Annotated in this window: 434 protein-coding genes, 1 tRNA gene and 4 pseudogenes (2 of these 439 cut by a window edge); 233 read left to right on the top strand and 206 right to left on the bottom strand. The window is 72.4% G+C overall.

Features of this window, described 5'->3' with window-relative positions:
- Positions 1-906: the 5' portion of a LacI family DNA-binding transcriptional regulator gene (locus FHU36_RS24310; RefSeq protein ID WP_185086192.1), read on the bottom strand. 108 nt of this gene lie to the left of the window's left edge; only the first 906 of its 1,014 coding nucleotides appear in the window; its start codon is at positions 904-906; the stop codon falls past the left edge of the window.
- A gap of 233 nt (positions 907-1,139) precedes the next feature.
- Here FHU36_RS24310 and FHU36_RS24305 point away from each other — a divergent pair, with 233 nt between their 5' ends.
- Together FHU36_RS24305 and hisG are read left to right on the top strand one after the other, a co-directional pair.
- Complete coding sequence (locus FHU36_RS24305) at positions 1,140-1,403, top strand: phosphoribosyl-ATP diphosphatase (protein ID WP_113700568.1); 264 nt, start codon at positions 1,140-1,142, stop codon at positions 1,401-1,403.
- A gap of 62 nt (positions 1,404-1,465) precedes the next feature.
- On the top strand, positions 1,466-2,311 hold the full coding sequence (hisG, locus tag FHU36_RS24300; RefSeq protein WP_185086191.1) for an ATP phosphoribosyltransferase: 846 nt from the start codon (positions 1,466-1,468) through the stop codon (positions 2,309-2,311).
- Positions 2,312-2,431: 120 nt separating this feature from the next.
- On the opposite strand, the gene FHU36_RS24295 is transcribed toward hisG, so the two are convergent.
- Together FHU36_RS24295 and FHU36_RS24290 are read right to left on the bottom strand one after the other, a co-directional pair.
- Entirely contained in the window at positions 2,432-3,739 is a 1,308-nt protein-coding gene (locus tag FHU36_RS24295) for an aminotransferase class V-fold PLP-dependent enzyme (RefSeq protein WP_221496551.1), read from the bottom strand.
- Between the two features lie 63 nt (positions 3,740-3,802).
- The gene (locus FHU36_RS24290; RefSeq protein WP_185086190.1) at positions 3,803-4,825 is read right to left on the bottom strand and encodes an EAL domain-containing protein; all 1,023 of its coding nucleotides are present in this window, start codon (positions 4,823-4,825) and stop codon (positions 3,803-3,805) included.
- Between the two features lie 210 nt (positions 4,826-5,035).
- Between FHU36_RS24290 and FHU36_RS24285 the strand changes: the two genes are divergently transcribed.
- On the top strand, positions 5,036-5,689 hold the full coding sequence (locus FHU36_RS24285; RefSeq protein WP_185086189.1) for an acVLRF1 family peptidyl-tRNA hydrolase: 654 nt from the start codon (positions 5,036-5,038) through the stop codon (positions 5,687-5,689).
- A gap of 180 nt (positions 5,690-5,869) precedes the next feature.
- On the opposite strand, the gene FHU36_RS24280 is transcribed toward FHU36_RS24285, so the two are convergent.
- Positions 5,870-6,706 carry an NPP1 family protein gene (locus FHU36_RS24280; RefSeq protein WP_246502554.1) on the bottom strand — a complete coding sequence of 279 codons (837 nt, stop codon included), beginning with the start codon at positions 6,704-6,706 and terminating at the stop codon, positions 5,870-5,872.
- Positions 6,707-7,186: 480 nt separating this feature from the next.
- On the opposite strand from FHU36_RS24280, the gene FHU36_RS24275 reads away from it, so the two are divergent.
- The 12 genes from FHU36_RS24275 to FHU36_RS24220 all read left to right on the top strand — a co-directional run bounded on the left by FHU36_RS24275 (position 7,187) and on the right by FHU36_RS24220 (position 21,359).
- Positions 7,187-8,206: a LacI family DNA-binding transcriptional regulator gene (locus FHU36_RS24275; protein ID WP_185086187.1), complete on the top strand. Its 1,020-nt coding sequence runs from the start codon at positions 7,187-7,189 to the stop codon at positions 8,204-8,206.
- Positions 8,207-8,217: 11 nt separating this feature from the next.
- Positions 8,218-8,874, top strand: coding sequence for a DUF1961 family protein (locus FHU36_RS24270; RefSeq protein WP_221496549.1), 657 nt, complete (start codon positions 8,218-8,220; stop codon positions 8,872-8,874).
- 140 nt (positions 8,875-9,014) lie between these two features.
- The gene (locus tag FHU36_RS24265) at positions 9,015-9,629 is read left to right on the top strand and encodes a YesL family protein (protein WP_246502553.1); all 615 of its coding nucleotides are present in this window, start codon (positions 9,015-9,017) and stop codon (positions 9,627-9,629) included.
- Complete coding sequence (locus FHU36_RS24260; protein WP_185086186.1) at positions 9,626-11,179, top strand: extracellular solute-binding protein; 1,554 nt, start codon at positions 9,626-9,628, stop codon at positions 11,177-11,179. The genes FHU36_RS24265 and FHU36_RS24260 overlap by 4 nt, the downstream gene beginning before the upstream one ends.
- A gap of 59 nt (positions 11,180-11,238) precedes the next feature.
- The gene (locus FHU36_RS24255; protein ID WP_185086185.1) at positions 11,239-12,216 is read left to right on the top strand and encodes an ABC transporter permease; all 978 of its coding nucleotides are present in this window, start codon (positions 11,239-11,241) and stop codon (positions 12,214-12,216) included.
- A 13-nt stretch (positions 12,217-12,229) separates the two neighbouring features.
- Positions 12,230-13,138: a carbohydrate ABC transporter permease gene (locus FHU36_RS24250; RefSeq protein WP_185086184.1), complete on the top strand. Its 909-nt coding sequence runs from the start codon at positions 12,230-12,232 to the stop codon at positions 13,136-13,138.
- Positions 13,135-13,755 carry a rhamnogalacturonan acetylesterase gene (locus FHU36_RS24245; protein ID WP_185086183.1) on the top strand — a complete coding sequence of 207 codons (621 nt, stop codon included), beginning with the start codon at positions 13,135-13,137 and terminating at the stop codon, positions 13,753-13,755. Before FHU36_RS24250 ends, FHU36_RS24245 begins: the two co-directional genes overlap by 4 nt.
- Positions 13,752-16,367 (top strand): exo-rhamnogalacturonan lyase family protein, encoded by a 2,616-nt coding sequence (locus FHU36_RS24240; protein WP_185086182.1) that lies wholly within the window; start codon positions 13,752-13,754, stop codon positions 16,365-16,367. The genes FHU36_RS24245 and FHU36_RS24240 overlap by 4 nt, the downstream gene beginning before the upstream one ends.
- A gap of 113 nt (positions 16,368-16,480) precedes the next feature.
- On the top strand, positions 16,481-18,079 hold the full coding sequence (locus FHU36_RS24235) for an ABC-F family ATP-binding cassette domain-containing protein (RefSeq protein WP_185086181.1): 1,599 nt from the start codon (positions 16,481-16,483) through the stop codon (positions 18,077-18,079).
- A 113-nt stretch (positions 18,080-18,192) separates the two neighbouring features.
- Positions 18,193-18,408, top strand: coding sequence for a helix-turn-helix domain-containing protein (locus tag FHU36_RS24230; protein WP_020547488.1), 216 nt, complete (start codon positions 18,193-18,195; stop codon positions 18,406-18,408).
- A gap of 120 nt (positions 18,409-18,528) precedes the next feature.
- Positions 18,529-19,362, top strand: coding sequence for an enoyl-CoA hydratase/isomerase family protein (locus FHU36_RS24225; protein WP_185086180.1), 834 nt, complete (start codon positions 18,529-18,531; stop codon positions 19,360-19,362).
- Positions 19,363-19,472: 110 nt separating this feature from the next.
- Positions 19,473-21,359, top strand: a complete 1,887-nt coding sequence (locus tag FHU36_RS24220; protein ID WP_185086179.1) for an ABC transporter ATP-binding protein — start codon at positions 19,473-19,475, stop codon at positions 21,357-21,359.
- Here FHU36_RS24220 and FHU36_RS24215 read toward each other — a convergent pair.
- Positions 21,331-22,248 (bottom strand): sulfotransferase family protein, encoded by a 918-nt coding sequence (locus FHU36_RS24215; protein ID WP_185086178.1) that lies wholly within the window; start codon positions 22,246-22,248, stop codon positions 21,331-21,333. The two genes, FHU36_RS24220 and FHU36_RS24215, sit on opposite strands and share 29 nt — an antisense overlap.
- A gap of 54 nt (positions 22,249-22,302) precedes the next feature.
- On the opposite strand from FHU36_RS24215, the gene FHU36_RS24210 reads away from it, so the two are divergent.
- Complete coding sequence (locus tag FHU36_RS24210; RefSeq protein WP_185086177.1) at positions 22,303-23,199, top strand: S66 peptidase family protein; 897 nt, start codon at positions 22,303-22,305, stop codon at positions 23,197-23,199.
- 41 nt (positions 23,200-23,240) lie between these two features.
- Entirely contained in the window at positions 23,241-24,197 is a 957-nt protein-coding gene (locus tag FHU36_RS24205) for a hypothetical protein (RefSeq protein ID WP_185086176.1), read from the top strand.
- A gap of 54 nt (positions 24,198-24,251) precedes the next feature.
- Here the strand turns inward: FHU36_RS24205 and FHU36_RS24200 are convergent, their stop codons facing one another.
- Both FHU36_RS24200 and yczE read right to left on the bottom strand, forming a co-directional pair.
- Entirely contained in the window at positions 24,252-26,048 is a 1,797-nt protein-coding gene (locus FHU36_RS24200; RefSeq protein WP_185086175.1) for a glycoside hydrolase family 15 protein, read from the bottom strand.
- Positions 26,049-26,057: 9 nt separating this feature from the next.
- Positions 26,058-26,696, bottom strand: coding sequence for a membrane protein YczE (yczE, locus tag FHU36_RS24195; RefSeq protein ID WP_185086174.1), 639 nt, complete (start codon positions 26,694-26,696; stop codon positions 26,058-26,060).
- Between the two features lie 63 nt (positions 26,697-26,759).
- On the opposite strand from yczE, the gene yczR reads away from it, so the two are divergent.
- Positions 26,760-28,190 (top strand): MocR-like transcription factor YczR, encoded by a 1,431-nt coding sequence (gene yczR, locus FHU36_RS24190; protein WP_185086173.1) that lies wholly within the window; start codon positions 26,760-26,762, stop codon positions 28,188-28,190.
- A gap of 10 nt (positions 28,191-28,200) precedes the next feature.
- Here yczR and FHU36_RS24185 read toward each other — a convergent pair whose 3' ends face one another.
- Together FHU36_RS24185 and FHU36_RS24180 are read right to left on the bottom strand one after the other, a co-directional pair.
- Entirely contained in the window at positions 28,201-28,815 is a 615-nt protein-coding gene (locus tag FHU36_RS24185; RefSeq protein WP_312891782.1) for a trimeric intracellular cation channel family protein, read from the bottom strand.
- A complete protein-coding gene (locus FHU36_RS24180; RefSeq protein WP_185087769.1) occupies positions 28,808-28,984 on the bottom strand; it encodes a hypothetical protein in 177 nt (58 codons plus the stop codon). The genes FHU36_RS24185 and FHU36_RS24180 overlap by 8 nt, the downstream gene beginning before the upstream one ends.
- 147 nt (positions 28,985-29,131) lie before the next feature.
- On the opposite strand from FHU36_RS24180, the gene FHU36_RS24175 reads away from it, so the two are divergent.
- The 4 genes from FHU36_RS24175 (at position 29,132) to FHU36_RS24160 (ending at position 33,922) form a co-directional block, all read left to right on the top strand.
- A complete protein-coding gene (locus FHU36_RS24175; protein WP_185086171.1) occupies positions 29,132-30,964 on the top strand; it encodes an AMP-dependent synthetase/ligase in 1,833 nt (610 codons plus the stop codon).
- Positions 30,965-31,039: 75 nt separating this feature from the next.
- Complete coding sequence (locus FHU36_RS24170) at positions 31,040-32,413, top strand: hypothetical protein (protein WP_185086170.1); 1,374 nt, start codon at positions 31,040-31,042, stop codon at positions 32,411-32,413.
- 136 nt (positions 32,414-32,549) lie between these two features.
- Positions 32,550-33,029 (top strand): hypothetical protein, encoded by a 480-nt coding sequence (locus FHU36_RS24165; protein WP_185086169.1) that lies wholly within the window; start codon positions 32,550-32,552, stop codon positions 33,027-33,029.
- 239 nt (positions 33,030-33,268) lie between these two features.
- Positions 33,269-33,922, top strand: coding sequence for a class I SAM-dependent methyltransferase (locus tag FHU36_RS24160; protein ID WP_185086168.1), 654 nt, complete (start codon positions 33,269-33,271; stop codon positions 33,920-33,922).
- Between the two features lie 21 nt (positions 33,923-33,943).
- Here FHU36_RS24160 and FHU36_RS24155 read toward each other — a convergent pair whose 3' ends face one another.
- From FHU36_RS24155 to FHU36_RS24145, 3 genes are all read right to left on the bottom strand, one after another.
- The gene (locus tag FHU36_RS24155; protein ID WP_376774152.1) at positions 33,944-35,254 is read right to left on the bottom strand and encodes an ArsB/NhaD family transporter; all 1,311 of its coding nucleotides are present in this window, start codon (positions 35,252-35,254) and stop codon (positions 33,944-33,946) included.
- 66 nt (positions 35,255-35,320) lie between these two features.
- On the bottom strand, positions 35,321-35,857 hold the full coding sequence (locus FHU36_RS24150) for an NUDIX hydrolase family protein (RefSeq protein WP_185086167.1): 537 nt from the start codon (positions 35,855-35,857) through the stop codon (positions 35,321-35,323).
- Positions 35,858-35,951: 94 nt separating this feature from the next.
- Positions 35,952-36,560 carry an AAA family ATPase gene (locus FHU36_RS24145; protein WP_312891781.1) on the bottom strand — a complete coding sequence of 203 codons (609 nt, stop codon included), beginning with the start codon at positions 36,558-36,560 and terminating at the stop codon, positions 35,952-35,954.
- Positions 36,561-36,695: 135 nt separating this feature from the next.
- On the opposite strand from FHU36_RS24145, the gene FHU36_RS24140 reads away from it, so the two are divergent.
- Positions 36,696-37,736 (top strand): LacI family DNA-binding transcriptional regulator, encoded by a 1,041-nt coding sequence (locus FHU36_RS24140; RefSeq protein ID WP_185086165.1) that lies wholly within the window; start codon positions 36,696-36,698, stop codon positions 37,734-37,736.
- Between the two features lie 73 nt (positions 37,737-37,809).
- Here FHU36_RS24140 and FHU36_RS24135 read toward each other — a convergent pair whose 3' ends face one another.
- The 3 genes from FHU36_RS24135 to FHU36_RS24125 all read right to left on the bottom strand — a co-directional run bounded on the left by FHU36_RS24135 (position 37,810) and on the right by FHU36_RS24125 (position 40,705).
- A complete protein-coding gene (locus FHU36_RS24135; protein ID WP_312891780.1) occupies positions 37,810-38,838 on the bottom strand; it encodes a glycerophosphodiester phosphodiesterase in 1,029 nt (342 codons plus the stop codon).
- A gap of 28 nt (positions 38,839-38,866) precedes the next feature.
- Positions 38,867-39,421, bottom strand: coding sequence for a copper chaperone PCu(A)C (locus tag FHU36_RS24130; RefSeq protein ID WP_185086164.1), 555 nt, complete (start codon positions 39,419-39,421; stop codon positions 38,867-38,869).
- 69 nt (positions 39,422-39,490) lie between these two features.
- Positions 39,491-40,705 (bottom strand): RtcB family protein, encoded by a 1,215-nt coding sequence (locus tag FHU36_RS24125; protein ID WP_312891779.1) that lies wholly within the window; start codon positions 40,703-40,705, stop codon positions 39,491-39,493.
- Between the two features lie 197 nt (positions 40,706-40,902).
- Between FHU36_RS24125 and moaA the strand changes: the two genes are divergently transcribed.
- The 3 genes from moaA (at position 40,903) to FHU36_RS43700 (ending at position 42,965) form a co-directional block, all read left to right on the top strand.
- Positions 40,903-41,892 carry a GTP 3',8-cyclase MoaA gene (gene moaA, locus FHU36_RS24120; RefSeq protein ID WP_312891778.1) on the top strand — a complete coding sequence of 330 codons (990 nt, stop codon included), beginning with the start codon at positions 40,903-40,905 and terminating at the stop codon, positions 41,890-41,892.
- Positions 41,893-42,060: 168 nt separating this feature from the next.
- A complete protein-coding gene (gene mobA / locus FHU36_RS24115; RefSeq protein WP_246502552.1) occupies positions 42,061-42,711 on the top strand; it encodes a molybdenum cofactor guanylyltransferase in 651 nt (216 codons plus the stop codon).
- Positions 42,708-42,965, top strand: a complete 258-nt coding sequence (locus FHU36_RS43700; protein WP_221496548.1) for a DUF6457 domain-containing protein — start codon at positions 42,708-42,710, stop codon at positions 42,963-42,965. Before mobA ends, FHU36_RS43700 begins: the two co-directional genes overlap by 4 nt.
- Before the next feature lie 314 nt (positions 42,966-43,279).
- Here FHU36_RS43700 and FHU36_RS24110 read toward each other — a convergent pair whose 3' ends face one another.
- Positions 43,280-43,594 carry a DUF3099 domain-containing protein gene (locus FHU36_RS24110; protein WP_185086162.1) on the bottom strand — a complete coding sequence of 105 codons (315 nt, stop codon included), beginning with the start codon at positions 43,592-43,594 and terminating at the stop codon, positions 43,280-43,282.
- Positions 43,595-43,693: 99 nt separating this feature from the next.
- Here FHU36_RS24110 and FHU36_RS24105 point away from each other — a divergent pair, with 99 nt between their 5' ends.
- Entirely contained in the window at positions 43,694-43,906 is a 213-nt protein-coding gene (locus FHU36_RS24105) for a dodecin (RefSeq protein ID WP_185086161.1), read from the top strand.
- 80 nt (positions 43,907-43,986) lie between these two features.
- Complete coding sequence (locus tag FHU36_RS24100; protein WP_185086160.1) at positions 43,987-45,036, top strand: linear amide C-N hydrolase; 1,050 nt, start codon at positions 43,987-43,989, stop codon at positions 45,034-45,036.
- Here the strand turns inward: FHU36_RS24100 and FHU36_RS24095 are convergent.
- Together FHU36_RS24095 and FHU36_RS24090 are read right to left on the bottom strand one after the other, a co-directional pair.
- Positions 45,020-46,375: a metallopeptidase TldD-related protein gene (locus tag FHU36_RS24095; RefSeq protein WP_185087577.1), complete on the bottom strand. Its 1,356-nt coding sequence runs from the start codon at positions 46,373-46,375 to the stop codon at positions 45,020-45,022. The genes FHU36_RS24100 and FHU36_RS24095 overlap by 17 nt on opposite strands.
- 32 nt (positions 46,376-46,407) lie before the next feature.
- Positions 46,408-47,901 carry a TldD/PmbA family protein gene (locus FHU36_RS24090; RefSeq protein WP_185086159.1) on the bottom strand — a complete coding sequence of 498 codons (1,494 nt, stop codon included), beginning with the start codon at positions 47,899-47,901 and terminating at the stop codon, positions 46,408-46,410.
- 77 nt (positions 47,902-47,978) lie between these two features.
- On the opposite strand from FHU36_RS24090, the gene fabG reads away from it, so the two are divergent.
- Positions 47,979-48,674, top strand: a complete 696-nt coding sequence (gene fabG, locus FHU36_RS24085) for a 3-oxoacyl-ACP reductase FabG (protein ID WP_185086158.1) — start codon at positions 47,979-47,981, stop codon at positions 48,672-48,674.
- 2 nt (positions 48,675-48,676) lie between these two features.
- Positions 48,677-49,441: an enoyl-ACP reductase FabI gene (gene fabI, locus FHU36_RS24080; protein WP_185086157.1), complete on the top strand. Its 765-nt coding sequence runs from the start codon at positions 48,677-48,679 to the stop codon at positions 49,439-49,441.
- 260 nt (positions 49,442-49,701) lie between these two features.
- Here fabI and FHU36_RS24075 read toward each other — a convergent pair whose 3' ends face one another.
- The gene (locus FHU36_RS24075) at positions 49,702-50,586 is read right to left on the bottom strand and encodes a hypothetical protein (protein WP_185086156.1); all 885 of its coding nucleotides are present in this window, start codon (positions 50,584-50,586) and stop codon (positions 49,702-49,704) included.
- Between the two features lie 182 nt (positions 50,587-50,768).
- Positions 50,769-51,716 carry an aldo/keto reductase gene (locus FHU36_RS24070; RefSeq protein ID WP_185086155.1) on the bottom strand — a complete coding sequence of 316 codons (948 nt, stop codon included), beginning with the start codon at positions 51,714-51,716 and terminating at the stop codon, positions 50,769-50,771.
- A gap of 64 nt (positions 51,717-51,780) precedes the next feature.
- Between FHU36_RS24070 and FHU36_RS24065 the strand changes: the two genes are divergently transcribed.
- The 7 genes from FHU36_RS24065 (at position 51,781) to FHU36_RS24035 (ending at position 57,235) form a co-directional block, all read left to right on the top strand.
- Positions 51,781-52,467, top strand: a complete 687-nt coding sequence (locus tag FHU36_RS24065; protein ID WP_185086154.1) for an Rv2135c family putative phosphatase — start codon at positions 51,781-51,783, stop codon at positions 52,465-52,467.
- 9 nt (positions 52,468-52,476) lie between these two features.
- Positions 52,477-53,025, top strand: a complete 549-nt coding sequence (locus FHU36_RS24060) for an Rv2134c family protein (protein ID WP_185086153.1) — start codon at positions 52,477-52,479, stop codon at positions 53,023-53,025.
- A complete protein-coding gene (locus FHU36_RS24055; protein WP_185086152.1) occupies positions 53,022-53,786 on the top strand; it encodes an Rv2133c family protein in 765 nt (254 codons plus the stop codon). The genes FHU36_RS24060 and FHU36_RS24055 overlap by 4 nt, the downstream gene beginning before the upstream one ends.
- 23 nt (positions 53,787-53,809) lie before the next feature.
- A complete protein-coding gene (locus FHU36_RS24050) occupies positions 53,810-54,469 on the top strand; it encodes an NRDE family protein (RefSeq protein WP_185086151.1) in 660 nt (219 codons plus the stop codon).
- Positions 54,470-54,479: 10 nt separating this feature from the next.
- Complete coding sequence (mshC, locus tag FHU36_RS24045) at positions 54,480-55,763, top strand: cysteine--1-D-myo-inosityl 2-amino-2-deoxy-alpha-D-glucopyranoside ligase (RefSeq protein WP_185086150.1); 1,284 nt, start codon at positions 54,480-54,482, stop codon at positions 55,761-55,763.
- A gap of 452 nt (positions 55,764-56,215) precedes the next feature.
- Positions 56,216-56,809 carry a D-glycero-alpha-D-manno-heptose-1,7-bisphosphate 7-phosphatase gene (locus FHU36_RS24040; protein ID WP_312891777.1) on the top strand — a complete coding sequence of 198 codons (594 nt, stop codon included), beginning with the start codon at positions 56,216-56,218 and terminating at the stop codon, positions 56,807-56,809.
- A gap of 141 nt (positions 56,810-56,950) precedes the next feature.
- Positions 56,951-57,235 carry a WhiB family transcriptional regulator gene (locus tag FHU36_RS24035; protein ID WP_221496811.1) on the top strand — a complete coding sequence of 95 codons (285 nt, stop codon included), beginning with the start codon at positions 56,951-56,953 and terminating at the stop codon, positions 57,233-57,235.
- Here FHU36_RS24035 and FHU36_RS24030 read toward each other — a convergent pair.
- Positions 57,171-57,656: a peptide deformylase gene (locus FHU36_RS24030; RefSeq protein ID WP_185086149.1), complete on the bottom strand. Its 486-nt coding sequence runs from the start codon at positions 57,654-57,656 to the stop codon at positions 57,171-57,173. The genes FHU36_RS24035 and FHU36_RS24030 overlap by 65 nt on opposite strands.
- A 248-nt stretch (positions 57,657-57,904) precedes the next feature.
- Here FHU36_RS24030 and FHU36_RS24025 point away from each other — a divergent pair, with 248 nt between their 5' ends.
- Positions 57,905-59,074: a uroporphyrinogen-III synthase gene (locus tag FHU36_RS24025; protein WP_312891776.1), complete on the top strand. Its 1,170-nt coding sequence runs from the start codon at positions 57,905-57,907 to the stop codon at positions 59,072-59,074.
- Positions 59,071-59,766, top strand: a complete 696-nt coding sequence (locus tag FHU36_RS24020) for a sirohydrochlorin chelatase (RefSeq protein WP_312891775.1) — start codon at positions 59,071-59,073, stop codon at positions 59,764-59,766. The genes FHU36_RS24025 and FHU36_RS24020 overlap by 4 nt, the downstream gene beginning before the upstream one ends.
- A 2-nt stretch (positions 59,767-59,768) precedes the next feature.
- Here FHU36_RS24020 and FHU36_RS24015 read toward each other — a convergent pair whose 3' ends face one another.
- Positions 59,769-60,266 (bottom strand): hypothetical protein, encoded by a 498-nt coding sequence (locus FHU36_RS24015; protein WP_185086148.1) that lies wholly within the window; start codon positions 60,264-60,266, stop codon positions 59,769-59,771.
- A gap of 210 nt (positions 60,267-60,476) precedes the next feature.
- A complete protein-coding gene (locus FHU36_RS24010) occupies positions 60,477-61,331 on the bottom strand; it encodes a PAC2 family protein (RefSeq protein WP_185086147.1) in 855 nt (284 codons plus the stop codon).
- A 328-nt stretch (positions 61,332-61,659) separates the two neighbouring features.
- Between FHU36_RS24010 and metH the strand changes: the two genes are divergently transcribed.
- From metH to FHU36_RS23985, 5 genes are all read left to right on the top strand, one after another.
- On the top strand, positions 61,660-65,124 hold the full coding sequence (gene metH, locus FHU36_RS24005; RefSeq protein WP_185086146.1) for a methionine synthase: 3,465 nt from the start codon (positions 61,660-61,662) through the stop codon (positions 65,122-65,124).
- Positions 65,125-65,178: 54 nt separating this feature from the next.
- The gene (locus FHU36_RS24000; RefSeq protein ID WP_185086145.1) at positions 65,179-65,823 is read left to right on the top strand and encodes an HAD family hydrolase; all 645 of its coding nucleotides are present in this window, start codon (positions 65,179-65,181) and stop codon (positions 65,821-65,823) included.
- A gap of 177 nt (positions 65,824-66,000) precedes the next feature.
- Positions 66,001-66,507, top strand: coding sequence for a cellulose synthase (locus tag FHU36_RS23995; RefSeq protein WP_185086144.1), 507 nt, complete (start codon positions 66,001-66,003; stop codon positions 66,505-66,507).
- Between the two features lie 313 nt (positions 66,508-66,820).
- On the top strand, positions 66,821-67,819 hold the full coding sequence (locus FHU36_RS23990) for an ABC transporter permease (RefSeq protein WP_185086143.1): 999 nt from the start codon (positions 66,821-66,823) through the stop codon (positions 67,817-67,819).
- 52 nt (positions 67,820-67,871) lie between these two features.
- Positions 67,872-69,638 (top strand): ABC transporter substrate-binding protein, encoded by a 1,767-nt coding sequence (locus FHU36_RS23985; protein WP_185086142.1) that lies wholly within the window; start codon positions 67,872-67,874, stop codon positions 69,636-69,638.
- Here the strand turns inward: FHU36_RS23985 and FHU36_RS23980 are convergent.
- Complete coding sequence (locus tag FHU36_RS23980) at positions 69,614-69,796, bottom strand: hypothetical protein (RefSeq protein WP_185087768.1); 183 nt, start codon at positions 69,794-69,796, stop codon at positions 69,614-69,616. The two genes, FHU36_RS23985 and FHU36_RS23980, sit on opposite strands and share 25 nt — an antisense overlap.
- Between FHU36_RS23980 and FHU36_RS23975 the strand changes: the two genes are divergently transcribed.
- Genes FHU36_RS23975 through FHU36_RS23965 form a run of 3 tightly spaced genes read left to right on the top strand, consistent with a single transcriptional unit; the run spans position 69,753 to position 72,828 of the window.
- The gene (locus FHU36_RS23975; RefSeq protein ID WP_185086141.1) at positions 69,753-70,772 is read left to right on the top strand and encodes an ABC transporter permease; all 1,020 of its coding nucleotides are present in this window, start codon (positions 69,753-69,755) and stop codon (positions 70,770-70,772) included. The genes FHU36_RS23980 and FHU36_RS23975 overlap by 44 nt on opposite strands.
- Positions 70,769-71,803 carry an ABC transporter ATP-binding protein gene (locus tag FHU36_RS23970; protein ID WP_185086140.1) on the top strand — a complete coding sequence of 345 codons (1,035 nt, stop codon included), beginning with the start codon at positions 70,769-70,771 and terminating at the stop codon, positions 71,801-71,803. Before FHU36_RS23975 ends, FHU36_RS23970 begins: the two co-directional genes overlap by 4 nt.
- Complete coding sequence (locus FHU36_RS23965; RefSeq protein ID WP_376774151.1) at positions 71,764-72,828, top strand: ABC transporter ATP-binding protein; 1,065 nt, start codon at positions 71,764-71,766, stop codon at positions 72,826-72,828. The genes FHU36_RS23970 and FHU36_RS23965 overlap by 40 nt, the downstream gene beginning before the upstream one ends.
- Before the next feature lie 148 nt (positions 72,829-72,976).
- Here FHU36_RS23965 and FHU36_RS23960 read toward each other — a convergent pair whose 3' ends face one another.
- From FHU36_RS23960 to FHU36_RS23950, 3 genes are all read right to left on the bottom strand, one after another.
- On the bottom strand, positions 72,977-73,660 hold the full coding sequence (locus FHU36_RS23960; protein ID WP_185086138.1) for a response regulator: 684 nt from the start codon (positions 73,658-73,660) through the stop codon (positions 72,977-72,979).
- Positions 73,657-74,814 (bottom strand): sensor histidine kinase, encoded by a 1,158-nt coding sequence (locus FHU36_RS45840; RefSeq protein ID WP_185086137.1) that lies wholly within the window; start codon positions 74,812-74,814, stop codon positions 73,657-73,659. Before FHU36_RS45840 ends, FHU36_RS23960 begins: the two co-directional genes overlap by 4 nt.
- Positions 74,815-75,076: 262 nt before the next feature.
- Positions 75,077-75,937: a RecB family exonuclease gene (locus FHU36_RS23950; protein WP_185086136.1), complete on the bottom strand. Its 861-nt coding sequence runs from the start codon at positions 75,935-75,937 to the stop codon at positions 75,077-75,079.
- A gap of 157 nt (positions 75,938-76,094) precedes the next feature.
- Between FHU36_RS23950 and FHU36_RS23945 the strand changes: the two genes are divergently transcribed.
- Both FHU36_RS23945 and FHU36_RS45835 read left to right on the top strand, forming a co-directional pair.
- Positions 76,095-77,189, top strand: a complete 1,095-nt coding sequence (locus tag FHU36_RS23945; RefSeq protein ID WP_185087573.1) for a site-2 protease family protein — start codon at positions 76,095-76,097, stop codon at positions 77,187-77,189.
- A gap of 334 nt (positions 77,190-77,523) precedes the next feature.
- Positions 77,524-79,044, top strand: a complete 1,521-nt coding sequence (locus tag FHU36_RS45835; protein WP_185086135.1) for an FHA domain-containing protein — start codon at positions 77,524-77,526, stop codon at positions 79,042-79,044.
- Between the two features lie 241 nt (positions 79,045-79,285).
- Here the strand turns inward: FHU36_RS45835 and FHU36_RS23935 are convergent, their stop codons facing one another.
- Positions 79,286-79,840 carry a hypothetical protein gene (locus FHU36_RS23935; RefSeq protein WP_185086134.1) on the bottom strand — a complete coding sequence of 185 codons (555 nt, stop codon included), beginning with the start codon at positions 79,838-79,840 and terminating at the stop codon, positions 79,286-79,288.
- A gap of 157 nt (positions 79,841-79,997) precedes the next feature.
- On the bottom strand, positions 79,998-81,086 hold the full coding sequence (locus tag FHU36_RS23930; RefSeq protein ID WP_185086133.1) for a GNAT family N-acetyltransferase: 1,089 nt from the start codon (positions 81,084-81,086) through the stop codon (positions 79,998-80,000).
- Between the two features lie 55 nt (positions 81,087-81,141).
- Here FHU36_RS23930 and FHU36_RS23925 point away from each other — a divergent pair, with 55 nt between their 5' ends.
- From FHU36_RS23925 to dop, 4 genes are all read left to right on the top strand, one after another.
- Positions 81,142-82,002 carry a tRNA (adenine-N1)-methyltransferase gene (locus FHU36_RS23925; RefSeq protein ID WP_185086132.1) on the top strand — a complete coding sequence of 287 codons (861 nt, stop codon included), beginning with the start codon at positions 81,142-81,144 and terminating at the stop codon, positions 82,000-82,002.
- 204 nt (positions 82,003-82,206) lie between these two features.
- Positions 82,207-83,970 (top strand): proteasome ATPase, encoded by a 1,764-nt coding sequence (gene arc, locus FHU36_RS23920; protein WP_185086131.1) that lies wholly within the window; start codon positions 82,207-82,209, stop codon positions 83,968-83,970.
- Positions 83,971-84,140: 170 nt separating this feature from the next.
- Positions 84,141-85,271, top strand: coding sequence for an acyltransferase family protein (locus tag FHU36_RS23915; protein WP_185086130.1), 1,131 nt, complete (start codon positions 84,141-84,143; stop codon positions 85,269-85,271).
- Between the two features lie 86 nt (positions 85,272-85,357).
- Positions 85,358-86,872, top strand: coding sequence for a depupylase/deamidase Dop (dop, locus tag FHU36_RS23910; protein ID WP_221496545.1), 1,515 nt, complete (start codon positions 85,358-85,360; stop codon positions 86,870-86,872).
- A 142-nt stretch (positions 86,873-87,014) separates the two neighbouring features.
- On the opposite strand, the gene FHU36_RS23905 is transcribed toward dop, so the two are convergent.
- Positions 87,015-87,440 (bottom strand): hypothetical protein, encoded by a 426-nt coding sequence (locus tag FHU36_RS23905; protein ID WP_185086129.1) that lies wholly within the window; start codon positions 87,438-87,440, stop codon positions 87,015-87,017.
- Positions 87,441-87,587: 147 nt separating this feature from the next.
- Between FHU36_RS23905 and FHU36_RS23900 the strand changes: the two genes are divergently transcribed.
- Together FHU36_RS23900 and FHU36_RS23895 are read left to right on the top strand one after the other, a co-directional pair.
- Complete coding sequence (locus FHU36_RS23900; RefSeq protein WP_185086128.1) at positions 87,588-87,797, top strand: ubiquitin-like protein Pup; 210 nt, start codon at positions 87,588-87,590, stop codon at positions 87,795-87,797.
- Positions 87,798-87,912: 115 nt separating this feature from the next.
- Positions 87,913-88,839, top strand: coding sequence for an endonuclease VII domain-containing protein (locus FHU36_RS23895; RefSeq protein WP_185086127.1), 927 nt, complete (start codon positions 87,913-87,915; stop codon positions 88,837-88,839).
- Here the strand turns inward: FHU36_RS23895 and FHU36_RS23890 are convergent.
- Both FHU36_RS23890 and FHU36_RS23885 read right to left on the bottom strand, forming a co-directional pair.
- A complete protein-coding gene (locus tag FHU36_RS23890; RefSeq protein WP_185086126.1) occupies positions 88,815-89,900 on the bottom strand; it encodes a DNA polymerase IV in 1,086 nt (361 codons plus the stop codon). The two genes, FHU36_RS23895 and FHU36_RS23890, sit on opposite strands and share 25 nt — an antisense overlap.
- 44 nt (positions 89,901-89,944) lie before the next feature.
- Positions 89,945-91,309, bottom strand: coding sequence for an extracellular solute-binding protein (locus FHU36_RS23885; protein ID WP_185086125.1), 1,365 nt, complete (start codon positions 91,307-91,309; stop codon positions 89,945-89,947).
- A gap of 177 nt (positions 91,310-91,486) precedes the next feature.
- Here FHU36_RS23885 and prcB point away from each other — a divergent pair, with 177 nt between their 5' ends.
- The 8 genes from prcB (at position 91,487) to FHU36_RS23845 (ending at position 98,790) form a co-directional block, all read left to right on the top strand.
- Entirely contained in the window at positions 91,487-92,335 is an 849-nt protein-coding gene (prcB, locus tag FHU36_RS23880) for a proteasome subunit beta (RefSeq protein WP_185086124.1), read from the top strand.
- A 20-nt stretch (positions 92,336-92,355) separates the two neighbouring features.
- Positions 92,356-93,144, top strand: coding sequence for a proteasome subunit alpha (gene prcA, locus FHU36_RS23875; protein WP_185086123.1), 789 nt, complete (start codon positions 92,356-92,358; stop codon positions 93,142-93,144).
- A gap of 260 nt (positions 93,145-93,404) precedes the next feature.
- Positions 93,405-94,121, top strand: a complete 717-nt coding sequence (locus FHU36_RS23870; protein WP_185086122.1) for an SIMPL domain-containing protein — start codon at positions 93,405-93,407, stop codon at positions 94,119-94,121.
- A 345-nt stretch (positions 94,122-94,466) separates the two neighbouring features.
- A complete protein-coding gene (locus tag FHU36_RS23865) occupies positions 94,467-95,018 on the top strand; it encodes a hypothetical protein (protein WP_185086121.1) in 552 nt (183 codons plus the stop codon).
- 105 nt (positions 95,019-95,123) lie between these two features.
- Positions 95,124-96,482, top strand: a complete 1,359-nt coding sequence (gene pafA / locus FHU36_RS23860) for a Pup--protein ligase (RefSeq protein WP_185086120.1) — start codon at positions 95,124-95,126, stop codon at positions 96,480-96,482.
- A gap of 75 nt (positions 96,483-96,557) precedes the next feature.
- Positions 96,558-97,496 (top strand): FKBP-type peptidyl-prolyl cis-trans isomerase, encoded by a 939-nt coding sequence (locus FHU36_RS23855; RefSeq protein ID WP_185086119.1) that lies wholly within the window; start codon positions 96,558-96,560, stop codon positions 97,494-97,496.
- A gap of 133 nt (positions 97,497-97,629) precedes the next feature.
- Positions 97,630-98,277, top strand: a complete 648-nt coding sequence (locus FHU36_RS23850) for a helix-turn-helix transcriptional regulator (protein WP_185086118.1) — start codon at positions 97,630-97,632, stop codon at positions 98,275-98,277.
- A 33-nt stretch (positions 98,278-98,310) separates the two neighbouring features.
- Positions 98,311-98,790 carry a DUF3291 domain-containing protein gene (locus FHU36_RS23845; RefSeq protein ID WP_185086117.1) on the top strand — a complete coding sequence of 160 codons (480 nt, stop codon included), beginning with the start codon at positions 98,311-98,313 and terminating at the stop codon, positions 98,788-98,790.
- Here the strand turns inward: FHU36_RS23845 and FHU36_RS23840 are convergent.
- Positions 98,736-99,812: a DUF3866 family protein gene (locus FHU36_RS23840; protein WP_185086116.1), complete on the bottom strand. Its 1,077-nt coding sequence runs from the start codon at positions 99,810-99,812 to the stop codon at positions 98,736-98,738. The two genes, FHU36_RS23845 and FHU36_RS23840, sit on opposite strands and share 55 nt — an antisense overlap.
- Positions 99,813-99,850: 38 nt before the next feature.
- Between FHU36_RS23840 and FHU36_RS23835 the strand changes: the two genes are divergently transcribed.
- The 11 genes from FHU36_RS23835 (at position 99,851) to FHU36_RS23785 (ending at position 109,565) form a co-directional block, all read left to right on the top strand.
- A complete protein-coding gene (locus tag FHU36_RS23835) occupies positions 99,851-100,822 on the top strand; it encodes a helix-turn-helix transcriptional regulator (protein WP_185086115.1) in 972 nt (323 codons plus the stop codon).
- A complete protein-coding gene (locus tag FHU36_RS23830; RefSeq protein WP_185086114.1) occupies positions 100,819-101,784 on the top strand; it encodes a helix-turn-helix transcriptional regulator in 966 nt (321 codons plus the stop codon). The genes FHU36_RS23835 and FHU36_RS23830 overlap by 4 nt, the downstream gene beginning before the upstream one ends.
- Positions 101,781-101,948 (top strand): hypothetical protein, encoded by a 168-nt coding sequence (locus tag FHU36_RS23825; protein WP_185086113.1) that lies wholly within the window; start codon positions 101,781-101,783, stop codon positions 101,946-101,948. The genes FHU36_RS23830 and FHU36_RS23825 overlap by 4 nt, the downstream gene beginning before the upstream one ends.
- 62 nt (positions 101,949-102,010) lie before the next feature.
- On the top strand, positions 102,011-102,364 hold the full coding sequence (tatA, locus tag FHU36_RS23820; RefSeq protein WP_185086112.1) for a Sec-independent protein translocase subunit TatA: 354 nt from the start codon (positions 102,011-102,013) through the stop codon (positions 102,362-102,364).
- 96 nt (positions 102,365-102,460) lie between these two features.
- Positions 102,461-103,249, top strand: a complete 789-nt coding sequence (tatC, locus tag FHU36_RS23815; RefSeq protein WP_246502551.1) for a twin-arginine translocase subunit TatC — start codon at positions 102,461-102,463, stop codon at positions 103,247-103,249.
- Positions 103,250-103,265: 16 nt separating this feature from the next.
- On the top strand, positions 103,266-104,150 hold the full coding sequence (locus tag FHU36_RS23810; RefSeq protein WP_185086110.1) for a diacylglycerol/lipid kinase family protein: 885 nt from the start codon (positions 103,266-103,268) through the stop codon (positions 104,148-104,150).
- Between the two features lie 73 nt (positions 104,151-104,223).
- Positions 104,224-106,947: a DEAD/DEAH box helicase gene (locus tag FHU36_RS23805; RefSeq protein ID WP_185086109.1), complete on the top strand. Its 2,724-nt coding sequence runs from the start codon at positions 104,224-104,226 to the stop codon at positions 106,945-106,947.
- 298 nt (positions 106,948-107,245) lie between these two features.
- Entirely contained in the window at positions 107,246-107,416 is a 171-nt protein-coding gene (locus tag FHU36_RS23800; protein ID WP_185086108.1) for a hypothetical protein, read from the top strand.
- A gap of 133 nt (positions 107,417-107,549) precedes the next feature.
- Positions 107,550-107,909 carry a hypothetical protein gene (locus FHU36_RS23795; protein WP_185086107.1) on the top strand — a complete coding sequence of 120 codons (360 nt, stop codon included), beginning with the start codon at positions 107,550-107,552 and terminating at the stop codon, positions 107,907-107,909.
- Between the two features lie 19 nt (positions 107,910-107,928).
- Positions 107,929-109,260 carry a WXG100-like domain-containing protein gene (locus FHU36_RS23790; RefSeq protein WP_185086106.1) on the top strand — a complete coding sequence of 444 codons (1,332 nt, stop codon included), beginning with the start codon at positions 107,929-107,931 and terminating at the stop codon, positions 109,258-109,260.
- 113 nt (positions 109,261-109,373) lie between these two features.
- Positions 109,374-109,565, top strand: coding sequence for a hypothetical protein (locus FHU36_RS23785; RefSeq protein WP_185086105.1), 192 nt, complete (start codon positions 109,374-109,376; stop codon positions 109,563-109,565).
- A gap of 121 nt (positions 109,566-109,686) precedes the next feature.
- Here the strand turns inward: FHU36_RS23785 and FHU36_RS23780 are convergent, their stop codons facing one another.
- From FHU36_RS23780 to FHU36_RS23765, 4 genes are all read right to left on the bottom strand, one after another.
- Complete coding sequence (locus FHU36_RS23780; protein WP_185086104.1) at positions 109,687-109,896, bottom strand: hypothetical protein; 210 nt, start codon at positions 109,894-109,896, stop codon at positions 109,687-109,689.
- A 143-nt stretch (positions 109,897-110,039) separates the two neighbouring features.
- Positions 110,040-111,458 (bottom strand): RNB domain-containing ribonuclease, encoded by a 1,419-nt coding sequence (locus tag FHU36_RS23775; protein ID WP_185086103.1) that lies wholly within the window; start codon positions 111,456-111,458, stop codon positions 110,040-110,042.
- A 31-nt stretch (positions 111,459-111,489) separates the two neighbouring features.
- The gene (locus FHU36_RS23770; RefSeq protein ID WP_312891963.1) at positions 111,490-112,383 is read right to left on the bottom strand and encodes a 5'-3' exonuclease; all 894 of its coding nucleotides are present in this window, start codon (positions 112,381-112,383) and stop codon (positions 111,490-111,492) included.
- Between the two features lie 83 nt (positions 112,384-112,466).
- Positions 112,467-113,729, bottom strand: a complete 1,263-nt coding sequence (locus FHU36_RS23765; RefSeq protein WP_185086101.1) for a PP2C family protein-serine/threonine phosphatase — start codon at positions 113,727-113,729, stop codon at positions 112,467-112,469.
- Between the two features lie 152 nt (positions 113,730-113,881).
- Between FHU36_RS23765 and FHU36_RS23760 the strand changes: the two genes are divergently transcribed.
- Positions 113,882-114,994, top strand: a complete 1,113-nt coding sequence (locus tag FHU36_RS23760) for a M24 family metallopeptidase (RefSeq protein WP_312891773.1) — start codon at positions 113,882-113,884, stop codon at positions 114,992-114,994.
- Positions 114,995-115,035: 41 nt separating this feature from the next.
- Positions 115,036-116,181 carry an acyl-CoA dehydrogenase family protein gene (locus tag FHU36_RS23755; RefSeq protein ID WP_185086100.1) on the top strand — a complete coding sequence of 382 codons (1,146 nt, stop codon included), beginning with the start codon at positions 115,036-115,038 and terminating at the stop codon, positions 116,179-116,181.
- A gap of 46 nt (positions 116,182-116,227) precedes the next feature.
- On the opposite strand, the gene FHU36_RS44790 is transcribed toward FHU36_RS23755, so the two are convergent.
- Together FHU36_RS44790 and FHU36_RS44785 are read right to left on the bottom strand one after the other, a co-directional pair.
- Positions 116,228-116,656, bottom strand: coding sequence for a DUF6508 domain-containing protein (locus FHU36_RS44790; protein WP_312891962.1), 429 nt, complete (start codon positions 116,654-116,656; stop codon positions 116,228-116,230).
- 24 nt (positions 116,657-116,680) lie between these two features.
- Positions 116,681-117,184 (bottom strand): annotated as a pseudogene (locus FHU36_RS44785) (O-acetyl-ADP-ribose deacetylase); the annotation flags it as partial.
- A gap of 323 nt (positions 117,185-117,507) precedes the next feature.
- On the opposite strand from FHU36_RS44785, the gene FHU36_RS23745 reads away from it, so the two are divergent.
- The 6 genes from FHU36_RS23745 to FHU36_RS23720 all read left to right on the top strand — a co-directional run bounded on the left by FHU36_RS23745 (position 117,508) and on the right by FHU36_RS23720 (position 124,955).
- A complete protein-coding gene (locus FHU36_RS23745; protein ID WP_185086099.1) occupies positions 117,508-121,725 on the top strand; it encodes a WXG100-like domain-containing protein in 4,218 nt (1,405 codons plus the stop codon).
- Between the two features lie 42 nt (positions 121,726-121,767).
- Complete coding sequence (locus FHU36_RS23740; RefSeq protein ID WP_185086098.1) at positions 121,768-122,400, top strand: hypothetical protein; 633 nt, start codon at positions 121,768-121,770, stop codon at positions 122,398-122,400.
- Between the two features lie 33 nt (positions 122,401-122,433).
- Positions 122,434-122,694 carry a hypothetical protein gene (locus FHU36_RS23735; RefSeq protein WP_185086097.1) on the top strand — a complete coding sequence of 87 codons (261 nt, stop codon included), beginning with the start codon at positions 122,434-122,436 and terminating at the stop codon, positions 122,692-122,694.
- 118 nt (positions 122,695-122,812) lie between these two features.
- On the top strand, positions 122,813-123,664 hold the full coding sequence (locus FHU36_RS23730; protein ID WP_185086096.1) for a terpene synthase family protein: 852 nt from the start codon (positions 122,813-122,815) through the stop codon (positions 123,662-123,664).
- Between the two features lie 194 nt (positions 123,665-123,858).
- Positions 123,859-124,452, top strand: coding sequence for a GTP-binding protein (locus FHU36_RS23725; protein WP_185086095.1), 594 nt, complete (start codon positions 123,859-123,861; stop codon positions 124,450-124,452).
- A gap of 23 nt (positions 124,453-124,475) precedes the next feature.
- Positions 124,476-124,955, top strand: coding sequence for an Lrp/AsnC family transcriptional regulator (locus FHU36_RS23720; protein WP_185086094.1), 480 nt, complete (start codon positions 124,476-124,478; stop codon positions 124,953-124,955).
- Between the two features lie 89 nt (positions 124,956-125,044).
- On the opposite strand, the gene FHU36_RS23715 is transcribed toward FHU36_RS23720, so the two are convergent.
- The 7 genes from FHU36_RS23715 to FHU36_RS23685 all read right to left on the bottom strand — a co-directional run bounded on the left by FHU36_RS23715 (position 125,045) and on the right by FHU36_RS23685 (position 133,241).
- Positions 125,045-126,391 carry a serine hydrolase domain-containing protein gene (locus FHU36_RS23715; RefSeq protein WP_246502550.1) on the bottom strand — a complete coding sequence of 449 codons (1,347 nt, stop codon included), beginning with the start codon at positions 126,389-126,391 and terminating at the stop codon, positions 125,045-125,047.
- Positions 126,392-126,490: 99 nt separating this feature from the next.
- Positions 126,491-127,543, bottom strand: a complete 1,053-nt coding sequence (locus FHU36_RS23710; protein WP_185086093.1) for an N-acetylglucosamine kinase — start codon at positions 127,541-127,543, stop codon at positions 126,491-126,493.
- A 26-nt stretch (positions 127,544-127,569) separates the two neighbouring features.
- Positions 127,570-128,832, bottom strand: coding sequence for a 6-phospho-beta-glucosidase (locus FHU36_RS23705; RefSeq protein ID WP_185086092.1), 1,263 nt, complete (start codon positions 128,830-128,832; stop codon positions 127,570-127,572).
- On the bottom strand, positions 128,829-129,722 hold the full coding sequence (locus FHU36_RS23700; protein WP_185086091.1) for a carbohydrate ABC transporter permease: 894 nt from the start codon (positions 129,720-129,722) through the stop codon (positions 128,829-128,831). The genes FHU36_RS23705 and FHU36_RS23700 overlap by 4 nt, the downstream gene beginning before the upstream one ends.
- Positions 129,719-130,675 (bottom strand): carbohydrate ABC transporter permease, encoded by a 957-nt coding sequence (locus FHU36_RS23695; protein WP_185086090.1) that lies wholly within the window; start codon positions 130,673-130,675, stop codon positions 129,719-129,721. Before FHU36_RS23695 ends, FHU36_RS23700 begins: the two co-directional genes overlap by 4 nt.
- A gap of 6 nt (positions 130,676-130,681) precedes the next feature.
- Complete coding sequence (locus FHU36_RS23690) at positions 130,682-132,025, bottom strand: extracellular solute-binding protein (RefSeq protein ID WP_185086089.1); 1,344 nt, start codon at positions 132,023-132,025, stop codon at positions 130,682-130,684.
- 16 nt (positions 132,026-132,041) lie between these two features.
- A complete protein-coding gene (locus FHU36_RS23685; RefSeq protein ID WP_185086088.1) occupies positions 132,042-133,241 on the bottom strand; it encodes an ROK family transcriptional regulator in 1,200 nt (399 codons plus the stop codon).
- Between the two features lie 228 nt (positions 133,242-133,469).
- On the opposite strand from FHU36_RS23685, the gene FHU36_RS23680 reads away from it, so the two are divergent.
- From FHU36_RS23680 to FHU36_RS23650, 7 genes are all read left to right on the top strand, one after another.
- Complete coding sequence (locus FHU36_RS23680) at positions 133,470-135,791, top strand: helicase domain-containing protein (RefSeq protein ID WP_221496799.1); 2,322 nt, start codon at positions 133,470-133,472, stop codon at positions 135,789-135,791.
- Between the two features lie 671 nt (positions 135,792-136,462).
- Positions 136,463-138,523: an apolipoprotein N-acyltransferase gene (gene lnt, locus FHU36_RS23675; RefSeq protein WP_185086087.1), complete on the top strand. Its 2,061-nt coding sequence runs from the start codon at positions 136,463-136,465 to the stop codon at positions 138,521-138,523.
- A gap of 2 nt (positions 138,524-138,525) precedes the next feature.
- A complete protein-coding gene (locus tag FHU36_RS23670; protein ID WP_185086086.1) occupies positions 138,526-139,269 on the top strand; it encodes a polyprenol monophosphomannose synthase in 744 nt (247 codons plus the stop codon).
- Between the two features lie 67 nt (positions 139,270-139,336).
- On the top strand, positions 139,337-139,888 hold the full coding sequence (locus FHU36_RS23665; RefSeq protein WP_246502548.1) for an FxsA family protein: 552 nt from the start codon (positions 139,337-139,339) through the stop codon (positions 139,886-139,888).
- 233 nt (positions 139,889-140,121) lie between these two features.
- A complete protein-coding gene (locus tag FHU36_RS46505) occupies positions 140,122-141,726 on the top strand; it encodes a pectate lyase family protein (protein WP_221496541.1) in 1,605 nt (534 codons plus the stop codon).
- A 149-nt stretch (positions 141,727-141,875) separates the two neighbouring features.
- Positions 141,876-142,919 carry a pectate lyase family protein gene (locus FHU36_RS23655; RefSeq protein WP_185086085.1) on the top strand — a complete coding sequence of 348 codons (1,044 nt, stop codon included), beginning with the start codon at positions 141,876-141,878 and terminating at the stop codon, positions 142,917-142,919.
- Positions 142,920-143,086: 167 nt separating this feature from the next.
- Entirely contained in the window at positions 143,087-144,157 is a 1,071-nt protein-coding gene (locus tag FHU36_RS23650; RefSeq protein ID WP_185086084.1) for a DUF5685 family protein, read from the top strand.
- Positions 144,158-144,241: 84 nt separating this feature from the next.
- On the opposite strand, the gene FHU36_RS23645 is transcribed toward FHU36_RS23650, so the two are convergent.
- Positions 144,242-144,586, bottom strand: coding sequence for an RNA polymerase-binding protein RbpA (locus tag FHU36_RS23645; RefSeq protein WP_101786769.1), 345 nt, complete (start codon positions 144,584-144,586; stop codon positions 144,242-144,244).
- A gap of 300 nt (positions 144,587-144,886) precedes the next feature.
- On the opposite strand from FHU36_RS23645, the gene FHU36_RS45830 reads away from it, so the two are divergent.
- Complete coding sequence (locus FHU36_RS45830) at positions 144,887-145,009, top strand: hypothetical protein (RefSeq protein WP_221496540.1); 123 nt, start codon at positions 144,887-144,889, stop codon at positions 145,007-145,009.
- Positions 145,010-145,208: 199 nt separating this feature from the next.
- Here FHU36_RS45830 and FHU36_RS23635 read toward each other — a convergent pair whose 3' ends face one another.
- From FHU36_RS23635 to FHU36_RS23600, 8 genes are all read right to left on the bottom strand, one after another.
- Positions 145,209-145,403 carry a hypothetical protein gene (locus tag FHU36_RS23635; protein WP_185086083.1) on the bottom strand — a complete coding sequence of 65 codons (195 nt, stop codon included), beginning with the start codon at positions 145,401-145,403 and terminating at the stop codon, positions 145,209-145,211.
- Positions 145,404-145,463: 60 nt separating this feature from the next.
- Positions 145,464-146,906 (bottom strand): MFS transporter, encoded by a 1,443-nt coding sequence (locus tag FHU36_RS23630; RefSeq protein ID WP_185086082.1) that lies wholly within the window; start codon positions 146,904-146,906, stop codon positions 145,464-145,466.
- A 90-nt stretch (positions 146,907-146,996) separates the two neighbouring features.
- The gene (locus FHU36_RS23625) at positions 146,997-147,797 is read right to left on the bottom strand and encodes a glycerophosphodiester phosphodiesterase family protein (RefSeq protein WP_185086081.1); all 801 of its coding nucleotides are present in this window, start codon (positions 147,795-147,797) and stop codon (positions 146,997-146,999) included.
- A 58-nt stretch (positions 147,798-147,855) separates the two neighbouring features.
- Entirely contained in the window at positions 147,856-148,395 is a 540-nt protein-coding gene (locus FHU36_RS23620) for a TrmH family RNA methyltransferase (RefSeq protein WP_185086080.1), read from the bottom strand.
- On the bottom strand, positions 148,392-148,982 hold the full coding sequence (locus FHU36_RS23615; RefSeq protein ID WP_185086079.1) for a class I SAM-dependent methyltransferase: 591 nt from the start codon (positions 148,980-148,982) through the stop codon (positions 148,392-148,394). Before FHU36_RS23615 ends, FHU36_RS23620 begins: the two co-directional genes overlap by 4 nt.
- A gap of 11 nt (positions 148,983-148,993) precedes the next feature.
- Positions 148,994-149,941 carry a VWA domain-containing protein gene (locus FHU36_RS23610; protein WP_185086078.1) on the bottom strand — a complete coding sequence of 316 codons (948 nt, stop codon included), beginning with the start codon at positions 149,939-149,941 and terminating at the stop codon, positions 148,994-148,996.
- Positions 149,938-150,828 (bottom strand): DUF58 domain-containing protein, encoded by an 891-nt coding sequence (locus FHU36_RS23605; protein WP_246502809.1) that lies wholly within the window; start codon positions 150,826-150,828, stop codon positions 149,938-149,940. Before FHU36_RS23605 ends, FHU36_RS23610 begins: the two co-directional genes overlap by 4 nt.
- A 92-nt stretch (positions 150,829-150,920) precedes the next feature.
- On the bottom strand, positions 150,921-151,922 hold the full coding sequence (locus tag FHU36_RS23600) for an AAA family ATPase (RefSeq protein ID WP_185086077.1): 1,002 nt from the start codon (positions 151,920-151,922) through the stop codon (positions 150,921-150,923).
- A 56-nt stretch (positions 151,923-151,978) separates the two neighbouring features.
- Between FHU36_RS23600 and FHU36_RS23595 the strand changes: the two genes are divergently transcribed.
- Together FHU36_RS23595 and FHU36_RS23590 are read left to right on the top strand one after the other, a co-directional pair.
- Positions 151,979-152,749: a hypothetical protein gene (locus FHU36_RS23595; RefSeq protein ID WP_185086076.1), complete on the top strand. Its 771-nt coding sequence runs from the start codon at positions 151,979-151,981 to the stop codon at positions 152,747-152,749.
- Between the two features lie 48 nt (positions 152,750-152,797).
- Positions 152,798-153,658, top strand: coding sequence for a DUF2268 domain-containing putative Zn-dependent protease (locus tag FHU36_RS23590; RefSeq protein ID WP_185086075.1), 861 nt, complete (start codon positions 152,798-152,800; stop codon positions 153,656-153,658).
- Positions 153,659-153,728: 70 nt separating this feature from the next.
- On the opposite strand, the gene FHU36_RS23585 is transcribed toward FHU36_RS23590, so the two are convergent.
- Both FHU36_RS23585 and FHU36_RS23580 read right to left on the bottom strand, forming a co-directional pair.
- Positions 153,729-154,367, bottom strand: coding sequence for a response regulator transcription factor (locus tag FHU36_RS23585; RefSeq protein ID WP_185086074.1), 639 nt, complete (start codon positions 154,365-154,367; stop codon positions 153,729-153,731).
- On the bottom strand, positions 154,364-155,800 hold the full coding sequence (locus FHU36_RS23580; protein WP_312891769.1) for a sensor histidine kinase: 1,437 nt from the start codon (positions 155,798-155,800) through the stop codon (positions 154,364-154,366). The genes FHU36_RS23585 and FHU36_RS23580 overlap by 4 nt, the downstream gene beginning before the upstream one ends.
- 185 nt (positions 155,801-155,985) lie before the next feature.
- Between FHU36_RS23580 and FHU36_RS23575 the strand changes: the two genes are divergently transcribed.
- The 3 genes from FHU36_RS23575 (at position 155,986) to FHU36_RS23565 (ending at position 158,050) form a co-directional block, all read left to right on the top strand.
- Positions 155,986-156,549 (top strand): ClpP family protease, encoded by a 564-nt coding sequence (locus FHU36_RS23575; RefSeq protein WP_185086073.1) that lies wholly within the window; start codon positions 155,986-155,988, stop codon positions 156,547-156,549.
- Position 156,550: 1 nt separating this feature from the next.
- Positions 156,551-157,168, top strand: a complete 618-nt coding sequence (locus tag FHU36_RS23570; RefSeq protein ID WP_185086072.1) for an ATP-dependent Clp protease proteolytic subunit — start codon at positions 156,551-156,553, stop codon at positions 157,166-157,168.
- Between the two features lie 249 nt (positions 157,169-157,417).
- Positions 157,418-158,050 carry a YigZ family protein gene (locus tag FHU36_RS23565; protein WP_185086071.1) on the top strand — a complete coding sequence of 211 codons (633 nt, stop codon included), beginning with the start codon at positions 157,418-157,420 and terminating at the stop codon, positions 158,048-158,050.
- Positions 158,051-158,157: 107 nt separating this feature from the next.
- Here the strand turns inward: FHU36_RS23565 and FHU36_RS23560 are convergent, their stop codons facing one another.
- The gene (locus tag FHU36_RS23560) at positions 158,158-159,384 is read right to left on the bottom strand and encodes an isochorismate synthase (RefSeq protein WP_185086070.1); all 1,227 of its coding nucleotides are present in this window, start codon (positions 159,382-159,384) and stop codon (positions 158,158-158,160) included.
- 205 nt (positions 159,385-159,589) lie between these two features.
- Here FHU36_RS23560 and FHU36_RS23555 point away from each other — a divergent pair, with 205 nt between their 5' ends.
- Positions 159,590-160,426, top strand: coding sequence for an SGNH/GDSL hydrolase family protein (locus tag FHU36_RS23555; RefSeq protein ID WP_185086069.1), 837 nt, complete (start codon positions 159,590-159,592; stop codon positions 160,424-160,426).
- A gap of 28 nt (positions 160,427-160,454) precedes the next feature.
- Here FHU36_RS23555 and FHU36_RS23550 read toward each other — a convergent pair whose 3' ends face one another.
- Complete coding sequence (locus FHU36_RS23550; protein ID WP_185086068.1) at positions 160,455-161,186, bottom strand: HNH endonuclease family protein; 732 nt, start codon at positions 161,184-161,186, stop codon at positions 160,455-160,457.
- A 273-nt stretch (positions 161,187-161,459) separates the two neighbouring features.
- Here FHU36_RS23550 and FHU36_RS23545 point away from each other — a divergent pair, with 273 nt between their 5' ends.
- Entirely contained in the window at positions 161,460-164,441 is a 2,982-nt protein-coding gene (locus FHU36_RS23545; protein ID WP_312891767.1) for a DUF4082 domain-containing protein, read from the top strand.
- A gap of 43 nt (positions 164,442-164,484) precedes the next feature.
- Positions 164,485-165,387, top strand: a complete 903-nt coding sequence (locus FHU36_RS23540; RefSeq protein WP_185086066.1) for a S1C family serine protease — start codon at positions 164,485-164,487, stop codon at positions 165,385-165,387.
- Here FHU36_RS23540 and FHU36_RS23535 read toward each other — a convergent pair.
- Both FHU36_RS23535 and FHU36_RS23525 read right to left on the bottom strand, forming a co-directional pair.
- Positions 165,327-166,664 (bottom strand): glycosyltransferase family 4 protein, encoded by a 1,338-nt coding sequence (locus FHU36_RS23535; protein WP_185086065.1) that lies wholly within the window; start codon positions 166,662-166,664, stop codon positions 165,327-165,329. The two genes, FHU36_RS23540 and FHU36_RS23535, sit on opposite strands and share 61 nt — an antisense overlap.
- A 575-nt stretch (positions 166,665-167,239) precedes the next feature.
- Positions 167,240-168,286: an Rv2578c family radical SAM protein gene (locus tag FHU36_RS23525; protein WP_185086064.1), complete on the bottom strand. Its 1,047-nt coding sequence runs from the start codon at positions 168,284-168,286 to the stop codon at positions 167,240-167,242.
- 132 nt (positions 168,287-168,418) lie between these two features.
- Here FHU36_RS23525 and FHU36_RS23520 point away from each other — a divergent pair, with 132 nt between their 5' ends.
- The gene (locus FHU36_RS23520; RefSeq protein WP_185086063.1) at positions 168,419-168,697 is read left to right on the top strand and encodes a DUF3040 domain-containing protein; all 279 of its coding nucleotides are present in this window, start codon (positions 168,419-168,421) and stop codon (positions 168,695-168,697) included.
- Positions 168,698-169,088: 391 nt separating this feature from the next.
- On the opposite strand, the gene FHU36_RS23515 is transcribed toward FHU36_RS23520, so the two are convergent.
- On the bottom strand, positions 169,089-170,162 hold the full coding sequence (locus tag FHU36_RS23515; protein WP_185086062.1) for a LacI family DNA-binding transcriptional regulator: 1,074 nt from the start codon (positions 170,160-170,162) through the stop codon (positions 169,089-169,091).
- 147 nt (positions 170,163-170,309) lie between these two features.
- Between FHU36_RS23515 and FHU36_RS23510 the strand changes: the two genes are divergently transcribed.
- From FHU36_RS23510 to FHU36_RS23485, 6 genes are all read left to right on the top strand, one after another.
- The gene (locus FHU36_RS23510) at positions 170,310-171,671 is read left to right on the top strand and encodes an ABC transporter substrate-binding protein (protein WP_185086061.1); all 1,362 of its coding nucleotides are present in this window, start codon (positions 170,310-170,312) and stop codon (positions 171,669-171,671) included.
- Between the two features lie 8 nt (positions 171,672-171,679).
- Positions 171,680-172,606, top strand: a complete 927-nt coding sequence (locus FHU36_RS23505) for a carbohydrate ABC transporter permease (RefSeq protein WP_185086060.1) — start codon at positions 171,680-171,682, stop codon at positions 172,604-172,606.
- A complete protein-coding gene (locus FHU36_RS23500) occupies positions 172,603-173,427 on the top strand; it encodes a carbohydrate ABC transporter permease (RefSeq protein WP_185086059.1) in 825 nt (274 codons plus the stop codon). Before FHU36_RS23505 ends, FHU36_RS23500 begins: the two co-directional genes overlap by 4 nt.
- A 223-nt stretch (positions 173,428-173,650) precedes the next feature.
- Positions 173,651-174,814: a glycoside hydrolase family 68 protein gene (locus FHU36_RS23495; protein WP_185086058.1), complete on the top strand. Its 1,164-nt coding sequence runs from the start codon at positions 173,651-173,653 to the stop codon at positions 174,812-174,814.
- A 116-nt stretch (positions 174,815-174,930) separates the two neighbouring features.
- Positions 174,931-175,578, top strand: coding sequence for a PadR family transcriptional regulator (locus FHU36_RS23490; RefSeq protein WP_185086057.1), 648 nt, complete (start codon positions 174,931-174,933; stop codon positions 175,576-175,578).
- Positions 175,579-175,734: 156 nt separating this feature from the next.
- Positions 175,735-176,598, top strand: a complete 864-nt coding sequence (locus FHU36_RS23485) for an alpha/beta fold hydrolase (protein ID WP_185086056.1) — start codon at positions 175,735-175,737, stop codon at positions 176,596-176,598.
- 18 nt (positions 176,599-176,616) lie between these two features.
- On the opposite strand, the gene FHU36_RS23480 is transcribed toward FHU36_RS23485, so the two are convergent.
- The 5 genes from FHU36_RS23480 to FHU36_RS23460 all read right to left on the bottom strand — a co-directional run bounded on the left by FHU36_RS23480 (position 176,617) and on the right by FHU36_RS23460 (position 181,731).
- A complete protein-coding gene (locus FHU36_RS23480) occupies positions 176,617-178,197 on the bottom strand; it encodes a penicillin-binding transpeptidase domain-containing protein (protein ID WP_312891766.1) in 1,581 nt (526 codons plus the stop codon).
- A gap of 81 nt (positions 178,198-178,278) precedes the next feature.
- Positions 178,279-178,938 (bottom strand): lysophospholipid acyltransferase family protein, encoded by a 660-nt coding sequence (locus FHU36_RS23475; protein WP_246502547.1) that lies wholly within the window; start codon positions 178,936-178,938, stop codon positions 178,279-178,281.
- A gap of 252 nt (positions 178,939-179,190) precedes the next feature.
- Positions 179,191-179,787 carry an NUDIX hydrolase gene (locus FHU36_RS23470; RefSeq protein WP_312891765.1) on the bottom strand — a complete coding sequence of 199 codons (597 nt, stop codon included), beginning with the start codon at positions 179,785-179,787 and terminating at the stop codon, positions 179,191-179,193.
- Between the two features lie 91 nt (positions 179,788-179,878).
- The gene (locus FHU36_RS23465; RefSeq protein WP_312891764.1) at positions 179,879-181,081 is read right to left on the bottom strand and encodes a sensor histidine kinase; all 1,203 of its coding nucleotides are present in this window, start codon (positions 181,079-181,081) and stop codon (positions 179,879-179,881) included.
- The gene (locus tag FHU36_RS23460) at positions 181,078-181,731 is read right to left on the bottom strand and encodes a response regulator transcription factor (protein WP_185086054.1); all 654 of its coding nucleotides are present in this window, start codon (positions 181,729-181,731) and stop codon (positions 181,078-181,080) included. The genes FHU36_RS23465 and FHU36_RS23460 overlap by 4 nt, the downstream gene beginning before the upstream one ends.
- A gap of 155 nt (positions 181,732-181,886) precedes the next feature.
- Here FHU36_RS23460 and FHU36_RS23455 point away from each other — a divergent pair, with 155 nt between their 5' ends.
- On the top strand, positions 181,887-182,426 hold the full coding sequence (locus FHU36_RS23455; RefSeq protein ID WP_185086053.1) for an apurinic/apyrimidinic endonuclease family protein: 540 nt from the start codon (positions 181,887-181,889) through the stop codon (positions 182,424-182,426).
- On the top strand, positions 182,423-182,623 hold the full coding sequence (locus tag FHU36_RS23450) for a hypothetical protein (RefSeq protein WP_185086052.1): 201 nt from the start codon (positions 182,423-182,425) through the stop codon (positions 182,621-182,623). The genes FHU36_RS23455 and FHU36_RS23450 overlap by 4 nt, the downstream gene beginning before the upstream one ends.
- A gap of 40 nt (positions 182,624-182,663) precedes the next feature.
- Here FHU36_RS23450 and FHU36_RS23445 read toward each other — a convergent pair whose 3' ends face one another.
- Both FHU36_RS23445 and FHU36_RS23440 read right to left on the bottom strand, forming a co-directional pair.
- The gene (locus tag FHU36_RS23445) at positions 182,664-183,611 is read right to left on the bottom strand and encodes a pectate lyase family protein (RefSeq protein WP_185086051.1); all 948 of its coding nucleotides are present in this window, start codon (positions 183,609-183,611) and stop codon (positions 182,664-182,666) included.
- Positions 183,612-183,774: 163 nt separating this feature from the next.
- Complete coding sequence (locus FHU36_RS23440; RefSeq protein ID WP_312891763.1) at positions 183,775-185,763, bottom strand: HelD family protein; 1,989 nt, start codon at positions 185,761-185,763, stop codon at positions 183,775-183,777.
- 68 nt (positions 185,764-185,831) lie between these two features.
- Between FHU36_RS23440 and FHU36_RS23435 the strand changes: the two genes are divergently transcribed.
- Positions 185,832-186,431, top strand: a complete 600-nt coding sequence (locus tag FHU36_RS23435; RefSeq protein ID WP_185086050.1) for a TetR family transcriptional regulator — start codon at positions 185,832-185,834, stop codon at positions 186,429-186,431.
- 233 nt (positions 186,432-186,664) lie between these two features.
- Here the strand turns inward: FHU36_RS23435 and FHU36_RS45825 are convergent, their stop codons facing one another.
- Both FHU36_RS45825 and FHU36_RS23425 read right to left on the bottom strand, forming a co-directional pair.
- Positions 186,665-187,180 (bottom strand): DUF4440 domain-containing protein, encoded by a 516-nt coding sequence (locus tag FHU36_RS45825; protein ID WP_185086049.1) that lies wholly within the window; start codon positions 187,178-187,180, stop codon positions 186,665-186,667.
- Positions 187,177-188,022: an SDR family oxidoreductase gene (locus tag FHU36_RS23425; protein WP_185086048.1), complete on the bottom strand. Its 846-nt coding sequence runs from the start codon at positions 188,020-188,022 to the stop codon at positions 187,177-187,179. The genes FHU36_RS45825 and FHU36_RS23425 overlap by 4 nt, the downstream gene beginning before the upstream one ends.
- Positions 188,023-188,092: 70 nt before the next feature.
- Between FHU36_RS23425 and FHU36_RS23420 the strand changes: the two genes are divergently transcribed.
- Entirely contained in the window at positions 188,093-189,025 is a 933-nt protein-coding gene (locus FHU36_RS23420; RefSeq protein ID WP_185086047.1) for an AraC family transcriptional regulator, read from the top strand.
- Between the two features lie 5 nt (positions 189,026-189,030).
- Here the strand turns inward: FHU36_RS23420 and FHU36_RS23415 are convergent, their stop codons facing one another.
- The 3 genes from FHU36_RS23415 to FHU36_RS23405 form a co-directional block, all read right to left on the bottom strand.
- The gene (locus FHU36_RS23415) at positions 189,031-190,002 is read right to left on the bottom strand and encodes a tyrosine-type recombinase/integrase (RefSeq protein ID WP_185086046.1); all 972 of its coding nucleotides are present in this window, start codon (positions 190,000-190,002) and stop codon (positions 189,031-189,033) included.
- Positions 190,003-190,116: 114 nt separating this feature from the next.
- Positions 190,117-191,913, bottom strand: a complete 1,797-nt coding sequence (locus FHU36_RS23410) for a hydroxysqualene dehydroxylase (protein ID WP_185086045.1) — start codon at positions 191,911-191,913, stop codon at positions 190,117-190,119.
- Between the two features lie 98 nt (positions 191,914-192,011).
- Positions 192,012-192,632, bottom strand: coding sequence for a TetR/AcrR family transcriptional regulator (locus tag FHU36_RS23405; RefSeq protein ID WP_246502546.1), 621 nt, complete (start codon positions 192,630-192,632; stop codon positions 192,012-192,014).
- Between the two features lie 111 nt (positions 192,633-192,743).
- Between FHU36_RS23405 and FHU36_RS44770 the strand changes: the two genes are divergently transcribed.
- From FHU36_RS44770 to FHU36_RS23385, 5 genes are all read left to right on the top strand, one after another.
- A complete protein-coding gene (locus FHU36_RS44770) occupies positions 192,744-193,232 on the top strand; it encodes an NAD(P)/FAD-dependent oxidoreductase (protein WP_246502545.1) in 489 nt (162 codons plus the stop codon).
- A 10-nt stretch (positions 193,233-193,242) separates the two neighbouring features.
- Positions 193,243-194,115, top strand: coding sequence for an NAD(P)/FAD-dependent oxidoreductase (locus tag FHU36_RS44765; RefSeq protein ID WP_312891762.1), 873 nt, complete (start codon positions 193,243-193,245; stop codon positions 194,113-194,115).
- A 333-nt stretch (positions 194,116-194,448) separates the two neighbouring features.
- On the top strand, positions 194,449-194,976 hold the full coding sequence (locus tag FHU36_RS23395) for a P-loop nucleotide/nucleoside kinase family protein (protein ID WP_185086044.1): 528 nt from the start codon (positions 194,449-194,451) through the stop codon (positions 194,974-194,976).
- 187 nt (positions 194,977-195,163) lie between these two features.
- Positions 195,164-196,243 (top strand): protein kinase domain-containing protein, encoded by a 1,080-nt coding sequence (locus tag FHU36_RS23390; RefSeq protein ID WP_185086043.1) that lies wholly within the window; start codon positions 195,164-195,166, stop codon positions 196,241-196,243.
- A gap of 21 nt (positions 196,244-196,264) precedes the next feature.
- Complete coding sequence (locus FHU36_RS23385) at positions 196,265-196,405, top strand: hypothetical protein (RefSeq protein ID WP_185086042.1); 141 nt, start codon at positions 196,265-196,267, stop codon at positions 196,403-196,405.
- 154 nt (positions 196,406-196,559) lie between these two features.
- Here the strand turns inward: FHU36_RS23385 and FHU36_RS23380 are convergent, their stop codons facing one another.
- The 6 genes from FHU36_RS23380 to FHU36_RS23355 form a co-directional block, all read right to left on the bottom strand.
- Entirely contained in the window at positions 196,560-198,836 is a 2,277-nt protein-coding gene (locus FHU36_RS23380; protein WP_185086041.1) for a DMT family transporter, read from the bottom strand.
- 366 nt (positions 198,837-199,202) lie between these two features.
- On the bottom strand, positions 199,203-199,439 hold the full coding sequence (locus tag FHU36_RS23375; RefSeq protein ID WP_185086040.1) for a DUF6289 family protein: 237 nt from the start codon (positions 199,437-199,439) through the stop codon (positions 199,203-199,205).
- Between the two features lie 721 nt (positions 199,440-200,160).
- Complete coding sequence (locus FHU36_RS23370; RefSeq protein WP_185086039.1) at positions 200,161-202,158, bottom strand: N,N-dimethylformamidase beta subunit family domain-containing protein; 1,998 nt, start codon at positions 202,156-202,158, stop codon at positions 200,161-200,163.
- Entirely contained in the window at positions 202,155-203,660 is a 1,506-nt protein-coding gene (locus tag FHU36_RS23365) for a condensation domain-containing protein (RefSeq protein ID WP_185086038.1), read from the bottom strand. The genes FHU36_RS23370 and FHU36_RS23365 overlap by 4 nt, the downstream gene beginning before the upstream one ends.
- Positions 203,657-203,893 carry an acyl carrier protein gene (locus FHU36_RS23360; RefSeq protein ID WP_185086037.1) on the bottom strand — a complete coding sequence of 79 codons (237 nt, stop codon included), beginning with the start codon at positions 203,891-203,893 and terminating at the stop codon, positions 203,657-203,659. The genes FHU36_RS23365 and FHU36_RS23360 overlap by 4 nt, the downstream gene beginning before the upstream one ends.
- Complete coding sequence (locus tag FHU36_RS23355; RefSeq protein WP_185086036.1) at positions 203,890-210,186, bottom strand: non-ribosomal peptide synthetase; 6,297 nt, start codon at positions 210,184-210,186, stop codon at positions 203,890-203,892. The genes FHU36_RS23360 and FHU36_RS23355 overlap by 4 nt, the downstream gene beginning before the upstream one ends.
- Before the next feature lie 222 nt (positions 210,187-210,408).
- Between FHU36_RS23355 and FHU36_RS23350 the strand changes: the two genes are divergently transcribed.
- The 6 genes from FHU36_RS23350 to FHU36_RS23325 are packed head-to-tail and all read left to right on the top strand — an operon-like array spanning position 210,409 to position 221,733.
- Complete coding sequence (locus tag FHU36_RS23350; RefSeq protein WP_312891761.1) at positions 210,409-211,803, top strand: class I adenylate-forming enzyme family protein; 1,395 nt, start codon at positions 210,409-210,411, stop codon at positions 211,801-211,803.
- A complete protein-coding gene (locus FHU36_RS23345) occupies positions 211,803-213,368 on the top strand; it encodes a condensation domain-containing protein (RefSeq protein WP_185086035.1) in 1,566 nt (521 codons plus the stop codon). Before FHU36_RS23350 ends, FHU36_RS23345 begins: the two co-directional genes overlap by 1 nt.
- Positions 213,365-214,285 (top strand): thiamine pyrophosphate-dependent dehydrogenase E1 component subunit alpha, encoded by a 921-nt coding sequence (locus FHU36_RS23340; protein WP_185086034.1) that lies wholly within the window; start codon positions 213,365-213,367, stop codon positions 214,283-214,285. Before FHU36_RS23345 ends, FHU36_RS23340 begins: the two co-directional genes overlap by 4 nt.
- Positions 214,282-215,259 (top strand): alpha-ketoacid dehydrogenase subunit beta, encoded by a 978-nt coding sequence (locus tag FHU36_RS23335; protein WP_185086033.1) that lies wholly within the window; start codon positions 214,282-214,284, stop codon positions 215,257-215,259. Before FHU36_RS23340 ends, FHU36_RS23335 begins: the two co-directional genes overlap by 4 nt.
- Positions 215,252-216,409 (top strand): 2-oxo acid dehydrogenase subunit E2, encoded by a 1,158-nt coding sequence (locus FHU36_RS23330; RefSeq protein ID WP_185086032.1) that lies wholly within the window; start codon positions 215,252-215,254, stop codon positions 216,407-216,409. Before FHU36_RS23335 ends, FHU36_RS23330 begins: the two co-directional genes overlap by 8 nt.
- A complete protein-coding gene (locus tag FHU36_RS23325; RefSeq protein WP_185086031.1) occupies positions 216,409-221,733 on the top strand; it encodes a non-ribosomal peptide synthetase/MFS transporter in 5,325 nt (1,774 codons plus the stop codon). The genes FHU36_RS23330 and FHU36_RS23325 overlap by 1 nt, the downstream gene beginning before the upstream one ends.
- Before the next feature lie 13 nt (positions 221,734-221,746).
- Here FHU36_RS23325 and FHU36_RS23320 read toward each other — a convergent pair whose 3' ends face one another.
- Positions 221,747-222,214, bottom strand: coding sequence for a MarR family winged helix-turn-helix transcriptional regulator (locus tag FHU36_RS23320; protein ID WP_246502544.1), 468 nt, complete (start codon positions 222,212-222,214; stop codon positions 221,747-221,749).
- A 72-nt stretch (positions 222,215-222,286) separates the two neighbouring features.
- Here FHU36_RS23320 and FHU36_RS23315 point away from each other — a divergent pair, with 72 nt between their 5' ends.
- Positions 222,287-223,105 (top strand): SDR family oxidoreductase, encoded by an 819-nt coding sequence (locus tag FHU36_RS23315; protein WP_185086029.1) that lies wholly within the window; start codon positions 222,287-222,289, stop codon positions 223,103-223,105.
- A gap of 33 nt (positions 223,106-223,138) precedes the next feature.
- Here FHU36_RS23315 and FHU36_RS23310 read toward each other — a convergent pair whose 3' ends face one another.
- Entirely contained in the window at positions 223,139-224,329 is a 1,191-nt protein-coding gene (locus tag FHU36_RS23310; RefSeq protein ID WP_185086028.1) for a cysteine desulfurase-like protein, read from the bottom strand.
- 90 nt (positions 224,330-224,419) lie between these two features.
- Between FHU36_RS23310 and FHU36_RS23305 the strand changes: the two genes are divergently transcribed.
- Positions 224,420-225,505 carry a winged helix DNA-binding domain-containing protein gene (locus tag FHU36_RS23305; protein ID WP_185086027.1) on the top strand — a complete coding sequence of 362 codons (1,086 nt, stop codon included), beginning with the start codon at positions 224,420-224,422 and terminating at the stop codon, positions 225,503-225,505.
- 58 nt (positions 225,506-225,563) lie between these two features.
- Here FHU36_RS23305 and FHU36_RS23300 read toward each other — a convergent pair whose 3' ends face one another.
- The gene (locus FHU36_RS23300) at positions 225,564-226,190 is read right to left on the bottom strand and encodes a TetR/AcrR family transcriptional regulator (protein ID WP_185086026.1); all 627 of its coding nucleotides are present in this window, start codon (positions 226,188-226,190) and stop codon (positions 225,564-225,566) included.
- A gap of 148 nt (positions 226,191-226,338) precedes the next feature.
- Here FHU36_RS23300 and FHU36_RS23295 point away from each other — a divergent pair.
- Together FHU36_RS23295 and FHU36_RS23290 are read left to right on the top strand one after the other, a co-directional pair.
- Positions 226,339-227,274 (top strand): annotated as a pseudogene (locus FHU36_RS23295) (RNA polymerase sigma factor); the annotation flags it as partial.
- A 73-nt stretch (positions 227,275-227,347) separates the two neighbouring features.
- Positions 227,348-228,532 carry a winged helix DNA-binding domain-containing protein gene (locus FHU36_RS23290; protein WP_185086024.1) on the top strand — a complete coding sequence of 395 codons (1,185 nt, stop codon included), beginning with the start codon at positions 227,348-227,350 and terminating at the stop codon, positions 228,530-228,532.
- Between the two features lie 2 nt (positions 228,533-228,534).
- On the opposite strand, the gene FHU36_RS23285 is transcribed toward FHU36_RS23290, so the two are convergent.
- Positions 228,535-229,458 carry an AEC family transporter gene (locus FHU36_RS23285; protein ID WP_185086023.1) on the bottom strand — a complete coding sequence of 308 codons (924 nt, stop codon included), beginning with the start codon at positions 229,456-229,458 and terminating at the stop codon, positions 228,535-228,537.
- Positions 229,459-229,607: 149 nt separating this feature from the next.
- Positions 229,608-230,615 (bottom strand): adenosine deaminase, encoded by a 1,008-nt coding sequence (gene add, locus FHU36_RS23280; RefSeq protein WP_312891758.1) that lies wholly within the window; start codon positions 230,613-230,615, stop codon positions 229,608-229,610.
- A gap of 84 nt (positions 230,616-230,699) precedes the next feature.
- Between add and FHU36_RS23275 the strand changes: the two genes are divergently transcribed.
- The 3 genes from FHU36_RS23275 (at position 230,700) to FHU36_RS23265 (ending at position 232,705) form a co-directional block, all read left to right on the top strand.
- Positions 230,700-231,323, top strand: a complete 624-nt coding sequence (locus FHU36_RS23275) for an ArsR/SmtB family transcription factor (protein ID WP_185086022.1) — start codon at positions 230,700-230,702, stop codon at positions 231,321-231,323.
- A gap of 1 nt (position 231,324) precedes the next feature.
- A complete protein-coding gene (locus tag FHU36_RS23270) occupies positions 231,325-232,059 on the top strand; it encodes an SRPBCC family protein (protein ID WP_185086021.1) in 735 nt (244 codons plus the stop codon).
- A gap of 268 nt (positions 232,060-232,327) precedes the next feature.
- Positions 232,328-232,705, top strand: a complete 378-nt coding sequence (locus FHU36_RS23265) for a DUF4180 domain-containing protein (protein WP_185086020.1) — start codon at positions 232,328-232,330, stop codon at positions 232,703-232,705.
- Here the strand turns inward: FHU36_RS23265 and FHU36_RS23260 are convergent.
- The 3 genes from FHU36_RS23260 to FHU36_RS23250 form a co-directional block, all read right to left on the bottom strand.
- A complete protein-coding gene (locus FHU36_RS23260) occupies positions 232,687-233,784 on the bottom strand; it encodes a class I SAM-dependent methyltransferase (RefSeq protein ID WP_185086019.1) in 1,098 nt (365 codons plus the stop codon). The genes FHU36_RS23265 and FHU36_RS23260 overlap by 19 nt on opposite strands.
- Before the next feature lie 149 nt (positions 233,785-233,933).
- Positions 233,934-234,767, bottom strand: coding sequence for a TetR/AcrR family transcriptional regulator (locus tag FHU36_RS23255; RefSeq protein WP_221496539.1), 834 nt, complete (start codon positions 234,765-234,767; stop codon positions 233,934-233,936).
- A 44-nt stretch (positions 234,768-234,811) separates the two neighbouring features.
- A complete protein-coding gene (locus tag FHU36_RS23250; RefSeq protein WP_185086018.1) occupies positions 234,812-235,399 on the bottom strand; it encodes a TetR/AcrR family transcriptional regulator in 588 nt (195 codons plus the stop codon).
- A 115-nt stretch (positions 235,400-235,514) separates the two neighbouring features.
- Here FHU36_RS23250 and FHU36_RS23245 point away from each other — a divergent pair, with 115 nt between their 5' ends.
- On the top strand, positions 235,515-235,994 hold the full coding sequence (locus FHU36_RS23245; protein ID WP_185086017.1) for a carboxymuconolactone decarboxylase family protein: 480 nt from the start codon (positions 235,515-235,517) through the stop codon (positions 235,992-235,994).
- A 231-nt stretch (positions 235,995-236,225) separates the two neighbouring features.
- Positions 236,226-236,426, top strand: a pseudogene (locus tag FHU36_RS44760) (BRCT domain-containing protein); the annotation flags it as partial.
- A gap of 164 nt (positions 236,427-236,590) precedes the next feature.
- Here the strand turns inward: FHU36_RS44760 and FHU36_RS23240 are convergent.
- Positions 236,591-237,571, bottom strand: coding sequence for a metallophosphoesterase (locus tag FHU36_RS23240; RefSeq protein ID WP_185086016.1), 981 nt, complete (start codon positions 237,569-237,571; stop codon positions 236,591-236,593).
- A gap of 334 nt (positions 237,572-237,905) precedes the next feature.
- Here FHU36_RS23240 and FHU36_RS23235 point away from each other — a divergent pair, with 334 nt between their 5' ends.
- The 5 genes from FHU36_RS23235 (at position 237,906) to FHU36_RS23215 (ending at position 244,229) form a co-directional block, all read left to right on the top strand.
- On the top strand, positions 237,906-239,093 hold the full coding sequence (locus tag FHU36_RS23235) for an MFS transporter (protein WP_185086015.1): 1,188 nt from the start codon (positions 237,906-237,908) through the stop codon (positions 239,091-239,093).
- Positions 239,090-239,992, top strand: a complete 903-nt coding sequence (locus FHU36_RS23230) for a hypothetical protein (protein WP_185086014.1) — start codon at positions 239,090-239,092, stop codon at positions 239,990-239,992. Before FHU36_RS23235 ends, FHU36_RS23230 begins: the two co-directional genes overlap by 4 nt.
- Positions 239,993-240,004: 12 nt before the next feature.
- On the top strand, positions 240,005-241,312 hold the full coding sequence (locus FHU36_RS23225) for a discoidin domain-containing protein (protein WP_312891756.1): 1,308 nt from the start codon (positions 240,005-240,007) through the stop codon (positions 241,310-241,312).
- Between the two features lie 277 nt (positions 241,313-241,589).
- Positions 241,590-243,419 carry a glycoside hydrolase family 9 protein gene (locus FHU36_RS23220; RefSeq protein WP_246502543.1) on the top strand — a complete coding sequence of 610 codons (1,830 nt, stop codon included), beginning with the start codon at positions 241,590-241,592 and terminating at the stop codon, positions 243,417-243,419.
- Between the two features lie 12 nt (positions 243,420-243,431).
- A complete protein-coding gene (locus FHU36_RS23215) occupies positions 243,432-244,229 on the top strand; it encodes a DUF1963 domain-containing protein (protein ID WP_185086013.1) in 798 nt (265 codons plus the stop codon).
- A 123-nt stretch (positions 244,230-244,352) separates the two neighbouring features.
- On the opposite strand, the gene FHU36_RS23210 is transcribed toward FHU36_RS23215, so the two are convergent.
- Positions 244,353-245,012 carry a response regulator gene (locus FHU36_RS23210; RefSeq protein ID WP_185086012.1) on the bottom strand — a complete coding sequence of 220 codons (660 nt, stop codon included), beginning with the start codon at positions 245,010-245,012 and terminating at the stop codon, positions 244,353-244,355.
- Complete coding sequence (locus FHU36_RS46500; protein WP_312891755.1) at positions 245,009-246,556, bottom strand: sensor histidine kinase; 1,548 nt, start codon at positions 246,554-246,556, stop codon at positions 245,009-245,011. The genes FHU36_RS23210 and FHU36_RS46500 overlap by 4 nt, the downstream gene beginning before the upstream one ends.
- A 167-nt stretch (positions 246,557-246,723) precedes the next feature.
- Here FHU36_RS46500 and FHU36_RS45820 point away from each other — a divergent pair, with 167 nt between their 5' ends.
- On the top strand, positions 246,724-248,187 hold the full coding sequence (locus FHU36_RS45820) for an FAD-binding oxidoreductase (RefSeq protein WP_185086011.1): 1,464 nt from the start codon (positions 246,724-246,726) through the stop codon (positions 248,185-248,187).
- 82 nt (positions 248,188-248,269) lie between these two features.
- On the opposite strand, the gene FHU36_RS23195 is transcribed toward FHU36_RS45820, so the two are convergent.
- The 3 genes from FHU36_RS23195 to FHU36_RS23185 all read right to left on the bottom strand — a co-directional run bounded on the left by FHU36_RS23195 (position 248,270) and on the right by FHU36_RS23185 (position 252,340).
- Positions 248,270-249,373: an S-methyl thiohydantoin desulfurase family protein gene (locus FHU36_RS23195; protein WP_185086010.1), complete on the bottom strand. Its 1,104-nt coding sequence runs from the start codon at positions 249,371-249,373 to the stop codon at positions 248,270-248,272.
- The gene (locus FHU36_RS46495; protein WP_185086009.1) at positions 249,358-250,950 is read right to left on the bottom strand and encodes a hydantoinase/oxoprolinase N-terminal domain-containing protein; all 1,593 of its coding nucleotides are present in this window, start codon (positions 250,948-250,950) and stop codon (positions 249,358-249,360) included. Before FHU36_RS46495 ends, FHU36_RS23195 begins: the two co-directional genes overlap by 16 nt.
- A gap of 61 nt (positions 250,951-251,011) precedes the next feature.
- Complete coding sequence (locus FHU36_RS23185) at positions 251,012-252,340, bottom strand: purine-cytosine permease family protein (RefSeq protein ID WP_185086008.1); 1,329 nt, start codon at positions 252,338-252,340, stop codon at positions 251,012-251,014.
- Positions 252,341-252,512: 172 nt separating this feature from the next.
- Here FHU36_RS23185 and FHU36_RS23180 point away from each other — a divergent pair, with 172 nt between their 5' ends.
- The 3 genes from FHU36_RS23180 (at position 252,513) to FHU36_RS23170 (ending at position 256,168) form a co-directional block, all read left to right on the top strand.
- Entirely contained in the window at positions 252,513-253,721 is a 1,209-nt protein-coding gene (locus FHU36_RS23180) for an FAD-dependent monooxygenase (RefSeq protein ID WP_185086007.1), read from the top strand.
- A gap of 30 nt (positions 253,722-253,751) precedes the next feature.
- Positions 253,752-254,471 carry a TetR/AcrR family transcriptional regulator gene (locus FHU36_RS23175; RefSeq protein WP_185086006.1) on the top strand — a complete coding sequence of 240 codons (720 nt, stop codon included), beginning with the start codon at positions 253,752-253,754 and terminating at the stop codon, positions 254,469-254,471.
- Positions 254,472-254,944: 473 nt separating this feature from the next.
- Positions 254,945-256,168, top strand: a complete 1,224-nt coding sequence (locus tag FHU36_RS23170) for an MFS transporter (RefSeq protein ID WP_185086005.1) — start codon at positions 254,945-254,947, stop codon at positions 256,166-256,168.
- Between the two features lie 165 nt (positions 256,169-256,333).
- Here the strand turns inward: FHU36_RS23170 and FHU36_RS23165 are convergent, their stop codons facing one another.
- Positions 256,334-257,254: a helix-turn-helix transcriptional regulator gene (locus FHU36_RS23165; protein ID WP_185086004.1), complete on the bottom strand. Its 921-nt coding sequence runs from the start codon at positions 257,252-257,254 to the stop codon at positions 256,334-256,336.
- Between the two features lie 125 nt (positions 257,255-257,379).
- Here FHU36_RS23165 and FHU36_RS23160 point away from each other — a divergent pair, with 125 nt between their 5' ends.
- Positions 257,380-258,765, top strand: coding sequence for an MFS transporter (locus tag FHU36_RS23160; RefSeq protein WP_185086003.1), 1,386 nt, complete (start codon positions 257,380-257,382; stop codon positions 258,763-258,765).
- A 39-nt stretch (positions 258,766-258,804) separates the two neighbouring features.
- The gene (locus tag FHU36_RS23155) at positions 258,805-259,332 is read left to right on the top strand and encodes an SMI1/KNR4 family protein (RefSeq protein ID WP_185086002.1); all 528 of its coding nucleotides are present in this window, start codon (positions 258,805-258,807) and stop codon (positions 259,330-259,332) included.
- 76 nt (positions 259,333-259,408) lie between these two features.
- On the opposite strand, the pseudogene FHU36_RS44745 reads toward FHU36_RS23155, so the two are convergent.
- Both FHU36_RS44745 and FHU36_RS46895 read right to left on the bottom strand, forming a co-directional pair.
- Positions 259,409-260,089: pseudogene (locus FHU36_RS44745) on the bottom strand (glycoside hydrolase family 5 protein); the annotation flags it as partial.
- Between the two features lie 184 nt (positions 260,090-260,273).
- Positions 260,274-260,816, bottom strand: coding sequence for a hypothetical protein (locus FHU36_RS46895; protein WP_376774174.1), 543 nt, complete (start codon positions 260,814-260,816; stop codon positions 260,274-260,276).
- A 265-nt stretch (positions 260,817-261,081) separates the two neighbouring features.
- Here FHU36_RS46895 and FHU36_RS43685 point away from each other — a divergent pair, with 265 nt between their 5' ends.
- The gene (locus FHU36_RS43685) at positions 261,082-262,281 is read left to right on the top strand and encodes a discoidin domain-containing protein (RefSeq protein ID WP_246502542.1); all 1,200 of its coding nucleotides are present in this window, start codon (positions 261,082-261,084) and stop codon (positions 262,279-262,281) included.
- Between the two features lie 109 nt (positions 262,282-262,390).
- On the opposite strand, the gene FHU36_RS23140 is transcribed toward FHU36_RS43685, so the two are convergent.
- Both FHU36_RS23140 and FHU36_RS23135 read right to left on the bottom strand, forming a co-directional pair.
- On the bottom strand, positions 262,391-263,149 hold the full coding sequence (locus tag FHU36_RS23140) for a trypsin-like serine protease (protein ID WP_185086001.1): 759 nt from the start codon (positions 263,147-263,149) through the stop codon (positions 262,391-262,393).
- A 285-nt stretch (positions 263,150-263,434) separates the two neighbouring features.
- Entirely contained in the window at positions 263,435-263,899 is a 465-nt protein-coding gene (locus FHU36_RS23135; protein WP_185086000.1) for a hypothetical protein, read from the bottom strand.
- Positions 263,900-263,922: 23 nt separating this feature from the next.
- Here FHU36_RS23135 and FHU36_RS23130 point away from each other — a divergent pair, with 23 nt between their 5' ends.
- On the top strand, positions 263,923-264,441 hold the full coding sequence (locus FHU36_RS23130; RefSeq protein ID WP_185085999.1) for a DinB family protein: 519 nt from the start codon (positions 263,923-263,925) through the stop codon (positions 264,439-264,441).
- 78 nt (positions 264,442-264,519) lie between these two features.
- Here the strand turns inward: FHU36_RS23130 and FHU36_RS23125 are convergent, their stop codons facing one another.
- From FHU36_RS23125 to FHU36_RS23115, 3 genes are all read right to left on the bottom strand, one after another.
- Complete coding sequence (locus FHU36_RS23125; protein ID WP_185085998.1) at positions 264,520-265,365, bottom strand: haloalkane dehalogenase; 846 nt, start codon at positions 265,363-265,365, stop codon at positions 264,520-264,522.
- A gap of 14 nt (positions 265,366-265,379) precedes the next feature.
- Positions 265,380-265,751, bottom strand: a complete 372-nt coding sequence (locus FHU36_RS23120; protein ID WP_312891753.1) for a pyridoxamine 5'-phosphate oxidase family protein — start codon at positions 265,749-265,751, stop codon at positions 265,380-265,382.
- 188 nt (positions 265,752-265,939) lie between these two features.
- Positions 265,940-266,566: a TetR/AcrR family transcriptional regulator gene (locus FHU36_RS23115; RefSeq protein ID WP_185085996.1), complete on the bottom strand. Its 627-nt coding sequence runs from the start codon at positions 266,564-266,566 to the stop codon at positions 265,940-265,942.
- Between the two features lie 88 nt (positions 266,567-266,654).
- Between FHU36_RS23115 and FHU36_RS23110 the strand changes: the two genes are divergently transcribed.
- On the top strand, positions 266,655-267,353 hold the full coding sequence (locus tag FHU36_RS23110) for an NAD(P)-dependent oxidoreductase (protein ID WP_185085995.1): 699 nt from the start codon (positions 266,655-266,657) through the stop codon (positions 267,351-267,353).
- Positions 267,354-267,536: 183 nt separating this feature from the next.
- Here FHU36_RS23110 and FHU36_RS23105 read toward each other — a convergent pair whose 3' ends face one another.
- The gene (locus FHU36_RS23105; RefSeq protein ID WP_185085994.1) at positions 267,537-268,358 is read right to left on the bottom strand and encodes an SDR family NAD(P)-dependent oxidoreductase; all 822 of its coding nucleotides are present in this window, start codon (positions 268,356-268,358) and stop codon (positions 267,537-267,539) included.
- 132 nt (positions 268,359-268,490) lie between these two features.
- On the opposite strand from FHU36_RS23105, the gene FHU36_RS23100 reads away from it, so the two are divergent.
- A complete protein-coding gene (locus tag FHU36_RS23100) occupies positions 268,491-269,090 on the top strand; it encodes a TetR/AcrR family transcriptional regulator (RefSeq protein ID WP_185085993.1) in 600 nt (199 codons plus the stop codon).
- Here the strand turns inward: FHU36_RS23100 and FHU36_RS23095 are convergent.
- From FHU36_RS23095 to FHU36_RS23070, 6 genes are all read right to left on the bottom strand, one after another.
- Positions 269,071-269,541 carry a MarR family winged helix-turn-helix transcriptional regulator gene (locus tag FHU36_RS23095; protein ID WP_185085992.1) on the bottom strand — a complete coding sequence of 157 codons (471 nt, stop codon included), beginning with the start codon at positions 269,539-269,541 and terminating at the stop codon, positions 269,071-269,073. The two genes, FHU36_RS23100 and FHU36_RS23095, sit on opposite strands and share 20 nt — an antisense overlap.
- The gene (locus FHU36_RS23090) at positions 269,528-270,433 is read right to left on the bottom strand and encodes an N-acyl homoserine lactonase family protein (RefSeq protein ID WP_185085991.1); all 906 of its coding nucleotides are present in this window, start codon (positions 270,431-270,433) and stop codon (positions 269,528-269,530) included. Before FHU36_RS23090 ends, FHU36_RS23095 begins: the two co-directional genes overlap by 14 nt.
- Positions 270,434-270,519: 86 nt before the next feature.
- Positions 270,520-270,708, bottom strand: a complete 189-nt coding sequence (locus FHU36_RS23085; protein WP_185085990.1) for a DUF4236 domain-containing protein — start codon at positions 270,706-270,708, stop codon at positions 270,520-270,522.
- A gap of 64 nt (positions 270,709-270,772) precedes the next feature.
- Complete coding sequence (locus FHU36_RS23080; RefSeq protein WP_185085989.1) at positions 270,773-270,973, bottom strand: DUF4236 domain-containing protein; 201 nt, start codon at positions 270,971-270,973, stop codon at positions 270,773-270,775.
- Positions 270,974-271,159: 186 nt separating this feature from the next.
- Positions 271,160-271,909, bottom strand: coding sequence for a Clp protease N-terminal domain-containing protein (locus FHU36_RS45810; protein WP_312891752.1), 750 nt, complete (start codon positions 271,907-271,909; stop codon positions 271,160-271,162).
- A gap of 98 nt (positions 271,910-272,007) precedes the next feature.
- Positions 272,008-273,750 (bottom strand): right-handed parallel beta-helix repeat-containing protein, encoded by a 1,743-nt coding sequence (locus FHU36_RS23070; protein ID WP_185085987.1) that lies wholly within the window; start codon positions 273,748-273,750, stop codon positions 272,008-272,010.
- A 54-nt stretch (positions 273,751-273,804) separates the two neighbouring features.
- On the opposite strand from FHU36_RS23070, the gene FHU36_RS23065 reads away from it, so the two are divergent.
- Entirely contained in the window at positions 273,805-274,734 is a 930-nt protein-coding gene (locus FHU36_RS23065; RefSeq protein WP_185085986.1) for a TetR/AcrR family transcriptional regulator, read from the top strand.
- Between the two features lie 83 nt (positions 274,735-274,817).
- Here the strand turns inward: FHU36_RS23065 and FHU36_RS23060 are convergent, their stop codons facing one another.
- The 3 genes from FHU36_RS23060 to FHU36_RS23050 all read right to left on the bottom strand — a co-directional run bounded on the left by FHU36_RS23060 (position 274,818) and on the right by FHU36_RS23050 (position 278,103).
- A complete protein-coding gene (locus FHU36_RS23060; protein ID WP_185085985.1) occupies positions 274,818-275,936 on the bottom strand; it encodes a S1 family peptidase in 1,119 nt (372 codons plus the stop codon).
- 162 nt (positions 275,937-276,098) lie between these two features.
- The gene (locus tag FHU36_RS23055) at positions 276,099-276,917 is read right to left on the bottom strand and encodes a nucleotidyltransferase domain-containing protein (RefSeq protein ID WP_185085984.1); all 819 of its coding nucleotides are present in this window, start codon (positions 276,915-276,917) and stop codon (positions 276,099-276,101) included.
- 97 nt (positions 276,918-277,014) lie between these two features.
- Entirely contained in the window at positions 277,015-278,103 is a 1,089-nt protein-coding gene (locus FHU36_RS23050) for a hypothetical protein (RefSeq protein ID WP_185085983.1), read from the bottom strand.
- A gap of 199 nt (positions 278,104-278,302) precedes the next feature.
- Between FHU36_RS23050 and FHU36_RS23045 the strand changes: the two genes are divergently transcribed.
- The 3 genes from FHU36_RS23045 (at position 278,303) to FHU36_RS43680 (ending at position 281,575) form a co-directional block, all read left to right on the top strand.
- Positions 278,303-279,466 carry a DUF418 domain-containing protein gene (locus FHU36_RS23045; protein ID WP_185085982.1) on the top strand — a complete coding sequence of 388 codons (1,164 nt, stop codon included), beginning with the start codon at positions 278,303-278,305 and terminating at the stop codon, positions 279,464-279,466.
- Positions 279,467-279,549: 83 nt separating this feature from the next.
- Positions 279,550-280,761: a cytochrome P450 gene (locus FHU36_RS23040; protein WP_185085981.1), complete on the top strand. Its 1,212-nt coding sequence runs from the start codon at positions 279,550-279,552 to the stop codon at positions 280,759-280,761.
- A 52-nt stretch (positions 280,762-280,813) separates the two neighbouring features.
- Complete coding sequence (locus FHU36_RS43680) at positions 280,814-281,575, top strand: ankyrin repeat domain-containing protein (RefSeq protein WP_221496537.1); 762 nt, start codon at positions 280,814-280,816, stop codon at positions 281,573-281,575.
- An 80-nt stretch (positions 281,576-281,655) separates the two neighbouring features.
- Here FHU36_RS43680 and FHU36_RS23030 read toward each other — a convergent pair whose 3' ends face one another.
- Positions 281,656-282,018: a helix-turn-helix transcriptional regulator gene (locus FHU36_RS23030; RefSeq protein WP_185085980.1), complete on the bottom strand. Its 363-nt coding sequence runs from the start codon at positions 282,016-282,018 to the stop codon at positions 281,656-281,658.
- A gap of 236 nt (positions 282,019-282,254) precedes the next feature.
- Here FHU36_RS23030 and FHU36_RS23025 point away from each other — a divergent pair, with 236 nt between their 5' ends.
- The gene (locus FHU36_RS23025) at positions 282,255-282,623 is read left to right on the top strand and encodes an STAS domain-containing protein (RefSeq protein ID WP_185085979.1); all 369 of its coding nucleotides are present in this window, start codon (positions 282,255-282,257) and stop codon (positions 282,621-282,623) included.
- A gap of 62 nt (positions 282,624-282,685) precedes the next feature.
- Here the strand turns inward: FHU36_RS23025 and FHU36_RS23020 are convergent, their stop codons facing one another.
- Entirely contained in the window at positions 282,686-283,465 is a 780-nt protein-coding gene (locus FHU36_RS23020) for a protein phosphatase 2C domain-containing protein (RefSeq protein WP_246502541.1), read from the bottom strand.
- Between the two features lie 27 nt (positions 283,466-283,492).
- Positions 283,493-283,924 (bottom strand): amino acid-binding protein, encoded by a 432-nt coding sequence (locus tag FHU36_RS23015; protein WP_185085978.1) that lies wholly within the window; start codon positions 283,922-283,924, stop codon positions 283,493-283,495.
- Positions 283,925-284,084: 160 nt separating this feature from the next.
- Here FHU36_RS23015 and FHU36_RS23010 point away from each other — a divergent pair, with 160 nt between their 5' ends.
- Together FHU36_RS23010 and FHU36_RS23005 are read left to right on the top strand one after the other, a co-directional pair.
- Positions 284,085-284,594, top strand: a complete 510-nt coding sequence (locus FHU36_RS23010; protein ID WP_185085977.1) for a universal stress protein — start codon at positions 284,085-284,087, stop codon at positions 284,592-284,594.
- Complete coding sequence (locus tag FHU36_RS23005) at positions 284,591-286,219, top strand: serine hydrolase (RefSeq protein ID WP_312891751.1); 1,629 nt, start codon at positions 284,591-284,593, stop codon at positions 286,217-286,219. The genes FHU36_RS23010 and FHU36_RS23005 overlap by 4 nt, the downstream gene beginning before the upstream one ends.
- A gap of 1 nt (position 286,220) precedes the next feature.
- Here the strand turns inward: FHU36_RS23005 and FHU36_RS23000 are convergent, their stop codons facing one another.
- Together FHU36_RS23000 and FHU36_RS22995 are read right to left on the bottom strand one after the other, a co-directional pair.
- A complete protein-coding gene (locus FHU36_RS23000; RefSeq protein WP_185085976.1) occupies positions 286,221-286,784 on the bottom strand; it encodes a carboxylate-amine ligase in 564 nt (187 codons plus the stop codon).
- A 71-nt stretch (positions 286,785-286,855) separates the two neighbouring features.
- Positions 286,856-287,203, bottom strand: a complete 348-nt coding sequence (locus tag FHU36_RS22995; RefSeq protein WP_185085975.1) for an STAS domain-containing protein — start codon at positions 287,201-287,203, stop codon at positions 286,856-286,858.
- Positions 287,204-287,449: 246 nt separating this feature from the next.
- Between FHU36_RS22995 and FHU36_RS22990 the strand changes: the two genes are divergently transcribed.
- Complete coding sequence (locus FHU36_RS22990) at positions 287,450-287,863, top strand: DUF7144 family membrane protein (protein WP_185085974.1); 414 nt, start codon at positions 287,450-287,452, stop codon at positions 287,861-287,863.
- A 60-nt stretch (positions 287,864-287,923) separates the two neighbouring features.
- On the opposite strand, the gene FHU36_RS22985 is transcribed toward FHU36_RS22990, so the two are convergent.
- The gene (locus FHU36_RS22985) at positions 287,924-288,907 is read right to left on the bottom strand and encodes a CapA family protein (RefSeq protein WP_185085973.1); all 984 of its coding nucleotides are present in this window, start codon (positions 288,905-288,907) and stop codon (positions 287,924-287,926) included.
- Between the two features lie 276 nt (positions 288,908-289,183).
- Between FHU36_RS22985 and FHU36_RS22980 the strand changes: the two genes are divergently transcribed.
- Positions 289,184-290,194 carry a nitroreductase/quinone reductase family protein gene (locus tag FHU36_RS22980; protein ID WP_312891750.1) on the top strand — a complete coding sequence of 337 codons (1,011 nt, stop codon included), beginning with the start codon at positions 289,184-289,186 and terminating at the stop codon, positions 290,192-290,194.
- Positions 290,195-290,283: 89 nt separating this feature from the next.
- Here FHU36_RS22980 and sigJ read toward each other — a convergent pair whose 3' ends face one another.
- The 3 genes from sigJ to FHU36_RS22965 form a co-directional block, all read right to left on the bottom strand.
- A complete protein-coding gene (sigJ, locus tag FHU36_RS22975; RefSeq protein ID WP_185085972.1) occupies positions 290,284-291,171 on the bottom strand; it encodes an RNA polymerase sigma factor SigJ in 888 nt (295 codons plus the stop codon).
- Positions 291,172-291,272: 101 nt separating this feature from the next.
- A complete protein-coding gene (locus FHU36_RS22970; RefSeq protein WP_185085971.1) occupies positions 291,273-291,836 on the bottom strand; it encodes a GNAT family N-acetyltransferase in 564 nt (187 codons plus the stop codon).
- A 25-nt stretch (positions 291,837-291,861) separates the two neighbouring features.
- The gene (locus tag FHU36_RS22965) at positions 291,862-292,434 is read right to left on the bottom strand and encodes a helix-turn-helix domain-containing protein (protein ID WP_185085970.1); all 573 of its coding nucleotides are present in this window, start codon (positions 292,432-292,434) and stop codon (positions 291,862-291,864) included.
- An 81-nt stretch (positions 292,435-292,515) separates the two neighbouring features.
- Here FHU36_RS22965 and FHU36_RS22960 point away from each other — a divergent pair, with 81 nt between their 5' ends.
- Positions 292,516-293,436: a DMT family transporter gene (locus tag FHU36_RS22960; protein WP_185085969.1), complete on the top strand. Its 921-nt coding sequence runs from the start codon at positions 292,516-292,518 to the stop codon at positions 293,434-293,436.
- A 52-nt stretch (positions 293,437-293,488) separates the two neighbouring features.
- Here the strand turns inward: FHU36_RS22960 and FHU36_RS22955 are convergent, their stop codons facing one another.
- From FHU36_RS22955 to FHU36_RS22940, 4 genes are read right to left on the bottom strand one after another with little or no spacing between them, the layout of a single operon-like run.
- Entirely contained in the window at positions 293,489-294,121 is a 633-nt protein-coding gene (locus FHU36_RS22955) for a response regulator (protein WP_185085968.1), read from the bottom strand.
- Complete coding sequence (locus FHU36_RS22950) at positions 294,118-295,326, bottom strand: sensor histidine kinase (RefSeq protein WP_185085967.1); 1,209 nt, start codon at positions 295,324-295,326, stop codon at positions 294,118-294,120. The genes FHU36_RS22955 and FHU36_RS22950 overlap by 4 nt, the downstream gene beginning before the upstream one ends.
- A 36-nt stretch (positions 295,327-295,362) precedes the next feature.
- Positions 295,363-297,183: a hypothetical protein gene (locus FHU36_RS22945; RefSeq protein ID WP_185085966.1), complete on the bottom strand. Its 1,821-nt coding sequence runs from the start codon at positions 297,181-297,183 to the stop codon at positions 295,363-295,365.
- Complete coding sequence (locus FHU36_RS22940) at positions 297,168-297,935, bottom strand: ABC transporter ATP-binding protein (protein WP_185085965.1); 768 nt, start codon at positions 297,933-297,935, stop codon at positions 297,168-297,170. The genes FHU36_RS22945 and FHU36_RS22940 overlap by 16 nt, the downstream gene beginning before the upstream one ends.
- 421 nt (positions 297,936-298,356) lie before the next feature.
- Here FHU36_RS22940 and FHU36_RS22935 point away from each other — a divergent pair, with 421 nt between their 5' ends.
- Entirely contained in the window at positions 298,357-299,523 is a 1,167-nt protein-coding gene (locus tag FHU36_RS22935) for a DUF418 domain-containing protein (protein ID WP_312891749.1), read from the top strand.
- Between the two features lie 474 nt (positions 299,524-299,997).
- Here the strand turns inward: FHU36_RS22935 and FHU36_RS22930 are convergent, their stop codons facing one another.
- From FHU36_RS22930 to FHU36_RS22900, 7 genes are all read right to left on the bottom strand, one after another.
- Positions 299,998-301,623 (bottom strand): multicopper oxidase family protein, encoded by a 1,626-nt coding sequence (locus FHU36_RS22930; protein ID WP_185085964.1) that lies wholly within the window; start codon positions 301,621-301,623, stop codon positions 299,998-300,000.
- Positions 301,616-302,086, bottom strand: coding sequence for a hypothetical protein (locus FHU36_RS22925; protein ID WP_221496535.1), 471 nt, complete (start codon positions 302,084-302,086; stop codon positions 301,616-301,618). Before FHU36_RS22925 ends, FHU36_RS22930 begins: the two co-directional genes overlap by 8 nt.
- Positions 302,052-302,678: a TetR/AcrR family transcriptional regulator gene (locus FHU36_RS22920; protein ID WP_185085963.1), complete on the bottom strand. Its 627-nt coding sequence runs from the start codon at positions 302,676-302,678 to the stop codon at positions 302,052-302,054. Before FHU36_RS22920 ends, FHU36_RS22925 begins: the two co-directional genes overlap by 35 nt.
- A 168-nt stretch (positions 302,679-302,846) precedes the next feature.
- Positions 302,847-303,155 carry a hypothetical protein gene (locus FHU36_RS22915; RefSeq protein ID WP_185085962.1) on the bottom strand — a complete coding sequence of 103 codons (309 nt, stop codon included), beginning with the start codon at positions 303,153-303,155 and terminating at the stop codon, positions 302,847-302,849.
- Positions 303,156-303,358: 203 nt separating this feature from the next.
- On the bottom strand, positions 303,359-303,700 hold the full coding sequence (locus FHU36_RS22910) for a COX15/CtaA family protein (RefSeq protein WP_221496534.1): 342 nt from the start codon (positions 303,698-303,700) through the stop codon (positions 303,359-303,361).
- Positions 303,691-303,870: a hypothetical protein gene (locus tag FHU36_RS22905; RefSeq protein ID WP_185085960.1), complete on the bottom strand. Its 180-nt coding sequence runs from the start codon at positions 303,868-303,870 to the stop codon at positions 303,691-303,693. The genes FHU36_RS22910 and FHU36_RS22905 overlap by 10 nt, the downstream gene beginning before the upstream one ends.
- A complete protein-coding gene (locus tag FHU36_RS22900) occupies positions 303,855-304,019 on the bottom strand; it encodes a hypothetical protein (protein WP_185085959.1) in 165 nt (54 codons plus the stop codon). The genes FHU36_RS22905 and FHU36_RS22900 overlap by 16 nt, the downstream gene beginning before the upstream one ends.
- Before the next feature lie 217 nt (positions 304,020-304,236).
- Here FHU36_RS22900 and FHU36_RS22895 point away from each other — a divergent pair, with 217 nt between their 5' ends.
- The 3 genes from FHU36_RS22895 to FHU36_RS22885 all read left to right on the top strand — a co-directional run bounded on the left by FHU36_RS22895 (position 304,237) and on the right by FHU36_RS22885 (position 306,472).
- On the top strand, positions 304,237-305,424 hold the full coding sequence (locus FHU36_RS22895) for a cytochrome P450 (RefSeq protein ID WP_185085958.1): 1,188 nt from the start codon (positions 304,237-304,239) through the stop codon (positions 305,422-305,424).
- Positions 305,421-306,023: a TetR/AcrR family transcriptional regulator gene (locus FHU36_RS22890; protein ID WP_185085957.1), complete on the top strand. Its 603-nt coding sequence runs from the start codon at positions 305,421-305,423 to the stop codon at positions 306,021-306,023. The genes FHU36_RS22895 and FHU36_RS22890 overlap by 4 nt, the downstream gene beginning before the upstream one ends.
- Before the next feature lie 248 nt (positions 306,024-306,271).
- On the top strand, positions 306,272-306,472 hold the full coding sequence (locus tag FHU36_RS22885; RefSeq protein WP_185085956.1) for a ferredoxin: 201 nt from the start codon (positions 306,272-306,274) through the stop codon (positions 306,470-306,472).
- 167 nt (positions 306,473-306,639) lie between these two features.
- On the opposite strand, the gene FHU36_RS22880 is transcribed toward FHU36_RS22885, so the two are convergent.
- From FHU36_RS22880 to FHU36_RS22860, 5 genes are all read right to left on the bottom strand, one after another.
- Positions 306,640-307,896: an RNA polymerase sigma factor gene (locus FHU36_RS22880; protein WP_185085955.1), complete on the bottom strand. Its 1,257-nt coding sequence runs from the start codon at positions 307,894-307,896 to the stop codon at positions 306,640-306,642.
- Positions 307,893-308,258, bottom strand: a complete 366-nt coding sequence (locus tag FHU36_RS22875; RefSeq protein ID WP_185085954.1) for a YciI family protein — start codon at positions 308,256-308,258, stop codon at positions 307,893-307,895. The genes FHU36_RS22880 and FHU36_RS22875 overlap by 4 nt, the downstream gene beginning before the upstream one ends.
- Before the next feature lie 115 nt (positions 308,259-308,373).
- Entirely contained in the window at positions 308,374-309,012 is a 639-nt protein-coding gene (locus tag FHU36_RS22870) for a hypothetical protein (RefSeq protein WP_185085953.1), read from the bottom strand.
- Between the two features lie 78 nt (positions 309,013-309,090).
- On the bottom strand, positions 309,091-310,038 hold the full coding sequence (gene pip, locus FHU36_RS22865) for a prolyl aminopeptidase (RefSeq protein ID WP_312891748.1): 948 nt from the start codon (positions 310,036-310,038) through the stop codon (positions 309,091-309,093).
- 82 nt (positions 310,039-310,120) lie between these two features.
- Entirely contained in the window at positions 310,121-310,288 is a 168-nt protein-coding gene (locus tag FHU36_RS22860; protein WP_185085951.1) for a hypothetical protein, read from the bottom strand.
- Positions 310,289-310,542: 254 nt separating this feature from the next.
- Between FHU36_RS22860 and FHU36_RS22855 the strand changes: the two genes are divergently transcribed.
- The gene (locus FHU36_RS22855; protein ID WP_185085950.1) at positions 310,543-311,160 is read left to right on the top strand and encodes a class I SAM-dependent methyltransferase; all 618 of its coding nucleotides are present in this window, start codon (positions 310,543-310,545) and stop codon (positions 311,158-311,160) included.
- Positions 311,161-311,319: 159 nt separating this feature from the next.
- Positions 311,320-311,526 (top strand): cold-shock protein, encoded by a 207-nt coding sequence (locus FHU36_RS22850; RefSeq protein WP_101789680.1) that lies wholly within the window; start codon positions 311,320-311,322, stop codon positions 311,524-311,526.
- 142 nt (positions 311,527-311,668) lie between these two features.
- Here the strand turns inward: FHU36_RS22850 and FHU36_RS22845 are convergent, their stop codons facing one another.
- From FHU36_RS22845 to FHU36_RS22805, 9 genes are all read right to left on the bottom strand, one after another.
- Positions 311,669-311,992, bottom strand: coding sequence for an STAS domain-containing protein (locus tag FHU36_RS22845; RefSeq protein ID WP_185085949.1), 324 nt, complete (start codon positions 311,990-311,992; stop codon positions 311,669-311,671).
- A 38-nt stretch (positions 311,993-312,030) separates the two neighbouring features.
- Positions 312,031-312,540 (bottom strand): DUF5994 family protein, encoded by a 510-nt coding sequence (locus FHU36_RS22840; protein WP_185085948.1) that lies wholly within the window; start codon positions 312,538-312,540, stop codon positions 312,031-312,033.
- A gap of 308 nt (positions 312,541-312,848) precedes the next feature.
- Entirely contained in the window at positions 312,849-313,364 is a 516-nt protein-coding gene (locus FHU36_RS22835) for a hypothetical protein (RefSeq protein ID WP_185085947.1), read from the bottom strand.
- A gap of 30 nt (positions 313,365-313,394) precedes the next feature.
- Complete coding sequence (locus FHU36_RS22830; protein ID WP_185085946.1) at positions 313,395-313,925, bottom strand: MauE/DoxX family redox-associated membrane protein; 531 nt, start codon at positions 313,923-313,925, stop codon at positions 313,395-313,397.
- The gene (locus tag FHU36_RS22825; RefSeq protein WP_185085945.1) at positions 313,926-314,426 is read right to left on the bottom strand and encodes a hypothetical protein; all 501 of its coding nucleotides are present in this window, start codon (positions 314,424-314,426) and stop codon (positions 313,926-313,928) included.
- 54 nt (positions 314,427-314,480) lie between these two features.
- Positions 314,481-314,639, bottom strand: a complete 159-nt coding sequence (locus FHU36_RS22820) for a hypothetical protein (protein WP_185085944.1) — start codon at positions 314,637-314,639, stop codon at positions 314,481-314,483.
- Positions 314,640-314,647: 8 nt separating this feature from the next.
- Complete coding sequence (locus FHU36_RS22815; RefSeq protein ID WP_185085943.1) at positions 314,648-315,148, bottom strand: hypothetical protein; 501 nt, start codon at positions 315,146-315,148, stop codon at positions 314,648-314,650.
- Positions 315,145-315,651: a hypothetical protein gene (locus FHU36_RS22810; protein ID WP_185085942.1), complete on the bottom strand. Its 507-nt coding sequence runs from the start codon at positions 315,649-315,651 to the stop codon at positions 315,145-315,147. Before FHU36_RS22810 ends, FHU36_RS22815 begins: the two co-directional genes overlap by 4 nt.
- A 4-nt stretch (positions 315,652-315,655) precedes the next feature.
- Entirely contained in the window at positions 315,656-316,333 is a 678-nt protein-coding gene (locus FHU36_RS22805) for a hypothetical protein (protein WP_185085941.1), read from the bottom strand.
- Between the two features lie 629 nt (positions 316,334-316,962).
- Between FHU36_RS22805 and FHU36_RS22800 the strand changes: the two genes are divergently transcribed.
- The 8 genes from FHU36_RS22800 to FHU36_RS22765 are packed head-to-tail and all read left to right on the top strand — an operon-like array spanning position 316,963 to position 321,440.
- The gene (locus tag FHU36_RS22800) at positions 316,963-317,634 is read left to right on the top strand and encodes a hypothetical protein (protein WP_185085940.1); all 672 of its coding nucleotides are present in this window, start codon (positions 316,963-316,965) and stop codon (positions 317,632-317,634) included.
- 1 nt (position 317,635) lies between these two features.
- Positions 317,636-318,142 (top strand): thioredoxin domain-containing protein, encoded by a 507-nt coding sequence (locus FHU36_RS22795; protein ID WP_185085939.1) that lies wholly within the window; start codon positions 317,636-317,638, stop codon positions 318,140-318,142.
- On the top strand, positions 318,139-318,651 hold the full coding sequence (locus FHU36_RS22790) for a hypothetical protein (RefSeq protein ID WP_185085938.1): 513 nt from the start codon (positions 318,139-318,141) through the stop codon (positions 318,649-318,651). The genes FHU36_RS22795 and FHU36_RS22790 overlap by 4 nt, the downstream gene beginning before the upstream one ends.
- Positions 318,652-318,659: 8 nt before the next feature.
- Positions 318,660-318,830: a hypothetical protein gene (locus tag FHU36_RS22785; RefSeq protein ID WP_185085937.1), complete on the top strand. Its 171-nt coding sequence runs from the start codon at positions 318,660-318,662 to the stop codon at positions 318,828-318,830.
- Between the two features lie 18 nt (positions 318,831-318,848).
- On the top strand, positions 318,849-319,391 hold the full coding sequence (locus tag FHU36_RS22780) for a hypothetical protein (protein WP_185085936.1): 543 nt from the start codon (positions 318,849-318,851) through the stop codon (positions 319,389-319,391).
- Positions 319,388-319,774: a MauE/DoxX family redox-associated membrane protein gene (locus tag FHU36_RS22775; RefSeq protein WP_185085935.1), complete on the top strand. Its 387-nt coding sequence runs from the start codon at positions 319,388-319,390 to the stop codon at positions 319,772-319,774. Before FHU36_RS22780 ends, FHU36_RS22775 begins: the two co-directional genes overlap by 4 nt.
- A gap of 32 nt (positions 319,775-319,806) precedes the next feature.
- Positions 319,807-320,349 (top strand): SigE family RNA polymerase sigma factor, encoded by a 543-nt coding sequence (locus FHU36_RS22770; RefSeq protein ID WP_312891747.1) that lies wholly within the window; start codon positions 319,807-319,809, stop codon positions 320,347-320,349.
- Positions 320,346-321,440 carry a hypothetical protein gene (locus tag FHU36_RS22765; protein WP_185085933.1) on the top strand — a complete coding sequence of 365 codons (1,095 nt, stop codon included), beginning with the start codon at positions 320,346-320,348 and terminating at the stop codon, positions 321,438-321,440. The genes FHU36_RS22770 and FHU36_RS22765 overlap by 4 nt, the downstream gene beginning before the upstream one ends.
- Before the next feature lie 45 nt (positions 321,441-321,485).
- Here the strand turns inward: FHU36_RS22765 and FHU36_RS22760 are convergent.
- The 3 genes from FHU36_RS22760 to selA form a co-directional block, all read right to left on the bottom strand.
- Positions 321,486-321,578 (bottom strand) — tRNA-Sec (locus FHU36_RS22760).
- Positions 321,579-321,601: 23 nt separating this feature from the next.
- Positions 321,602-323,401, bottom strand: a complete 1,800-nt coding sequence (locus FHU36_RS22755) for a selenocysteine-specific translation elongation factor (RefSeq protein ID WP_246502538.1) — start codon at positions 323,399-323,401, stop codon at positions 321,602-321,604.
- A gap of 4 nt (positions 323,402-323,405) precedes the next feature.
- Positions 323,406-324,722, bottom strand: a complete 1,317-nt coding sequence (selA, locus tag FHU36_RS22750) for an L-seryl-tRNA(Sec) selenium transferase (protein ID WP_185085932.1) — start codon at positions 324,720-324,722, stop codon at positions 323,406-323,408.
- A gap of 273 nt (positions 324,723-324,995) precedes the next feature.
- On the opposite strand from selA, the gene FHU36_RS22745 reads away from it, so the two are divergent.
- Genes FHU36_RS22745 through selD form a run of 5 tightly spaced genes read left to right on the top strand, consistent with a single transcriptional unit; the run spans position 324,996 to position 330,237 of the window.
- Entirely contained in the window at positions 324,996-326,066 is a 1,071-nt protein-coding gene (locus tag FHU36_RS22745; RefSeq protein WP_185085931.1) for a PQQ-dependent sugar dehydrogenase, read from the top strand.
- A complete protein-coding gene (locus tag FHU36_RS22740; protein ID WP_221496531.1) occupies positions 326,063-327,181 on the top strand; it encodes an acyl-CoA dehydrogenase family protein in 1,119 nt (372 codons plus the stop codon). Before FHU36_RS22745 ends, FHU36_RS22740 begins: the two co-directional genes overlap by 4 nt.
- Positions 327,178-328,017, top strand: coding sequence for a phosphate/phosphite/phosphonate ABC transporter substrate-binding protein (locus tag FHU36_RS22735; RefSeq protein WP_221496530.1), 840 nt, complete (start codon positions 327,178-327,180; stop codon positions 328,015-328,017). The genes FHU36_RS22740 and FHU36_RS22735 overlap by 4 nt, the downstream gene beginning before the upstream one ends.
- Complete coding sequence (locus tag FHU36_RS22730) at positions 328,014-329,237, top strand: ferritin-like domain-containing protein (protein WP_185085930.1); 1,224 nt, start codon at positions 328,014-328,016, stop codon at positions 329,235-329,237. Before FHU36_RS22735 ends, FHU36_RS22730 begins: the two co-directional genes overlap by 4 nt.
- A gap of 13 nt (positions 329,238-329,250) precedes the next feature.
- Positions 329,251-330,237 (top strand): selenide, water dikinase SelD, encoded by a 987-nt coding sequence (gene selD / locus FHU36_RS22725; protein WP_185085929.1) that lies wholly within the window; start codon positions 329,251-329,253, stop codon positions 330,235-330,237.
- A gap of 42 nt (positions 330,238-330,279) precedes the next feature.
- Here the strand turns inward: selD and FHU36_RS22720 are convergent, their stop codons facing one another.
- Complete coding sequence (locus FHU36_RS22720; RefSeq protein WP_185085928.1) at positions 330,280-330,429, bottom strand: hypothetical protein; 150 nt, start codon at positions 330,427-330,429, stop codon at positions 330,280-330,282.
- Between the two features lie 155 nt (positions 330,430-330,584).
- On the opposite strand from FHU36_RS22720, the gene FHU36_RS22715 reads away from it, so the two are divergent.
- Entirely contained in the window at positions 330,585-330,986 is a 402-nt protein-coding gene (locus tag FHU36_RS22715; protein ID WP_185085927.1) for a YchJ family protein, read from the top strand.
- A gap of 60 nt (positions 330,987-331,046) precedes the next feature.
- Here the strand turns inward: FHU36_RS22715 and FHU36_RS22710 are convergent, their stop codons facing one another.
- Complete coding sequence (locus FHU36_RS22710; protein ID WP_185085926.1) at positions 331,047-332,045, bottom strand: lytic transglycosylase domain-containing protein; 999 nt, start codon at positions 332,043-332,045, stop codon at positions 331,047-331,049.
- A gap of 215 nt (positions 332,046-332,260) precedes the next feature.
- Here FHU36_RS22710 and FHU36_RS22705 point away from each other — a divergent pair, with 215 nt between their 5' ends.
- Genes FHU36_RS22705 through rbsD form a run of 6 tightly spaced genes read left to right on the top strand, consistent with a single transcriptional unit; the run spans position 332,261 to position 338,147 of the window.
- Positions 332,261-333,346: a LacI family DNA-binding transcriptional regulator gene (locus FHU36_RS22705; RefSeq protein ID WP_185085925.1), complete on the top strand. Its 1,086-nt coding sequence runs from the start codon at positions 332,261-332,263 to the stop codon at positions 333,344-333,346.
- Positions 333,343-334,851: a sugar ABC transporter ATP-binding protein gene (locus FHU36_RS22700; RefSeq protein WP_185085924.1), complete on the top strand. Its 1,509-nt coding sequence runs from the start codon at positions 333,343-333,345 to the stop codon at positions 334,849-334,851. Before FHU36_RS22705 ends, FHU36_RS22700 begins: the two co-directional genes overlap by 4 nt.
- On the top strand, positions 334,835-335,803 hold the full coding sequence (locus FHU36_RS46490) for an ABC transporter permease (protein ID WP_312891746.1): 969 nt from the start codon (positions 334,835-334,837) through the stop codon (positions 335,801-335,803). Before FHU36_RS22700 ends, FHU36_RS46490 begins: the two co-directional genes overlap by 17 nt.
- Positions 335,804-335,851: 48 nt before the next feature.
- Positions 335,852-336,805 (top strand): D-ribose ABC transporter substrate-binding protein, encoded by a 954-nt coding sequence (locus FHU36_RS46485; protein WP_312891745.1) that lies wholly within the window; start codon positions 335,852-335,854, stop codon positions 336,803-336,805.
- A 17-nt stretch (positions 336,806-336,822) separates the two neighbouring features.
- Entirely contained in the window at positions 336,823-337,761 is a 939-nt protein-coding gene (locus FHU36_RS22690; protein WP_185085923.1) for a ribokinase, read from the top strand.
- A complete protein-coding gene (gene rbsD / locus FHU36_RS22685) occupies positions 337,758-338,147 on the top strand; it encodes a D-ribose pyranase (protein ID WP_185085922.1) in 390 nt (129 codons plus the stop codon). Before FHU36_RS22690 ends, rbsD begins: the two co-directional genes overlap by 4 nt.
- Before the next feature lie 45 nt (positions 338,148-338,192).
- On the opposite strand, the gene FHU36_RS22680 is transcribed toward rbsD, so the two are convergent.
- From FHU36_RS22680 to FHU36_RS46480, 4 genes are read right to left on the bottom strand one after another with little or no spacing between them, the layout of a single operon-like run.
- The gene (locus tag FHU36_RS22680; protein ID WP_185085921.1) at positions 338,193-338,750 is read right to left on the bottom strand and encodes a dihydrofolate reductase family protein; all 558 of its coding nucleotides are present in this window, start codon (positions 338,748-338,750) and stop codon (positions 338,193-338,195) included.
- A 58-nt stretch (positions 338,751-338,808) separates the two neighbouring features.
- On the bottom strand, positions 338,809-340,104 hold the full coding sequence (locus tag FHU36_RS22675; RefSeq protein ID WP_185085920.1) for an MATE family efflux transporter: 1,296 nt from the start codon (positions 340,102-340,104) through the stop codon (positions 338,809-338,811).
- 54 nt (positions 340,105-340,158) lie between these two features.
- Positions 340,159-340,875: a response regulator gene (locus FHU36_RS22670; RefSeq protein ID WP_312891744.1), complete on the bottom strand. Its 717-nt coding sequence runs from the start codon at positions 340,873-340,875 to the stop codon at positions 340,159-340,161.
- Entirely contained in the window at positions 340,872-342,440 is a 1,569-nt protein-coding gene (locus FHU36_RS46480; RefSeq protein ID WP_221496529.1) for a sensor histidine kinase, read from the bottom strand. Before FHU36_RS46480 ends, FHU36_RS22670 begins: the two co-directional genes overlap by 4 nt.
- Positions 342,441-342,575: 135 nt before the next feature.
- Between FHU36_RS46480 and FHU36_RS22660 the strand changes: the two genes are divergently transcribed.
- Genes FHU36_RS22660 through FHU36_RS22650 form a run of 3 tightly spaced genes read left to right on the top strand, consistent with a single transcriptional unit; the run spans position 342,576 to position 345,906 of the window.
- Positions 342,576-343,532, top strand: coding sequence for an ATP-binding cassette domain-containing protein (locus tag FHU36_RS22660; RefSeq protein WP_312891743.1), 957 nt, complete (start codon positions 342,576-342,578; stop codon positions 343,530-343,532).
- Entirely contained in the window at positions 343,529-345,133 is a 1,605-nt protein-coding gene (locus FHU36_RS22655) for an ABC transporter permease subunit (protein WP_185085919.1), read from the top strand. Before FHU36_RS22660 ends, FHU36_RS22655 begins: the two co-directional genes overlap by 4 nt.
- The gene (locus FHU36_RS22650; protein ID WP_185085918.1) at positions 345,130-345,906 is read left to right on the top strand and encodes an ABC transporter permease; all 777 of its coding nucleotides are present in this window, start codon (positions 345,130-345,132) and stop codon (positions 345,904-345,906) included. The genes FHU36_RS22655 and FHU36_RS22650 overlap by 4 nt, the downstream gene beginning before the upstream one ends.
- A gap of 141 nt (positions 345,907-346,047) precedes the next feature.
- On the opposite strand, the gene FHU36_RS22645 is transcribed toward FHU36_RS22650, so the two are convergent.
- Both FHU36_RS22645 and rho read right to left on the bottom strand, forming a co-directional pair.
- On the bottom strand, positions 346,048-346,296 hold the full coding sequence (locus FHU36_RS22645; RefSeq protein ID WP_185085917.1) for a hypothetical protein: 249 nt from the start codon (positions 346,294-346,296) through the stop codon (positions 346,048-346,050).
- Positions 346,297-346,429: 133 nt separating this feature from the next.
- Positions 346,430-347,716 carry a transcription termination factor Rho gene (gene rho, locus FHU36_RS22640; RefSeq protein ID WP_312891741.1) on the bottom strand — a complete coding sequence of 429 codons (1,287 nt, stop codon included), beginning with the start codon at positions 347,714-347,716 and terminating at the stop codon, positions 346,430-346,432.
- Between the two features lie 394 nt (positions 347,717-348,110).
- Here rho and FHU36_RS22635 point away from each other — a divergent pair, with 394 nt between their 5' ends.
- The 4 genes from FHU36_RS22635 (at position 348,111) to FHU36_RS22620 (ending at position 353,403) form a co-directional block, all read left to right on the top strand.
- Positions 348,111-350,108, top strand: coding sequence for a hypothetical protein (locus FHU36_RS22635; RefSeq protein WP_185085916.1), 1,998 nt, complete (start codon positions 348,111-348,113; stop codon positions 350,106-350,108).
- 382 nt (positions 350,109-350,490) lie between these two features.
- Positions 350,491-351,969, top strand: a complete 1,479-nt coding sequence (locus FHU36_RS22630) for a glycosyltransferase family protein (protein WP_185085915.1) — start codon at positions 350,491-350,493, stop codon at positions 351,967-351,969.
- A 252-nt stretch (positions 351,970-352,221) separates the two neighbouring features.
- A complete protein-coding gene (locus FHU36_RS22625; RefSeq protein ID WP_185085914.1) occupies positions 352,222-352,803 on the top strand; it encodes a CAP family protein in 582 nt (193 codons plus the stop codon).
- Positions 352,804-352,875: 72 nt separating this feature from the next.
- The gene (locus FHU36_RS22620) at positions 352,876-353,403 is read left to right on the top strand and encodes a hypothetical protein (RefSeq protein WP_185085913.1); all 528 of its coding nucleotides are present in this window, start codon (positions 352,876-352,878) and stop codon (positions 353,401-353,403) included.
- 44 nt (positions 353,404-353,447) lie between these two features.
- On the opposite strand, the gene FHU36_RS22615 is transcribed toward FHU36_RS22620, so the two are convergent.
- The gene (locus FHU36_RS22615; RefSeq protein WP_185085912.1) at positions 353,448-353,819 is read right to left on the bottom strand and encodes a DUF488 domain-containing protein; all 372 of its coding nucleotides are present in this window, start codon (positions 353,817-353,819) and stop codon (positions 353,448-353,450) included.
- 31 nt (positions 353,820-353,850) lie between these two features.
- Positions 353,851-354,741 (bottom strand): NAD(P)-dependent oxidoreductase, encoded by an 891-nt coding sequence (locus tag FHU36_RS22610; RefSeq protein ID WP_185085911.1) that lies wholly within the window; start codon positions 354,739-354,741, stop codon positions 353,851-353,853.
- Between the two features lie 122 nt (positions 354,742-354,863).
- Here FHU36_RS22610 and FHU36_RS22605 point away from each other — a divergent pair, with 122 nt between their 5' ends.
- Entirely contained in the window at positions 354,864-355,190 is a 327-nt protein-coding gene (locus FHU36_RS22605) for a winged helix-turn-helix transcriptional regulator (RefSeq protein ID WP_185085910.1), read from the top strand.
- Between the two features lie 56 nt (positions 355,191-355,246).
- Positions 355,247-356,479, top strand: a complete 1,233-nt coding sequence (locus FHU36_RS22600) for an MFS transporter (protein ID WP_185085909.1) — start codon at positions 355,247-355,249, stop codon at positions 356,477-356,479.
- 73 nt (positions 356,480-356,552) lie between these two features.
- On the opposite strand, the gene FHU36_RS22595 is transcribed toward FHU36_RS22600, so the two are convergent.
- Positions 356,553-357,422, bottom strand: coding sequence for a LysR family transcriptional regulator (locus FHU36_RS22595; RefSeq protein WP_246502537.1), 870 nt, complete (start codon positions 357,420-357,422; stop codon positions 356,553-356,555).
- A 181-nt stretch (positions 357,423-357,603) separates the two neighbouring features.
- On the opposite strand from FHU36_RS22595, the gene FHU36_RS22590 reads away from it, so the two are divergent.
- Positions 357,604-358,284, top strand: a complete 681-nt coding sequence (locus FHU36_RS22590) for an SDR family oxidoreductase (protein ID WP_185085907.1) — start codon at positions 357,604-357,606, stop codon at positions 358,282-358,284.
- 21 nt (positions 358,285-358,305) lie between these two features.
- On the top strand, positions 358,306-359,136 hold the full coding sequence (locus FHU36_RS22585; protein ID WP_185085906.1) for an NmrA family NAD(P)-binding protein: 831 nt from the start codon (positions 358,306-358,308) through the stop codon (positions 359,134-359,136).
- Positions 359,137-359,148: 12 nt separating this feature from the next.
- Here FHU36_RS22585 and FHU36_RS22580 read toward each other — a convergent pair whose 3' ends face one another.
- From FHU36_RS22580 to FHU36_RS22570, 3 genes are all read right to left on the bottom strand, one after another.
- The gene (locus FHU36_RS22580; RefSeq protein WP_185085905.1) at positions 359,149-359,910 is read right to left on the bottom strand and encodes an SDR family oxidoreductase; all 762 of its coding nucleotides are present in this window, start codon (positions 359,908-359,910) and stop codon (positions 359,149-359,151) included.
- 86 nt (positions 359,911-359,996) lie between these two features.
- Positions 359,997-360,173, bottom strand: a complete 177-nt coding sequence (locus tag FHU36_RS22575) for a hypothetical protein (protein ID WP_185085904.1) — start codon at positions 360,171-360,173, stop codon at positions 359,997-359,999.
- Between the two features lie 32 nt (positions 360,174-360,205).
- Positions 360,206-360,832 carry an NTF2-like N-terminal transpeptidase domain-containing protein gene (locus FHU36_RS22570; RefSeq protein WP_185085903.1) on the bottom strand — a complete coding sequence of 209 codons (627 nt, stop codon included), beginning with the start codon at positions 360,830-360,832 and terminating at the stop codon, positions 360,206-360,208.
- A gap of 425 nt (positions 360,833-361,257) precedes the next feature.
- On the opposite strand from FHU36_RS22570, the gene FHU36_RS22565 reads away from it, so the two are divergent.
- Both FHU36_RS22565 and FHU36_RS22560 read left to right on the top strand, forming a co-directional pair.
- A complete protein-coding gene (locus FHU36_RS22565; RefSeq protein WP_221496528.1) occupies positions 361,258-361,767 on the top strand; it encodes a hypothetical protein in 510 nt (169 codons plus the stop codon).
- A gap of 160 nt (positions 361,768-361,927) precedes the next feature.
- Complete coding sequence (locus FHU36_RS22560) at positions 361,928-362,728, top strand: alpha/beta fold hydrolase (protein WP_185085902.1); 801 nt, start codon at positions 361,928-361,930, stop codon at positions 362,726-362,728.
- Between the two features lie 145 nt (positions 362,729-362,873).
- On the opposite strand, the gene FHU36_RS22555 is transcribed toward FHU36_RS22560, so the two are convergent.
- Positions 362,874-363,275, bottom strand: a complete 402-nt coding sequence (locus FHU36_RS22555) for a hypothetical protein (RefSeq protein ID WP_185085901.1) — start codon at positions 363,273-363,275, stop codon at positions 362,874-362,876.
- Positions 363,276-363,425: 150 nt separating this feature from the next.
- Here FHU36_RS22555 and FHU36_RS22550 point away from each other — a divergent pair, with 150 nt between their 5' ends.
- Positions 363,426-364,271 carry an MmyB family transcriptional regulator gene (locus FHU36_RS22550; protein ID WP_185085900.1) on the top strand — a complete coding sequence of 282 codons (846 nt, stop codon included), beginning with the start codon at positions 363,426-363,428 and terminating at the stop codon, positions 364,269-364,271.
- A gap of 299 nt (positions 364,272-364,570) precedes the next feature.
- On the opposite strand, the gene FHU36_RS22545 is transcribed toward FHU36_RS22550, so the two are convergent.
- On the bottom strand, positions 364,571-365,563 hold the full coding sequence (locus FHU36_RS22545) for a glycoside hydrolase family 113 protein (protein WP_185085899.1): 993 nt from the start codon (positions 365,561-365,563) through the stop codon (positions 364,571-364,573).
- Positions 365,564-365,841: 278 nt separating this feature from the next.
- Positions 365,842-366,270 carry a hypothetical protein gene (locus FHU36_RS22540; RefSeq protein ID WP_185085898.1) on the bottom strand — a complete coding sequence of 143 codons (429 nt, stop codon included), beginning with the start codon at positions 366,268-366,270 and terminating at the stop codon, positions 365,842-365,844.
- Between the two features lie 714 nt (positions 366,271-366,984).
- Between FHU36_RS22540 and FHU36_RS45805 the strand changes: the two genes are divergently transcribed.
- Positions 366,985-367,107, top strand: coding sequence for a hypothetical protein (locus FHU36_RS45805; protein ID WP_281394323.1), 123 nt, complete (start codon positions 366,985-366,987; stop codon positions 367,105-367,107).
- Between the two features lie 383 nt (positions 367,108-367,490).
- On the opposite strand, the gene fmdA is transcribed toward FHU36_RS45805, so the two are convergent.
- The 5 genes from fmdA to FHU36_RS22515 all read right to left on the bottom strand — a co-directional run bounded on the left by fmdA (position 367,491) and on the right by FHU36_RS22515 (position 371,893).
- Complete coding sequence (gene fmdA / locus FHU36_RS22535; protein ID WP_185085897.1) at positions 367,491-368,738, bottom strand: formamidase; 1,248 nt, start codon at positions 368,736-368,738, stop codon at positions 367,491-367,493.
- An 81-nt stretch (positions 368,739-368,819) separates the two neighbouring features.
- Complete coding sequence (locus tag FHU36_RS22530; protein ID WP_185085896.1) at positions 368,820-369,482, bottom strand: AmiS/UreI family transporter; 663 nt, start codon at positions 369,480-369,482, stop codon at positions 368,820-368,822.
- 175 nt (positions 369,483-369,657) lie between these two features.
- Positions 369,658-369,936: an FmdB family zinc ribbon protein gene (locus FHU36_RS46890; RefSeq protein WP_185087528.1), complete on the bottom strand. Its 279-nt coding sequence runs from the start codon at positions 369,934-369,936 to the stop codon at positions 369,658-369,660.
- A 462-nt stretch (positions 369,937-370,398) separates the two neighbouring features.
- The gene (locus tag FHU36_RS22520) at positions 370,399-371,187 is read right to left on the bottom strand and encodes an SDR family NAD(P)-dependent oxidoreductase (RefSeq protein ID WP_185085895.1); all 789 of its coding nucleotides are present in this window, start codon (positions 371,185-371,187) and stop codon (positions 370,399-370,401) included.
- A gap of 34 nt (positions 371,188-371,221) precedes the next feature.
- Positions 371,222-371,893, bottom strand: coding sequence for an FMN-dependent NADH-azoreductase (locus FHU36_RS22515; RefSeq protein ID WP_185085894.1), 672 nt, complete (start codon positions 371,891-371,893; stop codon positions 371,222-371,224).
- 95 nt (positions 371,894-371,988) lie between these two features.
- Between FHU36_RS22515 and FHU36_RS22510 the strand changes: the two genes are divergently transcribed.
- The 4 genes from FHU36_RS22510 to FHU36_RS22495 all read left to right on the top strand — a co-directional run bounded on the left by FHU36_RS22510 (position 371,989) and on the right by FHU36_RS22495 (position 374,598).
- Positions 371,989-372,510 carry a MarR family winged helix-turn-helix transcriptional regulator gene (locus FHU36_RS22510; RefSeq protein WP_185085893.1) on the top strand — a complete coding sequence of 174 codons (522 nt, stop codon included), beginning with the start codon at positions 371,989-371,991 and terminating at the stop codon, positions 372,508-372,510.
- A 100-nt stretch (positions 372,511-372,610) separates the two neighbouring features.
- Positions 372,611-373,444: an arginase family protein gene (locus tag FHU36_RS22505; RefSeq protein ID WP_185085892.1), complete on the top strand. Its 834-nt coding sequence runs from the start codon at positions 372,611-372,613 to the stop codon at positions 373,442-373,444.
- A 45-nt stretch (positions 373,445-373,489) separates the two neighbouring features.
- Entirely contained in the window at positions 373,490-374,074 is a 585-nt protein-coding gene (locus FHU36_RS46475; protein WP_185085891.1) for a CGNR zinc finger domain-containing protein, read from the top strand.
- Positions 374,071-374,598: a protein-tyrosine phosphatase family protein gene (locus FHU36_RS22495; protein ID WP_246502536.1), complete on the top strand. Its 528-nt coding sequence runs from the start codon at positions 374,071-374,073 to the stop codon at positions 374,596-374,598. The genes FHU36_RS46475 and FHU36_RS22495 overlap by 4 nt, the downstream gene beginning before the upstream one ends.
- A gap of 176 nt (positions 374,599-374,774) precedes the next feature.
- Here the strand turns inward: FHU36_RS22495 and FHU36_RS22490 are convergent, their stop codons facing one another.
- Positions 374,775-375,650 (bottom strand): alpha/beta fold hydrolase, encoded by an 876-nt coding sequence (locus FHU36_RS22490; protein WP_246502535.1) that lies wholly within the window; start codon positions 375,648-375,650, stop codon positions 374,775-374,777.
- Between the two features lie 84 nt (positions 375,651-375,734).
- Between FHU36_RS22490 and FHU36_RS22485 the strand changes: the two genes are divergently transcribed.
- Together FHU36_RS22485 and FHU36_RS22480 are read left to right on the top strand one after the other, a co-directional pair.
- Positions 375,735-376,280, top strand: a complete 546-nt coding sequence (locus FHU36_RS22485; RefSeq protein ID WP_185085889.1) for a CGNR zinc finger domain-containing protein — start codon at positions 375,735-375,737, stop codon at positions 376,278-376,280.
- Between the two features lie 104 nt (positions 376,281-376,384).
- Positions 376,385-377,725, top strand: a complete 1,341-nt coding sequence (locus tag FHU36_RS22480) for a serine hydrolase (protein WP_312891740.1) — start codon at positions 376,385-376,387, stop codon at positions 377,723-377,725.
- Between the two features lie 90 nt (positions 377,726-377,815).
- On the opposite strand, the gene FHU36_RS22475 is transcribed toward FHU36_RS22480, so the two are convergent.
- Complete coding sequence (locus tag FHU36_RS22475; protein WP_185085888.1) at positions 377,816-379,528, bottom strand: ABC-F family ATP-binding cassette domain-containing protein; 1,713 nt, start codon at positions 379,526-379,528, stop codon at positions 377,816-377,818.
- A gap of 507 nt (positions 379,529-380,035) precedes the next feature.
- A complete protein-coding gene (locus FHU36_RS22470) occupies positions 380,036-380,431 on the bottom strand; it encodes a VOC family protein (protein WP_185085887.1) in 396 nt (131 codons plus the stop codon).
- A 232-nt stretch (positions 380,432-380,663) separates the two neighbouring features.
- On the opposite strand from FHU36_RS22470, the gene FHU36_RS22465 reads away from it, so the two are divergent.
- The 5 genes from FHU36_RS22465 to FHU36_RS22445 all read left to right on the top strand — a co-directional run bounded on the left by FHU36_RS22465 (position 380,664) and on the right by FHU36_RS22445 (position 386,570).
- Complete coding sequence (locus FHU36_RS22465; protein ID WP_185085886.1) at positions 380,664-381,038, top strand: SDR family oxidoreductase; 375 nt, start codon at positions 380,664-380,666, stop codon at positions 381,036-381,038.
- Between the two features lie 106 nt (positions 381,039-381,144).
- Positions 381,145-382,284, top strand: coding sequence for an amidohydrolase family protein (locus tag FHU36_RS22460; protein WP_185085885.1), 1,140 nt, complete (start codon positions 381,145-381,147; stop codon positions 382,282-382,284).
- 274 nt (positions 382,285-382,558) lie between these two features.
- Positions 382,559-382,957, top strand: coding sequence for a MerR family transcriptional regulator (locus tag FHU36_RS22455; RefSeq protein ID WP_185085884.1), 399 nt, complete (start codon positions 382,559-382,561; stop codon positions 382,955-382,957).
- Between the two features lie 236 nt (positions 382,958-383,193).
- Complete coding sequence (locus tag FHU36_RS22450; RefSeq protein ID WP_185085883.1) at positions 383,194-384,672, top strand: SulP family inorganic anion transporter; 1,479 nt, start codon at positions 383,194-383,196, stop codon at positions 384,670-384,672.
- A gap of 308 nt (positions 384,673-384,980) precedes the next feature.
- Entirely contained in the window at positions 384,981-386,570 is a 1,590-nt protein-coding gene (locus FHU36_RS22445; RefSeq protein ID WP_185085882.1) for a peptide chain release factor 3, read from the top strand.
- Positions 386,571-386,717: 147 nt separating this feature from the next.
- On the opposite strand, the gene FHU36_RS22440 is transcribed toward FHU36_RS22445, so the two are convergent.
- Positions 386,718-387,830, bottom strand: a complete 1,113-nt coding sequence (locus FHU36_RS22440; protein ID WP_185085881.1) for a serine hydrolase domain-containing protein — start codon at positions 387,828-387,830, stop codon at positions 386,718-386,720.
- A 97-nt stretch (positions 387,831-387,927) separates the two neighbouring features.
- On the opposite strand from FHU36_RS22440, the gene FHU36_RS22435 reads away from it, so the two are divergent.
- Positions 387,928-388,557, top strand: a complete 630-nt coding sequence (locus FHU36_RS22435) for a TetR/AcrR family transcriptional regulator (protein WP_185085880.1) — start codon at positions 387,928-387,930, stop codon at positions 388,555-388,557.
- Here FHU36_RS22435 and FHU36_RS22430 read toward each other — a convergent pair.
- From FHU36_RS22430 to FHU36_RS22420, 3 genes are all read right to left on the bottom strand, one after another.
- A complete protein-coding gene (locus FHU36_RS22430; RefSeq protein WP_185085879.1) occupies positions 388,529-389,419 on the bottom strand; it encodes a hypothetical protein in 891 nt (296 codons plus the stop codon). The genes FHU36_RS22435 and FHU36_RS22430 overlap by 29 nt on opposite strands.
- Before the next feature lie 66 nt (positions 389,420-389,485).
- Entirely contained in the window at positions 389,486-391,276 is a 1,791-nt protein-coding gene (locus FHU36_RS22425; RefSeq protein ID WP_185085878.1) for a tannase/feruloyl esterase family alpha/beta hydrolase, read from the bottom strand.
- Positions 391,277-391,290: 14 nt separating this feature from the next.
- Positions 391,291-392,562 carry an MFS transporter gene (locus FHU36_RS22420; protein ID WP_185085877.1) on the bottom strand — a complete coding sequence of 424 codons (1,272 nt, stop codon included), beginning with the start codon at positions 392,560-392,562 and terminating at the stop codon, positions 391,291-391,293.
- A 104-nt stretch (positions 392,563-392,666) separates the two neighbouring features.
- On the opposite strand from FHU36_RS22420, the gene FHU36_RS22415 reads away from it, so the two are divergent.
- The 7 genes from FHU36_RS22415 to FHU36_RS22385 all read left to right on the top strand — a co-directional run bounded on the left by FHU36_RS22415 (position 392,667) and on the right by FHU36_RS22385 (position 399,752).
- Positions 392,667-394,388, top strand: a complete 1,722-nt coding sequence (locus FHU36_RS22415; protein ID WP_221496526.1) for a (2,3-dihydroxybenzoyl)adenylate synthase — start codon at positions 392,667-392,669, stop codon at positions 394,386-394,388.
- Complete coding sequence (locus FHU36_RS22410) at positions 394,385-395,923, top strand: FAD-dependent monooxygenase (RefSeq protein ID WP_185085876.1); 1,539 nt, start codon at positions 394,385-394,387, stop codon at positions 395,921-395,923. The genes FHU36_RS22415 and FHU36_RS22410 overlap by 4 nt, the downstream gene beginning before the upstream one ends.
- A gap of 44 nt (positions 395,924-395,967) precedes the next feature.
- Positions 395,968-396,660: a TetR/AcrR family transcriptional regulator gene (locus FHU36_RS22405; protein WP_185085875.1), complete on the top strand. Its 693-nt coding sequence runs from the start codon at positions 395,968-395,970 to the stop codon at positions 396,658-396,660.
- A gap of 128 nt (positions 396,661-396,788) precedes the next feature.
- Entirely contained in the window at positions 396,789-397,544 is a 756-nt protein-coding gene (locus FHU36_RS22400) for a maleate cis-trans isomerase family protein (protein ID WP_312891739.1), read from the top strand.
- A gap of 29 nt (positions 397,545-397,573) precedes the next feature.
- The gene (locus FHU36_RS22395) at positions 397,574-398,251 is read left to right on the top strand and encodes a VOC family protein (RefSeq protein WP_185085873.1); all 678 of its coding nucleotides are present in this window, start codon (positions 397,574-397,576) and stop codon (positions 398,249-398,251) included.
- A gap of 11 nt (positions 398,252-398,262) precedes the next feature.
- Positions 398,263-398,499: a hypothetical protein gene (locus tag FHU36_RS22390; protein WP_221496525.1), complete on the top strand. Its 237-nt coding sequence runs from the start codon at positions 398,263-398,265 to the stop codon at positions 398,497-398,499.
- Complete coding sequence (locus tag FHU36_RS22385; RefSeq protein WP_185085871.1) at positions 398,496-399,752, top strand: alpha/beta hydrolase; 1,257 nt, start codon at positions 398,496-398,498, stop codon at positions 399,750-399,752. The genes FHU36_RS22390 and FHU36_RS22385 overlap by 4 nt, the downstream gene beginning before the upstream one ends.
- A gap of 208 nt (positions 399,753-399,960) precedes the next feature.
- On the opposite strand, the gene FHU36_RS22380 is transcribed toward FHU36_RS22385, so the two are convergent.
- Both FHU36_RS22380 and FHU36_RS22375 read right to left on the bottom strand, forming a co-directional pair.
- Positions 399,961-401,913, bottom strand: coding sequence for a glycoside hydrolase family 71 protein (locus tag FHU36_RS22380; RefSeq protein ID WP_185085870.1), 1,953 nt, complete (start codon positions 401,911-401,913; stop codon positions 399,961-399,963).
- Between the two features lie 160 nt (positions 401,914-402,073).
- Complete coding sequence (locus tag FHU36_RS22375; RefSeq protein WP_185085869.1) at positions 402,074-402,601, bottom strand: GNAT family N-acetyltransferase; 528 nt, start codon at positions 402,599-402,601, stop codon at positions 402,074-402,076.
- Between the two features lie 83 nt (positions 402,602-402,684).
- Here FHU36_RS22375 and FHU36_RS22370 point away from each other — a divergent pair, with 83 nt between their 5' ends.
- A complete protein-coding gene (locus FHU36_RS22370) occupies positions 402,685-403,614 on the top strand; it encodes an alpha/beta hydrolase fold domain-containing protein (protein WP_185085868.1) in 930 nt (309 codons plus the stop codon).
- Positions 403,615-403,689: 75 nt separating this feature from the next.
- Here the strand turns inward: FHU36_RS22370 and FHU36_RS22365 are convergent, their stop codons facing one another.
- Positions 403,690-404,739: a LacI family DNA-binding transcriptional regulator gene (locus FHU36_RS22365; protein ID WP_185085867.1), complete on the bottom strand. Its 1,050-nt coding sequence runs from the start codon at positions 404,737-404,739 to the stop codon at positions 403,690-403,692.
- 295 nt (positions 404,740-405,034) lie between these two features.
- On the opposite strand from FHU36_RS22365, the gene FHU36_RS22360 reads away from it, so the two are divergent.
- From FHU36_RS22360 to FHU36_RS22345, 4 genes are read left to right on the top strand one after another with little or no spacing between them, the layout of a single operon-like run.
- Entirely contained in the window at positions 405,035-405,988 is a 954-nt protein-coding gene (locus tag FHU36_RS22360; RefSeq protein WP_221496524.1) for a carbohydrate ABC transporter permease, read from the top strand.
- On the top strand, positions 405,988-406,812 hold the full coding sequence (locus FHU36_RS22355) for a carbohydrate ABC transporter permease (RefSeq protein WP_185085866.1): 825 nt from the start codon (positions 405,988-405,990) through the stop codon (positions 406,810-406,812). Before FHU36_RS22360 ends, FHU36_RS22355 begins: the two co-directional genes overlap by 1 nt.
- A gap of 35 nt (positions 406,813-406,847) precedes the next feature.
- Positions 406,848-408,119: an ABC transporter substrate-binding protein gene (locus FHU36_RS22350; protein ID WP_185085865.1), complete on the top strand. Its 1,272-nt coding sequence runs from the start codon at positions 406,848-406,850 to the stop codon at positions 408,117-408,119.
- Between the two features lie 7 nt (positions 408,120-408,126).
- Entirely contained in the window at positions 408,127-409,335 is a 1,209-nt protein-coding gene (locus FHU36_RS22345; RefSeq protein WP_185085864.1) for a hypothetical protein, read from the top strand.
- A gap of 180 nt (positions 409,336-409,515) precedes the next feature.
- On the opposite strand, the gene FHU36_RS22340 is transcribed toward FHU36_RS22345, so the two are convergent.
- Complete coding sequence (locus tag FHU36_RS22340) at positions 409,516-412,809, bottom strand: galactose-binding domain-containing protein (RefSeq protein WP_221496523.1); 3,294 nt, start codon at positions 412,807-412,809, stop codon at positions 409,516-409,518.
- A gap of 239 nt (positions 412,810-413,048) precedes the next feature.
- Here FHU36_RS22340 and FHU36_RS22335 point away from each other — a divergent pair, with 239 nt between their 5' ends.
- The 5 genes from FHU36_RS22335 (at position 413,049) to FHU36_RS22315 (ending at position 418,824) form a co-directional block, all read left to right on the top strand.
- Positions 413,049-414,038, top strand: a complete 990-nt coding sequence (locus FHU36_RS22335; protein WP_185085862.1) for a LacI family DNA-binding transcriptional regulator — start codon at positions 413,049-413,051, stop codon at positions 414,036-414,038.
- A gap of 94 nt (positions 414,039-414,132) precedes the next feature.
- Entirely contained in the window at positions 414,133-415,494 is a 1,362-nt protein-coding gene (locus FHU36_RS22330; protein WP_185085861.1) for an ABC transporter substrate-binding protein, read from the top strand.
- Positions 415,495-415,499: 5 nt separating this feature from the next.
- Positions 415,500-416,369 carry a carbohydrate ABC transporter permease gene (locus tag FHU36_RS22325; RefSeq protein WP_185085860.1) on the top strand — a complete coding sequence of 290 codons (870 nt, stop codon included), beginning with the start codon at positions 415,500-415,502 and terminating at the stop codon, positions 416,367-416,369.
- Complete coding sequence (locus FHU36_RS22320) at positions 416,366-417,295, top strand: carbohydrate ABC transporter permease (RefSeq protein ID WP_185085859.1); 930 nt, start codon at positions 416,366-416,368, stop codon at positions 417,293-417,295. The genes FHU36_RS22325 and FHU36_RS22320 overlap by 4 nt, the downstream gene beginning before the upstream one ends.
- Positions 417,296-417,297: 2 nt before the next feature.
- Complete coding sequence (locus FHU36_RS22315) at positions 417,298-418,824, top strand: glycoside hydrolase family 13 protein (RefSeq protein WP_185087522.1); 1,527 nt, start codon at positions 417,298-417,300, stop codon at positions 418,822-418,824.
- 112 nt (positions 418,825-418,936) lie between these two features.
- Here the strand turns inward: FHU36_RS22315 and FHU36_RS43675 are convergent, their stop codons facing one another.
- The 4 genes from FHU36_RS43675 to FHU36_RS22300 all read right to left on the bottom strand — a co-directional run bounded on the left by FHU36_RS43675 (position 418,937) and on the right by FHU36_RS22300 (position 423,468).
- The gene (locus tag FHU36_RS43675; protein ID WP_221496521.1) at positions 418,937-419,236 is read right to left on the bottom strand and encodes a GH85 family endohexosaminidase C-terminal domain-containing protein; all 300 of its coding nucleotides are present in this window, start codon (positions 419,234-419,236) and stop codon (positions 418,937-418,939) included.
- Positions 419,206-420,999 carry an endo-beta-N-acetylglucosaminidase gene (locus FHU36_RS22310; RefSeq protein WP_221496520.1) on the bottom strand — a complete coding sequence of 598 codons (1,794 nt, stop codon included), beginning with the start codon at positions 420,997-420,999 and terminating at the stop codon, positions 419,206-419,208. Before FHU36_RS22310 ends, FHU36_RS43675 begins: the two co-directional genes overlap by 31 nt.
- A 164-nt stretch (positions 421,000-421,163) precedes the next feature.
- Positions 421,164-422,390, bottom strand: coding sequence for a glycoside hydrolase 5 family protein (locus FHU36_RS22305; RefSeq protein ID WP_185085858.1), 1,227 nt, complete (start codon positions 422,388-422,390; stop codon positions 421,164-421,166).
- 46 nt (positions 422,391-422,436) lie between these two features.
- Complete coding sequence (locus FHU36_RS22300; RefSeq protein WP_185085857.1) at positions 422,437-423,468, bottom strand: LacI family DNA-binding transcriptional regulator; 1,032 nt, start codon at positions 423,466-423,468, stop codon at positions 422,437-422,439.
- 103 nt (positions 423,469-423,571) lie between these two features.
- Here FHU36_RS22300 and FHU36_RS22295 point away from each other — a divergent pair, with 103 nt between their 5' ends.
- The 5 genes from FHU36_RS22295 (at position 423,572) to FHU36_RS22275 (ending at position 430,906) form a co-directional block, all read left to right on the top strand.
- Positions 423,572-424,849 carry an ABC transporter substrate-binding protein gene (locus FHU36_RS22295; protein WP_185085856.1) on the top strand — a complete coding sequence of 426 codons (1,278 nt, stop codon included), beginning with the start codon at positions 423,572-423,574 and terminating at the stop codon, positions 424,847-424,849.
- Position 424,850: 1 nt separating this feature from the next.
- On the top strand, positions 424,851-425,723 hold the full coding sequence (locus FHU36_RS22290) for a carbohydrate ABC transporter permease (protein WP_185085855.1): 873 nt from the start codon (positions 424,851-424,853) through the stop codon (positions 425,721-425,723).
- A gap of 1 nt (position 425,724) precedes the next feature.
- Positions 425,725-426,591 carry a carbohydrate ABC transporter permease gene (locus FHU36_RS22285; RefSeq protein ID WP_185085854.1) on the top strand — a complete coding sequence of 289 codons (867 nt, stop codon included), beginning with the start codon at positions 425,725-425,727 and terminating at the stop codon, positions 426,589-426,591.
- A 24-nt stretch (positions 426,592-426,615) separates the two neighbouring features.
- Positions 426,616-429,651, top strand: a complete 3,036-nt coding sequence (locus FHU36_RS22280) for an alpha-mannosidase (protein WP_185085853.1) — start codon at positions 426,616-426,618, stop codon at positions 429,649-429,651.
- A gap of 223 nt (positions 429,652-429,874) precedes the next feature.
- On the top strand, positions 429,875-430,906 hold the full coding sequence (locus FHU36_RS22275) for a LacI family DNA-binding transcriptional regulator (RefSeq protein ID WP_185085852.1): 1,032 nt from the start codon (positions 429,875-429,877) through the stop codon (positions 430,904-430,906).
- 55 nt (positions 430,907-430,961) lie between these two features.
- Here FHU36_RS22275 and FHU36_RS22270 read toward each other — a convergent pair whose 3' ends face one another.
- The 6 genes from FHU36_RS22270 to FHU36_RS22245 form a co-directional block, all read right to left on the bottom strand.
- Positions 430,962-432,023 carry a LacI family DNA-binding transcriptional regulator gene (locus FHU36_RS22270; RefSeq protein ID WP_185085851.1) on the bottom strand — a complete coding sequence of 354 codons (1,062 nt, stop codon included), beginning with the start codon at positions 432,021-432,023 and terminating at the stop codon, positions 430,962-430,964.
- A gap of 103 nt (positions 432,024-432,126) precedes the next feature.
- Positions 432,127-432,846 carry a cupin domain-containing protein gene (locus tag FHU36_RS22265; protein ID WP_185085850.1) on the bottom strand — a complete coding sequence of 240 codons (720 nt, stop codon included), beginning with the start codon at positions 432,844-432,846 and terminating at the stop codon, positions 432,127-432,129.
- The gene (locus tag FHU36_RS22260) at positions 432,843-433,763 is read right to left on the bottom strand and encodes a DUF6807 domain-containing protein (RefSeq protein ID WP_312891738.1); all 921 of its coding nucleotides are present in this window, start codon (positions 433,761-433,763) and stop codon (positions 432,843-432,845) included. The genes FHU36_RS22265 and FHU36_RS22260 overlap by 4 nt, the downstream gene beginning before the upstream one ends.
- Positions 433,760-434,854, bottom strand: a complete 1,095-nt coding sequence (locus FHU36_RS22255) for a Gfo/Idh/MocA family protein (protein ID WP_185085848.1) — start codon at positions 434,852-434,854, stop codon at positions 433,760-433,762. Before FHU36_RS22255 ends, FHU36_RS22260 begins: the two co-directional genes overlap by 4 nt.
- A 395-nt stretch (positions 434,855-435,249) precedes the next feature.
- On the bottom strand, positions 435,250-436,278 hold the full coding sequence (locus FHU36_RS22250; protein WP_185085847.1) for a LacI family DNA-binding transcriptional regulator: 1,029 nt from the start codon (positions 436,276-436,278) through the stop codon (positions 435,250-435,252).
- 207 nt (positions 436,279-436,485) lie between these two features.
- The gene (locus tag FHU36_RS22245; protein WP_312891737.1) at positions 436,486-436,986 is read right to left on the bottom strand and encodes a MarR family winged helix-turn-helix transcriptional regulator; all 501 of its coding nucleotides are present in this window, start codon (positions 436,984-436,986) and stop codon (positions 436,486-436,488) included.
- Positions 436,987-437,052: 66 nt separating this feature from the next.
- Here FHU36_RS22245 and FHU36_RS22240 point away from each other — a divergent pair, with 66 nt between their 5' ends.
- Positions 437,053-437,475 (top strand): MarR family winged helix-turn-helix transcriptional regulator, encoded by a 423-nt coding sequence (locus FHU36_RS22240; RefSeq protein ID WP_185085846.1) that lies wholly within the window; start codon positions 437,053-437,055, stop codon positions 437,473-437,475.
- A 261-nt stretch (positions 437,476-437,736) separates the two neighbouring features.
- Complete coding sequence (locus FHU36_RS22235) at positions 437,737-439,317, top strand: endonuclease/exonuclease/phosphatase family protein (RefSeq protein WP_185085845.1); 1,581 nt, start codon at positions 437,737-437,739, stop codon at positions 439,315-439,317.
- 338 nt (positions 439,318-439,655) lie between these two features.
- Here the strand turns inward: FHU36_RS22235 and FHU36_RS22230 are convergent, their stop codons facing one another.
- On the bottom strand, positions 439,656-439,883 hold the full coding sequence (locus FHU36_RS22230) for a hypothetical protein (RefSeq protein ID WP_185085844.1): 228 nt from the start codon (positions 439,881-439,883) through the stop codon (positions 439,656-439,658).
- Positions 439,884-440,055: 172 nt separating this feature from the next.
- Positions 440,056-441,087, bottom strand: a complete 1,032-nt coding sequence (locus tag FHU36_RS22225; RefSeq protein ID WP_185085843.1) for a hypothetical protein — start codon at positions 441,085-441,087, stop codon at positions 440,056-440,058.
- Between the two features lie 123 nt (positions 441,088-441,210).
- Here FHU36_RS22225 and FHU36_RS22220 point away from each other — a divergent pair, with 123 nt between their 5' ends.
- On the top strand, positions 441,211-441,990 hold the full coding sequence (locus FHU36_RS22220; RefSeq protein WP_185085842.1) for a helix-turn-helix transcriptional regulator: 780 nt from the start codon (positions 441,211-441,213) through the stop codon (positions 441,988-441,990).
- Positions 441,991-442,221: 231 nt separating this feature from the next.
- Here the strand turns inward: FHU36_RS22220 and FHU36_RS22215 are convergent, their stop codons facing one another.
- From FHU36_RS22215 to FHU36_RS22180, 8 genes are all read right to left on the bottom strand, one after another.
- Positions 442,222-442,797: a dihydrofolate reductase family protein gene (locus FHU36_RS22215; protein ID WP_185085841.1), complete on the bottom strand. Its 576-nt coding sequence runs from the start codon at positions 442,795-442,797 to the stop codon at positions 442,222-442,224.
- 123 nt (positions 442,798-442,920) lie between these two features.
- Positions 442,921-444,198 (bottom strand): RNA polymerase sigma factor, encoded by a 1,278-nt coding sequence (locus FHU36_RS22210; RefSeq protein ID WP_185085840.1) that lies wholly within the window; start codon positions 444,196-444,198, stop codon positions 442,921-442,923.
- A 10-nt stretch (positions 444,199-444,208) separates the two neighbouring features.
- A complete protein-coding gene (locus FHU36_RS22205; RefSeq protein WP_221496753.1) occupies positions 444,209-444,541 on the bottom strand; it encodes a YciI family protein in 333 nt (110 codons plus the stop codon).
- A gap of 196 nt (positions 444,542-444,737) precedes the next feature.
- Entirely contained in the window at positions 444,738-445,409 is a 672-nt protein-coding gene (locus tag FHU36_RS22200) for an HAD family hydrolase (RefSeq protein WP_312891736.1), read from the bottom strand.
- Positions 445,399-446,478, bottom strand: a complete 1,080-nt coding sequence (locus tag FHU36_RS22195; protein ID WP_185085838.1) for an ABC transporter ATP-binding protein — start codon at positions 446,476-446,478, stop codon at positions 445,399-445,401. Before FHU36_RS22195 ends, FHU36_RS22200 begins: the two co-directional genes overlap by 11 nt.
- Positions 446,475-447,335 carry an ABC transporter permease gene (locus FHU36_RS22190; RefSeq protein WP_185085837.1) on the bottom strand — a complete coding sequence of 287 codons (861 nt, stop codon included), beginning with the start codon at positions 447,333-447,335 and terminating at the stop codon, positions 446,475-446,477. Before FHU36_RS22190 ends, FHU36_RS22195 begins: the two co-directional genes overlap by 4 nt.
- A gap of 10 nt (positions 447,336-447,345) precedes the next feature.
- Entirely contained in the window at positions 447,346-448,158 is an 813-nt protein-coding gene (locus FHU36_RS22185; protein ID WP_185085836.1) for an ABC transporter permease, read from the bottom strand.
- Entirely contained in the window at positions 448,158-449,276 is a 1,119-nt protein-coding gene (locus tag FHU36_RS22180; protein ID WP_221496519.1) for an ABC transporter substrate-binding protein, read from the bottom strand. Before FHU36_RS22180 ends, FHU36_RS22185 begins: the two co-directional genes overlap by 1 nt.
- Before the next feature lie 135 nt (positions 449,277-449,411).
- Here FHU36_RS22180 and FHU36_RS22175 point away from each other — a divergent pair, with 135 nt between their 5' ends.
- On the top strand, positions 449,412-450,143 hold the full coding sequence (locus FHU36_RS22175) for a GntR family transcriptional regulator (protein ID WP_185085834.1): 732 nt from the start codon (positions 449,412-449,414) through the stop codon (positions 450,141-450,143).
- 292 nt (positions 450,144-450,435) lie between these two features.
- Here FHU36_RS22175 and FHU36_RS22170 read toward each other — a convergent pair whose 3' ends face one another.
- The 4 genes from FHU36_RS22170 to FHU36_RS46465 form a co-directional block, all read right to left on the bottom strand.
- A complete protein-coding gene (locus FHU36_RS22170) occupies positions 450,436-451,272 on the bottom strand; it encodes a GntR family transcriptional regulator (RefSeq protein WP_185085833.1) in 837 nt (278 codons plus the stop codon).
- Between the two features lie 129 nt (positions 451,273-451,401).
- Positions 451,402-452,760 carry an aminopeptidase P family protein gene (locus FHU36_RS22165; protein WP_221496518.1) on the bottom strand — a complete coding sequence of 453 codons (1,359 nt, stop codon included), beginning with the start codon at positions 452,758-452,760 and terminating at the stop codon, positions 451,402-451,404.
- Positions 452,753-453,601, bottom strand: coding sequence for an ATP-binding cassette domain-containing protein (locus FHU36_RS46470; RefSeq protein ID WP_185085832.1), 849 nt, complete (start codon positions 453,599-453,601; stop codon positions 452,753-452,755). Before FHU36_RS46470 ends, FHU36_RS22165 begins: the two co-directional genes overlap by 8 nt.
- A protein-coding gene (locus FHU36_RS46465; protein WP_185085831.1) for an ABC transporter ATP-binding protein crosses the window boundary here: on the bottom strand, positions 453,598-454,202 show its 3' portion. Its footprint extends 211 nt past the window's final position; the window shows 605 of its 816 coding nt (coding positions 212-816); its start codon lies beyond the right edge, outside the window; the stop codon is at positions 453,598-453,600. The genes FHU36_RS46470 and FHU36_RS46465 overlap by 4 nt, the downstream gene beginning before the upstream one ends.

The following is a 454,202-nucleotide window of genomic DNA, read 5'->3' as shown; positions in this document are numbered from 1 at the left end:
CGCGCCGCAGGCGGGGGTGTCGCGGGTCAGCGCCGTCAGCGGCGGGCGCACCACCCGGCACAGCGGCGAGTCGTCCCAGGCCACGATGGACAGCCCGGCCGGCACGTCCAGGCGCATCTCCTGGGCCACCGACAGGCCCGCCAGCGCCATGATGTCGTTGTCGTAGACGATCGCGGTGGGCCTCGCCCGCGAGCTGAGCAGCCTCCGGGTCGCCCGCGCACCCTCCTCGCCGGTGTAGTCGGTGTGGGCCACGGGGCTGCCGTCGAGCTCCAGAGCCGCGCACGCCTCGGCGAACGCCCGATCCCTGATCGCGGTGTGCAGCAGCCCGGGCAGCCCGGCCACCCGGGCGACGCGCCGGTGGCCGAGGGCCGCGAGATACTCGATCACCTCGCGCATCACGGCGGCGTCGTCCGACCACACCGCCGGAAGGGAGCCCGCGCCGGACGGGTGCCCGACCACGACCGCCGGCATGCCGAGCCGCTCGACCACCGGCACCCGCGGGTCGGCCACGTGCAGGTCCACCAGGATCACGCCGTCCACCCGGCCCTCGCCCCACCAGCGCCGGTAGACCGCGATCTCCGCCTCGTGGTCGGCCACCACCTGCAGCATCAGCGCGCGCGACCCGGCGGCCAGCTCGCTCTCGATGCCGCTGATCAGCTCCATGAAGAACGGCTCCACGCCCAGGAAGCGCGCCGGTCGGCACACCACGAGGCCCACCGCGTCGGCCCGGGCCCCGCTGAGCGACCGCGCCGCCAGGTTGGGGCGCCAGCCGATCTCGTCGGCGATCGCCAGGACCCGCGCCCGGGTGGCCGCGGAGACGCCGGGCCGGCCGTTCAGCGCGTAGGAGACGGCCCCCTTGGAAACGCCGGCCCGCTGGGCGATATCGGCGATCGTCGGCCTTCTCACCCGCCCACCCCCCTCGACCGGCGCACGTTGCACTGAACCGTATCAGTGCTGCTGGCGGACGCGGAGCCGCCATCTTCGCCCCAAAGGCCGGTAATCGATGGATCATGGAGAAACCGGGAGTGACGGTCAAGATCGCTCAATGCGCGCCGTCTCGCGTGGCGGACTCCAGGGCGTACGACCCCCCCGCGCAGACTAGGCTTGTCATGCACGTCTGCCGACCCACGAGAGAGACCATGAAGACCTTCGAAGAGCTGTTCGCCGAGCTGTCCGAGAAGGCGCGCACCCGGCCCGCGGGCTCGGGCACCGTGGCCGCGCTCGACGCCGGTGTCCATGCCATCGGCAAGAAGGTCGTCGAGGAGGCCGCCGAGAGCTGGATGGCCGCCGAGCACGAGTCCACTGACCGGGCGGCCGAGGAGATCTCGCAGCTCCTCTACCACGTGCAGGTGCTCATGCTCGCCAAGGGCATCGGGCTGGACCAGGTCTACAAGCATCTCTAGGGCGTTCGCGCCCCGACCTGGCCCGTCCGTACGACCTTCGCGAGACCAAGGATGACGACCACATGATCCGACTAGCCGTACCCAACAAGGGCGTGCTGAGCGAGGCCGCCCAGGCCATCCTCAAGGAGGCCGGCTACCGGCCGCGCCGCGACAGCAAGGAGCTCGTCGTCCTCGACGAGGACAACGGCTGCGAGCTGTTCTTCCTGCGCCCCCGCGACATCGCCGTCTACGTCGGCGAAGGCACCCTCGACGCCGGCATCACCGGCCGCGACATGCTGGTCGACTCCGGCGCGCCCGTCGAGGAGATCATGCAGCTCGGGTTCGGCGGCTCCACGTTCCGCCTGGCTGCCAGGGCCGGCGCGATGACGTCGGTCAAGGACCTCGACGGCATGCGCATCGCCACCTCCTACGCCGGCCTGCTCGGCAAATACCTGTCCGACGCGGGCGTCGACGCACGCGTGATCAAGCTCGACGGCGCGGTGGAGACGGCGATCCGGCTCGGCGTGGCCGACGCCATCGCCGACGTCGTCGAGACCGGCACCACGCTGCGCAACGTCGGCCTCGAGGTGTTCGGCGACCCGATCATGCGCTCCGAGGCCGTGCTGATCAAGCGGCAGAGCGCCCCCGAGACCCCCGGCGTGGGCCAGCTCGTGCGCCGCTTCCAGGGCGTCGTGCACGCCCGCGACTTCGTGATGATGGACTACGACATCCGCGCCGAGCGCATCGAGGAGGCCATCGCGCTCACCCCCGGCATGGAGGGGCCGACGGTCTCGCCGCTGCACCGCGAGGGCTGGGTCGCCGTGCGCGCCATGGTCCGCCGCAAGGGCCACCAGCAGGTGATGGACCAGCTCTGGGACATCGGCGCCCGCGCCATCCTCGTCACCGACATCTACGCCTGCCGCCTCTGACCACCGTCACCGACCGGCCACCCGGTGCCGGCCGGGCACGGTCGGTGACGTGAGGCGCGGTCCGGGGGTGGCCTGGTCTGACCGGGTCACCGCCGGTCCGCCCGGCCGGGGCGGTGGCGGTCAGCGCAGCTCGGCCACCGCCTTGACCGCCCGGTCCACCTCCTCGGGCGTCGTGACGATGCTCGTGCCGAAGCGCAGCAGCGGCGGCACGTACGGCGTGGTGCTCGTGACCACCTTGCGCTCGCGCAGCTTCGTCACCGCCGTCTCCGGATGCATGCCCGCGACGGCGCAGCACACCAGCCCGGCCGAGAGCTCGGCCGAGACCGGCGTCACCAGCGTCACGTGCGGGATCGCCCGCAGCCCCTCCTTGAGCCGGGTGGCCAGCTCCTGGGTGCGCCGCTGGACGCGGTCCTTGCCGATCGCCTCCTGGAACCCGAACGCCTGCGTCATCGCCCACCGGTGCTCGAACGCCTTGTAGCCGCCCGGCGTGACCAGCTCGGCCGTCGTCGGCCCCGGCGCCCTGCCGGTCTGCCACGCCACGAACGACGGCCGTTCGAAGCCCGGGATGAGCGGTGACAGCGCGTCCCAGGCCCGGCCCCACAGGATCCCGGTGCCGCGCGGGCCGAACAGCCACTTGTGGGTGCCGCTGGACAGGAAGTCGCAGCCCAGCTCGGCCACGCCGTCGGCCATCGCGCCGAACCCGTGCACCCCGTCCACGCACAGCAACGCCCGGTCCCGCTCGTCGCGGCCCTTGTTGACCTCGGCGAGCATGTCGGCGATGGCCCGGACCGGCAGCCGCACGCCGGTGCTGGAATGCACCCACGTCACGGCCACCACCCGGGTGCGCGGCCCCAGCCCCTCCTTGATCGCGCTGACGATCCGGTCGGCCGAGGCCGCCGCCGGGTCCTCGTACAGCTTCACCCTGCGCACCCGCGCCCCGGTGCGCTCGGCCAGCAGGCGCACCCCCTCGTGGGTGGCCAGGAAGTCGTGCTCGGTGGTGAGCACGTCCTGGCCCGGCAGCAGCCGCAACCCGGAGTAGAGCAGGCCGAGGCCCATCGTGGTGCTGTCGGTGAGCGCGATCTCGCCCGCCTGGGCGCCCAGGTATCGTGCTGCCGTCCTGCGGATGGTCTGGTCCGGCGCCGAGTCGCCGGGCGGCAGGTAGTGCGGGTCGGCGTCCAGTCCCGCGCGGTGCCTGTCGATCGTCTCGCGCACCAGCGCGGGCGCCGGCGCCAGCACGAATGCCGCGAAGTGGGCGAGCGCCGGGTCGAGCGCGAACTGCGCGCGCACGTTCGCCCAGTCCTTCGGGTCGAACGGCGGCGCCTGGGAGGTCGTGGGAGGGGTGGCGGGCGTGGGCGTCGCGGTGCAGGCCGACACCCCCGCCAGCATGCCCGCGCCGAGCAGGGCCCGTCTGTTCAGCTGCCGCGTCACACCTCCTTCCTATCCCGGGCCGGGGTGCGCTGCACAGTACGCCACCCGAGTCGTTACGGATCTTCAGCCGTTGGCCGCGGTCACCTGGCGGATCAGGTCGGAGACGCGGACGATGCCCATGCAGCGGTTCAGCTCGTCGGTGACCACCAGGTCGTCGTAGACGCGGGCCGAGTCCTGGCCGGCCGCCCGCATGGCCGCCACCGCGGGCGTGCTCTTCGGCACCGTGCGCGGCGGGTCGGCCAGCCGCCGGGCCGGCTTGGTGGCGTGCAGCGCGTGGCCGTACCGGGCGGCGATCGACAGCAGGAACCTGCCGCGGTCCAGGCTGCCCTGGGGCCGCTGGTACTCGTCCACCAGGATCACACTCGTGATCGACGGCTCGTCGCCGAACGCCGCCACCACCTCCTCCGCCTTGGCCTCGGCCGGCAGCGTCACCGCGGGCATCACCAGCTCCTGCACGCGCGGGCCCAGCTGCGCCCCCATGCCCGCCGCCTCCGCCGGAGCCGGGAGCGGCACCCGTACCCGTCCGTCACGGCCAGGAGCGAGCAGCGGCCCGTGCGCGAGCCGCACTCCCCAGCCGCGCACCGCCGCGAGCTGCGCCTGCTCCGCGATCCCCGGCGCGAGCACGTGCGCGCCGATGCCGCGCGCCAGCTCCACCACCGCCCGCGCCACCGCGACCGCCCGGTGGTCGCGCGGCACCCGCGCCACCACCTCGGGGGACAGGGCCAGCAGGTACGGCGAGACCTCCGCGACCATGTCGAGCGGCACGCTCTCCAGCCCGGCTCCGCCGAACCCGAGCAGGTAGCCGAGGTTGTCCAGCCCGTCGAGCGTGACCTGGAGCACCGGCCGCTCGGCGGCCCCGCACGGGCCGCTGAGCAGCAGCATCGTGTCCCGGGGATGCCGGCCCGATCTCCGCAGCGCCTCGTGCAGCGGCACCAGCGCGCCCGCGCCGCGCGCCACGACGGTGAACGGCAGCTCCAGCACCAGCGGCAGCGGGCCGCCGGGCAGGAAACCGGCGGCGTCCACGGCCGCCGGGCGGGCGATGGCGGTACCCGTGTCGAGGTCCACGATGGGGCCGGGAGAGGTCACGAGGGGATGATGCGGCCCAGGTCGCCGGCGCAAAAGCCCCCTGCGGCGAAGTTCACCGACATTTCCCCTCCGGTTCCCGCCCCAACCAGCGCATCCGGCCCCCCGATCGCCCGCGCACCCGTAACCCCGCGCCTCAGGGGCTTTGCGTCGGGAGGAGGGCCATGCCCGTGGTGACCTGGGAGGGGCAGCCGGTGGGCTAGCCTTCGGGGCATGAGCGCGCGACCGGCGAAGGGCGGCGGCCGGTGGGTGTCGGTGCCGCCCGAGCGCGTGCACCCGTGGATCGACGGCTTCGCCGACCGGCACGGGCCGTTCGAGGCGTCCGGCGACGAACGGGTGGTGCGCCTGGCGGCGGCCGACGGCGCCCTCGCCGAGCTGCACGCCCCCTTTCCGCCCATGCCGGCCGGTCCGCCGTACGTGTCCCGGCTCGTCGCGCACGCGCGGGCCGAACGCCGCGTCGGCGTGATCCTCGTCCGGCTGGGCGGCTACGCGGCCGGGGTGTTCCACGGCGGCGTCCTGGTGGCCTCCAAGGTCGGGTCCCGCCTGGTCCAGGGCCGCACCGCCGCCGGAGGGTGGTCGCAGCAGCGCTTCGCCAGGAGACGCCGAAACCAGGCGGACCAGGCCCTCGACACGGCGGCCGAGACGGCGCTGCGCGTCCTGACGCCGCATCTCGCCGAGCTGGACGCGGTCGTCCTCGGCGGCGACCGCCGCGCCGCCGGCGCCCTGCGCGCCGACCGACGCCTCGCACCGCTGCTGGCCCTGGAGACGGAGCCGTTCCTGACGGTCCCCGACCCCAAGCTGGCGGTGCTGCGCGACACCCCGGAGCTGTTCCGCGCGGTCAGGGTCCGCGTGGTGGACCCGTCCTGAAGGATCCGCGCGTGGCCCGGGTGCGCCGTCGCCCGTTCGGCCGTGAGATCGGGGCGTGTCCGCGGGCGAGGTGCCGGGCGCACTCCGGCCGTTGCGCCCGCGCGGGGCGCCCGGGACGGCCGGGGGAGAGGCCGTCCCGGGCGCGGTGAGGTGTGGCCGGGTCAGTAGGGGCTGTGGGCGTCAGGCGTCGGGGTCGAAGGGGATGCCGGACGGCATGGCCTTGCGGAGGTGGCCGCTGAACGAGCCGTCCTTGAGGCCGAAGTGGGCACTGCCGAAGTCGGCCTGGGTCAGCCGGTCGCGGATGCCGGGCGGGTAGCCGTTCCAGCCGACCAGCCGCGGGTACTGCCAGGTGCCGTGGTGGTTCTCCGGCGGGTCGTCGTTGGTGTTGGCGGCGCGGAAGGCGTGGGTGCCGAGCCCGTCCTTGTGGTAAACGATCTTGGGGTGGGTTCCGTCCCAGCGGATGGCGTCGCGGCGATGGATCTTGAAGTTGCCGTGTTCGGAGGTCGCGACGTACTCGGCGCGGTTGTCCTTGACCCACACCACGACGTGCTCCCAGTCGTGGCGGTGTCCCCCGAGGCCGCTGCCGATGACGGCCTGGTCCTTCTCGAAGTACAGGCCGTAGATGATGGCGCACCAGCCGTTGTTGCACGTGTAGCGCGCGTAGCCGTTGGTGTTGTCGAGGTCCCAGGAGTCGCGGCACCGGCCGTTGAGCGCGCCGCCCGGCTTCAGGCCCGGGGCGACGGTCCCGTCGGGGCCGATGGCGGGGGTCGGGTAGCAGCCGTCCTTGTCGTAGTCGTAGGCGGGCTGGAACGTCTGCTCCAGACCGTCGGCGTTGGCGGGCAGGGCCCCGGGAGGGTCCGCGAAGGCCGCGGCCGGGAAGGCGACGCCGATGGCGAGGGCCCCGCCGAGGGCGAGCGCGAGAGTGCGCAGGCGCCGTGGCCCGCCCCTCTCGGCCTCGGGGACGGCGTCAGAACTGTGCGGGTGGGCGGAGGACTTCGATAACAGCCGGTCGTCCAATGCGTTCTCCTCGTGAACGTGGTTCAGGCCGATCGATCCGGGGGGGGGGCATGCCGCTTTCCACGCCCTGGCTTCGCCGAGAACGTAACTCGTCATGTGGCGCTTCGTCAGAGGAACGCGTAAGAGGGCCGGACCGCGTTCACCGATGCGGGGTGCCGTGCCACGGTTTCGGGCACGACGAGCCGTGGACGTGTGCGCCGTGCCCGTGGTCGGCCAGGCTGTCCGAGGTTCGGGCCGGGCCCCGCCAGACGTCGGCCCGGCTGTCCGCGGCTTGTGCCGGGTCCCGCAGGCGTCGCCACGGCTGTCCGCGGCTTGTGCCGGTTCTGCGGAGCCCGCATCCCGTTGTGGGCCGGGGTTTTGGCGGGCTCGTTCAAATGGGAGACCGAGTCGTTGTGAGATCGGGGGTTTGAGTCGATTCAAAACGGGCGTTCCTGCCGCTATGATGGCCGGGTTCCCGGCAGCACGGCCTCGTGAGGTTCGATGGCGACCAGCAGCATCAAGGAGGTCGCGCAGCTGGCGCGAGTCTCTGTGGGCACCGTGAGCAACGTCCTCAACAGGCCCGAGATCGTCTCCCCGGCCACGCGCGAGCGTGTGTTCAAGGCGATCCGTGAGCTGGGGTTCGTCCGCAACGAGGTGGCCCGCCACCTGCGGGTGGGCCGCAGCCGCACGGTGGGCCTGGTCGTGCTCGACGTGGCCAACCCGTTCTTCACCGACGTCGCCCAGGGCGCGGAGGCGCTGGCCGACGAGCACGACACGATGGTGGTGCTGTGCAACAGCGCCGCCGACCCGCGTCGTGAGCGCCGCCACCTCGACCAGCTCGAACAGCAGCGCGTCATGGGCATACTGATCACCCCGGTCGACGCGGGCAGCCCCCGGCTGGCCGAGCTGGCCGCCCGCGGCACCCCCGTGGTGCTGGTCGACAGCGCCGCCACCGGCCTGCAGTGCTCGGTGGCGGTCGACGACCGGCTCGGCGGGCACCTGGCCGGATCGCACCTGATCCAACAGGGCCATCGCCGCATCACCTACGTCGGCGGGCCGCCGTCGATCAAACAGGTGGCCGACCGGCACGCCGGCATCATGAACGCCGTGGCCGAGGCGGGCGACGGCGTCGAACTGGTCAGCCACGTGCTGCCCGCGCTGAGCGTCGCCGGCGGGCGGGCCGCGGGCGAACGGGTGGCCGGCCTGCCGCCGAAACGACGGCCGACCGCCGCCTTCTGCGCCAACGACCTGATAGCGCTCGGGTTCCTGCAGGCCATGGCCGCGCGGGGGCTTCGGGTCCCGCACGACATGGCGATCGTCGGCTACGACGACATCGACTTCGCCGCGGCCGCCGCGGTCCCGCTGTCCTCCGTCCGCCAGCCGCGCGAGCTGCTCGGGCGTACGGCCGTCGACCTGCTGCTGGAGGAGGTGACTGCGCCCGAGCGGCACCGGCACCGGCAGGTCATCTTCCAGCCGGACCTGGTGGTCCGGGAGTCGAGCGCGCTGCGCAGGCGCGACTGAAGGAGCATGATGTGACCGAGATCTACCGCAACCGGCTCGCCGGTCCGGACGACCTCAGGGGGTTCCGGATGGAGGGGCCGGGGACGGTGTCGTTCCCGCAGGGCCGGATGCGGCTGGAGAGCGTCCGGCCGCCGGCCGACGGGCAGGCGGCCAACCTGGTGCTGTGGTGCCCGGAGGACTTCCCCGCCGACGTGCGGGTCGAGTGGGACTTCTGGCCCGTCAGGGAGCCGGGGCTGGCCATCATGTTCTTCCACGCCCGCGGCCGGGGCGGCGAGGATCTCCTCGATCCCGCGCTGGCCCCGCGCGAGGGGCCGTACGAGCAGTATCACAGCGGCGACATCGACGCCTACCACGTGTCCTACTACCGGCGCATGTGGCCGTCGGAGCGCAGGCTGCACACCTGCAACCTGCGCAAGAGCCACGGCTTCCACCTGGTCGCGCAGGGGCCCGACCCGCTGCCCGCCGTGCTCGACGCCGAGGGTCCGTACGCCATGAGACTCGACGTCAGAGGCGCGGAGATCACGTTCAGTGTCAACGATTTGGTCTCGTTCCGCTGGGTGGACGACGGCACCGTCGGGGGTCCCGCCCTGCGGGGCGGCAAGATCGGTTTCCGGCAGATGGCCCCATTGATCGGGGATTATGCAAATCTCCGGGTTTCGCATCATTGACTCTGAGTCGATTCAACACTACGTTCGCCTCCAACCAGCCGTTCATCCCTCCGTAACGGGGCGGGAACCGCGGCGCAACGCCCTCCCTCCGTGTCCGCGCACACGCCACGAGAAAGTGCTGCCGGATGTTCCATCACTCCATGTCAATGAAGGTTCAGGCCGCCTGTACCGAGGTGGCCTGGGCGGCTCGCCTGAACCTGTTGTGGCTCATGTTCACCCTCGCCGGTGGCGTGATCCTCGGGATCGGGCCTGCCACCATGGCCGCGTACACCCTCGCCAGGCGGCACGTTCATGGTGAATCGTTTCAGGCATGGACGGAGTTCGGGACCGTCTACCGACGGGAGTTCGTCCGCGGCAGCGTGCTGGTGCTGCCTATGGCGGTGGCCGCCACCGTCCTGGTTGGCAACCACCTCTACCTGAGCGCTCTGGGCCCCGGCACGGGAGCGCTGCGGGTCGCGACACTCGTCGCGCTGGCCGCTCTGGTGGTGGTGGGCTCCTACCTCGGGCCGATCTACGCGCACTACGACCTGCCCCTGCGGGCCTACCTGCCCAAGGCGTCGCTGTTCGCGATCACCCGGCCGGCAGCGTCCGTGCTGCAGCTCTTCGTCCTCATCGGCATCGCCTACGCCACCTCGGCGATGCCCGTCCTCGCGGCGGTGATCAGCATCGGCGCCTGGATCTATGTCAACACCTGGCTCTGCCTGCGCTTCTTCCAGGAGAACGAGGCGCGTCTGCACTCGAAAGGGATCTCATGAGCGCATCCCGTCGCCGGCTCACCGCCGGTGTGGTAACGCTAACGGCCGCTCTTCTCGCCTCGGCCTGTTCCGGTGGCGGCGACGCGCCCGCCGCCGACCCCAACACGCTGACGATCATGTCCAAGCTGTTCGGCACCGCGCCCGACCCCAAGGGCGAGATGCACCAGGCGGTGGAGAAGTTCCTCGGCAAGAAGCTCCAGGTCACCTGGGTGCCGAACGCCGAGTACACCGACAAGCTCAACGTCACGCTCGCCTCGGACAACCTCCCGCAGGTCATGGTCGTCGACCCCAAGCTCCCGGCGTTCGTCAAGTCCGCCCAGGCCGGTGCGTTCTGGGACCTGACCGACAAGATCGACAAGTACCCGAACCTGAAGCCGGCGGACGAGCGGACGGCGCTCAACTCCTCCATCAACGGCAAGATCTACGGCCTCTACCGGATGCGCCCCCTGCTGCGCTCGGCGATCGTGATCCGCAAGGACTGGCTGAAGAAGGTCGGCCTGGACGAGCCGGAGACCGTCGACGACCTGTACGAGATCGCCAAGGCGTTCACCGAGAAGGACCCTGACGGCAACGGCAAGAAGGACACCTTCGGCCTCATCATCCCGAAGTGGCCGGGCAACTACGCCAGCGCCAGCCCGTACGACGTGATCGAGACCTGGTTCGGCGCGCCGAACGGCTGGGGCGAGCGTGACGGCAAGATCGTGCCGGGCTTCGACACCCCCGAGTTCCTCGAGGCCAACCGGTGGCTGAAGAAGATGGTGGACGGGGGCATGGTCAACCCCGACTTCGCCACCCTGGACGCCGCCAAGTGGAACGAGCCGTTCCACCAGAACAAGGGCGGCATGATCATCGACGTCAACATCCGCTCGCGGCAGGTCCTCGACCTGTTCTACGAGGACGACAAGGAGACCTACGGCGACAAGGTCGCCATGGTCGGCAACCTCAAGCGCTCGGACGGCCAGAAGTTCTCCTACCCGTTCACCGGCTACGCCGACGTCCTGGCCGTCTCCAAGCAGAGCGTGCGGACCGAGGCCGACCTCGACAACGTGCTGAAGACCCTGGACAAGCTGGCCTCGAAGGAGGGCCAGGTCCTGGTCACCAACGGCATCGAGGGCCGCAACTTCAAGGTCGAGAACGGTGACACCGCCGCGCTGATCAACGAGGACGACCCCGCGGTCAAGACCGTCCAGGACAACGTGGACGACGCCTTCATCCAGCTCAGCACCAAGGGCACCGTGGACATCGGCGGCATCGCCTACCAGCGCGTGCCGTCCGGTCAGCCCTACAAGGACATGGTGGCGCTGCAGAAGAAGCTGATGGCCGAGGACCTCAAGACGGCCGTGCACAACGTGGCGCTGCCCGTGGTCGCGCCCGCCGCCGTCGCCAAGGGCGCGCAGCTCGACACGATCATCCCGGACGCGCGGATCAAGTACCTGTCGGGCACGTTCACCGAGGAGCAGCTCAAGGCCGAGATCAAGCGCTGGTACGACAGCGGCGGCACGCAGGTGGCCGCCGAGATCAACGACCTCGTCGGCAAGCTCGGTCAGTAGCCCCCGCCCTTCGAGGGGCCCGGGCCGTACCCGGGCCCCTCACACGAAAGGAGGCCGCTGTGGCCACCGACCTGGCGCCGCCTCCCGAGAAGGCGGTCACCAAGGCTAGGAGGCGGAGGGCCGACCAGGTCCCGCTCCGCACGGCGCTGACGCGCTACCGCTGGCTCTACCTGATGCTCCTCCCGGGCGTCGCCTACTTCGCGATCTTCAAGTACCTGCCGATGTACGGCGTGACGATCGCGTTCCAGGACTTCCTGCCGTTCCTCGGCTACTCGGGCAGCCCCTGGGTCGGCTTCAAGCACTTCGAGGAGCTCTTCGCCGGCCCGGACTTCGGGCGGCTGATGTTCAACACGCTGCTCCTGGCGCTGCTGCACATCGTCTTCGTCTTCCCCGCGCCGATCATCGTCGCGCTGCTGCTGAACGAGCTGCGGATCAACTTCCTCAAGCGCTCGGTCCAGTCGCTCATCTACATCCCGCACTTCCTGTCCTGGACGATCATCGCCTCGCTGACCTACATCCTGTTCGCGGCCGACTTCGGCGTGATCTCCGGCTGGATCCGCGAGCTCTCGGGTGACACCGCGAAGATCGACTACATGGCGCAGGAGGAGTGGTTCCGGCCGCTCATCATCCTGCAGCAGCTCTGGAAGCAGACCGGCTGGGGCACGATCATCTACCTGGCCGCGCTGGCCGGGGTGGACCCGAACCTGTACGAGGCCGCCCGCATGGACGGCGCCGGCCGCTTCAGGCAGCTCTGGCATGTCACCCTGCCCGCGATCCGCCCGACCGTCGTCGTCATGGCGATCCTCGCCTCTGGCAACCTGCTGGACTCCGGCTTCGAGCAGATCTGGCTGATGACCACCTCGCTGAACCGCTCGGTGGCGGACGTGTTCGACACCTACGTCTACTACGCCGGCATCACCCAGGGCGCCATCAGCTACTCCACCGCCGTCGGCCTGTTCAAGGGCGTGGCCGGCGTCATCCTGATCTTCGGCTCGAACTGGCTGGCCAAGCGCCTCGGCCAGCGTGGACTGTTCTAAGGAGACCGGGCACATGTCTGCCATCACCCAGAGCAAGACCAAGGCGCCGGTCAACAACAACAGCTCGCTCGGCAGCCGGGTGTTCGACGCGCTCAACGTCATCGTGCTCGTCGGCCTGGCGCTGATCACGGTACTGCCGCTGCTGTACGTGCTGGCCGGATCGTTCGCCGGCGAGTCGGAGATCTCCTCGCGGCCGTTCTTCCTGTGGCCGGAGAAGATCGTCACCGAGTCGTACGAGTACATCTTCGCCACCGACACCTTCGTCCGCGCGCTGATCACGACCGTGGTCGTGACCGCCGTCGGCACGGTGGTGCAGCTCGGGCTGACCTTCACCATGGCCTACCCGCTGGCCAAGCGCTACCTGCCCGGCCGGGCGCTGGTGCTGAACCTGGTGATCTTCACGCTGGTCTTCACCGGCGGCATGATCCCCACCTACCTGGTGGTGCGCGACCTGGGGCTGCTCGACAGCTACTGGGCGCTGATCCTGCCGCTGGCGATCAACCCGTTCTACCTGATCATCATCAAGAGCTTCTTCCAGGAACTGCCGCAGGCCCTGGAGGAGGCGGCGCGCATCGACGGCGCCAACGAGATGGGCGTCTTCTTCAAGATCGTCCTGCCGCTGTCCAAGCCGATCATCGCGACGTTCTCGCTGTTCTACGCGGTGGCGATCTGGAACGACTACATGTCGCCGCTCCTGTACATCAACGACCCGAACAAGTGGACGCTGCAGATCCTGGTCCGGCAGCTCACCAACACCGACGCCGCCAACGCGCTGGCGCAGATGGACCGGACCTGGGTGCCGCCCGAGCAGGGCCTGAAGTTCGCCGTGGTGGTCATCGCCACGCTGCCCATTCTGTTCTTCTACCCGTTCCTGCAGAAGCACTTCGCCAAGGGCGTGCTGATCGGGTCGGTGAAGGAGTGACCCGGACGGTGCTGCTGGCGGGCGACTCGACGGTCGCCTCCTGCCCCGCCCACGAGGCACCCATGTCGGGGTGGGGCGCCCAGCTGGGCGCCCACCTCGGCGGCCCGGTGCGCAACTTCGCCAAGGGCGGCGCCACCACGGCGAGCCACCGCGCCGAGGGACTGTGGGACGCGCTGCTGCTGGAGGCGGGTCCGGGTGACGTCGTGGTGATCCAGTTCGGGCACAACGACCAGAAGGAACCGGCGCTGCCGTACCAGGAGAACCTGCGCGCCTTCGTCGAGGAGGCGCGCGGGGCCGGGACGCTGCCGGTGCTGTGCACCCCGGTGCAGCGGCGCCGCTTCGACGGCGACCGGCTGACGCCGACGCACGGCGACTACCCCGAGCGGGTGCGCGCGTTCGCCGCCGACGAGGGCGTGCCGCTGATCGACCTGACCGCCGCCACCACCGAGCTGTACGAGCGCCTCGGCCCCGACGGCTCGGCGGCGCTGTTCACCCACTTCCCGCCCGGCCGGCACCCGCTCTACCCGGACGGGGTGGCCGACGACACCCACTTCTGCTTCCGCGGCGCCGACGAGGTGGCCGCGATCGTCGCCGAGCGGCTGAAGGAGATCGCATGACCGTGCTCCGCTGGCTGGACCGACCCGCAGAGCAGGGGGTGACCTGGGGAGTGCCGTGGCCGCGCGGTGAGGTCCGGCCGGGTACCCCGTTCGCGCTGGCCGACCCGGCGGGCGGGCAGGTGCCCGTGCAGAGCTGGGTCACCGCGACCTGGCCGGACGGCTCGGTGAAGTGGTCGGCGCACGCCGCCGGCCCGCAGCCGAGCCCGGCGGAGACGTACGAGCTGCGGCCCGGCGCCACCCCCGCCGCCCCGGGCCGGCCGGTCGTCGTCGCCCGCGAGGACGGCGCGCTGCGCGTCGGCACGGGAGCGGTGACCTGGACGATCGAGGAAGGCGGCGACACGCTCGCCCGCTCGGTCACCGTGTCCGCCGCCGAGGGCGAGCGTGAGATCGTCAGGGACGTCCGCCTGGTCAGCCTGCACCAGGATGGCCCCACCCCCGACGAGGACGGCTCCGTCACCCGCGAGCGGGCCGCCGGCCGGGTCACCCGCGTCAGCGTCGAGCAGGACGGCCCCGTGCGCGCCGTGGTCCGCCTCGACGGAGATCACGGCGGCCGGCTGCCCTTCACGGTCCGCCTGTACTTCTACGCCGGAGCCGCGGACGTGCGCGTCGTGCACACGTTCGTCTGGGACGGCGACTCGCGGCGCGACTTCCTGGCCGGGCTCGGCCTGCGCGCCGACGTGGTCATGCGCGACGAGCCGCACGACCGTCACGTGCGGCTGGCCGGGCCGGACGGCGGCTTCCTCACCGAGGCCGTGCGCGGGCTGACCGGCCTGCGCCGCGACCCCGGCGAGCAGGTGCGGCGGGCCCAGGTCGAGGGCCGCCCGTGCGGCCCGATCGGCAACCCCGAGGTGGCCGGGCGGCTGCACCTGATCCCCACCTGGAGCGACTACACCCTCGACCAGACCTCCGCCGACGGCTTCACCCTGCGCAAGCGCACCGCCGAGGGGCACGCCTGGGTGACGATCCCGGCCGGCACCCGTTCGGCCGGCTACGGCTACGTCGGCGGCGTCAGCGGCGGCCTCGGCTTCGGCCTGCGCGACTTCTGGCGGCTGCACCCCACCCGCCTGGACGTCCGGGGCGCCGCCACGGACCTCGCCACCGCGACGGTCTGGCTCTACTCGCCCTCGGCGCCCGCCATGGACCTGCGCTCCTGGCACGACGGCATGGGCCAGGACACCTTCGCCGAGCAGCTCGAAGGCCTGGAGATCACCTACGAGGACTACGAGCCCGGCTTCGGCGACGCCCATGGTGTGGCCCGTACGCACGAGCTGACCCTGCGCGTCCACGACGCCACCCCGCCGTCGGCCGGCCTCGCCGCGCACGCCGCCGCGATGAACGACCCGGCGCTGCTGGCCGCGCCGCCCGAGCGGATCCGCGCCGCCGGCGTCTTCGGCGACTGGGATCTGCCCGACCGCTCCACCCCGGCCCGCGCCGCGATCGAGGACCGGCTCGACTTCCTGTTCGACCTGTACGTCCGCGAACGCGAGCAGCGCCGCTGGTACGGCTTCTGGGACTACGGCGACGTCATGCACACCTACGACGCCGACCGGCACACCTGGCGCTACGACGTGGGCGGCTACGCCTGGGACAACTCCGAGCTGTCGCCCGACCTGTGGCTGTGGTACCAGTACCTGCGCACCGGCCGGCCGGACGTCTTCCGCTTCGCGGAGGCGATGACCCGCCACACCGGCGAGGTCGACGTCTACCACCTCGGCCGCTGGAAGGGCCTCGGCAGCCGGCACAACGTGCAGCACTGGGGGTGCAGCTGCAAGCAGTTGCGCATCTCCAACGCCGTCTACCGCCGCTTCTTCTACTACCTGACCGCCGACGAGCGCACCGGCGACCTGCTCGACGAGCTGGCCGTGCCCGAGGAGACCTTCCTCGCGATCGACCCGCTGCGCAAGGTGCGCGAGGACGTCTACACGCCCGACCCGTCGGCCCTGTCGGTCGGCCTGGGCGCCGACTGGGGCGCCCTCGCCGCCGCCTGGCTGACCCGCTGGGAGCGCCACGGCGACGAACGCGCCAAGGACCGGCTGCTCGGCACCATGGCCGGCATCGGCGCGCTGCCGCACGGCTTCCTCACCGGCGAGGCCCGGCTCGACCTGGCCACCGGCCGGTTCGACACCTCCCGCGACGCCGTGGCGATCTCGCATCTGTCGGCCGTCTTCGGGCTGCCCGAGATGTGCTCGGAGCTGATCGCGCTCGACCTGGACGTGCCCGGCTTCGAGGGCGCCTGGCTCGACTACTGCAGGCTCTACCTCGCGCCCGCCGCCGAGCAGGAGGCCGAGGTGGGCCACGCGCTGCGCGGCATCTCGCTGGTGCAGGCCCACAGTCGCCTCACCGCCTACGCGGCGGCCCGCAGCGCCGATCCCGGGCGGGCCGCCGTGCTGGCCGCCCGCGCCTGGCGGAAGTTCAGCCTGGACGAGGACGACCAGCTCAACCGCAACCTGTTGCAGCGCGAGCCCGACTGGAGGCTGACCCGGGTGGCCGGGCCGCACGTGCTCGCGCCCGTGGAGGAGGCCGCGTTCGTCTCGACGAACGACACCGCGCAGTACGGCCTGGCCGCCATCCAGAACCTCGCCCTGATCCGCGAGCACCTGCCGGAGGAATAACGAGAGGTCGGTCCCCAGCTGGGGGCCATACACTGATCCGTATGCACACTCCCGATTGACCGGCGCAGCACGCCGAATCCCTCGTTTCCTAGCACGGGAGTGCCACGTCTACCATGATCATCGCCAGTGACATCGAGCTGCGCGCCGGCGCGCGCCTGCTCATCGAAAGCGCCTCCTTCCGGGTCAACCCCGGCGACAAGGTCGGCCTCGTCGGCCGCAACGGGGCGGGCAAGACCACGCTGACCAAGGTGCTGGCCGGCGAGGCCCTGCCCGCCACCGGGTCGGTCACCACGGCCGGCAGCGTCGGCTACCTGCCGCAGGACCCCCGCACCGGTGACCTCGAGGTGCTCGCCCGCGACCGCATCCTGTCGGCGCGCGGCCTCGACGAGGTGCTGCGCCAGTTGCGCGAGGCCGAGCTCGGCATGTCCTCGGCCGACGAGCGCACCCGCGAGAAGGCGGTGCGCCGCTACGGCCGGTTGGAGGACCAGATGCACGTCCTCGGCGGCTATGCGGCCGAGTCGGAGGCGGCCTCCATCGCCTCCAGTCTCGGTTTGCCTGACAGGGTGCTCGCCCAACCGCTGAAAACGCTTTCTGGCGGTCAGCGCAGGCGCGTCGAATTGGCGCGCATTCTTTTCAGCGGAGCGGAAACTCTCCTTCTCGACGAGCCGACAAACCACCTAGATGCGGACTCAATCGGGTGGCTTCGCGATTTTTTGCGATCCCATCAGGGCGGCTTGGTGATCATCAGCCATGACGTGGACCTTCTTGAAGCGACGGTCAACAAGGTCCTGCACCTCGACGCCAACCGCTGCGTGATCGACCACTACAACGTGGGGTGGAAAGCCTACCTTGCGCAACGGGAGACCGACGAGAAGCGCCGCAAGCGCGAGCGGGCCAACGCCGAGAAGCAGGCGGGCGCGCTGCTCGCCCAGGCCGACAAGATGCGCGCCAAGGCCACCAAGGCCAAGGCGGCCCAGGACATGATGCGCCGCGCCCACCGGCTGCTCGCCTCGACCGAGGAGGAGCGCCAGAGCGACAAGGTGGCCAGGCTGCGCTTCCCCGAGCCCCAGCCGTGCGGCCGCACCCCGCTGATGGCCGAGGGGCTGTCCAAGTCCTACGGCTCGCTGGAGGTCTTCACCGACGTCGACGTGGCCATCGACCGGGGCCACCGGGTCGTCATCCTCGGTCTCAACGGCGCCGGCAAGACCACGCTGCTGCGCCTGCTCGGCGGCGTCGAGCAGCCCGACTCCGGCGCCGTCAAGCCCGGCCACGGCCTCAAGGTCGGCTACTACGCCCAGGAGCACGAGACCCTCGACCCCGGCCGGACGCTGCTGGAGAACATGCGCTCGGCCGGCGGCGAGTTCACCGACACCGAACTTCGCAAGGTGCTCGGATCCTTCCTGTTCACCGGTGACGACGTCGACAAGCCGGCCGGGGTGCTCTCCGGCGGCGAGAAGACCCGTCTGGCCCTGGCCATCCTGGTGCTGTCCAGCGCCAACGTCCTCCTTCTCGACGAGCCCACGAACAACCTCGACCCGGTCAGCCGCGAGCAGGTTCTGCAGGCTCTGAGGTCCTATTCAGGAGCCATCGTGCTCGTCACCCATGACGAGGGTGCCGTTGACGCCCTGTCACCGGATAGGGTGATCTTGCTACCGGACGGAACTGAAGACGCGTGGAGCGACGAATTTTCCGATCTTGTGGCACTTGCCTGATCTTAATTTGGGTGGGTACGGATCTTTTCCCGTGGAGTAGGTAGCCGATCCCGCTGAAATGACTGATCATGGCGGAGTAACGCTGCGGAAGTCCGGCACTACAGGAGGTACTCGTGGCCGAGACACTGAAGAAGGGCACCCGGGTGACCGGGGCCGACCGGGAGAAACTGGCCGGCGATCTCAAGAAGCGCTATGCCGCGGGTGAGAGCATCCGCGCCCTGGCCGCTTCCACCGGTCGGTCCTACGGGTTCATCCACCGCATCCTGAGCGAGTCCGGCGTGACTCTGCGCGGGCGCGGAGGGGCTACCCGAGGCAAGTCCAAGCGCTGACGGCCGCCTCGGAACGTGCGACCGCAGCCGCTCGTCCCTAGTCAGCCAGCCGTCGCGCCCGAGCCCAGAATGAAGTTCTGTAAGCTCGGGCGCGACGGTTCAGTGATGAAGGAGCGGGCGATGGCGGAAGCAAAGGCGCCGCGAGAGCGCGGGGGGTACACGGAGGACGTCTCTGCCGAGACATTGGCGGAGATCGGCCTGCGCTACGAGGTGGACGGTGAGATCGCGACGATCACGCTGGACCGGCCGGACAAGCGGAACGCACAGACGTTCGCCACCTGGTCGGGGCTGGCCCGCATCGGCGACAACCTGCCGGAGCAGGTGCGCGTCGTCGTCGTGAGAGGTGAGGGACCGTCCTTCTCGGCAGGGATCGACCTGCGCATGTTCACACCGGAGGGAGTGCCCGGACAGGGCTCGTTCGGCTCGGCCGCCCGGCTCGACGGCGCGTCGTTCGAGCAGACAGTGCGGCAGGCCCAGCAGGGTTTCCTGTGGCTGCGCCGCCCCGAGATCGTTTCCATCGCGGCCGTGCAGGGTCACGCCGTCGGCGCGGGGTTCCAGCTCGCGCTCGCCTGTGACCTGCGCATCGTGGCCGACGATGTCAAGTTCTGCATGAAGGAGCCCGCACTGGGGCTGGTGCCCGATCTGACCGGCACCAAGCCGCTCGTGGAGCTCGTGGGCCTGGCCAAGGCGATCGACATCTGCCTGACCGCCAGGACCGTGGAGGCCGGCGAGGCCCTGCGCATCGGCCTCGCCGAGCGTGTCGTCACCCGCGACGAGCTGGCGGGTGCCGTCCGGGACAAGACCGCCGAGCTGCTGTCCACCAACCGGGACGCGGCGGCGGCGACCAAGCGACTCCTCCAGGGCGCGGCGGGGCGCACCCTGGAGGAGCAGTGCGCGGCCGAGCGGGCCGAGCAGGCGCTGCGCCTCAAGGCGCTGTTCGGCGGCGCCTCCTGAGCCGGGCGGCGACCCCGTGACGGCGGGCGGGACGCGCACGGTTTCGCGCTGAGCTGACGGGGGAACACGGCGATGACCCCGAGCGCTCACACCGGGGAGGAGGACCCCGGATGGCGATGATGGGATCGGGCTTCGGCCCGCAGGTGATGGCCTCGTTGCGGCGCGACGACTCCGTCACCAAGCAACGGCTGCGGCCCGGCACGGTCCGGCGCATCGCCCGCTACGCCCGGCCCCACGGGCGGCAGATCACGGCGTTCCTGCTGCTGGTCATGGCCGGGGCGGTCATCGTCGTGGCCAACCCGCTGCTGATGAAGGCCATCATCGACGACGGCATCCTGCCCAAGCGGCCGGGGGTCGTCGTCGGCCTGGCCGTCGCCATCGCGGTGCTGGCGCTGGTCGACGCCGGTCTCACGCTCGTGCAGCGGTGGTTCTCCGCCCGGGTCGGCGAGGGTCTCATCTACGACCTGCGCACCGAGGTGTTCGACCACGTCCAGCGCATGCCGGTGGCGTTCTTCACGCGGACGCAGACCGGGGCGCTCGTCTCGCGGCTCAACACCGACGTCATCGGCGCCCAGCGTGCCCTGACCAGCACCCTGTCGGCGGTCGTGTCCAACGTCATCAGCCTGGTCATCGTGCTCGGCGCCATGCTCGTGCTGTCGTGGCAGGTGACCCTGGTCGCACTCGTGCTGCTGCCGATCTTCGTCGTTCCCGCCAAGTGGGTGGGCCGCCGCATGTCCGCGCTCACGCGCGAGCAGATGAGGCTCGACGCCGAGATGAGCTCCCTCACCACCGAACGGTTCAACGTGGCCGGTGCGATGCTCGCCAAGCTCTACGGCCGGCCCGAGGACGACGCCGCGCTGTTCGGCGCGCGGGCCGCCCGGGTGCGCGACGTCGGCGTCACCGTCGGCATGTACGGCACCTTCTTCCGCGTCGCGCTGGGCCTGGTCGCCGCGCTCGCCACGGCGCTCGTCTACGGCATCGGCGGCGTGCTGGCCGTCGGCGACGTGTTCGAGCTGGGCACGCTCGTCGCCCTGGCGGCGCTGCTGATGCGCCTGTACGGCCCCCTGACGTCGCTGTCCAACGTGCAGGTGGACGTCATGACGGCGCTGGTCAGCTTCGACCGCGTCTTCGAGGTGCTCGACCTGAAGCCGATGGTGGCCGAGCGGCCCGACGCGGTGCCGGTGCCCGCCGGGCCGGTGACGATCGAGTTCGACGACGTCCGCTTCCGCTACCCGGCGGCCGAGGAGGTGTCGCTCGCCTCGCTGGAGTCGGTGGCCAAGCAGGACACGGGCCCCTCCCACCCGGTGCTGGAAGGGGTGTCCTTCACCGCGGCCCCCGGTCGGCTCGTCGCGCTCGTCGGCCCGTCCGGCGCGGGCAAGACCACGATCACCTCGCTGGTGTCGCGGCTGTACGACGCCACCGAGGGCGCCGTCCGCCTCAACGGGCTCGACGTGCGCGAGGCCACGCTCGCCTCGCTGCGCGACACCGTCGGCGTGGTCACCCAGGACGCCCACCTGTTCCACGACACGATCGAGGCCAACCTGCGCTACGCCCGGCCCGAGGCCGGCGACGAGGAACTGTGGGAGGCGCTGCGGGCCGCGCAGATCGCCGACCTGGTCGAGAGCCTGCCCGACGGCCTCGACACCGTCGTGGGCGACCGCGGCCACCGCCTGTCGGGCGGCGAGAAGCAGCGTCTCGCGCTGGCCAGACTGCTGCTGAAGGCGCCGCGCGTGGTCGTGCTCGACGAGGCCACCGCCCACCTCGACTCGGAGTCGGAGGCGGCCGTGCAGCGAGCGCTCAAGACCGCCCTGGCCGGGCGCACCTCACTGGTCATCGCCCACCGGCTGGCCACGATCCGCGAGGCCGACGAGATCCTCGTCGTCCAGGACGGCCACGTCGCCGAGCGGGGCGGCCACGAGGAGCTGCTGGCCCGCGGCGGACTCTACGCCGAGCTGCACCGCACCCAGTTCAGCTCGGGAGGTAGCCCAGCCTCGTGAGCTCCTGCCTGGCGACCTTCTCCACCAGCGTCAGGTCGGCGGGCCGCAGCCGCGCCCGCCACGAGCCGGGCTCGCCGCCCCGGCCGTCCAGGGCAGGGTCGTCTCCGAGGTCGCCCCTGCCGTACAGGGCGACCTTGGACACGCGGCTGCCGAGGAAGCCGGCGAGGGTCTCCACCGCCCGCGCCGGCCTGAGCACGAGGTCCTCGTAGCGCACGGTGAGGAGCTGGTCCTCCGGCAGGTCGCGGCGGAGCGTGGCGCTGAGCCGCACCGCGCTGCGCCAGCGCAGCGCGCACTTGCCCGCCACCGGCATGCCCTTCCACTTCTCGACGTGCTCGTCGCGGTTGACGCCGAGGAAGGCGTTGGGGAACTCGGTGTGCTCGCTCAGCATCGCCGGCTTGAACCACGCCAGGCACGCCGGGTCGCCCAGCATGTCGGCCACCACGTCGCGGCCGTCGCGGATGAGCTGCACGAACCGCGCGTCGGGGAAGGCCCGCAGCAGCACCGGGGCGGAGTAGAGCAGGTCGGGGCTCGCGTCGCCGAACCTCGTCACCGAGCCGGGCGCCACGCACGGGCCGCCGGCCGTCACGCCGCCCGCCTCCCGGCACGGCTCGGCGCACTGCCCGCAGGAGCCGCGCAGCACCTGCCACGACTCGGCCAGGGCGTCGCGCAGCACCCGGACCGCTCCCGAGCCCTCGCCGATCGACGGCTTGCGCGCGAAGGCGTACACGACGTGGGCGACGCACGGGCGGCCCATCGTCAGATGGAAGCCGGGGGAGCGTTTGAGGGCGCGGCCGAGCAGGTCCGCGCCGGAATGCGGGGCTCCCAGCAGGAAGACCGGCCTGCGGACCTTGATGCCGTTGACCACGAGGATGTGGGGCGGAAGTCGCATACGACATGCAAGTGTGACACCGTTTGGCGGGTGGCCGAGCCAAGGAGTCGATCTATGCAGCCTGGTGACACCGTCGCCGTCGTCTCGCCGTCGGGCCCCCCGGACGCCGCCCTGCTCAGCAGGGGTGTGGAGCGCCTGGAGCAGGGGCTGGGGCTCAAGGTCGTCGTCGGAGGGCGGGTGCTCGACCGGCAGGAGCTGCCCTACCTGGCCGGCTCCGACGCCGACCGCGCCGCCGACCTGCAGGCCGCCTGGTGCGATCCGGCGGTGTCCGCGGTGTTCTGCTCCAGGGGCGGCTATGGCGCGGCGCGGCTGCTCGGCCTGCTCGACTGGGACGCCATGCGGGCGGCCGGCCCGAAGGTCCTCCTCGGCTCCAGCGACATCACGGCGCTGCACCACGCCTTCGCCGCCGAGCTGGGCGTGCCCACCCTGCACGGGCCGATGCCCGCCTGCGTGACGATCGCCGACGAGCGCGAGCCGGAGCCGCGGTCGTTCGAGCACCTGCGGGAGGCGCTGTTCGGCGCGCCGCCACCGGTGACCGGCGACCGGGTGCTCGTGCCGGGCCGGGCCGAAGGACTACTGGCGGGCGGCAATTTGTCGCTGCTAGCCTCGATGTGCGGCACCCGCTACCAGCCGTCGTTCGCCGGGCGCATCGTGTTGCTGGAGGACATCGGCGAGGAGCCCTACCGGATCGACCGGATGCTCACCCAGCTCCTGCAGGCCGGCTCCTTCGACGGTGTGCGGGGCGTCGCGCTCGGCTCGTGGGTGGACTGCGGCGATCCCTACCCGGTGCTGCGCGACCGGCTGGCCCCGCTGGGAGTGCCGATCCTGGCCGGCCTGCCCGTTGGGCACGGATCACCCCAGCTGAGTGTGTGGCTTGGGACGCTTGGGGTTATCGATACCGAATCGTGCTCGCTGGCTGGTCTGTTCCGCGACGGCGACCAGGCAAGGTAGAGAGACATACCGGGACGAAACGGACATGGGGAGGCGTGCGCGTGGCCTGGCTCAGACGCGATCGGAAGCCCTCGCACAGGGCGGCCGAGGACATCGACCTCGACTCACTGCTCGCGCTCGTCGCCGAATCCCGGGGCTACAACTGCGCCTTCGCCGTCGACGGCCACTCCCTGACCCTCGCCCCCGCGCCCGACCCGGGCCCCGACGTCCCTGACCCCGACGGTCTCGGCCCGGGCCCCGGCGCGCTGGACGCCGTGCGGCGCGACGGGGAGCGCGGCCGGGAGATCGTCGTACGGCTGACCGGGCTGCGGCGCGTCGCCGGGCGGCGGACCAGGGAGGACTGGCCCATGTTGGTCTCCGAGCACCTCACCCACGCCGTCGCCGTCGCCGGCGACCCGCTCGACGTGTGCGACCTCGCCCAGGCGGGGCCGTCGCTGCGCACCCGGGTCGAGGCCGTCGACGAGGTGCCCGACCTGACCCGGGTGGTGGGCCGCCACCTCAACGCCGACCTGGTGGAGCTGCTGACCGTGGGCTCCCGCCTGGTGCGCCCGGAGGAGGCGGGCTGCTGGCCCGTGGCGCCGGGCCGGGCGCTGGAGATGGCCGCCTCGAACGTCCGGCGCGAGCGGCTGTCGGTGGAGGACATCCACCTCTCGGGCACCCCGGTCTCGCGCCTGACCGGCGAGGGCCCGTCCACGGCCACACACCTGCGCTGGCTCGCCGACTACCTGCCGGTGCCCGCCGACGGCGTGCTCGCCGTGCTGCCCGACCCGTACACGCTGCTCGTCTACCCCGTGACCGGGATCGGCGCGGTGCGCGCCATCGAGCGGCTGCGCGTGCACGCCGCGCGCACCGGCGGGCTCAGCGCGCAGGTCTACTGGTGGCACGAGGGGCGCCTGCGGCTCATCAAGGCCGACATCGTGCTGCACGGCGGGCAGACGCGGCTGGTCGTGGCGCCGCCGCCGGAGTTCGCGCGCGTGCTCGCCCGCCTCGCCGCCTGACCCGCGCGCGTGCCCGCGCCGCGCTACGGCGCATCCTCCGTGGCGGGACCGGCCCTACGGCGTGCCGCCGGACAGCGTGCCCTCCGGGCGCGCGTCGTCGGACAGGGCCCGTGCCGCGTGGATGAGGGGCACGTGGCTGAACGCCTGGGGGAAGTTGCCCACGAGCCGGTCATAGCGGGGGTCGTACTCCTCGGCCAGCAGCCCCACATCGTTGCGCAGCGACAGCAGCCGCTCGAACAACTCCCGTGCCTCCTCCTTGCGCCCCTGCATGGCCATCACCTCCACCAGCCAGAAGCTGCACGCCAGGAACGCCCCCTCGCCGCCCGGCAGCCCGTCGACGTCGTTGTCGGCGGCCACCGGGTAGCGCAGCACGAAACCGTCGGCCATCAGCTCCTTCTCGACGGCCGCCACCGTGCCGACCACGCGCGGGTCGTCGGGCGGCAGGAAGCCGACGATCGGCATCAGCAGCAGCGCCGCGTCCAGCTCGAAGGAGCCGTAGGACTGGGTGAAGGTGTTGCGGCGGGCGTCGTAGCCCTTGGCGCAGATCTCGGCGTGGATGGCGTCGCGGGTGGCCCGCCACCGGTCCACGGGCCCCGTCGCGCCGAAACGCTCGACGTTGCGGACCGCCCGGTCGAGGGCGACCCAGCACATCATCTTGGAGTGGGTGAAGTGGCGGCGCGGGCCGCGTACCTCCCACAGGCCCTCGTCGGGCTCGTCCCAGTGCTCCTCGACGTAGGTGACCAGCTCGCGCTGGATGGACCAGGCGCGGTGGTCGACCGGCAGGCCGGAGTCGCGGGCCAGGAGCAGGCAGCTCATCACCTCGCCGTAGACGTCGAGCTGGAGCTGGTTGACCGCGTCGTTGCCGATCCGGACCGGCCGTGAACGCGCGTAGCCGTCGAGCCAGTCGAGCTGCATCTCGGGCAGCCGGCGCTCGCCCGCCACGCCGTACATGATCTGCAGGTCCTGCGGGCGGCCGGCGATGGCGCGCAGCAGCCAGCCGCGCCAGGCGGCGGCCTCGTCGAGGTAGCCGTTGCCGATCAGCGCGTCGATCGTCATCGTGGCGTCGCGCAGCCAGCAGAAGCGGTAGTCCCAGTTGCGCACCCCGCCGAGATCCTCCGGCAGGGAGGTGGTGGGGGCGGCCACGATGCCGCCGGTGGGGGCGTAGGTGAGCGCCTTGAGCGTGATGAGCGAGCGCACCACGGCGTCGCGCCAGGGGCCCTGGTGGCTGCAGCGGCGCACCCATTCGGTCCACATGGCCTCGGTCTCGGCGAGCTGCGTCTCACAGTGGATCTGCGGCGGCATCGGCTCGTGGGAGGGATGCCAGGTGAACACGAACGGCAGGCGCTGGCCCGCCTCGACGCGGAACGTGGCGCGGTGCGCGTAGTCGCCGCCCTTGAGGGGGACGGGGGAGTGCAGCCACACCGAGTCGGGTCCGCCGACCGCCTGCAGGTGGCCGTCGGTCCGGCGCACCCACGGCACGATCCTGCCGTAGTCGAAGCGCACCCGGAGCTGCGTGGACATCTCGACGGTGCCCGACACGCCCTCGACGATGCGCACCACGTCGGGGTTGACGTCGCGCGGTGGCATGAAGTCGATCACGCGGACCGTGCCGGTGGGGGTGTCCCACTCGCTCTCCAGGATGAGCGTGTCGGGGCGGTAGCGGCGCCGGTCGGCGGGCCGGCGGCCGGTGGGGCCGAGCCACCAGTGACCGTTGCGCTCGCCGCCGAGCAGGGCCGCGAAGCACGCGGGGGAGTCGAACCTCGGCAGGCAGAGCCAGTCGATCGAGCCGTCCCTGGCGACCAGGGCGGCCGACTGCATGTCCCCGATGAGCGCGTAGTCCTCGATCCGCATGCCTTGACGCTACTCGGCGGGGCGGTCCCTGCCGACCCGTGGCGCCGCCTCCATCGGGAACCAGCGGCCGAACGCCTGCGTCAGCGGGCCGATGGCCACGGCGAACACGACGGTGCCCACGCCGACCGTGCCGCCCAGCAGCCAGCCCACGGCCAGGACCGTGACCTCGATGAGGAAGCGGCCGAGCCGGACCGACAGGCCGAGGCGCACCAGCCCCGTCATCAGGCCGTCGCGGGGTCCCGGCCCCATGCCCGCGCCGATGTACAGGACCGTCGCCAGCGCGATCGACACGATGGCCAGCAGGAGGAAGAGCCAGCTCAGCGTCCAGTGGGAAGGCGTGGGCAGCAGCAGGATCGCGGCGTCGGCGAACAATCCGACGAAGACCACGTTGCTGATCGTGCCGACGCCGGGGCGCTGCCGCAGCGGGATCCACACCAGCATCACCAGAGCGCCGACCACGATGATGACGGCGCCGATCGACAGTCCGGCCCGCCCGGCGAGGCCCTGGTGGAAGGCGTCCCAGGGGTTGTTGCCGAGCCCGGACTCCACCTGCAGGCCGATGCCCGCGCCGTACAGGGCCAGGCCGCCGTACAGGCGCAGCAGGCGGGCGGGCAGGGATTCGGCGTACGGAAGTGTGGCTTCGCTCATAGTGGACCCACAGTGGCAGGCCACTGGCTTGCGAAAACAGGTCCAATCCTGAAAAGTGGCCTCATGAGGCATGTGGGGGCGGCGCAGATGGCCCGGCTCGTGGACGTGCCGCCGCAGGCGCGGCCGTACTACCGGGCGCTGGCCGACGCCGTACGGGCACTCATCATGGACGGGCGCATCCCCGTCCGGATGCGCCTGCCCGCCGAGCGGCACCTGGCGCAGACCCTCGGCGTCAGCCGCACCACCGTCACCGCCGCCTACGACCTGCTGCGCGAGCGCGGCTACCTGGAGAGCCGGCAGGGCTCGGGCAGCTGGACCGCGCTGCCCGACCCCGCCTCCACCGTGGACAACCCGTGGCTGTCCACCGGCGCCGACGGCCTGATCCAGCTGCACGCCGCCGCCCCGCCCGCCCCGTCCGCGCTGCGCGAGGCGATGGCCGAGGCGGTCGAGGACCTCCCCAGGTACGCCATGGGCAACGGCTACTACCCGATGGGCCTGCCCGTGCTGCGCGAGCGGATCGCCGCCCGCTACACCGCCCGCGGCGTGGCCACCAGGCCCGAGCAGATCCTCGTCACCACCGGCTCCCAGCACGCCATCCAGATCGTCACCGGCCTGCTGCTCGGCGCCGGCGACCCCGTGCTCGTCGAGTCGCCCACCTACCCGCACGCCATCGACGCGGCCCGCCTGCGCGGCGCCCGGCTGGTGCCCGTCGGCATCTCGCACGAGGGCTGGCAGCTCGACCTGCTCACCTGTGCCATGCGCCAGTCGGCCGCCCGGGTGGCCTACCTCATGCCCGACTTCCACAACCCCACGGGCGCGCTCATGGACGACGCCACCCGCGCCGCCGTCGCCGGGGCGGCCCGGCGGCACGACACCACCCTGGTGATCGACGAGACGTGGTCGGAGCTGGCGTTGGACGAGGTGCCGCGCACGGCGCCGATGGCGGCGTTCGACACCGACAGCCGGATCGTCAGCATCGGCTCGGCCTCCAAGCTGTGGTGGGGCGGGCTGCGCATCGGCTGGGTACGCACCACCGCCGCGCTGGCCCGCCGGCTGGCCCTGCACCGGGCGTCCGTCGACATCGCCAGCCCCGTCCTGGAGCAGCTCGTGGTGACCCGGCTGTTCGACCGGATCGAGGAGACCCGGGCCGAGCGCCGGCGCACCCTGCGCGCCTCCCGCGAGGCGCTCGTGGCCGCGCTGCGCGAGCACCTGCCCGGCTGGGACTTCACCGTGCCGGGCGGCGGCGGCACCCTGTGGGTGCGGCTGGACGAGGGCTCGGCCGTCTCCCTCGCCGAGGCCGCCGCCGGGCACGGCGTCCGGCTGGCGCCGGGGCCGTGGTTCGGCGTCGAGGGCACGCTGGAGGGCTACCTGCGCCTGCCGTACACGCTGGCGCCGCCGGTGCTGCGGGAGGCCGTGGCCCGCATCGCCACGGCCCGCGAACGGGGACCCTCCGGGGCGGCCCGCCCGCCCGACTCCCTCGCCGCGATGGTGTGAGGCGGCCCGGTCACTCCGGCGGGGCGACCCCCCTCGCCAGCGGGGCGCGCCACCTGAACCGCATCGCCGCGATGCGCAGCCCGAAGGCCAGCACGGCGGAGGCCAGCGTCACCGGCCAGCCGTGCAGGCCCATCGCGGACAGCCCGGCCATCATCGCCGAGCCGACCAGCGCCGGCACCGCGTAGAGCTGCCGGTCGTACAGCAGCGTCGGGATCTCTCCGGCCAGCACGTCGCGCAGCATGCCGCCGCCCACCCCGGTGGCGACGCCGAGCAGCGTCGCGTGCAGCGGGCTCAACCCGTACTCCAGAGCCTTGAGCGTGCCGACGGAGCAGAAGAGCCCCAGGCCCGCCGCGTCCAGCACGAGGATCGCCGGCATCACCCGGGCCACGTGCGGATGCCAGAAGAAGACGATCGCCGTGGCCACCAGCGGCACCAGCACGTAGCCGACGCTCTGGAAGGCGGCCGGCCGGACGTTCAGCACCAGGTCGCGCACCACGCCACCGCCCAGCGCGGTCATCTCGGCGAGCACGGCCATGCCGACCACGTCGAGCCGCTTGCGTACGCCCATGAGCGCGCCCGACAGCGCGAAGACGAAGATCCCGATGAGGTCGAGAAGCTCAGGCACGTTCGTCATTACTACCGGATGGCCCGCCGCCCGGTTCAGGCAGGGCCGGCACGTGGTGCTCGGCCATCATCTCGCGCAGCCCGTACCAGCTGAAGCGCTCCCACATCTCGGTGCCGAACAGCGTCGCCAGGCCCCACGGGTGCCCGAAGAAGGTCCGTTCGTTCGTCATGGCGCACCCCCGGCGTCACGCTTCGCCCCCGAGTCCTCACTTTACGTGCTCGTCGCGCCGGTTTGCCGCCAGGGTCTTGCCGCTATCCCGGTCGTGTGGTGCGATGCATGCCCCTGGCGCAAGTGAATACTGACAGGAGGCGGTGGCATGGCCGATGTCCTCGAGGTCCGGGCCGAGATCGAGAGCCTGATCGCGGGCCGTACCGTGTGCGAGCAGCTCCGGCAGGTCGCCGAGCGGCACCCCGGCGCACCCGCCTACTCCGACCCGGTGGAGGGCGGCTGGGCGACGCTCGGCTACGCCGAGGCGCGGCAGCGGGTCCTGGAGATCGCCGCCGCCTTCGCCGCGCTCGGGCTGCGGCCCGGCGAGGCGGTGGCGCTGATGATGGTCAACCGCAGCGAGCACGTCCTCGCCGACCTCGGCGCGGTGCACGCGGGCGGCGTCGGCTGCACGGTCTACTCGACGTTCGCGCCGGAGCAGATCGCGTTCGTGGCCGACGACGTGGGCGCCCGGTACGCGGTCCTCGGCGGGCCCGCCGACCTGGCTCGCTGGGAGCCGGTGCTGGACCGGCTGCCCGGCCTGCGCCGCGTCATCATGCTGGAGGGCGCCCCCGGCGACGAGCGGTTCCTGGCGTGGGACGACTTCCTCGCCCTCGGCCGGTCCGCGCTTGCCACCGACCCCGGCGCCGTCGAGGCGCGCTGGCGCGCGGTCACGCCCGAGGACGTGGTCACCGTCCTCTACACCTCCGGCACCACCGGCATGCCGAAGGGCGTGCCGCTCACCCACCACAACGTGCTCTACGAGGTCGAGGCGACCAACCGGATGACCTCGCTGCCCGAGCTGGGCACGCAGATCTCCTACCTCACCTACGCGCACATCGCCGAGCGGGTGCTGAGCCTCTACCTGCCGCTGGCCAAGGCGTCGCACGTGCACTTCTGCACCGACCTGGCCAACCTGGGTGCCACGCTGGGCCAGGTCAGGCCGATGCTGTTCTTCGGCGTGCCGCGCGTGTGGGAGAAGATGATGGCCCGCCTGCTCGCCGTCCTCGCCACCCAGCCGCAGGAGCAGCAGGAGGCCGTCCGCCGGGCCATGGCGGCGGGACTCGCCCACGTCGAGGCCGGCCAGCACGGCAACACCGTCACCCCGGAGATCCAGGCCGCGTTCGAGCAGGCCGACCAGTCGCTGCTGTCGATCATCCGCGGCATGATCGGCTTCGACCGCGCCCGGTGGACCGCGACCGGCGCCGCGCCGCTGCCCGGCGAGGTGCAGCGCTTCTTCGCCGGCCTCGGGCTGAAGGTCATCGACGTGTACGGCATGACGGAGACGACCGGGGCGTTCACCGCCAACAGCCCCGACTGCTACCGGCTGGGCAGCGTCGGCCGGGCCGAGCCCGGCGCCGAGGTGCGCATCGCCGAGGACGGCGAGATCCTCACCCGCAGCCCGCTCAACACGCGCGGCTACCTCAACCGGCCCGACGGCACCGCCGAGCTGATCGACGCCGACGGCTGGCTGCACACCGGCGACATCGGCACCGTCGACGACGACGGCTTCTACCGCGTCGTCGACCGCAAGAAGGAGCTGATCATCACCTCGGGCGGCGAGAACATCTCCCCGGCCGGCATCGAGAACCACCTCAAGGAGCACCCCCTCATCGGGCAGGCCCTCGCCTACGGCGACAACCGGCCCTTCCCCGTCGCCGTGCTCACCCTCGACGCCGAGGTGGCGCCCGGCTGGGCGGCGGCGCGCGGCATCGAAGGCTCGCTCGCCGAGCTGGCCGAGCACCCGGAGGTGCTCAAGGAGGTCGAGGCGGCCATCGCGGCGGCCAACGCCAAGCTCGCCCGGGTCCAGCAGATCAAGAGGTGGGCCCTGCTCGGCACCGAGTGGACGGCCGAGACCGAGGAGCTCACCCCGAGCCTGAAGCTGAAGCGGCGGGTCATCCACGCCAAGTACGCCGACGTCATCGAGGGCCTCTACGCCGGCTGACCGCGCGCCGTTTTGCCAACCGGGGCGTGTGTCCTGGACCTCGTCATGACCGGGCGGTTCCTAGCGTCGAGTGTCATGACCAGAAGACTCGTACTCGTCTCGCTCGCGGCGGGGGCGCTCACGGTGCCCGCGCCGGCTTCCTCCGCCGCGACCGGGCACACCCTCACGTCCTCCGCTCCCTCGGGGCTCGCCTCCGCGACCACCACCATGACCACCGCGACCACCGCGACGACCACCGCCACGACCACCGTGGTCCGGTCGGGCGGGACGGCCCCGGCCCCCACGGAACTGGCGATCCGCGAGATCCTCGTCCGGCCGGCCGACCCCGTGGTGGGGCCGGGGAACTCGATCCGCCTGGTGATCGACGTGATCGCCAAGGGGGCCCAGGGCAAGGAGGGGGTGACCGTCCAGGTCGAGCCCGGCGAGCCGCCGCAGCTCGCCGACGACTCGGGGGCGGCTCCTCCGGACACCGCCCAGCCCCGTCCGCCGGCCGTCCCCGCCCCGGGGCCGTCCACGCTTCCCGCGCAGGTCGAGCCCGGCGACCCGGCGCTCGTACGGCCCGCGCCCGCCACGTCGATCCCCGTCCAGCACGTGCCCTCCCGGCCCCGGGCCACCACCCTGCCCGCCATCGGTCCGGCCCCGTTCCCGCACGGCTCGGGCCCCATGGTCAAGGCCGTCACCGGCAGGCCGGGCAAGGCAGTCGGGGCCGTGGGCAAGGCTCCTGGAGGCCCTCTCGGCGGGCGGCCCTCCGGGCGGCGGCCGAGCACGGAGTGGCCGCTGTCGCGCTGGCCGGTGCGCCCCGGTCGCGCGCATGTCCCCGCGCATGTCCCCGGGGGGCGAAGTGACCGGCAGGGCGAGATGGGACCGGCCGCCTGGCCCAACCACGCGACCCGCCTCGCCACTCCCACCGGGCCGGCGACCAGTGCCGCGACCCGTGCCGTGACCGGTGGCGCGACCGGTGGCGCGGCCCTGAGCCGGGGCCGTGCCGAGGGATGGGAGACCTGGCGCTTCCTGCCGGACAAGGGCCTCAACCGCTTCTACCCGGCCGGCACGTGGACGATCACCGCCACCGCGCGCAACGCGGCCGGCGCGAGCGACACGAAGACCACCACGTTCCAGCTGCGCCGCGAGACCAGGTTGGCGTCCGTGCGCTTCGGCGAGTCGCAGGGCTCCTCCCACGTGCGGCTGAGCGGGGTGCTGACCCGGGTGGGGCCGCGCGGCCACGCCGACTACGCGCCGTACGCCGAGCAGCCGGTCGAGATCCTCTGGCGCGCCGACTCCTCGGGCGCGTGGGAGAAGGTGGCCGCCACCGAGACGGGGGAGGCGGGCGCCTTCACCAGGACGGTCAGGGGCCACGCGGGCGGCCAGTGGCGTGTCCGCTTCGCCGGCACCGAGGACTACGCCCCGGCGCTGTCCCGCGTCTACGACATGGGCGGCCACCGGGGCTGAGCCCGGCCGGACAGCCGCCGCAGCTGATGTGGCCGAATCGTGATCTTTTTTACTGCAACTTTTCTTCCCTTTTACACATCTTTGGTGTTGACGAGCTCCGCCCGGAGCGCGTCCACACGGGGAAGGAACTTCGATCATGATGCGACGACTCGCCACCGGCCTGGCGGCGGCCGCCCTCGGCGTCACCGTGGTGGGAGCCGCCGCCGCTCCGGCGCTGGCCGATCCCGGTTACGACGGCGGCTACACCCGGCTCCAGTTCGACGCGAACCCGGAGCCGGTCTGGCGCGGCAAGACGCTCACCCTCGAGGGCAAGCTGTCGGTGCAGTGCGACGAGGACTACATCAGCGGCTTCGTCTCCGTCCACCACGCCGACGACTGCTCGGACTCCGAATCGTGGCACCGGCTCGGCCACAAGCGGATCACCATCCTCTTCAAGCCGAGCCACAGCGGCCGGTGGCACTACGTGGACACCGTCCGGACCAGCGGCGACGGCTACTTCCACACCACCGCCCGCGCGTACACCTCCGGCACGTGGCGGGCCGTCTTCGACGGCTCCCACGGGCTGGAGCCGGCCGAGAGCACCGACTGGGTCAAGGTCGTCGGCCGCCACCACTGATCCGGCGATCGCAGGCCGCACGCCCGGCTCCCGCCACGGGAGCCGGGCGTTCCGCGTTCCGGCGCCCCTCACCGAGCCCCTCCTCACCGCCGAGCCATCACCGCCGCCCGCTCGGGGCGGCGTGCGGCCTCTCCTCCTCCAGTGCCATATCGTCCGTGGGTCCGGGGAACGATGACGGACGGAGGGTGGGCGGCTTAGGTTCGAGGGGAGATGTACCTCGGCCGGAGGGTGGAACCGTCGTGGCACAGCTTCCCGAGATCATGCACCGGGCCTTCTTCAGGACGGTCTCCCTGCTGTCCCCGCGCGGGCAGGGGGAGGTGCTGCGGCGCTACTTCGACTGGTGGCACCGCAGCCCCGACCCGTGGCGGCTGGGCACCGACGGCTACGAGCGGCACAAGTACGAGGCCACCCTCGGCCAGGTGCCGGCCAGGGCGTACCGGCGGATCCTGGAGGTGGGCTGCAGCGAGGGCGTCTTCACCGGGCTGCTGGCCTCGGCGCACCCCCAGGCCGACATCATGGCGATCGACATCTCCCACCGGGCGCTGCTGCGGGCCCGCGACCGGACCAGGGGGGCGGCGGCCCGGACTGCGCTCGTCCAGGCCGACCTCGTCACCCTCGCCACGGGCCGCGACTTCGACCTGGTCTTCTGCGCGGAGACCCTCTACTACGTAGGCCGGCCAGACCGGCTGCGGCGCGCGTCGGAGCGGCTCACCGGCGTGCTGGCCCCCGGCGGGGTCCTCGTCATGGTGCACCCGTGGCCGGAGGCCGAGCGGCTGCACCGGTTCGTGGAGGATGACGGGGCGATGTCGCGGATCGCCCACCACGTGCACGACACCTCGCCCCGCCCGTTCTCCGTGGCGGTCTACCAGCACCACCCCGGCGCCGCCGCCTGACCCGCGACGCCGGCCGGAGTCTCACAGGTAGCGCAGCCACAGGTAGGGCGCCACCAGCGTGACCGTCACGACCGTGACGATCAGGCCGTACTTGGTGAACTGCCAGAAGCTGATCGGCGTCCCGTTGCGCGCCGCCATCCCGAGGACCACCACGTTGGCCGCCGCCCCGACGGCGGTCGCGTTGCCCCCGAGGTCGGCGCCGAACGCCAGCGACCACCACAGCACCTGAGCCTGCTCACCGCCGCTCGCCTCCACCAGCTCCGCCACGATCGGGCTCATGGTCGCGACGTACGGGATGTTGTCCACGACGGCCGAGATCACGGCCGAACCGCCGAGCAGGCCCATCGTGGTGAGAGCGAGCCGCCCCCCGGTGGCCTCGACGGCGGCCCGGGAGATCTGCTCGATGACGCCGGTCTCCACCAGAGCGCCGACCATGACGAACAGCCCGGCGAAGAACACCAGCGTGGGCCACTCCACCTCGGCGATGGCGTCCTCGGTCGTCACCTTGGTGGCCGCCACCAGCATGCCCGCCCCGAGCAACGCCACCACGGACGGCTCGTAGTGCAGCACCGGGTGCAACACGAACGCGACCATCACCAGGCCCAGCACGGCCAGCGACTGCCACAGCAGCCGCCGGTCGGAGATGGCCTCCTTCTCGTCCAACGCCATCACGGCCGCCGCCCGCTCGTGGTCGTGGTGGAAACCCCGCCCGAACATCAGCCAGCACAGCCCGACGAACACCACCATGAGCACGATCACCATCGGCGCCATGTGCACGAGGAAGTCGTTGAACGTCAGACCGCCCCGGCTGGCGATGATGATGTTCGGCGGGTCACCCACCAGCGTGGCGGCACCACCGATGTTCGATGCCATCGCCTCGGCGATGAGGAACGGCACCGGCGAGACCGCCAGCCGCTCGCACACCAGGAACGTCACCGGCGCGATCAGCAGCACCGTGGTGACGTTGTCGAGCAGCGCGGAGGCGACCGCCGTGATGACCACCAGCAGCACCATGAGCCGGAACGGCCGCCCCCGCGCCCGCTTGGCCGCCCAGATCGCGAGGTACTCGAAAACGCCGGTCTGCTTGAGCACCCCCACGATGATCATCATGCCGAGCAGCAGGAAGATGACGTTCCAGTCGATCCCGGAGTGCTCGGAGAAGAACGCCGCACCGGCGTCGGTGGCGTGGATCGCCAGCATGAGCCCGGCGCCGCCGAGCGCGGCCGCGACCCGATGCACCCTCTCGGAAGCGATCAGCGCGTACGCGCCCAGGAACACCGCCACGCTCACCCAGGCCAGCGTGTCCAAGAAGCCCTCCGCCCGTCTGTACACGGAAACGACGAAAACGCGCCGACGAGACTCGCCGGCTCACCTGACCGCACCCTGTCGAGCGCCGCGTTACGGCAGGCGACCCACGTGCGCGAGCGCCTGCTTGAGCAGCACCCCGTGCCCGCCGGTCATCTCCTGCTGCACCATCGGCGAGGCCGCCTCCTCCGGCGTGAACCACACCAGGTCCAGCGCGTCCTGCCGGGGCCGGCAGTCGCCCCGCACCGGCACGATGAACGCCAGCGACACGGCGTGCTGGCGCGGATCGTGGTACGGCGTGACGCCCGGCGTCGGGAAGTACTCCGCCACGGTGAACGGCGCCGGCGACGGCGGCAGGTTGGGCAGCGCCACGGGGCCGAGGTCCTTCTCCAGGTGGCGCAGCAGCGCGTCGCGTACCCGCTCGTGGTAGAGCACCCGGCCCGAGACCAGGGCCCGGCTCACGGTTCCGTCCGGGGCGATGCGCAGCAGCAGGCCGACGTGGGTGACGGTGCCCGTGTCGTCGACCCGCACCGGCACGGCGTCCACGTACAGGATCGGCATGCGGCCCCGCAGCGACTCCAGCTCCTCGGGAGAGAGCCAACCGGACGCTGTTTCGGTCATTTCGGTCATTCGCTGATCGTACTTGCCCCCGGCCGCCCCACGCGGGACCACCTCGCCCGCCCCGGTCCCCGCGCTGCCCCGCCTGGTCGTGCCGTGCTCCCGGCTACGGCGCCGCGCCGTCGAAGTCGATGCTCACGAGGAGATCCGCCGCCGCGCGGTCCAGCACGTGCGCGCCCGCCGCCGGGGCGTGCAGCCCCGACCGCGCCCGCGTCACCAGCGCCGCCCAGCGCCGCCGGTGTGCCGCGAACGTCCGCGCCGGCACCACGCGACCCCTGGCCCGCTGCCCGGCGAGCGCCGCCTCCGCGGTGGCGTCCAGCAACAGCAGGTGGAAGGCCGCACCCGAACGGCCGGCCAGCCAGGCGAAGGCGCGCAGCACGACCGGACCGCAGCCCCGGTTGTGCGCGACCACCGCCTGCCCCGCCCGCAGCGCCCGCCGGATCCGCCATACGTGGGTGGCGAACACCAGGGCCGTGCGCACCGGCTTGGGCGCCCAGGCGGGCCTGCCGCCCCACCACGCGCGCGACTGGGCCGAGTCGATCACCGTCACCCCGCCGACCGCCACGGGCACGTCCTCGGTGCCGTCCAAGCCGTACAGGCGGCGCAGCAGGGTGGACTTGCCGGCGCCGGGCAGCCCCGTGAGGATCACCAGCGCACCCGCCGGGTAGCGGAGCGTTCCGGCCGTCGGCGGGACTGCCGGTACCGAGACAACCACGATCGCGACCTCCCGCCGCCTGGGCGACGCAGTATAGGTCAGATCGGGCATCCCGCACCAAGCGGGCGCACCCGAGGGTGACGCGAAGAGGCGGCGTGCCTGTTAGCGTTATCGCCACGAAGTGGGGGTGAACGCATGGCAGCCGGTCCCGGCGATCCCAAACCGCGGTCCAGGCCCGCGGTGCTCGGCGACGTCGCCGCACTGGCCGGGGTGTCGGCGATGACCGTCTCGCGGGTGCTCAACGCGCCCGACCGGGTGCGCGCCGAGACCAGGGCCCGCGTGCTCGCGGCGGTCCGCGAGCTCGACTACTGGCCCAACACGGCGGCCCGGCAGCTCGTGACCGGCCGGTCCGGCGTGCTCGGCGTGGTCAGCATCGACACCACCCTGTACGGCCCCGCCTCCACCCTCTACTGCATCGAGCAGACGGCCCGGCTCAGCGGCTACACCGTCAGCATCGCCAGCCTCAGCGCGCTCAGCCGCAGGTCGATCGAGGAGGCCGTGCACCGGTTGCGCTCGCAGTCGGTCGACGGCGTCATCATCGTCGCCCCCCACGAGTCGGCGAGCGACGGCCTGCGCCACCTGCCGCCCGACCTGCCCGTGGTCGCCGTCGACGCCGGCGAGGGCATCCCGGTGCCCGTCGCGACGGTCGACCAGCGCGCCGGGGCCGCCCGCGCCACCCGGCACCTGCTCAGCCTCGGCCACGAGACCGTCTGGCATCTCGGCGGCCCGGTCGACTGGATCGACGCCAGCGACCGCATCGAGGGCTGGCGCGGCGTGCTGGAGACCGAGGGCCGGCCGGTGCCGGAGCCGCTGCGCGGCGACTGGAGCCCGCGCGCCGGCTACCAGCTCGGCAGACGGCTCGCCGAGGACCCGTCGGTCACGGCCGTCTTCGTGGCCAACGACCAGATGGCGCTGGGCGTGCTGCGGGCGCTGCGCGAGGCCGGCCGGCGCGTGCCCGAGGACGTGAGCGTCGTCGGGTTCGACGACATCCCGGAGGCGGCCTACTACTGGCCGCCGCTGACCACCGTCCGCCAGGACTTCCGCGAGGTCGGCCGGCTCGCCTTCCACCTGCTGCTCGACCGCATGGCGGGGGAGGAGCGCGAGCCGCGGCGCATGGTGGAGCCCGACCTCGTCGTACGCGAGAGCACCGGCGCCCCCGGCGGCACCCCCCGCTGACCCGGCCCCGGGCGGGCGGATGGGCGGGCGGGGCAGGGGTCGGGCCAGGCAGGCGCGGGTGATGGCCGGCCGCCTACCGGCGGCGGTGCCGGGCGACGACGGCCGCTCCCATCGCCGGGTCGTCGCAGAACACGCCGTCGACGCCAAGGTCGAGGAGCCGGGCGAGCCAGCCCGCCACGTCGCCCGTCGCCCGCGCGAACTCCGGGCCGGCCGGGTCGCCCAGGCGGTGGTCGAGGGGGAGCTGGGAGTTCTCGTTGCGGATCGTCCACACGTGCACCTGGAGTCCCGCGCGGTGCGCGTCGCCGACGAGCGTCGTCGGCTCCAGCAGCCGCCCGTCCGGATCGGCGGGGACGACGCGCCGCGTGTCGACGCCGATCCCGTCGGCGTACGCGGCCACCTCGCGCAGCCCCTGCGGGGTCACCATGTCGTCGTAGGTGCGCGGGTCGCCGGCCGCCACCCGGTCGTAGGGGGCGCCCGCGACGGGGACGAGCTGGATCAGCGGCAGCCGTGTCCGGGTGCGCAGCGCCTTGAGGTTCGCCGTCTCGAACGACTGGATGAACACCTCGCGCATCTCGTAGGCCTCCAGGACCGCCAGCAGCGGCTCCTCCAGCGGCAGCCCGAGTGCGGCGAAGTGGCTCGGGTGCTTGGTCTCCGGGTAGACGCCCACGCCGTGGCGCCGCGCGAGCCGGACGACCTCCTCGAACGTCGGCACCTGTGCCAGCCCGTCGAAGGCGGTGTTGCCCGGCCGCAGCTCGGGGACGCGCTCGCGGGCCCGCAGCGTCTTCAGCTCGGCGAGGGTGAAGTCCTCGGTGAACCAGCCGGTGACCCGCCGGCCGTCGATGGTCCTCGTCGTGCGCCGGCCGGCGAACTCCGGGCGGCCGGCCACGTCGGTGGTGCCGGAGATCTCGTTCTCGTGCCGGGCCACCAGCACGTGGTCCTTCGTCGCGACGAGGTCGGGTTCGAGATAGTCGGCGCCCATCGCGATGGCGGCCTCGTACGACAGGAGCGTGTGTTCGGGGCGGTGGGCGCTGGCGCCGCGGTGCGCGATCACCAGGGGAGCCCGGCCGCGCCCCTCGGCGGCGGAAGCGGAAGCGGACGGCACAAGGGCGACCGTACCGTCCGCGACGCGATCACGGCGAGCCGGTGAGCGAGGGGCTCGGGGTGGCCGTGGCCGGCGGCGGCGAGCCCGTGGGAGCCTCCTGTGGCGCCGGGCTGTAGGTGGCGTACATGCCGGCCCTGGCCAGCACCGGCACCGTGAGCCGCAGCTCGGGCCCGGCCGCGAAGATGAACGTCATCGGCACCCACGCGCGCGTGGACAGCCCGCTGACCGTGCCGATCGGCCGGTCGGCCCCCGCGACGCCGCCGGCCGGCACCTCGACCGTGCCCGCGAGCCGTACCGTCCCGCCGCCCTCGACGGTCACCCGTTCCAGGCGGATCGGCTGGGGCCGGTCGTTGACGAGCACGGCGTACAGCGGCGCCTGCCCGGCCCCCTGCCCCGCCGCGGGCCGCCCCTGCTGCTCGGCCCCCGGCGGACCGAGGAGGAACGCGTTGCGCACGTGCACGTCGCCCACGCTGCCGTTCGCTCCGTCGTTCTGCGGCCGGTGCAGTTGCGTCGGATCGTTGTAGTCGCCGGACAGGTTGGCGCAGCCCGCGGCGGCAAGGGCGAGCGCGGCGGCGGATGTCACGAGGCGAAGCATGACCGGGCCCCTCTCGACGTTCACGGAACGACGCATACCCGAGCTGACCTGGCCGAATCAGCCCTTGTAGTTGAACACCTGGCTCAGCGTGTGCTGAACCTCGACCAGGTCACGCTGGTCGGCCATCACCTGGTCGATCGGCTTGTACGCCTCCGGGTGCTCGTCCACCAGAGCGTCGGCCCGGTCGGAGTTCCAGGTGCGGCCGCGCATCGCCTCGGTCAGCGAGCGCGCCGACAGCTCCCGCTTGGCCCGCCCGCGCGACATCCGCCGCCCCGCCCCGTGGGAGCAGGAGTTGTACGACGCCGGGTTGCCGGCCCCGCGCACGATGTAGGACCGCGTCCCCATCGACCCCGGGATCACGCCCTCGTCACCGGAGGCGGCCTTGATGGCTCCCTTCCGGGTGATCCACAGGTCCTTGCCGCCGTGCGTCTCCCGCTCGGAGTAGTTGTGGTGGCAGTTGATGGTGCGCACCCGCGAGCCCGTGCCGACCACCCGGAACAGGGCGTCGACCAGCACCCTGTCCATCCGCGCCCGCGAGGCCATGGCGTAGCGCTGCGCCCACAGCATGTCCTCGATGTAGGCCGTGAACTCGGGCGTGCTCTGCGTGAAGTAGGCCAGGTCGGGGTCCTCCAGGCCGATCGCCAGGCGGCGCATCAGCGCGCGGGCGCCGGCGATGTGCTTGGTCGCGAGCTGGTTGCCGATGCCGCGCGAGCCCGAGTGGAGCACCGTCCACACCCGCTCCCGCTCGTCGAGGCACACCTCGACGAAGTGGTTGCCCGAGCCGAGCGTGCCGAACTGCGCCGCCACCTTCGTCTCCTGCTTGGGCGTCAGGCTGGTGTACGGCAGGCCGAGGTCGGCGAGCGTGCGGTCCACGGCCGGGTCGTCATGGCCCTTGCCGACCCCGGCCGGGATGCGCCGCTCCACGATCGGCATGAGCCGGGCGAGATCGTCGGGCAGGTCGGCGGCCGTCAGGGTCGTCTCGGTGGCGACCATGCCGCAGCCGATGTCCACGCCCACGGCGGCCGGGATGATCGCTCCCTCGGTGGGGATCACGGAGCCGACCGTGGCGCCGATCCCGACGTGCGCGTCGGGCATGAGCGCGACGTGTCCGGCCACGAACGGCAGCCGGGCGGTGCGCGCGGCCTGCAGGATCGCGCCTTCGTCGATCTCGCTGGCCCACGACATCAGGTTGGGTGCGGGCTGGTTCGGCATGACGGGGATCTCCTTTTCGTCCGCGGCCCAGTGTGCCGCGATCATGGTGTCGAGCCCCACCCATTTATCCTCCTCCTCCCGGGAGGGACTCGGGCGCCGAGCTCCTCCCGATGCATGATCGAAGAAGTGTCCATCCCGGCGCGTACGGGGAATCACGCCCGCGAGGGCGCCGTTGTGGTTAGGGATGGGCGGAGTTCGGGCGAGCCGGAGAGGGCCGTAGGCTTGCTGTCTCGGCGATCGGACAGGAGGTGACGCCCGTGTTGCGAGACTCGTTCGGACGGGTGGCGACAGACCTGCGGGTGTCACTCACGGACAAGTGCAACCTGCGGTGCACCTACTGCATGCCGCCCGAGGGGCTCGACTGGCTGCCCAACGCCAAGCTGCTGACCGGCGAGGAGATCGTCCGGCTGGTCACCATCGGCGTCGAGCGGCTCGGCGTCACCGAGGTCCGCTACACCGGCGGCGAGCCGCTGCTGCGCCGCGAGCTGCCCGAGATCGTCGCCCGCACCGCCGAGCTGAGCCCCCGGCCGCAGATCTCGCTGACCACCAACGGCATCGGCCTGGCCAGGCTCGCCGCGCCGCTGGCGCAGGCGGGGCTCGACCGGGTCAACGTCTCCCTCGACACGCTCGACCGTGACACCTTCAAGCGGCTGGCGCACCGCGACCGGCACGCCGACGTGATCGCCGGCCTGACGGCCGCGCACGAGGTGGGCCTGCGCCCCGTCAAGGTCAACACGGTGCTGATGCGCGGCGTCAACGACCACGAGGCCGTCCCCCTGCTGCGGTTCTGCCTGGAGCAGGGCTACGAGCTGCGCTTCATCGAGCAGATGCCGCTTGACGCCCAGCACGGCTGGAGCCGCGAGGGCATGGTGACCGCCGACGAGATCCTCGGCCTGCTGTCCGGCTCGTTCGACCTCACCCCCGACGACCTGGAGGAGCGGGGCAGCGCCCCGGCCGAGCGGTTCCTGGTGGACGGCGGGCCCGCGCGGGTGGGCGTCATCGGCTCGGTGACCCGCCCCTTCTGCGGCGCCTGCGACCGCGTCCGGCTCACCGCCGACGGGCAGGTGCGCAACTGCCTGTTCGCCCGGGAGGAGTCCGACCTCAAGACGGCCATGCGGGCGGGCGCCTCGGACGACGAGCTGGCCGAGCGGTGGATCGCCGCCGTGGCCGGCAAGCGCGCGGGGCACGGCATCGACGACCCGTCGTTCCTGCAGCCCTCCCGCCCGATGTCGGCCATCGGCGGCTGACCGGCCGGCGCGCTTCGGGCGCACGGAGGCGCGCGCGCCCGGCCGGTGCTCGCGCGCCGGCTCCACCGGCGCATCTGTCACCGGCATGCCTCGCGCCGCCCGCGCCGGGCGCCACCTGATCCCGGGAGTGCCCGCCCGGTGCGGGCGGGTGGTGCGTACGGTGGGGGTATGGGTGCCGATGCGGGTGGCGGTTCGGGTGGGGGCATGAGCGGCGGTTACGACGCGGTGATCCTGGCGGGGGGAGAGGCGCGACGGCTGGGCGGGGTGGACAAGCCGGGCCTGACCGTGGGCGGCCGCACCCTGCTGCAGCGGGTCGTGGCGGCCGTGCCCGACGCCGGCCGGGTCGTGGTGGTCGGCCCTGCCCGCGAGCTGCCCGGTGTCGTGTTCACCCGCGAGGACCCGCCGGGCGGCGGCCCGGTGCCCGCGCTGCGGGCCGGGCTGCGCGAGGTCACGGCGGCGCGGGTGGCCCTGCTCGCCGGCGACCTGCCGTTCCTCGGCCCCTCCCACGTGACCGCGCTCCTGGACGCGGGCGGGCGGCCCGGCGGGGCCGTCGCCGTCGACGGCGACGGGCGCGAGCAGTGGCTCCTCGGCGTGTGGGACACGCGCGTGCTCCGCGACGAACTGCACCGGTACGCGGGCCGGTCGCTGCGCGGCCTGCTCGCCCCGCTCGTCGCGGCCCGGGTGCCGCTGCCCGAGCGAGCCTGGTTCGACTGCGACACAATGGACGACCTGACCCACGCCCGCGTCAACGACACAACGACAGGAGGAGGCGCGCCCCCGGGCCGCGAGCATCCCGGACGCGCGCCGGCACCCCGATGAACGTGCTGAACGAGTGGACCGCCCTGGCCTGCAAGGAGCTGGGCATCGACCCGGCCCGCGTCGACCGTGACCTGATCCTCGACCTCACCAAGGACGTGGCGCACGGCGTCGCCCGGCCCGCCGCGCCGCTGACCGCCTACCTGCTCGGCCTCGCCGAGGGCGCCGGCACCGCGCCGCAGGACGCCGTGGAGCGGCTGAAGACCCTGGCTGCCAACTGGGGAGAGGCGACCGCCCAGACTCTGACCGGCGACTGACACTCGACTCAACTCACCATGTCAAGCCCCCGTCCGATCCTGAAAGCTTCCTGTGAATTTCCCGTGCCACGACGGGTAAACGATTTCGGGAAAGCGGCCCTATCGGACGGGGTGACTGTAGTGGAACGATCGTCCACGAGAAGGATCAACCCCGGAAAAGGGCGACGCCGGGTGGTTACGGGGGCAAACCACCCGGCGTCGCTTCATCGGCGTTCCGACGGGGGCCCGGAACGCCGGCACCAGCACTCCGACGGGGGACCGGAGTGCTTGGCTAAAGCGTACACCTACAACCCATGGGATGCGTCAAGACTTAGTCACGACCCGATCTCGCGTCGGTGCAGTGGTATCTCGGTTTGGTTAGCTTCGGGGGTCTGAAAGGTCGGAGGAGGGGCGTCGGTTCCCCTCTCATTGGCCCCGATTACGGCTATGTATGGCAAAAAGACCGCGCCGGCGATGAACAGCAGCCGGTACGGCCACGGCAACGGCACCACCACCGCCAGGATCAGGCAGATCGTCCGGATCCCCATCTTGACGAGGTAGCGGATCTCGCGGCTGTGGATGTCCGCGCTCAGCGACGGTCTGGCATCGGTGACCTGGTGGACGTCCTGCTTCTCGCGTCCCCACTTCATGCTTCCCACGGTAGACCTCGGACATGCCGGGTGCGACGGCCCCCCGGACGGGCGGGACCGGTCATGCGATCATGGCCTTCGAGTAAGGAGGGTGCGGAGATGACGGATCGAACGTACCGGGTCACCGAGATCGTCGGTACCTCGGCTGAGAGCGTTGACGAGGCCATCCGCAACGGCATCAGACGTGCCTCGCAGACCCTGCGTCACCTCGACTGGTTCGAGGTGACGGAGGTCCGCGGGCACATCGAGGCGGGGGAGGTGGCCCACTTCCAGGTGGGCATGAAGGTGGGGTTCCGGCTAGAGGACGCCTGACCGGCCGTCGCCCGGGTCCGGCACGAGGACTTTCCCGTACAGGGGCTGACAAGCCGGGCCCGGGACGAGACACTGCGGGCATGCGTGGCCCCACCGCGGCGCTGCTGGCGGCGTTGCTCCTGACCGTGCCGACCGCTGTCGCGTGCGCGCCCACCGGCCGCACCTCGGCCCCCGAGACCACGTACGCCCCGGGCACCGCGCCACGGCAGGGCGAGGGAGGGGCGTTGCTGCGCCAGACGCCCGACGAGCGGGCCCGCACGGTCGCCGGCCTGCGCCAGGTGGACGACCTGCCGCTGTACGAGATGACCTACCACGGCGGCTACGACATCGAGGCGCCGCTCACCGACGCCGAACTGGGCCGCGGCGAGGACGGCTGGGCCTGCTCCCTGTTCCACCGGGGCGCGGAGTTCGGCCGTAACTTCGACTGGGACCCCAACCCGGCCATGGTGGTGCGCGCCGACCCGCCCGACGGCCACGCCTCCCTGTCCCTCGTGGACGTGTCGTACCTGCTCGACGGGAAGGACCCGGCCGACCTGAAGGACCCCGCCGACCGCAGACGGCTGGGCCACGCCGTGCTGGCGCCGTTCGACGGCATGAACGAGAAGGGCCTGGCCGTCGGCCTGGCCCAGACGCCCGACGCCGAACTCCCCGCGCGGACGCCCGGCCGCGCCCTGGTGAGCAGCGTGCGCGTCATGCGCCTCGTCCTCGACCGCGCCGCCACCGTGGACGAGGCCGTCGCGCTGATGCGCCGCTACGACGTCGACTTCACCGGCGGCCCCCAGGTGCACTACCTGCTGGCCGACCGCTCGGGCCGCTCGGTGGTCGTCGAGTACGGGCAGGGCCGGATGCACGTGATCGACGACCGCGTCCTGACCAACATCACGATGGCGGGCGCCGACCGCCGCGCCCGGCTGGCCGACACCCGCTACCGCACGCTCGCCGAGGGCATCGGCACCCGCACCGACGCCCTCGACCTGCTGCGCCAGGTCGCCCAGCCGCACACCCGCTGGTCGGTCGTGTACGACCTGAAGGCCGGCACCGCCCGGGTCGTCACCGGGCAGCGGTGGAGCCGGGTGCACACCTTCACGATCGAACCGGGCGGATCCGCCCCGGTCAGCTCGCCTGGCTGACCGTCGACATGTTGAAGTCCGGCACCCGCAGCGCCGGCATGACCGTCCGCGTCCAGTAGTCGTTCCACTCGCGCGGCAGCGTCTGCGCGCTGGAGCCCACCTCGGTGATCCGGCCGAGCAGGTCGACGGGGCTCTCGTTGAAGCGGAAGTTGTTGACCTCGCCCACGACCTCGCCGTGCTCCACCAGGTAGACGCCGTCACGGGTCAGCCCGGTCAGCAGCAGCGTCTGCGGATCGACCTCGCGGATGTACCACAGGCAGGTCAGCAGCAGCCCCCGCTCGGTGGAGGCGATCATGTCCTCCAGCGACCGTCCGCCCTCCGGACCCCTCATGATCAGGTTGTCGATGGCCGGGGTCACCGGCAGCCCGCTCAGATCCGCCGAGTGGCGGGTCTGCAGCAGCGCCTCCAGCGTGCCGTCCTGCACCCAGTCGGTGGGGGACAGGGACAGGCCGTTGTCGAACACCGACGACTCGCGGCTGGAGGCGTGCGCCATGACGAACGGCGCGCACTCGATGCCCGGCGCGGACGGGTCGCCGGACAGCGTGACCGGCAGGGCGGCCAGTCGCTCGCCCACCCGGGTGCCGCCGCCCTGCTTGGCGAACACCGAACGGCCGTCGAGGGCGTCCCTGGCGCCCGCCGACCACAGCATGTAGAGCATGAGGTCGGCCACCGAACTGGGCGGCAGCAGCGTCTCGTAGCGGCCGGCCGGCAGGTCGATCCGGTTCTTGGCCCACTCCAGCCGCCGCGCCAGCGACGAGTCGAGCCCCGTCACGTCCACGTCGGCGAAGTCGCGGGTCGCCACGCCCGTCCACGCCGAGCGCTTGAGGTCGGCGGACTTGGCGTTGAGCTCCAGCCGGCCGGTCGGCTGGTCGTGGCGCAGCCGCAGCCCGGCGGACGTGCCGAGGAACGTCGTGGTCCTGGAGTGCTCGGCGAAGCCGTACAGCTTCCTGCCGCCCGCCTCGGCGGCGGCGAACGCCTCGCCCAGCGCGGGCGCGAACCCCTCGAACACGCCGATGTCGGTGGGCGTGACCGGCTCGTCCCAGTGGGCGCTGGCGGGCACCCCCTCCACGAGCGGGCGGGCGTCCTCGGCCGGCGTCGCCTCGCGCGCCGCCCGGTCGGCCGCGGCCACCACGTCGGCGAGCTGGTCGGGTCGTACGGCGGCACGCGACACCACGCCCACGCGGTCACCCGCGATCGCGATCACGGTGAGCCGGGCGGAACGGGCGACGCCGTTGGTGGTCAGAGTGTTGCCCGCGAAACGCAGGTTGGCGGTGGAACCCTCGTCGGCGAGCACGATGCAGCCGTCGCTCGCGGACAGCTCCAGAGCCCGCTCCACCATCTCCTGCGGAGACGGCGAACCGTCGGTGATGCTCACTTTCCACCCTCCTGCACGGTGTTGAGGATCCGGACGCCCCTGAACAGGGCGGACGGGCAGCCGTGGCTGACCGGAGCCACCTGGCCGGGCTGACCCTTGCCGCAGTTGAAGGCGCCGCCCAGCATGTGGGTCTGCGGGCCGCCGACGGCCTCCATGGACTGCCAGAAGTCCGTCGTGGTCGCCTGGTAGGCGAAGTCGCGCACCTGCCCGGCCAGCCTGCCGCCCGAGATGCGGTAGGCGCGCTGCCCGGTGAACTGGAAGTTGTAGCGCTGCATGTCGATCGACCAGCTCTTGTCGCCCACGATGTACAGGCCGCGCTCGACGCCGGAGATCAGCTCCTCGGTGGACGGGCCGCCGGGAGCCGGGGCCAGCGAGACGTTGGCCATCCGCTGGATCGGCATGTGGCCGGGCGAGTCGGCGAAGGCGCACCCGTTGGACCGGCCGAGCCCCTTCATCAGCGCCATCCGCCGGTCGAGCTGGTAGCCGACCAGCATCCCGTCACGGACGATGTCGAACGACTGCCCCTGCACGCCCTCGTCGTCGTAGCCGACCGTGGCCAGGCCGTGCTCGACGGTGCGGTCACCGGTCACGTTCATCAGCGGCGAGCCGTAGACCAGCTCGCCGAGCTGGTCGAACGTGGCGAAGCTGGTGCCGGCGTAGGCCGCCTCGTAGCCGAGCGCCCGGTCCAGCTCGGTGGCGTGGCCGATCGACTCGTGGATGGTCAGCCACAGGTTGGACGGATGGATCACCAGGTCGTGCTCGCCCGCCTCGACCGACGGCGCGGCCAGCTTCTCCGCCAGCAGCCCCGGCAGCTCCGCCAGCTCGGCCGCCCAGTCCCAGCCGGTGCCCGTCAGGTACTCGTAGCCGCGGCCGACCGCCGGCGCGATCGTCGACATGTCGTCGAAGCGCCCGTCGACCGCCTTCATGGCGTTGAGCCGGGGATAGATCCGCACCCGCTGCTGGGTGGTGACCGTGCCGGCCGTGTCGGCGTAGAACTTCTGCTCCTTGACCTGGTGCAGCCGGGCCGAGACGTGGTCGGCGCCCTTCAGCAGCCCCGCCGACCAGTCGGCCAGCAGCGCCACCTTGTCGGCCGAGGGGACCGTGAACGGGTCGACCTCGTAGGACGACACCCACGTCACCTCGCCGTGCACCGGCTCGGGGGCCAGCTCGATCGGCTCGCGGTTGATCGGGGCGCTCACCTCCGCCACCCGCACCGCCTGCTCGGCCACCGCGGCGGCGGCCTGCGGCGTCAGCACGATGCCGGAGGCGAACCCCCACGTGCCCCCCTTGACCACGCGCACCGCGTAGCCCAGGTCGTCGGCGTCCATCGCCCCCTCGAGCCGGGCGTCGTAGAGGCTCAGGGTCTCGGACCTGATGCGTTCGAGGCGGAAGTCGGCGTGCTCGGCACCCAGGTCGCGGGCGCGTTGCAGAGCCGCGTCGGCCAGCTGCCGCGACGGCAGCTCCAGGAAGTCGGGATCGATCTGGCGCATGTCCACGATCCTAACCCTGTGATCTTGTGCCACCCGGACAATCGCATACCGGCCGGTAGGAGATAGCGTCTGATCCCATGGCACGCTCTGTACTCGTCACCGGAGGCAATCGCGGCATCGGCCTCGCGATCGCCCGCGAACTCGCCGCGGCCGGCGACGCCGTCGCCGTCACCTACCGATCGGGAGAGCCCCCGGAGGGGCTGTTCGGGGTGCGCTGCGACGTCACCAGCACCGCCGACGTCGAGGCCGCCTTCGACAAGGTCGAGGCCGAGCAGGGCCCCGTCGAGGTGCTGGTCGCCAACGCCGGCATCACCAAGGACACCCTCCTCGCCATGATGAAGGAGGAGACCTTCACCGAGGTCCTCGACGCCAACCTGACCGGCGCCTACCGCGTCGCCAAGCGCGCCATCCGGCCCATGATGAAGCTCAAGCGCGGCCGGATCATCCTCGTCTCCTCGGTCGTGGCCCTGTCGGGCTCGGCCGGCCAGACCAACTACGCCGCCTCCAAGGCCGGCCTGATCGGCTTCGGCCGCTCCATGGCCCGCGAGTACGGCTCGCGCGGCATCACGGTCAACGTCGTCGCGCCCGGATTCGTCGAGACCGACATGACGGCCGGGCTCGACTCCGAGGCCATCGTCAAGAACATCCCCCTCGGCAGGCAGGCCAAGCCGGCCGAGGTCGCGCGCGTCGTCCGCTTCCTGGCCGGCGACGACGCCTCCTACATCACCGGGGCCGTGATCCCCGTCGACGGCGGACTCGGAATGGGGCACTGACCATGGGCATCCTCGAAGGCAAGCGCATCCTCGTCACCGGCGTGCTGACCGACGCCTCGATCGCGTTCTCGGTCGCCAAGCTCGCCCAGGAGGAGGGCGCCACCGTGGTGCTCACCGGCTTCGGCCGGCTGAGCCTCGTCGAGCGCATCGCCAAGCGGCTCCCGCAGCAGGCTCCCGTCCTGGAGCTCGACGTCCAGAACACCGAGCACCTCGACACCCTCGCCGACCGCGTCGGCGAGCACGTCGACGGCCTCGACGGCGTCGTCCACTCGATCGGCTTCGCCCCGCAGAGCGCGCTCGGCGGCAACTTCCTCAACACCACGTGGGAGGACGTCTCGACCGCCCTGCACGTGTCCACCTACTCGTTCAAGTCGCTGGCCGTGGCCTGCCTGCCGCTGATGAAGGAGGGCGGCGCCGTCGTCGGCCTCGACTTCGACGCCTCCAAGGCCTGGCCGGTCTACGACTGGATGGGCGTGGCCAAGGCGGGCCTGGAGTCGGCCTCCCGCTACCTCGCCCGCGACCTCGGCAAGCAGGGCATCCGGGTCAACCTCGTCGCCGCGGGCCCGCTGCGCACCATGGCCGCCAAGTCCATCCCGGGCTTCAGGGAGTTCGAGGACAGCTGGCCGGACAAGGCGCCGCTCGGCTGGGACCTGTCCGACACGGTCCCGGCGGCCAAGGCGTGCGTCGCCCTGATGTCCGACTGGTTCCCCGCCACGACGGGCGAGATCGTCCACGTCGACGGCGGCGTCCACGCCATCGGAGCCTGACCGCCCCGCCGCACGTGACAAGCCTCCTCACGTGCGGCCCCCCTCCTTCACCGCACGACGCGCACAGGTCCTCTCCTCACGGCTCGGCACCACCGCGCGGCGCCCACCCACGGCCCGCTCGCCGACGGTGGCCAGGTCCCGCCGACCACGTGCCCTGGCGGTCGCATGAGGACGGCGGATGCGTCGCGTCCGGGCCCCGGGAGGCGCACGCCCGTACGGGGCCGGAGACCGCCTCCACCGACGGGGGAGCCGCCCCGGGGTCAGGCCAGGCGGTGGCGGCCGGTGTTGGCCGGGGCAGGTTCGAAGGGGATGGACTCCGGCTGCTCGACCCGCTGGCGGCGCTGCTGCACGATGCGGGTGGCGGCGATGGCCGAGATCAGCAGCGCGATCGTCAGTGACGTGCCCAGCACGTCGGAGGCCGGCGGGCTGGGCCGTACGACGTCTCGGTCGCCCATCGGCAGCGTCAGGTCCTTGACCAGCGGGTTGGGCCACAGCAGGTCGATGCGCGCGTCGTCGGGGTCGGCCGTCGGCTCGTCGGTCACCGGCTCGTCGACGGGGTCGGAATGGAGCTGGTGCGGCTCGCTGTCGGGAGGCCACGGCGTCGAGGTGGGCGGCGTCACGGTCGCCTCCTCCCGCGCGCGCCGCTCGATCGCGCTGTCGTCGTCAGTGGAGTCGGTGCCGGAGTCCGAGCCGGGTGACCGGGAGGAGCGCGGGGCGGGGCTGGTGACGTCGGGGGCGGGGGTCGAGGGGTCGCCGATCGCGCGCCGGTCGGCGGTGCAGGCCAGCACCGGCAGGCACACCTCGTCGAGTGGTTCGGGCAGCAGGGCGGTCTGGGACGGGGTGGGGTCGGACCCGGCGTCGTCGCCGGGCTTGCGGGTGGGGGCCACCTCGCCGACCTTGCCGAGCACCTTGTCCGTCGTCTCGTTGAGGCCGCCGGTGACCGGCTTGAGCGTGTCGCCGGTGAGCGTGTCGACCGTGCCGGTGACCTTGTCGACCGTGTCGCACACCGCGTCGGTCACGCCGCCGAGCAGGCCGCCGCCACCGGGACAGTCGTCCGCCAGGGCCGCCGATATCGGCAGGGCGAGCGGTATCGCCACCAGCGCCACCGCCAGGACCCCAGCCGAGATCGCGGTCCTGCTCCCCATCGGTCCCCTCCCGCATCGCCTTCAAAAGAAATCTTTACGGACATCGGGCGTGCAAGGCAGGTGTTTCTCGTCAAACACACGATCTGGTATGGACTAGTGACACGCGAGGCCGACTCCCGTTCGCTCGCGCAGCTCCCGGGGGAGCGCGCGGGCGGCGCGCGGGGCGCCCGCGGCGGCGGCCGTCAGTCGGGGGAGGAGACGTCGTCGAGGGCCTCGCGGATCTCGCGCGGCAGCACGACCTCCTCGGCCGCCAGCGCTCCGGAGAGCTGGGTGCGGGTGCGGGCGCCGACGATGGCCGCCGCCACCCCCGGCTGGTCGCGCACCCAGGACAGGGCCACCGCCAGCGGTGAGACGCCGAGCCCGTCGGCGGCCGTCATCACGGACTCGACGACCCGGCGGCTGCGCTCGTCGAGATAGGGCCGGACGAAGTCGGCGAAGTGCGGGGTCGCGGCCCGCGAGTCGGATGGGACGCCGGTGCGGTACTTGCCGGTCAGCACCCCCCGGCCGAGCGGCGACCAGGCCAGCACGCCCGCGCCCACGTGCTCGGCGGCGGGCAGCAGCTCCCGCTCGGGCTCGCGGGCCAGCAGGGAGTATTCGGCCTGGGCCGAGGTGATGGGGACGCGGCCGGGCACGGCGCGCTGGGTGACCGCCGCCGCGGCGAGCTGCCAGCCGGTGTAGTCGCACACGCCCGCGTAGACCGCGCGGCCGGAGGAGACGATCGCGTCGAGCGCGGCCAGCGTCTCCTCCAGCGGCACCTCCTCGTCGTAGGTGTGCAGCTGCCACAGGTCGACGTAGTCGACGCCGAGCCTGGCGAGCGAGGCGTCCACGGCGGCGATCAGGTGGCGGCGGGAGGCGTCGCGCGGCCGGCGGCCCATCGGGGTCACCACGGCCTTGGTGGAGATCACCACCTCCGAGCGCGGCACCGAGTCGCGCAGCATCCGGCCGAGGAGCCGCTCGGCGTCGCCGCCCGTGTAGACGTCGGCGGTGTCGACGAGCGTGCCCCCAGCGTCCACGAACGTGCGGAGCTGTGCCGACGCCTCCTCGGCGTCGGTGTCGCGCCCCCAGGTCATCGTGCCGAGCCCCAGGCGGGAGACCGACAGGCCGCTACGGCCGACATAGCGTTGCTGCATGGTCCCGCCAGGTTACCGTCCGGGCCGGTGAAACGCCGTGATCCGCGCCTGCGACACTGGGCCCGTGACGACGCTGCTTCTCGCCCGCCACGGGCTCACGGCCCTCACCGGGCCGGTCCTGGCCGGCCGCACGCCCGGAGTCCACCTGAGCGACGCGGGCCGCTCCCAGGCCGCCGCGCTCGCCGGGCGCCTCGCCGGCATCCGGCTCGACGCGATCGTCTCCAGCCCGCTGGAGCGGTGTGTGGAGACGGCCGGCGCGGTCGCGGCCGGAGGCGGGAGGGACGTGCTGGTCGACGAGCGGTTCGTCGAGTGCGGGTACGGGGGGTGGACCGGGCGGCCGCTGAAGGAGCTCGCCGAGGACCCCCTGTGGCAGGTCGTGCAGGCCCATCCCAGTGCGGCGACATTTCCGGAAGGGGAGTCGCTGGCCGATATGCAGCACCGGGCCGTGGCCGCGGTCCGCGACTGGAATCGTCGCCTCGGGGAGAAGGCTGTCTACCTGGTGTGCAGCCACGGCGACGTGATCAAGGCGATCGTGGCGGACGCGCTGGGCCTGCATCTCGATCACTTTCAGCGGATAACTGCTGATCCGGGCGCTCTCACCATCATTCGCTATGCCCCCTTGCGCCCCTTTCTTCTCAGGCTTAACGATATGGGGGAATTGCGGCTCCCCGAGGATTCGGAGGAGAAAGACGGGGGAGAAAACATCACCGGGAGCGATGCCGCCGTCGGCGGCGGACCCGGGACCACGTAAGGTCAGGCTATGCCGGTCTTCGACTACGACCCACCAGAGAGGTTCGTGGCCGGTGCCCTGGGGCAACCGGGCGCCCGAGCCTTCTTTCTGCAGGCCAGAGCCGAGGGCAGACTGACCACGGTCGCGCTGGAGAAACTCCAGGTCGCCGCACTCGCGGGCAGGCTGGACGAGTTGCTCGACGAGGTGCTGCGCCGCAGCGGGGGCATCACCCAGGTGCCCGCTCTCGCACCCGCCGACCTGACCGACGACGACCCGCTCGACGTGCCGCTGGCCGAGGACTTCCGGGTCGGCACCATGGCACTGGCGTGGGACCCGGAGACGGCTCAGGTGGTGATCGAGGCGCAGGAGATCGTCGATGACGAGGATCTCGACGCGCCCGAGCCGGCCATGCTCCGGGTGCGCATCAGCGCGGGGGCCGCGCGGGCGTTCACCCAGCGGGCGCTGCGGCTCGTCGCGGCCGGCCGGCCGCCGTGTCCCCTGTGCGGGCAGCCGCTCGACGCCGAAGGGCACGTCTGCGTCCGACTCAACGGATACCGCGGGGGTGAGGCGGCTTCATGAGCGCGCCGGAGAGCGAGCCGGTGGTCAGGCCCTCACACGCGCCGGTCATGGACGACGACAGGGCGCTCCAACTGCTCCGCGACGGGCGCCTGGACGTGGCGGGCCGCCTGGTGGAGGCGACCAACATGACCCTCTACTGCTCGGTCACGCTCGGCGGGCGCACCGCCGCCTGTGTCTACAAGCCCGTACGCGGGGAGCGCCCGCTGTGGGACTTCCCCGACGGCACCCTCGCCGCCCGTGAGGTGGCGGCGTTCGAGGTGTCCCAGGCGACCGGCTGGCGCATCGTCCCGCCGACGGTCTACCGCGACGGCCCGTTCGGGCCCGGCATGTGCCAGCTGTGGATCGACACCGAACGCGAGATCGACCTCATGCGCCTGGTGCGCAGCCGCAACCCCGTGGTGCGCCGGATGGCCGTCTTCGACGCCATCGTCAACAACGCCGACCGCAAGGGCGGCCACCTGCTGCCGCTGCCCACCGGCCACGTCTACGGGGTCGACCACGGCGTCTGCTTCGCCACCGAGGACAAACTGCGCACCGTGCTCTGGCAGTGGCGCGGCAAGCCGCTCTCCCGCGAGGCGGTGGGGGTGCTCGCCAAGCTCGAACGCGACCTGGAGTCGGGGGCGCTGGGCCGCAGGCTGCGCGATCTGCTGACGTCGGCCGAGGTGGAGGCCACCTGGCACCGGGTGCGGCGGCTGCTCGACACCGGCGTGCACCCCTACCCGTCGGAGGACTGGCCGGCCATCCCCTGGCCGCCCATCTGATCCGGTTTACTACGCTTTGCCCCATGTGCACCGTGATCGTAAGAACGGGGTGGCCACTCACCCTCCTGGGCGTGCGCGACGAGTACACCGACCGGCCCTGGGAGGGGCCGGGCGAACACTGGCCCGAACACCCGGGCGTGCTCGGCGGGCGCGACCTCAAGGCCGGCGGCACCTGGCTCGCCGTCCACCCGGCGGCCCGCCGCGCCGCGGCGCTGCTGAACGGCCACGGCACCCCCGCCCCCGAGACCGTCAAGACCTCCCGCGGCGACCTGGCCCTGCGCGCCGCCGCCACCGGTGCGCTGCCCGAGGCCGACCTGGCCCGCTACGACCCGTTCCACCTCGTGCTCGCCGAGCCCGGACGGGCTCGCCTGGCGAGCTGGGACGGCGCCCGGCTGACCACCGCTGACCTGCCCGACGGCACCAGCATGATCGTCAACACCGGCCTCGACCCGGCACACCCGCGCGTGGCCGCCCACCTGCCCCGCTTCGCCGCCTCCCCGTCCGCCGGCGGCTGGCACGGGCTGGTCACCGGCGAGCCGTCCAACGCCCCCGAGGCGCTTCTCGTCCGGCACGAGACGCCCGGCGGGCGCGTGTTCGCCTCGCTGTCGGTCATGCGGGTCACGCTGGACACCGACGGTGTGACGTACGACTTCACCGACCTGACAGCCGACCGGGACAGATAGGCTCAAAGCTATGAGATCGTGGTCCGCCCCGAACATCCCCGACCTGCCCGGCGCCGGCGTCCCGCTGCGGCTCCACGACACCGCCACCGGGCAGGTGCGCCAGACCGATCCTGGCCCCACCGCGAGGATGTACGTCTGCGGCATCACCCCGTACGACGCCACCCACCTCGGCCACGCCAACACCTACCTCGCCTTCGACCTGGCGGGCCGCGTCTGGCGCGACAACGGTCACGACGTGCACTACACGCAGAACACCACCGACGTCGACGATCCCCTGCTCGAACGCGCCGAGCAGACCGGCGTCGCCTGGCAGGACCTCGCCGAGCGGGAGATCGAGCTGTTCCGCACGGACATGGAGGCGCTGCGCATCGTGCCGCCCCGCGACTACGTCGGCGTCACCGAGGTGATCGGCCGGGTCGCCGAGCTGATCGAGTCGCTGCGGGCCAAGGGCGTCACCTACGAGCTCGACGGCGACGTCTACTTCAGCTCGGCCGACGCGCCCAAGTTCGGCCAGGTGTCCGGCTACGACGAGCGGCTGATGCTGAAGCTGTTTGCCGAGCGCGGCGGCGACCCCGACCGGCCGGGCAAGCGCCACCCGCTCGACTGGAGGCTGTGGCAGGCCGAACGGCCGGGCGAGCCGTCGTGGGAATCACCGCTGGGCCGGGGCCGGCCCGGCTGGCACATCGAGTGCACCGCCATCGCGCTCGACCACCTGGGCGCCGGGTTCGACGTGGCGGGCGGCGGCTCCGACCTGATCTTCCCGCACCACGAGTGCGGCGCCTCCGAGGGGCACGCCGCCACCGGCGAGTGGCCGTTCGCCAAGTCGTACACGCACGCCGGCATGGTGGCCCTCGACGGCGAGAAGATGTCGAAGTCCCGCGGCAACCTCGTGTTCGTCTCCAAGCTGCGCACGGCCCACGACCCGATGGCGGTGCGGCTCGTGCTGCTGGCCCACCACTACCGCGCCGACTGGGAGTACACCCCCGGCCAGCTCGCCGCGGCCGAGCGGAGGCTGGACCGCTGGCGCGCTGCGGTCGCGCTGCCCGCCGGCCCGCCGGCGGGCGATCTGCTGGCGCGGGTGCGCGAGCTCCTCGCCGACGACCTCGACGCGCCGGGCGCGCTGGCCGCGATCGACGCCTGGACGCACCGGGCGCTCGGTGACGGCACGGACACCACCGGCACGGGCGCTGCCGAGAGCACGGGCTCCGCCGGCGGCGAGGGCGCGGGCACGGACGCGGCGGCGCCCCGGCTGGTCCGCGACCTGGTCGACGCCCTGCTCGGGGTGGCCCTCTAACCGCCGGGCGGGGTTCACGCGCCCAGCCGTCCCAGCCGCTGGAGGTGCGACAGCTCGGCTCGGCCACCCGCCAGGTGATCCTCGCGCAGGCACCAGGCGGCCGCCTGCTCGGGGAGCTCCCGGACGGCGAAGGCCGGCGGCCGCCTGCCGTGCTCGCGGCGGCTGAACCGTTCCCCCTGCCGCGGCGGCGACGTGGCCGTCTGCCACCGGAGCGGCGGCGGGGCCGTGGAAGATCACGTCGATGCCGAGAAATCTCGTCCGGTCCCTCCCCCGCAGATAGGAGAAGCGCTACCGAAAGGAGCGGCTCTCAAACCTGCCGCAAGCTTTCTACGTGCGCAAACACGCTTCTTGGCCGACAATCGCTCACGCTGAGTAGTTGTTTGCGGGGTGGTCGGCCGGGTAGCTGGCGGGCGGCTCGACGGAGCCGCGCAAGGCCCTCGCGGAGGTGGAAGGTGTACGAACGACGACGTCCCGGTGCCGTGCTGTTCGACCGTGACGGGACCCTCATCAGGGACGTTCCGTACAACGGTGATCCGGACCGGGTCGAGCTCATGCCGGGAGCCGCCGAGGCGCTGGCGCGGCTGCGCCGGGCCGACGTGCCGGTGGCCGTCGTCACCAACCAGTCGGGCGTGGCCAAGGGGCTGATCTCGCCCGACGAGATGGACCAGGTCAACGCCCGCGTGGAGGAGCTGCTCGGGCCGTTCGACGCGTGGGCGATCTGCGTCCACGACGACGCCGACGGCTGCACCTGCCGCAAACCCGCGCCCGGCCTGGTGATCAGGGCGGCCGCGGTGCTCGACGTCAGCCCGCGCGACTGCGTCGTGGTGGGCGACATCGGCCGCGACATGGACGCCGCCCGGGCCGCCGGGGCGCGCGGCATCCTGGTGCCGACCGAGGTGACCCGCCCGGAGGAGGTCGAGCAGGCGCCCGAGGTGGCCGCGGACCTGACCGACGTGGCCGACCGCGTGCTGAGCGACCTCGAGGCCGCCACGCCCGTGGGCGCGGGCGCCCGCTGGTCGCGGGCGATGGGCTGGAGCCGCTGGTGAGGATCTCTTGACTGGCCGCCGGTCGCCCGACCGGTTCCTCGCCGACTGGGACTGACTACTTTCGGAAGTTTCCGCAGGTCGCTAGGGTATGTCCGTATTACCGAGGTATGCCTCGCAACGACGCGGGTAGGGCAGGTGAGCATGATGATGCTCGACTGGTCGCGCAGGGCGGCCTGCCAGACCATGGACCCGGAGCTGTTCTTCCCCATCACGCTCGAAGGACCGGGGCGTGAGCAGGTGGAGCGAGCCAAGGAGGTCTGCCGGGGCTGTCCGGTGCGGCAGCCCTGTCTCGACTACGCCATCGACACCCGTCAGATGAACGGCGTCTGGGGCGGCACCGACCCCTCGCAGCGCCGCTCGCTCACCCCGATGGTGCCGCTGCGGCCAGAAACCGTGCCCGTTCCTCCTCTTCCAGGTGATCGCTGAACAGCACCCCGTCGAGATGGTCGCACTCGTGCTGCAGCACCCTGGCCAGCACGCCCAGCGCCCGCACCGTGACGGGCTTGCCGAACATGTCGCGGCCGCGCGCCGTCGCCATGTAGGAGCGCTCCAACGGCCACCACACGCCCGGTGCCGACAGGCACGCCTCGTCGGCGGTCACCCGCCGCTCCGACAGCTCCAGGCGTGGATTGACCAGGTGGCCCGCCTTGCCCTCGTAGGAGTAGACGACCACCCGCAGCGGCACCCCGAGCTGCGGCGCCGCCAGGCCCGCGCGTCCCGCGCCCGCCCGCAGCGTCGACGTCAGGGACTTGACCAGGCCGCGCAGCTCGCGGTCGAAGTCCCGGACGGGCTCCGCCACGGCGCGCAGCGCCGGATCGCCGAACATCCGAATCGGCCGGACCGTCACCGCACCTCCCCGATAGGCCGCCTCGATCATCTCGCACCCTTCCCGCCCCCTGTGACGGCCAACCGCGGAGATCGAGGGTTGTAGCACAGCGGTAACAGAGGGGACCCAGGGGCGAAACGGCCTGAAAGCAGTATCAAGCACGTGATCTCACTTCCGGTTCGCGTGCCTGTGATGTCTGGCCAGGTGCTCGGGGCCCGGCCAGGCCCACCCGCCCCGCCGGTCGTCCCGACCCTTCAGGAGGTGTCCGCGTGAGCGAACTCCCCGCCGAAGAGCCGCCCCGGCCCCACGAGACGGCGCCCAACGCCCTGTCCGGCTTCACCGTCGGCGTCACCGCGACCCGCCGCCGCGAGGAGTTCGGCGCGCTGCTCGAACGGCGCGGCGCCCGGGTCGTCAGCGCGCCCGCGATCCGGCTCGTGCCGCTCGCCGAGGACGCCGACCTGCTGGCCGCCACCCGGCTCAGCCTGGCCCAGCCGCTGGACGACGTGGTCGTCACCACCGGCGTCGGCTTCCGCGGCTGGATGGCCGCCGCCGAGGGCTGGGGCCTGTCCGCCGACCTGGTCGCCCGCCTGTCCACCGCCCGGCTGCTCACCCGTGGCCCCAAGGCCAGAGGGGCGGTGCGCGCCGCCGGGCTCGACGACCACTGGACGCCCGACAGCGACTCCTGCCGCGAGGTCAAGGAGTATCTGCTCCGCCAGAACCTGCGCGGCCGCCGCATCGCCGTCCAGCTCCACGGCGAGCCGCTGACCGAGTTCGTGGCCGCCCTGAGCGGGGCGGGCGCCGAGGTCATCGAGATCCCCGTCTACCGGTGGCTGCCGTACCGCGACCCGTCGCCGCTGCGGCGCCTGATCACCCAGACCATCTCCGGCGCCATCGACGCCGTGGCCTTCACCAGCGCCCCCGCCGTGCACGCCATGATCGCCGCCGCCCGCGCCGAAGGGATGGAGGAGCCGCTGCTGGCCGCGTTCGGCGGGCGGGTCGTGGCCGCCTGCGTCGGCCCCGTCACCGCCGACCCGCTCGTCTCGCGCGGCATCCCGACGTTGCAACCCGACCGCGCCCGGCTCGGCTCCCTCGCCCGCGCTCTAGCCAGGCACCTGCCCGAGCACGGCGTCACCCGGCTCGTCGCGGGCGGCCACCGGCTGGAGATCCGCGGCCACGCCGTCGTGGTCGGCGGCGAGCTGCGGCCGCTGCCGCCCGCGCCGATGGCGGTGCTCAAGCGGCTGGCCGACAAGCCCGGCCACGTCGTCTCCCGCACCGAGCTGCGCACGGTCCTGCCGGGCAGCCTCGCCAGGGAGTCCGCCGAGCACGCCGTCGAGATGGCGATCACCCGCCTGCGCCGCGCCCTCGGGCCGTCCGGCATCGTGGAGACCGTCGTCAAACGCGGCTACCGGCTCGCCTGCGCCCACGAGGCGGGCCTGTGACGCCGACCCTCGTGCTCGCCGCGCACGGCACCCGCAGCGCCGCGGGGGAGCGAACGCTCGCCGAGCTGGCCGCCGCCGTCCGCCGGCGGCGGCCCGGCCACCGCGTCGAGCAGGCCTACCTGGAGATCAGCCGGCCCCTGCTCGCCGACGTGCTGCGGGCGGTCGACGGCCCCGTCGTCGTGGCGCCCCTGCTGCTGGCCGGCGGCTACCACGTGCACATCGACCTGCCCGCCGTCATCGCCGCGCACCGGCCGGACGCGCTCGTCGCCGCGCCGCTCGGCCCGCACCGGCTGCTCACCTCCGCGCTCGCCCGCAAGCTGGCCCGCGCCGGGCTGCGCTCCACCGACGCCGTCATCCTCGGCGCCGCCGGCTCTTCCGACCCGGCCGCGCTCGCCGACGTCCGCGCCCAGGCGCGCCGGCTCGCGCTGCGGCTGGCCCGGCCGGTGACCGCCGCCTTCGCCTCGGCCGGCACGCCCACACTGGACGAGGCGCTGGACTGCCTCCGGTCCGGCCCGGCCGCGCGGGTGGCGATCGCCTCGTACGTGCTGGCGCCCGGCTTCTTCCACGGCCGCCTCACCGGCGCGGGCGCCGACCTGGTCAGCGAGCCGCTGGGCGCGGACCCCGACGTGGCGGCCCTGGTGTGGAGCCGCTTCGACGAGGTCGCGCTGCTGTCGCCGGCCGCCACCGCCTGAGCTCACGCGGGGGGCTCCAGGCGGAGCTCGCGGACGATCTCCTCGGCGCTGGCGTCCAGCGACGGACCGGCGTCGGCGCCCACGAACATCTCGAGGTAGGCCCGGTGGAAGCACCCCGCGAGCAGCAGCCGGGCACTCGCCTCCGGGTCGACGCGGGCGCCGACCCGGCCGAGGCGCCGCTCCCCGTCCAGGTAGGCCGCGAGCGGCACCACCTCGGCCGTCGGCCCGAGCCCCGCCTCGCGCAGCGCCTCGCGGAAGCGCACGGTCACGTTCGGCGAGGTGAACGCCGGCAGCGCCGCCGACTGCACCTCCAGGTGGTAGTCGATGCCCGCCCGGGCGATCGGGACCAGGTTGTCGCTCACGCGTCCCTGACCCACGCGCTCGGACAGGTCGTGCAGGACGCTGAGCCAGAAGGGAAGGCGATACTGCAGCAGCGCGAGGAAGTGGTCGATCGAACCGCCGGGACGTCCGTCCCTGAGCGTGAGCGCCATCTCCAGCACGCGTCGTCTCGTGTCCTGACTTCGCTGGTGCGGGTCTACATGGGAAGTCACCATGGCGGGCCTAACGTGCGCAGTCACTTGGGGGGTCAGCGTGGCGTCGCGGCGTTCAGGGATGTCTCTCCCCTTGAATCGGACCGTTTACTGTCAGCGTTTCACGGCCCCGATTATGGCCCGGAACACCCGAAAAGTGACGCGCTGTGCACCTGTGAGTTAGCTGTCAGTGTCGGTGTCGCGATGCCGCAGGTAGCGCTCGAACTCGGCGGCGATCGCGTCGCCGCTCGCCTCCGGCAGCTCGGCCGCGTCCTTGCGATCCTCCAGCTCCTTGACGTACTCGGCTACCTCGCTGTCCTGCGAGGCCAGTTCGTCCACGCCGCGCTCCCACGCCCGGGCCTCCTCGTCGAGGTCGCCCAGCGGCATCGGGATCTCCAGCAGGTCCTCCAGGCGGCGCAGCAGCGCCAGCGTCGCCTTCGGGTTGGGCGGCTGCGCCACGTAGTGCGGCACCGACGCCCACAGCGACACCGCGTCCAGGCCCGCCTCGCCGAAGGCGTGCTGCAGCACCCCGACGATGCCGGTCGGCCCCTCGTAGCGGCTCAGCTCCAGGTTGGTCGAGCGGGCCAGCGCCTCGTCGGTGGCCCCGCCCAGGATCGGCACCGGCCGGGTGTGGGGCGAGTCGTTGAGCAGCGCGCCCAGCATCACGGCCAGCTCCACGTCCAGTTCGCGGCAGACCTCGACGATGTCGGCGCAGAACGAACGCCAGCGCATGTTGGGCTCGATGCCGCGCAGCAGCACCACGTCACGCTCGACGCCCGGCGGGCGGGCGCGCAGCAGCCGCGTGGTCGGCCACTCGATCGAGCGGGTCAGCCCGTCGCCCATCTGCACGACCGGGCGGGTCACCTGGAAGTCGTAGTAGTCGTCGGGGTCGAGCGCCACCAGCGGCTCGGCCTTCCAGGCGGTCTCGAGGTGGGCGATCACGCCGCTGGAAGCCTCGCCCGCGTCGTTCCACCCCTCGAACGCGGCAATGAGCACCGGGTCGACGAGCTCGGGGAGCCCTTCGAGCTCGATCACGTGGCGCCTCCTCTTTCCTCCATCGGGCCTAGCCTATGCGGTGAGGTGGTGCTCATGTCACCGTGTGCGGCGATCTAGCTCACCGCCCCACCCGCGCGGTGGGCGCCGGGGCGCCGCGGGGCGGTGTGACCAGGCAGGACGTTCCGGCGGCAGGCCCCGGCAGCCACCACGCGCACGCTTGACCGCGGCGGACGGCGCGCGGGACGGGGGAGCGGCGTCCCGAAGCCCGGACGGCCCGCCCGCCGGGCGTCGCGGGCGACCGGGCGGCGTGTCCAAGGGGCGGAACGCCTACGCCTCCGCCCCTGGCGCAGCCGATAAGCTGCTCTGCATGAGCAGCTCTCCGTCCTTCCGCGAGGTGTTGTCCCAGCGAGTCATGGTCGCCGACGGGGCCATGGGGACGATGTTGCAGGCTCAGGACCCCACCCTCGACGACTTCGAGGGCCACGAGGGCTGCAACGAGGTGCTCAACGTCACCAGGCCCGACATCGTCCAGGGCGTCCACGACGCCTACTTCGCCGTCGGCGTCGACTGCGTCGAGACCAACACTTTCGGCGCAAACCTCGCCGCCCTCGGCGAGTACGACATCTCCGAGCGCGTCTACGAATACTCCGAGGCCGGCGCCCGCATCGCCCGGCAGCGGGCCGACCACTGGTCCACCCCCGACCACCCGCGCTTCGTGCTCGGCTCCATCGGCCCCGGCACCAAGCTGCCCACCCTCGGCCACCTGCCGTACGCCAGCCTGCGCGACGCCTACCGCGACAACGCCGCCGGCCTCATCGCGGGCGGCGCCGACGCCCTCATCATCGAGACCTGCCAGGACCTGCTCCAGGTCAAGGCCGCCGTCATCGGCGCCCGGACGGCCGCCGAGGCGGCCGGCCGCGACGTGCCGATCATCGCCCAGGTGACGATCGAGACCAACGGCGCGATGCTCCTCGGCTCCGAGATCGGCGCCGCGCTGACGGCGATCGAGCCGCTCGGCGTCGACGTGATCGGCCTCAACTGCGCCACCGGCCCCGCCGAGATGAGCGAGCACCTGCGCTACCTCTCCCGCCACTCGCGGGCCCGCCTGTCGTGCATGCCCAATGCCGGCCTGCCGGTGCTCACCTCCGACGGCGCCTACTACCCGCTGAGCGCGCAGGAGCTGGCCGACGCCCACGACACCTTCACCCGTGAATTCGGCCTGTCCCTCGTCGGCGGCTGCTGCGGCACCACCCCCGAGCACCTGCGCCAGGTCGTCGAGCGGGTCCGCGGCAAGGAGCCCGCCGCCCGCCGGCCGCACCCGGAGCCGGGCGCCTCCTCCCTCTACCAGAGCGTCCCGTTCCGGCAGGACACCTCCTACCTCGCCATCGGCGAGCGCTGCAACACCAACGGCTCCAAGGTCTTCCGTGAGGCCATGCTGGAGGGCCGCTGGGACGACTGCGTCGAGATGGCGCGCGAGCAGGCGCGTGGCGGCGCCCACATGCTCGACCTGTGCGTCGACTACGTCGGCCGCGACGGCGTGTCCGACATGAAGGAGCTGGCGTTCCGCTTCGCCACCGCCTCGACGCTGCCGATCATGCTCGACTCCACCGAGCCCGAGGTGCTGCGGGCCGGGCTGGAGATGCTCGGCGGGCGCGCCGCCGTCAACTCCGTCAACTACGAGGACGGCGCCGGCCCCGACTCCCGCTTCCAGAAGATCATGCGGCTGGTCAAGGAGCACGGCGCGGCCGTGGTGGCGCTCACCATCGACGAGGAGGGCCAGGCCCGCACCGCCGAGTGGAAGGTCCGCGTCGCCGTACGCCTCATCGAGGACCTCGTCGACAACTGGGGCATGCGGGTCGAGGACATCATCGTCGACTGTCTCACCTTCCCCATCGCGACCGGCCAGGAGGAGACCCGGCGCGACGGCGTGGAGACCATCGAGGCCATCCGCGAGCTCAAGCGCCGCTACCCGGGCGTGCAGACCACGCTGGGCCTGTCCAACATCTCCTTCGGCCTCAACCCGGCCGCCCGGATGGTGCTCAACTCCGTCTTCCTCAACGAGTGCGTCAACGCCGGGCTCGACTCCGCGATCGTGCACGCCTCCAAGATCCTGCCCATGGCGCGCATCCCCGACGAGCAGCGCCAGGTCGCCCTCGACATGGTCTACGACCGCCGCCGCGAGGGCTACGACCCGCTGCAGCGGTTCATGGACCTGTTCGAGGGCGTCGACGCGGCCGCCATGCGCGCGGGCAAGGCCGAGGAGCTGGCCGCGCTGCCGCTGTGGGAGCGGCTCAAGCGGCGCATCATCGACGGCGAGCGCAAGGGGCTGGAGGCCGACCTCGAGGCAGGTCTGGCGCAGCGGCCCGCCCTGGAGATCATCAACGACGTGCTGCTCGACGGCATGAAGACGGTCGGCGAGCTGTTCGGCTCGGGCCAGATGCAGCTGCCGTTCGTGCTGCAGTCGGCCGAGGTCATGAAGGCCGCCGTCGCCCACCTCGAACCGCACATGGACCGCGTCGAGGGCGAGACCAAGGGCCGCATCGTGCTGGCCACGGTCAAGGGCGACGTGCACGACATCGGCAAGAACCTCGTCGACATCATCCTGTCCAACAACGGCTACGAGGTCGTCAACCTCGGCATCAAGCAGCCCGTCTCGGCCATCCTGGAGGCCGCCGACGACCAGCGGGCCGACGTCATCGGCATGTCCGGCCTGCTGGTCAAGTCGACGGTCGTGATGAAGGAGAACCTGGAGGAGATGAACTCCAGGGGCCTGGCCGACCGCTACCCGGTGCTGCTGGGCGGCGCCGCGCTCACCCGCGCCTACGTCGAGCAGGATCTCGCCGGGCTGTTCGCGGGCGAGGTCCGCTACGCCCGCGACGCCTTCGAGGGGCTGCGGCTGATGGACGCGTTCATGGCCGTCAAGCGCGGCGTCGCGGGCGCCACGCTGCCGCCGCTGCGCGAGCGCCGCGTCAAGACCGGCGCCGTGCTGGAGCGCACCCCCGTCGAGGAGCTGCCCGCCCGCTCCGACGTGGCCCTCGACAACCCCCTGCCCAAGGCGCCCTTCCACGGCGACCGCATCGTCAAGGGCATCTCGCTGGCCGACTACGCCGCCTTCCTCGACGAGCGGGCGCTGTTCCTCGGCCAGTGGGGGCTCAAGCCCACCCGCGGCGGCGACGGCCCCGGCTACGAGGAGCTCGTCGAGACCGAGGGCCGGCCGCGACTGCGGATGTGGCTGGAACGCATCCAGACCGAGGGGCTGCTGGAGGCCGCCGTCGTCTACGGCTACTTCCCGTGCGTCAGCGACGGCGACTCGCTGATCATCCTCGACGACGCGGGCGACGAGCGCACCCGCTTCACCTTCCCGCGCCAGCGCCGCGACCGGCACCTGTGCCTGTCCGACTTCTTCCGGCCGCGCGACTCGGGCGAGACCGACGTGGTCGCCTTCCAGGTGGCCACCATGGGCGGCAAGATCTCCGAGGCGACGGCCGAGCTGTTCGCCAAGGACGCCTACCGCGACTACCTCGAGCTCCACGGCCTGTCCGTGCAGCTCACCGAGGCGCTCGCCGAATACTGGCACGCCCGGGTCCGCTCGGAGTGGGGCATCGGCGGCGACGAGTCGCTCGACGACATGCTCAAGGTCAACATCCAGGGCTGCCGCTACTCGTTCGGCTACCCGGCCTGTCCCAACCTGGAGGACCAGGTGCAGCTGTTCCAGCTGCTCGACCCGGAGCGGATCGGGGTCACGCTGTCGGAGGAGTTCCAGCTCCACCCGGAGCAGGCCACCTCCGCGCTGGTGGCCCACCACCCCGAGGCCAAGTACTTCAACGTCTGACCGGCCCCGCCCGGTGGGCGGGCCCGGAAGAGCGCGCGAACGATCGGGGAGTGCATGGAAGCCGTCTTCTTCGACATGGACGGGCTGCTGGTCGACACCGAGAAGGTGTGGCTGGAGATCGAGACCGAGGTGATGGCCCGGCTCGGCGCCGAGTGGACACCCGCCCACCAGGCCCACCTGGTGGGCGGTTCCATGGAGCGGACGGTCGACTACATGCTCGCCGTGTCCGGCGCGTCCACCGCGCCGGAGACGGTGTGGGAGTGGATGGCGGGTGGCATGGTCGCCCGGCTGGCCGGCGGGGTCAGCGTCATGCCCGGCGCCGCCGAGCTGGTCGACGCCCTGCGCGCCGAGGGCGTCCCGGTCGCGCTCGTCACCTCGTCCCTGAAGGAGATCGCCGAGGCGGTGCTCGGGCACGTCGGCCACGACCGGTTCGACGCGGTCGTCACGGCCGACGACGTCGAGCGGACCAAGCCCGACCCCGAGCCCTACCTGACGGCCGCCGCCCTGCTGGGCGTCCGGCCGGTCCGGTGCGTGGTGCTGGAGGACTCGCCCAACGGCGTAGCCGCGGGCACGGCCGCCGGCTGCGCGGTGGTCGCCGTCCCCAGCGTGCTGCCCGTCGAGCCGGCGCCCGGCCGCCTGGTGGTCTCGTCGCTCGCCTCCGTCACCGTCGGGCACCTGCGCGACCTCATCACCTCCTGACGCCCGCCCCTTCCGGCGCCCGCCCAGGGGCGCCGGGCTGTCGTCAACGCGCCCTGCGCCTCTCGTGTGCCGTCTGTGACGGGAACCACCCCTAGGGGGCGAGTCGTTCTCGGGGAGGAGGGCGGAAGCGGGACGCGTGCCAGGATGGAAGGCACAGTCGACAAGAGGGGCGACCGGATGACTTTCGATCAGATCGCGTGGTTGCCGCTGTGCGCGGGTGTCACCATCGCGGGGTTGGTGTTCAGCTTCCTGGCCTTCCGGCGGCGCGGGGCCGCGGCGGGCATGCGGGCGGCGGCGTGGGCGCTGCTGCCCCTGGCCGCCTATCTCACCGGCGCGCTGCAGGCGCTGTGGACCATCGGCACGACCGTCGTCGGGTTCGTCACGAGCCTGGTGTTCAACCCCGTCGTGTGGGCGGGCGTCGCGGTGGCCGGGCTGTCGGTGGTGCTGTTCGTGGTGTCGGGCGTGATGCGCGGGCGCAAGCTCGCCAAGGCGTCGCCAGGCGCCCCGGCACAGGCGCAGGGCAGTGCTCAGGGCAGTGCTCAGGGGCAGGTGCGGGCACGGCCGCAGGCCCCGGCGGCACCCGCGCAGACGGGCAAGCCTGCGGTGGCGGCCCCCAAGGAGCGCAAGAGCGACGACGACTTCTCCGACATCGAGGACATTCTTCGGCGACGCGGCATCGGCTGAACGGCCACTGTCACAGTTCTGCGACACAACCAAGATGTGCCTAGCACAATTCAGGTCAAGATCGATACGAATGAGTTTCGCATGAATCACAGTTGAGCCACATAGCGGGGCTGAGGGCTGGTCAGCGCAGCTCAAGGCATAGATTCTGCACCCTGGGGCCGTGACGTGCGGTTCCGAAATGACACGGTTGTCACCCTGACCGGATGACGGCCGTCGTGGACGTGGTCTGACACCCAGGGGGCCTGAAGCGCATGCGCAGTACCTTGGTCACGCGACCCTCGAAGCGCCACCGGGCGCAGGGGGAGGAGGGCGCGTGACGGCACCACTCGACGTCCCCGAGTCCGCCTCCCACGCCGAACCCGAGGCGGTCGCGGCCGGCGCTGGCGGCACGGCGATCCAGGGACGCTCGCTCGGCCAGATCGCCTGGCTGCGCCTCAAGCGCGACAAGATCGCCATGGCCGGCGCGGGCGTGATCATCTTCCTCGTCCTGGTGGCGATCTGCGCGCCGATCATCGTCAAGCTGTTCGGTCATCCGCCGCTGGAGTTCCACCGCGAGATGATCGACCAGGAGACGCAGATCCCCAAGGACAGGTTCGGCGGGATCGGCTGGGACTTCCTGTTCGGCGTCGAGCCGGTCTGGGGCCGCGACATCTTCAGCCGCATCGTCTACGGCGCCCGCGTCTCGCTGCTCATCGCCTTCCTCGCCACCCTCCTGTCGGTCGGCATCGGCACCATCCTCGGCGTCACGGCCGGCTACTTCGGCGGCTGGGTCGACACCCTCATCAGCCGCGCCATGGACGTCTTCCTGGCCTTCCCGCTGCTGGTGTTCGCCATCGCCCTTGCCGGCGTGGTGCCCGACCAGGCGTTCGGCCTGTCCGGCGACACGCTGCGCGTCTCGCTGCTGATCTTCATCATCGGGTTCTTCAACTGGCCGTACATCGGGCGCATCATCCGCGGCCAGACCCTGTCGCTGCGCGAACGCGAGTTCGTCGACGCCGCCAGGAGCCTCGGCGCCCGCGGGCCGTACATCATCGTCCGCGAGCTGCTGCCCAACCTGATGGCGCCCATCCTCATCTACGCGACGCTGCTGATCCCGACGAACATCCTGTTCGAGGCCGCCCTGTCGTTCCTCGGGGTCGGCGTGCGCCCGCCCACCCCCACCTGGGGCGGGATGCTGGCCGACGCGGCCCGCATCTACACCGTGCCGCACTTCGCCATCTTCCCCGGCCTGGCGATCTTCATCACCGTGCTGGCCTTCAACCTCTTCGGAGACGGCCTGCGCGACGCCCTGGACCCGCGGGGCAACCGATGACTTCCGATCTCCCCGATTCCCTGCCTCCCAACCACAAGGGGTGTAGCAACTGATGAGAAGAAAGCCAGCGCTGGCGGTGTCCGCGGTCACCGTGGCACTCGCCCTGGGCCTGTCGGCCTGCGGAGGCACCAGCACCGCTCCGCAGTCGTCCGGCGAGCCCGGTGGCCAGCCCGCCGCCCAGGACAAGGCCGACGCCGCTCTCACGGGGGTGTTCAACCCTTCCACGAAGAAGGGCGGCACCATCAAGATGGCCAACTCCGGCGACTGGGACTCGCTGGACCCGGCCGACACCTACTACGGCTACTCGTGGAACTTCATCCGCCTGTACGGCCGCGCCCTGACGATGTTCCCCGGCAAGCCCGGCGCCGAGGGCGCCAAGCCGGTGCCCGACCTCGCCGCCGAACTCGGCAAGCCGAGCGAGGACTTCAAGACCTGGACCTACACCCTGCGTGACGGCCTGAAGTACGAGGACGGCACCCCGATCACGTCCAAGGACGTGGCCTACGGCGTGGCCCGCTCCTACGACCGGGAGACCTTCCCCAACGGCCCGACGTACCTCAACGAGCTGCTCAACTGGCCGAAGGACTACAAGGGCCCGTACAAGTCGAAGGGCGCGGACTTCAGCTCCGCCATCGAGACGCCCGACGACAAGACGGTCGTCTTCCACCTGAAGCAGCCCTTCAGCGGCTTCGACTACCTAACCCAGATGTCGGTCACCATGCCGGTGCCCGAGGCCAAGGACACGGGCACCAAGTACCAGGAGCACGTGCTCTCCTCGGGCCCGTACAAGTTCGAGAAGAACGAGATCGGCAAGGGCTTCAGCCTGGTCCGCAACGACCAGTGGGACCCGGCGACCGACCCCAACCGGCCGGCGCTGCCCGACCGCTACGAGGTGTCGACCAACGTCAACGCCGACGACATCGACAACCGCCTCATCTCCGGCGACCTGCACGTCGCCGTCGAGGGCACCGGTGTCCAGCCCGCCGCGCTCAGCAAGATCCTGCCTGACCCGGCGATGAAGGCGCGCACCGACAACCCCACGCTGCAGCGGCTCTGGTACACCTCGATCAGCCCGACGGTGAAGCCGCTGGACAACAAGGACTGCCGGATCGCGATCCAGTACGCCGCCGACAAGACCGGCTACGTCGCGGCCTACGGCGGCACCACCGGCGGCGAGATCGCCACCAGCCTGCTGCCCCCGGGCATCCCCGGCTACCAGAAGATCGACCTCTACCCGAGCCCCGAGGGCAAGGGCGACCTGACCAAGGCCAAGGAGCACCTGGCCAAGTGCGGCCAGCCCAACGGCTTCGAGACGAACATCTCCTACCGCGCCGAGCGCGACAAGGAGAAGAAGACGGCCGAGGCGCTCAAGGAGTCGCTGGCCCGCGTCGGCATCAACGTGACGCTCAAGCCGTACCCGCTGAAGGACTACTTCTCCCTCTACGCCGGCAAGCCGTCGTTCGTGGTCAAGGAGAAGCTGGGCCTGGCCATCAACGGCTGGGGCTCCGACTGGCCTGACGGCTACGGCTTCCTGCAGCAGATGACCGACAGCCGCGTCATCCGCGAGGGCGGCGGCTCGTCCAACGTCTCCGTCCGGATCCCCGACGTCGACAAGATGTTCGACCAGGCGCTCCAGGAGGCCGACACGGCCAAGCGCGAGCAGCTCTACGCCGCCATCGACAAGCGCGTCATGGAGGAGTCGGTCATCCTGCCCGGCATCGTGGCCAAGTCGCTGCTCATCCGCGGCAAGGGCCTGACCAACGTCATGGTCAACGACGGCCAGCAGATGTACGACTACGTGGCGATGGGCGTCCAGTAACCCACGCCGCAGCCGCCGGAGTAGCTGTAGGCCAACCGACCGAGCAGTAAGGCAGGTGAAGGCCGCAGGCGGCCGTCCCGGGCGAACCCCGGGGCGGCCGCCGGGCCGGGCACTGTGTTCACATACATCATCAGACGCCTGATCAGCGCAGTGATCATGCTCGCCATTGTGAGCATGGCCACCTTCGCGATCTTCTTCCTCGTGCCGCGGCTCGCGGGGGCCACCGCCGAGGGCATGGCCAGCCGCTACGTCGGCCGGACGGCCACCGAGGAGACGGCCAAGCTGGCCGCCGAACGCCTCGGCTTCAACGACCCCCTGGTCGTGCAGTACGGCAGGTACGTCAAGGGCATCGTGTCCGGAGCCGAGTACGACTACGGAGCGGGCGTCGAGCAGTGCCCGGCCCCGTGCCTCGGCTACTCCTTCATCACCCGCCAGCCCGTCTTCCCCGACCTGATGAACCGGCTGCCCGTCACCCTGTCGCTGGCCGTCGGCGCCGCGCTGATCTGGGTGCTGCTCGGCGTCGGCATCGGCGTGCTGTCGGCCCTACGAAGAGGCACCGTGTTCGACCGGTTCGCGATGATCGTCGCACTCGCCGGCGTCTCGCTGCCCATCTTCTTCACCGGCCTCATCTCGCTGCAGGTCTTCGCCTACGGCAACCCGTTCAGCTGGGCCGCCCAGGGCGGCTACTACGTCACCATCGAAGACTCACCCGCCCGTTGGGCCTACGGCCTGCTGTTGCCGTGGATCACGCTGGCGTTCCTGTTCGCCGCCACGTACGCGCGCCTCACCCGGGCAGGCATGCTGGAGACGATGAACGAGGACTACATCCGCACGGCCCGGGCCAAGGGCCTCGTCGAGCGCAAGGTGATCGTCAAACACGGCCTGCGCGGCGCCCTGACGCCCATCATCACGATCTTCGGTCTCGACTTCGGCCTGCTCATCGGCGGCGCCGTGCTCACCGAGACCGCCTACTCGCTCAACGGTCTCGGCAAGTACGCCATCGACGCCATCACCAACCAGGACCTGCCCAAGGTCATGGGGGTCACCCTCCTGGCCGCGCTGTTCGTCATCCTGGCCAACCTGATCGTCGACCTCCTCTACGCCGTCGTCGACCCGAGAGTGAGGCTGACGTGAGCCCTCAGAGCTTCCTCGACGTCAAGGACCTGCGCATCCACTTCCCGACCGACGACGGCCTGGTCAAGTCCGTCGACGGCCTCACCTTCGAGCTGGAGCGGGGCAAGACCCTCGGCATCGTCGGCGAGTCGGGCTCCGGCAAGAGCGTCACCAGCCTCGGCATCCTCGGCCTGCACAAGGGTGGCCGGGCGAAGATCTCCGGCGAGATCTGGCTCGACGGCGAGGAGCTCGTCTCCGCCTCCCAGGAGCACGTGCGCGGGCTGCGCGGCAAGAAGATGGCGATGATCTTCCAGGATCCGCTGTCGGCCATGCACCCCTACTACACGGTCGGCGACCAGATCATCGAGGCGTACCGGATCCACCACGCCGTCTCCAAGTCGGTCGCCAGGAAGCACGCCGTCGACATGCTCGGCCGCGTCGGCATCCCCGAGCCCGCGCGGCGCGTCGACTCCTACCCGCACGAGTTCTCCGGCGGCATGCGCCAGCGCGCCATGATCGCGATGGCGCTGTCGTGCGACCCCGAGCTGCTCATCGCCGACGAGCCGACCACCGCCCTCGACGTCACCGTGCAGGCGCAGATCCTCGACCTCATGCGCGACCTGCAGCGCGAGTTCAACTCCGCGCTGATCATCATCACCCACGACCTGGGCGTGGTCGCCGAGCTGTCCGACGAGATCCTCGTCATGTACGCGGGCAAGTGCATCGAGTACGGCGCCACCGACGACATCTTCTACCGCCCCGAGCACCCCTACACCTGGGGGCTGCTGGGCTCCATGCCCCGGCTCGACCGGGATCGCACCGAGCGGCTGCTGCCGATCAAGGGGAGCCCGCCGTCCCTCATCAACGTCCCGCAGGGCTGCGCCTTCCACCCCCGCTGCCCCTACGCCGAGCTGACCGGCGGCAAGTCCGGCACCGAGGTGCCGGCGCTCGCCGAGACCGAGGGCGGCCACCTCGTGCGCTGCCACCTCGACAAGGCCGAGCGGCGCAGGTTGTGGGAGAACGAGATCAAGCCAGTGCTGGAGATCCAGTGAGCGAGAACGAGCCGCTTCTGTCCGTACAGGACCTGCAAAAGCACTTCCCCGTCCACAAGGGCCTGCTCAAGCGGCAGGTCGGCGCCGTCAAGGCGGTCGACGGGATCAGCTTCGAGGTGTTCAAGGGCGAGACACTCGGCCTGGTGGGCGAGTCGGGCTGCGGCAAGTCCACCACCGGCAGGCTGGTCACCCGGCTCCTGGAACCCACCGGCGGCAAGGTCGTCTTCGAGGGGCGCGACATCACCCACGCGGGGCAGTCGAGCCTGCGGCCCCTCCGCCGCGACATGCAGATGATCTTCCAGGACCCCTACTCGTCGCTCAACCCGCGGCACACGGTCGGCGCCATCGTCGGCGCCCCGTTCCGCATCCAGGGCGTCACGCCCGAGCAGGGCGTCAAGAAGGCCGTCCAGGAGATCCTCGAACTCGTCGGCCTCAACCCCGAGCACTACAACCGCTACCCGCACGAGTTCTCCGGCGGCCAGCGGCAGCGCATCGGCATCGCCCGCACGCTCGCGCTCAAGCCCAAGCTGATCATCGCGGACGAGCCGGTCTCCGCGCTCGACGTGTCCATCCAGGCGCAGGTCGTCAACCTGCTGGAGGACCTGCAGAACGAGCTCGACCTCACCTACGTCGTCATCGCGCACGACCTGTCGGTGGTGCGCCACATCAGCGACCGGGTCGCCGTGATGTACCTCGGCAAGATCGTCGAGATCGCCGACCGCAAGCGCCTCTACAGCGCGCCCATGCACCCCTACACCAACGCCCTGCTGTCGGCGGTGCCGGTGCCCGACCCGAGGGCGCGTGCCGGACGCGAGCGGATCCGCCTCACCGGCGACGTACCCAGCCCGCTCAACCCGCCGCCGGCGTGCCGCTTCCACACGCGCTGCTGGAAGGCCCAGGAGATCTGCAAGACGGTCGAGCCGCCGCTGGAGGAGCTGGCGGGCGGTCACCGGGTGGCCTGCCACTTCCCGGAGAACGCCCCGGAAGTGCCGGCGGGCTCCGCCGGCGCTCCGGCCACCGCCTGACCCGCCGGCTCGACACCCCGCCCCGGCACCTCCACCGGCCGGGGCGGGGCTTTTCCCGCCGGTGCTTCGCGCTGCTTCCTGCGCTGCGCGGGTGCTTCGCGGTGCTTCGCGCTGCTTCCCGCGGAGCGCGGCCGTGGCCGCCCGCCCGTCAGGACAGGGCGCCCGGCGTGATCAGCCCCGTCTCGTACGCCAGCACCACGGCCTGCACCCGGTCACGCAGCCCCAGCTTGGTCAGCACGTTGCCGACATGCGTCTTGACCGTCGTCTCGCTCACCACCAGCTTGGCGGCGATCTCGGCGTTGGACATGCCCTTGGCGATCAGCCGCAGCACCTCCAGCTCCCGCTCGGTCAGCCGGTCCAGCCGGGCCGGCTTCGTCTGCTCGTAGGCCGACGGCAGCCGCGCGGCGAACCGGTCGAGCAGCCGCCGCGTCACGCTCGGCGCCACGATCGCCTCGCCCGCCGCCACGACCCGGATCGCCTGCACCAGCTCGTCCGGCGGCACGTCCTTCAGCAGGAACCCCGACGCTCCCGAGCGCAGCGCCTCCACGATGTACTCGTCCAGATCGAACGTCGTCAGCACCAGCACCTTCGGCACGTGCGCCGACGGCGCCGCCTCCCGCACGATCCGGCGGGTCGCCTCGATGCCGTCGACGCCGGGCATCCGGATGTCCATCAGCACCACGTCGGGCAGCAGCGCTCTGGTCTGCTCCTGGGCGCCCGTGCCGTCGCCCGCCTGCCCCACCACGGTGATGTCCGGCTCGGCCTCGAGGATCAGGCGGAACCCCGTGCGCAGCAGCGGCTGGTCGTCCACCAGCAGCACTCTGATCGTCATCGTCCGTCCTTCAACGGGAACCTCGCCCGCACCTCGAAACCGCCCCCCGGCCTCGGGCCGGCGCTGAGGACTCCACCATAAAGGGCCACGCGCTCGCGAATGCCCACCAGACCGTGGCCCGGCTCGCCGGACGGCTGCCCCGCGCCCCTCCCGTCGTCGGCCACGCTGACGTCCAGCTCGCCCGGCCGGTGCCGGACCGTCACCACCGCCTCGGCCCCCGACCCGGCGTGCCGCAGCGTGTTGGTGAGCCCCTCCTGCACCAGCCGGTAGGCGGCCAGGTCCACCCCGGCCGGGACCGGCCCGGCGCAGCCCTCCACGCTCAGCCGCGTCACCAGCCCCGCCTCACGCATCTGGGCCGCCAGCGACGGCAGGTCTCCCGTGCCCGGCTGCGGGCCCAGCTCGGCCCGCGCGTCGGCGCGCAGCACCCCGACGATGTTGCGCATCTCCGCCATCGCCATCCGGCCCGTGTGCTCGATCGCCGCGAGCGCCTCGCGCGCCAGCTCCGGATCGGACGCCAGCACCTTGCCCGCCGCCGACGCCTGCACGGTCATCACGCTGACGTGGTGGGCGACCACGTCGTGCAGCTCACGGGCGATCCTCGACCGTTCTTCCGCCCGCGCCGCCCGCGTGTCGGCCGCGTGCGCGCGCTCCAGCCTGGCCGCGCGGTCCTTCAGCTCCTCCAGGTAGGCCCGGCGCAGCCGCAGGCTCCTGCCCGCCCCCCACACCGCCAGCAGAACCACCACGACCATCAGATGGTCGCTCACGCCCATCCCCGCCCCGGGCCCGGCCAGCGCGCCGGTCACGTACAGCGTGCCGGCCAGCAGCAGGGCGCCCAGTGCCACCGCCAGGCCCCGGTAGGAGGCCACCGAGTACAGCATCACCAGCCCCGCCAGCCCGGCCACGCCCGTGCCGTAGCCGAGCGCGGACAGCAGCGTCTCGGGCACGAGCGCCGCGCACAGCCCCGCCACCGGCCACCTCCTGCGCGCCGCCACCGGGACGCAGGCCAGCAGCACCAGCGCCACCCCGGACGCGTCGGGCGCCCGCAGCCCCTCGGCCGGCTGCTCGGGCCCGTAGAGGACGAACAGCCCCACCGAGGCCGCCGCCACCGCCACAGCCAGCAGCGTGTCGCTGAGCAGGGTTCGGTCAGTGCGCACCGCTTCAATCTAGGCCCGGTCGAAAGCCCGGAGCCTCCTCCCGTGGGAGGAGACGACCTCCTGCCCAGGGGCCGGACGGCGGCCGCTCCCGGCGTGCTGTGCCCGGCCTGCCGCTCGCGACCACCCGGGCGACGTCGTCCACGGCGCCCGGCGACGTGCGCCCGGCGCCGAACGGCAGCGCGATCGTGTCGTTCTCCCGGATCGACCGCGCCGCCGGCGTGGTGAACACGCTGTGCCCCCGCGGTGGAGAACCCGCCGCCTGCTACAGCTCGTCGGTGGCGGCGCGGCGGTTGGAGCGGACGGTGTCGCCCGGCTGACGGTCGGGGACCGGCGGCGGGGTGCCGCCGAACTCCGGGCACAACGCCTGGTGGTCGCACCAGTCGCACAGCCGGCTGCGCCGCGCCCGCCACTCTCCCGACCGCAGGGACCGCTCGATCGCCTCCCACAACGCCCGCACCTTGCGTTCGGTCGCCAGCAGGTCGGCCTCGTCGGGCGCGTAACGCAGCACCTCGCCCGCCCCGCCCAGATAGACGAGCTGGAGTAACCGCGGCACCTCGCCCCGCAGCCGCCACAGCACCAGCGCGTAGAACTTCATCTGGAACAGCGCCTTGGCCTCGAAGTCACGCGTGGGCGCGCTGCCCGTCTTGTAGTCGACCACCCGCACCTCGCCGGTCGGCGCCACATCGAGCCGATCGACGTAGCCCCGCAGCATCAGCCCCCCGTCGAGCACCGCCTCCACGTAGAGCTCCCGCTCGGCGGGCTCCAGCCGCGTCGGGTCCTCCAGCGTGAAGTAGCGCTCCAGCATGCCCCGCGCCTGGGCCAGCCACCCGGCCTGCTCCGCCTCGTCGGCGAACATCTGCGCGTAGGCCGGCTCGTCGGCCAGCAGCCGCCGCCACTGCGGCTCCAGCAGCTCCAGCGCCGCCTGCACCGAACGCCGCGGCGCCGGCAGGTCGTAGAGCCGCTCCAGCACCGCGTGCACCACCGTGCCGCGCACCGCCGCCTGGGACGGCCGCTCCGGCAACTGGTCGATCACGCGGAACCTGTAGAGCAGCGGACACGTCATGTAGTCGCCCGCCCGGGACGGGGAGAGAGCTCCGATGATCACCGGCTCGGTCGACGTCATGCACCGCACTCTAGGTCAAGAAGCCGACAGAATAGACCTCGCCGGGATCGGGATCACCTGATCGGGCGCGTAGCATCGAGGCAGCGCCATCATGTGACACACGTCGAGGAGTGCGGTGAGCGAGCAGAGCCCGCGGCAGGAGTTCTCCGGCCTTCGGATGGGAAAGCCGTTCGGCATTCCGGTTTACGTCTCGTGGACGTGGTTCATCGTCGCCGCCCTCATCACCTGGGTCATCGGCGGCCGCGTGCAGACCATGCTGCCCGAGCTCGACCAGACGGTCGCCTACGCGGTGGCGTTCGTTTTCGCGGTGCTGCTGTACGTCTCCGTGCTGCTGCACGAGCTGGCCCACAGCGTGCTCGCCAAGGCCTACGGCCTGCCGGTGCGCCGCATCACGCTCTATCTTCTCGGCGGCGTGTCGGAGATCGAGAAGGAGCCGCCCACGCCGGGCAAGGAGTTCATGATCGCCGCCGCCGGGCCGGCGCTCTCTCTCGGGCTGGGCGGGATCGGCCTGGCCGCCGACGTCTACCTGTTCAACGGCGGCGACATCCTCGAAGTGCTCGTCTGGCAGCTGTGGGTGGCCAACCTGATCGTCGGCGTGTTCAACCTCCTGCCCGGGCTGCCGCTCGACGGCGGCCGGATGCTGCGCGCCGTCGTCTGGAAGCTCACCCGCCGGCCCGTCACCGGCACCGTCGCCGCCGCCTGGGGCGGCCGGGTGCTCGCCGTGCTGCTCGTCGTCTCGCCGTTCGCCATGGCGATGATGAGCGGACAGGAGGTCGACTACCCCGGCCTGCTGTGGCCCCTGGTGCTGGCCTCGTTCATCTGGATGGGCGCCAGCCAGTCGCTCAGCGCGGCCCGCATCCGCGCCCGCATCCCGCAGGTCAACGCCCGCGCGCTGGCCCGCAGGGCCATCCCCGTCACCGCCGAGACGCCGCTGTCGGAGGCGTTGCGGCAGGCGGCCGAGCAGCGGGCCGGCGCCCTCGTCGTCGTCGACCACGAAGGCCGCCCGCTCGCCATCGTCAACGAGGCCGCCGTGCAGGCCACCCCCGAGCACCGCCGCCCCTGGGTCAACGTCGGGTCCATGGCCAAGTCGCTGGAGCCGTCGCTGGTGCTCGCCGCCGACCTGGTGGGTGAGTCGCTCATCGACGCCATGCGCGAGACCCCGGCCGGCGAGTACCTCCTCGTCGAGCGGGGCGGTGAGATCTACGGTGTGCTGGCCACGGCCGACGTCAACCGCGTCTTCACCGGGGTCTGACCCGTCCCCCTGCAATGACCGGCGGGGCCCGGCTAGGGTCGGAGCCGGTGATCGGCCGGATCGCGCCCCGGGGGTTCGAGGATGCGACGACTGGCCGATAGGGTTCCCTTCGATCAGACTTACAGTGTCAAGGGCTCTGCCGCGGCCGGGCCGTCTCGGTCCCCGAGACGGGGTAGGCCGCTGCGGCGTCCCGTCGTCCGGGTATGCGTAAGGCCGGGTGACCGGCACGGCAGCGCGGTGCCGTGCCGGCGCCGGCTTCCGGGGAGGAGAGTTGAGTGACCGAGCGCAGCGAGGCCACCAATGACCGCGGCACCGCCCGCGTGGAGGAGGGCTCATGACCGACCAGGGCTTCGGGCTGGTTCGCCCGCTTCCTGGCGACGGGCTGGTCGCCTACCTGGGCGGGCTGCTGCTGGCCTGCGACGCAGGGGAGGCCGCGGCGGGTGACCTGATCGAGGCGCTGCGCTCCACCGTCGCCGCCGGCGGCGACGGCAGGGCGCTCGCCCGGCGCGCCGCGCAGGTGCTCGCCGCCAACATGACCGGCGACCCCGCCACCTGCGCCGTGGCCGGCCCCGTCGGCGACGGCGGTGTCGCCGTCCTGGTCAGCGGCGCGGCCGCCGCCACGATCAGCACCGCCGACGGCGAGACCCGCCTGGCCGGCAGTGACTCGCTCACCTGGGCCGACCGGCTCATCGGCGGCCCGGTCACCCGCGTCGAGCTCACCCTGCCCGGCGCCGGGCGGGCACATCCGGCCGTCCGGTTCGACGGCGGCGTCGTCCACGGCGCCGGCCTCGCGGGCGAGTTCGGCGAGCAGACCGGCACGCCGTCCCGCCAGCTCACCGGTGAGCTGCCCAACACCGCCCTGCACTTCGAGCCCGACCTGGTCCAGGCCGCGCCCGAGCCCGCCCGCCCCGAGCCCGTGCAGCCCACGCCGGACCCCGTCCAGGCCGCGCCCGCCCCCGAGCGGCCCGCCGTGAACAACCCGCCCTACCCGATGTCGGGCGACCACCCGCCCGTGCCGCAGGGCCTCCCCGCGGGCCAGCACTCGGCGCCGGCCCAGCACGGCTTCCAGCCCGGGCCGCCCTCGGGGCCCCAGGCCGCCGAGCCGTCCCCCTACCGCCAGGAGCAGCACAGCTCCTTCTCCAGCCTCGACGAGCCCGCGCCCGCGGGCGGCGGCCCCGCCTCCGGCGACTACGAGCAGCCGGGCCCGCCCGACCCCTTCGGCCAGCCCGGCCCGCACCTGTCGGCCGTGCCCGACTACTTCGACGCCGGCCCGCAGCAGGCGCCCGACCACGCCGACCAGCCGGGCCCGCAGCCGCTGGGCCCCCAGGACCCCTACGAGCAGCCCGGCCAGCCGCAGCACGACCAGGCCGAGCACGGCGACCGCCCCCTGGTCTACGGGGTCGACTGCAAGAACGACCACTTCAACGACCCCCGCGTGTCCTACTGCGCGGTCTGCGGCATCGCCCTGGTGCAGCGCACCCTCGTCCCGTACAAGGGGCCGCGCCCCTCGCTCGGCGTCCTCGTCCTCGACGACGGCACCGCGTTGCCGCTGGAGTCCGACTACCTCCTCGGCCGTGATCCCGAACGCGCCCCCGAGGTGGCGGGCGGCTCGGCCAGGCCCGCCAAGGTCACCAGTCCCGACGGCTCCGTCTCCCGCCGCCACCTGCGCGTCGCGCTCGACGGCTGGGACGTCAACCTGGTGGACCTCGGCTCGGTCAACGGCACCCAGATCCAGCCGCCGGGCGACCCCAACTTCTACGACATCCCGCCCAACGAGCCCGTCACCATCGCCCCCGGCACCACGGTCCGCGTGGGCGTGTCCCGCACCATGCGCTTCGAGCCCCACCGCGGCTGACCCCCTCCACCCGGGAGCCTCCCGATGGGGCGCCCCCGGCCCTCGGAACGGCCGGGAGCACCGTCCTTCGATGGGCGCCGCCTGAGGACCCGGCCGCTCATACGGCGGGGCCGGGCCGTCCCCGAGGGGGCGGCCCGCTTCCCGCGATCCGCCCCCTCGCGATGCCGTCACGCGGAGGGGGCCAGGCGCGCGTCCCGTCGTGCCGGGCGGCCGGTCATGCCGGCGCGGGCGGCGAGGCGGGTCAAGGGGGTGCCGGTCGGGAGGCCGTCGCAGGGGCCGGGCGCGCGCCGTCCGCGCCGGTGAAGGCGTGAACGCCACGCAGGATGCGGACGGCCGCCTCCAGCCCGCTGGCCGCCTCCAGGGCGCGCCCCGCGGCCGTCGCCAAGCGGCTCAGCAGGTGCTCCTCGCACTCGCCGAAGTCCCGCCCGGCCACCCAGACGAGCACCTCCTCCCGCCTGACCGGCGGCACCGGCGGCACCGGAAGGGCCAGGAACCCCGGCTCGCCCACCGAGGCGTCCCGGGGGAGCAGCGCCCGCCGCGGCGGCACGGCGAGGGCCTTGAGCACCCCCGACTCGGCCAGCCACGCCCGTACCCGCAGCGGGTCGCCCGGCGGCGCGTGGACGTGGACGACGTCGGCCTCCTCGCCGAGCGGGTCCACCCGCACGAACCCGGCGCAGGGGGCGCCGGTGACCGCGGCCGCGGTCCCGGCGAGCAGGTCGACGAGTCCGGCGGCGTCGAGCCCGGACAGCGAGGTCATGAGGTGGCGCATGGCGGCATCGACGCGGTTGCAAGGCATCCTGGTGTCCCTCGGCAGAGGGGGCGAGATGGCGCGGCCCCGGTCACGGAAGTATCAATGGCGGTGACACGGAGTATCACCCCCCATGCGGCACTTGACCAGACCTCAACGGGAAAGGGAAATTTCTGCCGTTTCCGGGCGTGAAGCGGAAAATCTCCTACCGCGGCCGCAGCCGTACCCATTGCATGTCGTCCGACCGTGAGCCGTCCGCGGTGGGGAACAGCTCCCGGTGCACGCACTCCCGGACGAACCCCGCCCGGTGCAGCACCGCGTGCGACGCCGTGTTGGTCGCGTCGGTGCCCGCCACGATCCGGTGCAGCGTCGTGCGGGCGAACGCCCAGTCCACCAGCAGCCGGACCGCCCGAGTCATCAGCCCCTTGCCCCGGAACTCCGGCCGCAGGGAGTAGCCCACCATGGCCTGCCCGAGCGCCGGCACCACCTGCATGAGCTGAAGATGACCGGTGAAGACGTCGGAGCCCGCGTCGCGGATCGCCAGCTCGACCCGCTGCCCCGAGGCCCACCAGTAGCCGGTGTTGCGGCAGCGCCGCTCGTCGTCCTCCAGGGTCGTTCGCGGCCCCAGCCGGTAGACGGCCACGCTCGGGTCGGCCATCATCGTGTGGTAGTCGGCGGCGTCCGACACGGCGAGCGGGGTCAGCCGCACCACGCCGTCGGTCAGCTCGCCGCCCTCGAACGGCGGCAGGTACGGCGGCGCGCCCTCGCCCGGCTCGCCGGCCAGCCTGGAGAGCACGATGGCGTCGACCCGGCGGCCGTCACGCGCCACCTTGGCCTCGCGCCGCCGCCCCTCCTCGTGGAACCCCGCCCGATAGGCCACCAGCAGGCTGGCGACGTTCTCCACCGCCACCTGGAGCTCCACCCGGTGCACGCCCTGGTCGAACAGCCACTGCGTGACCGCCCGAGCCGCCGTCGTCGCCACCCCGCGCCCCCGCGCCCCAGGCGCCACCAGGTAGCCCATCGAGACCGCGCCCCACCGGTCGGGCGGTGTGACGCCGACGGACCCCACGCGCACGCCGCCCTCCGTGATCGCGTACTCGGCGCCGCCGGCGCGCCATCTGGCCTCGGCCGCCGCCAGGTGGGCGCGGGCGTCGTCCGGCGTGTACGGCGAGGGCAGCGCGAGCCACCCGGCCGCCACCGGGTCGTCGCAGGCGGTCACGATCGCCTCGGCGTCCGCCTCGACCGGCGGGCGCAGCACCAGCGGACCTGCGGCGATCACATCTCGGGGGAGCATCCCCCATAGATATCGCGCGTCAGCCGCCCCCCGAAAGCCCTATAACCTTGCCGCCATGGGTTTCCGCAGGCATGGGCCGTTCCAGGTCGGGGATCAGGTGCAGCTCACCGACCCCAAGAACAAGCGCCACACGTTCACGCTCAAGCAGGACGGCGTCTTCCACACGCACAAGGGCGCCATCCCGCACAGCGACCTGATCGGGCAGCCGGAGGGCTCCGTGGTGCGCTCCTCCGGCGGCACCCAGTACCTCGCCTTCCGCCACCTGCTGCAGGACTACGTGCTGGCCATGCCGCGCGGCGCGGCGGTCATCTACCCCAAGGACGCCTCGCAGATCGTCGGCATGGCCGACGTCTTCCCCGGCGCGCGCGTCATCGAGGCCGGCGTCGGCTCCGGCGCGCTGACCTGCTTCCTGCTGCGCGCGGTCGGCCCCGACGGGCACGTCACCTCCTACGAGCGGCGCCAGGACTTCGCCGACATCGCCCGGGGCAACGTGGAGAGGTTCTTCGGCACCGAGGAGGGCGGTCCGGCCGACAACTGGCGGCTGGTCGTGGGCGACCTGGTCTCGGCCATCGACGAGATCGACGTCGACCGGGTGATCCTCGACATGCTCGCCCCGTGGGAGTGCGTCGACGCCGCCGCCAAGGCCCTCACCCCGGGCGGTGTGATCTGCTGCTACGTGGCCACGACGACGCAGATGTCGAAAACCGTCGAGGCGATTCGCGATCACGGGAGTTTCACCGAGCCCCATGCGTGGGAGACCCTGGTTCGCGACTGGCATGTCGAAGGGCTCGCGGTACGACCCGACCATCGGATGATCGGGCACACGGGTTTCCTCGTCACGGCCCGTCGCATGGCGGACGGCGTGACACCCCCGCCGCGCCGCCGACGACCGAAGGGAACCACCGAAGAACTATGACAATTTGGCCACGAGGGTGCGTTGTTGCCTGACACGGGAACAAGCGCCCGTGTTCAGATGCTGGCAGTATCAAACGCACCATTAGGGATAATTCACCGAACACTGTATGTCACTCTACGAACACTGCCCGGCCAGGTTACGGAGGGGCCCGAGATAGGTAAGGTCCTAAGTAGTCGCCCTCGACTGGGAAGGAGGTGACGGGGCGTGGCAGCTCGCGATGATGCAGAGGCTCGAGCCGCGCAGCGCGAACGGGAGGTCGCTGATCTTTCAACACAGGTCTCCTTCCTGCAGGAGGAGATCACCGCGCTGAGGCGGAAGCTGGCCGAGTCACCCCGTCAGGCCAGGGTCCTCGAAGAGCGCCTTCACGAGGCACAGGCGAATCTCGCGGCCGTGACCGGCCAGAACGAGCGCCTGGTCGCCACACTGAAGGAGGCCCGGGACCAGATCGTCGCCCTCAAGGAGGAGGTCGACCGGCTGGCGCAGCCGCCATCCGGTTTCGGCACCTTCCTGGAGGCCCGAGAAGACGGCACGATCGAGGTGTTCACCGGCGGCCGCAAGCTGCGGGTGAATGTCAGCCCGGCCGTCGACGTCGACAACCTCAGGCGCGGCCAGGAGGTCATGCTCAACGAGGCGCTCAACGTGGTCGAGGCACTCGGCTACGAAGAGGTCGGTGAGATCGTGATGCTCAAGGAGCTCCTCGACGGGGGCTCGCGCGCCCTGGTCATCTCGCACGCCGACGAGGAGCGCGTCGTCCGGCTGGCGGAGTCTCTGGTCGGCCAGCCCATCAGGGCCGGTGACTCGCTGCTGCTCGAGCCCCGCTCGGGCTACGTCTACGAGCGCATCCCCAAGTCCGAGGTCGAGGAGCTCGTGCTCGAGGAGGTCCCCGACATCTCCTACGAGGAGATCGGCGGCCTCTCGCGCCAGATCGAGCAGATCAGGGACGCCGTCGAGCTGCCCTACCTGCACGCCGACCTGTTCCGCGAGCACAAGCTGCGCCCGCCCAAGGGCGTGCTGCTCTACGGCCCGCCCGGATGCGGCAAGACGCTCATCGCCAAGGCCGTCGCCAACTCCCTGGCCAAGCAGGTCGCGGAGAAGACCGGCCAGTCCGGCAAGAGCTTCTTCCTCAACATCAAGGGCCCCGAGCTGCTCAACAAGTACGTCGGCGAGACCGAGCGGCACATCCGCCTGGTCTTCCAGCGCGCACGGGAGAAGGCCTCCGAGGGCACCCCGGTGATCGTGTTCTTCGACGAGATGGACTCGATCTTCCGCACCCGAGGCTCCGGCGTGTCGTCCGACGTCGAGAACACCATCGTCCCGCAGCTCCTGTCGGAGATCGACGGTGTCGAAGGCCTGGAGAACGTCATCGTCATCGGCGCCTCCAACCGCGAGGACATGATCGACCCGGCGATCCTGCGGCCCGGCCGCCTGGACGTCAAGATCAAGATCGAGCGACCGGACGCCGAGGCGGCCAAGGACATCTTCTCCAAGTACCTCGTCGAGGACCTCCCGCTCCACCCGGACGACCTGTCCGAGCACAGCGGGTCCGCCGAGGCCACCATCCACGGCATGATCCAGAGCGTCGTCGAGCGGATGTACACCGAGAGCGAGGAGAACCGCTTCCTCGAGGTGACCTACGCCAACGGCGACAAGGAAGTCCTCTACTTCAAGGACTTCAACTCCGGCGCGATGATCCAGAACATCGTCGACCGGGGCAAGAAGATGGCCATCAAGCAGTTCCTCGAGACCGGCCAGAAGGGCCTGCGGGTGCAGCACCTGCTCACGGCCTGCGTGGACGAGTTCTCCGAGAACGAGGACCTGCCCAACACCACCAACCCCGACGACTGGGCCCGCATCTCCGGCAAGAAGGGCGAGCGGATCGTCTACATCCGCACGCTCGTCTCCGGCAAGCAGGGCGCCGAGGCCGGCCGGTCCATCGACACCGTCGCCAACACCGGCCAGTACCTGTAGGACGTTTAGACGGAAAGGGCCGCGCGGGAGAACCCCGCGCGGCCCTTTCCGTTCGCCCGGCGCCCGGCCTGAAGCCCTGCCACTCTGTCGGAACAGCCCCTGTCACACCGGTGCGTGACAGGTGTGAAAGCAGGGTTTGCCGGGAACCGAAGTGACGGGTGTGACGTCCAATGACCGTGCACAACCGCAACCGGCCGCGGCGCGCCCCGGGGGACGGCAGACTGGCCGAGCTCGACCTGCTGCGGTTCATCGCCGCGCTCGCCGTGCTCGCCTTCCACTACCTCGTCGCCTACGCCTCCGCATGGGGCGACCGGCCCGCCGAGCTCTTCCCCGCCGTGGCCCCCCTGGCCGGCCTCGGCATCCTCGGCGTCGAGCTGTTCTTCGTCATCAGCGGCTTCGTCATCCTCATGAGCGCCTGGGGCCGCGGGCTGGGCGCCTTCGCCTGGTCGCGGGTCGTCCGCCTCTATCCCGCCTACTGGCTGAGCCTGGCCGCCGTCGCCGCCCTGTACGGGCTCACCGCCGCCAAGGCGCTCGACCCCAAGCTCTCCACGGGCGACTACCTGCTCAACGCCACCATGTTGCAGCGCCTGTTCGGCGTCACCGACGCCACCGGCGTCTACTGGTCGCTCTGGGCCGAGCTGCGGTTCTACCTGCTGATCTCCATCCTCGTGATCATCGGCATCACGTACGCCCGCGTCCTGGTCTTCTGCGGCCTCTGGCTCGCCGCCGCGCTCGCCGCCGAACTTCTCGGCCACGAGCTCCTCACCGAGGTCTTCATGCCCCGCTACGCCCCCTACTTCGTGGCCGGCATGGCGCTCTACCTCATCCACAAGCACGGCAACGCCTGGTTACCCTGGCTCTACGTCGTGGCCGGCTGGGCCATGTCCATCCACTCGGCCCTCGACCGCGTGCACCGCCGCATCGACGCCGCGGGCTTCGCCAACATGCCCGTCACCGACGCCGGCGTCATCCTCACCGTCACCGCGATCTTCACCGTGATGGCCGTCGTCGCGCTCGGCCTCTTCCGGCTCCGCCCGTCCAGAACCCTCACCGCGCTGGGCGGCACCACCTACCCGCTCTACCTGTTCCACTCCGTGCTCGCGGTCGCCCTCATCCCGCTGCTGCACGACCGGCTGCCGCCCTGGCTCACCGCCACGCTCACCACGCTGGCTGCCGTGCTCCTGTCATATCTCGTCTACTCCTTTGCCGAGCGGCCCATCCAGCGCCTCCTCAGGCCACGCCGACGACCCCGCGCCCGCCAGGCTCCCGCCGCACAGGTCGAAAAGGCGTCGGTGCCATAACTCTGTGACCCTGGGGCACTGTGAAGGGCATAGGCTCGGGCATATAAACGGCGGATAGGCAGATCCGGACGAACAGAGGATGTTGCATGACGGTGCGTCGGGTGATGGGCATCGAGACCGAGTACGGCATTTCCGTACCAGGTCAGCCGGGCGCCAACGCGATGGTCACCTCCTCCCAGGTGGTGAACGCCTACCTGGCCGCCTCGGCGGCCCGCGCCCGCCGGGCGAGATGGGACTTCGAGGAGGAGAACCCTCTGCGCGACGCGCGCGGCTTCGACCTGGCCCGGGAGGTCGCCGACCCCAGCCAGCTCACCGACGAGGACCTCGGCCTCGCCAACGTCATCCTCACCAACGGGGCCCGCCTCTACGTCGACCACGCCCACCCCGAATACTCCACGCCCGAGTGCACCAACCCGCGCGCCGCCGTCATCTGGGACAAGGCCGGCGAGCGGGTCATGTACGACGCGGCGCAGCGCGCCTCGGCCGTCCCGTCCAACGCGCCGATCCAGCTCTACAAGAACAACACCGACGCCAAGGGCGCCTCCTACGGCTGCCACGAGAACTACCTCATGCGGCGCGCCACCCCGTTCGCCGACATCGTCCGCCACCTCACGCCGTTCTTCGTCTCCCGGCAGATCGTCGTCGGCGCCGGCAAGGTCGGCATCGGGCAGGACTCGCGCGGTGAGGGCTTCCAGATCAGCCAGCGGGCCGACTTCTTCGAGGTCGAGGTGGGGCTGGAGACCACGCTCAAGCGGCCGATCATCAACACCCGCGACGAGCCGCACGCCGACCCGGAGAAGTACCGGCGCCTGCACGTGATCATCGGCGACGCCAACATGTCGGAAATCTCCACATATCTGAAGCTGGGGACGACCGCGCTCGTCCTCGCGATGATCGAAGACGGCTTCCTCAGCCGCGACCTCACCGTCGACAACCCGGTGCAGGCCCTGCGCGCCGTCTCCCACGACCCCACCTGCCGCTACGAGATCCCGATGCGCGACGGCCGCAAGCTCACCGCCGTCCAGCTGCAGATGGAGTACCTCGAACAGGCGCGCAAGTACGTCGAGGAGCGCGGCACCGCCCAGGAGGAGATGAACAAGGACGTCCTCGACCGCTGGGAGTCCGTGCTGACTCGCCTGGCGGAGGATCCCATGCAGCTCGCCCGTGAGCTCGACTGGGTCGCCAAGCTGGAGCTCCTGGAGGGCTACCGCACCCGCGACAACCTGTCCTGGTCCCACTCCAGGCTGCAGCTCGTCGATCTCCAGTACTCCGACATCCGGCCCGACCGCGGCCTGTACAACCGCCTGGTGGCCCGTGGCCGCATCCAGCGCCTCGTCACCGAGGACGAGGTCCAGCGGGCCGTCGAGAACCCGCCCACCGACACCCGGGCCTACTTCCGCGGCCGCTGCCTGAGCCAGTACAGCGAGTCGGTCGCCGCCGCCTCCTGGGACTCGGTGATCTTCGACATCCCCGGGCGCGAGTCGCTGCAGCGCGTCCCCACCCTGGAGCCGTTGCGCGGCACCAAGGCTCACGTGGGCGAGCTGTTCGACCGCTGCCGCACGGCCGCCGACCTCGTCGCCGCCCTCACCGGCGGCGACTGACAGTCCGGTCGCGGGGCCCCACACCGTACCCAGCGGGCCCCACACCGGCCCCTGGGATCCGCGCCAGACCCGTGGGATCCGCGCCGCACCCGCGGCATCCGCGCGGTGAAACGGCGGGATCGAGGCCGTGGCGTCGTCAGGGCTACGCCGTGAAGAGGCCGGCCCGGAGGAGTCCGACGCCCAGCAGCAACGTGCCCGCCGCGAGGCAGGCGCCGCCGAGGACGGTCAACCGGATCAGCCCGCTCGGCTTGGTGTCGCCCGGCCGGATGACCGACAGGAAGAAGCCGAGCGGCATGAGCACCGGCGCCGCCACGATCAGCACGCGCGCCAGCACCTGCAGCGCGCCGGGCAGATCGGTCTGGTCGACGTACGGCATCGCCACCAGCCCGAACAGCACGAGCACGCCGGCGTGGGCGTGCCCGGCCCGCCAGAGCCCACGACGGACGGGGTTGTCCAGGTAGCCGGGGACGTCGCGCATGAGCAACCTCAGCAGAGTCACGCCGCCGAAGGCCACGCCGGGCACGGTGACGAGCATGACGCCGGCCAGGGTCAGGGAGATGGGGGACACGGGAACCTCCTGGGAGAGTGTCGGCCCAGTATTGGATAGGAGCGCTATCTAGTCAAGTCGGCAAGATCGCGGGGTGATCCGCGCGCATTGTCGGTCCGTTCGGGGAAGATATGCCTTGGAGGCAGTCCCCCCGAGTGGAGGTAGAGCATGGCAACCAAGGACACGGGCGGCCAGAAGCAGGCCGGTCGGCGCGAGGCCGAGGTCGAGGAGACCGAGGCGTCGGCCGCGTCCGACGTTCAGGAGCGCCAGGAGAAGCTCACGGACGACGTGGACTCGATCCTGGACGAGATCGACGAAGTTCTCGAAGAGAACGCAGAGGAGTTTGTGCGCAGCTACGTCCAGAAGGGCGGGGAATAGGAGAAAGCGGACAGGTACGAATCGGGCTTATCGGGTGGAAGCGCCTGAGGGGGCGAAGCGGTGTCCGGACTGTGGGGAGGAGAAGCCGCTCTCCGCGTTCGGGCACAACAAGCGCATGGCCGACGGGCGTGCGCGCTACTGCAAGGTGTGCTTCGGGGTGCGCTCCAAGCAGAGCTACCGCAAGCGCAGGGCCGAACAGGGCAGGACCGTGAAGGAGCGGATCGAGGCGCTGCCGGGGCACAAGTACTGCCCACGATGTGCTCAGGTCATGCCCGTGGCAGACTTCGGGCGCAATCGTTCCAGCGGCGACGGGCTGAGCGGTTACTGCAAAGTGTGTCATGCCCAGGTGATGCTGGCCAACAAGATCAAAAATCATGGAAGTGAACGCAACTATCTGCTGAAATACCGCTACGGCATCACCGAGGACGACTTCGGGCGCATGCTCGCCCGGCAGGGCGGGCTGTGCGCCATCTGCCGGGCCGTGCCCGGCGCCTTCGTCGACCACTGCCACCGGACCGGTCAGGTACGGGGCGTGCTCTGCTTCAACTGCAACAACGGGCTCGGGCATTTCGGCGACAACACGGTGCTGCTGGAGCTGGCCGCTCTCTACCTGGACGGGGAGGTGTTCCGGCCGGAGTTCGTGGTGCCGCCCCCGCCACGGCGCGGCGGTGACGTGGCTCCGGGCCGGAGCCACCACCTGGCGCGGCGCTACAACGTCCGGCACGAGGACGTCGAGCGCATGATCGCCGACCAGCACGGCCTGTGCGCGGTGTGCTGGGACAGGCCGCCGGAGCACGTCGACCACTGCCATCGCACGGGGGAGGTGCGCTTCGCGCTCTGCCTGCCGTGCAACACGGGCATCGGGCAGTTCCGCGACGACCCCGGGGTGGTGCGACGGGCGCTGGCGTACGTGGAGGCGGCCCTGCCGGTCCAGGCGGAGGAGTACATGGATCTGGAGCCGTCGCCGCGGGAGTCGGCGCGGCTGGACCGGGCCGACGAGGAGGCGCGGTCGGAGTTCTACTCCAGGGTGGTCAGGGTGTAGGCGGCGTCGGCGGGCGGGGCGTACTCCACGGCGACGCCCAGCAGCCGCACCGGGCGGGTGAGGTCGAAGCGGCCCAGCACGGCCAGGGCGGCGTCGGTCAACGTGGCGGGGTCGGCGGTGGGCCCCGGCAGCTTCGACTGGCGGGTGCGCGTGAGGAAGGGCGCGAACCGTACCTTGACCGTGACCCGGACGGCGGCGCGCCCTTCCGCGGCGGCCTCGCGCGCGACCTGTCCGGCCAGCGCGGCGACGCGGGCGGCGATCTCGCGGGCGTCGGTGAGGTCCGCGGGGAAGGTGGTCTCGCGGCCGTGACCGCGCGGCACCCACGGAGTGGTGCTGACCTCGCTCTCACCCCTGCCCTGGGCGAGGTAGCGCAGCCAGGGGCCGTTGGTGGGGCCGAAGTGGCGGGCCAGTTCGGCGGGGTCGGCGGCGGCCAGCCGGCCGACGGTGTGCAGGCCGAGTCCGGCGAGCTTCCCGGCGGTCTTGGCGCCGACGCCCCACAGCGCGTCGGTGGGCCGGTCGTCCATGACCTCGGCCCATTCGGCACCGGTGAGCCGGTAGACGCCGGCGGGCTTGGCGAAGGCGGAGGCGAGTTTGGCCTGGTGCTTGTTGTCGCCGATGCCGACGGAACACGACAACCGGGTGGCGTCGAGCACGGCTCGCCGCAGGCCGGCGGCGAGGGACTCGGGGTCGTCGGTGGTGGCGCCGACGAACGCCTCGTCCCAGCCCCACACCTCGACCTTCACCGGGAAGCCGCGCAGGACGGCCATGACGCGTTCGGAGGCGGCCTCGTAGGCGGGTGGGTCGCTGGGCAGGAAGACCGCCTCGGGGCAGCGCCTGAGGGCGGTGCGCAGCGGCATGCCGGAGTGGACGCCGTACGCGCGCGCCTCGTAGGTGGCCGTGGCGGCGACGGTACGCGGCCGGGTGGGGTCGCCCGAGCCGCCGACGACGACGGGACGGCCGCGCAGCTCGGGGTGGCGCAGGAGTTCGACGGCGGCGATGAACTGGTCGAGGTCGACATGCAGGACCCAGTCGCGCGCGGCCGGGCCGGACCCGGTGGTCATGCTGTCAGTATCATCCCCGCGGGCGGCCGCCGCCACGGGGCGGGTCAACCGCTGACGTGGGCCGGGCCGCCGACGAGGTCTTCCAGGCGGGCCCGGTAGACCGCGGCCGCCTCGGCGGGGTCGCGGCCGTTGACGACGGCGGAGGTGGCCTCCTGAAGGGCGGCGGACACCTGCGGGTAGACGGCGAGTCCCGGCCGGTAGGCGGTGAGGGGCAGCACCTCGTCGGCGACGAACTCGAGCAGGGGGTCGTCGGCCAGCACCTCGTCGTTGACGTCGCCGCGCGAGCTGATGCGCGCCTGCCCGGCGAGCTGGGACTTGGTGGCTTCCGGACCGTGCATGAAGGCGAGCAGCTGCCAGGCGAGCGCCGGGTGCCGGGAGGCGGGGTTGAGGACGCGTACGGCGCCGCCGGACATGCTGACGTGGTCCTGGCCGCGGATGCCCGCGCCGGGGCGGATGGCCGGGATCCTGGTGAAGCCGACGGCGGTGTCGCGGTCCTTCATGGGGGCGATGCCGTCGCGGGGGTCGATGACGGCGCGCCAGAAGTAGTCGCTCTCGGCCAGGATGGCGATCCGGCCTTCGGCGAAGCGCTGGAAGGACTTGTCACGGCCCTTGGCGTCCTTCTGCAGCCTGGGGTCGCCGAGGCCGCTGCCGCCGTACACGCGCTGGTAGAAGCCGAGGACGTCCTTCATGGCGCGGGAGGCGCCGGTCCACTTGCCGTCGGCGTGGATCTCGGCTCCGGCTCCGGCGAGCAGGGGGAGGACGCCCTGCATGGTGGTGGCCTCGCCCATGGCGGTGCCGGCGTTGATCTGGATGGGGGTGGCGACGCCGGCGGACTTCAGCCCGACGCCGGCGTCGATGATGTCCTGCCAGCTCTGCGGGCGCCATGGCTCGGGCAGTCCGGCCCTGGCGAACAGGGTCTTGTTGTAGAACAGGACGCGCCCGTCGGTGCCCTGCGGCAGGCCGTACTTCTTGCCGTCGAAGACGCCGAGTCCCTGCACGGCCTCCGGGATCTGCGACCAGCCCTCCCAGGAGCCGACGGCGGGCCCGGCGACGTCGGCGAGCGGCCTGATGTAGCCGGCCTGGGCGAACTCGCCCACCCAGATGCCGTCCACGTCGACGACGTCCGCGGCCTTGCCGGACCTGAAGTCGAGCGCGATCTTCGTCTTGTACTGCTCGTCGTCGACGCCGCTCGGCTGGAAGAGCACCTTGACGCCGGGGTGGGCCCGTTCGAAGCCGGGGATGACCCACCGTTTGACCCAGTCGGCCGACTCGGAGTTCTTGCCGCCGGAGATGGCGTTGGCGGCGATGGTGAGGGTGACGCTCTCGCGCCCGGCGGGGCCGTCGGCGCAGGAGGCGAGGGCGAGGACGGCGAGCGCGGCGGCCGCCGCGGAGCGGGGAGCGGGTCGCATGCCGGCCTCCTCCGGGGGCGGACGCGGTACGGACACCTTGACGGTCGCACGGCGGCCGCGGTGCGTAAAGAACGATCTGGTGACCCGGTTCGCCGTGAGCTGATCGTGGGAAGTGCAGACAGCAACCCAACATGAGTAGGGTCGCCCTAGGAACACTGACCTTTGGGAGGGAGTCGCGTGGCATCGCACAGGGATCTGCCCGCCGGCTTGGTGAACCATTTTTTCAGCAACACGGGGAGTTCGTCGTTCACGGAGTTCGTGGGGTCGTACGCGCCCGAGTTGCTGCCGCAGCGAGACAGCGTCCTCGCCACTCCGATCGGTGACCAGGTCCCGCACGCGACCACGATCGTCGCCGCCACCTTCGCCGGTGGCGTGGTGATGGCGGGCGACCGGCGGGCCACCTCCGGCAACATCATCTCCCAGCGTGACGTCGAGAAGGTGTTCCGCACCGACGACTACTCCTGCATGGGCATCGCGGGCACGGCCAGCACCGGCATCGAGATGGCCCGGCTCTACCGGGTGGAGCTGGAGCACTACGAGAAGATGGAAGGCCGCACGCTGTCGGTGGCGGGCAAGGCCAACCGGCTGGCCACGATGATCCGCGGCAACCTCGGCATGGCGATGCAGGGGCTGGTGGTGGTGCCGCTGTTCGCGGCCTACGACCCCGACCGCGACGGGGGGCGGATCTTCAGCTACGACGTGGCGGGCGGGCCGTACGAGCGTGAGCGGTTCGACGCGATCGGCTCCGGTTCGATCTTCGCGCGGGGATCGCTGAAGAAGCTCTACCGCGAGGACGCCTCGGCCGACGACATGGTGATGACGCTCATCCAGGCGCTGTACGACGCGGCCGACGACGACTCGGCGACCGGCGGGCCTGACGTGACGCGGAAGATCTGGCCGATCGTGTCGGTGATCGACGCCGACGGCTACCGCCGTCTGACCGAGGACGAGGTGTCGGGCTACGTCGAGCAGATGCTCGACGCGCGCATGATCGCTCCTGACGGCCCCATCGCCCCGCTGCGCTAGAAAGGACCATCAAGGTGTCCATGCCTTTCGGATATGCGTCCCCTGAGCAGATCATGCGGGACAAGGCGGACTACGCGCGTAAGGGCATCGCGCGGGGCCGCAGCGTCGTGGTGCTGCAGTACGAGGACGGCATCCTGTTCGTGGCGCCCAACCCGTCGCGGGCGCTGCACAAGATCAGCGAGATCTACGACCGCATCGGGTTCGCGGCGGTCGGCCGCTACAACGAGTTCGAGGAGCTGCGGCTCGGCGGCATCCGCTACGCCGACATCAACGGCTACACCTACGACCGTTCCGACGTGACGGGCCGTGGCCTGGCCAACCTCTACGCCTCCAACCTGGGCCGCATCTTCACCGAGTCGATCAAGTCGCTCGAGGTGGAGGTCGTCGTGGCCGAGGTGGGCGACACGCCCGACGGCGACGCGATCTACCGGTTGACGTTCGACGGGTCGGTCTTCGACGAGCACGGCTTCGCGGCGATGGGCGGCCAGGCCGAGGCGGTGGCGACCCGGCTGAAGGAGCACTACCGGGAGGGCATGCCGCTGGCCGAGGCGCTGGGGGTGGCGCTGACGGCGCTGACCGAGCCGGGCGGCGAGCGGCCGCCGGTGGCTCAGCTCGAGGTGGCGGTGCTCGACCGCACACGGGAGCACCGCAAGTTCCAGCGCCTGACGGGTCCGCGTCTGGAGCGGCTGCTGTCCCAGGGGACGGCCACCCCGCCGCCGGCCGCCGACTCGGCGCCGGCCGAGCCGGGCGAGACGCCCCCGCCGACCGCCCCGGACGGCGACGTGGACGACGGCTCCTCGCCGCTGTAACGCCCCTGGGGGACGCGCCGACGGCTTCGGGGCTTCGGGGCTTCGGGGCTTCGGGGCTTCGGGGCTTCGGGGCTTCGGGGCTTCGGGGCTTCGGGGCTTCGGCATCGTCCTCCGTCTGCCCGTTCCTTGGGTGCCGGGCGGCGGAGGAGTGCAAAGGGAGACGACGACGCTACCCCGCCTCGTCCGGGTGCCGGTCAAGTCTCGGCATCCCCGGGTGTGGGCGGCGCGGAGTGGAGCCCGCCCGGTGGTGCCATGTGCCCATGACCAAGTTGAGCGTCGTACTGGCCTCCGCGGCCTTCGCCCTCCTGGGAGCGCAGGCCGCTCCCGCACTGGCCCTGTCCGAGTCCGCCTCCGCCTCCGCCCCGCCGGCCGTGGCGAGCGGGCGGGCCGAGATCACCGTCGTCGGCAAGGGCAGCGTCTCCGCCGCGCCGGACGCGATGCGCCTGTACGTGGGCGTCGAGGTGCACAAGGGCCGGGCCGCCGAGGCGTTCGCGGCCGTCAAGAGCGCCAGGGCCAAGCTGACCGAGGCGCTCGCCTCGGCCGGCATCGCGGGGAGCGACATGCAGACGAGCGGCCTCGGATTCGGGGCGGACTACCACCAGGACGGCATCAAGGTCGCGGGCTACCAGGCGTCGCAGAACGTGGAGGTGCTGCTGCGCGACCTGTCGAAGGCCGACGCGGTGGTCGACGCCGTCGCGGCCGTGGGTGAGGAGGTCCGGATCAACGGCATCTCGTTCGAGGTCTCCAAGGTGCAGCCGCTCGTCGCGAAGGCGCGCGCGGCGGCCTACCGTGACGCGCTCGTCAGGGCCCAGGAGTACGCGGCGCTCAGCGGGCGCAAGCTCGGCCGCGTCGTGAAGCTGGAGGAGGAGAGCGACACGCCGACGTCCCGGTTCGCTCTGGCGGCCGACCAGTCGTTCATCAGCCCCGGCCAGGGGGCGGTCACCGTGACCGTCCGTGCGGTGTACGAGCTGATCTGACCCGGCGACAACCTCCCCCCGTTCGCCAGAACTCCCCACACCGGAACCCCCACGCCGGAACCCCCACGCCAGAACCCCAAGCGTCAGAACCATCCCACTGCCAGAACCCCGATCCTGCAGAATCATGCCCGCGAGGCAGCGCCTTTCCCGAGCCTCACCCAGCAGCGACGCCCCGGAGGGCGGCAAGCTCGCGGGGCCTCGCACGGCACATCGGCCGGCGGCGGGCCGTCCATCCTGGCCCGCGGCTGTGCGCGTCCCCCGGGCGACGGCCACAGCCCGGGTGTGTGATCTGAATCACGTTTGCCGGGGCGAACCGGGGGTGCTGGGCAGGGGTCTCACCTGAGCATGAAGACCTTCTCGCGTGTCCTGCTCGCGGGCGGCGGCGCCGCGGCCCTGGCTCTGACGTCCGGTGCGGTGGTGGCGAGCGCCTCGGCCGTCACCGGCACCGCCGCCCCGATCGTGCTGCGGGCCGCCCCCGGGTACAAGGCGCCCAAGATCTTCGGCACGACCTTCCAGAAGGATCCGAAGCACGACTTCACCAAGCGGATCCACTCCCGGCACGACGGCATCCTGCGCGGCCGGATCACGCACCTGCGCGGCGGCGTAGCCGAGTACGAGCCGATCAGGTGGAAGAAGGGCACCCACACCGAGGGGCGGTTCGTGGGGCCGCCCGAGGGTGACGTGATGGCCTACGCCTCCCGCGTCTCCCGCGGGCTCGTCTATCTGTCGGCCCTGGGCTGCGGCAAGGTCGGCACGGACCTGACGGTCGACCGCGGGACGGGGCTGGGGGCCAAGCGCTGCTCCCGCTCGATCGTGGCCAAGCGGCTGGAGCGGCCGGCGCTCATCACGGTCCACAAGGGCGCCATCGTGAAGATCCAGGAGATCTACACCCCGTAGCGGACCGTCCCGGCGTGCCCGAAGACGTGCGCGGCGGGACACCGGGCGGCAAAACACCGCGGGAGATCTCTCCCGTTGGCCGATCCGTGGGCATAGTGTGAGGTGATGGATCGTCGCATCTTCGGGCTGGAGAACGAGTACGGCGTCACCTGCACGTTCCGGGGACAGCGCAGGCTGTCGCCGGACGAGGTCGCGCGCTACCTGTTCCGGCGGGTCGTGTCCTGGGGCCGATCGAGCAACGTCTTCCTCCGCAACGGCGCACGCCTGTACCTCGACGTGGGCAGCCATCCCGAATACGCAACACCCGAGTGTGACAACGTCATCGAGCTCGTCACCCACGACAAGGCGGGCGAGCGCATCCTCGAGGGCCTGCTGGTCGACGCCGAGAAGCGCCTGCGCGAGGAGGGCATCGCCGGCGACATCTACCTGTTCAAGAACAACACCGACTCCGCCGGCAACTCCTACGGCTGCCACGAGAACTACCTCGTCGGCAGGCACGGCGAGTTCGGCCGGCTGGCCGACGTGCTCATCCCGTTCCTCGTGACGCGGCAGATCATCTGCGGCGCCGGCAAGGTGCTGCAGACGCCGCGCGGCGCCGTCTACTGCGTCTCGCAGCGGGCCGAGCACATCTGGGAGGGCGTCTCCAGCGCCACCACGCGCAGCAGGCCGATCATCAACACGCGCGACGAGCCGCACGCCGACGCCGAGCGGTTCCGCCGCCTGCACGTCATCGTGGGCGACTCCAACATGAGCGAGTCGACCATGCTGCTCAAGGTCGGCGCCACCGACCTGGTGCTGCGCATGATCGAGGCGGGTACGGTGATGCGCGATCTGTCGCTGGAGAACCCGATCCGGGCGATCCGCGAGGTGTCGCACGACATGACGGGCCGCCGGAGGGTGCGGCTGGCCAACGGGCGCGAGGCGTCGAGCCTGGAGATCCAGCAGGAGTACCTGTCCAAGGCGAAGGACTTCGTCGAGCGGCGCGGCGGCGACCCGATCGCCAAGCGGGTGCTGGAGCTGTGGGAGCGCACCCTGACCGCGGTCGAGACGGGCAACCTCGACCTGGTGGCCCGCGAGATCGACTGGGTGACGAAATACCAGCTCATCGAGCGCTACCGCAAGAAGTACGACCTGCCGCTGTCGTCGCCGCGGGTGGCGCAGCTCGATCTGGCCTACCACGACGTGCACCGCAAGCGGGGCCTGTACTACCTGCTGCAGAAGCGCGGCTCGGTCGAGCGGGTGGCGTCCGACCTGAAGATCTTCGAGGCGAAGTCGGTGCCGCCGCAGACGACCCGGGCGCGGCTGCGCGGGGAGTTCATCCGCAAGGCGCAGGAGAAGCGGCGTGACTTCACGGTCGACTGGGTGCATCTGAAGCTGAACGACCAGGCGCAGCGCACGGTGCTGTGCAAGGACCCCTTCCGCAGCGTCGACGAACGGGTGGACAAACTGATCGCCGGAATGTAACCGCGTGGTTTACCTCGGCCCTACCTGGTTGTCGGATAGGGTGACGCGAATCTGACGTCTTTCCGAGGGAAATTCATGCGCCGCGCAATGGCCGCCATGGCCGCCGTGCCTTTGATCTTTTCCGCCGCCGCCTGCGGCTCCGACTCAGGCGCCGGTGGCGCCGCGCAGACCCAGCAGCAGGCCGGGGTGAAGGTCACCGGCAACGTGGGCGCCAAGCCCACGGTGACCTTCCCCAGCGGCACGCCTGCCAGCAAGTCGTCGTACGAGGTGCTGAGCGCCGGCACCGGCCCGGCGGTCAAGGCCGGCGACAAACTGATCGTCAACCTGACCGTCTACGACTGGGACGGCAAGCAGAACCCCTTCCAGGGTTCCACGTACGACAACAAGCAGCCGGAGACCATCCCGGTCGACGAGCAGCTGCCGCAGGTGTTGCGTGACGGCTTCACCAAGGTCAAGCACGGCGGCCGGCTGCTGGCCGTGCTGGCGGCCGACGCCTCGCAGCAGCAGGCCCAGCAGTCGCAGCAGCCGGCGCCGCCGACCAAGGTGTTCGTGCTCGACGTGGTCGGCGCGCCACCCACCCCGTTGAAGGCCGCCACCGGCAAGGACACCGGTGACACGCTCAAGGGCGTCAAGGTGGACAGCCCCGGCGGCGACAAGGCGCCGACGCTGACCACGAAGACCAAGGACAAGCCCGCCAAGGAGCTGGTGGTCAAGACGCTGATCGAGGGCACCGGCAAGAAGGTCGAGGCGGGCAACACGCTGACGGTCCACTACACGGGCAAGATCTGGGGCACGGACAAGGAGTTCGACTCCAGCTGGGGCAAGGGTGAGCCGGCGTCGTTCCCGCTCGGCAACGTCATCCAGGGCTGGCAGAAGGGCCTGGTCGGGGTGCCGATCGGCAGTCGTGTCGTGATGAGCATCCCGCCGGACCTCGGTTACGGGGCGCAGGAGCAGCAGAACATCCCCGCCAACAGCACGCTGGTGTTCGTGGTGGACGTCCTGGCCGCGTACTGACGGTCCGCGGCGCATCGGCCCGGCGGCTTCGTGCCGCCGGGCCGTTCCGCGTCCCGGCACCGAAGCGTCCCGGCGCCGGAGCGTCCCGGCGCCGGAGTGTCCCGGTGCCCGCGGCGGCCTAGACTCCCTGGTCGTGAGCGATGACGACCTGGACGCCCTGGCCCTGCTGCACGACCCGGTCCGGCGCAGCCTGTACGAGGTCGTGGCGGGCAGCGGCGGCGAGGTGGGCCGGGCCGAGGCGGCCGAGGCCGCCGGGGTGTCGAGGACGCTGGCCGGCCACCACCTCGACAGGCTCGTCGAGGCGGGGCTGCTGGAGAGCGGGCTCAGGCAGCCGGAGCGGCGCGGGCCCGGCAGCGGCCGGCCGGCCAAGGTCTACCGCAGGGCCGCGGGGGAGCGGTCGGTCAGCCTGCCGCCACGCGAGTACGGCGTGCTGGCCTCGGTGCTGGCGGACGTGGTCGACGCGCTGGGCGCCGAGGAGCAGGCCGAGGCGGCGGCCCGCAGGGCGGGCGAGCTGCTCGGCCGCGGACACCGGGGTGAGCCGGTCGAGGAGGTGCTGCGGGCGCGCGGCTACGAGCCGTACGCCGAGGAAGGGCGGGTACGGCTGCGCAACTGCCCGTTCCACGCGCTGTCGCGGGAGCAGCCGCTCCTGGTGTGCTCGATGAACCTGGCCCTGTGCCGGGGCGTGCTGGAGGGGCTGGGCGACGCGCCGGAGCGGGCGGTGCTCGACCCGCGTCCGGGGGAGTGCTGCGTGTCACTCACTTCTAAAACAAATGAAGATTGACATAGAAGGGGGCTGAGTGGTCTGCTGACTTCCATGCATCTTGCCCAGCTCAACGTCGCGCACCTGCGCGCGCCCATCGACGCCCCCGAGCTCGCCACGTTCGTCGAGCTGCTGGAGCCGATCAACGACCTCGCCGACAGCGCCCCCGGGTTCGTCTGGCGGCTCAAGGAGAGCGACGAGGACCCCACCGCGACCGTCGTGCACGAGTACGGCGACCACCTGCTGGTCAACTTCTCGGTGTGGGACTCGATCGAGAACCTGTGGAACTTCGTCTACCGCAGCGCCCACCTGGGCGTGCTGCGCCGCCGCAGGGAGTGGTTCCTGCGCATGGCGCAGCCGTACACCGTGATGTGGTGGGTCCCCGAGGGCGTCGTCCCCACCCTCGCCGAGGCCATGGTGCGCCTCGACCACCTCAAGGCCGTGGGGTCGAGCCCCGCGGCCTTCACCTTCCAGGAGCCCTACGACAGCAACGAGGCGGCGAACCTGCCCGCCGCCGCCGAGGTCAGGAAGTAGGCCAGGTCCTCCTCCAGCCCCCGCCCCATCGTCGACAGCCGCACCGGCGACTCCCGCAGCGCCTCGTGCAGCCCGTCGACGGGCACGGCCACGAGCTCGTGCCGGACGGCCAGCAGCTCGGCCTGGTCGCGGACCCGCTCGCCGAACTCGCCCGGCAGCATCGGCACCGGCACCTGCGCCGGTGACAGCGCCACCCGGCCGTAGGCGGTCAGCGAGTGGTGCGACACGCCCATGTGCCGCTCGCGCAGGTCGCCCTCGCTGACCCGCAGCGCCGCCACCGGCCGGCCGAGCAGCACGGCGGCGGCGTTGACCGCCTCGCCCGCCGCGACGCCCGAGAACCCCCACCGGGTGCCCGTGCCGAGGTTGCCCGGTCCCTGGGTGACGACGGTCACGTCGGCCTGGAGCACGTGCCGGGCCGCCAGCAGGCCGGTGTGGGTGGTGACCGCCTCCACGTCGCCGCCGAAGGCCTGGCCGACGGTCACCACCCCGGCCAGCCAGCCGATCTCGCGCAGCCGCGCGCACACCATCGAGAACCACGCGGGCAGCGCCCCGCCGTCCTGCATCACGTACACCACCCGCGCGCCGGGCATGCCGCCGAACGCCGCGTACAGGCCGCACAGGATCGGCGGCAGCGCCGAGTGCAGGTCGGCCACCACGACCGGCATCCCGTCCAGCGAGTCGGCCTCGCGCAAGATCTCGTGGTGGGGGGAGTCCTGCTCGTCCACACCGAGCACCGTGGCCTGCAGCGGCGTGTAGCGCGCCTTCACCAGGTGCCCCGGACCCTCAGGATCTTGCGGCAAACGGTTCGGGACGGCCACCACCATGGCGTAACCTCCCGTACCGAGACCCATCGCGAGTGCCGTCGTGTTGAGCAGCACCTCGTCGCCGGGTTCCGGGCGGCCCACCAGAGCCGGATAGGCCAGCGCCCGGCACTGCCCCTCGGGCACGGCGACGTCCAGCTCCACCGCTCCCGGCCACTCGCGCCGGATCCGTACGACCTCGCCCTTGCGCCATCTGATCACGGGGGCAGGGTAGCGCCGATGAAGGAGGAGTGAGGCAGATGTCGCGCCGTAAGACCGAGCGGTTGCTGAATCTCGTGATCTGCCTGCTCGCCACGCGGCGGCCCTTGTCGGCCGAGCAGATCCGCCACGCCGTGCCCGGCTACGACCGCGACGGCGACGAGGCGTTCCAGCGCATGTTCGAGCGCGACAAGAACGAGCTGCGCGAGATCGGCATCCCCATCGACGTGGTGCGCGACCCGTGGGAGGAGGAGCCGGGCTACCGCATCCAGCGCCAGTCGTACGAGCTGCCCGAGATCACCCTCGAACCCGACGAGGCGGCCGTGCTGGGCCTGGCCGCGCAGGTGTGGCAGCGCGCCAGCCTCGCCGAGGCCGCCTCGGGCGCGCTGCTGAAGCTGCGGGCGGGCGGTGTGTCCACCGACGAGAGCGTCGGCGGCGTGGGCGGCGGCGGGGGCGGTGGCGCGCTGGAGTTGCGCGTCGACACCCGCGACCCGGCCTTCCCCGCCCTGTGGAACGCCGTGCGCGACCGGCGGGTGGTCCGCTTCGACTACCGCGGCGCCGGCAGCGAGACCGTGCGCGAGCGCACCGTCGAGCCGTGGGGAGTGGTCAGCCGCCGCGGCCGCTGGTACCTCGCCGGGTTCGACCGCGACCGCCAGGCGCCCCGCGCGTTCCGGCTCAGCCGCATCACCGGGCAGGTCGCCACCGTCGGCAGGCCCGGCGCCGTCGAGGTGCCCGAGGGGATCGACCTGCGGGCCATGGTGGGCTTCCCCGAGGAGCCGATGGAGGAACGCGCCGCCCTCATCCGCGTACGGCAGGGCGCCTGCGAAGGACTGCGCCAGCTCGCCCGAGCCGTCCACCCCGGCTCCGAGGGCTGGGACGAGGCGGAGCTGGCCTTCGCCGACACCGAGCGGCTGGCCGGCTGGATGGCCAGCCTCGGCGCCGACGTCGAGGTGGTCGAGCCGCCCGACGCCCGCGAGGCCGTCATCCGCCGACTGAAGGGAACCCTGGCATGAGCGGGTCCGCCGACCGGCTGCCCAGACTGCTGGCCCTCGTCCCGTACCTGATGTCCCACCCGGGGGCGCAGGTCGGCGAGGTGGCCGAGGTGTTCGGGCTGAGCGAGAAGCAGCTCATCGACGACCTGCAGCTCGTGTGGATGTGCGGGCTGCCCGGCCACACGCCCGGCGACCTCATCGACGTGTCGTGGGACGGCGGTGAGATCCTCATCGACAACGCCGACACCATCGCCAGGCCGCTGCGGCTCGGCATCGACGAGGCCAGCGCGCTGCTGGTGGCGCTGCGCATGCTGGCCGCCATGCCCGAGCTGGCCGAGGTGCCCGGCGACGCGCTGCCCCGGGTGGTGGCCAAGCTGGAGCGGGCCGCCGGCGAGGGCGCCGCCGAGGTCAGTAGCCAGGTCGCCGTGGACGTCGACGCCGCCCCCGACGCGCTGCCGCGCGTCCGCGACGGGCTGAACCGGCGGCGCAGGCTGTCGCTGCGCTACTACGTGCCCGGCCGCGACGAGGTGACGCCGCGCGAGGTCGATCCCATGCGGCTGGTGGTGGTCGACGGCCGCACCTACCTGGAGGGCTGGTGCTACCGGGCCGAGGCGATGCGGCTGTTCAGACTCGACCGGATGCTCGGCGTCGAGGTGCTCGACGTGCCCGCCGACCCGCCCGCCGAGGCCGAGCCGATCGACGTCGCCCAGGGCGTCTTCCGGCCCTCGCCCACCGACGAGCTGGTCGAGCTGGAGGTGAGCGCCGCCGGTCGCTGGGTGGCCGAGTACTACCCGTGCGAAGGGCTCACCGAGCTGGGCGAGGGGCGGCTGCGGATCACGCTGCGCGCCCGTGACGAGGACTGGATCGTCAAGCTGGCGCTGCGGCTGGGCGACACCGGCCGGGTCGTCTCGCCGCCCGCCATGGCCGAGCGGGTCCGGGCCGAGGCCGAGCGGGCGCTGGCGCTGTACGCTCATCGGTCATGACGTGGATCCTTCTCGCCGCCGGGCTGGGCGTGGCCGGCGTGCTCGCGCTGCTGGTCGCGGGCACCCGCGTCATCGCCGCGGCACGTAGGCTGAACAGGGAGGTCGCCGGGGCCCGAGCGCGGCTCGCTCCGGACGACGGCCAGAATTCACTCTCCAGAGGGTGAGACACATGCTCAGGGAGCGTACGATCGTGCCTGAAAAGGCACTAGCCCGGTAAGGACGTGACATGCCGAACCTCGGAGTCCCCGAACTTCTGATCATCGCACTGGTGCTCATCCTGCTGTTCGGGGCCAAGAAGCTGCCCGAGATGGCGCGTGGTGTGGGCCGGTCCCTGCGCATCTTCAAGGCCGAGACGGCCAAGCTCCGCGACGACGACGAGCATGACGGAGCCCAGACCACCGCGCAGGCCACGGTTCAGCCGCAGGCCCAGCCGCAGCAGCCCGTCCAGCCGCAGCCGATCGCACCGGTCCAGCCGGTCGCGCCCGCGCAGCCGTCGGCCGAGGAGCAGGCCCGCCAGCTTGAGGAGCAGGCCGCCAGGCTGCGCGCCAACGCCGCGGCCCAGGCCGACAAGCGCGTCTGACCCGCCCCTACTCCTCACCTGGACTGCTCGATGGCGTTGCTCAAACGGTCGAACGGTAGCGGGCCCACCCCCGACCCCGAGGGTCGGATGCCGCTCATGGACCACCTGCGGGAGCTCCGTAACCGGTTGCTCATCGCGACGGCCGCGCTGGTCGTCGGCGTCGTCATCGGGTGGATCTTCTTCGACCCGGTGTGGGAGTTCGTCAAGGCCCCCTACTGCGAGACCGACCAGGCGAAGATGCTGCGGGACAACACCTGCACGCTGGTCTTCAGCGGCATCTTCCAGTCCTTCTTCCTCACGCTGAAGGTCTCGGCGCTGGTCGGCGTGATCGCGTCGTCACCGGTCTGGCTCTACCAGGTCTGGGCGTTCGTCACCCCGGCCCTCTACCGCAACGAGAAGCGCTACTCGGTCGCCTTCATGGCCCTGGCGATCCCGCTGTTCCTGCTCGGCGCGGCGCTCGCCTACATCGTCATGGACACCAGCCTCGCGATCCTGCTCGGCTTCGCGCCCAGTGACGCGGTGGCCGCCGTCCAGATCGACGAGTACGTCAGCTACGTGCTCATCATGCTGGTGATCTTCGGCGTCTCCTTCGAGCTGCCGCTGCTGCTCGTGTTCCTCAACGTCATCGGCGTCCTGCCGCGGGCGACGGTGAAGAAGCACCGGCGCACGGTGATCTTCGGGATGTTCGTGTTCGGCGCGATCATCACGCCGGGCGGCGACCCCATCACCATGATGGCGCTCGCCGCGCCGATGATCATCCTGTACTTCGTGGCCGAAGGGTTCATGTACCTGCGCGAGAAGCGGGCGCCGTCCGGCGAGGACTTCTCGCACCTGGCCGACGACGAGGCGTCGGAGCTGCCCGAGGATTCCGGTCCGGCGCGATAGGCGATACGTTCCGGGCGTGTCCCCTCAACTCGCCCTGCTCGTCAACCCGGCGGCCCGCGGCGGCCGCACCCTGCCTCTGCTGGAGCCCGTGGTCCGCCGCCTGCGCGCCGGCGGCGCCGAGGTGTCGGTGATCGTCGGCGCTGACGCCGCCGACGCCCTCGAACGGGCCTGCACCGCCGTGGCCGAACATCCCGACGCGCTCGTCGCCTTCGGCGGCGACGGGCTGGTGCACCTGGCCGTGCAGGCCGTGGCCGGCACCGACGTGCCGCTCGGCATCATCCCGGCCGGCACCGGCAACGACATCGCCACCGCGCTCGGCGTGCCGCGCAGGGACCCGATGGCCGCGGCCCGCGCCGTGCTGCGCATGCGGTCGCGGACCGTCGACGCCGCCGACGTCAGCGCGGGCGGCGGCGAGGAGTTGTTCGCCGGGGTGGTGTGCTGCGGGTTCGACTCGCGGGTGAACGAGCGGGCCAACCGGCTCACCTGGCCGCCGGGCATGGCGAAGTACCTGGTCGCCGTGGCCGAGGAACTGCGCGGCTTCCGGCCCATCCCGTTCCGGATCACGCTCGACGGCGTGCCGTCCGAGCGGGAGGCGATGCTGGTCGCCGTGGCCAACACCCACTCCTACGGCGCGGGCATGCGGGTGTGCCCCGACGCCCGGCCCGACGACGGGCTGCTCGACGTGATGGTGCTGGGCGCCGTCGGCAAGGGGGAGTTCCTGCGGGTCTTCCCCCGCGTCTACCGGGGGACGCACGTCACCCATCCGGCCGTGTCGATCACCCGGGTCAGGAGCGTACGGCTGGAGGCCCCGGACGTGGTGGCCTACGCCGACGGCGAACGGGTGGGGCCGGGGCCGGTGTCCTGCGAGGTGCGGCCGGGGGCGCTCAGGGTGCTCGTATAAGATCTACATTGTAAAGGCGGTCGCGCGATCACCTGGGCCGGACCGGAATGCTGGTTTCGGTAGGCTGGCCGTTATGACGACGCCAGCGGAACGCTACGCGGCCTTCCGCGAGAAGTTCGGGGACGACGGGGCCGCTTTCAGATCGTTCCGAGGTCTGTACGACTTCCAGCTCGACGACTTCCAGGTGGACGCCTGCCGGGCGCTGGAGGCCGGCGACGGGGTCCTGGTGGCCGCGCCCACCGGCTCGGGCAAGACGGTCGTCGGAGAGTTCGCCGTCCACCTCGCCCTCGAACAGGGCCGCAAGTGCTTCTACACCACGCCCATCAAGGCGCTGTCCAACCAGAAGTACAACGACCTGGTCAAGCGCTACGGCACCGCCAAGGTGGGCCTGCTGACCGGCGACAACAGCGTCAACGGCGACGCCCCGATCGTGGTCATGACCACCGAGGTGCTGCGCAACATGCTCTACGCCGGGTCGGCGACGCTGGCCGGGCTGGGCTTCGTCGTCATGGACGAGGTGCACTACCTCGCCGACCGGTTCCGCGGCGCGGTGTGGGAAGAGGTCATCATCCACCTGCCGGAGTCGGTCCGGCTGGTGGCGCTGTCGGCCACGGTCAGCAACGCCGAGGAGTTCGGCGAGTGGCTGGGCGAGGTGCGCGGCGACACCACGGTCATCGTCGACGAGGACCGGCCGGTGCCGCTGTGGCAGCACATGATGGCCGGCAACCGCATCTACGACATGTTCCTGGCCGACGACGACGTGCCGCGCATCAACCCCACGCTGATGCGGGTCACCCGCGACGCCGAGCGGCTCACCGCCGGCCGCGGCCGGCGCGGCTACGGCCGGCCGCAGCGGTCGCGCCCGCCGGACCGCGCTCAGGTGATCGAGAAGCTCGACGCCGAGGGGCTGCTCCCGGCGATCACGTTCATCTTCTCCCGCGCCGGCTGCGACGCGGCCGTCATGCAGTGCCTGCACGCCGGCATCCGGCTCACCACCGAGCGGGAGCAGCACGAGATCAGGCAGCTCGTCGACGAGCGCACCGCCCACCTGCCCGACGAGGACCTGGCCGTGCTGGGTTACCTGGAGTGGCGCGACTGCCTGGAGCGCGGCCTGGCCGCCCACCACGCGGGCATGCTGCCCGCGTTCAAGGAGGTCGTCGAGGAGCTGTTCACCCGCGGCCTGGTCAAGGCGGTCTTCGCCACCGAGACGCTCGCGCTCGGCATCAACATGCCCGCCCGCACCGTCGTCATCGAAAAGCTCGACAAGTGGAACGGCGAGAGCCACGCCGACCTCACCCCCGGCGAGTACACCCAGCTCACCGGCCGGGCCGGGCGGCGCGGCATCGACGTCGAGGGCCACGCCGTGGTGCTGTGGCAGCCCGGCATGGATCCGCTGTCGGTCGCAGGGCTGGCCGGCACCCGCACCTATCCGCTGCGCTCCAGCTTCCAGCCGTCCTACAACATGGCCGTCAACCTGGTCGGCCAGTTCGGCCGCGAGCGGGCCCGCACCCTGCTGGAGGAGTCGTTCGCGCAGTTCCAGGCCGACCGGGCGGTCGTCGGGCTGGCCAAGCAGCTGCGCAAGCACGAGGAGGCCCTGGAGGGCTACCAGGAGGCGATGACCTGCCACCTGGGCGACTTCACCGAGTACGCCGGACTGCGGCGGCGGCTGTCCGACCGCGAGGCCGAGCTGTCGCGCCAGCGCGGCGCCGCGCGGCGGGCGGCGGCCGTGCGGTCGCTGGAGGCGCTGGAGCCGGGCGACGTCATCCGGGTGCCGGGCGGGCGCCGGGCGGGCCTGGCGATCGTGCTCGACCCGGGCCGCAACCCGCGCGGCCACGGCCCGAGCCCGCTCGTGCTGACGATCGGCAAGCAGGTCAAGAAGCTCGACCCGGCCGACTTCCCGGTGCCCGTCGAGCCGATCGAGAAGCTGCGCATCCCGAAGAACTTCAACGGCCGTTCCCCGAAGGAGCGGGCCAACCTCGTCTCCACGCTGCTCGCCAAGATCGGCGACCGTGACCTCGGCAAGCCGCAGCGGGCCCGCGACCACGCCGTGGAGGACGAGGAGATCAACGAGCTTCGGCGGCGCATCCGGCAGCACCCGTGCCACGGCTGCGACGAGCGCGAGGAGCACGCCCGCTGGGCCGAGCGCTACCACAAGCTGCTGCGGGAGACCGAGGGGCTGCGGCGGCGCGTCGAGGGGCGCTCCCACGTCATCTCCCGCACCTTCGACCGCATCTGCTCGGTGCTCGGACAGCTCGGCTACCTTCACGACGAGACCGTCACCGACGAGGGCCGGCGCCTCGGCCGCCTCTACACCGAGCTCGACCTGCTGACCGCCGAGTGCCTGCGCAGCGGGTTGTGGGAGAAGCTGGAGCCGGCGGAGCTGGCCGCGTGCGTGTCGGCGCTGGTGTTCGAGTCGCGCCAGGCCGACGACGCCCGCCGCCCGCGCCTGCCGGCCGGGCGGGCGCAGGACGCGCTGACCGCGATGATCCGGCTGTGGGGCGAGCTGGAGGGCATCGAGTCCGACCATGGCCTCGACACCATCCGCGAGCCCGACCTGGGCTTCGCCTGGGCGGCGTTCCGGTGGACGAAGGGGCACAGCCTGGACGCGGTGCTCATGGACGGCGTCAACGGCAACGAGCTCGCGGCGGGCGACTTCGTCCGGTGGATCAAGCAGCTCATCGACCTGCTCGGCCAGCTCGGCAACGCCGCCCCGCCGGACAGCAAGATCAAGCAGACCGCGTCCAAGGCGATCGACGCGATGCGACGCGGCGTCGTGGCCTACTCCTCGCTCTCCTAGGCCGCGTCTCGCGCCGACGCGGCCGGCGGCATCGACCGGCCGGCCGCCGTCGGCCTGATCGCGCGGTGCGGTTCCGGAACTCGTCGCCAGGGGGCGGCGGGCGCGGGCCGCCGGACTGACCGTCCGGTCAAGGCGGCGTCATCGCCGGTATACGCAACGTCACCGCGCGGGCAGTTTCCCGGCGCCGCACGCCGGACATCCCCATCTCGTCAGGCCAGTCAAGCCCTCGGACGCACCGCGCTGAGGCCCGCCCCGACGCGGATCACCGGCGTCCGGCCACCCCCGTCTGGAGGCCGCCATGTTCGCCCTCGTCGCCGCCCTGCTCTTCGTGCTCGCCCTCGTCTTCGAGATCGCCGGCCTGGCCGTCGGCGGCGTTCTCACGGTCACCACGCTCGCGGTCGCCGGGCTCGTCTGCGTCGCCGTCCACCTCATGGGCGTGGGAGCCGGTTGGAGCGTGCTCAAGAAGTGACACCGGCGCCGTCGTGGCCGCGACCCCGCCGGAGGGGTCGCGGCCACGACCGTGGTGGGACGTTCGCCGAAGCCCGGCCTCCAGCAAGTAAAGTGGCTTTTGTCAGTGTCTGATGGGATTGAGGAGACACAAGGTGTCCGATGGGTACCGTTTCGACCGCTCCTCGCTGAGCGGCGCCGGCCACGGCCTGCTGGACGCCGCGGCCGACTTCGAGCGGCACACCGGCGGCCTGCTCGCGACCGTGCGCGGCACGGGCGACACGGCGTGGGGCGGGACCTCCGTCGGCGTCGCGATGGACCGGCTCGGCGACCTGCTGGACGAGGCCTGCCGCGTCCTGCACGGCAACCTCCACCGCACCGGCGACGGCGTCCGCTCCATGGCCGACGACCTCCGCCTGACCGAGGCCGACGCCGTGGCCACGGTCAACGCCGCCGGCCCCGGCATCCCCGGCCCCGGCGCCCCCGGGACTCCCGGCTCGGCTCGCCAGGTCTGACCCGGACCCACGCGATCCCATGTCACTGACCCTGCCCGCGCATCTGCAGGCCCCGTTCGGCCTGCTCGAGGTGGACTGGCCGCCGGAGGACGAGGACCACATCCGCGGGTGCGGAGCGGCCTTCCGCGACTGCGCCACCGCCCTCGAACGTGAGACGATCCCGGCGGCGCACGGCGCCGTCGGCCACGCGGTCCGGTACAACGCCGGTGACCACATCGACGCGCTGACCGGCCACTGGGCCGACTACCACACCGAAGACCAGCCATCCGGCCACCTGCAGAGCCTCGCCACCTCCCTGCACGCCCTGGCCGACGGCTGCGACCTGTGGGCCCGGGCCGTCGAGCTCGTCAAGGTCGCTCTGACGCTCCTGGCGACCTACGTCCTGCTCGCCCTGGTCTGGGCGGCCTCCATGGCCGTCGTCTCCGGCGGGCTCGCCGCGGTCAAGGCGCGCGGCTCCATCCTGGTCCTGCGGGTGTTCGCCAGGAAGGCCGTGGCGACGCTGCGCGGCAGGCTGGAGAAGTACTTCGGCCAGAAGCTGATCCACGCCGTGGAGACCCGCCTGCGTCGCATCCTGCGCGCCAAGGCCCCGTCGTTCGCGGCCCGCCCGGCGGTCTCGCCGCTGCGCCGGGCGTACGGGGTCAAGGGGATGCTCGCCGCGTCCGCGGGCGCCACCTGGCTGGTCGAGGGACAGCCGGAGAGCCGCCCGCGCCCGCCGCTGGACTCGCCCGAGAAGGGCCCGCGCGACGGCAGGTACGACCTCGGCCCGGCCCGTGACCCGGGCATCCCCTTCGACGACCCCTGGCCCTACGACCCCGACGCGAAACCGTCGCCGGCCGACTACGCGGCCTGGCACAAGTGGCGGGCGCTGCAACTCGCCGAGGAGGCGACCCCGGGGTTCGACGAGGCGGCCGCCACCTTCAAGCACTACCTGGACGGGTCCGGTAGCGACTACTCCATCGACTACGACAAGGCGTACCGCGACGACAAGCTGATCCGCGACGGCGTCGACGCGGAGATCCGCCGCGCCCAGGAGAACGCCGAGCTCCTCTACCGGGAGACCGGGCGGCGGGAGTTCCAGATGACCGGCGAGCCCGCGGAGATCAAGGAGACGGAGACCAAGAACTGGGAGTTCGCGCTCGGCCGTCACTCCGTCTGGGGCAGCGCGGACGTCCGGATCGACGGCGACCAGGCCACCATGGAGATCACCGTCCACGCCTACGACCGCTACAACTTCAACCGCGAGGACAAGTGGATCAACCAGGAGAACGGCCGGTTCGAGACCCTCGGGTGGGCCAGATCCTACGACACGCACGGCACGATGAAGCGGACGGTCACCTGGACCGTCCCCTGACGCGGCCGGCGCGCCGGATGAACGAGTCCACGGCATAGCCGCGGAGATGGGGCGGGGATGTCCGAGGCCGATGAGCGCCAGGTGCTCCTGGGCCTGCCGGCCGCCGCCCCTCGGTGCTGACCGAGCACCCCCATCAGACGGTCATCGCCGACCGGCGGTGCCACGGCAGCGCCTTCGAGCGCGAGCCAACCGCGGGCGGGGGGAGGCTGCTGCGCCCGGCCGCCGTCGATTGCGACGGCGTGGCCGCGGCGGCGCTGCTCGCTGCTCTGGGCGATGCCGAGCTCGGCATCGGTGCTTCGAGATGAGTCGCCGGCGGCGTGCGTGATCTGCCCGGAGTGTGGAACCGAGTGGGTTCCGGGTGTGGATCATGAGCGGGGCGTCGCGACGTCCGCAAGTCGTGACCTGCCGTATGGGATGCAGTGCCTCCTACCGGGCCATCTGGCCGGGTAGCCGGCGCAGCTTTCCTGCGGTGGTCAGGAGTAGCAGCTCGCCGTCCGCGGTGTAGGCGGCCGAGGCGGTGCCCGGGTGTCTGGCCACCGTACGGCCGGACGGGTCGGTCACCTCAGCCGTACCGCCGTACGTGATCACGAAGGTCGTGCCGGACGGATGGGCGCGGATCTGCGCCTCATCGGCCATCTCGCGTGACCACCTCTGCTTGCCGAGGGGGCCGACGCCGGCGACGCCGGTGAACCGCCCGCCGCTTCGTCTGGGCCAACACCGCCGAGAGATCCTCCACGCCCTCGCCTCATATTGTCGGCGAATTACTGAAACTCAGGACACTAGGCGAGGGTGAAGCGGACCTCGCGGGTGGCCGGGTCGGCGCGGGTGAGGCGTACGGTGACGCGCTCGCCCAGGGGGAGGGCGCCGTCGCAGCGGGCGATCACGGCCGGGTCGGCGAGCTGGACCTGACCGCCGTCGCCGCGGGCGGTCACGTCGATGACCGTCGCGTCGAACGACTCGCCCAGCCGGTCGCGCAGCGCGAACGCCTCCACCAGGTCCACGCAGGCGCGCTCCACCGTGCCCGCGCGGCGGCCCGAGGCGGTCATCAGCGCGGGCAGCTCCTCCAGCGCCTTCTCCACCTCGACGGGCACCGGCTCGCCCGCCGCGACGGCCAGGCACACCTCGGTGGCGTACCTGTCGACCAGCCGGCGCAGCGGGGCCGTCACGTGCGCGTACGGCGCCCCCACGGCGGCGTGGTCGGCCAGCGCCGGGGGAGCGCCGTCGAACGCCACGTAGCCCGCGCCGCGCAGCAGCACCCTCGACTCCTGGAGGAAGGCCGCCTGCCGGGGGACCTTCGGGTCGAGACCGTGCACCACCTGGCCGTAGGAGGCGCCGTCGGGCCACGGCACGTCCAGGGCGGCCGCCACCCTGCGGACCTTGTCCAGGTCGTCCTGCCGCGGCGGCGGCAGGACGCGCAGCACGCCGATCTCCGCGTCGAGCATCATGGCCGCCGCCGCCATGCCGGTCAGCAGGGAGATCTGCGCGTTCCACGCCTCGGCGGGCAGGGGCAGCCGGTAGGCGAGCCGGTAGCCGCCGCCCGCGAACACCACCTCCTGCTCGGGGGTGGGCAGCGTGACGCCGCCGCGCTCCCGTTCGAGCCGCACACGCAGCGCGCCGATCTCGGCCAGCAGGCCGAGCGTGGCGTCGGCGGTGCCGGTGTCCACGGCCGCCTGCACGTAGGCGTAGTCGAGCCGCTCGCGGCTGCGCACCAGCGCCCGCTGCACGTCGGCGCCCACCAGGCGCCCCTCGGCGTCGAGGTCGATCCGCCACACCGCGGCCGGGCGGGCCGCGCCGGGCAGCAGGCTGGCCGCGCCCTCCGACAGCACCCGCGGATGCAGCGGCACCGAGCCGGTGGGCAGGTAGACGGTCTCGCCGCGCTCGCGCGCCTCGCGGTCGACCGCGCCGCCCGGGCGGACGAACGCGCCCACGTCGGCGACGGCGTACCAGACGCGGAAGCCGCCGCGTAGCCGTTCGAGGTGGAGGGCCTGGTCGAGGTCCATCGAACCGGGCGGGTCCACGGTGACGAACGGCAGGTCGGTCAGGTCCTTGCCGGGTAGCCGGGGCACCTCCGCCACCCACTCGGCCTCGTCGAGCACCGCCCGGGGGAAAGCGCCGGGCAGCCCCGCCTCACGCGCGACGCGGGTGAAGCCGTCCTCGAGGCGGGCCGGGACGTCGCCGGCGACCTGGATGCTCGACACGGGCCACAACCTACCGAACCGGGCGGGCCGGTCAGCCGGTCAGGGCGTCGAGCAGCCGGTTGAGCGGGCTGTCCAGGCCGTTCTCGTCGGCCAGCCGGACGAGGGCGCCGGGGTCGCGCGGCTTGGCCGGCAGCGTCAGATCGGCGTCGGGCAGCGGCGCGTCGGAGGCGACCCGCACCACGGCGGGGGCGACGGCGAGGTAGTCGCCGGCGGCCGCCAGCCGGGTGCGGCTGCCCGCCGGGAAGCCGTCCACGACGCCCTCGTCGAGCGCCGCCAGCATCGCCGCCAGCGAGCCGAACCGGGTGACCAGGGCTGCGGCCGTCTTCTCGCCGACGCCCGCCACGCCCGGCAGGCCGTCGCTGGGGTCGCCGCGCAGGGTGGCGAAGTCGGCGTACGCCCGGCCGGGGATGCCGTACTTGGCCGTCACGAACGCCTCGTCCACCACCTGAAGGTTGCGGATGCCGCGCGCCGTGTAGAGGACACGGACCGGGCGGGCGTCGTCGACGAGCTGGAACAGGTCGCGGTCGCCGGTCACGATGTCGACCGGACCGGGCTCACGGGCGGTGAGGGTGCCGATCACGTCGTCGGCCTCGTAGCCGGGCGCCTCCAGGCGGGCGATGCCGACCGCGTCGAGGACCTCCTCGATGATCGAGATCTGCGGCACCAGCGTGTCGGGCACCTCCTCGGCGTCGCCCTGGGCGACCCGGTGCGCCTTGTACGTCGGGATGGCCGCGACGCGGAAGGCCGGCCGCCAGTCGGCGTCCATGGTGGCGGCCAGCCGGTCGGGGGAGTGCTGCCGGACCAGCGTGGCGATCATGTCGATGAGGCCGCGGACGGCGTTGACCGGCCTGCCGTCGGGCGCGGTGATCGACTCTGGTAGGCCGAAGAAGGCCCGGAAGTACAGCGACGGGGTGTCCAGAAGCATGAGCACGCCCCCCATCGTCGCACCTCCGGGGCCGTCGTGGTCAGCGCGTCGTCACTGCGCCGTCGTGGGCCGTCAGTGCGCCGTCACTCCGCGGTGGCGAACGCCGGCCCGTCGTCGCGGATGCCGACGGCGAGCAGGCAGGCGTCGTCCTCGGGGTTGGGGCCGCCGATGTCGGCGAGCAGCTTGTCCAGCCCCGCGTCGAGGTCGCCGTCCCACAGCCGGGCGGCGGCCTCCAGCACCAGGGCCAGGCCCTCGTCGATGTCGCGGGTGCGCCGCTCCACCAGGCCGTCGGTGAACATCAGCAGCAGGTCGCCCTCCCGCAACTGCGTCCTGACCAGATCGTACGGCTGATCGCAGGTGGCGCCCAGCAGCACGCCGCGCGGCTGGTCCAGGGGCCGGGCGGCGCCGTCGCGCACCAGGATGGGCGCCAGGTTGCCGGCCCTGGCCCAGGTGAACACCCGCGTGGAGGTGTCGAGGTGGCCGATCACGGCGGTGGCGGTCGTGCCCTCCAGCCGGTGCATGGCCAGCTCGTTCAGCCAGGCGAGCAGGCCCCCGGCGGCCTCACCGGTCATGGTCAGGCCGATGAGGGCGTGGCGGAGCTGCGCCATGTGCGCGATGGCGGGCAGGCCGTGCCCCGACACGTCGCCGATCGCCAGCAGCACCCGCCCGTCGGGCAGCGGGGTCGCCTCGAACCAGTCGCCGCCCAGGCTCGCCGTCTTCTCGGCGGGCACGTACCGCACCGCGATCCTCGTACGCGGCAGGTCGAGGCAGCCGGCCGGCTCGGGCAGGATCGCCTCGCGCAGCGCCAGCATCACGTGCCGCTCCTCGGCCGCCTTCTCGCGGGCCTCCAGGAGCTGGCGGCGCGACTCCGACATGATGCGCTCGGCGCGGCGGCGGCCGGTGATGTCCTGGACGACCCCGTGGACACCGGCCGCCCGAGCGGGCGCGTCGCCGGCCGGTCGAGCGCGGCCGCGGGCGGCCAGCGGTTCGAGGACGACGCGCAGATTGCGCAGCTCGTCGCCGCGCCGGATGCGGAACTCCGCCTGCGCCGGTCCGGCCCCCTGCACGGCCGCCACCAGGAGTTGGTCGAGCAGCCGCAGGTCGGCCGGTTCGACATGGGCGGCCAGCTCGGCCAGGCCGACCGGGCCGTCGGCGGGGTCCCGGCCGAAGATCACGTACATCTGGTCGGACCAGGTGGCCGCGCCGGTGCGCAGGTCCCACTCGGCCCAGCCCATGTTGCCCAGCCGCTGGGCGTGCGCCAGCCGGGCGGCCAGCAGCTCGCCGGCCTGACGGGAGGGGGCGGCCGTGCTCGTCGGACGGCGGCGCTGCCCCGGCCCGCCGCTCATGACGTCGACCATAAGCTCACCCTCGGAACGCGTGGAACGGGACATTAGCCTCACAATATGCGACCGTACAGGTGCACACCGTGGTCATGGCCAGTCGTGTCGTGAGACCTTTTCGCGGATTTTAGGCGGCGTCATCCGAGTAGATTTGGGCTGTGACGTCCTCAGAAGACCTGTACCCCGTCTCGCGCCTCGCCGCCGTCCAGGAGGCCACCGCCAAGGCCGGCATCGACGCGCTGCTGCTCACGCCCGGCCCCGACCTGCGCTACGTGAGCGGCTACGACGCCAAGCCGCTGGAGCGGCTGACCTGCCTGGTGGTGCCCGCCTCCGGCGAGCCGTACATGATGGTGCCGCGCCTCGAACTGCCCGCCGCGCAGGCCTCGCCCGCCTCGCGGCTGGGCCTGGAGTTCGTGGCGTGGGACGAGACCGACGATCCCTACCGGATCGCCGCCGACCGGCTCGGCCGGCCGGCCACGGTGGGGCTGGCCGACCGGATGTGGGCCATGTCGTCGCTGCGCTTCCGCGAGGTGCTGCCGGACGCCGAGCAGGTGCTGGCCGGCCGGGTGCTGCGCGAGCTGCGGATGCGCAAGTCGCCCGCCGAGGTGGCGGCGCTGCGCGCGGCCGGCGAGGCGATCGACGCGGTGCACCGGCAGGTGCCCGGCTTCCTGCGCGCCGGCCGGACCGAGCGTGAGGTGGGCCGAGACATCGCCGAGGCGATCCTCGCGGCCGGCCACGCCACGGTCGACTTCGTCATCGTCGCCTCCGGCCCCAACGGCGCCAGCCCGCACCACGAGGTCTCCGACCGGGTCATCCAGGCCGGCGAGCCCGTCGTCGTCGACATCGGCGGCCAACTGCACAACGGCTACTGCTCCGACTCGACCCGCAACTACTGCGTGGGCGAGCCGCCCGCCGACTTCGCCGTCTACTACGAGGCGCTGCGCCGGGCCCAGGAGGCCGCCTGCGCCGCCGTGCGTCCCGGCGTGCCGTGCGAGTCGATCGACGCGGCGGCCCGCGACGTCCTCACCGAGGCCGGCTACGGCGACTACTTCATCCACCGCACCGGCCACGGCATCGGCATCGAGACCCACGAGGAGCCCTACATCGTCGCCGGCAACGCCGAGCCGATGGAGCCGGGCTTCGCCTTCTCCGTCGAGCCGGGCGTCTACCTGCCCGGCCGGCACGGGGCCCGTATCGAGGACATCGTGGTGTGCGGCGACGACGGCCCCGTACGGCTCAACGACACCCCTCGTGATTTGGTGATCGTTTAGGGAGAATCGGGACACCGTACACTCTCACAAGGAGTTTCTCGATGACCGTTGAGCGTGCCCTGCCCACCCCTGAGGCGCACGACCTGATCCAGCTGACCCGTGAGCTGGTGGCCAAGGAGGTCGCGCCCCGGGCCGCGGCCGACGAGGCGGCCGGGCGGTTCCCGCGCGAGGTGTTCGCCACGCTGGGCGCCGCCGGGCTGCTGGGCCTGCCCTACCCGGAGGAGTACGGCGGCGCGGCCCAGCCGCAGGAGGTCTACCTGCAGGTCGTCGAGGAGCTCGCGGCCGGTTGGCTCGCCGTCGGCCTCGGCGTGTCGGTGCACACGCTGTCCTGCTTCCCGGTGGCGGCGTTCGGCGGCGCGGAGCAGCGGGCGGCGCTGCTGCCCGCCATGGTCGGCGGCGACCTGATCGGCGCCTACTGCCTGTCGGAGCCGCAGTCCGGCTCCGACGCCGCCGCGCTGACCACCAGGGCCGTTCCCGGGCCCGACGGCTACACCGTCGACGGGGTCAAGGCGTGGACCACCCATGGCGGGGTGGCCGACTTCTACCTGGTCATGGCCCGCACCGGCGAGCCGGGCGCGCGCGGGGTGTCCTGCCTGCACGTTCCCGCCGGGGTCGACGGGCTGTCGTTCGCCGCGCCCGAGCGCAAGATGGGCATGCGGTCCTCGCCGACCGCGCAGGTGCGCCTCGACGGGGTACGCCTGCCGCGCGAGGCGCTGGTCGGCACGGAGGGTGAGGGGTTCCGCATCGCCATGGCGGCCCTCGACGGCGGCCGGCTCGGCATCGCCGCCTGCGCGGTGGGCGTGGCCCAGGCCGCCCTCGACGCCGCCACCGGCTACGCGCGCGAGCGGCGCCAGTTCGGCAGCCGGATCGTCGACTTCCAGGGCGTGTCGTTCATACTGGCCGACATGGCCACGCAGATCGCCGCCGCCCGGGCCCTCTACCTCGAAGCGGCCCGGCTGCGCGACGCCGGCCGCCCGTACGGCACGCGCGCGGCGATGGCCAAGCTGTTCGCCACCGACATGTGCATGAAGGTCACCACGGACGCGGTGCAGGTGCTCGGCGGCTACGGCTACGTCGAGGACTTCCCCGTGGAGCGCTACATGCGAGAGGCGAAGGTGCTGCAGATCGTCGAGGGCACCAACCAGATCCAGCGCCTGGTCATCGGCCGGGCGGTGGCCAAGGAGTGAGCCGGGGCCGGTGAGACGGGTCGGCGGGCGGCCCCGCCACCGGCTGCTACCCGGTGGCGGGGCGTTCCTCGTCGAACCAGCGGCGCAGCCGGCGCAGCACGGCCCGGAAGGCGCCCCGGTCGAGGGCCTGCTCGATCGTCCCGTCGCTGAACCGCTCGCCCCGGATGATCGCCGTGGCCAGCCGGGCCGCGTCGGCCACCGGCGCGTCGTCCAGGCCCCGCCCGTCCGGCCAGAGGGGGTTGCCGCGCACCCAGTCGGGCCAGCCGAACACCACGACCGCCCCCAGCTCGCCCAGCAGCCCGAGGATCCGCTGGACCGCCTCGCCGTACACGGGGTAGGGCATCTGGATCACGCCGGGTTCGAGCTCCTGGCCGCCGCGCCACGACACCTCCAGGTCGGCCGGGGTGAGCGCGTCGGCGCAGGCGAACAGCGCCCGCCAGCGCTCCTCCGGCTGGGCGGCGAGCCGGGCCGCGATCTCCTCGTCCGACGGCCCGGCCGCCTCCAGAGCCCGCCGGAAGGCGGCGTGCACGTCCGGTGTGAACAGCACGAACCGCGCCTCCGCCACCCGCGTGCGCGCCGACCTGACGGTGGCGACGGCGATGCGGGCGGCGTCCTCGACCGGCCAGCCGTAGATCCCGGCGGACACGGCGGGCAGGGCCACGGTCGCGGCCCCCACCTCGTCGGCGACCCGCAGCGCCTCGCGGTAGCAGGAGGCCAGCAGGTGCGAGCGGTCCTCGGTGCGGGAATGGACGGGGCCGACGGCGTGGATCACCCACCGGGCCGGCAGGTCGCCCGCCGTCGTGGCCACCGCCTGGCCCACCGGCAGGCCCCTGCCGTAGCGGGAGGCGCGCAGCATGCGGCACTCCTCCAGGATGGCGGGCCCGCCGCGCCGGTGGATGGCGCCGTCCACCCCGCCGCCGCCCATCAGGGAGGAGTTGGCGGCGTTGACGACGGCGTCGACGTGCTGCTGGGTGATGTCGCCCTGGACGAGCGTGATCCGCATGACTTCTCCGGTGCCGTGTGCTGGTCGCCCCATCTTCGCCGACGCTTTCAGCATTGACGAAGTGTCGGTCCGCGGCGGGCCGCCGATGGCACGATCCACCGCGTGTCCACCCCTGTACGCCCGATCCGGAACGGTCCGCCCCCGCCATCACCTGCCGTCGTCGTGACGCCCGGCGGGCCCCCGCGCCACGCCGCGGCCCGGCCGCCCGCCCTCGCGGCCGGGCGGCGGCCCGCTCGACGGCCGCACGGCGTCGCCGGCCCGCTCCGACCCCGGCGACCGGCCACGACGGAGGAGACGACGACAGGCGGCTGCGGAGGCCATAGGTGGGCACGGAACGCCGGTTAGAGGTCCGGCCGGCGCTGATGGCGGCGGCCGCCCAGGGCATCGACGAGGCGGGCCTGGCCCTGCACCGGCAGGTCGTCGCGTTCACCGGGGCGCTGGCCGCGCTCGGCCGGCCCTGGGGTGACGACGAGCTGGGCCGCGCGTTCTTCGAGGGGGAGGACGGCGCCCCGGGGTTCCGCACGGCCCGGGACGCGTCGCTGGAGTCACTCGCCGGCCGGGTGCTGGCGCTGCGCGGTCACGCGGCCGGCGTCACGCGGATGGCCGAGCTGTACGAGACGGCGGAGGCCGCCGGCGCGGGTCGAGCCGTCCCGCCCGCCGGCAGGGGCGCTCGGCCGCCGGGCGGCGCCGCCTCGCCCGCGCCGCTGGACGTCGTGGGCCCGGCAGGCGGCGCGCTGGCGCACGACGGCCCGCCGCCGCCGTGGGGCGCCTGGCTGCTGCGCCTCCTCGAGGAACTGGTCGTCGGCTGCTCGTGGCCGGCCGGGGACGCCCGGAGGCTGGAGCAGCTCGCCATCGCCTTCGAGGACATGGCCGAGGCGGCCGATCAGGTCGGGGACGCCGCCGCCGACCACGCGCGCGAGATCTTCAAGAACAACGCCGGAGCGGGGATCGAGGGGTTCGCCCGGTCCTTCTTCGGCATGGCGCGGGAGAGGGACCCGGCGGACCTGTGCCGCGCGGTCGCGGCCCACTGCCGGGCCATGGCCACCGGCATCGAGGCCGTCAAGACCCAGTTCCGGCGCTCGCTGCTGTTCCTCGCGGTGCTGTGGGCCACCGCGCGGGCCTTCGCGCTGCTGCCCGCCGGCGCGACCGCGCACCTGCTCGCGATGAGCCGGACCGCGGTGGTCGGCCTGGCGCTGCGCCGCCTGATCCTCGACGTACGGGTGCGCGCCGCCCTGGCGGGAGCGGTCTACGACGGCGGGCTCGGCTACATCGCCCAGGACGCCCAGCGGGACCACGGCCTGCGCCAGGACATCGACTGGACGTCGGTCGCCCTGTCGGCGGCGTTCTCCTCCGCGGCCGGGGCCACCATGGGAGCGGCCTACCTGCGGCTCGGCAGGGCCGCGGCCGGCGGGAACGACGTCGCCGGCTACCTCACCGGCCACCTGTCCGGCCGCCTCGCGGTCAACACCGCGCTCGGCTTCGCCTTCAACGCCGGTGGCGAGGCGCTGATGAACGGCGGCGACGTGGACTGGGGCAGGGCCCTGCTGATGGCGGGCGGCGCCGCCGTCAACGGGGAGGTGCTCAACGCCTTCGGCGTCAACGGGCCGGCCCTGGACCCGCTCGCCGTGGAGGGCGGTGCCCACCCCGCCGGGCCCGCCACGGGGCCGGGCCCCTCCCCGCGGTCGGCCACGCTCACCTCGGTCGCGGATGGCGCGGACGTCGGGGGCGGTGGTGGCGGGGACCTGTACGCGCACCCCGGCCAGGGGGCTCGGCAGGGGGCCGACGCCGCTCCGGCGGCACCTGGGGCAGCCGGGGTTCCCGGCCGGGATCCGGCCCATCCCGCCTACGCCGCGCAGCCCGGCACCCGCCAGGCCCAGGCTTTCCAGGGTCAGGCGTCCGAGGAGCGTGCGTTCCAGGATCGGGCCTTTCAGGATCGGGCCTTTCAGGATCGGGTGCTCCAGGGTCAGGCGTTCCAGGATCGGGCGTTCCAGGATCGGGCCTTTCCGGATCGGGCGCTCCAGGACCAGGGGCGGTCCGCAGGCGGTGCGGGCTCCCGGGAACCGGCCGCCCAGGCGACACATCCGCCGCTCGCCTCCCGAGCGCCCGCCGAGCACGCTCACGAGCGCGGTGGTGGAGGCGCCCATGAACGCGGTGGTGGAAGCGCCCACGAGCAAGCTGCCGGGGGCGCGGGCGAACGTGCTGCCCGGGGTGCCGACGATCGCGCGGCGGGGGGTGCCCACGAGCGCGGGGCCGGGGGCGGCGCCGCTGCTCGCGGTGACGTCGGCGCAGCTCAGGGAAGCGCTCCGGGCCGGGCCGGCGCGTCCTCGCCCGGCGTCTCCCACGACGGGGCCCGGGCCGAGGCGCCCTCGCCGGCCGATTCTCGCGACAGGGCCGGGGCCCCGCCGCGCCCCGCAGCCGACCCGGGTCCCGCAACCCACCCGGGCCCCGATGCCGCGCGGGGGCCCGCTGCCGGTGCCCCGTCCCCGGCAGCCGTCCACACCGTCACGGCAGCGGCCCACACCGCCGCGTCGCACACCGCCGCGTCGCACACCGCCGCGTCGGCGGCCGACGCCACACCGGTGGCCGCCGGAGCGCGGGCCGACGGGGGCACGATCGCGGCCGGAGGCACCGCAGCGGCCGACGGGACGCCGGCGAGCGACCGGGCCGGGCTCCCCGGAGGCGGCCACGACCCGTACCCGCGGTACGGCCGGGACGGGAGCGGCGGCGCGGAAGGGCCTGGCCACGACGGCGGAGACGGCGAGGTACGGCCCGATCCGGACGGTCCCCGGATCGACCTGTCCCTTCTCCACCCGGTCGCCGCCCTCGAGTTCTCGGCGGCGGTGCGGCAGGTGGCGGCGGAGTACCCCGCGCTGCACAGGGACCTGAGGCACCTGCGCGCCGACGACTTCAGCGCCGACCCGCGCCTGGCCGGCCTGCGGCTGGACGCCTACGCCGTCACCACGGGCGAGGGCCGGGGACTGTACTTCGACGCGAACGTCCTGAACGGCCGCCCGGCCTCCGAGGCCGCCTCGTGGGAGGAGGCGGGAGGCTGGACGGTGCCCGGCGGCGGCTCGATCGCGGGCGTCGTCCGCCACGAGTTCGGCCACTACGCCGCCGAGCGGATCATGCGGGACCCGGCCGTGCGCGCCGAGGTCGGCGACGTGGTGTCGCGCGAGCTCGGGTTCCCGTACGACCTCACGCGCCCGCACGACCCGGTCACGCGGACGGCCGTGGAGAGCAGGCTGTCCACGCTGGGCATGGACAACCCGCACGACATGATCGCGGAAGCGTTCGCGGAGGACGCGCCCGGCGCCCGGCCGCGCCCGCTGGCACGCGCGATCGGCGAGGTCATCCGCAGGCACTACGGGGGCGAACGCGACCTTTCACCGGTGGGGGACCGGCCCGCCGATCCGGTCGACGTGAGCCGGTCCGACAGGTCGCTGGGCGCCCGGGAGGAGGTCCACGCGCGGACGTCCCGCCCGGAGCACCCGGCCGCGGCCGGCGCCAGGCGGCTGATGGAGCAGTCGCGCTTCGCGGGGCGTGTGGACGACTGGGACGGCGTCCGGGCCACGCGCAGGGAGGGCAGGGACCTCATCCACGCCCACCGGCTGCACCAGGGGGTGGAGTGGCGCCGCTTCAGGGACGGGGCGGACCCGGAGACGGTCGGCTGGGTCGCCGGCATCCTGATGGGCGCGCCGTTCAACATCCCCTCGGAGCGGCTGTTCGCGGCCCGGGAGCCGGACCCCGGCCCCGTCGCGGACCGCCCCGGCGGCGGCGAGCCCGCTCCGAGGACGGGCCGGCCCAAGCTCGTGTACGTCAAGGAGACCACCGACGACCCGTCCGGCGGCGGCGAGGACCGGCCCGACACCCCGCAGAACAACCCCGGCATGCTGCAGGACACCCAGGGCAGGACGGTCGAGCGGCAGGTCGCGAAGATCTGGCAGGACATCAAGGGACCGTTGCAGCAGGCGGCCGACGATGCGTGGGCGAAGGGCAAGGAGCGCCTGCGCAAGGAGAACCCGGAGCTCCACGCCGCCGACCCGCACCTCGTGGGCGACGCGGCGACGCTCGTGGGCACGTACGCGCACACGCACCTCAACCAGTGGATCATCGACAACGGCGACAAACTCGTCGACCCGGAGAAGGGATACCGGCTGCGCGGCGAGGTCTCCTACGACAGGAAGGGGCGCGAGGTCCACGACACCCGCGACGGGCAGGGCGCGATGCTCTTCGGCAGGCGCAGGGACACCATCCGCCCGGACATCGTCCTGGAGCGCACCGTCACCGTCGAGGACAACAAGGGCCGGGTCGTCGCCCACAACTGGGACGTGGTCCTGGTCATCGACCTGAAGACCGGCAAGGCGCCCATCGCCGCGGAGTGGGAGGGCAAGGTCTATGAACGGCTCAATCCGGTGTTCGCGTCCAAGGAGCTCCGGCCCGCCGAACGCACGATCGAGGCCATCGCGAAGGCCACGGCCGAGGCCAGGCGCGAACGCGAGATCGAGCAGGCGCGCAGACGGAGGGAGGCACGTGGGCACTGAGCGCATGATCACTGAGCGCGTGATCACGGGGGTGGTTCGCCGATGACCGGAGCACCCGAGACGTGGGAGCGGCTGGCCCGGTCGCTGCGCGGCGACCTGCCGGGCCGGTGGACGCTGCGCGGCCCCGGGAGCCACCCGTTCCTGGTCCGAGAGCCGGTCGCCTGGACCATCGCGTGGGTGGGCCATCGCCGGCGCGGCTCGCACGGCACGCTCTCGGCGGGCGTGCTGCCGCTGGTGGAGCCGTTCACCGGCTGGCACCTGGAGTACGGGACGGTGATGGACGACGTCGTCGGCGGCCCCCGCACGCTCGACCTCGACTCGCCGGAAGCGCTCGGCGTGGCCCGCGCGTTCGTGCTCGGGCACGCGCTGGAGATCCTCGGCCACTGGTCGCTGGAGCGGATCGCCGAGACGGCCGAGGCGCGGTTCGCCGCGCGGCCGGACGACCCGCGGGGCAGCGGCTGGACGGTGCTGCCCGGCTGCCGGGTGGTCCTGGCCACCGGTTCGCCCGAGGAAGCGGCGCGGCGGCTCGCTGGCCCGGACCCCGAGGACCGGGAGTACTACGGCGGCCTGGCGAACGCCTGGCGCGCGGGGGGACGGGAGGCGGCGCTGCGCTTCCTGCGGCGGCACCGCGACGACGTCCTGCGCGGCGAGCAGGTGGATCGGGCCCGCTCATGAACAGGACGGGATCAGCACGGGAGGAGGCGTCCCATGCGGCGTCGGCCGAGCATCTGTGACGCCTGCGCCCGGCTGCGGCAGCGGGCGAATCCGCAGGCCGTGAGCTCGATCGAGCGCTACGTCCCGTACTGCGAGGCGTTCCCACGCGAGGTGCCCGAGGAGATCGTCTTCGGCGGGTTCGACCACCGCCGGCCGTATCCCGGCGACGGGGGGATCCGGTTCGAGCCGCGCGCCGGCGGTGAGAGCGCCCTGGCCGCGTACGAGCGCGAAGGGCGCCCGCCCGCCGGTGGGTGAGGCGGCTCCCGCGCCTTGATCGGATGTGTTGATCATGTGACAATGCGCATGCGAGGGATGACAGCCGGACACCGGGGGACGCCGCCCATGATCCGTGTGCCGATCGAGCGGTCCTAGGATGCCGGCCGACGAGCTGGACGACGCGTTCGCGGCCGGCCGGGCCTGCGCGCTGGCCGCCGAGTGCGGCAGGGACCTGCGGCGCTGCGCGCAGATGTACGGCGGGCTGTTCCCTCAGGCGGCCTTCGACGCCGACCTCTACTCCTCGCTGACGCTGGCCGGCGCGTTCAGCTCCCCCTGGACGGGGGCCGACGGCCTGAAGGTGGGCAACCGGGCCGCGCTGTGGGTGCTGGCCGTCGAGCGGCTGGTCCACCACACCGCCACCGGGCGCGAGCAGGTGGACACCCTGGTGCGCGACTGCCTGGCCGTCGCCGACGGGGCCGTGCCCGGGGCGGCGGTGACCCGGTTCCTGGCCGACCTGCGCGACGAACTGGACACGGTCGCCGCCTTCGGGGCGCTGCACGGCCTGTGGCGCGACCAGCTCGCCCGGACGCTCGCCGCGATGGCCCGCGCCTGGATGTGGCGCGACAGCCGTGCCGTGCCCACGCTCGCCGGGTACGTGGACAACGCCGACAGCCACGGCTCCGCCTTCGTGGACCTGTCGTACTGGATCTACGCGGGAGAGGAGTGGGCCAGGGGGCACCTGGCAGAGCTGCGGCCCGCCAGCGCGCAGGTGCAGCGCTACCTGCACCTGCTGGGCGACCTGGCCTCCTACCGCCGGGACGTCAGCTGGGGCGACCTCAACGTGCTCATGCTCGGCGTCAGCCGCGCCGAGGTGACGGGCGCGATGGCGGAGCTGGCGCGCGAGGCCGCCGAGCTGATCGGCGAGCTGAGCCGGCCCAGCCCCCGCACGGCCGCCTACCTGCGGCGGCGCATGCACTTCCACGCCGGGTTGCACGGGGCGTCCGCCTGAATCACCGTACTCTCCGTGAAATGTTGATTTTTGAACAGGTATGTGGCTTGAGGGGACTATGTGGCGTTGCTAGGGTGGCCCGGTATCGAGTTTCTGGATCAACCACTACTGTGCCTTGACACCTTCACCTGACAAGGCGCTCCAGGGCGGACTACGTGCGGCCCTGCCGCGCGGGGACATATGGGCGGTGCTCGATGGACTTCGGCCTCTCCGGTCGCCGGAGACTGCCCACCGCGATCAAGATCTTGATCGCGGGCGGCTTCGGCGCGGGCAAGACCACCATGGTCGGCGCCGTCTCCGAGACCCGCACGCTGCGCACCGAAGAGGCGCTCACGCACGTCGGGCAGCACATCGACGACCTGTCGGGCGTCGAGGCCAAGCCCACGACGACCGTCGTCATGGACTTCGGCCGCATCACCATCCACGGCGACTACATGCTCTACCTGTTCGGCACGCCGGGGCAGGAGAGGTTCTGGTTCGTCTGGGACGACCTGACCATGGGGGCGCTCGGCGCCGTCGTGCTCGCCGACACCCGACGGCTGGCCGACTGCTTCCCCTCGATCGACTACTTCGAGCGGCACGAGACGCCGTTCGTGGTGGCGCTCAACTGCTTCGACGGCGCCCGGCCCTTCACGGTCGGCGAGGTGCGCCAGGCGCTCAACCTGGAGCCCGAGATCCCCATCGTGCTGTGCGACGCCCGCCGGCGCGACTCCGGCCGCGACGTGCTGATCACGCTCGTCGAGCACGCCATGCGCCGGGGCGTCACCCCCGTCGGGACCATGTCGTGACCTCGACCGGCTATTTTTGACCGATGGAGGAGATCGACCGCCGGATCGTCACGTTGCTGGCCGGGGACGGCCGGATGAGCTTCACCGACCTGGCCAGGGAGACCGGGCTCTCGGTCTCCGCCGTCCACCAGCGGGTGCGCCGCCTGGAGAAGCGCGGCGTCGTCCGCGGCTACGCCGCCATCATCGACTACGACGCGATCGGGCTGCCGCTCACCGCGTTCGTGTCGATCAAGCCCATCGATCCGGCCGCGCCCGACGACGCCCCCGACCGGCTGGCCCACCTGAGCGCCATCGAGGCCTGCCACAGCGTGGCCGGCGACGAGAGCTACATCCTCAAGGTCCGCGTCGCCTCCCCGGTGGGGCTGGAGGACCTGCTGCAGCAGATCCGCGCCTCGGCGAACGTCTCCACCCGCACCACGGTCGTCCTCAGCACCCCCTACGAGCACCGCGCCGCCGAACTGGCGGGCGACAGCGGCAAACCCGACGGCGACGCCGCCTCCTGACACCGCGCCCTGACACCGTTTCCTGACAACACCACGGGCACGCCCGAGGGCGTGCCCGTGATGGTGGGCGGCGGTCGAGCGCGCGATCCTCAGCGCTTGATCGACAGCAGCCGGTCCGCGGGGAGCGGCGTGACCGGAGCCTGCGCCGTCCTGGCGGCGCCCGGCCCGCACAGGCCCGCCATCAGGTGACCGCCCAGGGCGGCGTCGATGGGGTGCGGCTCGAGCACGCCCTCGTCGTTGACCCTCTGATACTTCATCAGGTTGAACCCGAACGACATCAGCCGGCGGCCGTCCGGGCTGGCCAGCGACTGGGTGCCCATGCCCCACACCCCGCCGTCGTGCCCCCAGAACCGGCCGCACGGCAGGTCCAGCGCGTAGAGGCCGAGGCCGTAGTCGATGGCGAACCCGCCTACCCCGACCGGCACGGTCTTCTGCATCTCGGTGAGCTGCGCCCGGCCGAGGAGCCGGCCCTGCAGCAGCGCCCGGTAGAACCGGTTGAGGTCGTCCATGGTCGACACCAGCGCCCCGGCCGTGCCGCCCCAGGACATGTCGTAGACGCTGTAGTCACGCGGCGGGTCGATCAGCCCGTACATCGACTCGTACGCCTTGGAGTGCGGGCCCGGGATGCGCGGGGTGCGCGGGAACGACGTGTCGCGAAGCCCCGCCCGGCCGATCACGTGGCGGGTGATGTGGCGCTCGGCCGGTGCGCCGGTGACCTTCTCCAGCAGCAGGCCGGCGATGATGTAGTTGGTGTTGGAGTACGAGCCCGGCGTGGCACCCGGCTCGCCCGTGGGCGGCGCGGCCAGCCCGAACTCCACGAGCTGTCGCGGCTGGAGCGTGCGGAAGCGGTGCTCGTCGAGGCTGGCGGTCGAGCCCTGCGCCAGCGACGGGAACGCCCCCAGGACGTAGTCGGCGATGTGGCTGGTGTGGTTGAGCAGCATCCGCACAGTGACCCGGTCGCCGCGCTCGCCCGGCAGCAGCCCGGGCAGGTAGCGGTTCACCGGCGCGTCCAGCTCGACGGCGCCCCGCTCCACCTGTTGCAGCACGGCCACGGCGGTGAACGTCTTGGTGATGCTGCCCACCCGGTGCCGCATGTCCGCCCGCACCGGCCGGCGGGTCTCCACGTCGGCCACGCCCGAGGCGCCCTTCCAGCCGTGGCCCCCGTCGCGCACGGCTGAGTAGATGCCGTACATGCCGGCCTCGTGGACGGCGTCGAGCGACTGCCGCAACGCCTGGCGGTCGAGCGGCGAGCCGGACGCCTGTGACGTCGCCGCGGGGGCGGCGGACGGGCCGGTCACCGGGGCGCCGGCGGCTGCCGGGGCGGCCGGCGCCGCCGTGGCGAGCAGCGCGCCCGCGGCGGTCACGGCCAACATCCGCCTGCCGCGGCGCGGCGTCATGGTCCTGTCGTCCTTCTGGGTGGATCGGCTCGGAGTCATGGCATCAGCATGATCCAATCCGCGGCGCCGGGTTAGTCCGCTGTGTCACCGGCTGCGCATGACAGCCGTCATGCGGGGCCGGTGACACCTGTCCTGCGGTCAGGCCGGCACGCCCTCCTCGTAGCGGGCGCGCAGGCGGGACCCGGCCGCCTCGGTCGCGCCGAGGCGGTCGAGGCCGCTGAGCGCGGCGCCGACGATCGGCGGCACGTCGGCCACGACGATCTCGGCGTGCGGCGCCGCGGCGGCGAACCCGTGCTCCAGCAACGACGTCAGGAGCGGGTCGCGGGCCCGCAGGACGCCGCCGCCGAGCACCACCTCGGCGGGCGTCTCCAGCAGGCCGAGGCGGCGCAGGCACACCTGGGCCATGATCGTCACCTCCCCGGCCAGCCGCTCCACCAGGCCCAGCGCGACCGCGTCGCCCCCGGCCGCCGCCGCGAGGACACCGGGGGCCAGCTCGTGCAGCCCGCCGTACGGCACCCGGTCGAAGTGCAGGTCCAGCGCGAGCTCCTCGACCGTGTGGACGCCGAAGTGTGCCCGCACCACGTCCACCAGGGCCGTGGCGGGGCCGCGGCCGTCCTCGGCGCGCGCCGCGTGCCACAGGGCGTCCTCGCCGATCACCTGGCCGCCGCCCCAGTCGCCGCTGATCCGGCCGAGCGCCGGGAAGCGGGCCACCTCGCCGGTGGGGGAGACGCCGACGGCGTTGATGCCCGCGCCGCACACCACCGCGACCCCCCACGCGGCCGAGGCGCCCGCCCGGAGCAGCGCGAAGGTGTCGTTGCGCACGACCACGTCCGGAGCGAGACCCCGCGCCGAGAACTCCCGGGCCAGCGCCTCCTCCTCGACCGGCAGGTCGGCCCCGGCCAGGTAGGCGGCCACATGGTCGAACGGCGGGTGCCGCCCGGGCGGCAGGGCCTCCCGCACCGCCTCCCGCAGCGCGTCGGTCACGGCCCGCTCGATCACGTCCACGGCCGCCGCGACGCCCGCGCTCTGCGGCAGGAACGGTCCCGAGCGGGCCGTGGCCAGCACCTCGCCGTCGTCGGCGACCACGGCCACGTCCGTCTTGCTGTTGCCGCCGTCGACCGCCAGGACGAGCCTGCGGCCCGCTGCCGGCGCACCGTTCGCGGGTGCACTGTTCGCGGGTGCACTGTTCATGGGCGCACTGTTCACGGGCGTACTGTTCACGGGCGTACCGTCCACGGCAGGAAGGAGTGGTTGGCCTCCAGCAGCAGCCCGGTTAGCTCCTCGGCGACCGCGTCCTGGCCGACCAGCGGGTGGGCGAGCAGGGCGTCGCGCACCCGGTCGGCGCCGCCGTGCCGGGCCGCCTCCAGGGCCAGCGTCTCGTACGCCGACACGTGCCCGATAAGCCCCGCGTACAGCGGCTCGACCGGCGCGACCGGCAACGGCCTGGCGCCCGCGGCCGTGACGGCGGCGGGCACCTCGACCACGGCGTCGGGGTCCAGGAACGGCAGCGTGCCGTCGTTGCGCACGTTCACCACCTGGACGTCGCCCCGGTCGCCGAGCAGCGACGCGATGAGCGCCACCGCCGCCTCGGAGTAGTAGGCGCCGCCGCGGCCGGCGAGCAGCTCGGGCTTGGTGACCACCGACGGGTCCGCGTACAGCTCCAGCAGCCTCGTCTCCATGGCCGCCACCTCGGCGGCCCGTGACGGCTTCGAGCGCTGTTCGCCGACGACGGCGTCGTGCGCGTAGAAGTAGCGCAGATAGTACGAGGGCACCGCGCCGAGCCGCCGGAGGAGCTCCGGGCGCAGGCCGACCGCTTCGGCGATCCCCTCGCCGTGCGAGGCGAGCAGCGACGGCAGCACGTCCTGCCCGTCGAGGTGGACGGACCGTTCCCACGTCAGGTGGTTCAGCCCCACGTGGCCGAGCGACACCCGCGACGGCGGCACGCCCAGCAGTTCGGCGAAGCGCCGCTGGAAGCCGATGGCCACGTTGCACAGCCCGATGGCCCGGTGCCCGGCGTCCAGCAACGCCCGGGTGACGATGCCGACTGGGTTGGTGAAGTCCACGATCCACGCGTCCGGCGCGTTGCGCCGCACCACGTCGGCGATCTCCAGCACGACCGGAACGGTCCGCAGCGCCTTGGCCAGCCCGCCCGCGCCCGTCGTCTCCTGGCCGACGCAGCCGCAGCGCAGCGGCAGCGTCTCGTCCACCTCGCGCGCCGCCTGCCCGCCGACCCTGAGCTGGACCAGCACGGCCTGCGCGCCCGCGACCCCCTCCTCGACCGAGGAGGTGGCCGTCACCCGGCCCGGATGCCCGGCGTGCGCGAGCATGCGCCGCGCCATCCCGGAGATCAGCTCCAGCCGTGACCCGTTCGGATCGACCAGCGCGATCTCGGTCACCGGCAGTTCGTCGCGCAGCCGCGCGAACCCGTCGATCAGCTCGGGCGTGTACGTCGAGCCGCCCCCGACCACGGCGAGTTTCAACCCTTCACTCCTGTCAGCGTGACGCCCTCGATGAAGACCCTCTGGGCGAAGAAGAACAACACGATCACCGGGGCCGTCACCAGCAGCGTGGCGGCCATGGTGAGGTTCCACTGGACACTGTGGAACGCCTTGAACGTGGCCAGCCCCACCGACAGGGTCCAGCCCTCCTGGGCCACTCCGCCGTACAGCAGCGGCCCGTAGTAGTCGTTCCAGCAGTAGAAGAACTGGAACAGTGCCACGGCGGCGATCGCCGGCCGTGCCATCGGCAGCACCACCTTGAACAGCGTCCGCAGGTCGGAGCAGCCGTCCACCCGGGCGGCGTCGGTGTAGTCGCGCGGGATCGAGATGAGGAACTGGCGCAGCAGGAAGATGGAGTAGGCGTCGCCCAGCAGCATCGGCAGGATCAGCGGCCACAGGCTGTCGGTCAGCCCGGCCCGCGCCCAGATGAGATAGACGGGCACCGCGACGACCTGCGGCGGCAGCATCATGGTGGTGATCACCAGCAGGAACGCCAGCCGCCGCCCGCGGAAGCGGAACCTCGCCAGCGCGTACGCCACGGGCACCGACGACACCAGCATGAACACGGTCCCGAGCCCGGCGTACAGCAGCGTGTTGGCCGTCCAGCGCAGCAGCTCGGACTTGGCGAAGACGGTGGCGAAGTTCTCCCAGTTCCAGGTCCGCGGCCACAGCTCGCTGGTCAGCGCCTGCTCGTCGGTCATCAGCGCGGTCAGCGCCAGGAAGAGCGGCGGGGCCAGGAACATCAGCGCCAGCGCGATGGCCAGCGCGTGCGTGGCGACCCAGACCAGCATCCGCCGCCTGCGGGGGGCGGCGCCGGTGCGGCGCGCCCCCCGGACGCCGGCGGGGGAGGGCGCGGTGACGGTGACGCTCATGAGCTCTCCTCGGCCCGGCGGAACTGGCGCAGCAGGACCAGCGTGAAGATCATCGACGTGCCGAACAGCAGCAGCGCCAGCACACAGGCGTAGCCCATGCTGTAGTCGCGGAACCCGACGTGGAACAGCCACTGCGGCAGCGTGAGCAGCGACTCGTCCGGGTAGCCGGGGATGAAGTTCGAGCCGGCCGAGTCGGTCGCGCCCGACGCCACCCGGGAGGCGATCATCGCCTGCGTGAAGTACTGCAGCGCGTAGATCACCCCGGTGACCGCGGAGAACATGAGCACCGGCGAGATCATCGGCAGCGTCACGCTGCGGAAGCGCCGCCAGGCGCCCGCCCCGTCGATGGCGGCGGCCTCGTACAGGTGCTTGGGCACGTCCAGGAGGGCCGCCAGGAAGATCACCATGGTGTTGCCGCAGCCCCACAGCGCCAGCAGCGTCAGGCTCGGCTTGGACCAGGCCGGGTCGCCGAACCAGTCGGGCCCGGTGATGCCGAACACGGCGAGGAACTGGTTCCACGGCCCGGTCGCCGGGTTCATCAGGAACACGAACGTCACCGTCCCGGCCACCGCCGGCACCAGCGTCGGCAGGTAGAAGATCGTCCGGAACAGCCCCACCCCGGCCTTCAGCATCGTCACGAGCTGGGCCACGGCCAGCGAGAACAGCACCTGCGCCGGCACCATGAACGCCACCAGCCACAGGGTGTTCTTCGCCGACGTCACCACCCTGGGGTCCTTGAGCAGGTAGCGGTAGTTGTCCAGCCCGGCGAACTCCAGCGTGAACAGGTCGTAGCGGTGGAAGGAGAAGTAGACCGTGGCCAGCAGCGGGTAGACGAAGAACACCGACACGCCGACCAGCCAGGGTGACAGCCACAGCAGGGCCCGCAGGCCCTCGCCGCGCCGCCACCGGGGCGATCCCGGACGGGCGGGCGCGGCGTGGGAGACGGAAGCCATCGCGGATCAGCCCCCGGACAGCTTCAGCTTGTCGTCGATCTGCTTGTCCACGCTCTTCAGGCCGGCGTCGAGGTCGGTGACCGCGCCCTTCTCCCACCGGGCGAGGAACGTGGACAGCGCCTCCTGGTTGAAGACGCTGTTGACGTTGGCCGGCAGCGTCGAGGTCTTCGGGTGGGCGAAGATGTCGAGGAACGTCCTGAAGTTGGCGTCCTCGGCCAGGTCCGGCGACTCCATGGCGGCCTTGGTCGTCGGCACGTTGCGCAGCGCGTTCGACAGGGTCACCAGCGAGCCGGTGTCGGTGGTCAGGTGCTTGACCAGCTCCCAGGCGTGCTGCGGGTGCTTGGCGCCCTTCGGCACGCCGATCACGGTGCCGGCGGTGAAGCCGCTGCCGTACAGGTCGGGCTTGTCGTCGGCGACCGGCAGCGGGGCCGTGCCGTAGTCCATGTCCTTCGCCTTGGGATCGCCCGCGATCATCGCATTGCGCCACTCGCCGTCGAGGATCATGGCGACCTTGCCCTTGAAGAAGGGGTGCTCGGCGCTCCACTCGTCGCCGAGGCTCTTGCGGAACTTCTCCAGCTTGTCGTAGCCGTACCAGTCGACGAGCTCCTTCTGCCAGGTCAGCAACTGCTTCCAGGCCGGGTCGGAGCCGATCGCCGAGGTGCCGTCGGGGTTGTACCAGGTGGCGCCGACCATCGGGCCCATGTGGCTGGGGGAGTTCTCGTAGTACTGGAAGCTCGGGACGAACCCGGCCACCTTGATGTCGCCGTTCGCGTCGCGGACGGTGAGCTTCTTGGTCAGCGCGGTCAGCTCCGACAGCGTCTTGGGCGGCTGCTCGCCCTTCATCAGGGCCTTGTTGTAGTAGAGGCCGTACGCGTCGGCGAGCAGCGGCATCGTGCACCGCTTGCCCTCGAACTCGGTGTAGGTCCGCGACACCTCCGGCAGCACCGTCAGGTCGATGCCGTCCTGCTTGATGACGGGGGTGAGGTCCTGGAACGATCCCGACCTGCACCACTGGGCGACGTTGTCGGTGGTGAAGGAGGCCGCCACGTCGGGCGCCTTGCCGCCCCGGATGGACTGGGTGATCTGGTCGTCCTGGACGCCCTTGGTGGCGTTCACCTTGATCTGCGGGAACTTCTTGTTGAAGCCGGCGATGGCGTCCTCGAACGCCTTGACCTCGGCGTCGGTGGAGAAGCCGTGCCACAGTTCGAGGGTCGCGGCGGGCAGGGCCTGCGAGGCCGTGCCGGAGGGCTTGGGCTGCGCGCCGAGCGACGGCGCCGCCTCCTTGCCCGCTGTGCAGGCGGTCAGCGCCAGGGCCGTGAGGCCGGCGACCGCGAGGGGGACGAAGCGCACGGGGGGTGCCTCCTGATCATGTGGGGACTACCGTGGAACGGAAGACCTCGTCACGGGCCGTGGCGAGGGCCAGGTCGAGCGCCCCGGCGAGCACGGGGTTGCCGTCGACGGTCGACAGCCGCACCTGGGGGCGGGGGATGGTGAGCGCGTGCAGCTCGTGCTCGATCAGCTCGCGCAGGGTCTGGCCGCCGGACAGCACGACGCCGCCGGTCAGCACGATGAGGCCGGGGTCCACGACGGACGTGATGGCGGCCAGGCCCACGGCCAGCCGGGCGGCGATGTCGCGCAGCCCGGCCCGCGCGTCGTCGGCCCGCGGGCCGGCGCCCTGCGCCGCGCGCACCGCGTTGGCGACGGCCTGGCGGAAGTCCGTGCCGCGCACGCCGTACGAGCGCAGCAGCTTCAGCACGACCTGGCCGCCGGTGAGCGCCTGGTAGCCGTGGTTGGCGAACCGGCCGGCCTCGCGGGCCGTCGGCGCGCCGGGGGTGGGCATGTACCCGACCTCGCCCGCGCCGCCCGTCGCGCCGCGGTGCATCCGGCCGCCGAGCACGAGGGCCGAGCCGATGCCCTCGTCGGCCCACAGCAGCACGAAGTCGGGGTGGTCGTGCGCGGCGCCGTGGGCCTGCTCGGCGAGCGCGACGAGGTTGACGTTGTTCTCGACCGCGACGGGCACGCCGAGCCCCCGGGACAGGGTGGGCACCAGGTCCGGGATGTGCCAGCCCGGCATGTCCTTGGCGGTGGCGTAGCCGAGCCGGCCGGTGGACGGGTCGATCGCCGCCTGCACGCCGATCACCACCTGCCGCAGCGGGCCGGGCGGGCCGGCGCCGGCCAGGGCGGCGTTCAGCCGGTCGACCAGCTCGCCGGGCGGCCGGCGGGGGGTGGGCAGGACGTGCTCGCCGACGATCGTTCCCGTGATGTCGGCGATGCGGGCCTCGATCCGGCCGGGCGTGACGTCGAGCGCGCCCGCGTACGCCGCCGCCGGGTTGATCCGGTAGAGCTCCGCCGTACGGCCCGGCAGGCCCTCCCTGATGCCGTCGAGCACCACCAGCCCCGCCTCCTGCAGGCGGGCCAGGAGCTGGGACGCGGTCGGCTTGGACAGGCCCGTCAGGGCGCCGATCTCCGGGCGGGTCAGCGGCCCCCGCTCCAGGAGCGCCTGCAGTGCCGCGCGGTCGTTGATCGCGCGGAGCAGGCTCGGGGTCCCCGGCACAGGACTGCTCACACGTCCCCCTTCGCTCAAGAGTTAGGAAACTTTCCTAACTTGAGGTGAAGGTAAGGAATCCCGGGGCCCGAGGTCAAGAGGTGAAACCAAGCCGTGACAGCGAGCGGTGCGGTGTGGGGCGCTGAAAGGGCGCAAGAATAGGAGTGCCTCGACGGGCATGCTAATGTCGTCGTTTGTCGTAACAACAAGCAGAATGGCCCGGAGTGTCCCATTAACAACAATAATGGTCTGGCGGGAACTCGTCAAACAGAGCTCGCCAGGGAGCAGGACCACGTCACCCGCCTCTACGAGCGCCTCGACACGCTGCGCGAACGCACCCAGCGGCAGCTCAAGGAGGTGCTGGCCACCGGGGCGGTGGGAACGATGCAGAACCGCTCCGAACGCGACACCTTCGCCGAGATGTACGCCTCCCGGCTGGCCCGCCTGTGGGCAGTCGAGCGCGGACTGGCGTTCGGCCGGCTCGACCACGTCGACGAGGGCCTGCTCTACATCGGCAAGATCGGCCTCACCGACGACGAGCAGGACCGGCTCCTCATCGACTGGCGGGCCCCGGTGGCGCAGCCGTTCTACCGCGCCACCCCGGCCGCGCCCATGGGCGTCACCCGCCGCCGCCACCTGCAGACCAAGGGCCGCACGGTCGTCGGCGTGGACGACGACCTGCTCGACCTCGACGCGCTGAGCGACGACGACCGCGCCACGCTCAACGGCGAGGCCGCCCTGCTGGCGGCGCTGGACGAGCGGCGCACCGGCCGCATGCGCGACATCGTCGCCACCATCCAGGCCGAGCAGGACCGCGTCATCCGCGCCGACCTCAACGGCGTCCTCGTCGTCCAGGGCGGCCCCGGCACCGGCAAGACCGTCGTCGCCCTGCACCGGGCCGCGTACCTCCTCTACACCCACCGCGAGCGGCTCGACCGGCGCGGCGTGCTCATCCTGGGCCCCAACCCGACGTTCCTGCGCTACATCGAGCAGGTTCTGCCCTCGCTCGGCGAGACGGACGTGCTGCTGTCCACGGTCGGCGAGCTCTACCCCGGACTCACCGCCACCGCCCGCGAACGGCCCGAGGTCGCCGCGGTCAAGGGCGACACGCGCATGGCCGAGGTGATCGCGCGGGCCGTGCGCGACCGCCAGCGCATGCCGCGCAAGCCCGTCGAGCTCGCCCTCGGCCGCTACACCCTCACCATCGACCGCCCCATGCTGGACGCCGCCCGGCACAAGGCGAGCCGCTCGCGCCGCCCGCACAACCAGGCCCGCGCCGTGTTCGTCAGGTCCGTGCTGAACGCCCTGGCCCGCCAGGCCGCCAAGAAGCTCGGCAGGGGCCTCATCGACGAGGACGAGCTGGCCGACCTGCGCGAGGAGCTGCGCACCGAGCCCGTGGTCAAGGCCGCGCTCAACCGGCTCTGGCCGTACCTCACCCCGCAGCGCCTGCTGCTCGGCCTGTACGGCTCGCCCGAGCGGCTCGCTCACGCCGCCGCCGGGCTGACTCCCGAGGAGCGGGCGCTGCTCCGGCGCGACCCGGGCCGCGCGTCGGAGTGGACCGAGTCCGACGTGCCGCTCCTCGACGAGGCCGCCGAACAGCTCGGCGAGATCGACGAGCAGGTGCTGCGCGCCACCGCGCTGCAGGCCGAGGAGGAGCTCGCGGCGGCCCGGCAGGCCGAGGAGCACGAGCGGGAGGCCGAGCTCGCCTACGCCCGCGAGGTGCTGGAGCTGACGGGCCTGTCCGACGTCATGGAGGCCGAACGTCTCGCCGAGCGCCAGCGCGGCCAGGGCCCCTACCTCACCACCGCCGAGCGCGCCGCCGCCGACCGCACCTGGGCCTACGGGCACGTCATCGTGGACGAGGCGCAGGAGCTGTCGCCCATGGCGTGGCGGGCCGTCATGCGGCGGGTGCCCAACCGGTCGATGACGATCGTCGGCGACATCGCGCAGACCGGCTCCGCGGCGGGCGCCCGGTCCTGGGCCGAGGTGCTCGACCCGTACGTGGCGGGACGCTGGCGGCAGGAGCGGCTGACCGTCAACTACCGCACGCCCGTCGAGCTCATGGAGGTGGCGGCCCGGGTGCTCGCCGCCATCGACCCGGCCCTGCGTGCGCCCGCCTCGGTCCGGGAGGGCGGCGTGCGGCCCTGGACCGCGCCGGTCGCCGCGCTGCCCGAGCTGGTCAAGGCCGAGGTGGGCGAGGGCGGCAAGGTCGCGGTCGTGGTGCCCGACGCGCTGCTCGGCCCGCTCGGCGAACGGGTGAGCGCCGCCGTGGACGGCGCCGTGGTCGTCGCGCCCGGCACCGGCCGTGGCGGGGGAGCCGCGGCGCTCGACGCGCCGGTCGCGGTGATGGGGGTGACGGATGCCAAGGGGCTGGAGTTCGACGCGGTGCTCGTGGCCGAGCCGGGCGGCATCGCCGCCCAGTCGCCGCGCGGGCTGAGTGACCTCTACGTGGCGCTGACCAGGGCCACCCAGCGGCTCGGCGTCCTGTACGACGAGCCGCTGCCCAGGCCGCTGGGGGAGGCGTTCGGCGACCTGCCACGGCGCGGACATATGTCGACAAATGGGCTCTGACCCGCTTTGGCGACGCACGCCAAGCATGTCCTACCTGCGAAAACTTGATGTTTCTGCTGATCGGGACACGGTTGACATCTGAGGTGGAGTCGGTAGTTTGCTGCGCAGTCCAGCACGGGACTTGGCCGGTTGGCCGTCTCTGACATCGTCGGATCCTGCGTCCGTGACGGAGCGTGACTCCGTCCACACAGCCAGGTGCAGGGCCGTCGGTCCGTCGAGTCGGGGCACCCCAGCCGGGCGGGGGGTTGGACCCGGGACGGGCCCGGTAGCCCAGTAGACAACGGAATTCCGCGCTCGCCGCCGACGAGACGGGTCCGGTCCGAAGGGTTTCCGGGCCCTCTTCCCGCTCTCGTGCACAGGATCGCCATCAGCGCGGGTGATCCCACGGCCTCGTCGTCCGCGGGATCACCCAGCCGCTCCGCCTCCGGCTCCACCAGCGATCCCCCACCCTCCGCCCGGCCCGCCGCCCCCTCGCGCGGCGGCCCTTTCCCCGCCGGCGACACACCTGGGGCTCCCGTTCCGCGATCGGCCGTGCCACGACGACCTGAGGGCCGCCTCGGAGCGGTACCGTTTCGACTAGCAGGTTCGGCCTCGGGGCGTGACTTGCGGATTGCGGTTGACGGAAGCAGGCGTGCGCGTGCCCGGGGCAGGCGCGGCGAGGAGCGGGCGGAGTGGCGCAGGAGAGCACGGGCCTACGGCCCACGACGGGCAGGTCATCGCCCGGTGAGCCGTCGTCACGCGCCCGCCCGACCGACGACCACCCCAGCGCCCCCGCACCACCGGACGCGACGGCGGGCACAGCCGCCCCGGCGCCGTCGGGCGCGACACCGGCCGCCGCCACCCCGGCCACCGCACGCGACTCCGCCACCCCGGCACACCCCACGGACCAGGTGGACGACACCGACGCGCACGGCCTCGTCGCGGGCGCGCGGCAGGACACCGCCGGCCCCGAAGAGGCCGCCGAGAGAGGAAGGCGGCCCGCCTCGCGGGAGCCCGGTCATGACCAGGCGGGGGAGGGCGTGCACGACGCTTCGGGCGGGGCGGGCAGGACCCGGCCCGTCAAGGGGCGCGGGGGAGCGCCCGAGTCCCGGCGGATGACGCTGGCCAGGGCGGCCGCCGCCATGGCGGGCGGGGCGCTGCTGTTCCTGGCGTTCCCGCCGACCGACTGGTGGGCCTGCGCGCCGCTCGGCATCGGCCTGGTCGTCGCCGCCCTCCACGGCACCCGGCCCCGCCGGGCGGCCTGGCTGGGCTACCTGGCCGCCGTCGTGTTCCTGCTGCCGGCCCTCGCCTGGGTGCGCACGATCGGCGACGACGTCTGGGTGATGCTGGTCGGCGTCTCCAGCGTCTTCTACGCCGTGATGGCGGCGCTGGCCGCGCCGGTGTTCCGGCTGAAGTGGTGGCCGGTGTGGTTCGGCGGGCTGTGGGTCGCCATGGAGTGGGCGCGCGGCCTCGTCCCGGTCGGCGGGTTCCCGTGGGCGCGGGTGGCGTTCAGTCAGGGCGAGTCGCTGTTCACGCGCTACGCCGCGCTGGGCGGCGCCCCGCTGGTGTCGTTCGTGGTCGCCCTGTGCGGGGCACTGCTGGCGTACGCGGCGCTGACCCGGCGCGGCTCGCCGCGGCGGGCGCCGCACGGCACGGAGCGCGCGACGGGCCCCCGGGCGGCCGGGACGGGCCCTCAGGCGACAGGGGCGGGCCTCCGGGTGGCCGGGACAGGCCCTCAGGCGACAGGGACGGGCCCCGGGTCGCGGCGGTGGGCGCCGGCCGGCGCGGTCGGGCTGGCGCTGGCCGTGCCCCTGCTCAGCCTGGCCGTGCCGCGGCCCGGCGACGAGGGCCGCACCGTCAACATCGGCATCGTCCAGGGCAACGTTCCCGGCGAGGGCATGTACGTGCTCGGCGACGAGCCGGCCGTGGTGCTGAAGAACCACGCCAACGAGACCAAACGGCTCGCCCAGGCCGTTCGTGAGGGCAGGCTGCCCAGGCCCGACCTGGTCGTGCTTCCGGAGAACTCCACCGACATCGACCCCTACCGCGACCCGTACGCCCGCCAGGTCATCGACGACTCCGTCAAGGACGTCGGCGTGCCGACGCTGGTCGGCGCGGTCGTGGCCATCGGCGACGAGCACCGCGCCACCCGCAGCCTCGTCTGGGACCCGGCCACCGGCCCCGGCGCCTACTACGACAAGCAGCACCTGGTGCCGTTCGGCGAGTACACCCCGTTCAAGGAGATCGTGCTCGCGCTGTGGGAGCGGGCCAACCTGGTCGGCAGGCAGTCGGTGGCCGGCACCCGGCCGGGCGACCTGCGGATGGGCCCGGTGACGGTCGGCGCCGTCAACTGCTACGAGGTCGCCTACGACGGCACGGTCCGGGGCACCGTCCGCACCGGGGCCACCCCGATCGTGGTGCAGACCAACAACGCCTCCTACGCCCTGTCCAACCTGCCGCCGCAGCAGCTCGCCATGTCCAAGCTGCGCGCCGTCGAGCACAACAGGGCGGTCGTCACGGCCGCCACCACAGGGATCTCCGCATATGTCACGCCTGACGGTAAGGTCTCCTGGCGGACCCGCGAGCGCGTCGCCGACATGACCGTGGTGACGGTGCCCGTGCGCACGCAGGCGACGATCGCGACCCGGGTGGGCGCGCTGCCTGAGTGGGCGCTGGCGCTGATGGGTGTGGCGGCGGCGGGCGTCGCCATGTGGGGTGCCAGGAGGCGAGGAGACCGGATGGGGAGAGACTGATCATGGAGAGTCTCGGTCGCGTGCTCGTCATCGTCCCGACCTACAACGAGCGTGACAACCTGCCGCTGATCGCCGAGCGGCTGCGCGCCGCCGTCCCCGACGCGGACCTGCTGGTGGCCGACGACGCCAGCCCCGACGGCACCGGTGAGGTCGCCGACGAGCTGGCCGCCGCCGACGACCACATCCAGGTCCTGCACCGGCCCGGCAAGCAGGGACTCGGCGCCGCCTACCTCGCGGGGTTCCGCTGGGGCCTGGACAAGGGCTACAACGTGCTGGTGGAGATGGACGCCGACGGCTCCCACCAGCCCGAGGAGCTGCCCGGGCTGCTGCGGGCGGTGGCCGGCGGCGCCGACCTGGCGATCGGCTCGCGCTACGTGCCCGGCGGCAAGGTGGTCAACTGGCCGGCCTCGCGCGAGCTGCTGTCCCGGGGCGCCAACGTCTACACACGCATCATGCTGGGCCTGGGGGTCCGCGACGCGACCGCCGGTTTCCGCGCCTACCGCGCGGCCACGCTGGACAAGCTCGACCTGTCCGACGTCGAGTCGGAGGGCTACTGCTTCCAGGTGGACCTCACCCTGCGCACGGCCCGGCACGGGCTGCGGGTGGTGGAGGTGCCGATCACGTTCGTCGAGCGGGCTGTCGGCACCAGCAAGATGAATCGCAAGATCATGGTGGAGGCGTTCTGGCGGATCGCGGTGTGGGGCTTCGCCGGGCTGCCCGCCCGGTTGCGCGGCGGACGCCGCTGACCCGGAACGCTCCGGCCCCGCCCGACGTTGTTCCAGATGTACCTACCCGCTGCGCGGAGACGAGGACATGATGCGGCTGCTGCTCTTCCTGGCCTTCCTGGTCATCCCGGTCCTGGAGATCTGGCTGCTCATTCAGGTGGGCCAGGTCATCGGCGGCTGGACGACCGTGGCCGTGCTCATCGCCGTCAGCATGCTCGGCGCCTGGCTGGTGCGCCGCGAGGGGCGGCGGGCCTGGCGGGCGTTGCAGGAGTCGTTGCAGTCGGGCCGGATGCCCGAGCGTGAGCTGGCCGACGCCGGCATCATCGTGGTGGGCGGCACGCTGCTGGTGACGCCCGGCTTCCTGAGCGACGTCGTCGGCCTGGCGTGCCTGCTGCCGGCCACCCGGCCGATGATGCGCCGCCTGGGCGCCTGGTTCTTCGAGCGCAGGATCAGGCGGATGGCGGCCGCCTCGCCGTACGCGCATCTCTTCCCGACGCAGCCGGGCGCGTCCGAGGACGGGCGGCCGGCGGGCGGCACGCGCGTCCCCGGTCCGGGGGCTCCCGGCAACGGCGTGCAGGGCAAGGTCGTGCAGGGCAAGGTCGTGCACGGCGAGGTCATCCGCGAGGACCGCGAGTCGTAGCTCGCTGCAATCGCTTGCAGGAAACTGCCGTCCCCTGAGGCTCGGCCGGCTCCTGCTCCGTTGTCGAGCCGTTTCCCTGCAACAAAACTGCACAGGGCCATGCATTGACTCACGCCGCAATCGGTTGCATAAAGAGGTCAAGCCCGGCCGAGCTGACGCACAGCACCACATCCAGTAAGGAATCCGTTCACGAGCGGGTTCCGTGGTCACGGCTTGCCAGCGGAGGCTCCACAGTGCGACAGAGGACAGCGACCAGGACCGGATCACTGCTCGCCGCGTTGACGGCGGCCATCGCCGCGATGTTGCTGGGGGCGCTGGCGATGGTGCCCAGCGCGTCCGCCGCGACGCTGTTCGGGGACGACTTCGAGGACGGCGACGCCGCCGGCTGGTCGAGGTCCGGGGGGAGCTGGTCGGTGGTCACCGACGGCTCCAGGGCCTACCGGCAGTCCGGCACCAGCGCCGACGCCAGGGCCGTGGCGGGAAGCGGCTGGAGCGGCCAGTCGGTGCAGGCGCGGGTGAAGCCGATCGCCTTCAACGGCACCGGCCGGTACGCCGCGGTGCTGGCCAGGGCGCAGAGCACCAGCGCCTACTACTTCCTCGGGCTGGGCGACGGCGGCGTCGTCCTCGGCAAGCGCGCCGGTGGCGGCCCGGTCACCCTGGCCTCCGCGACGGCGGCCGTCACCCCGGGCACCTGGTACACCCTGCGACTGGAGGCGTTCGGCACCTCCCTGCGCGGCTTCGTCGACGGCGTCGAGGTCGTCTCGGCCACGGACGCCGCCTACTCCTCCGGACGGGCGGGGCTGGCCGGTTACTACGCGAGCGCCTCGTTCGACGACGTGCTGGTGACCGACGTGGCCGGGCCGAGCCAGCCGCCGGTCACGCCCACGGTCACGCCTCCGCCGCCGGGGACCTGCCCCACCTCGGGGACGCCCGCCGGGTTCGCCTCGGTGAACGCCTGGGGCCAGAACGGGACCACCGGCGGCGCCGGCGGCCCCACGGTCGAGGTGGACACGGCGAGCGAACTGATCGCCGCGATCGGCCAGAGCGGCCCGCTGAACATCTGCGTCCGCGGGATGATCGCCGTCCCGGCGGGGATGCACAACGTCGCCTCCGACAAGACGATCGTCGGCGTCGGCTCCGGCTCCGGCATCACCGGGGGCGGGCTCAACATCGGCCTGCCCGCCGACGACGCGATCACCTCGCCGCCCGCCGACGCCGTGCACAATGTCATCATCCGCAACCTGGTCTTCCGCGGCGCCACCGACGACTCGATCAACGTGCAGATGTTCTCGCACCACGTGTGGGTCGACCACAACGACCTGTGCTGCGGCTACGACGGGCTGCTCGACATCAAGCGCGGCTCCTCGTACGTCACCGTGTCCTGGAACCACGTGCACCAGCACACCAAGACCATGCTGCTCGGACACTCCGACGGCAACGCCGCGCAGGACGTGGGCCGGCTGATGGTCACCTACCACCACAACTGGTTCGACCGGACGCCGCAGCGCAACCCGCGGGTGCGGTTCGGCGAGCCGGTGCACGTGTACAACAACTACTACGTCTACAACACCGACACCGGAGTGGCCTGCCAGGCGGACGCCGGATGCCTGGTCGAGGGCAACTACTTCGAGCTGGTGGAGGAGCCGGTCACCAACAGCTACGCCGGGCCGTCCGGCAGGTGCGTCGCGCGCGACAACGTGTTCGTCGAGTCGGGCCAGCCCGACTGCGGCGGCAGCGTCCGGGAGGCCCGCGACTTCTACGCCTACACGCTGGACGACCCGAACACCGTGAAGGCCGTCGTCACCGCGGGCGCCGGCGTCGGCAGGATCGGCGCCTGACCACGCGGAGCCGGGGCGCCCGCACCCGCGACCGTGCGGACGCCCCTCCGCCCGCCCGTCCGCCCGCCCGTCCGCCCGCCCGTTCGCACGTCCCGCCCGTTTGTCCGGCCCGCACGTCCCCCCGGTCCCGCACAGAAAGCTGAGCGACCATGCCCCCCGGAACCGCTCCCAGCTCCTCGCCCGCCCGGGCGCCCGAGCCCCCGGCACGCCGGCGCACGGTGCCGACCTCGGTGATCGCCGTGGTGGCCCTGCTCACGGCCGCCGTCGTGACGAGCCCCGTCGCCCCACCCGCCCAGGCGCGCGCCGCCGAGCCGGTGACCGGCTTCGCCTCCGTCAACGCCTACGGTCAGAACGGGACCACCGGGGGCGCGGGCGGCCCGTCCGTCACCGTCACCACCGCCGCGCAGCTCAAGGACTACGCCGGCCGCCCAGGGCCGTACGTGCTGTGGATCTCCGGCAGCATCCGGATCAGCGACATGATCACCGTGGTGGCTCACAAGAGCATCCTCGGCCTGGGCTCCACCGCAGAGATCACCGGCGGCGGGCTGCAACTCGGCTCCACCACCCGGCCCGGCAACAACGTGATCATCCGCAACATCCGGTTCACCGGCGCCGAGGACGACTCCATCAGCGTGACCAACAAGGCCCACCACGTGTGGATCGACCACAACGACTTCTCCGCCGGCACGGACGGCCTGCTGGACATCAAGCGGGAGTCGGACCTCGTCACCGTCTCGTGGAACACCTTCCACCACCACAGCAAGGCGTTGCTGCTCGGCCACTCCGACACCTACACGGCCGACATCGGCAAGCTGCGGGTCACCTACCACCACAACTTCTTCGACGGAACAGACCAGCGGCATCCGCGGGTCCGCTTCGCCGAGCCGGTGCACGTGTTCAACAACTACTACCGGAACAACGCGCTCTACGGCGTGGCGTCCACGGAGAACGCGGGCGTGCTGGTGGAGGGCAACTACTTCGAGAACGTCGCCCACCCCGTCCACGTCGGCTACGCCGAGAGCGAGCCGGGCCGGGTGGTCGAGCGGCGCAACATCTACGACCGCTCGGGCGTGCCGGAGGCGATGGGCACCGTCGTCGAGCCGGCGACCTACTACGCCTACGCCCTCGACGACCCGGCGACGGTCCCCGCCACCGTCCAGGCCGGCGCCGGGGTCGGCAAGCTCGGCTACTGACCCCTCGGTGAGTTCCCCCGCCCGGGGCTCACTCCCCCCGGCGGGTCACCCTCTCGAGTCACCCTCTCGGGTCACCCCTTGGGCGGGCCCCGTACACGACGCTCGACCGCCTCCGAGTACGATCCTGCGATCACCTGTAGAAATCAGTCCAAACCCGGCGAGGTCGTGTGTTCGGCATCATTCGTCCGTGCTCCACGCATGCCTGCCCGACCCTGCGCGAGGCGTGGCGGGCGCATCTGTGCGGCCTGTGCCTCACCTTGCGGGACGGGCAGGGGCAGGCCGCTCGGCTGGCCACCAACTACGACACGCTGATCATCTCGGCCCTCACCGAGGCCCAGCTTCCCGCCGCCTCCCCGCACCGGACCGCCGGGCCGTGCCCGCTGCGCGGCTTCCGCGCCGCCGACGTGGTGGACGCGGCGGGGGACGGGGCGCGGCTCGCGGCGGCGGTGTCACTCGTGCTGGCGGCGGGCCGGCTGCGGGACCACGCGGCCGACGGTGACACCGCCACGGGGACGGCGGCGGCCCGCCGGCTGCTCGCGACCCGCTGGGAGGCGGGCGGCGCCCGACTGGGCGCCGCGGTCGGCTTCGACACGGCGACGCTGGTCTCGACCGTGGACCGGCAGTTGGAGCTGGAACGCCGCGCCGCCGGTGGGCGCGTCACGCTGCTCGACCTGACCGGCCCCGCGGAGGAGGCGGTCGCGGCGGCGTTCGTTCACACGGCCGTGCTCGCCGGGCTGCCCGGCAACGCGGAGCCGCTGGCCGAGGCGGGCATGCTCTTCGGCCGGATCGCGCACCTGCTCGACGCCGTGGAGGATCAGGCGCAGGACGCCGCGCGGGGCGTGTTCAACCCGCTGACGGTCACCGGCACCACCCGTGAGGAGGCGCGGCGGCTGTGCGACGACGCCGCGCACGGGCTCGCACTGGCCGTACGGGATCTGGAGCTGCAGGAACGGCACCTGGTGGAGGTGCTGCTCGTCACGGAGGTGCGGCGGGCGGTGGACCGGACCTTCGGCCACTCCGCCGTCGCCGGCTCGTATCGGCGGCCTGGCCGGATCCGCAGGTCGGCGGCCGGTGTGGGCACCTTCCTCACCTGTGGTCTGTGGCGGCCGCGATGGAGTGGCAAGCGGAGCGGCTCCTGTGCGTCCCGCTGCTACCTGTGCGACGAGGACTGCTGGCAGGGTTGTGGCTGCTGCGCCGACGGCTCAAGCTGCGCGTGCTCGTGCTGCGCGTGCGACTGACGAGGTGGACGGCGCGCATGACTGACGCGGACATGAAGGCGCCCCCGGGCTGGTGCCCGGGGGCTCTCACACCGTGGAATCGGATCAGGCGCTCTTGCGACGCTGGGCACGCAGTACGGCCAGCCTCTCGTTGAGCACCTCCTCCAGGTCCTCGATGGACCGCCGCTCCAGCAGCATGTCCCAGTGCGTCCGCGGTGGCTTGGTCTTCTTCGACTCCGGCTGCTCGCCGTCGACCCGGACAGCGGTCGCGCCGCACATCCGGCACTCCCAGGTCGCGGGAATCTCGGCCTCGGCGGCGAGCGGAACCTCGAAGTTATGGCCCTTCGGACAGGTGTAGGGCACCTCCTGGCGCGGGGCCAGATCCGTGTTACGGTCGTTCTCGTAGCTGGTTGCCCCGAGCCGGGTGCCACGAAGTGCGCGCTCGCCCATGTCTAAATGCCTCCTACAGGGCCCCCATGCGTGGGGGGTCTGTCTCCCACGGTGTCTAACGCTTGGTACCGTGATGGGATTCCCACCTGGGGGGTGATCCAATCGCTTCGGCCCTCAGGAGTTGCCCCGGCTGACGCGACAACCCCACGGGAGACGGCCTTTCCCACCCGTCGGGACCTGTCAGGAAATGCCGGAAGTGACCTCCGTGGTGAGCGGACGACCGTGCGCTGAACCCTCGACCGCCTGCACACAGGCGCGGGCTCTGCTCGCCGGACACCTCCCGCGGGCCTGGCTGGCCTGGTGGGCGAGCTGACGGTGCGCAGCCCGGAGTTCGCCGGGCTGTGGGCCGCCCACTCCGTCGGCGACTGCGCCACGGACTCGGCAGGGCGCGTCCACCGCCGCCCGGTGTGGGCCGCCCGCTGATCCGCCGCCACCCCGAGGAGCCGGGGACGCCTCGGGTGGCTCCCGCGGCTCGTGGGGCCCTGAGAGGGCTCCGTACGGCTCGTGCGCGTTCAGCGGGCTCGTACGGGCGCGTACCGGCCTTCAGAAGGTCACGTACGGGCTCGATACGGCCTCGGAGGGCGTCACCCACCGCTGTGCGGTCCTCAAGAAACGGTGGCGGTCAGCGGCGGATCAGGAGCGGTACCAGCGTGCGGTCACCGAGCCGGGTCATCGCGGCCAGCGGCCCGGTGGCGGCGGCGACCGCCAGCGCGACCTCGGGCCTGGCGGCCGCCTTCGCCAGGCCGGGCCCGAGGGCGGCCATCAGGGCGGTGAAGGCGGGCAGCGGCCGGACCCACATGGTGATGTCCTTGATCATGCCCCGCTCGTCCAGGCGCAGCAGGGCCGACTCCTCGAACGGGCCCGGGTCGGGCGGCGGTCAGATCCGCGCGGGCACCTCGTTGCCCGCGGCGCGGATGGCCTTCGGCAGGTTGACCATCGCCAGCAGCACGAACCCCAGCACGAAGAAGATGATCATCGAGACGATGGCGATCCGGTAGCTGTTGGTCAGCTGCAGGGCGATGGTCACCGTCAGCGAGCCGATGAACGCCGAGCCCTTGTCGCTGATCTGCAGCAGGCTGAAGTACTCGGCCTCCCGCCCCTTCGGGATCACCTGCGAGAACAGCGACCGCGACAGCGCCTGGGTGCCGCCCAGCACGATCGCGATGGCCAGCGCCATGAGATAGAACTGCAGCGCCTGCCCCTCCTGGACGAACATCGCGACGATCACGATGGCCGTCCACACCACCAGGCTGCCCAGCACCGTGCGCTTGGTGCCGTGCCGGCGGGCCAGCGACCCCAGCAGCAACGCCCCGAAGAACGCCACGAACTGCACCATGAGGATCGCGCTGATCTGCACTGTCTTGTCGAGCTTGAGCGCCTCGGCGGCGAACGCCGCGCTGTTGCCGATGACCGTCTGGATGCCGTCGTTGTAGACCAGGTAGGCCACCAGGAACAGCAACGTCAGCGGGTAGCGGCGCAGTTCCTTCAGCGTACGGCCGAGCTGGCGGAAGCTGCCGCCCACCGAGCGCAGCGCCGTCGTCTCGTGCGCGGGGACCGGCCGGTTGCGCAGCCGCAGCAGCGGCACCAGCGTGAAGATCGCCCACCACAGGCCGGCCGACATCATGCTGATGCGCACCGCCATGCCCTCGCTCACCCCGAGGCTCTCGTGCTGCAGGTAGAGCACCAGGTTGAGCGCCAGCAGCAGCCCACCGCCCAGGTAGCCGATCGCCCAGCCCCGCGAGGAGACCGCGTCGCGCTCGTCGGGTGTGGAGATCTGCGGCAGGAACGAGTCGTAGACCACGATGGACGAGCCGTAGGCCAGGTTGGCGATGATGAACAGCACCCCGCCGAGCAGGTAGCGGTCACCCTCGACGAAGTACAGGCCCATGGTGGCGAGCGCGCCGACGTAGGCGAAGCCGCCGAGCAGCTCCCGCTTGCGGCCGGTGTGGTCGGCCAGCGCGCCCACGATCGGCAGGATCACGATCTGCAGGAACACCGAGATCGTCACCACCAGCCCGAAGAAGGCCGCCGGGCGCACGTCGAAGCCCAGCACGTCCACGTACCCCAGGCCCGGGGAGGCGGCGGCCAGCCGGTCGAAGTCGCTCGCGCACGTCTCGGCCGGCACGTCCGGGAAGTCCTTGGCGCAGGCGGCGGTGCGGGCCACCGGGATCAGGTACGGGCCGAGGAAGACCGAGATGACCGTGGTGTTGAAGGCGGAGTTGGCCCAGTCGTACACGTACCAGCCGCGCTGTTCGCGCCGGCGGGCGGCCGCGGGCTCGGAGGCGGGGTCGGAGGCCGCGGGGGGTGCGGATGCGGACATGGTGTCGGGTCGCTCCTCAGGCGTGGCTCGGCGGGGCCGGGCCCGGTCGGGCGGTCGGACAGGGGGTCGGACGGTCGGGCTGTCGCACGGTCAGGCGGCCAGGCGGCCGGGATGCCACTGGCCGCGCCGGTCGAGCACCTCGCGCAGCCCGGTGACGTTGTCGGTCATGATGCCGTCGACACCGAGGTCGAGCAGCTGCTCCATGCGGTCGGGGTCGTTGATCGTCCACACGTGCACCTGCATGCCGATGGCGTGTGCCGTACGGACCAGGCGGCCGGTGGTGACCCGCAGCCCGCGGAAGCCCACCGGCACCTGCGCGCACGGCACGCCGGCGCGCGACAGGCGGGTCAGCAGGCGGCCGTAGCCGGAGGTGGTCGCGGCCGCCCGCAGCGCCGCGACGCCGCGCGGGCCGAGCGCCGAGCAGACCTCCTTGCCCATGGCGGCCCTGGCCAGCGCCAGGCGCTCGTCGGAGAACGAGGTCAGGCAGATCCGGTCGTGGGAGCCGGTCCGCCTGATCGCCTCGGCGAGCGGGGCGATGGCCGCGGCCTGCTTCACGTCGATGTTGAACCGGGTCTCCGGCCAGGAGCCGAGCAGGTCCTCCAGCAGCGGGATCTCGTGGACGCCGCCGATGCGGGCCTGCCTGACCGCCCGGTAGGGCAGCTCGGAGATGCGCCCGCGCCGGTCGGTCACCCGGTCCAGCGTGTGGTCGTGGAAGGCCAGCAGCACGCCGTCGGCCGTGGCGTGGGCGTCGGTCTCCAGGTAGGTGTAGCCGAGCCGCACGGCCCGCTCGAAGGCCTCCGCGGAGTTCTCGGCGCCCTCGGCGGCGCCGCCGCGGTGGGCGAAGGCCAGCGGGCCGGGATGGTCCAGAAAAGCGAATCGGCGGGCGTACACGTCCTGAAGTATGCCTTCCGAGTGATCCGTGGATGAAGAACGTCAGTGAAGAAGATGGTTACGAATCGGGCAGGGTCTGCCACTCCTGGCGGCGGGCCTCGGCCAGCGCGATGGCGGCGGCCACGGCCACGTTGACCGAGCCGACCCGGCCGACCTGCGGGATGTAGCAGGCCCCGTCGACGGCGTCGAGCAGCGCCGGGGAGCAGCCGTGATCCTCGCTGCCGACCACCAGGCACACGTCGCGGCCGAGGTCGGCCCGGTGCAGCGGCACCGCCTCGGCGGTCAGCTCGATCGCCAGCACGGTGTAGCCGTCGTCGCGGGCGGCCTTGACCGCCTCGGTGACCGGCATCGGGTCGTGCCAGGTGACCAGCCGGTCGGTGCCGAGCGCGGTCTTGCCCGCCTTCGGGTTGGTCGGCGGGGTGGCGTTGCCCGCGAGCCAGATCTGGTCGACGCCGAACGCCGCGGCGCTGCGGAAGATCGAGCCCACGTTGAACGGGCTGGTCACCGACTCCAGGATCAGGGAGAGCCTGTTGCCGGTCTGTCGCCGCCAGGTGCGGTTGAGCCGCTTGACGTCGGTGGGTCGGAGTTGCCTTCTCAACGTTCCACTTTCAGGATGCGGTAGGCGGCCCGGGAGGCCTCGCGGGAGGCCTGCCAGCCCTGCTCGCCGAGCCAGCGCTGCAGGGAGTCGGAGCCGAGGTGTTTCTGGACGACCAGGTAGGCGACGCCGCCGGGCGCCAGCCGTGACAGCCACCTGGTGAGCATGTCGTGCAGGGCCTGCTTGCCGATCCGGATGGCCGGGTTGGACCAGATGGCCCGGAAGGTCACCCCGTCCGGCAGTTCGTCGGCGTGCACGGGCCTGACGTGGTGGAGGCCCGCGGTCCGGGCGTTGCGCTCGGTCAGCTCGACGGCACGCCGGTTGACGTCCACGGCCCACACGGTCGCCCCGGGGGCGCGCGAGGCCATGGTCAGCGCGATCGGCCCGTAGCCGCACCCGAGGTCGAGCAGGTCGCCCTCGGCCGGCGGCGGCGGGACCGTCTCCAGCAGGATCCGGGTGCCGACGTCGACCCGCTCGGGCGAGAAGACACCGCTGTCGGTCTCCAGCCGCAGGTGCAGGTCCGGCAGCACCAGGTCGACGCTGCCGGGCCTGCTCGCCGTGCCCGGCCGTTCGGAGAAGTAGTGGGCCACGGGCCTAGACGTTACGGGATCCGGGTGCCGAACAGCACGGCGGCGCCCGCCATCAGCGCCCCCACCACGATCGCGGCCACCAGGAACGCCTGCGTGACCTCCTGGTCGACCAGCTTGTAGCCGAGCGAGGTGCCGATCTGCTCGTAGACGTCGCGCAGCTCGCTGCCCGACTCGGCCGAGTAGGCCCGGCCACTGGTGCCCTTGGACAGCGTCTGCAGGGTCTGCTTGTTGACGGGCACGTTCACCGGCCGGCCGTCGATGTTGACGGTGCCCTCCTGCGTGCCGTACGCGATCGTGGAGACCGGCACCCGCGCCTGCTTGGCCGACTCGATGGCCTCGGCGACCGAGCGGCCGGAGGTGTTGTCGCCGTCGGACAGCAGCACGATCGCGGCGGGCGGCGGGTCGGTGGCGGCCTCCTGGTCGAACGAGCGCACCGAGTCGAGCGCGTTGAACACCGCCTCGCCGATCGCCGTGCCGGGCCGGGTCGACAGGTTGCCGATCGAGGTCACCACGGCCTGGTGGTCGGTCGTGGGGGAGATGACGACGTTGGCCGAGCGGGCGAAGGACACCACGCCCACGTTGAACCGGTCGGGCAGCTCCTTGACGAACGCCTGGGCGGCCGTCTTGGCGGCGGTGATCCGGTCGGGTTGCACGTCGTCGGCGTCCATCGACAGCGACACGTCCAGGGCGATCATGATCGTGGCCCGGTCGCGTGGCACCCGCACCTGGTCGGCGGGCCTGGCCGCGCCGATCACCAGCAGCGACATCATGACGAGGAACAACAGCGGCGCCACGTGGCGTCGCCAGCCCGGCCCGGCCGGCGCCACCAGGTCGAGCAGCGCCAGGTTGGTGAAGCGCACGGTGTAGCGGCGCCGGGCGAGCTGCGCGGCGACGTAGCCGGCGACCAGCAGCGTGGGCAGCACGAACAGCCACAGCCACCCGGGGGACAGGAAGGTCATGGGGCGGCCCTCCGGTGCTGCAGGTGGCCCGTGCGGCGCTGGCGCAGCACGAACTGCGCGATGTCGAACACCCAGTCGCGGTCGGTGCGCAGCACCAGGTGCGCGACGCCCGCGCGGCGCAGGGCCGCCCGGGTGCCGTCACGCTGGAGCGCGGCGGCCTCGGCGTAGGCGCGGCGAACTTTGGGCGAAAGGTGCACTTCGCGTACTTTCCCGGTCTCGGGGTCGGCGAACGCGACCCGGCCCACGTCGGGCAACTCCAGCTCGCGCGGGTCGATCACCTCGACCGCGAGCACCTGGTGACGGGCCGCCAGCCGCCGGATCGGCCGCTCCCACGGCCGCTCCGCGCCGGGGTCGAGCACCGGCCGCGCGTCGAGGAAGTCGGACACCACCACCCGCATGCCTCTCCGCCGGCGGGCGGCGGCCAGCACGTCGATCCCCTCCGCCAGATCGGGCGGATCGGCCACGACCTGGCCGCGGGGAGCGTCCATCAGCGAGTGGAGCAGCCCGTACAGGGCGGGGCGGCCGGAGCGCGCGGGCATGCGGTGCACGTGCTCGTCGTGGATCACCAGCGCGCCGAACCGGTCGCCCAGCCGGCTCGACAGGAACCCGATGGCGCCGACCGCGGACACGACCAGGTCGCGCTTGTCGGTGTCGGCGGTGCCGAAGTCCATGCTGGGGGACAGGTCGGCCAGCGCCCAGGTCTCCAGTTCGCGGTCGGCGATCAGGTCGCGCACGTGCGGCACCGTGGTGCGCGCCGTGACCGCCCAGTCCATGCGGCGCACGTCGTCCTCGCCCGGCACGTAGACGCGGCTGTCGCCGGACTCGCTGCCGGGGCCGGGCAGCAGCCCCTGGTGGGCGCCGTGCAGCAGGCCGTCGAGCTTTCGCATCACCTTCAGTTCGAGACGGCGCAGCGCCTGCTCGGCCGTCGTCGTCCGCCGGGGCGCGGGTGGCGTGCTCGGTGGGGGTGTCGGCGGGGTCGTCACCGCTGCTGGTTCCAGACGACGAGGGGCGGGGGCACGGCGTGCAGGATCTGTCGCACGACCTGCTCGGGGTCGACGCCGTCGGCCAGGGCGTCGAAGGTGAGCATGAGCCGGTGCGCCATCACGTCGACGGCCACGTCGCGGATGTCGTCGGGCAGCAGGTAGTCGCGGCCGCGCAGCAGCGCCAGGGCGCGCCCGGCCGACACCAGGCCCAGGGTGGCGCGCGGGCTGACGCCGATCTCGATGGTCTCGCCCAGCTCGCCCAGGCCGTACTCGGCCGGCGCGCGGGTGGACATGACGAGCCGGACGACGTAGTCGGCGACCAACTGGTGCACCGAGACCTGATCGGCGGCGTCCTGCAGAGCCTGCAGGCGCTCCGGGTCGAGCACCCGCTCGGGCACCGGCGGCTTGACGCTCATCCGGTGCAGGATCTCCAGCTCCTCGTGGGCGGTGGGATGCGGCACCCGGACCCGGAACAGGAAGCGGTCGCGCTGCACCTCCGGCAGCGGGTAGACGCCCTCGGACTCGATCGGGTTCTGGGTGGCCAGCACGATGAACGGCCTGGGCAGTGGGTGCGTCACGCCGGCCAGCGTGACCTGGCGTTCGGCCATGACCTCCAGCAGCGCCGACTGCACCTTCGCGGGAGCGCGGTTGATCTCGTCGGCGAGCAGGAAGTTGACGAACACCGGCCCCAGCTCGACGTCGAACTTCTCGTTGGACGGGTGGAACACGCGGGTGCCGACGATGTCGCTCGGCACCAGGTCGGGAGTGAACTGGATCCGGGCGAACGAGCCGCCCACGACGGTGGCCAGCGTGGAGGCGGCGAGGGTCTTGGCGACGCCCGGAACCCCTTCGAGCAGACAGTGCCCGCGTGCCAGCAACGCGACGATCAGCCTCTCGACCATGTGTTCCTGCCCGACGATGACCCTGCGGACCTCGTCCAGGGTCTGACGCAGCACGGCCGCGTCGGTTCCGTCCGGCAACTCTTCGGCGACGCTCATGAGGCCCATTCCACCAAACGCGCCGCGAACGTGCACCACGCCACGTCTGTGCTTTCATGGCAATCGTGGCAAGTCCGCTGCTGTACGGCGATCCTCCCCGGCTGGGGCCGTTCGTGGTTCAGGCGCGCCTGCACGCCGCGCCGGCCGGGTTCGTCTACCTGGGACAGGCGGCCGACGGGCGCGCGGTGTCCCTGGCCGTGCTGACGCGCGGCGCGGCGCTCGACGCGGCGGCGCGCGAGCGGTTCGTCACCGCGATCAGGGAGACGGCCACGCGGAGCGGCGTGCGCGGCTGGCTCGGGCGGGCCGTGCGGGGGCGGGCCGCGGTGCTGGAGGACGCGCCCCAGGTGATCGCGATGGACACGGGCCGGGCGCCGTGGGTGGCCGTGCCGTACGCGCCGGGCCGGCCGGGGGCCGAACGGTTCCTGGAACCGGTCATGGTGGGCGGCACGTTCATCGGGCCGGCGCACGGGCCCGACTTCGTCCCCTACTGGCTGACCGACCGGGCGCCCGCGCTGCCGGGGCCGCCGCCGGGCCGCAGGCCGCTGACCGAGACCCGCCAGCGGGTCCTGGCGGCCCTGCTCGTGCTGGCCGGGCTGGTGCTGCTGCTCACCGTCATGGCGCTGCTGATGCTGTTCGGCCGGGCCGACACCGAGCAGGTGCCCCGGCCGCTGCCGCCGACCAGCTTCGAGCCGAGCCCGCCGCCGACCCCCGTCTCGCCGGACCCGCGCCAGCCGTCCCCGAGCCCGTCGCCGTCGCCGTCCGAATCCGGCCCGGGCACGCCCGGCCCGTCGCAGGGGGAGGACCCGCTGGACGAGGGGCCGCTCTGACGTTTCCGGCTTGAGCCTCACGTCGGGTGAGGCTTTAGCGTCCCCGGCATGACGTTCATCGTGCACGACACGCTCACCGCCATGGCCGCCCTGCTGGAGCGGCCCCTGGACCAGCGCCCGGACGCTCTGCGGGAGCTGCTGGCGCCCATGCGCTCCGCCATTCCCATGCCGGGTGACATCGTCGACATCCACCACCTGGGCTCCGGCTTCCGGGTGGACGCCGACGACCCGCGCTACCTCGACGCGGTCCACCGCATGATCGACGCCGACGTGCTCGGTCAGGTCGAGCGGGAGCTGACCCGCGCCCGCGAGCGGTTCGCGGACGCGCCGCAGGGCGACTCCCTGCAGGTCATGTTCATGCTCGGCAACCCCGACGACGACTACCTGATGCGCGTCGCCGGCGGCTACTACGGCATGGGCGGCTCGCCCGGATGGCTGTACCTGCTGGCCTGGCCCACCGACGAGACGATCGGCCGGATCGCGCACTGCGCGGTGCACGAGTACCACCACAACGTGCGCTACCGGAGCGTCGAGTGGGACCCGGCGGCCGTGACCGTCGCCGAGCACGTGGTCGCCGAGGGGCTGGCCGAGGCGTTCGTCCGGGAGCTGTCGGGGCCCGAGGCCATGGGGCCGTGGTCGTCGATGGTCACCGGGGAGGCGTTCGACGCCGCGTACGCGAAGATCATGGCGGACGCCGATCTGGCCGGGATGATGCACACGCCCGCGTACGTGCTGGGGGACACCGCCATGACCCGGTTCGGCGCCGAACCGCGTGGCATTCCCGACATGGCGGGATACGCGGTGGGGTTGCGGTTGGTGGACGCCCACCTGGCGGCCACGGGCATGACGGCCACGGAGGCCTCCCTGCTGCCCGCCTCCCGCATCCTGGAGGCGTCCCGGGGCGCGTGAGCCCGGAGGCGTCCAGCCGGGTGCGGCCGCGGAGATCTCGGGTTGCTCAGCCGGGGGGCTCGGCGGGGGCTCAGCGGGGTGACACGAAGCCCGACTCGTAGGCGGCGATGACGGCCTGGGTGCGGTCGCGGACGCCGAGCTTGGCCAGCACGTTGCCGACGTGGGTCTTGACCGTCTCCTGGCCGAGCGTCAGCTCCGTCGCGATCTCACCGTTGTTCAGGCCCCGGGCCATCAGGCGCAGCACGTCGCCCTCCCGGCCGGTCAGCCGGTCGATGCCCGGCACCGGCACGGTGGGCCGGCGGCCGGCCAGCGTCCGGATCGCCGCGGGGAACAGCAGCGTCTCCCCCCGGGCCACCAGCTTCACGGCACGCACCAGCTCGTCGGGCCGGGTCCGCTTGAGCAGGAATCCGTCGGCGCCCGCGCGCAGCGCGTCGTAGACGTGGTCGTCGTTCTCGAACGTCGTCACCACCAGCACCTTCGGCGGCTCCGCCATCGCCACCAGGCGGCGGGTGGCCTGGATGCCGTCGAGCGCGGGCATGCGCACGTCCATCAGCACGACGTCCGGCCGCTCCCGGCGCACCACCGGCACCACCTCCGCCCCGTCGGCCGCCTCGCCGACGACGGCCAGGCCGGGCTCGGTGTCGAGGATGACGCGCAGGCCGGCGCGTACGAGGTCCTCGTCGTCGGCGATCACGATCCTGACTGTCATGCGCCTGACCGTAGCGGCAGCCGCGCCGAGACGCGCCACCACCCCTGCTCGCCCCGACCGCCTCCATCCGGGACGCCTCCATCCGGGACGCCTCCATCCGGGACGCCTCCATCCGGGACGCCTCCATCCGGGACGCCTCCATCTGGGACGCCTCCATCCGGGACGCCCCCATCCGGGGCCACGGCCCCCGCCTCGGGCCGGCCGTCCGGCGCGGTGTCCGCACGCGAGGTCACGGGGCCCGCCTCCAGCTCACCGTGCAGGAGCCGGACCCGCTCGCGCATGCCGGTCAGGCCCCTGCCGCCCGGCCGGCCGGCCCGCGTGCCGATCGGGTTGCTCACCTCCAGCCGCAGGTCGCCGTCCTGGACGCCGACGGCCAGCCGCACCGGCCCCCGCCCGTACTTGAGCGCGTTGGTCAGCGCCTCCTGGACGATCCGGTACGCCTCGCGGGAGAGCACCGCCGGGACGCCCGACAGGTCGCCCACCTCGTGCCGCACCCGCGCCCCCGAGCCGGCGACCAGCTCACCCAGATCGGCCAGCGTGGCCTGTGGCGCGCGGGCGCCCCGCGCCCCGTGCGCGGTGTGCGGAGTGCGCCCGCCGGAAGGCGGCTCGTCCTGGCGCCCGGGCGGTGTCTCGTTCTGACGCAGGACGCCGAGCACGTGGTCGAGGTCGTGGAGCGCCGAACGGGCCGACTGCTCGATCGCGGCCAGCGCCGTACGCGCCGTCGCCGGATCCCGGTCGAGCACCCGGCCCGCCGCGGCCGCCTGCAGGGTGACGACGCTCAGCGCGTGGCCGACCGAGTCGTGCAGCTCGCGCGCCAGCCGGTTGCGCTCGGCCAGGGTGCGGGCGTGCTCCTCGGCCGCCGCCAGCCGCTCACCCGGCGTCGGCCCGAGCAGGACGGGCGCCAGCCTGGCCAGCAGCGCACCGGCCCCCGCCACCAGGGCCACCAGCCCCGCCAGCCCGACCACGCCCATCAGCGCCCACCCCGCCTCCGGCCAGCCCGTGGCCACGCGCAGCACGAACACGTCCGTCGGCCCCGGGACGAACGGCTGCGCCAGCGTGAACACCGTGAACGGCACCATCGCCAGCGTGCACCCGCTGACCACGCCGCCCACCGCCAGGTGCGCGGTGAACCAGGCCGCCGTGCGGCGCCGCTCCTGCCACGACCGGCGCGCCTGCCTCGGCGGCGTCACCACCCGCGCCCCCAGCAGGCCCTGGGCCGCGCTCACCGCCAGCCCGCGCACCGGCAGGAACAGGCCCGTGATCGCGACGACCGGCAACACCGCCACGAACACCCCCGCCTCGACCGGCAGCATCAGGGTGGCCGTCCCCTGCCCGGCCAGGCCGGTGATCAGCACGCCGACCATCATGTACGGCATCAGCAGCGCCCCGCCCAGGATGAGGCACGCCCAGCGCCGGGCGAGGTTCTCTCTCACATCCGCGATTATATGTCGATGTCAATTCGCTCTCGGAGTAATGCGCTTTTAGAGAAATGCGCCGCCAGCGAAAAACTCAAAGAATGGCCGCGCGCCGGGTCTAGCGTCTGAGAAATAGTTCGATACGCATTCGACGGCTGCGAAAGCCCCAGGCGGCTCGCGCAGCCACGGCGGAAAGGCGACCGATGACGGAGACCACACGCGCGCCCTGGCCCGACCAGCTCAGCCGGCGCCTGCTCAACGAGCGGATACTCGTTCTCGGCCAGGAGGTCGACGACGAGATATGCAACCGGCTCTGCGGCGAGCTGCTTTTGCTGGCCGCGGAGGACCCGAAGCGCGACATAACCCTTTACATCAATTCGCCGGGCGGTTCGGTGCACGCCGGTCTGGCGCTGTACGACATGATGCAGTTCGTGCCGTGTGACGTGGCGACGGTCGCCATGGGCTTCGCCGCGTCCATGGGGCAGGTCCTGCTGTCCGCCGGGGCCCCGGGCAAGCGCTACATCCTGCCCAACGCCAGGGTCGTCATGCACCAGCCGCTCGGCGGCATCGGTGGCTCGGCCGCCGACATCCAGATCCAGGCCGAGAACATGCTCTACACCAAGCGCCGGATGGCCGAGATCATCGCCCACCACACGGGCCAGCCGCTCGAACGCATCCAGGCCGACTCCGACCGTGACCGCTGGTTCACCGCCCAGGAGGCGCTGGAGTACGGATTCGTCGACCACATCGCCGAAGGGACCAACTGACATGAGCGGACGCTACGTGCTGCCCTCCTTCGTGGAGCGCACCGCCTACGGCGTCAAGGAGCTGAACCCGTACAACAAGCTGTTTGAGGACCGGGTCATCTTCATCGGCACACCCATCGACGACACCGCGGCCAACGACGTGATGGCGCAGTTGCTCACCCTGGAGTCGATCGACCCCGACCAGGACATCAACCTCTACATCAACTCACCGGGCGGCTCGTTCACCGCCATGGCCGCCATCTACGACACGATGCAGTTCGTCCGGCCGGAGATCCACACGGTCTGCATCGGCGAGGCCTCCTCGGCGGCGGCGGTCCTGCTGGCGGCCGGCGCGCCCGGCAAGCGCGCCGCCCTGCCGCACGCCCGTGTCCTGCTCCACCAGCCGGCCACCGAGGGCGGGCGCGGCCAGTCCAGCGACCTGGAGATCCACGCGCGCGAGATCCTGCGCATGCGCGACCAGCAGGAGGCGATCCTCGCCCGGCACACGGGGCGGTCCGAGCTCGACATCCGGCGCGACATCGAGCGTGACCGCATCTTCACGGCCGAGCAGGCGCGCACCTACGGGCTGATCGACGACATCTACGCCTCCCGCAAACGCACCCTCGCCCCGACCCGCTGACCCGCACCCCTGCGGGCGACCGCGCGGCCCGAGCGGCCATCCGTGCGCGACCGCCGGTCGCGCACGGAAACGCTCCCGCCAGGGGCGACTCCTCGCGAGCCGCCCGTGGCGGGGCCACTCGCACGTGGTGGCCAGGTGCGGGGCGGCCTCGCTCGCCGCCGGTCGTCCCAGCGTTACGGGCCCCCGGTGGCGGCGGAGACCCATCGACGCGAATTCTGATCTACGTTGTAAAGGCGGTAACTTGGCTGCGTGACCTCCTACCTCACCGTCAAGGACCGCGTCGAGCACGAGACCGAGGCGAAGCGTTCGCGTTTCGTCTGCGCCGTCGCCCCGGCGCGCACGGTGGAGGAGGCGGTGGAGTTCATCGCGGAGCGGCGCCGGCTGCACCCCGCAGCGACGCACAACTGCACGGCCTACGTCGTCGGGCAGCGCGTCCAGAAGGGCGACGACGACGGCGAGCCGGGCGGCACGGCCGGCACGCCGATGGTCCAGGCGCTGGTGGGCCGGGGGTTCAGCGACGTGGTGGCGGTGGTGACCCGCTACTTCGGCGGGGTGCTGCTGGGGGCGGGCGGGCTGGTCCGCGCGTACGGGTCGGCGGTGACGGAGACGCTGGACCAGGCCGAGGCGGGCGGGACGGTGGCGCGCATGGTGCCCGCCAGGGTGGTGCGCGTGTCCGTGGCCCATGACCAGGCCGGACGCGTGGAGAACGACCTGCGCGCCTCCCGCTACGCCCTGCGCGAGGTGGCCTACGGGGCGGCCGTCGACTTCGTGGTGGCGGTGGGCGAGGACGAGGTGGACGCGTTCGCCGACTGGGTCGCCACGCTCACGGCGGGCCGGGCGCGGGTGGCTCCGGGTGAGGGCATCCACCTCGCCGCCCCATGAGCCCTCCGGGCGGTCGGCGGGGGCTCCTGGTCCACGGGCTGATCATGATCGGGTTGACCGCCCGCGGCGGGTCCGCGTCGCGGGACACCGTGACCGACGACGTCTGATCAGCCCTCCAGGGCGTACTGCATGACGCGAAACTTGGCCTGGGCCTCGGCCAGCTCGGAGCCGGGGTCCGAGTCGCCCATGATGCCGCCGCCGGCGAACAGCCGGGCGCGGCGGCCGTCGACGATGCCCGAACGCAGCGCGATGCCCCACTCGCCGTCACCGTGGGCGTCGATCCACCCGACCGGTCCGGCGTAGCCGGCGCGGTCCATGCCCTCCAGCTCGCGGATGACCTTGATCGCGGTGTCGGTGGGGGTGCCGCCGACGGCGGCTGTGGGGTGCATGGCCGCGACCACGTCGAGCACGGACGCGCCGTCGGCGAGCCGGCCGCTGACGTGGCTGGCCAGGTGCTGGACGTTCGGCAGGACGAGCAGCTCCGGCTCGGCGGGGGTGTGCAGCTCGGCGCACAGCGGGGCGAGGGTCTGGCGCACGGAGGCGATGGCGCACTCGTGCTCGTGGCGGTCCTTCTCGGAGGCGAACAGGGCGGCGCCGCGGGCGATGTCGTCTGCCGCGCCGGTGCCGCGCGGGGTGGTGCCCGCCAGGACCAGGGACTCGATCTGCTTGCCGGTGCGCCGGACCAGCAGCTCGGGGGTGGCGCCGACGAGGCCCGCGACGGAGAAGGTGTAGCACTCCGGATAGCGGTGCGCGAGGCGGGCCAGCAGGAGGCGTACGTCGACCGGGTACTCGGCGGTGGCGAGCAGGTCGCGGGCGAGCACCACCTTCTCCAGCTCGCCGTCGCGGATGCGGCGGGCGGCGCGGGCGACGATGTGCTCCCACTCGGGGGCGGTCAGGCTGCCGTCGCCGTAGCGGATGCGGCCCGGCGGGCGCGGCGGGTCGAAGGCGTGCAGTTGCTGGGGCTCGCCGACGGTGGTCAGCCAGGCGCGGCCGTCGCGCCGGGTCAGGACGGTCTGCGGCACGACGAGGGTGGAGCCGGGGGAGTCCTCGTCGAAGGTGAACGTGCCGAACGCGACGGGCCCGGGGCCGTTGAGCGGGCCGGCGGCGTGGGCGTCGCCGAGCACGGTGGCCAGCCACCCGCGCGCCCAGGCGAACCGGTCCGGGCCCGGGGGCACCGTGACGCGGGCCGCCTCTCCCCAGCCGACGAGACCCTCGCCGTGCCGGACCCACGCGTACGGTGCGGTCCTGGGCAGGGCTGCCAGCAGGTCGCCGGGGTCGCTCACAGGGGTTGTGCGAACCGGCAGCGGGCGGGTGGTTCCGAGCGCGACACTCACCCAAGACACTCTATGCGGGAACTGAACACGTTCGACTGGGACCCCCGCGAATGCCCGGATACGCTGCCGATCCAGGATATGGCCCCCATAGAGGGCATCCGGCTCGACTCCGTACTGTCAAGCGGCGATATGAAGTGGGTTCAGAAATGGCCGCCGCGGCCGTGGATGCGGGGTGGGACACCGACGTGGTCCCTACCGTGGGCCCATGATCAGTCGCTTGTCGTCCGTGGTGGCCGCCGTGACGGTCCTCGCCGGTTCGGGTACGGCGCAGGCCGCGTCGTCGCGGGTGCCGGTGCCGGGCACGATGGTGGCGCTGGGCGACTCCATCTCGGCGGGCTACAACGTCTGCGGCTGGTACGTCCCGTGCCCGTCCCGGTCGTGGTCGACCGGCGACCACGCCCCGATCGCCAGCCACTACCAGCGGCTGCTGCGGCTGGACGGCGGCATCAGGGGGCACAACACCAACCTCGCGGTGCCGGGCGCGACGAGCGCCGGGCTGATGGCGCAGGCGCGGCGGGCGATCGAGCTGAAGCCGGGCTACGTCACGATCCTGATCGGCGCCCAGGACGCGTGCGTGCGCACCGAACGCGAGATGACACCGGTGGACACCTACCGCAGGCGTCTGGACGAGGCGCTGGCGGCGTTGCGCGACGGGGTGCCCGGGGTGCGGGTGTTCGTGGCGAGCATCCCGGACCTGCGGCGGCTGTGGCAGGTCGGCAAGGGCAACGGGTTCGCGCGGACGTTCTGGGCGGTGGGGCGGATCTGCCAGACGATGCTGGCCCGCCCCACGTCGGTCAAGCGGGCGGACGTGGAGCGGCGCGACCGGGTGCGGGAACGGGTGATGGCCTACAACCGGGAGGCGGCCGAGGCGTGCGCGGCCCTGGGGCAGGCGTGCCGCACCGACGGGGGCGCGGTGTTCCGCTACCGGTTCACGCTCGACCACATCAGCGGGTGGGACTACTTCCACCCGAACGCGGACGGGCAGCGGGCGCTGGCCGAGCTGACCTTCCCGCGCGGCTTCGACTGGGCCGACACCCGCTGACAGCCCTCGGGCCCGGCGACGGCCCGGCTCACCGGCACTGGGTGAGCATGGCGTTCTTGTCGGGCCCGGTGACGGGGATGTCGTACTTGAGCGCCACCTGCGCGAAGCGGGTGACGTAGGCGCAGCGGACGCGGCGCTGCGGCGGCAGCCAGCTCGCCGGGCCGGAGGCGTCCTTCTGCTCGTTGGCCGCCCCGTCGACGGGCAGCAGGTTGAGCGGGTCGTTGGCGAAGTCGAGCCGCTTGGACATGGGCCAGCGGGCGGAGCCCATGCGCCAGGCGTAGGCGAGCGGGACGACGTGGTCCACCTGCACCTCGTCGGCGTCGCTCTTGCGCCAGTCGATCGTCCGGCCCGTGTAGGGGTCGGTGAGCCGCATGGCGACCACCACGCACGGCGAGCCCTCGCGGTAGACGACGTCCTGGCCGTCGCGGGCGAGGAGGTCGTCACGGGTGCGGCAGCCGTTGCGGGCGTAGGGGACGCCGGTGGCGGTGTCGGCCCAGTTGTCGCCGTAGCGGGTGCGGGCGTAGCCGGTGCTGGGACCGCGTCCTCGTACGCGCAGGTCCTGGATGAGGGCGCGGGCGGCGGCCCGGTCGGCGCGGCCGGTGACGGGGGCGAGGCCCGGCAGGGTGCCGCCGGCGTTGCCGAGCGGGCTGGCGGCGGTGGCGTGACCGGCGGCGGCCTCGCCCGCGCCGGTGCCCTTGCCGGCGAGCGCGGCGAGGATGACGGCTCCGGCCAGCAGGGCGACGACGTCTTTGGTGGTCAAGCGCGCCTCCGGGGGTGAGGAGACCGGCACTTCTCTAGAGAGATGCCCGGGTTCGGCCGCTTCGACACGGTGTCGCGGCACCTGTTCCGCGGAACCCCGCGCCCCACCTGGCGGGTGCGGATTTATGCGTATTTATAGGTCCAACCAGAGCGACACGCCCTTTTCCTGTCTAGAGGCGTCGTTTCCCCGCTGTGGCGATATGCGGCCACGCGTTCTGCCTAGTATCCCCGGATACCGGTGATCGTTTATTGGGGGTAAGGCGTGGCTGGGCGCGTGCTGTTCCGAATCTGGTCCGCCGTCGCGCTGGCCGCGGGCGTGGCCCTGGCGTCACCGTCTGCGCCGGCCGCCGAGAGCCGCCCGGAGGGTGGTCGCGCGGGAGGGGCGGCCGCGTTCGCCGCCCTGGCCGCCGACGGGGCGCGGCAGCAGGAGAGGGAGATCCGCGCGGGCGGCGGAGCCGCGGCGAAGGCGGCGGTGTGCACGGGTGCATCCGTCATCTGCGAGGAGAACAACAAACCCGGCAACCCACCCAGCGAATGGGACGTGGCGGGGGCGGGCAGCAGCGCCATCCAGGGTTACGCGACGCAGATGAGCGTCCACAAAGGGGAGACCGTACGCTTCAAGGTGGAGACCACGGCGACGAACTATCGCCTCGACATCTACCGCATCGGCTACTACGGCGGAATGGGCGCGCGGAAGATCACGACCGTCGAGCCGTCGGTCCCCCTGCCGCAGCAGCAGCCGGCGTGCGCGATCGAGACGCAGACCGGGCTGATCGACTGCGGGCGCTGGGCCGTGTCGGCGTCCTGGCCGGTGCCGGCGGACGCCGTGTCCGGGGTCTACATCGCCAAGCTGGTCCGCGAGGACGGTCCGACCGGCGCCAGTCACATCATCTTCGTGGTGCGCGACGACACCCGCGGATCGGACATACTGCTGCAGACCTCCGACACCACCTGGCAGGCCTACAACAGGTACGGGGGCAACAGCCTGTACTTTGGCTCGCCCGCCGGCCGCGCCTACAAGGTCAGCTACAACCGCCCGTTCCGGACCCGCGGCACCACCACCAGCGACGCCCCGGAGACCTTCTTCTTCGGCGCCGAGTACCCCATGGTGCGCTGGCTGGAGGCCAACGGTTACGACGTGAGCTACTCCTCCGGCGTGGACACCGCCTCCCGCGGCCAGGAACTCGTGGAGCACCGGGTGTTCCTGTCGGTCGGCCATGACGAATACTGGTCGAACGAGATGCGGGACAACGTGGAGAGCGCCCGCGACGACGGCGTCAACGTGGCGTTCTTCTCCGGCAACGAGATCTTCTGGAAGACCCGGTGGCAGCCGAGCATCGACGGCACGAACACGCCGTTCCGGACGCTGGTGTGCTACAAGGAGACCCACGCCGACGCCAAGATCGACCCCAGCCCCGAGTGGACCGGGACCTGGCGCGACCCGCGATTCTCGCCCCCGTCCGACGGCGGCCGGCCGGAGAACCGCGCGAGCGGGACGTTCTTCATGGTCAACGGCCCCGTCAGCGACGCCATCACTGTCCCGGCCGAGTACGGGCCGATGCGGTTCTGGCGCAACACCTCGGTGGCCGCCCTGCAACCGGGGCAGAGCGCGACGCTTCCCGTCGGGACACTCGGCTTCGAGTGGGACGAGGCGCCGGACAACGACTTCACGCCGCCCGGCACGGTGCGGCTGTCCCGGACGACGGTGTCCACCTCGTCCAAGTACCTGCAGGACTTCGGCACCATCTACGGCGCCGGTACGGCGACGCACAGCCTGACGCTGTACAAGGTCGCGAGCGGCGCGCTCGTCTTCGGCGCCGGCACCGTGCAGTGGTCGTGGGGCCTGGACGCCAACCATGACTTCCCCGGCACCCCCACCGACGTCAGGATGCGGCAGGCGACGGTCAACCTGCTCGCCGACATGCGGGCCCAGCCGGCCAGCCTCCAGCCCGGCCTGGTCGCGGCCACCGCGTCGACCGACACCACCCCGCCGACCGCCACGATCACCAGCCCGGCCGCCGGGGAGAGCGTGGGCTCCGGCTCGATCGTGGTCCGGGGCACGGCGGCCGACTCCGGCGGAGGCGTCGTGGCCGCCGTGGAGGTGTCCACCGACGGCGGCGCGCGGTGGCGTCAGGCGACGGGCCGCACCGAGTGGGAGACCACCTGGACGATCGAGGGCAGCGGCGAAAAAACGATCATGGTGCGGGCGGTGGACGACAGCGGCAACATCCAGGCGCCCCCCACCACCCTCACCCTCTCCTCGAGCTGCCCGTGCAGCCTCTTCCCGTCGTCCGCGGTGCCCGCCGTGGCCTCGGCGAACGACGTCCGTTCGGTCGAACTCGGCGTGAAGTTCCAGGTCTCGACCGCCGGCACCGTGACGGGGATCAGGTTCTACAAGGGCCCGGAGAACACCGGCACGCACACCGGAAGCCTGTGGACCAGCGGCGGCCAACTGCTGGCGAGGGTGACGTTCACCGGCGAGACGCCCAGCGGATGGCAGCAGGCACGGTTCTCGACCCCGGTCCAGGTCAGCCCCGGCACCACCTACATCGCCTCGTACTTCGCGCCCGAGGGCGAGTACTCGCAGAACACCTCGTACTTCACCGCCCCGGTGGTGAGCGGGCCCCTCACGGCTCCGGCGAGCGGCGCGAGCGGCGGCAACGGCGTGTACCGCTACGCGTCGAGCAGCGTCTTCCCCAACCGGACGTACGTGGCGAGCAACTACTGGGTGGACGTCCTGTTCACCCCCTCCGGCCAGCCTCCCGTGACGAGCAGCCTGTGGAGCGACACGACGCTTCCGGCGGTGCAGTCGGCGGATGATCCGAACGCGGTGACCCTGGGCCTGAAGTTCAGGGCGACGACGAGCGGGACGGTGCGGGGCGTGAAGTTCTTCAAGGGAGCCCAGAACACCGGCACGCACACGGGCAGCCTGTGGACCAGCGGCGGCCAGTTGCTCGCGTCGGTGACGTTCACCGGCGAGACGGCGAGCGGCTGGCAGCGGATGGACTTCGCGACGCCTGTGGCGATCACCGCGAACACCACGTACGTGGTCTCCTACCACACCACGTCCGGGTTCTACGCGCTGAACAGGTCGTACTTCTCCACGCAGTACGCCAACGGGCCGCTCGTCGCACCGGACAGCGGCTCGGTGGGCGGCAACGGGGTGTACCGGTACGGAGCGGCCAACAGTTTCCCCACCGGCAGCTACCAGGCGAGCAACTACTGGGTGGATGTGGTGTTCACCGCCGACCTCTGACCTACCGTCGCGCGGCACCTGGTTGCGGCGTAATGATGTAAGCATGGATTTCTACTCGCAGATCGTCTCGTCGGTGGCCGCCGCGCTGCTGCCGAAGGTGGCCGCGGTGCGGGCCGGCAGGGGCGGCGGCTCGGCGGTGGTGTTCGCCCCCGACGGGTTACTGCTCACGAACGCGCACGTGGTCGGCTCCGCCGCGTCCGGGACGGTGGCGTTCGCCGACGGGTCGTCCGGCGCCTTCCGGGTGGTGGGGCGCGACCCGCTGTCGGACCTGGCCGTCATCAGGGCGGACGGCGCCACACCGGAGCCGGCGGAGCTGGGCGACAGCGACGAACTGGTCGTCGGCCAGCTCGTCGTGGCGGTGGGCAACCCGCTCGGGCTCACCGGATCGGTGACGGCCGGCGTGGTGTCGGGACTGGGGCGTTCGCTGCCCGCGCGCAGCGGCTCCGCCGTCCGGCTGATCGAGGACGTGATCCAGACCGACGCCGCGCTGAACCCCGGCAACTCCGGCGGGGCGCTCGCCGACGCGCGCGCCCGCGTCGTCGGCGTCAACACGGCGGTCGCCGGAGTGGGGGTCGGCCTGGCGGTGCCGGTGAACGCCACCACCCGCTCGATCATCGCCGCCCTGGTCAGGGACGGCCGCGTCCGGCGCGCCTACCTGGGCCTGGTGACGTCGCCGGCGCCCCTGCCCGAGCCGCTGCGGCAGCGGACCGGGCAGGACAACGCCCTGCGCGTGATGGAGGTGGTGCCCCTCTCGCCCGCCGACCGGGCGGGCCTGCGGGCGGGCGACCTCGTGCTGAGCGCGGGCCGCAACCCGCTCGGCGACGCGCAGGGGCTGCAACGGCTGATGTTCGCCGAGGCGATCGGCAGGCCGTTGCCGATCACGGTCTACCGCAACGGCGCGCTGGTCGACGTCATCGCCGAGCCGGTCGAGCTGTCGGCCGCCTGAGGGCTGTCGGCCGTCTGAGGCCGGACCCAGGTGCCGTTGCGGCGGGCGACCAGTTCGTCCAGCAGCGCGTCCCAGCGGGCGCCGACGGCGTCGAGGTCGTAGGTGCGGGCGGTCTCCAGCGCGCCGGCGGCCAGCCGCCGCCGCAGTTCCCCGTCCTCGATGACGCGGATGACGGCGGCGGCGAGGTTGGCGTTGGTACGCGGCTTGACCAGGAGACCGTCGACCTCGTCAGTGATCATCTCCTTGGGGCCGTGCGGACTGTTGAAGCTCACGATGGACAGGCCCTTGGCCATGGCCTCCAGAATGGTCATGGGGAAGCCCTCGTGACGGGAGCTGAGCACGTAGATGGAGGCCTGCTCCAGCTCGGCGCCCACGTCGGAGGTGGGGCCGGGCAGGATCACCTTGCCCTCCAGACCGGCCTCGGCGATCTGGGTGCGCAGGTTGTCCTCCTGCGGGCCCGCGCCGAAGATGCGCAACTGCCAGTCGGGATGCACCTGGGCGACCTGCTCCCAGGCGGTGATGAGCCGGTGGAAGCCCTTGATCCGGGTCATCCGGCCCACCGCGATGGCGACCTTGGCGTCGAGCCTGGCGACGTCACCGGTCATCGGCGGCACGGCGTTGGGGATGCGGACCAGGCGCTTCGGCTTCTTGGGCAGGGTCTCGCGGTAGTCGCGCAGGTCGGCCTTGGTGAGAGTGACGAGGGCGTCCATGCGGCGGTAGCGCCACTTGATGAGCTCCTGCATCGGCTCGGCCTGGGTGCGCAGGGCGACGTGTTCCTGGCCGACCGTGATGACGCCGGGGGGCGCGAGCTGCGCCATGACGAGGTTGAGGCCCGGCCGGGTGGCCATGAGCACCCCGCCGTCCAGGGAGCGGATGTAGCGGGCCAGCTTGAGGTCGGTCCACAGGTTGAAACGGTGGTACGCCGTCTCCTCCTTGGGGATGAGCCTGCTCGGCATCTTCGACAGCATCGCCCGCAGCGGGTCGGGGCTGGGGTCGATCCGGTCGTCCAGGAAGCGGAACGTGACCCGGGGGTCGATCGGGAAGAACGGCTCCTCAGCCTCCCTGAGGATGCTGACGATCTCGACGTCCCGGTCGCGCGCCAGGTAGCTGGCGAGGTTGAACACGGTGCGGATCGTGCCGCCCATGCCGTTGGCGTGGAGCAGCAGGATGCGGACCCGGTCAGCGGAGGGGGGCGGCGCGTTGCGCGCCTTGCGCCGGTTGTACCCCCGGTACAACCGGACCATCGCTGATCTGCCCTTGCGTGCCAGTGCGCGCACCTGTGGGATCCCCCTTGGCGTCAAGTGTCGGAAAACACGCGTGGCCGGCGATGAGGACGTGCCCTCACCGCCGGCATATTGTCTCGCTCAGGTGGAGTGCACCGTTCATCCCCGTGGCGCTATCCCCACCTATGATCTTTAGACGCGACAAATGGTCTTAAGGTTGCACCTTGATCGAGATGAGTCTCGCGCTGGTGCGTGGCCGGTCGCGCCGTCGGCCGCAGGGCGGGCGGTGGGCGGCGTCCCGGCCGCCCGCCCGGGCCGCCGGCTCACGTCACCGGATCAGGCGTCGGCCCAGGTGTCGGCCCAGGTGTCGGCCCAGGTGTCGGCCCAGGTGTCGGCCCAGGTGTCGGCTATGTCTCGTCCGGCTTGCGGGCTTCCTTCTTGGCGTCCTTGGCCTGCCGGCCGGTCTTGATCGCCTGCTTCTTGGCCTTGCCGGACTTGGCGATCGGTTTCTTTTTGGCGTCGGACATGGTTTTACCCCCGTATGAACCATGCGTGCTTCTTCGGCACACTAAGCGGCTTAGTACCCATTTGGCACTAGAAACCGACATGGCGCCATTGGTCGCGTGGGTTCAGAGCAGCGTGAGCTGCTCGGGCCCGGCGGCCGGGGGAGCGGGGGACGGCTCAGGGGGTCGCGCGGAGAGGCGGCGGGCCCGGGCCGGGGTCGCCCGGCCGACGCCGTGGCGCGCGGCCAGCTCCTTGACCAGGCCTGTGACGCGCTGCTGGTACGCCTTGGGAGCGTAGGCGCCCCTGCCGTAGAGCTCCAGGTAGCGCGGCACCAGGCGCGGATGCTCACGCGAGAGCCAGGCCAGCCACCACTCCCGCGCGCCGGGACGCAGGTGCAGCACGATGGGCGTGACGTGGGTGGCGCCCGCCTGGGCGATCTCCTTGACCGTGCGCTCCAGCTCGCGGGGCGAGTCGGTGAGGTAGGGCAGGATCGGCGCCATCAGCACGCCGCAGGGGACGCCGTGGTCGTTGAGCGTGGCGCAGGTCTCGAGGCGCCTGCCCGGGTGCGGGGTGCCGGGCTCGGTCGAGCGCCAGGCGTCGGAGTCGAGGAAGCCGGCCGAGATGTTGGTGGCCACCTCGGTGACCTCGGCCGCCTCGGTGAGCAGGTCGAGGTCGCGCAGGATGAGCGTGCCCTTGGTGAGGACGGAGAACGGGTTGGCGGCGTCGCGCAGGGCGGCCAGGATGCCGCGCATCAACTGGTAGCGGCCCTCGGCGCGCTGGTAGCAGTCGACGTTGGTGCCCATGGCCACGTGGTCGCCGCGCCAGCGGGGCGAGGCCAGCTCCTTGCGGGCCAGCTCGGCCGCGTTGACCTTGACGATGATCTTGGAGTCGAAGTCCGCCCCGGCGTCGAGGTCGAGGTAGCGGTGCGTGCCCCGGGCGAAGCAGTAGAGGCAGCGGTGCCCGCACCCTCGGTAGGGATTGATGGTGTGGCCGAACGGGACGTGGCTGCCCACCGGGACCCGGTTGATGATCGACCGCGCGTGGATCTCGTAGAAGGTCGACCCCCGGAACTCGGGGGTGTCGAACGTCCGGGCCACCGCGCCGCGCGCGAAGAGCGGCACGACCGGATCGTCATGATCGGTGCCTTCAAGACGCAGATTGTCCCAGCGCATACCTTATTAGAACAGGCATTCGAGCGTGATCGCAAAGGGAAAGACACTGCAATTACCTCACCAGGCAGTGGCTAATGATCTTCAGGGTTGGGCACAAACCCCGCACAGAGCTTGCGTTCCGGAGGTGCATCTATGGCCTGGTCGCAGGACGAGGAGAGGATGCTGGCACAGATCGAGCGTCACCTCGTCGACGACGATCCACGGCTCGTGGCGCGACTTGAGTCGTTCAACGAGCGGGCGCGTCGCAGCGAGGCGCGGGCCGTGGGCCCCGCCGGGGTCAGGCGCATGCCACGCCGCTCGACCGTCATCATCGCGGTGAGCTGGTTGGTCATCGCGACCTTGATCGCGACCTTGCTCATCATGGTGCTACGCCAGGAGGCCGCCGGCCTCGCCCTGGCCGCCTCCCTCTGACCTCTGACCTCTGGCCGCTGGCCGTCGGCCTGACCTCTGCCCCTGGCCGTCGGGCGCGTTCCGCCGTTCCGGTGGTGCGCCACTCTTCCTCGGCGAACAGGTTGCGCGCGTCCTCCACCACGGCGTGGCCCTGCTTCCCCGGAACGCGGGGCCGAACCCGGTACTTGAGGTCCCTGTGGCATCCGCCGGACATCCAACACCTTTGCCCGGCCGGCTGGCGGCGGTGGCCTCCCCTCCAGCATGGCGAGCGCCGTCAACGGCCACGCCGTGCTCGCCGCCCCGAGCCTGCCGCTTCGTTGACGTACCACCGCAACTTCTGTCGCAACCTCGGGGTGAGGGCGTGAAGCGCTGTTCGCGGGGAGGCCGACGTGATCAACGCGAGGTGCGGCGTTCAGCCGGAGTTCTCGGCGGTGGGTGACGGCGCGACGGACTCGCGGTTGCGGACGGGCATCGGAACCCGGTGCACCTGGCCCGACTGCTCGGTGTCCGCACGGTCGCGCTCGATCTCGGTGAACAGCACGTCCACGGCCTTACGGCCCAGCTCGTAATGGGGCAGCGCCACGGTGGTCAGCTGCGGCCGCACCCACGAGGCGATGGGATGGTCGTCGAAGGACACGACGGAGACATCCGCGGGCACCTTGAGCCCGAAGTCGTCGAGCGCCTGGTAGGCGCCCATCGCGATCCGGTCGTTGAAGCAGATCAGCGCACGCGGCTGAATGGTCCGCAGGAGGTCCCGCGTCGCGGCGAGGCCGTACTCCGGCTGCCAGTCGGGGCAGGTGCGAGCGCCCGCCACCTTGACGCCCGCCTCGCCGAGCGCCTCACGGATGCCGACGAGCCGTTCCACCGCCGCGAGGCTTTCGGAGGGCACGTTGCGCAGGCCCGGACCGGCGCCGATCAGGTAGATGCCGTCGCGGTGGCCGGCGTCGAGCAGGACGCGGGCCGCGCGGCGGCCGGCCTCGACCTCGTCGGGCAGGACGGCGGGCAGGGGGGTGGGCTGCTTGGGCAGCGCGTTGAGCAGCACCGCGGGCACAGCCGTGATGGCCTTGGGCACCTTGATGGTGCGGGTGAACATCGAGGCCAGGATGAGCCCGTCGACCTGGCGGTCGTGCATGGCCTGCAGCAGGCGGCGTTCGAGTTCGGCGTCGCCTTCGGTCTCGCCGATGAACAGCATGAAGCCGCGCTCACGGGCGGCCTCGAGCGCCCCCTTGATCATGTCACCGGCCAGCCGTGAGGTGGCGACGGTGTCGGAGACGAAGCCGATCGTGCGGGAGGTGCCCGTTCGCAGCCCCACGGAGACGATGTTGGGCCGGTACTGCAACTCCTCGGCGGCCCGCAGGACGCGCTGTTCGACGTCCTGAGAGATGCGCAGTTCGCGGCCGCGGCCTGACAGCACGAGCGAGGCGGTCGGGCGCGAGACACCGGCGGCCTTTGCCACATCGGCCAGCGTGACCCGTCGTGGGCTCACCCAAGATCTCCGATCGTCAAGAGTGTGTTACAGGGGGTTGACATCGTGCGACGCGCATGGTGAGACTATCGGGCGCTAACCCGATTTAGCAACGGAGTCGGGACATCAGCCAGGTGCCGATTGTCCCAAGCAGCAGAGGAGATGCACATGGCTCGTCGAGTCCGCCCCGGCAGGTCCGGGGCCGCGCTTGTGATCGCCATGGGGACGCTGACCGCCGCCTGTGCGGCTCCCGGCGGCAACAGTCCGCAGCCCCAGGCCACCAGCGCGTCGTCGATGTCCGCGGCGCCCACCTGCGGCTCGGCGCCGATCAAGCTCAACGGCTACTTCGAGGCCGGCTTCCCGCTGCCCAAGGCGCTGACCACCGAGTTCACCAAGCAGCACCCGAACGTCACCTGGGACATCCGCGAGGACCAGTTCGCGGTCATCACGCAGAACGCCCCGCGGGTGCTGGCGGACAACCCGCCCGACCTGATGCGCCTGCCCCAGGTCTCCGAGCTGGTCAAGGACAACCTGCTGAAGAACCTGGACGGATATGCGACGGCGTTCGGCTGGGACAAGTGGCCGGCCTCGCAGCTCGAACAGCTGCGCCTGGGCCCGGGCGGGCGCCCGCGCGGTGAGGGCTCGCTGTACGCCCTGGGGCTCAACTTCAGCATGACCGGCGTCTTCTACAACAAGAAGCTCGCCGCCCAGGTCGGGATGTCCACGCCGCCCACCACGCTGGCGGAGCTCGACCACGTGCTGGACAAGGCCAAGAACGCGGGCATCACGCCCATCGTGCAGTTCAACGGCGGCGCCACCGGCGGCCTGGCGTTCCCGCTGCAAAACCTCATGGCCTCCTACGGCCCGGCCGGGCCCGTCAACGACTGGATCTTCCAAAAGCCCGGCGCCACCATCGACACCCCGTCGAACCTGCGGGCCACCCAGCACCTGGAGAAATGGATCAAGGCAGGATACTTCCCGAAGGACGTCAACGCGCTCGACTACGCGACCATGATGAGCCGCTTCATCGACGGCCAGGGCCTGTTCATGTTCAACGGCGACTGGGAGTCGGGCAACCTCGACAAGCAGATGCCGGGCAACGTCGGCTTCTCCCTGATGCCGCCGGCGCAACAGGGCGGCAAGCTCGCCGCCATGTCGGCGCCCCTCACCTTCGGGATCGCCGCGAACGCCAAGAACGCCGACTGCGCCGCCTTCTTCCTCAACTGGGTCGCCACCGACCAGCGAGCCCGCGACATCGGCGTCGAGGTCGGCGGATCACGCCCGATGGGACCGGCCGAGGCGTACATGCCGGCCGTGGCAGCGGACAAGGTCACCGCGAGCACTCTGGCGGCCGGGGCGGACATCGCCGAGGACAACGGCGCGATGGACTTCATCGCCAACGCCACCGGCGCCATCTACGCCAAGAGCTGGACGCCGCAGCTGCAGAAGCTGGTGGCCGGGCAGCAGACCCCGCAGGAGCTGCTGAAGACGGTCCAGGCCGACTACGCCGGCCAGCTCGAAGGGAACTGAGGCAGTTGATGACCCGCTCCGCCGGCGCCCGATCCGCGCACCGGCGGCCGGCCGTGACCAAGCTGGGCGACCCGCGCGGCTTGGTCGGCTGGCTGTTCGTCGCCCCGGCGCTCGTCTTCTACGCGGTGTTCGTTCTGCGCCCGACCGTCTTGACGTTTCAGTACTCGCTGTACGAGTGGAACGGCATCGGCGCCTCCACCTGGGTGGGGCTGGCCAACTACGGCAAGGTCTTCACCGATCCGGACCTGTCCGACTCGCTGGTGAACGCCTTCCAGCTGATCGTGTTCTTCAGCGCGATCCCGGTCGTGCTGGGCTTGGCGATCGCCGCGACGATCCGGCGGATCGCCGCCAGCAGGCTCGCCCTCGTGGCGCGGACCGTGCTCTTCCTGCCACAGGTCATCCCGCTGGTGGCGGCCGGCATCGCGTGGAGCTGGCTGTTGGCCTCCACCGGAGTGATCAACCAGTTGCTCTCGATCATCGGCCTCGGCGGGGTGACCCGGGCCTGGCTGGGCGACTTCGCCACCGCCCTGCCGGCGGTCGGCATGATCGGCGCGTGGGTGCTGCTCGGCCTGTGCACGCTCCTGCTCCTGGCCGGCATGAGCAAGATCGACCCGGCGCTCTATGAGGCCGCCCGACTCGACGGCGCCGGCCCGTGGCGGGAGTTCGTCTCCATCACGGTGCCCAGCCTGCGCCAGGAGATCGCGGTCTGCGTCACCGTGACGGTGATCGCGGCCCTGTCCAGCTTCGACATCATCTACATCGCCACCCAGGGCGGCCCCGGCAACACGACCATGGTTCCCGGCCTGCAGATCTTCTACCTCGCCTTCTCCGAGCGCGAGGTGGGCATGGCCTCGGCTCTGGCCGTGGTCCTCATGGTCCTCGTGATCGCCTGTGCCCTTCCCATCCAGTGGTTCGCAAAGGACGGCAACCGATGATCACCGCAGGGCGGGAGGCCTGGACCGGCCGGCTGCTGCTCATCCTCATGATGGCGGTCACGCTCCTGCCGTTCCTCAGCCTGTTCGTCACCGCCCTGCACCCCTCGGGCACCTACCCGGCCGGGCTGGCCTGGCCCGACGACCCGCAGTGGGACAACTTCCTGCGGGCCTTCGAGGCCGCGAACATGGGCGAACTGCTGAAGTCGAGCGTCCTCATCGTGCTGGGCGTGGTGCCCGTCTCGATCCTGCTGGGCACCATGGCCGGCTTCGCCATCGGCCACCTGCGCGTCATCGGCGGCCGTGTCATCTTCCTGCTGTTCGTGCTCGGCCTGACCCTCCCCTTCGAGGGGATCATCACGCCGCTGTACTACCAGATCCGCGACATGGGGCTGCTGAACACGCGCTGGGCCATCATTCTGCCGCTCATCGGCCTGTTCATGCCGTTCAGCGTCTTCTGGATGCGCGCCCACTTCGTCAACATGCCGGGCGAGCTGTCCGAAAGCGCACGGATGGACGGCGCCAACGTGTGGCAGCTCTTCCGGCGCATCCACGTCCCCCTGGCCATGCCGGCGATCTCATCCCTGGGCATCCTGCTGTTCCTGTGGACCTGGAACCAGTTCCTGCTGGCCATCGTCCTGGTGGACGATCCCGCCAAGCGCACCATGTCCGGCGCCCTGGGCGCCTTCCAGGGCCAGTGGGGCACCGACATCCCGCTGCTGTGCGCCGGATCGCTGCTGATCCTGACACCCACGCTCGTGATCTTCCTCATCTTCCAGCGCCACTTCGTCAAGGCTCTGCTCCAGGGCTCCCTGAAGGGCTGACGGCGATGAGCGCGACGCCGCCGCTCTGCGGCGGGATCGAGGCGGGCGGGACGAAGCGGGTGTGCGCGGCGCTGACGCCCAGGCGAGTGGCGGCGCGGAGCGTCCATCCCACGAGTGAAAAGAAGAGGTCATCCATGGTCCCACGAGGACGTCCAGGAACGGCGAGCGGATCGGTCGTGCGTCCCGAACGGGCCGGTGGTCACCGCCGCCGGCAGGGTGCCGCATGAGCGGTGGCCGACCGGCGTACTGGACCCGCCGGCACCTCGATCTGCTTGCCGAGACCGGCGTGACGACGGCGCCCGTCATCGACCCGGCGGCCGTACCGCGGATCCTGCCTGACTACGACCTCTGGGACCTGTGGCCGATCCAGGAGGAGGACGGCTCGACGAGTGTGGCCGGCGGCCACGAGCTGTGGATGGCCCTGTCGGCGCCCGCTCTCGGCCACCCCGAGGAGCGCCACGATCAGGCCCGGATCCGGCTGCTCGGCAGGAACGGCGCGGAGTGGAAAGACCTCGGGAACGCCTTCGCCGACGACGCCTCGCCCGGCAGCCGCGAATGGTCGGGATCGGCGGTCCGCCGGCCCGACGGCACCGTGTCGGTGTTCTACACGGCCGCCGGACGGCGCGGCGAGGCACGCCCGACCTACCGGCAGAGCGTCATCGAGACCCGCCCTCTCCTGATCGCCGACCGTGGCCGGATCCTGCTGCAACAAGACGCCGAGCATCGAGAGGTCCTGCGCTCCGACGGCCGGATGTACCTGCCGGCCGACGAGGCCGACGGAGCACCGGGCCGTATCCGGGCCTTCCGCGATCCCGGCTGGTTCCGCGACCCGGCCGACGGGCGCGACCATCTGCTCGTCGCCGCATCCACCGCCTGGCAGGACGGCTTCACCGGCGCGATCGCCCTCGCCGAGCCACGGGGCGACACGTGGTCGCTGCTCCCGCCTCTGCTCGTCGCCGAAGGCGTCAACCACGAGCTCGAACGACCGCACGTCATCGTCCACGACTTCTGGTACTACCTCTTCTTCTGCACCCAGCGCCACACCTTCCACCCGCCCGGCCGCGCGCCCACCGGGCTGTACGGCTTCGCCGCGCCCAGCCTGACCGGACCCTACGAACCGCTCAACGGCTCCGGGCTCGTGCTCCAGAATCCCTCCTCCGAACCCGACCAGGCCTACGCCTGGCTGGTGCTGCCGGACCTCCACGTGGTCAGCTTCGCCAACTACCGCTCCCACCAGGGCATGGACCTCCGCAACGCGGCAGCCGCGCAGGCACGGGCCGGCTTCGGCGGCACCATCTCCCCGACGCTCCGGCTCACCCTGGACGGCATGGCCACCTCTGTCGTCCCGGTCGCGAAGGATGTGCAGCACACCTCGACCGGTTCTTGATGCGGGCACCCGGGGCGTCGTCGGCCACCCGGGTGGGCGGCTGAGGGCGGCCTCCTACCCAAGGCTTGCTCGCGGCCGTATACTCGTATACGGATAATCGGCGACGAGGAGGCGGCGTGACGAAGCGGCGCAAGGTCGGCAACCTGCTCGCGCTCGCCGTCCTGTCGGCCCTCGTGCAGCGGCCGATGCACCCGTACGAGATGGCCTCGGTCCTGCGCGCCCGCGGCAAGGATCGCGACATGGCCGTCAAATGGGGCTCCCTCTACACGGTCGTCCACAACCTCGACAAGCACGGCCTCATCGAGGCGGCGCAGAGCAGCCGCGAGGGCGGCCGGCCCGAGCGGACCGTCTACCGCGTCACCGACGCCGGTCGGGCGGAGCTCGAGGACTGGACGCGCGAGCTGCTGTCCACCCCGGAGGAGGAGCATCCCCGGTTCGAGGCCGGCCTGTCGGTCATGGCCGGCCTGGCGCCCGACGAGGTGACCACGCTGCTGCGCCGGCGCCTGGAGGCCCTGGAGACGCGCATCGCGGCGCAGCGGGCCGCGCTCGACCGCGAACGGGCGCAGATCCCGCGGCTGTTCCTCGTGGAGTCGGAGTACGCGCTGGCCATGCGGGAGGCCGAGGCCGCCTGGACCCGGTCGCTGCTGGACGAACTGGCCGCGGGCACGTTCCCCGGTCTGGAGCAGTGGCGTGCCTACCACCGGACGGGGCGCCTGGCCCCGGACGTGGCCGGCCTCGCCGAAAGGGGGTCCGTCACCGACTGACAGCGAAAAGGGCCCCGGCGAAGGTGCTGCAACACCGCCGCCGGGGCCCGCAGATCCCGATCACACGAACCCGCGCGGCGGATCCGGCACCGAGATGGCACAGGCAAGGATAGCCGGGGACTCTCCGCGTGGGCCGACCTGCCCGAAGGGGAGACCATGACAGATTCGCGCACCTCCACCGGCCGCGTGACGTCCGAGGACGGCACCGGCATCGCCTACCGCGTCATCGGCCGCGGCCCTGGCGTCGTGCTGCTGCACGGCGCCATGCAGTCCGGCGCCGGCCTCGTCGAGCTGGCCCGGTCACTGGCCGGCTCGTTCACCTGCTACCTGCCCGACCGGCGCGGGCGCGGCACGAGCGGCCCGTACGGCGCGGACCACCGCCTCCACAAGGACGTCGAGGACCTCGACGCGCTGCTCACCGCCACCGGCGCGCGCGACGTCGTCGGCATCAGCTCCGGCGCCATCATCGCGCTGCGCGCCGCGCTGGCGCGGCCCGGCCTGCGGCGGCTCGTCGCCTTCGAGCCGCCGCTGGACATCGGCGGCTCGAACCCGACCGGCTGGCTGGACCGCTTCGACCGGGAGATCGCGGCGGGCAGGGTGGCCGCCGCCCTGGTCACCGGCATGCGCGCCACCCGCATGGGGCCGGCCGCCTTCCGGGTGCTGCCGCGGTGGCTGCTGGAGCGGCTGACCACCACCTTCATCGCCCGCCAGGAGCGGGAGGGCGCGGGGGAGGAGCCGACGTTCCGGGAGCTGGCGCCGACGCTGCACCACGACGCCCGGATGGTGGCCGAGACGGCTGACGACGTGGGCGCCTTCCGGCAGGTGCGCGCCGAGGTGCTGCTGCTGGGCGGCTCCCGCAGTCCGGCCTACCTGAAGAAGGCGCTGACCGCGCTGGAGGAGGTGCTGCCGGGCGCGCGGCGGGCCGAGCTGGCGGGGCTCGGCCACGCGGCCGCGAACAACACGGCCGCGGGCGGGCGGCCGGAACGGGTCGCCGAGGAGGTGCGGCGCTTCCTCACCTGACCGCCGTGCCGGGGGCGGTCAGAGAGCGCGCAGGAAGTCGGCGGCGATGGGGGCGGCGACCTTGCCGCCTCCACCGCCTCCCTCGACCACCACCGCGAACGCCACGTCGCCCTTGAACCCCATGAACCAGGCGTGCGAGTCGAGCTTCTCGCCCGACCCGTACTCGGCCGTGCCGGTCTTGCCGTGCGTCCCCGCCGGCAGGCCGGCCGCCTTGGCCGTGCCCTTGGTCACCACGGCCGCCATCATCGCGTGCAGGTCCTCCTTGACCCCGTCGGGCAGCGGCTGCTCGGCCGCCTTCTGCTTCAGGCCGGGCACCAGCGTGGGCGGACGCCACGTGCCGTCGGCGATCGCGGCCGCCACGGCCGCCATCGACAGCGGGCTCGCCGTGATCTTGGCCTGTCCGAACGACTCGGCCGCCAGCTCGGCGTCGGACGTCGCCCGGGGCATGCTGGCCTTGGTGGCCGGGACCCCGATGGCCAGCGGTTGGTTGAAACCGACCTGCTCTGCCGTCTCCAGCAGCTTGGCCGCCCCGAGGTGCTGCTGCGCCAGCGGCGCGAACGTGGTGTTGCACGAGTGGGCGAAGGAGTCGAGGAACGACAGCGACCCGAACTCCGCCTTCTCGGAGTTGCGGATCCGCAGCCCGCCGACGGTCGCGTACTGGGGGCACGTCACCGTGTCACGCGGCGACATCCCGTCGGCCAGCAACCCGATCGCGGTGACGGCCTTGAACGTCGAGCCGGGCGCGTAGCGGCCGTCGAGCGCCCGGTTGAAGCCGCCCCGGTTGTTGACCACGGCCAGGATCTCGCCGCTGGCCGGCTCGACCGCCACCAGAGAGGTGGGCTTGGCGACGTCCTTCACGGCGGCGACGGCGGCCGCCTGCACCTTGGGGTCGAGCGTGGTCCGCACCGGCTCACCGGGAGCGCCCTTGATCGTGTGCAGCGTCTTGCCGCCGGCCTGGATCTCCGTCGTCGGCGTGCCCGCGAGCTGTTCCTGGAACGTCTCCTGCAGCCCGCCGCGCCCGATCGCCTGGCCGGGCCTGTAGGCGGAGCCGAGCCTGGCGACGTCCTTCTTGGTCGCCTTGTCGAGGTAGCCGACGAGTTGCTGCACCGAGCCGCCGACGGCATCGGTGTCTATGCGGTCGCCCTCGGCGTCGGTGATCTCGGCACGCTCGGGCCAGCGCGTCTTGAGCTGGAACGTGGTGCCCTGGGCCAGCGACGGATGCAGCGCGGCGGGCGTCCAGGCCACCTTCCAGGCCCGGTCGGCCACCGCCAGGTCGAGGTCGCCCTGGTAGGTCCACTCGCCGAGGTTCTTCAGCGTGAGCGTCGCCGTGTAGGGGACACTGGCCCGGCCGTCGGTCTCGGTGGCCCGGCCCAGCTCCACCTTCGCCGACTCCACGCCCAGGCCGGTGCGCATCTGCTCGTACGCGGTGAGCGGCTGCGGGGTGGCCAGCTGGGCCGTCATCGCCGCGGTGTCGCCCCGTTCCCAGGCGGCGGCGAAACGCTGCGCGGTCTCGGCGGGCGACCCCCGGGTGTGCAGCAGCCAGTATGCGCCACCGCCGGCGGCCCCCGCCGCCAGCACGGTGATGCCGGAAATGATCACGATGGTACGGCCACGCGCCACTGTCAGCCCCCTGATCGGTCGGCACGCCTGCTCGGAAGAACCTCAGAGCCTAGCCAAGATCTAGGACATCCCTTGCGCCGCCTTGAAGCTCGCCGCGTAGGTCGGCACGTACTCCTGGCCGGACAGCTTCTGGATGGCCGCCATGATGTCGTCGGTGACGCGGCGCCGGTCTCGGGCGTTGCTGTGGTCGCCCTCGAACGTCATCGGCGCGCCGATCGTGATGCCGATCCGGGCCGGGCGGGGGACGGTGGCCCCCACCGGGAGCACCTTCTCGGTGCCGCTGAGCGCGACGGGCAGCACCGGGGCGCCGGTCTTGAGCGCCAGCCAGGCCACGCCGATCTTGCCGCGGTAGAGGCGGCCGTCGGGGGAGCGGGTGCCCTCGGGGTGGATGCCGAACAACTCGCCCTGCTCCAGCAGGCCGGCCGCCGCGTCGAGCATGGACTGCGCGGCGTGGGCGCTCTCGCGGTCGGTCGGCAGGCTGCCGCCCAGCCGCATGAACCAGCCGGAGACCGGGTTGCCGTTGAAGTACTCGTTCTTGGCGGCGAAGGTGACGTGTCTCGGCAGCAGCGCGGGCAGCAGGAACGAGTCGAGCACGGACAGGTGGTTGGCGGCCAGGATCGCGGGGCCCGTCCTCGGCACGTGGGCCGCCCCGGAGATGTGCGGGCGCCACATCACGTGGGCGAGCGGTGTCGCGGCGAACTTGACCACTTGGTACAGCAACGGGCTCTCCTGGGAGGGTCGTCAATCGGCCACCCCACCATAGAGCAGGCGCCCCGGCCGGAGCCGGAGCGCCTGGGAAAAGCGTTAAGGCCGATGTGGCGGTCGCCTCCTCGGCGAGATGCACAACACGGCTCCAGCCGAACGGTATTCCGTGAAGGCGGTAATTTGCGGCCCGGGGGACACAGACCACATCGGCCATTCGACTCTAACGGACATCCGGTGATCCGTATTCCATCCGGCCCAAAGAATCAGTCAGGTCCTGGTCCAATGTGGCTGGGCGACGTGGGAGACCCGCAGCTCACGGCCACGCAGCGCCACCTCGGCGAACTGCCACAAAATCGCGCCGGTCGGCGCGTGGACCGTGATCGACGGGCCCAGCGGCATCTGCAGCAGCCCGCGGCGCCAGCGCGGCACCCCCGGCCGCAGGAACCTCTCCAGCGGCACCTCGTGCACCGAGGCCACCTCGCGCGGATCGCCCACCGGGCGCTGAGCGCCGCCGAAGGCCACCACCGGCGTGATCACGAACCCGGAGTCGGTGACGTAGTCGTCGAGCAGCCCCGCCACCTCCACGCCCCGCACGGACGTCTCCTCGGCCAGCTCGCGCAGCGCCGCCTCGACCGGTCGCTCGCCGTCGTCCAGCCGGCCGCCGGGCAGCGCCCACTGGCCGGCGTTGCGCCCGCGCGGGGCGCGCCTGATGAGGATCGTGTACGGCCCGCGGGCGGCATCCTCCAGCACGCACACGGTGACGGCGGCCGCGCGCAGCCCGGCGGCCGTCGGGGCCTGCCTGCGCGAGAACGCCGCCAGGTGGGCGGTGACGCGCTCGCGCAGCTCGTCCATCGGGGGAAGCACCCGCCCAGCATCCCACGCCGCCGCCTCCGTCCCCGGCCCCGCTGGAGGGCGCCGGAGGCGGAACGGAACGGCCGAAGCGGTGCGGCCGGGGTCAGCTCGGTGGGGCGGGGAGGCGGACCGTGACGGTGAGGCCGCCTTCGGGGCGGGCGCGGGCGGTGACGGTTCCGTCGTGGGCGTCGGTGATGGCGCGGACGATGGACAGTCCCAGGCCGGTGCCTCGTGCCGAACGGACGCGGTCGCCGTGTGCTCGGCGGAACGGTTGGAACAGGTCGTCCACGTCGTAGGGGGCTATGGCGGATCCGGTGTTGGCGACCTCGATGACGGCCCATCCATCCTGCTGGTGGAGTCGTATCCACACCTGTCCGTCGCGGACGTTGTACTTGAGCGCGTTCTCGATCAGGTTGAACACGCATCGTTCCAGGAGCAGCGGGTCGCCTGTGGCCAGGGCGGGTGGCAGGTCGTGGTGGATGGTGATCGGCCGTTTGCGTCGTTCTGGTGTGAGTTGTTCGAGTACGGCGCGTGTCACCTGGGCGAGGTTGATCGTTTTGCGGGTGTCGAGTTCCTGTTCGGACTGGGCCAGGAGGAGGAGTCCTTCGATGAGGCGTTCGTAGCGGGCGTTGGTGCCGAGCAGGGCGCGTGCGAGGGTTTTGAGGTCGGGGGATGCGGTGGGTTCCTCGAGTGAGACCTCCAGGACGGTTCGGTTGATGGCCAGGGGGGTGCGTAGTTCGTGGGAGGCGTTGGCGATGAAGCGTCGTTGGCCGTCGAACACGCGGTGCAGCCTGTCGAGCATGGCGTCGAAGGTGTCGGCCAGGCGTTTGACTTCGTCGGGTGGGCCTTGCAGAGCGATGCGTTCGTGCAGGTTGCTTTCGGACAGGCGTCGGGCGGTCTGGGTGAGGTGGTCGAGGGGGCGTAGGGCCCGTCCGGCCACCAGGTGCCCGAGCAGGATGGCGACCGCTCCGAGCAGCACCATGATGACGACGGAGAAGCCGAGCATCTCTTCCAGCACGCTCTCGCCCCGCTGCCGCACGTCCACCTGGACCTGGTGGAAGACCACATCGACCGGAGGCTGTGACGCGGCGCCGGGCAACAGGGCCGACTTGCCCTTGACGACCTTCGTCGCGCCGGCGGCGAACTGCTCCGACAGCGCTCGCGCGGACAGCAGGTACGTCGACCACAGCAACAGCGAGCCGGCCGTGAAGAAGAGTCCGCCGTAGAGGAGGGTGAGTCGCGCGCGCAGTCCCAGCCGGTGCCACGGCGACAGCCGGCGCCAGGGGAACGGGCCGCTGGGCCTCACAGCCGGTAGCCCCGGCCGGGCACGTTCTCGATCGTCGGGGGCGCGCCGAGCTTCCTGCGCAGCGAGGTCAGCGTGACGCGCAGCACCCCGCTGGCGGCGTCGGCGTACTCGTCCCAGACCCTCCGGCGCAGCTCGGCCGTCGAGACCAGGCCGCCACCGGCCACCAGCAGCTCGTGCAGCACGTCGAACTCCTTGCGGTTGAGCGTGATCTCCCGCCCGTCGCGGGTGACCGTGCGCCGGCCGGGGTCCAGCCGGATCCCGGCCCGTTCCACGGTGGCCGGGCCGGCCCGCCGCGAGCGGCGCGCCAGCGCCCGGACGCGGGCCACCAGCTCGGCGAAGGTGAACGGCTTGACCAGGTAGTCGTCCGCGCCGAGCGACAGCCCGCCGACCCGGTCGAGCACCCGCCCGGCCGCCGTCAGCATGAGCACCCGCCCGGGCGTGCGGCCGGCCGCCAGCTCGCGGCAGACGTCGTCCCCGTGCACCTCGGGCAGGTCGCGGTCGAGGACCACGACGTCGTAGGGCGCGCAGGCGGCCATCGCCAGCGCCTCGCGCCCGTCGTAGGCCACGTCGACCGCGATCGCGTGCAGCCGCAGGCCCCGCGCGATGGCGTCGGCCAGCTCCTCTTCGTCCTCGACGACGAGCACCCGCATCCCGGGCCCCCTTCCGTTCCGCTCCGAAGCGTGGCGGACGGGGTGTTAGCGGCGGATAAGGGGACTGGCCGTCGCTTACCCGGGTTTAGCACCGGCACCGCTGAAGTGAGCCTGGCGCCCGGGCGAGTGACCCGCGGCGCCGAGGAGTGACCGCTATGAACGTACGTCCCCTACTGGCCGCGGCCGCCCTGGCCGCCGCCCTGACCGGGTGCGGCGGCCCAGCCGCCAGGGACGCGGGAGTCGTGAGCGCGGGCGACGCCACGGGGAGCGCGGCGGCCCCGTCGTCCGGTGCGTCGTCCCCCGGGCCGTCGGCGACCGGCGACCGCAGGGAGGCCCAGCTCAAGTTCGCGCAGTGCATGCGTGAGCACGGCGTGGACATGGACGACCCCGACCCCGACGGCGCGATCAGGATCAAGGCGCGCAAGGGCCAGGAGAAGGCGGTGGACGAGGCCCAGAAGGCCTGCGAGCACTTCATGGAGGGCGCGGTCGGCGGTCCCAAGGGCAAGCCGGACGAGGAGGCGCTCGACCGTGCGGTGAAGCTCGCCCAGTGCATGCGTGAGCACGGCATCGACGTGGCGGACCCGGGCTCCGACGGCCGGATCCGGCTCCGCGTCGAACCGGGTACGCCGGAGGAGAAGGTCAAGGCGGCCCAGCAGGCGTGCAGGGAGCTGGGCCCGGGCGGGGGCGCGTCGTGACGAGGGGACTCCTGCTCGGCGGGCAGGACGTCGCCGGGCTTTCGGATCGGGAGCTGTCGGCGTTGCTGGGGCGGGTGCCGGGGTCGGTCTTCCAGCAGACGGTCGTGGGGGGCGGCTGGAAAGGAGCATCCCCCAGGCGGACGGGCCTGACGCGGCTCGTGGGACGCGGCCCCGGGCGACGGGGCCGCGTCCGCTGAGATCAGGCGAGGCCAGGTCAGGGCGGCCAGGTCAGGGAGGTCAGATCGGGATGCGGCCCGCTCCGGCCCCGCTCGTCACGATCGACTTGACGCTGGCAGGCGCGTCGAGCTGGTAGGAGTAGGGGATCGAGTTCACGCTGCCGCCGGCGTCGCCGCTGCCGGAGTTGACGAGGTGGTTGTTGCGGGCCACCAGGTTGCCGGGGGGTGAGCTGCCCTCGCCGCGGTGGTAGGGGTCGTCCACGTTCTCGAAGGAGTTGCCCTCGACCAGGACGCCCGCCTCCTGCGTGGAGGCGACGCCGTAGCCGCCGTTGTCGGCGTAGAAGTTGTTGTAGACGTGCACCGGGTTGCCGAAGCGCACGCGCGGGTGGCGCTGGTTGGAGCCGTCGAACCAGTTGTGGTGGTAGGTCACTCTCAGCTTGCCCCGGTCCTCCGAGCCGTTGTCGTCGCTGTGGCCGAGCAGCATGGACTTGTCGTGGTCGTGCACCCTGTTCCAGGAGATGGTGACGTAGTCGCTGGCGCGCTTGACGTCCACCGCGCCGTCGTTGCCGTCGGTGAAGGTGTTGTGGTCGATCCACACGCGGGTGGAGTACTGGACGTTGACGGCGTCGTCGTTCCAGCCGCGGAAGGTGAGGTTGCGGATGATCACGTTGGACGCCCTGGTGACGTTGAAGCCGCAGCCGGAGATCGTCGCGCCGGAGTTGCCGATGACGGTCTTGTTCGAGGCCACCTTCAGCATGCCGGAGCAGGAGATCGTCCCGGACACCCGGATGACGGCGGGCGAGCCGGACGACAGGGCGCTGGACAGGGCCGAGGACGAGGTCACCGTGGTGGGCGGGGTGGAGCCGCCGCCGGTGGTGCCGCCGCCCTGGGTGGCCCAGCCGACCAGGGCGGTATCGGCAGAGGCCTGCTGGGTCGTCGCGGCGGCCAGGCCGGTCATGGCGAGGGCGGCGGTGAGGCCGGTGATCAGGGTACGTCGTGGTGCGCGCATCTCTTGGTTCCTCCCAGGGGGACGGGTGGGGTGGACCACGCGATGTCGCAACGGTAGGAAAGCGCTTTCCGTATCGTCAAAGCCGATCAGTGGCCGTGCGGCGCGGCTCGCCGCGTCGCCGCAGGCCAGGGCATGACAACGTGCTTCACCACCGGTGAAAGTTTCATGTCCGGACGGCGTCCGGGGTCGCGAGCGGGGCGGGCAGGGGCCGGGCGTGCACCACGTCGAGGCGTGAGACGGCGCGGGTGAGCGCCACGTACAGCCGGTTGAGCCCGCGCCGCTCCGCCTCGGCGATGGCGGCCGGCTCGGCCACCACCACGTGGTCGAACTCCAGCCCCTTGGCCAGGGACGCGGGCAGCACGCTCAGCCGCTCGCCGAGGTCCAGCCCGCCGTCCCACAGGGCCGCCTTCAGCGCCTCGGCGTGGTCGTCGGCCGCGATCACGCCCACCGACCCCTCGAAGCCCAGCGCCTCGCGCGCCGCGGCGACGACACCCCGCTCCAGCCCCGGCACGCGCACGACCCGCAGCCGCCCGTCGCGGCGGTGCGAACGGGTCTCGGGCACGTCCGCGTCGAGCGCCGCCAGCAGCAGGTTCGCCAGCTCCACCACCGTCGCGGGCACCCGGAACCCCGTCGTCAGCGCCACGATCCGCGCGCGCGGCTTCCCCAGCGCGGCCATCACCTCGGGCCAGGAACGGGCGGCCCACGGGGTGGTGCCCTGAGCCAGGTCCCCGAGGACCGTGAGCGAGCCGTGCTCGCTGCGCCGGGCCACGGCCCTGCACTCCATGGGCGACAGGTCCTGTGCCTCGTCCACGATCACGTGGCCGTACCCGGCGGGCCGCTCCAGCAGCCCGGCGACCTCGTCCAGCAGCACAAGGTCGGCCCGCGACCAGGCGGCGCTCCGGTACGTGCGGGGCGGCCTCGCCCACGTGATGGCCCGCCGCTCCTCGCCGGTGAGCGGTCCGTCCTCCGGCGGGCAGGTCAGCACCTCGCACAGCACCTCCTCAGGCCGGACGGACGGCCAGACGGCGTCCAGGAACGGAGTGACGCCCCGGCCGATTCGCCGGACCCAGGCCGCGTTCGCCGCCTGGCCGCGCGCCTCGGCCTGGCGGCGCACCAGCTCGACCACCCGGGCGCGCACCCGCTCCCGCCCGGTCAGGTAGGGCAGGTCGTCGCGCAGCGTGCCGGCGACGATGTCGCGCAGCTCGCCCTCGCCCACCCGCCACCGGTAGGAGCCGTCGGGCACCGCCAGCGGCCCGTCCGGCTCGCCGACCCGCGCGTAAAGGGCCCGGCGCAGCACCTCGGCCATCCGCGCGTCGTGCTTGACCGCCTCGGCATCCGGGCCGTCGGCGGCCCGGACGAGCGCAGAGGGGGACGCTGCGGACAGCAGGCCCTCCAGCGTGGTCTGCTCCACGCCCGCCTCGCCCAGCGCGGGCAGCACGGCCGCGATGTAGCCGAGGAACGCCCGGTTGGGGCCCAGCACCAGCACGCCGCCGCGCTCCAGCCGCTGCCGGTGCGCGTACAGCAGGTAGGCGGCCCGGTGCAGGCCGACCGCGGTCTTGCCGGTGCCGGGCGCGCCCTGCACGCAGACCGACTCCTCCAGCCCGGCGCGGACCAGGTCGTCCTGCTCGGGCTGGATGGTGGCGACGATGTCGCGCATGGGGCCGACCCTGGGCCGCTCGATCTCGGCGGCCAGGATGCGGCTGTCGCCCTGCTCGCCCAGCTCCAGCCGTTCGTCCTCGTAGGAGGTGAGCGTGCCGCCGGACCAGCCGAAGCGGCGGCGCACGGCGACCCCCTGCGGGTCGCGCGCGCCGGCCCGGTAGAAGGCGCGGGAGACGGGGGCGCGCCAGTCGATCACGAGCGGCGGGGCGCCGTGCTCGCCCGGGACGTGCCGCCTACCGATGTGGTACGCCCGCCCGGCGTGGTCGGCGGAGTCCCGGCCGAAGTCGAGCCGGCCGAAGAACGGCGGCCCGTCGGGCTCCTCGCTCAGTTCCTTGGCCAGGCTCTTGAGGTGCCGGCCGAGCCGTTCGGCGCTGTAGCGGTCGGCCGCGACGGTCTCCCCGGTGATCACGTTGTCGCGGGCGGTGTCGAGCATCCTGCGCAGCCCGTCGCGGCAGCGTTCGGCGTGCCGCCGCTCCTCGTCGAGTCCGTCCACGGCTGAATCCTCCAAGTGTTAACCGAGTAAACAGTTTGACCAGGTTAACACTTTGCTAGAGTGGACGCATGACGGGACTACGCGAGCGGCAGCGGCGGCGGGTGCACGAGGCGATCTCGGCGGCGGCCGTCTCGCTCTTCCTGGAGCGGGGGTTCGACGAGGTGAGCGTCGCCGAGGTGGCCGCCGCGGCGCAGGTGTCGAAGCCGACGCTGTTCAAGTACTTCCCGGCCAAGGAGGACCTGGTCCTGCACCGCATCGCCGACCACCGGGCGGAGGCGGCCCGGGTGGTGCGGGCGCGCGGCGAGGGGGAGCGGCCGGTCGAGGCGCTGCGCCGCCACTTCCTCGACGGCCTGGCGCGCCACGACCCCGTCACCGGGCTGAACGACCATCCGCAGGTGGTGGCCTTCCACCGCATGGTGTTCGCCACGCCCAGCCTGGCGGCCCGCGTGCTCCGGTACATGGCCGACGACGAGCGGGCACTGGCCGAAGCGCTGGCGGAGACCGCCGACGCGCTCACGGCCGAGCTGCTGGCGGGGCAGGTGCTGGCCACCCAGCGGGTCCTGGCCCGGCGCAACTGGGCGGCGCTCGCCGCCGGCCGGCCACTGGCCGAGGTCGAGCCGGAGGCGGTCCGCGCGGCCGAGCACGCCTTCTCGCTGCTCGACCGCTGAGCCTCGCCGGGCCGAACCTTCGACCGCGCTGAGCCTCGAGTGCGCCGAGTTTCGACCGTGCCGAGTTTCGAGTGCGCGGAGTCTCGACCCGCGCTGAGTTTCGAGTGCGCTGAGTCTCGACCCGCGCCGAGTTTCGAGTGCGCGGAGTCTTGACCGGCTGACGCGGCCGGGCGGGGCGGCAGGTGTGCGCGGGGCTCAGTCGGCGGAGCGGGTCCGCCGGACCCGTGCGGCGTTCAGCCGGTCAGCCAGGTTTCGTGCAGGTGCAGCCACCGCGGCCCGGCCGGACCGTGGGCGAGGACGACCGTGGCGCGGCGGCCCTCGGTGTGCTGCCACTCCTCGTAGCGGGCGACGACGACGCCCGCCGCCGCGGCCACCACGGTGACGTCGCGGATCTCGATGCGCGCGTCCGGCCGGCGTCCGTACGCGGCCTCCACCTCGGCCAGCACCTCGGCCCGAGACAGCAGCCGCCCGTCCGGGGCCGCCAGCGTGAAGCCGGGCGCGTGCGCTTCGGCGAACCGTCCGAACGACGCCCGCGGCGCGGTCCCGGCCAGCCACCTCTCGATGACCTCGTGATGCCGCACGACCTCCGCCTGCACAGTGCGCGCCTGTTCGACCTCCTCCTGCGCGTCCGCCCGCACGTTCGCCTGTTCCTCAGACCGTACGTCCGCCCGTACGGTGTCCGTCTGCGCGGAGGTCGCCTGCGGCGCGTTGGGCGCGTCGCCGGGTGGGGTCTCCGGGCGGGGCGTCACGCGGTGACCCAGGGCCGGGCGGCAGCCCAGGCGGCCGGTGACGTCACCGTGATGCCGAGCCGCTCCGCGCCCCCGGACGGAGCGGCATACAGGTCGTGTCCCCGGTCCGCGACCCACCGGTACGTCGACGCCACCCCCGCGGCCGTCCGCGCCCCCGCGGCCGCGGCCAGCCCCGCCTCGAAGGCGTCCACGTCCACCCCCTCGTACCGGGCCCCGAAGGCCGCGGCCAGTTCCGGCCCCGTCACCGGTTCCCCGCCCAGGTCCAGCGTGGCTCCCTCCAGGCCGTCCCGGGTGAGCGCGGCCAGCGTGGCGGCGGCCAGGTCGGCATGGCTCAGCCAGGCCACCGGCACCCCCGCCGGGACCGGGTAGCGCAGCACCCCCTCGGCCGCCAGCCCGTCCCGCACCCACGGCGCCGCCAGGTTCTCCAGGTACAGCGGCGGGCACAACACCACCGACGGCACCGGCGACTCCAGCATCGCCCGCGCCGCGGCCCGCCGCGTCTCGAACGCCGCCACCCCTGTCTCGTCCACCGGCAGCCGGTTGCCCGTGCAGAACACCAGCCGCCGCACCCCGGCCGCCTTCGCCGCGTCCACCACGTGCCGCACGTACGCCGCGACCCGGCCCGGCTCGAACTCCAGCGGCAGCACCACCGAGGCGTGCGTCACCCCGGTGAACGCCTCCGCGACCCGCGCGGCGTCCCCGAGGTCCGCCCGGAACGGCTCCACCCCCTCGGGTGCGGCCCCCGCCCGGGACAGCCCCCGCACCGCGTACCCCTCGTCCGCCAGCCGCCGGGCCACAACCCCGCCCTGGGCGCCGCCCGCTCCGAACACCAGAAATCTCATGCCCCAAGCCTGCGCGGTCGCACCCGATACGCTCTATAAAGCCCGATCCGCGAGTCTTTAAGGATCGTCCATGACCGATGATCTGCTGAGCGAGCTGCTCGCGCCGCTGCGGCTGGAGGGCGTCTTCCACAGCCGTTGGACGGCGCGGGCGCCCTGGGGCGTGGCGGGCGAAGGCGAGGACTGCGCCCTCATCCACTACGTGCAGGCGGGCACGTGCACGATCGAGCTGCCCGGCCACGAGCCGGTGCGGCTGGCGGCCGGCGACGTGGCGGTGTTCCCGCACGGCACCGCCCACCGGGTCGCCGACGCTCCCGGCCGGGCCACGGTGCCGCTGGAGAGCCTGCTGCCCGTCCGGCCGCCCGGCGTGGCGCGGACCGTCCGGATCGACGGGCCCGGCGCCGAGACCACGATGCTCTGCTGCGGCCTGCACTACGACGCCGCCGCGGCCGCGCCCCTGTACCGGGCGCTGCCGCCCGTGCTCGTCCTCGACCGGGCCGCGCTGGCCGGGCAGCCGCTGCTGGCCGGCACGCTGGCCGGTCTCGCCGGGGAGTGGGACCAGGCGGCGCCCGGCCAGGGGCTGGTGGCGCTGCGGGCGTTCGAGCTGGCCTTCGTGCTGGCGCTGCGGGCGGCGCTCGGCAGTTTGGCGGCCGGCGAGCCGGTGCTGCGGGCGCTGCGCCATCCGGCCGTGGGGCCGGCGCTGCTGGCGGTGCACCGCCGGTTCGCCGAGCCGTGGACGCTGGAACGGCTCGCCGCCGAGGCGGGGCTGTCGCGCTCGGCGTTCGCGGCGGCCTTCCGCGAACTGGTCGGCGAGACGCCGATGCGCCACCTGACCGCGCGGCGGATGCAGGAGGCGGCGCGGCTGCTGGCGGAGACCCCGCTGCCGCACCACGCCATCGCGCGGCGTGTCGGCTACCGCTCCGACGTCGGCTTCCACCTGGCCTTCAAGCAGTGGTACGGCACCACGCCCGGCGACTACCGCCGAGCCGGCGAACCGGCTCGGTAGCCCTCTCAGCCGAGAGGGCGGGGCGCGGGCAGGCGGATGCGGTCGACGGCGTCGCGGCGGGTCTTCTCCGGCCGGCGGTCGTAGCGTGCCGTGGTCGCCGGTGACGAGTGGCCCACCAGGGCCTGCGCGGTGGCCAGGTCGACGCCCGCGTCCAGCAGTTCGCCGATGAACGTCCGGCGGAAGTCGTGCGCGGTCCGCCGCGACACGCCCGCCTCGCCGAGCCGCCGCGCCAGGACGTCGGCGATGCCCTGCCCCGTCAGCCCCACCGGCCGGCCGTCGCGCTCCCGGACCCGGCCCGCCCTGCTGATCGGGCTGAACAGGGCGCCCGGCGTCGCGCCGCGCACCGCGAGCCACCGTTCCAGCAGCCCGATCGCGTCGGCGGTCAGGTAGACCAGGCGCTCCTTGTCGCGCTTGCCGCGCACCCGCAGCGACCGGGCCCCCGGGTCGTAGTCGGCCAGCGCGAGCCCGCCGATCTCGGCCCGCCGGCAACCCGTCGAGTAGAGCACCGCGATCAAAGCCGCGTCGCGGACCCCGGCCGGGGAGTCGTCGCAGGTGGCCAGCGCAGCGCCCACCACCTCCGGCGGGACGTGGTGGCCGGCCGGCAGCCGGCTCTGCCGCACCGGGGCCAGGTCGGAGGCGCGGGCGTAGTCCTCGGCGCTGGTCTGCCCGAGCCGCCACGCCTCCTTCAGCACCCGGCGCAGCGCCACGATGTGCTTGTTGACGTACGCGGCGGACCAGCCCTGCTCGGTGAGCATCGTGCGGATGCGCACCGTGTGCTCGTAGCGCAGCAGGTGCCATGGCTGGCCCGCGCCCGTGGCGCCGTCGTCGCCGGTCAGCAGGCGCGCCAGCCTGTCGAGGCAGCCGCGCATGGTGCGGCGCGACTCGGGGCTGGTCAGGGAGTCGAGGTAGACGTGGTAGGGGTCGCGGGCCGGCTCGACGGGCGGCGCCGCCAGATCGGATACGGCGGGCAGGCTCACCTCGCCGATCTTAACGGCCGCCCCGCCCGTCCGGCGCTGCGCGCCCGCGTCTCCGGCTCGCCGTCTCCCTCACCGATCTCGCCCCGCCCCTGACGAGAGCTTCGCCGGACGGCGTCACCGGCCCGGCCAGTAGGGGAGCAGCAGGTCGAACCGGTTGGGCAGGCCCAGCAGGTAGCGCGCGTCGTCGGCGCCGTGGATCGACCTGAACTCGTCGGGCAGGTAGAGGCCGTACAACCTGGCCCTGGTCGCTGCGGAGCCGGACGCGTCGAGGATGCCGTTCGCCGCCATCCGGCCGGCTTCGTTGCCGCCTTCCATGGTGGCGAGGTTGATGCTGTTGCGGACGTAGTCGGCGGCGAGGAAGAAGTTGGGGATCCTCGTCGTGGCGGTGGGCCGGTTCCCCCACGAGGCGGGGGTGTTGATGAGCAGCGGCTCGTCGTTGGCCACGGCCGCGGTGCCCTCGCCGGTGATCGCCGGATCCACGAACCAGGAATGCACGATGGAGTCGGGCAGCAGCGCCGCGCCGCCGGGCAGGGCCGAGCGGACCTGCGCCAGCACCTCCTGCACGATCTCCTGCCGGGTGCACTGCTTGGCGGTCCTGCCGAAGAGGACGCCCGGGGTGTTCCAGTCGGACAGGTCGAGGGACAGGCAGTCGGTGGCGGTGCCGTCGCCGTAGCGCGCGGCGAAGTCGCCGCTCCAGAACTGCGCCTGGCTGATCGAGGTGAGCGCCCACGGCGTGGCCGCGTAGATCAGGTGCCCCGCCGCGATCGGACGGGGCTCCTTCAGGTAGATCATGACCCCGTTCATCCAGTCCGTCTCCAGGTGGGCCAGCCGCGCCAGCGCCGGGTCGGCGGCCTTCAGCTCGGACGTCAGCAGGGGCTGCAGCCGCTCGATCGGCATGGCGGCCACGTAGTGGTCGGCGGTGACGACGCCGGAGGCCCCGCTGGGATCGGTCACCTGCGCGCCGGTGATCCGGCCGCCGGAGCAGGTGAACCCGGTCGCGGTCCGGCCGACCTCGAACCGGACGCCGAGCCCGGTCAGGTGGGCGATCCAGGGATCGATCCACACGTCGTTCGAGGGGCCGTTGAGCACCTGGTCGGGCGGGCCGTACGGGCCGAGGCCCAGAGCGCTGTAGAAGAGCGCCTCGAACATCAGGCCCATGGTGCGGGTGTTGGCCTTGTCGGGCTGGGCGGCCACCAGGGACGCGGTGAACATCGTCACCAACAGGTCCCGGTACTCCTGCGACATGACGTCGGCCTTGATGAAGTCGGCGAAGGCCATGTTCTCCCACTGGCCGAGCCGGCGGCGTGGACCGCTGGTGACGAAGGTGAGGAGTTTGGAGACGAAGAAGTTGATCTGTGACGGCGGCACGGTGGTGACGGCCGTGAGCGCGCTGCGTAAGTAGTCCTCGATCGCCTCGGGGGTGAGGACTCCGCCGAGGCTGCCGGGCACGGGGATGCGTAACTCCTTCCCCTTGTACGCGATCACCTCCAGGCTCGCCGGGACCAGGTTGTCCCGTACGGTGCCGCGGCCGAACGGGATGCGGCTCATCGTGTCGGGAAGGTTCTGGTAGAAGCCGGGGAAGAACCGGAAACCGTGCTCGCCCGGCAGATCCCGCCGCCCGCCCGTGGCGGTGCCGGGCACGGGGATGCTCCTGGACTTGCCGCCGAGGGCCTTGCGCTCGTAGACGGTGACCTGGAAACCGCGTTCGGCCAGCTCATGGGCGGCGCTCAGCCCGCCCATCCCGGCGCCGAAGATCGCCACGCTCCTGCCTGGGGCGGCGCTCACCAGGGAGGGGGCAGCCGCCCTGGCTCCCGGCGCGCCCCACAGCGGCCCGGCCGCCGCGCCCGCGGCGACGGCCATCGCGCCCGTGACGAACCGCCGCCGCCCGATCCCGCTCTGGTCCTGCTCCATGTCCGATCCTCCCGCCTAACCGACACTTCTGTTGGTTCAGCTAGGCGAACGATGAACGCGAGCTTCACACCTGTCAAGACACCGAGGTGACGCCGGGCTCAACGGTGGCCGGGCACCTGCGACAGCCCGTTCCACAGCACGCGCATGGCGGCGTCGACGAGTTCGTTGCGCGGCACCGTGGGATGCCGCGCCCACCACTGGGCCAGCCCGTCCGTGCCCGAGATCAGCAACTCCACCACCGCCTGGGCGATCTCGCTGTCCGGCTCGACGCCGAGCCGGCGCAGGTCCCGGCCCAGCATCACGGCGACCGCCCGGGTGCGGGCCTCCCTGATGCCCCACCGCACGGCCTTGATCTCGGGATCGTCCTCGTCGGTGTGGTCGAACAGCAGGCGGCGCGCGGCGGGCCGGTCCTCCGAGAAGCTGAAGTAGGCGTCCAGGGTGGCGCGCAGCCGGCGGCCGGGCGAGCCGGAGCCGGTGATACGGGCGCCGACGTGCTCCACGAGCAGAGCGTTCTGCTCCTGCAGGACCGTGATCAGCAGCACGCGCTTGGACGGGAAGTGGTCGTACAGGACCGAGCGCGTCACCCCCGCCGCGGTCGCGATCTCCTCCATCGCCGTGGCGTGGTAACCCCGCGCGGCGAAGACCTCCAGGGCCGCCCCGGTGATGCGGGTCCGGCGGGCCGAGCCCGGCATGCGCTTCTTCGGCTCCCTGATCGGCATGTCCCGCACCCTACCGCCCGGCGGGGCGTTGACTCGGCGGGCCGGGCGGCCTACCGTCCCCCATAACCGACACTATCGTCGGTTGTGACCCGGCGTCCGCGAGGGGGTTCGATGGTCGAGCAGGCAGACGTCGTCATCGCCGGGGCGCGCTGCGCGGGCGCGGTGGCCGCGGCAACCCTGGCCCGGCGGGGCCACCACGTGATCGCCGTCGACCCGGCGCGTTTCCCGTCCACCACCGTCTCCACCCATCTGCTCTTCGCGGGCGGCGTCGCCGAGCTGGCGCGCGCCGGCGTCCTGGAACGCGTTGAGAAGATCGGCGCCCCCCGGCTCTCCCGTGCCTTCATCGGCGGGCCCGGGCACGCGGCCGCCGGCGCCTTCAACCCGGTCGACGGGTTCGACTACGGGATGTGCGTGCGGCGCGCCCCGCTGGACGCGGCCCTCGTCGAGACCGCCCGTGACGCCGGCGCCGAGATCAGGGAGGGGCATCGCGTCACCGGCGTGCTCTGGGAGAACGGCCGGGCCGTCGGCGTCCGCGTCCGCGTGGGAGAACGGCCGGGCCGTCGGCGTCCGCGTCCGCGACCGGAGCGCACGCGACCGTGAGGAGTACGAGGTGCGCGCCCGGCTGGTCGTCGGCGCGGACGGCCGCCGCTCGACGATCGCGAACCTGGTCGGGGCGCAGCGCCCGCGCCTGTCCCACGCCAACGGCCGGGCCTGCTACTACGCCTACTACGACGACCCGAGACAGGAGTGGCGCGCCACGGCCGCCATGTGGTTGACCGGCCGCGAGCTGGGCAACGCGTTCCCCTGCGACGGCGGGCTGTCGCTGGTGCTGCTGATGCCGCCGGCCGAGCGGGCGGCCGACTTCCGGGGTGGTGTGGAGGCGGAGTTCGACCGGACCGTCGGCATGGTGCCGCACCTGGCGGAGCGCCTGGAGGGCTGCACCAGGACGACGAGGGTCGTCAGCTCCGCCGAGCACCCGTCCTACTTCCGCCGCTCGGCCGGGCCGGGCTGGGTGCTGGTCGGTGACGCCGGACACTTCAAGGACCCGGTCACCGCGCAGGGGATCCGCGACGCCGTACGGTTCGCCCGCCTGCTCGGCGAGACCGTGGGCGACGTCCTGGACGATCCGGCCGCGCTCGACCGCGCCACCCGGGCGTGGGAACGCTCGCGCGACGCGCAGTGCGTGCTGGCCTACCAGTGGACGAACCTGCTCGGCAGAGGCGACGGGCTGGCGTACGTGCAGTTCCAGCTGCTGCGGGCGCTGACCGAGGGTCCGGGCGGCGTCCGGCGCGTCCTCGACGTGTACTCGCGGATCCGTGACCCGCGCGAAACCCTCGCCCTGCCCGGCCTGATCCGGGCGACGGCCAGGGCGCTGCGGCACGGTGCGGGGGCACGCGCGTCGGTCCTGAGGGGAGCGGCCGGCGCGCTGCTCGAACTGGCAGGGCACCGGCGGGAGGCGGAACGCCTGCTCGCGGCCGGTTGACCGCGGACGAGCCATGGGATACAGCACTGCCGCACAACTGGCGTTCTTGATCACCCTCGGTCACGTGATCATGAATCTCAACAATCACTACAGCTAGAGCAGTTCGGAAGGTTCCATCTACGGGCGGCAGCGCTGAGGGCCGAGGCCGAGAGCGACGCCGCCCCGCGAGGCGGACACGGGCCCACACCGCCGACCGGTGCTGGATCACGTCCGGTTGGGATTGGTCACCCGCGGGCGGTTGTCGGCGGTCATGCGCGTGCTGGACCGGATGGGACCGTAGCCTCGCGGATTCCCGCCGTTCCCGCGGCACGCGAAGCGCTAGCGTCGGGTCCCATGATCGTATGGCTCAACGGCACCCACGGCGCAGGCAAGACGACGACCAGTCCACTCGTGCGGCAACTGATCCCGGATTCACGGGTGTTCGACGCCGAGAAGGTCGGCGAGACGCTCATGGACATCACGCCAGGACTGCCCGAGACGGACAACTTCCAGCATTGGCCGCCGTGGCGGCCACTCGTGGTCGAGACCGCCCGCCGTGTACTCGACTACACCGGCGGCACTTTGGTGATGCCCATGACTGTCCTCGTCGAGCAGTACTGGCGAGAGATCAGCACGGGCCTCGCCCAACATGACATTCCGGTACGGCACTTCGTCCTCCACGCTGACCAGGACACCCTCCGCGGGCGCATCGAGGGGGACACTCTTCTCGGCCCCCTCCCCTCCCCATTCCGTCTCAAATACCTCGAGCCCTACGCCGAGGCGGCCCGCACGTGGCTACACGCTGAGGCCGAGGTCGTCGACACCACGCACCTCACGCCCGCCCAGGCCGCCCTGCAGATCGCGGAGGCCGTCAAGCGTTGAGGCCCGCGCGCGGAGCACTCAGCCAGTGGCAGCCCCCGGGCCCGGTGCGCCGGGTCCGGGGGCACGGTGTCTTCTGCCGTATGCCGGTTCTCCACGCGCAGACCGGCTCGTTCGCTTTTTCCGGCCAGAAGGCGCTCTTGCCCGTAGTTTGGTGTTGATCAAAGGGGGGCGGAGGGATCGGGGTCTTGTGGTGAGGACGCTGTCAGGGCGGTACGAGCTGCTGGAGCCGTTGGGGCGCGGCGGTATGGGGGTGGTGTACCGGGCGCGTGACCGGGAGCTGGAGCGGATCGTGGCGGTCAAGGTGCTGCCCGCGCAGATGCTGCGCGATGAGGACTTCCGGGCCCGGTTCCGCCGGGGGGCGAGCTTGTCGCATCCCAACATCGCGACCGTCTACGACATCGGTGAGGACATCGGTGACGGGGATCCGGTTCCGTATCTGGTGATGGAGCTGGTGGAGGGCGGGACACCGGCTGATCTGCTGCGCCAGGCGCCGCCGACCCCGAACGAGGTCGGGCAGATCGTGGCGGCGGTCTTGGAGGCGTTGGAGCACAGCCACGGACGGGAGGTGGTGCACCGCGATATCAAGCCCGCCGACATCATGGTCCACCGCGCCGGCGGCCGGGTGCGGGTGAAGGTGATGGACTTCGGGATCGCCAAGCTCATGTCGGAGACGGCCACCCGGTTGACCGCCACCGGAATGCGGATCGGTACCCCGTCCTACATGTCGCCCGAGCAGGCGGACGGCAAGCCCGCCGACGCCCGCTCGGATCTGTACTCCACCGGATGCGTGCTGTATGAGATGCTCACCGGTCGGCCGCCCTTCACCGGGGACTCGACCGCCGCCGTGCTCTTCGGGCACCTGCACAAGACCCCGCAGCCGCCCTCACAACTGACCCCGGCCCTGGCCCCCTTCTGGGACCAGATGCTGGCGACCGCGCTGGCCAAAGACCCCCGACAGCGCCACCGGGATGCCGCGGCGATGCGACAGGCCATCGAAACCGGCTCAGCCGCCCCCACCACCCAGGCGCCTCCGCCGGTCCCGCCCCCCGCGTCCGCACCGGCTACCCGGCTTCACATCCGACGAGCAAGCAAGGACCAGACGGCTACCCCGGCGGCCGGAGCCGCACTTCGTGACACAAGCCTTATCGACACCCGTGACGCAACGCTGACGCTGCGCGCCTATGCGGAGCATGGCAACAGCGGGAGCCGTGAGAGGGCGACGCGAGGACGTAATGGTCAGGGTGGTGGTGGGGCGCTTTCTGGGTAGGGGGTGCGCATGATTTCGCTCATGGACAAGGTGCGCGCGTACCTGTGCCGCCCGCGCAAGCGGGACGTCGAGAAGGTCAAGCGGGTGGTCGGGGATCCGCACGCCCAGCAGAAGGCTCACCACCTTTTCGATAAGGTCCGCTCGCGGCGTCACCACCACTGAGTGAGTGTCGCGTCTTCCGCCCGTGCCCGCGCCGGCGCGGGGCGGCCTTTCGCGTGCCCGATGGGGCCCCGGTAGCAACGGCGCAGGAAACAACGTCAACACAGGTCGGCGCTCGCCCTCCCAAGCCGCGCCTGCAGTCGTGATCGGGACGTCGTCAACGTCGCTCGGGCAGTCTGCGGTAGGTGACGACTTTGTCGCCGGGTCCCGGGTACGCCATGATCAGCAGCCGCTGGGTGCCGTACTCCTCGCCCTTCCAGGGAGACCAGGCGAAGTGCACGCGGATGCGGTAGTGCCCCTTGCGACCGTTGAGCGACAGGTCGGGCAGTTCGGTGCCGCTCAGGCCGTCCATGAAGCTCATCTCGCCGCTCTGGTTGGCGTAGCCGACCTCGACGACGTCGTCCCAGCCCTTGCTCTCGACCGGTGGGCGGCGCGTGTAGGTCTCCAGCGTGACACAGACGTGGAAGTCGGAATGCGTGCCAACCGTCACGCGACCGGGCCCGGCGGTGACCGGGCCGGCGGTCGTGCTCTTGCCCTCGCCGGCGAATTCGTCGTACAGCTCCAACCCCGCCTCGGGCCACTCCGGCTCCTTGAGGCGGATCGCCTTGGCCGGCGTGATGAGGGGACGGTGACGCGGGGTGGCGTCGCACTTGCGTCGCTCCTCGGCCATGAACTCGTCGAACTCGCGATCCTTGGCGGCCGCTTCCGCCGTGACCTCTGCGTTCGCGGCCGGGCAGATCCCGGCGAGCACCCCGCTCAGGTTCGCTACGTTCACCCCTTCCACCTCCCGCAGGCGGGCCAGCTCGCGTGGGTCGTTGCGGGTGTAGACGGCGCACAGGCGACGGCCGCGGGCAAGCAATACCTGGTCGGGCGTGGTGGCGGCGAACGTGAGCGCATTCTGCCGGCGTACAGCGCAGATGAAGGCGCGCGAGCCAGTCGGCGGCGGGGGTTCCACGGGCTTGCCGTCCATCTCCCAGGGCTCGGGAGGCGAGCAGTCCTCGGCCGTGGTGACCGAGCCGCGTGACTGGTCGGCGGCCGGCAGGAAGCACAGGGCCACGGCGGTGGCCAGCGCCGTCACGAGCACGTGGTGGCGCAGGCGGGCGGCGGGTGGGGCGCCGTACAGGGCGAGCAGGATGAGGGCGGAGGCGGCGAGCGCGGCGCTGTACCACAGCGGGGAGAGCCCGAAGAGGATGTCGTCCTTCTCGTTCCGGTCGAACAGCCCATCCGGGTACAGGGCCAGCCGCTGGTCGACCATCTCTGGGATGAGTTGCCAGTCCGCCTCGGACTGCGTGGTGAGCGAGGTGACGACGCCTGCCGCCGCGGCGAGAGTCAGGATCAGCATCGTGACCCGCAGCAGCCGCCTGGGCCTGCGTACGATCGCGATCAGAACCAGTGCGGCCGGGGCGCCGACTCCGACGAGCATGTCCACGGCGACCCAGAGCACCATCGCCGGGTAGCTGACGTACCCGTGGAAGAGGTCGTCGACCGCGCCCCTGGGGCCGATCCACACAGGCATGCCGTCCGCGAGGTTGACGGCCGCGGGGATCAGCGGGAGCACCACGGCCACGGCGGTGAGGGACCACGCCCGCGCAGGTGCGATCCGGATCTGAGGTGCCGGAGACGGTGCCGGGGTCGGGCCGCCCAGGTCGTGGGCGGAGCGGGCCTGCCACACCATCCCGAAGACGCCCAGGACGCTCAGGACCATGGGCAGCACCAGGTCGTAGTCAACGCCCGAACCGCCGAACGCGACGATCGAATGACCTCCCGACGACAGCAGCGACAGCGCCGCCGAGGCCCCGCCCATCCGCACGGTGCCTCGCCTCCAGCGTGCGTCCCTGGCCTGGCCGGCGAGGACCGGCACCAGCCACAGCAGGTAGACGGCGTTGCCGAGCTGGTACGGAGAGACGAACTGCGCGACGGAGTACTGGCCGAGGCCGTAGGCGACGGTGGAGGCCACGCCTATGGCGGCGTTCGCCAGCCCTGCCACGAGCCCGAGCAGCCGCAGCCATCGAGGCAGAACCCCGGCGAGGACCACGAAGAACAGTCCGACGACGGCGAAATTGAGCAGGTCGGAGGGCAGGCCCAACCACCACAGGTACGGGATCGGAAGCCGGTACAGCAGCGTGCAGGCGACACTTAGGTACAGGGCCGCCCGTAACAGCCGGACCGGCCTGTCGTTGACCGCCACCGTGCCGACCGGCCGCCCGCGCAGCACCTGCCAGTAGGCCCAGCCCTGCAGGACTCCGCCCGCGACCACGAGGAGCTCCACCCACCAGGTGTAGGGCACGAAGTCCGGGCCCCACCCCCAGGTGACGATCTCGCGCAGTAGCGCGGGGTCGCCGGTGACCAGCGCGAGAACGCCGGACACGACGACCGCGGCCACATAGATGGCGGCGAAGAGCGTGGCGATTCTGCCGAAACGATAGCGGCGCACGGAATTACCCTCGGGCACGAGCGGACAGGATCCGAACAAAGGTTCCCAACCTTAGCGAGCCACCACCGAAACGATCAAGTGCCGTAGTGAATCTACGGTCTGCAAGACCGTGGATTCATCACCTGAGCGCCACGTGGATCACTTCCGCGCTGTAGCCCTCACCTGCTGAAACGCTAGGGGCACTGGGGTGGCATGGGTTCCTTCTCACGTCCTCCCCAACGCCTGTCCGGCCGCCCGAGCTGCGTCCGCCCCGTCCGGGACCGTAACACCTGGACCCACGACGCTGCAGCACGCGACGACGGAACCGGCCAGACGCGTGCGAACCCCGGCAGGGCCGCCGGTGCGGGCCCTGCCGGACGCCTGCCGTCAGGAGCAGGGGCTCGCGGACCACGTGATGTAGCCGGTGACCCTGCCCCAGGTCGAGACCTCACCATTGCAGAATTCCGTCTTGACCCCGACCAACGTGGTGCGCGCGGAGTCGGAGAAGTACTGGGTGTTGCAGAGGTAGCCGGCCCGGCAGGCAGGGGCGGCCTGCGCGCCGGCCGGTAGGGTGGCGAGCGCGGTGGCGGCCAAGGCGGCGACGGCCAGTACGCGACGGATCATGAATCGTCCTTCCTGGGCGGCTCAACCGGTGATCGGATAATCCGTCCTCCAAGGAGAAAACTCAAGAGGGACTCATGTTCCGCAGGCGCCCCCGTGGCCGTGTCGTCCTGGCTCAGGAGCCCTCGCGTGCGGCGCACCGGTGCACGCTGACCTGGACCACGGCCTGGACGGCTTCCCTGCTGACGCTCCCTGGCGGCGCGGTGACCGGGGTGAACAGCGCACCTCCGGAGAGGGCGCCGCGGGTCGGCAGGTTGTCCGAGGTCTGGCCAGGATCTTCCGCCGCATCCCCGAAGCGAACGCGTCGACGGCCACCGGCAGCGTCACAGTCACCGGGGCACCATCGGGGCCTTGCCGCGGGAACGAACGCGGAACGGGCGCGGCCGCCCTTGAGCAGCAACCGAACGGTCTGCATCGGAACGGCCAGTGACGGCAACCCGAGCCCTGACGGCTCGCCAACGTTACTGGCGGCGATGACGGTGATGGTGTCCAGGAACAGCGGGCGGTCCGCGCCGAGTTGGTCGGCCAGATCAGTACGCCGTCGTCGCGGAGCACGCGGGTGATCTCGTGGGGCCCCTCTGGGCCGCGTGCATGACGCTTGCCGCGGTCACCCCTGCTCGGGCGTGTGCAGGGCGCGTTCGCATGCTCGATGGACCGCAACGCGGTTCCTACGAGGCAAATCTACAACGTAAAGGTCGCCTCCCCTCCGCGATCCGCCGGGCCGTCAGAGGGGGTGCCACCGCAGGGGCTCGCCGGGTCCGGCCGCGATCAGCAGGCCGGCGTGCGCGGTGAACGCCGGGCCCGGGACCGTCACGCCGCACTCCGCCCAGCCGTCACCGGGGGTGGGCAGCCGGGTGAGCAGCCGGCCCTTGGCATCGGGGGCGAAGAGCCTGCCGTTCATCCCCGACAGGCCGGCGACGTCGGGGCAGGCGCCGGCGCGTTCCCAGACCGCACCGCCGAACGGCAGGCGCCACAGCTCCCCTCGCGACGTGGCGACGTGGAAGGCGCAGTCGGCCACGGCCAGGCCGACCGCTTCCCGCGGCGCCGGCCCCACCTCCCGCCAGACCGCCCCGCCACCCGCGCGGCCTTCCTCGCCGTCCGCCCCGCCGTCCGCGCGGCCCGTCCCGGCGTTCGCCGGGCCGGTCCCGCGGCCGGTCTCGGCGTTCGCGAGGCCGCTCCCGGCGTTCGCCCGCGTCGTCCCGGGTCCTCCTCTCGGCGTCCCGTCAAAACTCTCGTCGAGACAGAGGAGGCGGCCGTCCGAGGTCACGCCGTACAGGCCGACGCCCACCCCGCCCGCGGCCTCCCGGGGCACGGCCAGCGCCCGCACCCGGCCGGCGGGCCGCGGCGGCGGCGTACCGGCGGGGCCGGGGACCGGAAGCCAGGGCAGGTTCTGGCCGCACAGTTCGCGGCGCACCAGCCCGCCCGGCCCGGTCACGGCGTAGAGGGTACGGCCCAGCACGGCCAGGGCGCGCAGGTCCGCGGCCGGCCCGATGGCGTCCCACGACGGGACCCGGGAGGACAGCCGGTCGATGACGTTGCGGGTGATCCGCTCCACGACCGGATCGTGCAGCGTGTTGCCCCAGTTCACCGTCGCCGCGGTGAAGACGGTGCCGAGCCCGCTGGTGAAGACGCCCATCGTCGCCCTGCCGCCCTGGCCGTACGCGCTCCAGTGCCGCAGGTCCGCGGTGGCCAGCACGACGAAGGACGACGGGGTGCCGTCGCGGGATGTCACCCGCGGCACGCCGGCGTCCTCGTCGAACTCGGCGGCGTCCGTCTCGTAGCCGAGGCAGCCCCGGCCGAACGCGTCGCCGTCGGCCAGCCCCGTGCCCTCGAACACCCAGTGCCCGGCGAACCGCACGGTGTACGACTCCTCCAGCATGCGCGGCATGTGCGGCCCCCACGTGCCCGCGCCGGCCCGGAAGCTGACGCCGGTCAGCGTGTTCTCGGGCCGGCCCGCGGCCGACCATTCCACGGTGGTCAGGCGCCGGTCGGCGACGGGGTCGGCGAGCGGGTCGCGATGGCACACCATGGTGCGCCCGCCGTCTTCGAGCCGGATCTGCCACCAGCAGGTGTTGCCGGCGAAGAACGCCGCCCCGCCGCCGCCCCGCACGAACTCCTCGACGGTGTCGCGCATGCCCGCCGACCAGTACTCGTCGTGCCCGTTGACGATCAGCATCCGGTACCGCGACAGCAGCGCCCGGCCGTCGTCCAGGTCGAGGTTGGAGCAGTAGGCGACGTCGTACCCGGCGGGGCGCAGCCATCGCATCAGCCCCTCCTCCCACCGCTCGGGCGGCGGCCCGCCGCCCGGCCGGTCGAAGGAGACCCGGGCGGCGCGTGCGGGGGACTCGGTCCAGTAGACGCTCTGGCCCGGCTCACCCGCCCGGTTGTACGCCTGCCAGGTGGTGAACGGCACGCTCACGAGCACCGGAGCCGCCGGCACCGCCTCCCGTACCACGAAATAGACCTCGTTGTCCGGGCACGGCGCGCCGCCCGGCAGCGAGCGCGGCCAGGGCACCTCGGGGCCGAACCGGGCCCGGTAGAGCGAACTCGGCCAGCCGGCGGGCACGTCGAACTCCCACGACGGCGCGGTGGCGACGCCCTCGAACACCACCCGGTCGTCCGTCGCGTCGCTCACCACCACGGGCGCCTCGCGGTCCACCACGAAGCGCAGGGAGGAGCCCTGCGCGCAGGACGTCGCCACGGCGTACGCGCTCGCCGTCATACGGCCGCCTCGACGAGGAGGGCCTCCAGGGAACGCAGGTACCGCTCCATGTCCGCCCGGGACAGATACCGCGTGTCGGCGGTGAGCGAGACGCCCCCGGCGGAGACGTGCACGCAGAACCGGCAGTTGAGCTTGTCCTGGCTCATCGGCCAGGACAGCGACGTCTGCGCCAGCGCGGCCAGCACCTCGCCGGGCGGGCAGGTGGCCGGCCCCGGGTCGGCGAACCGCAGGTCGTTGAAACAGCAACGCGGGGAGACCGGCAGCCCCCGCCGGGCGCTCTCCGCGGCCGTGATCCGGTCCCGGTCGGCGGGGTCGTGGTAGGCGCTGCGGTAGGCGCGCAGCGCGGCGGGCCCGGCCGCGCGCAGCAGGTCCGTGAACGGTCCGCCCACGTCGAGCGCGAACAGCCCCTCCTGCGACAGCGTGCTGACGATCCCCCGCGTGTCGCGCCTGAACCTGTTGGCCACGATCGGCAGCACCGCGACCCTCTCGTGCCCGGTGAACCCGCCGACGAGCGCGGCGACCGCGGTGAGCAGCACGGTGGAGGTGGACGTGCGGTGCGCGGCCGCGATCGAGCGCACGGCCAGGTCGAGGGCGGGCGAGCGCAGCAGCGCCCGCCAGATCGGCGGGTCCGCCGCGCGGCCGCCCGCCGCGCCGCCGCCCGCCGCGTCGGAGGTCGGCACGTCGGAGGTCGGCACGTCGAACATCGTGGCCGGCAGCCGCCCGTACTCGCCGGCCCAGTGGGCGGCGGCCTGCTCGGCGACGCGCCTGCCCTCGGGGCCCGCCTGCCGGCGGGCCAGGTCGAGCGGCTGCGGCGCCGGCGGGCCCGGCGCCCGGCCCCTGAGCAGCAGCACGCGCAGGTCGCGCAGGACCACCTCGGCGCCGTGCCCGTCGGTGGCGAGATGGCAGAAGGCCAGCACCACGTGGGAGACGCGGTCTCCGGTCAGGACGAGCGCGGCCCGCACCGGCCATTCCCCGGCGTAGTCGAACCGGGCCGCCGCCAGCTCGCCCAGCACCTCGTCGGGGTCGCCCGTCGTGACGGTCACCTCCAGCCGCCCCCGTGCGGCCAGCCTCTGGTACGGCTCGCGTCCGGTGCCGAGCCGGGTGCGCAGCGAGCCGTGCCGCTCCACCAGGGCCGCGAGCGCGGCGAGGAGCTGTTCGACGGTGCGCGTCCCCGGAACGGGCAGGATCCGGCCGAAGGTGAAGTAGTGGTCGTCGGGCGCGGTGCTCTCGATCGCCTGCCAGATGGCGCGCTGCCCCCATGTCAGCGGGCCGTCACCGGCATCGCCCCCGTCGAACGCGACGCTCGCCGTGCTCCCGCCGACCGCGGCGGCCGCCAGGGCGGCGCCTGACCCGCGCACGAGGCCCGGGACGGCAGTGGCGCGGGGTGCGGCGGCCGGGACGGTGGTGGTGCCGGGTGCGAGGCCCGGGACGGCGGTGGTGCCGGGTGCGGGGTCCGGGAGGGCGGTGGTGCCGGAGCCGGGTCCGGCGGGCTGGACGGTCATCGGGCCGAGAGGTGCCCGGCCAGCCTGTCGAGGTCGTCCAGCACCGCGAGGCCGTCCTCCGACAGGTCGACCTCGACGCCGAACTCCGACTCGATCGCGTCGATGAGCCGCAACTGCGCCAGCGAGGTGACGCCGAGCGCGGACAGCGGGACCGTCGCCGCCAGCGCCTCCTGCGCGGTCACCGCTCCGTCGGAGACCTCGGCCACGAGCACGGCCAGTCGTTCCTTGATCATGTCAGCTCCCTGGCGAGGCGTGCGGCCTCCTCGTCGGACATCTCTGCCAGCTCGGCGAGCAGCAGGTCCTCCACCGTCCGGGCCAGCCCCTCGACGGTCGGCGCGGTGAACAGCGCGCGGATCGGCACCTCCACACCGGCCACCGCGCGTAGCCGGGCGACCACGCGCACGGCGAGCAGCGAGTGCCCGCCGAGGGTGAAGAAGTCGTCGTCCGCGCCCGGCTCCGAGACGTCCAGGACCTCGGCGAAGACGTCGCCGACCAGCGCCTCGGCGTCGGTGCGCGGCGCGAGGCGGCCGCCCGCCCGCGCCGCCCGCGGCGCGGGCAGCGCGGCCCGGTCCACCTTGCCGTTGGGGGTGAGCGGCAGCCTGTCCAGGCGCACCCAGGCGCCCGGCACCATGTACGGCGGCAGCGCCGCGGCCAGGAACGCCGGCAGCTCGCCGACGTCCACCGCGCCCACGACGTACCCCGTGAGCGTGTCGCCGCCCGCGACGACGGCCGCCTCGCCCACGTCGGGATGGGCCAGCAGCCGGGCCTCGATCTCGCCGGGTTCGACCCGGTGCCCGCGCACCTTCACCTGGTCGTCCAGGCGTCCCAGGAACTCGAGCCGCCCGTCGCGCCGCCACCGCACCCGGTCGCCCGTCTGATACACCCGCTCCCCGCCAGAGCTGGAGGCGGGGGCGGTGACGGAGGCGGGGGTGGGGCCGGGGTCCGGGTGGCCGGGCCGGCCGGTGGTGACGCGGACGCCGTCGAAGGTGCCGAACCGTTCGGCGGTCAGCCCCGGGCGGCCCAGGTAACCGCGCGCGACCCCCGCGCCGCCCACGTACAGCTCCCCGGCGGCCCCGGGAGGAGCCAGGCGCCCGTCGGCGTCCAGCACGTAGGCGGTGGTGCAGGCGATGGGCCGCCCGATCGGCGGCCGCCCGGGGGAACGGTCGAGGTCGCCGGCCGTGGCGATGATCGTGGCCTCGGTCGGCCCGTAGGTGTTCACCAGCCGCACCCGGTCGCCGAAGCGCTCGAACCAGCGGGCCACGGCCGCCCCGTGCACCTGCTCGCCGCCGAGGATGACCAGCCGCAACGTGTCCGGCCAGGCGATCTCACCGAGCTGGTCCACGAGGTGGTGCCAGTAGGCGGTCGGCAGGTCCAGCACGGTCAGGCCGTCGAGGTGGTCGGGCAGCGTCACCGCGCCGTCGGGCAGGAGCTCCAGCCGGGCGCCCGCCACGAGCGCCGGGTAGATCTCCTCGGCGTGCGTGTCGAAGCCGAGCGACGCGAACTGCGCGACCCGGTCGCCGGGCCCCAGACCGTACTCCCGCACCATCCACGCCACGCGCGCCGCGAGGTTGCGGTGCTCGACCGCGACGCCCTTGGGGGGGCCGGTCGAGCCCGAGGTGTAGATCACGTAGGCGAGCTCGCCGCGCCGGACCGGCGTCCACGGCCCGCCGCGCTCGCGGGTGCGGGCGGGCGGGACGCCGGCCGGCAACCGGTCGGCCAGGTCGGCCGAGGTGAGCACGAGCGACGCGCCGCTGTCGGCGAGCTGGAACGCCAGCCGGTCGGCCGGGTGCGCCGGGTCCAGCGGCAGGTAGGCGCCCCCGGCCCGCCAGACGGCGAGCAGCGCGGCGACCGCGTCCGGGGTGCGGCCCAGACAGACGCCCACGACGTCGCCCGGCCGCACGCCCTTCGCCTGGAGCAGTCCGGCCAGCTCAAGAGCGCGCTCGTCCAGCTCCCGGTACGTCAGCGACCCCACCGCGGCCGAGCCGCCGTGCTCCCGGACGGCGTCCGCGACCAGGTCGGGAACCTCGGCGGGTGGCCCGCCGGGCATGGCGGGACCGGAGCCGAGCCGGTGGAGCAGGGCGTGGTCGGCCTCGTCGAGCAGGTGCGGCGGGTCGCCGGGGTCCTGCCGTAGCAGCCGGTCGAGACGGCCCCCGAGCGCCTCGATCGTGCCCGGGTCGAACAGCGCGGCGTCGTACGACAGCACGACGAGCAGCTCGTGCTCGTCCTGCCACGCCTCCAGCATCAGCTCGAACTTGACCTGCCGGAAGCCGTGCGCGAACGGCGCCGCCTCCAGCCCGGCGAACGCGGCGGGCGCGACCCCCGTGTCCTGCGTGTGCAGGATCGCCATGGTGTCGAAGGCCGGGGCCCGCTCCAGCGGCACGCCCTGGTGCGCGAAGGCGTCGAGGACCGTGTCGCGGGTGCGCTCCACCAGCTCGCCGAAGCTCCGCACGCCGCCGGCGTCCTGGCGGATCGGCACCACGTCGGCGAAGTACCCGATCGTGGCCAGCAGCTCGTCCCGGTCCCGCCCGGAGGTGACGGTGGCCACGGTGATGTCGCGTTGCCCGGTCTGGGCGGCCAGCACCGCCTGGTAGGCGGCCATGAGCATGACGAACAGCGTCGCCCCGCGTTCCCGCCCCCGGGCTGCCAGCCGCTCCACCTCGGCGGCGGGCAGCCTGAAGGAGTGGAACGCCGCCTCGCGAGCCGGGGGAGAGACGCGCGGCCGGTCGGCCGGCAGCAGGAGCGGCGTCCGCCCGGCCAGCTTCGCCTCCCAGTACGCGGCCAGGTCGTCCTGCCGCCGGTCGCGCTGCCAGCGGGCCACGTCGCCGTACTGCAGGGCCGGCGGGGGCGGTCGCTCGCCGGAGTAGAGCCGGGCCAGCTCGTCGAGCAGGACGTTGAGCGACCAGCCGTCGCCGTTGATGTGGTGCAGCACGACGCACAGCACGTGGTCGTCGCGGCCCGCCTCGATCAGCGTCACCCGCATCGGCGGCCGTTCAGCCAGGTCGAACGGCGCGTTCGTGCGCTCGGCGACCAGCTCCTCCGCGCGGTCCGGCGGCGCGGTGAGGATCTCGACGGGGACGGGGCCCGGCGGCTCGACCACCGCGACGGGGACGCCGTCGATCTCGGGGTAGCGGGTGCGCAGGCTCTCGTGCCGCGCGACGAGGGCGGCCAGGGCGCGTTCCAGGGCCGCCACGTCCAGCGGCCCGCGCAGCCGCCGCACCACCCACATGTTGTAGGCGGCGTCGCCGGGGTCGAGCCGGTGCAGGAACCAGAGCCGCTCCTGCAGCCGGGACAGCACCGGCGGCTCACCGGCGGGGCGGGGCAGCGGCCCGTCCCTCTCGCCGTCCCCCCGGACGGCCACCTGGCCACCCCCCTGCCGGCCCGCCTGGACGCCGGCCTGGCCGTCCGCCTGGCCGTCCGCCTGGCCGGGCCTCGCCTCGTCGAGCAGTTCGGCGAGGGCGGCGACGGTCGGGCGGCTGAACAGGGCGCGCACCGGGATCCGTCCCGGCAGCCGCGACGTCACCCTCGTCGCCAGCAGCGAGTGGCCGCCGAGCGCGAAGAAGTCGTCCTCGGCGCCGACGCCGTCCAGGCCCAGCACCTCGGCGAAGACCTCCGCCACCAGCCGCTCACCGGCGGTCCGCGGCGCCGTGGCCGGGCCCGGCGCGGCGCTCGCGTGGACGGTCGGCAGCCGGCCGCGGTCGACCTTGCCGTTGGGGGTGAGCGGCAGCTCGCCGAGCGGCACGATGGCGGCAGGCACCATGAAAGCGGGCAGCCGCGCCGCGGCGAACGCCCGCAGCGCCCCGGCGTCGAAGCCGGCAGCGGGAGCGGTGTCGAAACCGGCGTCGGGACCGGCGTCGGGAGGGGCGTCGAAACCGGCGTCGAGACCGGCAGCGGGAGCGGCGGTGCTCGGGACGGCGAAGGCGACCAGCAGGTCGTCGCGCACCGCGGCCACCGCCTGCGCGACCGCGGGATGCGCCTCCAGCACGGCCTCGATCTCGCCCAGCTCGATCCGGTGGCCGCGCAGCTTCACCTGGTCGTCGGTACGGCCCAGGAACTCCAGCTCGCCGCCCGCCAGCCACCTGACCACGTCGCCGGTGCGGTAGACCCGCTCGCCCGCGTGCTCGGCGAACCGCTCGGCGGTCAGCTCCGGACGCCCGAGGTAGCCGGTGGCCAGCCCGGCCCCGCCGATCAGCAGTTCCCCGGGCACGCCGACGGGCACGGGGACGCCCGCCGCGTCCACCACGTGCACGGTGGTGTTGGCGATGGGCCGGCCGATCGACACCCGGCCGGGCCGCGCGGGCACCTCCCAGGCGGTGGACCAGATGGTGGTCTCGGTCGGCCCGTACATGTTGACCAGCCGGCGCGTCCGCGCCCGCAGTTCGGCGGCCAGCCGCGGCGGCAGCGGCTCGCCGCCGGCGAGCGCGACCAGCGGCGGGAGGTCACCGGCGAGCAGCACCCGCCAGCCGGACGGGGTGGCCTGCACGTGCGTCACGCCCGCCGAGGAGATCAGCCGGGCGAGGGCCGCGCCGTCCCGTGCGGTGCCGGAGCCGGCGATGACGACCCGGCCGCCGGTCGTCAGCGGCAGGTACAGCTCCAGGGCCGAGATGTCGAAGGAGAGCGAGGTGAGCCCGAGCCAGACGTCCGAGGGGGAGGAGCCGACCAGCGAGCGCATCGCGAGCAGGAAGTTGGCGAGGGCGCGGTGCGGCACCACCACGCCCTTGGGCCGGCCGGTCGAGCCCGAGGTGTAGAGGACGTAGGCGGTGTCGCCGGGAGCCGGCCGTTCCACCACCGCCGGGGACGGCCCGGCGTGGAGTCTTGCGGCCAGTTCGTCGTCGTCCAGCACCAGCGCGGCGCCGGAGTCCTCCAGGACGTAGGCGACCCTGGCCTCCGGATACTCGGGGTCCACGGGCAGGTAGGCGGCGCCGGACATGGCCACGCCGAGCAGCGCGACGAGCATGGCCGGGCCGCGGGAGAGTCGCAGGGCCACCAGCGAGCCCCGCCCGACGCCGCGCTCGCCGAGCGAACCGGCCAGCCCGGCCGCCCGCGCCACCAGCTCGCCGTAGGTCAGCCCGGCGCCGTCGTCGCCGGTCACGGCGACCGCGTCAGGGGTGGCCGCCGCCTGGTCCAGGACCAGATCGACCAGCGTGAGCGGGGGCAGCGGCGCGGCGGTGTCGTTCCACGCGCCGAGCAGCGCCCGCTCGCCGGGAGGCAGCAGGGGGAGCCGCCCGATGGGCGTGGCGGGTTCGGCGGCGGCCGCGGCGAGCAGCGTCAGGTAGCGCTGCGCCAGCCGTTCGGCGGTGTCCCGGTCGAACAGCTCCTCGCTGAAGACGAGCACGCCCAGCAGGCTGCCGTCCGGCTCGGCGTGCAGGTCCAGCGACAGGTCGGTGCGCGCCGGATGCCAGCCCAGCGGGAACGGCTCGGCCCGCAGCCCGGGGAGCGGGTCGTCGATCTCGCCGTGCGTGTGCACCGCGAACATGGTCTGGAACAGCGGTGTCCGGCTCGGGTCGCGCGCCAGGCCGAGCGCGCCGACGAGCCGCTCGAAGGCGGCCCCGGGGTGGGCCAGCCCCTCCAGCACCGTTTTGCGGGTGCGGCGCAGCAGCTCGGCGAACGCCGGCTCGCCGGACAGGTCGCACCTCAGCACCATGGTCGTCGACAGGTAGCCGATCATCTGCTCCAGCTCGGTGCTGGTGCGTCCGGCGGAGGGGGTGCCGACGCAGAAGTCCGTCTGTCCGCTGTGCCGCGACAGCAGCACCTGGTAGGCGGCCAGCAGCACCATGTAGGGCGTGCACCGGGACGTCCTGGCCAGCTCCGTCACCGCGGCGACCAGCGAGGGCGCCACCCGGAACCGCACGTCGCCGCCCGCCGTCCCTCGCTGGGCGGGCCGTGGCCGGTCCGTGGGCAGTTCCAGCACGGGCGCCCCGGCCAGCCGCGCCGTCCACCAGCCGAGGTCGCCACCGGAGGGGTCGGTCACGGAGGGGTCGGATACGGAGGAGTCGGACACGGAGGAGTCGAACACGGGCAGGTCGAGCACGTGCTCGCTGTACTGCGGCGGCGGCTCGCCGGGCAGCCCCCGGCCGGCGTAGTGGGCGGCCACCTCTGCGCGCAGCACGTTGAACGACCAGCCGTCGCCGTTGATGTGGTGCAGCACGACGCAGAGCACGTGGTCGCGCGGCCCGAGCCGGACCAGCGTGACGCGCAGGGGCGGGCGTTCGGCCAGGTCGGGGACCGTGTTGGTGCGCGTGCCGACGATCAGCCGCGCCTCTTCCGGCGAGCCGGCCTCGACCCGCTCGACGGTGACGGGCGACGGGTCCTCGACGACGGCCACGGGACGGCCGCCGACCTCGGGGAAGCGGGTGCGCAGGGCGTCGTGGCGCGCGGCCACGGCGGTGAAGGCGGCCTCCAGGGCGGCGACGTCGAGGTCGCCGGACAACCGGTAGGCGTAGGCGGTGTTGTACGAGGGGTCGTCCGGATCGAGCCGGTTCAGGAACCAGAGCCGTTCCTGGGCGGAGGACAGCGGGCCGGTCTTCACGTGCCTTTCCCCCGAATCTGGAAAGGTTCTTTTTGGAAAGGTTCTTAACTGTTAGCGCGCAGCCCGCAGTGTTCCACGGATTATCGGGTGGCCGCAAGCCCTTGTGGACACGGGGTTTTCGGGTCTTGCCACCCTCCCGGCGGCGTGCCAAACTGACGCCCGTCCCAAGATAAGTAAAGTTTCTTACCTGAAACAGCTCGATGGCTTGCACGGGGGCCCGGCGTGAGCGTGACCCTTTCGACCCTGCTTCGAGACCGAGCCGCCGCCGACCCCGAACGGATCGCCATGACCGTCCACGGCATCGGCGGACTGACCTTCGGCACCTGGCACCGCAGATCGACCGGCGTGGCCGCCGGGCTGGCCCGGCAGGGCGTGACGCCCGGCGACCGGGTGGGCCTCGTCTTCGGCAACGGCGACTGGCTGGAGTACGCGGTCGCCTTCCTCGGCGTGCTGGAGGCCGGCGCCGTGGCCGTCCCCCTGTCCGACCGGCTGCCCCGCGCGGACGCCGACGCGATGCTGGCGCACTGCGCCGCCACCACCGTGCTGCGGGCCGGGGAACTGCCCTTCGCCGACGGCGACGGCCCCGCGGCACCGCGACCGGCTGACCTCGCCCAGATCCTCTACACCTCCGGCACCACCGGCCGGCCCAAGGGGGTCGCCGCCACCCACGCCAACCTGGCCCACGGCTGCGGCGCCAGACGCAGGCCGTTCACGCACTCCCGGCACCTCGCGCACGCCTTCCCCATCGGCACCAACGCCGGGCAGTGGATGCTCGTCAACGCCGTGGACGCGCACCCCGAGGTGGTCACGCTGCCCCGGTTCACCCCGGCGCGGTTCGGCGCGCTGATCCAGCACCACCGGGCCGGCACGGTCTTCCTGGTGCCCGCCATGGCGATCGAGATGCTCGCGGCGGACGTGCCCGGCAGGCACGACCTGTCGAGCGTGCTGCTGCTCGGCTCGGCCGCGGCGCCGCTGCCGTCGAAGGTCGCGGTGCGGCTCGCCGGGGCGTTCCCGAACGCCACGATCGCCAACTACTACACCTCGACCGAGGCGGCGCCCGCCCAGACCGTCATGCTCTTCGACCCGGACCGGCCGTCCAGCGTGGGCCGCCCGGCGTCCGGCGGGGCGGTGAAGGTCGCGACGGCTCAGGGCGACCCCCTGCCGCCCCACGTCACGGGTGAGGTGTGGATGCGCTCGCCGGCGGCCACCCGCACGTACTACGGCGACGCGGCGGCCAGTGCCGAGGTCTTCCGCGGCGGCTGGGTCCGCATGGGCGACCTCGGCTACACCGACGACGAGGGCTACCTCTACCTGGTCGACAGGGAGAGCGACGTGATCAAGTCGGGCGCCCACAAGGTGTCCACCCTGCACGTCGAGGAGGCGCTGCACCAGCATCCCGGCGTGGTCGAGGCGGCCGCGTTCGGGGTGCCGCACGCCACCCTCGGCAGGGCGGTCGCGGTGGCGGTCGTCGGCCCCGTCGCCCACGACGAGCTCCGGATCTTCCTGAAGGACCGGCTCGCCCCGCACGAGCTGCCCGTGCGGGTCGTCACCCTCGACCGCCTGCCACGCAACCACGGGGGCAAGGTCGACAAGCGCGTTCTGCGAGAGGCCGTCTGATGAGCGAGGCGTCGTACGCCCAGCACGGGATGTGGATCACCGAGCGGATGGGCGCGGGATCCGCGTACCACATGCCGGTCCTCATCAGGTTCCGCACGCCGCCCGACGTGGGGGCGCTGGCCGAGGCGTGCCGGCGCGTGGTCGGGCGGCACCGGCTGCTGGCGGCGGCCCTCGCGGAACGTGACGGCGCACCGCACGTGGTGCCCGCCCGGGAGACCGCCGCGCTCCGGGTCGCCCAGGGCGGAGCGGGGGGCGGGGTGGGGGACGGGGTGGGGGACACGGTGGCGGAGGAGATCGCGCGCCCGTTCGACCTCGGCCGCGGCCCGCTCATCCGGTTCACCCTCGCCGGCGACACCCTCGTCGTCGTCGCCCACCACGTCGTCTTCGACGGCCGGTCCAAGGACCTGCTGGTGGACGACCTGGCCACCCTCTACCGGGGTGGCGTGCCGGCCCCGCTCGAACCCCTCGGGCACGCCGAGGCCGAGCGTGAGCGCGTCGCAGGGCTGCTTCCGGCGGCGCGCGCGTTCTGGGCCGCCCGCTGGCGCGAGCCCGGGGGGACCGCCGTGCCGGGCGGGACACTGCGCTCCCGGCGCGCGGGGCCCGGCCGGGTGCTGGAGTTCGCGCTCGACGTGCCCGGGGTGGCGGGGCTGACCAGGTTCGAGGTGCTGCTGGCCGCGCTGCACGCGCTCCTCGGGGCGTACGGCAACGCCGACGTCGGCACCGCGCTGGACCTGTCCACCAGGACCGATCGGGAGGCGCGGCACATCGGGCCGTTCGTCAACGAACTGCCGGTCTTCTCCCGCCCCGCTCCCGGCCTGCCGTTCGCCTCGTTCGCCGGCGGCCTGCGGGCCGAGCTGAGGGAGCTGTACGCCCATCGCGAGGTGCCGATCGCCCGGGCCGTCCCCGGCGTCAAGCCGCACGCCGCGCTCGCGCCCGTCTCGGTGAGCTACCGGCGCACGGACGCCACGGACGAGCCGGGGCCGTGGAGCGTCGACCGGCTGGCCTTCAACCACGCGGTGCGGGGCGCGCTGCAGCTCCAGCTTCTCGACGGTCCCGCCGGGCTGACCGCCTCCCTCCGGTACGACCCCGAGGAGCCGGCCGATCCGGGCCGTTTCGCCGGCGACCTCCAGGCGGTGCTGGCGGCCATCGCGCGCGACCCGTCCGCCCCCCTGGGCGACCTGCTCCCCGGCCACGCCCACGCCCTCCGCGAGACGGCGGCCCCGGCCCGCTCGGCCGCGCCCGCCGCCATGCCTGCCGTCGCGCCCGCCGCCATGCCCGCCGTGGCGCCGCCGCCCGCCGCACCCTCGCCGCCCGTGCCCGCGGACGCCCCGGCGGGCGACGACCCGCTGGCCGGCGAGATCCGCGCGATCTGGGAGGAGGTCCTCCAGCTCTCCCCGATCGAGCTCCACGACGACATCTTCGACCTCGGCGGCCACTCGCTCACGATCACCCAGATCATCGCCCGCATGCGCAAGCGCCTGGGCGTCGAGGTCGAGCTGGACGACTTCTTCGACAACCCGACGATCGCCGGCGTGCTCACGGTCATGAAGGAGGGCCGGCCATGACCGAACTGCTTGACCGCCTCCCCGCGCCGTCCCGGCTCGACGACGCGGATCTGTCGCTCATGCTGACCATCCGCGCGTTCGAGCTGAAACTGCTCGACCTGTACGGTCGGGGCCTGCTCCACGGCACCACCCACACCTGCCTGGGCCAGGAGTACGTCCCCGTCGCCCTGCGGACGCTGCTCGACCCCGGCGACCACGTGTTCAGCAACCACCGCGGCCACGGCCACTATCTCGCGCGCTTCGGCGACGCCGAGGGCCTCCTCGCCGAGATCATGGGCCGGGAGGGCGCGGTCTGCGGCGGGGTGGGCGGCAGCCAGCACATCCGCCGCGACCGCTACCTGTCCACCGGTGTCCAGGGGGAGAGCCTGCCCGTCGCCACCGGCGTCGCCCTGCACCTCAAGCGGTCCGAGCCGGGCCAGGTCGCCTGCGTCCACGTCGGCGACGGCACCTTCGGCGAGGGGGCGGTCTACGAGGCGCTCAACATCGCCGCACTGTGGGAGCTGCCGCTGCTGGTGGTCGTCGAGAACAACGGCATCGCCCAGTCCACACCCGCCTCCCGGCATCTCGCCGGGAGCATCGCGGGCCGCGCCGCCGCGTTCGGCATCGACCACCGGCTGATCGGCACCGCGGACGTGGCGGAGATCCGGCGCGTCCTGGCGCCGCTCGTGGCCCGGACCCGCCTTGGCGTGCCGCTGGTCGTCGAGTTCGCCACCGAACGGCTCGGGCCGCACAGCAAGGGCGACGACACCCGGCCGGCCGACCAGATCCGGCGCATCCACGAGAACGGCTGGTACGCCAGGTACGCCCGCCGATATCCCGACCACCTCGACCGGCTCGACGCCGAGGCCCGCGCGTACGTGGACGCGGTCGCCGCCGACGTCACGGCCCGGCCGCCGTCCCGCTGGACGCCCTCGTGAGGGTCGGCGAGCACCTCAACGCGGCGCTGCACGCCGTGTTCGAGCGGACACCGGACCTCTACCTGCTCGGCGAGGACGTCGCCGACCCGTACGGCGGCGCCTTCAAGATCACCCGAGGGCTGTCCACCCGCTTCCCCGGCCGCGTCCTCACCACCCCGATCAGCGAGAACGCCATCACCGGCGTCGCCGCCGGGCTGGCCCTGTCCGGCGACCGCGCGATCGTCGAGATCATGTTCGGCGACTTCGCGGCCCTCGCGTTCGACCAGGTGCTGAACTTCGCCTCCAAGTCCGTCTCGATGTACGGCACGCGCGTGCCCATGCGGATGGTCGTGCGCTGTCCCGTCGGAGGCGGCCGCGGCTACGGGCCCACGCACAGCCAGAGCCTGCAGAAGCACTTCGTCGGCATCCCCCACCTGTCCCTGTACGAGCTGTCGCCGTTCCACGACTGCGAGGCCGTCCTCGACGAGATGCTGTCTCTCGGGGAGCCCTGCGTGCTCTTCGAGGACAAGGTCCTCTACACCCGGCCGGCCGGGCTCGCCGAGCCGCCCTTCTGCCTGGCCGTCGAGGGCGGCGTGGCGCGGGTCTTCCTCGACGGGCCGCCCGACTGCGTGATCATCGCTCCCGGCGGGCTCGCACACCGGGCGATGGCCGCGATGCGCTCGCTGCTCGTGGAAGAGGAGATCACCTGCACGCTGCTGGTGCCGTCGCGGCTGTACCCGTTCGACGTGGCCGCCCTCGACGCGGACCTGCCGGTCGCCCACGTGTTCGTCGTCGAGGAGAGCACGGGCGGCGGCACGTGGGGGGCCGAGGTGGCGCACCTGCTCCACCGCCGGCACTGGGACCGGCTCGCCGGGCCGGTCACGCTCGTCCACTCCGCCGCCTCGATCATCCCCACCGCCGCCCATCTGGAGCGGGAGGTGCTGGTCGACGAGTCCACGATCCACCGCGCGATCAGGGAGACGCTCCGTGGCTGAGCTGCGCGTGCCCAAGCTGAACAACAACGACACCGCGTACCTGCTCGTCGAGTGGCTGGTCGCCGACGGCGCCGAGGTGGGCGAGGACGATCCGGTCGTCCTCGTCGAGACCTCCAAGGCGGCGGAGGAACTCCCCGCCGGCGGCACGGGCGTCCTCGGCCACGCGGCCCGGGAAGGGGCCTGGTGCCGCCCCGGCGACGTGATCGCCACCGTCTCCGGTCCCGCTCCCGCCGTCTCACCCCCGCCCGCGGCGCCCGCCTCCCCACCCGCCTCCCCACACCCCTCCCCACCCGCCTCCCCACCCGACGAAGGGGAGGCCGGGCCGCTCGTCACCGCGCCGGCGCGGGCGCTCATGGCCGAGCTGGGCGTGACGCGGGAGCAGGTGGCCGCGCTGGGCCTGGCCGTCGTCCGGCGCGCCGACATCGAACGCCTCGCCGGCCGCCCGCCCGCCGAACATCCGCCACCGCAAGCCCGTCAGGCGGCGACCGGCGACGACGCTCGGCCGCCGCGGGAGGCGCCCGCGGGGGAGCGGCCGCTGCCGCGGGTGCAGCGGGCCGTGGCGCGCGCCGTCGAGCTGGCGCACCGGACCATCCCCGCCGCCTACCTCGTCGTCCGCATGGACCTCGGCCCCGCCCTGGCCCGGGGCGCCACCCTGACCAAGGAGGTCAGGCGGCCCGTGGGCCTCGCCGAGCTGTTCGTCGAGGCCGTCGCCGGGCTGCACGACCGCTTCCCCCTCTTCTTCGCCACCGTCGACGGCGACCGGGCCCTGCTCGCCGACACCCCGCACATCGGCCTCACCGTCGACCTGGGCGACGGCCTCTACGTCCCGGTCGTCCACGACGCGGCCCGCCGGACGACCAGGGACATCGCCACGACCGTCATGCGGTACCGCCTGGCCGCCACGACCGGCGACTTCCGGGAGCGGGACCTGTCGGGAGCCAACTTCGTCATCACGCTGCACACCGAGGGCGGCGTCGTCCTCGCCATCCCGTTCGTCTTCCCCGGCACGTCCTGCGCGCTCGCCGTCACCGCGCCGCAGGACGGGACCCTCGCCGACATCGGTCTGGCCTACGACCACCGGCTGATCAACGGCAGGGACGCCGCCCTGTTCATGTCCGCGCTCAAAGCCGCCGTCGAAGGGCTGACCTGATGTCCGTCGTCGATCTGTCCGCCGCCAAGCAGGAGCTGCTCAGGCGGCGGCTGCGGGGCAGGGCGGCCGAGCGGGAGATCCCGCGCCGCCCCGAGGACGCCGCGCCGGTCCTCTCACCGGCCCAGGAACCGCTGTGGTTCATGGAGCACTTCACGCCCGGCACCGCCACGTACACCATCGCCCTGGCCGTCCGGCTGCGCGGCCCGATCGACCACGACCGGCTGGAGGCGGCGCTCGCCCTGCTCCCCGAACGGCACGAGAGCCTGCGCCACCGCTTCCCCGCCACGGACGACGGGCTGCCCGCCGTGCACGTCGTCGCCGGGACCGGCGTGCCGCTCGGCCGGGCACAGGCGGCCCCCGCCGGCCTCGCCGACGCCGAGATCGCCGCGCTGATCGACGCCGAGACCGCGATCCCGCTCGACCTGGCCGACGGGCCGCTGCTGCGGGCCCTGCTGGTGGAGGACGGGGCCGGCGAGCACGTCCTGGCCCTGCTCGTGCACCACATCGTCGCGGACGGCCGCTCCGCCCAGCTCCTCATGCGCGACCTGCTCGCCCTCTACCGGGGGGAGGACCCGCCGTCCCCGGCCGTGCTCTTCGGCGACGTCGCCGCGTGGCAGCGGGAGCGGACGTTCGAGCGGGAGCTGGCGTACTGGAAGGACGAGCTGGCCGGGCTGCCGCGCGCCGAGCTGCCGGCCGACCGCGCCCGGCCCGCGCGGCAGAGCTTCGACGACGCCTCCCACGTCCTGGAGCTCGCGCCCGACCTCGTCGAGGCGGTCACCGCGCTGGGCCGGGCGCACGGCGCGACCCGGTTCATGACGCTGCTGGCCGCGTTCCAGGCGCTGCTCGCGCGGCTGTCCGGGCAGGACGACTTCGCGGTGGGCGCCCCGGTGGACGGCCGGACGCGACCCGAGCTGGACGACGTCGTCGGCATGTTCGTCAACACGCTGGTGCTGCGCGCCCGGCTGGCCGGCGACCCCACCTTCGCCGAGTTGGTCGCCAGGACCCGGGACGTGGTGGCCGACGCCCTCGACCACCAGGAGCTGCCGTTCGCCCGGCTGGTCGACGCGCTCGGCGTGCCGCGCGACCCGAGCAGGCAGCCCCTGGTGGACACGCTGTTCTCGATGCACGACCTGGAGGCGACCGACGACGCCTTCCCGCTGCGGCCCGGCTCGGCCCGCCACGACCTCGAGCTGTACGTCGTGCCCTCCGGGCGGGACGGCCTGGCCTGCGCCTTCACCTACAAGACGGCGCTGTTCGACGAGGCCACGATCGCGCGGATCGCCCGCCACCTGGAGACGCTGCTGCGGGCGGCCGTCGCGGAGCCGGACCTGCCGGTCAGCCGCCTGCCGCTGCCGGGCGACGACGCCCTCCTCGCCTCGTGGAACGACACGAGCGCCGACTTCCCCGCCACCGCCACCCTGCACGGCCTGGTCGAGGAGCAGGTGGCGCGGACCCCCGACGCGCCCGCCGTCACCTTCGCCGGGGCCTCGCTGACCTACCGGGAGCTGGACGAGCGGGCCAACCAGGTGGCGCACCGGCTCCTGCGGCTGGGCGCCGGGCCCGGCACGCTGGTCGCCGTCTGCGCCGAACGCTCCTTCGAGCTGGTGGCCGGCCTGCTCGGCGTGCTCAAGGCCGGTGCCGCGTATGTCCCGCTGGACCCGGAGTACCCCGAGGAGCGGCTGGCGTTCATGCTCGCCGACAGCGGCGCGCCCGTCGTGCTGACCCAGCGGAGCCTGGCCGGACGCCTGCCCGCCGGCGACGCGCGGATCCTGCCCCTCGACGACGCGTCCGCCTGGACGGGCCTGCCGGTGACCGCCCCCGCCGCCCCGCCCGGCGAGGCCGCCTACATGATCTACACCTCCGGCTCCACCGGACGGCCGAAGGGCGTGCCGAACAGCCACCGCGGCATCGTCAACCGCCTCGACTGGATGCAGAAGCGCTACCGCCTCACCGCCGCCGACACCGTCCTGCAGAAGACCCCGGCCGGGTTCGACGTGTCGGTGTGGGAGTTCTTCTGGCCGCTGATCGCCGGGGCACGGCTGGCGCTCGCCGAGCCGGGCGGCCACCGCGACCCCGCCTACCTGCGCGACCTCATCAACGCCGAGCACGTCACGACCGTGCACTTCGTGCCGTCGATGCTGTCGGTCTTCCTCGCCGAGGAGGGCGCCGGCACCTGCGACTCGCTGCGCACGATCATCTGCAGCGGCGAGGAGCTGCCCGTCGACCTGGCCGTCCGCTGCCTGCGGACGCTCCCGGCGGAACTGCACAACCTGTACGGGCCGACCGAGGCGGCCATCGACGTGTCGTCCTGGCAGTGCACGCTCCCGGCGCTGGCCGGCCGGGCGAGCGTGCCGATCGGGTCGCCCATCCAGAACATCACGCTGCACGTCCTCGACCGGCACGGCGTGCCCGTCCCCGTCGGCGTGCCCGGCGAGCTGCACATCGGCGGCGTCGGCGTCGCACTCGGCTACCACGACCGCCCCGAGCTGACCGCCGAGCGGTTCGCCGGCGGGCGCTACCGGACCGGTGACGCGGCCCGCTGGCTGCCCGACGGCACGATCGAGTTCCTCGGCCGCCTGGACAACCAGGTCAAGCTGCGCGGGCTGCGCATCGAGCTGGGCGAGATCGAGGCGGCGCTGCGCGAGCGGGCGGGCGCTCGCGAGGCGGTCGTCATCGTCCGCGAGGACGTGCCCGGCGACCGCCGGCTGGTCGCCTACCTGGTGGGCGCACCCGTCGACGCCGCGCAGACACGGGCCGCGATCAGGGGGACGTTGCCCGACTACATGCTGCCGTCCACGTTCGTGACCCTCGACGAGCTGCCGCTCACCCCCAACGGCAAGCTCGACCGCGCCGCGCTGCCGGCACCGGTCGCCGCGCCCGGCGCCGAGTACGCCGAGCCCCGCACCGACACCGAGCGCGCCATCGCCGCCGTCTGGCGCGAGGTGCTCTCCGTGGAGCGCGTCGGCGCCGACGACGACTTCTTCGACCTCGGCGGCCACTCCCTGCTCGCCATCCAGGTCGTGGCCAGACTCCGCAAGGCGCGCATCGGGCAGGTGGGGCTGGTCGACGTCTTCGCCCACCGGACCGTGCGCGAGCTGGCCGCCTTCGTCGACGAGCCCGCCCCGGCCGGGCCCCGTCCGCTGCTGCAGCGCCTCACCGGCAGGCGCACGGCCTCGCTGTCGTACGTCTGCGTGCCGTACGGGTCCGGCAGCGCCGTCGTCTACCAGCCGCTCGCCGACGCCCTCCCGGCCGACCAGGCGCTGTACGCGCTCGCCATCCCCGGCCACGACGTGGGGCTGGACGAGGAGCCGATGGAGTTCGCCGCCCTGGCTGCCCGCTGCGCCGAGGAGATCCTGCGGATCGACGGCCCGATCGTCATCTACGGGCACTGCGGCGTGGGCGCGGCCCTGGCCGTGGAGCTGGCCCGGCTGGTCGAGGCGACGGGACGGCGGGTGGAGGCCCTCTACATCGGGGCGATCTTCCCGTTCGCCCGGCCGCGCGGGTTGCTGCGCTCCCTGTCACGGCTGGGGGAGTTCGACCGGCTCCGCCGCAGCCAGAGCGACATCAACCGGCTCAAGGCGCGCGGCGTCGACCTGGACGAGCTCGACCCGGGTGTGGCCGACCGGATCGTCCGGACCATGCGCCAGGACTCCAAGGCGGCGGAGGAGTACTTCACCGCGCTGTTCGACGAGCCGGACCGGCGGCGGCTGCGCGCTCCGATCATCTCGGTGATCGGCGAACGGGACCCGGCGACCGACTTCTACGAGGAGCGCTACCGCGAGTGGCACTTCCTCACCGACACGGCGGCGCTCGTCGTGCTGGACGAGGGCGGCCACTACTTCCTGCGCTACCGCGCCGCCGAGCTGGCCGAGGCGCTGCAGACGCACCGGCGGCTGGAGGCGGCGCCGCCCGCCGCCGGCGCCACGTGGTGGGTGCACGCGGTCGACACGGCTCCGGCGGAGGCGGACGGGACGGCGACCGGCGTCCGGCCCGGCATGGGTCGGTTCCTGACCATCGCCGCGGGACAGCAGATCTCGATGATCGGCTCGGCGCTGACCGGCTGGGCGCTGCCGATCACGATCCTGGTCGACTCCGGCTCCGTCGCGCAGTTCTCCGTCCTGGCGGTGCTCAACCTGGCCGGGCTGCTGATCTCACCGCTCGCGGGGGCGATCGTGGACCGGGGCGACCGCCGCAGGGTCCTGCTCCTGGCCGACTGCGCCTCCGTCGCGATCCAGGGGGTGCTCGGCGCGCTGCTCCTGTTCGGCGACCTGCGGCTGTGGCAGATCTACCTGCTGATCGTCGCGCTGTCGATCGCGACGACCTTCCAGCGTCTCGCCTACACCTCGGCGGTGCCGCAGCTCGTGCCGAAGCACTACCTCGGGCACGCCATGGGCGTCACCCAGATGACCAACGGCGTCGCCCAGCTCGTCGTGCCGCTGATCGCCGCCGGGCTGCTGGCCTGGATCGGGCTCGGCGGGATCGTCGTCCTCGACGTGGCCAGCTACGTCTTCGCGATCGCCGTGGTGCTGCTCGTGCGCTTCCCCGACACGCTGCCGTGGCGGCCCCGCGAGCCGCTGGGCACCGAGATCGCCAAGGGCTTCGCCTACACCTGGAACGAGCGCGGGCTGCGGGCGATGCTGGCGTTCTTCGCGGTGCTCAACGTCTTCCTGTCGCCGCTCCTGTTGCTGGTGTCGCCCCTGGTGCTGTCGTTCGCGACGCTGACGGAGGTCAGTGTCGTCTCGGTGGTCACCGGGCTCGGCGTGCTGCTCGGCGGGTTCACGATGGCGCTGTGGGGAGGGCCCGCCACCTGGCGCTTCCGCGGCGTGCTGGCCGCCACGCTGGCCATCGCGCTCGGCAGTGTGATCACCTCGCTGCGCCCGTCGCTCCTGCTGGTCGGCGCCGGCGCGTTCTGCCTGACGTTCTTCCTCACCGTCATGAACGCGATCTACTCCACGATCGTCCAGATCAAGGTGCCGTACCGCTACCACGGCCGCGTCTTCGCGCTGAACACGCTCGTCGCGTGGTCCACGCTGCCCGTCGGGATGGGCCTCGTGGCGCCGCTCGGGACCGCCCTGTTCGACCCCATGCTGGCGCCCGGCGGCGCCCTCGCCCCGACCGTCGGCGCCCTGATCGGGGTGGGACCCGGCCGGGGGATCGCCTTCCTCTACCTGGCCTGCGCGCTCGGCATGGTCCTGGTCGTGGCCGGGGCGCTGCGGGTGCGGCGCCTCGCCCGCTTCGATGTGGACATGCCGGACGCGCTGCCCGACGACCTGGTGGGCGTCGAGACGATCGAACGCCGCCACGCCACCCCGGCGGGCTCGTAGCCGGGCACGCACGTCACCGGTCCGCGGACGCCAGCCGCTCGGCCTGGGCCAGGCCGACCTCGGTGGTGCGGCGCAGGAACCCGGCGATGAGCTCCAGTTCGCCGTCGGTGTAGCCGCCCAGCACCTCCGCGTACGCCGAGCCGGGCTCGTCCCACGCCCGGCCGATCCGGTCCCGCACGCCGGGCGCCAGTGACACCAGCGCCCGCCTGCGGTCGGCCGGGTCGGCCTCCCGCACGGCCAGCCCCGCCTTCTCCAGCCGGTCCACCAGGCGGGAGGCCGACCCCGGGGTCAGCCCGGTGAGCCGGGCGATGTGGCCGGTGGTCACCGGCCCGCTCTCCAGGTCCAGCAGGGCCACGCACTGCAGGTCGGTGGGATGCAGGCCCAGCCGGTCGGCCATGGCCTGGTTGAACAGCACGTAGGCCGCGTAGTTGCGCTGGCTCTCCGCGATGATCCGCTCCAGCAGCTCCCGCCGGTTTGACAATGCCCTCTCCTGCCGCGAATCATGTGCGTGACACACAATATTCGTCACGCACATATTTGTGAAGGAACAACCATGACCATTCTCGTCACCGGCGCCCGCGGCGGCGTCGCCCGGCACCTCACCGGCCTGCTGCGCGAGGCCGGCCTGGAGGTCCGGACGGCCTCCTCGACGCCCGGCGCCGCCGACGTCGTCTGCGACCTGGCCGACCCGGCGACCTTCCCCGCCGCGCTCAAGGGCGTCAGCGCCGCCTTCCTCTACGCCGAGCCCGCGGGGGCGGCGGCCTTCGCGCGGGAGGCCGCCGAGGCGGGGGCCGAGCACGTCGTGCTGCTGTCGTCGGCCGCCGTCCTCGACCCCCACGCCGACGACAGCCCGCTGGCCAGGTCGCACCTCGACGCCGAGCGGGCCCTGCTCGCCGGCCCGGTCCGGGCCACGCTGCTGCGGCCCGGCTCGTTCGCCTCCAACGCCCTGGCCTGGTCGTGGTCCGTCAAGGCCGGGCGGCCGGTCAGCCTGCCGTACCCGGACACGCACAACGACCCCATCCACGAGGCCGACGTCGCGGCCGTGGCGCTCGCCACGCTGACGAACCCCGAGGCGTCGGGCACGGCCCACACGCTGAGCGGCCCACGGTCCGTCACCCTCGCCGAGCAGGTCGACATCCTGGCCGGGGTGACGGGCACCCCGATCGACATCGAGCACGTCAGCCGGGAGGGGTGGAAGGCGGAGATGGCCGACTACATCGCCGGCCCGTACGCCGACGCGCTGCTCGACTGGTGGGAGGCGAACGTGGGCAGGCCCGTCCCGCTCACCGACACGGTCGAGCGGCTGACCGGCCGGCCCGCCCGCGACTTCACGACCTGGGCCCGCGAGCACGCCGACGCCTTCCGCCCGTAGGACGGCGGGCCCGCAGGAGGGGACGGAAGCGCGTCAGGGCTGGAGGGCGGCTACCCCGTCCAGCAGGCGATCGACGTCCGAGCGGTCGTTGTAGTGCACCAGACCGGCCCGCACCGCGCTGCCCGAGTCCCGGATCCCCAGCGCGGCGGTCAGCTCCCAGGCGTAGTTGTGGCCGTTCCACACGTTCACGCCGCGGACGGCCAGCCGTTCGGCCACCTGGCGCGGCGTCAGCCCGGCCAGCGTGAAGTACGCGGTCGCGGTCCGCCGTGCCGGCTTGCCGTACAGGGTGACGTGCGGCATCGCCTCCAGCCCCGCGACGAGCGCCCCGAACAGCTCCAGCTCGTGCGCCTCCGCCGCCGCCATCGACGCCAGCAGCCGCTCGCGCCGCGTCCCCGTGCCGGGCGTCAGGCCCGCCAGGTGGTCCACGGCGGCCGTCACCCCGGCCAGGTCCGCGAAGGCGGCCGTGCCGGTCTCGAAGCGTTCGGGCACGGTGGCGGGGGAGGAGGCGAGCCTGTCCGGTTCGACGCGCTCCAGCAACGCCGGGTCGGCCACCACGGCGCCGATGTGCGGGCCCGACCACTTGTAGGCGCTGGTCGCGTAGAAGTCGGCGCCCAGTGCCCGCATGTCCACCGGCCCGTGCGCGGTGGCGTGGACGCCGTCCACGTACGTCAGCGCCCCGGCCGCGTGCGCCAGCGCGCAGATCGCCGCCACGTCCGGGCGGGTGCCCAGCACGTTGCTGGCCGCGGTCACCGCCACCAGCCGCGTCCGTTCGCCGACCAGTTCGGCGTACTGCTCCACCGGCAGCTCGCCGGTCACCGGGTCGACCTCGGCCCAGCGCACGGTCGCGCCGGTCTGCGTCCACGGCCGCACGTTGGCGTCGTGGTCGAGGCGCGACAGCACGACCTCGTCTCCCGGCCCCCACTCCTTGGCCAGCGCGGCGGCCAGCCGGTAGGTCAGCGTCGTCATGTTGGGGCCCAGGATCACGCCGTCCGGGTGGCCGCCCACCAGGTCGGCGACGGCCTGCCGGCAGCCGGCCACGATGGCCTCCGACCGGTGACTGGCCGGGAACGCCCCGCCCACGTTGCCGATGCCGGCCCGGTAGGCGCCGGCGATGGCGTCGATCACCGGCTGCGGGGTCTGCGTGCCGGCGGCTCCGTCGAGGTAGGCGTAACCGTCAGCCAGCTCGGGGTAGCTGGCGCGTACCTTTTGTACGGGAAAGTGCATGGTGACTTCATGCTCATCGCCGGCGGGACTCAATCCGTTCGCCGGATAACACGGAAAGAGCTCTTCCGCATTACCGCCTAGCGTGCCGGTATGAAGCTGAGCCCCCGCGCACTCAACCGCATGACCCTGCAGCGCCAGCTCCTGCTGGAGCGCTCCTCCCTGTCACCGGTCCAGGTGATCGAGCACCTGGTCGCCGTCCAGGGGCAGGACGTCAACCCGCCGTACTTCGGGCTGTGGTCCCGCCTGGCCTCCTTCACCCAGGACGACCTCACCTCCCTGCTGCACGACCGGCGGGTCGTGCGCGGGTCCCTGCTGCGCGGCACCCAGCACCTGGCGCTGGCCGACGACTACGCCTGGTTGCGCCCCCTCATGCAGGCGCCCCTGTCACGCGCCCGGCAGGCCGCGTGGGGCCGTGTCATGGTCGGCGTGGACCTGGACGAGCTCGTCGCGCTCGCTCGCGGGCACCTGGCCGGGCGCACGCTGAGCCGCCCCGAGCTGCGCGACCTGCTCGCCCGCCGCTGGCCCGAGGCCGATCCGATGGCGCTCGCCTGGTCGGCGCAGGCCCTCGTGGCCGTCGTGCACCCGCCGCCCAGCGGCACCTGGAACAAGGGCGGCGCGACGCCGTTCACCCTGGCCGAGGAGTGGCTCGGCAGGCCCCTCGACGCCGCGCCGCGGGTCGAGCGGATGGTCGCCCGCTACCTGGCGGCGTTCGGTCCGGCGTCGGTGATGGACGTGCAGGCGTGGTCGGGGCTGACCCGGCTGCGGCCGGTCGTCGAGGCCATGCCGTTGCGCCGCCACACGGATCTGGACGGGCGGGTCCTGTACGACCTGCCGGACGCGCCGCCCGCCCCCGAGGACGCGCCCGCCCCGGTGCGTTTCCTGCCGTACTTCGACAACCTCATGGTCGCCTACGCCGACCGGAGCCGGATGATGACCGCCGAGCAGCGCAAGGCGGTGTGCGTCGGCGCCATCGTGCACCCGACGTTCCTGGTGGACGGCGTCGTCGCGGGCATGTGGGACGTCAAGGACGGTGACCTCCTGCTCCGGCCGTTCGGGCCGCTGCCGGAGGCGGTCATGGCCGAGCTGGCCGAGGAGGGGTCCCGGCTGCTGGCCTTCGCGGGCGCCGCCGGCGGGAGCGTCACCTGGCGCCCGGCCGGCCTCCGGCCCGCCGCCTGACGCGCTGCCTGCCGGCCCCGGGCCCACGGGCCTGACGAGCCGCTCCTCCGGACCCGGCTCACCGCACGGCGTAGTCGCCGATGGCCGGCTCCAGCAGGTCGAACACCCGCGTCGCCGCCTCGGTCAGCGCGGCGGCGATCTCGCCCGTTTCCTGGCCGGCCAGCGTGCGCCGCTGCAACTCCCGGAACAGCAGCCGGTGCGCCGCCCCCAGTTGCGCCGCCACCGCCCGGGCGGTCAGCTCGTCACCCGTCTCCTCGGCCAGGCGCTCGGCCAGGGCGTCCTCCCGCTGGTCGTGCAGGTCGCGCAGGCGGGTCACCAGGGTCGGGCTGCCTGCCACCATGCGCGCGAAGTCCGGCCCGGTGAACCCCACGACCGGATCGTGCCGCCGTACGGCGTCCATGAACTCCCGTCGCAGCGCCGCCAGCGCCGACTCGCCGGCGGACCGCGCGGCCACGGTCGCCGCGAGGCTCGCCGCGAACTCCTCGTGATGGTCGAGTGCCAGGTCCTCCTTCCGGGGGAAGTAATTGGTCACGGTCATCTTGGCCACGCGGGCGGCCGCCGCGATGTCCGCGATCGTGGTCCTGTCGAAACCGCGCCGGAGGAAGAGTTGGGTAGCGTGGTCAGAGATGGCCTGCCTGGTCTCTCGCTTCTTCTGTTCTCTCAAACCCAAGGTGTCGATGCTCATAGCCACCAGCCTGCCACAAGTTTTTAGGTTCGACCTCATTTTAGGTTGACTCTCTTGCCGCACCGACCTAAAGTTGTGTCGGGCCTAAGTTTAGCTCCACAGGATCCCGAGCGAGGAGAGTGTCTTGTCCCAAGCAGCAGAGGTTCTCGACCTGGACGACTCCGCCGACTCCGCGGTGGCGGGCGCCGACTCGGTCAAGACCTACCTGAAGGCGATCGGACGGGTGCCGCTGCTGTCCGCAGAGCAGGAGATCGACCTCGCCAAGCGCATCGAGGCCGGCCTGTTCGCCCAGGAGCGTCTCGACACCGAGACCGACCTGCCCGCCGACCTCCGCGCCGACCTGGCATGGATCGTCGACGACGGAGCCCGCGCCAAGCAGCGCATGCTGGAGGCCAACCTGCGGCTCGTCGTCTCCATCGCCAAGCGCTACACCGGCCGGGGCATGCTCTTCCTCGACCTCATCCAGGAGGGCAACCTGGGGCTCATCCGCACGATCGAGAAGTTCGACTACCGGCTGGGCTTCAAGTTCTCCACCTACGCCACCTGGTGGATCAAGCAGGCCATCACCCGGGCCATGGCCGACCAGGCGCGGACCATCCGCATCCCGGTCCACATGGTCGAGCTGATCAACAAGGTGGCGCGCACCCAGCGCCGCCTCCAGTCCGACCTGGGCCGCGAGCCCACACCCGAGGAGATCGCCACCGAGACCGACCTGCCCGTCGAGAGGGTCGTCGAGGTCCAGGCGTACGGGCGCGAGCCCATCTCGCTGCACACGCCGCTCGGCGAGACCGGCGACAGCGAGTTCGGCGACCTCATCGAGGACACCGAGGCGGTCTCGCCGGCCGACGCGGTCTCCTTCACGCTGCTGCAGCAGCAGCTCCGCTCCCTGCTCGGCGAGCTGACCGAGCGCGAGGCGGGCGTGATCTCCATGCGGTACGGGCTCACGGACGGCAAGCCGATGACGCTGGACGAGATCGGCAAGGTCTACGGCGTGACCCGCGAGCGCATCCGGCAGATCGAGGCCAAGACCATGTCCAAGCTCCGCCACCCGTCCCGGGCCCTGGCCCTGCGCGACTACCTCTGACCTCCCCGCACAATGCGGAACGAACTCTTCCGCATCGCCTCCTAGGGTGATCCCGAACCCCTGAGGAGGCAGTGTGATCGAGTTGTCGTGGGCGCAGGTCAGCGCCAGAAGGCTGGAACGCCAGGCGCTGGCCGCGCCCCGGACGGGTGGCACGCAGGCGGACGTCGTCGCGGCCATGTGCGGGGCCCACGCCCAGGTGATGTCGGCCGCCGAACTGTCGATCGCGCTCCGGATCGACGGCTTGACCAGGGCGGACGTGCGCCGGGCGCTGTGGGAGGAACGCAGCCTGGTCAAGACGTACGGGCCGCGCGGCACCGTCCACCTGCTGCCCGCCCGCGACCTGCCGATGTGGGTGGACACGCTGTCCCGGATCCCGTTCGCCCACAACGGCTTCCCCGAGGGCATCCGGATGACGCCCGAGCAGACGGTCGAGGTGATCGAGGCGATCCGCGTGGTGCTCGACGGGCGGGATCTCACGATCGACGAGCTGAGCGACGCGGTGGTGGGAGCGACGGGGCCCTGGGCGGGCGACCTGGTGATGCCCGCGTTCCAGACGATGTGGCCGCGCTGGCGGCAGGCGATGGCGGCTGCGGCGCACCATGGCGCGCTCGTCTTCGGCCCGCCCCGGGGCCGCAAGGTCACCTACACCAGCCCACCCCCGGCCTCCGCCGTCCCGGCCCCTGGCGCGGGCGGGCGCCCGGACGAGGGCGCCTCGCGGGACAGCGGGCCCGTGGACGGCGCGGTCGAGCTGCTGCGCCACTACCTGGCCGGCTACGGGCCCGCCACACCGGACCAGTTCGCCCAGTGGCTCGGCGCGCCGCGCGCGTGGGCGGCCCGGCTGTTCGAGGCCGCCGACGCGGAGCCGGTCTCGTTCGAGGGGCGGACCGCCTGGGTCGTCCGCGGCGACACGGCGGCGCCCGCGCAGGCGCCCGCAGGGGTGCGGCTCCTGCCGTACTTCGACGCCTACGTCGTGGCCGGCCGGCCACGCGAGCTGCTCTATGCCGGCGCGGCGGCCGCGCGGGCACTGGCCGCCGGCCAGGCGGGCAACTTCCCGGTGCTGCTGGTGGACGGCGGGGTGGCCGGCGTCTGGCACCAGCGCCGCTCCGGCCGCCGCATCCACGTCACGGTCGAGACACTGCGCCCGCTCACCCGCGCCCGGCGCGCCGAGCTGGACGACCAGGTGACCCGCGTCGGCGAGATCCTGGAGGGCAAGCCGGAGCTGACCCTCGGACCGGTCGCCGTCGGCCCCCACGCCTGACGTCACAGCAGCGCGGCGACCGCCGTCATGATCGGGATGGACAGCACGGTCGTGACGAGCACCGCGCCGCGCGCCAGCGCCCTGGCCGTGTCGTAGTGCACGGCGTAGACGTAGATGTTCTGCGCCGTGGGCAGCGCCCCGAACAGCGTGGCCGCCATCAGGTCCGTGCCGTCGAGCCCGAGGGCGTAGCGGCCCACCAGGTAGGCGACGGCAGGCTGCACGAGGTTCTTCAGCACCACGACCAGCACCAGCTCCCGGCGGTGCCCGCCCTCCGCCGCCGGCCGGGCGCCGCTCAGGCTCAGCCCGTACGCCAGCAGGGCCAGCGGGACGGCCGCGCCGCCGACCAGCTCGACCGGCCGCATCAGCATCGCGGGCAGGTCGATCCCGGCCGCGGCGACGGCCAGGCCGAGCAGCGAGGCGACCGTGAGCGGGTTGCGCAGCGGCCGGAGCAGCGTCTCGCCCGCGGAGGTCCGGCGGGCGCCCCGGCCGCCGCCGTCGAGGGCGAGGAAGGCCGCGGGGGTGATCACGAGGAGCTGCGTCAGCAGGATCGGCGCGACGAGGGCCCCGTCGCCCAGCACGTACACGGCGACGGGGATGCCCAGGTTGCCGGCGTTGACGTACGAGGAGGCGAGCGCCCCGACCGTCACCTCCCCGCGGCTGCGGCGCCAGGCGAACCGCGCCACCGCGACGAACACCGCCTGCGTCACCACCACACCGGCGAGGGCGGTCAGCAGGACCGGAGAGAAGATCGACCCCAGGTCGGCGGCCGACACGGTCGCGAACAGCAGCGCGGGCATGGCGACGAAGAACGCCAGCCGCGACAGCACCAGCTCGTCCTGGGCGCGCAGCACACCGGCGCGGCCGACGACGAACCCGAGCACCGCCACCGAGACCAAGGCGACGAACGCCGCGACGACCCCCGACATCGCCGACCATGCTCCCGCACCCCGCCCGGCCATCCCCACCCGGGGTCCCCGTAGGCCACCACCGCGACCCGGTGAGCCCGCAGGGCCGCAGGCCCCCGCCGCGCCCGCCCATGCCCCGGCGGCGGTGCGTCAGGAGGCCGGACCAGCCGTCAGGTGGCCAGCCACTCGTCCACCTCACCCCGCAGCCGCGCCTTCACCTCGTCCGGCGCGAACGACGCCTCGATCGAGGCGCGGGCCAGCTTGGCCAGCTCCGCGTCGCCGTACCCGAAGACCTCCCGCAGCCGGGCGTACTCCTCGGCCAGCGCCGTCTCCCCGTCGGTGTTGACCGTCACGACCAGCCCGGCGGCACGCAACCGGGGCAGCGGGTGCTCGCGCAGCGACGGCACCAGCCCGAGCAGCACGTTGGACGTCGGGCACACCTCCAGCGGGATCCGCAGCTCCCGCACCCGCGCCACCAGCGCGGCGTCGTCGAGGACCCGGATGCCGTGACCGAGCCGTTCGGCATGGCCGACGGTGAGGGCCTCGCGGATGCTGGCCGGCCCGGCCGTCTCGCCCGCGTGGTGCACCAGGCGCAGCCCCGCGTCCCCGGCGGCGTCCAGCACCTCCGCGAACGGCGCCAGCGGGTGACTCTCGTCGCCCGCCAGCCCGAGGCCGATCACCTCGTCGTAGCGCAGGGCCAGCTCCAGAGTTCGCCGGAGCCGCTCGACGGGCCGCCGCCTTGAGTGGTCGAGCAGCACCCGGCAGGTGATCCCGTACCTCGCGGACCCCTCGGCCAGCCCGTCCAGCACCGCCTCCAGCGGCATCTCCAGCTTCCCGACCCGCTCGCCGTGCGAGGCGGCGGTGAACGTCACCTCCGCGTAGCGGGTGCCCTGGGCGGCCTCGTCCTCGCAGAACTCCAGCGCCACCCGCCTGAAATGCTCGGCGGCGACCAGCCGTTCGCGCACCCGCGCCCGATGGTCGGCGAACTCCCGGAAGCTCCGGAACGGTCCCTCGGGCTCGGGCGGCCCGCCCAGCTCGCGCACGGTCCGCGGCCGCACGGTGCTCTCCAGGTGGACGTGCAGATGGGCCTTGGGCAGCCGCGCGACGTCCCTGAGGCCGCCCTCGCCGGCGGTGTCCCTCGCGGTGTCCTGCACGGTGCCCCTCACGATGTCCTTCACGTGCCCGCACCTTAGGCTGGCAGGAAGCCATCACGCACCTCGTTTTGTCTTGACAAATAATTTTTTCGGTGCGATCGTTCGGTCATGCAGGAAGTCGCGGTGATCGAAGACCCGGCTGCGGCCGAGGCGTCCCTCGACCCCATGCGGTCGAGGCTTCTGGCGGAGCTGGTGGAGCCTGGATCGGCCACCTCGCTGGCCGCCAAGGTCGGCCTGGCCCGCCAGAAGGTCAACTACCACCTGAGGACCCTGGAGAAGCACGGCCTGGTCGAGCTCGTCGAGGAACGCCGCAAGGGCAACGTCACCGAGCGCGTCATGCGGGCCACCGCCTCCTCGTTCGTGATCTCCCCGACGGCCCTGGCCGCGGTCCAGCCCGACCCGGCCAGGTCGCCCGACCGGCTGTCGGCGGGCTGGCTGCTCGCCCTCGCCGCCCAGCTCGTCCGCGACGTCGGCGAGCTGGTCACCGGCGCGGTCAGGGAGCACAAGCGGCTGGCGACGTTCGCGATCGACGGGCAGGTGCGGTTCGCCTCGGCGGCCGACCGGTCGGCGTTCGCCGAGGAGCTGACGGCCTGCGTGACCGCGCTGGTGAGCAAGTACCACGACGAGAGCGCGCCGGGCGGGCGCGACCACCGGCTCGTCGTCGCCGTCCACCCCGCCGTGCCCCCTGCCGCCCGGCGGGGCGGCCGGCCGTCGCCCGGCGAGGAGGGCTGAGATGGGCCACGAGTTCGAGCTGCCCCAGGAGGCCCTGGTCGACGTCACGCCCGAGGAGGTGTGGCAGGCCATCGCCACCGGTCCCGGCATCGACTCCTGGTTCATGGGCCGCACCGAGGTCGGCCGCGACGGCGTGGTGCGCACCGCGTTCGGCGGCGGAGCCCTGCCCGACTCCACCATCACGGCCGCCGAGCCGCCGGGCCGGCTCGCGCACACCAGCGCCGTGGGGGAGGGCGGCCGGTTCGTCGCCTACGAGTTCCTCGTCGAGGGCCGCGACCAGGGCGGCGCGCTGGTGCGCCTGGTGACGAGCGGCTTCCTGCCGGGCGACGACTGGGAGTCGGAGTACGAGGCGATGTCCCACGGGCTGGCCATGTTCTTCGCGACGCTGGTCGAGTACCTCACCCACTTCCGTGGCCGCACGGCGACACCCGTCACCGCGTTCGGCCCGCCGGTCCGCGACTGGCCGCGCGCCTGGCAGGTGCTGCACGGCGAGCTGGGCCTGCCGTCGCCGCCCGCCCGCGGCGACCAGGTCAAGATCGCCCCGGCCGGGTTGCCGCCGGTGGAGGGCGTCGTCTACTTCGCCAACGCCCAGACGGTCGGCGTCCGCACGCCCGATGCGCTGCTGCGGTTCCTGCAGGGCTTCCCCGGTTTCATGATGGCCTCACACCACGTCTTCTCCGGCGACCCCGCCGAGGCGGCGTGGGGTGCGTGGCTGGAACGCCTGTACGCCGACTGACGTTCCGGCGGGTCCCCCGTCGCCGGATCGATCTCCGAGGCCGCTTGCGCGCCCTGATACCCGCCGCGGTCGGGGCCCGCCACCGCGGGCTCGCGTCGCGGACGGGCGGCCCGCCCCGACCCAGGTGCCTGGCGATGGGCTCTCCTTGCCGCACTCATTGATCCAGGCGTGGACGGCGACCGCCGGCCTTGCGCCTCAGAGGTGACTACTCCCTTATGCTCCCCTATCCTTCCCTTTCAGGGTCCTTATAGGGAAGGAAGGTGCCTTCATGGAGACGGTCCACGTCTACGAGGGGGAGGGGGAGCCGCTCCGCAGTACGAGCGACGCCCTCGACCTCATCGCCGCCGCCTGGGAGGCGGGAGCCGCCTGGGTGGCCGTGCCCGCCCACCGGCTGCACGACGACTTCTTCCGGCTGCGTACCGGCGTGGCGGGCGAGATGGTGCAGAAGTTTACGAACTACCGCATCGGGCTGGCGATCGTCGGTGACGTCAGCCGCCACACCGCCGCGAGCTCCGCCTTGCAAGCATGGGTGTACGAGTCGAACCGGGGAACCCACCTCTGGTTCGTCGGCGACCTGGCGGAGCTGACGGCGCGCCTCGGCCCGGCCGTCGGCGAGGCGGGCGCGGGTCAGCCGTCGAGCCGGTAGAGCCGGAAGAAGTCGTTCTCCACCGGCAGCACCGTGCACGCCGAGAAGCCGGCCTCGTCCGCGTACGCGCGGACCCGGTCCGCGCGCAGCACCGTGCCGGTGGCCGCCGACGGCTGCTCGACGAGCTGGGTCGGCAGGCAGTGCGTGACGCTCCAGCCGTACATCATCCGCTCCACCTCGTCCCCGGGCGCCGTGAACCCGTCGGCCACCCGCTCGTCCACCACCAGCACGGCGCCGCCCGCCGCGAGCGACTCACGCGCCGCCCGCAGGAACTCCACCGGCCGGGCCAGGTCGTGCAGCGCCTCCAGGACGACGACCAGGTCGTACGGGCCGGTCTCCGGCAGCCGGGCGGCGTCGCCGTGCATCAGCCGCACGTGGTCGTCCACGCCGGCGCGCTCGGCGTGGACCCGCGCGTCGGCGATGGACGCGGCGTCCGCGTCCACCCCGTCCACCAGCGCGTTCGGGAAAGCGCGCGCCAGCGCGATCGTCGACCATCCTTGCCCGCACCCGGCGTCGGCGATGCGCGGGTGCGGCGCGTCCCGCAGGCGGGCGACGATGTCGGGCATGGCGGCCAGCCAGTCGGTGGGCAGCTCGTGGGTGAAGGCCGGCCGGTTCATGTGGCCCTGCCCGTAGCGGAACGGGGCGCCGTACGACTCGTAGGGGACACCCGCGCCTGTGCGGTACGCCTGAGCCACCTCCGTGATCACGCCGCCGACACCGGCGAGCAGGTGGGCGAACGGCGCGAGGTGCGCGGGGTCCTCGGCCTCCAGCAGGACGCGGGCGTGCGCCGGGTCCAGCCGGTAGCGGCGCTCGTCGGCGGGCAGATCCGGGTCCGTCTCCAGGAACCCCGCCACGGCCTGCTGCTCCAGCCACTCGACGGCGTACCGTGGCGCGATCCCGGCGTGTTCGCTCAGCTCCGCGGCCGTCAGCGGACCCTGCTCCCGCAGCACCCGGTACAGGCCGAGCTCGCTGCCCAGATAGACGGAGTAGAGCTCGATCGCGCCGAGCGCGGCCGAGAACAGGCGGTCGGCGAGACGGCTGGTGCGGTCGGTGTCGCCGTAGGCGTCGACGGTGTTCATGACGATCCCCCCTGAACCGAAACAGGCGCCGCCGGCATCGGTGGCGCGCGCCCGGCCGCCGGGAAAGCACGCACAACGCCGGCGCCGGGCCTGCCCTCTACGGCCAACGCTAGCCGGGAGGCCACCACCGCAACAGCCCTGACCTGGGGTTATCTGGCGGCTTCGACGCCGTCCAGGATGAGCCCGAGCCCGGCCAGGAAGGTTCTCCTCGCCGCGGGCTCCAAGTAGGGGCCGCCCTCGCCGGGCGGGGAGGGCGGCGGCTCGTCCAACTCCGGCGGGGAGGGCGACGGCTCGCTCTCCAGCCACACCACCTCCGGGAACCGGTCGGCGAAGTCCGGCGCCACCTCCTTCAGCATCCCGGCGCGGTCGAGCCACCACTCCCGGTCGCCCACGCCCGTCGCCGTCGCGGCCTGCCGGGACTCGGCGATCGTCGCGGCGGCGCCCCGGATGAAGTGGAACAGCGTCCCCACCAGGCTCCGCAGCGGCTCACGGCCGAGCCCGGTCGCGCGCAGGAGGCGCAGCAGCGTGTCGAGCATCGCGTACTCGTGGGGCCCCAGCACCGGCCGGACCTGCGACACCTGGAGCGTCCACGGGTGGCGCAGGTACAGCTCGCACACGTCCTGCGCCCACGCGGTGACGGCCTTCCGCCAGCCCCGCCCCAGGTCGTAGCCGGTGGGCAGCTCGGCGTGCACCTGGTCGTACATGAGGTCCAGCAGTTCGCCCTTGCCCGGCACATACGTGTAGAGCGCCATGGCCGTCCGGCCGAGCCGCTCGCCCACGGCCCGCATGGACAGCGCCGCCATGCCCTGCTCGTCGGCCACGGCGATGGCCGCGTCCACGATCATGTCGATGGTCAGCCCCGGCTTCGGCCCGGGCCGCGCGCCCCCGTCACCGCCCGGTGCGGCTCCGGCGCGCCACAGCAGCGCCATCGATCGGCGCGTGTCCCCCTGGCCGGCGAAGACCGCCACGTCCGCCCCCCTCATCTCCGTACGCCGTAAGGGTATCGGGCTCCCGCCGGAGCGCACGCTCACCTGCCGGTGGCCGCGCGGAGGAGGGCCAGCGCGGCCTCGCGCGCCTGCTCGGCCGCGCCGGGAACGCCGTGGTGATCGGCGACCACGGTGGCTCCCTCCACCAGCATGAGCAGTTGCCGGGCGAGCGCGGGCGGGTCGGCCGCCCCGGCGCGGGCCGCGATGCCGGACAGGAGCTCCAGGTGCCGGTCGAGGTGCCGGGCCGCCAGCTCGCGGGCGTGCCCGTCATGACGCTGGACCGACGCGTTCACGATCGCACAACCCCGGAACCCCGGCTCGGCGTACCACCGCCCCAGCGCGTCGAACGCCGCCGCCACCTGGGTGGCGGGATCGGGTCCCGCGGCCGCGACGGCAGCGCGCAGCCACGCCGACACCCGGTCGCTGCGGGCTTCCAGCATCGCCCGCACGAGCCCGTCCTTGGAGCCGAAGTGCCGGTACAGCGTCTCCTTCGACACGCCCGCCCGCTCGCACAGCTCGGCCACGCCGACCCGGTCGAGGCCGCGTTCGTAGAGCACCTCGGTGGCCAACTGGAGGATTCCCTCGCGCGTCCGCGCGGGGTCGAGGGTCGCGCCCTTCTCAACCGGCATGCCTCGGATCGTACCGATCGGTTCGCCATGATGCGCCGGTCACCTTCACCCGTCCTGATCCGTCATAGCGGCGACGACGTTCACCCCGGACGTTCACCCTGGAAGGAAGACCGTCATGGAAGCCAAGGGATCGCGCCTGCCCAACCCCGTCACGTTCGTCCCCGACCTGGCGGAGATCGGCGGAGCCCTGTTCAAGGCCACGGGCAACGGATCGGTGCCGCAGTCCACGATCGGCCTGATGCAGCTGCGCGCCGGCCAGCTCGTCGGCAGCACGTACCTGGCGGTCCTGCACAGCGGCAACCTGCGCAGGGCGGGGGAGTCCGAGGAGCGGATCGCCGCCGTGGCGTCCTGGCGGGACGCGCCGTACTTCACCGACGCCGAGCGCTCAGCGCTGGCCCTGGCGGAGGCCGTCCTCACCCCGAACCCGCACGGTGAGCGCGTGTCCGACGATCTGTACGCCCAGGCGTCGGAGCACTACGACGACAAGGCGCTCACCACGTTGACGATGGCGATCGGCCAGGTCTGCTTCTTCGTCCCCCTCGCCCTCATCGGCAAGCCGCTGCCCGGCAGGTCTGCGGCCGAGCAGTGGACGTAGACCGGTCCGGTGGGGGCCGGAGGGCGGGGCACGGTCGTGTGTGTCCCGCCGCCGGTTGCCCCGGCCTGCGCGGCCAGATCGGGCCCACGCCGACCGGCACACCCGCTGCGGGCTCTGCGGGCCGACCGTGCCCGGGAGGGCGAACGGCTCTGGTGCGGGTCTGAGGCGGCGTCGGTCGTTCCGGGCGAACAGGAGGCGAAGTGTCGGTCATGTCCACTACGGTCGCCTGGCATGATCATCAGTGGCAGCACGATCGTGCTGGCCGGGCGGTTCGACCGGCTTTCGAAGGACGAGGCCAAGCGCGGCCTGGAGGCGCTGGGCGCGAAGGTGACCGCGTCGGTGTCGGCGAAGACGGACCTGGTCTTCGCCGGGGCCAGGTCGGGGGCCAAGGCGGGTCCGGCGGCGGTGCGCGGCATTCCGATCCACGACGAGGACGCGCTGGTGGCCGTGCTCGACGGGCGGGAGCCCGGCACCGCACCGCCGTCACCGCCGTTCACCGGCGTCCCGCGACCGGTCGCCGGGACGTCCGGCCGCCCTGAGCCGCACCACCGGGACAGGCGGCGGGGCTCAGGGGCGGGGGCTCAGGCGGGGCGTGGTCAGCCGGCCGCCACGGTGCGCGGCTCCCAGGAGAAGACGCCCCGGGCCGCCGGGTCGGCGGTGACCCGCAACCAGGAGGTGGCGGTGTCGCCGAACGTCTCCAGCCGGGTGAGGTTGGGCACCCCGGCGTAGCCGCGCTCCTCCTCGTAGACGTGCTCGTCGCCGTGGACCAGCAGCACCGGCTTGCCGTACGCGCGGGACCGCTCCGCGATCCGGGCCCGGATCCGGGCGAAGCCAGGGGTGTCCAGCGGCTCGGCCTGCATCATCAGCAGCACTCCGGGCGCCCGGGTGCGGGTCGCCGTGGCGAAGGCGGTGTCGATCCAGTCGAGCGCGGCCGCGGTGCGGGCCGCCACTTCGGCCGTGCGCTCCTCGGGCCGGTCGCCGCCGGCCAGCCCGGTCCAGGGGGCGAGCCCGTTCTCGCTGCCGACCACGTGGACGGTCGCGAACACCACCCGGCCCCGCGTGAACAGCACGTTCTCCCGGTAGTCGCGGTGACGCGGGTCGCGGGCCTGGGTTCGCACGCCCATGGGGTGCCCGCCGAGCGTCCGCCCGGCGACCGGGAAGAAGACGCGGCGGACGGCCTGGAGCCGTTCGGTGGGCAGGTAGCTCCCGGCGGCGGGGCGGTGGCAGTCGGTCCACTCGTTGTCGCCGGGGGTCAGCACGAACGGGTCGTCGAACGTGCCGAACAGCTTCGCCAGAGTGGCGAAGCGGGCGTCGTCGCAGGTGGAGGAGCCGTTCTTGACGTCTCCCGCGTGCAGGACGAACCTGACGCCCGGGTCGGCGTCGACGGCCTCGACCAGGGCAGGGAGGGCGGCCTGCTGGGCGTCGCCGTAGGGGGTGTCGCCGATCAGGGCGAAGGAGACCGCCTGCCCATCGGCGGGTGACCCGGCCGGCGATGCGGCGTGCGCCGTGGAGGGGACCACGACGGAGGCGGCCAGGGAGGCGGCGGCGAGCGCCGCCGCGAGGAGGGTTGTGCGCATGCGTGATTGTCCGCACACTCCCCGCACCTGCCGGTGACGCGGAGTGGACGGCCCGGCGAACCCTGGCCGACAAGGCGGGTCGGGTGAGCCGTGACGGGACGCACCGGAGGGGCCGCGAGGGGGGTGGAGCCCCCATGTCCTCTGACGCCGGGTGCGGCCGGGAGGCACACCCGCCCGGATTCATAGTTAGGAAAATTTCCTAACTATCTTGACGTGGTCCCGGCCGCTTGCCACGATCCAGGCAAGCGGCTTGGCGCGGCGCCCCCTGCGGCGTGACGCGCTCAGACACTGACCCGGCCGCGCATTCCATGCTGACGACCCATGGAGCACTGCCGTGTACATCTCGGGTGTCAAGTCCGGTGTCAAGGTGTCCCGACTCGGCCTCGCAGTGCCCGCCAACGTCCTGGCGCTCGGCACGGTCAGCCTGGTGACCGACGTCTCCTCCGAGATGGTCACCGCGGTCCTGCCCTTCTACCTCGTGCTCTCGCTGGGGTTGAGCCCGCTGGCCTTCGGCCTGGTGGACGGCCTCTACTTCGGCGTGACGGCGGTGTTGCGGCTGGCCGGCGCGCATCTCGCCGACCGGCTGCAACGGCGCAAGCTGGTCGCGGGCCTCGGATACGCGCTGTCGGCGGCGTGCCGGCTGGCGCTGCCGGCGGCGGGCGGCTCGGCCGCCCTGATCGGCGCGGTGGTGGCGGCCGACCGGACCGGCAAGGGCCTGCGCACCGCCCCGCGTGACGCGCTGATCTCGCTCAGCGCCGATCCCGGGCGGCTCGGCCAGGCGTTCGGCGTGCACCGGGCCATGGACACCGCCGGGGCGTTCCTCGGCCCGCTGGTCGCCTTCGCGGTGCTCGGCGCGAGCGGCGCCTACGACGCGGTGTTCGCGGTGAGCTTCGCGGTCGCCCTGCTGGGTGTGCTGATCTTCGTGCTCTACGTCCGCGACCGGCGGGAAGCCGCACCGCCCCCGGCGACGATCCGGCCCGCGTGGGCGCTGCTCGGCGATGCGCGGTTCCGGCGGCTGTGCCTGGCGGCATGCGGCCTGGGGCTGGTGACGGTCAGCGACGCCTTCGTCTACCTGCTGCTGCAACGGAACACCGGGCTGGCGACCGAGCACCTTCCGTTGCTGCCCCTGGGCACCGCGGCGGTGTACGTGCTGCTCGCCGTACCCCTGGGCAGGCTCGCCGACCGGGTGGGCAGGGGCACGGTGTTCGTGCTCGGCCACCTGGCGCTCGTGGCCGTCTACGGCGCGCTCGCGGCGTCGGGGCCGTACTGGCTGGTCCTGCCGCTGCTCGGCCTCTTCTACGCCGCGACCGACGGGGTGATCATGGCCGCCGCCGGGCCGCTGCTGCCCGCCGGGTCACGCACGAGCGGGCTGGCCCTGCTGCAGACCGGCCAGGCCCTCGCCCGCATGCTCTCCTCCATCCTGTACGGCGCCGCCTGGGCGGCGTTCGGCCACGTACCCGGCCTGGTCGCGATGGGCGTGGGCGTGATGGCATGCCTGTCGCTCTGGAAGGTGGTCCGATGAGGCGCGGGGTGATCCTGCTCGTCGCGGCACTCGTGCTGGGCGGTGCCACGGCCGGCTACACCCTGTGGCCCGACCGCTCGGCGCCCGCCGCCGGCCGGAGCACGCTCGACCTGGCCAGGCCCGGCCGGCTCCTGGTCAGGGACCGGGCCACCGGCCTGGTGCGCGGCAGCCGGACCCGATGCGACCGTTTCGCCGCGGCGCGCGGCACGGGCGTGTGCCTGCTCGCCCGGCCCGGAGCGGTTCCGACGACGTACGCGCTGATCCTCGACCGCGCCATGAGGCCGACCCGGCGCGTCAAGCTCGCCGGGATTCCCAGCAGGGCGCGCGTCTCCGGCAGCGGCAGGATGATCTCCTGGACGGTCTTCGTCACCGGCGACTCCTACAACGGCGGCGCCTTCTCCACCCGGACCGGGCTGCTCGACACCCGGACCGGGAACGTGACCGTCAGCATCGAGGAGATCCCGCTGGTCAAGGACGGCCGCCGGTACCACTCCGCGGACGTGAACTACTGGGGCCTCACCTTCGCACCGGACGACAGCCGCTTCTACGCCACGATCGCGACCAGGGGGAAGACCTATCTCGTCGAGGGCGACTACGCCCGCTGGCAGGCCAGGGTGCTCCGGGAGAACGCCGAGTGCCCGTCGCTGTCCCCGGACGGCGGGAGGCTCGTCTACAAGAAGCGCACGCCGTCAGGCGCGTGGCGCCTGCACGCGCTGGACCTGGCCACCCACCGCGAGATCCCGCTCGCCGAGACCGCCGACGTGGACGACCAGGCGGCGTGGCTCGACGCCGGGACCGTCATGTACGGCAAGGGCCGCGACGTCTGGGCGGTGCCTGCCGACGGGAGCGGCAGTCCCCGCCTGCTGGCCACCGAAGCCTCCTCACCCACGATCACCTGAAGGGAGAACGGAGTGTTATCCAAACGGATCAGAGCAGCCGCGGCGCTGCTCGCGGCGGGCATGCTGCTCCAGATCGGGCAGGCCGCGCCCGGCCACGCGGCCGACGGGCTCATCTCGCGGGACAAGCCCGCCACCGCGTCCTCGGTGGAGGATGCGACGCTCACCGCCGACAAGGCCGTGGACGGCGGCACCACGACGCGGTGGGCCTCGGCGGAAGGAGCCGACCCCCAGTGGATCAGTGTGGACCTGGGCGGCTCGGCGACGATCAGCCGGGTGCGGCTGTCCTGGGAGGTCGCCTACGCGAAGGCGTACCGGGTGCAGGTGTCGGCCGACGGGACGTCCTGGACCACCCTGTACTCGACATCCGCCGGCGACGGCGGCGTCGACGACCTGACCGTGTCCGGGAGCGGGCGCTACGTACGGGTGTACGGCACGGCGCGGGCCACCCCCTACGGCTACTCGCTGTGGGAGCTGGAGGTCTACGGCGAGGGCGGCGGCAACGGCAACGGCTCGTTCGTCGTCGCGGCGGCGGGCGACATCGCCGGCACCTGCCGCGCCGCCGACGGCACCGCCTGCGCGCACGAGCGCACCGCCCGGCTGGTCGAGTCGATCAACCCCGTCTACGTGCTGACCATGGGCGACAACCAGTACGACGACGGGCGGCTGTCGGAGTACCGGTCCTTCTACGCCACCACCTGGGGGCGCTTCAAGAACAAGACCAGACCCACGCCGGGCAACCACGAGTACTACGACCCGGCCGGAGGAGCCGCCGGATACAAGGCGTACTTCGGCTCCGTCGCCACCCCCGACGGCAAGACCTACTACAGCTTCGACCACGGCAACTGGCACTTCGTCGCCCTCGACTCCGAGCAGTCCATGTCCGCCGGCTCGGCCCAGGTGACCTGGCTGAAGAACGACCTCGCCCGGAACACCAGGAAGTGCATCGCCGCCTACTGGCACCACCCGCTGTTCAACTCCGGCAGCAAGGGTTACAACCCCGTCAGCCTGCCGGCGTGGCGCGCGCTCCACGCCGCGGGCGCCGACCTGATCCTCACCGGCCACGACCACGTCTACGAGCGGTTCCGCCCGCAGGACCCCGACGGCAAGGCCACCCCGGCCGGGCCGCTGGCCGTCACCGCGGGCCTCGGCGGCGCCGACACCTACACCTTCGAGCACGAGGTACACCCCAACAGCCTGGTACGCCTGACCAACCTGCACGGCGTACTGAAGCTGACCCTGACCGACACCGCCTTCTCCGGCCAACTCGTCCAGGACGACGGCCGGATCAGGGACACGATCCCCGCGACCGCCTGCCACTGATCCCACGGCCGAAAGGGGTCCGCGCCGCCCACCCGCCCCGCTCCCGGCCGCCCCGCTCCCGGCCGGGCCGCTCCCGGCCGGGCCGCTCCCGGCCGGGCCGCTCCCGGCCGGGCCGCTCCCGGCCAGGCGGCTCGCTCTCGGCCGGGCGGCCCGCTCCCGCCGTCCGCGGCGAAGGAGCGGACCTCCCGGCCGAGGTGACACTGCGCGCGGAGGTCGTGGCCTGCGGGTGCGGGGGTGCGCACCCGCGTTCGTTCCGTCTGCTCCAGGAGGATTTCCGTTGACCAGATCCGTTGTGGCCGCGGTGGCGCTGGCCGTCCTGACCACGGGGACCCCCGTGATGGCGGAGCCGTCCGGCTTCGTCCGCGTCGACCAGGTGGGCTTCGCCTCGGGTGAGGCCAAGCACGCGTCCTTCATGTCCGCATCGCCCGCCGCAGGCGCGCGCTTCGCGGTCGTCGACCGTGGTGGCCGGGTCGTCCTTCGCGGCACGGCGGGGCGCGACCTCGGCTCGTGGAACGCCGGGTATCCCCACGTCCACGCCCTCGACCTGAGCTCGCTCCGCACGCCGGGCAGCTACCGGATCAAGGTGGGCACCGCCACGTCCGTCGCGTTCGAGGTGACGCCGTCCCGGTTCCCTGCGGGGCCCGCCGCCAAGATCGTCACCTTCCTCGGCCGCCAGCGCGACGGGGCCCACGCCCTGCGCGCGCCGAGCCACCTCAACGACCGGGCCGCCTCCGTCTACGAGTGGCCGGTCTTCACCGGGCCGGACACCGACCAGATCACGGGCGAGCTGAAGCGGATCGGCGGGCCGGTCGACGTCGAGGGCGGCTGGTTCGACGCGGGCGACTACCTGAAGTTCACGCACATCCTCGCCTACGTCGACACGCTGCTGTGGGCTGCCCAGCGGGACGGCGGCCCCGACCCCCGTCTGCGCCGCGAAGCCCGCCACGGCCTGAGCTACCTGGACAAGATGTGGGACGAGACCTCCAGGACGCTCTACATCCAGGTCGGCATCGGAGCGGGCGACGCCGAAGGCACCTTCGTCGGCGACCACGACATCTGGCGCCTCCCCGAGGCCGACGACCGCGACACCGCGCCCGGCCGCCGGTTCATCCGTCAGCGCCCCGTCTTCCGCGCCGCGCCGCCGGGCGAGCCGATCAGCCCCAACCTGGCCGGCCGTACCGCCGCGGCCTTCGCGCTGGCCGCCCAGGTGGAGCCGTCCCGCGCACGCGCCGGCCGCCTGCTGGAACAGGCGGCCTCCATCTACGCCATGGCCAGGACCGCCGAGGTGGGCGAACTGGTCACCTCGCTGCCGCACGCCTTCTACCCCGAGAGCGTCTGGCGCGACGACATGGAGCTGGGCGGGGCCGAACTGGCGCTCGCGGCGTTGCGCCTGGGCGATCCCCGCGCGTCGCAGTGGCTGGCGGAGGCGGCCCGCTGGGCGTCGCAGTACCTGCGGCACGAGTCCGGCGACACGCTGAACCTGTACGACGTGAGCGCCCTGGCCCACACGGACCTGGTGCAGGCGATGCGGAAGGCGCGCGCCACCGGCCTGGCCGTCACCGAAGCGGACCTCATCGGCGGGCTCCGGGCCCAGCTGGACATCGGCGCCCGGCGGGCGGCGGCCGACCCGTTCCGCGCCGGGGCGCGCCACGACCAGTTCGACTCGGTGCCGCGCACGTTCGGGCTGGCCGCGACCTCACGGCTGTACCGGAGCCTCACCGCGGACACCGCGTACGACGCCTTCGGCACGGCGCAGCGCAACTGGGCGCTGGGCGGCAACCCGTGGGGCGTCTCCTTCGTCGCCGGGGTCGGCGAGAACTCCATCACGTGCCCGCACCACCAGATCTCCAACCTCACCGGAGAGCCGGCGACCGGCGCGGTGGTGAACGGCCCCAACAACGCGTCGCTGTTCGAGGGCGGGCTGGGCGACCACTTCGACGAGATGGCCAGGTGCCCGGCCGACGGCGCGGACCGCTACGCCCCGTTCACCGGGCGCGACAGCCGCTTCGTGGACGACGTGCGTTCCTGGCAGGCCTCCGAACCGGCCGACGACTTCGCCGCGATCGCGCTCTACGCGCTCACGCTGATGTCGAAGAGCGGCAGTTGAGAAGATCTCGGCATGGAATTCGACGATCCCGCCGGCATGCTCCGCATATGTACCGAACGGCTCGGCGAGCAGGCCGGCCGGCAGTTCGCGGCCATGGCCCGCCGCGGCTTCCGGCTGGCCCCTCCGGCAGCCGACGCCCCGGCCACCGGCCGATGCCGGCTCGGCGGCCCCGCCCTGCTCGAATCGGGCAGCCTCTGGCCCGAATTCGGCGGCTTCCCGCTGTCCTTGCACGTGGTACTCGACACCGACGCCCTCGCCCCCTGGCTCGGGGACGAACTGCCCACGCGACCGGGCCTGCTCAACTTCTTCCACCTCGATCTGGACCTGCCGTTCGACGAGTATCGAGAGCTGGACCTGTTCGCGCCAGAAGCGTGTCGCGTGATTCCCGCCGATCCGGCACGGGCGGTCGAGACGACCGCGCCTGAACCGGCGAGGAGCTATCCGGCCACACCTGTCCACGCGGCTCAGGTGACCATGCTCCCGGGCTGCTGGGACGTCGAGGACGGCGACGTCGAGTTCGACCGGGACGAGCACTGGGGCGCGCCGTCGCTCATCCTCGACAAGATGGACGGCCTCGACGCGAACACCGCCGGTGGCCACCGTGCCTTCGGCTGGCCCGACACCTCCTATGCGTCCCGGGTGACCGTCCGCGACGCCGACGGCCCCGCGATCCACCTGCTCCAGCTCGGAGAGGATGCAGAGCTCGGCTGGGGCTGGGGCGATGCCGGAACGATGTACTTCACCATCCCGGCGAAGGCGTTCGCGGCGGGGGACTTCGGCAAGGCCGAGGCGAACCTGCGCTGCTGCTGAGCCCTTGACTGGTCGTCTCGGGACTCGACCATGCGGCCTGACCGCAGCACGTGGGTCGGCACGCCGGCTCTGGACCTGCTGCATGTGAACCGCCTGGGAGCGCCCTGGTGGGGGCGTGGCGGGTCAGCGGCTGCGTGGGGTGACCAGGCCGGTCTCGTACGCGAGGACCACCAGTTGGGCGCGGTCTCGGGCGTGCAGTTTGGTCATGGCGCGGCTGACGTGGGTCTTGGCCGTGGTCGGGCTGATCACCATGTGGGCGGCGATCTCGTCGTTGGACAGGCCCCGGGCGACGAGGGCCGTCACCTCGCGTTCGCGGTTGGTGAGAGCATCCAGCCCCGACGGGTGCGGCTCGGGCCTGCGGGCGACGTACTCGGCGATGAGGCGGCGCGTGATGGACGGGGACAGCAGGGCGTCGCCCCGGGCCGCCACCCGCACCCCCTGGAGCAGGTCGGCCGGCTCGGTGTCCTTCACCATGAACCCGCCCGCGCCGGCCCGCAGGGCGTTGAAGACGTACTCGTCGAGGCCGTAGTTGGTCAGGATCACGACGTGGACGCCGCTCAGCCGCTCGTCGGAGGCGATCCGCCGGGTCGCCTCGATGCCGTCCATCACCGGCATCTGCACGTCGACGAGCGCCACGTCCGGCCGGTGCTCCAGCGCGAGGGCCACGGCCTGCGCGCCGTCGGCGGCCTCCGCCACGACCTCGATGTCCTCCTCGGCGCTCAGCAGCGCGCGGAATCCGGCGCGGATCAGCGACTGGTCGTCGGCGAGCAGGACCCGGATCACGCGGTTTCCTCCAGTGAGGGCGGGGGTGTGGACGGGCCCTCTTCCTTGTGCGCGGTGGCGCGCCGGTCTGAGGTGGGGTGGTCGGGGGCGGACTGGCGAGAGGCGGACCGGTCGAGGGCGGGCCGGTCGGAGGTGGGGTGGTCGGGCGTGGGTCGTTCACGGGTGGGAGCGGGGTGGGCGGTGGCGGTGAGGGGGAGGTCGGCGCGTACGGTGAAGCCGCCGCCGGGGCGGGGAGCCGCTTCGAGATGGCCGCTCAGAGCGGTCACCCGTTCGCGCATGCCCAGCAGCCCGACGCCGGGCACGGGCTGGTCCTCCGGGGAGGCGTGGCCGTCGTCGTCCACCTGGACGAGCAGGTTGTCGTCGCCGTAGCGCACCCACACCGACGCGGACGCGGGCCCGGCATGCCGGGAGACGTTCGTGAGGGACTCCTGGACGATGCGGTAGGCGGCACGGTCCACCTCGGTGGGCAGGGCACGCCGGTCGCCGTCGATGGTGACAGTGGTGGGCAGGCCGGCGTCGCGGGCCCGCTTCACCAGGTCGTCGAGGCGGTCCAGCCCGCTGCCCGGTGGGTCGTCGGCGGCGTCGCGCAGCACCTCCAGAGTCGCCCGCAGCTCGCGCATCGCCTCTCCGCTCGCCTCCTGGATTGCCAGGAGCGCTTGCGGGACCTCCTCACCGCGCTTGCGCGCCAGGTGAACGGCCACCCCCGCCTGCACCTTGATGATGGAGATGCTGTGGGTGAGCGAGTCGTGCAACTCCCTGGCGATGCGCAACCGCTCCTCGCCGGCGCGGCGCAGCGCGGCCTCCTCGCGGGTGCGTTCGGCGTCGGCGGCTCGCTGCTCGACCTGCAGCAGGTAGGCGCGCCAGTTGCGGGCGGCGATGCCCGCGACTCCGGCAGCCATGAACCAGCCGAGCAGCAGAACCGTCGCCTCGACCAGCGGCTGCGGCGCCTGGCCGGAGCCGGCGGCCAGAGCGTCGGCCAGGTCGGTGGCCAGCCCGCCGCCGAGGAACGCGACCGCCGCCGTCACGGCGGCCACCCGGTGCCCGGTCGCCACTGCGGCGAACAAGGCGACCAGCACCGGGAAGGTCGCCGACGGGCCGGGGTCGGCACGAACGGAGTAGAGCAGCATGCACGCGGTCGCGGCGGCCAGGGCCACGAGGGGTGCCCGCCGGCAGACGACCAGCACCAGCGAGCCCGCGAGGACGAGCACGTGGTCGAAGGGGCGGGTGGCGGGAGACGACAGCGCACCCGCCTCCAGGAGGGCGGCGATCACCAGCACGGGCACCGCGTCGCGGAGGCTCAGGGTCTGCCTCAGGTCGGCAGGCACTCGCCCGGCGTGGGCCCGCGATCGGCCGGTCTCGGTCGATGCTTCCACCGGGTGGGTGGGGGGCCGCCGCGTCTCGGCGTGCGTCTCGTCCGGGTCGGTGCGCGCCTGCCGCTTCGTGGAGGAGGTCTCACCCCGTGTGGGGGCATGCTCGTCCGCGGCCGGAGGGGTGCCGGTCGGGGCGGACGGCCGGGCCGCGCCGGTGGAACGCTCGGAACTCACGCCTTGCACAGTAAAGCCATGGCTGGCGCGGTGGCGTCAGACCACGGTGTGATTCTGGAGGTACTCCCGCCGCAGTAGTCGGGCCGTCCCTACCCCGAGGCGCACAGCCGCAGGTGTCTCCCACCGCAGGACGACCCCGGGCAGGCGCGGCGGTCACGATCGGAGCCATGCATCCGACCCTGACCCACGCCGCCTGCCACGAGCTGCGCGCCGCCTTCGACGGGCCCGTCCATCTGCCGGGCGACGACGGCTACGACACCGCGCGGCAGGCCTGGAACCGCGCCATCGACCCCCGTCCCGCCGTCGTCGTCGAAGCGACGCACGCCGGGGACGTGCGCGCCGCCGTCGTCGCCGCGCGCGAGCACGGCCTGCCCCTCACCGTCCAGTCCACCGGCCACGGAACGCACCTGCCCGCCGACGGCGGCCTGCTGCTCAGGACCGGACGTATGACCGGCGTCCGCGTCGATCCGGAACGCCGCACCGCCAGGGCCGGCGCCGGCGCCCTCTGGTCCGACGTGATCGCCGCCTGCGCCCCGTACGGCCTCGCGCCCGTCTCCGGCACGCCCGCGATCGGCGTCGCCGGGTACACGCTGGGCGGGGGCACCGGCTGGCTGTCGCGCCTGTACGGCTACGCGGCGGACAACCTGCTGAGCGCCCGCCTCGTCACCGCCGACGGCGAGACGGTCACCGCCGGTGCGGAGGAGCACCCGGACCTGTTCTGGGCGCTGCGTGGCGGGGGCGGCAACTTCGGGCTCGTGACAGAGCTGGAGTTCCGGCTGTACCCGGTGGCCGAGGTGTACGCGGGGATGTCACTGCATTCCGTGGAACGGGCGGCGGACACGCTCGCCCGCTACCGGGAGTGGGCCCTGACCGAGCCCGACGAGCTGAACACCTCCGTCATCCTCATGCGGATGCCCGACGCGGCGGGCACGCCGGGCGGGTGGGCGCTGGCCGTGCGCGCCATCCACGCGGGCGGGGCCGACAGTGCGCGGCGGCACCTGGAGCCGCTGCTGGAGGCCGCCGGGCCGGCCGTGATGGGCGGGTTCGGCGCGATGACGTTCGCGGAGGCGGTCCCGGCGTTCGGCGGTCCGCCGCCCGCGCCGATGGCCGTCGAACAGCACCTCGACCTGCTGCGTCAGGTGCCCGACGACGCGATCGAGACCATGCTGGCGGCGGCGCGGAGCGCGGGGCCGGGGGAGGAGGGCCCTGGAGCGGGTCCCGGGCGGGGCTCGGAGCCGGGCCCGGGGGAGGACCGGGGGTCGCGGCTGATGGCGATCGAGCTGCGGCACTGGGGCGGGGCGATGGCGCGGCCCGCCCCGGACGCCGGCCCGGTCGGCCACCGCGACGTGCCCTTCTCGGTGATCACGACCGCCGTGCCCACCCCGCCCGCCGACCCGCCCGCCGACCCGCCCGCTGCCCGAGGCGGGTCGTCCGGCGGTCCTGGGCTGCGTGAGGTGGTCGCGGCGTTGCGCCCGCACGCCACCGGAGGCTCGTTCCTGAACTTCCTCACCGACCCGGCCCGCACCCGTGACGCCTACACCCCCGCCGACCACATCCGCCTGACCCAGGTGAAGAAGGAGTGGGACCCGGACAACCTCTTCGGCCGCGTGCACAACATCCCACCGGCCTGACCTCAGCCGAGGGCCGGCGGGGGCGAGAAGGCATTGGCCGGCTCCGGGCGGCGCAGGCCAGGAGCCGGCCGAGGACGACGGGTCAGGTTCGGGCGAGGAGATCGTGCAGCGGGGTGTAGGGGTCGGGCAAGCCGAAACCGGCGGGGCCGAAGCACGCCAGCGCCTCCGGCGTGCGCATGATCGGTGGTGTGGAGATGCCGTACACCGTCAGCCGCTGGCCGTAGGCCAGCGACTCGGTCGGGATCGGCGCGCCACTCTCGCTGTTGAGCGTACAGATGAGGTCGGGCACGATGGCGATCACCGTGCCGTTGCGGCGGGCGACGAGGTGCTCGTTCTGGAACGTGATCTCCAGGACGTCACCCGGACCCTCCGCGGATTCCAGCAGCGCCTTGCCCCGGGCGAAACCGTCGACGGTGCGCCGCTCCACGTCCACGACCTTGCCACGGAACAGGACCACGCCAAGGCTGTAGATGGTGCCGGCCAGCATGTCGGTCAGCGCGTCGAACGGGTCGGCGTGGCTGGCGCGAGCCTGGCGCAACGCCTGGCCGATGTCGCGGCACAGCGACAACGTGCCGTGGACCGAGGTGCGGCGGACCTCGGCGGTGTCCATCGGGTAGTCGGTGATGTAGGAGGCCCCGCCCATCTGGATCGTGAGGGCCCGGGCCAGCTGCTCCATCCTCTTGTTGTCGGTGGCGTCGATGATGCAGGTGTCGCCGTGGTCGGAGGCGATGGCCATCGGCGAGCCGGACACCCCCAGCACGCCGAAGGTCTGCATCTGCAGTTCGGGGAAGGCGCGGCCCATGCCGTCGGCGTCCACCACCGGCAGGCCGAGCTGGGCGCCGAGCATGAGCGGGATCATGCTGTTGAGTCCGCCGCACTCGGTGGGCATGACGGCGGCGGCCGTGCGGCCGAGGTGGGCCTCCAGCGCGCGGAAGGCGGCGACGTTGCCGTCCCCGGACGGGAGTTTCTCCACGAACACGGTGGGCGCGCCCATCATGGACGAGGGCAGTACGAGCGCGTCGTCGGGCAGTTCGTCGACATCGATGATGTGGACGGTGCGGCCTGCGTGGAGTTGCCTTTCGACCAGGAGACGGCCGATGTAGGGGTCTCCGCCGCCGCCGGTGCCGAGGACGGCGGCGCCCTCGGCCAGGTCGTGCAGGCCCTGCAGGGTCAGGTCGTAGCCCACTGGCCGTTCTCCTCCTTGGTGTGCGCGCGGTCGAGGTCGAGGTCGCCGACGGCGCGGGCGATGACGCGTACGGCGTTGCCGGGCAGGTAGGTGACGTGGATCTCGTCGACGTGCACGATCTCGACGCTCTCGGGGGCGGCTCCGGCGGAGACGGCCAGGTCGACGGCCTCGGCGCGGGCCTGGTCCAGGACGTCGTCGCGGGTGAGCCGGGAGCTGGTGACGAACAGGCGGTCGACCTCACCGCCGATCTGGCCGATGGCGGCGCCGATGGCGTTGGCGACGCCGTGGTGCTCCGGGATGCGCACCTCGGGGACGCCGGGCAGCGTGGGCGGCATGAGGATGCTGCCGCCGCCGACGATGATGACCGGCAGCGGCTCGGCGGTCAGCCGCATCTGATCGACCAGGGCGGCGACGCGGTCGGCCATCCAGGCCGTGCCTAGCCGTACGAGATCGCGGTCGAGGTGGCGGACGAGCGCGGGGTCGCCGATGTCGGCCAGTCCGGCGGCGACGGCCAGGTCGGTCGCGGTGAGGGTGTGACCGCCGAAGATCAGGGCCTCCTCGGTGAGCCGGTAGCCGACCGAGTCGGGGCCGACCCGCAGATCAGGCCTGCGGGTGACGCGGCTGCCGCCGCCCAGACCGACGGAGACGACATCCGGCATGCGGAAGTTGGTGCGCACCCCGGCGATGTCCACGTCCGTGCCGGCCTGGCGAGGGTAGCCGCCGCTGAGCACGCCGACGTCGGCGGTGGTGCCGCCGATGTCGACCACCGCGGCGTCGGCCAGGCCGGCCAGGAAGGCGGCGCCGCGCATGCTGTTGGTCGGGCCGGAGGCGAAGGTGCGCACCGGGTAGCGGCGAGTGTATTCGGCGTCCATGAGGGTGCCGTCGTTCTGCGACAGGAACAGCGGCGCGCTGACTCCGACGGCGTGCAGGGCGGAGGTGAAGGCGTCGACGATCTCGTCGGCCAGGTCCAGCAGGCAGGCGTTGACGATGGTGGCGTTCTCCCGCTCCAGCAAGCGGATGCGGCCGATCTGGTGGGACAGGCTGACGCGCAGGTGAGGCAGCTCGGCGCGCAGGATGTCGGCGGCGGCGAGCTCGTCCTCGGCGGTGACGGGGGAGAAGACGGAGCTGATCGCCACCGTGGTGATGTCGGCGGCGGCCAGCTCGTCGGCTGCCCGTCTGAGCTCGTCGGGGTCGAGCGGGGAGATGGGGCGGCCGTCGAACTCGTGGCCGCCGTGGCACAGGTGCACGCTGGGCCGGACGGCCTCCAGCAGCTCCGCCGGCCAGCCGGTGGCCGGGGGGAGAGCGGCCGTGGCCGGCAGCGCCAGCCGGATGACGCCGGTGCGAGCCAGGCGGCGCCGGGTGACCAGGGCGTTGGTGAAGTGGGTGGTGCCGATCATGACGGCGCTCACCTGCGCGCGGTCGAGGCCGCTGCGGTCGAGCAGTTGCTGCAGCGCTTCGACGACGCCGCGGGTCACGTCGGCGGTCGTCGCGGTCTTGATCTCGGCCATGACGGTCATGTCGTGGCCGAGGAGGACGGCATCGGTATGGGTGCCGCCGACGTCGATCCCTATGCGCACGGCTGGGTGCTCCTGTCTGCGGGGAGGGGAAGTGCCGGGAAGGGCATGCTCCGGCGCGGATTCATGATCGAGGCTTCGGACCGGTCAGGCCGAGCCGGCCCGCGGCGGCGTAGAGGACGAAGGCGGCCAGCAGCGCGTTGAGCGCCGGGATGCCCCAGGCGAGGAAGTGGCCGGCCAGCGCGGAGAGCACCCAGATCACCAGAGCGGCGGGCGCCCAGCCGGGCGCGTGCGCGGGCAGCTCGCCTCGTTCGCGGGTGGCCTCCAGGTCCGGCCGCCAGGTGCGTACCACGAAGTACTCGGCGACCATGATGCCGGCGATCGGCGGGATCGCGACGCCGAGCAGGACCAGGAATCCCACCAGGTGGTCGGCGATGCCGAGGGCGGCCAGCGCGGTGCCCACCACGCCCAGGGCGACGGTCACCGCGGCGCGGCCCGCCCTGACGCCGAAAGCGGTGTGCAGCGTGTTGGTCACCCCCAGGCTGGCCGCGTACAGGTTCCAGTCGTTCGTCTTGAACGTCGCGGAGACCAGGACGAGCACGCCGACGGTGCCGGAGGTGGTGGTGACGATGGTGACCACGTCGCCGGTGCGCAGCGCGTGGGCCAGCAGCACGCCGACCAGCGCGAGCACGTACTCGCCCAGGCTGATGCCGATCACGGTCTGCTTGACCACGTCGGCCGCGCTGCGGTTGAACCGGCACATGTCCGGGCTGATCACGGCGCCGACGATGAACCCGCCCGCCACCAAGGTCGCGCCCTGGGCCAGACTCATCGGCGGCCCCGCCGGAGCGGAGGTGAGCAGCTCGCCCAACGGCCGCTGCGCGAGCTCGACGGCGATGGCCCAGCCGGCCAGCGCGAGGAAGGCCGGGACGGTGATCCACGCCGTCCACGCCATGCCGGCGAAGCCGTGCACGACGATCGCGGTGATCGCCAGCCCGCCGACGATGGCCCAGATCCACGCCGGGGAGCCACCCAGCAGCGCCGAGACGCCCTGGGCGAGCACGGCCGACTGCACGCCGAACCAGCCCAGCAGGCAGACGGCGATCACCAGGCCGACCAGACCGGAGCCGTACCGGCCGAAGCCGGCCCAGCGGGCCAGAAGGCTGGTGGACAGGCCCTCGCGCATGCCGGCGATGCCGAGCGCGATGGCCACGAGTTCCAGGATGGCGGCGCCGAGGGTGACGGCCAGCACGGCCTGCCAGAAGCCCATGCCCATGCCGAGGGTGGCACCCAGCAGGAACTGCGACAAGGCCGACAGCAGGCCGAAGCGCTGCACGGCGATGGTGGTCCAGCCGTAGCGGGCGGCGGGTGGGACACGTTCCAGGGCGTAGTCGTCCCGGGCGAGGCCGGTGTCGGTGTCTAATGCGGCAACGTCGGTGGGGGGTTGCGACATCGTGCGTCCCTTCAGGGAGTGATGTGCCGGTGGACAGTGTGACGTTAGACACGGGACACCCCCGACGAGAAGAGGCGTGGCGCATGATCGTGAGGCACGCCACTGACTGACCAGCAGAACCGTTCTGGTCAGTTAGTGGATTAGGTTGTAGGAGAACCTGAGGAGGAGCGTCATGACGGACACGTACAAGGGCGGCCGCGCGCTGGTGGTCGGGCTGGGAATCGCGGGCATCGCCACCGCGGTGCGGCTGCACCAGATCGGCTGGGAGCCGGTGATCGTGGAACGGGCGGCCGGGCGCCGTTCGAACGGGTACTTCATCATGCTGTTCGGCACCGGCGTCGCCTCCGCCCGGCGGCTGGGCGTGCTCGACGCGATCGGCAACCGCGGCAACGCGAACCTCGCGATGTACGAGATCGACCGGGCCGGGCGCCGTCGCCCGGGGATGAGCCCGGCCGCTCTGCCTGGAGGACCCCGCCAACTGCTGCGCGGTGATGTGGAGCAAGGGCTGTTCTCAGCGCTGCCGGACGACGTGGAGATCCGCTACTCCACCGTGCCCACCCACATCACCCAGGACGAGCAGGCGGCGGAGGTCACTCTCCACGACACCGCCACCGATGCCACCGTCACCGAGCGCTTCGACCTGGTGGTGGGCGCCGACGGGATGCGCTCCACGGTACGCAGGCTGGCCTTCGGCCCGCAGGAGCACCTGCATGCGCTGAACTACATGATCGGCGCCACCGTCCTGGACGGACCGGTCGAGGGCTACGCCCAGCACGAAGGGCTGGTGCTGGCCGAGCCGGGCCGCTCGGTGTGGACCTTCCCCTTCTCCGACCACGCCCCGGGCCTGCTGTTCTCCTACCGCACAGGCGACATCGACGCCGAGTTCCGGCGCCGGCCGATCGAGTCCGTCCGCGCCGCCTACGGCCCCGAGCCCACCGGCCCCCTGCTGGACCACCTGATGACGCGCTTCGAGCAAGCGCCGGAGTTCCTGTTCGACTCCGTGCACCAGGTCAAGATGCCACGCTGGCACCGGGGCCGGGTTGTCCTCATCGGAGACGCCGCCTGGTGCCTGACCCTCTACTCGGGGATGGGCGCCTCCAGCGGCATCGCCGGCGGCGACCTGCTCGGCACCATGCTCCAGCGCCACGCCGGCGACCTCTCGGGCGCGCTGCAGGCGTGGGAGGCGCAGATGCGGCCGTTCATCGGCTACCAGCAGGACAACATCCTGTCCATGCGCCGGCTGTTCACCCCCGACGACCGCAAGGAGCAGATCCTGCGCACCGGAATGCTGCGCCTGATGAGCACCCCGGGCATCAGCAGAGCCATGGGCAAGATAATGGCCAAGGACATGCAGGCCAAAAACGTCGACGTCGCCGCCTGAGCACAGCCGTCAAGGAAGAGGACAGTCCCCGTGCGCCACTTGGTCGAACTCCGCTCACGCAAAGCCGCCCGCATCCTGGACAGCGCGCGCGAGCTGGTGCTCGACCACGGCGCAGGCAAGGTCACCGTGTCCGAGATCAGCCGATCGGCCGGTGTCGGCAAGGGCACCGTCTACCTCTACTGGCCCAGCAAGGAACACCTCATCCGCGGCCTGTTCGCCCGCGACCTGCTGACCCTGCTGAACGAGGGCATCAGCCGGATCACCGCCGATCCGGCCACCGTCCAGCCGCACCGCCTGGCGCCGCTCATCGTCCGCACCGGCCTCAAACTGCCACTGGGACGCCGCCTGCGCAGCGGAGACCCGGAACTGCAGCGGCTGCTCATGCAGGACCCCGATGACCGCGAGCTGTACGCCCGCACCCGGCCCGCCGCCATGTGCAACGCGGTCATGCCGATCCTGCGCCGTCACGGCCTGATCCGCCACGACCGTCCGCTGCCCGCCCAGGCCTACACCCTGCACGCCCTGCTCGACGGGTTCGCCACCGCCGCCGACCGGCCGGAGCTGGCCCCGCCCGGCGTCGACGATCCGGACGCGGTCCTCGCCGACACCGTGGCAGTCCTGCTCGAACCTTCCGACGCGCCCAGCGAGGCGGCCATCACCGCCGCCGCCGAGGAGACCGTTGCGATCTTCCATGAGATCCGGGGCGCGGTTCTGAAGCTCATCCACCACAGCCAGACTGTCGATCAATGACAGCGGCGGGCGGGTGCGCGACTCGGGCACGTTGTCCGTGTCGAGGTCGCCGGTCAGTTCGGTGGAGCCGTGCATGACCGGCGACCTGGCCGATGACGACGGCATGGGAGCCTGCCTCGTGCGGGGCATGGAGGAAGGGGAACGGATCGAAGCCGAGTGCCCCGTTCCTTCACCCCTGCGTCGCCTGACGACCGTGCCTCCTCGGGCATGGGCGTGCTGCCATCGTTCGTGACGCTCCTACTGCGGCCCCTTGCCGTCCTGCTAGGGTCATCGCAGTCGCTCGGACCCGCCTTGGCCTGGGCACCCGACGTTTTCCTCCGCCCGGTGTCGGGGGCGGCGGCGAGGGCGCGTGTCCCGTCCCACCGCAGTCCTGGACGTCCCCCGGCGGGCCATGGGCCGCACCTTTCCGCATCACTCAGGCGCCGGCGGCCTCAGGTGGCTCGCCCCGCCGGGCGGCGATGAAGGACACCCTCATGCCCCGCGCCGCTACCGGCTACCGTCCTCTGCTGCGCGCCCCCGGCGCTGCCGCCTTCTTCCTCACCGCCGCTGTCGGCCGCGTCGGCATCGCCATGACCGGCCTCGGCCTCGTCTGGTTGCTGCACGCCCGCACCGGCTCCTACGGCACCGCCGGCCTGGCCACCGCCGGATTCGCCCTCGCCGAGGCCCTGATCGGCCCGCATCTGGCCCGTTTGGTCGACCGGTTCGGCCAGACCCGCGTCCTGCCGTTCTCCCTCCTCGCCCATGGCGCCGCCATCGCCGGCGTCCTTGCATCCACCACCCCCACCGGCGCGATCACCGCCGCTACCTGCGCCGGCGCGGTCGTCCCCCAGCTCGGGGCCCTGTCCGCGGCCCGCTGGGCCCACCTGCTGCGCGGCGAACGGGCCGGCGAACTGCCCACCGCCTTTTCCCTGGAGTCGCTGGCCAATGCCACCGCCTTCCTCCTCGGGCCGGTTCTGGTCACCTCGCTCGGCGCGGTCGGCGACGCGGCCCTGGCCAGCACCATTGCCGCGGCTCTGATCCTCGGTGGGGGAGGGGCGCTGGCCGCCCAGGGCCGCACCGCGCCCCCGCCTGGCCGCGAGCACTCCGGACGTGCCCGCACCGCACGGACCCTGCTGCAGCCGACCTTCCTCCTCCTCGCCCTGCTCAATCTGGCCATCGGGCTGTACTTCGGAACCATGGGGGTCTCTGTGAGTTCCTTCGCCGTCGGCCAGGGGGTTCCCGGCGCGGCCGCGCCGATCATCGCCGCCTCCAGCCTCAGCGGGCTGCTCTCCGGCTGGCTCTACGGGCTGCGAAGGCACCCCGCCCCACCGCGCCGCCAACTCGTCATCGCCACCGCCTGCCTGACGGGCGCGGCGCTGCTGCTTCCCCTCGCACCGTCCGCCATCTGGCTCGGCGCTGCTGTGGTGGTCACGGAGGCGGCGGTACCGCCCACGCTCGTCCTGCTGAACGTGCTCACGGAGAAGGCCGTCCACCCAGGCGTCCTCACCCAGGCCTTCACCTGGAACAACTCCGCCAGTGCGGCCGGTTCGGCGCTGGCCGCGTCTCTCGCCGGGCGCGCCGCCGACGCGTGGGGCGCCTCCGCTGCCCTCGCGCAGGCTCCTGCGGCCGGGCTCGTCCTCCTCGTCCTCTCGCTCGTCCTTTCACGTGGGGCTCGGCGTCCACCTTTTGCCTCGCGCGAACCGGCGTCGTCGCCCTGACCGGTGACAGGCCCTCGGCGGGTGGTGCGCGCACAGGCCTGCGGGTCCGTGCGCGCACCACCGGCCGGGCTGCTCACTCACCGAGGGAGTCAGCACAGCCTTCACCGTCGCAGCCGCGTTCACCACCTGCACCATCCTCCTGGCCCTGACCTTGCAGAACCCCGTCTACTTCGCCCCTGGTGCGTCGATCCTTGACGGCACCCCCCGGGAGGGTGCGACGGGCGCCGTCTCGCCGTCGCCGGAGTCGCCGGACGCGCCGGAGGCGGCGAGGTCGAGGAGCGTCATCGCGTCGTGGTCCGGGCTGCCGGGCGGCGCCATGTAGACGACGAGGCGCTGGCCTTGTGCGCGGTTCAGGGACAGCCCCTCGTGCGAGAGCGTCATCGTGCCGACCTCCGGGTGCCGGAGCGTCTTCTTGCCGTCGCCGATCGTGCGCACCTCGTACCGCTCCCAGAGCCGGTTGAAGTCGGGGCTCTTGACGATCAGCTCACCGACGAGTGAGGCGAGATCCGGGGCGTCCGGATCGGTGCCGGCGATCGCCCGCAACTGGGCGACGCACCCCTTGGCCTTCTGTTCCCAGTCCGTCCACAGCTCGCGGGCAGCCGGGTGCAGGAAGGTGTACCGGACGGTGTTCCGCTGCGGCTCCGGCCAGTCGGCGATGCCGTGGAGCAGCCGCAGCCCGCCGGGATTGGCCGCCAGCAGGTCGTAGGTGCGGCTCACGACGTACGCCGGATTGGGCCGGAGCGTCTCCAGAAGCTGCCTGACGGTCGGACGGACCCGCCGCGATGGCAGGGGACGGGGCGCGGGCGCGCGCCGCGCCGCCCGCGCCGCCAGCTCGCGCAGGAAGCCGCGCTCCTCCTCGGTGAGGCGGAGCGCGTCGGCCAGCGCCTCGACCACGGAGGGGCTCGGACGGGTCTCCTTGCCGCGTTCCAGACGTACGTAGTAGTCGATGCTCACGCCGGCCAGCGCCGCCAGCTCCTCCCGGCGCAGACCCGGTGTCCGGCGCGTGCCGGTTCCGGCGGGCAGTCCGACGTCTGCCGGGCGTATGCCGCCACGGCGAGCCAGCAGAAACTTCCCGAACTCGGTCATGTCGTCATTTTGCCAGCGTGTGGTCACGGGTCCGGCCCGGAGCCTGGCCCTGTCACACCCCCCTATGGCGCACCCCGGAAGATCACGGCCTGCCCCGCCCTCGCGTGTCTCACCAGCCTGGACGGATGACCACTCCCGCGCCGGCCCGCGCGTCACAGCAGGTTCCGCAACGCACGGCCGCACCGAAGCTCATCCTGGCGACCACGTTCATGGGCATCTTTCTGCTCAACCTCGACGCCATGGCGATGAACGTGGCGCTGCCCGGGATCGGGCGGGCCCTCGGCGGCAGCACGGCGGGACTGCAATGGATCGTGAACGCCTACACGCTGATGTTCGCCGCGCTCCTGCTTTCCGCGGGCACGCTCTCCGACCGCATCGGGGCGAGCCGCGCGTTCGGCGCCGGCGTGGCGCTCTTCACGGTCGCCTCGGCGGCCTGCGCACTGGCGCCGGGGCTGGGCGAGCTGATCGCCGCCCGCCTGATCCAGGGGAGCGCCGCGGCCGTCATGCTGCCCTCCTCGCTGGCCCTCGTCCGGCAGGCCTTCCCGGACGCGGCCGAACGGGCACGGGCCATCGCGCTGTGGACCGTCGGCGGAGCCGTCGCGATCGCTGCCGGCCCGGTGGCCGGCGGGGTGCTGTCCAGCACGCTGAGCTGGCGGGCGATCTTCGTCGTCAACCTGCCCGTCGGCATCGCCACCCTCGCGGTGCTGACTCGCGCGGAGCGCTCGCCGCGCCGTGCCACGCCGCTCGATCCGTACGGCCAGCTCACGGCGATCGTCGCGCTCGCGGCGCTCACCTTCGGGGTGATCGACGGAGGGGAGAACGGCTTCGGCGAGCCCGCGGTGCTGGGCTGCCTGGGGCTCGCCGCGGTGGCGACGGCCGCGTTCATCATGATCGAGGCACGTACCGCCGCGCCGATGGTCCCGCTCGACCTCTTCCGTTCGCGCTCGGTGACGGTCTCGGTCGTGATCGGCTTCGTCATCAATGCCGCGTTCTACGGGCTGGTGTTCGTGCTGAGCCTGTTCTTGCAGGACGTTCTGAACCTGTCCGCCATGGCCGCGGGACTGATGTTCCTCCCGATGATGGCCGTGATCGCCGGAGCCAACCTGGCCTCGGCCAGGGCTGCGGCACGCTTCGGGCCGCGGATGCCGATCGCCGTGGGACAAGCGGTCTTCGGGCTGGCGATGTTCGGCCTGCTCTGGATGGACCAGGGGACCAGCAGGCCGGTGATCGCGGCGATGCTCATCCCGGCCGGCCTCGGCATGGGTCTCGCCGTACCTTCCCTGACCGCCGTCCTGCTGAACGACATCGACGCGGATCGGGCCGGAATGGCCGCCGGGATCCTCAACTCCGTCCGGCAGACGGGCGGCGCGCTCGCCGTGGCCGTCTTCGGAGCCCTGGTCGCCTACCAGGGGGAGTTCATCGTGGGTCTGCGGGTCGCCACGTGCGTCGCGGCGGTGATGCTGGTGGCCACCACGGCCGCGGCCCTCATGCTGCCGCGCGGCCGTGGCTGACAAGCCGCACCCTGTGCCGCAGCCGCTAAGGTCGCCGCCATGAGCACTCCTGACGCTCCTCGCCTCCCGTGGCTCGACCTCCTCGGGCGGGTGAGTAAGGTCGCCTCGTCCGGCGCGAGCGAAGACCGGATCGCGCGACTCGAAGAACGTCTCGGCACCCGCCTGCCGCCGAGCTACCGGGCGTTTCTCCACCTCGCCGACGGGTGGGGCGAGGGCACGTTGCGGGCGTCAGACGAGGTCGGATGGTTGCGCGACCTCGACCCGCACGTGGCCGCCACGGGATCGGAGGACGACGGGTACGCAATCCCCAGCGCGTCCGACGAGGACTACTTCGTCTACGGCGACGAGCAGGACACGGTCTTCTACCGGCCCGAGTATCTGCCGGGCACGCTACTGATCGGTGAGTTCGACGACGGCGTCTATCTTCTCAACCCGCACGTCACGACCCCGGAGGAAGAGTGGGAGGCGTGGTATCTCGCGCCCTGGTTGCCGGGCGCCCAGCGCTTTCGCTCCTTCTGGGATCTCATGAATGACGAATTCGAGAGGTTCGCGGACCACTACGCGTAGGTTCCCGCGGCGTGCCGGACAGGCGCCTCGGCTGGATGGGCGGCCGGATCGACGCCCCGGCCGCCCATCCAGAGGACTAGAAGTCGTCGGCGGTGCGGACGCGGTCGCGGATCCAGATTCCGGCTTCCTTGAGCGGTCCGGTGCCGGTCCACGGCCCGCCCGCGTTGCAGGTGCCGGGCTTGAAGACGGCGCCGGAGCGGTTGTCGTCGGAGAAGTTCCAGTTGACCCAGCTGATCTTCTTCTGGGCCATCAGGTTCAGGTACTGCTGGGACATGGCGAAGTCGTTGGCGCCCTCACCCGCCGAGTTCTGGGTGCCGAACTCGGTGACGAACATGGGGATCCGGTCGGCTGCCCGGGAGAGGGTGTCCAGGTAGTCGCCGCCGTGCGAGGCGGCGTAGAAGTGGAAGGTGTACATGATGTTCGAGGCGTTGACCTGGTTGTCGACGACCTCGCTCTCGCCGCTGCCCTCCGAGACGCCGAGCGACGACCAGGCGCGGGTGCCGACCAGGACGATGCCGTCGGGGTCCTGGGCGCGGATGACCGGGATGATCTGGTGTGCGTAGCCGCGGATGGTGGACCAGCTCACCCCGCTCGGCTCGTTGGCGATCTCGTAGATGATGTTGGGCTTGTTCCCATGACGCTGGGCGATCTCGGTGAAGAAGGTCTTGGCACGCGAGGTGTTGTAGGTGGGGTCACCGGGGTCGAGCATGTGCCAGTCGACGATCACGTACATGCCGCGGGCGGTGGCCTTCTCGATCGAGAATGCCGGGCGCGGACATCTGGCTTCAGCCAAGGGGGTAAGCCCGGCGCGGGAGTGCCCGCCAGGGCGTGAGCGTGCGTTGACGGGAACGGCCTGCGGTAGCGCGCCCGGCGCCGGTATGGGGGGTCGTGGTCGAACATGTGAGTGATATCCAAGCTCGCGGGGGAGGCCGAGGCAGGATCTACTCACCGCCGGGAGGGCGGAGTTCGCGCGGCCCGGACCGGGGGTGCGGGCTGGGGCGTGGAAACCCGTGCGAGCGGGGCCGGAAGGTGAATCGCCAAGCGACAGCGTCGCGACCATGCGCGTGGCCGCACGGTTGGGACGGCTGGAATCCCCCGGAATCATCCGTGGGGAGCGCTTCAAGAGCGTGTGCATGCGGTCGGTGAACAGCCGCGGGTTGGTCTCGTAGCCGCCCTCCTGGACGTACATGGACAGGCGGACGATGTCTTGGCCTGCCAGTCGTCGGCCAGAGCGCTGAGCGAGGCGTCGGTGACGCACTGCATATACCACTGCAGGCCGGGGGTGTGGTGGCGGTGACCGCGTTGCTCGCGCCCGAGCGGTTGCCGGCGGCGTCCTTGGCGCGGACGGTGTAGGTGTAGCCGGTGTTCGCGGTCCCGCCGGTGTCGGTGTAGGAGGTCCCGGTCACGGTGGTGACCAGGGTGGGACCCCGGTAGACCTCGTAGCCGGTGACGCCGACGTCGTCGGTGGCCGCGTTCCAGGCCAGGCTGACACTGCTGCAGGTGACCCCGGTGGAGCTGAGGCTGCCGGGGACGCTGGGCGCGGTGGTGTGACCTCCGCAGATCTCCTTCCACGGCGCATCGTCCTCCCATTCAGTAGGAAACTTTCCTAATAGCGCCAGGACCCTAGAGGATCGGCGCGCGCCCGGCAATGTCTTCTCGGGGTAGATAATTTTTCGATAGGAATCTTTACTAACTAATCTGCGCGGGGCAGCATGGCCGGCATACCCCCCGAGATCCGTGGAGCATCCCATGATCCGAACCGGCGCATTGGCCTGCGTCGCCGTACTCCTCGCCGTTGCGACGCCCACCTCCGCGCAGGCCGCCCCCGTCTGGACGCTGCGCTGGGCGCCGAACCCGGCCACGACCGGGATGGGCGCCTGGGAGTCCGTCGAGGACGACCGCGCGGACTCCCATCCCTCGGCCGGCGCGCACATCAAGGTCTCCGGTGACGCCTACCGCTTCGACATGCACACGGTGGACCGCGACACCTCCACCGACCGCCAGCGCCACGAGGTGACCGGCAACCGTACCTCGTCCTCCTCCTCCCTGCGGTGGCTGGAGGGAGAGACCTGGCGCGTGACCTACTCGATGTACATCCCCAGCTCCCTGCGGGCCACGACGAGCTTCACCCACATCTTCCAGACCAAGAAGCCGGGCGCGGGCGGCGCGCCGATCACCGTCACCTCGCTGCGGCGCGTCAATGGTGTGCAGACCATCGAGCACAAGATCTTCGAGCCCGGCATCCTGGTGGGCAGGACCGACCTGGAGCCGCTCCAGAACAAGTGGATCGACATCGACTACGAGATCAAGATCGGTGACGGCACGGCAGGGGCCGTCCGCTGGGTGGTCAGGAGCGGCGGTACCACCATCGTGGACGCCACCAGGACCGGCGTCGACACCTTCATCTCCGACCGGGTGCGGCCCAAGTGGGGCATCTACCGCTCGCTGGGCGACACCTCCGGATCCCTCCGGGACACCTACCTGCTGCTGCGCAACCTGAAGTCCTACCAGCTCACCAGCGGCAGCCCGACCCCGACCCCGACACCCACCCCGACCGCGGGAGCGGTCTCGCGCGGCAGGCCCGCCACCGCCTCCTCCACCGAAGGCTCCGGCTTCGAGGCGGCCGGGGCCGTCGACGGCGACCCCACCACCAGGTGGGCCTCCGCCGAAGGCTCCGACCCTCAGTGGCTCCGCGTCGACCTCGGCCGGAGCTACCCCATCTCCCGCGTCAGGCTGGACTGGGAGGCCGCCTACGCCTCCGGATACCGCATCCAGGTCTCCGACGACGGCTTCACCTGGCGGGACCTCTACACCACCGCCTCCGGCGACGGCGGGATCGACGACCTGACGAACCTGTCCGGCTCCGGACGCCACGTCAGGGTGTACGGCACGGCTCGCGGCACCCCGTGGGGCTACTCGCTTCACGAGTTCGAGGTCTACAGCGGCTAGGGCGGTGGTCCTTCGCCCACCGGTGCACCGACTCCCACGCGGACCGGCACCTCAGGGCCCACGCAGACCGCGCCGAGGGGGCGCGCCACGGCTCAGGTGACGGCAGGTGTCACGCTGCCTGCCGACCGGCAGGGGCAGCCTCGGGAAGGGTGACGTACTTGCCGAGGAAGTGCCGGGCCGAGGCGCTGTCCAGGCGGTAGTCGTAGTTGATCCCCTTGCAGGCGTCGTCGGCTCCGCTGATCGACACGGCCACGAGGAGGTGCGAGTCGGGCCCGCCCAGGAAGTTCGGGCCGCCCGAGTCGCCGGTGCAGGTGCTGCCGTCCCCCTTGGACGTCATGAACAGATCCAGCCATTGGCGGGACAGGTCCTTGAACGAGATGGACGCCCGGTGGCGGGTGTCGGTGAAGTGGAACCGCTCGCCGCGCGCCTTCCTGGTGGGGGCGAGGGAGCCGTACCCGACGGGCGTGAAACGTGCGGACGCCAGCTTCCCCTCGGCCTTGAGACGATCGAGCATGCCGGAGGCGGGCAACCGGGCGGGCCGGATGCCCGGGACGGGCTTGTCGAAGACGACCACGGCCATGTCGTGCGGAGCCGACTTCATCCTGAACCGCGGGTCGGGTATGTACCGGCCCGTGTAGAGCTTGCTGCCGGGTTCGTACTGGCTGGCGAAGGTGACCTGGGCCGTCTTCTGGCCGGGCTCCCCGCAGTGAGCGGCCGTGAGGAAGACCGTCGGCGAGATGAGCGTGCCGGTGCAGTAGGTCCAGGTGTTGTCGGGATGCGGCTTCTCGGCGACGAGAGCCCCCACTTCCGGGTGGGCGTCACCGTCGGCCAAACCGTTGGTAATGGCGGCGGCGGGCGTGGCAGTCAATGAGAGCGAGGTAGCCACAACCAGGACAAAAGGGGCATAACGCATCCATGAAATGTAGCCGCTCGTACCCTGCATGTGGCATGAGGAGCAAAAGATCTACCTCCCGTCACGCTGGGCTGTGCATGCGGCCACCAGGACGACGGTGCGGATCCCGTCCGCGACGACCACGGCTCACGCCGGCCGAGCAGGCCCGGCGGTAGTCCCGAGGCGTCCCGGGAAGGAGCCGGGCCGGGCACCCGGACACGACGAGGCCGGTCCCGGCCCCGAGGGCCTGGAGGCGTCGCCTCAGGAAAGCCGGATCCCCTTGACGATCTTGCCGAGTTCGGGGACGAGCGGCTGGCCGGCCATCACGGTGATCACGACTTCCTTCCGCTCGACCCACCCGAGGTACCGCCCGTGCCCGAGCGCGCCGTCGCCCGTGCGGACGAGAACCTGGCGCCCACCGATCTTCGCGGCCCGCTCGTCACCGGTGAACTCGCCGAACTGGAGTGGCGCCCTTCTCAGCTGCGCGAGCTCGTGGGCGTCACTCCAGCAGACGACGCGCACCCACAGGCTCCTGCGCTTGCGATCGATGTCGTCACGGTTGTCGGACCACTGGTAGCCGTACTCGCGGATGCCGTCGTGCGCACCGACCCTGACCTGCCCGTAGGTGAAGCCCTTGGGGATGTGGTTGACGCGGAGGCCCTTGATGGCGGTGACGCCTCTCGGTGGGCTGTCCGCCTTGTTCGCCTTGGACCGCTTCGTGATCACTGCCGCGTGAGAGCATGTCATGCATGATCTGGACTGCTCCCGAGGTGACGCGTCCCGAGGGGGCGCTGCTCGCACCCGAGGCCGAGCTGCTGCGCGGCCTGCTCGACTGGCACCGCTCGACCCTGCTGCACAAGTGCGCCGGACTCACCGGCGAGCAGCTCGCCACCGCGCCCGTCCCCGGGTCCAACCTGTCGCTGCTCGGGCTGATCCGGCACCTGTCGAAGGTGGAGCGCATCTGGTTCCGGCGGTCCTTCCTCGGCGAGGACGTCCCCATCCTGTACTCCACGCCCGAACGGCCCGACGCCGACTTCGACGACCTCGACCCGGCCCAGGCCGAGACCGACTACGCGCGGCTGCTGGAGGAGCAGGAACTGGCCCGTAAGGCGACGGCCGGGGTCCCGCTCGACACCACGTTCGCGAACACCAAGCTGGGCACGGTGTCGCTACGGCTCGTGTTCAACCACATGATCGGCGAGTACGCCCGGCACAACGGCCACGCCGACATGATCCGGCAGGGCGTGGACGGCGTCACCGGCGCCTGAGCAGGCGGGCTCTCCCGAAGCACGGCTGCCGGGGGAACGCGCACCGCTCACCCGGTCGACGCGCGGCGTTCCGGCGGCTCACAGTCCGGCGGCCCAGCGCTCGACGGCCTCGGCGATCGCCGCCGGCTGGTCCTCCGGGGTGTGGTGGCCGGCGACGCCGTCGTGCCGTTCGATCTCCAGGGCGGCCATGTTCCGCGCGCACCAGTCGACCACCTCCGGGGTCATCATCGTCCCCGGGCCCGGCCGAAAGGTGATCAGCAGCTTGGGCACCTCAGAAGTGGCCAGCCACCGGTCGTACGCCTCGACCCGGGCCACCACGTCGGCGGGCTCGCCGCCGAGCGGCATCGAACGCGCCCACCGCAGCAGCGGCAGGCGGCTCTCCCTGGTCGGGTACGGCCGGGTGTAGACCGCCAGTTCCTCCTCGGCCATCGGGGTGGCGACGGTGCCGGGTAGACCCAGGAGGAAGGCGCTGTCGTCGAGGATCATGGCTTCCCCGACGTCCGGGGTCTTGATCGCCTGGAACAGCTCGCGCCCGCCGTCGGGGAACTCCTGCCAGGACATGGGTTTGACGATGGTCTCGGTGAAGGCGATGCCGCGTACCCGCTCCGGATGCCGCGCCGCCCGGTCGAAGGCCAGCGCGCCGCCCCAGTCGTGGCCGACGAGGATCACGTCGTGCAGGTCCAGCGCGTCGAACCAGGCGTCCAGGTAGCGGGCGTGGTCGGCGAAGGTGTAGTCGATGACGGGCTTGCCCGACTGTCCCATGCCGATCAGGTCGGGCGCCAGGCGGCGGCCGGAGCCGATGGCGGGCAGGATGTGCCGCCACAGGTGGGAGGAGGTCGGATTGCCGTGCAGGAAGACCATCGGCGATCCGGTGCCGAGGTCGCGGTAGTACATCGTGGAGTCGAGAACCGGCTGAAGGGGCATCGTGGGGCTCCGTTTCAGAGGTTGAGGGAGGTGATCCGGTCGATCGCGATCTCGATGACGACGCGGCCGGGCGGTGCGGGTGGCGGCGTGCCGTACCGCGCGGTGTAGCGGCGGACGGCCTCTGCGACGCGGCGGGGGTCGTCTGAGAGGGCGACGGAGCCTTCGAGCGTGGCCCAGCGGAAGCCGTCCACCTGGCAGAGCGCGGCGCGCCCGCCCGGGCGGGCGGTGAGGTTGCGGGCCTTGCGGGAGGTGGCGACGGTCAGCACGCGGGCCAGGGCCGCTTGCTCGTCCCAGGTGAAGCGGACGGCCGTGACGTGGGGGGAGCCGTCGGGCCGCAGCGTGGTCAGGGTGGCCACGCGCGGCTCGCGCAGGAAGGCGGCGATCACCGGAGGGCGGCCAGGTTGTGCCGGGCCCACGCGGCGAGCGCGGCACCGGTGACGACGAACATGGCGATCTCCCCTGTAATTAGTTAGCTGACTTACTGAGAAGAAACCGTAGCACAGCCTCTCGCGGGGAGTCGGACCGTGACGGTGAGGCCGCCGTCGGGGCGGGGGTGGGCGGGCGGCCTGAGATCTCAGGTCAGCAGCTCACGGGCCAGGACATCGCCCCACCATCGCTCGACGCGATCGGGTGACCAGCCGCGCTCGGTGGTGAGCGTGGCGTAGGCGTCGATGTTGCAGATGGCCGCGTAGACGTCGACGGCGGTCTCCACGTCCAGGCCGGCGCGCAGGACCTCCTTCGGCCACGACGAGAACACCTGGACGCGAGTCTCGTCGGCACGACGGCGGCCGTCGCGGTACACCGTGGCCAGGTCCGGCTCGGTGCGGCCCGCCTCGCGCAGGAGCACGATGATGTCGCCCGCGCGCTCGTACAGCCGGCGGTCGAAGCCGGCCATCGCGCTGAGCTGCCGCGCCGGATCCGCCCCGGGGTCTTCCAGCTCGGCCAGCAGTTGCGGCGCGTCGCCGCTCAGGTCGGCCGAGTCGGCCAGAGCCCGGGCCAGCCCGACCTTGTTCCCGTACGTCGAGTAGACCGTCGGCACGGACACGCCGGCTTCACGGGCCACGTCGCGCACTGTCGTCTGCGCCCATCCTCGGGCGAGGAACAGCGTGCGCGCGGCGCGGGCGATCTCGGCCCGGGTCTCCAGTGCCTGGGTGGTGCGGCGCAGCGAATCGTAGCGACGCTGCCCTTGTTCCTCGCTCATGATCCCCTACGGGTTTACGCTACTTATAATGAATATATGATGCGTCAAACTACGGACTCTCCAACGTAAAGTTAGTGGAGGCAGGCACGTGAAGCTTGTGATCTTCGGGGCCAACGGCCCGACAGGGCGGCTCGCGACCACCCAGGCGCTCGCCGAGGGCCACCCGGTCACCGCGGTCACCCGGCATCCGGAGGCGTTCCCGATCAGCCATCCCGCGCTGGACGTCGTGAAGGCGGACGCCCTGGATCCCGTGGCGGTGGATCGGGCGGTGGACGGGCGCGACGCGGTGATCTCGACGCTCGGCGTCCCCTACGGCTCCGAGGCACCCACCACCATGTCCGAGTCCGCCAGGAACATCGTCGAGGCCATGGCCGTGCATGGCATCCGGCGCCTGGTGTGCGTCACCTCGACCGGCGTGCCGATGAGACCCCCGCCCGGCGAGACCCTCGTCTATCGCAAGGTGGTCGTGCCGTTGCTCCTCAGGATGGGCCGTCCGCTGTACGAGGACGCCGGCCGCATGGAAGAGATCGTGGCCGGCACCGACCTCGACTGGACCGTCATCCGCCCCTCAGGGCTGTTCGACGCCCATGCGGTCACCGACTACACCGTCGGCCCACCGCAGATGATCGGCCGGTTCACCTCCCGTCGTGACCTGGCCGATGCGCTCATCCGTGAGGCCGTCGAGGATCGCAACGTCCGTTCCATCGTCGAGGTCATCACCACCGAGGGCACGCCGAGCCTCTACCGCGTGTTCGTGAAGGAAGCGCTCCGCATCGGCAGCGGGTGAGCTTCGAACGCCGCTGACGGGAGGCACCGCCGTCACTCAGGATGCGCCCGCCGGGGTCGGCGGCGCGGCGCGAGTAGTCCGTCCAGGGTGAGGTTCATGGTGGGCTTCCGCCGAGAGCGGAGGGCGGGGGCACGAGCCGGAAGAGGACGGCGAGGCCCGCCGCGAATGTGCGGGCCGGGCCGGTCAGCCCGGAGCCTTGCGGCTGAGGTGCTCCCAGGCGCGATACTCGGCGGTCCGGGCCTCGTCCATCTGCTGGACCATGTCGTAGGAGGCACTCCCGACGATCAGCCGCACCGGCGGCTCCGGCAGGTCGACCAGCTCCATGATGACCGGCGCGGCGGTGCTCGGGTCCGGGCCGGCGTCGTCGCCCCACATCTCCGCGAGGCGGGCGCGCAACTCCTCGTACTCGGGCCGGGGCTCGGTCGTCGTGGTGCCCTTCGTGAACAGCCCGGTGTTGTACCCGCCGGGCCCGACGATCGTCACCTTGACCCCGAACGGCGCCACCTCCATCGCCAGTGCCTCGCTGACCGAGTCGAGTGCCGCCTTGCCCGCCGAGTAGTAGCCCACCGACGCGAACCCGCCGCCCGCCCCCATCGAGGTGATCTGGAGGATGCGCCCCGACCCCTGCGCCCGCAGGTGGGGCACGACGGCCTGAGCCACCCACACGGCGCCGAAGAAGTTGACGTCGAAGTGGGCGCGGATCTGCTCCTCGGTGGCCTCCTCGACCATGCCGAACAGCATCCCGCCGGCGTTGTTGACCACGATGTCGAGCCGGCCGAAGGCCGCCACCGCCCGGTCCACGCCGTCCCGGACGGCCGCGCGGTCGGAGACGTCCAGCGGCAGCCGGACGAGGGCGTCCGGGTAGGCGGCGGCCAGGTCGGTGAGCGGCTCGACGTCGCGGGCGGCGGCCACGACCCGATCTCCGGCGGCCAGCGCGGCTTCGGCGAACGCCCTGCCGAGCCCCCTGGACGCGCCGGTGATGAACCAAACTCTGGCGGTCGTCATGAAACGCGCCTCCTTCGTCAAGATACTGAGACGAGACGATCCGTCTCGTCGAATGCGCCATCAGTCTGCTCGTCCGGCATGCCCATGTCAAGACGGAACGTATCGTCTCGTTGACCTGCTATGCTCCGTGCCATGCCTCCCGCCAGGAAACCCGACCCCGGCCGCCGCAGCGAGCGCTCGCGCCAGGCCGTCCTCGCCGCCGCCCGCGAGCTCGTCGCGGAGGTGGGGTACACCAAGGTGACGATCGAGGCCATCGCCGCCCGAGCCGGCGTCGGCAAGCAGACCATCTACCGGTGGTGGCCGTCCAAGGGGGCCGTGGTCTTCGACTCCTTCCTCGCGCTCAGCCAGGAGGCGGACGACGACGCGATGGCGTTGCCCGACACGGGCGACCTGGAGGCCGATCTCAAGACCGTCATGCGGGCGACCGTCGCGGAGTTCGCCGACCCGGCCTTCGAGGCGCCGATCCGCGCGCTCAACACCGAGATCATCACCGACCCGGGCCTGGCCGCCCAGTATCGCGAGAAGCTCGCCGCCCCGGTCGACGCGGTGAAGAAGGAGCGGCTGCGCAGCGCCCAGCGGGCGGGCCAGCTCGCCGCCGACGCCGACCTCGACCTCGTGCTGGAAGTGCTCTACGCCCCCCTGTACCAGCGGTGGCTGCACCGCTCGGGGCCGCTCACGCCGGAGTACGCGGACGCGCTCGTGGAGGTCACGCTCAGGGCGTTCGCTCCATGACGCCGACTCGCAGGGCGAGTGCGCGCCCGGCGGGAAGCTCGCTGACGAAGCTCCGCAGGAACTCGTTGACCTGGGTGAAGTCCCCGCCGCCCGCCAGGTCGTCGATCCACCGGTAGAGCTCCGCCTCGACGTCGGCCACCCGGCGCGCCAGGCGGGCGCCCTCCTCGGTGAGCGACAGCTCGACGTGCCGGCGGTCGTGCGCGGAGACGCTGCGGTGCACCAGCCCCGCCGCCACGAGCCGGTCCACGAGCCGGCTGGGGCTGTTGCCGCTCTCGCAGACGAGCAGCTCGCCGAGCCCGTTGAGGGTCAGCCGGCGGCGCTCGTCGAGCACGCGGATCACCTCGGCCTGCGACGGGGTGATGCCGAGCGGCTTGAGCGCCTGGCCGAGGAGCCGGTTGCCCTCGCGCTGGGCGGCCAGGACGAGATAGCGGAACTCCTCAGCCGGACGCATGGGCGCCATTATCCACGCTCCACCGCCGTCCTGACGTCAGGGCGGAGGCGGCTCCAGGATCGTGGGCGGCCAGGACGGCCAGCCCGGGATGGCGCGTGCGCAGCTCGTTGATCAGCCGCGTGGTGTCGGCCAGCTCCCCCTTGTCACCCACGCCCGGTACGTGCCCCGCCTCCAGCAGCCGGGTGTCGTACGTGACGTCGCCGACCATCAGCAGCGGCGCCCGCCCGGGGCCGCGCACCAGCATGGACAGTGAGCCGGGGGTGTGTCCGGGGGTGGGCAGCAGCACGAGGCTCCCGTCGCCGAACAGGTCGTGACCCGACGCGAACGGCGCGATCGAGGGGTCTGCCAGCGGCTCGTGGTCGACGCGCCGCCAGCGCAGGCCGGGCACGTCGATGTGCGAGCGGAGCAGGCCGCGCAGCTCGGGGAGGGGTTCGGCGAGGCTGTCCCATTCGCGCCCGCTGACCACGATCTCGGCGTGGGCGAGCTCGCGCAGCCCGCCGATGTGGTCCTGGTGCAGGTGGGAGAGGACAGCGATGCGCACGTCACGGATGTCGTGGCCGATGGCGGCCAGCCGCGCGGTGAGCGTCTGCTCCGGGGCGATCTCGAAGCGGGCCAGCCGGTCGTACATCACTCCGGTGATCCCGCCGGGGAAGTATCCGGGGTCGGTGACCGAGGCCCGGTCCTGGCCGGTGTCGAACAGCACCAGCCCCTCGCGGTGCTCGACCACGTACACGTTGATCGGCAGCGGCGCGGTCCACCGGCGTGAGGTGAACAGCCACCAGTAGAGGGGCTTGCGCGTCGCCGCGACATGCTCGGGGTGGATGGACACCGACCCGGTGCTGACCATGGACACCCGCTGGATGGGGCCGGCTGTGAGGTTCGCGTTCGTCATGGCGCTTATATTACACGACATAGATGTCGTGTCATACACATGTTCCGAGAGAGGGCCGCGGTGTCCGCGGCCCTCGGGGGAGCGGGTCAGGAACGGCCGCTCGTGGTCTTGCGCCAGTGGAACCCGCCCGGCAGGTTGACCGACAGGGTGCGGCGGCCGTCGGCGTTGCGGGTGACCCTGAAGAGGCGATTGCCCCAGCTGTGGCCGACGCCGCCCCGGGAGAGGTTCAGCCGGAACGGCCCCAACTTGATCGACTTCCGGTAGCTCCAGCCCATCGTTTCTTCCTCCATGAGTGCGGAACGACGATCAGCTACCCGGAAAAACCGAGATATATCGGGTTTAGTAATGGCGGTATCGTCTGCGGCCGAACGACTTGCCGACATGGAAGCCGCCCGGCAGGCGCAGGGACAGATGGCGCCGGCCGTCGGGCGTGGTCGTCACGTGCAGCCTGCGGCCGCCGAAGCTGTGGCTCACCCCGTGTCGCGACAGGTTGATCCGGAACGGCCCCACTTTGATCGACTTGCTGTAGTGCCAGCCCATGTGCCCTCCTCTGGCATCGCACGGTTCGCCTGGCACAACGAGCGGGCCGCCGGCACGGTTCCGCGCGGTGCCCGGCCCGTCACGCCACGATCGCGGCCAGGAGGGCGATCATCAGGACGTGACACACGACCGCCGCCAGGAACCGGCTGCCGCCGTGCGCGGCCGTGACGGTCCTCCGCACCGGTGTCAGTCCTCGGCCGGCAGGCCCGCGTGCCGTTCGAGGCGCTCGATGCGCTCGGCGAGCGGCCGCAACTCGGTGCGCAGGGCCGCCACCAGGGCCGCGGGCGCGGCGGGCGGCTGGGCGGCCCCGGCAGTCCCGCCCGTGTCCCCGCCGGTGTCTCCATCGCCGGCGTTCGCCCCGTTCTGGGTCTGGGCACGCAGGTGGACGTAGCCGGCCAGGGCCGCCACCACGGCCCGGCGGACCGGCCGCGGCTTGGCCCCGAGCGGGCGCAGCACCCGCCCGGCGATGCCGTCGGGCTCGGTGGCCAGCCCCAGCAGCAGGTGCTCGCAGCCGATGTAGTTGTGGCCGAGTGAGGTGGCCTCGGTGACGGCGAACTCCAGTGCGGCGGCCGCCGCGGAGCTGAGCCGCAGCCCGTCGTCGCCCGCCGGGTCGTCGCCCTCGGCGGCGGGCTGCCCGGCGAGGAGCCGCTCGACCGCCCGGGGCTCGATCTCGATCGCGCGCAGCACGTGCAGCGCCAGGTTGGTGCCCTCCGCCAGCATGCCGCCGAGCAGGTGACCGGTGCCGACGGCGGGCGAGCCGTCCGCGCGGGCGCGCTCCACGGCCAGCTTGAGCACGGCCCGGGTGCGGGCCGTCATGTACGCCAGGGAACCGGTGGCCTGGTCGAGGTCGAGGTCGGTCAGCGCGGTCTGCCGGATGGCGGTGATCCGGCGCACCGCCTGCTCCAGGGCCCGCTGGCAGACGGCGGAGACGGGCACTGGAAGCCGCACTCCCCGTGGAGGACGTCGGCCGCGCCCTCCACGAGGAGCTCGCCCTGATCACGGCCCAGCCTTCCGGGGGCTGACCCGCCGTGGGGTCAGGCAGTGCCCGCCCGAGGGGTGAGGAGGCCGGCGCGGTCCTGGATGGCCGCCGTGGCGGCGGCCAGTTCGGGCTCGTCGGCGATCGTGGTGTTGTCCTCGTAGACGACGCCGCCGGGCGGGGCGTCGGCGCCGAGCGGGTCGGCGTCCCAGAAGTTGCCCCGGTAGACGACGTTCTCCAGCGGTGGCCACACGTTGAGGATGGCCGTGCTGTCGGCGCGGACCACCACGTTCTCCTCGATCGTCACCCAGGACGCGCCGTAGTCGGCGTAGAGGGCGAAGTTGTACGGCGTGATCGTGTCCTTGATGACGTTGCCCCGGACCACGGCGCCGTCGTCGGGCGAGCCGCCCTGCGGTCCCGCGAGGTAGACGCCTCCGCCGTCCGCCAGCGCCCGCATCGTGCCGGCGGCGAGGTTGTGCAGGATGCGGGTGCCGTGGCCGGGCCCGGCGACGATGCCGCAGTGGGGCACGTCGGCGACGTGGTTGTGCGCCACCGTGCACCGGTCCGTGCCGGTCAGCGCGATGCCGGGGGAGCCCGGGTAGTCGAGGCCGGTGTGCCGCACCAGGTTGTCCTCGATCAGGACGGAGCGGCCCCCGGTGACGACGACGCCGCCGGCCGCCAGGGTATCGAAGTCACACCCGCGCACCGTGACGTCCGCGCCGCCGGACACGCCGAGCCCGGTGGCGCCCAGCCGGGTGAAGCGGCACCCCTCGACCCGTACGTCTGACACCTCCTCGAACGTCACGCACGCGGGAATCGTCACCATCTCGTCCGGCACGGTCACCGACGCCCCCTCGCCGAACGCGACCGTGTTGACCGGCCCGCCGACGTAGAAGCCGCTCCCGTGGTAGTGCAGGAACCCGTCGGGGCCGCTCGGCCGCAGCCAGGTGGCGTCGGCGAACGTGAGCCCCCGGAAGGTGACGTCGTGGGCCCCGCTGACGCGCACCAGCGTCTCCAGGACGGGCGCCACCACGCGGGTGCGGTCCGGATGCTCGCCCGGCCGCGGCAGGTAGCGCAGGACGTGGCGGCCGGGGCGCGAGCGGTCGAGGACGAACGTGCCCGGCTCGGTGAGGAACGCGGCGTCGTTCTCCACGCGGGTCGGCAGGCCGGGGCCCCGTGAGGTCTGGCCCTCCCAGGTGGAGTTGTAGAGGTCGAGGGCGCGGCCGAACGCGGGCCGCACCATGGTGATCGCCGTCCGGCCGTCGCCGGCACGGGAGACCGAGGCGACGCCGCACCGGGCCTCGGTCCACGGGTAGACGCCCCGGTGCACGAACTCGACGTCGGCCGGGCTCCGCCAGTCCAGCGGCGCCGTGCTGTCGGTCGTGTAGCCGGTCCCGGTCATGGTGATCTCGCCGGGCAGGCCGTCGATCCCGGCCCGTTCGGCCCGGCGGCCGTCCACGTGGAGCTGGCGGGTGTCGAGGTCGCCGACGTCGGCCGACCACACGCCGTCCCGTTCCCGCCAGCCGGAGATCGTCCGGCCGCCGCTGATCACGACCTCCTCCCGCTCGGCCGTGCCGTACCCGTAGGACTCGTAGACGACGCGGTGGCCGTCACGGCCGGAGTCGGCCTCGGTCAGCTCCAGGGGCGCGGCCAGCAGGTGCGTGCCCGCCCGTAACCGGACGACGATCTCGCCGGTGAGGTCGCGGGCGGCGCGGCGGGCGCGGTCGAGGGTGGCGAACGGCCGCTCCCGCGTGCCGGACGCGGAGTCGTCCCCGTCGGGGGCGACGAACAACTCGGGCATGGGGGTCCTGTCTCTCTGTGTGTTTATGGTGTACACAAGGTATATATCATAAACATGGCGAGAGATGAGGCGGCCGATCCCGATCGCACGGTGGAGCTGCTGTGGCGGCGGCGCGCGGGCGAGGAGCCGAGGGCGGGGCTGAGCCTGGACCGGATCGTCCGGGCCGCCGTGGAGCTGGCCGACGCCGAGGGGCTGGCCGGGCTGTCCATGCGGAAGGTGGCCGACCGGCTCGGGTTCACCACCATGTCGCTCTACCGGCACGTTCCCGGCCGGGAGCAGCTCGTCGACCTGATGCGCGACGCGGTCCTGGGCGAGCCGGCGGCCGGCCCGCCTGTCACGCCGCCCGTCACGCCGCCCGTCACGCCGGGTGGGCCGGTGGAGGAGCCGGTGGAGGGTGGCTGGCGTGAGCGGCTGGAGGCCTGCGCGCGTCAGGGGTGGGAGCTGCGCAGGCGCCACCCGTGGCTGGCCGAGGTGCGCGGCTCCCGTCACGTGCCCGGCCCCAACGGCGTCGCCCACTACGAGCGCATGCTCGGCGCCGTGTCCGGCACCGGGCTGGCCCCGGCCGAGGTGGTCGCCGTGGTCGGCCTCGTCGCCCGCTTCGTCGACTCCGAGGCGTCGCTGCTGGTGGAGGCGGCCCGGACGGAGCGCAGCAGCGGGGTGAGCGAGGAGGAGTGGTGGGGCTCGCGCGAGGCGCTGTTCGACCGGCTGCACGAGTTCCCCACGATCACCGGCCTGTGGCAGGCGGGGGGTTACGACAGGCCGGAGGACCCGTTCGAGTTCGGCCTGGCGCGGCTGCTGGACGGCGTCGAGCTGCTCATCCAGCGGCGTTACGAAAAGCGTGACGAAACAGGGGCGTGTTTGGGGTGTGGCGCTCCCGTGGACCGGCCCCCGTCGGGGCGGCCCCGCGCCTACTGCTCACCTGCCTGCCGCCAGCGCGCCTACCGGCGGCGCAGGTCCGGCCCGGGAGGGGAGAGCCGGGAATGACGCCGCGCGGCGGCGGCGCACAAAGGGGCAGCGTGCCCGGCGCCGGCCGGGCACGCTGCGGAGGGAAGGCCTGACGGCCCGGGTCAGCCGGTGGTGAGGGTCAGCCCGTAGACGCCCAGGATCTCGTTGACCGGCTGGTGGTAGGTCGTACCGCCGATGCTGCAGTTGCCGGAGCCGCCGGAGGTCACACCCTGAGCCTGGCTGCCCGAGATGAACGAGCCGCCGGAGTCACCCGGCTGGGCGCAGGCGCTGGTGCGGGTCAGGCCGTAGACGCTGCCCTGCGGGTAGGTCACGGTGGCGTTGTGCTGCTGGATGAGGCCGCAGCGCCAGCCGGTGGTCGAGCCCGAACGGCAGATCGAGGCGCCCACGGAGGCCTGCTGGGAGCCGCGCACGGTCACCAGCGCGCCGCCGGAGCCGCGCACGTACGGCGTGGGGGTGTTGCCGGGAGCGGCGACCCAGGCGTAGTCGTTGCCCGGGAACGACGAACCCTGGAAGGTGCCCGTCGGGTTGGTCGTCCGGGAGCCGGCCCTGCCGCAGTGCCCGGCGGTGACGAAGCCGGGGGTGCTGCCGCGCGTCACCGAGAAGCCGACGCTGCACCGGCTGGAGCCGATGTAGTAGGCGCTGCCGCCGATGATGTTGATGAACGGCTCGGGCTTCTCGGCGCTCACCTGCACGCGGACGAGGTCGCGGTCGACGCCGGCCGCCGCCGCCAGGGCGTCACCGGCCTCCTGGGTGGGGGCGTTGATGACGACGCTGTTGGAGGCCACGTCGACGTACCACAGCGTCGCCCCGGTCTTGGCCCGCTCGGCGACCCGGTCGACCTGACCCTTGATCGCGTTCAGCTGGTCCAGCGAGCGGGAGACGACGACCGGCGAGGCGCCCTGCGCCTCGATGCCGGGGGTGGCCGCCGCGTCGGTGGTGGCGACCATCAGCTTGGAGGCGTCCTCGTTCAGCCACGCGCCGCCGTAGGAGGAACCGAGAGCGGTGCTGAGCCGCGACTCCGCGACCGCGGCGCGCTGCTCGTTGGCCAGCCGCTGGACGGCCTGCTGCTCGGAGATGCCGAGGTCGCGCTCGAGTGCGTCGATCATGCCGGGCGGCGCCGTGGCCTGGGGGGCGGGGTCGGCCGCGGCGGGGGCGAGGGGGGTGGCCAGACAGGCGGCCATGATGGTGGCGCCTACCAGACCCATGCGCTTACTCCACATGTGCACTCCTTTGTGGGGGGTGCTGTCAAGTTATCGGCTGGTATGGATCCGGCTAGATGTCAAAGGCCATCTATTACGGTGTTATGGACGCGGGGCTCGGGGCACGCGCCACGGCCCTAACCCGCTGACCTCGGAGTCGCCCGACGTCCGATCATCGTACGATCATCGGGCCACGATCCGGTGGACCTCGCGCATCAGCGTGGCGGCCCGCCCGGCCACCTCGCCGATCTCCCGCTCCGACGCCCCGATCCCGCCCAGCACCGCCTGTGCCCGGGCCGCGAACCCCTCCGGCGCCCCCGGCAGCCGCCCGGCCGAGGCGACCATCCCCTTCTCGTTGATCAGCCACCGGCCCGCATGCCCGTGCAACGCCTGGCAGGCCACGCCGACCGCACGGAACAGGCACCCGGCCGCGTACACGGGGTCCTCGCCGCTCGCCCCGTATCGCGCCAGCCCCACCGCGAAGTGCGCCTCCCACATCCCGGCCACCAGCGCCTCGCCGAGCGCCGGCGGGTACGCCAAGGTCGCCTCGCGCAGCGTGGTCACCTCCCCGCCGGGATCGGCGAGGACCCGGCACAGCGCCACCTCGCCGGCGTAGGCGTGGGAGTAGAACCCGAGCGGATGCCCGGCCTGCGTCCCCACCTCGTACCGGCCGGCCCGGCAGTCGTCCCACACCCGGTGGACCCGGTCGAGGTCGCGGTAGATCCAGTCGACGCGGTGCCCGCCGATCGTCAGCCAGCCGCCGCCGTTCACCCACGGGCCCCAGCCGCCGGGCTCGGTGATCTCGGGGGGCCTGTCCGCCACCTCAGCGGCCAGCGCCCGCAGCGCCGGCACGTCCGGCTCACCCCGGTAGTACAGGCCCAGGTCGTAGTCCGAGTCGGGGCGGTGGGTCCCCCGCGCCCTGCTCCCGCCGAGCACCACGGCCACCACCGAGGGCACCTCCACCAGCCGCCGGGCGAGCGCCCGCAGCGCCACGTCGTCCATGGGCCCGCATTCCAGCACACCCCGCCCGTCACCGCACACCCTTTCCACGCCCGCCCCCGCCCGGCAGGCCGTGTCCGGCGACGTGCCGCGTGAGCCGTCAGGGGGTGACGTACAGGTGGCAGGCGCGGGCGAGGAGGGGTGCGGTGGTGAAGTTGTCGTCGCACCACCGGTGCAGCAGGCCCGGTCCGGTCCCCCGGGGGGTGGCGCGGGGAGCCGGGCGCCCGGTGCCGGTGGGTAGGCCGCCCTCACCGGGGCGTCTGCCCCTGGCCTCGGGTCGTCGAACGCCCGCCCGCCCGCCTTCGGCGTCGGTCCCTCGGCTGTCGGGCCGTCGGGTGCCGGTTCCTCGGGCGTCGGTCCCTCGGGTGTCGGGCCGTCGGGTCGCCTGGCCCTCCCCGGTGGCGGGGGAGTGCCGTCTTCCGCCGGTGGGGGAGGGCTGCCGCGGGTCTCCCGCCCTCGGCGAGGGGCGCGGTGTGGTCTCCAGGCCCGTCGCCGCCTCGGGTCCGGCGTCCACGTTCCTGCCCGGCCCGGCGGCGCGGCCGGCCCTCGCCTCGCTGGCCCGACCGGCCGGGTGCCGCGTCCGCGTGCCCGCATCGTGCCCCGCCATGTGACGTGCGTGCCCACCGCTGCCAGGTCCGGCCGTGCGCCCGGCGGGTGCGTCCCCGGCCCGTCCGGTGTGCGTGTTGCCGGCTCGTCCCGGGCGGGCGTCGCCGGCTCGCCCGGCCGCGCGCCGCTCCTCGGCCTCCGGCGTGGCGCCCCGTACGGCTCGCGGGGCGGACGTCCCGCTCCCGGTGCGAAGGTCGGTGGCTCCGGAGCGCACGCCCCGGTCGCGTCCCGCGCGGTCATCGCCCCCCGGAGCACCGCCGGCGAGGTCATCGCCCCCCGGAGCACCGCCGGCGACGTCCCCGCCACCGCCGGGCACGCCCGCCGGGGAGGACGTCGCCGAGGAGCCGGCCGCGGCCACCCCGCCGCCCACCCCGCCGGAGTCCGCGTCGCCCGGCCGGTGCAGCCCCAGCCAGGCCCCCAGCAGCACCGCTGACCCGACGACCACCAGGACCGCCACCGTGGCGCGGTCCATCCCCGGTGGCGGGCCGGGCTCGTACACGGGGAACGGCGCGACCGGCACGGCCCGGCGGAACGCCGACGGCGGCCTGTCGTCACCCTGCTCATGATTCACCAGGTCAGCCATATCGCGCCCATTATGGGCGAGGGCGCGACGGAGGTCCCCGGCTTTGCCCCGCCTTGCCCTGCGCGAGTCGCGGCACCGCCGTCCGCCCGGATACCCGAGCCCGCGAGACGGAGACAGACGCAGGCACACGACCAGCCTTTGGTCGTCCGCCGGCCAAGTCGGCTCCGCCGCCGGGGCCCCGACTCTAGAGTCGGCCGGCATGACGTTGCTCCAGACACCGCAGGCGGGCCGGGTGCACGAGATCGACGCGCTGCGCGGGTTCGCGCTGGCCGGCATCCTCATCGCGAACATCGGCTACTTCGCCTCGCCCGGTCATCTCGTGGCGCGCTCGATGCCCGTCCCCGACGGGCCCGTGGCCCACGCCGTCACGGCCCTGGTGGCGACGAAGTTCTACATCCTGTTCTCGTTCCTGTTCGGCTACTCGTTCACGCTGCAGATGCGGGCCGCGGAACGCGCCGGGGCGAGCGTCCGGGCGCGGACCGTGCGGCGGTGTCTGGGGCTGTTCGCGCTCGGCCTCGCGCAGGGGCTGCTGGTGTGGGCGGGCGACATCCTCACGCTGTACGCCGTGCTCGGGCTGGTTCTGCTGGCGATGCGCGGCGTCCGCCCCCGCAGGGCCGTCACCGTCGCGGCGGTCGTCTTGGCCGCGCTGGCCCTGCTCTGGTGCGCGCTGGCCGCGCTGACCGCCCTCGCCCCGGCCGCCACGGGCCTCACCGCCGACGCCGCGGACCCCGCCGAGGCGGCCCGGGTGCTGGCTCTGGCCACCGGCGGCCCGCTCGACGTGCTGCGCATGCACCTGGAGTGCTACCCGCCGCTCGCCGCCTCGATCTGGCTCTTCCAGGGGCCCACGGCGCTGGCCATGTTCCTGCTCGGGCTGGCCGCGGGCAAGACACGGCTGCTGGAGGAGCCCGGCCGCTGGGCACACCTGCTCGGCCGCGTCCAGTGGGTGGGTTTCGGGATCGGCCTGCCCGGTGGTGTCCTGTTCGCCCTGACGAGCGGCTCCTCGGGTCCGGTCGAGCTGCTGGGACTGGCCGTGAACGGCCTCACCTCGCCGCTGCTCACCGCCGCCTACGTGGCCACGCTGCTGCGGGTCGTCCGGAGGTTCCCGGCGGCCGGACGCGCGCTCGCGCCGGCGGGCCGGACGGCCGCGTCCAACTACCTCGGGCAGTCCGTGCTCGCCTGCCTGGTCTTCACCGGGTACGGCCTGGCGCTCGCCGGGCGGCTGGAGCCGATCGCCGTCATGGGCGTCGCCGCGGCCGTCTACACGGTGCTGCTACTGCTCAGCGCGTGGTGGCTGCGCTCCCACCGGTACGGGCCCCTGGAGTACGGCCTGCGCCTGCTCACGAATCGGGGCTCGATAACTTGACCAAGCGCTCGCTTGAGAGGTATATCGAAGAGGGCGCACAGGTGGGCCGGCCGCGGACCCCCGCATCCTCCCGAGGGAGCACCATGAAGATCGACCTGCTCGAGGACACCTGGGAACGCGAGGTGCCGCACGACCAGTTCGCCTGGCTGCGCCGGAACGACCCCGTCCACTGGCACGAGGTCCCCGACGACACCGGCTTCTGGGCCGTCACCAGATACGACGACGTCAAGGCGATCAGCCGCGACACGCAGACCTGGTCCACCCAGCTCGGCACGGCCTTCATCCGCACCCAGACACCGGAGTTCATCGAGGTCGCCGGGCTCATGCTGCTCAACATGGACCCGCCCAAGCAAACCCGCTACCGGCGGCTGGTCAGCGCCGGCTTCACGCCCAGGACGATCGCCCGGCTCAAGGACAAGGTCAGGGAGCGCGCCGGGCGGATCGCCGACTCCGTCCTGGAGAAGGACGGCGAGGTCGAGTTCGTCACCGACGTCGCCGAGTACCTGCCGCTGCAGATGATCTGCGACCTCGTCGGCGTCCCCGAGGAGGACCACGCCAAGATCTTCGAATGGTCCAACCGCATGGTCGGCTTCCAGGACCCCGACTTCCGCACCACGTTCGAGGACGGCGAGGTCGCCGCCGCCGAGATCTTCGCCTACTGCGACGGGCTGGTGGACGAGCGGCGCGCGCACCCGCGCGACGACATCCTCACGGCCCTGGTGCAGGCGGAGATCGACGGCGACAGGCTCACCCGTGAGGAGATCGACGCCTTCTTCGTCATCCTGTGCGTCGCCGGCAACGAGACCACCCGAAACCTCATCGCGCACGCCATGCACGCGCTCATCGCCCACCCGGACAGCTACCGCGAACTCGCCGCCGGCCCCGACGACGAGGACCTGTGGCGCACCGCCACCGAGGAGTTCCTGCGCTGGGGCTCGTCGATCCACAACTTCCGGCGCACCGCGACGCGCGACACCGAACTGCGCGGCCGGCGGATCGCCGAGGGGGAGAAGGTGGTGACGTTCTACATGTCCGCCAACCGGGACGAGGACGTCTTCCCCGACCCGTACACCTTCGACATCCACCGCACCCCGAACGACCACGTGACCTTCGGCGGCGGGGGACCGCACTTCTGCCTGGGCGCCAACCTGGCCCGGCTGCAGATCTCCTGCATGATCAGGGAACTGCTGCGCCGCTTCTCCGCCGCCGAGCACACGGGTCCCGTACGCAGGATGCGCTCGGACTTCATCAACGGCATCAAGCACATGCCGCTGCGCTTCACCCCGAGAAGCTGACGACGCCGGAAAACCGGTGGATCGACGCCGGGTTCGCGGTCAGACTGCCCGGGTGACTGGAGACCGACTGGTACTGGCGGCGGGCACGGGCGAGAGCGCCGCGGTCAGGCGGCTGCTCGACCGGGGCGTGTCCGCCGACGCTCCGGACGCGTACGGCAGCACGGCCCTCTACCGGGCCGCCGTGCACGGTGACGCCGCGATCGTGCGGATGCTGCTCGCCGCCGGAGCCGACCCCGACCGGGAGAGCGGCGGCGACAGCGAGGGGCTGCCGTTGTGCGCCGCCGCCTGCTGGGGGCACGCCGAGGCGGTCGGCGCGCTGCTGGACGCCGGCGCCGATCCCGACCGCCGCGAGGACGGCGAGGGGAGTGCCATGACCGCGCTGCACTGGGCGGCGGCGAACGGGCACCTGGCCGTGGTGACGGCCCTCCTCGAACGGGGCGCGACCCCCGACCCGCCCGCCCCCGGCCGCACGCCCCTCGCGCACGCCGCCGAGAAGGGCCTGCCCGCCGTGGTCAGGGCCCTGCTGGGCCACGGCGCCGACCCCACCGCGGCCGACGACCGTGGCCTGCGCCCCGCCGACCTCGCCCGGCGTCACGTGGGACACGACGTCGAGGCCGGGCTGCGCGACCAGGCCGCCGCGTACGCGCCACCGGGAGCGCGGGTGAGGCTCCGCCGGGAGCGGGGAGAGGGCGGCGACGAGAGGGTGGTGGCCGAGGTCCGCGACGCGGACGGGGATCCGCGTTCGGAACACTGGCTCGGCACCGGTCACGCCGAGGTCGTCCGCCTCCTGGAGGAGGCCACGCGGACGCCGTGAGTGGCCCTCTGCTCGGCCGCCGGGGCCTCCGTGGTCCGGGGCTACGTGGTCTGGTCCTCCGTAGTCCGGGGGTCCGGGGGCTACATGGTCTGGTCCTCCGTGGTCCGGTCCGCCGCGCCCGTGCGCTCGGCGGCCGTGCCCGTGCGGTCGCGGTGGGTGAACATGTCGATCAGCACCCGCACCGGCACGTTCGCCTCGGTCGGGTGCCGGAAGCCCTGACCCGCGTCGATCGTGTAGTGGTTGCGCCGCCCCACCCGCACCGGGTCGAGGTAGCCGGCCTCCTTGAGGTCGGTGACGATGCCCTGCGCGGCGCGCTCCGTGATGCCGATCACGGCCGCGATGTCGCGCACGCGCACCTGCGGGTCACGAGCGATCTCCAGCAGCACGCGGGCATGGTTGGTGAGAAAGGTCCAGCGCGGCCGGTCATCAGTGCTCTTGCCCATGTCGCTCACTCCCAGGTGGGCCCGCAGCCGGGGTCCGGATTCCGCCGGGACGATCCACGGAAGATTTTATAGCGAAAAATCTTTCCTGTATTCTCTTGCACGCCTAACCTTAGGGGCTACACCACCCACCGCCAAGATGAGTGATCGCAAGCGCGAAGGACGATCGCATGTGCACAGCTGTTCACCTCATCGCCGTCACGTCCGCCCGCTGCCCGTCCACCGTGCGGTGAGTCGCGGTGGGCCGCGCTTCTGAGCTCGACCAGCGCCTCGACCAGCGGCGCCGGGCCGCGGCCGGCGCCGACGCATCCGACCGGGTGCTCCACACCGACGGCCTGCTGAGCGTCGTCTTCGACGGCACGCCCGGCCGGGCGGTGGTCCGGCTCGCCGGAGAGCTCGACACCACCAACCGCGGGGCGGTGGAGCGCGCGCTGCGCGAGGCCCACCGGCTCGACGCCGCGCTGGCCCTCGACCTCGAACGGCTGTCGTTCGTCGACGTCGCCGGGGCGCGGGCCCTGCTCGGCTTCGTCCACGAGACCTCGGCGCCGGTGCGCCACGTCCCCGGCCGGCTCCGCCGGCTGCTGGAGGTGCTCGGCCTCACCTTCTGACCCGCCGCGCCTCCGGGGGCGGCGCGCTGCCCCCGTCGAGGCGGGGCCGCGTCAGACGGGTGTCAGGTGCCGGGCCGGCCGTCGCCGGGCGGGGCGAGGGAGATCCAGACGGCCGTCGCGTCGTCGTGCGGCTTGCCGTGGCCGGGGGTGCCGTGCGCCGACTCGGCCTCGCGCACCTCCGCCAGCAGCCGCGCCGGCCCGTGCGCGGCAGCCGCCGCCATCAGCGCCTCCCAGCTCCGGCCGTACCATTCGACCAGCCGCGTCACCCCGTCGGTGAACATGCCGACCGCCCGTACCCCCGCCGCCGGCACCGACCCGGTCAACGCCTCGAACGCCGCGCCGGGGTCGGCCCCGGCCACCCAGAAGCCGCCCCGCCGGTTGCGCTGCGACGCGACCAGGTCGAGCGAGTACGGGCGGCCCCCGGGCAGGTGGCCGATGCGGTCGTCGTCGACGACGTCCAGAGTGCCGTCCGTGTGGAGCACGCCGACGGGGGAGTCGCACAGCACGAGGTACTCCAGATGCTCACCGGCACGGCGCACGATCGCGACGGTGGACGACGGCGAGTGCGGGTTGCCCAGGTCGCACGTGCCCCCGTGGGCGTCCTTCGTCACCGTGATCGCCCGGGACAGCGCCTCCGGCAGCGGGTCGCCCGCCTCCACCGGCTCGACCAGTGCTCGGGCCAGCGTCCGCACCAGCCACGGCACGCCGTGCTCGCACCCCGACTCCACGCCGCGCGGCGCCGTCGCCCCGTCGAGCACCGCGACCCACGCCGGACCGGCGATCACGTAGTCCTCGTTGACGCCGCCGGGAGCAGGGGCGGTGGCGTACGCGACGTGCAGCAATCGCTCTCCTCGCAGGCGTCGGCCGGGTCAGGCGGGCTGGTCCCAGATGCTCGCCGTGGGCACCCGATCGCCCAAGGTGCCGTCGAGGGCGGCCACCGCGTTGTCCAGGTCGTCGGTGGCGATGACGACCTTGACCCCGCCGAAGGCCGTGTAGGCGAGGTCGATGTTGACGTTCGCCTCGGCGAGCTGCCGCGTCAGCTCGCCCAGCGTGCCGGGACGGTCGTCGATGTCGACCACCAGCACCTGGCGTTCGTCGGCGATCCCCATCCCCGCGCCCTCGAGCGCCTGCCGGCACCGGGCCACGGCGTCGTCGTCGAGGAGCAGGTGGACCACGCCCTTGCCGTCGCCGGTGAAGGCCGCCAGGCCCCCGATGTTCACGCCGGCCTGGCCGGTGACCTGCCCCAGTCGGGCCAGCTCTCCCGGCTCGTCGTTGAGGATGACTGCCAGATCCGTGGACATCGTCCTCCAATCCTCTCACCAGCAAGGACATAGGACAATGCGCAGGTCGGTCCATGTCCGGGGCGGCATCGTCGGAGGAATCGGTGCGGAGGTCTTAAGTCCCTAGCAAAGGTGCGGAACGCCTCTCGGTGTCCCCGCCGGGACGGGGAACCATGGCCGTATGAAGGATCGACGCATCGTCGTGGGCGTGGACGGCACGCCGGGCTGCGAGGACGCCCTGCTGTGGGCGGCCGGTGAGGCGGAGCGGGCCGGGGCGCGGCTCGTCGTCGCGCACGCATGGGACGCCGGCGAGCGTCACGCCCCGTACGCGCCGCACGCCTGGCCCGACGACCTGCGATACCGGCGTTCCCGGGCCACCGCCGTCCTCGACCGGGCGGTCGCGCTCGCCCGCGAGGCCCGCCCCGGCCTCGGCGTCGAGCGGCGGCTCGTCGCGGGTCGCGCGGAGGCTGCGCTCACGCGGGTCGCGCGGGGAGCAGCGCTGCTGGTGCTGGGATCGGCCGCGCACCACGCCGGCGACGGCAGGCTCGGCGTGGTGGTGCTGTCGTGCCTGCGCTGGCCGCCGTGCCCGGTGACCGTCGTGCCCTGCCGCTCCGTCCCGGCGGCCCACGGCGGCGCGCCCAGCGGGCGGTTGCTCGAGTACGCGGGCGCCGGAGATCCCGAAACACCGTGACCGGGCGGTCCGGGACGCGGGGCCCGGTAGCCGTCGCCGGGGTGATGGCGCTGCTGCTGTCGGCGTGCGCCGGTGGCGGCACCACGGCCGGGCTCTCCCGGGTCGCCCCGGTGACGAGCCCCGGGGCGAGCCTGCCGGCGGAGCCGCCCGCGCAGCCGCCGCCCTCGCTCACCCGGGCCCGCGTCGACGCCGCCGTGGCCCGGCTCGACGGCGTGGTCCGTGACACGCTGGCCAGGACCGGTGTGCCCGGCATGTCGGTCGCCGTCGTGTACCGCGACCGGGTCGCCTACCTCAAGGGGTTCGGGGTGCGCCGGGTGGGCAGCCCCGGCGTCGTCGGCCCGGACACGCTCTTCCAGCTCGCCTCCCTGTCCAAGCCGCTGGCCGCCACCGTGGTCGCCGCCGTCGCCGGGCAGGGGACCGTCTCATGGGACGACCCGGTGGTGGAACACGACCCGCGGTTCGCGCTGGCCGACCCGTGGGTGACGCGCCACGCGACCCTGGCCGACCTGTTCGCCCACCGCAGTGGCCTGCCCGACCATGCCGGCGACCTGCTGGAGGATCTCGGCTACCGCCGCGGCTACATTCTGCGCCACCTGCGCGACGAGCCGCTGGCCCCGTTCCGCGCGACGTACGCGTACACCAACTTCGGCTTCACCGCGGCGGCGGTCGCGGTGGCCAGGGCGCGCGGGACGACCTGGGCGGACCTGTCGGCGCGGACCCTGTACGAGCCGCTCGGCATGACCGCCACCACCTCCCGCTTCGCCGCGTACGAGCGGGCGCCCGACAGGGCCGTGACGCACGTCCGGGTGGACGGCCGCTGGGAGGCCGGGCCGGTGCGCGACCCGCAGGCCCAGTCACCGGCGGGCGGGGCCGCCTCGACCGCCCGCGACCTCGCGGCGTGGATGCGCCTGCAGCTCGGCGGCGGGACGTTCAAGGGCAGGCGCGTCGTCGGCCAGGCGCAGCTCGGGCGGACGCACCTGCCGCACATCGTCTCGGCGCCCCCGCGGGCCCCGAACGGCCGGGCCGGCTTCTACGGGCTCGGCTGGAACGTGGACTACGACGAGCTGGGCCGGCTGCGGCTCGGCCACTCCGGCGCCTTCGAGCTGGGCGCGGCCACGGCGGTGACCCTGCTGCCGTCCGAAAGGCTCGGCATCGTGGCGCTCACCAACGGCCGGCCGGTCGGCGCGCCGGAGACCGTGGCGGCGACGTTCCTCGACATCGCGCAGCACGGCAGGCCGACGGTCGACTGGCCGGCCTTCCTCGGCAAGGTCTTCGCGGGGCTGGAGGAGGCCGGCCGGTCGAGGACCGACTACACCCGCCCGCCCGCGGACGCCGCGCCGGCCAGGCCGGCGGCCGCCTACGTGGGGACCTACGGCAACGACTACTACGGCCCGCTCACCGTCATGCGCGAGAGCGGCGGGCTGGTGATGCGGCTCGGCCCGCAGGGGGTGCGCCGCTTCCCGCTGCGCCACTACACCGGCGACACGTTCGCCTACGAGACGGGGGGCGAGAACGCCTCCGGCCTGTCCGGTGTCCGCTTCACGGCCGGGCCGGGCGGAGCGATCACGCAGGTCACCGTGGAGAGCCTCGACCGCGACGGCCTCGGCGCCTTCACCCGCCGCTGACTCACCCGCCGCCCGAGGTCGGCCAGCGCCGCCACACCAGGGTGCGGTAGCTGGCGTACCCGGTGTCCTCCCCCATCCAGTAGGGCGAGCTGCCGCTCAGCGCCAGCAACGGGGACAGCCACGGGCCCACCCGGTGCGCGACCATGACCGCCAGGTCCGGGTCCTCGATCTCGGCGTGCACCTGGGTCCCGCTGATGAGCTGCTCACGGGTCAGCACCTGGTAGTCGTCCAGCATCTGCTCGTAGCGCGGATCGGGGGAGACCTTCATCCGGTCCACGTCGCCCAGCGGCACGGTGCCCGCCGCCGCGATGCCCAGGCCCAGGTCGTCCGCCGCCGCGATCATCGTGCGGCGCAGGCCGGTCAGGTCACGCGCCAGCTCCTCCAGCGTGGGGAACGGCCTGCTGTTGGCCTCCACGGCCGAGCGCAGCAACTCCTGGGTGAACCGGTCCTTCGGCAGCCGGTCCAGCAGGTCGCCGGAGCGGGACACGAGGTGCCGCGTGCCGGCGTCGACGATGTGGAACTCCTCCTCCACTCCGACCGCGATGGTGCCCGTGGGATTCGTCATGGGGGCCGCTCCGGGGGTTGTTCCGTTCAAGGGTGAACGACAACTCCCCTGGAAACGGGTGCACGAACCCGTTACGCGGCCGGGATCGGCTCCTTGACGTGCGTACCCGGCACGTGCAGGTGCTCGTCGAGCCCGGCGGCGGACAGCAGGCGGTCCACCGCCGACGACCGGCGGATCAGGCTCACCGTCCCGCCCTTGTCCTCCATCGCCTGCCGCACGGCCACCAGGACGCGCAGCCCGGAGCAGTCGATGAACGACACGTCGCCCAGGTCCAGCTCCAGAGACGAGACGGCCGGATGCTCGACGGCGTTGTCCAAGGCGCTTGCGAAGGCTTCGGCGGTGGCGATGTCGATCTCGCCCTGGAGGCGCACCCTGGTGTGCCCCGCCATGGTCTCGACGGTGACGGTCAGCGGCTCCATCGCATCCTCCCAGCCTGGATCGACAGCGCTGCATTGTTCGCGAATGCGGCGATAGCAGGCAGGCCACCACATCTCCCGCTTAGCTGTCGCCCCCGCCTGCGTAAAATCTCCGTCTCGCGGTCGCCGCGGGGCCGGAGCACAAAAGCTCCTCATCACAACATTTACTTCGGCAAGAGCCTCAAACGCACCCAGATCAGTACCGTCATGAGCGAGGGTCCGACCCATCGTCTTCAAGGAGATTTCGCCATGACCTACCAAGCTCGGCAGCAGCACATCACCGGCTGGGTCGGCTGGGTCTGGTTCGCGGGCATCATGTTGATCCTGTCGGGCCTGTTCAACGCCGTCTCCGGTCTGTACGGCATCTTCTACCGCGCTGTGTACGTCCAGGCGGCCGGGAGCCTGCTGGTGTTCGACGTGACCGGGTGGGGATGGATCCATCTCCTGCTGGGCCTGGTGCTCATCGCCACGGGCATCGCGGTCAGCATCGGCCAGACGTGGGCGCGCGTGGTCGCCGTCGTCCTCGTCATGCTCAACGCGCTCACGCAGCTCATCTGGATCTCGGTCAACCCGTGGTGGTCGCTCGCCGTCATCGCGGTGGACGTGCTCGTCCTGTACGCGCTGATCGTGCACGGCCGGGAGGCCAAGGAGCTCAGCGGCTGAGCCCTGCGTCGCCGCGCGGGCCGGAGCCCCCCGCGACCCGGCCCGCCCGGCCGCCGCAGGTCACCCGCCGCAGGGGGTGTCCAGGGCGGCGACGAGTTCGCCGTCGCGTACGCGGACGGACGTGCCGAGCGCGGCGCCGGCGGCGGTGAAGCGGTCGCGCACCCGCCGCCAGTCGTCGCCGCGGGCCAGCCGGGTACGGGTGTAGTCCAGCTTGAGCGGCAGGGCGCGCAGCTCCACCGGGCCGGCGGGCGACAGGGTGACCAGCCACAGCAGCCCGAGGTCGTTGCGGGCGAGCGGGTCCACGGCGTAGTCGTCGATGAAGTCGCCCAGGTCGAACAGCACCCGCGGGGCCACGCCGTGGAAGGTGTGCGCCGAGTGCCCCGCCACCAGCGTGGCCCCGGCCCCGACGAGCGCGCCGGCGGCCCGGCGGACGTACGCAAGGGGCTCGGTGACCATGTTGGGCCCCCAGTGCGGGGTCACCAGCACCGCCTCACCCCGCCCGCGCAGCGCCGCCACCGTCGCGGTCACCCAGGACGGCACGCCGCCGGCCAGGTCGGCGTAGGCGATCCCGGGCCGGCGCGGCGTGGCGGCGAAGTCGCGGGGATGGTCGCTGAAGGCCACGACGCCCACGCGCGTCCCGCGCACGTCCAGGCAGGCCGGCCGCCGGGCCGCGGCCAGGTCCTCGCCCGCGCCCACGCAACCGATGCCCGCCCGGGCCAGGTGGCCGAGGGTGTCGAGCAGCGCCTCGAAGCCGTAGTCGAGGGCGTGGTTGTTGGCCAGGGTCACGCAGCCCACGCCGAGCTCGGCCAGCAGACCGGCTGCCTGCGGCGGCGCCCTGAAGTGGAACGGCTTGACCGGCGCCCGCCAGGGGGTGCCGCGCGAGGAGACGCAGCACTCCAGGTTCAGCAGGAAGAGATCGGCCTCGGCCAGCGGTTCGCGCACCTCGCCGGCGAAGAAGTCTTCCGCGCGGGGACGGCCGGTCAGGCGCTCTGCCACGCCGCGGCCGAGCATCGTGTCGCCGGCCAGGGCCAGGGTGATGGTCATCGGGGTCACCTCCCCTCCGCCTCCCCCTGCTGCCCTACCCCGCCGGCGGCGGCGAACCGCCCGCCGCGTGGTGTCCGGAAGATGATGTTTGCCGGGACGCCCCGGCCCGGCTATGGTTGACGACGTGACTGCCGGGTCGGCCATGGGCCAAGAGCGAGTGGGGCACCCGGCCGCGCCGTGACCTCAGGGCGGGCCCGCGGCCCGCCTTCGCGTGCGGCAGACATCTTCACCTCCGCCCCTCCTGGGGCGTTCCTCCCGCGGACCTTTTCCGCGTTCGTGACGAGCCCGTCCCCCCTGCCGGCCGGCATGCTCCGGCCCGGCCACGTCCGGCTCGTCCACCTCCTTCCTTTCCGCGCCCCGGCGCCCCTGCGGGCCCGTGGTCGCTTCGCCCTGCCCGAGTACGGCTTCGCGGGCATCCTGAACCGGAGAACACGACACCCCATGCCGCTAGATTTCAACCAGCAGATCATCGAGGAGTTCCGCGCCAACGGCGGGCGGGTCGGCGGCCCGTTCGAAGGAGCACGGCTGATCCTGCTGACGACCACCGGGGCCCGATCCGGAGCCCCGCACACGACCCCGCTCGGCTACCTGCCCGACGGCGGCGAGCGCATCATCGTCATCGGCTCGGCCGGCGGCTCGCCGAAGCACCCCGACTGGTACCACAACGTGCTCGCCCACCCCCGGGTGACGGTCGAGAACGGCGTGTTCACCTACGAGGCGGAGGCCACCGTCCTAGACGGCGCCGAACGCGACAGCATCTTCGCCCGCGCCGTCGAGAACGACCCCGGCTGGGCCGAGTACCAGGCCAAAACGGACCGCGTCATCCCGGTCGTGGCGCTGACGGAGGTGCCCGTCGCCGGGCCGCCGAACATCAACGCCCCGTCGTTCGGCGCGGCGCTGAAGGCCGTCCACGACGCCTTCCGGCGCGAGCTGGCCCTGGTGCGCAAGGAGATCGCCACCGCCGGGCCCGGCCTCGGAGCCCAGCTCCGGATCAACTGCCTGACCGTCTGCCAGGGGCTGCACCACCACCACGTCCACGAGGACCAGGGGATGTTCCCCGCCCTCGCCCGGCAGCACCCCTCGCTCGCACCCACCCTGGAACGGCTCGGGGAGGAGCACCGCAGGGTGGCCGCCCTCCTGGAGGAGCTGCAGACCGTCATCTCGGGCGACGATCCCGACCACCTCCGGGTGGCGGCCGAGGTCGAACGGCTCAGCGACGAGCTGGAACGGCACCTGGCGTACGAGGAGGAACAGCTCATCCCCATCCTCGACGGCACGGCTTCCTGACCCGCCCCCTCGTGCCCCGTGCCGCCGGACCGGCGGCACGGGGCAGGCCGATGGCGAGCAGGACGGTGGAGAGCAGGGCGGGTGGCGGGTCAGGCGTCGAGGAGCGACAGGTCGAGGCCGGCCAGGCGACCCGGGTCGGAGAGGATGTCGATCGCGGCGATCCGGCCGTCCGCGACGGTGAAACTGAGCACCGACATCGGCTGCCCGTCCGCCGCGCTGACGAACCCCGCCATCCCGTTGACCAGCGCCGGGTGCACCGCGTAGGCGGTGGCGAACCGGTGGAAGGTGTCCAGCATCCCCGCCACCGCCGCCACGCCGTTCACCCTGACCAGCCCGGCGCCGACGGCGCCACGGTCGGCGCGCAGCACGACGTCGGGGTCGAGGATCGCCACCAGCGCGTGAAAGTCGCCGTCACGCGCCGCGGCGAGGAACGCGTCGACGGCCTGCCGCTGCCGGGCCAGGTCGGGGTCGGGCGCGGGGGCCGCGCCGCGCACGCGGGTGCGGGCGCGGCTGGCCATCTTCCTGGCCGCCGCCGGAGTGCGGCCCACGATCGGCGCGATCTCCTCGAACGGCACGCCGAACATGTCGTGCAACACGAACGCCAGCCGCTCGGCCGGGGCCAGCGACTCCAGCACCACGAGCAGCGCCAGCCCGACGGAGTCGGCGATCAGCGCCTGCTGCTCGGGGTCGGCCCCGTCAGCGGGGGACACGACCGGGTCGGGCAGGTGCTCCTCGAACGACCCCTCCCGCCGCGAGGTGCGGGAACGCAGCATGTCCAGGCACACCCGGCCGACCACCGTGGTCAGCCAGCCGCCCAGGTTCGTCACGTCGCTCGTGTCGGTCCGGCTCAGCCGCAGCCAGGCCTCCTGCACGGCGTCGTCGGCCTCGGCCAGCGACCCGAGCATCCGGTAGGCCACCGCCTTCAGGTGGCTCCGGTGCGCCTCGAACCGGTCGGCCAGGTAGTCGCTGTCGTTCACGCTCGTGTTCCTCTCACGGGGTCGTCAGTGTTCTGACGCGCCGAAGGGGGACGATGTGACCGCCTTCGGGGCGCGGCGGTGGGACTCCGGCCGGGGCGGTGTCACACGGCGGTGGGCCGCGCCGGGGCGCCCAGCCGTTTGTAGTAGAAGCTGCAGTCCTTCAGCGAGCCGGCCGGGTCGGCGGCGTAGCCGGGCACGACGCCGTACCTGGCCCAGCCGGCGGCGGGGTAGAGGCGGTCGGCCGTGCTGCCGGTCTCGGTGTCCAGCAGCAGGAGGGTGACGCCGGCCTCGGCGGCCGCCCACTCGGCGGTGCCGAGCAGGGCGCGGCCCAGGCCGTGCCCGCGGGCGCCGGGGTGGACCATCAGCTTGACGATCTCGGCGCGGTGGCCGCCGTTGGGTTTGCGCTCCAGCGCCAAACCGATGACGCCCACGATGCCGGTGGGGCCGGTGACGCCCTGGGAGGCGCGCGCGACCCACAGGCGCAGGCCGCCGTCGGCCACGGCCGGCTCCTGGGCGCGCCACCAGGCGGCCGCCTCGGCACGGCCGAAGGGCAGCACGAAGCCGAGGGAGGCGCCGCCGGCGACGACGTCGGCGAGCAGACCGGCCAGGCCCGTCACGTCGTCGCGGAAGTCGCCGGCGGCCAGGCGGGTGATCGGGTGGTGCACGGTCGTTCCTTCGTACGGGGGACGGTCAGGGGAGGACGATCACGAGGGCGTAGCGGGCAGGCCCCGGCCCCGGGTTGTGGAAGCGGGAGCGGCCCCACAGCCGGAACCGCAGGCAGTCTCCCGTCTTGATCCGGTGGGTGCCGCCACCCGCGCTGACCTCCAGGGTGCCGTCGAGTACCCAGATGTGCTGTTCGAGCCCGGCGACCGGTGGCTCGTCGTAGGAGATGTCGGCGCCCGGCCGCAGCGTGCCCTCGACCAGCTCGCCCCGCGAACCCGGGTGGGGCGGCGACACCGAGCGGCGGGTGAAGCCGGAGGCCTCGTCACGCCACACCGTCTGCCGGTCGGCCCGGACGAGCTGCGGAAAGTCGGCCTCGGCCTCGGCCAGCAGCTGCGACATCGTCCGGCCGTAGGCCGAGCACAGCTTGCCGAGCATGGCCGCGGTCGGGCTGATCTCGGCCCGCTCCAGCCGCGACAGCGTCGAGCGGCTGACGCCGGTGCGCGCCGCCAGCTCCTCCAGCGACCAGCCGTGCTCGGCGCGCAGGTGCGCGAGCCGTCCGGCCAGGCGCGCCTCGACCGGATCGACCTCGGTCTTTCCCATATATGGGAGCATATCCCGGACGAGAGACGTGCCGCCACCCTTCGACGGTAACGCGAACGTCGCGGGACTAGGTTCGGCCGTATGGCACTCTCCTCGCAAACCGGACGCCGCGACAGGCGGCTCGCCCTGGTCGCGGCAGGCGTCACCGTCGTGCTGTGGGCCTCCGCCTTCGTCTCCATCCGCAGCGCCGGGACGGCGTACTCGCCCGGCGCGCTGGCGCTCGGGCGGCTGCTCGCCGGCACCCTGGTGCTGGGCGCGATCAGCCTGGTCCGCCGCGAGGGGTGGCCGCCGCGCGCCGCGTGGCCGGGGATCGTCTGGTCGGGCGTGCTGTGGTTCGGCCTGTACATGGTGGCGCTCAACTGGGCGGAGCGGGAGGTGGACGCGGGCACGGCGGCCATGGTCGTCAACGTCGGACCGATCCTCATCGCGTTGTTCGCCGGCAGGCTGCTGGGCGAGGGGCTGCCGCGGCCGCTGCTCGCCGGCATGGTGGTGTCGTTCGCCGGTGCCGCCGTGGTGGGCCTGTCGATGTCCGGCGCCTCGACGTCCGGGACGGGCCAGGCGTCCGTGCTCGGCGTGCTGCTCTGCCTGCTGGCCGCCGCCGCGTACGCCGCCGGGGTCGTCGCGCAGAAGCCCGCCCTGCGGCACGCCGGCGCCCTGCAAGTGACGACGTTCGGCTGCCTCATCGGGGCCGTCGCCTGCCTGCCGTTCGCCGGCGTCCTGGTGTCGGAGGCCGCGCGGGCGCCGCTCGCCGCGACGGCCAACATGATCTACCTGGGCGTGTTCCCGACCGCCCTGGCATTCACCACCTGGGCCTACGCGCTGGCCCGGACGACAGCCGGACGGATGGGAGCCACCACCTACGTGGTGCCCGCGCTGGTGGTGCTGATGTCGTGGCTGGCGCTGGGCGAGGTGCCGGGCCTGCTCGCCCTGGCCGGCGGCGCGCTCTGCCTGGCGGGCGTGGCCGTCTCGCGCCGCCGCCCGCCCGCCCCCCGCCCGGCCTGACCGCGCCGCGCCGCCCGTCCTCCCACCTCGGCCGGGTCGTCGATGCCGGCGGTCAGCTCGTCCTGGAACCGAGCAAACCTCGTCGATAACCCTCGCCGACGGCGGCGGCGCGGTCGCGGACGCCGAGTTTGTCGTAGATGTGCAGCAGGTGGGTCTTGATGCTGGCCTCGCTGATGAAGAGTTTGACCGCCGCCTGGCGATTGGAGGCGCCGTCGGCAACCAGGGCGAGAACTTGGAGTTCGCGGTCGGTAAGGGCAGCCTTCACCGGTCGGCGGACCTGGCCCATCAGACGGCCGGCAACGGAAGGGGACAGAACCGGCTCGCCCGCGGCGGCGGCGCGGACGGCGCGCAGGAGTTCGTCGGTGGGGGCGTCTTTGAGGAGGTAGCCGGTGGCGCCGGCTTCGATGGCGGGCAGGACGTCGGAGTCGCCGTCGAAGGTGGTCAGGACGAGGGTCTTGATGCGGGGGTGGGAGTGGCGCAGGGCGGTGATGGCGCTGACGCCGTCCATTTCGGGCATGCGCAGGTCCATGAGGACGACGTCGACGTCAAGGGCGGCGGCGCGTTCGATGCCTTCGCGGCCGTTGGCGGCTTCGCCGGCGACCTCGATGTCGGGTTCGGCTTCGAAGGCGGCGCGCAGGCCATCGCGGACGATGGGGTGGTCGTCCACGATGAGGAGGCGGATCATCGCTGGTCTCCTTGGAGCGCGGGGACGGTGGCGCTGACGGCGGTGCCCTCGCCGGGCGTGCTCTCGATTTCGAGGGAGCCGCCGACGCCGCGTACGCGTTGTCTCATGCTGCTGAGTCCGAATCCTTCGCCGTTGGGGTGGTGGATGCCGGTGCCGTTGTCGCGCACGTCGAGGAGGACGACGGGGCCGGTGTAGGAGAGGGTGAGGCCGGCGCGGGTGGCGCCCGCGTGTTTGGCGACGTTGGTGAGGGCTTCCTGGGCGACGCGGAAGAGGGTGACCTCGATGGCGGGGCTGAGGGGGACGCGGTCGCCGGTCACTTCGACGTGGAGGTCGACACCGGTGCTCTGGGACCAGCCGCGGGCCAGGGTGGTCATGGCTTCGGGGAGGTGGGCGTCCTCGAGCTGGTGGGGCTGGAGGGCCGAGACGGAGCGGCGGGCTTCGGTGAGGCTGTCCTGGGCGAGGTTGAGCGCGAGTTCGAGGTGGGTGCCGGAATCCTTGACACGTTGCGCGGCGCGTAGCTGGGTGATGATGCCGGTGAGGCCCTGGGCGAGAGTGTCATGGATCTCGCGTGCCATGCGCTGGCGTTCGTCGAGGATGCCGGCCTGGTGGGCCTGGGTGAGGAGCTGGGCGTGGAGGCCGGCGTTCTCCTCCAGGGCGGTCTGAAGGTCGCTGACTGCTTTCCGGTATTTGCGCTGCCGCTCCTCGATCTTGATGCCTGCGATGGAGCCACCGCCGATGGCGATGGTCTGCACGGCGATGATCGCCAGGTAGAAGGCGATGAGCTGGATGGTGGCCTGGCCCCAGTCGAGCGTCGATCCGTAGAGGACGAAGGAGGTGGCGGCGACGGCGGCAAAGGTCCACTTGGAGGGAGCGAAGTTGGTGGCGAGGAAGAAGCCGGAGATGCAGTAGATGACGAATATGGGGTCGTGCAAGGCCAGCAGCGCGGCGGTGGCCAGGACGCCGACGAAGTGAATGGTGACGGCGACTCTCCGCAGGCGCACGGCGGCGGGGAGGAGGGTGCGTGTGCCGACAATCCAGGCGAGGGCCAGAGCGGTGAGCCCGAGGATACGGGGGATCCCGCCTGCGGGCTGGTCGGGTGAGGCCAGGCTGATGACGAGGGAAACGGCGAGGGTGACGTAGGGGACGATCTCGACGACGTTCTCGAAGCGTCGTTCCCAAGTGGAGAGCGGGAAGGGGTCGTTCATCCGGGGCGTGCCTCTCCTCTCGGGTACGGACGGGTTTCAGCTGGTAGTGGCCGATGACGATGAGCTTAGGCGCATGGGGATCAGGATGGCGTAGCCGTACATGAGCAGCCCTAGGGCGATCATGAAGGTGATGGTGGGCCATTGCCAGATCGGCGGGAGATGAAGGGCGAGGAACCATACGGGGCCCTCGACGCCGAAGATCTTCATGGCCATGGGCGCGAGCCCCTGGGGGAACAGAGGAAGCCAGGCGATGAGGTAGCAGATCGTGACGCCGATGCGGTGCTGGATGGGGAGGTCCGCGGTGGTGGGCTTGTCGGCCTCGGGTGCCGGGCCGTGCTTCATGAGGTTGAGCAGATCGATCCCGTGGCTCTCGAGCCTGCGGTAGGCGATCTTGCCGAATCCCCAGATGCTGAGGGCGCCGGTCAGCAGACCAACGGCGATGCCGGCCAACGGGTGAAGGAGGATGACGCCCGCCGCGGGAAGAGCGGTTGCGGGGACCGCGACGAGCACGAGCCAGGCGAGGCCGGTTTCAGCGGTTTCGTCGGCGCCGGTGCTGAGCGGGTTGCCGCCGCGCTTGTGCGGGTCGGTGCCGGGGACCAGCGAGATGACGCCGAGCAGGACGATGACCCCGGCGCCGCCGCCGAGGAGGGCGGGGAGCAGGCCGAGTACCCACGGCCAGGCCCAGGTCTGGCCGCTGACGACGGTGCCGGCCAGGGAGAGGACCACTGCGGCCGGGCCGACGGTGAGGAGCCAGGCCAACTGACGTCCGCGGACGTCGGCGCGTTCCGCACCGGGGGTCATGAGGGTGAGCCAGAGGGCCGTCCCGTCGGCGCCGTAGAGGTTGGCCGAGGTCGCGGCGGCCATCACGATCGCGATGAGTCCCGTGAAGGGGACCATGATCCAGGCATCGATGGTGACGAGCAGGAGGGGGGTGACGATGGCGTAGGAGAAGGCGGTGGCGAGGAACTGGATGCGGACGAGGTCGCGCCACCAGGCGCGCAGTTCCTTGGCGGCGACGATGCGGGCGCCGCTGGTGGTGGGGAAGGGGCGGGGCGTGCCGCGGCGGGGCGGCACACCACCGCGTGCGGCCGAGACGACGCGCCGCGACAACAGGCCGGCCCAGGCGGCCAGGAGGAGGGCGATCACTCCGGCGTTGGCGACGAGGATGGCGAGGGCGAGGGGCCAGGGGGCTTCGACGGCGGCCACGCCCCATCCGGACGGCAGGACGCGGACCAGGACCTGGGACCAGGCGGTGGTGTCGGTGCCGCCCAGAGCTGCGACGGGTGCCCAGCCGTTGCTGCACAGGGCGATGGCGGTGCCGGTTACGATGCCGACGGCGGCCGCGGTGGCGCGGGATCTGACGAACAGGCCGATGAGCGCCACGATGACGCGGGAGATCATCACCATGGTGATGAGCGTGGTGACGGCTGCTGCCAGGCCGATGAGCACTCCGGCCGGGCCGAAGCGCCAGCCGTACACGGGCAGGGACAGCAGGGCGATGAGATTGACCGCGGGTGCGGGGCCCGCGAAGGCTCCGGCGAGCAGTGCCGCCGCGATCCGGCCTGGCGTGGCCGGGAGCATGGAGAAGTATTCGGGGCGCAGGGCCTCGCTGCCGCCCCCGATGAAGATGGGGCCGAAGATCCAGCCGGAGAGCCACACGGCCAGGGTGAGGGGCAGGTAGGCGGGCCACAGGACGGCGACGGCGATCGTTGCGAGGGCCAGGATCAGCCCGAGCGATACGCCGGTGTAGAGGTTGGAGGCGTTGTCGCCGCGCAGGGAGTTGCGCATGAGTGCCAGCCGCATGCGGATCATGTGCTGTGCCAGGGCGGCCGGGCCGGGGGTCAGGAGGTGAGCCATGCCAGCCCCTCCGTTCCGCCGGCACGGGCGCCGACGAGGTCGACGAAGGCGTCCTCCAGGGTTCCGGCGCCGCGTACGTCGGCCAGCCGCCCGGCGGCTACGACGCGGCCGCCGGAGATGACGCCCACGTGGTCGCAGAGCTGCTCGACGAGGGCCATGACATGGCTGGAGATGATCACGGAGCCGCCGTTGCCTGCGAACCTGCGCAGAATGGTCCTGATCGTGGCTGCGGAGACGGGGTCGACGGCCTCGAAGGGCTCGTCCAGGACGAGCAGGCGGGGTGCGTGCAGGAGGGCGACGGCCAGACCGATCTTCTTGCGCATGCCGGTGGAGTATTCGATGACCAGGGTCCGCTCGGCGGAGTCGAGTTCGAGGATCTGGAGGAGTTCGTCGGTGCGCTCGGCGACGACGGCGGGCTGCAGACCGCGCAGCAGGCCGAGGTGGGTGAGGACCTCTCGGCCGGTGAGCCGTTCCGGCATGGCGTTGCCGTCGGGTAGTACGCCGATCAGTCCCTTGGCCTGGACGGTGTCACGCCAGACGTCGACGCCGAAGATCTCGGCGCTGCCGGCGTCGGGGCGGAGCAGGCCGACGGCCATGGCCAGGGTGGTGGTCTTGCCGGCCCCGTTGGGGCCGACCAGGCCGTAGAAGGATCCGGCGGGGACGGTGAGGTGGATGTCGTCGACGGCCAGGTGGTCGCCGAAGGCTTTGCGGAGGCCGGTGGTGCGGAGGGCGGGCTCCCGGTGTGTTGGCATGCCTTGAGAATCGCGTGGGGGCGGGGGTGGCGGATCCTCCGGCCGGAGAGCGGGATGGTGGATTCCGGCATCAACCGATCGGTTGATGCCGGAGGGGGCGGCTGGTCCGTGTTGCGGGTCACAGTGTCACTGTCCACCAGCACATGTTCGGCTGCCTCGACCAGACTCTGAACAGGCGCAGCTCCGTAAGATCGCCTCCCGGATCCCCGCCGATGCCATCGAGCGCATCGCCGCCGAGGTCGAGAAGAACGGCCACCCATATCGAGAACGCTGAGTGGCGGTAACTCCGCCCGCGACGGCTCACTAACGCCGCTGGCCGTTCGGTTGTTGCTCCTGGCCGCCGCCGCGGTCCTCCGCGCCTGGGCGAAGAGGCGCCCAGCCGCATTCGGGACCGACGCCCTGACTCCCTACAGTTGATCACGTGGTGAACCACTCAATCCCGGCATCCACCGCCCGTGATGGCATGCTCGACACCCCCGGCCGGGTCCCGGCCCCTGATCTGGCCCGCGGCTTCATGCTGCTGGCCATAGCCTTCGCGCACGCGCCGCTGTTCGTGCTCACCCTTGACCGCGGAGATCCCGTGGCCAACGACGTGATCAACGTGTTCCACAACTTCTTCGTCAACAACCACGCGCGCCCGATGTTCGCGTTCCTGTTCGGCTACTCACTGGTTCAGCTGCTGAACCGGCGGATGGAACGCGGCGGCGACTGGGTGAGGACTCGCACGTTGCTACGCCGCCGAGGATGGTGGCTCGTCGCGATCGGTTTCGTCCACATGGCGGTGCTCGCCCCCATCGACATCCTGGCCGCGTACGGGCTCAGCGCCGTCCTGCTCGTCGGCCTGCTGCGCGCCAAGGACGCGACTTTGCTGTGGACGGCGGGAATCGGCCTGGTCCCGGCGACGGCCCTGGCCGGCTTCGCCACGTGGTATCCGATGGCGCACGACAGCTCGCCCTACGGTGCGGGAAGCATCGCCGCCGGGGCCGACGGTCCCTGGGCGTTGCTCGCCGAGCGCCTCCAGGTCTGGCCCTTCGCCCTGATCACCGGAGTCCTCATGGTTATTCCCGGTGTGCTCGTCGGCGTGTGGGCGGCGCGGCGGCGGCTGCTGGACGAGCCGGTCCGCCACCGCGGATACTTGCGCAACGCCGCGATCGTCACTCTTTCGCTGTCCGTCCTTGGCGCACTCCCCGCCGGCCTGGTGCAGCTGGGGGTGTGGGCCGAGGCGTCGGCGGGCGCTCTGTGGTTCGCGGCGCTCGCACAGCCGCTCACCGGATACGCGGGCGGGATCGGCATGGCCGCCGTCATCGGGCTGATCGCGATCCCGGCCGGCCGGGGGCCGAACCGTTTCGCCACCGTCGTCCAGGCGCTCGGCCAGCGCTCGATGAGCCTCTATCTCTTTCAGTCCGTGGTGTTCGTCCTGGTCTTCTACCCGTACGGGCTTGCGTTGCAGGACGACCTCGGGTTGGCCGGCGCCACGGGGGTGGCCGCGGCCACCTGGGTGGTATCCGTCGCTCTCGCCGAGCTCATGCGCCGAGCCGGCTACCGGGGGCCTGCGGAGATCCTGCTGCGCCGCCTCGCCTACCGATGAGCCGCGCCAATGCTCTCACCTGACCGTGGCCGTTGGCAGGTCTCATGGCCCATGCGCGCAGCAAAGCCCAGGTCTGCCGGCCGGCCAACTTACAGTTGTCCGCGTGCTGATCCGGCGTGACGCGAAGGCGCCGGCTCTCCCGGAGAGCGGCAACGCCTCCGGGCTTACGTTGCCGGCGAGCTGCTGGCCCACATCTCCCCAGCACACAGCGAGAACGTCAACTTCTTCGGGTGATCACCGTCGACGTGGAGGCGGAGCTGGCCAAGCTGGACGGCGGTGGCTGGCGGCCGCTGCTCCCGGTTCCTGCGGACGTGACGGTGATGTGACCCCGCCAGGACCAGGGGCCAACCTTGGGCGCGAGGACGCGCGCCCGTCGTCGAAGGCCGATCACGACCTTGGGCCGGCGCTGTCCGCCTGTTTCGCTCCGGCGAAATCTGCTCCGATGATGACAATGCCGGACGTGAAGCGCAGGTGTCAGATGATTTCGATGTTGGCCATCATTCCCATGTCTTCATGTTCGGCGTTGTGGCAGTGGAAGAGATAGCGGCCGCGGTAGCCGTCGAAACGGGTGATGATCTCCACCGATTCAGCCGGTCGCAAGGAGACGGTGTCCTTGAGGCCGGCGTCGTGGGGCAGTGGCGGCCTGCCGCTGCGCGAGAGCACCCGGAAGCCGACCAGGTGCAGGTGGATGGGATGGTGGACGTCGGCGACCAGTCGCCATATTTCGACGTCGCCGAGGTGGGTGGTGACGTCGGTGCGGGCGGGGTCGAACGGTTCGCCGCCGATCAGCCAGCCGTGGCCGCCGTGCATCTGTCCGGCGCGGAAGGAGAAGTCGCGCACCCTGACGGCGTCCGACCGTCGCCATATCGGCAGATCGGTGGACAGCGTGCGCGGGATGCGACTGTCGTCGGAGGCCCTGCGCGCGATGCGGAAGGCCATCACCTCGCGGGTTCGGCCGGAGCCGAGCCGGTTGAGGAGTCTGACGCGGCTGCCGACCGGGACACCCTTGAAGTCGATGATCACGTCGTAACGTTCGGCGGGTGCGATCGGCAGGAGCCGGTGGGTGACCGGCGCCGTGAGCAGCCCCTGGTCGGCGCCGATCTGGACGAGATCGAGCAGGCGTCCGTCGTCGCTGACCGCTTCGAGCTCATAGTGGCGGGCGTTGGAGGCGTTCAGGATGCGCAGCCGGTAGCGGGCCGCGTCGACCTCGTGCACCGGCCACGGGGCGCCGTTGACCAGGATCACGTCACCGAGGACTCCGGCCAGATACGCCTCGCGAACGCCCGGCCGCCGGCGCAGTGCAGGGTCGAGGGCGGGATAGTCGAGGCTGCCGTCGGCGGCGAACGCACGGTCGGCGATCATAAGCGGCAGCTCGCGCCGCCCCGCGGGCAGGCCGAGCGAGTCCTCGGCGTCGTCGCGCACGATGTGCAGCCCGGCCAGACCCCGCCAGATCGCGGGGGCGGTGAAGTCCATCCGGTGGTCGTGATACCACAGCAGCGCCGGCCGCTGGTCCAGCGGGAACGTGTAGTCCCGCGTCAGCCTGGTCAGCACAGCCTGCGGATCGTGCATGCCATGCCCCGGCCCGCCAGGGCCGGTGTGTGTGACGTGGGCGTCCGGCCAGCCCTCAGGCAGGACGAGGTCGGTCGGGTACCCGTCGGAAGGCGCCGGGGTCCGGCCGCCGTGCAGGTGTACGACGGTCGGTACGGGCAACTCGTTGCGATGCGTCACGGTGATCGGCCGGCCGCGGCGCGACTCGATCGTCGGCCCCGGGAAGGCGCCCTCATACGTCCACAACGGCGTCCTGACACCAGGCAGGATCTCCGCGGTCGCCTCGCGCTGGGTGATCTCATAACGGTCGGCACCGCCCGAGGTGCTGACCGGCGCCAGCACGGAGGGAAGTGGCAACGACACCTGGAACGCGGGCGGCAGCGGCACGGCGCTGCGCAACTCGGCACCGGTGAACGGCGGCCGGCGGGCCAGCGCCGCCGAGGTCGACAGCCCGGTGACCGCCATCAGCCCGAGCGCACCGCCGATGCCCAGCACCCGCCGCCTGGCCATGGCATGGGCACGACCGGATCGGTCGTCATCGTGCTCACGCATGGCCGGCTTCCTGCTGCTTCGGCTCCTCCACGGTCTGCGGGATCGGCGGTCGCCGCCGGAGGGGCCGGAGCCACACGGCGATGAACAGCACGACGAGCCCGGCGACGGTCATCACCCCCAACGGGAGGTGCAACCACAGCGCGCCGTCAAGCCCGGCCAAGTACTGCACCGTCTCGGCCACCACCACAGCCAACGTGGCAAAGAACGGCCAGACCCGACGCAGCCGAACCCAGACCACGATCGCCACGATCACCTGCACCAAGCCGATAGCGGACACCACGTCGGCGCCGACCGCATGCCAGCGCAAGCCGTCGTAGTCACCGCTCAGGTACACACCAGCGAACACTGGCTGACCGACGACCGCCACCGTATGCGCGCTGACGACAGCCCGCAGGACCCGCCCGGAGAGCATCGTGCGATGCGGGGCCTCAGGCACCGCCGCGCGGAACCGGTTGGTGACCATGAGCGTACTCCTCACTCCGTTCCTCGGCACGGCCGTAGACCGCATCCAACAGGTCGCGGGCGAAACGGCCGGGATCGTCCAGGCCCACGGCCGCCAGGGTGTGGGGGCCGCCGACGAGCAGGTGCGGGATCGCGGCGTGCATGGCCAGGGTGACGGCGGCGGCGCGCTCCGGTGTGACCGGTAGCCCGGCGGCCCGCTGCGCCTCCTCGAAGGCGGTGAGGTCGGCCGCCGCGATGCCGTCCAAGATGGCGGCCAGCCAGGGAGCGCGGGCCGCCTCCGCATGGAGTTCGAGGTAGGCGAGCAGCCGCTGCCGGCCAGGGCCCGCGGCCTCGGCCAGCAGCGCGCCCATCATGGCCACGAGCGTCGCCCGGTCGGTGATCACCGGTCTGGGCAGATCGCGGTAGAGCTCGACGCACCGCTCGGCGATCGCCTGCAGCAGGGACTGCCTGGTCGGGAAGTAGTTCTTGGAAGTGCCGGGGGGCACACCCGCCGCAGCGTCCACCGCGCGGTGCGTCAGCCCGCGCCCACCCTGCTCGGCCAGCACCTCGATAGCCGCGTCCCGTAGCCGGCCTCGCCGGTCCCGATTCGCCATGGATGCAAGGTTACCCCAAATGTGGTACCACAAATGTGGTGATTCTCTGACTGTGATCGGGCTCAGAAGAGCCGGCTGGCGCGTACGTGTGCCCGAACGGCCGCACCACTCTGGAGCGGTACGGCACGGCCTCTGGGATCCACCCCCACCGCGACACGCGGCGCCGCGTTAAGGGCACCCCATGGCGCCTGCCGCGGCGGCCGGAGCGCCGCGGATGGCGCGCCGCCACCCGGTCGACCACTCCATGCCGGTCATCGACATCCCGGGGGCGCCATCCCCACGGGCATCGCCGGCCTCTGCCGCTGAGCTGCCATCCACGGCGCCTCGTGCACGGAGCACGCGGTGGGTGGTCTCGGTTTCGTGCCGCTTGATCAGCGCCAGCGCGATCATCATCGGCGCGTGCACGGTATTGAGCCGAGCCGAGCTCAGTGCCTCCAGAATCTGACCAACCCGGCCCGGCAGATCGGTGTAGGACACCTCGAACACCCGCGGCCGGTGCTGCCGAGGGAGACACCGAGCGAGCATCGTGCACGCCCTTAGCGCGGGTCCATGAGGACGTCGGACTTCGTGACACTGCGAAGGCAGGGAAAAGTCGTAACTGGGCGTCTCTCGTTCCGGCGGTGGAGTTCGCAGCGGGGCAGGGGACGGCCGATGCGCGGCTGTTCGCCTCTTTCACCCCGTCAGCTGAGTGCTGCTGGGCGGCTACGGAAGCGTGAGCCGTGTGCGTGCCTGTGTGGTGCTGTCCGGGTGTGAGTGTCGAGGAAGACACGCACCGCGCCTGCCCACACGAATGCGGATCCGAGCAGATGCGCGACGATGACGGTCTCGGCGAGGCCGGTGGCGATCTGCGTGAGACCGATGAGTCCCTGCCCGACAAACACGGCGATGAACAGCGTGGTGCGCCCATGCGCGGTCGAGCCTCGATCTTGCCGGGTTCTGGCCCACAGGACGGAGGCGATGGCGAGCACGAGCACGGCGGCGGCCGCGTGCAGCCAGGCCATCGCGGTCCAGTTCAACGGCATGCGCGCACGCCGGAGGAGTCGCCCGCGTGCGGCCCGGTGCCGGTGGCGAGCGTACCGGTCACGACGAGCAGCGCCGTGGCCGCGGGCAGGGCCGCGGGCAGGGCCGCGGGCAGGCGGCCGACGGGGGTGGGCGACGCCTTCGCCGCCCAGATCTTCAACGCGGGCGCCATGAGGCACCCACGTTGACAGCACGCTGCAGCCACTCGACAGCGGCGCCGATCTGCTCCCTGCCGACGAACTCGACGCCGATGCCCTTGATGAACAGCACCGCGAAGCCCTGTGTCACACACATGCCCGCGTCGGTGAACGACCGTGACAAGGGGATCAGCGGATGGCTGGTACACCCGGCGAACCGGGTCGACCTCGACGAGTCGGTCAACACGGAAGCGTCAGCAACGTCCTGATCAGCAAGCCTGTGCCTGGACCGCACGCCAGGCCAGCTTAGCCCTCGATCTACGCAACCTCTAAGTGTTAGGTCGTCTTTCAGTTATCTGCTACGTTGGGCCAAACGATCTGATCATGGAAGGGGATGGGCGATGACGGAGGCGCCGGAGTTGTCACTGGAGATGCGGCGGAACGGACTCGACCCGGTCGAGGAACTGGCCCGGGCGCGGGACGGTGAGGGCGTGGTGCAGGTGGTGACGCCGTTCGGCCAGCCCGCGTACCTGGTCCTCCGGCACGAGGATGTGCGCGAGGTGCTTTCGGATCCGACCCGGTTCAGCAACGCCATGACACCGTTCGCCGCGGCCGGTGAGATGAGCCAGGAAGAGCAGGACAAGCTGCGGGCCGGGTTTCTGCTCGCGTTCGACCCGCCGGAGCACACCCGGTTGCGGCGGATGCTCACCCCGGAGTTCACCATCCGTCGGATGCGCCGGCTCGCGCCGCGCATCGTGGAGATCGTCGAGGCGGCGCTGGACGATCTGGAGCGGGCCGGCAAGCCGGCCGACCTGATGTCGCACTTCGCGTTGCCGGTGCCGTCGCTGGTGATCTGCGAGTTGCTGGGAGTGCCGTACGCCGACCGCGCCGAGTTCCAGGAACGTTCCGTTCGCCTGTTGAACATCTCGTTGCCGGTCGAGGAACAGACCGCGGCGCTGCGGGAGAACCGCGCCTACATGGCCGGCCTGGTCGCCCGCGCACAGGCCGACCCGGGCGAGGACATGCTGGGCATGCTGGTGCGCGAACACGGCGACGATCTGAGCACCGACGAGCTCAACGGCATCGCGGCCCTGCTGCTGCTCGCCGGGCATGAGACGACCTCGAACATGCTCGGCCTGGGCACCCTGGCCCTGCTGCGACACCCGGACCAACTCGCCATGATCCGCGAGGATCCGACGCGGGCCGAGCCCGCCGTCGAGGAACTGCTGCGCTGGCTGTCCATCGTGCACTCGCCGTCACCGCGCACGACCACGACGGATGTGGAGATCGCCGGCCACGTCATCCCCGCGGGATCGCTGGTGCTCCTTTCGCTTCCCGCCGCCAACCGCGACGGTGGTCACATCGAGAACCCCGACACCCTCGACATCACCCGGGGTGCCCCCGGACACATCGCCTTCGGCCACGGCGTGCACCACTGTCTCGGCGCGCCGCTGGCACGAATGGAGATGCGCATCGCCTTCCCGGCCCTACTGCGACGCTTCCCCAACCTCACACTCGCGGACGAGCAGGCCGACTTCCGGGTCTTCAGCACCGTCTACGGGTTGAACTCGCTACGGGTGACCTGGTGAGAGCCGACGCAATCCGCAATCATGAGCGCATCGTCGGCGCCGCGGTCCTGGCGTTCGAGGAGATCGGGCCCCAGGCGACGCTCGAGGAGATCGCCGCACGCGCGAACGTGAGCGTGATAACGGTCTACCGCCGCTTCCGCTCGCGTGACCAACTCGTCCGGGCCGTCTTCGACCATGTCCTCACCACCGAGCTCCAGCCCATGACAGCGATACACACCGACGACCCGTGGCAGGACCTCACCGGGATGCTCGAGGCCGTCACCGAAGTACTCGCCCGGCGGCGGGTCATCATCTCACTCGCCCACCAGTTCGTGACGTTGGCGAACGAGAGCACTCAGCTCTTCGTGCAGGCCATCGAACCCATGCTGCGCCGGGCCATCGACGCGGGCGTGGTGCGACCGGAACTGCTTCCTCGCGATCTGACCGTGATCACCGTCATGAACCTGGCCACGGTGCATCCCGGCGATCCCCAGGGCGAGGACCGCAGGCGCTACCTCGCCCTGCTCATCGACGGACTGCGCCCATCACCGGCCACCCTGCCGCCACCCTCACCGCGTGACTTCTTCGAGCCACCCGGTGCCGACGAACCGTCGCCCTGACCACGCCGAAGACAGAACGCCGCTGCTCGGCCCTGGCCATGGACGGAAACCCTGTGTGGCAGCCGCGCCGGCGAAGACTCGCTCGGGTCTTCGGTGACGCGGTCTCGGGTCGCGACTCACCCCACCATGACCAACCTGCTGTGGATCGCCACCGCCGTCGCGTGCTGCGGAATCGTCGTCGCCCTCGTTGTGCGGCCGCGCGGCTCCAACAGCGTTCCACAAACCGAACCGACACCGAGGAGGCCGGCATGGAAGTAATCGTCGACCAGGACAAGTGCACCGCGGGCGGCCTATGCGTCATGGCCGCGCCGGAGGTCTTCGACCAGCGCGACGAGGACGGCATCGTGGTGCTGCTCGACGCCAATCCGCCCGCTGGCCACCACGAGGCCGTCCGCGGGGCCGTCATGATCTGCCCCGCCGCGGCCATCCGGCTGAAGGAGGATCGGTGAACGGTGTCCTGGTCATCGGCGCTCCTGTCGGCGGTCTCACCGTGGTGGAGGCGCTGTGCCGAAAGGGCTAGGGCGGGCGCATCCGGGTGATCGGCGACGAACCGCATCTGCCCTGCGACCGGCCACCGCTGTCCAAGGAGATCCCCACCAGCCTTTATGTTCCTGATCTACTTTGTAAAGGCGTCGGCCAGTTTGGCCGCGCGCAGCTCCAGGTAGCGGCGTTCAGGGAGGTTGGTGGCGTAACGGGCGGCGGCGCGGTAGGCGTCGAGGGCCTCCGGCGACCGGCCGGCCGTCTCCAGCAGATGTGCCCGCACCGCGTGCAGCCGGTGGTGGCGGGCCATCCGCTCGTCCGCCTCCAACTCGGCGACGACGGCCAGGCCGGCCGCCGGGGCGTGGACCATGGCGACGGCGACGGCCCTGCCGAGGGTCGCCATCGGATTGGGCGCCACCCTCTCCAGCAGCTCGTACAGTGCCAGGACCTGCGGCCAGTCCGTGTCCTCGGCCCGCGGCGCCTCGTCGTGGACGGCGGCGATGGCCGCCTGGAGCTGGTACGGCCCGAGCGCGCGGGTGCGCGCCAGCGTCGCGGTGACCAGCGCGACGCCCTCGGCGACGAGGTCCCGGTCCCAGCGCGAGCGATCCTGGTCGGAAAGCGCGACGAGCGCCCCGGCCGCGTCCGTGCGGGCGTCGCGGCGCGCCTCGGTCAGCAGCATGAGGGCGAGCAGCCCGGCCACCTCGCCGTCGTCGGGGAACAGCCGGTGCACGAGGCGGGCCAGGCGCACCGCCTCGGCCGTCAGGTCGTGGCGCTGCAGCTCGGGGCCGGCGGTGACCGCGTACCCCTCGTTGAACATCAGGTAGAGCACGTGCAGGACGGCCGTCAGCCGTTCGGCGCGCTGCGCGGCCGGCGGCGGCTCGAACCTGGCGCCCGCCCGGCGCACGGTCTGCTTGGCCCGGCTGATGCGCTGCGCCATGGTCGCCTCGGGGACGAAGTAGGCGCGGGCGATCTCGGCCGTGCTCAGCCCGCCCATCGCGCGCAACGTCAGCGCGACCTGCGAGGACGGCGACAGGGAGGGGTGGCAGCACAGGAACAGCAACGTCAGGCTGTCGTCGCGCGCACCGGCGGGCGGCTCGTCGGCGGGCGCCGCGACGAGCAGGGACGGCGGAGTGGCCAGCAGGTCGGCGTCCTCGCGCCGCCGCCGCGCGGCGTCGCTGCGCACCCAGTCGGTGAATCGCCGGGTGGCGACGGTGACCAGCCAGCCGTACGGGTTGGCGGGCACGCCCTCCTCGGGCCACTGGACGGCCGCCGCGAGCAGCGCCTCCTGCACGGCGTCCTCGCACGCGTCGAACCTGCCGTACCGCCGCATGAGGGCCGCGAGGACCTGCGGCGCCAGGTGGCGCAGCAGGTCCTCGAACGGTTCGGGACTCACATCGCGTTCCCGGGGGCCTCGTGCAGGACCGGCCACACCTCCACCGCGTTGTGAGCCGCGAACGGCAGCGCGGCGGCGATCTCCAGGGCCCGCTGCTCGGTCTCGACGTCGATGAGGTACCAGCTGGCCAGGTACTCCTTGGTCTCCAGGTAGGGGCCGTCGCTCACCGCCGCCACCCCCTCGCGCACCCGCACCGTCTTGGCCTGCGCCGCGTCAGCGGTGCCGTAGGCGCCGAGCAGCTCGCCGGTCTCCTTGAACCTGCGGTTGAAGGCGTCCTGCTCGGCGATGGCGCTCTGGAACTCCTCGGCGGAGAACGAGTCCCAGAGCTCCTGGTTGCCGTAGATGATGAGCATGTACTTCATGGCCGGCTTCCTTCCGTCCGGACGCCCCCGCTGGGCGTCCTTCGCTGGATGGTCGGAGCCGACACGGGGCCCTCGACATCGTCCGCGGAACTTCTTCCGCGATCCACGGTACGGGTCAGGACGTCGAGGTCGGAGCGGGGGAGGCGGTCTGCCCGGGACCGCCGGGCAGGCGGTCGTGGTGCCGGCGGCCGTGCCACTCGCCCCGATCCCGGCCCGTGGCGTCGAACACGGCGACCGCGGTGGCCGTCTCGCCCGACACCGTCGCGTGGACGAACACCTTGGCCCCGGTCTTCACCGAGGCGAGGCCCTCGCGGCCGGCGTTGACGCGGGTCTCGCCGGTGAGCGCGTACTCCTTGGTGTAGCCGTCCTCGCTCTTCACCGTGATCGAGTCCTGGTCGAGGGCGGTCACGTCGCCGTACTGGGTGGCCACGGTCACGTACCCGCCGTTGGCGTCGGGGACGACGTACTGGCCGTGGATGGCGCCGCGGCCCATGCCGCGCCCGCGTCCCCAGCCCCAGCCGTGTCCCGGGGCCTTCTCGGACGGGGTGGCCGAGGGGGGCTCGGTGGGCGCGGCGGAGGGGGTGGGGCTCTGGGTGGGCGTCGGTGAGAGCGCCGCCGCGGCCACCCCGGCACCGGTGGCGATCACCAGGGCGGTTACCCCCGTGAGGACCAGGGTGCGGGGGACGCGGCGGCGGCGGGGTGGGTCCTGGGCGAGGACTTCGGCGGTCCTGAGGTCGTCCGGTCCGGGGGTCATGATCGCTCCTCCAATAGGGGTATAGCGGTATAACAGTGCATTTAGCGCCGTAAAACCGCTATAAGCCCCCGTGGGGGATCACTGGGCGAACTCGGCCAGCGCGGCGGCGATCTCCTTGTGCATCGTCTCGCTGCCGGTGTGCCCGGAGTCGGGCACGACGACGAGCCGCGCGTCGGGCCAGGCCTGGGCGAGCTGCCAGGCGTTCTCCAGCGGGCCGCCCAGGTCGAAGCGGCCGTGGATGAGCACGCCGGGGATGCCGGCCAGCCTGTGGGCGTCGCGGAGCAGGACCCCCTCCTCCAGCCAGGCGGCGTTGGAGAAGTAGTGGCTGCAGATGCGGACGAAGGCGAGCCGCGACGCGTCGGGCCGGTCGCTGTAGGCGTTGGGCGTGCCGTTGACCTCCAGGGAGATGACCGCGTCCTCCCAGGCGAGCCAGTCGTGAGTGGCCTTCTCGCGCACGGCGGGGTCGGGGTCGGACACCAGCCGGGCATAGGCGGCCAGCAGGTCCCCGTCACGGTCGGCCTCGGGGACGCCCTCGCGGAAGCGCTGCCACTGCTCGGGGAAGAAACGGCCGACGCCCCGGTAGAGCCAGTCGATCTCGGAACGGCGGGTCATGGTCACACCGGTGATCACCATCTCGGACACGCGCTCGGGATGGGTCTCGGCGTAGGCCAGCATGAGGGTGGACCCCCACGAGCCGCCGTACAACAGCCACGTGTCGACGCCGAGGTGCTCGCGCAGCCGCTCCATGTCGGCGATCAGGTGGTGCGTGGTGTTGGTGCTGAGGTCGGCGGCCGGGTCGCTCGCGTGGGGCAGGCTGCGCCCGCAGTTGCGCTGGTCGAACAGGATGATGCGGTAGCGCTCGGGGTCGAAGCGGCGACGCGAACCGGGGCCGCAGCCGGAGCCGGGGCCGCCGTGGACGACGAGGGCGGGCTTGCCCTCGGGGTTGCCGCACACCTCCCAGTAGACGAGGTGGCCGTCGCCCGTGTCGAGATGGCCGTGGTCGTACGGCTCGATGGGGGGGAACATGGTCCCCAAGATACAACAGTGCTGTCATATATCCTGCCGAGAGGCCGCCCCGCGGCGCGGGACGGCCTCGGCGGGCGGCGGGTCAGTCGTCGTCCTCGTCGTACGGGGGATAGGGCGGGTCCGCCGACGGGACGTAGAGCCCGGCGACCTGGGTGTCCCCGGTGGCGTGGGCGGCGGGCGCGGACAGGGCGCCCGAGACGACGAGTGCGGCGGCCACCGTGGCGGTGGCGGCGAGCAGGCGCTTCAGCATCGTGGATCACTCCGTGAGGTTGCGGCGCCCAGGTGGTCTGGGCTTACGGAGCGTCGACTGGGTTCCCGGGAAACGCCAATGCGGCGCGTGGAACCTCTTCACCGTAGCCGCGGACACCGGCGCGGGTCGCCAGGGGAGTGGCAAAGCCTTGTCCAGGTCATGGGAGGTCGGCCACGGCCCCCGCCCGCGACGCGGCCGTGCACTATGATCAAGTGCCGGGCCCGGGCGAACAGGGGTCCACCCCGTGGAGGAGCATGAGCGCGTCCCGCGACACCACCGCCAGGTGGAACCACAACATCCACTACCACCCGCTGATCCTCGGCGCCGTCCCGGCGGGAGCACGGGACGCGCTGGACGTCGGCTGCGGGGAGGGCATGCTGGCGCGGGCGCTGCGGCGGACGGTGCCGCGGGTGGTGGGCATCGACCCCGACCCGGACGGCATCGAGCTGGCCCGCTCCCACGGCGACGACGTGGAGTACGTGCTCGGCGACTTCCTGGCCCACCCGTTCGCGCCGGAGTCGTTCGACATGGTGACGGCGGTGGCGACCCTGCACCACCTGGACGCCGCCGCGGCCCTTGACCGGGTGCGCGAGCTGCTGCGGCCGGGCGGCAGGCTCGTGGTCGTGGGGCTGGCGCGCGGCGGCGGGCCGGCCGGCCTGCCGTACGAGCTCGCCGGCCTCGTGGCGCACCGCTGGCACACGCTGACCAGGCCGTACTGGGAGCATCCCTCGCCGGTTGCCGCTCCCGCGCAGACGTATGCCGCGATGCGGGAGCTGGCGCGGCGGACGCTGCCCGGAGCGCGCTTCCGCCGGCACGCGCTGTGGCGTTACTCACTGTGCTGGACGAAGTCCGGGGAGGGTGTGTTAGGCTGAAGGCAGTTGCAGTTGTGGTACCCATGAAACTTGTGTGCGCCTGACGGTATGTAACCGTAGGGCGCATTTTTGTTGCCGGTCATCTCCGGATGGGCTCATCGCGGCGGCACTGGATTCGCACATGGCGGATCCGAGTTCGTCAACCAGAAGGAGACAGACATGGCCAGCGGAACCGTAAAGTGGTTCAACTCCGAAAAGGGCTTCGGCTTCATCGAGCAGGACGGCGGCGGCGCCGACGTCTTCGCCCACTACTCCAACATCGTTTCCCAGGGCGGCTACCGTGAGCTGCGCGAGGGCCAGCGTGTGGCCTTCGACGTGACCCAGGGTCAGAAGGGCCCGCAGGCCGAGAACATCGTTCCCGCCTGACCGAAGCGCATACGAGCCGGGGCTCGCACCTTCACGGGTGCGGGCCCCGTTTCGTCGTTGTGCCGTGGTCCGGCGAGCAGAGGTGCCGGCCGGCCGGGCTGCGGAAGGCCGGGCCCGCCCGCGCGGCCCGGCGGGCGGGGCGTCACACCACGATCCGCAGGCTGCGGTCCAGGCCGGTGACGCGCAGCAGTTTGCGCAGTTGCGGACGCGGCCCCCGCAGCGCGAAGGCGACGCCCCGCCGGCTGGCCCGGTGCTGGATGCCGACCAGCACACCCAGGCCGGAGGCGTCGCAGAACGCCACCGCGGACAGGTCGACGACGAGCCGCCCGCTGCCGTAGGGCAGGGCGTTCAGCAGCCGTGTCCGGAGGGCGTGACTGGTGAAGATGTCGATGTCGCCCGACACGTGCACGACGGTGGGCGCCGTCAGGGTGGTTCTGCCGAGAGGGGCAGACGCGAGGATGGTCATGGAACGCTCCGATCGGAGAAGTAAGGCCATGCCGCAGGTCAGCCGCCGCACGGGCGGGGACGACGTGGCGAGGTTCGCGCGTCCGGCGGGCCCGGCCACGGGTGAGCGGCCGTGAGCACGGGCGGCGGCGCGGGTCGCGTGGTACGGCCGGCGGCACTGTCGGTGGCATCTGCGGCACTGTCGGCGGCACTGTTGGTGGCGCTGTCGGCGACACCATCGGTGGCCCTGTCCGTGGCACGGTTGGCGGTGCCCGGCGGGACGACGTGCAGGGCGAGGTGCTCGCCGCCGGCGAAGCACAGGACGACCAGCTCGACGTGGGCGTGGTGGAACAGCCGGACGTCGACCTGGCGCCCTCGCGCCGGAACCCGGCGCGGGATGTGCTCCCACGCCTCCGGGTGCACGCCGACGCGCAGCGTGGTGCGCCCGCGCCGCTGGTCGACCGCGGCGATCAGCCCGGGCAACTGGGTCGTGGCGTCGCGTGAATAGGGCCACCACGTGCCGTCCACGACGTCACGCGGGCCGGGCAGGGGAGTGAGGGCGAGCCGCACTGGCGAATCGACCCGTGGAATCGTGCCGGATACGGCGGAGAGTGGTGCCCGAGGAGTCAGAAGCGTGGTCGGCATGATCGCCTGGCCTTGTCCAGGCCCCGTGATGATGGAGGCCTCGAAATGATGTATCGCCGCGGGCGACGCCGACCGGCTGCCAACGCACAAGAAGTCCTCGGTATCGCCAGTCTACCTGATCATCCTCCGAAACGGCCGTTGGGGCAGGCGACGACGGGGTCGGGCGGCGTCGCCGAGCATGCGGAACGTCCCCCCGTCGTGGCGTCGAAGGCGGCGTGTCGTCGTCACCGTCCTCAGCCGGTGCCCGTACCGACGGCGTCCAGGTGGGTGCGGGCGGTCTCCGCGAACAGTTGGAGCTGCGTGTCGGAGGCGGTGCCGCCGATCACGATGAACCTGTCCTTCGACATCGCCGCCACCTCCACCTCGCCGTCGTGGCGCGCGATGTTCTTGGGCCCGGTGACCGAGTCGACGCTGCCGACCGCGCCGCATTCGGCGTAGAAGGCCTTGAACGCGTCCATGGCGTCCACCCCGCTCACCACGACCTGCGTCACCGTGGTGCCGTCCGTCGCCGTGAAAGATCGCCACCGGGTCGCGGCCTCCATCGGCGCGATGACCCGGTTGCCGCAGGGCACCAGGCTCTCGTCCAGCTCCCGCCACGTTCCGTGCGAGGTGGCCGCTACCGTCCACGTGCGGCCGTCCTTGAGTTGGCCTGGCTCCAGGAGCGGCGAGAGAGGGCCGGTCTCCCCCCGAGCCGCTGTGCCACAGCCGGCGCAGAGCAGCATGATGAGCGTCACGATGGTGCGGTTCACGTCTGATCCTTCCCATGGTCGTCATCCTGATTACTGCCCGTGGGCCGCGGAGGTTCCCCGGAGATCGGCCACCTTGCCGGCGATGATCACGAACCCGGCCACGAAGGCGGCCAGCCCGCAGGAGAGCAGCCGGGTGCCCGTCTCGGCCGGTACAGGCGGCCATCCCGCGACGAGCGGTGCCGTCGCCAGAGCCAGCAGTACGGCCCGGCCGACCTTCGCAGGCGAGACCGGGCTGGTCTCGTCCAGGCATCCGCACGGCACTCCGCCCCTGCGCCGCAGCAGGACGACCAGATAGGCCGCCAGCGCCAGGTACCACAGCGCCACGATCGCGGCGGCGAACCGGAGCAGCCGGACTTCTCCGGTCAGCCAACCGGCCAGTACGGCGGCGCCGGCCAGGCCCTCGGCAGGGCCGAACAGTGGCGCGAGCCGTACCAGGAAGGCGGGAAGAAGGTCGTGTGCTCTGACCACGGAGGTCAGGTCGCCGCGGCGCACCGCGGCGACGACCAGCAGCACGGCGCCCGCCAGGGTGAAGCAGGCCGGCAGCGTTTCGAAGACGGTCATCTACGTCCAAAGGAGCGCGAGCGACAACAGGAACCCGGTGGCGCACAGGCGCCCCACCCATGCCGTCGAGGCCAGCAACTTCGTGTCCCACCGGCGCGGGTCGCCGCTGAGCGCGCGGGAGAGCGGCATGAGCGCCCTGCCCACACCGAAGCCCAGCCCTGTCAGCAGGCCCGGGCCCAGCCCTCCGGCCAGCACGATGACCAGGACGAGCAGTTGGGGCAGCGCGGTCGGGGTGAAGGTACGCACACCCGTGCCCATCTCGAAGCCGAACTGCAGCGGTCCGGCGAAGTCGGCGCGGGGGATGACGTCCTGCGGCACGAGCCGGCGGTTCTGCGGCAGCGACAGCGGCCGTCCGGCCAGTTCAAAGACCAGGATGACGGCGACGATCGGGGCGAGCGTCCACAGCCGCACCGCTTCCGGGATGATCGAGGCCAGCCCGCCGAGCGCTCCCGTGATGAGCCCGGCCAGCAGCGCGCCGAGCATGAGTCCGATGCTGAACACCGGCAACTTGCCTCGCCAGACCGACGAGGTCAGCAGGTCCGCTGAGTTGAGGCTTCAAACGGAGCCGGACAGCGAGAACCCGGCCGTCACCCCCAGCAGCGTCCAGGCGAGCGGGGTGAACGACGGGGTCCAGACCTGGTGGGCGGCCATGACCAGGGCCGTGCTCAGCATGATGCCGAGCGCGACCCTGGTGGCGGCGAACGTGTTGCTCATCCGGTTGCTCAGGGGTTGGAGTAGGAGCAGATGTAGAAGGTGGTCCCGCCGCAGGTGGCGACGTTGCCGTCGGCGCAGCGGTACGGGGTGCCGTTGTGCGTCCAGCGCCAGGCGTTCCGGTCGGTCAGGCTGCCGGAGCCGCACGCCTTGATGGCGTAGCTGTTGTAGCAGGTGCCGGAGGAGCGCAGGAACCAGCCGTCGCCGCCGCAGTAGCTCCTGGAGTACGGGGCGCCGACGCAGGCCTTGGTGTTGTTGTTGTAACCGGCGGCGCTGTTGTAGCCGGCGCAGTTGGTGTACTCGTTCCCCACCACCGCGTGGGCGCTGTTGTTCTTGCCGGGCAGGGCGGACAGCACGTTCAGGGCCAGGGCGCCGCCCAGCACGCCCATGGTCTTGAAGACGGTTCGGCGGGAGGGGGCCGGCCGCGTCAGGCGGGGGCTCGTGCCGCTGTCCGGCTCGTCGTCTTCGACGGAGGGCACCTCGGCCCAGTAGCGGTCGACATCGACTGTCATGCGCTTAACCTCTCTGAGGGGCTGACGGCGAGGAAGGCGTCGAGGTCGTCGTCGGATCCGACGACCCTGCGCCACTCCTCGGTCCCGTTGGCGGAGTACTTGACCAGCGACGGGGTCGCACCGACCGCGAGCTGGCCGAGCAAGGCGGCGTCGATCACGGGCAGGACCTGGCTGTCCGTCACCCACTCGGCGCAATGGGCGGCGGACCCCAGCAGCACAGCGTGCCCGGACAGGCCGGGCCCGGCCACTGCGGCGAGGCGGTGGGCGCGTTCCCGGCAGTTGGGGCAGTGTTCGGACACGACCAGGACGAAGGTGGGCAGGCCGTCGTCGGACGCGAACCTGGCCACCGACCTGGCGGCCGGTGCCGCCGGCGCGGCCGCCTGCGCCTGGAGCAGCTTGCCCTGCAGCTGGCGGACCATGCCCAGCAGCGTGGAGAAGGCGAAGAGCAGCAGCACCGTTCCCAGGAAGGACAGAACCGCCAGCGAATCGAGGAGAGCCCTCATCGGTCTAGCTCAGCCTGCACGAGATGGACTCCACGACGCCGATGAACCGGGTGTCGTCAGGGTTGGCCGCGACGACGGTCGTCGCGGCGGTCTCGTTGACCACGAAGACCGAGCGGGTCTTGACGGCGCCGGACTCGTCCCGCTCGTCGACGCGCCACATCGCGCCGCCGCGCACACGCCTGCCCGAGGAGCGCGGGACCGCCTCCGAGCTGTCCGCGATCGGCTTGACCTGGACGTTGCAGACCTGGTCGATGGTGTTGACCGCCAGCAGGTTGCCGAGTGTCAGGCCCGATCCCGCCCGGGGCAGCATGGTCAGCCCGTCCGGCGTGTCCTGAAGGTCGAACTTGGCCAGGATGTCCATGAAGGCTTCGAACGGGACGCCCGTGCCGTTGAAGAAGGTGGCGACCTCGTGGTGCGGTCCCACCCACACCATGTTGGTGCCGCTCTCCGGGTCCTCGAGAGACATGAGCCGGCCGCCGTTCCACTGAGCCTCACGCACGGTGAAGCGGGACCAGTCGCCCAGCTGCTTGGAGACGAGCTCGGCGGAGCCCGCCGGTGTGACCTGGAAGCGGATGCCGCCGGTTGGGCCGTGTGCCCAGATGAGATAGGCCCAGCCGCCGATGAAGGGCTGGGGGTTTCCGTCGACGGTGAGAGTCTGTCCGTTGGGTGCACGCACTTGCATGTCGTCGCCTTCCGCGAGGGGGGGAGAAGGGCACGCCGAACGAGAGTCCGCGTGGTTCAGCGATGCAAAGGAGGTGCGCACGTGCCGGCCTGTCGCGAGGCACGCTCAAGATCGATGGGACTATCTCACGCGATCTTCAGAGGGTCAAGATCTTGTTGCAACCGGTTGAGGCCCGAGGTGGCAGCCATCCGGCGTCGGACGCCGATGCCGGCAGCGTGCCCCGTGGACCAGCCCCGTGGACCAGCCCCGTGGACCAGCAGGGCGGCGTGGACTGCCACCTGGTTCATCGGCCGCCGTCGCCTTCAGCGGGCGATCCGTCCATTCCTTTCCGCTGTCCATCGGGAGGCTCGCGAACATATAAATTTCAATGATCTGCTCATGAGGCGACGAGGGTCGCGATCTGACCTCAACGGCCGTAACCCCGACCCGTCGGAGCATGAATCCATCGACAAACGGCCGTAAATATCGCGTCTTGACCCGGGTGATCGATCATGCCAAGCTCCGGGGGAGATTATCAGGTGCCCGAAACTGCCACGAAAGGCCAGGGCTCAATGGGGCATTTATCCACTCTCCGAACTGCCTCCAACTCCATTCTCCGCCTCGAGGTCGACGACGCGGAAGCCGCCTCGGTGGCCTCATGGACCGGCCACGTTCGCTACACACCGAAGTACGGTGGCCGGAAGACGACCGCCGAAAGCTGGGCACTCGAACTGGCTCCCAAGTCCGCCCTGACGGCGGGCGTCAACTCGGTCCGCGGCCGGGAGCGTGAGCGGCTCTCCCTGGCCGGTGGGGAAGTCGTCATCTACGACTGCGAGGATCCGGCCGACGCCCGATGGGCCGTGTGGCTGGGTCCGTGGCACATGACCCACGGGCTCTTCTACGCCCCGGAATGGGAATCGGCCGACATCGTCGAGACGTTCAGTCGCGTGACGTGGACCGACACCCCTGAAGGCCTGACGGCCGACGGCGGCAAGCGCTTCGACGTCTCCACGGAGTTCTACGCGACCTGGATCGCGGGCGTCGGCACCATGATGGTCGAGGCCAAGCAGGCAGGAGTCAGCCGGATCCCCGAGTGGCGGGGCTTCGGCGCGGCGGCGGGTGAGCTGTGGCGGATGCCCGCGCCGCCCACGGGGGACGAAACGCCGTTCCTCCTGGTCACCGAGAGCGCCATCGCCACCCTGTACCCCTGGGACGCCCCGGGCGCCGGCGGGGCGAGCGTGACGGCTCGCGCGCAGGCGGGCAGCGCGCAGACCGCCGCCGACTTCCTGAGCAAGGTCAAGCGCGTCGAGTGGCAGGCTTGACGTGGAGCCGTTGACGGCGGCGGTCATCATCCTGGCGATTCTGGTCCTCCTCCTCTTCGCCGCCTGTGCCGGCCTCTACCGGCGGGTGCGCGAACTGGAACTGGCCACCTACAGCGGCGTCGGCGTGCGCCTGGCCACCGGCCCCGACACGCAGGCGAACGCGCTGGCCGTCCCCGGCGGCACCACCATGGTGATCAAGGTCAATCGTCGCTGCCCCATCTGCGACGACGTCCTGCAGGCGGCTGCCAGGCTGGCGATCACCCTCCCTCGGGACCTGTCGTTCGCGGTCCTGTCCGACGATCCTGCGTTCGACAAGCAACTGCCCGAATCCATCAGGGTGATCAAGGATCCAGCGGTCTGGCGAGCGGCCGGCGTGCCGTACACCCCGGCTCTGCTCGTCGTGGACGAGAACGGCGTCGTGGGCTTCACCTCGCCCGTGGGATCCGGAGAGGCGCTCACGGAGATCGTCGAGCGAGCGGTGGCGACCAGAAAGGAAAAGCAGCTGTGAAGGCCGAAAAGCGGAGTTCGATCCTCGATCAGATTCCCAGCAGTGAGGAGATGCCCGAGCAGGCGTTACCGACCCTGGTCGGCGCCAAGCGGGAAGGCTGGAGCAGACGGCGCGTCCTGGGCCTGGCCACCGGAGCCGCCGTGGCGACCGGCCTCGGCGCTCTCGACCTCCTGCCCTGGTCCAAGCCGCGCTCCGCCGCGGCTGCCTCGTACACCGCGTGGGGGACCTGCCACGGCTTCGTGACTGCGAGCCAGGTCTGCTACCCGGCGAGCGCGCTGTTCTCCGGCAACTGCTCCGGCAGCTGGCACCGCAACGACGGCGGGTCCGGCACCTGCTACAACTTCCGCTACACCCACTACGCCACGAGCTGCGACGGTCACAACGCGTGGAAGTGGACCGGCGGCAGCACCACCAGCACCCGACGCAAGTGCTCCGACGGCTGGTACGAGTACAACGACTGCGGCGGGGGCAGGGTCTCCCGCTTCTCCATCTGCCGTACGGCGATCTGACCGGGTTCATGAGCAACTCCACCACCACGTCCGTCCGCCTGCTGGTGCCGGGCCTAGCACTGATCGCCGCAGCGGAGCTGCTGGTGCTGGCCACGGCGCTGGCGGGCGCGGACACCAAGGGCTTCACCTGGCTGGTGGCGGCCCTCGTCGCCGGCTTCTCCCTTTCCGGCTCTGTTTGAAGCCTGAACAGCGCCTGGGTGCTGTCCTCGTCGGTCCGGCGGGGTACTGATATCGCCGGCTTCATCGCCGGGTTGTTCGTGGGAGCGGGCGCCGTCACCTTCGTGCTGGTGGTCGTCGGATCTGTGCTCCGAGCCCCGTTCCCGACGGTGGTTCTGCAGATCCTGGTCGCCACGGCGGCGGTTGTCTTCCTGCTGCGCGAGCTGGATGTGCTCTCCTTCCCGTTACTCCAGAACGCGCGGCTGGTGCCGCAGTTCGTCACCAGGATCCCCTTCTGGGGCGCCGTGCAGTTCGGCGCCGAGATGGGCACGGGAATGCGCACGTACTCTCCGACGGGATTGCCGCACATCATGGCGATCTCGATCATGTTCCTGGCGTCCTGGGAGGAAGCACTCCTGGCGGGCGCCGGCTTCGCGGCGGCACGGGCGTTGATGCTGCTGACCTTCGCCGCCGCACGCGACAGGATGGCGGCCGACACGGCCTTCTCCTTCACCCTCCCCCGGCTGAAGGTGCTGTTCGTCGTGCTCGCCGTTCCCCTCGTGGCGATGATGGTGATCGGATGATCGCCATGGTCGCCCGCTACGCGCTGGGCGTCGTCCTGGTGCTGGCCGTACTCGGGAAGGCGCGTGACTTCACCGCCTTCCGGAGCAGCCTGGTGACCTTCGGGATCCGAGGACGGATGGCCGAGGTGGGCGCCTTCACGGTCGTGACCGTGGAGGCGCTCGCCGCGCTGGCCGCGTTCTCTCCCGTCGCCGACGTGGTCGTGGGCGTGATGGGGACCTGCCTCGGGGCGTCCTTCACCGCGGCGCAGACGTATCTCCTGGTCGTGGGGGAGGAGGCGCCCTGCCTGTGCTTCGGTACCCGGGAGCGGGCGTCGATCCGCACGTGGGCCCGGGCGGCGCTGGTCCTGCTGGCCGGACTGGCGCTGTGGGGTGCCGCGGCCTGAAATCCCACTCAACCTTTCGCCGGTCTTCGTGAGTGTTTAGAGGCAGGCGTCCACGACGGAGGGTTGGGCCGGTGTCAGATGAGGGGTTCCACGAGTTCGTGGCCGCGCGTGGGCTGGCGCTGTCTCGGATGGCCTACCTGCTCACGGGAGACCATGGCCTGGCCGAGGACCTGGTGCAGGAGGCCCTGGTCAAGGTCGCGGCACGATGGCGGAAGGTGTCGCGGGAGGGCGACCCGGAGCCCTACGTCCGCAAGGTCATGATCAATCAGCTGCGTACGTGGCGTCGCCCCCGCCGGCTGGCGTTCTTCCCGACCGCGGACCTTCCCGAGTCCTCGCCGTCCGCGGACGAGTCCGCGCAGGCGGAACTGAAGGTCGCGCTGCTGCGGGCGCTGAGCGTGCTGGGTGCCAAGCAGCGGATCGTGCTCTATCTCAGGTTCTACGAGGATCTCTCCGAAAGCGCGGTCGCCGCTCAGCTGGGATGCTCCATCGGGACGGTGAAACGTCACACGCATGACGCGCTCAAGCGCCTGCGACAGGTGGCTCCCCGACTACTCGAAGCGGAGGTGCGCTCATGAACCAGCCCCTCAGTGAGGCCTATCACCACCTCGACCAGGACGCGCGCGACTATGCCGACGCCGACAAGGCGCTCGTCACCCTGCGCACCCGGCGAACGCGCAGGGCCCTGATCGCCGGGTCGGCCGCCCTCATGATGGTCGTCGGCGGTTTCGCCGCCTTCCAGCAGCGCCTGCCCGATCCTTCGGAGGCCGCGGCGACGGTGGCGTCACCGACGCATGCCGTCGAACCGCCTGCCGAGGCGCCGGCGCTCCCCTCCACCGGCCCCGTCGGGAAGGGCGCCATGGTGTACACCGCCTGCCATTCGACGTGCCCCACCTTCCTGCTGCTCGCAGATGGGCGGCAGTATCTCCTGGGCGAGCGGACCGTCAACCCGCCGGGGAACATCACGCTCTCCCCTGACGGGCGCTGGCTCGGACAACCCGTCAGCGGCGGATACGAGGTCAGGGATCTGCTGGCCGGTGGCGTGCACAGACTCGAACCTCCGGGCGGCGGCGACACGGACAGCGCGTACAGCCCGTGGGCATGGTCCGCGGACTCTCGACGGCTGATCGCCGGCTACCACGCCAGCGGGAACGTCAGCTCGTACGTGACGCTGGAGCTCCCGAGCGGCCGCACCGGCGAGCTCGACCTGCCTCCCCGGCAGGAGCCGGTCGGCCTGCTGCCCTCGGGCGACCCCCTCCTTCTCGACCAGAGCCAGTACGGCGAACTACCGCTCGAGCGGGTCACACTCAAGCACGCGAGCACCGGGCGCACCGTCACCCTGACGTCCGGAGCGGGTGTGCTCGCCGACACGGACCACGGATTGTGGATTCAGGTGAACGGCGAGCGGGTCTTCACTCTGGAGTACTCCGGCGACCGCACCACGGTCCTGGAGTTCGATCTCACAGGCAAGCAGGTGGCTCGCCTGCCACTGCCGGCCGACCAGTTCCCGGTCGGACCGGTGGGCGGCGGCTATGCCGTCATCCGGGTTCCGCAGGACCAGATCAACGGGCGGCAGAAGCTGGAGTCCGTCTCCCCCTCGGGGAGCCGGACGCTGTTCGACGTCCCCGGCCAGGCCGCCGTCGTCCTGCCAGGAGGAGCCCGGCACTAGCGGCACCAGCGCTGTCGGCCGGGCTCGCAGCCAGGGCCCTGCGAGCGGAGGCGGACGGGAATCGAACCCGCCGCGCCGAGATGCTCGGCGCCACCGGTTTTGAAGACCGGGAGGGCCACCAGGCACCCAGTCGCCTCCGCGCGACATCCTAGCGGGCCGCCTCACCCGAGGATCACCCGGTGGGCGTCGTCGACGCGCCGGGTCCGGCCCAGCCCGTCCAGGCGCTGCAGCACCGCGAGCGCCACCCGGCGGGAGGTTCCCATCGCCTGACGGGCCTGGGCGACGGTGAACGGCTGCGCCAGCCCGGCCAGGATGCGCACGGCTTCCTCCAGCGCGCCCGGCAGCAGCACGACCCCCGGCTGCACCCGCAGCAGCGCACCGGCGGCCTCGGCGATGGCCAGCGCCCTGGCGTCCAGGCCCAGCTCGGCCAGCCTGCCCGCATCGGGCGCGGCGAAGGGGGCACCGGCCAGCTCGCGCCGGACGGCGGCGACGGCGCCGCGCAGCCGTTCCGGCAGCACGGGCAGGGCAGCGGCCAGCCGGCCGCGCCGGCGGCGCAGCGACGTCCCGGCGGCGAGCGCGTCGACGAGGGCGCGGTCCGGCAGGCCGAGAGCCTGCCGGACGGCCTCGGGCGTCAGGCCCGGGTCCTCGGGATGCGCCCTGTCATGCTCCTCGACCAGCCGGAGCAGCCGGCCGCGGAGCCCGGCCCAGTGCTCCCCGTCCGCGAGCCAGTCGCCCGCCACAGGCGGACCGGGCGGCGTCGCGCCCATCGCGAGCATGTCGGCGCGCCGCATCAGCCCGCGCCGCCGCAACTCGGCCGCGCCGTCCGGCGCGCCGGTCAGCGTGGCCAGCTCCGCGGCCCGGGCCCGCGCCGCGCCGCGGCGGTCCAGCGCGGGAGGCCGCACGTCCAGCAGCGTCGCCCCGTACACGTCGCGGTTGCCGGGGTCGCGCAGCAGCGCCCGGTCGCCCAGGCGGAGCGGGAGCGGGCGGCTCAGCGTGACGCGAGCGGTGCCGGAGCCCAGCGGCCGGACCCTGGCCGGCACGGCGGCCGAGCCGATGTGCCAGATGAGCTGCCCGGGCATCCTCGCGGCCGCGCCGTCCGCCCGGGCCACCCGCGCCCGCGCGGCCGGCGCATGGGTCTCGTCCAGCCGGACGTCCACCTCGCCGACCTCCGCCCAGCGCTCCGGGTCGAGCAGCGCGTCCCCCCTGCGCAGCCCGGCCGCCGCCCGTCCGCGCAGGTTCACCGCCACCCGCGCCGGCCCGCGGACCTCCTCGTAGGCCACCTGCAGGCTGTGCAGGCCGCGCACCTCGACGAGGTCGCCGGTGCCGGCGATCTCCAGGGTCTGCGCCGTCCTGAGCGTGCCGCGGCCCAGCGTGCCGGTGACGACGACGCCACGCCCGTCCACGGTGAACGCCCGGTCGATCCACAGGCGCACGTCCGCCGACGGGTCGGGGACAGGCAGGGCGGCGGTGAGCCTGCCCAGCGCCGCCCGCAGCTCAGGCAACCCCTGTCCGGTGACCGCGCTGACGGCCACCGCCTCGACCCCGCCCAGGCTCGTACGGCCGAGCCGCTCGGCCGCCTCCGCCAGCACCGGGGCCGGGTCCGCGAGGTCGGCCCGCGTCACCGCCAGTACCCCGTGCCGGACGCCGAGCGTGTCGAGCACCGCCAGGTGCTCCTCGGACTGCACCTGCCAGCCCCCGTCGGCGGCCACCACGAACAGCACGGCGGGGACCGGCCCCACCCCTGCGAGCATGTTCGAGATGAACCGCTCATGGCCGGGCACGTCGACGAAGGCGACGTCCGGGTCGCTGGTCCACACGAACCCCAGATCGATGGTGAGGCCCCGGCGCCGCTCCTCCGCCCAGCGGTCGGGCTCCATCCCGGTCAGGGCGCGCAGCAGGGTGGACTTGCCATGGTCCACGTGCCCGGCGGTCGCGACGACGTGCACGCTCGTGCCCTTCAACTCGTCAGTCCGGCACATGATGGGCCACGGCCAGGACGGCGTTCAGCAACGTCTCGTCGTCGGCCTCCGGAACGGCACGCAGGTCGAGGAGGCATCGCCCGCGCTCCACCCGCCCGAGCACGGGCGGCTCACCACGGCGCAGCACGCCGGCCAGGCGCTCGTCGAGGGCCACGGCCGCGCCCCGCAGCCGCACCCCCGGCGCGCCACCGCCGCCGACCACGCCGGCGCTGTCCACCACCTCGGCCGCGACCGCCTTGTCGCGCAGCCGGGCCGCCAGCTCCCCGGCCCGGCGGCGCAGCCCGGCGGCGTCGGCGTGCAGCGCGTCGAGGGTGGGCGTGCCGGGGCCGCCGACCGTTGCCTCCAGCGCGGCGAGGGTGAGCTTGTCCACCCGCAGCGCCCGCGCCAGCGGGTGGCGCCGCAACTGCTCGACCAGCTCCGCCCGGCCGAAGATCAGCCCACTCTGCGGGCCGCCGAGCAGCTTGTCACCGCTGGTGGTGACCAGGTCGGCGCCCTGGCGCAGCCAGGTGGCCACATCGGGCTCGTCCGGCAGCAGCGGCTCGGGCCGCAGCAGCCCGGAGCCCGCGTCGCCCACGAGCGGGACCCGGTGCCGCCGGCACAGCGCCTCGAGCTCGGCGATCGGGACAGACGCGGTGAAGCCCTCGATGCGGTAGTTGGACGGGTGCACCTTGAGCACCATCCCGGTGTCCGGGCCGATCGCCTCGGCGTAGTCGCGGACCGCGGTGCGATTCGTGGTGCCCACCTCGCGCAGCCGCGCTCCGGTGGCGACGAGCAGGTCGGGCAGGCGGAAGCCGTCGCCGATCTCGATGAGCTCGCCCCGGCTGATGACGATCTCCCGGCCGGCGGCGAACGTGGTGGCCGCCAGGGCGAGGGCGGCTGCGTTGTTGTTGACCACGTGTACGGCCTCGGCCTCGGGTACGGCGGTGGCCAGAGTGGCCAAGGCCGTCCGCCCACGCCTGCCGCGTGCGCCCGTGTCGAGGTCCAGCTCGATGTCGGTGGCGCCGGCGGCCCTGTCCACCGCCTCGCGGGCGGCGGCGGACAGCGGGGCGCGGCCCAGGTTGGTGTGGAGCAGCACGCCGGTGGCGTTGATCACGCGTCGCAGCCCGGAGGCGCTGGCCGGCAGCGCCGCCAGCGCCGCCGGCAGGACCTCCTCCGGCGAGATGGCCCCCTCCCTGGCACGCTGCTGCATGGCGACGACCACGCCCTTGACGCGCTCGGACCCCAGCCGCCGACCAGCCTCGGCCAGTCGTGGGTCGGCGAGCAGCACGTCCGTGCGCGGGATCGACCGACGATGATCCATCATGCACGGAAACCTACCGTTCCTCTGGCATTCCTTTTCCTGTGACCGCTCCCTGACCGTAGGTCACCGGACGGGTAATCCGGAAATCACTCTTTCCCGAATATCGCGCGGCGACTCGTGAGATGCCTCTTGATCACGCTAACACGCCGCTGTAGATTCCCTCACGGATCGCCTCCTGTGCGGTTTTTCCCCTTGGCGTCGCCTCACCTTTTCAGGCCGAGTCCAATTCTTGATGCCTTTTTGTGAAGGGATAACGTTTTGCCATTTTCGCCACGCGTGCCCGGTGTCCGGCGCGTCCGGGCCCTGGCCCTCGGTCTCGCCCTCGCACTCCTCGGAGCTCAGCCGGCCCTGGCCGCCACCGAGCCCCGCTCCGATGTCAACGGCGAACCGGCGGTCACCGGCACCGTGGCCACGGACCTGCAGGTGCCCTGGGGTGTGGCGTTCCTGCCCGGGGGCGAGGCGCTGGTCAGCGAGCGCAACACGGCCCGCATCGTGTCGGTCGTTTCCGGCAGGCCGGTCCGCGAGGTGGGCGTCGTCCCCGGTGTGAACGTCGTCGGCCAGGGCGGACTGATGGGCCTGGCCGTCTCGCCCGCCTTCGCCGTCGACCGCTACGTCTACGCCTACCACACCGGTACGGCCGACCAGCGGATCGTGCGCATGCGCTACACACACGGCCGGCTCGGCACGCCGGAGCCGGTGCTGAGCGGCATCCCCACGGGCACCTCCCATCTCGGCGGGCGGATCGCGTTCGGCCCCGACGGCCACCTCTACGTCGGCACGGGAGACGCCGGCGTCGCGAACCACTCCCAGGACCCGGCCAGCCTCGGCGGCAAGATCCTGCGGATCACGGCCGACGGCGCCCCCGCACCCGGCAACCCCTTCCCCGGCTCGCCCGTCTACTCCCTTGGCCACCGCAACGTGCAGGGCTTCGGGTGGGACTCACGCGGGCGCCTGTGGGCGTCGGAGTTCGGCCAGGCCACCTGGGACGAGCTCAACCTCATCACCCCGGGCGCCAACTACGGCTGGCCGGTCGTGGAAGGCCAGACCGGCACGCCCGGCTACGTCGACCCGCTGTGGCAGTGGGCTCCCGCCGAGGCGTCCCCCAGCGGGCTCGCCATCGCCCGCGACGTCATCTACATCGCGGGCCTGCGCGGCCAGCGGCTGTGGCGCATCCCCCTCCAGGGTGACGGCATCGGCACTCCCGCCGCGTTCCTGACCGGCGAGTACGGCAGGCTGCGCACCGTCGTCCGCTCCCCTGACGGCTGCCTGTGGCTGACCACGAGCAACCGCGACCAGCTCGGCACGCCGGGGCCCGGCGACGACAAGATCCTCAAGGTGAAGGCGTGACCCCCGAGCTCGCGACGGTGATCGCCGATGTCGTGACACCGGCCGCGACCGAGGTCGACCGGAGCGGCGTCTTCCCCCGCGCGGGCATCGAGGCGCTGGGCAAGGCCGGCCTGCTCGGCCTGACCAGCGCCACCGAGGTGGGCGGCGCGGGGCAGGGCCTGGCCGCCGCGGCCGAGGCCGTCACGGCTCTGGCCTCGGCCTGCGGATCCACCGCCATGGTCACCCTCATGCACTACGCGGCCGCCGCCGTGATCGAGGCACACGGCCCCGACGAGGTCCGCCGCGCCATCGCCCGCGGCGAGTACCTGGTCACGCTCGCCTTCTCGGAGACCGGCTCGCGCAGCCACTTCTGGGCGCCGCTCTCCACGGCCACCGAGCACGGGGGCGAAGTCCGGCTCGAAGCCCGGAAGAGCTTCGTCACCGCGGCGGGAGAGGCCGACGGGTACGTGTGGTCCAGCCGCCCCCTGGCGGCCTCCGGGCCGATGACGCTCTGGCTGGTGCCCGGCGGCGCGGCAGGGCTGTCGGTCAGCGGCGCGTTCGACGGGCTGGGCCTGCGCGGCAACGCCTCCAGCCCGATGACCGCCGACAGCGTGCGGCCCGAGACCATGCTGGGCGCCGACGGCGCCGGGCTCGACATCGCGCTGGGCGCCGCGCTGCCCACGTTCCTCGTGCTCAACGCGGCGTTCTCGCTGGGCGTCATCGACGCGCTCGTCGGCGGAGCCCGCGCGCACGTCGTCCGGACCCGGCTGGAACACCTCGGGCAGAGCCTGGCCGAGCAACCCGGCGCCCGGTCGGCGTTCGCCCGGCTCGCCGCCCGGCGCGACCAGGTGCGCGTCTTCCTGGGCGACGTCCTGGCCGCGCTGGAGGGCGGCAGGGACGACGCGATGCTCCGCGTGCTGCAGGTCAAGGCCGTCGCCGCCGAGGCGGCCGTCGAGATCGCCGACGAGGTCATGCGGCTGTGCGGCGGCTCGGCGCTGCGCCGCGACGCGGGCGTCGAACGACACTTCCGCGACGCGCTCGCGGCCCGGGTGATGGCCCCCACCACCGAGGCGCTGCACGACTTCGCCGGCCGGCTCGCCTTCGGCCTGCCGCTCTTCGACGGGAGCGGTTCGTGACGCTCCTGATGGGGGCCGTGGCCTACGACGCCAAGGTGGTGACCATCTGGTCGGGGTTCCGCGCCTGGTTGCGGCGGCATGGCCTGCCGTTCGACTTCGTGCTGTACTCCCACTACGAGCGCCAGGTCGAGGACCTGATCGCCGGGCGGATCCACGCCGCCTGGAACTCCCCGCTGGCCTGGGTGCGGGCGCGGCGGCTGGGCGAAGCCCGCGGTGAGCCGGTGCGCCCGCTGGTGATGCGGGACACCGACTGCGACCTGCGGTCGGTTGTGGTGGTCCGCGCCGACTCGGGCATCGACACGGTCGCCGATCTGAAGGGCGAGGCCGTGGGCGCCGGAGCGGTCGACTCCCCGCAGGCCACCCTGCTGCCGCTGCGCCACCTGCGCGAGCTGGGCGCCGCGGTCGAGGCGAGACTCTTCCAGGTGGGCGTCGGGCTGCACGGCGACCACGTCGGCGGCGAGCGGGACGCGGCGCGGGCGCTGCTGGCCGGCGAGGTGGCCGCGGCCTGCGTGCTCGACGCCAACCACCTGCTCTTCACCCAGGAAGGCACCCTGCCCGCCGGTTCCACCCGGATCCTCACCATGACCGACCCCTACGACCACTGCAACATGACGATCGCGACGAGCGCTCCCAGTGACCTGGTCGAGGAGTTCGGCGCGCTGCTGACCGGCATGTCCTACGCCGACCCCGAGGTGCGGCCCCTTCTCGACCTGGAAGGGCTCACGGAGTGGCGGCCGGGCCGCGCGACCGGGTACGCGGCGCTCGAGGCCGCCGTGGACGCGACCGGGTTCTACGACGCGTCCGGACGGGTCACCGCCACGGCCTACGACCCGTGACCCCGCGTATCACCGATCTGGCGGGCATCGGATTCGACCAGGGAGCCCAGGTCATCCTGCGCAGGGAACTCGCGCTGCTCCCGCCCGGCGGCCGGCTCGGCGTCACCGGAACCCACGACGCCCTCGTCGTCCACCTCGCCGCCTGGTGCCGCCGGGAGGGCCACGCGCTCACGGTCCCGCCGGACGGCGACCCGGTAGAGCCAGGCACGCCGGGCGGGCCCGTGCGCGCCTGGATCGTCCCCGGCCCCGCCACCCGCATGCGGTGGGCCGGCGGGGAAAGGGCCGGCGGCGTGGACCCCTCCCAGGTGGTGTCCCGCCCGGCCGCGCACTGGGGGCTGGCCGCCCGCGGCGCTCTGGTCGAGCCCGGCGGGCCTCCCGCGCCGTTCGACCTCGACCGCAAGGAGGTCGTCTGGGCCGACCTCGCACCCGCCCTGTACGCGCAGGCCGCGGCGCGGCAGTGGGACCCGGCCACCGCGATCGAATGGGACTGCGTCTTCGAACTGCCCGCCGAGGTCGAGGCGGCCGTCGTCCAGGTGATGACCTACCTGGTGGAGAACGAGCAGGCCGCCCTGGTCGTCCCGGCGCGGCTGCTGGCCCGGGTCCACCCGCACTTCCGCGAGGTGACGCAGCTGCTCGCCGTCCAGGCGGCCGACGAGGCCCGGCACATCGAGGTGTTCACCCGGCGCGCCACGCTGCGTGGCGAGGAGTTGGGCACCTCGTCGGCCGGCGGGCGCGCCTCGCTGACGTCCCTGCTGGCCGAGCCGGACTTCTCGCTGGCGTCGTTCCTGCTCTCCGTGCTGGGCGAGGGCACGTTCCTCAACCTGCTGTCGTTCCTCGGCCGGTACGCGCCGGACCCGGTCACCCGCCGCATCGCGGCGCTGGCACACCAGGACGAGGCCCGTCACGTCGCGTTCGGCGTCGCCCATCTCGCGGAGCAGTCCCGGCGCGATCCCGCTTTCCGTGGCAGGCTCAGAGGAGCGATCGAGCGCCGCCACGACGTGCTGGCAGACACCGCCGGTATCAACGAGGACGTGCTGGACGCGCTGACGCTGCTGGCCGCAGGCTCCTGGTCTCCGCGGGCCATCGCCGACGGGCACGCGGCCGTCCAGCGGCTGCAGGCCGAGATGTTCGACGGCCGCCGCAACCGCCTTGTCCGCCTGGGCTTCCCGGCGGACGAGGCGACCGAGCTGTCTGCCTTGCACACACGTAACTTCATGTGAACGGGGGTCCACGATGCGGCTGACGCAGTACGCGCAGGGCGGCGGGTGCGCCTGCAAGATCCCGCCCGGGGAACTGGAGGAGGTACTCGCCGGCCTCGGCGCGCCCTCCCCACGCGGAGCCGCCGGCGAACTGCTGGTGGGCCTGGAGACCGGCGACGACGCGGCCGTGGTGCGGATCGAGCACGGCACGGCCGTGGTGGCCACCGCCGACTTCTTCACCCCTGTGGTGGACGACCCCTACGACTGGGGCCGGATCGCGGCGGCCAACGCGCTCTCCGACGTGTACGCGATGGGCGGCCGGCCGCTGATCGGGGTCAACCTGCTCAGCTGGCCCCGAGACGTCCTGCCGTACGAGATCGCCCGCGAGGTGCTGCGCGGTGGCGCGGCCGTCGCGGCCGAGGCCGGATGCCACCTGGCGGGCGGGCACACCGTCAACGACCCCGAACCCAAGTACGGCATGGCGGTGACCGGGATCGCCGACCCGGAGCGGCTGCTGCGCAACGACGCAGGGGAGGAGGGCCGGCCCCTCACGCTGACCAAGCCGCTCGGCCTCGGCGTGCTGAACAACCGGCACAAGGCGACGGGAGAGGTGTTCGCGGAGGCCGTCGAGGTCATGGTGCGGCTCAACGCCGAAGCCGGCCGGGCGGCGGTCGACGCGGGCCTGCGCTGTGCCACGGACGTCACCGGGTTCGGGCTGCTCGGTCACCTGTACAAGCTGGCGCGGGCATCCGGGGTGTCGGCGGTGGTCGACGTCGCCGCGGTACCGTACCTGGCGGGGGCCCGCGAAGCCGTACGCGACGGCTACGTGCCGGGGGGAACACGCCGCAACCTCGACTGGGTCACCCCGCACACCGACTTCGGCCGCGCGGACGAGGCGACCCGGCTGCTCCTGGCCGACGCGCAGACGTCGGGCGGCCTCCTGCTCGCCGGCGAGATCCCGGGCCACCCGGTGATCGGAGAGCTCGTGCCGAGGGCCGAGAGCGTCCTCATCCTGCGCTGAGTCCGGCGGAGCGGTCCACCCGCACGTACCGATCCCCGTGGCTCACTCTCGGTCAGCGGCGGCGCCGTCGTCCTCGCCCGGGTGCGGCGCGGGCCGTTCCTCCTCGTCGAACAGTGCCGCCTCGATCCTGGCCAGGGCCAATACCATGCCCAGAGCCGCCGCGGGCACCAGCACGAGCGCTACGAACGCCACGGTCAGCATGGGCGCACCTCCTCCGTGCCGAGTCGTCCGCACCTGGAGCCTTACCCGGATAAAAGGGACTTTGTCGTACAGTTCGGTAGATATCCCCCAAGCGGAGTGAAGGGCGCCGGGACAGGTCGCCCGTCCGGGGCGGGCACAATGGGAGCATGTCGCCTCGCGCTCCCGCCGCCGGCTGCCCGTGCGGCCTGCCCGCCCCCTACCCCGAGTGCTGCGGTCGCTTCCATCGCGGCCAGGGCTCGGCGCCCACGGCGGAGCTGCTCATGCGATCCCGGTTCAGCGCCTTCGCCGTCGGCGACGAGGCCTACCTGCTGCGCACCTGGCATCCCGCCGGCCGCCCGGCCCGCCTCGATCTCGACCCGCAGGTGCGCTGGGTGCGTCTGGAGATCCTCCAGGCGGGCGGCGGCAGCGTCGTGCACACCGAGGGGACGGTCCGCTTCCGCGCCCACTACGTCGAGCGGGGCAGAGCCGGGCAGATGGAGGAACACAGCCGCTTCGCCCGCGTGGACGGCCGCTGGGTCTACGCGGGCGCCCTGCCCGCACCCGCCTGACGCCCCCTGCCGCTGACGTCCGCCGGGGGCGGGGGTGGTGCCGGGCTGGGCGGGGTGGGGTCAGCGGGGGCCGGTCATGCGGACGTCGCCCTTCGCGGACAGGGTGAACACCTGCCAGTTGTAGTAGGCGTAGTAGACACGGGCGTCGCGCCGGATCGCGCGGGCGTGGGCCAGCACGGCGTCGACGTAGCGCGTGTCGTGGTTGTAGGCGAACACCGCGCGCCGGTAGTCGCGGGGCGCGCCCGAGGCCTTGAGGTAGTTGGCGGCGGCCAGGATCGCGTCGCGGGCGTCGTGGACGTTCCCTCCCAGGCCGTAGGCACTCCACGTGCCGGGCATGAACTGCATCGGACCCTGGGCGCCGGACGAGCTGGCCGAGCGGACCCGGCCGAACTTGGTCTCCACCAGCATGATCGCGGCGAGCACCTCCCACTCGACGCCGAACCGCTTCTCCGCGCGCGTCATGTAGCCGCGCAGCCGCTCGGCGGGCAGCGGCTCGGCCAGGCGCATGCGCTTGCGCTGGGCGGCGGTGATGGGACGGGCCATGGACAGCAGCTTGCCGACGGCGGTGACGTTGTCGCGGGCCTGTGCGGCGGTCGCCGCGGGCAACTTCTTGATCGTCCGCTGGGCGAGCATGGCGTCCCGGGCCATCGCGCGGTAGACGCGCTGGTGGTGCAGGGCGAGCAGGACGACCTGCTGAGGCGGCTGCTCGGCCGAGGACGCGCGCCAGGCGTCGACGGCCCGGCCGAGCGCGGTCGTGGTCTCGTGCAGGGCGGCGGCGAGCCGGGCGGGGTCGGTCGGGATGCGGGCGTCGGGCGCGGGCGCGTCCCCGGGCGCGCCCGCCGCCGCGGCTCCTTCGGACGCCCCAGCTCCCTCGGACGCCGTGGAAGCGGCGGGTGGGGCGCCCGGCGTGGGGGAGGAGGGTGCGGCAGCGGTGCGCGGGTCGCCGGACACGGGTCGCCGGGCGGCCGCCGAGTCGCCCGTCACCCCACCCGCCACGCCGCCGCACGCGGCCAGGGCGGCGACGAGCGGTGCCGCGATCATGCCGTGGGCCAGTCTCATGACCCACCACCGTAGCGCCGGCTCCGCAGGGAGGGGTGCCCGTACACGCCCGTGCCGTCGTCCGGGCCGCATGTCGTAGCGCCGTAGGCCCCATGTCGCCGCGCGCGTCCGTGTCGCCGTACGCCCTATCGATGTGACTTGAATCACAGTGCGACCCTGTTCACAATCATGTAACCGATTACATACCCTCATGAAACCGATTACATGGAGGTCAGGTGGCTCGCATCAAGGACGTCGCCGCGCAGGCGGGCGTGTCCGTCGCGACGGTCTCCCGGGTGCTCAACGACAACCCCTCGGTCACCGAGGAGACGCGCAACCGGGTGCACGACGCCATGGCCACGCTCAACTACCGCCCCAACGCGGTCGCCCGGTCCCTGCGCACCGAGGCCACCAGGACGCTCGGGCTGATCATCGGCGACATCCTCAACCCGTTCTTCGCCGAGCTGGCGCGCGCCGTGGAGGACGAGGCGCGCGAGGCCGGCTACACCGTCGTCATCGGCAACGCCGACGAACGGGCCGACCAGCAGGACCACTACGTGCGCACCCTGATGGAACAGCGGGTCGACGGACTGATCATCTGCCCCACCGCCGAGGTGACGCCGCTGGTGGAGGAGGTCAGCAAGGGGCAGCGGCCGCTGGTCTTCCTGGACCGGACGCTGACCGGGATCGACGTCCCGTCCGTGCGGGCCGACGGCGCCGCGGCCATCACCGAGCTCGTCGCCCACCTGCGCGCCCTCGGGCACCGGCGGGTCGCCTTCGTCTCCGGGCCCGGCACCCTGTCCACCGGCCGCGAGCGGACCGCGGCCTTCCTGCGCGCGGCGGCCGACCACGGCCTGCGGGTGCCCGCGGAGTACGTGCGGGTCGGCGACTTCCGCGCCGGCAGCGGCCAGCGGATCACCGCCGAGCTCCTCGACCTGCCCGAGCCGCCGCAGGCGATCTTCCTGGGCGACAACCTCATGGCTCTGGGCGCCCTCGACGAGATCCGCAGGCGCGGGCTCGACATCCCCGGCGACGTCGCGGTGGCCTCGTTCGACGACGTCCCGTGGTTCAACCACATCCAGCCGCGCATCACCGCGATCAGCCAGCCCACCGCCGAGTTGGGCCGGCTCGCGGTCCGGGTGATTCTCGACGCGCTGCGGGGCAAAACCGCCGAGTCGGTCGTGTTGCCGGCGGCGCTCGTGATCCGCGAGTCGTGCGGAGAGGCCCGGGCGGCGGTGGAGGCGCGCCAGTCGGACGGGGAGGACCGGGCGGCGGCGGAGGTGCGCCAGTCGGACGGACGGCGAAAGGAGGCCGGCTCGTGAGCCAGGCACGGGAGATCCTGCGCGTGGAGAAGCTCGGCAAGAGGTTCCCCGGCGTGGTGGCACTGGACGGTGTCGACTTCGACCTGCGCGAGGGCGAGGTCCACGTCCTGCTCGGCGAGAACGGCGCCGGCAAGAGCACCCTCATCAAGATGCTCTCCGGCGCCTACCAGCCGGACGCCGGGCGCATCCTCGTCGACGGCGAGCCCGTCGAGATCCGCACGGCGAGCGACGCCCAGCGGCTCGGCATCGCCACGATCTACCAGGAATTCAACCTGGTCCCCCAGCTCACCGTCGGCGAGAACCTGGCCCTGGGCCGCCCGCCCAGGAGGTTCGGGCTCGTCGACACGCGGCGGATGCACGAGCAGGCGCGCGGCATGCTCGACCTGGTCGGGGTCGACGTCGACCCGCACACCCGCGTCGCCGACCTGGGCATCGCGCAGATGCAGATGCTGGAGATCGCCAAGGCGCTCGCCCTGAACGCCCGCGTCCTCATCATGGACGAGCCCACGGCGGTGCTCACCACCACCGAGGTCGAGCGGCTGTTCGGCCTGGTCAGGCAGCTCCGCGAGCGGGGCGTGGCCATCGTGTTCATCACCCACCACCTGGAGGAGATCGTCCAGATCGGCGACCGGGTGACGGTGCTGCGCGACGGCCGCTCCGTCGAGCAGGTGCCGGCGAGCACGTCCGAGGAGGAGCTCATCCGCCTCATGGTCGGCCGGCCCATCGACCAGCAGTTCCCGCGCCAGGCCCAGCGGGCCGGCGAGCCGCTGCTCCAGGTCGAGGGGCTCAGCCGCGCCGGCGCGTTCGCCGATGTGTCCTTCGAGGTGCGCGCCGGCGAGGTCGTCGGTCTGGCCGGGCTGGTCGGCGCGGGCCGCACCGAGGTGGCCCGCGCGGTGTTCGGCGCCGACCCGTACGACTCCGGCGAGGTGCTGGTGCGCGGGCGGCGGCTGCCCGCCGGAGACGTGCGCGCCGCCATGGAGGCCGGGCTCGGCCTGGTCCCGGAGGACCGGAAGGGCCAGGGGCTGGTGCTGGGCGCCGACATCGCCGAGAACCTCGGTCTGGTGACCCTGCGCCGCGCCACCCACGGCGGATTCGTCGACCGCGGCGGCCAGCGCGAGGCGGCCGGGCGGGTCGCCGAACAGCTCGGGGTGCGCATGAGCCATCTCGGCCAGGAGGTGCGCACCCTGTCGGGCGGCAACCAGCAGAAGATCGTGATCGGCAAGTGGCTGCTCGCCGACGCACACGTGCTCATTCTCGACGAGCCCACGCGCGGCATCGACGTCGGCGCCAAGGTCGAGATCTACCAGTTGATCAATTCGCTCACCGCCTCCGGACACGCGGTGCTCATGATCTCCAGCGATCTGCCCGAGATCCTCGGGATGAGCGACCGCGTCCTCGTCATGGCCAGAGGCAGGCTCGTCGGCGAGCTGGAGGCCGCCGAGGCGACCCAGGACTCCGTGATGGCGCTGGCCGTCACCGAGGTGGAGGATGCTCGTGTCCACTAACGTGCTGACCAGGCGGCCGGCGGCGAGGAGCCTGCTGGCCGAGAACGGCTCGCTCGCGGCGCTCGTGGTGCTGATCGTGGCGCTGTCGCTGATGTCCGGCGACTTCCTGACCGTCACCAACCTGCTCAACGTCGGCGTCCAGGCGGCCGTCACCGCGATCCTCGCGTTCGGCTCCACGTTCGTCATCATCACCGGCGGCATCGACCTGTCCGTCGGCGCCGTCGCCGCGCTGTCGGCGATGGTGCTGGCCTGGACGGCCGCCGACACCGGGCTGCCCTGGCCGGTCGCCACGGTCGTGGCGCTCGCCGTCGGCGTGGTGTGCGGGCTGGTCAACGCCGTGCTCATCGCCTACGGCAAGCTGCCGCCGTTCATCGCCACGCTGGCCATGCTCGGCGTGGCGCGCGGGCTGGCGCTGGTGGTGTCGCAGGGCAGCCCCATCGAGATGCCCGAGCAGGTCTCCCACCTCGGCGACACCATCGGCGGCTACCTGCCGGTGCCGGTGCTGGTGATGGCGCTCATGGGCGTGATCGCCGCCGTCGTGCTCAACCGCACGTACACCGGCCGCGCGATGTACGCCATCGGCGGCAACGAGGAGGCGGCCCGGCTGTCCGGCATCGCCGTCGGCAGGCAGAAGCTGATCACCTACGCCCTGTCCGGTGTGTTCGCCGCGGTGGCGGGCATCGTCCTGGCCAGCAGGCTCGCCTCGGCCCAGCCGCAGGCGGCGGCCGGCTACGAGTTGGACGCGATCGCCGCCGTCGTCATCGGCGGCGCCAGCCTGTCGGGAGGCAAGGGCAGGGCGCTGGGCACGCTCGTCGGCGCGCTCATCCTGGCCGTGCTGCGCAACGGGCTCAACCTGCTGTCGGTGTCGGCCTTCTGGCAGCAGGTCGTGATCGGCGTGGTGATCGCGCTGGCGGTCCTGCTCGACACGCTCCGCCGCCGCGGCGGCCGCTGACCTCTCCATGACCATCACGTTCCTGACACACAAAGCGAGGTAACCATCATGCGATTCCACGCCCTGGCCGCGTTCGGCGCGGTCCTGACACTCGGCCTGGCCGCCTGCGGCTCCTCCGGCACGGACTCGGCCGGTTCCGGCGGGACCACGGCCGGAGGTGACGTCAAGATCGGCATGTCGATCTCCACGCTGAACAACCCGTACTTCGTCCAGCTGCGCGACGGCGCCCAAGCGGAGGCCAAGAAGCTCGGCGCCACGCTGACCGTCACCGACGCGCAGAACGACGCCTCCCAGCAGGTGAACCAGGTGCAGAACTTCACCAGCCAGAGCATGAAGGCGATCATCATCAACCCGGTCGACTCCGACGCCGCGGCGCCGGCGGTCAAGGTGGCGGAACGTTCCAACATCCCCGTCATCGCCGTCGACCGCGGTGTCAACGGCGCCAAGGTCGCCCAGACGGTCGCCTCCGACAACGTCGCCGGCGGCAAGCTGGCCGCCGAGCAGCTCGCCAAGGAGATCGGCGAGAAGGGCGAGGTCGTGATCCTGCAGGGCGTGGCCGGCACCTCCGCCTCGCGTGACCGGGGGCAGGGCTTCACCGAGGGCATCAAGGCGTACCCGAACATCAAGGTCGTCGCCCAGCAGCCCGCGGACTTCGACCGCACCAAGGGCCTGGACGTCATGACGAACCTGCTCCAGTCGCACCCCGGCATCACCGGCGTGTTCGCCGAGAACGACGAGATGGCGCTCGGCGCGATCAAGGCGCTCGGCGCCAAGGCCGGTAAGGAGGTCAAGGTGGTCGGCTTCGACGGCACGCCCGACGGCCTCAAGGCGATCGAGGCGGGCACGCTGGCGGCCAGCATCGCCCAGCAGCCGGCCCTCCTCGGTCAGCAGGCCGTGCAGAACGCGGTCAAGGCCGCGAACGGCGAGCAGCTCCCGGCCACCCTCGACGTGCCGGTGAAGGTCGCCACCAAGGACAACCTCTCCGAGTTCGCCGGGTCGTGAGCACCGTGGGCCGAACCGTGGGCCGGACCGTTGGTCAGGCCGCGGGCGAGCACGACGGCCGTCCCGTTCCCCTCCACCGCCACGACGTGGTGGTGGTGGGGTCGGCCAACGCCGACCTCGTCGTCCAGGTCGGGCGGCACCCCGCGCCGGGCGAGACCGTGCTGGGCTCCGACCTGGCCGTGCACCCCGGCGGCAAGGGCGCCAACCAGGCCGTCGCCGCCGCCCGGCTCGGCGCCCGGGTGGCGCTGCTCGGCCGGGTCGGCACCGACGGGCACGGGCGGCTGCTGCGCGAATCGCTGCGACGCGACGGCGTGGACCTCAGCCACCTGCACGACACGCCCGCGGCCAGCGGCGTCGCGATGATCGCGGTGGGGCCGCGCGGCGACAACAGCATCATCGTCGCGCCGGGCGCCAACTCCCTGCTCAGCGAGGACGACGTGCGGGGGGCCGCCCCGCTGCTGCGGTCGGCGCCGATCGTGTCCCTGCAACTGGAGATCCCGATGCCGGCGGTGCTCGCCGCCGCGCGGCTGGCCCGGCGGGCCGTGCTCAACCTGTCGCCGGCGACCCCGGTGCCGGACGAACTGCTGGCGCTGTGCGATCCGCTGGTGGTCAACGAGCACGAGGCGGCGCTGGTGCTCGGTGGCATGGGGGACGCGGCCCAGCAGGCCAAGGCGCTGCTCGCGCTCGGGCCCCGCTCGGTCGTGATCACGCTGGGGGCGGACGGGGCCGTGACGGCCGAGGACGGCGCCGTCCAGCCGGTGCCGAGCCCCCGCGTGGCGCCCGTGGACACCACGGGCGCCGGCGACGCGTTCGCCGGGGCGCTGGCCTGGCGGCTGGCCAGGGGCGACGCCCTCGCCGACGCCGCGGCGTTCGCCGCCCGCGTCGGCGCGGCGACCGTCCGCAGGCCGGGCGCGCAGAATTCGTACCCGACGTTGGCGGAGGTGGAGACCCTGTGAAGCGGGGCGGCATCATCAACGCGGCCCTGGCGGGCGCCGTGGCCCGGCTCGGTCACACCGACGAGGTGCTGATCTGCGACAGCGGCATGCCGCTGCCGCCGGGCGTGCCGGTCGTGGACCTGGCGTTCGTGCCGGGGATCCCGTCGTTCGCCGACGTGCTCGACGGCATCCTCGCCGAGATCGTGGTGGAGGGCGCCACGGCCGCGGAGGAGGTGCGCGCCGCCAATCCGGCCTGCCACGCCGAGCTCGGCGAGCGCCTGCCGGTGCTGGGGTACGTGCCGCACGAGCGGCTCAAGCAGCTCAGCCGCACGAGCAGGCTCGTCGTCCGCACCGGCGAGGCCCGCCCGTACGCCAACGTCATTCTGCGCTGCGGCGTCGCCTTCTGAGTCCACGCCGCCCGGGGCGCGGGCGGCGTGGACTCGGGTGCGTGCTCAGGAGGCGCGCTCGTAGCGCAGGTACACCACGCCCGAGGCGAAGCACCGGTGCTCGGTCCGCCGCAGGCGCAGCCTGCGGCCCACCGGGAAGAACGGCTTGCCGCCGCCCACCGTCGCCGGCATCACGAACAGCGCGAACTCGTCGACCAGGTCCAGCAGCGAGGCGGCCAGGCAGGCGCCGCCCAGGTCGAAGCGCCCGTCGGTCTGCTGCTTGAGCCGGGTCACCTCGGCCACCGCCTCGTCACTGCGCACCAACCGCACCCCCTCCGGCACCCTGGTCAGGGTGTCGGAGAAGACGTAGCGCGGCGTCTCCTGGTAGACGCGGGCGAACTCCTTCTCGACCTCCGGCAGGTCGTCGCGGCCGGCCGCCGCGGTCCACGGCCGCTCCATCGCCTCGTAGGTACGCCGCCCGAACAGGAAGGCCGCCGCCTCGCGGGCCTGCTCGTTGGCCAGCCGGTGCGCCTCGTCGTCCGGGGCGCTGAAGTCGATGCCGCCGTCCGGGTCCTCGATGTAGCCGTCCAGCGACACCATCGCCGAGTAGAGGATCCTGCCCATGGCCGCTCCTTGATCGTCCGTAGTGGTCCAGCGTAGAGACCACGCGGGGCGGCCGAACTCATCGGCGCGCGCTGTACCCGACGAATCCCAGGTCCGCAGCGCGGAGGAATGCCCAGGTCTGCAGCGCGAACACCAGCGCGGCGCAGCCGGCCAGCGCCCACCACAGGCCGATCAGCCCCCACGCCGTCGCGACGGGCGCGGCCACCAGGGCGAGCGGACCGTAGCCCGCGGCCGTGCAGCCGAGGCTCCAGGCCGAGCGCCGCAGCCCGGTCAGGGACGCCGACATCACGATGGCGCAGCCGTTGGCCAGGGCGAACACGGCCGCCGGCGGCAGCGCGCCCGACGCCGCCGCCAGCACGCGACCGTCCGAGGTGAACAGGCCGAGCATCTCCCCGCCCAGGCACCCCAGGGGCACGGACCCGGCGAGCACGCCGGTCGCCCCGACGGCCAGCGCCGCCCGGTTGGCGCGCCGGGCCGCCGCCGCGGAGGACGCCCTGGCGATCTCCGGGGCCGCCGCCTGCCCGGCGGTGAACGCGGCCAGCGTGAGCGGCCCGTCCAGCGACACGAGGATCGCGTGCGCGGCGGCGCCGTGCGCGCCCGTCCGCGCCGCCGCGTAGGCGACCCCCGCCAGCGCCGCGAACTTGATCACCAGCGCCGCCGACATCGGGACGCCGACCCCGGCCATGCGCAGGATCGCGCGCGGCCGGGGACGCCCCGGCCACAGCGCCCACCCTGCCGGGCCGGTCACGCGGGCCAGGCGGCCGTTGGCGATCGCGACGCTCACCCCCGCGGCCGCCACCAGGGCGAGACCGGCGCCCGTGAGGCCCAGCCGGGGCACCAGCGCCAGAAGCAGCAGCACCTCGGCGGCGGTGCCGGCCAGGCCCGACCAGAGCACCTGCCGGGCGTGGCCGAGCGCGACCAGCGTCCCGTTCGCGCCGCCGCCCGCCGCGAGCAGCAGCACGTACCCGGCCAGCAGCCACGGCAGCACGCCCAGCTCGGCCGTCACCTCCTCTGCCACCCCGCCCGCACGCGCGAGCAGCGGCACGCACAACAGGACGCCGGCCCCCGCGGTGCCGAGCCCGAGGGCGAGCCACCGCGCGTCGCGCAGCGCGGGCAGCGCTCCGGCCGGGTCGTCGCGGTGCGGGGCGACGAACGGCGTCAGGCCGCGCAGCCCGCCGGACACGGCGGCGGTGACCGGGCCGAGCACGGCCCCGGCGACGGCGAAGGCGGCGAGCTGGGCGGTGGCCTGGTGGCCGAGCAGGGAGGTGGCGGCCAGGCGGGCGGCGACGCCGACGCCCGCCGACAGGGCGAGCGGAACGGCCGCGCCGAGGATCACGCGAACAGGAGAGGTCATGCAAGCAGAAATCCCGGCGGGATCGCCCGCGCGGGATTCGTGATCAGTATACCGTCAGGCCGGCCGGCCCGCGCGGGGAACGACCAGGCCCGTCTCGTAGGCGGCGACGACCGCCTGGGTCCGGTCGCGCAGGCCCAGCTTGTTCAGCAGGCGGCTGACGTGGGTCTTGACCGTCTCCTCCGTGACCGTCAGCCGGGCGGCGATCTCCGTGTTGGACAGCCCCTCGGCGATGAGCCGCAGCACCTGCGTCTCGCGCGGGGTGAGCGCGGACAGGCCGGCCGGTGCGTCCGGCGCGGGGCGCAGGCGGGCGAACTCGGCGATGAGCCGCCGGGTGATCGCCGGGGCCAGCAGCGCCTCACCGGCCGCGACGACCCGCACCGCGTCGAAGAGGCGCTCGGCGGTGACGTCCTTGAGCAGGAACCCGCTCGCGCCCGCCCGGAGCGCGTCGTAGACGTACTCGTCCAGGTCGAAGGTGGTCAGGATGAGGACGCGCGGCCCGCCCGCCGCCGAGGCGGCCAGCCGCCGGGTGGCCTCGATGCCGTCGACGCCCGGCATGCGGATGTCCATGAGGACGACGTCGGGCGCCAGCTCCGCGCACAGCCGCACGGCCTCGGCGCCGTCGGGGGCGGTGCCGGCGACGGCGAAGTCGGGCTGGGTGGCCAGCAGCTCGGCGAACCCGGTGCGCACCACCAGGTGGTCGTCGGCCACGACGATCCGGATGGGCGGCCCGCTCACCGGCCCGCTCACCGGCTCGTTCACCGGCTCGTTCACCGGCCCGCCTCCCCGCCGCCGGCCCGCAGTGCCGCCGCCGTCTCCGGGCCGGGCAGGCGGGCCTCGACGAGGAAGCCGCCGCCGGGCGCCGGGCCGGTGCGCAGCTCGCCGCCCACGGCCGCCGCCCGCTCCCGCATCCCCGTCAGACCGTGCCCGCCGCTGTGCCCGCCGCCGTGCCCGCCACCGTGCCCGCCGCCGGGCGTGTTCGGGGAGGGCCCGGGGCCGTTGTCGCGGACCCGGACGAGCAGGGCGTCCGCGCCGTAGTCGAGCTCGACGTCGACGGCGGCGCCGGGCGCGTGACGGCGGGTGTTGGTCAGGGCCTCCTGCACGATGCGGTGGGCCGCCAGCTCCACGCCCGGGTCCAGCGGCACCGGCGCGCCGCGCAGGATCAGCCGCGTGGCCGTCCCGGACGCCTGTCGTGACTGGTCGAGCAGGCCGGTCAGCTCCTCCAGGCGCAGCCCCGGCTGGGGCCGCCGGTCTGCCACCCCGGCCCCGGCGTCCTCGCGCAGCACGCCGAGCAGCCGCCGCATCTCCGTCAGCGCCGCCCGGGCGGTGTCGCCGATGGCCGACAGGCGTTCGGCCCCGGCGGCGGGCATCCCCGGCGTGGTCAGCCGGGCCGTCTCCGCCTGCACGGCCACGATCGAGATGTGGTGGGCCACGACGTCGTGCAGCTCGCGGGCGATGCGGGCGCGTTCGCCCCGCGCCGTGTGCTCCAGCAACGCCTCGGCCGTGACCTGCCGGTCGGCGCCGTCGCCCGCGGCCACGCCGCGGGCCCGTCGGGCGATCCCCGCGAGCGCAGCCGCCGGGGCCAGGCACGCCGCCAGCAGCGTGAGCAGCCGCACGTCACCGCCGGTCCGACCGACCAGCGCCAGGACGACGAACGGCGCCGCGAGCAGGACGGCCAGCGGCTGCGAGCCGGTCCGGCCCAGCCGGTGGCCGCAGACGAGCTGCGCGGCGACGCCCGCCACCGTCATCGTCTGGAACGCCGTGAGCGACAGCACGCCCGTCGCCGTGACGAGCACGGCCGCGGCGGCGGGCTGGCCCCACAGCAGCGCGACCGGCAGCGTGGTGCCCAGCGCGAGCAGCCCGAACACCAGGACGTACACCGCGGTGACGGGCCCATCGACGGGCCCCCCGACGGGCCCCCCGACCGGCCCTCCACCCGGCCGCTCGACCGGCGCCCCGGCCGGTGGGGAGTCGCCGGCGGGCGCGAGCAGGCTCGCTCCCGGGGCGGGGCGCGCGACGGTCTCGCCCGGCCACATGTCGCGGGCCTGCGCGAGGGCGTCGGCCAGCGGGGTGTCGCGGGCCCGCACGATCGCCTCGGCCAGCGCGAGCAGCGCCAGCAGACCGCCGGCCACGACGTGCGCGTGCGCGGTGGCGGCCCGCCCGCGCGCGAGGCCGGCGGCGGGCCACCACCAGGCGGCCGCGCGGGCGCGGCGCCACCCGCTCGCCTCCGCGACGTCCGGTGGCGCGGCGGGGGCGGGGTCCGGTGATGCGACGGGTGCGAGGGCCGGTGATGCGGGGGCCGGTGGCGGGCCGTCGTGCCGGTCGTGCGGTCTGTCCACAGAGGTCATTGTCCCCGCGCCCCGGAGTTCGGGCATCCCTCGTACGAGCGACGGCACGTCCCTCGCGTCGGGCACGGCGAAGATGGCTCGGCCGCGTGACGACCCGGCCCGTCCCCGGCGCCTAGCCTGCCCGGCGTGGAAGCAACCATCGCAGTCAACGGGCTGCGCAAGCGCTACGGCCGCACCACGGCCCTCGACGGGATGACCTTCACCGTCACACCGGGGCACGTCACCGGGTTCGTCGGCCCCAACGGCTCCGGCAAGTCCACCACGATGCGGGTCGTCCTCGGCCTCGACGCTGCCGACGAGGGCGACGCGCTCGTCGGCGGGCGCCCGTACCGGAGCCTGCGCGAGCCGCTGCGTCACGTCGGGGCGCTGCTGGACGCGGGCGCGCTGCAGCCGGGCCGCAGCGGGCGCGACCACCTGCTGTGGCTGGCCCACTCGCAGGGGCTGGGTGCCCGGCGAGTGGACCGGGTGCTGGGCCTGGTGGGGCTGGAGACGGCGGCCCGGCGCCGGGCGGGCGGCTACTCGCTGGGCATGCGGCAACGGCTGGGCATCGCCGCGGCGCTGCTCGCCGACCCGCCGATCCTCATGCTGGACGAGCCGGTCAACGGCCTGGACCCGGAGGGCATCGTGTGGATCCGCGGCCTGCTGCGGTCGCTGGCCGCCGAAGGGCGCGCCGTCCTGGTGTCCAGCCACCTGATGAGCGAACTGCAGGACACCGCGGGTCACCTCGTGGTGGTCGGCCGCGGCCGGGTCGTCGCCGACACCGGCGTGGCCGAGCTGATCGCCGCCGCCTCGCGCGGCCGGGTCACCCTGCGCACCCCGGCGCAGGCGGCGGCGATGGAGGTGCTCGCCCGCGCCGGCGCCACGGTGGCCGCCACGGTGGCCGCCACGGTGGCCGCCGCCGACCCCCGCACGCTCACCGTGTCGGGCCTGCCGGCCGACCGGATCGTGGCGCTGCTGACCGCGAGCGGGGTGCCGTTCTCCGAGGTGGCGGCCCACCGGGCCACGCTGGAGGAGGCGTACATGGAGCTCACCCGCGACGCCGTCGAGTTCCGCGCCCCCGCGACCGGGGAGGCGGCCCGATGAGCGGGGCGCAGGGCGGGCAGGCGCGCCCGCGGGTCCGGGCCACCGACGACGCGGGCCCGCGTGGCACGCGCGTGCCGGGCGGCGGGTTCGCCAGGCAGGTGCACGCCGAGTGGACGAAGTTCCGCACCATCCGCGGGTGGGTCGCCGGCCTGGCGGTCGCGGCGCTGGTCACCGCGTTGCTCGGGCTGCTGTCGGCCTCGAGCAGCCACGCGTCGTGCGGCCCCACCGACGCCGCCTGCCCCGCCGTCCCGGTCGGGCCGGACGGCGGCGCGGTGAACGACAAGTTCTTCTTCGTGCACCGGTCACTGACCGGCGACGGCTCCATCACCGTCCGCGTGACCTCGATGACCGGGCAGATCCGCAAGCCCGACGCCACCCCCGGCGTCCGGAACGTCGTCTCGGGGGTCGTCCCGTGGGCGAAGGCCGGGGTGCTCGTCAAGGACGGCACCCGGCAGGGTTCGGCGTACGCGGCGGTGATGGTGACCGGCGCCCACGGCGTGCGGATGCAGCACAACTACACGCACGACGTCGCCGGCCGGCCGGGCGGCGTGTCCCGGCAGTCCCCACGCTGGCTGCGGCTGACCCGCTCCGGCGAGACGGTCACCGGGGCGGAGTCCGCGGACGGCGCGCGGTGGACCACCCTCGGGTCCGTCCGCCTGGCCGGGCTGCCGGCGACCGTGCGGATCGGGATGTTCGCGGCGTCCCCCGGCGACCTGACCGTGACGCGGGGCGATCTCGGCGGGTCCGTCACGGCGGTGCGCTTCGCCGAGACCACCGCCGTCTTCGACGAGGTGAGCCTGGGCGGCGGCACGTCCGGCGAGGCGTGGCGGCACGACGACGTGGGCGTCACCCTGGAGCCGGACGGCTCGCCGCACCACCCCGGCAGGGCCGAGACGTCGGGTGCCACCTTCACGGTGACCGGGGTCGGCGACATCGGGCCGAGCGCGGAGGGCATGTCCGTCGAGAACACCCTGACCGGAGTGCCGGCCGGCCTCATCGTGGTGATCGTCGTGGCGGTGTCGTTCGTCACGGCCGAGTACCGGCGCGGCCTGATCCGCACGAGCCTGCTCGCCGTCCCCGCCCGCGGCCGGGTGGTGGCGGCCAAGGCCGTCGTGATCGTCGCGGTGACCTTCGTGGCCGCCCTGGCGGCCTGCGCCGTCGCGGTCACGTACGGCACGGGCATCCTGCGCGACAACGGCAACCAGGTTCTGCCGGTGCCCTGGCTGACCGAGGTGCGGGTCGTGGCCGGGGTCGCGGCGCTGTTCGCCGCCACGGCGGTCCTCGCGCTCGGCCTGGGCTTCCTGTTCCGCAGCAGCGCCGCGGCGGTCACCGGCGCCATCGCCGTGACAGTGGTGCCCCACATCCTGGCGACCGCGTCCGTCCTGCCGGCGGAGGCGGCGCAGTGGCTGCTGCGGCTCACCCCCGCGGCCGGGTTCGCGATCTGGCAGAGCGTCCCGGAGTACGCGCACGTGCTCGACACGTACACGCCGCAGGCCGGCTACTACCCGCTCCCGCCCTGGGCGGGGCTGGCCGTCAGCTGCGGCTACGCCGCGCTCGCCGTCGCCCTGGCCATCGTCCGGCTGCACCGGAGCGACGTGTGAGACGGCATCTGCGCGCCGAGTGGACCAAGCTGCGCACCGTCGCGGACACCGGCCGGCTCCTGACGGCCGTCGTCGCGCTGAGCGTCGCCGTCAGCGCGGCGGCGGCGACGACCGTGTCCTGCCCGCCCGCCGGCTGCGCGTACGACGCCGTCAAGATCAGCCTCATGGGAGTGCAGGTCGCCCAGGCGGCCGTCGTCATCCTGGCCGTCCTCGCGGTCGGCGGCGAGTACGGCACCGGCATGATCCGGCTCACGCTGGCCGCGATGCCGCGCCGGACCGCCGTCCTGGCCGCGAAGGCGGCCGTCGTGACCGGGCTGGCCCTGGTGTCGGGGAGCGTCGCCGTGCTCGGGTCGCTGCTGGCGGGGCGGCTCATCCTGCCGGGCAACGGGTTCGTCCCGGCGCACGGGCAGCCGCCGCTGTCCCTCGCGGACGGGCCGACGCTGCGCGCGGTCGCCGGGTCGGTGCTCTACCTGGCGCTGATCGCCCTGCTCGGCCTCGGCGTCGGCATGGTGCTGCGCGACTCGGCTGCCGCGCTCGGGGTGGTGTTCGGCCTGCTGTACGTGCCGGCGGTGGTGCCGGCCCTGGTCGCCGACCCGGACTGGCAACGCCTCCTCTGGCAGGTCTCACCGATGAACGCCGGGCTGGCGGTCCAGGCGACCACGAGCCTGTCCACCCTGCCGCTCGGCCCCTGGGCCGGCCTCGGGGTGACGGCCTGCTGGGCCGCCGTCGCGCTGCTGTGCGGCGGGCTGGTGCTGCGACTCCGCGACGCGTGACCACGGCGCCGCCGGTCACGTGCGGATCCGCGGGGCGACCTGACCGCCCCTGACGCCCGCGAACTCAGCGCCCGCGAGCCGAGAGCATCCAAGGGGCGGCGAGTGCACTCGCCGTGGGTCGAGAGGGCGGAGGCCGTCTGATCATCGTGGACGCACGGAGGCTTCCGCTCGTTCGTTCTCCTCTATCCACGGGCCGGTCCGGACGTAGCCCAGCCGCTCCAGCACCGCATCTCGCTGGGCCGGCGAGAGCGGCACTTCCGGGTGGTCGCGTGGTTCCACATCGCCGGCCACAACGTCGTCGTGGTCCAGGACTTCGAATACGTCCCCGCGGGTGACGCCGACGGCCTCATCGGCAGGGTCCGGATACATGCGTGCGACCCAGCGCTTCACCAGTGCGTTCCTCCCGTCCTCCCGGCATGAGGACCTCTGCTGCGCAGGCGGTGTCTCATCTCGGGCCTGCATCCCCCACCGCAGAGTGCTTCGCCCGGCCCGACCCGACGAACCCCTGACAACCTCGTCGGTCTCAGCGCGGGTCTTGCGAGAGCGCGAGCTTCCGGAGGTAGGCCGCGTTGGACGGCGACGTGCGTACACCATCGAGTATCCCGGTGAGTGCCTGCTCGCGGTTCAGACCGGCGAGCACCTGCCTGAGCCTCCACACGATCTCCCGCTCCTCGTGAGTGAGGAGCATCTCCTCTCTGCGCGTCCCGGAGGAGGAAACGTCCACGGCGGGGAACAGGCGCTGCTCGGCGAGAGCCCGGTCGAGCCGCAACTCCATGTTGCCGGTGCTCTTGAACTCCTCGAAGAGGTAGTCGTCCATCCGCGAACCGGTCTCGACAAGCGCGGTCGCCACGATGGTCAGCGAGCCGCCTTCCTCGGTCGCTCGGGCCGCGCCGAACAGTTGCTTCGACCGGTGGACGGCATACGCGTCGATCCCACCCGTCAGCGTCTTGCCGCCTTTGGGGGCGATGACGTTGTACGCCCTGCCGAGCCGGGTCAAGGAGTCGAGGAGGACGACGACGTTCCGGCCGCGCTCAACGAGCCGTTTGGCCCGCTCGATCGCCAGTTCGGCGAGCGCCGTATGGTCGCGTTCCGGCTGGTCGAACGTCGAAGCGATGACCTCGCCGCGCACCTGCCGGCGGAAGTCGGTCACCTCCTCGGGGCGCTCGCCCACGAGCACCACCATGAGGTCGACAGCAGGATGCTTTGCTGCGATGGCGTCAGCGATGGCCTTGAGCGCCATGGTCTTGCCGGCCTTCGGCGGCGCGGCGATCAGGCCGCGCTGCCCCAGGCCCACCGGGGTGATGAGGTCGATCAGGCGCGTGATCGATGATTCCGTCTCCAGAAGGAGGCGGCTCTGGGGATGGACGGGTGTCATATCGGCGAAGCGCAGCCGCTGCCTGCCCAGGTCCAGATGGTCGATCGACACCACCTCGGCCGACTTGCCGGAGGGCCGCCGCAGTCTTGCGGTGATCAGGTCACCCGCGCGCAGGCCGAGCGCTTTCGCGTGTGCGACAGGCAGGCAGATGTCGTGCTCGCCGGGGAGGTAGCCACTCGCCCTGAGGTAGACCCTGTGGTCGCGGACGTCGACGACCCCGGTCACCTCCTGATTCTCGGCGGCTGGGCGTGCGCTGTTCAGGGCTGCCGGGGCAGCGGTCGGGATGCGCCTCTTCGCAGGCTTGTCGGTGGTGGTGGTCATGGGTGTGTCCTCACGACGGGAGGTGGATGAAGGAAAGGCGGAATGCGCACCGGTTCGGTTCGACGGTGGGCATGACGCGATGAAGTCCCGGCAGGCGGCGGTCGGTCGACGCACAGGAAAGGCGGGTGATGACGCGGCCGGTTGCCGAACGGGGAGCGACGCCCTCAGAAGCGGGCGGAAACGGAATGCCGACGCTCAGCGACGGCAAGAGAAAGGCTTCACATCGACAAGGGATCAGATCGACCAGATCGATGAGCCACTTGCACGATAACACCATCCCGGGGTCCGAACGCAACACCCGATCCGGCCGTACCACCCATCCGAGGCGGGAGCGCCCTTTCGCGTGGTGACGCCACCGCCCGCGCTCGTTGAGGTTGTGGATTTGGGCAGCCGGCGACGCCGTAGGTAGGGGACATGCGCCGTGGGTTGTCCCTTCCTGGCACGGACCAGGCGGCAGGAGGTCGGGTCGTTGTCGATGTGGCTATCGACCGTCTCGACGGTGGACAGCATGCGCAAGCGCGCGTCCACGCTGGCACCGGACTGGGGAGTGGATGCACGTGTGCCGCGTTTCTCCCGCATCGTGCAGGATCCGGCGATGGCCGTGCAGATGCTCCACGTCCAGCGCCTGGCTGATGGCAGGCGCCCCGGACCGGGCGGCAGGATGTACGGGCGTCTCGGACACACCACTAAGATCATCCGAATCGTCACTCGAATCTGGGCCGCCGCCGGCCGATACCGCTTCGGGCGCGTGGCCGCCGTCGTCGTCGCGCTCTACCTGTCCGCCGTTGCCGTCACCTCGGCGCTCGCCGCCGTGTCCGGCGATCTGTCGGCGCTGTCGGTGGCCGCGACGGCCACGACGTGGGCCTTCTCGGCGCAGGGAGACTGGGTATGGCCTCTGCTCACCGGGATCTGCGGGCTCAACGCGTGGATGCTGTGGCAGGTGCTGCGTGGTCCCGCGCTGCCACGCGCCGAGGGGTTGCCGCGCAGCGTGGTCTGGCTTCGGCGCCTGCTCTATGCGGGCGTCGCCGGCGACCTGGTGCTCTGGGAGCTCGTGGAAGTGCTGTCCGACACCGTGGAGTACGTCGCGAGCCTGGTCGTGTGGGCCGCCACGGTGATCCTGCTGGTGCGGGTCCTGTCCGGTGTCTCGGCCCTGTTCCGGGCGATCACCCTCGCGCTCGGCCTGATCGGCGTGCTGGCGCCGGCGCTGCTGTTCTTCCTCGACGGCTCCGGGCTCCAGGTGATCAGCCTGCTGGGGCTGGCGAACTTCGGGTGCACAGTGATGATCCTCGTCGGGCAGCGCCGTGACGGGCGGTGGAGCAGCGCCACGATCAACATCGGAAGGGCCGCCCTCATCGCCCCGCTGGCCTTCCCCGTGCTCAGCCTCGTCCGGAGCGAGCAGTTGCTGTTCGACGGCCCGGGGCTGGTGGTGAACGCGCTCGGCGTGCTCTACACGGTGTGGCTGGCGCGCACCGCGCACGAGCTCGCCCGGCCCGCCGACATGCCCGCCGCTGGAACCGCCGCCCGGCCCGCCACCGGCCGCGGGTCGCGGCTGCCGGTCGCCGTCGCGCTCGTGCTGCCGCTCGTCGTGGTCGGCGCCGAGGAGGGCGCCCGGTTCACCTTCACCGGCACGGGTGAGGCATGCCGCGAGGAAGTCAGGGCATACGCCGACACCCGACCGGAGGACCGGCGGCGGGCGTTCCTGTGCCGCGCCAGGGATCACGCCTTCACAGGGACGCCGATGTTCCCCGAGGACCTGCCGGATCAGCTCGTCCTGGCGTACGGCAAGGAGCTGTGTGCGGTGCCCGATGTCGAGGAGCGGCAGGTGTTGCTCCGGCGGGCGGGCGGGTCGGCGAGCGCGGGCGAACTCGGCGACGCCCTGGAGTTCCTGTGCCCCGCCGTCGTCGCCCGGCAGCGGGCGGACGAGGCACGCGAGCAGGAAGAGCTGGAGCGGGAGCTGGCCGCGTGGCAGACGCAGGCGAACGCCCGATGTGCCGACCCCTGGCCGAAGCTGCGAGGAAGGCGGCAGGGCACGGCCGCGTACTCGCTCTTCGAAGGGGGCGGCTACGAAGTCTTCGACGACCGGGACAGCACCGAGGGCGCGGGTGGCGACATCTTCAAGGCCATCGACGACGGGTTCATCGACGCCGCCGGCAGCAGCGCCGCCATCACGACCTACGGCGAGAACGAGCCGATGTGCCTCACCGTCAAGGCGTTCGGCGCCGCCCCACCGCTCCGGCTCGAAGGCTGGGACAAGGTGGTCGAGGTGGGCGTCGTCAGCCGCAGCGGCCGCCTGGTCGTACCGCCGTACCCCGAGGGCGGCGACAGCGGGGCGCTCCGGCCGCTGCCCAACCTGGCCGTCGACGGCCCCGGCCGCTACCGGATGCGCGTTTACGCCCGCGCGTTCGAGTGGGACGAGGACGACCCCGACGCGCCCACCGAAGAGCACCTGATCGTCGTCTACCCCGGCCGCTCCACGAAGAAGATCGTCCACCGCCCGTGGCGCTGACCGGTCAGCCACCCTGCCTTCGGCCCTCGGGACGTCCGAGGTGACCTGGACGTACACGTACGACGACCGCGGATGGCCGTACCGGGTCGGCTGGCGGTTCTACGCGCACCCGCGGCCCGAGGTTCCGGGGCTCGGACACGACCGGATCCTGCGGGGCCACCTGGCCACGCAGCGCCGGAACTGGGACAGGCCGACGACGATCACCGCGCCCAAGGCGAAGCCGGGCCGGGGGCTGTTGGTGGACGACCTCGCCGATCCGGGCGACCGCGGGCTGTGCCATGGCTCCCGCTCCGCCGGAACAGCGTCATGGCTGCGCATCTCTTGCGGCAAATCTCCTCGTCGCGCCCGCGCCCGCGCAGGGAGCGGCGCTAAGAAGTGCCTCATGAGACCAAACGCGTCGATGCGCTCGTGGCTGCGGGCCGACCCCTGGCGGGCGCTGCTGATACTGGTGACCGGCTGCTACGGGATCGTCCAGCTGATCGTGGTCGGCCCCGGCATGGGGCTGGGCTGGGACGAGGTGGTCTACGTCAGCCAGGTCGACCCCCGCGTGCCCACGGTCGAGTTCATCGCCCCTCGGGCCCGCGGGATCACCCTGATCGTCGCGCCGGTCACGCTGGTGACGTCCTCGACGGAGGCCCTGCGAGTCTACCTGTGCCTGCTGTCGGCCCTGGCGCTGTACGCGTCGTTCGGGACGTGGCTGCGGCTCCGTCCAGGGGCCGTGGCCCCTCTGGCGGCGCTGCTGTTCGCGTCGCTGTGGCTGGCGTTGTTCTACGGCAACGAGGCCATGCCGAACATGTGGGTGGCGTTCGGCGCGGTGGCCGCCGTCGGGTTCTTCCTGCGCTGTGTGCGGCCGGGGGGCGGTCGCGGCTCCGTGGCGGGGCTGGCGCTGTGCGTGGCGGCGGTGGCTCTGGTGAGGCCTCCCGACAGCATCTGGCTCGTCCTCGCGCTGGGGTCGGCGCTCGCCGTGCCGGGATGGCGGCGGCCCCGAGCGGCGATCGCGCTGGTCGCCGGGTTCGCCGCCGGATGGGCGGACTGGATCGTCGAGGCGTACGTCAGGTTCGGCGGGCCGCTCGCGCGCTGGCAGGCCGCCGGAGCCGCCAACGAGACCGGGCTGCACTTCACGCTGTACGAGCACGCCCGAGCGCTGAACGGCCCGCTCCTGTGCCGGCCTCCCGCGCACTGCGGGCCCGCCGTGTCGTCCTGGGTGCTGTGGTGGAGCGTGATCCCGGTCCTCGTCCTGCTCGGTCTGTACGCGGCCCGACGCCGTGGCCTGTCGGCCGAATCCCTGGTGCCGGCCCTGGCCGGCGTGTCGCTGGCCGTGCCCTACGTCTTCCTGGTCGGGTACGCGGCGCCCCGCTTCCTGCTTCCCACGTACGCGCTGCTGGCCTTCCCGATCGCGCACGGCGCACTCGCGTTGCTGGAGGGCGCCCGGGGGAGAGCGCCGCGAAGGGCCGGCGCCTGCCTGGTCGCCGCGGGCTTCCTCGCGCACTGCACCCTGCAGGGTGTGACGCTGGACAAGATCGTCGCACCTCGGCTGGCCAAGAGAGAGGCCGAGGTGCGGGTCGCCCGGGGTCTGGAGAGCCTGCGCGTCCACCCTCCGTGCCTCGTGTACGGCGAGCACGCGGTGCAGATCGCCTACCGGATGGGCTGCGAGGGGCACACCGTCCTGAACTGGCCGAGGCAGGGCGACGTGCCCACCGCGGTGCGCGGCGCCGAGGCCGCGGGGAAGCAGGTGATCGCCGTGGACCGGGGCCGTTCGGTTCCGGCGCCGTTCCTGCTGGCCTGGGAAAGGCGGCCGCTGCAGGATGTCCGGCCGGGACAGTGGTTCGCGTACCTGCCGTCGGATCCTCCGGCTCCCTGACGCGCCGGTGACCTGCGGCCTGTCGCCGTACGACGCGTGACCGTCGTCCTTCGGGTGTTATGCCGCCTGTGCCCGCACTTCGCGGGCCCGCGCCTGCTCGTTACACGCGCCACGCCGCAAATCCGCGCCCCGGAGGCTGTCCGCCACCGACATCGTCGTGCCGTCACCGGGCTGAGATCTTCTATCTGTTCGCGCCTTGCCCCACTGACCAGGCAAAACGGCCTGACGAGGTGCGAACGGAACGGAGACGAGATGCCCTTCCGCCGGACAGTCAAGGCGGCGACGACCGTGAGCGCTCTCGCCGCGCTGGTGATCGTGGCCGGGCCGGCCGCCTCGGCGTGGGCCCGCCCGCCCCTGCCGCTCCGCATGGACGCGGCCTTCCAGAACGACTGCCTCACCTCCCACAACGCCCTGCGGGCCCGCCACCGGGCGCCGGCCCTGACGGTCGACGAGGCACTCGTCGCCTACGCCAAGCAGCGGGTCACCCACGTCACCCGGTACGACGGGCTGCGGGGCGGACACAGCGGGCTCGGCGCCGACTACGGCGAGAACCAGTACTGGTTCCAGACATCCTCGGCCGGCCGGGTGGCGTCCTGCGCGGACGGCGTGCGGAAGTGGTACGAGGGCAGCGGGTCCTACGACTACCGCAACCCGGGCTTCTCCTCCCGCACGGGCCTGTTCACCCAGGTGGTCTGGAAGGCGACGACCCGGCTGGGCTGCGCGCGGGCCGCGGGGCGGGGCGCCCGGGGGCACGAGACGTACGTGGTCTGCGTCTACCAGGCTCCCGGCAACGTGTCCGACGCCTACCGGGAGAACGTCCTCCCGCCCCGGTGACGACGCCACCACGGTGTCCGGGCTCCGGCCGCCCGCCGGAGCCGCGGGCGCCCTGCTGGGATCATGGTGGCCATGAGCGAGAGCAGGTTCCGCGACCCGGGCGTGCGGCTGTGGCACTTCGCCCGCGAGATCCTCGTGCGCTGCCCCCGGTGCGACGGCCGGGCGGCGGTCACGATCAGGCCCGCCGACCGCGACGCGCACCGGTACGCCGTCGGGTGGCTGACCGCCCCACACCGGCTGACCTGCGGCGGATGCGGGCACGCCGCCGAGTGGGCGCCGCGGGAGTGGCGCAGCGGCCTGGGAGACGCCTACTTCACATCAGGCGGGCCCTTCGTGGTGCCCCGGCTCGGCGGGCCGTACGACCCCTACTTCGGGCTGCCGCTGTGGCTGCGGCGCCGGTGCTGCGGCGGGCGGACGCTGTGGGCGTACAACGTCGCCCACCTCGACCTGCTGGAGGGATACGTGGGGGCACGGTTGCGCGAACGGCCCGTGCCGGCCGGGTCACAGACCCTGCTGGAGCGGCTGCCCGGCTGGATGAAGGCGGCCGGCAACCGCGACGAGCTGCTGGCGGCCATCAGCGTCCTGCGCGCGTCCGCCTGAGCCGGTTGCGTGCCGAGCGGCGGGTCGGCGAGGGACGGGGCGGGTCACCCGTCCTCGGGCTGCCGGAGCACCTGGGCGAGCACAGCCGCCTCGCTGATCTCCGGCTGCCTGGTCGCGGTCAGCAGCGTCAACGTCCCGGCCGAGGCCAGCTCACGCAGGCCGGCCAGCGCCTCGGCCCGCTCCGGCTCCGCCAGCTCGCCCCGGTAGCGGCGGGCGAACTCCGCGAAGCGCTCGGGCGCGTGGCCGTACCAGGTGCGCAGCTCCGTGGACGGCGCGACCGGCTTGCACCACGCGTCCAGCCGGGCGGCGGCCTTGGACAGCCCCCGCGGCCACAGCCGGTCGACCAGCACCCTGGCGCCGTCGTCGCCGTCCGGCTCCGCGTACACCCGGCGTACCCGCACGTCACCCTTCGCCATGAGCGCCCCCCTTCGTCCCAGGCTAAGCCCGTCATGCGGCCCGCGGGCGCCTCCTGAGCAGCTCGACCAGGGCCGAGACGCTGTGCTCGGCGCGGCCCTCGGCCACCGCGCGTTCGAGGAGGTCGTACATCGGCTCCTGCCAGGAGGCGTCCACACCCGCCTCCCGCCCGAGGAGGCGCTCCTCGGCGACCGCCGCGTGGAAGATGCCGATGGAGGAGGCGGGCTCGGTGTAGTCGCCGGTGTCGATCTCCTCGGCCAGGTCCGGCAGCACGGAGCCGATCATCTCCAGCCACTTGACGGTGTACGGCACCAGCGTGCTCGCCTCCAGGCCGCGCGCCGTGACCATCGCGGCGCCCTGGAAGAAGCCGAGTAGGGCGGGCAGCAGGGTGCCCCCCACGGCCATCTCGTACAGGGCGGCCAGGTCCGCCTCCTCGCCCAGGTGTACGGTGTCGCCGCCCAGCGCCCTGAGCGTCGCCTCGTGGTCGTCGAAGACGGCCCTGTCGCCGCTGTAGTACAGCAGGGTGTCCGGGCGGCCGACGGCGGCGGGCACGTTCTTGACCGCCCCGTCGAGGAACCGGGCACCGTGCCCGGTGGCCCACGCGGCCATCCGGCGGGCGCCGGCCGGAGTGCCGCTGTTCACGGTGACGAGGTCGCGGCCGGGAAGGTCCGCCGCGGCCGGCGCCAGGGCCTCCAGCGTGGCGTCATAGGTGGTCAGGCAGGCGACGACCAGGGGGCTCGCGGCGACCGCGACCCGAACGTCCGGCGCGTGGGAGGCGCCCCGGGCGACGAGGGGCGCGGCCTTGGCGGCGCTGCGGTTCCACACGGTCGTCGGGTGCCCGGCCCGGAGGAACGCCTCGGCCAGCGCCCGGCCCATCGAGCCCAGCCCCAGCACGGTCACCGGTGCGCGGTTGTCCTCGGACATGCTCGTTCTCCTCGATCTGTGTCAGACGGGTGATATGCGTTCTCATGCTCGGGGGTCGCGCACATCTCATCAAGTACCTACTATTTTGTCAGGTACTGACATTCATGTTCGTGGGAGAGACGATGACGAGGACCTTCACCTGCGGGCTCGACGCCGCCATCGCCCTCATGGGCGGCAAGTGGAAGGGGCTGATCCTGTTCGCGCTCCAGGAGGGGCCGCTGCGCTTCGGCGAGCTGAGGCGGGCCGTTCCCGGCATCAGCGAACGGGTGCTGATCCTGCAACTGCGCGAGATGGAGGCCGGCGGTCTGGTGCACCGCGAGGCCCACCACCAGGTGCCGCCCAAGGTTGAGTACTCGCTGACCGACTTCGGCCACTCGCTCAACACCGCGATGATGCCGCTCGGCGAGTGGGGCGAGGAGCACATGGAGCGCATCCGGTCCCTGTTCTGAGCGGGTGGGACGCAGGTCACAGGTCGGCCCGCCGCCCGGCCGGGCACGTAACCACCGTGACCTCTGCCACCGAACCCGGCGCGACAGCCGCCGGCGGGAGCGGCCGGGCCCGGTCGCGTCACGGCCGGCGCGTCGTCGCCGCGCTCGCCGTCACCCAGACCCTCGGGTACGGCGTGCTCTACTACGCCTTCTCCGTCATCCTCACCCCCATGGCCCGCGACCTGGGCACGAGCGGCGCCCAGGTGGCCGCCGCCCTCACCCTGGCGGTGCTGACCAGTGCCGCCTGCGCGCCCCTGGTCGGCCGCCGGCTCGACCGGCGCGGCGGGCGCGGGGTGATGACCGCCGGGTCGGCGCTGGCCGTGCCGGCCGTGCTCGGCTGGTCCCAGGTCAGCACGCTGCCGCAGCTCTACGCGGTGTTCGCCGTCCTCGGCGTCGCCTCGGCGATGGTGCTGTACGAGCCGGCCTTCGCCGTCATCGTCGCCTGGTTCGACGGCCACGACCGGCACAGGGCGAACGCGCTGCTGGCCGTAACGATCGTCGCCGGGTTCGCGTCGGCCGTCTTCCTGCCGCTCACGGGCCTGCTGGCCGATCGGTACGGCTGGCGGCAGGCGCTGGTGGTGCTCGCCCTGGTGTACGGGACGGCGGCGGTGCCGCTGCACGCCCTCGTGGTCCGCCGGCCCCGCCCGGGTGCCGCGCCGCTCCGGCCGGCCCGGCGGGCCGGCCTGGTCAGGACGGCGGTGCGGGCGCGGCCGTTCTGGCTGCTGGTCGCCGCGTTCACCGCGCACGGCGGCGCGGTCGCCGTCATCGGCGTGCTGCTGGTGACCTACCTCGTGCACCTCGGCCACCCGCCCGTCTTCGCCGCCACCGTCGCCGGGCTGCTCGGCGTGCTGTCGGTGACGGGCCGCGTGGTCACCACCGGGCTGCGCCGCCGCTGGGCCGCCGCGCCGGTCGCGGCGGCGGTCTTCGTCCTGCAGGGCGTCGGCGTCGCGCTGCTGCCGCTGGCCGGCCGGACGGCGGCGGGCGCGGCCGGGTGCGTGCTGCTGTTCGGCCTCGGGTTCGGCGTCGGCACCATCACTCTGCCCCACCTGCTGGCCGAGCGGTACGGCACCGCGGCCTACGCCAGCCTGTCCGGCCGCGTCGCCGTGTTCGCCGTCGCCGACCGGGCCGCCGCCCCGCTCGGCGCGATGGTCCTGGCCCAGGTCGCCGGGTACGGCTGGGTGATGGCCGCCGTCGCCGCGGCCTGCGCGCTCGCCGCCTGCGCCCTGCTCGCCTACCACCGCCTCCCGTGACCCGGCGGGCGCCTCCGGGGGTCCACCGGGCCGTGCCCCAGATGAGGAGCGCGAGCGCCGCGGCGGCCGGAGGCTAGGCGGAGCCGAGGGCGTCGACGAAGTCGCGGATCACCGGCCGGTGGTCCGCGGGCCTCCAGGCGACGGCCAGCTCGCACGGCGACAGCCCCGTGACGGGCACGGCGCCGATGCCGGGCCGCTGGTAGATGGCGGCGTTGCCGGCGGCGAGCAGCACGATGCCGCAGCCCTCCTCCACGGCCGTGAACGTCTCGTCGGCGTTGGAGACGGTGGCGCCCACGGTCACGGGGTGGCCGGCGCGCTCGTCGAGCGCCAGCCAGTACGCGCGCAGCGGCCCTGCCTCCTCCGGGAGCGCCAGGAAGGGCTCGTCGAGAAGCTCGGAGAAGGCCACCTCGGCGCGTCCGGCGAGCCAGTGGTCCTCGCGGAAGGCGACCCAGCGCGGCTCGCGCGCCACGACGTGCACGGCGAGCGTCTCCGGGGCCGGGAGGGGCAGCCAGACGAACGCCAGGTCCACCTCGCCGGCGGCCACCCCCGCCGTGGCGTCGTCCCAGTTGACCTGGCGGATCTCCAGTCGCCAGCCGGGCCGGCGCTCCTGGAACAGCGCGCGCACCGGTGCGAGCAGGCCCCGGCCCACACTGGTCGACATGCCGACGGTGAGGACGGCGGCCTCGGCGGCGGCCGCGTCGCTGACCTGGCGCTGCGCCTCGGCCCAGCGGTCGAGCAGCTCGCGGGCGGCGGGCAGCAGCGCCCGGCCGGGCGCGGTGAGCGCCACCGTCCGCCGGTCCCGGTCGAACAGCCTGACCCGCAGCGACTCCTCCAGCTGCCGGATCTGCTTGCTGAGCGCCGGCTGCGAGACGTACAGCCGTTCGGCGGCCCGGGTGAAGCTCAGCTCCTCGGCGACGGCCACGAAGTAGCGCAGATCTCTCAAGTGAGCGTCCATAACTGACGGCTATCTAAACAGATATTGGACGCCTCAAACACCCAGCGGGCAGGATGATCGCGTTCGTCACGAGAGGAGTGCCCATGAGCGCGGTCGAGGACCGGCCGGCCACCGCCGAGGTCTGCGCGCGGACGGCGTGGACGGCCCCGGCAGCCGCGGGGGACGCCCGGTGATCTCCCTCGTCACGGGCGCGAACCGGGGCATCGGGAAGGAGGTGTGCCGGCAGCTCGCCGGGCTCGGCCACACCGTCCTGCTCACCGCCAGGTCGCTGGAGGCGGCCACCGCCGCCGCCCGGGAGCTCGGCGCGGACGTGCACCCGATGCGGCTCGACGTCACGGACCCGGCCGCCGCCGCCCGGCTCGCCCAGGAGATCGGCGACCGGTACGGGCGGCTGGACGTGCTGGTCAACAACGCCGCCATCACCTACGACACCTGGCAGCGCGCCGTCACCGCCGATCTGGACGTGGTCCGCGAGGCGGCCGAGACCAACGTGTACGGCCCGTGGCGGCTGACCCAGGCCCTGCTGCCGCTGCTCCGGCGGAGCCGCCACCCCCGCGTGGTCAACGTCTCCAGCGAGGCCGGATCGCTGACCAGCATGGGCGGCGGCACTCCCGCCTACGCCCTGTCGAAGGCCGCGCTGAACGCCCTGACCCGGATGCTGGCCGCCGAGCTGCGTGCCGACGGCGTTCTGGTCAACGCCATCTGCCCCGGCTGGGTCGCCACCGACATGGGCGGGCCCGGCGGCCGTCCCGTCGCCGAGGGCGCCGCCGGGATCGTCTGGGCGGCCACGCTGCCCGGTGACGGCCCGACCGGCGGCTTCTTCCGCGACGGCCGTCCCCTGCCCTGGTGAACTCTGAAAGGACCGCAATAAATGATCGTGGTGACGGGCTCCACGGGCAACGTGGGCGCCGAAGTGGTCCGCGCGCTGGCCGCGGCCGGCACGCCCGTACGGGCGCTGACGCGTGACGCCTCCCGGGCCGAGCCGCAGCAGGGCGTCGAATACGTCAGCGGGGACCTGAGCCGGCCCGAGTCGGTCCGGCCCGCCCTCGACGGAGCGCACGGCCTGTTCCTGCTGCCCGGCTACCCCGGACTGCCCGAACTGCTCGCCGACGCGCGCCGGGCGGGCGTGGAACGCGTGGTGCTGCTGTCGGGCGGTTCGGCGGGCAGCGGCGACACCGGCAACGCCATCAGCCGCTACATGGCCGAGTCGGAGCGGGCCGTGCGCGAGTCCGGGATCCCGTGGACGTTCCTGCGTCCCAGCGCGTTCATGTCCAACACCTTCCAGTGGATCCCGCAGCTCAGGGCCGGGAACGTCGTGCGCGTCCCGTTCGCGGACGTGCGGATGGCCGTCGTGGACCCGCACGACGTCGCCGCCGTCGCGGCGCGCGCGCTCACCGACGACGGCCACGAGGGACGCGTCCACCAGCCGACCGGCCCGGTGGCCCTGCGGGCGGCCGACCGGGTGCGGATCCTCGCCTCGGTGCTCGGCCGGGACCTCCGGTTCGAGGCGCAGCCGGACGACGAGGCCCGCCGCGAGATGCTGGAGACCACGCCGGTCGAGTACGTCGACGCCTTCTTCGACTTCTACGTCACCGGCACCCTGGACGAGTCGGTGGTGCGCCCGGCCGTCCAGGACGTGACCGGCCGCCCGCCCCGCACCTTCGAGCAGTGGGCCCGCGCGCACGCGGCGGCCTTCGGCTGAGAGGTGGCGGTGTCAGACGATGCCGCCGTTCGCCCGGACCACCTGGCCGTTGACCCAGTGGCCGCGCGGCGAGACGAGGAACGCGGCGACCTCCGCGATGTCGGCCGGCGTGCCCAGACGCTCCAGCGGCGGCTGGGCGGCCATCCGCTCGATGGTCTCCCGGTCCTTGCCGTCCAGGAACAGCGCCGTGGCCGTGGGGCCGGGCGCGACGGCGTTGACGGTGACGTCCCGGCCGCGCATCTCGCGGGCCAGCACCATCGTCATCGCCTCCACGGCTCCCTTGCTGGCGGTGTACGCGCCGTACGTGGGCAGGGCCAGGCCGATCACCGAGGTGGAGAACAGCAGGATCGCGCCGCCCGGCCGGGTCCGGCGGGCCGCCTGCTGCGCCACCACGAACGTGCCGCGGATGTTCGTCCGGTGCAGGCTGTCCAGGACGTCCAGGTCGAGGTCGGCGATGGGCGCCAGGTGCATCCGGCCCGCGGCGTGCACCACCGCGTCCACGCCGCCGAACTCCGACTCGGCCGCGTCGAACATGGCGGCGACCGCGTCCGCGTCGGCCACGTCGGCCCGCGCCGAGATCGCCTGGCCGCCGGCCTTGACGGCCTCGTCGACGGCGGCCTCGGCCTCGTCCGCGTTGCCCGCGTAGTTCACCACGACGGCGTAACCGTCGGCGGCCAGGCGGCGCACGATCTCGCGGCCGATGCCGCGCGAGCCGCCGGTGACGATCGCGACGCGGGGCGTCCCGCCGGTGCCTGAGGTGGAGTCGGTGGTCATGAGGTGGTTCCTTCCCCTGCGGTGCCGAGCCGGGAGGGCCGGGCGCCGGCTCCCCTTCTCTTCCACAGTCCCCGCTGACCGGCGATTCAGCCAGGGTGACGCCCACCCTGGGGCCGGCGTCCCCCGGGCACCATGGAGGGATGGACGTCCCCGAACTCGCCGCGTTCCTGCCCGCCCCGGTCGAGCTCGCGGCGGCAGGCAGGCCAGGCGCTGCCGGTGGTGGTCTCGACGATCCGGATGGGCGGCGGCGCCAGCCAGCTCAACGAGTGGCTCAAGCCGCATGAAACGCCGCCTGTTAGTTGGTGACCTCGGGCTGGGCCGAGTCGGCCAGGGTCGCGACCAGTTTGAGGCCTTCGTCAGCGAAGAGGGACCCTGCCTGTTCTCCCTTCGCTCGTGTTTCCAGGAGGACCAGGCGGGAGGAACCGTCGGGTTGGGGTACGACGCGGATCTGCCGTACCTCGCTGGAGCCGATCTCCTGCAGGCCGGGGTGGATCGCCGTCGGGGTCCAGTGGACCTTCCAGGCGCGCTCGAAATCGATGACCTGCAGGTCCGCGTCGTAGGAGTAGGGGACCGGGCCATCGAGGGTGACGGAGAACGTGGCGTGGTAGGTGGTGGTCTCCCCGAAGTCCCGGTCGGCCTGGGGCCGGACGCGGATCAGCTGGATGGTGATCTTCTTGGCCTGTGAGCCCTTGGTGAAGGTGTCGTAGATGCCGTCGAAGCCTCGGGGCGGTTCGAGCACCTGGGCCTTCATGGCGGGTAGGTCGCCGCGTTGCCAGGCCGCCAGGAACGCGGTCGCCGTCTCCCGGGGCGTGCCTTTGGTGCGCACCGACAGGTAGACGGCAGCGCCAAGACCGAGGACGGCAGTCAGGGCGACGACGATGATGATCCCTGTCTGCCGCCACCGTGGAGGACGGACGGACATCGGGCAACCCTATCGGCGTTGGGTCGCGATGCATCCACCTTGACCAGGTCGCCCAACGCCGCTGACCCGCTACCGGGTGGACCTGGTCGGCGCGGCCACCGCCGAAGAGAATCGCGTCGAAAAGCTCCTGGAAGACGACTTCGAGACGCACGCCCGAGAGGTTGAGCGGTCTCGTTCCGCAAGCCGCCACAAGAGATCCGGCGGACCGCCACCGCCCGCCGCGACCAGGGCTTATAGGATGAGAAAGCCTCAGCGTGGGCGACATCCCACCCTGCGGACACCAGGCTCGTCTCCTGACTCCGGACGAGATGCGAGGGCTGAAGGCCATGCCAGACCCGACCACGTCAGACCCGACCACGTCAGACCCGACCACGTCCGATACGACCACGCGCGGGCGACGTGCGGCCGGTCGCGTTCTGCCGGTTGTGCTCACCACGCTCACCGTGCTCATCGCGCTGGCCGCGGCCGGGTGCGGCGAGACCGGCGAACCCGACGCGTCCGACGCAGGCACCGTGAGCGCCGAGCCGCCGATTTCCCGTGCCGCGCAGAGCCCGTCCCGCGCCACGCCCACCCCGTCCCCGGCGGTGACCACGGCTGACGGCAGCGACCCCGACGCGTGCACCGACGGGAACTGCGAGATCGCGGTGTCCGAACCGGTGACGATCCGCTTCGAGATCCCGGACGGTCCCGCGAAGCTGTCCCTGACCAAGGTCGGCAAGAACGAGGTCGGCTACAAGGTGACCTCGGGGAACAGCAGAACGAGCGGCGAGGTGAGCGGCGAGGGCAGCGGCTGCGTCGTCGTCTTCCACCGCAACGGCAGCAGCAGTTCGTGCGGCCCGGCGGGCAAGCCGCCGGGCAGGAGGGAAGGAGCGGTCGTCCTACAGGTGGTGGCAGGGGCGGACGGCACCGCGATCGTTCGGCTCGTCTCGCCCTGAACCGGCGGGTACGCCCCTCCCGATCCCCTCCGCTTCCGCGCGGGGCGGTGAACCAGCACACGGGCACAAGTCGAGCGACGATTTCGCGCCCCCGGCGGAGTCGTACCTGTCGAAACCCCCGCGACCTGCGGGACGACCCTGTACGGAAGGACCGCCCAGCATGACCAGCACCCACACCCTCACCGTCCCCGGCGCCCGCCTGCACTACGAGGTCCGCGGCGCGGGCCCCCTGCTGCTGGTGATGGGCTCGCCGATGGGCGCCGCCGCGTTCGCGCCCGTGGCCGACGCGCTCGCCGCCGCCCACACCGTCGTCACCCACGACCCACGCGGCATCGCCGGAAGCAGGCTCGACGACCCCGAGCAGGAGTCCACGCCGGAGCTGCGGGCCGACGACGTCGCCGCCCTGCTCGACGCCCTCGGCGCCGAGTCGGCCGACGTGTTCGGCAGCAGCGGCGGCGCGGTGACCGGGCTCGCGCTCGCCGAGCGGCATCCCGCCCGGGTCCGGACGCTCGTCGCGCACGAGCCGCCCCTGCTGGAGTTGCTGCCCGACGTCGCCGAGCAGCGCGCGGCGGTGGAGGACATGATCGACACCTTCCACCGGGAGGGCCTGTTCGCCGCGTGGCGGAAGTTCATGGCCAACGCCGGGTACGGGGAGGACGACGTCCCCGGCCCGGCCGACGAGAAGCCGAGCGAGCAGGACCTCGCCGACAGCGCCCGCTTCTTCGCCCACGAACTCCGCGGCACCACCCGGTACGTGCCGGACGCCGCCGCGCTGCGGTCCGGTCCGGTCCGGGTCGTCGTCGGCCTCGGCGCCGAGTCGGGACGCCTGATCACCCGGCGGACGTCCACGGCGCTGGCCGAACTGCTCGGCACGCCGCTCGTCGAGTTCCCCGGCGAGCACGCCGGGTTCGCCGACCGGCCTGCCGAGTTCGCCGAGGTGCTGAGCAAGGTCCTCGCGTAGCACCTCCGGCCGGGGTGCTGCCCAAGGTCCTCGCGTGGCACCCCTGGCCGGGGTGCTGCGCAAGGGGGCCCTCGCGTGGCGCGCGGCGGCCCGGGCGGGAAGGGCGTGCCCGCTCCCGCCCGGACCGGCCGGGCCGCACGGCTCGTCAGCCGGCGGCCAGAACGCCCGTCAGACGCCGCAGTCCCGCGTACTCCAGCGCGGCGTAGACCGCGACCACAACCGCCCCTGACAGCATGAACACCACGCCCAGGCCGGTGAGCGGCAGCACCCCTGAGAACACCAGCGCCAGCAGCGCCACACACGACACCGCGTTGCCCGCCACGGCGCAGGCGGCGTGGCGGACGGAGATGCGCGGGTGGCCGGCGATGAGGCCGAGGGCGGCGGCCCCGCCCAGCATGGCCACCCCGAACGGGACGGACCAGGAGGTCGGCAGCCCGAGCGGTTCCCGCAACGGCACGGCGCCCGCCAGCAGCACGACGCCGAAGACGGCCGTGCTCCAGCCGTCGATCCGCAACACCCGGCGCAGCAGGTCCGGCTCCGCGTGCATGAGAACTCCTTCACCTCGGGGGACGTACGCGCACACCGTGCCAGGACGGAGGTCAGCGGCTCAATGACCTCCGAGGTCATGCCGGAGCCGGTCCGGCGGGTCGCTATCCTCCTGGCATGAACGAGGAGCCGGTATGAGCGAGGAGCCGGCATGAGCGAGGGGAAACCGTCGCAGGTCGGCACCCTGCTGCGGGAGTGGCGGCGGCGGCGCCGGCTCAGCCAGCTCGACCTGGCGCTGCTGGCCGACAGCTCGGCCCGGCACCTGTCGTACGTCGAGACCGGGCGCGCCCACCCGAGCCGGACGATGGTGCTGCGCCTGTCGGCCGCCCTGGACGTGCCGCTGCGCGAGCGCAACACGCTGTTGCTGGCCGCCGGCTACGCCCCCGCCTACCGGGAGAGCAGCCTCGACGACGCCTACCTGGCCTCCGTCCGCACCGCCGTCGACACCATGCTGGCGGCGCACGAGCCGTACCCCGCCGTCGTGGTCGACCGCCTGTGGAACGTGCTGGACGGCAACCACGCCATGACCGTCCTCATGGACGGCATCCCGCCCCACCTGCTCCGGCCGCGGCCCAACGTGTTCCGGCTGACCCTGCACCCCGACGGCCTGTCCGCGAGGCTGGCCAACCTCGGCGAGGTCAGGACCCTGTTCCTCGAACGGCTGCGGCGCCAGGTCAACGCCACCGGCGACGCCGACCTGCGCGCCCTGTACGAGGAGGTGAGCCACTATCCCGCGCCCGCCGCGCCCGCCGAGGAGGACCCGACCGGCGACGTCGGGCCGATCCAGGTGCCGCTGCGGGTGCGGACGCCGTTCGGCGAGCTGTCGATGTTCAGCACCATGGCCACCTTCGGCGCCCCGGCCGACGTGACGCTGTCGGAGCTGGCGATCGAGCTGTTCTACCCCCTCGACGAGTTCACCGCCACGGCCCTGCGCGGCCTGTCAGCCGCCCGCCACGACCTGCCGGCGCACGGCGAGGGTCTCGTCGGCGGCGCGTGAGCGGCTCAGCCACTCGCGCGCCGGACCAGCCGCCCTGCCGGGACCGGGTGCGGAGCTTCAGCCCGCCGGGGCGGGTGCGCGCAGGCGGGCGGAGGCGTCCAGGAGGTCGCCGAGCGCGAGGCCCGTACCCGCTGGAGGCCGCCGATGCGGGAGTCGAGATCGGCCGGCCGGTCGCGTACATGCCCCAGCACGCAGGCATCGAGCTCGGCGCTGCGTTCCTTCCTCGGCGACCTGCCCCGCCACCTCGACGGGCTGCCGGCGCGATGCTGACCGGCCACCCGCCCCGAGGCTGAGCCGAACTACCCGCGCCCTGCGATGGCCAGACGCGCGTAGCGGCCCGCCACCGCGTGGAAGGACTCCTTCGGCTCCCACCGGGAGGGGTCGCCGGGGGAGACCTTCACCACGCCGAAGCCCGCCATGTCCAGATCGTGGCGCGGATCGCCGTCCCGGTGCGGGAAGCCCGGCATGGCGAAGGTGTAGACGAAACACCCGTGGACGCCGTGGCCGGCGTAGAGGTCGATGAGCTCGGTGAGGTAGCGGGCCTGTGTGGGCTCGTCGCGTTCGTACCCGTCCTTGACGCGCGGCGGCGTGGCGAACCAGTTCACGATCAGGAACGAGCCGGGCCCGCGCCGCTCCGCGCCGGCGAAGGCGCCGCACCCGAACTCCGTGACCACCACCGGCTTGTCGCCTGCCTCGGCGAGCAGCCCGCGCAGGCGACGCTCGTAGGCGTCCGGGTCGGGACCGAAGCGGTACAGGTTCACGCCGACGACGTCGAAGCGGGACCAGTCGACCTTCTCCCAGAAGGCGGCGGCATAGGTGACGGGCCCGTGGAAGTGGCGGCGGGCCGTGGCCACCGCCGCGTCGAGCAGGTCGTCGAGCCTGCGGGTGATCCGGCGGTCGAACCACCGCCGCCACCGCAGCAGCACCTGCAGGCGGATGAGGACCCGCGGTCCCGGCACCATCCCGGGCGAGGTGAGCGAGAACTCGCCGCCCACCAGCAACGTCACCCTGCCGGGGTGCCGGGTGCGCAGTTCCTCAGCCTCCCGCGCGGTCGCCGCCAGGTGCGCCAGCAGCGCCGGGCGGGGCCGGTCGGCGAGGTACGGCCGGAGGTGGACGTCGAGCCCGGCCTCCAGGGCGAGCCGCGCAGCCGTGAACTGCTGCCGCGTGTCGGTGCCGATCAGCATCACGGTGGTGCAGTGGAGCTCGTCGCGGATCACCCGCATGTCCCGGCCGACGGCGTCGTCACCGGCGTCGTCGACGAGGTAGGAGATGCCCCTCACGGCCAGGCTCATGGCCACAGTGTCGCCGCCACTGGGCCGCCCGGCCGCCGGCCCCGGGACGCCGTAGACCGAAGTCGGTGCCCCCGGAGACTTTCGTCCCCACCACGCGGGCCACCCCCGTCCTTCCGAGGCAACCGGTGTGCTCGCCGGCCCAGCGGGCTGCCGCCGGCGTCACCGCCGGACTCGGCGCGGTGTTCCTCGGCCTCGCGCTCGCCCGGGCCGTCTTCGGAGGAGGCATGCCCGGTGCCGGCTGGTCGCCGCTCAGGGGCAGGGCTTGGTGCCGCCCGAGGTCACGGCGTGCCGCCGATGGCGCATGCCCGGCACGGGGGTTGCCCGCAGGTGCACTGCATGATGGCGTTGAGGACATCGTGGTCGTGGTACAGACACTGGTCCTTGCAGGTGTGGCGAGGAACGAAGCCGGCCTGGATCTCGTCGGGCCACGGCTCGTGCCCATCGCGGCAGCGGACGAACTGCTCAGGATCCGACGAGTGCAACCCATGCATCCGCGCACGGGCCTGGCTCTCCAGGGTCCGCGTCTCCGCCGCCATGGTCTTGAGCTGAGAGGCGAGGACGGAGTACTGCTCGTCGCCGGTTCGCACGTGCGCGGCCCGCAACGCCATCACCGCATTGCTCAGGAATCGGGTGGCGTCCTGGAGATCCGTGGTGTGGTGCATTTGGATGCCTGTCACGCCTCGGACCCACACGGCGTCGTCGTACATTGATCAACCTTTCGAAGCGGAAGGCGCGCACACCTGTTCTTGGAGTCGCGCCAGCGCACTCGGGCACATAACCGAAGGATAACGTTATTTTTACCTCTTTTCCGAACCAGGGATGGCCGCGTTGATGGTCGCGAAGTGATGGCGGAAGCCTCGCTGGAAGACTCCGCACGCCCCCGGTCCGGCCTTCGACCTGAAGCGCGAGGCGGCAACGGCCGGCCGGGCACGATCTCCGGCGAGACGAGTAGCTCATGGAAAAGTTTGCCTGAATATTAATTGATCGGCATTGGGCGGCGCCGGTATGAGGCGTACGAGAAGTCGCCGGGGACGATGAACGGCGCGCGTCGAACAGGGCCTTGAGCACCACTGGACGATGGAGGCTCGTTTCCGCCGTCACAAGCGGATCCGGACACCCTCGAGAACCGCAGACATTCAGGGTGCCGGTATCAATCATCCGGGCGCCAGACGGGTCGGGGTGGAGCATGGCGGCGAGGAAGGCAGTTGCCTGCTGCATCGCCGGCCGGGCGGCCAGGGTGTGGCGGAGGGGTTCGAGGACGGCGGTGCGCGCAGGAGGCTGCGAAGATCGAGCGCAGGTGGGTGCCCACGGTGTTGGGCGAGACCATCAGCTCGGCAGCGGCTTGGAGTGGCCGTCCGCGACGAGGTGGGCCACGCGCCGTTCGGCCTCGGCGAGCGCCGGCCAGGGCGAGGGCCCGTCCGATGAGCGTCACCGCGGTGGTGGGGGTCCAGCGCGCCGATCTCGGCGGCGGCCTGGCGCAGCAGGTCATGGCGGCGCCGCCGGTGGCCTGCGCCGAGATGCCCTGGCCCACCGCGCTCAGGTAGCGCGCCAGCACGTCAGGATCGGCCCGCGGGGGCAGGTCGCCCTTGTCGCGCGTGCTCCAGCCGCGCCCGCAGTGCGGCCACCGCGTCTGCCCGGCGAGCGGCCAGGTCGCGGCAGACAGGCTCGGCGCCGACCCGCATCCGCCCGCCCACGAGCCCCCTGACGCACACCGCCGGGCTTTGCGCGACAGGAGGCCGCCAGGCGCGCGGGCAGCCGCGGCGGGCACCACGACCAGGCTCATCGCCTTGTCCGAGATGACCGCCGCGAACCCGGTCCCAGCGACCTCCCCGTCACTCCGGGCCCGTGGGTGGCCTCTGGATGTGATCTCCCGGGGCCACCGTCACCTGCTCTCAGGAGAGCCGGCGTCTCCGGCACGTCGTGGCGGTCAACTCGTCACGGCGCACCTGCCGCGGTCCTGCCTGACGGGCCCTTCCATGTTCGGGCGTACGTCGAAGTCGAAGATCGCGGTGGGCAGGTAGAGCGAGCAGCATGCGTTGGGGATGTCGACGATCCCGCTGACACGCCCTTCGATCGGCGCCGAGCCGAGCAGCAGATAGGCCTGTTCGCCGCTGTAGCCCCACCTCTTGAGATACTCGACGGCGTTGAGGCAGGCCCTGCGATAGGCCACCGTGGCGTCGAGGTAGTAGTTGGTACCGGTGTCGTGGTCGACCGAGATCCCGATGAACGTGAGGAACTCGGAGTAGCGCGGCTCCACGTTCCCCGGCATGAAGATGGGGTTGGTCGTGACGCCGTACTTCTCCATGCCGCCCTTGATGAGGTCGACGTGGAAGTCGATGTAGCCGCCCATCTCGATGGCGCCGCAGAAGGTGATTTCGCCGTCGCCCTGGCTGAAGTGCAGGTCGCCCCCGGACAGCTTGGCGCCAGGGACGTGCACCGGGTAGAAGACCCGTGATCCGCGAGTGAAGTTCTTGATGTCGTGATTGCCGCCGTTCTCCCTCGCGGGTACGGTGCGTGCCCCCTCTGCGGCGATGCGCTGCGCCACATCGCCGCTCGCCGTGCCGGCAAGGGCGTTGTCGGACAGTGGCGGCAGGCCGAGCGGCGGAACGCGCTGTGGATCGGTGTCGATGAGCGCCTGCTCCCGGCGGTTCCAGGAGTTGAGCAACTCGGCCGACGGCGCGGTGCCGAAGAGCCCGGGGTGGGTGATGCCGGTGTATCGAATTCCCGGTAGGTGGCGGGATGTGGCCACCTGGCCGTGGAAGTCCCAGATCGCCTTGTAGGAATCGGGGAAGTAGTCGGTCAGGAATCCGCCGCCGTTCCCCTTGGCGAAGACGCCGGTGTACCCCCATCCCTGCCCGGGGGCGTCCCCGGTCTCCTGGGGAACCGGCCCCAGCTCGAGGATGTCGACGATGAGGAGGTCTCCGGGCTCCGCGCCCTCGACCCCGATGGGCCCGCTCAGCACGTGCGCGACGCTCAGGTCGACATCCCGTACGTCGTTCGCTGAATCGTTGTTGCCGATCTGGGCGTCCGTCCATTCGCGGCATTCGACTCTGAACTCTTCCCCGGGGCGTACCATTTCCGCCACGGGAATGTCTGGGTGCCAGCGGTTGTGACCCGGAGTCGCCTGGTCGCGCATCGGCTTCGACTGGTCGATGCTGAATACTACTTTCGGCATGATAGCTGCCCTTCTTTTATGGATGACTCCCTTCGGGGGTAAGCGTGTTGCCTCACCTCTTTTCGAATTCGGTGGGCTCCGTCAAGTCCATCGAGGGCGATGCGCGCGCTCCCCGGCCCTTGTGGGCTCCTCGCTGCTCGGCGCCTTGCCGGCCGGTTCGCCGCGTTTCGTGAGCGGCCACAGTGCCAGGAACACCACCAGGCCGAAGGCGGCGAGGATCATCGCGAGGAGATTGGTGTTACGCCAGTACCCGGTGAGGATCATGAATGCCGGAATCGCGCCCGTGACCCATCCCTGGATCGCCGTGACCCAGCCCGTGTACTTGGTGATCTGCGCGCGTTTCAATCCGAGCAGTACGAAGAAGAGTCCCCACAGGAAAGACCAGTAGAGCCAGATGACTCCGAAGGCCGGATCGCCGAGGATCTGGAAGTTGGCGTAGGAGTATCCGAGGGCCATGACGGCCACGAAGAGCGAGAAGTAACCGACCCCTGTGGTGTCGAAGCCTCCCAGCAGATTGATCCCCACATAGAGATAGGTGAACCCGAAGAGATAGATCCCCGACGCGCCGAGGATCACGGCCGTGTCGTCGGGATTGGAAATGATCAGCACGGTGGGCGTGATCACCTGCATGGCTCCGACGAAGAGATTGAAGACCCCGGCCGCGCGTGGTTCGACCTTTCCCAGGAGCATCAAACCGTTGAGGAAGAGTACCGCGCCCACGTACAGCAGTCCGACGGCTCCCATCAACGACGCACCTCCTCATGCCCGGGACGGGCGGTGTGGTTCGGTAACGCCACGAGACCGGGCACTCGCCTGGGGCGGAGTGGTCACCGTGGCCGCATCCGAGAACTCTCGGGATGCCTCGCGGAGGCGTGGTGCGTGGTCGGTCCGGGCGTTTGCGAACGCGACGTTCAGTTGATCAAGGCCGAGGCAGGCGCGACAGTGCCGGATGCGGCGGTCGTCGCCGCTGCCGCTCCGAAGGCACGCTCGTGACCACCTCAGGTGCTTCCTGGCTCTGCTCCTCTCGGGTGAGCGCGGCGGACATCGCCGGGGACAGTCGGGTGAGGCTCGGCGCGGTGAAAAGGCGGCGAGCCGGAGAACGGCACAGCGGGCAGTCGTGAACCGCCTGGGCGGTCCCTATGGGCAAGCGCACCTCGAATCGCCCGCAGTCTGGACAGCGGTACTCATAGGTGGCCATGGGCATCCCCACGAGGATCGAGGTTCTTTCTCGCCGCAGCGTCCTGAACTGCTGTGAGCTGAGCCATGTCTTCAGGTAACCTCTCCGCCAATCTCGGTGTCAAGGTGAGAGTCGGATCGTGCGCGCGGGGAAAAGGCCGACGGGCGCGACGCGTGCGGGCCCTGAATCGGGTTTCATATGCAAAAGATGGCCGTCGTTTAAGGCGCGGCATGCTTTCCGGATAAACGCGGGGACTTTCCGGGGGTGCCCGTTCAGGTTTCGTTCCGGCGGGCCGGCCGACGCCACGCTCGAAATGCGGCGTGCCGATCGCCGGCCCGTGCACATGGTTCGGTGGCCGCACGTCGTCCGGGCAAGGCGACCGGCAAGGGTGGACCAAAATGCCTTGGCACGGCGTGTTGGCGAATTGCCGTGCCGCGGCTCGACGAGCGGGGCGGCGACGGCCTCGCCCCCAGCTGCCCTGGCTCAGCCGCCGAGGTGCGGTGCGCGGGCCGCGGCGGAGCCGTCGCGCACCACCTCCCCGGTGAGGTTGCCGTTGGCCCCGGAGCCGAGGAAGACGACCAGCTTGGCCACGTCGTCGGCGCCGGACAACCGCCGGGTCGGCGTGGCCCCGGCCAGGGCGTCGACCACGGCCGCCGGGACGGGTGGGCGGCTGTCGGTCAGGGTGAAGCCGGGGGCCACCACGTTGACCAGGATGCCGTCCCGGCCGGCCTCCCAGGCGAGGGCGCGCGCCAGCCCGTACAGGCCGGACTTGGCGGTCCCGTACGGCCCGGGGCCGGGCAGTCCCTCCTCCGCGACGCTGGAGGAGATCAGCACGATCCGGCCCCAGCGCCGCGCGCGCATGCCGGGCAGCACCGCGCGGACCTGGGCGGCGGCGCCGACCAGGTTGGCGTCGATCATGGCCCGCCACTCCTCGATCGGCACGTCCTCGAAGCGGACGCCCGGGTCCGGCGGGCCGTCGCCGCCCCAGCGGACGGCGTTGGCCACCAGGACGTCCACGCCGCCCCAGTGGCGGGCGACCGTCGCGGCGGCCTCCTCGACGGTCGCCGGGTCCTCCAGGTCGAGCCGGACCACGAGGGCCTGCCCGCCGGCGGCCTCGACGTCGTCCGCGACCTTCCGGGCCAGGTCGGGGTTGCCGCGGTAGGTGAGGGCGACCCGGGCGCCCTCGCGCCCGAAGGCGCGGGCGGTCGCCGCTCCGATGCCCGTGGTGGCGCCGGTGACCAGGACCACGCGGTCCCTGAGTTCGGTGTCCATGCTTGGTTCCTCTCGTTCGGGCTGGTGGGTGGGGTCAGGCGTCGCGCGCCCCGGCCGGGGCGCGGGCGGCGAGGGTCCGCACCGCGTCCAGTGCGGCGGCCCGGGATGTCTCGTGGGCGTCGCGGAAGTCCGCGAGGAACGGCATGACCGGGGCGTGGGTGAGCTCGGTGTGCACGAACTCCACGTCCTCGAGGCCGAGCGCCGTGAAGTAGGCGCGCAGGTAGGGCTCCTGGAAGTCGAAGGGCTCGCGGGGAGTGCCCGGGCCGTACGCCCCGCCGCGGGCGGTGAGGACGACGGCCGACCTGGCGGCGAGCGGCAGCCAGGGCAGGGTCACCCGGTCGATCCAGGCCTTGAGCGCGGCGGGGACCGAGAAGTTGTACATGGGCGCGCCGATGAGCAGCACGTCGGCCGCGAGGAGTTGCTCGACCAGGGGCCGGGTGGCCGCCCACTCCTCGGCGAGCCCGGCCGCGGCGGCCACCCGGTCCATGGCCGCGAGGTCCCGCACCCCGTGGCGCGAGGACTCGAGGGCGAGCCGCGCGCGTGCCTCGCCGATCGGTGCGACGGGGTCGGTGACCAGGTCCCGATAGGTGTACGTCCCTGCGGGGTGGGCGGTCCGCCAGTGGGCCGCGAAGGCCCGGCCGAGCTCGCGGGAGTGCGAGAGCGAGCCGGCCCGGGCGCCGGCGTCCAGGTGCAACAGGTGGGCCACGTGAATCCCTTCATAGATGATCCGAGAGCAAGATAAGAGTAAAGCAAAATGATTTCAAATCAAGACTATCTAGACGTGCTGCTATCCTGGCCGGCATGGCCACGCGTTCTCCCGCCGACGACCAGACCTCGCCCGGGCGGTTGCACGACGACCTGCACTGGGTGTTCGCCCGGCTCAAGCAGGCCCTGGCCACCGCCGAGACCGCCGTCGTCCAGGCCCACGGCATGAGCCTGTGGGGCTACACCGTCCTGATGGCGGTCGCCGAGGCCCCGGCGCGCAACCAGCTCGCGCTCGCCCAGGCGGTGTCGGTGGACAAGAGCAAGCTGGTCCTGATCATCGACGAGCTGGAGGCGGCCGGACTGGTGCGCCGCCGGCCGGACCCGGCCGACCGCAGGGCCCGCATCGTGGAGGCGACCCCCGAAGGCCGCCTCGTGCTGGACGCCGCGCGCGCGGACGTCGAGGCGGTCGAGGCCCGCCTGCTGGCCGACCTCGACGCGTCGGCCGGCCGGGCGCTGCGCGAGGCGCTGCGGCGGCTGGTGGGTGACCCCGTGGCCCGGATCGAGGACGGCCGCCCGCCCGAGACCGCCTGCCCGCCCGCGGAGGTGGCCCGCCCCTGACGCCTCCAGCGGGCCCGGCCCGATACGTGCCCCGGCGGGCCGCGGGCGAACGGTGGGTGGCCCCACCACTCGCCGGAAGACGGAGAAAGACAGGAAAACGATGCTCGACAACCCGGCCGTGACCCCCGCCGTCGTCACCTACCAGGCCCCGTGCGGCGACCACAACGACCTGGCCATGACGGCCGCCGGCACGCTCGGACGGGCGCTCGCCGAACGCCTGGCCGTGCCCGCGCAGGCCGTCGGCGTGCCCGCCGCCGTCCCGGAGGGCGCCTGGGAGGAGGCGCTCGCCGCGGCCGGCCCGGACCTCGCCGCGCTGGCCGATCGGTACCGGTCCGTGTTCGCGGCCGGTCACCGGCCGTACGGGGCGCTGTCGCGGTGCGCCGCGGCCCTCGCCACCCTGCCCGTGGTGACCGCGCGGCACCCGGACGCCGTCGTCGTGTGGATGGACGCCCACGGCGACATCCACACCCCGGACACCACCGGCACCGGCTACCTGGGCGGCATGGCCCTGTCGGGGCCGCTCGGCTGGTGGGACTCCGGCCACGGCGCCGGGATCGGCCACGGGCGGGCGGTCCTCGTCGGCGCCCGCGACCTCGACCCGGCCGAGACGGCCGCCGTCGAGGGCGGCCGGATCGCGTGCCTGCCGCCGGGCCCCGGCCTGGCCGGAGAGCTGGGCGAGTGGCTCGACGGCCGGCCCGTCTACCTGCACCTCGACTGCGACGTGCTGGAGCCGGGCATCGTGCCCACCGACTATCGGGTGCCGGGCGGGCTGAAGCTCGACGACCTGCACGCCGTCTGCCTGGCCGTGGCGGCGGCCTCCCCGCTCGTCGGGGCGGAGTTCGCCGAGTACGAGGGGTTCGACCGCGCCACCGGCCGGCATGTGCCGCCCGGCGAGCTGCTCGACGCCCTCAGCCCGCTCTGGGCCGGTATGTAAGGGCTATAGTTCCCTTATATCGGTTACAGTAGTGGAGGTCGAGGCGTGCGGATTCCCATCACCGACTATGTGGCCGGGGCGGCGGTGGCGACCGACCTGGTCAACACCTCGCCGACCGTCCGGGCCGACCGGGGCGAGGCCCTGACCGGCCCGGAGGCGCTGGCCGGCTTCCTCGCCGAGCACGGTCTGCGGCCCGATGCCCTGGCGGGCGGACTCACGGAGGAGGACGTGCACCAGGTGTGGCTGCTGCGCCGGGAGGTGCGCGCGATCCTGGAGACCGCGACCGAGGAGCACGCCGTCGCGGGCGCGGCCGTCCTGACCGGCCGGGCGGGCCTCGCGCCGGTGCTGCACCGCGACGCTGACGGCCGGTGGCAGTGGCACGTCCCGACCGCCCCGGGGGCGTCGCTCGCCGACGAACTGGCCGCGCTCGTCGGCATCGCGCTGTTCGGCGTCGTCAGGGTCCTCGGCCACGCCCGGTTCCGCGCCTGCGCCGCACCGGGTTGCCGTGGTGTCTTCGCCGACACCAGCAGGGGCGGACGCCGCGCGTACTGCGCGCCGGAGCTGTGCGGCAACCGCCGCAACGTCGCCGACCACCGCGCCCGCCGCCGAGCGGGGAGCGCCGCCAGATGAGCGACCCGACGAACGACGCGACGGGCGACCCGACGAACCACGCGACGGGTGACCCGGTGGGCGGCCGGTCGGACGGCCCGGCGCGAGGCCCGGTGCTGGCAGGGGCCATCCGGCTGCCTGACGGTTCCCGGGTGCGTGGTCGGGGGTTGCGGCGTCCGCTGCCCGGTGGTCCGGTCCCCGGGTTCGGGCTCTACCTCGGCTCCGGCCGGTTGCGGCGCCGCCACGAGGGCGGCCTGCACTGGCCGCACGCCTGGGTCGACTGGCCCGACTTCCTGCTGCCCCGCGACCGCGACCTGGCGGTACGGGAGATCGGAGCCCTGTACGAGCGGGCCAGGGCCGGCGAAGCGGTCGAGGTGGCCTGTGGAGGCGGCGTGGGGCGCACCGGCACCGTGCTCGCCTGCCTGGCGGTCCTGTCCGGCCTCGACGCGGCCGACGCCGTCGCCTGGACACGCGCCCACCACCACCCCCGGGCGGTCGAGACGCCGTGGCAGCGCCGCTGGGTGGCCGCGTTCCCCCGCGGCTGACCGCACGCTGCCGCACGGCCGACCCGCAGGCGCCCCACGTCTCGCGTGGCCGATCGTCAGCGGCCCCACGTGGCCGCTCGGGTGGCCGATCCTCAGCCGCACCGCGTGGCCGCTCGGGTGGCCGATCGTCAGCCGCACCGCGTGGCCGCTCGGGTGGCCGATCGCTCGGTTGATCGTCAGGTGTCCGTGCGGTCGAGGAAACGGGCGATCAGCGGGGCGATCTCCGGCAGGTGCTCCTCCAGGGCGAAGTGGCCGGTGTCGAAGAGGTGGAGCTCCGCGCCGGGCAGGTCGCGCAGGTAGGCGCGGGCGCCCGGCTCGGGGAAGAACGGGTCGCGGGCGCCCCAGGCGATGAGCGTGGGCGGGGTGTGCTCGCGCAGCCACGCCTGCCACTCGGCGTAGCGTTCGACGTTGGAGCGGTAGTCGAAGGCGAGGGCGACCTGGGCCTCCTTGCGGCCGGGCAGGTCGAGGAAGTGCTGGTCGAGCGTCCAGCCGTCCGGGGAGACCAGTTCGGGGTCGGCGGTGCCGGTCTCGTACTGGCCGCGGGTGCCCTCCAGGGTGAGCAGGCCGCGGATCGTCTCCTCGGCGCCCGCCTGGCCGGGGCGCAGGGCGACGAACTCGCGGGCGCCCGCCGACAGCCCCTCCTCGTAGGCGTTGCCGTTCTGCACGACCAGGCCGGCGATCCACTCCGGGTGCCGCGTGGCGAGCCGGAACCCGACCGGCGCGCCGAAGTCGAAGACGTACATGACGAACCGGGTGAGGCCGAGCCTCTCGACGAAGCCCTCGGTGACGTCGGCGAGCCGGTCGAAGGAGTAGGTGAACCCCGCCGGCGCCTCGGTGTGCCCGAAACCCGGGTAGTCGGGCGCGATCAGCCGGTAGCGGCCGCCGAGCGCGTCGATCAGGCGGCGGAACTGGTGCGAGGCCGAGGGAAAACCGTGCAGGAGCAGCAGCACGGGCGCGTCGGGCCGCTCGGGCAGCGACTCGCGGTAGAAGACGCGGACGCCGTCGACGTCGAGGTGACGGTACGCGATCCGGGCTACAGGCGGAAACGTCATGGCTAATGCCTTCCGATAGTGAAGATGCATTAGTTCTAGCGCTCGTCATCTAATGCGTCAACCTGGGGATGTATCGTTAGAAACATGACCCCCTTCACCGGGGAGCCCCTGGCACTGGACCTGGTCAACACCCGGCCGGTCACGGGCGACCTGCTTGCCACCCCCGGCGACCTGCGCGCCTGGCTGGAGCTCCAGTCGGACCGGCTCCCCGAGGAGTTCGGGGAGTTCACCGACGCCGATCTGGCCGCCGTGCACGCCGTACGGGAGCACACGGCCCGTGCCCTGGAGCACGCCCGCCACGGCAGGCGACCCCCCGAGGCCGCCCTGCGAGCGCTCAACGAGGCGCAGCGCGCGGCCCCCGCCGTCAGCGAGCTGGCCTGGGACGGCTCGGCCGTCACCGCCACCCGCAGGCGCGCCGGGCCGGTCGGACGCCGCCTGGCCGCCCGGCTCGCCGAGGCCGCTGCCGAACTGCTGTCCGATCCGGCCGTGACCAGGGTCCGCGGGTGCGCGGCCGACGACTGCGTGATGCTGTTCCTGCCCGCCCACCCGCGCCGCCGCTGGTGCTCGCCCGCCCGCTGCGGCAACCGCGTCCGCGTCGCCCGCCACTACCGGCGGCACCGGCCCGACTGAGCCGGGCGGGACGACCGCATGACCCGCCCCGCACGACCCGACCCGCCCGGCGGGCGCCTGACGTTCGGAACGCCCCGCCTCCACCCCGACGAAGGGACCCGCCTGTGACTGCAGCAGTGGACCCGGGCCGCTGGCACGCCCGGCTCGGCGAACTGGCCAGCGACCACCAGGTCCCCGGCGCGAGCCTGGCCTTCCTGCACGGGGGAGAGGTCCACGAGTTCGCCGCTGGCGTGCTCAACGTGGCCACCGGGGTGCCCGCCACCACCGACTCGCTGTTCCAGATCGGCTCGGTCACCAAGGTGTGGACCGCCACCCAGATCATGCTCCTCGCCGAGCGGGGCGAGCTGACCCTCGACACCCCGGTCTGCCAGGTGCTGCCCGAGTTCAGGGTCGCCGACGCCGAGGTGAGCGCGACCGTCACCATCAGGCACCTGCTCTCGCACACCTCCGGCATCGACGGCGACCTGTTCCTCGACACCGGCCGCGGCGACGACTGCGTCGAGAAGTACGTCGCCGCCTGCGCCGACCTCGCCCAGAACCACCCGCTCGGCGCCACCCAGTCCTACTGCAACTCCGGCTTCGTCATCGCCGGGCGCGTCGTCGAGCGGCTCACCGGCAAGGTGTGGGACACCGCGCTGCGCGAGCAGGTCGTCGAGCCGCTCGGCCTCACCCACACCTGGACCCTGCCCGAGGACGTGCTGCGCTTCCGCGCCGCGATGGGCCACCTGGACGGCGTGCCCGCCCCGATGTGGGGCCTCATGCGCTCCTGCGGGCCCGCCGGGCTGATCAGCGCCCGCGCCGCCGACGTCGTCGCCTTCGCCCGCGCCCACTTCGGCCCCGACCACGAAGGCGGCGGGCTGCTGGCCCGGCCGCAGGACATGTGGGAGCCGCAGGCCGACATCCCCAACCCGCACACCCTCGGCAGGCAGTGGGGCATCGGCTGGATCCTCGACGAGTGGCAGGGCCACCGCGTCATCTCCCACGGCGGCAACACCATCGGCCAGGCCGCCATGCTGTGGGCGCTCCCCGACGCCGGGACGGCCGTGTGCGTGCTCGCCAACGGCGGCCACACCGCCGCCTTCCAGCACGCCCTGGCCACCGAGCTCTTCGGCGAACTGCTCGGCCTGGCCGTGCCGGCCGAGCTGGGCCCGCCCGCCGAGCCGTACGAGACGGACGTCGAGCGGTACGCCGGCGTCTACGAGCGGGTCGGCACGCGCATGGAGCTGACGGCCCGCGACGGCCGGCTCGCGCTGCGCCTGGAGAGCACCGGCGCGCTGGCCGGCACGCAACCGCCGCTGGACTTCGACCTCGTCGCGGTGGACGACACCACCTTCGTCGGCCGCCCCGACGGCCGGCCCAACTGGCTGTCGGCCGTCTTCTACCGGCTCGCCGATGGCACGCCGTACATCCACCTCGGCGCACGGGCCACGCCCAAGGTCGCCTGACACCCGGCCGGTGCCGACCCTCCACCGGGAGGAGACGGCCACCGGCCTGCGGCGGATCCTCGAAGACCTCGGCTGCCGGCGAACCCCCGTTCAGCCCCGGCCGGGCGCGTCCTCCTCCGCCTGCGCTCCGGGTGCCGGACTCCGGCCGCTCTCCGGCGTCGCGAGCAGGGCGCGGACCTCGTCGGCGGTGGTCTCCCGGAGCTCCTCCCCGAGGAGCAGCCAGCGGGTCACGCCCGCCGCCTCCAGGAAGGCCAGGTCGTGGCTGGAGATCAGCAGCGCCCCCTGGTAGGAGCCGAGCGCGCTGGTGAGCTGCCGCACACTGGCCATGTCGAGGTTGTTGGTCGGCTCGTCCAGCATCAGCAGCTGCGGTGGCGGGCAGGCGAGCATCGTGGCCGCCAGGGCCGCGCGGAAGCGCTCGCCGCCCGACAGGGTGCCCGCCGGCTGCTCGGCGCGCGCCCCCTTGAACAGGAAGCGCGCGAGCTGGGAGCGGATGTGGTTGTCGGTGACCCCGGGAGCCAGGCGGGCCACGTTCGCCGCGACGCTCAGCTCGTCGTCCAGGACGTCCAGCCGCTGCGGCAGGAACCGCAGCGGCACGAACGTCCTCGCCTCGCCGGACAGCGGAGCCAGCTCGCCGGTGAGGGTGCGCAGCAGCGTGGTCTTGCCGGCGCCGTTGCGCCCGACCAGCGCGACGCGCTCGGGGCCGTGCAGGCGCAGGCCGGCGTCGCGCAGCCGGCCGAACCGCAGGCTCAGCTCGTGCAGCTCCAGCACGGCCCGGCCGGCGGGCACGGCGGTGTGCGGCAGGCTCACGCGGATCTCCGCGTCGTCGCGGATCGCGTCCGCCGCCTCCTCGCGTCGCTCGCGGGCCTCGTGCAGCCGGTCCTCCTGCAGGCCGCGCAGCCTGCCCGCCGACTCCTGCGAGGACCGCTTGCGCTCGCCGGCGACGATGCGCGAGGCCCGCCGCTGGTCGTCCATCTTCTTGTTGTGCCGCTGGCGGCGGGCCAGCTTGGTCTGGGTCTCCTCCAGTTCGCGTTTCTGCCGCCGCACGTCGGCCTCGGCGGCCCGCAGGGTCCGCTCGGCCGCCTCCTGCTGGGTGGCGACGGCCTCCTCGTAGGCCGAGAAGCCGCCGCCGTACCAGCTCACCTCGCCGGAGCGCAGCTCGGCGACGCGGTCCACGCGCTCCAGCAGGTCACGGTCGTGGCTGACCACGACCAGCGCGCCGGACCGCCAGGTGTCGACGGCCTCGTAGAGCCTGCGGCGGGCGAACAGGTCGAGGTTGTTGGTCGGCTCGTCGAGCAGCAGGACGTCGGGACGTTCCAGCAGCAGCGCGGCCAGCCGCAGCAGGACGGTCTCCCCGCCGGACAGCCGGCCGACGGTGCGGTCCAGCTCGACGTGGCCGAGGCCGAGGGAGCCGAGGGTCGCCAGGGTCCGCTCCTCGACGTCCCAGTCGTCGCCGAGGGTCTCGAAGTGCCGCTCGCCGACGTCCCCGGCCTCGATGGCGCGCAGCGCGGCGCGCCGCTCGGCGATGCCGAGCGCCTGGTCGACGCGCAGCTCCGTGTCGAGGGTGAGGTTCTGCGGCAGGTACGCCAGGTGGCCGCCGGCGGTCACGGACCCCTGGGAGGGGCGCAGCTCGCCGGCCAGCAGCCGCAACAGGGTGGACTTGCCCGAGCCGTTGGCGCCGACGAGGCCGGTGCGACCCCGGCCGACAGTGAGGGAGAGCCCGTCGAAGACGGTCGTGCCGTCGGGCCACCGGAAGGTCAGGGCGGAGCAGGTCAGCGAGGCGCTGGGGGTGATGGGATGAGCCATGATGGTTCTCGCAGTCGCACGTCGGACGAATGGGGCTTCGTGTGCGAGCACCAGGCGGCGGCGGACCGGGAACGGGTGCGGCCCTCCGGAGAGTGCGGAGGGCTCATGCACCGAGGTCGCTTTCCACGCGGGGTCACGGGCGGCGAGAAGGCCGGCTTCGGCGTGACGGGAGTACGGTCGGGTGCCGTACCGCGTGGTGATCGCGGACCTCAGATGCGCAACGTCCACCTCTATCGGAGACAACAGGACCCCACGACTCTACCTCACCCGTTCCCGGAGCACCCGTTCCCGCAGCCGCCTACTCCACCTCCTCCGCGCCCGGTTCTGCGGCCAGGCCGTACCTGACGAGGACGAGCCGCGACCCGGGCAGGGTGCGGGCGCCTGCGGGAGATTCCTCGGGAAGGCCGGACCCGGCGCGCGTGGCGGGGTCGGGGAAAGCGGGAGATCTCGCTGATCAGGCGGTCGCGCGTCCGCCGCCGTTCGCCCGGGACGGTGTCCTGGCGCGGCTCAGGGCAGGTTGAGCTGCCAGGAGACGCCGAACCGGTCGCTGACCCAGGCGAAGCGGGAGCTGAAACCGTAGGAGCCCAGCGGCATCATGGCCATGCCCTTCTCCGACAGCGCCGCGGTCAGCCGCTCGATCTCCGCCTCCGACTCGCACGTCACGTACAGCGAGATCGCGGGGGTGAAGGTGAAGTCGTGCCGGACGTTGCTGTCGATGGCCATGTACGGCTGCCCCGCCAGGGTGAAGACGGCGTGCTGGACGGTGCCCTCCGTGCCCTCCGCGGCGGGGCCGTAGCGGGTGATGGAGAGGATCTCGGCGTCGTCGAACAGCGACATGTAGAACGTCATCGCCTCCTCGGCCTGCCCCTGGAACATCAGAAACGTCGTGATCTTCTGCGACATGGCAGTACTCCTGATCGTGAGGACGGTGTGGTGGGTCACGGTCGCACCGCCCGTAGGTGCGACCATCCGCCGTTCCCGGAACACGGGGACGACCCCGCGGGTCCCCCGGAATGTGGAACGCGGGCATGGACCGAGTGTTTCAGTCGCTACTTATATAAGTCAAGCGCTATATAATTGCCGGACGGTGGCGCGGTAGGCGGTGGGGTGATCCCGCGACGCCGCCTGAAGGCGGGTGTCCCTGCTCCGCCGCGCGGGCGTCACGGTCCGCGCGGGCTCCCGCTCCGGCGAGCCCAGGTTCGACTGGACCGACGAGAGCACCTGGGACGCCGCGCTGGCCGTCGTGCGGCGGATCCTCCTCGTGCCGCACGACGGCGCGGTGCTGACGCGGCCGTTCGTCCGGCGGGCGACGGAACTGGGGGCCGAGCGCGTCGTGCTGCTGTCCGGGCGAGGAGTGGACGTGCCCGGCTACGCCGACGCGGTCTCGCCGATCCGCCGCGGCCTCGACGCCCACCTGCCCGACGGCGTGCGCCGCGTCCTCGGCCGTCCGCCCCGGGACTTCGCCGAGGTCGTCCTGGACGCGGCCGCCTCCGGCGCCTGGCGGTCCTGACCGGGCCGTCCCATGGGTGACGGAGCCGCGCCGGTGGAACACCAGAGGTGTCGACGAAGACCCCGTCCCCGTCCCGGGGCGGCCGGGGCCGTGCCGGAGGATCGCGATGCCACCTGACCTCGAAGCCGGGATCGCCGCCCTCGGGCTGGTTGACCACCATGTGCACGGCGCGCTGCGCCACGTGGTGCGGCGGCCGGCGTTCGAGGAACTGCTCACCGAGTCCGACCGGCCGATCCCGCCGTGGACGACCGCGTTCGACTCGCAGCTCGGCTTCGCGATCCGGCGGCACTGCGCTCCGCTGCTCGGGCTGGAGCCGTCGGCGGGCGCCGATGCCTACTGGGCCGCGCGGGCCGCGCTGCCGCCCGAGGAGGCGGCCCGGATCTTCCTGCGCGCCGCGGGGACCGATTGCTGGCTGGTGGAGACGGGACATCACGGCGACCGGCTCTTCGGCCCCGCCGCCATGGCGGCCCTGAGCGGGGGGCACGCCGCCGAGGTGGTGCGGCTGGAGGCCGTGCTGGAGGCCGTCGCGGGCGCCGGCGCCTCCGCAGCCGGCCTGCGCGAGGACTTCCGGGCGGCGCTGCGCGAGCGGGCGCGGGACGCCGTGGGGTTGAAGAGCGTCGTGGCCTACCGGCACGGCTTCGACTTCGACCCGGCGCCGCCGGGCGCCGCCGAGGTCCGGGAGGCGGCCGGCGCGTGGCTGCGCACCCTCGACCGGGGCGGCGCGCCGCGCGTCGCCGACCCGGTGCTGCTGCGCATGCTGCTCTGGGAGGGCGTCGCGACCGGTCTGCCCCTGCAGCTCCACGCGGGCTACGGCGACCCCGACATCGAGCTGCACCGCTGCGACCCGCTGCTGCTGACCCGCTGGCTGCGGGCGGTCGAGCCCACCGGGACCGACGTCCTGCTGCTGCACTGCTACCCGTTCCACCGCAACGCGGGCTACCTCGCCCAGGTGTTCCCCCACGTGCACCTCGACGTCGGGCTGGCCGTCAACCACACCGGCGCGCGGTCGGCCGCGGTCGTCGCCGAGAGTCTGGAACTCGCCCCGTTCGGCAAGATCCTCTACTCGTCCGACGCGTTCGGCCCGCCGGAGCTGCACTACCTCGGCGCGCTGCTGTGGCGGCGCGGCATGACCCGGGTCCTCGGGGCGTGGGTGGCGGACGGCGAGTGGACCGAGGCGGACGCCCTCCGGGTCGCGACGATGATCGGGCGCTCGAACGCGGCCCGCGTGTACCACCTGGACGAGTGAAACAGGGTGTTTCACGAGTTGGCCGTCCTGGTGGTGACGGACCGCATCCTGCCGATCGACTCCACCGGCAGACGCCTGCCCGGCCTCCTCGGGAACGTGCGCCTCGTCGAGATCACCTGTCGCGGGCCCACCGGCTCCCCATCGCGGAAGCGGGGGAGCGTCACCGTTCCTCGCCTGACCGTAACTCGCCTAAAGTTAAGGTGACGTAAGGGTAGACAGCCGGGCCGCCGGATGGCGCGTGGGCGAACCGGTGGTGACGAGGCGGAGGGGCAGGATGGCCGAGGGGCTGGTGCAGATCGGCGAGGTGGCCGAGCGGCTCGGGCTGTCCTCGCGGACGATCCGCCACTACGAGGATGCCGGTCTGGTCGTCCCCGAGCGCACCCCCGGCGGCTTCCGCCTCTACAGCGAGACCGACATCGACCGGATCGCCCTGGTCAAGCGCATGAAGCCGCTCGGCTTCAGCCTGGAGCAGATGCGCGACCTGCTCGACGTCACCGACCGGCTCGCCGTCGGCGAGGAGGACGCGACGCTGGTCGCCCGGTTGCAGCTGTTCGAGCGGGCGGTGGCCGACCGGGCCGAGACGCTGCGAGAGCACCTCGCCGTGGCGCGGGAGTTCGCCGAGCAGTTGCGCCGCCGGCGCCTGCTGGTGGCGGCCTCGCAGGTCGGCCAGTGATGAATGTCACCCGTGATGCATGAGGTTCGTACTCTCACGTCACGGTAGCTTTGATGGGCGGTTCGCGGGGCTTCGCGAGCCCGCCCCGGGTCCACCGCACGCCGGGGCCACCTCGCCGCCACGCGCGTGCGCGAGCCCGGGCGACAACCCCGTTCACCGCCTCCCCGTTCGCGCGTCGATCCCCACCGTGGTCAGCGCCCGCTCCCTGTCTGGATGGTCCTTTGTCTTCCCCTGCCATGGCTTCCCGCCTGCGCCTTCCCGGGCTCGGCCACCTCACTCCCAAGGTGCTGCGCGTCGAACTGCTGTCCGGTCTGGTGGTGGCACTCGCGCTGATCCCCGAGGCGATCTCGTTCTCGATCATCGCGGGGGTGGACCCCCGCATCGGCCTGTTCGCCTCGTTCACGATGGCGGTGGTGATCTCCATCGTCGGCGGCCGGTCGGCCATGATCTCGGCCGCGACCGGCGCCATCGCCCTCGTGGTCGCCCCACTGGCGCGCGAGCACGGCCTGGGCCACCTGGTCGCGGCCGTCATCCTCGGTGGGGTGATCCAGGTGGTCCTGGGCGCGTTGGGCGTCGCCCGGCTGATGCGGTTCGTGCCGCGCAGCGTGATGGTCGGCTTCGTCAACGCGCTCGCGATCCTGATCTTCATGGCGCAGGTGCCCGAACTGCTCGGCGTGCCCTGGGCGGTCTACCCGCTGGTGGCAGGCGGGCTGGTGCTGATGGTGCTCTTCCCGCGCATCACCAAGGCGGTGCCCGCGCCCCTGGTGTCCATCGCGATCCTGACCGCCATCACGCTCGGCGCGGGCCTTGCGGTGCCGACCGTGGGGGACAAGGGCGTGCTGCCTTCGTCGCTGCCGCTCCCCGGGCTGCCGGACGTGCCGTTCACGCTGGACACCCTCACCCTCATCGCTCCGTACGCGCTCGCTCTGGCGCTGGTCGGGCTGATGGAGTCGCTGATGACCGCCAAGCTCGTCGACGACATCACCGACACCCACTCCAACAAGACCCGCGAGTCCATCGGCCAGGGCATCGCCAACATCGTCACCGGCTTCTTCGGCGGAATGGGCGGCTGCGCCATGATCGGCCAGACGATGATCAACGTGAAGAACGGCGCCCGCACCCGCGTCTCCACCTTCGCCGCCGGCGTCTTCCTCATGATCCTGTGCATCGCCTTCGGCCCGTGGGTCTCCCAGATGCCGATGGCCGCCCTCGTCGCCGTGATGATCCTGGTGTCGTTCGGCACCTTCGACTGGCACTCCATCGCCCCCGCCACGCTCAGGCGCATGCCGTCGGGCGAGACGATCGTCATGGTCAGCACCGTGGCCGTCGTCGTCGCCACCCACAACCTGGCCGTCGGCGTGGTGGTCGGCAGCCTGACCGCGATGGTCATCTTCGCCCGCCGCGTCGCCCACCTGGCCAACGTCACGGCCTGCCTCGACCCCGACGGCAAGCAGGTCGTCTACGCCGTCACCGGTGAGCTGTTCTTCGCCTCCAGCAACGACCTGGTCTACCGGTTCGACTACGCCGGCGACCCCGACGACGTGGTCATCGACCTCACCGACGCCCATGTCTGGGACGCCTCCTCCGTGGCGGCGCTCGACGCCGTGGAGACCAAGTACGCCGCCCGCGGCAAGAAGGTCACCGTCGTCGGCCTCAACCAGCCCAGCGCCGAACTGCACGGCGCCCTCGCCGGGCAGCTCTCGGGCGGCCACTGACAGGGCGTCGGGCCGCCCATCGCGCGGCATCGTCAGCGGCCCGGTCCCCGTCCACCCAGCCTGGTCGACCGCGGTGCACGAGGGCGGTCCGAGCAGGCTCCCGAACCGCGTCAGCCGGCGGGCAATCTACTCTAACGTTAATGTACAGTGGCGCGGAGGTGGTCAAGGCATCTGCTGGAGCAGCTGAAGAGATTCGAGGAGCAAGCGATGGTCCGTGCCCGGCGACCGTGGGAGCGGATGCCCGCTGCCCGCGACCTGAGCACCGAGCTGTGCCGGCTCGGTGCCGGCGCGACGGCCGGGGCGGGGCGATGACGGCCATCTCCCGGGAGGGCGCCCGCCGCAGGACGTTCGCGGTGATCAGCCACCCGGACGCCGGCAAGTCCACGATGACCGAGGCGCTGGCCCTGCACGCGTCGGCGATCAGCGAGGCGGGTGCCGTGCACGGCAAGGCCGGCCGGCGAGGCGTCACCTCCGACTGGATGGAGCTGGAACGCTCGCGGGGCATCTCGATCACCTCGGCCGCTCTGCGCCTCGACTACCGCGACCACGTCTTCAACCTGGTCGACACCCCGGGCCATGCCGACTTCTCCGAGGACACCTACCGGGTGCTGGCCGCGGTCGACTGCGCGGTGATGCTGATCGACGCGGCCAAGGGCATGGAGCCGCAGACCATGAAGCTGTTCGAGGTCTGCCGCCATCGCCGGATCCCGGTCATCACCTTCGTCAACAAGTGGGACCGGCCCGGCCGTGACGCCCTCGAACTGCTCGACGAGATCGAGGAGCGCACCGGACTACGTCCCACCCCCGTCACCTGGCCCATCGGCATGCCGGGCGATTTCCACGGCGTGGTGGACCGGCTGCGCGGGCGCGCCAGCCGCTACACCCGCACCCCCGGCGGCGCGACCAAGGCGCTGGAGAGCGAGCTGACCGCCGAGCGGGCGCAGGCCGAGCTGGGGCGGGCCTGGCAGCAGGCCGTCGAGGAGATCGGGCTGCTGGACGCGATCGGCGCCGACCACGACCAGAAGACGTTCGAGGCCCACGAATCGACCCCGGTGCTGTTCGGCGCCGCGCTGTCGAACTTCGGCGTGGCCCGCCTGCTGGACGCCCTGGTCGAGCTGGCTCCCGCCCCCGCGCCGCGCCCCGACGTCGCCGGCGTCGCACGGCCGCTGGACGCGCCGTTCTCCGGGCTCGTGTTCAAGGTGCAGGCCAACATGGACCCGGCCCACCGCGACCGGATCGCCTTCGTCCGCGTCTGCTCCGGACGGTTCGAACGCGGCATGGTGCTCACCCACGCCGCCACCGGCCGGCCGTTCGCCACCAAGTACGCCCATGCCGTCTTCGGCCAGGAACGCACCACGTTGGACGAGGCCTACCCCGGCGACGTCGTGGGCCTGGTCAACGCCACCGCGCTGCGCCCCGGCGACACCCTCTACGACGGGCCCGCGGTGGCGTTCCCGCCGATCCCCAGCTTCGCACCCGAGCACTTCGCCGTCGCCCGCGCCCGCAGCAGCGGCAAGGCCAAGCAGTTCCGCCGCGGCATCGACCAGCTCGACGCCGAGGGCGTCATCCAGGTGCTGCGTTCCGACCTGCGCGGCGACCAGGCGCCGGTGCTGGCCGCGGTCGGCCCCATGCAGTTCGAGGTGATCCAGCACCGCCTGGCCGCGGAGTTCGGCGCCGAGATCACCCTCGACCGCCTGGAGTACACCCTCGCCCGCCGCACCGACCCCGCCTCCGCCGAAGCCGTGGCCCGCCAGCGTGGGGCGGAGGTCCTCACCCGCAGCCGCGACCAGGCGCTGCTGGCCCTGTTCACCGACCGCTGGCGGATGCGCTCGATCGCGGCCGACCACCCTGGGCTGACCCTCGAACCACTGATCGCCGACACCACGCGGGAGCACTGACACCCGCCGCGGACCGGATCCGCGGCTGACGGCCCGCGCGAGATCGTGGACGTGGACCTGATCCTCGCGGACTTCGCCGAAGGGCGGCGTGAGATCGCCCGTGCCCACGGGCCGGGGGCCACGGCAGCCATCGCGCCTCACGACTGTCTAGCCGCGGGCGACGATGTCGCCGATCACGGTCACCGTGTCGAAGTCGTTGGTCAGCCGGTTCTTGGTGATGGCGACGGCGACGCCGGTGGCGGTGTCGGCGTAGGCCGCGCTGCCCCCGGCCCCGGCCATGCCGAACACCGTCGGCGTCTCCTCCGGCGAGGAGTCGGGCCGGCCGATCCCGTAGCCGAGTCCCCACGTCGCCGGCATGCCGAACACCTCGTCCACGCCGCTGGACGCCACGGCCGTCACCTCGCGCAACCGTCCGGGCGAGATCAGCCGCGTCCCGTCCACCTCGCCCAGCAGCGCCGCGTACATGCGGGCGATGGCCCTGGCCGAGGTCTTGCCGCCGGCGGGGATGTCGGCGGACAGGTAGTCGGGACGGTTGCCCAGCTCGGCGGTGGGCATCAGGGTCATCGGGCCGGCCTTGAACATCGGCAGGTCCTGCGGCATGTCCGCGAACGACGGCATGTCGGCCGGCAGCTCCATGGGGGCGTCCTCCAGCACCGCCAGCCGGTGGTGCTCCGCCGCGGGCATGCCGAAGTAGAGCTCGTCGGCGACGCCGAGCGGCCCGCTCACCTCCTCGCGCAGCACCTGCGAGATGGGCTTGCCGGTGGCCCGCCGGACGATCTCGCCGACCAGGAACCCGAACGTGTAGGCGTGGTAGCCCATCTTGGCACCCGGCTCCCACCACGGCTCGGCGTTCTCCAGGGCGGCGACCATGGTCCCCCAGTCGCAGACGTCCTCGGGCGTCGTGTCCAGCGGGACACCGGGCACCCCGGCCGTGTGCGCGAGCACGTGGCGCACGGTCACACCGCCCTTGCCGTGGGCGCCGAACTCCGGCCACAGCTCCGCCACGGGCGTGTCGTAGCCGAACAGCCCGCGCTCGACGAGCACGTGGGCGACGGTCGCGGTCGCGCCCTTGCCGATCGAGAAGTTGTAGAAGGGGGTGGCGGAGGTGACCGGCCGCCCGGTGCCGGGGTCGGCCACACCCGCGACCACGTCGACCACCTGCTCGCCGCCGCGGTACACGGCCACCTGGAGGCCCCGCTCGCGGCCCGAGGCGACGAGCTCGTCGGCTGCTTCCTGCACCTGCTTCTGGAGATCGCTCATGCCATCCGTCCATTTCTCTCTCGGAACTGGACGGTACGGTACTGGTGCTAGTACGGAACTGTCCAGTACTCTTGCTGGCACCGGAGAAAGGGAGCGCATGACGACGGAAGTGGAAGAGGGCCGGACGGCCCGCAAACGCAGGCAGATCGTCGACGCCGCCAGGGCGGTGTTCCTGCGCAACGGCTACGTCGGTGCCAGCATGGACGAGGTGGCGGCGCTCGCGTCGGTGTCGAAGCAGACCGTCTACAAGCACTTCACCGACAAGGAGCAGCTTTTCACCCACCTCATCCTCGCCACCACCGCCGAGCTCGACGGCCTCGCCAGAGCGATCGCGGCCACGCTCGGCGACGGCGATGACCTGGCGGAGGATTTGGGCAGGCTGGCCCGCCTGTTCCTCGACGCCCTCCTGCAGCCCGACGTGCTGCGGCTGCGCCGGTTGATCATCGCCGAGGCCGACCGCTTCCCCGACCTCGGCCGCACCTGGTACGAGCAGGGCTTCGAGCGCGTCCTCGAGACCTTGGTCACCTGCTTCGAGCGCCTCGCCGCGCGCGGCCACCTCCACCTCGACGACCCCCGCCTGGCCGCCGACCACCTGATGGGCCTGCTGCTGTGGATCCCGGTGAACAGGGCCATGTTCTGCGGCGGCGAGGCCGGCGCCCCCACCGGCGCCGAGCGCGACCGGCTCGCCGCGGCGGCGGTCACCACGTTCCTGCGCGCGTACGGCTAGCCCCGCTTGCCTGCTGGTCGCGTGCGGTGGGCCACAGGGGTCGAGGGGCGCCCCACCGGGCACTGAGCCGCCCCTGCTCGGCCGCCCGGAGGAGCAGATCCACGGTCGGCCCCTGCCGCTGTGCCGGAGGGGTCCGGGCGATCTCCGCGTACCTGCGGGCGAGGTCCTCGTCCACCGGCTCCCTCGGTTCCACGATCGCGAGACCGTTGCGCTCGGCCCATTCGTGCAGGAGCTCTGTCTGCCCGTACTGCCGGAGAAGGTGCGCCACCGTCCACTCGTCGAACCAGCCCTCCGCCTCACGCAGGATTCGTTCGACGAGGTCGGCCCTGCCCTTGCGCAACGCGTAACCGACGAACGGAACGCCGGCGCGGTGGCCGGGGTCGCCGGTGCCCTCGTCCAGCAGGGCCCGCGCCTCGTCCTCCCGTCCGGACTCCAGCAGCGCCCACACGACCGGCAGGCGATGGTCCCACTCGCCGTGCTGCTCGCTCAGCGCCTCGCGCGCCCTCTCGAACCACCGATCCGCGCGCTCCCGGTCGCCCTGCGCCGCATACGCCCCGCCCACGGCTGCACCGGCGCGGGCCTGGCCGCCCCACATCATCGCGTACCACACCGGCTCGCCCCACAGACCCTCGCAGGCCCTCTCGTAATCGGCGAAGAGCGTGCGCGCGTCGTCCGGTAGCCCTGCGGACGCCAGGACCATGGCGGCCTCGGCCGCCACGAACGGGCGGCGGCCCTCCGGGGACGCCTTGACCAGCACGCGCACGCCGTCCGGCTCGCCGCGCCGGGCCCGGATGAGGGCCGCCTCGTGGAGAGCCTCGCCGGGCCACGGGAGCCCGGGGCCGCCGGAGGTCGAGGGCTCCAACGGCGGACCGAGTCGAACTTCAGGTGCAGCGTTCTGTGACCGAAGCCGCCGACGCTGCCTGTCGAGTCAGCGCCAGGAGGCGGATGTCACCGCGCGATAACTGTCGGGATTCGCAGGGTCCCCCGTTCCGCGGAATCTGGGGACAAGCGGGTAGGGAAAGAGAGGAATCGCTTCGTCACCCGCGGCGGACGGAGCGGACCGTTTGGCGATGATCTTCGTCGGGGCCGTTCCGCGTTCGACCCAGGTTTCGAGTGCGGACAGGGCGTCGAATCTGTCGTAGCCGGCTCCGCCGGAGCAGTGCGCCATTCCCGGCACCTGGAACAGTCTCGCGAAGGCTTGGGTTGTGGCCAGGCCGCCGCTGGCCTTGATGAGCCGCTTGTAGTAGTCGACAGTGGCTGCCAGGCTGATCCCTTCGTCAGCGGTGCCATGGGTTATCAGCAACTTGCCGCCGTGCTTGTCGAACCTGCCCAGGTCGGTCGTGGTGGCGTTGTAGACCTTCGCCATCGCCTCCATGTCGGCGGGATCTTTGTCGAAGTCGAAGTTCTGGGCCGACTTGTTGGAGCCGTCGGACTGCCTGGAGTAGGCCATGTATCTCAGCCACTGGTCGGCGCCGTGTTCCACGAGTGGCGTGCCGGGCACCTCCGGCATCGCGGCGAGCCAGGGAGTCGCGTTCAGTTCCGACCCGGGCGTCTGGCCTGCGGGGTAGACCACACGCCCCTTGGAGTCCGCCGGGGGTGCGTACAGCTTCCGCAGGGCGTCGATCTGGGCCTTCGAGAAGCAATTCTGGCCGGAAGGCTTGGACCGGTCGCAGGCCATGGTGGCGAAGTCGGGCTTGCATGCGGCTGGATCATTGAGGATGCCGTCCGTGCGTCCGTCCATCCCGTCGCACTGGTTCAGGACGGACGTGTGAAGCACCTGGAGGTCGGCGGGGCTGAACAGTGTCTTCCCGTCCTTCTCGAGCGCCTGCGCCTGCCAGGAGAAGGAGGTGCTCACGCGTCCCTGGTAGTCCAGCACCGGTGCGCTGGCCAGGATTCCGTCGAACTCGGCGGGGTAGCGGGACGCGTACCGGACTGCGGAGTTGCCGCCCTTCGAGCAGCCGACCACGTAGGAGTACGCCGCGGGCTTTCCGTAGTAGGCGGCGACGATCTCTTTGGACAGGAGCGAGGCGACGTGATTCGCGCGATAGGCGAAGTCGTGCCGCGCCGCGTTGTCGCCGTGGGCCCACGCGGCCTCGAAACCAGGGGAGCCGGTGTGTCCGCCGTTCGTGGTCACCACTGCGTACCCCCGGGACAGACCCGGGTTGCATGCCGATGAGTTCACTGTCCCGCAGAATCCGGCGCACGCGACCAGCATGAATCGACCGTTCCACGCCTTGGGGTCCGGCAGGCGCAGTTCGAAGGACACCTGCGGGGCGACGTACCCGGACACGACGCAGTGGCGCGGTGTCGGGACGGTCTTGTCCTTCAGATCGGTCATGACGGCGCCACCGGCGTCAAACGCCGAGATGTCCGTGTTCCCGGCAGCCGCTTCTCGAGTCGACAGCAGCATCGCGTCGCCGGCGTCGTCCTTGATCCACTTGTTGGCCATGGTGGTGCAGGCGGGCTTGTCCCCGTTGAAGAGGTTCTTGTAGGCCTGTTTGCCCAAGGCGGCTTCTTGTTCCATGATCGCTACTTGGGGGTCGGCGGCTGATGTCGCGCCGCCGGTTGTCCCGTTCGCCGCCTGCATGCCGGCCAACGAGGTCGTGAGCAGTGCGACGAGCACGGCAGCGCAGACGCGGCGCCACCGGTGAGACTTCTTCCGTCCGGCAACGTGGTTGCCAGGGGGCTTGCCGCCCGGAGTGTGGGCAATGATGTTCATTCGCGTTCTCTCTGTCACGTGGCCGGCTCTGTTTCAGTGGTTGACCGCATGTGCGGTGTTGGCGGGTTCGAACGTCGTGTTGGACGTGCGGGGACGATCACGCAGGCCGCGCCGCCGAGGATGGCGATGGCGCAGAAGAATCCGAAGACCCAGGCGTTGCCGAGGCCGCTGGACAGAAGGATGCCGCCGATGGCTGGGCCGGTGACGGCGCCGAGCCGGCCGATGCCGGTGGTGACGCCGAGCGCCGTTCCGCGCACGCTCGTCTCGAAGTAGGTCGCCACATAGCCGAAGACGATCATCTGCGTGCCGATCGAACCCAGGCCGGCCGCCAGGGTGGCGACGGCCATGACGCCTGCCGGCGGGGCCGAGGCCATGACCGCGACGGCGATCGTGGCCACCAGGAACGTGGCGGGGGCGACGCGTCGGGCGCCGATCCGGTCGGCGAGGGCGGATCCGCTGATGCCACCGACGACGGCTCCGAGGTTGAGGAGGACCTGGAAGGCCAGGGCAGAGGTGAGGTCGTAGTTGGCCGCGCGCATCAGCTGGGGCAGCCAGGTATTGAGGCCGAAGACCAGGAGGAACCCGGCGAAGTTGGCCACCGCGAAGAGCACCAGGGCGGCGATCGCCCGCCCGTTGACGAGCTGGCGCATCGGTGATTCGTCCGCTTTCGGGGTCTTGTCCAGCGCGGCAGGGGCGGTCTCGGGGATGGAGCGCCAGGCGAGGGGCACGACCGTGACCAGGGCGATGCCGCCGAAGGCCCACAGGCCGCGGAAGCCGACGTCGTCGAGGAACGCCAGGGCGGCCAGTGCGGCGAGTACGCCGCCGACGGAGAATCCGGCGAGCATGATCGCGTTGAGCCGCTGGCGCTCGTGCGGGCGTGCCACCTCGACGACCAGGGCGATGGCGACCGGCGCGACGCCACCGAATCCGAGACCGGCGATGAACCGGAAGACCCCGAGGGTTGCCGGGTTGGGCGCGGCCGCGACCAGCAGCATCATGGTGGAGTACAGGATCATGCAGCCCAGCAGCATCTTTCGGCGGCCGAAGCGGTCGGTGAGTGGCCCGGATGCCAGCGCTCCGAACATCATGCCCAGGAGCGCGTAGCTGCCCAGCGCGCCGACCTCGGCCGGCGTGAGCGCCCACTCCTTGTAGGCGAGCAGCGATGGGACGGTCGACCCGTAGATGATCAGGTCGTAGCCGTCGAAGACGATCGCTGCGAAGCAGATGAACACGACCATGTACCGGTTGGTCTTGCGGCGGGTGTCGTCGGGGGCGGAAGAAGTCATGTCAGCGCTCCGGAAGCGTGAGACGGGGGGTGTGGCATGGGCCACATCCTCCGGGGGGTATGACACAAGTGTCAAGATTCTGACGTATCCGTTGCCTAAAAATCGTGCTAGTCGTTATCGTGACTCATATGTCAGTCAGTTCTGCGGCGGCTGCGCCGCCCGAAGATGGCCACGTGCCCTATGACGACGAGAGTGCCGAGCGCTACCGGAGGAAGGGCTGGTGGTCGGGTCGGACCCTGCCTCTCGAGCTTGAGCGCGCGGCGGACCTCCATGCCGACCGCCAGGCCCTGATCACCCCTGAGGTCTCCTGGACCTACCGGCAGCTGTTCGACAACGCGCGGGCCTTTGCCCGTGGGCTCAGGGCGACCCTGGGTGTGCGGCCGGGTGAGGCGGCGATGTTCCAGATGGGCAACGTCGCCGAGACCGTGGTCACCTACCTCGGGTGCCTGCTTGCCGGTGTGCGGCCGGTCTGCACCCTGCCGCAGCACGGGACTCGGGAGATCGGCCTGCTGGCCCAGCACACCGGGGCGCGCGTCCTGTTCACCCAGGGTGACTTCGGCAACGGCCAGCTGCTGAGGCAGGCGCAGGAGCTGCTCGCCCAGGCGTCGGTCGACAAGGTGGTGATCGCCCGCTCAGCGGCCTTCGAGGGCGCGACCGGCTACGAGGAGGTGCTCGCCGCGGGACGCAGCGACGCGCCGTTGCCGTACCTGGAAGTCGACCCGGGGAGCATCGCGGTCTTCCAGCTCTCCGGTGGCACGACCGGGTTGCCGAAGGTGGCACCCCGGCTGCACGAGGAGTACGCCTACAATTCCCTGGCCTGGGCCCAGGCGATGCAGTACTCACCGCGGACGCGGATGCTCTACCCGCTCCCGATCGTGCACAACGCCGGCATCTCCCTGGTCATCCAGCCGGCCGTCCTCGCCGGCGCCTGCGTGATCCTGGCGCCCACGGCCGCCATCCCCGATCTGCTGGCGTTCATCGAGCAGTATCGCCCCGATGTGCTGCCCCTGATGCCCCCGGCCCTCGCGATCCGTCTGCTGGAAGCCCCCCACGTGCGCGACGCGGACCTCGGCAGCGTGCGCGACTTCGTCGTCGGCGGCCAGAAGCTGCCCGTCGAGGTCGCGGAACGACTCCGCGACGAGTTGGGCATTCAGGTGCGGCAGATGTTCGGCATGGCCGAGGGCATGTTCCTGCTCACCCCGGCCGGCGCGACCGAAGCGGTCCGGCACCATACCGTCGGCGCGCCCATCTCTCCCGGCGACGAAGTCCGCATCCTCGCCCCCGGCACCGAGACCGAGGCAGCCGAGGGTGAGCTCGGGGAGCTCGCCGCTCGCGGGCCGTACACCATCCGTGGCTACTACCGCGCCGAGGCTCACAACACGAACGCGTTCACGCGCGACGGCTTCTACCGCACTGGGGACCTGGCCCGCCGCCACGTCACCCCGGAGGGCATCTTCTACTCGATCGAGGGCCGCATCAAGGATGTGATCAACCGCGGCGTGGAGAAGATCCATGCCGAGGAGGTCGAGGAGCTGATCGGCGAGCACCCCGATGTGAGCACCGTCGCGCTGGTGGCGATGCCCGACCCGGTGCTTGGTGAGAAGGGGTGCGCGTACCTGGTCCTCGAGCCTGGTGCCGAACCCCTCACCGTCGCGACCCTCGGGGAGCATCTGCTGAAGCTTGGGTTGGCCAAGTACAAGCTCCCCGAGCGCGTCGAGATCGTGCATGCGTTCCCGCTGACCAATGTCGGCAAGGTCTCCAAGAAGCACCTGCGCGAGGACATCGAGCACAAGCTCGCCGTCGAGACCGCCCGGGAGGAGCGATGACGAGGAAGATCGAGCTCATCGGAGGCGGTCCTGCCGGTCTGTATGCGGCGCGGCTGCTCAAGCTCAAGGATCCTGGTCTCCAGGTCACCGTCCATGAGCGGCTGAGCGGTGCCGCGGAGACCTTCGGCTTCGGCGTGGGCCTCACCGAGTCGACCATGCGCAACCTGGCGGTTGCCGACCCCGCGACGGCCGAGCAGGTGCGCGCGGCCTCCTACGCCGGCCACGACCTGCGCCTGAAGGGTCACGACGCGACCGTCACCCTGCACGGCGCCCGCAACCTGGCCATCGGGCGGGCCACGCTGCTGGAGATCCTCAGTACGGCGGCCACCGAGACGGGCGTGGAAATCCGCCGCGGGAGCGACATCGACGCCGCGCAGTTGGACGCCGACGTGGTCATCGCCGCCGACGGGGTGCGCAGCAGCACTCGCGAGAAGTACGCCACCGAGCTGGGCGTGCGCTCCAGTCTGGGACGGACCCGCTTCGTGTGGTGTGGCGCCGACTTCGTGGTGGAGTCGGCCTTCTTCGCCGCCACCCAGCGCGGTGAAGACCTCTTCGTCCTGCACGCCTATCCCTATGCGGATGACCGCAGCACCTTCCTCATCGAGGTCGACGACCTCACCTGGCACTCCGCCGGCCTGCAAGCCTTCGACATCCAAACGCCGATCGGGGAGACCGACCACGCCAGCGTCGCGCTGCTCGAGGACGTGTTCGCCACCGAGTTGCGCGGCCGCAGGCTGCTGACCAACCGGACCCGATGGAGCCGGTTCACCAACCTGACGCTCGACCGCTGGTCGACCGACAACGTGGTGTTTCTCGGCGACGCCGCTCACACCGCCCACTACACGCTCGGCTCGGGCACCAAGCTCGCTCTCGAGGACGCGATCGCCCTCGCCGAAGCGCTCGCCGGCGAGTCCTCGATCGCCGCGGCTTTCGCCGCCTACGAGGCGGTACGGCGCCCACCGGTCGAACGCTTCAAGAAGCTCGCCCATCGCAGCCAGGCGTGGTGGGACACCTATCGCCTGCGCGCCGGCCTGCCCGCGGAGCGGCTCGCCCTGTCCTACATGACCCGGTCGGGCAATCTCACGTTGACCGACTACGCCGCCGAGCAACTCGAGAGCGCCAGGCGGGCGCTGGCCTGGCTGGGGGACGCCGTCCCGGACAGCGCGGCGGACCTCGACGAGTGGGTGCTCTCCCGCCCCCTGACCGCACCGGAGCTGACCTTGCCGACCCGGCTGGTGACCAGGGACCGCCTGCGCGCCACGACCGCCGTGCACGAGGTCACCTGGTCCGAGCCGGACGTGTGGAGCGAATCGGCCGATGCCCTGATCGCCACTCTGGCCGGTAGCGGGAGTCTCCCGGTGCTGCTCAGCGGACCGGCGACACCCGAGGCAGTCGCCGCGCGCATCGACCTGGGCGAACGTCTCCGCCTCAAGGGTGAGCGCCTGGTCGGGGTGTTCCTCGAGGGCGACGGTGGCCGAGCCGCCGCTGCGACCGCGGTCGCAGCGGCTCGTGCCGACTTCGTGGTGACGACATGACCATGGCGTCCGGCAAGCAGAGATCAGCTAAGTACACTGCCGACATGGCCCCCGCACCCACGCCCCAGGAACAGCGCAGTGCCCTGAGCCGGCAGCTGGTCATCTCCGAGCTCCTCGACACGGCCACGGCACTGTTCGCCGAGAAGGGGTACGAGTCGACCACTCTCCTCGACATCGCCAAGGCGCTGGGGATCTCCCGGCCGGGTCTGTACAACTACGTGAGCAGCAAGGAGGAGCTGCTCACCATGCTGGTTGAGCAGGTCAGCCAGGGGCTGGCCGACGTGCTCGAGCAGCTCACCGCGCGTGCCGACCTGTCCCCCACTCAGAAGCTCCGCGACGTCGTCGCCCTCCTGGTGCGCCAGCGCACACAACACCCCGACCAGTTCCGGATCCTCGACCGCTCCGAGACGGTCCTGCCCGAACCGGTCGGCAGCGAGCACCGAGAGGCCAAGCGCAAGATCCTGCGCGAGGTCATGGCGGTCATCGAAACCGGCATCGAACGCGGCGAGTTCCGGCCTGTCGACGCGCGCACCGCGGCGTTGTCGCTGCTCGGCATGTGCAACTGGGTCGCCTGGTGGTTCTCCCGCGGCTCCGACGTCGAGGAGACCGTCGCCACCGTGACCGACCTCGCCCAGAACATGCTGGTCCGCCCCGGCGCCCCCGGCCCCGAGGCGGAGACCACCCGCACCGTCGAGGAGATCCGCACACTCCTCGACCGCCTCGCCCCGCGCCGCTGAACCGGCCCCCACCAGCCCTTTCCCACCTGCGCCCCAGCCCCGGCCGAGACCTTGCACGCCCATCTCTGACACATATGTCGATATTTCGACAGAGGTGTTACGCTGGGTTGAACATCAGAGGAGACATCGTGTCCACACCTCACCGCGTCGGCCTGATCGTGCCGAGCACCAACGTCACCGTCGAGACCGAGATCCCGCGCATCCTGCGGCGGACGGGGATCGAGTTCTCCTTCCACTCCTCCCGGATGCGGATGCACGCCGTCACCCCCGAGCAGCTGCGCGCGATGAACGCCCAGCGGGAGCGCTGCGTCCTCGAGATCGGCGACGCCGGTGTCGACATCGTGCTCTACGCCTGCCTGGTCGCGATCATGGCGATGGGCCCCGGCCACCACCGCGACGCCGAGTTCCGTATCGCCGAGCAGCTCGGATCCGGTGGCTCCGAGACCAAGGTCCTCTCCAGCGCCGGCGCCCTGCTCCAAGGCTTGGACGCCCTCGAGGCCAAGCGCGTGGCACTGGTGATGCCCTACATGAAGCCCCTCGCCAGGCAGGTCGCGGCCTACATCGAGGCCGAAGGCATCCAGGTCGCCGACTGGCGTGCACTTGAGGTTGCCGACAACAGCGAGGTCGGGTGCATCCCTGGCGACCGGGTACTCGAGGCCGCCCGCAGCATGGACCTGACCGACGTCGACGCGCTGGTGCTCTCCTGCTGCGTGCAGATGCCCTCGCTCGATCTCATCCAGGCCGCCGAGGACGAGTTCGGGCTCCCCGTCCTCTCTGCGGCCACCGCGGGCGCCTACTCGATCCTGCGCAGCCTCGGGCTGACCGCGGAGATCCCGATGGCCGGTTCGCTGTTGCGGGCCGACGGCGTCCTCGCCGGCCAGTGAACGCCCACCCCCTCACCGAAGGAGATCACATGTCCCGCAACAGCCCCGGCCAGGCCAAGCCGGTCCACCGGGTGCGCGGTGTCGACCACGCAGCCTTCCCCACCTTCGACCCGAACGCGACGGTGCGGTTCTACCGCGACGTCTTGAAGTTCCCCATCGTGCACTCGATCTGCGCCGCCGGCTGGGGCCCGGAACGGCACCCGGACTTCATCCACTTCTTCTTCGACATCGGCAACGGAGACCGCCTGGCGTTCTTCTACTACTTCGGCTGGTCGCCGCAGGGCGACCAGACGGCGCCGGGCGACGCGTGGGCCAGGCTGCCCCACGGCACCCCGGAGTTCTTCAAGAACTCGCGTCACATTGCCCTCAACGTGGGAGACGAGGAGGACCTGCTGGAGTACCGGCGCCGTCTCGACGAGTCGGAGTGGCCCGTGGAGATGCAGGTGATGCACGAGACCATCGAGTCCATCTACACCCACGACCCGAACGGCTACATGCTCGAGATCACGCGGCAGTTGCGGCCCGTCACCCCCCAGGAAGACCTCGACGCCCAGCTCACGATCGCGGCCCTGTGCGACGTCACCGCCGGGGAGGCGCCGTCGATGGACAAGCTGCTCACCCGCAAGGCCGAGCTGATCATCGAACGTGCCGCCGCCTGGGAGGCCGAGCAGCCGGGCTGGCGCGAGGCCCAGAGGGAGCTGATCTGATCATGCCCCGCATGTACGTCCTCGAGGTTCCTGAGAACCAGGGCGTCCTCGATGTCGCCGAGCAGGACGCCGGTCTCGCTCTCGACCATGTCGGCCCCTACGTCCGGATCACGTCCGCCGCACCGATCGTCATCGACCGCCGCGCCACCGGCTGCCGCCACGCCGTCTGGTACAGCGCCGTCGCGGGCCTCGAGAACTCCGTCATCACCCAGCACGACAAGGACGCACTGCGCGTGGAGGCCCGATGACCGGCGACGCCGACCGGCTGGGAGCCGGTCGGTACGTGGCACCCGCTCACCTGCCGGACGACAGCCGCACCACCGCCCACGAACTGACCACCCATGACGGCGCCACCGTCAACGGACTGCTCCGAGTCATTCCCGGCGCCACCACCGTCGCCTTCCTCATGCACCCGCGGCAGGACTTCTCCCACCACGTCCTGGTGCCCGAACTTCTCACCCGCGGACTCGCCGTATGGACACAAGGCGCGCGCTCACTCGGCAACGACCTGACCCTGCTGCACGAGCAGGCGCTCCTCGACATGGCCGCCGGTCACGTCTTCCTTCGCGACCTGGGCTTCGAGCACGTCGTCGCGATCGGCCACTCCGGCGGCGCCACCCTGGCAGCCTTCTACCTCCAGCAGGCCGGCCGCGCCCCGGCCGCACGCCTGGACAGCACGCCGGGAGGCAAGCCCGTCCCGCTGCCGTCGGCCGCCATGCCGCCGGCCGACGGGCTGATCATGTTCGCCCCCCACCCCGGACAAGGCGCCCTCCTCCAGCGGATGATCGATCCCTCGCTCATCGACGAGACCGACCCCCTGTCCGTCGCGCCCGACCTCGACCCGTACAACCCGGCCAACGGCTTCGCGGAACCGCCGGAAAGCTCCACCTACCCACCCGACTTCGTTGAGCGCTACCGTCAAGCGCAACGGGCCCGCATCGAACGCATCGACGCCGCCGCCTGGGAACGCGTCACCGACGCCCGAGACGCCAAGAAGCGCTTCAAGGCTCACGGGGACCCCCGCGACCGCCGGGCATCACTGGCCAGAGGTGTGATCGTGGTGCACCGCACAGATGCCGACCTCCGGTCGGTCGACCTCAGCCTCGACCCCAACGACCGGCCCTACGGCTCTCTGTTCGGACGGCGACCCGACCTGACCAACTATGGCGTCCTGGGCTTCGGCCGGCTGACCACCCCCGAAGCATGGCTGTCCACCTGGTCGGCCAACGCCACTCGCGCCGACCTCGCCGCCTGCGCACCCGACGTCAACGTTCCGGCCCTCCTCGTCGAACTCACCGGAGACCAAGCCTGTTTCCCCGCTGACGCGACACGGTTCGCCGAACTGCTGCCTCACCCGGACGTCACCCACGTCCGCGTCCCGGGCCGCCACTTCGGAGCCCCCCTGCGTGAAGGCATGGCTTCTGGTGCCACACTCGCCGGAAAGGAGATGGCCCACTGGATCGGCGCGCGGTTCCCGGCCGGGGCCGTCGTATCGGCCTGACCTCACCCTCGGTCGACAGCTCCTGGCCGAACCTGGTCGAGCGGTGGTTCGTGGCACTGACGGCGGGGCACGCACAGGTCGATCCACGAGTTGGACAAGGTCCCGCCCCGAAGGCCGCTCTTGGGCGATGGGGAATGCGCTGCCCAGCCGGTGGTCGAGTGCCGGCCGGATCCCCGAGGCGCCTGCCCCGGGGATCCGGCGCACCACGTCAGCGTTCGCTGGATGCCGCGCGGTAGTGCAGGTCCTGCACGGACGGCGTCGCGGTGATCGCGTACGGCGAGACCACCTTCGCCACCGCGGCGGCGCTCCTGGTGACCGTGGCTGAGGCGGTGCCGGCCTTCAGCGGGAACGTCTTGGCGGACACCCCGGCGGGCGCGTCGTAACTCTGCGTCGTGCCGCCGATCGTGACCGACACCCTGCCCGCCGCGGTCAGCATCGTGAGCACCTCGACGGTGTCGCGGGCTGCCGTGCTGCCACCGCGCAGCTTCATGAGCTTGGTCTGCGGGTAGGTCGGCTGGGCCGCGACCGGCTGGATCCTGTGGGTCAGGTACGCCGCGTCGTTGGTGATCTTCGGGCAGCCGAGCTTGTAGCAGGTCAGGTAGTAGGCGTTGATGTCCAGATAGGTCCAGCCCGCGTTCCTGGAGGGGGCGAACTGGGTGTTCTCCGAGTAGTCGTTCCAGGTGGTGAGCTGGACCCAGTCCGCCTTGCCGTCGATCGCGCCCTTCCAGGTGGCCCGGAGGTTCTCGGTGTTGCCGGCCTCGTCGAAGATGCCCTGGTTGGGCCGTTCGTCCTGGACGGACACCGGCTGCATCCAGATCTTGCCCATGCCGTGGGCGCGGTCGATGTTGGTGCCCAGGCCGGCGTTGGCGGCGGGGTTGCGGTTGCCCCAGTTGGAGAAGCCGTAGCTGATCGGGGCGAAGGCGTCGCGGTGTTTGTTGAAGTCGAGGAAGCAGGGCACCAGCGCGATCTTGATGCCGTGCCGCGTCTCCATGGTCTTCATCCAGTCGGACCACCAGGCGGCGGTGCGGCCTTCGGCCTTGAAGGGAGCGACGACCAGGCGGTTGTCGGGGAGCCGGTAGACCGACTTGGACGCGGCGAGCTTGGCCATGGCGGTGGCGAGGGTGGAGCTGTCGACCGAGGCCAGACCGTTCGTGTCCGGCATGAGCACGATCTTGAAGCCGGGGTCGACGGCTTCGGCGGCCTTGATGAGGTTCTGCACGCGCGTCCAGTGCGCGCTGGTGACGGAGAGGATGTCGACGGTGAAACCGTCCAGGCCCGCGGCGATGGCCTGCTTCACCTCGGTCTTGAAGTCCGCCACGGCGTAGTCTCCCGCGATCGGGTCGCGGCCCAGCGGCCGGTCGCGGAGCAGCCCGCCGTACGCGGCGTGCTTTCCGCTCTCGCCCTCCGGCTTGAGGTAGTTCCTGGCGTAGTAGTCGCTCGCCGGCGGCTGGTTGTCGAGCGAGAGCGGGTACGGGGTGAAGTAGTGCGCGAACACCTTCTTGGCCGAGGCCCGCAGCGCCGCCGTGCCTGCCGGGGTGAAGGGCAGCGGCCCGTCGGTCTGCCCGCCCCCGGTTCCCTCGGTGTAGGTGACCGTGAGCTTCGGCCCGCGGTTCCCGGTCTCGCGCGAGGACATCAGGACGGTCGTGGTGGCATCGGTTCCGGTGAGGGCGAAGGCGTAGGTGCCATCGCCGTCAACGGCCGACGAGACGTCCAGCTTGGCCGTCGAGCCGGCCGTGAAGCCGGTGTGCGAGTCGATGGCCGTCGCGTCGAGCGCCGGCCGGGTGTTCCAGGTGGTGGCGGCCTCCGTCCAGGAGCCCGTCACCGGGCGGACGGAGACGGTGGTGTCCGTTGTCCTGGCCGAGACGACGTCCAGCGTCACCTTGACGTCCTCGGCGTCCTCCGGGATGCCGGCGACCTTGAAGCGGGTCAGGGCGACGCGCTGTCCGGTGGTGCTGCCGCACCCGGTGCCGCAGACGCTCATCCACGTCGCGGTGGCGAAGCTCTTGGCGGGCTCCGCCTGGCTGATGAACACATCGTCCGTGGCGGCGAAAGTCACGCTGACGGGGGCGACGGCGGACGCGTGCGCCGGGGCGGCGGTGGCGGTGCCCAGCGTGGCGAGGACCGCCACGGCCGCCAGCGTCGTCCGATATCGGTTGACCATGGAGCTCCCTTGGCTTTCGGTACGGCTCGGCCGAGGCGGAGCCGTCTTGCATGGCCAAGGATGGGGCAAGATCAAGCGCCTTATCTGACCTTTCGGATGAATCGCCCAGTTGAAACGATGTCGTTTTTTCGGCTCCGCAGTCCGGCGGCATCCGCGGGCTTCACGCACCTGGCTCGATGCGTTCCCCTGCTCGGCCGCGCTCGCCTTCCTCGGTCTTGAAGGTGCGCAAACCTCGACGATGGTAGTTGGGCAGGGCGCGGGGGTGATCCAACGACGACGTGTGCAGCCAGACCCTGGTCACCGAGGGGGCCAGCTCCCACGCCCGCTGTAGCCCGAGCGTCAGCGCGGATCCCCCGAGGCCCTTGCCGACGAACGCCGGCAGGAGCCCGAAGGTCTTCATCTCCACCGCGCCTCCTGGACCGAGATCGTAGGAGACCATGCCTGCCGGTTCGCCCTCGAAGGACAGCAACCAGAACGTCCGGCCCGGGGACTCGGCGAACCAGACGACCCACTCCTCCTCGGTGCGGCTCGCGCTCTTCCAGCCATAGGAAGCGCCGATCCTGGCAAGGATGTCAGGGATGAGGGGCGAGTCTCGATCCAGGGGCTCCAGGACCAGACCAGGCACGGGGGCGGCCGGTTCGAGCTGGCTACGCGCGGTCATCTCGACATAGGTCACGATCTCCTTCACCCGAGAAGGCTACGTGGTGCCTGTGCTCGGGCACGACCCATGACGCACGACCTATGACGCACGACCCATGACGAAGGAGGAACATGTCGGTTCTGGGTACGCCGTGGGTCGCCGCGGCCGTGGCGCGGGTGATGCAGGCGCTCGCCACGGCTGCCTCCGCCCTGGCCGGCCGGCGCAGGCAGGTGATGTTCCCGCAGTTCCAGGGCGATACGGAAGAGATCACGATCCCGACGTCGATCGCGCCGGCCCGCGCGATCGTCTACCGCCCCGCCGGCCAGGACCCGTGCCCGCCGGTGCACGTCAACTTCCACGGCGGCGGATTCGTCATGCGCGGGGTGCACTTCGACGACCCGTTGTGCCGGTATCTGGCCGCCGAGGCCGGTGTCGTGGTCGTCAACGTCGACTACGCGGTCGCGCCGCAGCATCCGTTTCCGGCACCGCCCCACCAGGCGTTCGAGACGGTCCGGTGGGTCGCCGAGCACGGCGCGGACCATGGCTGGGACGGCGGCCGGTTGACGGTCGGGGGCCAGAGCGCGGGCGGCGCGCTCGCCGCGGCGGTGGCCCGCCAGGCGCTGGAGCGGGGCGGGCCACCGATCGCCCTGCAGGTGCTGCACTACCCGCCGCTGGACCTGGTGACGCCGGCCGGCGCCAAGCGCTCGGTCATCGCCAGGCCGACGCTGCGCCCGTGGATGGGCGAGGTCTTCGACAACGCGTACGTGCCGGACCCGGGCGTGCGCGCCGACCGCCTGGTCTCGCCCGCCCACCCGGCCGACACCGCGGACCTCACCGGGATCGCGCCCGCCCTGGTCATCACCCCCGCATTCGACCGGCTCCACGCGGAGGGCACCCGGTACGCGCAGCGCCTGGCGGCGGCCGGGGCGCTGGTCGAGCACCGTGACGTGCCACAGGCCGACCACGGCTACGACATGAACGACGCCGACAAGGCCGGCCAGACGTACGCGCTGATCGCCCGCTGCCTCAGGCAGGCTGCCGAGCCTCGCTCCGGTGACTGACATCGCGGGCGGTGTCCGCATCGCCCGCCGGCGGCGCACCGCGCTGGTCGTGCCGCCCCGCGCGGTCCGCCGCCGTCACGGGCGGGCGGCTTCCGGGAGGGAGGTCGAGCGGATCACCAGTTCGGGCTCGAAACGGCCCCTCGTGTCGGGCTCGTCCTCGATGCCGAGCAGGATGCGGACCGCGCTGGCGCCGAGGGCCGCGGAGGGGTGGCGGATGGTGGTGAGCGGCACGATCGCGAAGTCGGCGAACTCTATGTCGTCGTAGCCCACCAGGGAGAGGTCCTGCGGGACCCGGACCCCCGCCACGATGAGCCCGTGCAGCAGGCCCAGCGCGAGCAGGTCGTTGCCCGCCACGATGCCGTCGGGGAACTGCGAGTCGGGTCGTTCGAGGAGAGTCCGCGAGACCGCCTCGCCGACCTTGGCGGTCTGGACGCGCACGCGGACGACCTCCAGGGTGGCCGGCGTCACGGACTCGGCGACCGCCCGCCGGGCCCCCGCCAGCCGCAGGTCGACGTGGGGGTGCGCGCCGCCGACGAAGAGCAGCCGCCGCCGGCCCTGGGCGAGCAGGTGGGCGGCGGCGAGGTGGCCGCCGCGCTCGTTGTCGCCGGAGATCGCCGGGTAGCTGTGCGGGCCCGCCGCGACGCCGACGAGCACGAACGGCGTCCCGCGCCGGCGCAGGCCCAGCAACTCCGGGGGGACGTCGCCGACCGGGACGGCGAGGATGCCGCTCACCTGCTGTGACTCGAAGAAGTTGATGTAGGCGCGCTCGCGCTCGGGTTTCTCGTCGCTGTTGACGACCAGGATGAAGCGGCCGTGCGCCGCGGCCTCCGCCTCCGCGCCGGCCGCGATCTCCGCGTAGACGGGGTTGGCCATGCTGGAGACGAGCAGCCCGAGCGCGCGGCTGTGGCCGACGCGCAGCCGTCGTGCCGCGTCGTTGCCGACATAGCCCAGCTCGTCGGCGGCCTCCAGGACCCGCCGCCGCAGCTCGGCTGAGACCCGGTCGGGCTGAGTGAAGGTGTAGGAGACGGTCGCCCGTGAGACCCCGGCGCGGGCCGCGACGTCGCCCACCGTGGCGGCGGCGGAGGAAGGTCCCGCCGACCGCCGGGGCGCCGGTCCAGACGTCATCGGGCTCCTCGCTGCCATGCCGGTGGTCGGATCACCTGACAGCCTAGCGCAGGCGTGAATGGATTCACATCGCGGCCGCCGAGCCCGTCCCGCCGGGATCGCGGCCATTGACACGGGTTCGAGGCCGCGCGTAATCTGCCCGACACATCGTGAATCGATTCACAGTCGTTGACCGGCGTGGTCCCGCCTGCAGGCCGCGATCACCCACCCCCGGAGCCCATCCACCCCGTACGGGCCCCGCCCGTGTCCCCGCGGCGGATGCGCGTGGACGGACGTCCGCGAGAGGAGTCACCCCGTGGCCTTGCCGCATGCGACCACGACACCCCCCGGAGCACGGGAACCCACCGCGCAGCCGCCCCCCGGCGCCGCCGGGAGGACCCGCCGCAAGGTCGGCGTGCACGCCCCCTGGTGGTTCGTCGTCCCGGCCATCGCGGTCTACGTCTTCATCGTCGTCGTCCCCAGCGCCAACGGCGCGCTGTTCTCCTTCACCGACTGGAACGGGCTGCGACCCGACTGGTCCCTGGTCGGGCTGGACAACTACGCCGCGGTCTTCGCCGACCGCACCGCCCGCGACGCCCTCGCCAACACCCTGATCCTGGCCGCCGCGGCGACCGTGACCCAGAACGTCGTCGGGCTGCTGCTGGCCCTCGGCGTCAACAGCATGGTCAAGAGCCGCTACCTGCTCCGCGTGATCTTCTTCGCGCCCGTGGTCCTCACGCCGCTTGTCGCCGGCTACGTGTGGAGCTTCCTGCTCTCGCCCAACGGCGCCGTCAACGACGCGCTGCGGGCCGTCGGCCTCGACTCCCTGGCCCACGACTGGCTCGGCGACCCCGATACGGCGCTGTACGCGATCGTCGCCGAGATCGTCTGGCAGTTCGCCGGCTACTCGATGGTCATCTACCTCGCGGGGCTGCAGGCGATCCCGAGAGAGGTGCTCGAGGCGGCCACGATCGACGGGGCGGGCGCGTGGAGCAAGTTCCGCCGCGTCGTGCTGCCGCTGCTCAACGGCGCCGTCGTGATCAACGTGATGCTCTGCCTGATCGGCGGGCTCAAACAGTTCGACCAGGTGATGGCCATGACCGGCGGCGGCCCCGGCACGGCCACCGAGACGATCTCCACGGCGATCTACAAGAGCGCCTTCTCGCTCGGAGACTTCCCGTTCTCGATCGCGCTCGCGGTTGTCATGACCGTGGTCATCGCGGTGCTGGCCGCCGTCCAGTTCCGCCTGACGCAAAGGAAGACCTCCTGATGCACGCGCGCTACACCTGGCGGACGCTCACCCGCGAGGCGACGCTGATCCTGCTCGCCCTGCTGTTCCTCGTCCCGCTCGCCGGCCTGCTCAACGTCTCGCTCAAGCCGCAGGACAGCCAGACCGGCACCTTGGCCTTCGCCTGGCCGCCCACGCTCGACAACTACGCGCAGGCCTGGGACCAGGCCAGGCTGGGCGCGGCGCTGGCCAACAGCTTCGCGATCACGACCGTCAGCGTCGTGCTGATCATCGCCTTCGCGGCGATGGCCGCCTACCCGCTGGCCCGCGTGACCCGCGGCTGGTCGCGGCACACCTTCTCCTTCGTCATCGGCGGGCTGCTCGTCCCGGGCCAGCTCGCGCTGTTGCCGCTGTACGCGACCATGCGGGACCTCGGGCTGCTCGGCTCGCTCTGGTCGGTGATCCTGATCAATGTCGGGCAGCAGATCCCGTTCTCCGTCTTCCTCTACACGATGTTCCTGCGCGAGCTGCCGCTCGACTACGAGGAGGCGGCGCTGCTCGACGGGTGCGGCCCGGTGCGCTCCTTCGTCACCGTCGTCTTCCCGCTGCTGCGGCCCGTCACCGGCACCGTGGTGATCCTCAACACCGTCGGCATCTGGAACGAGTTCTTCACCCCGCTGCTCTACCTCGGCGGCAGCGACAACACCACGGCCCCGGTCGCGATCTACGGCTTCGTCAGCCAGTACGTCTCCCAGTGGCCGCTCATCTTCGCCGGCCTGGTGATCAGCGTCATCCCGATCCTGGTCGTCTACTTCGCGCTGCAGAAGCACATCATCAAGGGCTTCGCCGGCGGCCTCAAAGGCTAGTGCTCCACCCCCCGTTCACCGATTCGGAGTCTGTCATGCAGTCGTTCACCCGATTCACCACCCTCTGCTGCCTCGCCGTCGCGGCCACCGCCTGCTCCACCTCGGGCGGCGGCGCCACCACCGCCGCCTCGTCCGGCCAGGTGCTGACGCTGGCCGCCGCCGGTCAGGGCCCGGCCCAGGCCGCCGTGGAGGCGTTCCAGAAGGCCAACCCCGGCGTCACGGTCAAGACCGTCTACACCGAGGACGACGCCTCCTACCAGCAGCAGCTCCGCACCCAGCTCGCCTCCGGCACCGCCCCCGACGTGTTCCGCATGTGGCCCGGCGGCGGCAACACGATGGCCGTGCGCGACCTGGGCGAGGACGGCATGCTGATGGACCTGTCCGGCGAGGGCTGGGCGGGCGGCCTCAGCACCGACCTCAAGGCCGTCACCAGCGACCCGGGCGGCAAGGTCGTCGCGGTCCCGGTGACGATCGGCGCCATCGGCGCGGTGTGGAACGACCAGGCCCTGAAGGCCGCCGGCCTGGCCAAGCCGGCCACCTGGCCGGAGGTGCTGCGGTTCTGCAAGGACGCCAAGGCCAAGGGCGTCGTGCCGTTCGCGCTCGGCCTGAAGTCCGCCTGGGTCACCCAGCTCGTGCCGTACGCGCTGACCGCCTCCCTCGTTTACGGCCCCGACCCCGGCTTCACCCAGCGGCAGAAGGACGGCAAGGCCACCTTCGCCGGCTCCGCCTGGAAGCAGGCACTGGAGAAGTACCTGCAGATGCGCGACGGGGGCTGCTTCAACGACAGCCCCAACGGCGTCGGCTACGACGAGCAGATGCAACTGTTCGGCCAGGGCAAGGCGCTCGGCGTGGTGCACGTGCTGTCGGCGGTGCAGTCGGCGCGCGAGTACGCGCCCTCGGGCGCCACGTTCTCGATGACCCCGTTCCCCGCCACCGACGACGCCGCCGGCACGTACCTGCCGGTGTCGGTCGGCATCGTCTACGGCGTCAACGCCAAGGCCAGGAACCCGGAGCTGGCCAAGCGGTTCATGACGTTCCTGGCCTCGCCCGAGGGCCAGGCGCTGTACGCGTCGGCCTCGGGCAGCAGCCCCGCCCTGTCCGCCCCCGGCTTCAAGGCCGACGCGCTCCAGCAGCCGGTGCTGGACGCCGTCGAGGCGGACCGCTCCACGCTCTACCCCGACCAGGCCTGGCCCAACGCGAAAGTCCAGCAGGAGCACCTGACCTCGATCCAGGAGCTGTTCAACGGGACGGTGGACGTGCCGGGCGTCCTGGGCCGCATGGACAAGGCGTTCACCTCGACCAAGTGAGGAAGTCATGACGAGCATGGAGGCGTGCCTGTGGATCACGCCCAAGATCTTCGACGACCTGCGCGACCCCGCCCCGGGCGTGGCGGCGTTCTTCGACCACCACGCCGTCTGGCTCGCCGACCGGCCGGTCACGATCGTGTTCTGCGCGGGCAACGGCGACCACGTGCTCGACTACGCGGGACGCCGGGCCTGGGGCGACCGCTTCGACTGGGCCCGCTACAACTGCTTCGCCCTCGGCCCGGGCGGGCCCGCCGCCATCACCCGGGCCCACAACCGCGACTGGCTGGCCCGCGTGCGCGACGGCGGCGAGCGCTCGGCCAACCCGTACTCGGCGGGGCCGATGTTCACCCTGTCCGAGCAGCCGATGGACTACGAGAGGCTGGCCGGCTGCTACGCGGCCGTCCGCGCCGAGGCGCGTCGGCGCGGGCTGCGGGTCAGCCTGCTGGAGTACCTGGAGCCCGGGCCCGAGTTCTGCCGCAGCGAGTGGAAGACGGTCCGGCACCCCGAGGTGGCCGCGAGCGCGGCCGACGCCGGCGGGCACCTGGTGCCCGGCGTGATCGACGTGACGGCGCCGCTCGCGGCCGACACCCGCCGGTACGCCGCCTACCCCGGCGGCATCCCGGCCGGACTGCCGGCCGGGGACTTCGTCGCCGCCCAGACGGCCGCGTTCGCGGCCGACTTCGGGCTGGACGGCGTCCTGCTCGGCAACCAGTTCGGCCTGATCGGGTTCTGGCATCCGGACAACGCGCCACCGCTCACCCCGGGCCGGTCGGCCGCGATCGAGCGGTTCTTCCTGCGGCTGCGCGAGGCCATGGGGGAGCGGCTCGTCTACTGGATGGACACCTACTGGCGGGCCGAGGTCGAGCGGTCGGCGTGGGGCATGACCGACACCGCCTACGCGACCCTCGACGCGATCCTGGTCAGCACGTTCGCCGTGCTGGTCGAGCGGACCGAGATCGTGCCCAACCTGCTGAGCAAGGCCGCGCTGGGCGGCCCCCGGCCGCTGCTCGGCCTGGACTTCGTCGACCCGTGGTACTGGTACCGCACCTACCTCGACGACCGGCGCAGCTACCTCTACCAGCGGGAGGTGCTGGCCGCGCACGCCGCGTCGGTGGCCGGGGTCTCCTTCTTCGCCAACGACACCTTCGGCCACTTCGTGCCCGCGGGCGAGCTGGAGGCCACCTTCGAGGTGGTGCGGAAGGCGGAGACCACGTGACGGCCGGGGGTGCGCCGGGCCACACCCCCTCGAAACGGACCGCCGCCTCCTGACGCGCACCTTGGAGACGCGCACCCGGGACAGGCGGTGGCGGGAGGCGACACGGGAGGTCACCCACCGCCCGGTCGTCCCGGGCCCGGCGTGGGTGTGGTGGCGGCCACACCCACGTTCCTACCGGCGTCAGGGGTCGACGTCGATGGTGAAGGTGGCGGTCGTGTTCCTGATGTCCTGCGCGTTGCCGGTGAGGCGCAGGCCGTTGAAGACGGCCGAGCCGACGGCCGGGCCCTGGCCCTGCTCCGGCAGCTCGTTGGCCCAGATGCCGAAGCCCGACTTGGCGTCGTAGGCGTCACCGCTCCTGCGGGCGCCGCTGATGGACACGTTCGTGAAGACCGTGTCCCTGACCGGGTTCAGCGGCTGCCCCTGGGCGTACCCGGTCTGGAACATGATCCCGTGATAGGTCGGGTCCACGATGTCCAGGTTGCTGACGCGGATGCCCTGGAACGTCTTGGAGGCGGAGAACAGCCACATCGCCGGGAAGGTCTGCGCACCCCAGAAGTGGCCGCCGGCCCTGACCAGCGAGATGTTCTCGAAGCGGGTGGGCGGGTCGGCGCCGAAGCCGTGCATCGGGATGCCGAAGTCCAGGGAGCTGATCGTCACGCCGGAGTAGACGAGCGTGTCGGCGACGTAGATGTTGCGGAAGGTGTTGCCCCGCCCGCCGTAGACGGCGACGCCCGCGGCCCGCCAGGTGAGCAGAGAGGTCAGGTTCTCGTAGACGTTGCCCGTCTGCTCGCCCGCGTTGTTGTCGGTGGCGGAGAACAGCGCGAAGCTGTCGTCGCCGGTGGAACGGGCCTCGATGTCGGTGACCAGGTTGCCGGTGCTGCCGTTGGTCATGTTGAGCCCGTCGGCGAACACGTTCCTGATCCGGGAGTTCCTGATCGTCATGTCGTCGGTGTTGGAGCCCCAGTACATGCAGATCTGGTGCTCCACCCAGAGGTCGTCGAGCACCATGCCGGACACGTTCGACAAGTCGAACACCTTGCCCGGCCCGTCGATGCGCGAGGTGTAGTTGCCGAAGTAGGCGAAGCCCGCGAAGGACGACCCGTTGGCCGACGCCTCGGCGCGGAAGCCCACGTCGGTGTTCTCCTGGCCGCGCGGGGCGTGGAACCGGGTGAACCACGGCCCGGCGCCGACGATCTTGACGGCCCTGCCGTACACGTGGAACTTGGCGGAGGTCTGGTAGTCGCCCGCCGGCAGGTAGACGCCGGTGAGCGCGCTGTCCTGGCGGGCCCGGTCGAGGGCGTTCTGCACGTCCTGGTGGGTGAAGCCGGCCGGCACGGCGTACCGGCCGGGATCCGGGTTGGCGTCCGGCGCGACCTGCTCCAGGTCGACGAAGTCGATCGTGTACGTCGAGCCGTTCGCGGCGTCCTTCTGCAGCCTGATCTTGCTGCCGGCCCGGACGGTGGTGCCGAGCAGCAGGTTCGCCTCGTCGTAGACGTGCCGCGGCGGGCCGGAGGACGGCGAGTTGTCCGGGCTCGCCTCCGGGCCGTAGAGCCAGGCGTAACGCGAGGTCAGGGTGACGGGCTTGAGGAAGACACCGTCGACGTAGACGTTGAGCGTCGAGTCGATCCCGCCGCCGCCCGGGGCGTCGGGGATGGAGAACCTGGTCACCAGCGTGTTGGTGTCGGCCCGGGTGGTGAACTCGACGTACGAGCCGGTGCCGCCCAGCGTCACGGCCCGGCGGCCGGAAGCCTCGCCGGCCAGGTCGCCCACGGTCCGGTTGGGGCCGATGCGGGTGGCGCCGCCGCCGATGGCGGCGTCCTCGGCCTCGTAGGTGTCGTACGGCATGTGCGCGCCGCGCCCGGCGCTGAGCCGGTGTGTGCTCGTGTTGTTGGCCCGCTTGACCGGCAGTTCGTTGACGTCGTCGGCGAGCACGACCTTGACCGTGTACGTGCCGTCGGCCGCCGTCCAGGAGCCCAGGGCGACGGGCGCGGCGGTGGCGCCGGCGGCGATCACGCCGGAGACGGCGCCGGTCAGCGTCCTGACCACGGCGCCGGAGGCGTCGGCGACGGTGAGCGTGATGCCGTGCGAGCCGCCGCCGGAGGCCCGCGTGCCCTGGTTCCGCACGGTCACCGCGAAGGCGACGGAATCGCCTCGGGCGGGGTTGCCCGGCGTCCAGGTCACGGCCGAGGCGACCAGGTCGGCGGTGTCCACCGGCTTGACGGTGAGGGTGGTGGTGCGTTCGTTGTTGGTCTCGTCCCGCTCGGTGACCTTGCCGTCCTCGTCGGCCCTGGCGGTCACCTGGTGGGCACCCGCGTCGCGGGCCCCGATCGACGCGGTGGCGGTCGCCGAGGAGCCCGCGGCCAGGCCCGCGAGGGCGGCGGTGGCCGCCTTGGCGCCGCCGACGTAGAAGGTGACCGAGGTCGCGCCGGAGGGCGCGGTGCCGGCGTTGCGCACGGTGGCCGACAGGGTGACGGTGTCGGTCTCGACCGGGGCCGCCGGGTCGGCGGTGAGCTCCGTCACCGTGAGGTCGGGGTTGGCCGAGGGGGTGCCGAAGACCTGGAACTCGGCGATCTGCCCGCCGGGCGCCCCCGAGTTCGCGGTGATCCTGAGCTGGACGTCGGCCGCCCTGGCCGTCACCGGGATCGTGACCGTGTTGCCGGAGGCGGGGTCGAAGGTGTAGGTGGCCGCCGCCACCAGGTTGGCCGGCGCGGTGGCGCTCTGCTCGCGGCCGAGCACCTGGATCGTCTGGGTGCGCCGGGCCCAGGCGGCGTCGGGGTTCAGCATGAGGGTGATCCCGGTCAGGTCGGCGTTGGCGCCCAGCTTCACGGTCAGCGTGTTCGGGTAGGCGCCGCCCTCCCAGTAGGTGCCCACGTCGCCGTCGTTGGCGTGGGCCGCCACGTAGGTGTGGGTGTGCGAAGACGCGGCGATCGGCTTGCCGGTCGCCAGGTTGGTCCCCTCGCCGCCTCCGCCGCTCTCGCCGTACACCTCGAACTCGGAGAGCTGGCCGGCGGGCCACCGGCTGTTCGCGGTGATCAGCAGCCGGACGTAGCGGGCGCTCGCGGGGGAGAGGGCGAGCGTGGCTGACGGGGCGAAGGTGTGCGTCGCCGCCGGGACGAGGGTGGTGAAGGCCGTCCCGTCGGCGCTGCCCTGCACGCTCAGCGTCTGCGTGCGGCTCTGCCATCCGGTCGGCAGCTTCAGCACCAGCCGGTTCACGGTGGCCCGGGCGCCGAGATCGACCTGCACCCACTGCGGGAAGGCGTTGTTCGCCGACTCCCAGTAGGTGGCCTGGTCGCCGTCGGTGACGTTGGCGGCGCGGTAGACGTCGGTGAAGCTGCCGGCGGTCGCGGTCTTGCCGGCGGCGAGGTCGGTGGTGGTGTCGGCGGTGGCGGCGTCGGAGGCTGCGTCAGTGGTGGCGTTCGCGGGGGCGGACGGGGAGACGAGGAGGAGGGCGAGGGCGGCTAGGACAGCTCTCATGGAGGGTCGGCCCTTCGGGGGAGACGATGGCCGAACCATAAGATGCCGAACGTGAGTCAGCAATATTCCGATGATATTTCGCAAGAAATCGACTGACCGGTGCCAGCCAGGGCTGACCGTCACGGCTGGTCAGGACGCCGGCGAAGGTAGAACGCGCTTCTGGGCGGGACGTAAGGGATGATGTCGAGTCCACGTAAGTGGTTGCAAGCGTTTGCGTCGTCGGTCGTATAGTTTTGCGCATGACGCGACGACTGGCAGAGGTGGCCAAGAAGGTCGGGGTGAGCGAGGCGACCGTGAGTCGCGTGCTCAACGGCAAGCCCGGCGTGTCCGACGCGACCCGCGAGGCGGTGCTCACCGCGCTCGACGTGCTCGGCTACGAACGCCCCACCCAGCTTCGCGGCGACCGTGCCCGCCTGGTGGGCCTGGTGCTGCCGGAGCTGCAGAACCCGATCTTCCCGGCCTTCGCCGAGGTGGTCGGCGGGGCGCTGGCCCAGCAGGGCTTCACCTCCGTGCTGTGCACGAGGACCGTCGGCGGGGTCTCCGAGGCCGACTACGTCGACCTGCTGCTCCAGCAGCAGGTCAGCGGCGTGGTCTTCGCCGGCGGCCTGTACGCCCAGGCCGATGCCGCGCACGGCCACTACGAGCTCCTGCACGAGCGCAAGCTGCCCACGGTCCTGGTCAACGCGGCCGTCGAGCGGCTCGACTTCCCGCAGGTGTCCTGCGACGACGCGGTGGCCGCCGAGATCGCCCTGGCCCACCTGCGGGCGCTCGGCCACGAGCGCGTCGGCCTGCTCCTCGGCCCCAAGGACCACATCCCCTCGCGCCGCAAGCTGGAGACGTTCCAGGCGTGCGGCGGCGACCCGGCGCTGGTCGAGCACACGATGTTCTCGCTGGAAGGCGGGCATGCGGCGGCCACCCGGCTGATCAGACGCGGCGCCACCGGGGTGATCTGCGCCAGCGACCTGCTCGCGCTCGGCACGGTCCGGGCCGTCCGCCGCGCCGGGATGACCGTGCCCGCCGACGTCTCGGTCATCGGCTTCGACGACTCCGCGCTGATGAACTGCACCGACCCGCCCCTCACCACGGTCCGCCAGCCCATCGACGCCATGGGCCGGGCCGCGGTCGATCTGCTGGTCGCCCAGATCGACAAGGCCCTGGTGCCCGCCGACGAGCTGCTGTACGAGCCGGAGCTGGTCGTCCGGTCCTCGACCGCCCGCGCTCGGACGTGATGGAGTCGTTATCTTGCAATAGTTCGTCGTGATATTGCAGAGATCGGTTGGCGATCCTATGGTGTGGGCACCTCGCACCAGAAGGGTCAGACCCATGCAGAGATCCACAGGGCTCTTACTCGCCACCGTGCTCACCACCGGCCTCGGCCTGTCCGCCACCGCCTGCGGGGCCAGCGAGCCCGCCACGCCCGCTCCCGGCGGCGCCGCGCCGGTGACCATCACGGTGGCCTGCCGGCCCGCCAGGTCCGCGCCCAAGGAGCGCAGGGCCTGGGACGACGACGTCGCCGCGTTCATGCGGGCGCACCCCGGCGTCACGGTCAAGAGCACCGACCAGCAGCCGTGCTTCGACCCCAAGACGTTCGGGCCGAAGCTGGCGGGCGGCCAGATGGAGACCGCGTTCGTGGTGCCGGTGACCACCTACGACGACGTGATCGGCAAGGGCCAGGCGCTGGACATCACCCAGCACGTCGGCCTGATCAAGAACTGGAACGACCTGCGCCCCGACGTCCGCGAACTCGTCACCAAGGACGGCAGGGTGTACGGCGTCCCCAACGTCCACTACGGCGTGGGCCTGGTCTACAACCGCAAGCTGTTCACCCAGGCCGGCCTGAACCCCGACACGCCGCCCACCACGTGGGCCGAGATCCGCGAGGCCGCCAAGAGGATCGCCGCGCTCGGGCCCGGCCACGTCGGCTACGGCGAGTACTCCGGCGGCAACACCGGCGGCTGGCACTTCACCCAGGCCCTCTACGGCCGCGGCGGCAGCGTCGTCACCGACGACGGCAAGAAGGCCGCGTTCAACTCGCCCGAGGGCCGCGCCGTGCTGCAGACCCTGCACGACATGCGCTGGACGGACGACAGCATGGGCAGCCGGCTCCTGGTCGGCTGGGAGTCGCTGATGATGGCGATGGGCGGCGGCAAGGTCGGCATGATGCTCGGCGCACCCGACGTGGTCACCGACGTGGTCAACAAGTTCAAGGGCAACGTCGCCGACTACGGCATCACCGGCTTCCCGGAGGCCAGGGCGTCGCTCAGCGGCGGCGAGGCGTTCATGATCAACCCCAAGGCGACGCCCGAGCAGGCCAAGGCCGCCCTGCAGTGGCTCGACTTCCGCTACAACACCGTCGGCAAGGGACGCTTCGACTTCGCCCGCGGCAAGACCCTCGGCAACCCCGTCGGAGTGCCGGACAACGACGTCTACGGCGACTCGCCCACCGGCAAGGCGATCCAGGCCGGACGGGAGGAGAACGCCACGCTGCCGGTGCAGAACTACGCGCCGTACGTGCGGGCGGCCGCCGCCGTGCCGCCCAAGGCCGAGCCGCCGCACGCCCAGGAGCTGTACGCGATCCTCGACGTGGTCATGTCCGGGGTGCTGAGCCGCCGCGACGCCGACCCCGGCAAGCTGCTCGCCGACGCGGAGGCCAAGGCCGACGCGTTACTGGCCGCCAAGGGCTGACCCGCGTGGGTGTCCTGAAACGCAACCTCACGGCCTACGGGTTCCTGTGCGCCGCGCTGGCCTGCTTCGCGGTGTTCGCCTGGTACCCCATGGTCAGGGAGTTCGTGCTGAGCTTCCAGCACACCAACCTGATCGACCCGCCCACCTGGGCGGGCCTGGACAACTTCACGGCCGTCGTCCGGGACCCGGCGTTCGGCACGGCGTGGCTGAACACCGTGCAGTTCACGGTGCTCGCGCTGATCTGCGGCTACGCCGTGCCGTTCGTCACCGCGCTGGTGCTCAACGAGCTCCGTCACGCCCGGGGCTACCTGCGGTTCGTCGTCTACCTGCCGGTCATGCTGCCGCCCATCGTGGCGGTGCTGCTCTTCCGGTGGTTCTACGATCCCGGCCCCGGGCTGTTCAACCAGATCCTGGACTTCTTCCACCTGCCCGCGCTGGCCTGGCTGGACTCCTCCTCCACCGCGCTCGTCTCGCTGGTGATCGTCTCGACGTGGATGAACATGGGCAGCGCCACGCTCATCTACCTGGCCGCGCTGCAGAACATCCCGCCCGAGCTGTACGAGGCGGCCGAGCTGGACGGGGCCGGCATCCTCGCCCGGATCAGGCACGTCACGATCCCGCAGACCCGGCTCATCCTGCTGCTCATGCTGATGCTGCAGATCGTGGCGACCATGCAGGTGTTCATCGAGCCGTACATGCTCACCGGCGGCGGCCCGGAGAACTCCACCGTCACCGTCGCCTACCTGATGTACCAGTTCGCCTTCACCTACGGCGACGGCTACGGCCAGGCCGGCGCGCTCGGCCTGATGCTGATGCTGGCGCTGCTCCTGTTCGCCGCCTTCCAACTCCGGCTCACCCGCGAGGACAAGGCATGATCTCCATCGGCGCCCGGACGGCAGCCCGTCGAGCCCGCGGCCGGGGCCGTCCACGGCCCGTCGAGGTGCGCTTGCGCACCGTCGTCTCGCCGCACCAGCTCAACAGCCGGTGGGGCAGGCGCCTGTACTGGGCCGTCCTGCTCGCCGTGCTGGCCGGCTCCACCCTGGCCTTCGTCTTCCCCATGTACTGGATGGTCACCGGCGCGATGAAGTCCGGCGAGGAACTCGCCCGGATGCCGCCCACCCTGGTGCCTGCCGCTCCCACGCTCGACGCGTTCACCGAGGCGTGGGAGCTGTTCGACATCGGCCTGCTGCTGCGCAACACGGCCTACTACGCGCTGGGCGGCTGGCTGTTCTCCATGGCGGTGGACGTGGCGGCGGCGTACGCGCTGTCGAAGCTGCGGCCGGCGTTCGGCAACGTGATCCTCGGCGCCATGCTGGCGACGCTGATGGTGCCGCCGATGGTCGTGCTGATCCCGCTCTACGTCACGGTCGCCGACCTCGGGCTGCTGAACAACCCGTGGGGCCTGTGGCTGCCCGCGGCGGCCAACGGGTTCAACATCTTCCTGCTCAAGCGCTTCTTCGACTCCATACCCAAGGAACTGATCGAGGCGGCGCGGATCGACGGCGCCGGGCCGTTGCGGGTGCTGTGGTCGGTGGTGCTGCCGGTCTCGCGGCCCATCCTCGGCGTGGTGTCCATCTTCACGATCGTCGCCTCGTTCAAGGACTTCGTCTGGCCGCTGCTGATCATGACCGACAGCGAGAAGATGACGATCAGCGTGGGCCTGTCGCAGACCGCCGGAGCGGTGTCCCAGAACGCGATCATGGCGGGCCTGGTCATCGCCGGCGTCCCGACGGTCATCGTGTTCTTCTTCTTCCAACGGAACATCATGGCGGGACTCACCGCCGGAAGCATCAAAGGGTGAGCATGTCGCAAACGTGGTGGCGGGGGGCCGCGATCTACCAGGTCTACCTGCGCAGCTTCGCCGACGGCAACGGTGACGGCTGCGGCGACCTGGCCGGGCTGCGCTCCCGCCTGGGATACCTCAAGGACCTCGGGATCGACGCCGTCTGGCTGAACCCCTGGTACCCGTCGCCGATGGCCGACGGCGGCTACGACGTGGCCGACTACCGGGGCATCGAGCCGGTGTTCGGCACCCTGGCCGAGGCGGAGGCGTTCATCGCCGAGGCGCACGAGCACGGGATCAAGGTGATCATCGACGTCGTGCCGAACCACAGTTCCACCGCCAGCGCCTGGTTCCAGGAGGCGCTGACGGACCGCGGGGCGAGGGAACGGTTCTGGTTCCGGGACGAGCCGAACGACTGGTCGTCGATCTTCGGCGGACCGGCGTGGACGCAGGTGCCCGACGGGCAGTGGTATCTCCACCTGTTCGCCCCCGAGCAGCCCGACCTCAACTGGGCCAACCCGGAGGTGCACCGGGAGTTCGAGGACGTGCTGCGCTTCTGGTTCGACCGGGGCGTCGACGGGTTCCGCATCGACTCGGCCGCGCTGCTGTTCAAGTCCGACGACGCCTGGGAGGACCTCGACGGGGTGCACGACGTCTACCGGCGCTGGCGGGAGATCGCCGACGAGTACGGCGAACGGGTGCTGATCGGCGAGGTGTGGCTGCCCGACCAGGAGCGCTTCGCCCGCTACCTGCGGCCCGACGAGCTGCACACCGCCTTCAACTTCGACTTCCTGTCCTGCCCCTGGCAGCCGGCCGAGCTGCGCCGGGTGATCGACCTGACGCTGGCCACGCACCTGCCCATCGGCGCGCCGCCGACGTGGGTGCTGTCCAACCACGACGTGACCCGCCCGGTGACCAGGTACGGCCGGGCCGACACCGGCTTCCAGCACGGCGGCCGCCTGCACGGCAGCCCGTCCGACCCGGAGCTCGGCCGCCGCCGGGCCCGGGCGGCGGCGCTGCTGGCGATGGCGCTGCCCGGCGGCGTCTACGTCTACCAGGGCGAGGAGCTCGGCCTGCCCGAGGTGGAGGACCTGCCCGACGAGGCCAGGCAGGACCCCATGTTCGCCAGGTCGGGCGGAGCCAACCCCGGCCGCGACGGCTGCCGCGTGCCGCTGCCCTGGACGGGAGAGGAGCCGCCGTTCGGCTTCGGCGGGCCGGACCCGTCCGCGCGCCCCTGGCTGCCGCAGCCAGAGAGCTGGCGCAAGCTCACGGCCCAGGCACAGCTCGCCGACCTGGACTCGATGCTGAACCTCTACCGCGCGGCGCTGCGGCTGCGCCGCGACCTGCTCGGCGACGGCACGCTGACCTGGCTGCCGCTGGGCGAGGACGTGCTGGCGTTCCGCCGCGAGTCGGGCCTGGTCTGCCTGGCCAACCTGGGGCCCGCCCCGGTGCCGCTCCCGCCGGGCGACCTCCTGCTGGCCAGCGGGCCCCTCGACGGGGGAGCGCTGCCCGGCGACACCACGGCCTGGCTCGCCCCACCCCCCTGACGCCGCCGGTCACCGCGCGGATCGCCCGGGTGGTGGAGATCGTGCGCCGCACGAGGCTGGCGCGCGTCCCGAGACCCGCGGGTCTCGGGACGCGCGCGCCTCGTCCAGGTCGTCAGCCGGGCCAGGTGACGCGGGTGACGGCCGGGGTCGAGCGGCCGTACTCGGCGCCGACGGCCTCGACCTCGATCGTCGTGGTGGTCTCGGCGCCCACCCGGTCGAGGCTCGGCACGAAGTAGGCGTCGTTCGGCGTCGCGCCCAGATGGGTGCGGCTGCCGTCGGGGTTACGGCGGTAGACGTCGTAGTGGTGCACCCGCCGGGCGCCGGTCCAGGACAGCCGGAGCGACTTGCGCGACGGGGAGACGTCGGTGACGCCGAGCACCGTCAGCCGGGACGGCGCGGCGACGGGGTCCACCCGGCGTCGTGGACGGCGAGCTGGCCCACCCGGATGTCGTAGGCGTCGGCCGTCCCGGTGACCCGCAGGCCGAGCTGCGCGATCGTCCGTCCCGCGTGCGCGGACAGGTCGAGCGTCCGGCGCTCCCAGCCGGTGCCCCCGGTCGCGCCGAGATCGAAGGTGGTGAACGTGTGCGGGGCGTCGGCGAACGCCACCGCCGCCTGCAGCCGCGTCGGCCCGGCCTGTGGCGTCTTGAGCACGACCGACAACCTGGTGCCGGCGGAGACCGGCAGCCGGGCCTGGTAGAGCCGCACCGTGTTGACGGCGTCGAGCCGGCCCGTGAGCCGCAGCGACGAGCCGCCCTCGTAGGCGTCGCCGTAGTCGATGGACGGGGTCAGCCTGCTGCCGGCCGACTCGACGACCCACCGGTAGGTGGGCGGCACGTCCTGCATCGACAGGTTGTTCCAGCCGCCGTCGCGCACGCGCACCCCGCGGACGTTGTAGAAGTCGCCGTGCCCGGTGTTGAATCCGGTCACGAACGGCTTCGCGGTGATGGGGGTCGACTCGGCGACATAGTGGGCCAGGCCCTTCCACGGCGATGACGTCGTGGTGTCGGACGGGTCGGCGTTGGCGCCCACCCAGAAGCGCGAGTCGCGGGCGCGGAAGTCGGCCGGGCCGCTCGACGACTTCCACGTCCACTCCGGACGGTAGATGCCGAGCGAGGTGACGTGCGGCTGCCCGGACGGGAACACCGCCTCCCACGGGACGCCCGTGGCGTAGCCGTTCGCCTCGGTGTCGATGCCCGCGAACAGCTCGTGCTCGTCGCGGCCGAGGGAGCGGGCCAGGTCTCGCGAGGCGTGCTGGCCGGCGGCGGTCCAGCCGAAGTCGAGGAACATCGAGTCCGACACCCGGTGCGGGTCGTTCAGGAAGGCGTCGTTGGCCGGGGTCAGGCCGTCCTGCCAGGTGACCGAGCCGCTCTCGGTCATCGCGTCGTACCACATGAACTCGACCGGGCCCCTGCCCCGGGCGTAGGTGATCAGCTCGCGCAGCTCGGTGGCCAGGGCGGCGTCCCCGCCCGCGGTCTCCTGGTTGATGAACCAGCCGTCGAAGCCGTAGTGCCGGGCGACCTCGACGAGCTTGTCGGCCACCGGGTAGGCGCCGCCCGACTTCCTGACGAAGTCACGCACCCACTCGATCTTCCCGCCGTACGCGGTGGGCGGGAAGAAGACGGTGCCGTAGACCCTGACGCCGTTGCGGTGCGCGGCGTCGATCACCGTCGCGTTGGGCGCCAGGATCAGGCCCTCGCCGGCCGAGCCGCCCCAGAACACCAGCGTGTCGACGTACTGCCAGTAGGTGAAGGCGTAGTAGTCGGCGCTCGGGGAGCCCTGCGACGGGTTGCCCGAGGTGGGGGCGAAGGACACCAGGGAGGCGACGCGGCCCTCTCCCGCGCGGGCGTGCGGGTTCGCCTTCAGGGCGGGCAGGGAGGCGCGGGGCCGCAGCGGCACGCGGGAGCGGTTGAACCGGGCGTCGGGGTCGGTGGCGGGGTCCCAGCCGAGGATGGTGTCGGGGTACCAGAAGGAGGCGTACGGCTGGCCGCCGTCGCCGCCCGCCCGCACGGTGGAGGCCGCGACCGGCTCGGGAGCCCGCGTGGCCGTGGCGGGCGGGGCGGTGGCGGCCGCGGCCGGCGTGGGCGTGGCCTGCACGGCTGTGGAGAGCACGGGTGTGGAGAGCACGGCCACGGTGGTCAGTGCTGCGCAGAGCAGCGGTAACAGTCTTCGTCGCATCCGGAATCGCTTCCTCTCGCTCCTCGGCCGGCCTGGATCGGCTTCGGCCGGCCTCGATCGGGCCTCGGGTGGCGTCGGGGTGACCTGTGTCGGTCCTGGGAGGGGCCGGGTGACCTGGGTCGGTCGTCGGGGTGCGTCGGGTGGTCTGGGTCGGGTGGTTCGGGTCAGGTCTCGGTGAGGACGGCGTCGATGCCGCGGGCGGCCAGGTAGCCGGAGTCGGCGGCGCGGCTTCGGGTGACGATGGCCAGCGGACCCGCCTGCCGCAGCCGGACCCACTCGGTGTGGAAGGCGCCGCCCGGGGCGACCTCGGCCCGGCGTTCCGGCTCCGCCCTGAGGTCCACCTCGCACAGCAGCGCCGGTCGGCGCGCCGCGGGCGGCCGGCTGCGGCGGTGCGCCTCGGCCGCGGACGCCAGCGCCCGGGCGGCGGGCTTGGCGCGGTGGTCGACGGTGAACAGGCCCAGGTCGTACTCGCGGGCCGGGAAGTCGGCCAGCGACCGGTCGACGTCGTGGGAGCACCACCACGTCACGCCCCACAGGGCCGGGTTGGCGGTGACCGCGTCGAGGGTGCGCCGGGTGAACTCGGCCGCGTCGGCCTGCGGGACGTCCGGCCGGGGCGCCCCCACCTCCTGCAGCCACACCGGCCGGGCCGGGTCCGGCGAGGTGGCTGCGGCCAGCTCGACGAGGTAGTCGGCGTGCGTGACGGTGGCGGGGCCGAGCGGCCCGTCGACGGCCGACACGCCGTTGAAGACCCACGAGTGGACCGTGGTCAGGTCGCCCAGGTCCACGTTGTCGGCGGGACGGAACGGGTGGCCGGGGTCGTACCAGCTCGCGTCGTACAAGGAGTGCAGGCACAGCAGGTGCGGAGCCGCCGCCCGCACCACGTCGATCAGCTCGGCCGCCCAGCGGGTGGACGCCTCGGGGGTGGTCGGGTTGGCCGGGTAGAGGTTGTTCACCTCGTTGCCGAGGGTCACGGCGAAGACGTTGTCGCGCTCGCCGACGGCGCGGGCGACCCGGTCGGCGTAGGCGGCGATGCCGTCGCGGACCTCCGGGTCGGTGAACAGGCTGCGCTCGTGCCAGGTGAGCACCCATGACGGCAGGAAGTCGAAGCTCGACAGGTGCCCCTGGAGCAGGTCCACCGCCACGGACAGGCCGGACTCGGCGGCGATGTCGATCACCTGGAGCAGGTCGTCGATGCCCCGCTGCCTGATCAGGGCGCGGTTGGGCTGGATCCACGGCCAGATCGGGAACACCCGGACGTGATCCAGCCCGAGCCCGGCGAGGTCGTCCAGGTCGCGGCGGACGGAGTCGGGCGAGAAGTCGAGCCAGCCGTGGAACCAGCCTGCCGGAGGCACGTAGTTGGCGCCGAAACGGATGGGGTGGGACAGGGGCACGCGTCCTCCGAGAGAAGAGTCGAACTCCCGCGAACCCTAAACCGGTTTAGTCGGCTTGCCAAGTCCCGGGAGGCGCCGTGCTCTCCCTGACCACCAGGCGCGGCGTGGCCGTCCTGACGTCCTGCCTGCGTCCGGGGTCGTCGATCACCTCGAGCATCACCTCGGCCAGCCGGCGGCCGTAGGCGAAGGTGTCACGCGACAGCGCGGTGATGGCCGGGTGGGCGATCCTGGTCAGCACCGAGTCGTCGAAGGCCACGATGGACAGCTCGTCCGGCACCCGGACGCCCATCTCGCCCGCCACGCCCAGCCCGGCGAGCGCCATCACGTCGCTGTCGTAGACGATCGCGGTGGGCCGCCGGCCGCGCGACAGCAGGGTCCTGGTCGCCGCCGCGCCCTCGGCGTCGCTGAAGTCGGTGGTCAGCGTCACCGTGTCGGCCAGGCCGAGGCGGCGGCTGGAGTCGCGCAGCGCCCGCATCCGCCGCTGGGTGTGCCGGAACCCGGGCAGGCCGGCGACGTGCGCGATCCGCCGGTGACCGAGCGCGGCGAGGTAGTCGACGACCGACAGCATCGCCTCCCGGTCGTCGGCCCAGACGCTGGACAGCGAGCCGTGCCGGCCGGGGCCGCCCAGCACCACGGCGGGCACGCCGAGCTCCTCCAGCACGTCGATCCGCGGATCGCGGACCTTGAGGTCGACGAGGATGAAGCCGTCGACGCGGTGCGCCGAGGCCCAGTCGCGGTAGACCTGCGTCTCGGCCTCGACGTCCTCGACGATCATCAGATGCATCGCGACCGCCTGCTGGGACAGCCCCGCCTGCAGCCCCGACAGCAACTGGGCGAAGAACGGCTCCACCCCGAGCGTGCTGGCCGGCCTGGCGATCACCAGGCCGACCGCGTCGGCCCGCGCCCCGCCGAGGGCCCTGGCCGCGCTGTGCGGACGCCAGTTCATCTCCTTGGCGACCTGCAGGATCCTCGCCCGCGTCGCCTCGGCCACCCCGGGACGCCCGTTGAGCGCGAACGACACCGCGCCCTTGGACACGCCGACCCGCTCGGCGATGTCCGCGATCGTCGGTCGACCCACCAGCGGCTCCTTCACGAATCGAAATCAGCTATTGACAGCAGAGTCTAGCCAGTGAATAGTCCGGCAACTATAGCGGTTTAGCGTCATCTCCGAGGAGAGTTCCATGCGAAGGTACTGGTCGGGTCTGGGCCTGGCCGCCGTGGTGGCGGTCGCGGGTTGCGGGCTGGGGGAGACGGGTCAGCAGGCCGCGGCGCCTGACGCGACCGTCACGGGCGAGGTGAAGGGCAAGGTCACCCTGCAGACGTGGGCGCTCAAGCCGAAGTTCACGGCCTACGTCCAGGGCGTCATCGACGGCTTCGAGCGGAAACACCCGGGCGTCACGGTCGAGTGGCTGGACCAGCCCGGCGAGGGCTACTCCGACAAGGTGCTGAGCCAGGCCGCGGGCGGTTCCCTGCCCGACGTGACCAACCTGCCGCCCGAGTTCGCGCTCCCGCTGGTGAAGCAGGGCCTGCTGCTCGACGTGTCCAAGGCCGACCCCGGCGTGACCGACGAGTACGTCTCCGGCGGCGTCGCCGCCTACACCTACGCCGGCTTCCAGGGCGTCTACGGCTACCCGTGGTACCTCAACACCGACGTCAACTACTGGAACTCCGAGCTGATGACCCGCTACGGCCTCGACCCGAAGAAGCCGCCGGCCGACTTCGACGAACTGGTCGCCCAGGCCAGGACCCTCAAGGACAAGTCGGGCGGCAAGGTCTACCTCATGAGCCGCAAGCCCGAGCTGGGCGACCTGGTCCAGGCCGGGGTGAAGCTGATGTCCGACGACGGGACGAGGTTCACCTTCAACACGCCGGAGGCCGCCGCGCTGCTCGACGAGTACCGCGCCGCGTTCAAGGAGGGCCTGCTGCCGCGCGACGTGCTGACCGACACCTACGCGGGCAACGCCAAGCTGTTCAACGAGGGCACAGTGGCGTGGACCACCGGCGGCGGCAACCACATCACCAGCCTGGCCGTGGACAACCCGTCGCTGGCGCCCAAGGTGGTGCCGTCGCCGGCCATGGGCACCCCGCCGCTGTACGTGCAGGGCCTGTCGGTCTCCAGCCGGACGAAGAACGCCCCGGCGGCCCTGGCCCTGGCCCGCTGGGTGACCAGTCCCGAGAACCAGGCCGCCTTCGCCCACCTGGTGGCCGTCTTCCCGAGCACCAAGGCGTCGGCGGACGACCCGTTCTTCAGCAAGAGCGACGGCACCAACGCCGGCGAGGCGAAGGTGATGGCGTTCCGGTCGCTGGCCCAGGCGCGGATGCTGGAGCCGGTCGTGCTGACCGAGGCGATGAAGAAGCTCATCAGGCAGCAGTTCGCGCTCGCGATCAGCGGAGAGGTCTCCGCCAAGGAGGCGCTCGACACCGCCGTGGCCAAGTGCGACGAACTGCTGCAGAACTGACATGACCCATCGCCGCTGGTTCACCCCCTGGCTGCTGGTGGCGCCCGCGGTCTGCTGGCTGCTGGTGTTCAACATCTGGCCGTCGATCAACACGGTGGTGCTGGCGTTCACCAACGCCAAGCCGCTGGGCGGCGGCCACTTCACCGGCCTGGCCAACTTCGCCCGGGCGCTCGACGACGACCAGCTCACCGACGCGCTGGTCAACAGCATCGTCTACATGCTGGTCTGCCTGCCGCTGCTCACCATGCTGCCGCTGTTGCTGGCCATCCTGGTGGAGAAGAGGCTGCCCGGCATCACGTTCTTCCGCACCGCGTTCTACACGCCCGTGGTCGCCTCCGCCGTCGTGGTCGCCCTCATCTGGGGCTGGGTGCTGGACGACCGCGGGCTGGTCAACGGCTTCGCCCAGTGGCTGGGCGTCGTCACGGAGCCGGTGCCGTTCCTCACCGACCGCTGGCTGCTGCTGTTCAGCGCGATCAGCCTGACGATCTGGAAGGGGCTCGGCTACTACATGATCATCTATCTGTCGGCCCTGGGGAACGTCCGCCGGGAGCTGCACGAGGCGGCCGCGGTGGACGGCGCCGGGCCGGTGCGCAGGTTCTGGAGCGTCACCGTGCCCGGCGTGCGCAACACGATGCTGCTCGTCTCGGTGCTGGTGTCGGTGTCGGCGCTGCGGGTCTTCTCCGAGCTGTACGTGCTGTCCAACGGCACCGGCGGACCGGGCGGGCGCGACATGTCGGTGGTGATGCTGATCCAGCTCTACACCCGAGGCTTCTCCGGCCACCTCGGCTACGCCTCCGCGCTCAGCCTGGTGCTGTTCGTCATCACGATCGGCCCCATGCTGCTGCTCCTGCGGCTCGACCGGAAGGGGTCCTGACATGACGGCACGCTCCCGGCGCGCGCGCCCCGGCGGCCTCGGCGCGGCCGGCCCCGGGGAGAAGGCGCTGCGCTACGCGCTGCTCCTGCTCGTGCTCGCGCTGACCGTCTCGCCGTTCCTGTGGCAGCTGTCCACCTCGCTGAAGAGCGTCACCGAGGACATCTACTCCAGCACGCCGAGCTTCCTGCCCGAGCAGCCCACCCTCGACAACTACGCCCAGGTGGCCGACACCATCCCGGTCTGGTCGTACGCCGCCAACTCGCTGGTGGTGGCCGCCATCGTCATCACCGGCAACGTCATCGGCGCGACCCTGGCCGGGTACGCCCTGGCCAGGCTGCGCTTCCGCGGCGCGAAGCTGCTGCTCGGCCTCTTCCTGGCCACGCTCGTGCTGCCGGGCGAGGTGACGATCGTCTCGCAGTACGTCACCGTCCGCAGCCTCGGCCTGGCCGACACGCTGCTCGGCGTGGCGCTGCCCGGCGCCATCGCCATGCTGAACGTCCTGCTGATGCGCACCGCGTTCGCGGCCATCCCGAAGGAGATGGACGAGGCCGCCGTCATCGACGGCGCGACCGCGTGGCAGCGGCTGCGCCACATCGGTCTGCCGAACGTCCGCGGCATGCTCAGCGTGATCACGATCTTCTCGTTCATCGGCGCCTGGGACGACTTCCTGTGGCCGCTGATCGTCCTGACCGACCCCGACACGTACACGCTCACGGTCGGGCTGCAGTATCTCAACGGAACGTTCAGCGCCAACCCGCGGCTCATCGCGGCGGGCACGATGATCTCGTTCGTGCCTATCGTGATCGTGTTCGCGGCACTCCAGCGGTACTTCTTCCGAGGCGTCGAGGAAGGCGCTATCAAAGGTTGACCATCCAGGCATTCAGGAGCATAGATGCATGACGACCGCACGCTGGTGGAAGCCCGGCTCAAGCGGGTCCTCGACGAGCGCATCCGACCGGCGGTCCACCCCGAGTCCGTGCCCCTCGACGTCGCCGTCTGGCACGCCCCGGGCGAGCCGGTGCCCGTCGCGGACGGCCTGGCGGCCACGCCCGAGCCGATCGCGGTCGGCGACCGCTGGGGCGCGCCCTGGGGGACGAGCTGGTTCACCGTCACCGGCGTGGTGCCGGCCGCGTGGGCGGGCCGCACCGTGGAGGCCGTCCTCGACCTCGGCTTCGACAAGAACATGCCCGGCTTCCAGTGCGAGGGGCTCGTCTACCGCTCCGACGGCACCCCGGTGAAGGGCCTGAACCCGCTCAACGACTGGGTCCGCGTCGGCTCGCCCGTCGAGGGCGGCGAGGAGGTGCGGCTGCACATCGAGGCCGCCTCCAACCCCGTCATCCTCGACTACCACCCGTTCCTGCCGACGAAGCTCGGCGACAAGGAGACCGCCGGCACCGAGCCGCAGTACACGCTGGCCCGGATGGACCTGGCCGTCTTCGACGAGACCGTGTGGCAGCTCGTCATGGACCTGGAGGTGCTCGGTGAGCTGATGGCGGAGCTGCCGGTCGACGCGGCCCGCCGCTGGGAGATCACGCGGGCCGTGGAGCGGGCGCTCGACGCCGTCGACCTGCAGGACGTGAACGGCACCGCGGCCGCCGCCCGCGAGCGCCTGGCAGGCGTGCTGGCCGCGCCCGCCGCGCCGTCTGCGCACCGGATCAGCGCCGTCGGCCACGCGCACATCGACTCGGCCTGGCTCTGGCCGCTGCGCGAGACCGTGCGCAAGGTCGCCCGCACCGCCTCCAACATGACGGCGCTGCTGGACAGCGAGCCCGCGTTCGTCTTCGCCATGTCGCAGGCCCAGCAGTGGGCCTGGATCAAGGAGCACCGGCCCGAGGTCTGGGCCAAGGTCACCAAGGCCGTGGCGGCCGGCCGGTTCGTCCCGACGGGCGGCATGTGGGTGGAGTCCGACACCAACATGCCCGGCTCGGAGGCGATGGCCCGCCAGTTCGTGCACGGCAAGCGGTTCTTCCTCGACGAGTTCGGCATCGAGAACGACGAGGTGTGGCTGCCCGACACGTTCGGCTTCGCCGCCGGCCTGCCGCAGATCATCAGGGCCGCCGGCTCGAAGTGGCTGCTCACCCAGAAGATCTCGTGGAGCCGGACCAACACCTTCCCCCACCACACCTTCCTGTGGGAGGGCATCGACGGCACCCGGATCTTCACCCACTTCCCGCCCGTGGACACCTACAACTGCTCGATGAAGGGCAGCGAGATCGCCCACGCGGCCCGCAACTTCCGCGACAAGGGCGTGGCGCGGCACTCGCTGGCCCCGACCGGCTGGGGCGACGGCGGCGGCGGCACCACCCGCGAGATGGTCGCCAAGGCGGCCCGGATGCGCGACCTCGAAGGCTCGGCCACCGTCACCTGGGAGACGCCCGCCGAGTTCTTCGCCAAGGCCGAGGCCGAGCACGCCGCCCCCGCCGTCTGGGCGGGCGAGCTCTACCTCGAACTCCACCGCGCCACCCTCACCAGCCAGGCCAGGACCAAGCAGGGCAACCGGCGCAGCGAGTCGCTGCTGCGCGAGGCCGAGCTGTGGTGCGCGACCGCCGCCGTGCGGGCCGGGCACCCCTACCCGTACGAGCAGCTCGACCGGATCTGGAAGACCGTGCTGCTCCACCAGTTCCACGACATCCTGCCCGGATCGTCCATCGCCTGGGTGCACCGCGAGGCCGAGAGGACGTACGCGGCCGTGGCCGAGGAGCTGGACGCCCTCGTCGGCGCGGCGCAGCGCGCCCTCGCCGGCGATTCCGGGCGCGGCGCGCCGCTGCTGTTCAACTCCGCGCCGCACACCCGTGACGGCGTCGCCGCGGGCGGCGCCGCCGCGCCCGCCACGACGGGCGAGACCACGGTCCTCCCGAGGGAGGGCGGCGGGCACATCCTGGACAACGGACTGCTGCGCGTGGAGGTCGACGGGCGCGGCCTGGTCGTCTCCGTGTACGACCAGGCGGCCGGGCGGGAGGCCGTCGCCCCCGGCCAGGCGGCCAACCTGCTGCAGCTCCACCCCGACTTCCCGAACATGTGGGACGCCTGGGACGTGGACGAGTTCTACCGCAACACCGTCACCGACCTGGTGGAGGCCGACGAGGTGGCCGCCGGCGACGCGCCCGGCTCGGTCCGGGTCACCCGCTCCTTCGGCCGCTCCCGGGTGAGGCAGCTCCTCAGCCTCGCTCCGGGCGCCAAGCGGCTCGACATCGACACCGAGGTCGACTGGCACGAGACCGAGAAGTTCCTCAAGCTCGCCTTCCCGCTGGACGTCCGCGCCGACAGGTACGCCTCCGAGACCCAGTACGGCCACACCTACCGCCCCACCCACACGAACACGAGCTGGGAGGCCGCCAAGTTCGAGGCGTGCAACCACCGCTTCGTCCACCTGGAGGAGCCGGGCTGGGGCGTCGCCCTGGTCAACGACTCCACCTACGGCCACGACGTGACCCGCGCCGTCCGCGCCGGCGACTCGGGCACGACCACCACGCTGCGCGCCTCCCTGCTGCGCGCGCCCCGCTTCCCCGACCCCGAGACGGACCAGGGCGTGCACCGGTTCCGGCACGCGCTCGTGCCCGGCGCGACGATCGGCGACGCGGTGCGCGAGGGCTACGTCGTCAACCTGCCCGCGCGGTACGTGACCGGCGAGGCGGAGGTCGCCCCGCTGGTCACGGTGGACGACGACGCGGTGGTCGTCACGGCCGTCAAGCTCGCCGACGACGGGAGCGGCGACGTGGTCGTCCGCTTCCACGAGTCCCACGGCGGCCGGGCCCGGGCGACCCTGACCGCGGGCTTCCCGCTCGCCGCCGTCACGGCGACGGACCTGCTGGAACGGCCTCTCGCGGGCACGCCGTACGAGCACGAGGGCGGCGCGGTGCCGCTCAGCCTGCGCCCGTTCGAGCTGGTCACCCTGCGGCTGCGCCGGTCACCGGACGCGCGTCCCTGACCGGGGACCGCCCGTCGCGTGAGGAGGCCGGACCCACGCGACGGGCGGGGTCCTGCAAGAAGCTGTGACGGCTTGCAAGGACGGGCCCTCCGGAGCCCGCCGGGCAGGCAGCCGGGCCCGCGCTCTCCCGGGCCTGACAGGCGATGCCGGGCCGTCCCGCCCTTGCAAGCGGTGCAAGGGCCCGGCGTCCGATCAGCGCCCGGGGAACGGTAGGTTTGGCGACATGACAATGCGCCTCGCCGACGTCGCCGCCCAAGCGGGCGTGAGTGAGGCGACGGTGAGCCGCGTGCTCAACGACAGGCCGGGAGTGGCGGCCGACACCCGGCAGGCCGTGCTCACCGCGCTCGACGTGCTCGGCTTCGAGCGCCCGCGCAAGCTGCGGCAGAACCACACGGGCCTGATCGGGCTGATCCTGCCCGAGCTGAGCAACCCCATATTCCCCGCGTTCGCCCAGGTCATCGAGAGCGCCCTGGTGCTGTCGGGCTACACCGCGGTGCTGTGCACGCAGACGCCCGGCGGCGTGACCGAGGACGACTACACCGCCCTGCTGCTCGAACGCGGCGTCTCCGGCATCATCTTCGTCAACGGGCTGCACGCCGACTCGCGCGCCGACCGGGGCCGCTACGTCCGGCTGATCGAGCTGGGCCTGCCGATGGCGCTCGTCAACGGGTTCCGCTCCGACTTCGAGGCGCCGTTCATCTCCAACGACGACACGGCGGCGCTGGAGATGGCCGTCGGCCACCTCGTGTCACTGGGGCACCGGCGCATCGGCCTGGCGGTCGGGCAGGAGCGTTTCGTGCCGACCATCCGCAAGACGGCCGGGTTCGAGCGGGCGATGGCCGAGCACGCGGGCGTCACCGACGTGTCCGACCTGGTCGTCAACACGCTCTACACGGTCGAGGGCGGCCAGTCGGCCGCGCAGCGGCTGCTCGAGCGCGGCTGCACGGCGATCTGCTGCGGCAGCGACATCATGGCCATCGGCGCCATCAGGGGAGCACGCAACCTCGGCCTGCGGGTGCCGGAGGACGTGTCGGTCGTCGGGTTCGACGACACGCCGATGACGGCCTACCTCGATCCGCCGCTGACCACCCTCAGACAGCCGGTGCGGGAGATGGCGCTGGCCGCCGTGTCGAGCCTGCTGGACGAGATCCGCGGCCTGCCCGCTCCCCGCGGGGAGCTGCTGCACCGGCCGGAGCTGGTCGTGCGCCGCTCCACCGCCCCGGTGCGCGGCCCGCAGCCCGCGTCGGCGACGTAGCCGCCCGGTGCCCGCCGGCGCCGCGACACCCTGCCGGCTTCCACCGTCGCCGTGGTCACGCCCGCCGGGGCGGGGTGCTGGCCCGGACGACGACCTCCGTCTCGATCCGCACCTCCCGCGCGCCGCCGTCCGACAGCGCGAGGCGCACCGCCTGCCGGCCGGCGTCGCGGAGGGGGACGGCGACCGACGTCAGCCCGGGGAAGACGTCCACCGCCGAGCCGATGTCGTCGAAGCCCGCGACCGCCACGCCGGCGCCGGGGGTGATCCCGGCGTCGCGCAGCGCCGTCATGGCGCCGATGGCCATCACGTCGTTGACCGCGAAGACGATCTCCACGTCGCCGAGCCCGCGCTCCGCCAGGGCGCGGGCCGCGTCGTAGCCGCCCTCCCGGGTGAACTCCGTCTCCACCACCAGTGGCTCGGCCGGGCCGGCCGAGCCGAGCCCGGCCAGGAAGCCGGCGACCCGCTCGCGGGAGGTGCGGATCGCGTCCGGGGCGCGCAGGATCGCGAACCGCCGGTAGCCGAGGCCGAGCAGGGCGCCGGCGAGCCGCCGGGAGCCGCCGTGGTTGTCGATGGTGACGGTGCCGAACGGCAGGTCGCGCTGGCTGATCAGGACGACCCGGCCGCCCGCGGTGCGGTACTGCTCCAGCTCGTCGGCCAGCGCCTCACGCGTCGCCGGCCCGCCTTTGTCGCCGTCCGGGCCTTCGTCGACGCGGCTGCCCGCCACGATGATGACGCGCGGGCGCTGCCCCCGCAGCGTCCTGACGATCTCCAGCTCGCGCTCCGGCGAGCGGTCGGCGACCGCCATGGTGACGATGAGGCGCGCCGCCTCGGCCGCCTCGGTGACGCCCGCGGCGATGGAGGAGAAGTAGGGGTCGGCCACGTCCCGCACCACCAGCGCCACCGTCGGTGTCGAGCCCTTCGCGATGGCCTGCGCCGACAGGTGCGGCTCGTAGCCGAGCCTGGCCGCCGCCGCCCGCACCCGGGAGACGTTCTCCGACCGGACGTTTCGCGTGCTGCCGTTGAGCGCGCGCGACGCCGTGGCGACGGAGACTCCGGCCTCCCGGGCGACGTCGTGCAGGGTGGGCGGCGAGGAGGGTGCTCGGGACCCGTCGTCCATGCAGGTCATTGTGTCATCAGGACTCCCGCGTCGGCGTGCCTCCCCGGGGCACGCCGGCGGCTGGATCTCAGGCTCGATCTCAGGCTGGATCTCAGGCTGGATCTCAGGTGGGGACGACCGGATCGGCCACGTCGTGGGCGAGCAGGTGGCCGCACATGCCCCACCGGCTCAGCGGCGGGCTCTCCCTGAGTGCCGCCCGCCGCAGGTGCGCACCGTCACCGCGCTCCAGGGCGTCGAGCACCCCGGCCGTCTCGCGGGCCTGCCCGGCCACGGCGCGCTCCCAGATGCCGCGCCAGCGCGCGACGTTCGGGCGGACCAGCGCCACGGCGCTGTCGTAGAAGGCCAGCAGCGGGCCGAGGTCGCCCTCGGCGGCGCTGCCGGACAGCCGCAGGAAGCCTTCGACGGCCAGGTCGCGGCGCCGCCGGACGGCCGCCTCCACCGCCTCCGGCTCCCCGTCGGGCAGAGTGGCGGCCTCGCGGTAGCGGTCCGGGTCGGCGACGACCTCCGGCGGGAACGTCATGACGGCGTCGCCTGCCTCGGGCAGCCCGGCGTTCTGCATGACGACGACCACCTCCAGGCCGCCGTGGTTGACGGCCCGGTGGACGGTGCCGGGGGTGAACCACACGGTCGACCCCTTGGCCAGCCCGGTCTCGCACAGGCCGCCGACGTCGAGCGTCTGCAGGCTGCCCCGCCCGCCGACGACCACGTACGCCTCGGTCGAGGCGGTGTGCAGGTGCGGGGTGCCGCCCTCCAGGCCGTCGGCGCACGGGTGGCCGGAGTAGACCGACAGCCGGCTGACCGACGTGCCGCCGGGGAACGTCATGCCGGGACCCCGTCGGCGAGCGCCGCCCGGCCCTGCGCGGCCAGCAGCGCCGTGCCGTCGTCGCCCCGGTCGCCGTCGCCCACCACGACCGCGTACCGGAAGCGCAGCGTCTCACCGCGGGGCAGCTCGACCTCCTCGCTGAAGAACGGCGCCGGGCACAGGCAGGCGAAGTCCTCGCTGCGGGCGAACCACTGCGGCGGATGCTGCGGGTTGGCCGCGTCGTCCACCATGACGATCGTGGACCAGTCGCCCGTCTCGTCGTGCCGCCCGCGGAAGCCGAACCACTCCGCGCGGGTGCCGCGCAGCTCGTCGCCCCCGGCGCCCGACGGCGACTGGATGACGCCTCCGGTGAACGACCTCGGGCCGCGCCAGAACAGGCCGCCGTATCCGGCGTTCTCGCGGCCCTTCGTCGTCGGGGAGCCGAAGGACAGCGCGGTGCCCGAGACGTTCGTCATGGCCGTGTCGAAGACCAGCGCCCAGGTGTCGTCGTCGACCGTGACGGCCGCCAGCGACCGCCGCTCCTCGATGACCGGGTCGCCCGCCTGGGACGACCAGTCGAGCGTGTGCCCCAGCTCGACCCGGTCGCCGGTCGTCTCCAGCCTGGTCATCTCGCGGTGCACGGCGCTGCCGTTGTTGTCGAGCTGCACGTAGAAGCTGCCGTGCACGTACGTGGGGCCGCCCCAGAAGTTGTGCTCGCCGACGTGCGGCAGCGACCAGGCGATCCCCTTGTGCCAGACGTGGTCGTGCGGCCTGAACAGCGACACCGGCGCGCCGCCGCGGGTGCGGATCGGGTGCAGGTACGGCTTGGGCGACTCCAGGACGGGCGTGTCGGGCCGGTAGGTGTAGACGAACAGCTCGACGCCTTCCGAGCCGACGGTGACCGACCGGCCGAGCTCGTGGTTGACGTGGAAGGTCACGCGTTCCTCACCTTTTCCCATGGGGTGCCCGTGCCGTCCATCCGGCGGGCGAAATCTGCCGAGACCTCTCCGGCCCGTACGCGCTCGCCGGTGAACGCCGAGGCGTACAGGGCGGCGATGAACTCCATCGTCCGCCGGGCGTCCCCGGCGGTCACCGGCGGCGCCTGGCCCCCGTCGAGGGCGTCGAGCACCGCCGCGAACCAGCCGTCGTGGCCGCTGGGCACGTCGCTGTGATCCTTGCTCCACAGGCCGGCGACCGCGTCGTGGCCCGGAGCGGGGGTCACCGTCCAGTCGTCGTCCGTGTAGCCGTACAGGTGCTCCACCTCCACCGTGGCACGCTCGTAGTCGAAGCGGAGCTCGGAGGTCTGGCGCGGCGACACGACCGAGTTGACCACCGTCGCGACGGCGCCGCTCTCGAACGTCACCAGGGCCATCGACACGTCCTCGGTGTCGACGGAGCGGGCCCGGCGGGCCGCGACCGCGGTCACCTCGCGCCACGGGCCGAGCACGGCGAGCAGCAGGTCGAACTGGTGGATGCCATGGCCCATCGTCGGCCCGCCACCCTCGCTCTCCCACGTGCCACGCCACGGCACCCCGTAGTACGCCTCGTCGCGATACCACTGCGTGGCGCACGTCGCCAGCAGCGGGCGGCCCAGCTCGCCGGCGTCGGCGAGCCGGCGCAGCCGCAGCGCGCCCGCGCCGAAGCGGTGCTGCAGGACGGTCGCGACGTGCGCCGTCGAGTGGCGTTCCGCCTCGAGCAGGGCGTCGAACTCGGCGAGCGACAGCGTGGGCGGCTTCTCCACCAGCGCCGTCACCCCCGCCTCCAGGCAGACGATCGCCAGCGGGGCGTGCGACTGCGGCGGGGTGCACAGGTGGACCAGGTCCACCTCACCCTCCCGCAGCACCTCGGCCAGCTCGGTGTGCACCCGTGGCACCTGCCACGTCTCGGCGAACGCCGTGGCCCGGTCGGGGTCCACGTCGATCGCCGCGACGAGCCGTGCCCGGCCGCCAGAGGCGGCCACGGCCCGCGCGTGGGCCGTGGCGATCGCACCGGTGCCGACGATCGCGGCCCGGTAGCTCGGTTGGGACATCTCCATCCTTCGTGTTCTCGTCGTCAGGTCTGCTCGGGGCGTCAGGCCCGCGTCGGTCAGGCCCGCGTCGGTCAGGCGTCGATCTCGGCCCGCAGTTCCTTGCTGAACGACCGCGCCGCCCGGTCCGGCGTCATCCGGTCGAACAGCACCTGCTCGGTGTGCCGCGTGATGATCGCCTCCAGGTTGCCCGCGCCGTTCGGGGGACGCGGGGGGCCGTGCCGGCCCTGACGGTGTCGGCGCGGATCTTCGTGTCAGCCGGATGGGAAAACGTATTCCGCAGTTTGCACGGACGTAACGGGAGCGTCAAGAGTGGTGCTCCCGCACCCGACCTGCTGCCGTCACCCGCCCGCACGACCGTGGGCCGGGCGGGTCCTTGCCCGGGGCGGGAAAGCGGTTCAGCGGGAGCGGGTGCTCTCGCGGATCACCAGGTGTCCTTCGACCCGCAGCCGCCTCGGAGCCGGAGCCGGAGCCAGGGCCAGCCGGATCGACTCCGTGCCGGTGTCCGCGAGGGGGAGCGCCACGGTCGTGAGCCGGGGTGTCACGTCGGCGGCGAGCTGGATGTCGTCGACTCCCGTCACGGACACGTCCGCCGGAATGCCGATCCCGGCGGCCCGGAACGCGGACATGGCGCCGATGGCGATGGTGTCGTTCGCGGCGAGAACGGCGTCCCGGCCGTCCAGCCTCTCATCCGCCAGCAGCCGGGCCGCGTCGAATCCGCCCTGGCGGCTGATCTCGCACCACAGGATCCGGATATCGCGCTCGTCGACCCCGCCGGCCTGCAGCCCTTCGACGAAACCGGCGACGCGGGCCGACATGTTGCCGAATTCCCGCCGGCCGCCGAATATCGCCACCCGCCGGTGCCCGGTTGCGGCGATGTGGGCCCCCGCGAGCCGCCCCGCGCCGTGGTTGTCGAACCCGATGGAGTCGAATGCCCCGTCCGTTTCGCCGACGATGACCACTCGCCCGCCCTCGCGTTCGTAGGCGCGGAGTTCTTTGGACAGGCGCTCCTCCAGGGGGTCGGCGCGAAACCGGTTGGAGGTGAGGACGAGCGCGCGCGGACGCAGCGCGCGGAGCAGGCGGACGGTCTCGATCTGCCGCTCGGGTGCGCCCATGGTGGACGAGACGGTGACGAACGCGCCGACGGTGCGCGCCTCACGCTCCATGGCCGCGACGATCATGCCCATCGACGGCGTGGTGAGGTCGTCGGCCACGAGGGTGATCGCGTCGCCCGCCCGCTTCATCGCCCTGGCCGAGGCGTCGGCCGTGTAGCGCAGCGCGGCGGCGGCCGCCAGGACGCGCGCCTCGTACTCGGGCGCCACCTTGCGCGCGCTGCCGCCCAGCACCCGGGACGCGGTGGAGATCGAGACTCCGGCCGCCGCGGCTACGTTGTGCAGCGTGACCGTGGGCCTGGCCGCATGGGGCATCCGCGTCCGTCCTTTCCCCGGAGACCGGCCGGTGACGAGCGTAGTGGAAGCCGTCCCGCCGGGGGCGGCGCGGGCTGGGGCGTGGAAACCCGTGCGAGCGGGGCCGGAAGGTGAATCGCCAAGCGACAGCGTCGCGACCATGCGCGTGGCCGCACGGTTGGGGCGGCTGGAATCCCCCGGATTCATCCGTGGGGAGCGCTTCAAATCTCAGCGGGTGACCGCTGTCAGGGACTCCACGAACCGGGCGAGCAGGCGCGAGAACGCGGCACGGTCGGCGGCCGGCCAGTCGCTCATGGCCTCGGCGTAGATCTGCTGCCGGAAGGCGTGCATCTCGGCCGACAGGCGCCGCCCGGCCGGCGTGCGCACCAGCAGGGCCCTGCGGCCGTCCGCCTGGTCGGCCTCACGCCGCACCAGGCCTGCCGCCACGGCCGCGGCGACCAGTTTGCTGGCGCGCGGCTGGTCGATGTTCAGCGCCGCGGCCACGCTGGTGACGGTCGCGGCGTCGCCTGCTTCCTCGGCCTCCTCGATGACGTCCAGCACCTCGGCGCCGGCCCCCGGCGCGGCGGTCGCCGCCTCCCGGCCGTCGCCCTTGCCGGTCGGCCGGCGGACCGCGGCAAGCCGGGCCAGGGTCCGCCGGCTCTGACTGCGGCGGATGGTCACCATGGCGCGTTCGACCGTCTCGACGTGCTCGTCACCGTTGTGCTCCACGATCCAGAAGTATATGCTCCCGGACACTACTTGCTAAAAGACATCTAGATGCGAGAGGTTATGCGAATGGAGCGACCCATCGGCTACTGGCTGAAGCACCTCGACCGGCTCATCGAGGCCGCGGCCGAACGCGTCTTCGCCGAGGAGCGGCTCAGCCGCAGGCACTGGCAGGTCATGAACGTGCTGCACCGGTCCCCGAAGACCGCGGCGAACCTCGCCGAGGAGTTGCGCCCCTTCTGGGGTCCCGGTGCGATCACCCAGGAGGACGTCACCGGCGAACTGGTCCGGCGCGGTCAGCTCAGCCAGGACGGCGCGGGCCGCTACACGCTCACGCCGGACGGCCGGGCAGGACACGCCGCGGTTCGGGAGAAGGTGAACGGCGTCCGGTCCGCACTCCTCGCCGGCCTCACCGAAGAGGACTACGACCGGACCGTTCACGTCCTGCGGCACATGGCCGACAACCTGGAACGCGCCGCGGAGGGCAGGTGATGAGCGGCTGACAAGCACATGCGGGAACGCATGTCATGACGCCGCGGCACGACGACCATCCGTTCCGCGGCGCACCACTCCTCGCGCATGCTGGCCGGGCTGCCGGGAGTCGCCCCGTTTGAGCTAACGCTGTGCGCACCTGTACAGACAAATCCGCTCCACAAAAGCGTCTCAACAGGAATATCAATAGTCGATCTGTGTACACGCGTCCTTTACCCGCACACACGATGCTGCTCCTGACTCTTACGATCAGGAGCACACATGCGACTCATCCTCCCGGCCGCGACCGTGGCCCTTACCGCGCTCGCGCTCGCGGCGGCGCCCGCCGGGGCCGTCTCCCTCTCGGCCACGCCCATCCCCGCCACCGCCACCGCCCCGGACGGTACGCTGAGCCTGACCTCCGCCACCGTCGGAGCCGGTGAGCCGATCAAGGTCTCGTACTCCACGCCCAGGCCGCACCCGAAGAACTGGATCGGCCTCTACACCGACCCCGGCAACGGGCCGGTCGAGGAGAAGTACGTCGGCCCCTCGTTGAAGTGGGTCTACATCCCCGACGCCACCGGTACCGCGACGCTGCCGACGGATGGCCTGGAGCCCGGCGACTACGTCGTCTACGCACTTGCCGCCGACGGCTATGCCTGGCTGGCCGCACCCGCGAAACTGAGGATCGTGAGCAACGAACCGCCGCGCTTCGTCACCGGCGCCTTCACGCTGCGCAACGCCCGCGCCGGCAGCCCCTACACCGCCACTGTCAAGGGGCTGGTCCGGGGGAGCGTGGACCGCTTCGCCAAGGTCTCCGGCCCCGCCTGGGTCGAGGTGGCCGCCGACGGTTCGATCACCGGTACCCCTCCGGCCTCCGCCTCGGCGAAGACAGCCACGTTCGAGGTGGAGGCCCGCGCCGCGAACGGCGAGCCGGCCACCGCCACCGTGCGCGTCCGGATCCGGCCAGCTGGCGCCCCGCTGGTGCCAGAGCTCAAGGCGCTGAGCTGGAACCTGTGGCACGGCGGCAGCCAGGTCCGGGACAGCCGTGAGAAGCAGCTCAAGTTCCTGCTGGACCGCGACATCGACGTGGTCGGCGTGCAGGAGAGCAGCGGCACCGGCACCAAGGCGCTCGGTGAGGCGCTCGGCTGGGACTATTTCCAGGCCGGCCCTGACCTCGGCGTGCTGAGCAGGTACCCGATCACCGCGCGCGGGCCGCTGCCGTCGGAGTCCGGGCTGCCCATGTCGAACGTCCGCATCCGCATCGACGAGCGCCGTGGCTCCGAGGTCGCGCTGTGGAACGTCCACCTCGGCTACACGCCCTACGGCCCGTACGACGCCTGCTTCGGCAAGATGCCGGTGGATCGGCTGCTCGCCCGCGAGGCCGAATCGGGGCGTGCCCGCCAGATCGAGAGCATCATGACGGCCATGTCCGCCGACCTGAAGGCCGCCAGCCGGACCCCCGTTCTGCTCATGGGCGACTTCAACGCGCCGTCGCACCTCGACTGGACCGACGCCAACCCCCACTGCGGCTACGGCTACGTCCCCTGGCCCACGTCTCGTATGCCCGCCAAGGCCGGCATGCGCGATACCTTCCGCGTGGCCAACCCCAACCCCGCCGCCGAGCCGGGCATCACCTGGTCACCCATCTACAAGACGTTCACCGGCGGCTACGGCCACGACTCCCACGCCGGCAAGCCCGAGCCGCAGGACCGCATCGACTTCATCCACGTCAAGGGCCGGCTGAGCGTACTGGCGTCGGACGCGGTCGTCGAGGGCACGCCCCAGCCGATCCCCGGCCACCAGGACAACGCCTGGACCTCCGATCACGCGGCCGTCCTGACCGTCTTCCGCGTCCGCTGACCAGAACTCCGCAACGGCCGGTGAGGAGGCGTGCCGCCTCCTCACCCTCGTCCGAGCCCATGCCGTTCGTTGAGCACCTTTGGCGGTCAACCATGCCGGCCCCGCTCCGGGAGCCGCGCCTGCGGCCGGCAGGCAGGCGCCGCTGGGTCCCGGGGGCTGTGTGGTGATCACGCCTGTCATTCGGCGTCGTACGAGCGCTGCGCATCGGTCCGTGCACCCGTGCGCGCCAAGCGCACCGGCCGGCAACCGTGCTGGCTGGGCGGCCTCCACGCGTTGCCGCGAGGCGGTGCTACCGGCACCGCTGAGCCAGTCGGCCGGCTGGCTGGATTGTCCGCCCCTCAGCGGTGGGGCAACTGCGGGTACACCACGAGGAAGAAGACGACGAGAGCCACGACGGCGAGGATGACCTGCGTCCCGAGGCTCAGGTCGTCCTCGTCGCCGTTGCGGCGGGCACGCCATTCGTCGCGATCGCGTCTGCGCGACGACTCGTCGGTGGAGCGCCGGACCATCTCACGCTGGTGGTCTATCCGCCGCGAGCTTTCCCGCTGGTAGTCATCGAAAGGCATCTGCTCACTCCTTCTGAGTCGCACCGCCTGGAGCCGGACTGACACGGAACGTCATCACGCGGTAACGTTAGGGCTGAAAGTCGCCGAGGTGCAGCCCCGATTCGACGGACTCGCCCTTCGACGCGAAGCGACCGTCCACAAACGACCGGCTGCCCCGGCCTCAGAGACGCACCTAATCGCGGCCGTAAATCCGGAGACGGAAGTTCCACTGTCCGGAGTTGTCGGACAGATCGGGGTCGTTGACACCGAACAGCAGCCGGACGGGCAGGGCGTCGGTCCAGAGCACGCATCCTCCGAGAGCCGTCGCCTGCACGGGATCGCCCACCCAGCCGGCCGGGTTGTTGTTGAAGCGCAGGACGGGCGACAACTCGAACAGGTCGGGGTACGGCCAGCCGGAGGCGGCCGCCGGTCTGTTGGTGCCGTTGGGACCGTGGTCGGCGAAGAAGTAGTCCATGCGGGCCCTGCTCGCGTAGTCGGGTTCGAGGCGCAGGACGTCCCCTTGCCGCAGGAAGTTGCCCGGCGTGGCCCCCAGGGGGAAGCTGCCGAAACTGCCGTTGCCGGCGACTCCCAAGGAGGTGTCGGCCCGGTCCTGCGGCCCGGTCGCCGGCAGGTTGCGGCTGCACCGGTCCATGGGACCGGTGGTCGGGGCGGACGCCTTCCAGATCAGCACACGGAAGGTCCAGGCGCCGTGGTTGTCGCCCGGCCCGGGGTCGTTCACGCCGAAGGAGAACCTGGCCGGGGCGTTGTCCCGGAAGACCGTGCACCGGTTGAACGCAGTCGCCTGCTGCGCGTCGCTCGTCCAGCCTCCGGGGTTGTTGTTGAAGCGCAGCACAGCCGAGTACTGGGCCAGACCAGGGAAGGGCCATCCCTGCGGCGCGGCCTGCCCGTTGCCGTCGGGGCCGAGGCTGCCGCCCTCCCAGTCATCGGGATCCACTCGCGAACTCATGTCCGGGATGATCTGGAACACGTCACCCGGCTCGATGATGTTGCCCGGGTTGCGGCCCACGGGAACCCCGCCGCCGCCGTTGCCCCAGACGAGCAGGTGCGGGATGTCGTGGTTCGCGACCTGGCCCTCGGCACACCGGCGCATCGCGTCCGGGGTGCCGGCGTGGGCGGGCACCGCCGCCACCGCCGTCAGCGTGGTGGTGACGAGCAGCGCGGCTCCCGCCAGGCGTGATCCGAGACGGACAGCTCCTCGCTTCATGCGGGCTCCTTTCATGGGATGACGCCCCCACTGTCCCGCCGGTCGGCCGTGCCGATGAATACGCAGAAGTGCGTACTTCCGATTCGCCGTGCCAGATGGTAGCCGTTCATGCACAATGCGCTCATGACGTCATTGTTCAGGGAGGATGGCAGACGCATTCACGACCTGGCGATGGACATCCTCACGACGAGGGAGCCCGTACGCGTCTGGCCCCTGCTGATGGAGCGGCTGACGAAGGACCTGCCGGGAGATCTGGCGGTGCTCATCGACCTGGATTGGGCGGCGGGCACCGGGCACGCGCTGACCGGATCGCCCGACTGGCTGCACCAAGCACCGCTGGACGCCCTCATCCACTCCCACATGCGCGCGCACCCGCTGCTCGGCCACTACGCTCGAACCGGAGACCGAACACCTCTGGCCATGGACGACGTCGCCGACGGCGACTGGTGGAGGAGCGAGGCATACCGCGCAGGCAGGGAGGCGATCGGCATCGACCGCCAGCTCGCCCTGCCTCTGAACTCCCTACCCGGTCAGATCCGCGGCGTCATCCTGAGCCGCGATGGCACCGGCTACAGCGGCCGGGATCTCGAATACGCCGCTCTCGCGCGTTCGCTCCTCGACACGGTCGAAGCGCACGAGAAGGTCGTGTTCCGCCTGCCCGCGCTCGCGGACCCGGCCGAGTACAGGATCACCCTGCGCGAGATGGCGGTCCTGATGCTCCTCAGCGAAGGGCTGACCGCATACGCCATCGGCCGCCGGCTCAGCATCAAGGAGGCGACGGTGAACAAGCACAAAGAGAACCTCTACCGCAAGCTCGGCGTGCACGACCGGGTGATGGCGGTGCAGAAGGCCCGCTCGCTCGACCTCCTCCCGTCCGGCCGCGCCGACCCGCCGGGCGCCTGAATCCATCGCCCTGCCACGAAGGCCCGGACGTCGGTCCGCTGGACATACCGGCCCGGAGTGGAGGCGCCGCGGCCGATTGCTTGCGGCCGTTCGCGTGGTCCACTCCGGAGCAGCATCACAGCAGACGGCGACAGGTTCCGCGGCGCTCCCCGCGCCTCGACGCGTGCGAGGCCGCGCTTCGGCAGAGAACCACGCTTCTCCTGCCGCCGTTGCCGCCTATGGGTCGACCTGTCAGGTCAAGGCGTAGACCACCTTCACCAGGCCGTCCGGCAGTTGCCGGACATCGCGCAGTTCGAGCGCGTGACGTCGTTGTGCCGTGCCGAAAAGAGCCTTGGTGTCACCGGCGATCAGCGGGTAGACGATGAGCCGCAACTCGTCCACCAAGCCTGCGTCGATCAGGCTCGCGGTGACACGAGCGCCGCCCATGAGGTAGATGTCCTTGCCGGGCTGCTCCTTCAGTTCGGCGACCTCGTCGGACTTGCGGAGGAAGCGCGTCTGCGGCCACGCGGCCGACCGCAGGCTGGTCGACAGCACGTAGTGCGGGGTCTGAGCGGCGAAGTCGGACCACTCGATCTCGCCCTGTGCCGGGGTCTTGCCGGTGAGCGGGTGAGGCTGGTCCGGCTGGGCCTTGAGCGCGGTCCAGTACTGCTCGTAGCCGGGGTACATGCCTCCTCCGAGCACGACCGCGTCCACCTGCTGGGTCAGGCCGTAGTCCTCCGACCAGGCGGGGACCCAGTCGGCGTAGCCTTCTGGTCCCTCCACCTTCCCGTCGAGGGAGATCTTCAGTCCGGCGATCAGTTTGCGCATGTCCGTCTCCTGAAGGAGTCGTGGGCCGGGGTGGCTTGCCCCGGCTGGTGGTTTTGCCCGACTGACGAACGAGCGCGCGCAAATCGACAGCTCCCGCAAAGAATCTTCCGAGCGTTTTTCGGATCAGCCGCCGAGCGTGAGAGCCGCCAGCCGCCGCAGGAGGAAACGGCGTTCGCTGTCGGTGGTGACGAGTTCCAGCGCCTGGCGGTAGGCGGCCGCGGCCTCATCGCAGCGGTGCAGGCGGCGCAGGAGGTCGGCGCGAGTGGCGGGCAGCAGATGGTAGCCGGGCAGGGCTCCGGACGCCTCGAGTGACTCGACGAGGTCCAGGCCGGCCTGCGGGCCGTGGGCCATCGCGACCGCGACGGCCCGGTTCAGTTCGACCACCGGTGACGGCACCAGGCCGGTCAGCCGCTCGTACAGCAGGGCGATCTGCTCCCAGTCGGTGTCGGCGGCGTCTGCCGCGGTGGCATGGCAGGCCGCGATGGCCGCCTGGACCTGGTACGGGCCCGGTCGCCCGCGGCGAAGGGCAGCCTCCAGCAGGCGGACGCCTTCGGCGATCTGACGGGTGTCCCAGCGGGCGCGGTCCTGCTCTTCCAGGGGCACCAGGTCGCCTGCGTCGTCCAGCCGGGCGGCGCCCCGTGCGTCGTGCAGGAGCATCAGCGCCAGCAGGCCGACGACCTCGCTTTCGCCGGACATGAGGCGGACCAGCAGGCGGGCTAGGCGGATCGCCTCGGCGGTCAGGCTCGCACGGATCAACTCGGCGCCGCCGGTGGCCGCATACCCCTCGTTGAACAGCAAGTAGAGCACGCCCAGGACGGCCTGCGTGCGCTCCGGCAGCAGAGGGGCCGGCGGCACCCGGTACGGGATGCCGGCGTTGCGGATCTTGCGTTTGGCACGCACCAGGCGCTGCGCCATCGTCGGCTCCGGCACCAGGAACGCCCTGGCGATCTCGGGCGTGCCGAGCCCGGCCAGGGTGCGCAGGGTGAGCGCCACCCGCGCATCCAGCGCCAGCGCGGGATGACAGCAGGTGAAGATCAGCCGCAGCCGATCGTCCTGCACCCCGCTGCGAGAGGCGTCATCGCCATCGAACATCTCCTCGGCGAGCTCGGCAGGCCCGGGCTCGCCGCGCGCCATCACCGCCACCTGCCGCAGCTTCGCCGCGGCGACGGACCGGCGGCGCAGCCGGTCGGTGGCGCGATTGCGGGCCGTGGTGGTGAGCCAGGCTCCGGGGCTGTTCGGGACGCCGTCGCGCCGCCAGTTCGCCAGCGCGAGCTCGAAGGCGTCCTGGGCGCACTCCTCGGCGAGATCCCAGTCGCCGGTCGCCCCGATCAGGGTCGCGACGATCTGCCCCCAGTGCCGCCGGAACGCCTCGGCGGCTGCCCGTTCGACCTCCTCGCTCATTCCCGGTCACTTACTCTTGCCACACAGGCCTGATCTCGATCACGCCGTGCGCGGCGAACGGGTGCCGGGACGCGGCCTCGACCGCCGCGTCGAGGTCGGCGCACTCGATCAGGGCGAACCCGCCGATCTGCTCCTTTGTCTCCATGAACGGCCCATCGCTGATCAGCACTTCGCCGTCGCGGGTCCGCACGCTGGTGGCGTCGTCGCTCGATCGCAGCCGCTCGCCGCCCAGGAGGACGACCCCGCTGCGTTCCATGTGCTCGATCCAGTCGATGTGACCGGGGAGGCGGGCGATCTCCGCTGGGCCGAGGGGGGCGGACTCGTCGTCACAGATGATCAACATGTAGCGCACAAGTCCTCCTGAACAGCACGGATGCAAGGCTCCCAACCCTAGATCCGCCTCCGACCCGCGGCAACGGTGCCCCGACATCCGAAGCCCTCGCCGCCGTACGGCCGTCCGTGGCCAGGAGGACCGTGCCCATGCCTCCTCTGCCGAGCATGTTCAACAGCCTGTAGCGTCCGATCTGGTTCACGACGGGTCAGCCAAGCGACATCGAGTGCAGATCGGGCAGTCCCGTGGAGGGGGAGACGACCAGCACCTTGCAGCCCGCGGCGGTGGCGGCGGCGATGCCCGTGGGGCTGTCCTCGACGGCCACGCAGCGGCGCGGGTCGGCCTCCAGCAGCCGGGCCGCCTCCAGGTACGGGTCGGGGTGCGGCTTGCCGCGCGGGGTGTCCTCGGCGGCGAGGACGACCGCGAAGCTGTGGTCGAGCGAGGGCAGCACCAGCTCCACGATCGAGCGGGGGGAGGCGCTGACCAGGGCGGTGGGGATGGCCTCAGTCGTGAGTGCCCGCAGGAGCTCGGCGGCGCCGGGGACGACGCGCACCCCCTGCCTGATGCGGTCGGCGAACGACTCGGTGAGCCGCTCGGCGACCGCCTCGACCGCCTCGACCGCGTCGGGGGCCGGGGGCGTGAGCAGGTGGGCGGCCGTGTCCTCGACCGTGCGGCCGAGGACGTACGGCTCGTCGGCGCGGCCGAGGGTGCGCCCGAGCGAGGCGGCCACATCGGCCGTGGCCTCCCACCACAGGCCCTCGGTGTCCACCAGCGTCCCGTCCATGTCGAACAGGACGGCGTCGGGAACGGCGCCGGGCGGCGTGGAGTCAGGCGGGGGGCCAGGCGGGGCCGAGGGGGGCGAGACGGAGTCAGGCGGCACCCGCGGGGTCCTTCGCCGGGGTGGGCACCGGCGTGGCGGTGCTGCGCGGCGCGACCAGGACGGGCCGTTCGACCAGGCGGACGGACACACGCGTGCCCGGCGCCAGCCGTACCGCCTCGTGCCCGGGGACGTCGGCGAGGACCTCGCCGCCCTCCATGGACAGCCGCAGCCTGACCGAGGCGCCACGGAAGGAGGCGGCGATCACCTCTGCCCGCCCGTCGTCCGAGGGGGTGACGAGCACGGCCTCCGGCCTGATGAGGACGTCGACGTCCAGGCCCTCCGCGGTCCCGTCGATCGGCAGGAGCTGGCCGAACACCGTCACCTGGTCGCCGGAGACGCGTCCCGGCAGGTGGTTCATCGTGCCGACGAACTCGGCCACGAACGGCGTGGCGGGCCGGTCGTAGACCTCGGCGGGCGTGCCGCACTGCTCGAGGCGCCCGCTTCTCAGGACGGCGACGCGGTCCGCGACCGACAGCGCCTCCTCCTGGTCGTGCGTCACGAAGATCGTGGTGATCCCCAGGTCGAGCTGCAGGCGCCGGATCTCCTCCCTGAGGGCGACGCGGACCTTGGCGTCCAGAGCAGAAAGCGGCTCGTCGAGCAGCAGCACCCGCGGCGACAGCGCGAGCGCGCGAGCCAGGGCGACGCGCTGCTGCTGGCCGCCCGACAGCTGATGCGGATAGCGGTCGGCGTGCGAGGGCAGGCCGACCAGCTCCAGCAGTTCCTGCGCCCGCGCCCGGCGAGCGGCCTGCGGGCTCTTGCGGACCCGCAGGCCGAAGGCGACGTTCTCGGCCGCGCTGAGATTGGGGAACAGCGAGTAGGACTGGAACACCATGCCCGCGTCACGCTTGTTGGCGGGCACGCCCGTGATGTCCTTGCCGTCCATCAGCACCGCGCCCTCGTCGGGACGCTCGAACCCCGCCACGCAGCGCAGCGCCGTCGTCTTGCCGCAGCCCGAGGGGCCGAGCAGGGCGACCAGCTCGCCGGGCTCGATCGTGAGGTCGAATCCGTCGAGCGCGACCGTCTTGCTGAACACGCGGCGCAGGCCCTTGAACTCCAACCGGGCGGTCATTGGCCCTTCTTTCGTGAAACACCGGACACGGTGAGCAGCAGCAGCCAGGTCAGCAGGAGGCTGAGCACGGAGACGGCGACCGACAACTGCCCCTTGGATCCTGAGATCGTGACGATCCAGACGGCGAACGGCTGGTAGCCGAGGATGCTGGCCACCGTGTACTCGCCCAGCACCAGGGCCAGGGTCAGGAAGGCGGCGCTGGCCAGCGCGGAACGCAGGTTGGGGACGATCACCCTGAACATCACGTGCGGCCACGACGCGCCCAGGTTGCGGGCCGCCTCGACCAGCGTCCGCACGTCCATCGTGCGCAACCCCGCGTCCAGCGAACGGTAGACGAAGGGCAGCACGAGCATGACGTAGACGAACACGAGCACGAGCGGGAAGTCCTGGTTCTGGACCGCGTTGAGCGTGGCCCAGAACGGCGTCGGCGCGAGCACCTCGCCGCCGACCTGGAGCGACCTGCTCACCCCCGCGACGAACGTGATCGGCGGCACCACCAGCGGCAGCGTGCAGATCACCTCCATGACGGGCCGCAGCCCCGGCACCGCCAGCCGTACCGCGATCATCGCGGGCAGCGTGAGCAGCAGCACCAGCACGATCGTGGCCGCGGCCAGCCCGAGGGAGAGCAGCAGGCTGGGCAGGAAGCCCTCGGCCGTCCACAGCTCCACGTAGGGGGCGAACGACACGCCCGTGGTCTCGTTGTAGATCGTGAACCAGAAGGACGCGGCGAGCGGGACGAGGAAGTACAGGGCCGCCGACGCGAAGACGAACCCGCGCCAGAGGCGGCGCCTGCCCGGACGGGGCGGCGCGGCAGGGGGGGCCTCGGGGACCGGCGCGACGGGCGCGAGCGTGGTCATGCCGTGGACCTCACTGGAGCCATCGGGTGCTCCTCCTCTGCAGTGGCAGGTAGATCGCCATGACCAGCGCGGCGACCAGGACCATGTCCAGGCTGAGCGCGAGGCCGATGTTCTCGAAGCCGGTCTGCACGTCGCCGGAGAGCGCGGCGGCGATCTTCAGGGTGACCAGCGGCAGCACGGTGCCCGCGCCCATCGCCGAGGCGGTGGCGTACGCGGCGAACGCCGAGCCGAACAGCAGCACCACGCCGCCGAGCAGCCCGGGGGTCAGCACCGGCAGGGCCACGTACCGCCAGTACTGCCAGGTCGTGGCGCCGTTGTTGGCGGCGGCCTCGCGCCACTGCGGGCGCAGGCCGTCCAGGGCCGGCGCGATGACCAGCACCATGAGCGGCACGGAGAAGTACAGGTAGACCAGCGCCAGGCCCCAGAAGGTGAACAGCGAGCCCGAGGGCAGGCCCAGCAGCCCGCTGATCACGCCCGAGTTGCCGAGCGTGGCCACCCAGAAGAAGGCCAGCGGAACGCCGCCGAAGTTGGCCAGCACGCCCGAAGCGGTCAGCACGGCCTCCCGCAGCGCCGTGGAGCGCGAGGTGACCACGGCCTGGGCGAGGAACGTGCCCAGCACCGCGCCCAGCACCGCCACCATGGCCGACAGCTTCACACTGTTGCCGAGCGCGAGCAGGTAGCCGCCCTGCAGGGTGAGCGCCAGGTTGCCGAACCCCGGCGAGCCCTCCACGGTGAAGGCCCCCGCCACCATGGCGATGGCGGGGATCCCGAAGGCCAGCGTGACGAAGGCGAGCAGCGGCAGCGCGCCGAGAGTGCGCCTCATCAGCCCGCGACAGCCGCGTCCCAGGTCTTGGCCAGGTCGTCCTTGGCCTTGGTGACCTGGTCCTCGGTCGGGAACTTGGCCTCACCCTCGACCGGCGGCAGCTTGTCGGCCAGCGCCTTGTCGATGGTGCCGTCGGCGGTCATCGAGGGCATCAGCACCGGGCGGGCGCCGCCCTTGAGCCACAGGTTCTGGCCCTCGGCGCTGTAGAGGAACTCCATCCACAGCCGCGCGGCGGCGGGGTGCGGAGCGTCCTTGTTGATCGCCTGCACGTAGTACTGGGCGTAGACGCCGTCGGACGGCACCGCCACCTGGAAGTCGAGGCCCTTGGGCAGGAACTGCTCGCGGTAGCCGGCGTTGAGGTAGTCCCAGTCGATGCTGATGGGCGTCTCGCCCTTCTCGACCGTGGCGGGCGTGGACTCGACCGGGTTGAAGTTGCCGACGTCCTTCAACTTCTTGAAGAACTGCACGCCTGGGGCGATGTCGTCGAGCGAGCCGCCCTGGCCCAGCGAGGCCGCCCACACGCCGGCGAAGGCCGAGCCCGACTTGTTCGGGTTGCCGTTCAGCGCGACCTTGCCCTTGTACTCGGGCTTGAGCAGGTCGGCGAAGGTCTTGGGGCAGGTGCCGATCTTCTTGGCGTCGCAGCCGATGGAGACGTAGCCGCCGTAGTCGTTGACCCACAGGCCGTTCGGGTCTTTCTGGCCGTCGGGGATCTTGTCCCAGCTCTGCACCTTGTAGGCCGCGTACAGGCCCTCCTTGGCGCCGCTGAAGCCGAAGGCCTGGCCGACGTCCAGCACGTCCGGCGCGCGGTCCTGGCCCTTGCGGGTCTTCACCGCGTTGATCTCGTCGGCGCTGGAGGCGTCCGGATTCTCACTCTCGATCTTGATGCCGTACTTCTCTTCGAACTTCTTGATGATCTCGCCGTAATTCGCCCAGTCGGGCGGAAGGGCGATGACGTGCAGGTTGCCCTCCTTCTTGGCCGCCTCGACAAGCTTGTCGAGGCCGCCGAAGTCGGCGGCAGAGGTCGCCGTCGCGGCGTTCACCCCACCCGTCGTCGTCTGCGTCTGGGTGGTCGGGGCGGCGCCGCACGCCGCGGTCACTACCGTTAGAGCTGCGATCAAGCCTGCGATGCGAGGTGCGGACACGTCGCCTCCACTCTCTGGGGTGTGGCTAGAACCTAGGGGAACTTGTACAAACAAGGCCAGACCCAGTTAGTCGCATATACGTTGCTTTTTTATGAACAGGAGGGGTCGTGAATGGCCGCGCGCTATGAACACATCGCCGCTGAGCTGCGTGACGAGATCCTGACAGGTGTTCACCCTGTAGGGTCGCAGTTGCCTTCGGAGGCGGAGCTCGCTGCGCGCTATTCGGCGGCCAGGGGCACCGTGCGGCAGGCCGTGGCCGTACTGGCCGCGGAGGGCCTGGTCGGCTCGCGCCAGGGCGCGCGGCGCATCGTGCTGGGCGGGGAGCGCAGCCAGAGCTTCGCCGAGTTGCACAGTTTCGCCCAGTGGGCCAGGTCCAAGGGGCACGCGGTGGGCGGCGAGGTGCTCGGCCAGCGGCGCCGCAGGGCGGGTCCCGCCGAGTCGGTCAGGCTCGGCACGGCCGAGGTGCTCGAGGTGCTCCGGCTGCGCACGCTGGAGGGCGAGCCGGTGCTGCTGGAGCGGACCGTCTACGCCTCGTGGATCGCCCCCGCCGTCGAGGAGCTGCCGCCCGACTGCGAGTCGGTCACCCAGGCGCTCTACGACAGGGTCGGCCTGGTCTTCGCCTACGGCGAACACCTCATCGACGCGGTCGCGGCCGGCACCGAGGACGCCCGCCTGCTCGGGGTCCGGCGCGGCAGCCCGCTCCTGCGCCAGCGCAGGATCACCACCACGCAGGAGGGTCGCCCCGTCGAGTGGTCCGACGACCGCTACAGGGCAGGCAGCGTGGCCTTCAGCATCCGCAACTCGATCGGCGCGAACCCGCTCACGCGGCTTGCGCTCCCATGACTTCGAACACATGCTCGAAATAGCGCCCGACTTCCCCGTGGCTCAGCAACAGACCCGGAGCCACGGGGAGAAGAAGCGTCTTGAGCAGCTGTTCACCCTGGTCAACAGCCTCAAGGGCGTCTCCGCCCGCTGCAGGAGTACGGCGCTCACGTCCGCGCATACCTGTGGGGCCGGCGCGCTGATCACACGAGTGCGCGGTCAGGGCACGCTCAGGACCCGGGGGCGATCCGGTCCGGAGGGGTGGCCGCGACGCATGAGGAGCCGAACGGGATCGTGCTCACCGGCGGGCACGTCAGGCGGGGGCGGGTCCGGTGGGCGCAGGTTCGGGTCCGCCGGCCCACAGGCCGCGCACGTGGCCGATGTGGCGGCGCATCAGCAGCTCGGCTCCGGCCGGGTCGCGGGCCTCGACGAGGTCCAGCAGCTCGTGGTGCTCGGCGGCCGAGCGGCCGAGCCTGCCGCTCTCCAGCAGCGGCACCAGGCCGGGCAGCCGGGTCTGCGTGCGCAGCCCCGAGACCACGTCCACCAGGAACCGGTTGCCGCTGTAGCCGAGCAGCGTCAGGTGGAAGACGTGGTCGGCCTCGATGTAGCCGACCAGGTCGGCCCGCTCGACCGCCTCGACGATGTCCTGGGCGAGCGTCCGCAACCGGGGGAAGTCGTCCGCCGGGATCACGGCCACCGCGTCCCGCACGGTCGGCGGCTCGATGAGCAGGCGCACGGCCGCCAGGTTGTCGAGGTCCTGCTCCGACACCTCGGTGATCCGGAAGCCCTTGTTCGGATGTGGTACGACCAGGCCCTCCTTGACCAGGTCGAGCATGGCCTCACGTACGGGGGTGGAGGAGACCCCGAACTGCGCTCCGAGGGTGGGAGCCGAGTAGATCACGCCGGGTTCGAGCCTGCCGGAGATGATGGCGGCGCGCAGGGCGTCCCGGATGCGGTCGCGCAGGTGCTCCCGCCGGCCGATGCCCCGCGCCTCCGGGCCGAACGCCCCCGCACCGCCCACGCCCGCACCGAACGCCCCCGCGCCGACCGCGCTCGCACCGAACGTGCCGCCGGGAGCGTTGGCGGTCGCCGGGGCGGCCGCGGGCTCGGCGCGCGAGCCCGCGGCGCGGGAGGTACGGGAAGACGTCATGACGGACCCCTGCTGAGGACGGTTTCGGTGTGTCGGTGTCGCGAGGTGTCGCCCGATGCCGCCAGGAGTCCGGTGCCGGCCGCGATCGGGCGGCCGGCTCGGGACGCGGGTGGCGGGCGCGGGCGGATCCTACCCCGCGCAGGCGGCGGCCATCCACCTTTCCAGGCCGCCCGCGTCCAGCGGCAGTGCCCCGGACAGCACCCGCATGCCCTCGCCGGTGACCAGGAGGTCGTCCTCGATGCGTACGCCGATCCCGCGCAGCTCCGGCGGCACGGTCAGGTCGTGCGCGTGGAAGTACAGTCCCGGCTCCACCGTGAGCACCATGCCGGGACCCATCACGCCGCCCTGGTAGGCGTCCTCGGCGGCCCGGGCGCAGTCGTGCACGTCCAGGCCCAGGTGGTGGCCGATGCCGCAGACGAGGTAGCGGCGGTGCTGCTGACCCTTGTCGGACAGCGCCTCGTCCACGGAGACCGGCAGCATCCCCCAGTCGTCCAGTCCGCGCGCGATCACCTCCATGGCGGCGTGGTGGAAGTCGGAGAACCGGCGGCCGGGGGCCACCGCGGCCAGCCCGGCCCGGTGTGCCTTCTCCACCAGGTCGTGCACCTGCCGCTGCACCGGGGAGAAGCTGCCCGACGCCGGGAACGTCCGGGTGACGTCCGCGGTGTAGTAGCTGTTCACCTCGACGCCCAGGTCGAGCAGCAGCAGCTCGTCCGGCAGCACCGGCCCGTCGCAGCGCACCCAGTGCAGCGTGGGCGCGTGCTTGCCGCTGCCGACGATGGACGCGTAGCCGGGGCCGTTGCCGTACGCGCGGGCGTGGCGGTCGAAGGTGCCCTGCAGCCACCGCTCACCGGGCCCGGCCACGGCGGCCGGGATCTCCCGCAGGACCGCGGCGAAGCCCTCGACGGTGCGGTCCACGGCCTGGCGGAGCTGGTCGACCTCCCAGTCGTCCTTGTACATGCGCAACTCGGCCAGGGTCCGCCGGACCTCCTCGTCCGGGCCTGAAGCAGCGCCCGAGTCAGCGCCCGGGACCAGGTCGGCCGGCAGCTCCGAGAGCGGCCGGACCTCGACGCCCAGCGCCCGCGCCCAGTCGTCCGGCCCCGGCGCGGCACCGACCCACAGCTCGCCGTACCTGGCGTCCGTCCAGAACCCCGGATCGCCCGGGTAGACCGGCGGCGGCACGTACAGCGTGGCGTCGGCGCCGCGCAGCACCACGACCGCGTGCTCGATGCCGCAGCCCGTCACCCACGCGAAGTCGCTGTCCGGGCGGAAGTCGTAGTCCGTGTCGTTGCTGCGGACGGGGGCCCGCCCCGCGGCCAGCACGATCGTGCGGCCGGGCAGCGCGGCGGCGAGCCGGGCCCGGTGGGCGGCGGCGGCCTCGGCGGCGCCGGGGACGACCGGCGGCGTGCGGTCGGGGGTGCCCCAGCCGGTGTTCATGTGGTCGACGAAGGCGGGGATCTCGGACAGCTTGGGCGGCTTGCCGTCAGGCACCGGTGGCTCCTGTCGTGTCGTGGTCGCGGGCCGCCCTCCTGCGGCGGTCCCACTCGGGGTCGATCCGCGGGATCGCGGCCAGCAGTGTCCGGGTGTAGGCGTCCTGCGGCTCGGCGAAGACCTGGCGGCAGGGCCCCTGCTCGACGATCCGGCCCTTGCTCATGACCGCTACCCGGTGCGCGATCCGCCGTACCACCGCAAGATCGTGGGCGATGAAGATGTAGCTGAACCCGCTCTCCCGCTGCAGCCGGCCCAGCAGCTCCAGGACCTGCGCCTGCACCGACACGTCCAGTGCGGACACGGCCTCGTCGCAGATCACCAGCCTGGGATCGACGGCGAGCGCGCGGGCGATGCCGATCCGCTGCGCCTGGCCGCCGGAGAACTGCGCCGGATAGCGCTGCGCGTGGTCGGGGTTCAGGCCGACCCGCTCCATCAGCTCCCTGGTGTACGCCCGGCGCCCGCCTCGGGGCGCGATGCCCTGGTAGTCGAGCGGCGCCATGAGGATGCGCTCGACCGTGTGCCGGGGGTTGAGCGAGGAGAACGGGTCCTGGAAGACGACCTGCACGTTCGCGCGGTAGCGGGCCAGGCTCGCCCGGGTGGCGCCGGTGACGTCCTCGCCCTCGAACTCCAGCGTGCCGGAGGTGGGCTGCACCAGCTTGGCGACGATCCGCGCAGTGGTGGACTTGCCGCTGCCGGACTCGCCGACGACGGCGAACGTCTCGCCCGGCAGCACGTCGAAGCCCACGTCGTCCACGGCGGTGAACTCGGCCTTGCGCCCGTACGGGCCGCGCACGGCGAACCGCTTGGTCAGGCCGCGGGCGCGCAGCAGCACCTCACTCACAGGATCACCTCGTCGGCCGGAAGGTCGTCGTCGATGCGCGGGATGCTCTCCAGCAGCATCCGTGTGTAGTCGTGCCGGGGAGCGGCGAAGACCTGCTCGGCGGTGCCGTACTCGACCTGCTCGCCGCGCCGCATCACCAACACCCGGGTGGCGATCGAGCCGATCACGGCCAGGTCGTGCGTCACGAAGATCATCCCGGTGCCGGTCTCCCGCTGCAGGCCGGCCAGCAGGCGCAGGATCTGGGCCTGCACGGTCACGTCCAGGGCGGTGGTCGGCTCGTCGGCGATGAGCAGCGCGGGGGAGCAGACCAGCGCCATGGCGATCATGATGCGCTGCCGCTGCCCGCCGGAGAACTGGTGCGGGTAGTGACCTGCCCGCCGCTCCGGCTCGGGGATGCCGACCTGGGCCAGCGCCTCGACGACGACCTTCCTGGCCGCCTTCGCGGAGCCGCCGCGGTGGGCCCGGTACATCTCCTCGACCTGCAGCCCGACGGTGTAGTACGGGTTCAGCGACGACAGCGGGTCCTGGAAGATCATCGAGACCCGCTCGCCGCGGATCCGGCGCATCTCCCGGTCCGTCCGGCCCAGCAGCTCGGTGCCGT

The sequence above is a fragment of the Nonomuraea muscovyensis genome, assembly GCF_014207745.1.
Lineage (GTDB): Bacteria > Actinomycetota > Actinomycetes > Streptosporangiales > Streptosporangiaceae > Nonomuraea > Nonomuraea muscovyensis.
This window is presented reverse-complemented; position numbering and strand designations above follow the sequence as displayed.

Coding starts and splice junctions, on each gene's coding strand:
- FHU36_RS24305 (WP_113700568.1), top strand. CDS start 1,140: ATGAAGACCTTCGAAGAGCTGTTCGCCGAGCTGTCCGAGAAGGCGCGC.
- hisG (WP_185086191.1), top strand. CDS start 1,466: ATGATCCGACTAGCCGTACCCAACAAGGGCGTGCTGAGCGAGGCCGCC.
- FHU36_RS24285 (WP_185086189.1), top strand. CDS start 5,036: ATGAGCGCGCGACCGGCGAAGGGCGGCGGCCGGTGGGTGTCGGTGCCG.
- FHU36_RS24275 (WP_185086187.1), top strand. CDS start 7,187: ATGGCGACCAGCAGCATCAAGGAGGTCGCGCAGCTGGCGCGAGTCTCT.
- FHU36_RS24265 (WP_246502553.1), top strand. CDS start 9,015: ATGTCAATGAAGGTTCAGGCCGCCTGTACCGAGGTGGCCTGGGCGGCT.
- FHU36_RS24260 (WP_185086186.1), top strand. CDS start 9,626: ATGAGCGCATCCCGTCGCCGGCTCACCGCCGGTGTGGTAACGCTAACG.
- FHU36_RS24250 (WP_185086184.1), top strand. CDS start 12,230: ATGTCTGCCATCACCCAGAGCAAGACCAAGGCGCCGGTCAACAACAAC.
- FHU36_RS24240 (WP_185086182.1), top strand. CDS start 13,752: ATGACCGTGCTCCGCTGGCTGGACCGACCCGCAGAGCAGGGGGTGACC.
- FHU36_RS24235 (WP_185086181.1), top strand. CDS start 16,481: ATGATCATCGCCAGTGACATCGAGCTGCGCGCCGGCGCGCGCCTGCTC.
- FHU36_RS24225 (WP_185086180.1), top strand. CDS start 18,529: ATGGCGGAAGCAAAGGCGCCGCGAGAGCGCGGGGGGTACACGGAGGAC.
- FHU36_RS24220 (WP_185086179.1), top strand. CDS start 19,473: ATGGCGATGATGGGATCGGGCTTCGGCCCGCAGGTGATGGCCTCGTTG.
- FHU36_RS24215 (WP_185086178.1), bottom strand. CDS start 22,248: ATGCGACTTCCGCCCCACATCCTCGTGGTCAACGGCATCAAGGTCCGC.
- FHU36_RS24210 (WP_185086177.1), top strand. CDS start 22,303: ATGCAGCCTGGTGACACCGTCGCCGTCGTCTCGCCGTCGGGCCCCCCG.
- FHU36_RS24200 (WP_185086175.1), bottom strand. CDS start 26,048: ATGCGGATCGAGGACTACGCGCTCATCGGGGACATGCAGTCGGCCGCC.
- yczE (WP_185086174.1), bottom strand. CDS start 26,696: ATGAGCGAAGCCACACTTCCGTACGCCGAATCCCTGCCCGCCCGCCTG.
- yczR (WP_185086173.1), top strand. CDS start 26,760: ATGAGGCATGTGGGGGCGGCGCAGATGGCCCGGCTCGTGGACGTGCCG.
- FHU36_RS24180 (WP_185087769.1), bottom strand. CDS start 28,984: ATGACGAACGAACGGACCTTCTTCGGGCACCCGTGGGGCCTGGCGACG.
- FHU36_RS24175 (WP_185086171.1), top strand. CDS start 29,132: ATGGCCGATGTCCTCGAGGTCCGGGCCGAGATCGAGAGCCTGATCGCG.
- FHU36_RS24170 (WP_185086170.1), top strand. CDS start 31,040: ATGACCAGAAGACTCGTACTCGTCTCGCTCGCGGCGGGGGCGCTCACG.
- FHU36_RS24165 (WP_185086169.1), top strand. CDS start 32,550: ATGATGCGACGACTCGCCACCGGCCTGGCGGCGGCCGCCCTCGGCGTC.
- FHU36_RS24150 (WP_185086167.1), bottom strand. CDS start 35,857: ATGACCGAAATGACCGAAACAGCGTCCGGTTGGCTCTCTCCCGAGGAG.
- FHU36_RS24140 (WP_185086165.1), top strand. CDS start 36,696: ATGGCAGCCGGTCCCGGCGATCCCAAACCGCGGTCCAGGCCCGCGGTG.
- mobA (WP_246502552.1), top strand. CDS start 42,061: ATGGGTGCCGATGCGGGTGGCGGTTCGGGTGGGGGCATGAGCGGCGGT.
- FHU36_RS43700 (WP_221496548.1), top strand. CDS start 42,708: ATGAACGTGCTGAACGAGTGGACCGCCCTGGCCTGCAAGGAGCTGGGC.
- FHU36_RS24110 (WP_185086162.1), bottom strand. CDS start 43,594: ATGAAGTGGGGACGCGAGAAGCAGGACGTCCACCAGGTCACCGATGCC.
- FHU36_RS24105 (WP_185086161.1), top strand. CDS start 43,694: ATGACGGATCGAACGTACCGGGTCACCGAGATCGTCGGTACCTCGGCT.
- FHU36_RS24100 (WP_185086160.1), top strand. CDS start 43,987: ATGCGTGGCCCCACCGCGGCGCTGCTGGCGGCGTTGCTCCTGACCGTG.
- FHU36_RS24095 (WP_185087577.1), bottom strand. CDS start 46,375: ATGGTGGAGCGGGCTCTGGAGCTGTCCGCGAGCGACGGCTGCATCGTG.
- FHU36_RS24090 (WP_185086159.1), bottom strand. CDS start 47,901: ATGCGCCAGATCGATCCCGACTTCCTGGAGCTGCCGTCGCGGCAGCTG.
- fabG (WP_185086158.1), top strand. CDS start 47,979: ATGGCACGCTCTGTACTCGTCACCGGAGGCAATCGCGGCATCGGCCTC.
- fabI (WP_185086157.1), top strand. CDS start 48,677: ATGGGCATCCTCGAAGGCAAGCGCATCCTCGTCACCGGCGTGCTGACC.
- FHU36_RS24075 (WP_185086156.1), bottom strand. CDS start 50,586: ATGGGGAGCAGGACCGCGATCTCGGCTGGGGTCCTGGCGGTGGCGCTG.
- FHU36_RS24070 (WP_185086155.1), bottom strand. CDS start 51,716: ATGCAGCAACGCTATGTCGGCCGTAGCGGCCTGTCGGTCTCCCGCCTG.
- FHU36_RS24060 (WP_185086153.1), top strand. CDS start 52,477: ATGCCGGTCTTCGACTACGACCCACCAGAGAGGTTCGTGGCCGGTGCC.
- FHU36_RS24055 (WP_185086152.1), top strand. CDS start 53,022: ATGAGCGCGCCGGAGAGCGAGCCGGTGGTCAGGCCCTCACACGCGCCG.
- FHU36_RS24050 (WP_185086151.1), top strand. CDS start 53,810: ATGTGCACCGTGATCGTAAGAACGGGGTGGCCACTCACCCTCCTGGGC.
- mshC (WP_185086150.1), top strand. CDS start 54,480: ATGAGATCGTGGTCCGCCCCGAACATCCCCGACCTGCCCGGCGCCGGC.
- FHU36_RS24035 (WP_221496811.1), top strand. CDS start 56,951: ATGATGATGCTCGACTGGTCGCGCAGGGCGGCCTGCCAGACCATGGAC.
- metH (WP_185086146.1), top strand. CDS start 61,660: ATGAGCAGCTCTCCGTCCTTCCGCGAGGTGTTGTCCCAGCGAGTCATG.
- FHU36_RS24000 (WP_185086145.1), top strand. CDS start 65,179: ATGGAAGCCGTCTTCTTCGACATGGACGGGCTGCTGGTCGACACCGAG.
- FHU36_RS23995 (WP_185086144.1), top strand. CDS start 66,001: ATGACTTTCGATCAGATCGCGTGGTTGCCGCTGTGCGCGGGTGTCACC.
- FHU36_RS23985 (WP_185086142.1), top strand. CDS start 67,872: ATGAGAAGAAAGCCAGCGCTGGCGGTGTCCGCGGTCACCGTGGCACTC.
- FHU36_RS23980 (WP_185087768.1), bottom strand. CDS start 69,796: ATGATCACTGCGCTGATCAGGCGTCTGATGATGTATGTGAACACAGTG.
- FHU36_RS23960 (WP_185086138.1), bottom strand. CDS start 73,660: ATGACGATCAGAGTGCTGCTGGTGGACGACCAGCCGCTGCTGCGCACG.
- FHU36_RS23950 (WP_185086136.1), bottom strand. CDS start 75,937: ATGACGTCGACCGAGCCGGTGATCATCGGAGCTCTCTCCCCGTCCCGG.
- FHU36_RS23945 (WP_185087573.1), top strand. CDS start 76,095: ATGGGAAAGCCGTTCGGCATTCCGGTTTACGTCTCGTGGACGTGGTTC.
- FHU36_RS45835 (WP_185086135.1), top strand. CDS start 77,524: ATGACCGACCAGGGCTTCGGGCTGGTTCGCCCGCTTCCTGGCGACGGG.
- FHU36_RS23935 (WP_185086134.1), bottom strand. CDS start 79,840: ATGCCTTGCAACCGCGTCGATGCCGCCATGCGCCACCTCATGACCTCG.
- FHU36_RS23930 (WP_185086133.1), bottom strand. CDS start 81,086: ATGCTCCCCCGAGATGTGATCGCCGCAGGTCCGCTGGTGCTGCGCCCG.
- FHU36_RS23925 (WP_185086132.1), top strand. CDS start 81,142: ATGGGTTTCCGCAGGCATGGGCCGTTCCAGGTCGGGGATCAGGTGCAG.
- FHU36_RS23915 (WP_185086130.1), top strand. CDS start 84,141: ATGACCGTGCACAACCGCAACCGGCCGCGGCGCGCCCCGGGGGACGGC.
- dop (WP_221496545.1), top strand. CDS start 85,358: ATGACGGTGCGTCGGGTGATGGGCATCGAGACCGAGTACGGCATTTCC.
- FHU36_RS23900 (WP_185086128.1), top strand. CDS start 87,588: ATGGCAACCAAGGACACGGGCGGCCAGAAGCAGGCCGGTCGGCGCGAG.
- FHU36_RS23895 (WP_185086127.1), top strand. CDS start 87,913: ATGGCCGACGGGCGTGCGCGCTACTGCAAGGTGTGCTTCGGGGTGCGC.
- FHU36_RS23890 (WP_185086126.1), bottom strand. CDS start 89,900: ATGACCACCGGGTCCGGCCCGGCCGCGCGCGACTGGGTCCTGCATGTC.
- FHU36_RS23885 (WP_185086125.1), bottom strand. CDS start 91,309: ATGCGACCCGCTCCCCGCTCCGCGGCGGCCGCCGCGCTCGCCGTCCTC.
- prcA (WP_185086123.1), top strand. CDS start 92,356: ATGCCTTTCGGATATGCGTCCCCTGAGCAGATCATGCGGGACAAGGCG.
- FHU36_RS23870 (WP_185086122.1), top strand. CDS start 93,405: ATGACCAAGTTGAGCGTCGTACTGGCCTCCGCGGCCTTCGCCCTCCTG.
- FHU36_RS23865 (WP_185086121.1), top strand. CDS start 94,467: ATGAAGACCTTCTCGCGTGTCCTGCTCGCGGGCGGCGGCGCCGCGGCC.
- pafA (WP_185086120.1), top strand. CDS start 95,124: ATGGATCGTCGCATCTTCGGGCTGGAGAACGAGTACGGCGTCACCTGC.
- FHU36_RS23855 (WP_185086119.1), top strand. CDS start 96,558: ATGCGCCGCGCAATGGCCGCCATGGCCGCCGTGCCTTTGATCTTTTCC.
- FHU36_RS23845 (WP_185086117.1), top strand. CDS start 98,311: ATGCATCTTGCCCAGCTCAACGTCGCGCACCTGCGCGCGCCCATCGAC.
- FHU36_RS23835 (WP_185086115.1), top strand. CDS start 99,851: ATGTCGCGCCGTAAGACCGAGCGGTTGCTGAATCTCGTGATCTGCCTG.
- FHU36_RS23830 (WP_185086114.1), top strand. CDS start 100,819: ATGAGCGGGTCCGCCGACCGGCTGCCCAGACTGCTGGCCCTCGTCCCG.
- FHU36_RS23825 (WP_185086113.1), top strand. CDS start 101,781: ATGACGTGGATCCTTCTCGCCGCCGGGCTGGGCGTGGCCGGCGTGCTC.
- tatA (WP_185086112.1), top strand. CDS start 102,011: ATGCCGAACCTCGGAGTCCCCGAACTTCTGATCATCGCACTGGTGCTC.
- tatC (WP_246502551.1), top strand. CDS start 102,461: ATGGACCACCTGCGGGAGCTCCGTAACCGGTTGCTCATCGCGACGGCC.
- FHU36_RS23805 (WP_185086109.1), top strand. CDS start 104,224: ATGACGACGCCAGCGGAACGCTACGCGGCCTTCCGCGAGAAGTTCGGG.
- FHU36_RS23800 (WP_185086108.1), top strand. CDS start 107,246: ATGTTCGCCCTCGTCGCCGCCCTGCTCTTCGTGCTCGCCCTCGTCTTC.
- FHU36_RS23790 (WP_185086106.1), top strand. CDS start 107,929: ATGTCACTGACCCTGCCCGCGCATCTGCAGGCCCCGTTCGGCCTGCTC.
- FHU36_RS23780 (WP_185086104.1), bottom strand. CDS start 109,896: ATGGCCGATGAGGCGCAGATCCGCGCCCATCCGTCCGGCACGACCTTC.
- FHU36_RS23770 (WP_312891963.1), bottom strand. CDS start 112,383: ATGCTTCTGGACACCCCGTCGCTGTACTTCCGGGCCTTCTTCGGCCTA.
- FHU36_RS23765 (WP_185086101.1), bottom strand. CDS start 113,729: ATGAGCGGCGGGCCGGGGCAGCGCCGCCGTCCGACGAGCACGGCCGCC.
- FHU36_RS23755 (WP_185086100.1), top strand. CDS start 115,036: ATGACCGTTGAGCGTGCCCTGCCCACCCCTGAGGCGCACGACCTGATC.
- FHU36_RS23740 (WP_185086098.1), top strand. CDS start 121,768: ATGACCGGAGCACCCGAGACGTGGGAGCGGCTGGCCCGGTCGCTGCGC.
- FHU36_RS23735 (WP_185086097.1), top strand. CDS start 122,434: ATGCGGCGTCGGCCGAGCATCTGTGACGCCTGCGCCCGGCTGCGGCAG.
- FHU36_RS23730 (WP_185086096.1), top strand. CDS start 122,813: ATGCCGGCCGACGAGCTGGACGACGCGTTCGCGGCCGGCCGGGCCTGC.
- FHU36_RS23725 (WP_185086095.1), top strand. CDS start 123,859: ATGGACTTCGGCCTCTCCGGTCGCCGGAGACTGCCCACCGCGATCAAG.
- FHU36_RS23720 (WP_185086094.1), top strand. CDS start 124,476: ATGGAGGAGATCGACCGCCGGATCGTCACGTTGCTGGCCGGGGACGGC.
- FHU36_RS23715 (WP_246502550.1), bottom strand. CDS start 126,391: ATGACTCCGAGCCGATCCACCCAGAAGGACGACAGGACCATGACGCCG.
- FHU36_RS23710 (WP_185086093.1), bottom strand. CDS start 127,543: ATGAACAGTGCACCCGCGAACAGTGCACCCGCGAACGGTGCGCCGGCA.
- FHU36_RS23700 (WP_185086091.1), bottom strand. CDS start 129,722: ATGAGCGTCACCGTCACCGCGCCCTCCCCCGCCGGCGTCCGGGGGGCG.
- FHU36_RS23695 (WP_185086090.1), bottom strand. CDS start 130,675: ATGGCTTCCGTCTCCCACGCCGCGCCCGCCCGTCCGGGATCGCCCCGG.
- FHU36_RS23670 (WP_185086086.1), top strand. CDS start 138,526: ATGGAGAGTCTCGGTCGCGTGCTCGTCATCGTCCCGACCTACAACGAG.
- FHU36_RS23665 (WP_246502548.1), top strand. CDS start 139,337: ATGATGCGGCTGCTGCTCTTCCTGGCCTTCCTGGTCATCCCGGTCCTG.
- FHU36_RS23655 (WP_185086085.1), top strand. CDS start 141,876: ATGCCCCCCGGAACCGCTCCCAGCTCCTCGCCCGCCCGGGCGCCCGAG.
- FHU36_RS23645 (WP_101786769.1), bottom strand. CDS start 144,586: ATGGGCGAGCGCGCACTTCGTGGCACCCGGCTCGGGGCAACCAGCTAC.
- FHU36_RS23635 (WP_185086083.1), bottom strand. CDS start 145,403: ATGATCAAGGACATCACCATGTGGGTCCGGCCGCTGCCCGCCTTCACC.
- FHU36_RS23630 (WP_185086082.1), bottom strand. CDS start 146,906: ATGTCCGCATCCGCACCCCCCGCGGCCTCCGACCCCGCCTCCGAGCCC.
- FHU36_RS23610 (WP_185086078.1), bottom strand. CDS start 149,941: ATGACCTTCCTGTCCCCCGGGTGGCTGTGGCTGTTCGTGCTGCCCACG.
- FHU36_RS23605 (WP_246502809.1), bottom strand. CDS start 150,828: ATGCGAAAGCTCGACGGCCTGCTGCACGGCGCCCACCAGGGGCTGCTG.
- FHU36_RS23600 (WP_185086077.1), bottom strand. CDS start 151,922: ATGAGCGTCGCCGAAGAGTTGCCGGACGGAACCGACGCGGCCGTGCTG.
- FHU36_RS23595 (WP_185086076.1), top strand. CDS start 151,979: ATGGCAATCGTGGCAAGTCCGCTGCTGTACGGCGATCCTCCCCGGCTG.
- FHU36_RS23590 (WP_185086075.1), top strand. CDS start 152,798: ATGACGTTCATCGTGCACGACACGCTCACCGCCATGGCCGCCCTGCTG.
- FHU36_RS23585 (WP_185086074.1), bottom strand. CDS start 154,367: ATGACAGTCAGGATCGTGATCGCCGACGACGAGGACCTCGTACGCGCC.
- FHU36_RS23575 (WP_185086073.1), top strand. CDS start 155,986: ATGACGGAGACCACACGCGCGCCCTGGCCCGACCAGCTCAGCCGGCGC.
- FHU36_RS23570 (WP_185086072.1), top strand. CDS start 156,551: ATGAGCGGACGCTACGTGCTGCCCTCCTTCGTGGAGCGCACCGCCTAC.
- FHU36_RS23555 (WP_185086069.1), top strand. CDS start 159,590: ATGATCAGTCGCTTGTCGTCCGTGGTGGCCGCCGTGACGGTCCTCGCC.
- FHU36_RS23540 (WP_185086066.1), top strand. CDS start 164,485: ATGGATTTCTACTCGCAGATCGTCTCGTCGGTGGCCGCCGCGCTGCTG.
- FHU36_RS23525 (WP_185086064.1), bottom strand. CDS start 168,286: ATGCGCTGGGACAATCTGCGTCTTGAAGGCACCGATCATGACGATCCG.
- FHU36_RS23520 (WP_185086063.1), top strand. CDS start 168,419: ATGGCCTGGTCGCAGGACGAGGAGAGGATGCTGGCACAGATCGAGCGT.
- FHU36_RS23510 (WP_185086061.1), top strand. CDS start 170,310: ATGGCTCGTCGAGTCCGCCCCGGCAGGTCCGGGGCCGCGCTTGTGATC.
- FHU36_RS23505 (WP_185086060.1), top strand. CDS start 171,680: ATGACCCGCTCCGCCGGCGCCCGATCCGCGCACCGGCGGCCGGCCGTG.
- FHU36_RS23500 (WP_185086059.1), top strand. CDS start 172,603: ATGATCACCGCAGGGCGGGAGGCCTGGACCGGCCGGCTGCTGCTCATC.
- FHU36_RS23495 (WP_185086058.1), top strand. CDS start 173,651: ATGAGCGGTGGCCGACCGGCGTACTGGACCCGCCGGCACCTCGATCTG.
- FHU36_RS23485 (WP_185086056.1), top strand. CDS start 175,735: ATGACAGATTCGCGCACCTCCACCGGCCGCGTGACGTCCGAGGACGGC.
- FHU36_RS23460 (WP_185086054.1), bottom strand. CDS start 181,731: ATGCGGGTGCTCGTCGTCGAGGACGAAGAGGAGCTGGCCGACGCCATC.
- FHU36_RS23455 (WP_185086053.1), top strand. CDS start 181,887: ATGAACGTACGTCCCCTACTGGCCGCGGCCGCCCTGGCCGCCGCCCTG.
- FHU36_RS23445 (WP_185086051.1), bottom strand. CDS start 183,611: ATGCGCGCACCACGACGTACCCTGATCACCGGCCTCACCGCCGCCCTC.
- FHU36_RS23435 (WP_185086050.1), top strand. CDS start 185,832: ATGACGGGACTACGCGAGCGGCAGCGGCGGCGGGTGCACGAGGCGATC.
- FHU36_RS23425 (WP_185086048.1), bottom strand. CDS start 188,022: ATGAGATTTCTGGTGTTCGGAGCGGGCGGCGCCCAGGGCGGGGTTGTG.
- FHU36_RS23420 (WP_185086047.1), top strand. CDS start 188,093: ATGACCGATGATCTGCTGAGCGAGCTGCTCGCGCCGCTGCGGCTGGAG.
- FHU36_RS23410 (WP_185086045.1), bottom strand. CDS start 191,913: ATGGAGCAGGACCAGAGCGGGATCGGGCGGCGGCGGTTCGTCACGGGC.
- FHU36_RS23405 (WP_246502546.1), bottom strand. CDS start 192,632: ATGCCGATCAGGGAGCCGAAGAAGCGCATGCCGGGCTCGGCCCGCCGG.
- FHU36_RS44770 (WP_246502545.1), top strand. CDS start 192,744: ATGGTCGAGCAGGCAGACGTCGTCATCGCCGGGGCGCGCTGCGCGGGC.
- FHU36_RS23395 (WP_185086044.1), top strand. CDS start 194,449: ATGATCGTATGGCTCAACGGCACCCACGGCGCAGGCAAGACGACGACC.
- FHU36_RS23385 (WP_185086042.1), top strand. CDS start 196,265: ATGGACAAGGTGCGCGCGTACCTGTGCCGCCCGCGCAAGCGGGACGTC.
- FHU36_RS23375 (WP_185086040.1), bottom strand. CDS start 199,439: ATGATCCGTCGCGTACTGGCCGTCGCCGCCTTGGCCGCCACCGCGCTC.
- FHU36_RS23370 (WP_185086039.1), bottom strand. CDS start 202,158: ATGACGGCGAGCGCGTACGCCGTGGCGACGTCCTGCGCGCAGGGCTCC.
- FHU36_RS23365 (WP_185086038.1), bottom strand. CDS start 203,660: ATGACCGTCCAGCCCGCCGGACCCGGCTCCGGCACCACCGCCCTCCCG.
- FHU36_RS23360 (WP_185086037.1), bottom strand. CDS start 203,893: ATGATCAAGGAACGACTGGCCGTGCTCGTGGCCGAGGTCTCCGACGGA.
- FHU36_RS23345 (WP_185086035.1), top strand. CDS start 211,803: ATGAGCGAGGCGTCGTACGCCCAGCACGGGATGTGGATCACCGAGCGG.
- FHU36_RS23340 (WP_185086034.1), top strand. CDS start 213,365: ATGACCGAACTGCTTGACCGCCTCCCCGCGCCGTCCCGGCTCGACGAC.
- FHU36_RS23325 (WP_185086031.1), top strand. CDS start 216,409: ATGTCCGTCGTCGATCTGTCCGCCGCCAAGCAGGAGCTGCTCAGGCGG.
- FHU36_RS23315 (WP_185086029.1), top strand. CDS start 222,287: ATGACCATTCTCGTCACCGGCGCCCGCGGCGGCGTCGCCCGGCACCTC.
- FHU36_RS23310 (WP_185086028.1), bottom strand. CDS start 224,329: ATGCACTTTCCCGTACAAAAGGTACGCGCCAGCTACCCCGAGCTGGCT.
- FHU36_RS23305 (WP_185086027.1), top strand. CDS start 224,420: ATGAAGCTGAGCCCCCGCGCACTCAACCGCATGACCCTGCAGCGCCAG.
- FHU36_RS23300 (WP_185086026.1), bottom strand. CDS start 226,190: ATGAGCATCGACACCTTGGGTTTGAGAGAACAGAAGAAGCGAGAGACC.
- FHU36_RS23285 (WP_185086023.1), bottom strand. CDS start 229,458: ATGTCGGGGGTCGTCGCGGCGTTCGTCGCCTTGGTCTCGGTGGCGGTG.
- FHU36_RS23275 (WP_185086022.1), top strand. CDS start 230,700: ATGCAGGAAGTCGCGGTGATCGAAGACCCGGCTGCGGCCGAGGCGTCC.
- FHU36_RS23270 (WP_185086021.1), top strand. CDS start 231,325: ATGGGCCACGAGTTCGAGCTGCCCCAGGAGGCCCTGGTCGACGTCACG.
- FHU36_RS23265 (WP_185086020.1), top strand. CDS start 232,328: ATGGAGACGGTCCACGTCTACGAGGGGGAGGGGGAGCCGCTCCGCAGT.
- FHU36_RS23260 (WP_185086019.1), bottom strand. CDS start 233,784: ATGAACACCGTCGACGCCTACGGCGACACCGACCGCACCAGCCGTCTC.
- FHU36_RS23255 (WP_221496539.1), bottom strand. CDS start 234,767: ATGAGGGGGGCGGACGTGGCGGTCTTCGCCGGCCAGGGGGACACGCGC.
- FHU36_RS23250 (WP_185086018.1), bottom strand. CDS start 235,399: ATGCCGGTTGAGAAGGGCGCGACCCTCGACCCCGCGCGGACGCGCGAG.
- FHU36_RS23245 (WP_185086017.1), top strand. CDS start 235,515: ATGGAAGCCAAGGGATCGCGCCTGCCCAACCCCGTCACGTTCGTCCCC.
- FHU36_RS23240 (WP_185086016.1), bottom strand. CDS start 237,571: ATGCGCACAACCCTCCTCGCGGCGGCGCTCGCCGCCGCCTCCCTGGCC.
- FHU36_RS23230 (WP_185086014.1), top strand. CDS start 239,090: ATGAGGCGCGGGGTGATCCTGCTCGTCGCGGCACTCGTGCTGGGCGGT.
- FHU36_RS23215 (WP_185086013.1), top strand. CDS start 243,432: ATGGAATTCGACGATCCCGCCGGCATGCTCCGCATATGTACCGAACGG.
- FHU36_RS45820 (WP_185086011.1), top strand. CDS start 246,724: ATGCATCCGACCCTGACCCACGCCGCCTGCCACGAGCTGCGCGCCGCC.
- FHU36_RS23185 (WP_185086008.1), bottom strand. CDS start 252,340: ATGTCGCAACCCCCCACCGACGTTGCCGCATTAGACACCGACACCGGC.
- FHU36_RS23180 (WP_185086007.1), top strand. CDS start 252,513: ATGACGGACACGTACAAGGGCGGCCGCGCGCTGGTGGTCGGGCTGGGA.
- FHU36_RS23170 (WP_185086005.1), top strand. CDS start 254,945: ATGCCCCGCGCCGCTACCGGCTACCGTCCTCTGCTGCGCGCCCCCGGC.
- FHU36_RS23165 (WP_185086004.1), bottom strand. CDS start 257,254: ATGACCGAGTTCGGGAAGTTTCTGCTGGCTCGCCGTGGCGGCATACGC.
- FHU36_RS23160 (WP_185086003.1), top strand. CDS start 257,380: ATGACCACTCCCGCGCCGGCCCGCGCGTCACAGCAGGTTCCGCAACGC.
- FHU36_RS23155 (WP_185086002.1), top strand. CDS start 258,805: ATGAGCACTCCTGACGCTCCTCGCCTCCCGTGGCTCGACCTCCTCGGG.
- FHU36_RS43685 (WP_246502542.1), top strand. CDS start 261,082: ATGATCCGAACCGGCGCATTGGCCTGCGTCGCCGTACTCCTCGCCGTT.
- FHU36_RS23130 (WP_185085999.1), top strand. CDS start 263,923: ATGATCTGGACTGCTCCCGAGGTGACGCGTCCCGAGGGGGCGCTGCTC.
- FHU36_RS23125 (WP_185085998.1), bottom strand. CDS start 265,365: ATGCCCCTTCAGCCGGTTCTCGACTCCACGATGTACTACCGCGACCTC.
- FHU36_RS23115 (WP_185085996.1), bottom strand. CDS start 266,566: ATGAGCGAGGAACAAGGGCAGCGTCGCTACGATTCGCTGCGCCGCACC.
- FHU36_RS23105 (WP_185085994.1), bottom strand. CDS start 268,358: ATGACGACCGCCAGAGTTTGGTTCATCACCGGCGCGTCCAGGGGGCTC.
- FHU36_RS23100 (WP_185085993.1), top strand. CDS start 268,491: ATGCCTCCCGCCAGGAAACCCGACCCCGGCCGCCGCAGCGAGCGCTCG.
- FHU36_RS23095 (WP_185085992.1), bottom strand. CDS start 269,541: ATGCGTCCGGCTGAGGAGTTCCGCTATCTCGTCCTGGCCGCCCAGCGC.
- FHU36_RS23090 (WP_185085991.1), bottom strand. CDS start 270,433: ATGACGAACGCGAACCTCACAGCCGGCCCCATCCAGCGGGTGTCCATG.
- FHU36_RS23085 (WP_185085990.1), bottom strand. CDS start 270,708: ATGGGCTGGAGCTACCGGAAGTCGATCAAGTTGGGGCCGTTCCGGCTG.
- FHU36_RS23080 (WP_185085989.1), bottom strand. CDS start 270,973: ATGGGCTGGCACTACAGCAAGTCGATCAAAGTGGGGCCGTTCCGGATC.
- FHU36_RS23070 (WP_185085987.1), bottom strand. CDS start 273,750: ATGCCCGAGTTGTTCGTCGCCCCCGACGGGGACGACTCCGCGTCCGGC.
- FHU36_RS23065 (WP_185085986.1), top strand. CDS start 273,805: ATGGCGAGAGATGAGGCGGCCGATCCCGATCGCACGGTGGAGCTGCTG.
- FHU36_RS23060 (WP_185085985.1), bottom strand. CDS start 275,936: ATGTGGAGTAAGCGCATGGGTCTGGTAGGCGCCACCATCATGGCCGCC.
- FHU36_RS23055 (WP_185085984.1), bottom strand. CDS start 276,917: ATGGACGACGTGGCGCTGCGGGCGCTCGCCCGGCGGCTGGTGGAGGTG.
- FHU36_RS23050 (WP_185085983.1), bottom strand. CDS start 278,103: ATGGCTGACCTGGTGAATCATGAGCAGGGTGACGACAGGCCGCCGTCG.
- FHU36_RS23045 (WP_185085982.1), top strand. CDS start 278,303: ATGACGTTGCTCCAGACACCGCAGGCGGGCCGGGTGCACGAGATCGAC.
- FHU36_RS23040 (WP_185085981.1), top strand. CDS start 279,550: ATGAAGATCGACCTGCTCGAGGACACCTGGGAACGCGAGGTGCCGCAC.
- FHU36_RS23030 (WP_185085980.1), bottom strand. CDS start 282,018: ATGGGCAAGAGCACTGATGACCGGCCGCGCTGGACCTTTCTCACCAAC.
- FHU36_RS23015 (WP_185085978.1), bottom strand. CDS start 283,924: ATGTCCACGGATCTGGCAGTCATCCTCAACGACGAGCCGGGAGAGCTG.
- FHU36_RS23010 (WP_185085977.1), top strand. CDS start 284,085: ATGAAGGATCGACGCATCGTCGTGGGCGTGGACGGCACGCCGGGCTGC.
- FHU36_RS23000 (WP_185085976.1), bottom strand. CDS start 286,784: ATGACGAATCCCACGGGCACCATCGCGGTCGGAGTGGAGGAGGAGTTC.
- FHU36_RS22995 (WP_185085975.1), bottom strand. CDS start 287,203: ATGGAGCCGCTGACCGTCACCGTCGAGACCATGGCGGGGCACACCAGG.
- FHU36_RS22990 (WP_185085974.1), top strand. CDS start 287,450: ATGACCTACCAAGCTCGGCAGCAGCACATCACCGGCTGGGTCGGCTGG.
- FHU36_RS22985 (WP_185085973.1), bottom strand. CDS start 288,907: ATGACCATCACCCTGGCCCTGGCCGGCGACACGATGCTCGGCCGCGGC.
- FHU36_RS22965 (WP_185085970.1), bottom strand. CDS start 292,434: ATGGGAAAGACCGAGGTCGATCCGGTCGAGGCGCGCCTGGCCGGACGG.
- FHU36_RS22960 (WP_185085969.1), top strand. CDS start 292,516: ATGGCACTCTCCTCGCAAACCGGACGCCGCGACAGGCGGCTCGCCCTG.
- FHU36_RS22955 (WP_185085968.1), bottom strand. CDS start 294,121: ATGATCCGCCTCCTCATCGTGGACGACCACCCCATCGTCCGCGATGGC.
- FHU36_RS22950 (WP_185085967.1), bottom strand. CDS start 295,326: ATGAACGACCCCTTCCCGCTCTCCACTTGGGAACGACGCTTCGAGAAC.
- FHU36_RS22945 (WP_185085966.1), bottom strand. CDS start 297,183: ATGGCTCACCTCCTGACCCCCGGCCCGGCCGCCCTGGCACAGCACATG.
- FHU36_RS22940 (WP_185085965.1), bottom strand. CDS start 297,935: ATGCCAACACACCGGGAGCCCGCCCTCCGCACCACCGGCCTCCGCAAA.
- FHU36_RS22930 (WP_185085964.1), bottom strand. CDS start 301,623: ATGCGTGAGCACGATGACGACCGATCCGGTCGTGCCCATGCCATGGCC.
- FHU36_RS22925 (WP_221496535.1), bottom strand. CDS start 302,086: ATGGTCACCAACCGGTTCCGCGCGGCGGTGCCTGAGGCCCCGCATCGC.
- FHU36_RS22920 (WP_185085963.1), bottom strand. CDS start 302,678: ATGGCGAATCGGGACCGGCGAGGCCGGCTACGGGACGCGGCTATCGAG.
- FHU36_RS22910 (WP_221496534.1), bottom strand. CDS start 303,700: ATGCCGTTGAACTGGACCGCGATGGCCTGGCTGCACGCGGCCGCCGCC.
- FHU36_RS22905 (WP_185085960.1), bottom strand. CDS start 303,870: ATGGCGCCCGCGTTGAAGATCTGGGCGGCGAAGGCGTCGCCCACCCCC.
- FHU36_RS22895 (WP_185085958.1), top strand. CDS start 304,237: ATGACGGAGGCGCCGGAGTTGTCACTGGAGATGCGGCGGAACGGACTC.
- FHU36_RS22885 (WP_185085956.1), top strand. CDS start 306,272: ATGGAAGTAATCGTCGACCAGGACAAGTGCACCGCGGGCGGCCTATGC.
- FHU36_RS22875 (WP_185085954.1), bottom strand. CDS start 308,258: ATGAAGTACATGCTCATCATCTACGGCAACCAGGAGCTCTGGGACTCG.
- FHU36_RS22870 (WP_185085953.1), bottom strand. CDS start 309,012: ATGACCCCCGGACCGGACGACCTCAGGACCGCCGAAGTCCTCGCCCAG.
- pip (WP_312891748.1), bottom strand. CDS start 310,038: ATGTTCCCCCCCATCGAGCCGTACGACCACGGCCATCTCGACACGGGC.
- FHU36_RS22860 (WP_185085951.1), bottom strand. CDS start 310,288: ATGCTGAAGCGCCTGCTCGCCGCCACCGCCACGGTGGCCGCCGCACTC.
- FHU36_RS22855 (WP_185085950.1), top strand. CDS start 310,543: ATGAGCGCGTCCCGCGACACCACCGCCAGGTGGAACCACAACATCCAC.
- FHU36_RS22850 (WP_101789680.1), top strand. CDS start 311,320: ATGGCCAGCGGAACCGTAAAGTGGTTCAACTCCGAAAAGGGCTTCGGC.
- FHU36_RS22845 (WP_185085949.1), bottom strand. CDS start 311,992: ATGACCATCCTCGCGTCTGCCCCTCTCGGCAGAACCACCCTGACGGCG.
- FHU36_RS22830 (WP_185085946.1), bottom strand. CDS start 313,925: ATGACCGTCTTCGAAACGCTGCCGGCCTGCTTCACCCTGGCGGGCGCC.
- FHU36_RS22820 (WP_185085944.1), bottom strand. CDS start 314,639: ATGAGCAACACGTTCGCCGCCACCAGGGTCGCGCTCGGCATCATGCTG.
- FHU36_RS22815 (WP_185085943.1), bottom strand. CDS start 315,148: ATGACAGTCGATGTCGACCGCTACTGGGCCGAGGTGCCCTCCGTCGAA.
- FHU36_RS22810 (WP_185085942.1), bottom strand. CDS start 315,651: ATGAGGGCTCTCCTCGATTCGCTGGCGGTTCTGTCCTTCCTGGGAACG.
- FHU36_RS22805 (WP_185085941.1), bottom strand. CDS start 316,333: ATGCAAGTGCGTGCACCCAACGGACAGACTCTCACCGTCGACGGAAAC.
- FHU36_RS22785 (WP_185085937.1), top strand. CDS start 318,660: ATGAGCAACTCCACCACCACGTCCGTCCGCCTGCTGGTGCCGGGCCTA.
- FHU36_RS22775 (WP_185085935.1), top strand. CDS start 319,388: ATGATCGCCATGGTCGCCCGCTACGCGCTGGGCGTCGTCCTGGTGCTG.
- FHU36_RS22765 (WP_185085933.1), top strand. CDS start 320,346: ATGAACCAGCCCCTCAGTGAGGCCTATCACCACCTCGACCAGGACGCG.
- selA (WP_185085932.1), bottom strand. CDS start 324,722: ATGATGGATCATCGTCGGTCGATCCCGCGCACGGACGTGCTGCTCGCC.
- selD (WP_185085929.1), top strand. CDS start 329,251: ATGCGGCTGACGCAGTACGCGCAGGGCGGCGGGTGCGCCTGCAAGATC.
- FHU36_RS22715 (WP_185085927.1), top strand. CDS start 330,585: ATGTCGCCTCGCGCTCCCGCCGCCGGCTGCCCGTGCGGCCTGCCCGCC.
- FHU36_RS22710 (WP_185085926.1), bottom strand. CDS start 332,045: ATGAGACTGGCCCACGGCATGATCGCGGCACCGCTCGTCGCCGCCCTG.
- FHU36_RS46490 (WP_312891746.1), top strand. CDS start 334,835: ATGCTCGTGTCCACTAACGTGCTGACCAGGCGGCCGGCGGCGAGGAGC.
- FHU36_RS46485 (WP_312891745.1), top strand. CDS start 335,852: ATGCGATTCCACGCCCTGGCCGCGTTCGGCGCGGTCCTGACACTCGGC.
- FHU36_RS22680 (WP_185085921.1), bottom strand. CDS start 338,750: ATGGGCAGGATCCTCTACTCGGCGATGGTGTCGCTGGACGGCTACATC.
- FHU36_RS22675 (WP_185085920.1), bottom strand. CDS start 340,104: ATGACCTCTCCTGTTCGCGTGATCCTCGGCGCGGCCGTTCCGCTCGCC.
- FHU36_RS22655 (WP_185085919.1), top strand. CDS start 343,529: ATGAGCGGGGCGCAGGGCGGGCAGGCGCGCCCGCGGGTCCGGGCCACC.
- FHU36_RS22635 (WP_185085916.1), top strand. CDS start 348,111: ATGCGCAAGCGCGCGTCCACGCTGGCACCGGACTGGGGAGTGGATGCA.
- FHU36_RS22630 (WP_185085915.1), top strand. CDS start 350,491: ATGAGACCAAACGCGTCGATGCGCTCGTGGCTGCGGGCCGACCCCTGG.
- FHU36_RS22625 (WP_185085914.1), top strand. CDS start 352,222: ATGCCCTTCCGCCGGACAGTCAAGGCGGCGACGACCGTGAGCGCTCTC.
- FHU36_RS22620 (WP_185085913.1), top strand. CDS start 352,876: ATGAGCGAGAGCAGGTTCCGCGACCCGGGCGTGCGGCTGTGGCACTTC.
- FHU36_RS22615 (WP_185085912.1), bottom strand. CDS start 353,819: ATGGCGAAGGGTGACGTGCGGGTACGCCGGGTGTACGCGGAGCCGGAC.
- FHU36_RS22610 (WP_185085911.1), bottom strand. CDS start 354,741: ATGTCCGAGGACAACCGCGCACCGGTGACCGTGCTGGGGCTGGGCTCG.
- FHU36_RS22605 (WP_185085910.1), top strand. CDS start 354,864: ATGACGAGGACCTTCACCTGCGGGCTCGACGCCGCCATCGCCCTCATG.
- FHU36_RS22585 (WP_185085906.1), top strand. CDS start 358,306: ATGATCGTGGTGACGGGCTCCACGGGCAACGTGGGCGCCGAAGTGGTC.
- FHU36_RS22580 (WP_185085905.1), bottom strand. CDS start 359,910: ATGACCACCGACTCCACCTCAGGCACCGGCGGGACGCCCCGCGTCGCG.
- FHU36_RS22570 (WP_185085903.1), bottom strand. CDS start 360,832: ATGTCCGTCCGTCCTCCACGGTGGCGGCAGACAGGGATCATCATCGTC.
- FHU36_RS22560 (WP_185085902.1), top strand. CDS start 361,928: ATGACCAGCACCCACACCCTCACCGTCCCCGGCGCCCGCCTGCACTAC.
- FHU36_RS22555 (WP_185085901.1), bottom strand. CDS start 363,275: ATGCACGCGGAGCCGGACCTGCTGCGCCGGGTGTTGCGGATCGACGGC.
- FHU36_RS22550 (WP_185085900.1), top strand. CDS start 363,426: ATGAGCGAGGGGAAACCGTCGCAGGTCGGCACCCTGCTGCGGGAGTGG.
- FHU36_RS22545 (WP_185085899.1), bottom strand. CDS start 365,563: ATGAGCCTGGCCGTGAGGGGCATCTCCTACCTCGTCGACGACGCCGGT.
- FHU36_RS22540 (WP_185085898.1), bottom strand. CDS start 366,270: ATGTACGACGACGCCGTGTGGGTCCGAGGCGTGACAGGCATCCAAATG.
- FHU36_RS45805 (WP_281394323.1), top strand. CDS start 366,985: ATGAGCGTCACCGCGGTGGTGGGGGTCCAGCGCGCCGATCTCGGCGGC.
- fmdA (WP_185085897.1), bottom strand. CDS start 368,738: ATGCCGAAAGTAGTATTCAGCATCGACCAGTCGAAGCCGATGCGCGAC.
- FHU36_RS22530 (WP_185085896.1), bottom strand. CDS start 369,482: ATGGGAGCCGTCGGACTGCTGTACGTGGGCGCGGTACTCTTCCTCAAC.
- FHU36_RS46890 (WP_185087528.1), bottom strand. CDS start 369,936: ATGGCCACCTATGAGTACCGCTGTCCAGACTGCGGGCGATTCGAGGTG.
- FHU36_RS22520 (WP_185085895.1), bottom strand. CDS start 371,187: ATGGACACCGAACTCAGGGACCGCGTGGTCCTGGTCACCGGCGCCACC.
- FHU36_RS22510 (WP_185085893.1), top strand. CDS start 371,989: ATGGCCACGCGTTCTCCCGCCGACGACCAGACCTCGCCCGGGCGGTTG.
- FHU36_RS22505 (WP_185085892.1), top strand. CDS start 372,611: ATGCTCGACAACCCGGCCGTGACCCCCGCCGTCGTCACCTACCAGGCC.
- FHU36_RS22495 (WP_246502536.1), top strand. CDS start 374,071: ATGAGCGACCCGACGAACGACGCGACGGGCGACCCGACGAACCACGCG.
- FHU36_RS22490 (WP_246502535.1), bottom strand. CDS start 375,650: ATGACGTTTCCGCCTGTAGCCCGGATCGCGTACCGTCACCTCGACGTC.
- FHU36_RS22485 (WP_185085889.1), top strand. CDS start 375,735: ATGACCCCCTTCACCGGGGAGCCCCTGGCACTGGACCTGGTCAACACC.
- FHU36_RS22475 (WP_185085888.1), bottom strand. CDS start 379,528: ATGGCTCATCCCATCACCCCCAGCGCCTCGCTGACCTGCTCCGCCCTG.
- FHU36_RS22470 (WP_185085887.1), bottom strand. CDS start 380,431: ATGTCGCAGAAGATCACGACGTTTCTGATGTTCCAGGGGCAGGCCGAG.
- FHU36_RS22460 (WP_185085885.1), top strand. CDS start 381,145: ATGCCACCTGACCTCGAAGCCGGGATCGCCGCCCTCGGGCTGGTTGAC.
- FHU36_RS22455 (WP_185085884.1), top strand. CDS start 382,559: ATGGCCGAGGGGCTGGTGCAGATCGGCGAGGTGGCCGAGCGGCTCGGG.
- FHU36_RS22450 (WP_185085883.1), top strand. CDS start 383,194: ATGGCTTCCCGCCTGCGCCTTCCCGGGCTCGGCCACCTCACTCCCAAG.
- FHU36_RS22445 (WP_185085882.1), top strand. CDS start 384,981: ATGACGGCCATCTCCCGGGAGGGCGCCCGCCGCAGGACGTTCGCGGTG.
- FHU36_RS22440 (WP_185085881.1), bottom strand. CDS start 387,830: ATGAGCGATCTCCAGAAGCAGGTGCAGGAAGCAGCCGACGAGCTCGTC.
- FHU36_RS22435 (WP_185085880.1), top strand. CDS start 387,928: ATGACGACGGAAGTGGAAGAGGGCCGGACGGCCCGCAAACGCAGGCAG.
- FHU36_RS22425 (WP_185085878.1), bottom strand. CDS start 391,276: ATGAACATCATTGCCCACACTCCGGGCGGCAAGCCCCCTGGCAACCAC.
- FHU36_RS22420 (WP_185085877.1), bottom strand. CDS start 392,562: ATGACTTCTTCCGCCCCCGACGACACCCGCCGCAAGACCAACCGGTAC.
- FHU36_RS22410 (WP_185085876.1), top strand. CDS start 394,385: ATGACGAGGAAGATCGAGCTCATCGGAGGCGGTCCTGCCGGTCTGTAT.
- FHU36_RS22405 (WP_185085875.1), top strand. CDS start 395,968: ATGGCCCCCGCACCCACGCCCCAGGAACAGCGCAGTGCCCTGAGCCGG.
- FHU36_RS22395 (WP_185085873.1), top strand. CDS start 397,574: ATGTCCCGCAACAGCCCCGGCCAGGCCAAGCCGGTCCACCGGGTGCGC.
- FHU36_RS22390 (WP_221496525.1), top strand. CDS start 398,263: ATGTACGTCCTCGAGGTTCCTGAGAACCAGGGCGTCCTCGATGTCGCC.
- FHU36_RS22385 (WP_185085871.1), top strand. CDS start 398,496: ATGACCGGCGACGCCGACCGGCTGGGAGCCGGTCGGTACGTGGCACCC.
- FHU36_RS22380 (WP_185085870.1), bottom strand. CDS start 401,913: ATGGTCAACCGATATCGGACGACGCTGGCGGCCGTGGCGGTCCTCGCC.
- FHU36_RS22370 (WP_185085868.1), top strand. CDS start 402,685: ATGTCGGTTCTGGGTACGCCGTGGGTCGCCGCGGCCGTGGCGCGGGTG.
- FHU36_RS22365 (WP_185085867.1), bottom strand. CDS start 404,739: ATGACGTCTGGACCGGCGCCCCGGCGGTCGGCGGGACCTTCCTCCGCC.
- FHU36_RS22355 (WP_185085866.1), top strand. CDS start 405,988: ATGCACGCGCGCTACACCTGGCGGACGCTCACCCGCGAGGCGACGCTG.
- FHU36_RS22350 (WP_185085865.1), top strand. CDS start 406,848: ATGCAGTCGTTCACCCGATTCACCACCCTCTGCTGCCTCGCCGTCGCG.
- FHU36_RS22345 (WP_185085864.1), top strand. CDS start 408,127: ATGACGAGCATGGAGGCGTGCCTGTGGATCACGCCCAAGATCTTCGAC.
- FHU36_RS22340 (WP_221496523.1), bottom strand. CDS start 412,809: ATGAGAGCTGTCCTAGCCGCCCTCGCCCTCCTCCTCGTCTCCCCGTCC.
- FHU36_RS22335 (WP_185085862.1), top strand. CDS start 413,049: ATGACGCGACGACTGGCAGAGGTGGCCAAGAAGGTCGGGGTGAGCGAG.
- FHU36_RS22330 (WP_185085861.1), top strand. CDS start 414,133: ATGCAGAGATCCACAGGGCTCTTACTCGCCACCGTGCTCACCACCGGC.
- FHU36_RS22320 (WP_185085859.1), top strand. CDS start 416,366: ATGATCTCCATCGGCGCCCGGACGGCAGCCCGTCGAGCCCGCGGCCGG.
- FHU36_RS22315 (WP_185087522.1), top strand. CDS start 417,298: ATGTCGCAAACGTGGTGGCGGGGGGCCGCGATCTACCAGGTCTACCTG.
- FHU36_RS22310 (WP_221496520.1), bottom strand. CDS start 420,999: ATGCGACGAAGACTGTTACCGCTGCTCTGCGCAGCACTGACCACCGTG.
- FHU36_RS22295 (WP_185085856.1), top strand. CDS start 423,572: ATGCGAAGGTACTGGTCGGGTCTGGGCCTGGCCGCCGTGGTGGCGGTC.
- FHU36_RS22290 (WP_185085855.1), top strand. CDS start 424,851: ATGACCCATCGCCGCTGGTTCACCCCCTGGCTGCTGGTGGCGCCCGCG.
- FHU36_RS22285 (WP_185085854.1), top strand. CDS start 425,725: ATGACGGCACGCTCCCGGCGCGCGCGCCCCGGCGGCCTCGGCGCGGCC.
- FHU36_RS22280 (WP_185085853.1), top strand. CDS start 426,616: ATGCATGACGACCGCACGCTGGTGGAAGCCCGGCTCAAGCGGGTCCTC.
- FHU36_RS22275 (WP_185085852.1), top strand. CDS start 429,875: ATGACAATGCGCCTCGCCGACGTCGCCGCCCAAGCGGGCGTGAGTGAG.
- FHU36_RS22270 (WP_185085851.1), bottom strand. CDS start 432,023: ATGGACGACGGGTCCCGAGCACCCTCCTCGCCGCCCACCCTGCACGAC.
- FHU36_RS22265 (WP_185085850.1), bottom strand. CDS start 432,846: ATGACGTTCCCCGGCGGCACGTCGGTCAGCCGGCTGTCGGTCTACTCC.
- FHU36_RS22255 (WP_185085848.1), bottom strand. CDS start 434,854: ATGTCCCAACCGAGCTACCGGGCCGCGATCGTCGGCACCGGTGCGATC.
- FHU36_RS22250 (WP_185085847.1), bottom strand. CDS start 436,278: ATGCCCCATGCGGCCAGGCCCACGGTCACGCTGCACAACGTAGCCGCG.
- FHU36_RS22240 (WP_185085846.1), top strand. CDS start 437,053: ATGGAGCGACCCATCGGCTACTGGCTGAAGCACCTCGACCGGCTCATC.
- FHU36_RS22235 (WP_185085845.1), top strand. CDS start 437,737: ATGCGACTCATCCTCCCGGCCGCGACCGTGGCCCTTACCGCGCTCGCG.
- FHU36_RS22230 (WP_185085844.1), bottom strand. CDS start 439,883: ATGCCTTTCGATGACTACCAGCGGGAAAGCTCGCGGCGGATAGACCAC.
- FHU36_RS22225 (WP_185085843.1), bottom strand. CDS start 441,087: ATGAAGCGAGGAGCTGTCCGTCTCGGATCACGCCTGGCGGGAGCCGCG.
- FHU36_RS22220 (WP_185085842.1), top strand. CDS start 441,211: ATGACGTCATTGTTCAGGGAGGATGGCAGACGCATTCACGACCTGGCG.
- FHU36_RS22215 (WP_185085841.1), bottom strand. CDS start 442,797: ATGCGCAAACTGATCGCCGGACTGAAGATCTCCCTCGACGGGAAGGTG.
- FHU36_RS22210 (WP_185085840.1), bottom strand. CDS start 444,198: ATGAGCGAGGAGGTCGAACGGGCAGCCGCCGAGGCGTTCCGGCGGCAC.
- FHU36_RS22205 (WP_221496753.1), bottom strand. CDS start 444,541: ATGTTGATCATCTGTGACGACGAGTCCGCCCCCCTCGGCCCAGCGGAG.
- FHU36_RS22195 (WP_185085838.1), bottom strand. CDS start 446,478: ATGACCGCCCGGTTGGAGTTCAAGGGCCTGCGCCGCGTGTTCAGCAAG.
- FHU36_RS22190 (WP_185085837.1), bottom strand. CDS start 447,335: ATGACCACGCTCGCGCCCGTCGCGCCGGTCCCCGAGGCCCCCCCTGCC.
- FHU36_RS22185 (WP_185085836.1), bottom strand. CDS start 448,158: ATGAGGCGCACTCTCGGCGCGCTGCCGCTGCTCGCCTTCGTCACGCTG.
- FHU36_RS22175 (WP_185085834.1), top strand. CDS start 449,412: ATGGCCGCGCGCTATGAACACATCGCCGCTGAGCTGCGTGACGAGATC.
- FHU36_RS22170 (WP_185085833.1), bottom strand. CDS start 451,272: ATGACGTCTTCCCGTACCTCCCGCGCCGCGGGCTCGCGCGCCGAGCCC.